Raw genomic sequence first — 461,373 nt, forward strand, 5'->3', positions numbered from 1 at the left:
TAAATAATATCTGTTTCATTTCTATTAATAAAAGGGCTCACCTGCAGCCCAAACTTTCTTATATATGCCATCGTTAATGTATGCGAATACGGAATTCTCATCGCCCCAACATCTAAGTATAATCCGGTATCTTCCATTCTGACTGTCTCAATTCGGCCTCCTACACGATTATTCGCTTCAAAAATCTTTACTTGATGCCCTGCGTCCTTCAGTAAAGATGCCGAAACTAATCCAGCCATACCGGCCCCAACTATAATAATTTGTTTCGGACGTGTTGTCTTTTGCAATCCCTTCTCTATTATCTTTACATCCGCCTGTGTATCAAACATTATATCTTTTTGCACAATCCCACCCCTTACTTCATAAAATGTGCATTAGTGGTTTAGTGCATTTTATTCATAAATCCCCTTAAACATAACACCATAGCAATTTGAAGATTCACTAAAAATACATATGGTGTAGCTCTCCCCCTTCTACGTGCTTCATACAATAAATATATATAGTAACTGTAGGGAAAGGGTGAATACACATGAAACGTACTTACGACTATCACGCAACAAAAAAACATTTAGAATTAAAGAAAGAGCAGCTTTGTAAAAAACTTACTAGCGCTAAACTTACTGAAGAAGAACGCAAGCAAATATATCTAGAAATTGATAACTACGAATATATTTTAAACTTAGTCGAAATGAATCATTATGAACGAGGGTTTTCTCGTTAAAAGCGGATAAAATATTATCCGCTTTTCCTTTTGAGCATTTCATTACGCATTTTTCGTAAGTAAATATATAATAGGATGTACATTAAGATTGAGAGGTATATTCTATGATCAAATTAAGTGTATTAGACCAATCACCTATTTCAGATGGTAGCACAGCAGTTGAAGCTTTTTCACATACAGTTACGCTTGCACAAGAAGTTGAAAAACTCGGATTTACACGTTTTTGGGTATCCGAGCACCATAATTCTGTAAGCTTAGCTGGTTCAAGTCCAGAAATACTTATTTCTCATATTGCAGCGAAAACGAATCGTATTAGAATTGGTTCTGGCGGTGTTATGTTGCCACATTATAGTTCATATAAAGTCGCCGAGAATTTCCGCGTTTTAGAAGCACTTTATCCAAACCGCATCGACCTTGGTATTGGTAGAGCACCTGGTGGTATGCCGATAGCAACTCGCGCTCTTCAAGAAGGGAAAATGGTCTCACTCGATCAATATCCAGAACAAATTAAAGCTGTCGCAATGTACTTACATGATAAAGTACCTGAAAACCATCACTATGCAAACTTAAAAGCTACTCCTATAATCCAAACATCAGCTGAAATGTGGATGCTCGGTTCTAGTGGAGAGAGTGCTAAAATTGCGGCGCACAATGGAGCTTCTTTTGCATTTGCACAATTTATTAATGGCTTCGGGGGTCCAGAAGTTATGAAGGCTTACCAGGAACAATTCCAGCCTTCATTTTTAGGGGATAAACCAAAATCAATCGTCGCTATTTTTGTTATTTGCGGAGAAACAAATGAAGAAGCGGAGAAGATTGCATCAAGCCTTGATTTATCGATTTTACTATTAGAACAAGGAAAACGGACTACTGGTACTCCGTCTATCGAAACTGCTCAAAATTATTCGTATAGTGCTTATGACCTATTCCGCATTAAAGAAAATCGCCAACGTATGATTGTCGGTGACCCATCATCTGTGAAAGAAAGAATATTAAACTTAAGCAAAGCATACAATACCGAAGAATTTATGATTGTCACAATCACCCATCAATTTGAAGACAAATTAAACTCTTATCGCTTATTGGCTAACGCTTTTAATTTATAATTTCAAAAGGGAGATACATCACATATGATGCATCTCCCTTTCTTACTACATATTGTTTTTGCTTCCTATATATTCAATAGCTTCTTTTAATAACTCATCAAAATTGTTAGGATAATCATGTTTTAAGTTAGGCACAACTTTATACTTATGTTCTATATCTTTATCCTTTAATAACTGTACAAATTGCTGCGTGACTTCATAACAATCTTCATCTTGATCGCCACATATTATATATCCCTTTATACCTTTATCCTGTAACATCCCCAGCAACTCATTCCATTCTTCAATCTCTGGAAGCCACGGTGCCATAAAAATAAAACCATCCACATTTATATCTTTTTGTAAAATAGTATATAAAGCTACTCTTGCTCCAGCAGAAAAGCCACCAATTACTACATTTTCTACTGTATGATTTTCTATAAACTTATCGTAATGCTCTTTTAATTCTTCTTTCCCTCTACCTATATCATCCCAAACAAACCCATCTGAAAACTGAATTTGCGAAGACTGTGGTAAAGCTAACGTATAATCTTGTGTCAAAACTGATTTCCAATATGGTTCTATTATTTGTATATTTTCTTGATCACCATGCATTGTAAGTAGTAGATTTCCCTTTTTCTTGCCGTAAATATATTTCACGTCTGCTCGTTCTGTTTTCTTTGCTAATTCTTCTCTTTCTTTACATAATTGAACCATTTTATGAAACTCTTCAAATTTATGTAGTGGTTTTAAATCGTCGTCGGAAATTAAATACTCATTTCCATACCAAAATCCATTGTCCATAATAGCTTCCTTCATTAAATGTAACGCTTCTTCTTCAAGTCCTGCTGCACTTGCAAGCGCATATTTAAAATTATATATTTGTGCCTCATTCCCCACTACACCTTTAGCATGTTCCATTATATAAGTGTACGCTTCAAAACTTCCTTTATTTGCATAACAATCTAACGTTTCATTTAACAACTTAATATACGTCATGTTATTTTTCATATTGTAGTTCCCCCGTAACCTTTTTACTTATTTCTCGAACTATTAAACCATTCTGTGGTCACGGTATATTCTATAACTTAACAATACCCGATTCTCAGAATGATATTTACTAACTAATGTATGTATACGCATAATACATCACTTCTTTCTATCTACTAGTTTTAGTATAAAGATAAATAGACTGAAAAATCAATATTTTAATAGCCAAAAAAAGACAACAATATATTTATTGTTGTTTTCATCACATCTACCCACTATTCTTTTTTTTCTTATCTGGTTTACTTGAAACTAAATAATGTTTTTCTGAAATATATAAGTTTCTTTTTAATATACGATTTAAGTAAGGTCCTAGTTTCATTCCGCATACGAGGCGATCTTCGCTATTTTCAACAATTGGGAACATTTCCTTTTCAGTTACATATTGATCTACTGCCTTTTGTACGACATCAATTTCTTTAACTAGTTTTAAATTTTCTTCTGTATGTTCAAATACTTCAAGCGTTTCCTTCGTAATAAGAAAAAGATTTGTTGGAAATGCAGGTAAATAGGGCTTTAACAAATCATAATTTACAGTGTAATCATCATTTACTAAGACTGTATAAACGATATTAGCATTCGTTTCTAGAAACTTAGCCATCGCTTGCTCTAATTCGTCTTTCGTAATTTCCCTCTCTTCTTTTCCAGTTCTGAAAAAGCGAAACATCGCATCGCCTCCTTTTTACTATATTATAGCATAAAAGAAAACTAAAAAATTATAAAAAACTCTATTGAAAGAATTTTTCAATAGAGTTTTTTAATCCATTTTTTATTTTAAGAATGCACTTAACATCCATACATGTTGTTCTAATGTCGTATGAATTGCTAATAACATATCAGCCGATGTTTCATCACCAGCTTCATCAGCTACTTCCATACCTTCTTTTAACTCTTGAATGAGTGCAGAAAAATCGTTTACTAAAGCTTGTACCATTTCTTCTGCAGACTCCTTGCTTGTTCCCTCGCTCACAGTTGAAGTTGCTAGATACTCTTTCATTGTCGCTAACGGTTTTCCTTCTAACGCTAAAATACGTTCTGCTAACTCATCAATATATGTTCCAGCCTCATTATAAAATTCTTCAAATTTCTCATGTAATGTAAAGAAGTGTGGTCCTGTCACATACCAATGATAATTATGCAATTTCACATATAACACATTCCAGTTTGCTACCTGCTTGTTTAATACTTCAACAACATTTGTTTTCGTACTCATACAATCCACTCCTCTTATCATTTTATAATTATTATCTTTTAATAATCCAATTACATTCTACCATACATTTCCTATTCTCTCGAATGAACAGCTTATATGTAACAAAGTTTTAACACCTTTAATATTTCCCTAATATCATATAATTCATGTATTCTTTCAACTACTTCATATGTCTAATCGTCCAAGCTTACACATATGCATAATAGTAAGTCAAGCTCATCATAGAAGAAAGAGGGATAACATGGACAATCAACAATGGCAAATAGCAAAGAAAGTCGCTGCTACTTATATCGGAACTGTCGTTGGAGCTGGATTTGCTACTGGGCGAGAAATTGTTGAATTTTTTACAGTTAACGGATTGTACGGGACAATTGGCATATGTATAAGTGGATTTTTTTTTATTTGGCTCGGCACTAAGATGATGTTACTCTCATCACAAATCGGGGCATTCTCAGCTCAAGAATTCAACAAATACTTATTTGGGGATGTATTTGGAAATGTCGTAAACACATTATTATTACTCGTATTATTTGGTGTAACGAGCGTTATGTTATCAGGGGCCGGAGCAGTATTTGAAGAACAACTCCGCCTTCCGAGACAACTTGGCATTTTCATCACAGTCATCGCCTGTCTCATTATTGGGAGCCGAGGATTACAAGGTGTTTTTGAAGTAAATACGCTCGTTGTACCTATTATGATGATCTTTATTATCGGACTCGCCATTACAACTTTTATTCATGATTCAACTCCTATTAGTAACACCGTTCCTACAGAAAGTTGGAATATGAAATGGATTACTAGCCCAATTACATATGTCGCATTAAATCTTTCTCTCGCCCAAAGTGTTCTCGTACCATTGGCCAGTGAAGTAAAAGATCGAAAAGCTATTTTATGGGGTGGTATTTTAGGAGGCGCGGGGCTTTGCTTTATTTTATTATGTAGCCACTTAGCAATATTATCAGTTGAACAATTTTATCAATACAACATCCCAATGGCTGAAGTTGTAAGAAGGTTTAATGCAACTTTCCACTTTTTCTTTGTTCTTATCATTTTTGGTGAAGTGTTCACAACATTAGTTGGGAATATATTCGGAATGACAAAACAAATGCAATCCATTACCGGATGGAAAAGCAACCATATTATTTACTTCATATTACTAATTAGTTATTGCTTTAGTTACATCGGTTATAGTGAGCTTCTTCATATTTTATATCCTATTATCGGTTGGGTGAGCATCATTCTACTACCGATTATTGCTTGTAAACAACTTCAAAAAACATGAAAAAGCATCCGTGTATACGGATGCTTCTTCATGTTCATTCACAGTCTTCACATACTTCCCAGTATGGCCCCATCTCCACTGCAAGGTATGGCTTTAATTGCAATCGAATCATTCGACTTGGCATGCGTTCTAAAATGAATTGAATGCCATCTTCCTCTTCGTCTAACTCAACTTTCGAAATAGCAATTCTTTGCATAGTAGTGATGGGGCTTCCATCTTTATATAAAGTGATTTTCACCTCATCATATTCATTAAAATACAATTCAACACTCATTTGTTTTTTTAACATTTCATCAACAATTTCATATTTATCATTTTGTTCCTGGATTATATATTTCCAGCCGTCTATTCCCGCTTCTAGTGGAGCAACTTGAAATAATGTCACCAAATCCTCGTATAGCATAAGATAACCCCTCTCTTACTAAAAAACGATGAGTATTTTATATACCCTTTATCTCTATCACTATCCATGTTTATTGTACCATATATCAAGAATCTTACCCCATTCATTTGCTTCATAAACACATATAAAACATATAGTATTCTTATTTCATTCTCTGCTCACTAGTATAGCTTTTTGCTGACAACTAATCTCCTACTGATTATTAGCCCACACCAATCAGGCTTTTACGGGCAGCCCGAAAATAGCGGGATAAATATTTTGGATTTTATATAAAAAAGAAGAGTGACTTGTATCACTCTTCCCTCAAAAAAGTTTTCCCGTCGCTACTAATGCTAAAACTATAATTAAGCTTGCAAATAATAGCGATACAATTAAACTAAAAATCGGTAATACTTTCTTTTCATTCTTCCTAGATAATAACCTTAAACTAAGAATGATGTTTAATGGTACAAATATAAAATAAAAGTATTTAACGATTTGTAATGAGCTATTTGAAAGTGTTTTAAATACAAACACTTCAATTAAAAAAACAACAAAGAATAAAATACTTAACCAAAATGAGACATAACTAAGCCATGAATGTCTTTTCGTTCCCCAATACACTCCCATAATGATCTCCTTTAAACGTAGTCTATATTATATTAATTATACACCCACTAAACAAATTCCTCTATTTTTCGACAAACATTAAATAAAGTGAACCTCTAATCATTTATCCCGCATTAACGGGCAGTAAGACTCCCACCTCAAAATTCGGAGAATGCGAGGTGGGAGATCAACTGCCCGTAAACGCCCGATTGGTTCAACTAATAATCAGTGGGGGATGAACAAAACCCCCACTGATTAAAGTTTCACTTTATATCCCCCTGTTTCCCTTTACCTATTAGCTCACACTAATCCGGCTATCAGCTAAAAAGGCTGTCTCTAATAGCACAAATGCTATTTTGAGACAGCCTTTTTACACTTTAAACCTTTCAATTAACACTTGTAACTCTTCAGCCATTTGAGATAATGTACCAGCTGCAGAACCAATTTCCTCCATGGAAGCCAGTTGCTCCTCAGCTGACGCAGCAACACTTTGTGTACTCGTCGAGTTATTTTGTGCTGTCATTGCAATTTGACCAACTGAAATAGATACTTCATTTGCACCTTTTGACATTCCATTAGCCGTTTCAACCATCGTTTTTATTTGATCAGCAATTTCATTTGTAGATTGTAAAATCTCAGCGAAATTTTGTTTCGTTTCATTTGCGATAACAAGTCCAGATTGAACTTCTTCATTTACATTATTCATAGATTTTACTGTCTTACTCATATCATCTTGTATTTCACAAATTAATTTACTAATTTCACTTGATGATACGCTAGATTGTTCTGCTAACTTTCGTACTTCATCAGCAACAATTGCAAAGCCTCTTCCATGCTCACCAGCTCTTGCAGCCTCAATTGCTGCATTTAAAGCTAGAAGATTTGTTTGATCTGCAATATTTTGAATTACTTCTAAAATATCACCAATTTGCTTTGATTTGTTATTCAACAACTGAATAACAGCATCTGATTGTGAAACAGATTCCGCAATAGACTGCATTTGATTTACTGTTTTTCCGACTAGTTTTCCGCCATCTTCTGCTTTTTCACGAGTATGAGCAGAAGCAGCATTAATAGATAATGAACTATTTGCTACATGCTGAATCCCTTCTGTTACATCAAACAGTAACATGGCACCATTTTCAACACTTGATGTTTGCGTCGTTGCCCCACTTGATATTTCATCCATTGCCATTGTAATTTGTTCAGTCGCTTCACTTGCTTGTCTGACGCTTGCTGTTAACTCTTCAGATGCAGCAGCAACATGCCCTGCTGAAGTATTAATCCTTCCAATTAATGTACGTAATGAATGGGTCATCTCATTAAACCCTTTAGCAAGTTGACCAATTTCATCATTTGAATGTATTTGAATCGTTTGAGTTAAGTCCCCTTCACTTATTTCTTTAGAAGTGACAACTAATCTCTTTAACGGTTTCGTAATAGAAAGTGTCACGAAATAAATAAGCGCTCCTCCTACAACTAATGAAATCAGCATAACAATTAACATATTATAAAAAACAGGTTGAGCAGCTTCAACTACTTCATTTGAGTACATCGTCCCACCGATTTTCCAACCTGTTTTTAAATTTGTAGCGAATACCATTTTCTTCTCACTACCACCATAAGAGTATGAAAAAGTCCCATGATTATCTTCATAAATTTTCTTAGCCCAAGCATCATCTGCTTTGTCACCCGATTTCTCTTGAGGGTGGGCAATTACTTTTTGCTTCCCATCTAAAATGAAAGCATAACCTTTTTTACCAATATTGATTAACTTTGTTGTTTTTAATAAATTATCTAAGCTTAAATCTACTGCAACAACACCATTTTTATCTTCTGTTTGTTTTGCAATTGTTACGACAATATGTCCATTTCCTTGTGCCTTATATGGTTCAGTGACAACAATTCCACCTTGCTTATTCACTGCATCTTTATACCAAGAACGTGTCGTTGGATCGTAATCTGCTGCCATTTGTATATTTGGTTCTTGCACAAATTTCTTATCATTTCCTGCAACATATACTTGTTCAACATCTTTATTTAAGTTGATATATTGAGATAACATTTTCCTTATTTCATCTTGATTATCCCCTTGATACATATCACCGCGAATCACTCGCGCAAAGTTATTCACATCATTGAATTTTGCTTCGATCATTTGATTAATTAAATTATCCAATATTTTTATATTATCATTAGCGCTATTCATAATTTGTGACTCAAAATTCTTTTTAGCTGTTTGATAAGACATGCCCCCAATAACAGAGACAGCCGCAATTAAAATAACAAAAAATGAAGTTAATAACTTCTTTGCTACTTTCATATCTCGAAACCAACTTAATAGTTTACTCATTATAAACCTCCTGCATTTCAATATTAAGTTTTAAAGATAATATAGAGTTAGTTATGAATATATCCCATTCCCTAGTTCTATTTTTACAATTTTGTTTGATGAACACTTTGTAAAGTTTAAACAAATAAATTCTTTTTGTCCATATATACGAATAATATTATTATAAAATTTACAAATATAAAAAACCAAAGGAATAAACCCTTTGGTTTTTTACATTTTTTTATGTTGTTTAGAAATCTTTTTCCATCTATCTCGTTCTGCTCTTGCCAAAGTAATGTTTTGTTTTCTCATAACATATGCCAGCTCTCTTTGCAGCTTTTTATAGCTTAGCAAGCGCTCTACCACTATAAGTCCATTATCTATGGCACTGCGTACTCCACATCCTGGTTCACCTTCATGTTTACAATCTCGAAAGCGGCATGTTTTTGCAAGATCTTCAATATCAGAAAATGTGGTTTGAATTGCCGCACTTCCTTCCCAAAGTTGAAGTTCCCTCATACCAGGAGTATCAATTACTAAACCGCCACTCGGTAGTTGGAACAACTCACGGTGAGTTGTTGTATGTCTCCCTTTACTATCTTCTTCACGTATATCTCCGGTCTTAGCTACATCTGTTCCTATTAATGCATTTAACAAAGTGGATTTCCCTACCCCTGAAGATCCAACTAAAGCAATTGTTTTACCTGGAGCTACAAATTGTTGCAATGATTCGATTCCAACGTACGCTAAGCTATCAACAACGAAGATTGGAACACCGATTGCTACTGCTTCAGTTTCTGTAATTTTCTGTTCCACATCTTCACATAAACTACTCTTCGTTAAAACAATAACAGGCATTGCACCACTTTCATAAGCCAATAGCAAATAACGTTCCATCCTTCTTACGTTGAAATCATGGTTAAGAGCATTTACTAAAAATAGATAATCCACATTCGTAGCTATAATTTGTTCCTCAGTTCGGTAGCCAGCCTCTTGTCTAGAAAAAGAGCTTCTCCTTGGAAAAACTCGATGAATAATCGCCTTTCTCTCTCCTTCTATTTTCTTTATATACACCCAATCACCAACTGCCGGATAATCGCCCTTCGTTAACGCTTCATGACGAAATTTTCCAGACAGTTCCGCTACATATTCACCATCATTACAAATAATCCGATATATATGCTTATGCTCAAGTAAAATACGCCCTACTTCATAGTTCTCCACAGCTTGTTCTTCAAAAAAAGAATCCCAGCCGAACGATTCTAAAATATTTTGATTCAAATTGATATCCTCCCTAGTATAAGCTAAGTGGAAGGATAGTGCGCTCACTTATATAGTATCGCCCTTTCCATCCACCTTTGTATTTGGTTTATTGTTCATATAAGTCAATTTCGCCATAATACATCACCCCGTTCTCATTTTAATTACTCTCATTATATGGAATATCTCTTTAAAAAGCTACCTTATTTAACGTAATTTTCAAATAACTTATTTTTTAGCATTCTAATTTGTCCACGATGACTAATTTCATCTTCTAGCACGTGAAACCAAAGGTAGTGCTGATTATACGCTACGCCATTAGGCCACTTTCTTTCTGACATTAGCCATTCATCATCCTGTTCACTCAAACACTTTAGTGTTTCTTCTCGTACTTTTTGCAACAGTTGTACATAATGCTGTATTTCATGACCACGAATCGTTCTCCCCGCTTCTCCTAAATACAGTGCATCTTCCCATACTTCTAATTCTTCTTTTGTGAAGTCACGATTTTGAAATGAAATAAGCTGATGTACTTTTTCTATAGCTGCTATATGCTTTAGTAAAGCACCAATTGAATTTCCACCACTTGGCATAATTAAATCTAATTGCTCAACTGATAGATTTTCTATTTCCTGTAATGTTACCGCCCTCGTATGCTCCAGCATACTTACTAATTCACCTATATTTTTTGTATAACCATCTACACTTCTTACTCGATAATCTATATTCATATCACGCACCCCTTTCTGCATTCATATTATTGTAAAAGTTGTTCATATAATAGACTGAAATATATCGGAATTTTCTGTTATAATTAAATTGAATAAGGAATATACCCAAACAAACTTTCTCAATATGCTTATATGAAATATTAAAAGGAATCAATATGAAAAAATCGAATCTTATTCACTAAAAGGAGTGGATTCGATGGAAATGTATCAATGGCTAACTGCTGTTCTAGTTGGTGGCGTTACTGGCTTCGTTTCCCATCTGATCAATAACCAAGGTAAGTTATTGCTTCCACGCCGTTTAAAAACGTTTTTCCACTTTGGGTTTTTAACCGATATATTTACCGGTAGCCTAGCTGCACTTCTTGGACTTGTTTTATTCGATGCCACCTTAATTAAAGAAATTATAAAGGTATCAATTGTAACTGCCATTTCAGGCCAAACATTCCTTCTGCATCAAGCTCTAGGTGGTGAACAGGCTAAAAACACGCAAATTGGGAAAGCTGATGAGAAAATTCAAGAAATTGACAAACTATTACGACGTTAATCTATACTTTCTTTAAAAATTATTGTTATAATAAAAAATAAATATTTTCTATTGCGTCGTTTGTCAGAAGAAAGGGTGTTTCGTATGACAAAAAAGAAAATAGAAGATTTCTTAACAAACTCCGAAAAAGAGGAACTGCTAGAAAACTATAAATGTTTACGAGAAGCCCGTACAAAAAGCGAAGCTAACTATTTTGGTGAAGCAGTAGACCATCTATTAAATAAAGTAAAAAAGCGAATTATTGAAGAAGCAGGAATACATGATGAAAACGCAGCAACAGTTCAATCTAAACGAAAAGCACTGTTTTAGTACATAACTAAAACAGTGCTTTTTCTTTATAACGCTTCTATGATGCAATTCCCTTCTCATTTTCTACAGAAAGTTTTTCACTTTTCCTAAACAAAAGTAAAGAGATTATATATAATAGTGCCGTAAAACATCCTATAAACAAAAAATTATGGGAAACAGTAAATAATCCACCAGCTACTACCGCTCCAATCATTTGTCCAATATACATAGAGGCATTCGCAAGTGCTGCACCTGTTCCCCTTGCTGTACTCGACAAGTTTTGTAAACGTCCCATCATTAATACAAATAATATACCTGTTACAAAAAATAAAACGAAAAAGAATAATTCAACAAAAATTATGTTATTTAAGTGTGGCAGTAATACATATAGAAGTGCTGTAAATACAATTCCACCATAGAAAGACATGCTAAAGCCGATTTTATTCAAGATTCTAGGCCCCAAAATATTACCTGTTAAATTCCCTAATCCTAGTACGAGCATAGCTGTACCTATTTCATTTACGTGCAAGCCAAATTGAACTGCAAGCCAAACCCCAAAGAAAGAGAATGCTGCGAAATTACCAGTCTGAAAAATAAAATATGCAAAATAAGAGAGTGAAACCTTTGAATCTCTAAGTAATTGCTTATAGCGCTGTAAGATTGATTGTTTATTATCCTCTGTTTGAACAGGCTTTATTTCTGGTATAAAAACACCAATAGAAATAACGAGTAATGCTGACAGGATGCCAATGACAAAGAATGGTGTTGTATAATGTATCGTTGCTAAATAGGCCCCAATTGGCAGTCCAAGAATTTGAGCAACTGATAACCCCGCTGTTGCAATCCCAATTGCTTTCACAATTTGCTTCTTCTCTATTAGGAGTGGAATAGATGCCCACACTTGCGGGGATACAAACGCTGCACTTACACCTGCTAAAAATCGAAAAATCAGCATCCATAAAAAACTAGGTGCAATTCCACACAAAAACGTACTAATTGCGAAAAAAATCATACCTAGTATCATTACTTTTTTTCTGTTTAATCCATCTGATATAGGACCAGCGATAAGTGCAAATCCAGCATATCCTAAAGCATATGAACTCACCATCCATCCTGACAACTCCGTTGAAACATGATACACCTGTTGTAAAGTTGGCAAAAGCGGTGAAATTAAAAATGTATCCGTACCAATCATAAACATTATCATAAAGAATACACCTAGTACTCTTTTCATTTATGCCATCTCCTTATAGAGGAAAAGAGGGCGCTCCCCCCTTTCCTATTAATCCTCTAATATAGATTCAATTTTTTTCATATCCTTCTCATTCAATGAAACGTCCACTGTTTTTACACTTTCTCTTATTTGTTCTGCACGCTTTCCACCAGGAATAACAGCATCGATTCCTGGTTTATTTAATAGCCATGCTAACGCTAAATGAGACACTGCTATATTATTTTCTTTAGCTAAACCTTTTAACTTTTCAACTCTCTTAAAGTTTTTCTTATATGTATTTTCCTCAAAAAGATTTACGCCATTGCGCCAATCTTTTTCATTCACTTTAAAATCTTCTGTATATTTACCGCCTAATATTCCAAAAGCAAGTGGCCCATATGGAATAAATGAAATACCCGCTTCAATACAATACGGTAAAAGTTCTTCCTCTGCAGTACGATCTAGCATATTGTAAGGCGATTGTACAACATCTATATCTCCATATTGATTCGCTTCTTTTAATTGTTCTACATTTACATTTGATATCCCAATTGAACGAATTTTCCCCTCTTCTTTTAAACGGATAAGCTCTCCAATTGAATCTATGTAACTTGTTTCAGAGTTTGTAAAATGTAAATAATATAAATCAATATACTCTGTCTGTAATCTTCTTAAACTATTCTCCACAGCGTTTCTTAAATAGCTTGGCTCATTATTAATATAAACCTCTCCATTTAATAACGGCTGTATTCCACCTTTGGTAGCGAGTACATATTCATGACGCTTTCCTTTTAAAACCTCTCCTACTAATTCTTCTGATCTACCAAAACCATATGAGTCCGCTGTATCAAAAAATGTAATTCCTTGTTGAATCGCTTCTTCAATCATTTGTTTTCCTTCTTCTTCATTCACATTTGCATATAAATTATGTCCCCCTACTGCATTTGTTCCTAAACCCAATTGTGAAATATTTAATCCTGCCTTTTGTAAATTCGTATACTTCATTTTTTCTCCCCCTATATTTCTATTGTTCGATTATATTCGAACAATAGAAATATAGCACTTTATATGTTATAGTGCAACTAGAACAACTTATACAAGTAGGTGAAATGATGCGAACACTATATCATCCTAATCGTGAGGAAATTCAATTTTCCTCTGTCCTATATGCACTTAGCGATCAAATCCGCTTACAAATTGTAAATATGTTACTAGAGAAAAACGAACAATCTTGTGGTGCATTAAACATTCCAATTGCAAAATCAACTTTATCTCACCATTTCAAAGTTTTACGTGAATCAGGTGTAATGTATACACGTCTTGAAGGTACACAGCGTTTTATTTCAATTCGAGAAGAAGACTTGAATGCTAGATTTCCGGGCTTATTAAATGTCGTATTAAACGCGACAGAACCATACTAAAAAACATCTCATATTCATATGAGATGTTTTTTAGTAATTCCTATTCTTTTAATAAAGTGAAACTTTAATCAGTGGGGGATTTTGTTCATCCCCCCACTGATTATTAGTTGAACCAATCGGGCTTTTACGGGTAGTTGATCTCCCAACTAACTTCTTTGCTTTACAGCCGCATTTTGAGGTAGGAGTCTTACTGCCCGTTAATGCGGGACAAATCTATTAATCCATTTCCTTCAGATGTACGCTCATATCCTAAAGGTACGGTTCTTTTAATAAGTTGCGCATATATTTCTGGCTCTGATAGCTTTCTACCATATTCTCTCTCGCACTGCTTAATAAGAAGTGCTAACGCCCCAGCGACATGTGGCGTCGCCATTGAAGTACCACTTAATACCGCATATTTCCCCTCTGGATACGTAGATAGTATTTCATCACCTGGCGCTACTAAATCAATTTCTTGATTTGAATTACTAAAGCATGAAATTTTCCGCTCTAAATTAACAGCACCTACTTCAATTACTTCAGAATAAGCACCTGGAAAATCTAATTCGTCAGTATCATCATTACAATCTCCATCATTTCCTGCAGCGCATACGACAAGTACGTCCTGCTTTACTGCATTTTGAATAGCTTCATGTAACTCCGGTACATCTTGTGGACCACCGAGGGACATTGAAATAATTCTCACTTTCTCTTTATTCGGCCCCCTCCAATTCACTGCATAATGAATTGCTTCAATAATTTGCTCATAACTTCCAGAACCGTCTCCTGCTAATACTTTTAATACTAACAATTTAGCAAGTGGTGCTACACCTAAAACACCTACTCCATTTTCAGTGGCTGCAATTGTACCCGCTACATGAGTACCATGCCCATTATTATCAAGATAAGTATTTTGATCCCCTTCATAATCTTTCGTGAAATTTCTTCCACCAATAATACGATCCTTTAAATCTATATGATTTATATCACAACCTGTATCTAAAACGGCAACAACAATGTCTTTCCCTTTTACACTCTTTTCCCATACTTCCGGAGCGTGAATCAGTTCTACGCCTGGTGGTATTTCGTTTACTTGTTCCACTACTTTATTTACGGTAAACGGAATTAATTTAATACCTTTTTGTTTATTTGCTGTACTACTGTTCATCGTAATCCCTCCTGAAAATGTATTATTTTCATTTCAGACCACTAATTTAGATTTAAGATTCGTTTTATTCGCTCCATTTTCCTTCCTTTCAAATATTTCTCAATAAATAAAATAAAAGGACCTATTAAATGGTCCTTTTATTTTTCAGTTTTTCAAAAGAATAATATAAATTAAAACTAAATCTCACTCTTGTTCAAAAACTGCTCAATTTCTTTTATTACATGTTTTGCTCCTTCTATACTAACAGTAATGTTTCCATTTGCTAATGAAATATTTTGTTCTGAAACATCACCTGTTATTTGACAAGCATTGTAAGGTTGATATTTTTGTAAGATGACTTTGTCTTCTTCTACGAAAATTTCAAGTGGTGATTTGATTTGTATTCCTAATACATCTCGTAATTCTTTAGGAATAACTATCCGTCCCAATTCATCTACTTTTCGAATAATTCCTGTTGCTTTCATGTTACTCCCCCCTTACTCTCTATTAATTTTTTCACCTCGCTATTTTCATTTTATCACTATATATTTGGTAATGGTTGCCTCTTTTTAGAAAATATAGTATGAAAGTTAAAAAAACACATTCAACGAATATTCAATCTTTCTTTCAATTGTTTTAAATAACGAAATCGTATACTTATGAAGTATAGAACTTGGATACCTATGAAAATACTTAATACAACCGTATTCTCTTTAAAAAGTGAGTACTCAAACATTTGTCCTAATGCCGTTAATGCTACTGCCCCATGTAATGTTGCAACCCCAATTGGAACGAAGAATAAAAGCGCTAAGCGGATTGTGACTACTTTCGATAATTCTCCTCTTGTTAACCCAACTTTTCGAATCATTTCAAATAAACGAGCATCATCTTCTAAATCAGAAAATAATCGGAAGTATAGAAAACTTCCCGCACAAACGAAAAATACAATGCCGATAAAGAAGCCTACAAATAAAATAGGTCCTGCAATTTGCAAACTTTGATTTTGATCATACTCTTCTGCACTAAACGTTGACTGTTCTTGAGAAGGTTTGATCTGATGCGTAAGCTCTTTACCAATCTCAATTTCATCTTTCGTTCCTTCGGTTTTATACATATAATCTTTTTCTTCTTTAAATCCATCTTGTAATAAATCATATTGATTGTTAGAAATTACATACACTTTACCCATAAGTATTTTACTTAGTGAAGAATTATTAACTTTTTTCACATTTAAGGGCTCATTAGCATTTGGGAAAGAAATTTCTTTTCTTTCTTTTATCGGTGGTCCTGGTATTTCTGCTGATAAAAATAAAGCTTCTTTACCTGATAAGGTATTGAACGGTTCTCCAGTTAACTTCGCATATTCCTTATAATCAGCTTCTTTTATAAAAATGGAGCTTTTTAACGACTGCTCCTCCGTTTTCTTCGATGCAATATTTATTTTTGAAGCTACTATATTATGTTTCTTTAATTCTTCGTCAATGATCTTCAGATGCTGTGATTCATTACTATTTCCTTGCTTAGAATGATAATGAAACGAAATTGGTCTGTTCATAATTTCTTTCGTCATTGAAGCAAATCCAACCAATGTACCTATTGCTGAAAATGCTACAGTTGAAATAATCGTTACAATAAAGAACATTCTCGCGTTATCTCTCATGCGGTATGCTAAATCTGATAAAGTAATAATATTTGTTCTTGTCCAGTAGAAACGTTTACTTTTTTTACATAATCGAATAATAAAGACGCTTAACTGCTTATACAGTAAATACGTACCAATAATGACTACCGTTGTGACAGGTATCATCATAATAAATACCATTGCACCATGTGACATAAGAGCTCCTACATATCCTGCGCCCAGTAGTACTACCGCTAATATAGAAGAAATAATAGATGCTTTCGGTTCTGGCTTCGCCTCTGCTGATCCTCTAAACAATTTCATAATTTTATTTTTACGAACCATTCCTGCACTAAATAATGAAATGATAATAAATAATATAAAAAACATAACACTCGTTACAGCAATCGCTGACTTCGGTATGTAATAGGATAAAGAAATATCTAATTTTAATAACAATGGAGCTACAAAAATTAATATACCTGAAAACAACATACCTGAAAGAATACCTATAATAATTGCCCCGATGCCAATCATGATATTTTCAAAAAAGATAAGTCGCTTTAATTGATATTTCGTCATTCCAAGCATCATTAATATCCCTAGCTCACGCTTTCTCGTTTTTAAAAACATTCCCATAGAATATAAAATAAAGAAAAATGTAAATAAGTAAATAATAGACTGTGCAAAAGACATACTTACAAATACATATTGTCCTAATGTCCCTGCACTTAATGCTGGATGAAATGCAAAAAATGAATAAACAAAAAAAGCCATAATTGCAAATGCACTACTTAAAAAATAAGCCGAGTATGTCCGTCTATTTCGCGTCACATTTCGAAATGCGAGTTCTCTAATATTCATACTACTTCTCCGCCCTTCTACTAGCTATACTTTCATATTAGTAAAGTTCGGAAATAACTTCCATCGATTCAAATGACAAAAACCTTACATTATTGAAAGGTTTAAAAAAATTGCTTATACAAAAAAGTTTACTTATAATTACTACATTCATATTCATACACGCATCCTATTGTATATTCGTTAGTTTTGCGAAATAATAAAGGATAGAAGTATGTACCAATATACATATAAACTTATTAACCGTTTTAATATGAATAGGAGGAAAACATAATGACATTACAAGAACAAATTATGAAAGCATTACACGTTCAGCCTGTAATTGATCCGAAAGTAGAAATTCGTAAACGAATTGATTTCTTAAAAGATTATTTAAGAAAAACAGGTGCAAAAGGATTTGTACTTGGAATTAGCGGCGGACAAGACTCTACATTAGCAGGACGTTTAGCACAGCTTGCAGTCGAAGAAGTTCGTAATGAAGGTGGTAACGCAACATTTATCTCCGTACGCCTTCCATACAAAGTACAAAAAGATGAAGATGATGCACAATTAGCATTACAATTTATTCAAGCTGATCAATCTGTTGCTTTTGATATCGCTTCAACTGTTGATGCCTTTTCAAATAAATATGAAAACTTATTAGGAGATTCATTAACAGATTTCAATAAAGGTAATGTAAAAGCACGTATTCGCATGGTTACACAATATGCTATCGGCGGTCAACAAGGATTACTTGTTATCGGAACGGATCACGCTGCAGAAGCTGTAACAGGATTCTTTACAAAATTCGGAGATGGTGGTGCAGACTTATTACCATTAACGGGATTAACGAAACGCCAAGGACGTGCTTTATTACAAGAGCTAGGTGCAGATGAGCGACTTTACTTAAAAATGCCAACAGCTGATTTATTAGATGAAAAACCAGGTCAAGCTGATGAAACAGAATTAGGCATTACTTACGATCAATTAGATGATTATTTAGAAGGTAAATCAGTTCCAGCTGACGTTGCAGAGAAAATTGAAAAACGTTACACAGTGAGTGAGCATAAAAGACAAGTACCAGCGTCAATGTTTGATGATTGGTGGAAATAGAACATAAAAAAGAAGCTAATCTCATTTAGCTTCTTTTTTATATGTTAACGATATACACCTACTCTTTTCTCTAATAAATCCTGTAAGCAATCTTCATGTTGCTTATTAAATAATGGCGGCATTTCGTCTAACGGGAAAAACTTCAAATCTAACGTTTCATTTCCGTCTATTTTTTTGCTCCCTCCAACGATTGAAAACTTAAAGAATATCACAATTGCCTGGGCTTGATCACCATTCGGATATGTTTGAAAATATTTCGTGTACACTCCAATAAGCTCGTTTATTTCTACATCATATCCTGTTTCTTCTTTAATTTCTCGAATCGCAGTTTCCGCAGCCGACTCTCCTATCTCCATTGCGCCACCTGGAAAGCCCCAAGCATTAAAGTCTCCTCTTTTTTGCAGTAATACTTCTCCCTCTTTATTAAATACACAACCACCCGCAAAGTTTAAGAAAACATAATCATGCCCTACTTTTTTACGTAATTCTTTAATATAATCGTCCATCCTCTTCCCCTTTTCATACTTCTTCTATCGTTATTTCTTATTTGTTCCTAGCAATTCAATAATTCGATCTAGCTTCTGATTCATATTGATAATATGTTGTTTTTTTGCAGAACTGTTTCTTAATAACCTTCTGATAAACAAAGTAAATGATATGAAAAACAAAACAATAAATTAGATTACTAGATAAGTATATATCAATGTAAATATATTACTTTCGAACAAGTTCATTCAGCTTTCATATCCTCTCCTTTTTGACTTTATCACATAATTCTAAATGTTTCAAAGTAATCAATAAATATAAAAAGAGCACCTTTTACAGATGCTCTTCTTCATTAATTAATACGTAAATGTAATTGTCGCTAATGAATAACCTGTCATTGCACTATATGGCGCAACTTGATAAGATACACGCTTTGCACCTTTTGGCCAAGTTATTTCATCTAGTACTTTCTTTATATCTTGCATTGTTCCATCCATTGACTGTTTATATCGCACTTCTACTTTTTCTGGCTTGGAAGCAAATTGTTGCTGTAATTTTTTCTTAAATTCATTGTAATTTTCCGCTCCATATTGTGCAGACAAGTACTTTAAATTTGTTTCTTTTAACATCTGTTCATATACAGCAGTTTTTGAACTACCGGCTTTTATTTTGTTTGTTAATTCGTTGAAGTAACTTGTAGTTGCCGCTGGGTATTTACTTCGATCCCATTCATGGTCTTTGCTTAATTGGTCATCGGACATATTAAAATATGAATATGTTACACGTCCAGCTTTATCCGGCACAGGATCATCAAACGTAGTATCAAGGTGGTACCACTTGTTATCAATGTTTACTAAATTCCATGCGTGAGCTTGTCCATTTCCTTTTCCAGTTACAATATGAGATTGGATGCCCGCTTCTTTTAGTAATTGATATGTTAATAATGTATATCCTTGGCAAACTGCGGAACGATTCGCTAACGCTTCATATGCTGTATATGCTTGATAAGACGTATCATAGGATACATGTTTCACAACATAATCATGAATAGCTTTCACTTTTTCATGTTCATCCATGCCTTGTTTAATGATAGAATTCACAATTGCTTTCGACTGAGACTTTACATATTGTGTTTGCTCTTTTGATTCACGATACTTCACTTGTAATGTGAACGTATAATTCCCTGGCATCCCTTTTATAGAATATTTAGTAGACGCTACATTATATTTTACATATTCATCAGCATCTACAATTTTACTATACTCTTTATATAATTGATCCATAACATCTCTAGCATTTCTATCTTTCGTTTTATATGCAATTGTAATATTTTCATCTCGATTATCAATGTGTTTTTTTAATTCTTTTCGAAAATTATCCAATAATTTAGCATCTGATTGTGTAGTCACTACAGTCGATGTAGTAGCTGCGTAAGATACAGACGACGCATGTAAGCCACCCATTACAATTGTTGAACAAAGTGCGACAGCTGTCACATACTTATTTGTCTTTCTCATCTCGTCACTCCTTACATTCTATAAATATATGAAAAAAAGCATCGTATATTTTCAGAGTATACAATACTTTTCAGAAAAGGTCATATGAGATTATGCATATTTATTAATAAACATTATGAAAAAAGTTGTTCTTTTAGAAAAAGAACAACCCCTTCTTTAGCAAGTTTGTAACACACAACATGTATTTTCAAAACGTCGATTCTTCAAATCTTCATTTCCAATACAGAAATAAAGCATTCCTAATTCTCCCCAAACCATATTACAATTTTTATAATCAGAATCAATTTGGAATAAAAGCGTCATATGCTGCGGATCTACTCCCATATATTGTCCGATCTCGTACAATACTTCTTCTTGTACGGAGAATGGTTCTCCAAACATTTGATGATTATCATAGTTGTCTGGGATTAGCTCTTCAAGTAATTGCAAGAAACGATCTGAATCCGCCTCATCTTCAATGAAAAGCTCCGGTAATTTATACGTAAGTTCAAATGAAATTGTACACTGAGTAAATTGCGCCTGATCTTCATCTGCTCTTCTTAATTGCACTGCGGGAATATCATAATAAAGTACACGCCCAGCTTCACTTGGATTCACAGCTTCTTCAAAATAATTTTCAATACTAAAGAAATATAACATCCCTGTCTTAGGAAGATTATGATCCATGCCAACGTTTTGTAAATCACTTAAATTAAATTGTGCGATAAAGCGTAATGGATTCCCTTTGTATGTTGGATATTCAAATGCATCCGGCAAATCAGGAACTCCGCCCATCTTCGAACTACCTATCGCAATTGTTTCCTGCTGATTTGGCACAACTTTTATACAAGGAAATATAGTATTTACAAGCTCCTGTTTCAAATGCGCTAGTTCATATTTATCAATTAATACTTCAATTTTCTGCTTCATAAATTCTCCTTACATTTACATACTTATTTGTATCATAGCACAAAGATTATACTCCATTCATTGTAAATTCAACAACCTCTCAAAAAAACGGGCTCATCCCTCGTACGCGAACAAGTTTAAAAGAGCATAGTATACATTGTTCCTACAAACATGATATCTCATAATTTCTTACAGTATACTTTCCCTCGTTCATTTTCACTTTTAATATAAGGAGGAATTCCACATGGGTTACGGTGGTTTCGGTTACGGCGGTAGTTGTGGCGGTTACGGCGGCGGTTACGGCGGTAGTTGCGGTGGATGTGGTTATGGAGGTTTCGCTTTATTAATCGTTTTATTTATCCTTCTAATCATCATCGGGGCTAGCTGTTGGGGCGGCTTTGTAGGCTGCTAGTAAACTTAAAAACTATTGTAAAAAAGCACGTACAATACGTGCTTTTTTGCCATTTCAGAATTTATCCCGCTATTTGCGGGCAGTAAGACTCCCACCTCAAAATTCGGCTGTAAAAAAAGAAGTTAGGTGGGAGTCGGGCTGCCCATAAAAGCTCGATTGGTGAGGGTTAATAATCAGCGTGGAATACCCCCCACTGATTAAAGTTTCACTTTATTATCCGAAAGGGAGTATGTTTATGAAGATTGATGGTGTTTTCGAAGGAGGCGGTGTACGCGGAATTGCACATGTAGGAGCAATTTGTGCGTTAGCCGAAAAAGGTTATGAGTGGGAACGTTTAGCAGGGACATCAGCTGGTGCTATTATCGCAGCACTTCTAGCAGCAGGATACTCCTGTTCCGAATTAAAAACGATTATAACTGACATTGATTATAACAAATTTACTAAGAAGACTTTTCTTGATAGAATTCCCTTTATCGGTAAAGGATTAAGTGCATGGTCTACTCTAGGTATTTATTCAAATGCATTTCTCGAAGAATGGCTCGAAGACCTGCTTAAAAAAAAAGGAATTCATCTATTTACAGACTTACCTGATTTGAATAAACTCAAAATTATCGCTTCAGATATAAGCAATGGTAAAATGGTTGTCTTCCCTGATGATTTACCAAGCTACGGATTTTCGAATTATCGCTTCTCTATCGCTAAAGCAGTACGAATGAGTGGAACCATTCCGTTCCTCTTCGAACCAGTGAAATGGCGAACACCAAAATGGAAACAGCCTTGTTATATGGTTGACGGAGGTATTTTAAGTAATTATCCAATTTGGATTTTCGATTCACCTTCCTCGCCTCGCTGGCCTACCTTTGGATTTCATTTCGTAAAAGATGAAATTCAAGCTGATCCCGCCCACTATGAAGATCCTATCTCCATGTTCAAAGGCTTATTTAAAACGATGATGCAAGCTCATGATTTACGTCATTTAGATAAAGAATCAAAGGCAAGAACTATTACAATTCCAACAGGAACCATTACAAGTACTAATTTTCATTTAACTAAAGAAGAGAAAGAATGGCTCTATAACTCTGGTTATAACGCCGCTAATAATTTTTTACAATCTTGGAATTTCAGGCAATATGTTGATAAATATAGAAACGGAAATCAGGATCGAAAAACAAATCGTTTTTTCCGTCAGCTCGACTCATAATATTATTTTTTTCATTAAAGAGAGATCGATACTCTAAATATAAATAAGCCTAATAATTTAGTATGTTATTAGGCTTATTTACTTTCTGCATACTTCCACACATCGTTTAAGGATAAGTTAACCCTTTTGCTTCTTCCGCGGTAATTACTACGTAACGATTTCCTGTTCTTAATCCTAACAATTCAGCTTTTTCAATCGCGTCCTGCTTCGTCTCTGCATAAGCTGCTAAATATTTATCTCCGTCAATAATTTGACAAATCACATATTGTTTCATCCTTTTCTCCTTTTACCTTTTTATCCCGCTATTTGCGGGCTAATAACCAGTGTGGATGATCAAAAATCATACTGATTAAAGTTTCACTTTATTAATTGCGCTACCTTTTTTATCCCAATTTCAATTTCTTCTAAAGTTGCATAAGAATACGAAAGTCGTAAAAATTGGTTCGCACTTCTATCATACAAAGTACCTGGGTTTAATAACACCTTTTCTTGCAAAGTTTTTTCAAATACACTACGATTCGAAAAAGGTAGATTCATATGTAACCAAATATAAAAGCTCCCTGCTGACTCATGCCAAGTTGCAATTTCACTGCAATACTTTTCTAACATACTTATCATAAAATCTCTACGTTTTTTTAATTCACTTCTGATTAACTGTAAATGTTCATCATACAAACCATCTGTAAACCACTCTGCTGCAATTTGCTGGGATATAGAACTTGAACCATAATCTGTTTGCATTTTTATATCTGCTAATCTTTGAATAACTGGTTCAGCCCCAACAATCCAGCCAATTCTTAAACCAGGACTTATAACTTTGGACATGCTCCCGATATGTAATACTATCCCGTTTTTATCATATGCCTTTAAAGGCTTTGGAACTGGTGCATCGAACCATAAATCTTGATAGACTGCATCCTCAATAATAGGTAATCCAATTTCATTACATATACCCATCACTTCTTTCCTCTTCTTAGCATTCATACTAAAGTTCGTCGGATTATGAAAAGACGGAATTGTATATAAAATCGATGCATTAAATTGCTTCTTATATTGTGTAATATATGAAGTGTTTATACCATTCTCATCTATTGGCATTCCTATCAAGCGCATTCCTGTTGATTGAAAAACATTAATAGAATATAAATATGATGGTTTTTCTAATAGAATTGATGCTCCTTTTGGAAGTAGCCCCATGGAAATAAGCTGCAGTGCTTGAATTGCCCCTGAAACAATTAAAATAGAGTCAGGGGATACATAAACATCATGCCCTTTTAAATATTCCGCAATTTTTTCTCTTAGATGGCGATTTCCTTTCGGTTCTTCATACCCAAGTGGAACATTTGTCTTTATAAACTTATTAATAATTCTCTTCATTTTTTCCTCAGGTAAAAGACTCGGTGAAAGCTCGCCAGTTCCTAATCGAATTACATTGGGATAAAATTCAGCTTGATTAATCTCTTGTATAGCAGGAAGATTCGGATAATGAAGTCCTGTTTCTACATAAGACTGCCAGTTAGGTGGCGGGGCATATGTTGAAGTATTCTCGCTATTATTTACAACAATTGTTCCCTTCCGGCCGTTCCCCTCAATATAGCCTTTTGCTACTAATTCATCGAACGCCATTACAATTGTACTTCGATTCACTTCAAATGTTTGTGCCAAAGCTCTTTGTGAAGGTAATTTCGTTCCAACTGTCCATTCCCCATTAACAATTCTTCCCTTTATGTATGTTTCTATTTGTTTATATAGTGGAATAGACGAAGACATATTAGGTTTCCATTCTAATCTTTCCATCCTATCACCCCACATTCATTTTGGTTGGTCGACTATCCAACCATATGGATGGATACAATTTCTCATTTCCTCTATACAATATACACTATCATAATTAATTACACTAAGTAGGAGGTAATATAATGAGTGAAGCAATTATTCACGGTATCATCCTTGCATTTGGTCTTATCATCCCATTAGGTGTCCAAAATGTTTTCGTCTTTAACCAAGGCGCAAGTCAACCAAATATTTGGCGCGCTGCTCCTGTAGTCTTGACTGCATCTATATGTGATACATTATTAATTTTAATTGCTGTACAGGGTGTATCCCTTGTACTCCTTACTTTTTCTTGGTTAACAACTACCTTGTATATGATTGGATTTTTCTTTCTTATGTATATGGGCTGGGTTATTTGGAAAAGCAATCCTTCAAATGATGTACACCAAGAAAAAAGCATGCCTTTAAAAAATCAAGTTATTTTCGCCGCATCGGTTTCATTACTAAATCCACACGCAATTTTAGATACAATTGGTGTAATCGGAACAAACTCTATACAGTACATAGGAAGTGAGAAATGGGCTTTCACTTTTGCAACAATTATAGTTTCTTGGATTTGGTTTATAAGCTTAGCTATGGCTGGAAAATTTCTAAAAAGACTAGACTCAACAGGAAAAACGATCATAGTATTAAATAAATTTTCAGGGCTAATCATCTGGGGCGTCGCACTTTATATGTTAAAACAAGTTATTTTTCCTAATTAAATAAAGTGAAACTATAATTGGTGGGGGCTCATCCCCCACCAAACGGGATAAAGAGAACCCCATGCTAATTACACATCATGCAATTCTCTTTCCAATTATGAAGTTGGTTCCGGTTTTTGTTTTTGCACCATGTTATCTTTTGCTGGTTTAATCCAAATAATTGCTATGACAGCACCAATAGCAGCGAAGATACTTGTTAAATAAAACACTTCATGGTCCGCCCCTTTCATAAAAAAAGAATAAAGGGGTGGTCCAGCTGCTACACCGATAAATCGCATTGAACTATAAAATGACGTAACTGTCCCCCTCTGCTCTTTTTCAATTCCTTGAGTAATAAGAGCATCTAAACATGGTAACGCAATACCAATTCCTATCCCCATAATAACGAGACAAAGAAGTAGCAAATAGATTCCTTTTAGGAATAAAGGTAAGACGGTAGATGCAGCAGCCAGTAAAAATCCAATATAAATACACTTTTTCATAATATCTTGTTTATCTCCAATTTTTTTACCAGCCATATATGAGCTAAGTGATAGCACCAGCAAAGGAATAGCGAGTACGAACCCTTTCCATATACCATGAATATCGTACTTCGACTCCAGTATAGTCGACAGATAAAAAAGGATCCCGAATAAAATAAGCATAATAATTGCACCTAGTATAAAAATGGCAACTAACCATCTTCCCTTTTCTCGAAACGTAGAGATAATAGACTGAATAAATTCTTTCAATGGTGGGACTTCTTCTTGTTTCTTCGCCTTTACTAGTACTAGTAATAAAACAATCGATATTACACATAAAACTGGAATCGCCCAAAATGGTAAGAACCATACAATAGCCGCAAGAGCAGATCCTAATATAGGACTCAATACTTTTCCAAATGTATTTGACGTCTCGATGATTCCTAAACCTGCACTAACCTGCTTTTCATCTTTGTACAAATCACCAACGCATGGTATAACAACTGGCATAGCTCCAGCAGCTCCTACCCCTTGAATTGCTCTTCCGATAAGAATCCAAACATAGGGATTATCAACTTTCCATGATACCCATCCCGTAATCGCTCCTCCAATAGCTGCAATTACTAAACTTGGAACCATTACCATCTTGCGTCCCCATCTATCTGATAAATAACCAGCAATTGGTATAAGTAAAATCGCAATGATAGAATAAATTGTAATAATCATGGATACTTGGAAAGATGAAATATGTAATTTCTTTTCAATGGTTGGCAGGATTGGAATAAGCATTGAATTACCTAATGTCATAACAAGTGGAACTGATGCAAGCGCAATTAAACAACAGTTTTCTTTTTTTAACATGTTGATTTCGGAACCTTTCATCATATATTTCTTACCATATAATAGCCCTGCTGGAACTTAATTTTACATTCCACCAGGGCTATTACATCTTTACTACTTTCCATTTACAACAAAAGAAATTGGTAAAAATATAGCTTTACTCCTATTCTTTGAATCCAGTTCACAATATATCCATACCAATTAATTGAAAATAAAAAAAGAAAGGAAGAATCCTTCCTTTCTCCTATAACCTTCTACATTTAGCGAGTATATCCACCACCAAGCTGTTGTTCTGCCATCGCTACAAGGCGTTTTGTAATTTCACCGCCTACAGAACCGTTTGCACGTGAAGAAGTATCAGCTCCAAGTTGTACACCAAACTCTTGTGCAATTTCATATTTCATTTGATCTAGAGCTGCTTGTGCTCCATTTGATGCTAATTGATTAGCGTTACGATTTCTAGCCATTACCGATCACCTCCTTATATATATTAAATTGTATCAAATCCGATATTAAATACCTGGTAATTTTTGGTTAATTATTTTTTTAAAAAAGAGTCTCCACAACGAGACTCTTACATCATTTCACATTATGAAGTTACTACTTCTAATTTTCTGTTTGTTAATACCTTCATTACTAAACTTTTCGTCTTTTTACAACATTAAATCCGTATTTTTTAATAGCCGTAAGTTTAATTTACATAATATAATTATTCAAACCTAAATTGATAATGTTTTATATAAACAATCCATATCTCGCCACACATATGCTATTTCTTCTATATTCAGTCTTGCTAAAAATTTTGTATCAATTTTTTCAGGATTATATTTTTCATAAAATTTTTTAGAAGGATTATTAGAGACAACCCAAACTAAAAGAGATTGCATATTATTTTTTTTACAATCTGATAGTAAAGCTTGAAATAAACGTTGTCCTATCTTCATCCCTTGATACTCTTGTAAAATGTATATTGCATATAATTCCCCATCACAATTATATGTCCCCGTTCTTTCAGTCCCACCATCGATAAATCCGATAATTTCCCCATTTAACGTCTCTGCCACAAACCTATATTGATGCCCGTCTTCTTTTTGAAAGATACTTTCCCATAGCTTTTCTCGTTGTTCATACGTTATATTGTCTAATATTTCATTAGAGAATATCCCTTTATACGTTGTTTTCCAGCTATCTACATGAACCTTTGCTATTGCCGAAATATCCTCTTTCGTTGCCCTTCTAATATGTATCTCCATCATTTACATCCCCCTTTGTAAATAATTATAGCAAAATGTTTTTTTCATTAAAAAAAAGAGTGAATTTTCATCACCCTTTTCAATCTTTTTTATCTACTTTCCACTTCAACAGATACAACATGATCGATTTCTTTTAGAGAACTATATAACTCAGTTGTATATAAATCTTCCGGAGCTAAAATAACCATTTCTAATTGCTGAGATGCTCCATTATCAATATCTTTAATTTTCACTCGCTTCACTTGCATATTTAAATTTTTAATTTGCTTAAAAATCCCGTCTAACTCTCGATGTTTGTTTACGGTAATTTTTATAGACAAGTCCTTTTGTCTCAATGAATACGGGCCTGCAATTTTCACAAGTTGAGGAAGTACATTAATTGCTAATATAATTAAAATCATGGCAACAGTAGCATGTACATAAAATCCTGCTCCAATCGCAATACCTAGTGCTGAAGCAGCCCATACCATAGAAGCTGTCGTTAATCCTGAAATAACGTCATTACTTCTTCGTAAAATTACCCCTGCTCCAAGAAAACCGATACCACTTACAATTTGGGCAGCTAATCGCATTGGATCCATATTCGTATGTCCTGGAACAGAATATACATTCACTGATTCAATTGAAACCATCGTAATTAAACAACTCGCTACAGAAATAACCATACTTGTTTTCACTCCAAGCGGTTTATTCTTTAGCTGTCTATCTATTCCGATGAATAATCCTAAAAAGAGTGCTAAACCTAATTTGAATAAAAATTCATATGACATATTTCATTCTCCTTACTTTACAATGTTTTCCTTCGAATAATACACTATAACTCTTTTATGATATCAATTCTAGTCTTTTCTATTCATCCAGCAACAAAAGCCGAAAAAACATTTTTATTACAATGTTTTTTCGGCTTTTTCTATAGTTTTTTATCGAGATTAAGATACTCCTTTATTTCTGTTCTTTAATCTTAATCTGTGCATCTTTGTAAAATGCTAATTTACTGTCATTATACTCTTTTGTATGTTTGTTAAATTGTTCTTTCGCCTTTTGAGCTTCCACATTTAACTCATTAACAGTTTTAACTTTTTCACCAATTTCTTTTAACTTCGTTTCTTTTACTTTTAATTTTTCATACAGCTCTTTTTCATTCGCTAGCGCCTTCGTGTAATCCTCATTCATTTTTTGGAATGCATCATAACGGTTTTTATACGACTCTTCTACTGCTTTAGCTTGTTTTTGTAATTTCTTATCTTCAAGCTTCTCTATATTGCTTTGAACTGATTTCGTCTCCTTCTGAGCTTTCTCTAACAGTTCTTTCTCGTTTTTCAATACTTTCTCACGCTCATTTACATTTGCAGTAGCTTCCTCTATCTTCTTCGTGACTGCTTCATTATGTTCTTTACCTTCTTGTAAAATTTGAGAATATAGTTCTTGCCCTTGCTTTTCTAATTGCTCTAACTTTTTCGTATCATCAGCTAACGATTTTTCTTGCGTCGCTGCTGTTTCAAAAGCCGTATATAAATTTTCTTCTGGTTTTTCACCGAAACAACCTGATAATAATCCTACTGATAATGCTCCAACTACTGCTACTTTTCCATACTTCAACTTCAATTCCTCCAATTATAAACGGTTATCGTGCCAGAAATTCACTGGGAAGTGATTCTCTTCATGATATGCTTCAAATTCATAACCCTTTTCTTTTAGACCCTTTAAAATTGCTGGCACAGCAGCAACTGATTGCGGGTGAATATCATGCATTAAAATGACTTCTTGCGGTTTTGTTGCACCAGCTAATACATTTTGAGCGATTTGCGCTGCCGCTGCATCAACTGGTACTTTATTATATTTCCAGTCTAAAGAGTCAATTGTCCAGTCCCATACTTTCAAACCGTCCTCTACTACTTTATTTCGGAGACCTTCATTTAAACCAGGCGTCGATCCGTACGGAGGACGTGTTAATTTAGGGGATTTCCCAATAATATTTGCAATTAAGCCTTGATCTTCTTTCATTTCATTAACATACTCGCCATTTTTATATAACTTCGCATAATTGTGTGTCATACTATGCATTCCAACATAATGTCCTTCTGCATTTTCACGTTTTACTAAATCAGGAAACTGTTTCACATTCGCGCCAATTAAAAAGAATGTCGCCTTCGCATCATGCTGTTTTAACATATTCAATAATTCAGCCGTATATTTTCCTGGCCCATCATCAAATGTAAGGTAAGCAACTTTTCTTTCCGTTCCATTAAAACGACTTGGTGCCGTTTTATTCATTTCAACTTTCGGTTGTTCACTTGCAAGCTGTATTACATTTTCTTGTTTCGCAACAGCTTTTGCTGGTGAAGTAATAGATTGAAACATGAAATACCCAATAGCTACTGCTGCAATCGCTATTAAAACGACTACTACTCGTTTAATGTTAAAAGCCTTTTCCATTCTATCGAATTCCTCTCCCTATTAATCTTATATATAAATCACCCAATGTAATTATACATCTATTTATTTTATTACACTATATAAACAAACAATATATGAATTATAGTGGGAGCTTTATCAAAATTGTTGTTCCTATCCCTTCTTTACTTATTATACTAAGAGTACCTCCATGAAGGTCTACCATTTTTTTTACTATAGCTAGACCAATGCCTGCACCTGCAACATGATTATTAATTTGATAAAATGACTGCTCTATAAAAGGTAGATGCTCTTCAGCAATTCCAATACCTTGATCTGTCACTTTAATCACTGCTTGTCCTTCACGTTTTGTCACTTCAATGTGGACTGTACTGTTTTCATATGAATATTTAATAGCATTATGAATAATATTCAAGAAAATTTGCTTTAGCCTATTTCGATCCCCCATCAATTCAATTCGTTCTAGAATATGGATGAATTGAATTTTCTTCTCTTCAGCGTTAGGAGTTAATTGCCAAATCGTCTCCTCTAGTATATCGTACAATTGCACTTTTTGTTTATATAAATTAAAATGATTTGATTGTAATCTTGAAAAATCTAGCAATTCTTCTACTAAATGAATCAATCGGTCTGTCTCACCTGAAATAATTCCCATACCTTGCTTTATTTCTTCTTCCGTTAAATGCTCTACAGTTTTTAACGTCTCACTCCAACCTTTAATTCCCGTTAAAGGCGTCCGTATTTCATGAGAAATAGAAGCAATAAATTCATTTTTCATCTGTTCTGCTTTTTCTATTTTATCAGACATATAGTTTAAACTATGTGCTAACTCACCTAATTCACCGGGATAGTCTTCTTTAATTCTATCTTTCAGTGTTCCTTCTGCGATTTGTGAAGAAGCTTGAATAATAGATTCAATTGGCTCAACAAATGAATTTGCCAAGCGTCTGCTAATTAAGAAGACAATTCCTGAAATAACAATACCTACAGAAATAGTAAACATCATGATTTCAATAATCTTTGCATTTACATGTGTTAAAACAGTCGTATATTTTAAAACACCGATAGTTTGCCCTTGGTGTACGAGTGGACTTAATACTTCTAATTGTTTTTCATTATCTTTCGTAGTAGTAACTCGGTGATACATTTCCCCCTCTAGTAAAGAATAAGGAATATTTACTTTACCTTCTACCTTTTGTCCGCTTGACGACTGTATAATCGTACCGTGCCGATCGATCAATTGTAATTCTGTTCCTTCCAATTGAAAACTTCCAATGATGTCACCACTATATTCGTTCAAACGAATAAAATATAATGAATTATACTCAGAGAAAAAACGTGTACTCGTCTTCGCATGAGATTCTATATACTGTACAATACCATTATAATAATATTGATAAATAGAGACTGAAAATGCTATTTCAAACAATACAAGCATAAGTGTTATGACCGTCATAAAATACAAAGTCACTTTCCGTCTCATTTTATAGTTTCCTTCCACACATATCCTTTACCCCACACTGTCAGGATAAACTGCGGTTCAGATGGATTGCATTCTATCTTTTGACGTAACCGCCTCATATTTACATCTACGACTTTCGTCTCACCTACGTAATTAACTCCCCAAATCATATTTAATATTTCATCCCGTGATACCGGCTTAGAAGCATGGTCCATTAAATATTGTAGTATCATATATTCTGTAGGGGTTAAATCCACTAATTGCCCATCTTTATATAAACTTTCTTCTGTAAGATTTAATGAAAACGGACCAGATGTAAGTATATTTGTTTTTTCTGCATGCACTTCTATTCTTCTTAATAAGGATTGTACACGTGCCGTTAACTCTACTGGACTAAACGGCTTTGCAATATAATCATCCGCCCCAATTCCTAACCCTTGTACCTTATCCTCATCTTGTACACGTGCGGTTAACATAATAATACCCATTTTTTTATTATTTTCCCGAATAGCTTTACATACTTGAAAACCGTCAATCCCTGGTAACATTACATCAAGTAGTGCAACTTGAACAGTATGTTGACGTAAAATCTCTAATGCTTCTTCCCCTGTATTAGCCTCTAATACATGAAATCCAGCACGTTTCATATTTAATACAATAAAGCTACGAATTGGTATTTCGTCTTCCAATACTAAAATTGTTGGCATAATTCCCACCTCCTACTCTTGTTGATAATCCGCTAGCGGTTTTATATATGCTTTCACTTTTTCAAACTTTGATTGCTTCGGTACTGCATATACGTGAGAAGCTGTTTTAACTGCTGCCTCGTATCCTTTTATTTTGAACCAGTCTCTCCGCTTAAAAATATGGACTTCAAGCCATACTTCATTTGTACTTGCATCCAAAAACTGTTGAACATTTGATTCCTTTTGCTGATCTGGGATAGTAATTTTCCCCATTAACTCTTCAGGAATTTTCACAAAATATCCTTTTTCTATATTGATATATCGTTCTTCTATAGGTTTAGTTCCATCTTCACTCCACTGTATGTAACGTTCAAAGAGCGGACTATCGCCATGTGATTTATCTTCCCAACCTTTTGGACGTACAGTACGAACAAATTCAATAATGCCGTCTTCATTTACGTCTTTACTTTCCACAACATAATCATTGAATAAATCTTCTTTCCCGTCTATAGGTAATTCCTCATAATGATCCTTATCAAATTTCGCTACATATGTTACACCTGAATGAGCCCCAACTCCCGCATCAATTACAACCGCCTTTGACATTTTGGAAATACATCCAATCTGTATTCTTTGAATACTATTTATAAATGGGTCAAATGAAACTTCAGATATAGTCTTAAACTGCTCAATGAACTCAACTGTCAACTTCTCATCTTTTTCATAAGTAACAAGGCTTATATCATTAAGACCATTTCTGTTTAGATCTTCTATAAATAGCTTCGTATAATGCCGATTATAAATCTCCTTCATATCTTCATTTTCTTCCGAGAAAACATACATAACATGATCTAAAGATTGGCGACTTACAGAGATTCCAATTAATAATTCTCTCTTCCCATTCCCTGTAAAATCACCCACTTCAACGATATCTACTTCTCCTCCATCAAATTTATGCGTGGACTTTATTTTCCATCCATTTCCGATTTCCTCATATACAGCTAAATATACGCTATGATCTTCATTCGGCAATTTATAAAATACGATGGCTTCTTTTTTATTATCTTGTTTAAAATCCATTGACCAAATCATTTGTTTATCTTTATTAGACATCGGAGTAAGCAATCGATAATTAACAGGCAAATCTTTATCTATTTGCTCTTTCAATTCATTTATCCATTTCTCATTTGCAGGAGCCACCATTAAATTTGTCGGAGCTTCAGACATTTTACATCCAGTCAATATAAAGATGATTCCCATAATGCCTATCCATTTCTGCATATGATATCTTTCCTTACTACAGATTTTAAGTATTTCTCTATACTTTTGCTTCTCCAATATTCTCATACATATGAGTATAATTTTTCTAAAATAAAAAATCGTTACAGAAAAGTTACAAATCCATTTCCAAAAAAAAGATTGGCGGAGGCCAATCTTTTTTTACTATTCATTTCGAACTGATTTTGGTGTTACACCTAAATGTTCATTTAATTTATTTGAAATATCTTTTACATTTTTTTCGTTTGGAATGTAATAATAAATACCACCAATACGTTTATCCGTTCCTTCTATTTGCATCTTTTCCATTTGCAGATCCGATCCTGCCATATTTTTCGTAATAGCAAGCATATCATCAAATGTTAAATTTGTTTTCATATTTTTATCAACTGCATCCAGTAAAGAGCCCATTTTGCTAATTGATTGAACAGACATTGCTTTTTTCGCAATTGCTTCAATTACAAGTTGTTGCCTTTGACCACGCATTGTATCACTGTCAATTTTACGCGTTCTTGCAAGTGCAAGTGCTTGCTCTCCATTTAAATGTTGGAAACCTTTTTCTAAATGAATCATACCTGCTTGGTCTTTACTATCTTGTTCTGTGAAAGTAACCGGTACATCAATATCAATACCACCAAGTGAATCTACAATTTGTACAAATGACTCGAAGTTAAACTTCACATAATAATCAACTGGAACATTTAAAAATCGTTCAACTGTATCTCGTGTACTTTCAACACCACCAAATACGTGTGCGTGTGTAATTTTATCTAATTTCTTTCTAGATGGAATGTAAACGCGTGAATCACGCGGAATACTTACTAATTTAACTGACTTATCATTTTTATTAATTGTCGCTAATAAAAGTGCATCTGTCCGAACCGCTTCGCCATATTGGCTTTTTCTCATTTCACTTCCGTCTACACCCATAATTAAAATTGAAATATTATCCTTTAAAGGTTCAACTTCTTTATCCCGTTTTGATGACTTATCAATTTTTGCATATGCATCACTTACAACAGCTTTTGCTTTGTTATATATAAACGATCCATATCCTACTCCTCCAAAAATAAGTAGGAAAAATGGAATTAAAATGAACCATTTTATAGACTTTCTTTTAGAACGTTTTTTACTGCTTCTCGTGTTTTGTTCTAATTCAGAGCTCATGTTCATTCTCCTCTCTTTCTCTTTTCCTAGTATAATGTATGTCTAGTAATCTTCATATTGAATTTCCTTTCAATCACCTTACATTTTTGTAAGGTTACATCATGAATCCAATATGTATTCCATTTCACATTATACTCTCGTGCTTATTTTTGGCAAGTCACCATTTACCAACTTCAAAAATTTAACACTTTGAAACATTCTAATTTACAGATTTATCATTTTGTTATTTGTGAATATAAGACTTAAACCCCAAAATTCATTAAGTATGCAGAAGCAAGTTTCCTTTAAAATCCCGATTGGTTCACCTAATAATGAGTAGGGAATGCCCCCACTCATTAAAGCTTCACTTTATTGACTCTCATTTGGTGTATACATTATTTGCTTCCCGTTATTATAAATTAAAGCTGAATTTGCTTTAATTTTTGTTTTTTCTATTTCCACATCGTCATTCGAGAAATTCACAATGATTTTAATATCTTTTCCATATGAAGCAGATTGTACTAGCTTATCTTCTGACAGATATGCAAAGTTCGTCATTTCTTCTTTTACTGCCTTTTCATGAACTTCATTCCAAACTTTCAGATGCTGTGTAATTTCTTTTTTATGCTTATTCCACTCTACTTCATCTAAATGGTACAACGGAGGAACATTATACAATAACTCATATAACATACGATTTCCAACTTCATCTTTCACCTTCAAACTTCCCCATTCCCAGTGGTGCGTTGTAATAACGGAATTATTGTATACTAATTTATATAATGGTACCGAATATACTGGATTTAAATATACTTGTTTATATTCTTCTTTCAACGGTACTTGTTTTACATATTTTTCAGGAACATTTTGATTTGGTGACCAATATCCACCTACATAATACGGGCTTGTTTTGTTTTTCCTCATATCTTCATCGTCCCATTTAATAACTGGCGTTTCAATTCCATGAGCAAATGCAATCGTACTACTTGCAAAATCATTTCCGCCCTCAGAGCCAACTACCATACCTTTTTCTTGCGCAATATAATCCATTCGTTTTAATCTTGCTTTTAAATCTTGTTCTTGTGTCGTTATATGTTTCGTTGAATAGTCATCATAAATTTCACCCGTTGCATCACAATCAATAAACCATGAATTATACTTAGGTCCATTTTGTAATATATCGTTCATTCGTTCTTTTACACTAGGAAGTGATAATGTCGGATTTAATTTTCGACCTCTCCCTAAAAACCCTTGTACCTTCTCTCCATTTTTCTTCGTTACAGTTGCTTCTTCATATAACGATGGATCATTAAAGGAAGCTGTGTTCCAATTTTTATCACCTTTTTCGTGAATGGAATGGTAAGAATCATACGGACCAACTAAATATCCCATTTTCTTAGCTTCTGTAACGAAATTAGGCTGCATAAATCCTTGTTCCCAGTTCGGCAGACCAATCCACGCTTTGCCTATCCCTGCTTCTTTCATTTCCTTTATAATATCTGTTCCATCTGCAGAACCCCATTTACTCACCTCTTCAACCGCATCACCGAGTCCTGACTTTAATAAATACTTATTTAAGCTATACAACTCCGTCTTCGCTAAGTGATCTACGCCTTTCTTTAATAGTGCACTAGCTTCCTGATCAACTTTCGGGAAAATATCCTCTTTATAAAATTCCTTCATTGATAATACTTCGTTTACATAACGCAAAATAACATTTTTTTGATACTTATCGATGAAATCTTGTTTACTTACTTGCTCAAATACATTCAGTTCTCCAGGTTCTGAACTATTCTTTTGAATGAGTTCTTTTATATGGCTAAACAGTGGGCTATTTATTTGCTCCCTTAGCTTTGGCCAATTTACGTTACTTTCTGATAAACCATTTTGATTCCAAAAATAAAAATGACCTGCACCGTAAAGTTTTTCTATCTCTTTATTTTTTCTAGCCTTTTCTTGTAATGTTTTAAATTCACCTTTTTCAACGATATTGTTCTTATATAGTTTGGCGATACTTACTGCATCATTATTTGTCACATATAACTGAAATCCATATGTTTTATTTTTATTTATACTCGGGAATTCATGTGTAAAATCAAATCCTATTTTCGGATCTGAATGAAATTTCAATTCATTATTAAACATATTGTTTGCAATATATACAATCGAATATTTCGAACCATTTAATGCGAAAAACTTCATGGAAAATGATTCAGCAAATGAATATGCATCATCCTTCAAAAACTTCTTCCAATTCTCATCATTACTTGGAATTTGCTTACCTTCCCATAACGGAAGTGTATAATTTTCAGCTTGTACTTTCGGCCATGTAAAACTTTCTGCACCAGTCGATTCCACTTCAATATTTAAGTGGTCTTTTTTCTTTTCTAAGTTTACTTTTACTTTTTGATCTGGATATTCCCATGATGTGCGATCCTTGTCTTTTTTTAAATTCGACACCTTCATTTTCGGTAACGGTTGTGATGCCTGTTCCTTTACACCATCATGTTCTACATTTAACGTGAAAGTCTCTGGATTTACATCATAAGTAAAATCTTTATACGTCGCTTTCTTTATTTTAGACTCTTGTAAAGCATCATTACCATTTACATCACACCCGACTAAAGTCGAAAATGACATTGTTGTAAGAAGACATATTGCTATCATTTTTTTCATCTTCTGCACCTCCACCACTGAATATACAGGGGTTTTGTTACAGGAATGTGGCAAAAAATAATAGAGCTAGCATAATGCTAGCTCTATTCAAAGTATAAAAGGTAAATTTATGAACAACTATAATCTGCTTAAAAAGATATGTACTACAGTGGTATTATAATCCTTTTTTCATTCTCACTAATTATTAGATCAAACAAATCAAAATTTTAACAAGCTTTCCTTAGCTGAAAAAGTAAGTGTATATAATGTATCCTAAAAGTAGCACTAAAATGATTAGCCCTGTACTTCTCCAACTCATACCACCTACCATGTCAACTGGATTACCTGTTTCAGCTCTATCTAGTCCATCCTTTAAAGAACCTGTAGGATTATTTTTCAATTCACTTTGTCTTATGCGCTCTCTTTTTTCTTCTGGTGACTTTTTATTTATATAATCACCTCCAAAATTAATGCACTCTTTACTTACATTATACAAAATTAGCATCCGTTTTATATGGTATTTCCACAATAATCCAATTCGAAATGTATTTACAACGTAAAGAAAGCTAGCGATGCTAGCTTTCTTTATAATCCAATATATTCTTCCTTATTTACAGTAACCCCTTTATGATCGATTTCAAGCTCACATACTTTCATTGCTGTAAATACTCTCGCTAATTGCTCAGCAATTTCTTGCCGCTTCTCATATGGAGTTAATATAAAAATGGATGGTCCCGCGCCACTAAGTGCTGTACCATATGCCCCAAACTCTTTTGCACATTTACGAATAGATGGTAATAACGGTATAAGTTCTAAACGATACGGCTCGTGAAAATGATCTCTCTCCATCATCTCACCTACAACTTCCCACTTCTTTTGACATAATGCAGCTACTAACACATTGCTAATTGCACTAGCTTTAACAGCCTCATGAAAAGGAAACATCTTTGGTAATACAGATCGACTTTCATCCGTATTTAGCTCTTCATTTGGAATAAGAGAAATTACGCCTAACTCCTTACTTTCAACCCTCACGACCGAAACATTCTTTCCGTCCAGTGCTCCAATTACAGTTCCACCTAAAATAGAAGCAGCAACATTATCTGGATGTCCTTCAAAATTTGTAGCAATTTGAACTTTTTGATTAGTTGTTAAATGTAAATTTCCAAGTTGATTCGCAAGCTCTATTCCTGCTACAATCGCTGACGCGCTGCTTCCTAGCCCTCTTGTCAACGGAATATTACTAGTAACTTCTATTATATGGGGTGATAAAGAAGGACATACTTTACATGCCGTACTAACAATTAAATTTTTATCGTCTGTTGGAATTGAATCGTCAAAAGAATGTACTACTTGCCACTTATCAGCTTCTCCTTTTACACTCACTTCTAAATATAATGACAATGCTATTCCTACTGAATCAAATCCAGGTCCAACATTCGCTGTGCTAGCAGGAACACGAACTCTTAATGGTATCACGACATAATCACCCCTTTAATATGATCTTTAATTTGTTCTATATCATTTGAAACACTTGCAATGTCTAATTTATTAGAAGAAATTGCGATATCAGGATCTTTCAAACCGTTTCCAGTTAAAACTGCAACAACCGTCTCTCCCTTTTTGATTTTTCCAGATTGAACATGTTTAATTACGCCCGCTAATGAAGCATTTGATCCTGGCTCTGCAAAAACTCCTTCAGTTTTTGCTAACAATCTATACGCATTTAAAATCTCCTCATCTAATACCATATCTATTTCACCATTAGACTGCTCAGCAGCCTCTACTGCATACGACCAACTTGCTGGGTTACCGATGCGAATCGCTGTTGCAATCGTTTCAGGTTCCTCAATTACATGTCCTTTTACAATTGCCGCTGCTCCTTCCGCTTCAAAACCGTGAATTCTTGGCTTCTTATAGCCTTTTTCTTTCTCATATTCACAGAACCCTTTCCAATATGCTGTAATATTCCCAGCATTCCCAACAGGAATAGCTAAAACATCTGGTGCGCTTTGCAACTGGTCACAAATTTCAAATGCCGCTGTTTTTTGTCCTTCAATTCGATAAGGATTCACTGAGTTTACTAATGTAATCGGCTCTTCTGCTGCAATATTTCTTACAGCCCGAAGTGCATCATCAAAGTTTCCTTCTATTGAAATGATCTCCGCCCCATAAGCGACTGCTTGCGCTAATTTTCCATGCGCAATTTTCCCTTCTGGTATTACGATAATACATTTCATCCCGAGGCGTGCCGCATATGCAGCAGCTGATGCTGATGTATTACCTGTTGACGCACAAATGATTGCCTCTGAACCTTCTTCTTTCGCCTTAGCAACGGCCATTACCATACCACGGTCTTTAAAAGAACCTGTTGGGTTTGCTCCTTCATATTTTCCGTATAACTGAATCCCTAATTGCTTTGATATATTTAATAATGGAATAAGGGGTGTATTCCCTTCCATTAAACTGACATCAGGTGTGTTTTCATTCACTGGTAAATAAGAAGCATACTGTTTTAATAGACCTTTATACATATTGTTTTTCCTCCTCAATAATGTAGTAACTGTTTATTTCACTTGCGACATCTTCTATCGCTCCTAAAACTCGTTCGAATTGATATTTTGAAGTTTGATGTGTCACAACAACGACCTCTGCAAGTTCACGATTCAAAGGTAATTGAATGACCTCTTTTAAACTCACAGAATAATTAACGAAACATTCTGTCACTTTTTGTAACATTCCAGGCTCATCTCTTAATGAAATGCGTAAAAAATATTTCGAAACTACTTCTTCATCTCCTTGTAATTCATATGGCTCTGGTTCTTTTAACGCACTTTTGTTTTTCGGAACTTGATTCATATTTTTAACGATTGAAATAATATCACTTACTACAGCAGAACCAGTTGGTAACTTCCCAGCTCCTGGCCCATAAAACATCACTTCCCCAACCGCTTGACCGTGAACATACACCGCATTGAATTCGTTATTTACATTCGATAATGGATGATGACTTGGCAATAAAGTCGGTTCTACGCTTAAATGAATGGATGATCCTTGTTTCTCCGCTTTACCAATTAATTTCATAGTAAATCCTAACTTTTCGGCCATTTCTAAATCTTCTTTTTCTACCTTTCGAATACCTCTAACTTGAACATCATCTAAAGAAACATTCATCGAAAAACCTAAGTTAGCAAGAATCGCTACCTTTCTCGCAGCATCTAGTCCATCTACATCTGCTGTTGGATCAGATTCTGCGAAACCCAATTTCTGCGCCTCCTGTAAAGCCTCTTCATACGACCATCCATTTTGACTCATCTTTGTTAACATATAATTTGTTGTTCCATTTACGATTCCCATTATTTTTTCAATTTGATCTGAAGCTAGCCCGTCTGCTAATCCTCTTAATATTGGAATTCCACCTGCTACACTTGCTTCATAAAACAAATCGCAATTATTTTCATTTGCTAATTGTAGAAGCTCAGCCCCATATACAGCCATTAAATCTTTATTTGCAGTTACAACATGTTTTTTACTTTGCAAAGCCTTCATAATATGCTGTTTCGCTTCTTCAATTCCGCCCATTACCTCTACTACAATATCAATATTTGAATCATTTAGAACTTCATCCACATTACTCGTTACTACGATTCCCTCAATACAAACATCACGTTCTTTTTCTAAATCACGCACAACGACTGCCTTTACCTTTACTTCACACCCTGTATCAAGAGCGATTTTTTGATAATGTTCTTTCAAAATATGGACAACACCACTTCCGACAGTACCTAACCCTAATACCCCAACATTAATAACATTATTCATCTTCTAATCTCCTCCTAGAATTTTATTTTTCACCTCTATCAATCACCTTGCTCTGCCATTTTCCCATGCAAGTGGTGGTTATTTCCGTACGTACTAATCGTTTCATGTTACAGCACCTCCCTTCAAAGTAATAAAAAAAACACACTCATCCCTAGTAAAGGGACGAATGTGTTTTCGTGGTTCCACCCTTGTTCCAACCCAGACTTATTTTCTTCCAGATTGCTCAAGTTCAGATAACGGCTGATACCGTCAATAATTACTAGATTACTCGTTCACTATTGAAGTTCAAAGGTGGTAAGATCATTTCCCGTGTTAGGAAGCTCGCAGCCTTTGGCTCCCCTCTCTGTAAACCGTAAAAATCATCTCATGTCCTTATCGTTACTTTTTCGTTCATGTTTATTTGTTAACTCATTATACTCGCATAAAAAACAAAATCAATATATTTTTTTATTATTTAAAATTTTCAATCTTAAAATCCATAAAAAAACACACTCATCCCTAGTAAAGGGACGAATGTGTTTTCGTGGTTCCACCCTTGTTCCAACCCAGACTTATTTTCTTCCAGATTGCTCAAGTTCAGATAACGGCTGATACCGTCAATAATTACTAGATTACTCGTTCACTATTGAAGTTCAAAGGTGGTAAGATCATTTCCCGTGTTAGGAAGCTCGCAGCCTTTGGCTCCCCTCTCTGCAAACCGTAAAAATCATCTCATGTCCTTATCGTTACTTTTTCGTTCATGTCTATTTGTTAACTTATTATAGTTATGAAAATTTTAAAACGCAAGCCTATTTTCACTCACTAATTTAAATATATTTTTTTATTATATTTCACAATAACATTTTACAAAGACTGCTCTTATTACGTATCTTACAACTTCCCAACTTATAAACCAGCAGTTCACATATGAAAGTCTCATTCTAAAACATGAAGATTCCCCTCTCACTAAAATTATATTGATAAAGGAATTTTCAATACAATCTTTTCGTATAACTTTCTTCTAAAGAACGTGCAACTTCCTCTTCTGAGGCATTCACTTTCGCATGCTCAAGTAACATTTTTGCTGCTGAAGGTAGCGCTTTTTTATTTAACCACGATTCTGGATTCCACATATTTGAACGGATAAAAGCTTTCGCACAATGAATATAGCATTCTTCTATTTCAACAACAATTCCAAGTAAAGGATTACGTCCATTCGCCTGCATTTCTTTTAATATTTCTTCATCATTTGTAACGTAAGCACGGCCGTTTATTCTTAAAGACTCTCCAAGACCAGGGATAAAAAAGATTAATCCTACGTGCGGATTCGAAATAATATTTAAAATAGAGTTTATACGACGATTACCCGGTCTTTCAGGAATGATAATTTTATTTTTATTTAGGATGTATACAAATCCAGGTGCATCTCCTCTCGGCGAAGCATCACACTCTCCGAATTTATTTGCAGTAGACAATACTAGAAAAGGAGATTTAGATAGAAAATCTACGCAATGATGATCAAGTGATGAAATAACTTTTTTCAAAGCGCGTTCACTAGGTTGCCCCAATATTTGTCGTAATTCTTCCTCTGTTGAAATAATCGATTTTATTTCCTTACCTTCTATCTCCACTTATAATCACTCCTTTTTCTTTATTTTCCCAAAATTCAATACAAATATTGTATAATAAAATTTGCAGAAAGGGGAATTAAAATGACAGAGTGGTTAACGATATTTGATCCTGAAAGAACTACACTTGGAAAGAAATTACGTGATGAAGTGCATCGTGACGGCGATTGGCACGAAACATTTCATTGCTGGTTTGTAGAAAAAGATGCTGAAGATATGTTTTTATATTTTCAATTACGCTCTAAAAATAAAAAAGAGGCACCGGGTATATGGGATATTACATCAGCTGGACACATTATGCATGATGAAGATGTACAAATTGGCGGCCTACGTGAAATTGAAGAAGAATTGGGGCTTTCCTTTCAAACTACTGATTTAGCATACAAAGGAATCTTTAAAATAGATTATGAAATTTCAAATCTTATTGATCGTGAGTTTTGTCATATGTATTTCCACAATGTAATAAAACCACTTCCATTTGCACCAGGTGAAGAAGTAGATAATGTGATGAAAGTACATGCCACTTCTTTTCTACAACTATTAAAAAAAGATGTCCCATCTATAACAGCTGTTTCTCTTTTAAACAGTAAACCGATCACAATAACATTTGAAGATATTTATCCTTATGAACTTGAATACTATGAATTTGTTGTAGAGCAAGGACAAGAATTGCTAAAAAATAATAGTTTGTAAACAAAATAGGACTCCCAGCTTATATTGCGCGGAGTCCTATTTTATTTTTCATTATTGTTCAAGTGTCTTTAATCTTTTCTCTACTCGCATAAATAAGTGAATAATCAACAATAGCATAACAATCATAATCGCTAAAGTTGTATGGGGATATCTAAACAGGATACTAATAATACTTCCTATCAACATCATAATGAATCCATTTTGTTTCATCACTTCTGCACTATATTGATTACCCGCATCCCATAATTCCTTATTTTTCATAGATCGTTTCGTCCGGTAACCGTATGCTGCGTTTATATCTGTCGGTGGATTCTTTTGAAGAATAAGTGCGGCGAGTATAAATATAACACCAATCAATATGCTCATTCCTATGTTTACTAGTGCATACATCAACTATATCCCCTCCTAACTTACACTTTCATTATACGTCACAAACCTTTATCTTCCAATTCCCAGTATATTTAACCCGCATTAACAAACAGTAAGACACCATGATTGACGTTTGACTGTTATTTTCTCTCTTTCGATGTCTGGAACATACTTGGCAATGTTACAAAGCGTGCTCCTTTTGTTTTTAACTGAGGAATGATTCGGTCTAGCGCATCCACAGATCCTTGCAAATGTCCACCTGGTGTAGAATGCTGAAGTATTACACTACCTGGAAATGAATTTCCTAACACATTATTTGTGATCGTATCAGCACTTACGCCTTTCCAATCAACCGTATCGACACTCCACTGTACAATCATAAAATTTTGCTCCGTTGCCCATTTCAATTGATTTTCAAGTATTTCACCATATGGTGGACGTATAAATTTAGGAGCATAACCAGCTAAACGATTTAATATTTCTTCCGTTTTTATAATTTGATTATGATACTCTGCCTCATTTACTTTCGCTAAATTCGGATGATTATACGTATGATTACCAATTACATGTCCTTCATTAGCGATACGCTTTACTACATTCGGATACTTTTCTGCATTTTCACCGAGTAGGAAAAAGGTTGCTTTCACATTATGTTTTTTTAACTTATCTAATATTTTTGGTGTAAATACTAAATCTGGTCCATCATCAAATGTAAGAGCTACTTCTGCTTTATTGTATGGTCCTGAAAATGCATACGCATATTTTTCGACCCACGAAAACGGTGTCCATGACCCCCGATCCGCTTCTTTCATTTGGATTTGATAATTTTGAGGAACATTTAATGCGTATGGCACTGCGCTTATATAGTCTCCATAATAAAATGAGTTATATGGCATATAAGCATACGAAACATCTCGTTCTAGTCCCCATTGAAATGGAACGAACATTTCTGGTGAATAAAAATAATACATGATAAAAACCTCCCTAAAATTTCATATGTCGCTTATATACACTTTGTTAGAGAATTTCTTATCAATATACAAAAATAAGACTGTCCATTATTAGGACAGTCCTATTACTCAATATAATTAATAAATTACTTTACTATCTCTCGGTAATTTTCTCACATGTTTTAAATAACTTGTCACCCTGTCATCATCACCTTGCGGGTATTGATATCCATAAGCGTTAGCAATATCATTTGCTACTTCCCTAAATAGATCTCCCATTACAAAAAATGACTCCCAAATGTTTTCATATTCTTCATTTGAAAATGTCTTTTTAAATTGCTCCCACATATCTTTTTCAAAATACTGTTCGAAATGCTTTCCAAACTTCCCTGTATTAACTGTAAAGCCTGTTTTCATCCCAATATGCCATTCTAGCATAACAATAAGCATATCTCGCACAGGGCCATCAAGCATTCCTTTCACGTAAGAAAGCTCTTCTCTCCATAGCCCCTTTGCCACATTTGTACCGCACCACCAAAACTCATTACAGCAATCTAAAAATTCTTTTTCTGAAGGCTTTTTTATAACATACTCTTTATCGCTTGCAGGTGGAAATTCTCCAATACAATCATCTTTATCAAGAATCAATTTACTTAAACTATCTTGTCCAACGAATATATTTATCAAATCAACTGGAACTAGCGTTAAATCAATCCGATTTCCATCCATGAACTGCATTAAATACGGAAACTTTCCATCTTCATCTGCTGGAACTAATGACATTTCTTCTGGCATTTGTACAATCATTATTTCTCCAAATCTATGAATCCAATCATGATTAGACGTAAAAGATTGTATATCTTTTACAACATAAATAATATCATAGTCTTGAAAACAGTCTTTTTTCACATTTGGATTTACACGTGATCCATTCATGATGACAGCTCGAATTCTTTCATCTTCTTTTGCTGTATTTATAATTAAGTCTAACATTTCTTTTTCAGTTCTCATCTATTATAACCTCCAATTTATAATTACAAAATATAGTTTTATGTATTTGGGAGGTCCACGAGCTAAATCTGCTATACACCGTACACGTTATAATTTTTGAAACATCTTTTTCATTAGTTTCCCTCCTATTTCCTCACATCTATTAGTCTAAAACGTTCGCATACAAGTAACATATCTTCAGAAAATTCATGATCAACTTCATCCAATTTACTTCTGAAATATCTTTCATGAATCTCCTTCCAATTTGTATAACTTCCGTCCCCTTCGGCAATCGCAAATTCTTCTGTAATTTCATTCATAGGTACTATCGTTACTTCTATCGTTTTTACGATTGCTACTGGATTTTCATCGTGATCCAAAATAACACCGTAGTCTTCTGTAGTTGGTATCGGTATATTCTCCACTTGATAGAAAAGATATGCAGAACAAGTCGCTGTTTTCGTTCCTTCAACCACTTGCTGAGCAAGGCGATTAGGGGTATCACCAAATTTCCATGCACTTACGTTTTGAGGTGCCTCTTCGTTTTTCCAAAACTCCTCCCAATATCGTTGTGCTGCTGCATTCATTAACTCCCACTCCCATCAAAGTCTACTATATGTATAACAGACGCTCAAACCCTATTACTCTTTGACAACTGCCATTACAAATCCGTCGTACCCTTTACATCCTACTGTTTGAAGCGCAGTAGCACTTACACGCGGCTCAGCGGCAATTAATTCATAGAAACGGCGTATGCCTTGTACACGAGGATCCTTATTAGAAGTATCAATAACTTCTCCTTCTCGTACTACGTTATCCCCAATAATGACAGTGCCAGGGCGTGATAGTTTTAATGCCCATTCAAAATAAGCGGGGTTATTTTGTTTATCAGCATCTATGAAAATAAAATCAAATGGTTCATACTTCTCATTTTCTATTTGTTGTAAAGAATCTAATGCTAATCCTACTCGTATTTCAATTCTATCATTCAAATTGGTACGCTCAATATTGCTACGTGCAATTTCAGCATGTTTTTCACTCGCTTCTAAAGTAACAATCCGCCCTCCTGATGGCAATGCCCTTGCAAGCCATATTGTACTATATCCACCTAAAGTGCCAATTTCTAAAATGTTACGAGCTCCTTGAATTTGTACTAGTAGTTGTAAAAACTTCCCTTGAGTTGGAGAAACATCATGTGCCGGCAAATTAGCTGCAGCGTTTGCTTGAAGAACTTCTTCTAATGTAGAATCTTTTGGTATTAATACATCACTCATATATTGATCAACAGCCGTCCATTTCTCAATCATACTCATGTAAATACCATCCCCTTCAATTTTTCAATACTTTCTACCATTCACATTTAATTATACCGAAAATTCTGTTTCATATACAAACAAAGAAGGGACACCCATTCCATTACAGAATAGATGTTCCTTCTTTGCTTATAAAGTGAAACTTTAATCAGTGGGGTTTTGTTCATCCCCCACCGATTATCCGCCCTCACCAATCGGACGTTTACGGATTAGTAGACCAAAGTCCAGCAGATTTAATAAATGTACGTTTATTTAATTTCAGCTGTGCTACGATAAATTCTGCAATATCTTCTGCTTGCATTACTTTATCAGGATTTCCATCAGTTAACCCTAAATCTACAGCCATATCAGTTGCTACTGTACTTGGTGTTAAAGCTGTTACACGAATGTTATGTTTACGAACTTCCATCGCTAACGATTCTGTTAAACCAAGAACACCAAATTTAGAAGCACTATACGCACTCGTTACAGGTGCACCTTTTTGCCCTGCTGTAGATGAAATATTAATAATATCACCAGATTGTTGTTCAATCATGCTTGGTAAAGCGGCACGAGTTGCATAGTATACACCCATTAAGTTTACTTGAATGATTTTTTCCCAATCAGCAACGTCTAGTTCTAAAAACTTACCAAACTTAGAAATACCAGCGTTATTAATTAAAATATCAATAGATCCTAAACCATTTTTTAACGTTTCAATTGCAGTAGTCACCTCTTCATATGAAGATACATCAGCAGTCGCAATAACAGCTTTTACGCCTTCTGCTTCTACTTCTTTCGCAACTGCTTTTAAGTTTTCTTCTGAACGAGCTAATAGACCTACATTTACGCCTTCTTTCGCTAATGCGATCGCTACAGCACGGCCAATCCCTCTACCTGCTCCTGTAATTAAAGCATTTTTACCTTGTAATAATTCTGCCAAGTATAACACTCCTTAATCTTCTCAGTTGTTTATTCTATTAAAAGTGTATCTATATTTATGTAAAAAGGCAATGATGCACTTTCATGTGCGTAGGTTACTTATAGGTAACTATCGTAATGGTAAATGCATATTTAAAGAAAAACTAAAGTAATAAATCGATAACTAATCTTCTCTTCATAAAAAATAATAAGATAATTATGAATACCTCTCTTTTCAACATAAAAAAGTCCTCTCTAAGTCTCATTCTTTTCTCCACATTACCAGGAGTTTTTGAATTACTACTTAAAGGGGATAATCTCAAACAACGTTGTTTTATAAACTACAAAATATTATAGGATTTAATCAACTTTTTTAGATTCTTTAGATTCACTTTTGGAATTTCCGGTAAACCGCGAAATAATATAAACAAATGGGGGGTTATTCAACACCGCTAAATTTTGAGGGAGTAAGTATACTGCCTAGCTAGGATTCGGTAACAATATAAATTATGTAGATAAATGATTTTCTACTAAATTTATTCACTACATTATAGTTGGTTTCGAGTTTCTCTTGAATTACTTTTGCCATCTTCACAGCATATTCTTCAAGTACATTCTTATCATGAGCATATGAAGATGACGCACAAGCTCATAGTGCTGTTCCTATTCTTCGTCACTAAATTCAAAGCTCTTCTCGAATGGAAGTGAACTGTTACCATCAACAGAATCTATTTTCCTAATTTCACCAAACTGTAATTCTTTTTACCTTTACGAATAATGATAAACCTTCCATCGAATGAGTTTCCAACTGTAACATCTGTATTTACATCTGTTACCTTTTCACCATTCATAGAAATAGCTCCATTATTAATGTCTTCCCTTGCTTGACGTCTAGAAGGTTCAATCCCTAGATCAACTAACCACTCAACAATATTTTTTGTTTCGTTTGAAGCGTGGAAAGTTGGCATATCTTTAAATCCTTGTTCAATTTCATCTGCAGTTAATGATTGAATATCCCCACTAAATAACGCTTCTGTAATTTTTAATGCTTGCGAAAGCGCATGCTCACCATGAACAAATTTCGTCATTTCTTCTGCTAATACTTTTTGTGCTTCACGTTTATGAGGTTCTGTTTGAACCTTGACCGCTAATTCATCAATTCTATCTTTCGTTAAGAAAGTGAAGAATTTTAGATATTTAATTACATCGCGATCATCTGTATTCACCCAGAACTGATAGAATTCAAATGGTGTTGTTTTTTCTGAATCTAACCAAATCGCCCCACCTGCTGTTTTACCAAACTTTGTGCCGTCTGCTTTTAGCATTAAGGGTATTGTTAATCCAAATGCTTTTACCTCTGCCCCTTCTAATTTACGTATTAAATCTAACCCACTTGTTATATTGCCCCATTGGTCACTACCACCAATTTGTAGTTGTACTCCTTCGTATTTGTATAAATGATGGAAGTCCATAGCTTGTAGAATTTGATATGAAAATTCTGTAAAAGAAATCCCGCTCCCTAATCGACTTGCTACAATGTCTTTTGCTAACATCGTATTCACACTAAAATTCTTACCGTAATCACGTAAAAATTCAATAATATTTACCTGATGTGTCCAGTCATAGTTATTTACCATCTTCACTTTACTATTACCACCAAAATCAAATAGCTTTTTCATTTGTGTCGTCAATGCCTCAACATTATGCTGTACTTGTTCTAACGTCTGTAATTGACGTTCTGTTTGACGTCCACTTGGATCACCAATTGTCCCAGTAGCTCCTCCAATTAAAATTACTGGATGATGCCCTTCTAATTGGAAACGTTTCATCATCATAAATGGGATTAAATGTCCAATATGCATACTATCGCCCGTTGGATCTACCCCACAGTACAGGGAAATTTTTTTCTCTTCTACTAACTCACGTAACCCTTCTGCATCTGTTTGTTGATTGATAGCATTACGCCATTCTAATTCGTCAATGATGTTCATGCTTTTCTAACCCCTTTCATTTTTAAGAATTCGCTTTTTAGTGTGTCTGAAAACAAAGGTCCCTATGTCTAAAAAATACATAAGGACCATTCTTAATCGTATTGCCGCCCAGATTGTACCATTAATATTACTCTCAGCAACTGTATCTATAACTACTGCGCTGCACTTCTTCAACGTTTATCGTATACTACACCTTAAACAGATTCATCATTACTTTTATTTTTCACATTGTAAATTATTTCAAGTTTTTCTTGAATTGCACTTTCAATCTTATTAGCGTATTCATCGAATACATCTTTATCATGAGCGTACGGAGATAATGCACAAGCTCGTAGTACTGTTACTTTTCTTTCCTTATCCCATTCTTCTTTACTAAATCCAAGACTTTTCACAAATGGAAGTGGGCTATTTCCATAATCAGGGATAGCAAAGTCTGTATGAGAAGTAAGAAATTCATTGTAGTATATATTTCCTTTTACATAAGAAGATTGACCAAAAAAATCATGATTTAATTTGTTCATTTTTGCTAAACTTGTGTTTCCTTCTTCATTAAATACATAGTCAACCATATTAAAATCAGGCTTTGTTAATGGATAAACATGAATAGTTTTATCTCCAACTTTAAATTGTTTATCCTGTAAAAAATGATAAAAATGGTAAGCTCCTTCAATACTTGCACCTAGTAATTTACCATAACCAGTCACGTTTAATGGTAATACTTTATGGGCTGTCCAAACTGAGGCTGCAGTTGCCCCTGCTTTAGAACCTTCAAGCATATATGCACCAAGTAATGCAGGAATATCAGCTCCCTTTTCAAACACATATGTTGCGAAGTAAGAAATTACATCACGCATTCTAATATCTTTTACAACAATCCCACCCGCAGAGTATGGTATATACCCCATTTTATGCGGATCAATTGTAACGGTTTCAGCCTGGTCTATTGCCTTGAAAGAATTGTAAATATCTTCTGTCAACCATTCATTTTCCGAATTGAAAATACCATATTTTACATATGTTTCATCGATTTTGTTATAGTCAATAAATTCATTGTTTTCATCTAAGAAAATCGCTCGAGCATACCCACCATAAGCAGCATCTATATGAATGTAAAAATAAATACCCTCTTGCGCTAATTTTTCACGCAACGCAACAATCTTATCAATACGATCTACTTGTCCTTCTTCTGTTGTACCAATAACAGCTACCACACCAAGAATAGGTATTTTTTCTGCAGCTAATTCTCGGATTTTTTCTTCAAGTTTATCAATGTCCATGCGATAGTTATGATCAACATCAATTGTTTCCACATTATCAAGGCCTATACCAATAATATCCGCTGATTTTAGCCAAGAATAGTGTTTAGTTTGTGGAATCAACCATTTGCCCAGCTCTTGTAGATGTTGACCATTACGCGCAGAATGTGCTTTAATTTCATCAATTTTTCCAGGTATTCTTTCTAAGATATCTAAAATTTCTTCTGTAGACATATTTAATAATTCCCATTCTGATTTATCTTCTACAAATTGAGGAGCTACTTCTTTAATAGCTAAAGGAAGGGATTTCATGTTTCTTGCATACCAAAGGCCTTCTAGATTAGCAATAGAACCATCCGCACAAATATGCCCCCAACTCTCACCTTTTTTATAACTCATAAGAGCAGCAAATTCATGCCCTACTTCTTCCTCCATTTGAGAAGTGCCTGGAGAAGATTCATACGCCACGTTATTCCCATTCCATAACATTGCAGCTGTATATGCAATAATAGCCGGCATTAATGTTTCTGAATTCATATGTCCCCAAAACCGCCCTGCCGAATGCCATGGTAATGAATTGGTACGAAGTTTTGAAGATAACACATCCATTACACTGCGGATATGGTCAGCAGTTTCTACGAATTTTTTCGAGCTTTTATCTTGCGGAGTAATAATTGGTAGGTCTTGTGGTTGGTAATTTTGACGCCAACCTACATGTTCATCTACCATTTTAATTAACAACTCTTTAAATAAATCGGCATTTTCACCTTTATCACCTAAGAATAATGCTTTTAAATTAATATCCGGTATTTTATAGTTCATTTTTCATTTCCTCCAAATTATCACAAATATTCCCTAAGTAACCTCGATACAAAATACGTTATTATTTTTTGGTTTTTTCTGCACAAAAAATTCACACATAAATTAATATCTGCCATCAAAAACGGGATATAAAATACTGTTAATCAAATAAGCCAGCTCATTTGATAACAAAACTTAAGGAATACGTACCAAATATTTATTTGTTCTTTAGCTTGATTTCCTTATATCCTCAGGTGAGCTATTATCTTTCTTCCACTCTGGTTTTTTAAATTTGTTGATGATAAGTGCTATACCAATCATTGCTAATGTAACGACCACTTGATAAATAACATATCCAGTATATTGACTTGGCTTTAAAATAGATGGCGGAATAATGCTTACAATAATCGTAAAAACAATACTTATCATTGAAAGAATAGAGACCGTCCATATTAATCCATTCCCTTTACTCCCTAATCTGAATGGTCTATTAACGTCTGGCATCTTATAACGCAAGCGAACAGCTGAAATAGCAATTAAAGAGTACACAATACAATACAAAATTGTTGTTGTAATTGTTATTATTAAGAATGCACTGTTTACATCTGGAACTACTATATATAAGATAGATACTAATGAAATTACAATTGCTTGAATCATCACAAAAGTGATTGGAATATCTTTCTCTGTTCTCTTTTGAAAAAACTTCGGCAAATTCCCTTCATCTGCCACTTTAATCATAGATTTACTTGGTCCAAGTACCCATGCACTTAGCTGAACTAAAACCCCAATTAAAATCATTAAAGAAATAATGTTAACAAAGATAGATGGAATCCCTAGATTTTTAGTGAAAATCATATATGGCTGTGTTATATTCGCAAGCTCCAATTTACCTTTTGGTACCGCATTTGAAACAGTTAACCCAGCAATGATATTAAAAATTGCTAATAAAATTACTGAAGTGATAACAGCAATTGGATAGTTACGTTTTGGATTGTCAATATTATTTGCATGTACAGACGAAATTTCTACTCCTGCAAAAATAAAGATAATTCCTGATAAATAAGTTAAACTTCCTAAGTCCTTAAAATTAGGAATAAGATCCCTTGGCTTAAAGCCGCCTAAATAACTATTCGATTGAATCCCGTTTTTTATCATATAAATGACACCTAGAACAACAAGAATGACAAACGGAATGTACACACCAATAACAGCGCCCCAGTTACCCGCAACTTTTACCATATCAAACTTAAGGTTTAATAAAGTCACACCCCAGTATGAAATTAAGATTATGGCAAAAATAAAGTAGTTGTTTGAAGATAGTTCTGGTTTATTAATAACGTAACCCGATAGAATACCAACAGTTGACGCAACCATTACCATCCCAAAAAACATTTGAACCCATAATAACCATGAGGTGACAAATCCCCATTTCTCACCTAATGCATTTTCGACCCAAACTTGAGGTCCACCTTCTTCAGGGAAAGCCGTAGAAAGCTCAGCTGACATTAACGCAATAGGTAGAGCGAATGCAAACGCAGCTATCAACATATAGAAGATTTGGGTCCAACCAGTAATTGAAAGAGTCGGCACACTTCGTACCGTTCCAAAAAAGGCCATTGTGATACCAATTAACCCAAAAAGTGTCAATTTTTTTATATTAGACATAAAAATCCCTTTCTTTTCCATATTTAAACTAATTCATAAAAAATATTAGATGTACCCTTTTTAAAATAGGCATATCAATTAATACTTATGTAAGAAAAGGATTTGGCAAATTTTAATAACTAGGTAAATTTCTTTAATAGGTGTCTTTTCATAAAGGCATATGCAGCCTGATGATCTCGTTTTTTACGAAGTTGAATATCCAATGTGTACCCTTCTTTGTTCCTCCACCATATTTCAAATGCGCCAATTACTCCTCATCAAGAAGAAACGAGAATTAAGCGAATATAAATAACTTAACAACCCATATTAGCAACAAAACATGAAGAAAAGGCATTCCAAATATGGAACGCCTTCTTTTATTTTATAAAATCATCAACTTAAACCTATTTTTCAAATGTACTCTTTAACAATCTGAAATATTCTAATTAACATAACCCATCATTATCAGTAGTCAATAATGAATAGAAATTTAGTTATGGGGGATTTTGATTCTTTAGGTTGATTGGCATGCGGAAACTTCCCTAACACTGTTTTTCTTTATAATAAGGAATACGTACAATAAATTCCGCACCATTTCCTTCCGTGCTCTTAACTTTAATTTCCCCTTGATGAAGATCTACTACTTTTTTTACAATCGCTAATCCTAAACCACTTCCTCCATACGCTCGATTTCGTGAAGAATCAGCTTTAAAAAACCGTTCAAATATATGTTGTTTTTGTTCTTCTGAAATACCAATTCCCGTATCATGAATACGTACTTCTACTAATTTCTCATGTTCTTTTAACTGAATTGTAATCGTGCCACCATTTGGCGTGAATTTAATGCTATTATGAATTAGGTTAATCCATACTTGACTCATACTTTCTTGGTCTGCAGTGAAAAGAACTTTCTCTAAATCGAGTTCCAACTCAATTCCTTTTTCATCCCAGAGCGGCTCACTATTTAACACAATCTGTTTCAACTGTTGATCTAATCGATAGGTAACTCTTTCTGGTAAATACTCTTCTGATTCTAAAAGTGTTAACTTTAATAAATTTTGACTCAATTTAGATAATCTCGTTGTTTCAGTTTCAATAATGGTAAGATAATGCTTCCTTTTTTCATCAGTAAGATTATCATCTTGTAGTGCCCGAGCAAATCCTTTTATAGATGTTAATGGTGACTGTATTTCGTGAGAAACATTCGATACAAACTCTTGTCTCATTTTCTCCATTGTATTTAGCTCATCTGTCATATCGTTAATACTTTTTACAAGCACTCCAATTTCTCCATCATACTTTTCTTCATTTCGTATTTTTACGGAGAAATCTCCTTTTGCAATTTTTTGTATCGGTTCAATGATCGTCCAAATCATCGCCTCTCGCTTCGGTCTCATTAATACTCCGATCAATACCCAAATAAGAACAATAAATACAAAGCCGACCATATCACTAATTAGAAAAGTAATAAAAGGCGATACGTTTATTTCAAGAGCTTTCATTACACTAGACGATACAAAAAAAGCTATTGACCAAATTATAGTAAGAAAAGTAAAGAGCGCTACTATCGCCCCCATTACTTTTAACATCTTCATCTTACTCATTCTTTCTCTTTGTCTCATTTACTTACCTCTAAGCGATACCCTAAGCCCCTTATCGTCCTTATATTAAACTTCGATAGCTCTTCTTGAAACTTTTCACGCAACCGATTAATATGAACGTCTAGCGTGCGTTCATTCCCTTCAAAATCATATCCCCATACGCCTTCTATTAATTGCTCTCGTGAACAAGTTCTTCCCGCTTTAGATCCTAATGTAAAGAGCAACTCAAATTCTTTTAGCGGCAGCGTCACCGTTTGTTCTCCAACTGTAACTTCAAATGTTTTACGATTTAAAAGTACCTTCCCCACTTGAATAGTTTGCGATACTGTAATTTGGTAACGTTTCAATAATGCCTTTACTCTTACAACTAATTCTAACGGATCAAATGGTTTTACAAGATAATCATCTGTTCCGAGGTGAAATCCTTTTACTTTTTGAGATGTTTCACCTTTAGCAGTTAACATAAGAATCGGCATATCATAGTATTTTCTTAATTCATAACATAAATCATACCCATCCATATTTGGCATCATTATATCAAGGATTACCATATCAACTTTTACTTCTTCTATTTTTTTTAGAGCATCCAGTCCATCAACTGCCTCATATGTTTGAAAACCTTCTCGTTCTATAAATACAGAAACGAGTTCTCTAATGTGCGGATCGTCATCTACAATTAATATTTTAGGTATCAAGGAATCATATCCTTTCTGCTTAACATACTTTTTACAACTCTCTAAAATCAACAATCAGTGAAGTTCGCCCTCACTGATTGTTTTCATTCTATAATGCACCTTCTTTAATTTTCAACTGCTGCGTTGCAAATTCACGGTACATGTCATGCGTTCGTAATAATTCGTCATGAGATCCACTACCTGTCAAATTTCCTTTTTCAATAAAGATAATTTTATCAGCATCTACTACGGTAGAAAGTCTATGTGCGATAACTAAAGTCGTTCTACCCTTCATTAAGTTATTTAACGCCTTCTGAACGACAGACTCTGATTTACTATCCAAACTTGAAGTTGCTTCATCTAACATAAGAATTTGCGGATTTCGAAGCAGTGCTCGAGCAATCGCAATTCGTTGTCTTTGTCCTCCAGAAAGCTTCACACCACGCTCTCCCACTTCTGTTGCATACCCTTTTGGTAAATCATGAATAAATGCATCAACATACGCCATCGCTGCTACTTTTTCGATTTCTTTATCAGTCACTTCACCTTCAACACCGTAACAAATATTATCACGAATCGTTCCATCAATTAACGGACTATCTTGTGAAACGTAACCAATTTGACGTCGCCATGACTGTAATGAATATGCTGTAATTGGTTCTTCCCCTAATTTAATAACACCTTTCGTTGGCTCATAAAAACGTTCTAACAATGAGAATAAAGTTGTTTTCCCGCTACCACTTGGCCCTACAATTGCCGTTACTTTTCCGGATTCAATCGTGAAATCGATATTTTTCAAGACTTTCTCTTCTTCGTTATACTCGAAATGAACATTTTCAATCACTATCGGCTGCTTTGCATTTGTAACTTTCACACCAGTTTCATGGTCTTCTACTTCATACTCTAAAATTGTATTAATTCTTTCAGTTGCACCAATCGCCTTTTGGAATTGCGTAAAGAACATAGATAACTGACTCATTGGCATTATAATTTGAACTAAATATAAAATAAACGCTACAAGTTCACCTGTTGTTAATGCACCACTAGAAACTCGCATTCCACCGTAGCCTACGATAATAACAAGTAATGCCATTAATACAAACGACATAACTGGTGAAATTAAAGCTTGCACCTTTCCTTCTTTCAAACCAAATTGCAATAGCTTTTCGATACCTTTATTACCAGTTTCATATTCTCTTTTTTCTGTATTTGAAGATTTCACTAAGCGAATTTCTGATAGTACTTGTGTTAATACACTAGTAAAAGAAGCCGTTTCATCTTGAAGTGCTTTTGAAATCTTATACATTTTTCGTCCAAGTGGAACTAAAATTAGTACCGATAACGGAATAACCGTTAAAAGTAAAATCGTCATTTTCCAGTCTAAAACAAATAATACAATTAATGATCCAATAATTGAGATACCGCCTGTTAATAAGTTTGACAAATGCTCAGAAATTAATGTTTTAACAACACCTGTATCATTTGTCATACGACTAATTGTATCTCCCGTTCTGTTTTGATCATAATAAGACACTGGTAAGATAAGTACCTTTTTCCATAATCGCTCCCTAAGTCCAGCCACAATTTTTTGCCCGATATAATTCAGTAAATAAATAGACAACCCTGCAGCAATTGTTTGCATAATAAAGAATGCAACTAATCCAATAATTTGTCCCGTACTAATTGATGAAATTGAAAAATTATCGACTAAACCTTTTGTTAACATTGGAATAAACAAACTCGCTCCAGTAGAAAGCAAACTCATTAATAAAGCGAAAATAAGAATGCCTTTCGGTGGATTTGTGTCTTGAATGAGACGTAAAAACTGCCTCCAATTCCCTTTTTTCTTTTCTGTATTCCTAACTTCCATTGTCTTTCATCTCCTCGTTATAAACAAAACTATTATTTCTAAAACTAGAATACGCTATAAATGTAAACTGAATGTAAACACACTTTTTCTATTTTTACAAAATATACATATAAACTCATCTTTACAACAAGTATAAATATCTGATATTATTACCAGGTACTTATTATTATTCTATGCGAATTATAGACTACGCATAGAAAATATATAACTAATTTTATCAATTAGCTAATTTAAAATACTATATAAATCTCCAGCATCGAAAGGAGTATCCTTTTTGCAAACAAATACACATTCCGAAAAGGAAACAATCATTTTTATTCATGGATTAGTTGGAAATCGTCGTGCCTTCAAAAAAGAGCATAAACGATTTTCTTCTTCCTACAACATTATAACTTATGACTTATTAGGTCACGGTGAAGATAAAGGAGAAGCTATTGAATTTTCATTGCAGCGGCTCGTAGATCAATTATTGAACTTGTATGAAAAAGAGGGTATTAAAGAGGCTCATATTTGCGCCCTAAGCTATGGCTGTTATATCTCTACGACATTTGCGCAAATGCACCCAGAAAAGGTATTAAGCATTTGTCATATTGGTGGACATTATAACAATCCTTCCCTTTTATATAACGTATTTCAAAAATTTTGGGAGAAGCGAGGAGATGAATATTCTACTTGGCTTTCTCAATATGCTAATACTATTTTTCCAAGTGGGATATTAAAAGCAAATCCGTTCGCTGTTATTTCACGAAATATTTATTATCGTTTCGGATTACAATTACACTCATCCATTATTGCTGAGTCATTACGACATCGCTTAGAATTCGACTTGAAATCTAAATTAAAAGCACTTCCCCATCCTATATTATGGGTAATGGGAGAACATGATCATCTCTATAAATCTTGTCTCTTTGATTTAAAGTCCATTCTTCCTAACGTTTTATATAAAGAGATCCCGTTGGCTGGACATGCAGCAAACTTATTTCGCCCCAACTACTTCCATGATTTATATGCTAAATTTTTGCATGGAAATTTGAAATAAATGCTACTCTATATTTCTAGTTTATATAACTATGAAAAAGGCTTCCCAAGTTTCCCTGGAAAGCCTTTTCTCTATACGAAAAGTAGTTTATAAACTACTTTTTCTTAGTATGCTTTTGTGTAACCTGTTAGGTGTTTAGACCAGTAAGAGTTATTAATTGAACTAATTCTTACACCAACACTTTCATTCTCTGCACTAATGAACTGACCGTTTCCTAAGTAAACACCCATGTGAGAAAGACCTGATTTATAAGTGTTAGAGAAGTATACTAAATCACCTGGTTGTGGATTGCTAGTTTTTGTTTTAGAGCTCCAGTATCCAGCAACTGTTTGACGATCGCCTGAATGACCAGTTTTATTTAATACGTAGTGAATGAATCCACTGCAGTCGAAACCAGCAGTAGTTTGACCACCAAATACATATGGTGAACCATTTAAAGATCTAGCGAATCCAGCGATTGAAGATGTATCTCCACCTGTTGGCGCTGTTGGTTTTTGTACTTGGTTTTGTCCTTGGTTCGTACCTTGGTTACCACCAGTAACTACATTGTTCACTCCGCCTTTTACAAACTTAACAAAGTCTGCACTTACGTAACCAGTGCGGCCGTTATGGTTAATTTTATACCAACCATTTTCAGCACCAGTAACGTTTAATACTGTACCATTTGTTACCCCACCAATTACAGGGTTATATGTAGCTGGACCTGTACGTACTTTTAAAGCACCTGTGTTAACAACATATGAACCACCAGTTTGAACTGTAGTAGTATTGTTGTTTGTAGTTGGTTGCTGTGTTTCGCTAGATACAGCTGAACCACCTTTTGTTACGAAGTCTTTACTTACGTATCCAGTTCCACCATTGAAGTTAATTTTAAACCAATCTTGAACTTCACCTACAACTTGAACTGTTTTACCTTTGTTTACAGAACCTAAAACAGTATGAGACGCGCTTGGGCCTGTACGTACGTTAAGTGAAGAAACGTTTACTGTATAAGTACCTGTTCCTTGTTGAACAGCAGTTCCTTTATTGCCACCAGTTGTTACGAAGTCCCCACTTACATAACCTGTTTGACCATTTACATTAACTTTGAACCAACCGTTTTCTTGTCCGATTACTTGTAGTACTTGACCTTCTTTTACTTTAGAAATAACGTTATGTCCTGTACCAGCACCTGAACGTACATTTAATACATCAGCTGTTACTGTGTATTTTAATTCAGAAGTTGTTTCTACATTTTTTGTTTCAGTTACAGTCGTTTGAGTTTGTGTTTGAGTTTGAGTTTGTCCATTAATTTCTTTTAGCGCATCATTTGAAACTTGTGCATGAGCAGAATCCATTCCAGGAACTGCTACGCCTGCTACAGACGCTGCTGCTAAACCTGCGATTACTTTTTTCATAAGTTGTCTTTACTTCCTTTCCCTACTATCCTCTTGAGAAAAACTATAAACTTAATACTTTACAATATTATCAAAGTAAAATATTCATCCAGTTCCATTTTTTAGCAAGAGTTTTATTTTTCACACGTCGTTCATTTTAAACGAATGAAGTGAATTCCGTGTGAACTTCATGTGAACTTTACCATTAAACAGTGTGTTTTTGCAACGATTTTTTCGAATTTCTTATGTATTACATCAAAATCCAATACCTTATTAGTTATTTTAATATAAAATTCACACTTTATATCAAACATAAAAATTTCATTAATCTAATGTAAATACACAATGGTTTTCTAGAAAGTTATTTTCATGAGGCATATTCTTATCATGACAAAAAATACTTCGTTTATCAATAGTATAATATTTTAAGAAAATTAATTTTCTATATTATCTATGATTTTAAACAAAGTGATAATTTGTAAGATTTCACACACAAAAATCCCGTCCCACTCGTGAGCATTCCAATTCCAAAAACACAATTGACTATTTGTTTTTTTTACTAACTATGGAATCATTAGGGATTAATTGATAAAATATGTATAGTCACATAAAAAGAGGAGTTACATTCGTGGAAAAAATTATAGACGATCACATAAATAATAATATCGAACTATACTATGCTCTTACGCGATTATTATCATTTACAACATTTAAAAAGGTAACAACTATTGAAACAAAGAAATACGAATTAAAAGAGCAGATGAAAATAATTCAGCATACAAGCTCATACCATGTATAAGAAGGTGAACAGATTATATCTCTGTTCACCTTCTATTTTTCATTTTATTTTATTTGTAAACTTTCACACGAGTTTCTAATGGCTGTGATTCCTTATCCCCTGCAGAGACCACTGGTTTACCAAATGGCATTTGCGCAATTAACTTCCAGCTTTCTGGTACATCCCATTCTTTTCTTACTTCATCATCAACTAACGGATTGTAATGTTGTAATGTAGCACCAAAACCTTCAATTTCTAATGCTGTCCAAATCGCAAATTGCAACATTCCTGAAGATTGTTGAGACCATGTAGGGAAATTGTCTTTGTATAACGCAAAGTTCTCTTGCAAACTTTCTACTACTTTACTATCTTCGAAATATAAAACTGTCCCATAGCCACTTTTAAATGCATTCATTTTCTCTTCAGTAGGGGCGAAATTATTTTCAGGTACAATTTTTCGTAACGTTTCTTTCGTAACATCCCATAATTTGTCGTGTTGTTCACCTAGTAATACAACAACTCTTGCACTTTGAGAATTAAAAGCCGAAGGTGTATGTTTCACAGCATGATAAATCACTTCTTGAATTCTTTCATCAGAAACTACTTGCTCTTTACTTATCGCATAAATAGATCTTCTGTCTTCAATTGCTGAGTAAAAATCTTTTGCCATCACAATTCCCTCCAAATTTTATTTGAGGCAGTATCATATGTACGAAGCATATAATGCGCCTTGAACTTATAAATAATAAGTTCTTAACTTAATATTATCAACAAACAAAAACAAACTCAAATGATATCCCTTAATTTTTCACTTCCTATACTCCAAAAAACAAAAAAACAGCTTATCGTCATCCAAATCAGGATTCAAATAAGCTGTCTGTATTTTTTATATAGCGACCTATATTATTCCTTCACTTAATTAACCAATTGAAACGCATAGGACATTAGCTTTTGAGTTTCTGTAAAACGTTTTGTTTTACCTTTTGTGCCCATCACAACTGTAATAATACGACTATCACCTTGTTTTGCAGTACCTGTAAAACAATATCCTGCGCTATCTGTAAATCCTGTTTTCAGTCCGTCCATTCCTTCTATATATAAACCTTTATTATTCTTGTTTAACATTTCATTTGTAGTTTTAACATTAATATTATTAAATGCTAACTGACTTTGACTTAAGTGCGTTACTTCTAATATCTCTGGATAATCTTTTATAAGATGATACGCTAATTTAGCTACGTCAGCTGCTGTCATTTTTGTTTCACTTCCATCTGGCTCCTGCAATCCGGAAGCATTCGCGAATTTTGCTTTATCTGACATTTCTAACTGCTTCGCTTTTTCATTCATTAGTTGGACGAAGTTTTTTTCTGTCTTAGCTATATGTTCTGCTAAAGCGACAGCCGAATTATTAGCCGACTCAATCATTAACGCATGGTATAAATCATTAACAGTTAATGTGTCATTAACTTGCACTGGAATTTTCGCACCCTCTGTTTGTGCCGCTTTCGCACTTATTTTCACTGGATCTTCCCAGCGAACTTTCCCATTATGTATACTCTCTAAAAGAAGATACGCCGTCATCATCTTAGACATACTAGCTGGCGCAAAAGCTTCATTTTCATTATATTGATAAATAATATCTCCATCACTCGCATCGATAATCATAGCTGCTTTTGCATCAATTTCCGGTGGTATGTACTTTTGTGGAACTACTTTGTCAGATAGTCCTGTTTTGGGTAGCTCTGCCACTTGTAAAGGCGGACCCTCTACATTTGTTCCACTCTTTTGAGCTCCTTGGAAAAAGAACCAACATATACCCAAAATAATTACTAGTAGGATTGTTACCTTTCCCCATTTTAACTGCTTCATTTCAAAACTCCTTTAGCAAACCTTTAATACATTCACATTTAACCATAACAACAATCACTTTATATCGTCAAGATTAAATAGCATAATTATTCATCTATAGCAATTATTATTTGAACGCCTTTTGCATATGTTACACTAAAAATAATCAAATTTAAGAATATTCAATAATAACACAAGACAAAAACACTATGAAATAGAAAGGATTGCTACAAATGATACTTCCAAAAACATTAAAATACGGTGATACAATTGGGATCTACTCCCCCTCTTCACCAATAACATATACTTCTCCAAAAAGGTTTGAGCGAGCGAAATTATACTTACAACAGAAAGGATTTCGCATACTAGAAGGCTCACTAACAGGTCAATATGATTTTTATCGTTCAGGGAGCATTCAAGAACGTTCAGAAGAACTAAATGAATTGATTAGAAATCCTAACGTTTCGTGTATCATGTCGACAATTGGAGGAATGAATTCCAATTCATTATTACCTTATATTGATTATGCCGCTTTTCAAAAGAATCCTAAAATAATGATTGGCTATTCAGACGCAACAGCGTTATTACTAGGAATTTATGCAAAAACAGGAATCCCTACATTTTATGGTCCAGCACTTGTTCCTTCTTTTGGTGAATTTGAGCCTTTCGTAGATTACACGTACAAATATTTTGCAGATACTTTAATAACTGATCAACCTCTTCCTTACAACATAAACCAGCCGTTATTTTGGTCAGATGAATTTATTAATTGGGAAGAAAAAACGAAGGAAAAAGAACTTCGACCGAACAATTGGATTTCAGTAATTGGCGGAAAAGCTACTGGACGGATTATTGGTGGGAACTTAAACACAATACAAGGTATTTGGGGTAGCCCGTACATGCCACATATTCAAGAAGGTGACATTCTATTTATTGAAGATAGCTCAAAAGATGCAGCTACTATTGAAAGAAGTTTTTCATTACTGAAGATTAACGGCGTATTTAATAAAGTTTCTGGTATCATTCTTGGAAAACATGAACAATTCGATGATTGTGGTACAAATCGAAAACCTTACGAAATACTACTAGAAGTACTACAAAACCAAGAGATTCCTATTCTAGCTGATTTCGATTGTTGTCATACTCATCCAATGATTACTATGCCAATAGGTATTCAAGTGGAGATGGATGCAACAAATAAAACGATACAAATTATAGAACAGTGGAAAATCTAAAGTACACTACCTCTATTCTCTTCAAAACGAAAGCTACGTATTGCCTTCTATTGTTTTACATTAGAAGACATGATACTATATATTTTGGAATGTGAAAGAATCAACAAAGACTATTTCAATATGCATTCTATATGAATAAGAAGCTATTGATTATATACTTCCACTTTAAATATATGTACTTATACGTAAAAGAGAGTGAATATATGAAACCTACTATTAAAAACTATGTATTTCTACATGTAGCCTTCTTGATATATTCTATCATTATGGTTTACATGAAATGGGCTGCGCAATTCCCTATTGCTTCAATCTCATTTTTCATTGCTTATTTCGGGCTCGTTGTACTTTTATTTGGATATGCAATTCTTTGGCAACAAGTAATTAAGCATTTTGAAATATCAAAAGCATATTCACACCGCGGAATTATTATACTATGGTCAATGCTTTGGTCAGTCTTCCTATTTGGAGATACGATACTGTGGAATCATTTACTTGGTGCAGCTATTATTATCGTCGGAATTGTGGTGGTGACAAAAGATGAATAGTTATATGTTATTATTGATTTTCGGGATAATTTTAGCCAATTACTCACAAATTTTATTAAAAAAGGCTACTTTACAACAATATGATTCTAGAATAAAAGAATATGTGAATCCTTATGTCATCATTGGCTACTCTTTATTTGTAATTAATGCCGGATTAAATGTGATTGCCTTAAAGGGGTTAGCATTAAAACAAGCATCTGCATTAGAATCTTTAAGTTACATCATCATATTAATTTTTGGCTGGTATTTCTTAGGGGAAAAAATAACAAAACGAAAAATCATCGGCAACATTATTATCGTCGTTGGTGTAATCGTTTATTGTATACAATAATAAAAAGATCCGTTTATTACAAACGGATCTTTTTATTATTGCCCTAAGTTTTGAATTTTATCTTTCAAATCACGAACTTGTTCTATCGTCTGCATGAGCTCAGAGTTTTTAAATTGCTCTACATCTATTTTCCCTTCCTCTACCTTTTTCATAGAGGCATCAATTAATGTATTTAACTTTTCATTATATCCGACAATTTGCTGGTGAAGATCCTTCGCTACATCTGGTGGTGTTAATTCATTAAAAGCTGGTATATCTTGTTTAATTTCACTAAGTTTCGTTTCCAATTCTTTTCGAGCTTCCCCATCATTAATAGCTTTTTCAGCTAATGCTGGTGCTTCATTTGCAAATGCACTTATTTTATTCACATAGTCTGTCGCCTTTTGAGCATAATCTATGGAGTTCTTCCCTTCCTCTACTAGCGAGCATCCCATTAAACCAATTGAAACTACAATTGAAAGTAAGATTGCTTTTGTAAACTTCATTTTTACCTCCTAAATACTTGTCATACTTTTATACATTTATAAACACATAGTTTTCTTCTTATACATTCTAGAGAAATCATTTTTCTCCTTTTCAACGTGTATTTCGTACGATATATAATTTTTTTACATTTCTACCTCGTGACTACCTTCATTTAAATATAAAAACAGACATACTTATTTTAAGTATATCTGTTTTCGGGGGCTCATCACTCATCTATCCTGCATCAACTGCGTGTAAAATCCCGATTGGTGCGGGAAACACCCTCCACCACTTTATCCTCTTACACGCCCTATTACCGTTACAATATCTATTTCTATATGTACACTAATAATATCTTCTATAATGTCGGTATATCCTTGTCCTAAAGGTGTTCCGTAATGTAATAAAATCTCCTTTTTTTCATACACTGACTTCGGTATTGTAAAAATAAATCTCCTCAAATTCCGTTCATCAGCAGGTTCCATAATTAAAATGATACCATCTTCTTCAAACATATAATCACGCCTTCCAACAATCCATTCACTATGGCTCAGTATTGCCTTGAAAGGCTAGGTTTTAAACACCCCTTCTCACAATATAAAGCTAAACTTTAATCATTACATACTCATCTCGCTACTACATCATATACAACGATGCCACGAATACGCGTAAAAAAACACAAACCTTGAACTATCAAGAATTTGTGTTTTTCTGCATTTCATTCTTATATACCTTTATCAAGCTCGTATAACCTACGATATTTCTCATTTTCTTTCAGTAACTGTTCATGACTACCTTGCATAGCGATTTGACCATCATCAAGGAAAATAACTTCATCAACATGTTCAATCCCTACTAAATGATGAGTGATCCATAGAACAGTCTTTTCTTCAGTTGCAGAAAACATCGTTTCTATTAAAGACAATTCCGTTTTAGGATCTAAACCGATAGTCGGCTCATCAAGTACAATGATTGGTGCTTCTTGCATAAGAGTTCTTGCAAAAGCTACCCTTTGCCTCTCCCCGCCAGAAAATCTCATACCCATTTCATGCATTTTTGTTTGTAATCCATCAGGAAGAGAAGCAATATGTGAAGCTAGTTGTGCTTTCTCTAGAGCCTTCCATATCTCTTCATCAGTAGCATCTGGTTTACCAATTCGCACATTATTTCCAATTGTCGTATCGAATAAATGTGGTTTTTGGTTTAATACAGAAATATATTTTGACAAAAGGTTCGTATGAGCTTGTTCACCATTCAATAGAACTTGGCCATTCACCGGACGTAGCGCACCAGTTAACAATTTTAATAAAGTAGATTTCCCTGTTCCACTTCTACCTAAAATAGCAATTTTCTTTCCTGCCTTTATGTGTAATGATACATCTTTTAATACAGGTTCATTACTATTCGGATAATTATACGATATATTATTCAGTTCAATATCTATATGTTTTTGTGCAACGTAATCTTTATCTCCAGGTAACTCATTTCCATCTTGCAGAACGCTATCACTTTCTACGCTATTAAGCCTATGAGCAGATTCTACATATGATGGAATTCGATCGATAGCATCCGATACAGGAATAAGCACATTTGTCACAGATAATGTCATTAATACGAAGGCTGCGATAACTGTAGGGGCAATCTGTTCACTTGCAGATTGATTTCCAGTCCACATAATCATTGAAATGACGACAATACCTACTATTAAATGAATGATACTGTCTCGAATATGGTACCAGCGTTTCACTCTTTTCTCTATCTTTAACAACTGAGCATTTTGCGCTACATACTCATTAATAAATTCATCTTTTCTACCACTTGCCTGCCAATCAGATAACCCAAATACAGCATCTGTCAGTTGCTGATACAAACGATTTCTTCCTCGTTTCAAAGTAACATGATGTCGTTTCATCAAGAGTAGCGATACGAACGGAATAAGAAAAACGATAACAGCTAACATACACCCTGCGATAAGTGCAAATACTACGTCAAATGCACCGATAACAAGAACGAAGATGCTATATACAACTAGTGCTAATATACTAGGGAATATCGTACGCAAATATAGGTTTTGTAAATGCTCTATATCCTCAGACAATACACCTAATACATCACCAGTTTGAAATCGCGAGCGAAAAAATAACGCCTGCGGTTCTACAATTTTATATAGTTTTGTCCTCATTTTTTCTAATATACGAAGGACGACATCATGCCCAACTAAACGCTCAACATAATGAAAGACAGCTTGCCCTATACTAAACGCACGCGTTGCAACGATTGGAACATATACAGCCATTACATTTTCTGGTCTGAGAGCAGATTTAGAAATTAAATAACCTGAAATGAAAAGTAACATCGCACCTGAACTAACTCCGAGAAGCCCGAGGAAAATAGTCAAAGTCATCCTACCTTTATTTTGCTTTATATAAGGTCTAATCCAGTTACTCATCTCTCTCCCCTCCCTTTCCCATGAAAATGTAATGACTCTTTATCTAAAAGCTCTTCATATGTTCCACTTTCTATTATCTTGCCTTTATTTAAAATAACAATATGATCCATCTGTTTCATCCAATGCAAACGATGTGTTGCAAGAAATACTAACTTACCTTTAAACAGACGTAACATCGCTTGTTTTATTTCACATTCAGTTTCAATATCAAGATGTGCCGTAGGCTCATCTAATAAAATGATTGGTTTATTACTCAAAAGTGCACGTGCCATCGCAACACGTTGTTCCTGTCCACCACTTAGCATACGCCCACCTTCTCCAATTCTTTCGTGCATCCCATTCGGAAGCGATGCAACAAGTGAACGAAGACCTACCTCATCTATAACTCTCTCAACTTCTTCATCAGTAATATTTGTTTCATAGAAACAAATATTATCTTTTAATGAAAGTGGAAAAATATAAGGTTGTTGCGGAATATAAGCAATGTTTTTTTGCCAACTATCACGAGTAGATGTATCAATTTCCACACCATTTATAATCATATTTCCATCGGACGGATGTAAGAATCCTGCTAACACATCTATTAACGTTGATTTCCCTGCTCCACTTTCGCCAATAATGCCAATCGCACCGTTCCCTTTCCAATTGAAATGAACCTCTTCTAATATGACCTTTTCAGATTCTTCATTATTAACTTTTATATTTTGTAATTTCATGCTGCTCAAAGAATTCCACGCTATATCTACATTTGATTCTTTCGATCCCCTAGCTTTTTGTTGTTTTACGATCTCTTCAATTTGCTCCATTGCAATTTGTCCATCTAATGTAGCATGATAGTTCGCTCCAACTTGCTTAATTGGTAAAAAATATTCGGGAGCTAAAATTAGAATAGTAAGAGCCGGCAATAAAAGAATCGTTCCGTCTATTAAACGAATACCTAAACCTACTGCTACAAAGGCAATTGATAAACTCGTAAAGAAATCTAGTGCAAAAGAAGAAAGAAAAGCAACTCGCAAAGTGCGAAGTGTTGCTTTTCTATATCTTTTACTTACTTTTTCAATTTTGCCTTCATGCTCCTGACTTTTCCCTAAATACTTTAATGTTTCTAATCCTTTTAGTGTATCTACAAAGTGATTTGAAAGAACACGATACGTATCATATTGGTTATCAGCCATTTTCTGCGCTGCTAATCCTAATAGAATCATAAATATAATAACGATCGGAATCGTTACAACTAAAATGATTCCAGACTCTATATCTAGTGTAAAAACATATAAAACAACAAGCGCCGGAACGATACAACTTCGAATCATTCGAGGGATCGTTAATTCAATATATGTTTTGAATTTCTCTATCCCTTCAATCGATAAGGTAACCAGATGACCGGTCCCGTTCGTTTGGACAAATCTCGGTCCTAATGTAAAATATGCTTCTATTAACTGTTTACGTAATGCCAATCCCGTTTTTTCAGCGAAACGCTCAACCAATATTTGTGATGTTCGCACTAATATTTGACGAGCTGCAAACGTGATTCCAAAATAAACAACTTCATTTAGTACAGCTTGCACTGTTTCTCCATTAAATAAAAAGGTAATCGCTCGTGCTAAAAAGACTGTCTGTGCAATAATACTACACGCCTCTAAAACACTAATAAAACTTAATGCTACATATAAAACTCGGCTACCAGGATACGATGGAAGTCCTCTTTTTCTTTTCATTAGTACTCCAAATCTTTTTCTGACTTAACAGGTTGTCTAAATACATAGAAACTCCATATTTGACTACCAATAACAAACGGTAAAATAGCAAGTGCAAAATAACTCATTAATTTTAATGCGTAAGGCCCTGATGCCGCATTATAAATTGTCAAATCATTCGCCGCTCCTAATGAACTAATCATGACACGCGGGAACATGCCGATAAACACACTCGCGCTTAATAAAATGATTGTTAAACTCGTCATAAAGAAAGCCCAACCATCTCTTCTTCTTTTATTTAATAACGCAGATACAAATAACGCTACGAAAGCTCCAATCGGAACCATTATCCATTCTGAACCATGTGCAACGAAAATATCTGTTTTCCATAACCCTACACCTGCAAAAACTAGAAGAATTATTAATGCAATAGGTGCGATTTTTGTTGCGGCAATACGTGCACGTTCTCGCAGTTTCCCTGTTGTGCGTATAGTAAGAAATTGCAAACCATGAACAATACATAGAAGAAGGAACATTACTCCTCCAAGTAACGCAAATGGATGAAGTAACTTCATGAATCCACCTACAACATTTTTACTTTCATCAATTGGTACACCTACCATAAAGTTTGCAATTGCAACTCCCCAAAGGATAGGCGGTAGCAGACTTCCAATAAACATGCCCCAATCCCAAAAACCTTTCCATTTATGATTCTCGATTTTCGCACGGAATTTAAAGGAAACACCTCTTATAATTAAAGCTAAAAGCATAAATACAAAAGGAATGTAAAACCCACTAAATAGAGTTGCATACCAGTGCGGGAATGCCGCGAACATAGCGCCACCAGCACAAACAAGCCACACTTCATTCGCGTGCCAAAATGGCCCAATTGTATTTAAGTAAATTCTTTTTTCTAAATCGTTCTTTCCTAAAAACCTTGAAACTATACCTACACCGAAATCGAAACCTTCAAGTACAAAGAAGCCTACAAATAAGATTGAGATAACTACAAACCACAATTCATTAAGAGATAACATAATCTTCCTCCTTATCAAATGGATCATGGCTTTGATAATCCTTTTTCGCTTTCTTATTCGCATGACCTTTAATGATACGAACGAATAAGTAAATAGTAATTCCTCCGATAATTAAATATAGTGATGTGAATGAAATAAGAGAGAATAATACTTCTCCAAATGTAACGTTTGGAGATACAGCATCTTTTGTTTTCATAACACCGAAGACAACCCAAGGTTGACGTCCCATTTCAGTCATAATCCACCCTACTGTATTACCGATAAACGGTAGTGCAATTGCATATACCATTATTTTTAAATACCAAGGTTTTTCAGTTAAGCGATCTTTTCTTGATAAAAACCATCCGTATGCTCCAAGAAGCAACATGAACGTTCCACTCATTACCATCGCTCTAAAACTCCAAAACATTGTGTGTACTGGTGGAATATAATCTCCAGGTCCATATTTTTCTTCATATTGCTTTTGAATTTGATTCATTCCTTCTACTTGACCACTAAATTTATCGTATGACAATAGACTTAGCATGTAAGGAATTTGAATTTCAAACGAATTTTCTTTCTTCTCTGTATCAATTTTCGCAAATACTGTAAATGGTGCTGGGTCCTCACTCGTATTCCATAATGCTTCAGCTGCAGCCATTTTCATCGGATGTGTCTTAATTAAATTTTGCGCTTGTGCATGACCGAAGAATAATACCAATGCTGTTGAAATCGTTCCAACAACGATAGAAACTCGGAAAGACTTCTTAAACACTTCAGTCTCTTGTTGTTTTGTAATTTTCCATGCACTGACACCAGCAATAAAGAATGCGCCTGTTGCAAGTGCCGCTGTAATTGTATGTGGGAATTGCACCCATAATTGTGGATTTTGAATAATTGCCAAGAAATCATTCATTTGTGCACGCCCATCTGCTGCCATTTCATATCCTACAGGAGCTTGCATAAATGCATTTGCAGTTAAAATCCAAAATGCTGATAACATTGTTCCAATTGAAAGGAGCCAAATACATAAAAGGTGAATTCGCTTAGGAAGTTTATCCTCACCGAATACCCATAAACCTAGGAATGTAGACTCAATGAAAAATGCTAATAAACCTTCAATTGCAAGTGATGGTCCGAAAACATCACCAACAAAACGTGAATACGTTGACCAGTTCATACCAAACTGAAATTCTTGTAAAATACCTGTTACAACTCCTACTGCGAAGTTAACAAGGAATATTTGTGTCCAAAACTTTGTCATCTTCTTATAAACTTCTTGTCCCTTTACCACATACAACGTTTGCATTAACGCGATGATAAAAGCTAAGCCAATAGATAGCGGAACGAAAAAGTAATGGAAAATCGTTGTAGATGCAAATTGTATTCGTGCCAATTCGAGCGTATCCATGCTAAACTCACTTCCTTCATAATTTTTATATCGTAATATCGATTGAATTGTATGAATTCACTTCATAATGAACAATCCAATCATTTGGAAATACAAAAGATAAATTCGTTTATGTACTTTTTGAAAATATAAATTGTCAGTTTTTTCGATAATTACAAAAGAACTTTTTTACACGATTTATCTTTTCACTATTTCTGTAGTGTTTTATTCGTTAATCGAATTGTATAATATACTCACATAATAAATTCAGCTGATTTTTGACGTATTATTGACATCATTTTGTCTGAAATATGTCATTTGTAATTTTTTTGAATTAGATTTTTCATATTATAAAAACGTATTTTTTAAACATAAAACAAACTCATTTATCAATAGAAATTACGTTTTTCTCTTCGTACACTTGACTTTCTCATGAAAAAATGTCCTCGAAACCACTCTCGAAAAACACTTGATTTTTGTCAAGAGAAAAATGCATTTCCAAAATTCAAACGAATAATATTGTTATTCACAAATAGAAAAAAACTTCCCTTTCCCTAGACAAAAAGTTCGTTTTTTTGTCATTTTTTCAAATTGTATTCAGTTTGAATTTATCCATCCCGCATTGAATATTAGCTCACGCCAATCGGGTGGCCACTAAATAACGGGATAAATATAAAAAAGTACCGAGAATAGATTATATTCTCGGTACTTTTATCATTATTTCGTTGTATATCTTCTAACAGCCGGCATAATTTCAGTAGCAATCAATTCAATGTTTTTCTCAATCTTATCAAATGGTACACCGCCAAAATCAATTTGTGCCATAAAACGTTGCTGTCCAAATAATTCATATTGGTAAAGCATTTTTTCAATTATTTGTTGCGGGCTACCTATCATTAACGCGTCACGGTAATCTACTGCATTTGTAAATTGTTGTTTTGGATACCCGCCACCACGTAGTGCAAGCATACCAGCATTAATATGAGGATAATATTCACTAAGGGCATCTTGTGAATTTTCTGCTGTATAAAATAAACTTGTAGTCGCAATTGGCAATGTTGCTGGATCAAAACCACTTTTTTCAGCAGCTTCACGATATGCATCAATTGAAACTTTAAAATTAACTGCTGGACCACCAAGTGTCGTAAGCATCATTGGTACACCCGCGTGTCCTGCCTTAATTGCACTAGCAGGTGGTCCCCCAACAGCACGCCAAATTGGCATATTGTTATTTTTAGCTCTCGGTATAATTACCGCATGCTCAAGTGGCGTTCTAAACTGCCCCTTCCATGTTACACTTTCTTCTTTATTTATTTTTAATAAAAGATCCATCTTCTCTTCAAATAATTCTTCATAATCATTTACATCGTAACCAAGTAAACTATATCCTCCAATACGAGATCCACGACCAGCAACGATTTCAGCACGACCATTAGAAATTAAATCAATTGTGGCAAAGTCTTCATATACACGCACCGGATCTGACGTACTTAATACTGTCGCAGAACTCGCAATCTTAATGTTTTTCGTAGCTTGTGCAATAGCCCCTAAAATAACTGTATGAGCCTGCGTTGTAAAATGTGCTTGATGACTTTCACCGATAGCAAACACATCAAGTCCTGCTTCATCCGCCAATTTACTTGTTTCAATTAATTCATGGATTCGCTTTTCCGCACTAACTTTCGAACCATTGTGCGGATTTAAAATATGATCCCCAATTGAATATAGTCCAAATTCAATTCCTTTACTTGTATCAATTCGATATTTTTCCATAGTTGCTCTCTCCCTTTTAATTAAGTGGTGCTAACTTCTCTTCTATTTCTTTTCTTCTCTCTTCTAAAAATGGTGGTAAATCAAGCCCTTTTCCTAATTCTTCAACTGCTGAATCTACAGTAAATCCTGGTCCATCCGTCGCAATCTCAAATAAAATTCCATTTGATTCACGGAAATATAAGCTTTTAAAATAAAAACGATCGATAATCCCTGTTGATTGAAACCCTTTATCTTTCACTGCTTCATTCCAATAACTCAGTTCTTCATCATTTTTCACACGAATAGCTAAATGATGAATACTTCCTTTGCCAGGTCTTTCGCTCTCTCCCTCTTGCTGTTTCACCAAAATTTCTCCAAAAGATTGGCCAGCGATAGATTGATAAATCCCCTCATCGTCTGAACGAGATACTTCTTTATAACCAAACAAATCTGTTAGTGTTTTTGATAATTTATTTAAACTGCGCACTGTCATTTCAACTGTTCCCATACCTAAAATACGATGATTTTTCTCTACAGAAGAATCATCCCATGCAGTCCAATATTCAGGCACTTCTTCACTTTTATTATTTAGTAGCACTAACCGTAAACCGTCCGGATCTTCAAAGTGCAGAGCATCACGACCCGCGTATGTTGTAATTTCTCCATGAGTCACTTGCAATGATTCAAAACGTTTCTTCCAAAATGTAAGACTCTCTGACGAAGGTACGAGTAAACCTATTTGTGTGATCGCATTTGTACCACGAACTGTTCTGCCTACATTCAGCATTTCAAAAAATGATAATTCAGTTCCTGCACTGCCTGTTAAATCACCATAAAACAAATGATACATAAAAGGATTATCTTGATTGACCGTCTTTTTCACCCGGCGTAGTCCTAATACATTTTGATAAAAGTCATTATTCGTTTGTGCATTTTTTGTCACCATTGAAATGTGGTGATGTCCTGGAATTGTATACATAATATTTCCTCCCCTAACTATCACTTGATTAGTCAATTGATAGTGTAAAAAAAATTACTCGTGTGGTAATTCTTTTTTTTCACTATGCTTATGAACTTTTGTCATTAACTCGTATAGTATTTTCTGTTCTTCTTCATTTAATACATCATCAAAAAATGACGATTGAAATGCAAGTTGCTCTGGTAGTGCTCTTTCTAATACCGCTTCACCCTTATCAGTAAGGCTAATCGTTTTCGTTTTCCATTCTTGTTTTCGTACAATATATCCTTCTTTTTCAAGGCGTGTTAACATTCGAGAAATACCACCTTGTGTAACTGTAACTTTCTCCGCTAACTCCATTTGTGTAAGTGGTTGATAAATCCGTATTTGCATAAGTACATCAAATTGAGCTGTCGTCAAATCAAAACGTTTCAAAAACTCATTTGACATCTGATTACTTTGGTTCGTAAATCGTATTAAACGTAACCAGATTAACGATCCTATCGTATTTTCACGCATGTTTTATCACTTCCTATCGTTCATCTCATTATCACTTTACTACTCAATTGATAAAAAAGCAAGTATAAAGATTTAAATATCAACAGCAATATATAATTATTTTTAACTTTTAATTTCATTCATTGCTATATTTAAAGCTGCCACAGCTTTTGGCCAACCAACGTAAAAAGCCATATGTGTTATTAACGCAATCATTTCATTTTCCGCAATCCCATGTTGTTTAGCTATCCGCAAATGAAATGGTAATTGTTCTGTATTACCAAGGCTAATCAGTGCCGACACTGTACATAAACTTCTTTCTCTTAATGTTAAAGTGGCATCCCGCCACACTTCTTCAAACAATATCTCTTCACTATAATGAACAAATGTAGGCGCCATTTCTCTCATTTTCTTTTGAATATAAAATTCAATTGGTTCATTCATCATTTTACTCCCCCTTCATTTTCACCAGTTGTGCCACTCCTTGACCAAATGACCAGTTTTCAGCAGCTGTCTCATTTAGTGTAATAAAAATATCAGCACCCTTTATGTTTGAACACTCAGAAATTTTAAAGGATATCGATTGGTACAACTCCCTTTTCTGCTTTATCGTTCTTCCTGGTCCACATGTAATAGAAACATGAATTATGTTTTCTGTTCTCTTTTCTTTTCGTTCTAGCAAATAATATGGATTATAAAAAAATTGGTTCGGTTGATAAGGTAAAAACATTTGAAAATAATCATTTTCAGGAATATTAAAATAGTCAATTAATGAAAGGTGAATACATTCACTTATCTTTTTCAACACTTCTTTATTTAATATATTTTCAGGATAATAAACGTTCACAAAAGGCATATATTCTCATTCCTTTTTTTATTTTGGCATTCAAGCAAATTTTATCGTGAAATGTGTAAAATCTCATAAATTGTAATGCCGTTCATTGCATTAATTTCAGGCTTCTCTTCATAAAAACTAAATTGACTATACCCCCATTTATCTGGATTATAAACTACTATACTTCCTAAACACTTTTCTGTGTTTTGTACATTTTGGTTCATTGTGTTTAATTGAATTCCAATCAATGATTTACTTTGAGAGATACTTCCTGCATATTCAACAACATATCTACTCTTCTTAAAATCATCACTTAGATTAACAACTAAAGGAACACCAATATTAATTTGTTGCCATCCAAATGAGTCTAAAATATTGTCGTAATAACCATCAAAGATAAATCTATTCATCCCTTCATGGTTATTCCATATATATAATGGAGCGTAACAATTAAATAAATTTTCATTTCCCCCTGCTTCAGTAATTAAATATGCTTTAAAATTTAGGTCTTGAAAATCGTCTGTTTTATACCCATTATTTTTTACCCTTTGTCTAATTATCCCCATATCATAATCTTTTGGCAAAATGACCTTATATTGCATCCCAATCATGTTTATCACTCACTTTCGATATTATATACATAATGATAAATCGATGTTGGATCGGTGTAAAATAGGTATAAATTATGCTTGGTATCATTTATAATGATACCAAATGAGGGGTTGAAATGAATGGAAATAAATGATCTTATCATATTTAAGACTGTAGCTAATGAAGGCTCTATTAGTAAAGCTGCTAAAGAGTTAGGTTATGTGCAACCAAATGTAACTGAGCGAATCAAAAAATTAGAACAAGAATTAGAAACACCTTTACTACATAGAGATAACAAGGGGGTTTCACTGCTACCTTCAGGTGACATTTTGTTAGATTATACGAATAAAATATTGAATTTATTAGAGGAAGCTAAAAATGAAATTAAAACGAACACTTCTTACCGAATAGCGACGTCACAATCTATTTTAGCTAGTTATTTGAGTGTACGTATTAAAGAAAATTTCAGAAATTATCAAGTATATATAGAAAGTAGTAGCCATCTCCAAAAACTGTTACACAAAGTTGATATGGTCATAACTTATGAGGATAATCTAGATTCAACCTTTAACAAAGTATTCAGTACAACAATTTCTATTGGCTTATTAAAAGCAAAAGAAAAGTGTAAAGTCGACTATTCAAAGGAACTATTTTTCGTTAGTAACGATACGAAGTGCCCCTTTAGAAATCGGACAATACAATTTCTAAAAGAAAACAATCTATCTCAGCGTCAACTTCAACAGTTAGATTCTTATTCACTTATTGAAGAATTTATTGCTGAAGGAAATGGTATAGCTTTTTTACCGATTAAAAATGATAAATTAGCACCAATTGAAGATGTGGCGATTGAAAAATTATCTATTAACTTCTTTACAGCTCAAGACTTAGAAAAAGAGATTCCAGGTGAACTTTTTAACAAATAAGGCCGTTATACTTGTTATATTTTTTCGGCAAATCGATATTCCTTGTCGAATCGCTGATATATTTCGAGTTGCGGTCGATATATTCGAAAAATCGCCGATATAATTTCATTTACTATCGTACAGCTCAACAAAATAAAAAGAGATGTTACCTAGTTAAAAAGTTCAACTACTAGGACATCCCTTTTCATCTTGGAGACTTGCCTCATTATCCATACATTTCATTAGACTTTACACGTTCTGCTCCACCCCGGTGCTTTTCTCCTTCTTATTTCTTTTTAAATTCTTCAACTTCTTAAACGTTCCAACTAATCCTTTCGGAAAAACTAGAAGCACGATAATATACAACAAGCCAAGAATAATCGTCCATCGTTCAAAAATCGGATACTCAGTCGCTAGTTCTGATAAATAATATTTCAGTGATTCAATAATCCCAGCTCCAGCAATGGCTCCGATTAACGTTCCAACTCCTCCGATCATTGTCATCAATAATGCATTTAGCGTCATATCAATTGAAAATACCGTCGTATTTACAAAACGCAATGTGATAACGAATAATCCTCCGCTAATCGCAGCTACTATCCCTGCCACTACACTCGCGATAATTTTATAATGAAGAACTTTATACCCAAGTGCTTCAACACGTTGTTCATTTTGTGAAATTGCCTTTAATACTTTTCCAATAGAAGATTTTGTGAACAATCGTAACAAAATAAATATAGCAATTAAACATATAAGTGTTACGTAATAATACGTAAAACGATCACGGAATATATCTGGTACACCAAATGTAAATCCATCTCCTCCATGAGTCAGTGAACGCCATTTTTCAGCAAGTACAAAAAACAATTGGGAAATAGCGAGCGTTAACATTGCATAAAAATGACTTTTCAAACGTAACGAAAGCAAACCGATTATATAGCTTACAATAGCTGAAATAATTACAGCGGCCGCTATTCCTATAAAAAAGTTCGTTATCGATACCCCTTGCCGATCAAATAATAGTGCTACCCCATATGCTCCTATACCAAAGAACATGCAATGACCAAATGAAACAATACCTGTATATCCAAGCAGAACATCAAAACTCATAGCGAAAATAGCAAAGATGAAGATTTGAGTGAACAAAATTAACAAGCTCCGTGAATCATTTACGAACGGAAATACACTTAAACAAATGAACATAAATAATCCAAAGTATACTTTGATTCGATCCGATGTGCTGTTCACCATTTCACCCCTTTTCACCAACGAGCCCCGTTGGCTTCACTATCAAGAAAAATAGTAACATTAACATATTGATTGCAAGCGATAAATCTGGCATAAAATACGCTGTAAAAGCTCCGGCTAAACCGACGATTAAAGAAGCTATCGCCGAACCTTGTACACTACCTAATCCTCCAATGATAACTACTATAAAAGCTAAAATTGCGTACTGCATGCCCATCTCAGCGAAAATAACGCCTGAATATGGTGCAAGTAGGAAACCACCTAACGCAGCCATCCCCGCTCCTAATAAAAAGACAAACGAGAATATCGCTTTTACGTTAATACCAAGGGCCTGAACCATCTCTTTATCCATTACACCAGCGCGAATCATTAGTCCTATCTTTGTTTTTTTCAGCAGTAATAGTAAAGTAATGTAAATTAGTATCCCAACTAAAATGACGAATAGGCGATATTTAATTAGTATAACGCCTCCAAATGTAAAACTTCCTTGTAACCATAACGGTAATTTTGCCCCAATGGGATTTGGTCCCCAAAATATTTTGATGCACTCGCTAAGAACGAGCATTCCTCCGAGCGTAACGAGAAGCTGCCGAACATGGTTTCCATACACTGGCCTGATAAGAAATCTTTCTAAAATGAAACCGAGAAACATCCCCATAGCGACTGCTCCAATTAGCGCTAATAAATAACTCCCTGTCATATTGAATAACCAAACGCCTGTAAATGCTCCCCATGCAAATAAACCGCCATGTGCAAAATTCAGTACGCTCATTAAACCGAAAATAAGTGATAGACCAGACGCTAATAAAAAAATAAGCATCCCTGTCGAAACGCCGTTTACAAATAAGTTAATTAGCACATCCACGTTCTATCCCCCCGTATCAATGTTAAGAAATACCTAAATATTTATGACATGTTTCCTTATCCTCTCGCAGTTCCTCCATGAAACCGTTATGCACAATGTGCCCATTATCCATAATGTAGAAGTAATCACCGATTTGACTAGCCATCATGAAATTTTGTTCAACAAGTAAAACAGTCGTTTTCTCCTTCATTTTCAAAATTGCTACCATTAATTTTTCTATCATAATTGGAGACAGCCCTTTACTCGGCTCATCAATAAGCAATAGCCCATCACTATTGATAAATGCTCTTGAAATCGCCAGCATTTGTTTTTGTCCCCCGCTTAAAAGTCCGCTTTTTTTATACCAAAATTGCTTTAAGTCTGGAAAAAGTTCAAGCATCCATTCTAGCTTCTCTTCCGCTTCTTCCCCGTTTTTCCCCTTAGCAAGTACGAATGTCTCTTCTACCGTTAAATCATGAAAAATCCCTTGATTTTCCGGCACATAGCCTATACCTTTTCTTGAAATTAAATGTGTAGATAGTCCATTTACTTTTGTACTATCATAATAAACTTCTCCATTTGCTATCCGGTGAAATCCCATAACTGAGCGCAATGTTGTTGTTTTTCCAGCTCCATTTCTTCCAAACAATACAGTAATCGTCCCTTTCTCAACCGAGAGGGATACTCCTTGTAAAATATGAAACTGATCTAAATACGTCTCAATATTATTCACTTGTAATAGTGCCACTGTATAATCCCCCTAAATAAGCACTTTGTACACGTTCATCTTTCATCATCTCTTCCGGTAATCCTTCAGCCAATAACTCACCATGAAATAAAACGATAAGATGATCTGATAAACCTAGCACCATATCCATTTTGTGTTCAATAAGTACAATTGTGCTCTCTGGATTCTTTTTAATATTTTCGATTACTTGTAATATAGCCGGAACTTCCTCAACTGAAATACCTGCCGTCGGCTCATCAAGTAGTAATACATCTGTCTTTAATGCTAACAACATAGCCAGCTCTAACTTTCTTTTTTCCCCGTGAGCTAAATCTTTTGCCAATACGTCCCCTTTCTCGTGAAGTAGTACTGTTTTTAAAAGACGTCTCGCCTCTCCAGTTTGCTGCTTTAACTTGGCTGAATTCGGAAAGAAACTGTAATAATCTTGAACGAATGATTGAACACTTAAACGCACATTTTCAAGCACTGTTAGCTCTGGAAAAATATTCGTCAGTTGAAAAGAACGACCAATTCCTAAGCGCGTTCGATCTGAAATTGATAGCTTTGTAATATCCTGCCCTTTAAAATAAACTTCACCTTTCGTCGGAGAAATTTGCCCACTTAATAAATTGAATAAAGTGGTCTTTCCAGCACCATTCGGCCCAATAATTGAAATGAGCTTTCCTTTTTGTACCGTTAAATTAACATCCTTAATAACATGATGCTCACCAAAAGATACACTAAGATTTTTCGTCTCTAACAAATGTGTCACAAGATTCCTCCCCTAAAAGCGATTATGTTTAAACTTTTAAAAGAAATGAGTATAAAGAGGGAATTCCCTCTTTATACAAATTGAATTGAAAATTCAGTTTATTTATTTTGAACTGATGGTTCTGTTTCTTTCATCGTTAATTCTCTCTCTAGCACTGGTACAGGATAATCAACACCCTCTTGCTTTTTCAACGTTATAGAATACAGAGTTTGTAATGCTTGATGATCTTTCTCTCTAAATTTCATCTTGCCTTTTGGTGTCTCAAATTCCATTCCTTCCATTTTCTTAATAAGTGTATCTACATCCGTATCGCCCTTCGTTTTCTTTAAAGCTTCGACGATAGAAATCGCCGCTGACATCCCTCCCGCTGTAAATAAATCTGGAACAGCACCATTAAAACGTTTTTTATGTTCTTCTACTAACCAATCATTCACCTTATTTTTAGGAAGTGTGTGATAATATACAGAAAATCCTTGCATTCCTACTAACGCATCCATCGTTTTTAATGCTGGTATATCAGGTGCACCAGTAGAAATTTTAGTGCCTTGTGCTTCCACATTCATATCTTTCAACTGTTTCCATGGAGAATTCGCACCTGCCCAAACGATAAATAAATAATCTGGTTTTGAGCTTATAATATTTTGAATATTTGCAGTGAAGTCAGTTGAATTTGTATCAGCATATTGCTCGTTTACAATATTCGCACCTAATTTCTTCGCACCAGCTTTAAATGCAGCAATTCCTTCACGACCGAAAGCATTATCTGGAGCAAACGTCGCAATCTTTACATCTTTTTTAGCAATTGAGGCAGCCCCTGCAATCGCATCTTGTGAAGAGCTTCTTCCTGTTCTAAAAATATATTTATTCCAGTTCTTCCCGGTAATACTATCCGCAACTGCCGGTTCTACAACCATAATCTTTTTATACTCTTCAGCTAGTGGTAAAACTGCTAATGTATGACTTGAACTAGATGATCCGACTAAAAAATCAACTTTCTCTTCTTCTAATAATTTTGTAGCCTTCTTAACCGCTACATCAGCTTTCGTCTCCGTATCTTCTACGACAAACTTAATCTTCTTCCCTTCCACTTTCCCTGTTCCACCAGTTGCATAGTCTAACCCTAATTCAAATCCATTTACCGTTTGTTTTCCATACGATTCTAGCGGACCTGTTAATGAAGCAAGAACCCCTACCTTAATCGTTTTTTCATCTTCTGTACTTGTTTTCTTCCCTGAACAAGCTGCTGTTACTAATAGCGCCCCTAAAACACAACCAGTAACCACCGTTCTTAGCCATTTACGTTTTTTCATCGACATTGTGATCCTCCCCATACTTTACTTTCTGTTAGAATCAAACACGCCAAATTCCCCTGTCCGTAATCATGACTTTAAAATTGATAATGGAAAACTCTTGTAGTAACCTCTACATTCGGCATAAATCTATGATCACCTTCCTATTAAATGGAAACGGACATACAATCAATATATATTCTGTTGTTCAAATGAAATTACTGTTTCATTACAGTAATCATCACGAAAAAAGCTACAAATAATTAACTTAATTCCTTAAGTCAACTATTTGCAGCTTACATAAAAACATTGATAGATCAACTACTTATTTATTTTCTACTTTCTCTAACCCTTCAACCAATTGTTTCTTATCTAGCCCTTCCCCTATTATCACCAAGTTTGTCGGGAAACCGAAATCCTGTTCTAATAAAGTTGGTACCCCAAATGAATATTGTAATAAGTGTGGGTACTTATCCCCATGGAATTTCACGAAACCTTTCACACGATAAATGCCATCAGGTAAATTTGAAAGCCATTCATATAATTTATCTTGATCGATTGATTTCGTAAATTGATATGTCATCGTTTGTATATGCAAATGCTGGTTTACATGTAATGTTTCATGCTCTTCATTACTTCCAAATTCAGCTTCTTCTATATCATTCAAAGATATATTGCAATACTTTGTTTCATACAATTTCGCATGATTATTGATTGCTTTTACGTCTTCAAATACTTTGTTCTTATCTTCTTCTGTTAATAAATCTGATTTATTAATGAGAATATGGCTTCCATATTTCAATTGCTCATGTAATAGCTGTTGTACATTTGCACTTAATACACTTCGATTTAACCATCTCACTGCATCTAATACGACTACTATAGATTTCACTTCAAGGAAAGGTGCTAGAATTGGTGATACACATGCATCTAACACCTCAATTGGATGTGCGACGCCTGTTGTTTCTATATAAATTACATCCGGTCTTTCTTGTTGATATAGTGAATGTAATTGTATTTCAAGCTCTTCTTTTAACGTACAACAAATACATCCTTTTAGAAGTTCTCTTAACACATTCTCTTTTCCAATAATATCTGTATCTACCGAGTATTCACCTATTTCATTCATTAAAACAGCAACTTTTCGATTTTTCTTCTTTTCTGCTAATAATAAATTTTGCAGCAACGTTGATTTCCCGCTACCTAAAAAACCACCTAATATATGAATTTCTACTTTACTCATATGACCGACCATCCATTTCTCTACTTCAAATTTCTTCAAAGCGTAATTATTACGATTTATATTTATCATTTTATTAAAAGAATAACTATTTGTAAACAAAACTGCTAGATTATCGTTTCATTTTCATTCACTTCATGAGCAACTCTAATTCCGGACTCGATTGCCCCTTGCATCCATCCATGTGTTAACGTCGTATGTTCTCCTGAAAAATGCACTCTTCCAGCTGTTGATGTAATATATGGAAACAGTTCAAGCTCTTGTCCTGGCTCAAAAGCTGTAAATGCTCCGCAAGAATACGGATTTTGACTCCAACTAAAAGAAGTACCTGTTACAAACTCACTATAAACCACGGTACCATATATTTGCGCTAAATTTTTTAATGCATAACGAATACGTTCTCTATTCGAGAGACTATCCCATGTTAACGCCTCATCTGCCCACGTATAACTTGCTAAAACGATAGCTGCCCCTGGTGTATGAATGCCATAACTCGGATAATATGTAAAGCGTATAGGTAAATCTGTAATTGATTTCCCACCACACTGCCCCGCTCTTTCCCAAAATCTACTTTTGAACTCTATCGCAATTTTAGTCGCTGCAATATAATTCAATTCACGAATTGCCCGCCTTTTAAAATAAGAGAATAAATGATACGGCTGGACTTCTACAAAGCGCAAAGCTGAAAATGGAATTGTGACAATGGCAATATCACCCGTTATTATAAATCGCTCTAACGTTTTTTCACGGTTTACTTGCATCATCACTTTATTATCTTCTTGTATTATTTTTTCTACTTTATATGACATGAAAATATTATCCTTTAGCTGTTGTAAAAATGAATTTGGTAATGCATCCATCCCGCCCGTTATCTCGTAATATTTTGTCGTTGAAGTAAAAAAAATCATTTCCCGTAATACTTCAATTAAAGACATTCCCATATATGCTTCCATATCAAGAAGTACACCGATCATATCTATTGCTCCATCAGAATAATACTCGGTTAAAAAAGAACCGAGTGAATATGTTTTATACTTTTTTTCAACAATAATCCAGTTTTTATTAGGATCTTTCTTAATATAATTAAGTATCGGTTCTAATACCTCTAATATTAATTCTTCTGCCGTTTTCCCTCTTTCTGTTTTTAAAACTGGATATCCGAGTACACTTGGATCATTTTCAAACACATTCAATCTCGTTCTAATATTATTCGTATAGATTATATCTGAAGAAGTTTTATTAATAAAAAGATTTAACTTTAGTTTAAATTTACGAATGTAAGCTAAAGTTAAATCATGAGTCTCCGGAATACGCATAGGGCCTGCGTTAAAATATAATCCTGTGCTAAATGGCTTACGAATTGTATACACCCTGCCGCCTATTCTGTTATTTGCTTCTATAATCGTTACCTCGTGCCCAGCTTCTTTTAATAAAGATGCTGCAACTAATCCAGATATCCCCGCACCAGCAATTGTAATCCTTTTGGGGTTATTTGTTTTGGCAAGCCCCTCATGGATAATTTGAAGCATTTTTTCCATCGATAATGGATTCCCCATGCCAAGTCCCCTTTTATGAAGGATTTTACTGAATTATATTCGTTTAGCAGGGTTCCTATGTTTCGGTCAAGTAATTGGACGGATATATTTTCAATTACTTGAATATCTTTTATAAAATGTAATAAAATAGATACGAAACTATAGAAGTAAGACGTATTATCTTACATAATAAAATTAACGAAATAGCGAGGAATTTTGAAATGAAAAAAGGGATTAACCGTGTTGTATTAGTAGGAACAGGAGCAGTAGGATGTAGCTATGCTTACTGTATGATTAACCAAGCTGTCGCTGAAGAATTTGTTTTAGTTGATGTAAATGAAGCAAAAGCAGAAGGAGAAGCAATGGACTTAAGCCATGCCGTACCTTTCGCACCAGCTCCAACAAAAGTTTGGAAAGGTAGTTATGAAGATTGTAAAGACGCAGATCTTGTTGTAATTACAGCTGGATTACCACAAAAGCCAGGTGAAACACGCTTAGATTTAGTCGAGAAAAACGCTAAAATCTTCAAACAAATTGTTCGTAGCATTATGGACAGCGGATTTGATGGCATATTCTTAATCGCAACTAACCCTGTAGATATTTTAACTTACGTAACTTGGAAAGAATCTGGTTTACCGAAAGAACGAGTAATCGGTTCTGGTACAACACTTGATTCTGCTCGTTTCCGCTATATGTTAGGTGAGTACTTCGATATTGGCCCTCATAACATTCACGCTTATATTATTGGAGAGCACGGTGATACAGAACTTCCAGTTTGGAGTCACGTATCAGTTGGTATTCAAAAACTAGAAACACTTCTTGAAAAAGACAACACATATAACCAAAAAGATTTAGATGAAATCTTTATAAACGTTCGTGACGCAGCTTACCACATTATTGAACGAAAAGGTGCTACATACTACGGCATTGGTATGTCACTGCTGCGTGTTACGAAAGCAATCTTGAACAATGAAAACAGCGTATTAACTGTATCAGCATATCTTGAAGGTCAATACGGCCAACAAGACGTTTATATCGGCGTACCTGCTGTCTTAAACCGCGGCGGTGTTCGTGAAATTTTAGAAGTTGAATTAAGTGAAGAAGAAGAATTAAAATTCGATCATTCTGTTCAAGTATTAAAAGAAACACTGGCTCCTGTACTTTAATCAAATATTTAGTAAAAAAAGCAATCCAACTTATATTGGATTGCTTTTTATTTCCCCTCAATATAAACGTTATTATTCTCCATGGCAGAAAGGAGTGATTTCATGGATGATTCTTGGCCGATTGGAACCCTCCTTACTAGCTGTAACATCCTTAATATTCTTAAAAACACTATTTCCAAAGAAAAAATAACCGATGTTTTCACCAAGAGAAAACATCGGTTACATTTTCTATCATTTATTATCTTTAATCGGTTCATCATTAGTTACGTCAAGTATATCTAATAAAAAGATAAAGATTGGAATCCCGATAATAAGCCCCCATATTCCGAGGAAATGCTCTGAAAAGATAAGAATCATAAATGTATAAAAAACAGGCAAATTCGTTTTTGCAGACATAAATTTTGGATTTAAAAAATAACTTTCAAGAGCATGGATTACTGTAATGAATACTAGTATGTATACAACATACATAACCCCACCGACGTTATAGGCAATTATACAAAGTGGAAACAAGGAAATAATAACACCAGCAACTGGAATCAAACCGAGTAGAAAAACCATGACAGCTAATACAAGAAGCTGCGGAAATCCTAAAATGACAAGTGCGATTACAGTGAGAACACCATTTACAACCGCAATTAAAAACTGTGCTTCAATCACCTTTCCAAACGATCTTGCAAATCTTTCGCCGAAATATGCAATCTCCTCATAAAAAATCTTTAATTTACTATCTTTAAATTTGGACGTGAATGAAATAATTCGCTCTTTTTCTAATAAGAAAAATAAGCTTAAAATAAGAGACAATAATATTTGCAAACTTACCTTTCCTATGTTTGCTATTGATTGATAAATGACATCCACACCTTGTTCAATATATTTTGATACTTCCATTTCATTAATTGCTGAAAGTACGTATCTAATCATCTCATTATCAGGTGGATGTTGAAAAAACAATTTAAATTGATAAATTAATTGTGAAATTTGTATCGTTAGTACCGGTAAATACTTATACAATGTTGTGACAATAAATGTCACTAATATTATATACAAACAAGCAATAACGACCTTCCTATTCACTTTCAATTTTTTTGAAATAAAGCGTTGAAACCGATCCATTAAAAATGTCAGTATAAACGTAATTAGGATTAAATTGATCATACTTTTTAATCCATATAATACAAGTGCTAATATTATTAAAACGAGAAACCGTTGAAACCCTCTACTTCGAAAGAAATTTTTCACTTCATTCATTAAGAATTAACCTCCCCCTTCAATGGATGGAATTGGATATATTACAACACACACTTATTCATTGTAATACTATTACATTTTATGAGCTTCTATAGACAATCTTTCTTACTAATTGGGAAGAATCCTTTTTTTCTTTTGGAAAATAATTTTTATATACGTAATATCCTCCGGCACATGCCAATAGGACAATCCCTCCTGCGATAGACAACGTTACCTTTACCCATTTTTTTATGTTGTTCCCCCCAATCTACAAGTTGCTCACTAGTAAATTTTCATATTGAAAAAAGAGAGTTATCTTCTTAACTCTCTCTAGACAAAATGCTAAATGATACAATTAATTATTCCAATCAAATCATTGCTTTTTTTCCATTCGCTTCGCTAACAATTCCTTCACTTGATTATAGGTTAACCCTGAATTTTTATTTAAACGTTTTACTTCCTCAACATCAGTACCTACCACTGTATATTTTTTATCATCATTCATTTTTCTACTTCCCTTCTCACTAGATTATTTCTTATATTCCTTCCCTAAATGCACATAAATTAACACCAATACAAAAAAGGAAGCTGTTTCTAATCACAGCTTCCTTCTCATTATATTGTATTTCTTAATAAAATTTCACTACATCTTCAGTAGGTAAGAATGTTCTTTCTCCTGGTTGTTCATTTGGTTCACCAAATGGCATTTGTCCTACTAAGCTCCACTCTGCTGGAATGTTCCAAGTTTCTTTCACTTCAGCATCTACGATTGGATTGTAATGTTGTAATGATGCTCCAATTCCTTCAGCAGATAATAGCATCCATACCGTATGTTGTAACATTGCATTTCCTTGATGAGACCAGAATGGGAACTGCTCTTTATATAATGGTGCATTTTCTTGCATTTTTTCTACTGTTGCTTGATCTTCAAAGAATAGTACTGTTCCTACACCTGCATGGAAGCCTTTTAGTCTTTCTACTGTTGCTTCAAAGTTTTCTGCTGGTACGCGGGCTCTTAGTGTTTCTTTTACGATATCCCAAAACTTTTCATGCTCTCCATCCATTAATACGACCATACGGCCACTTTGCATATTGAAAGAAGTTGGTGCGTGTAAAGCTGTTTTTAAAACTTCTTCAATTTTTTCTTTTGTTATTGTAGCGCTTTTTGTTACTTTACGAATTGAACGGCGGTTTACGATTGCTTCTTTTAAATTTGTTGTAGTTGCTGACATTTTAATTCCTCCAAATGTATGTTTTATAATTTATTTAAACAAATTAATTTGATTCCTCCATGACAAACGAATTAGCAATAGCCATCCGTATTACATTGCATGCCTTCAAATGAATTTGTTTTATCCTTCTCGATTTCTTTATCAATTACTCTTTGTAACGTTTCTTTACTAGCAAGCCCTTGAATGACTTCATCTCCAATCATTACAGTTGGGACAGCCATAATATTCGCTTCATCATATGCATGTTGAATTGCTTCTTGATGTTTTTCTTTATATTTACGGGTTACTAAAGCATCTTTAAATTCAGCTTCAGGAAGCCCTACTTCTACCGCTAATTTCGTTAAAACATCAATATCCTCAATGTTTTGTTCTTCTTGGAAAAATGCTGTGAATACACGGTGATGATACTCATTTCCAAGTCCACGTTCTTTCGCAAATTGACATCCTTCGAAAGCTAAATGTGTATATGGATGCGGTGAAACACGTGGTAATCGCATTTCAATTCCTAATTTCTTTGCAGTAGGAAGTATGAAAGCATCCCATGAACCTAATTTATCTGGCTCATTCCAAGGATCTATTTTAGAATATGGACTTGGACGCAATTCAAATGGCATCCATTCAATTTCTACATCTTTCTCTTTCGCTACTTCATCTAATGGACCTTTTGCTAAAAAGCAAAACGGGCATATAAAGTCTGAGTATACTTTCATTTTTACAGTCATATCTTTACACCTTACCTTTATAGTTGTAATCAATATAGTTACAATAATAACAAAAAAATATAGATATTATTTCAAGAATTCATTTTCTCTTGCAAGGATTCAAACAACTGTCCCATCGTAATATTTCTCAAAACTTCTTCCATCGCGGATTGTGCTTGAATTAAAATAACTTCTAACACAGCTTGAATATTTGCTCCAATTGGACAATCTGGATTTGGTTGCTCGTGCATATGAAATAGTTTGTCTTCTTCTACTACATTCACTGCGTGATATACATCTAACAATGTGATTTCATGTAAATCCTTTAATAATCCCGCACCACCTGGTCCACGATTTACGTAAACAAATCCAGCTTGTTTCAAGTAAGACATTATTTTGCGAATTACTACCGGATTTGTATTTACACTTTCGGCCATATAGTCCGACGTACAAACTGAAGATGGATTGTTTTTCAAAATAGATAAAATGTGAACAGCTATAGAAAAGCGGCTACTAATTTTCATCGTTATCACCACCTCGATGTAATCATTATAGTTACAACAAAAAGATAAGTCAATCCTTTTTATAGATTTTTTTAAGCAAATAAAAAAAGTGCCTCATTACGATATATGAGACACCTTATCTTATTCTGCAAATAACTCTTGAAATTCTTCAATAAATAACTGAACAGCAAGTGAAGCTTCCTTTAATGAAGGAACAGCTAAAGCAATTTCTCTCCACACTTGCGGCTCCAATTCTCGCGTTTGCACGTTCTTTGGTAAATTCGTTAAAGATAATTCAGCTAATATTGCAATTCCTAATCCTTCTTGAATCATATTTAAAGATGTTGTTACAGTCGAAACCGCATATTCAACTCGAAGTGGCACGTTTGCTTGTTTGAACATATCAATAATCGGCGGTTCATATCCACCTTTAAATAGTATAATCGGTTCGTTCTCTAAATCACTTATCGTAATAGAACTTTTCTTACAAAGGGGATGATCGTCCCTTAAAACTACAACCATCTTCCCTTTCGTTACTGGGACTATTTCCATATCTTTATTCGGTAAAATGACAATTCCAATATCGATAACTCGTGATAATAACCAATCTTCAACTTCTTTTAGCGCTCCCTCACAAAGAACTAATTGTAAATTGGGATACTTTTCACGAAAGATATTAATCATTTTCGGTAAGAAATACGCCGAGGCACTTGGAAAACTTCCTATACGAATCGTTCCAACTTCATGCCCTTTCTCCATCGCCACTTCTTGTTCAATCTTCTCAACACCATTCAAGATTTCTCTAATATGTACAAGAATTCTGTTTCCAACATCCGTAACGATTAACCCTTTTCGTTTATCACGTATAAGTATAGTAACTCCTAACTCTGACTCAATACTTGAAATCGCGTGACTTACAGCTGGTTGCGTCATATTTAACACCCCGGCGGCCTTCGTAAAACTCCCTAATTCAACCGTTTTAATTAAAACTTGAAGTTGTGTAATGGTCATAACTAATCACTTATACTCCTTATAAAAAAGATTCATTTTATTTATCATAGTCGATATCATATCATAGTGAAATGAATAACAACAAGGAGGTCTTACAGTGACACAGCTTTCTCGAACTAAGACGGCCATAATCCTTATTTTTCTCGTTTTTATGTGGGGAATTAATTGGCCGTTATCTAAATTTGCTCTGCATTACACACCACCCGTACTCTTTGCAGGGATTAGAACATTAATAGGAGGATTTATCCTACTTATTTTCGCATTACCGAAATACAAACAATTAAATTTAAAAGAAACTTGGCATTTATACTTTATTTCATCTTTACTCAATATCATTTTATTTTACGGACTACAAACTGTCGGACTCCAGTATATGCCCGCCGGACTCTTCTCCGCAATCGTATTTCTCCAACCTGTCTTACTCGGCATTTTCTCATGGATTTGGCTTGAAGAATCAATGTATGGTTTGAAAGTTTTCGGACTTATTCTCGGATTTATTGGTGTAGGGGTTATTAGCTCTAGTAGTTTAACTGGACATATTTCTATTATTGGTGTGCTACTTGCTTTAGGATGCGCTATCGGCTGGGCACTCGGCACAGTATTTATTAAGAAAACTGGACACCGCGTTAATGCCATTTGGATGGTAACACTTCAACTTATTATTGGTGGATTTTGCTTAATCGGATTCGGTTCAGAATTTGAAAGTTGGTCTAACATCGCTTGGAGTATACCTTTTGTAAGTGTACTACTCTTTATTTCATTCTTCGTTATTGCAATGGGGTGGCTTGCTTACTTCACACTTGTTGGAGCTGGTGAAGCGAGTAAAGTTGGAGCTTATACATTCCTTATCCCTCTTATCGCTATTATTGTAAGTTCAATTTTCTTACATGAGGCCATTACAATTAGCCTATTTATTGGACTATTATTTATTGTGGTGAGTATTTGTTTTGTAAATATAAAGCCGAAAACACTTACTGTAGGGCAGCAAGTTGAAGTGAAATAAATAGATATAAGAAAGAGCCTACTGCTTGTAGGCTCTTTCTTATATCTTACTTTTTACGACGTACTACAAAAATACACGTACCCACCGATGATGCAATCGCTAAAATAGATAAGACAATTGCTATTGTTTGCATATTACTTGTACCTTCATTCTTTTCCACACTAGACACTTCTCCATGTTCTCCCGTGAGTGATGTACCTTTTGTAATCGTCGTAAGTGAATGTGGCTTCTCAGCTTTCTCATCGCCTGTCCATTCAACAATTTCTCCATCTTTGTATTGTTGATATGCATCCCAAGCTATTTTTTGTTCTTTATCTGGATTTTTAGCAACAAAAGTAAATCGCTGGAACTGATCAGGTAAAATCCCCTCTCCTGTTGCTTCCCATATTACAGTTTTAACTTTTCCAGCTGCGTCTTTTTGTTCTTCTACTTTCCATCCTGGCACTGGCTCATACTGTTGAAACTCAACTCCAGACGGTATTTTTAGTGTGACTTTTGTTGTTGCCATATTTTTTTCAACCGGCACTTTTATTGTGTAAGTCTCCCAAGAGCTAACGTCAGAAGTTGCTGGTTTCACAGTCACATGAGCACTAACAGGTAACGAAAAAATCCCCATTGCAATTATAGTTGCTATCATTGTTGTTCCTAATTTTTTTATACGTTTCATTTTCTTATAACTCCTTTTTGACTATCTATAAGTAAGAAGTCCCTAGCGGCCACCTACAATAAATTTAAAATCTAAATCGAAGCTATCAAGAGATTTTGTTAATCCATGAACATGTATATTCCAGTTTCCTGTCATATTAATATACATCCCTTCCGCTTCATATTCTCCCGGTGAAACTGCCGAAACTTTAAATGAACCTTTGCCCATATTCATATCTAATGATTGAGTCGTCAATACGATTTGTTCCATATCGGTAACAGGCTGTCCATTCTCATCCTTTACATTAATATGGAATGTATTCTGTCCTACCTTATTAGGACTTACATGTAAAGTAAGTTCATATCCATTATCTACTTGTTTACTCTCTGTAAAAGGTCCAGTAGGGGGCATCGGCGGTGTTTGTACGTTTGTCATAAAGGCTACGATTATGAAAACGATAATCCCAACAATAAACTCTACTTTCACTGAAGCTCCTAACCTTTTCTGAGCTCTCATTCTCCCTTTCACATAATGAAAAATCCCCAATATTCCCATGCAAACGAATAAAAGTATCTTAGTTAATAAGGCTAATCCATACTTCGTATCAAATAGCGAATGGATCGTTGGAATAAAAAATGTACTATTAAAAAGACCTGTTATTAATATCACAATGACAGCACCTGTTGCCCATGGTGAAAAACGCTTAATCGCATCCCAATACATAGTCCACTTGGCATCCTCTTTACGCAAAAGAAGAATAATCGATGATAGACCACCAATCCATAATGAAGCTGCAAATAAATGTAGAAAATCCATAGCGATAGCAATTTCTTTAAACTTTAAACCATATGCGTGACTATTTAAGGCCTTCATTATAAGTAAACTAATGAACAATACAAGTGGAATGCTCCATACTTTACAAGACGAGAGCTTTTCACGTTTCATCGCAAAATATGTAACAATCATGAGCGTACTAATAAGAGCAATTTGAGTGATCCATACATAGCCAAAAACAGATAACTGTAATGTTTCTTTTAATAATAAAGGATCGAATGCTTCTAGCCATGAAACATCAGCGTTCATTTTCGCTTGCAATGGTAAATTGAATAGTAAACTAATGAATATACCAAATAATGATATCCATATTATTTTCTTACTCCTTGATTGAACTTCAATTCCCTTCCCTTTATAAATAATAAGATTAAAGAATAGAACTCCTAAAAATAGTGAGAAACTTGTATATAAAATTCCGCGTTCCACAATCATATCGATTTTGGGAACATAGCCCATCTCTTCTACTTTTATATCATCTGTTCCCGCTTCTGCTGACCCAATACGGAATGGAATAACTCCTTGAATTGGATGTCCATCAGCTGAAATAGCTTTCCACTGAACAGAGTAGAGACCATTTTTGAGATTCTCTTTTAACCCAGCTTCTAATAATTTTTTATTACTTTTATCTATATGAGCATCTTTTAAATCTACTCTTTTACCTGAGGAATCTCTTACAAACAATGTATTAAATCGTGAAACTTGTATATCCTCATCGAATTCAATTTTCACAACAGATGGTGCTTTCTTTAACGTTTCATTTTCCGTAGGGTTTGATTTCACAACATACGCATGAGCAGATGCGCTTTTTGGTATCAATATAATACACACGCACGCTATTAATACCCATGCCCCTATCCTTCTTATTACTTTCACACTCATTTCACTTCTTTCTTTTTCGTCACTACACTTTCATTACTTTTTACTTTCTAAATTTTATTTTTCGATAAAATATTAACCTGATTAAATATAAGGTTCTATACCGTATTACTCTCTATTTATTTCTCACCTCTATACTTTTAATATAATAGTATCTACCTTTATAGATACTACTTACATTTTTAAAGTCAATTATTATTATAGCATAAAATATATTTATATAAGTTTCCGAAGAAGAAAAGTTATCGTGAATCATTTGTGAAGAAAGTGTGAAATACATAAATAAAAAGGCGTTACGTTATTACGTAACACCTTTTCATTTATTTCTCTTCCGGATAATCACAATACTCAATAATCGTTCCCTCTGTATCCGCTGGGTTAAGGTAAATTAATCGTCTACCATGTTTATTAATTCGAAGTGTATGTTCTAACGTTCGAATACCTTGTTCTTTTAACTCTTCTAAAGCTACATCTAAATCATCGACACGATAGGCAACGTGATGAACACCTTTACCTTTTTGCTTTATAAATCGGGCAATTGGTGATGTTGTATTATTCGTCGGTGCAAGTAGTTCAATTCTATCTCCATCCACTTCCATAATAGCGACTTCGCTTTCCACACCTGGTGCTTCACTTACGTAACGATCTATTAATTTTCCTGATAGAACTTGTTCATAAAAACGGATCGTACTATCTATATCACGAACTGCAATTCCGATATGATCAATTGTTTTTTTCATTTTATTTCCCCTAATACTTTATTTTTGCTCATTATTAATAGTAACAAAAAAAGTTATAGAAACAAGTTCTATAACTTTTTTATTCAACCTATTTTCTTATCCGCTCTAGTTGCTGGTTGAACTTGATTTTTCACTTTTAAAATGCTAATGCCATATCCGATAAATCCACCGATAATCGCTGGGAAGATCCAGCCTAATCCTACTTCCTGCATCGGAAGGAATTTAGTGAACACTTGGCTTACTACTTCAATGTTAACTCCAGCTGCACTTAATCCATCGAATAAGCTGATGATAAATGTTACGATTAAACTCACTTGATAAACTTCAGCTCTTCCTTTAAATAGTGAATGGAAGAATGTTAAGAAAATCAATACAATTGCTAGTGGATAAATTGCTGTTAATACTGGAACAGAAACTGCGATTAATTGTGTTAATCCTACGTTTGCAACAATTGCACTAAATACACATAGCGTGATTGCTATTGCTTTGTAAGGAACATTTGGGAATAACTTATGGAAGAATGAAGAACATGCTGATACAAGTCCCACACTAGTTGTTAAACAAGCAACTGTAATCATTAACCCTAATAATACTCCGCCATATGATCCGAAATAGTAGTTAGAAACTTTCGCTAATACTTCTCCTCCGTTCTCTAAATGTCCAAGCTTCGCAACACTTGAAGCTCCCATATAAGAAAGAGCTGTATATATAATTGCTAAAATAGATGCTGCAATGATTGTCGCTTTTGCACAAACGACCATAATTTGTGTTTTCGTTTTCGCACCTTTTTCTTTAATTGCATTAATGATGATGATTCCGAATACGAATGATGCAAGCGTGTCCATTGTTAAGTATCCTTCTTGGAATCCTTTAAAGAATGCATGTGATGTATAAGCTTCCGCTGGTGCTTGCATATCTCCAATCGGATGAATAAAAGCAACGATTACTAAAATACCGATGAATGTTAACTTAATTGGCGTCAAGATTTTCCCAACAATATCGACAATTTTCGCAGGATTTAGCGAAAAAAAACAAGTGATGCTAAAGAATATGATTGTAAAAAGAATTAACGGTGTAGAACCTAACCCCTCTGGCATAAACGGCTTAAGACCAATTTCATAAGAAACATTCCCCGTTCTTGGTATTGCAAATAACGGACCAATCGCTAAGTATAAAACTGTTGTAAACACAATCCCGAATACTGGGTGAGCACGACTTGCTAATGACTGTAAATCGTCTTTACCCGAAAAACCAAATGCTAATACGCCTAATAATGGTAAACCCACTCCTGTTACTAAAAATCCAGCGTTAGCAATCCATACATTCTCACCCGCTGATTGACCAAGCATAGCTGGGAAAATTAAATTCCCTGCTCCAAAAAATAGTGCAAATAACATTAATCCGATAACTACTATGAACGAAAACGGTACTTTATTCGTCATAATAAAACCCCCATTCAAAATTCCTTATCTCATTTCCAATTTTAACTAATTGAATTTTCTGAATATTTAATTTAAGTATCAACTATTCTTGAACTCATTATAGTTTGATATATAATATTTTGCAATACTATTTTCAAACTTTTCTTTTATTTTATAAATATACATTTTTTAACATAGAAACTAGACTAAAAAACCAACATGGTCATCCATGTTGGTTTTTCTCTTTTGCTATCCTAAATTAAAATTTTGCAGCTACTTTTTTAACGTTTTCTAAACCTTCTTCAACAATTTGTTGTGAGCGATCTGGATATTGATTGTGTCCTTCAATTACAACTGTCTCTGGATTTGTAATTCCCCAGAATCCAAGCACAGTTGTTACATAATTAACGGCCATTTCCATAGGAGCCATTTGTTCTGAAGAGTAATCTGAACCACGAGCACCTAATACAACCACTTTCTTATCACCAGCTAAACCTTCTGGACCATTTGCTGTATATTTAAATGTTTTTCCAGCTTGAGAAAGGTATGAAATATACGTGATTAATGGTGCTGGCACTGTAAAGTTCCATAATGGGAACGCAAATACAACCTTATCAGCTTCTAAAAATTGATTTAAATATTGATCTACTGTAGCAACGGCCTTCTCTTCTTCAGCTGTTAACTCCATTCCTTGACTACGTTTGTATCCACCTGAAATAGCGATATTTCCGTAATAAGGAAGATCTAATGCAAATAAATCTAACTCCGTAATTTCTGTATTTGGATTCGCTTCTTTATAAGTATTTACAAATGTTTCATACATTTTTGAACTAATTGCTTGCTCCGCTGGACGATCGTTTGCTTTTACAAATAATACTTTTGACATTGTTTTATTCTCCTCTATTTTTGTATTTTCTTCTTTTTTACCAAATAGTGAACTTAATAATCCCATTCTCTTCACCTAAACTTTCTTATCATATTCATTATTCATCAGCATTAAAAATCTTATTCCAAGAAAAAGTTCCAATAGATACCTTAAGTTAAGCCACCTAAAACTTTTTGTTATTTAATTACCTTATGTAAGTGATTGTAATATAGTCACTTACTTTAGTCAAGTAACTTTTAATAAAAAATAAAATCTTGAATTAAAAATAATAGCTAAAATACAATTAAACAGCAAATACAACTTTATTACTTGTATAATAAACTTAGAGAGGGAAATTCATATTTAGAAAGGATTTATTCATGAGCACTATAGAAAAGATTCAAACTTTTATCATTCTTGCAGCTGTTATATTCGGAGTTATATTAGGACAATTTAATATGATACATATGTATTCAGACAAATTTATTGTCCCCTTCTTATTTTTCATGCTATATGGATTATTCCTCAGCATCCCATTGAAAGAAATAAAAAACGGGTTTCGTAATTTAAAGTTTGCTGGAACAAGCCTTACCATTAACTTTTTATGGACACCTTTCCTCGCTTGGGGATTAGGTGCATTTTTTCTTTCAGATCATCCAGCACTTTGGGTTGGATTTATTATGTTGATGGTTACTCCATGTACAGATTGGTACTTAATATTTACTGAAATAGCGAAAGGGAACGTAGCACTTTCCACAGCGATTTTGCCTGTAAATTTAATTTTACAAGTATTATTGCTACCCGTTTATTTATTTTTATTTGCCGGTGTAATGAAGACTGTAGCGGTTTCTGTTTTAGTAGAAAGTATCGTTATCGTAATTGTCTTACCATTTTTACTTGCACACGCTACAAAATTCATTATGAATAAAATGAAAAAAGCTGAAACACTCGAGAATAAACTCATTCCGTTTTTCAGCTCTGCTCAAATTGTATTTTTAAGTTTAGCGATTGTAGCGATGTTTGCATCACAAGGTAAATATTTACTACAAAATATGAATGTTGTTTTATTATTACTGATTCCTGTTTTATTGTTCTTCATCATTAATTTTTTACTAGGACAATTTATCGGGCGCATCCTGCATTTATCTTATAAAGATACAGTAAGTTTAAGCTTAACAACATTAGCAAGAAACTCGCCTGTTGCGCTCGCTATTGCTGTGACTGCTTTTCCAGACGAGCCTCTTATCGCACTTGCACTCGTTATTGGACCGTTGATTGAGCTGCCAGTTCTTGCTTGTGTCTCACAAGTGTTGTTACTTATTAAGAAAAAACAGCAATACGCATAATAAAAAACGTCCTACTTTGGGACGTTTTTTTATTGCCGAGAAATTATATCAACGCAAAATTGAATTATCGCCTCTTACTCATTAATAAAGATGAAATAACTGAAGCTAAAAACGTAATAATACCAATTATGATAAATAGAATGGAAGGTGAAATTGACTCTAAGAAATATCCTGTGATTGCAATTCCAACCGGAGTTGATACTAATAATAACAAATTTAAAAATCAAAAAATCCTCCTTGCATTTCATTTGGAATTAACTTTCTATACAATACTCCAAAATATACATTACTTACTCCAAATACTAGCACTGTTCTCTTTTATACTACTGATTTCACTATTCACTGTACTCTCCCTTCTACTCATATATTATTTTCTTTCATTTATATTATGCCTTCTAGTTTAAACACCCGCTTTTTAACTTTAGTAATGAAAATAAGCCGATATTATGCAACTCTGTATAAAAAGCTGCATAATATCGGCTCTAAAGATTTTATACGTTATAGAAGATTGACTTTTCGTTACATTAACAGATCCTTTCTAATTAAAAATTATAGGAAAAGTAAATGTAACGAAAGCTGCCCAAAGTCCGTAGATTGGCAAATACTTAGTAACGGCATCTTGGATAGTTGAAGGTCCGGATTTGTTTTGTAGAAAACGCATATAGGAGAGCATAATCCAAATTAGATTTGCCCAGATAAGTATGTTTACTCCTAAAACAGCAAGTCTATTAGGCGTAATCCCATAGGAAGAAAGCCTGAACACGATGGCTGACAAAGCCACACTGTCAATGATAAGCGCAAGAACAATTAAGGAAAAATTTATATAATCTGAAATGTTCTTTTTCTCGTCTGAGTCGCTCTCGATAATAGAAAATATAGTAACGGCCAATACACCAAGGAGTATTCCGTTGAAGACTATCAGGAAATTGCGGTCCAAAAATGGATTTTTTCCGACCCATATAACCGTTATAAGATAGATCAACAATGTGACCAAGACAAGAGGACTAAAAATTTTAGATATATATGGTGTAATATTTTTAGCAAGTTTAAGATTCATTGATACCAGGTATGCAGCCACAATAGCGAGAGCGGCAGCACCAAATAAAACAACATTACTAAAATAGAAGTCTCCTATATCCAAGTCAACAAAGCTAAATAACCGCATGGTGAATACTGCTAGTACCATTCCGCTAACTGCCATGCTGGCGTAGAGAATACAATATTCCAAATTAAATTTAATATAGGCTAATCTTGTACTGCCTTTTGAATATTCATTTCCTGTAAACGCAAGTCCTACCAATACCCATAAGAATATAGGAAGGTGTAAATAAGCAAGGATAATACTGTCTTTATAATTTAATGGCAGCATATTAAGATAAAACCCGGAAATTAGGAACAACGCTACAAGGGAATAAATAACACTTTTTTTCGGAGTATTATTGTAAACAAAATAGGCAGCAATAAAGGGAATTACACCAAAAGCCAGGTTAATCGGAGCAATTGCTTCCTGTTCGACAAAGTGGAAAATGATTCTGGTGCTTATCCCGGCCAGAATAGATAAAATGCCCATGAATAAGAAACCTTTTTGAATCAAGGAAGTTTTTCCTGTATTTTCCGTCTCCTTGAAATGCAATCTTTCATACCAAATACCCAGAACCTGAGAATCAGGATTTTGTTCCCATGCGTATGAGAATGACTTTTTAAAAGCTTTCGGGTCTTTTCTATACATTTTCTCCAACTCATGAGGGTTATCAATATTTTCAACAATCAAATTGTTAATGTCCATAGTTATACCTCCCCTAATAATTGTTATATTAAGTTTCTCCGACAATGTTTAACTGTCTTCGTCACTTTTGTATTCTAAAATATCTCTAGACTGACATTCTATTGCCTTACAAGTTGCCTCTAAAGCGATGAAAACGAGATATTTTATAAAAGCAAACTGTAGAAGCAATTTTGCTGCAAGATTCGCCATCTCTGGCCCCTAAAAGAGTAACATCTATTTTTAAAAACAACGTTGTTACTTTTTCCATAAAAAGCACTTCACTTATTTACTCTGATTTTGATTTTAATACACTTTTTATTGTTTTACAATAAATTTTTATCAATTTAGATAATATTTTTATTGTATATTTTTGTTTTAAGCAAAAATAAAAAGCATTCTTCATTCAAAGAAATGCTCTATAACTTTTTATAAACATCAGTGTACGCTACTTTCAGATGTTCTCTTAATTGCTTGCTTTTATTTTCTAATTTCTTATTTTCTCTTTATATAAAAGAGATGATAAAGTTAATATAAACGTCCTATTTAATATCATTTTTTCAAACAATTATTTTAAATACTTTTTAGTGCTAGCACACAAAAGTCTGTAATTATAAAATAAAAAAGCATGACATAAAATTGTCATGCTTTTTCTTTTCTATCAATATTTTTCAAACCTAACCTGTTATAGCACCTTTTACTCGGGCAGGAGCTTTTTTATTTAGTAAAGCACTTTTTTATTTGTTGAAACCACTTAATTCTCAAACACAAAGTTAATCTTATTATCTTTCCACTCTAACTTCGCATCAAAGGTCTTCTCGCCCTTTTTAAAACCTTTAATTAAATCGGTCTTCTCACCTTTTAAGAGCTTTGTCATGTTTTTTTGCGAAATTGTTTTACTTAATATCTTCTTCGAGATGGTAAAGTCACATTGTGTTGTATTGTAGTTTGAACAACCGTAAAATGTGGACTTGTCAATAACATCGCCATCACATTTTTTACAGTTCCCAACCTTTTTACCTGTTGTAAATTTCGATCCTTTTCGTTCTATCGATTCAACATGTAATCCAGTGAAGTCCCACTTCTCCGACATTTCTACCGCGTCTTCAATAATTTTAGCTGATAGCTTTTTCGTCTGTTCCATAAATGTAGCTGGTGAAGCTGTACCTTCTCCAATTTCCGCAAGGCGCTGCTCCCATTTCGCAGTCATTTCTGGTGAGGCTAGTATTTTGTCACCGATTGCTGTAATTAATACTTTTCCTTTATCCGTTGCGTACACTTGGTTTTTCTGCACATCTATATATTTACGATCCTTCAGCATCGTAATAATACCTGCGCGAGTTGCCTCTGTACCTAAACCTTCAGTTTTCTTCAATACTTTCTCAAGTTCTTCATTATCTAAGTACTTACCAGCTGTTTTCATTAACGTTATAAGTTGTCCTTCTGTATAACGTTTCGGTGGCTGTGTTTTTCCTTCTTTCACTTTCACCTTTACAACTTTCCCTTGTTCACCTTCAGCTACAATTGGAAGAATCGTTTCGTCATCTTTATCGTCTTGGAAAATAACTTTACGCCAACCTTCTTGAATTTGCTGTTTTCCTTTCGAAATGAACTCCGCACGTTCGTCTACAAGCGTTGTAATCGTTGTGTAGTCAAAGATTGCTACTTCATAATGCGCCGCAATAAGTCTTCTTACGATCATATCGTAAATTTTCTTTTCATCACCTGATAGTTTACTTGGATTTGTAACTTGCTCTGTCGGTATAATTGCGTAGTGATCGGTAACCTTCTTTTCATTCACATAACGCTTGTTGTTCATAATCGATTCAATTGGTGCCGGCAATAAACCTTTATATTCATCAAACTGACTTAACTTCTGTAAAATATCAGGGAACGTCGCTGCCTCTCCTTGTGTAACATAGTTAGAATCCGAACGCGGATAAGAGACTATCCCTTTTTGATATAGTGCTTGCGTTATATCTAGCGTCTTTTTCGGTGAAAATTTAAAGGCTTTATTCGCTGTCGCTTGCAGTGCTGATAAATTAAATAAAAACGGCGGCTGAAACTCTTTACGCTCCGTTTTCATTTCTTTTACTACAGCCGGTTTATTTTGACAAAACGCTGCAATTTTATTTGCCAAATCAGGATCATTTAAGCGGGACTCATTATCTTTCTCCCATTTCCCCTCATACTTCTTTCCTTCTATATTAAAGGTTGCGAACACTTCCCAAAATGGCTCTGACTTAAAGTTCTCTATTTCTTTTTCACGCTTTACGATCAATGCTAATGTTGGTGTTTGTACACGACCAGCGGAAAACACATCATTCATTCCCTTTTTCTTTAGCAAAATACTAAAGACACGCGATGCATTCATACCAACGACCCAGTCGGCGCAAGATCTTGTATATGCTTCGTAATACGTATTAATCGTATCTGATTCATCAAGTAAGTTTTTAAACCCTTGATAAATGGCTTGTTTCGTTAAAGATGAAATCCAAAGACGTTTCATCGGCTTTTGCACGTTGCAAAGATTAATAATATTTCTTACGATCAGTTCCCCTTCACGCCCAGCATCGCCCGCGTGAATAATTTCTGTTACCCCCGGATTATGTAACAGCTGTTTCACTACATTAAATTGCTTATACTTTGACTTTGTTACCTCAAACTGAAATCGCTCTGGAATCATTGGTAATGTATCGAGCGACCATTTTTTCCACTCAGCGTGATAATGTTCTGGATTACATAACTGCGTCAAATGACCAATTGCCCATGTACAGTACGCTCCATTTGGAAATAACTCATTCGCTTCTACTTCTAAATACCCATCTTTCCGGCGATATTTAAACTGTGAAACAAGAGCCAAACCTTGATCTGGTTTCTCGGCAATAATTAATTTCATTTTATAACTCCCTATCTGTATTCCAGTGTTACTTTCATTGTATATATGTTTAGAGACGACGATAAAACAACAATCTTATTTATCATTCGCGGTTTGCCTCACAAATGTGAGACCTATAATATTATACGCTTATTCTTTATGGCTTCACAATAGAAACTCATTATATAACAATTTCTTTCACATACTCACAAGCAAAAAAGACGCCAAAAAAAATCAAGCGTCCTTTCCTTTATTACTACTTGCTTATATTCATTAAATTGTGCAGATAATTTGCAGATATATATAAGCATAAGTACCCTCCATTTAAACATATGATGAAGTGAATGATAGGACAGGGAGGTATCATGATGTTTACTTATACGTTAACTGCCTTAACACTTTGTTGTATCTCGATTATTATTACATCATATATTTCTAAACGCAAGGGTACCCTAATGGAGTATATGGTATTTATTATGTCTTTTAGTATGAGTATCGGTTTAAGTATAGGCTTTTATTTAGGTATTTTTTTTAAAGGAGAATTACTATATTCTACTTTGCTTGCTATTTTGATTAGTGGTTTTATCGGTTTTTTAGTCGGTCTTCGTTTTCACCTGTATACTGCCTTAGAAGGAATGTTCTCTGGATTAATGGCAAGTATGATGGGAGCAATGATTACAGAAATGTTAAACACTCAACAAGCTCATAGTATACTTCTTATTAGCCTCTTACTTACCATAACTATTACCATGTCATGTATGATTCAATTGTTATCAGAGAACTTTTCTACTTATATCCACCGACGGTTTCTATTATTACTTTCCATTAGCGTAGTAATTGTTCTTACTGTATTCGTGACATTCCCAGATCATACTCCCCCATCTTCCTCAGGGCACGATCAACACACGCATTAACACTTACAATCAAAATTAATAAAGCAGCTATCCAATAAGATAACTGCTTTATATCATAATAAATTACATGAATTTTATATTATTCTGGCCTATTTGGAATATTAGGGTTTGGAACATAATCAGATTTGTAATCTTTATATTTTACTTCTGTTACCATTCCTGCTGAAGCATGGTGTAAATCATGACAATGGAACATCCATTCACCTGGATTGTCAGCTACAAAGGCTACTTCATATTCTTCTCCTGGTTTTAAGTTCAAAGTATCTTTAACAATTGGAGAACCTTCTATCGGTTTTCCATCTTTACTTAACACTTGGAAAAAATGACCGTGTAAATGCATCGGATGATCGTCTGCTTTAGAGCGATTTACTAATTTTACTTTTACTAAATCACCCTTTTTTACTGGAATTGGGTCAATATCTGGGAATACTTTTCCGTTAATTGTATATACCATTTCATTTCCATTCATTTGCGTATTCAAGTCCATATTATATGTGGCAGTATACTGCTGGTCTAACGTGAAACCCCCTAATTTTTTAGCACCATATTTCGTCATGTCTAATTTTGATAATTTTTCTTTTTCGTTTGCTTTGTCCTTCATCTCTTTGCTGTCATCATATTCAATAACAGCTTTCATTCCTTTTGCACCTTTATTTTCTGAATGGTCTTCAACATACCATTTCCCAGGATTGTTAGCAGTGAATTCAACATCATAACGTTCACCCGGTGCGATTGAAATTACTTTATCCTTTATAATTTTCGGATCATTAATTGGTTGGCCATCTGTCGCAATTACTTTTACATCATGACCGTGAACGTGTATATCATGTGATAGATAACCAGCATTAACGAGGCGAAGACGAACTTTATCTCCCTTATTCACTTTTAATGGCTCTACTAAATCACCGCTTTTACCATTGATTGTGAATAAGTCATACATACTCATATCATGACCTTCCACCTTCATATTTCCATGGTCCATTCCTGCCATATTACCAGAGTCTTTTTTATCACTGCTCATATCCATACCGGAATGATCCATGCCTTTCATATCATCATTCTTTTTCGTATTTTCATTATCCTTAGATTTATTACCTGTTTGCCCTTTTGTCATTTCTTTTAACTGCTTATTAATTTCTTCTTCATCTGTTACCCATTCATCTAACATTAATGTGTAATCTTTATCATACTTTTCATTTGTATCTTCTACAACGAGAGCACCATATAAGCCTCTATCTAATTGATTGACAGAATCTTGATGCGAATGATACCAATACGTTCCTGGTACATTCGCTTCAAATTCATAGGTGAAACTTTTTCCAGATTCAACCGCATCTTGTGTCACGCCTGGAATTCCATCCATGTTATTTGGAACAGGATATCCATGCCAATGAATAGATACTGGTGCAGATAATTCATTTTTTAATGTCACTTTAACCTTTTCACCTTTTTTCACCCTAATTTCTGGACCCGGGGATGAACCATTAAATGTCCAGACCGGAACAATAACACCGTTACTTAGCTTTTGTTTTTCTTCTTTCGCTACTAAAGTAACTTCCGGCCCCTTTACAACTTTCAATGGTTTTGTAGCAGTTTCAGTCTGTGCTGTTTTTTTATCATTCATATTTTTATGATCATTTGTTGTATTTGTGGTCGCAGAACACGCAGCAATTAAAGATATTACGGAGACTATAACTGCTATTAACACAAATCTTTTCATGGAAAACCCCTCCTTTTTCTTTTTCAAAATCATTATAGAAGATGATTTTGAAGAAAATATGGAGATGTAAAATGAACAAAATAAAAAGGCGCCCAAAATTGAGCGCCTCTTCTAATTATTATTTCGTAACAACTTCATCTTCTTTTACATTCACATTATTTTCTCTCATAAACTCTTCAATTTCTTCAACTTCTCTAATGATATCTTTTGACAAGTTTTCATACCCGTCCTTCGTGACAAGAATATCATCTTCAATACGAATTCCAATTGATTCTTCTTCAATATATAGACCTGGTTCAATCGTAATGACCATACCTTCTTCTAATACTCTATCTTTGTATGTTCCTACATCATGCGTATCTAAACCAAGGAAGTGGCTGACACCATGATAATAATATTTAGTTAATTCCTCGTCTTCTTGAATTAAACCAATTGCTTTACATTCTTCTGCTAGTACTTTTTTTGTATGTTCATTTAATGCAGCGAATTTTAAACCTGGCTTAATAAGTTCCGTTGTTTCTTTTAATGCTTTTAACACTATATTATATATTTGTTTTTGGCGACTAGAGAATGTGCCACTAGCTGGGAATGTGTAACTAATATCAGCATTATAGTAGTCTTTTTGAGCACCTAAATCGAGCAGTACTAAATCACCTTTTCCCACTTTTGCATCATTATCTTCATAATGCAGCACAGTAGCATTTTTACCACTCGCCAAAATTGTATTAAACGCATGATGTTTAATGCCAGATGATTTCAGCGTAAAATCAAAATGAGCTTCTAATTCATATTCCATCATATCTGCTTTTGCATGCTTCAGTACGTTATAAATACCCTCTTTAGTAACAGCAATAGCTTCTTTTATGATTTCAATTTCTTCTTCTGTTTTAAACACTCTTAATTCACAAATGTTCGGATACACATTTCCGATTGTAATGTGAGGATATTGTTCTCTTACATGTTTAGCAAACGCTAACGTTTTCGTCTCTGTACCTTTCCACTCACGAAGCTCCAAATCTAAATTCACATGTTTCACATTTTCGGTGAAAAGTGTATTTGACATTGTTTTTTCAAAGCTCTCTATATATACAACTTTCTTTATACCTGATAATTTCTCTGCTTCTTCTTTAGAAACTGTTTTTCCAACCCACTTCTCAAGCACTGGATCTGATTTTTCAATGAAAAGAGTCTCTTCTACACTATTCCCAAACTTTTTTAGCATGAAAATAACATTTGGCTCATCGATTCCCGTTAAGTAGTAAAAATTACGATTCGGCACAAATTTATAATGTGCATCAGCTGACATATGAGGTGCTTGTCCCGCAAATAAAATAGTAATAGATTCCTCCGGTAATGTTTTTACTAATCGTTCTCTATTTTGAGTAAAAAATGTTGACTTCATAATAATCCCCCTAACGTTCTATGTATGCTTTTAAAGCTAATTGTCCTCTGTTATTCATTTTATTATTGTTATAATTTTTCGTCAATTTTTAACCCATTTGTAGATGGTATTGACATAACAAACTATACGAGTTAAAATTACTATAAATTAGTAAGTAACTAATTTATTTTAAAATAAGAGGTGAACAAAATGAAAAACATTTTATCCCGTATTAACGAATTAGCAAAAAAAGAAAAAACTATAGGATTAAATAGTGCCGAAAAACAAGAGCAACAAACGTTAAGAAAAAGCTATACGAAAGAATTTCGCGGAAGTTTAGATTCCATTTTATTAAATACAAAAATTGTAGATCCTAGCGGCGAGAACGTTACTCCACTTGCTTTACAACATGCTCAAGATCGTTTGAAATTTAGTAAATGAGCTCCGCGCTAAAGAGTTTCAATAAAACATAAAAAGAGCTGGATTTCCCATATAGAAATTCCAGCTCTTTTTATATTTTCTACAATTGTCTTTGTAATTTAGTATACGAGCGATACATAGCAATTCTCCACGATACGATCATCGCAAATGCAAGTAAGAAAAACATCCCGCTTAATTGCGCTAAATCAATCGATTGACTTAAATATGATTTAAGTCCTACTCGTACAGCCAATAAACCAACTAAAATAAATATGAACGCTTTTGACGGTTTCATATATATATCTTCGCCTTTTATTTCGAACTTAGATGTTTTAATAAGAAATATAGAGAAAATAAGTCCTACGCTAATTGCCTCTACTATTTCTAACGATGTTAATCGAAACTCTGGTAAGAAGTACATCATTGCACCAGTACTCATAAAAATTGGCGGTAATATAATTTTCTTTTTCGTTACCGGTTTTTTCGCTGACTTAAATCGAAGAAACATCACTCCAACGGCCATACAAACTGCTACGATACTTGATAAAAGTGCTAAACTCATATTCTCCACTCCTATCTATTTAAAAGACTTTTTTAGCAAAATCATAAACCAAACAAGCCCGACACTAATAATGACATGAGCTAATCCAGCCATATGGCTTAAACCGTTAAAGTCCGTTCCGTTTACTTGTAGAAGACCTCTAAATACCATTGTCGCGATAGTAAAAATTAATCCTGCATTATAAACAACAAACCATGCGCGAAAGCTTTTTGTTTCTTGTACATGAAACACTTTAAATAAAGCTAAAGCAACCAAAAAGAATATGAATCCTAATACTAATACGTGTGTATGCACTAGCTGTAACATAGTGGATCCTTTAATTCCTTGTGCTTTTGTATACTCTCTTGCAAATACACCTGATAATAAGCCAATAATTAAGTACATGAATGCTGCATTATATAATTTCTTCATTATATTCCTCCTGCTGTAGAACGACAATTCATATCGTCACTTTCCATATTCGCTGCAATCATTTTACTCAAAGTTTATGAACGGAATATGAACAGAATATTACATTGTTCTTTTTATACAAAAAAAGACCTTCCACAACTGTTGATTGTGGAAGGCCCTTTTATCTTATTTTAAATCTTCAATTGAGAAAGCACCCGGCAACAACTGTTCGACCGTCACTTCTTTTTCATCGCCTTTTACATTCGTTAGTAAAACAGGCATTTTCGGATCACAAAATTCAGCAATAACTTGTCTACATGCACCACATGGTGAAATTGGTCCGTCAGTTTCACCTGTAATGACTAAGTAACTAAAATCGCGCTCGCCTTCTGATACTGCTTTAAAGATCGCCGTTCTTTCTGCACAGTTACATAATCCGTAAGAAGCATTTTCTATATTACAACCAGTATAGATTTTACCTTCTTTCGTAACTAACGCTGCACCAACAGGAAATTTTGAATACGGAATATATGCTTTTGATAACATCTTATTTGCTTCTTCAATATATTTTTTCTTATCCATATTATTTCCTCCTCAAAGTAAATGTAATTATGATTAATCAGTAATAACTGTATGAACTAATTTAGGAGCCACTGCTGTTTCAGAGATAGAAATGTTTTCATAAATTTTTGCTTTTACATCTTCTACATTTTCACGATTTGCATAGATTGTTACGAATGGCTCGCCTTCTTTTACTTCATCGCCAACTTTTTTACGTAACATTAAACCTACAGCTAAATCGATTTCATCTTCTTTCGTTGCACGGCCTGCACCAAGTAACATAGCTGCGATACCGATTTCATCTGCAACAATGTTTGAAATAACACCTGAAGTTTTAGCAGGTACATCAATTACATACTTCGCCTGTGGCATTTTTTCTGGATTATCTACAATCGAGCTGTCTCCACCTTGATTGCTTAAGAACTCTTTAAATTTCTCAGTTGCTTTTCCGTTTTTCATAACTTCCAGTAACATTTCACGAGCTTCTTCTAATGTATTGGCTTTTTTCGCAAGTACAACCATTTGACTACCTAATACAAGTACTAATTCTGTTAAATCTTCTGGGCCTTCGCCTTTTAAAGTATCAATTGCTTCCTTCACTTCTAGAGCGTTACCAATCGCAAAACCAAGAGGTTGTGACATATCTGAAATAACTGCCATCGTTTGACGTCCAACATTATTTCCGATACGTACCATTGCATGTGCTAATTCTTTTGCATCCTCTTCTGTTTTCATAAATGCTCCTGCACCTGTTTTTACATCAAGTACGATTGCATCGGCGCCAGCTGCAATTTTTTTACTCATAATTGAACTTGCGATTAGAGGAATTGAGTTTACCGTTCCTGTTACATCACGTAATGCATAAATCTTTTTATCTGCAGGTGTTAAGTTTCCAGTTTGACCAATAACAGCTACTTTGTCACGGTTTACAATATCAATGAATTGCTCTTTCGTAATTTCAACGTGGAATCCTTCTACTGCTTCTAATTTGTCAATTGTTCCGCCCGTATGTCCTAAACCACGGCCAGACATTTTTGCTACTGGTACATCTAAAGCAGCAACTAATGGTCCTAATACTAATGTTGTTGTATCACCAACACCGCCAGTTGAATGCTTATCTACTTTAACGCCTTCAATTGCTGATAAGTCGATAGTTTCTCCAGACTCAACCATTGCCATTGTTAAGTCTGCACGTTCACGATCCGTCATATCCTGGAAGAAGATTGCCATTGCAAGTGCACTCACTTGATAATCAGGAATACTTCCGTCTGTATAACCATTAATAAAGAAATTAATTTCTTCAGTCGTTAATTCTTTTCCATCACGTTTTTTCGCAATAATATCTACCATTCTCATTACAATCACCATTCCTTTTCATATTATATGAATCTATTAAAATAGTAAGCCAACAACCGTTGCTGATAAGAAACTTACTAATGTTGCACCGAAAAGTAATTTCAAGCCGAATCTTGCGACTACATTCCCTTGTTTTTCATTTAAGCTTTTCACTGCTCCCGCAATAATTCCAATTGAAGAGAAGTTTGCAAATGAAACTAAGAATACAGATATAATCGCTGTTGTTCTAGCTGAGAAATTAAAGTTTCCTTGTGCTAAATCTGTCATAGCTACAAATTCATTTGATACAAGTTTTGTCGCCATAATATTGCCGGCATTAACTGCTTCATGCCACGGAACGCCCATAATAAATGCAAATGGTGCAAATACATAACCAAGAATTTCTTGGAATGAGATACCGATTACACCTTTAAATAATGCATTAATAAAGGCAATCAGAGCAACGAAACCAACTAACATAGCTGCTACTGTAATCGCAACTTTAAATCCATCTATAATGTATTCCCCTAATACTTCAAAGAAGGTCTTTTTCTCTTCTTCTTGCACTTCTAACATATCCTCTTCTTCTGTAACTTCATACGGGTTAATGATAGAAGCTATGATGAAACCACCAAATAAGTTAAGCACTAAAGCGGTTACAACATATTGTGGTTTTAATAACACCATGTATGATCCAACGATAGACATAGAAACTGTAGACATCGCAGATGCACATAATGTATACATTCTTTTTTCTGGCAATAATCCTAGTTGTTTCTTAACTGAAATAAACACTTCAGATTGTCCTAAAATCGCAGAAGCAACCGCGTTATATGACTCAAGTTTCCCCATTCCATTTACTTTGCTTAATGCTAAACCGATAAATTTCACAATAATAGGTAGTATTTTAATATGTTGCAAAATACCTATTAACGCTGATATAAATACGATTGGCATTAATACCCCTAAAAAGAATGAAAACTCTTTTTGATTTACTAATCCACCAAATACGAAATTAACACCATCAGCGGCATACTTTAATAATTCTCCAAAACCATCAGCGATTCCACTAATTAATATATTCCCAATACTCGTATTTAATAATAAAAATCCCAAAATGAATTGTAATATAACCATCGTTATGATTGGGCGAAATTTGACTTTCTTTTTATCATTACTAGCAAGCCAAGCGATACCTAAAATCAATACGAGGCCTAAAACACCGATTAAGTATTTCATAAGCCGTCTCCTCCCATTCGTATCCGCTTACATGTTTTTTAATTGTTAAAGCAATAGATACACTTTACTTTAAACGTGTATCTATTGCTCTTTACTTCATTATTAATTAGTAGTTATCTGTAGCACCTTTTGCATCATTTAATACGATTGCAACACTAGCACTTGCTCCAACGCGAGAAGCTCCAGCAGCTACCATTTTATCTGCGTCTTCACGTGTACGAACGCCACCAGATGCTTTTACACCAACGTTTGGTCCAACTGTTTTACGCATTAATGCGATATCTTCTGCAGTTGCTCCGCCAGTTGAGAATCCAGTTGAAGTTTTTACGAAATCAGCACCAGCTTTCACTGATAATTCACAAGCACGAACTTTTTCTTCGTCTGTTAGAAGGCAAGTTTCAATAATAACTTTTACAAGAGCTTTTCCTTTCGCTGCTTGTACTACTTCATGAATATCTTTTTCAACGAACTCATTGTCGCCATCTTTTAAAGCACCTACGTTGATTACCATATCAACTTCAGTTGCACCTTTTGCAATTACATCTTTTGTTTCGAATACTTTTGTTTCAGTAGTGTTCGCACCTAATGGGAATCCGATAACAGTACAAACGTCTACATCGTGTCCAGCTAACTCGTCAGCCGCTAATTTTACCCACGTAGGATTAATACAAACAGAAGCGAAATTATATTTTTTTGCCTCTTCAATTACTTTCATAACATCTTCTTTAGTAGAATTCGGTTTTAAAACTGTATGGTCAATTAACTTTGCAATGTTCATTATCTTCACTCCTTATATCTTTTAACAACTTCATTCTAACTCTTAGTTGAACAAATGTAAATATACTTTAGAAATTTTGTTCATTCTTTTTTAGAAGGGGAATTTCTCGTAATAAATGAAACGCATTCTTACTGGGAAACACTTCATATGTATCACAAGTTGAAATCAAAACTTTTATGTTAACACTGGTAGTATGTATCTCAATATCCATAATTATTTTTTTAAAAGGAACTTTATTTTCCAAGAAGGAAATCCACTTTAGCTAAGAAATCATTTAATTAATATACAAATAAAATAAAAGGCTTTCTCAAAAGTATCCTTTTGAGAAAGCCCTTTATTTCTAACCTTTTTGATAATGTAACAATTCTTTCGCCGTATGCTGATCTATAATTAATACATTTGCATACCCACCACTTAACGCTCCATCAATTGCTTTTATTTTTCTATTACCACCTGCAACTAAAATAGAACGTTTCTTTAACTTTAATTCTTCTAACTCAATTCCAATTGTACGCTGATTAATTTCTTCGCTACTAATATTTCCGTCTCCATCAAAGAAACGTGAACAAATGTCACCGACCGCTTGTTTTTTCAGTAAGCTCGTTTCATCCTTATCTAAATATCCTAATCGGAATAATAACGCTTCATCACGCACTGTTCCGACAGTGAAAATTGCAATGTTTGCTTGTTTTCCCATTTCGATAATATGATGAATATGTCTATCTTGCTCTACTAATTCTTTTGTCACCGCATTATCAAATATAACTGGAAGTGGTAGATTTCTTGGCGTCGTTTGAAAAGCATCTGCAAATAAAGCAATTGTCTCATTCGCATATGTATTTACACTCGAGTGACTAATGCCACCTTTTAATTGAACAACCTCTACCCCTTTTACATGTTGCGGTACGATTTTTCTAGCGATTTCATACATCGTCATTCCCCAGCTAACACCAACGATATCACCGTTTTCAACTGTCTTTTCCATATACTCAGCAGCATATTTACTAATGTACTCCGTAATCGTTGCATATTCTGGTACAGGAGAAAATACAACATGAGCCTCTAACAAATTATACTTTTCTTTAAGTAAATTCCCGACGTTATCTAAATCAGCAAATGGATCGGCTATACTAATTTGAACAAATCCTTTTTCTTTTGCATACTTTAATAATCTAGAAATCGTCGGTCTTGAAATATTTAATTTATTAGCAATTTCTTGTTGACTATAATCTGATTGATAATATAATCTTGCAACTTCGACACTTAATTGTTGTTTATCTTTATCCATAGTAACTAATTACATATCCTTTCCTGTATTTCCCTTTCGTTACAAGCATTATACAGCTTTATACAAGAAATTTCGACTAATGAACAATAAAAAATAAAGGGATGTCCCCTAAGTCGAAGTTTTTGACTAGGTTACATCCCTTTTTAGAACCGTACCAAAGTAAATGAAATTATATCAAGGATTTTTCAAATATATCGACTTATCGACAAATAATGACAATGATAGCACCTGTATTATAAGCCGGCTAAAACTTTACTTCGTCACGCCTTCATGTAATTTTTCTGTATAATTCTTTACATCTGTCCAGCTATCTTTCGCCGTATTTAAATCTTCTTTTATAAAGGTAAATTCTTCAGGACTGATTCCCTTTACGTTTTGTAGTAAATTATTATATTTTGCACCTACCGTATACCATTGATTTGATATATTTTGCAATGCTGTAATTGCTGCGTCAATTGTTTCTGTCATATTTGTTGTTTTATTTTTCACATCTGTCAAAATTGCCACTTCTGCTTGTGCTCCAGAAATTCTATCCTTTAAATTGGCTATTTCTCGTTCTGCATTTGCAATATCTTTTTTCGCAATCCCAATCATCGGTCCGCCTGCAAGACAAGTTATTAGCGCTACGCAAAGTACCCCACCAGCAATGACCATATCGTTACTCTTTTTAATCGAATCATTATATGTATTTATTTGTTGCTCTAAAGCTGGAATACCAGCATTCGTACTCGCCAAAATCGCTGTTAATTGATTCGTATCCTCTTTAAAACTATTTGTATCTTTCGCCATTCTATCGCGAAATGCTTTTAAATCTCCTAATAAAATATCTACTTCATTTTGATTCTTTAATATGCTCGCATATAACTTTTCTAAATCCGCTTTTAATTTACCGCTATCCTTTTGATCAATCGCTAATAGCATGCTATTATAGTATGCTTGAAAAGTATTGTTGTAATCAATAATATTTTGATCCGTTTTCATAATTTTAGGTTTCATATTATTTAACCAATACGCCGCGTTAATTTTTGCATCTCTTTGATGCTGAACCATATTTCCTTTAAACTCACCATTAATCGAACTTATTTTACTCAAATCAGTCTCTTGCTGATTTTGAATTAATTTTGCATATGAATCCATTGCGAATATGCTCGATGTCGTTTGCGCCATTACATCTTGGAATCCTGCTGGTCCGAGAGAATAATTTTCCGCATTTTCTTGTAATGTTTTTACGTTTTGTTCTGCTGCAAAAGGATGTAAAGGAAACGCATTACTCGTTGCCACCCCAGCAATCATTAGCGTTAAAAGACATTTTTTATAAAATCTTTTCTGCATACTTTTCACCTATTCTCTTTATAAGGATATAAAAAGCTCCTGCTCACAACTGAACAGGAGCTTCAAATCATTCATCAATACTTAACGCTCTAACGATTCGTATTCGATTATGCTTTTTTCGTATCTACTACTTTAATATCTTCAGCATAAATCTTTTCTGCATAGTCTTTAATGTTTTTCCAGCTATCTTTCGCAATGTTTAAATCCTCTTTAATGAAAACAAGGTCGTTTGGACTAATTGAATCTACATTTTGAAGTAAAGAATTGTATTTTGATCCCATTGTATACCATTGGTTTGAAATATTTTGCAATGCTGTAATTGCAGTATCAATAGTGTTTGTTAAATATTCTGTTTGTGTTTTAATGTTTGTTAAACCTGCTACTTCTAATTGAGCAGTTGTAATTTGTCCTGTTATTTTTTGAATTTCAGCTTGTGCATTATCAAGTTCTTTTTTAGCTAGTACAATTCCAGCTGTTCCACCGCCTACAGCTGCTGTTCCGCCTGCAATTAATGCGATTCCTAGCGGAGTTCCTGCTCCCGTAGCAATAACAACCGCGCCACCGATAATTGCAATTGGTCCTAATGCTGTCGCAACAGATGAACCGATAATAATTGCATTATATTTGCTAATTGCCTCATTATACGTTGTGATTTGATTTTGTAAGAGCGGAATTCCAGCATCTTGACTAGCTAAAATGGATGTAATTTGATTTGCATCGCTTTTGAAGTTTTGAGTATCCCCAGTCATTTTATTTCGGAATTTCTTCAAATCTTCTACTAACTGATCTACTTGCGCTTTATTTTCATTAATACTACTTGATAATCTAGTTAGACCTTTCGTAAGTGTTGCTTTATCCTTCTCATCTACAGCCTTAACTAAAGTATCGTAATAATTTTGGAACTTCGTATTGTAATTAATAATATTTTGATTCGTTGAAATAAGCTGTGGCTTTAATACATCTAACCATTGTTTTGCATTTCCTCTAGCCGTATCTTGATGCTGAATCACTTTACCTTTTAAAGCAGCATCAACCGACGTTACATTTCCAAAGTTAACATTACCTTGTTTAATAATTGTTAAAGCGTACAGATCCATTACTAAAGCGTTTGAACCTGTTCTTTCCATTGCATCTTTAAGACCTTCTGGTCCTAATGAGTATTCTTCATAGTCATTATAAGCTTTTGCTACCGCATGAACTGGAGCTTGTTTTACTGTACTTTCAGCTGCATAAGTATGGGCCGGCATAATATTCCCTGCTGCAAATACTGCCATAAGTGCTGATAGAGCCATTACTTTATAAGGTTTTTTTGTCATTTTTCTTCTCTCCCTATATCGCTAATTATTTTTCTTTTTAATGTACTTCAACATTTGTAACGTAATCTTCAAATTGATTTGTTTGCTTATTCATTTCGTCGCTTATTTTTTTGAGTTGATTGAAATGTTTTTGAAGTAAACTACTGTCTGTATACGTGCCTGCTTCAATATTTGTTTGAATTTGGATCATATTATTGTTTAATACTTTCCAATCTGTTAATAACGTTTCTAAAGTTGAGATTTGGCGATCAATTAGTTCTGTAAAGCTACTTACTTGATCTTCAACGAATGTAATTTGAGTCGCCTCTGCTTCAGTTTGTGATAACTTTTGAATAAGTGGTAGTAACTCTTTTTGCTTTTGTTGAATACGAAGAGCTGCTTCCCTCGTTTGACTATCTGCAGCATTTACAATTTCATTACTTAAAGTACCGATAGAAACAAAATCAATTGTTTTCGTTTGTGCAGTTTGATTTGTGATTGTAAATACTTGTTTACCGATATTAATAGAACCTTTAATAATTTCTTGTGGTCTATTCAAAATATTAGTTAGTTCAGCTTGAATTTCCCCTTGAATTCTTTTAATGTCTTCTCTTAATTTCACAATATCTCCACTTGATCCCTGCAGTGTTTTTATTGCTTCATCAGCTTTAATTGATAAGTTGTTACTATCTTTGTCTAATACCGATTTAAATCGATTTAATTCTAATAGGTCTTGCTCCATACTCTCCTGGATCGTTTGTACTTGCACTTGTAATTTCCCATATGCGCTTGTAAAATCTGCTTTTGCTTGTTCATCTTCATTTACTTTTCCTGCTAGTTCATATAACTTACTATAGTAACTATTAAATCTAGTACTATATCTCATCATCTCTTGATTTAAGTCGATTAACTTCGGATTATATTCATCAATCCACTCTCTTACATTCGCCTTTGCAAACTTTTGATGATTCGTCAAACTACTCATAGCATTTACCTTAATGTCTGGTTGTTGCAAAATAACTAATCCATATGCTTGTATGAGCGGTGACTGTGATCCTAACATTCTAATTGAATTTGATAATGTATTTGGAGCAATTACATTTTGCACATTTAATACTTTCACTTCTGATTGCCCCTCCTTTGCGTAAGCGCTTACAGGAACGAAGCAACTCGTAGATACTGCTGTAACCAATAACCCTGTAATTAAAGTCTTTTTCACTTTAACTCCTCCTATGTATTAGCAACTATTAATATCGCATTGTATTATTTTCTTGCATATATTGAGATGGTTAAAAATAGAGAGTGTTCTCATCATGATTCATGTACTAACCACCTCTCTCAAATTTCCTTGCTACAGTACTTACTTATTGTTATAAAACATTTCATAACTTTTCATATGTGTTTAGTATGAATAAAGTTGTATAAAATTTCTATTTTATCGCAATTTCCACATTCATACAGTGAATATATTACATAAAAATATTATTCATTTTAAACTAATTAACGTGCTAAAATATGAAATTTCGTTTTGTTTCCATTTAAGTTTTGTACTGTAAGGTCATTTAAACACAGCCATTTATCTAACGTAAAGAAGTATTTTAATTCCCTTTATTTTCAAGATCCCATGTCCTTATTCCAAAATAAAATCCGATTCACTTTCTCGATTAGAATATCTATATACCACAGCAGAAAACACTATTTACTCATAACTGATAAAATTATATTAATATATCTTTTAAGCCTATATGCAATTATGCATAGCATATACACAAAAAAGGATAACTTCACTTTCGTGAAGCTATCCTTAAAAAATCTTCTTACTTTTTCAAATGATATGGAACTGTCGTAATAACAACATTTCTTTTATAGAGTAAATACGCACGAATTAATAGACTAGACTGATTATGAAGAATGTTGTGCCAACCTTTTTTCGGAATAAACTGTGGTATAACGACCGTAACTCTGTAATTTGATTCACTCGCTTTATATTGCACTGTATCAATAAACTTTGTTAACGGCTGAATAATACTTCTATAATGAGAATGTAATGTAACAAGCCTTACTTCAGGTTGCCACTTCTTCCATTTCTCTTCAAATTTCTTTTCCTCTTCTCTGTCAAAAGCAACATATACAGCGATAACTTGATCTGCAGAAAGAGCCTTAGCATAATTCAATGAATTTTCTACTACATGAGTCATACCAGCTACAGGGACAACAATTACATTCCCCTCAATCGGAATAAGCGGCTCACAAGTTTTTAAACTCAATTGATCGCCAACTGCATCGTAATGCTTCTTAATTCGATGAAACAAGAAGATAATGAAAGGTAAGAAAATAAGGATTGACCAAACTTGCGCGAATTTAGTTAAAAAGAACATACTCATTACGATAAAACTAATAATTGCGCCCGTTAAATTAATTGATAATCGTAAAATCCATCCTTCAGGCTTTTCACGAAGCCATTTTAGTACCATTCCAGTTTGAGAAAGTGTAAATGGAATAAATACCCCTACCGCATATAGCGGAATCAAGTGTTCTGTTTTCCCTTGGAAAGCTACAATTAAAATAATCGAAGCAATCCCAAGTATAATAATACCGTTTGAATATCCTAGACGGTCTCCTCTAATCGTAAACATTCTCGGTATGAACTTATCTTTCGCAAGATTAACCGCCAATAATGGAAAGGCAGAATATCCTGTATTAGCAGCAAGAATTAATATTAAAGCTGTTGTACCTTGTATGAAATAGTACATGAAATTACGTCCAAATGTTTGTTCAGCGATTTGTGAAACAACCGTTACTTGTTTACTTGGATTAATGCCATAATAGTAAGCTAAAAAGACAATTCCCGAAAATAAAACGGCAAGTAAAGCACCCATCGCAAGCAATGTTTTTGCCGCATTGTTAGGAGAAGGATCTTTAAAATTCGGGATTGCATTAGAGATTGCTTCAACACCTGTTAAAGCAGAACTTCCTGATGCAAACGCTCGTAACAGTAAAAATAAGCTAATTCCCGCAACTGGTGTTCCAATTGGCGAATGCAAAGTCGGTGAAACATGACCAGTTAAAATATTGTATATCCCTACACCAATTAATATAAATAGTGCTAGAACAAATAAGTAAACAGGATATGCTAAAATGGAAGCTGATTCCGTTACCCCTCTTAAATTCAAAATAGTAATTAATATAACAAATATAACCGCAATGATTACATTATGCGCATGTAAGCTAGGAAAAGCAGACGTAATCGCATCTGTACCCGCAGACACACTTACTGCAACAGTTAAAATATAATCGACTAATAAAGATCCTCCTGCTATTAAGCCTGGATTCATCCCTAAATTTTCTTTCGATACAACATATGCCCCCCCTCCATGAGGGTAAGCAAAAATAATTTGTCGATAAGATAAAATAAGAGCTGTCAATAACACTAATACTCCAACAGCTATTGGAATAGAATACCAATAAGCTACTGCTCCAAGACCTGCTAATGCAATTAAAATTTGCTCTGGACCGTAAGCAACCGATGACAATGCGTCAGAAGATAAAATCGCTAACGCCTTCGTTTTATTAAGCTTTTGTTCTCCTAACTCGGTTGATTTTAACGGTCTTCCAATTAAAAATTTTTTTATAGATGAAACCACTGCTGTCCACTCTCCAATAATTTTGTACGAACCATTCTGCTAGTCACAACCAATAAACTATTTCTTCAGAAAGCAAAAATGTCTACAAGCCATAACGAATAGACTTGTAGACATTAATTTTTTTGTCGCACAAGCTCCACCTTCCTTCTCAATATAGCGCTTACGAGGTTAGCTGTCGGATTCGGGCCTATGAGTAGCCCTACCTTTTTCAAGGATTCACCCCATTGAATTATGCACTAATCCATTAAAACGGGTCCCCCGCACCATGCGGTCTCAGCGATTTAGAAAATTGAAACTGTGGATTATAATACTCCTTTATTTTCAAAAAGTAAACAAAAATTTTAAAAACGAAAAAATTTAAAATGATTGCGCATAATCCACCGATAAACATGCATAATGAATACTAAAAAATCCACAAAGGAGACCCATATGTCTAAAGAAAAGAAGCCACTTTTTTCCGATTCATATTTAGATACAGTAGCAAATGAAATTAATCAGTTATATGGTAACCGTGAAAAAGAGAGAAACACGACAAAAAGAACCGAAAGAAACGAGTAGATTGTCAAAAATGAACATAAAAAAGGATAGCAACGTATTTATATTTTGCTATCCTTTCCCTTTTTTCATACTATTAAAATTGTACTTTTTTTTCGCTTAAGATCGTTTCTTCATATACCTTTAAATTTTGATATACAACTCCTAATAAAGGCACATTTATAGAAAATTGCTCCGCTAATTCCAGTAAGTATCCTTGCAAATGTTTCCCTTCAACGAGCGAACCTTTTTCCATATCACGCTGCATAGAGGACTTCATATCATAAGAAATTTTATCAATTGTTTTCATATGTTCCTCAACAATATTATCCTTAACTGGAGCTCCAAATGCCCTCATAATTTGCATAGATTCCTCAAATACATTTCGGATAAATTCACGTCCACCTTCACTTTCACGAATCGGCCCTATTGGCGAACGCATTAATGTTGTCACTCCTGACATTACGGTGATAAATAAATATTTGTGCCACATGTCCTGCAAAATATTTTCACTTAAAATAAAACTAGCTTTCGTACCCGCAAATACTTTCGAAATACGTTGCATCCTCTCTGAATCTTGAGGCTTAATTTCCCCAAATATAAGTCTGTTTGCAGCACTAGTTTGTACGACATCCCCTTCGTTATTTAATGTTGTTTCAATAAAGCATAAACCACCAATCACCTTTTCCTCACCAAACTCTTTTTGTAATAGTGATAAATGAGCCATACCATTCAATAATGGGATTATGACTGTATTCTCACCTACAAATGATTTCAAATCTACTATTGCCTCTTTTAGGTGATATGCTTTTGTTGAAAATAAAATTACATCAAATGGAGCTGTTATATCTTCTTTCGTAATTAATTTCGGTTGGAATGAAAAATCTCCGTTAACGCTTCGAATAACAAGACCTTTTTCCTCTAATTGTTGTTTCCGTCTACTACGAACGAGAAAAGTAACATCTTCTCCCTTCTCTACTAGTCGTCCACCAAAAAATCCCCCAACGCCTCCAGCTCCTAATACTAAAATGCGCATATTACATCCCCCTTTTCAAAACATGATAATACTATTTTTAGTATACATAATATTATACATGTCCCTAACGAATAAGCTGAATTTTCATTCTTAATCGAGTAAAAAACAATGGTTATTTTCAAGAAGATTTGGGCATGTTGTTTCTATAGCTTATATTGAAAGGAAACTATGTAAATGGAGGCAATACAAACAATCGAAGAAAAATATGTATCAACAGCTATTTTTCAATTTATTTTCCCATTTTCGTTCAAAAGTGGATATGAACAAAATATGTTCCCTTTCTTACAAAAAAATGATTTCCGACCCTTTCGACTCGATCATCTCGAAGATGAAAATACATATTACGGGGAGTTTCATGTTTCACATCAAAATATGGAAGCATACTATCTTTCATTTACAAATAAAATTCTCTTTCCTCGCTCTGAGCATCAAAAAGGATTACAGCGCTATTCTAAAGATCTCAATTTAAACGGACATTTAACAACAAATCTAATCTCTGTCCCGTTCACAGTGCACTCAATCGATGTAACACTATGCCCTTATGAACTTGGGTTCCTAACAATTCGAACTGAAGTTAACACCTCTCCAAACATGACATTATCAGACGCAATAGAATTCGCTACACGATTCCGTGTACTTGAAACGAGAAATGAAACGGACGAAAACATTTGCATAACATGCGATAGGAAAAAATATTCCCAAGTTGAAAAGTTCATTTTCGGTTATTTATTTAACGGCTTAACAGATTTTTTTGAAAAGAAAAGATTAAGAAGTTCTTACTTTCAAACTTTTCCTTTCTTTGAAGACCAAAGAATGTACGTGCAAACTTTGTTATCGCTAAAAGAAAATATGGAACTTAACGTTATTGATGTTTATCGTACTTCCAGTCTTTCTGGATTAACAAGTGATGGTAAACCATATGTAAGTGCGAACAATCTCCCTTATATTAATGATTACTTAAAACAGCACGCCTATCAAAGATGGGCTCCTAATCGTTATTTCATAATGGAAGAACATATTTTCACATGTATTACGAACGAAGATGATAATAAAATAGCTAAACTTGCTAGCCAAATGTATGGGGAGTTTTATTACGCTTTATTATTAAACTTATTTCATAAAATTGTATTATTAAAAATGGCAAACGCTTATGCTGAACTAAATATTGAACAAGATACAAATGAGATAGAGAAGTTAATTTATTCTATCAATTCGTTTACAGCTAATTATTTTTCTTTAGAATTAGTATCTCAGTCACAAAGTGAAGATATTTTCTTTCGTTTAAGAAAGCTTTTCAATATTGAAATACTGTTCACGAATGCGAAACAAAATCTTGATAGTTTGTTTAAATATCAAGAAAATGTTGCCTCTAAAAAAGATAGCCTTTTATTATTAATTTTAACCCTCTACTCTGTAGTGGGCCAAATGCTAGGGTTTACTATGATTGACCTTTTAAAAAACACTGATTCAAATCATATATCTTCACCCCTAGAATATTTTGCTCTTTTAATCGCGTTTAGCGGCATAGTCATTTCACTTATTTTAGGTGTGCAAGGTTTATACCAATGGGCTATACAACATAAGAATCGTAAAGCATGGGTAAAACAAACTGTATTGTCTGCTGTGAAAGAGAAAGAGGATAAGAATTAAAGACTCTTGGCTCCAAAAGATGATTTTTCAATTTTGTAATGCGTGCCGTACGTTAGTAAATGAAATTTTTATCGGCGATTTTTCGAATATATCAGCGATTTTTAAGATATATTGATTGGCCGATAAAAACTGACAATAGCTATATATAATAAAAAAGAGGCTATTCCAAAATGAACTTTGGAATAGCCTCTTTTTTATTACACTAATTCTGCTTACTTCCCTGCTTCGATTTGCTCTAATGCAGCAGCTACTTGCTCTTCTGTTAATTCGTGTTGTGCTACATAACGATTACGTGGGTGCACACGACATTCATGAGAACATGCACGTAAATGTTTTGCTTCATTTTCTTCAGAACATAAAATTTTCTTGTTACATTCTGGATTTGCACAGTTTACATAGCGCTCACACAGTTCACCCGTAAAGTGATCTTTACCTACAATAACGTGCTCTTTTCGGTTTACTGGTACAGAGATACGCTCATCAAATACGTAACATTGACCATCCCAAAGTTCACCTTGTACTTCTGGATCTTTTCCGTAAGTTACAATTCCGCCGTGAAGCTGACTTACATCTTCATAACCTTCTCGAACTAACCAACCAGAAAACTTCTCACAACGAATTCCGCCTGTACAGTACGTTAAAATCTTTTTACCTTCAAGTGTTTCTTTATTTTCTCTAATCCAATCTGGTAATTCACGGAATGATTCAATATCAGGTTTAATTGCACCTTTGAAGTGTCCTAAATCAAACTCATAATCATTTCGTGCATCAATGATAACTGTATCATCTTGTTTCATTGCCTCATAGAAATCTTTTGGCTCTAAATATTTCCCAGTTATTTCTTTCGGATTAATGTCATCTTCTAGACGAAGTGTAACTAACTCCGGTCGAGGACGCACGTGCATTTTCTTGAATGCATGCTCATCTTCTTCATCTACTTTAAACACGATTCCATCAAAGCGTGGGTCGTTCTTCATTGCTTCCATGTATTTCTCTGTTTGTTCAACAGTTCCCGAACAAGTTCCGTTAATTCCTTCTGTTGCTACAAGAATTCTTCCTTTCAATTCAAGTGAATTACAAAATTCTAAATGCTCAGCAGCGAATTCTTCTGGGTTTTCAATTGTTGTATACATGTAATACAGTAATACTCTATATGGTTTTGTAATTGCCAATGTATTTCTACCACCTATCTAAATTTTAAAATCATGTATAAGTTAACGTTCATATCAAAACATATATAATAAGAAAAAGTTTACAAAGTCAGCACATTTTCTTCAATTTATACTATTTTCTATAAGTTAACAAAAATAAAAACAAGATTACATCACAAAACACTATGGTTATGTTGTAATCCCAATATATTATATATCATACAATTTCATTTCCATCAATTAATATGCTGTAATATAGGCTTTATGTTCACATAAATTTCAAAAACAGCCCTTTAATTTATTATCTTCCCCTTTATTCAGCAACCATAAACTCCCAAAATATTTTTACATCGTCACACCATTCATTGCATGCAGTCATATAATTTGCATTAAGGAAACTTTTATGTTCAAATGAAATTGCCACATAATATATTTAAATGTATTGAAATAATGAGTAATAATAAATACAATAATTTCATCAAGTTAAGATTTCAAAGGGGAAAACTACTATGAATAAAGATATAACAAAAGATGAACAAGTCCCTTCTCAAAGTACAACAGTTCAATCAGCCCATTTAGTGTTAAGCGGACAAACAAAAGGCTTTAAAAGACTGTTACCATTCTTAGGGCCTGCTTTCATCGCATCGGTTGCTTATATTGATCCCGGGAACTTCGCTACAAATATCGCGGCTGGATCACAATATGGGTATTTATTACTTTGGGTAATACTCGCTTCTAATTTAATGGCTGTATTAATTCAAACATTATCAGCTAAATTAGGAATCGCTACTGGGAGAAACCTTCCTGAAGTAGCTCGCGAAAACTTCCCAAAACCGGTTTCCATTGGTTTATGGATTCAAGGAGAACTCGTTATTATGGCTACAGATTTAGCTGAATTTATCGGGGCAGCACTCGGCTTATACTTACTATTTGGAATTCCGATGTTACCAGCTGCCTTAATCACAGCGGTTGGGTCATTTATTATTCTTGAATTTCAACGCAGAGGGTTTCGTCCATTAGAGGCTATTATTACAGGGATGATTTTCATCGTTGTTATCGCTTTTGGTGTTCAAGTCTTTTATGCTAAACCTGAATTAAGCCCCCTTCTTTCAGGGCTATTTATTCCAAAATTCCAAGGTGTGGATAGCATCTTATTAGCGGCTGGAATTTTAGGCGCAACCGTAATGCCGCACGCAATATATTTACACTCGGCCTTAACGCAGCGCCGCGTAGTCGGAACAAATGATGAACAAAAGAAAAAAATTTTCCGCTTCGAATTCATCGACATTATTATTGCAATGGTTATCGCAGGAGCAATTAATGCAAGTATGCTAATTGTTGCTGCTGCACTATTCTTTAAAAACGGTCTACATGTTGAGGATTTAGATGTTGCATTTAATCAATTTAGTCATTTAGTCGGCCCTGTATCCGCTGCTTTATTTGGAATCGGACTCTTATCAGCCGGATTATCTAGCTCTTCGGTCGGTACAATGTCAGGTGATATTATTATGCAAGGATTCATTCGAATGCATATTCCGTTATATTTACGCCGATTTATAACAATGATTCCACCTCTCGCTATTATCGCTTTAGGTGTAAACCCAACTTACGCTCTCGTAATGAGCCAAGTTGTCTTATCGTTCGGTATTGCCTTTGCATTAGTACCACTTATTATGTTTACAAGTAATAAGAAGATTATGGGCGCACTCGTTAACCATCGCATTACAACATTCATTGCATGGATAATCGCTGCACTCGTTATTGTTTTAAATATTTTCTTACTGTATCAAACATTTGTAGGATAACGAAAGAAGAAGGCTGTCCCAAAGATTGTTTTAGAGACAGCCTTCTCTTATTAATTTTAAATTTTATTGTTAAATTAATATTTTTTTCGACTCATTATTGTATCTTCTATTTACATGCTACACTGTTCTTTCAACAAACTTTTTAAACTCTTTCTCTTCCTCAATAAACGGAAAATGATTACTATATTCAAATGTCGACAATATTGCATTTGGCATAAGTCCCGCCACTTCAATTGCACATTCATGTGGACACTGTGCATCATAAATTCCAGCGTAAATATGAGCCTCCATATTTACACTCTCTAATTGTGGACGTAAATCAAATGTAGGTAACTCCTTGTAAGAAAAGTAATCAAGACGTTTTGATACTGTTTTACCGCTATTTGGTCTAGTTATCATTTCGTCATATGCTGATTCATTGTACAAAGACATCATTGTCCACTCTTTACTTACCGCACGCCTCTCATCAATTGTAGAAGCTGTGTCCCTGAGCACTGCAAATATTTCTTTTAAACGAGCATTTTGATTGTTCTCTCTACAATAAATACTATTTTTGTGATTCATGTACTCAGCTGATGCACATAACCCACCAGCTATAATTTTCACAAGATTCTCTGGACACATTACCGCATACTGTAAAGCAAGCATCCCGCCTGTTGAATGACCTGCATACGTCCATTCTTTAATATTTAACGCTTCACGTATTGCCTCTAAATCACGTACAGAATCTACTAGTCCTAGATTAAATTCAGTTGTGTCGTGTGTAGAATTTCCACACCCCCTTAAATTTATAAGGTACACTGTGTAAAGATTCGTAAATGCAGAGGCAAATAAATTGCCATTGCTATTAAACTCACTGTATAAATGTGTTACACAAAGTGGGTTTCCTTCTCCCTTTTTAAAATACTCAAATCTCCCTCTATCAGTTTCAACGTAATGCTTCTCCCACATCAGCGCTTCCCCCTAATTCCATTTTATATATTCGCCTCTTTCCGGCATCACTGCACCTTTTTCAGTTCGAAAATAAAGTGGCAATCCTTCCGTAAAAAACATACTCGTCTTGGATGGATCCTGTCTTTGATGATGGATATGTAAATGTGGTTCACTTGAACTTCCCGAGTTACCAACTTGAGCAATGACTTCCCCTTCGCTTACATGTTGTCCTTCACGCACTTTAATGGAATCTCTCTTTAAATGTGCAATAAACAAATATGTCCCTGTTTCATCTAACTGTAAATAAATATGATTACCAGCCATTGATTCAAAATCATCTGTCCCTGGAACTAAATCTCTTTCATCATTTTGAGTTGATACGACTGTTCCTGAAGCTGGCGCTACTACTTCTGCCCCATATATTCCGTAATCCTCTAACTTAATACTCTTCACTTCAGCAGGCGGAATAAGAATATCATATGCCCATCGTTCATTTGGTTTTATCACATGATAATTCGTATCAAGCCGATCACCACCCCATCCTATTAGCGCTCGTTGATGCAATGGAAAACGGACTACTACTTTTGGAGTCATGGAATCTACTTCTGCCGGATAAGCAATCCTCCCCATTCCACCAAACCACCCCGCGGGCCAAGCCCCAATAAAAGAAAAAAGAATAATAAAAATCATCACTTTATCTATACATTTTCTAAAGGCCATTTCCCATACAACAATGATCAATGAGCCCAGTAAAATAACGATAGAAAACAAGCTGAAAATTTGTATGCTCCACCAAGCAAAAACTGATACAACACCATTAGCTAAATAAATTAAACTCCAACTTGTAATTAAAACAACAACTAAAATTATTAATATGAATTTCTTCCACATGCTGTATCCCTACTCTCATATCTTTATTCTCCATGATACGAAGTAAAATTTACGACATATGAAAGAAATACTTACGACTTTCTTACGTTTTATTATATTGTGATAAAGTAACAGTAAAAACTGTTTCTTCATCGTTACTACGCACCGCTATATCCCCTTTATGAAGATGTGCTATGCTCTTCGCAATCGCAAGTCCCATTCCTTTTCCACCCGTATGAGAGCTACGTGATTTTTCACCACGGTAAAACTTTTCAAAAACGTAAGAAAGATTCTCCTTTGGAATGCGTTGCCCAAAATTTTTAATTTCTATTTCAACATTCATTTCTCTTTTTGAAATTCGAATCAAAATTTTCTTTCCATCTTTCCCGTACATAATGCTATTACTAATTACATTTTCCAATAGTCTCACTATAAGTGCTACATCAACTTCCACATGTAGCTCCTCATCACTTTTAATATAAAAACTCATATTGGCATCATCTAATTGTGGTACAAAATCAATCATAATTTGTTCAATTAATGCTTTCATATTTATTACATCTTTATGTAATTCTTTTTCTCTATAATTTATTTGACAGTATTCTAGCAAATCATCTACCTGACTTTTTAATTCATAGCTTTTTCGCTTTAATACACTTACATATTGTTCACGTTCTTTTACATTTGAATGAAGCTTATTTCCTAATAGATCAGCATAACCTATTAGAGATGTTACAGGCGTTCGTAAGTCATGCGAAATATTACTAATCATTTCATTTTTCATTTCCTGTAATTTTTTTTCATTCTCAATAGACTCTTTTAAACTTTTGGCCATTCTATTAACATTCGTCGCTAATTCACCAATCTCATCGCTTTTCAAAATAGGTATATGTATTTCCAAATTACCATTGCTTATTTCCTTCACACATTGGTTAATCTCATTCAATCTTTTTATAGTTGTTTTTGTCAGTAATGCAAAATATATAGTGGTTAAAAGAAGAAAAACTATAAAATAAAGAAATGAATATCTTTCCTCTAGCGTAACAACATCACTATATATACTTCCAAATAAAATTTGAACTACTATGATACTTACCGTAGCTAACAAAATACTACATATGAATGCGAAAAAGAATTTAGCTCTAATTCCTTGTAATAATTTAATCTCCAATTTTATATCCGACTCCCCAAACATTTTGTATAAACTTCGGCTCTTTTGGATTTCCCTCAATTTTATTTCTTAACCTAGCAATATGAACCATTACCGTATTATTACTTTCATAAGCTTTTTCATTCCAAACACTTTCATATATTTCTTCAATTGTGAAAACACGATTTCTTGCAGTTGCCATTAAATACAATATATCATATTCAGTTTTCGTAAGATTAATTGCCTGTCCATATAGCATCACTGCTCTCGACACTTCATCTATTTCTAAACCTCTAATGTTTATTTTCTTTTCAATTACTTGAACAGTATTTTGATTAAAATATGTATATCTTCTTAATTGAGCTTTCACCCTTGCAATAAATTCAATTGTACTAAATGGCTTTACGATATAATCATCTGCTCCTGTACTTAATCCGATTACTTTATCTACATCTGATGATTTTGCACTTAAAAACATAATCGGAATACTATGCGTCTCCCTTATCCTTCTACACAATTCAATCCCATCCATTTGAGGCATCATAACATCAAGGATAGCAAGTTGAATATTATTATTATTCAATATCTCTAATGCCTCTTCTCCGTTGTCAGCACTAAAAACAGTAAAACCTTCTTTCTTTAAATTTACATTTATGAATCGAATAATATCTCGATCATCGTCTACGATTAAAATTGAGTTCTTCTCCATATATAAACCCCTTTTTGAAATATATTCCATAATTAATTTTAACATAAATTAAAATCGTCACTATACCTTGAATAATCTTTATTTTCAGATTAAATTATATAATAACAAATACATTCTATTTTCATATGAAAAGGAGCGAAGACATGTTTCCTCTATTAAAAACCGATCGACTCATTTTGCGAGAACTTACCGAAGAAGATGCGACAGGTATATTACATTGCTTTTCTAATACTGAAGTATTGCGGTATTATGGCCAAAAACCATTAGAGAATGTAGATCAGGTAAAACAAATCATTAATAATTTTAAGCTGAGTTACAATGCAAGAAACGGCATAAAATGGGGAATCGAATTAAAAAACAAGAAAGGACTCATTGGAACAGTTGGTTTTCACGATTGGTCTTCTGAACATAAACGGGCAAATATAAGTTATGCCTTTTTCCCTGAACACTGGGGAAATGGATATGCTACTGAGGCGGTGTCTGAAGTTATATCCTATGGTTTCCGTACTCTTCATTTAAAACGGATTGGGGCAATTGTATTTCTTGAAAATGAAGCTTCAAGTAAAGTACTAATAAAACTAGGATTCGAAAAAGAAGGAGTTCTAAAAAATTATATGTATCAAGATAATATTCCATATGACACTAACGTCTACGCTATAACAGAAACTGTTTAGCAAAAAATAAATACGATTTCAATTAAACCTATAACAAAAGGCTGAGTACTTTTTAATACGCACTCAGCCTTTTTCATTTATTTCTCATCTATACAAGCATTTTTATAAGTATAAACACCACCAAATTGATGCTTATCTATTCCTTTTACATAATCCTTTTGTACATAAGCTGAACCAATGTGATAAAGCGGTGCTATCGCAGCGTCTTCTAATACGATACGTTCAGCTTCTCGCAACGCTTCCCATCTTTTTGTCTGATCTAGTACAAAATCATTTTCAGCTTTTTTTATTAGCTCATCGTAATGAGGATTGGAGTAACTCATTTTATTATTTGGATTGCTTGTCGTAAATGGCTCTAAATAACTAATAGGGTCTTTATAATCTGGTCCCCAAATTACCATAGATATATCGTACTCACCTGTTTGTTCTAATTGCAACTTTTGTTTAAATGGCTGTTGTTTAATTTGTATCGTTAATCCTTGCAAGTTCTTTTCTAAATCACCTTTTATATATTCCGCCATACGTTTTGCGTTATCTTGTTCAAACGTTAAGAACTCCATTGTTACCTGTTCTACCCCAAGTTCTTTTTTCGCTTCTTCCCAAATACTTTTTGCTCTTGGTAAATCATATGGAGAAATATCTCCATTTTCTTTTCTGAAATCTTTACCTGTCTCTTCATTTTTGTGACCTTCTGGTACGAGTCCATTCGCAGACTTCGCCCCATTATTAATAAAATGAGCGACAAAATCTTCTTTATTTAACGCTAAGGAAATAGATTGACGAACTTTTTTATTTGCTAACGCTTTATTTTTTTCATTAAATCGAAGCATCGCAATTCCAGGATCGCTCGACATATGCAATTCTTTTCTCCCTTTATACTTGTCTACAAATTGTGAATTAATAGCTACGCGATCAATATTACTAGCTTCATATAAATTTACAGCTGTCATTGTATCTTTTACAATTTGAAAGTTTATTTCATCTAATTTCACTTTCTTTTTATCCCAGTATGTATTATTTTTCTTTAATTGAAATTCTTGTTCATGCTTCCATTTCTGTAACACGAATGGACCATTATATATGAGATTACTAGGCTCAAGTCCATAATTTTGCCCTTGTTCTTTCAAAAATGATTCATGCTGCGGTAAGTATATCGGTAGCGCTAGCAACTGTAAAAAATACGGAGTCGGCTGTTCTAGTTCAACTTCTAGCGTATAATCATCTACTACTTTTACCCCAAGTTCATTAGGAGGAATTGCTCCCTTATTTATCTCTTTCGCATTTTTTATATAAAACAGCATATACGCATATTGAGACGCTGTTTCATGGCTTACCGCTCGTCTCCACGCAAACATAAAATCATTTGCTGTTACTGGGTCTCCATTTGACCACTTTGCATCTTTACGCAAATCAAATGTATATTTTTTACCATCTTCACTTCTTTCAAACGATTTTGCTACAGCGGGAATAGGATTATCTTGATCATCTAGTACATATAACCCTTCAAATATGTTTTGCATAACGTGTGCTGATGTACCATCCATCGTTTTCGCAGTATCAAGAGAAGGAATTTCTTCTGATACTGTTAGATTTAACACTTGTTTTTGAGCCTCTGTATCACTTTTATTAGCTTTATTAGTACAAGCTGTTAAAAATAAAGATGTAACAAGTGCCATTACCATTAAACGGCTCTTTTTTCGCTTCATAAATTGCTCTCCTTAAAAATAAAATATTATAAAACGTTATATTTTGTTGCTTCTATAATAATAAATCATTATACATCATAAGTGATTAATTATTAACATTTTTTCAAGAGGCATATCAGCGATAATTTATGTCTATTTTGTATAGGTGTTAGCAAGTTCGTTTGCAAACTTGTTAGCACTTTTTTGTTTAGCTAATACACACTATCGAATATGTTCCAATTTGGGTCTTTTTGTGCGCCACTCTCTTCTAATATATATGCCCATAACTTTTTTGCGATTAAAGTTTTCATATTAATCTTTAGTCTTGTTTTCCATCACTAAGAGACTGGGATATCAAACTTTTACTTTTTTCCGTTTCCTTAATATTATTTTCAAGATTTTTAATTGTTTTTTCTTGTTCTGCTATAATTTTTTTGATCTCGTCAATTTAAATAAAGTGGGGCAAAGGTGGGGCTATTTTTATTTTTTTGAAAAAATCTCTTCATAAAAGAACGTATATTCGTATATAATAAGAACTAACGTTCTGTTATTTAGGGGGAATAACGGTGTATGACTATTCAATATTGCCAAATCGAATTGTTTTATGTGTAGATCTTCGTAGCTTTTATGCTTCAGTCAGTTGCATCAAGATGGGATTAGATCCACTTCATACTAAATTAGCTGTAGTTGGTGATGTTAACAGAAATGGCTCAATTGTATTGGCTGCAACGCCACCATTAAAAGCGTTAGGCGTTAAGAAAATGGCGAGGTTGTACGAAATACCTCATCGTAAAGACGTTCTTGTAGTAAATCCAATAATGAGCACTTACATAAAGTGTTCCAATTTCATCACAAAATTAGCTCTACAATACGTTCCTGTTGAGGATTTCCACCAATATTCCATCGATGAGTTCTTCATGGATATTACGGATAGCATTCATTTATTTGCTAACGACCCATATGAGTTTGCATTGAAATTCAAGCGTGAAATATATGCGAAGACACGAATTGAATGCACGATAGGAATTGGTCCTAATCCTTTAATGAGCAAAGTAGCTTTAGATGTGGAAGCAAAGAAAACGAAAGATTGCATAGCATACTGGAAGTATGAAGATGTACCCATAAAATTATGGCCAATACGACCACTCAATAAGTTTTGGGGGATTTCGGGTAAGACAGAAGCAAAGTTAAATCGAAAAGGAATACATTCCATCGGAGACTTAGCGCAATACCCACTTAAATACTTAAAACAAAGTTTTGGCATTATTGGTGAAGAACTACACTTACATAGCAACGGCATTGATTTTAGCCGTATATCAGAAAAATACGTTCCAGCAACTACTTCTATTGGTAAAAGCCAAATACTTATGCGTGATTACACTATAGAGGAATTTCCAATTATTTTGCTGGAGCATATCGAGGAAGTTTGTTATCGAATAAGAAGACAAAACAAACTAGCTCAAACTATTCATTTTTCCATTGGTTACAGCAAAAATTATTCCGGTGGTTTCAGAAAAACTCACACTATGAACCGACCAACAAATTTAACAATGGATATTTATAAGATTTGTACATATTTTTTACACGAATTCTATACTGGGGAACCCATTAGATCTATCAATGTTTCTTTAACTAACTTAATTAATGAAGGCGAAGAACAAATCTCACTATTCGATAACGTAGTACAACGAGAAAAAGAAATGAAACTAACTAAAGTAATGGACGAAATACGCACTAAATTTGGAAAGAACAGCATATTACGAGGAATTTCGTATACAAATAGTGCAACAGCAAGATACAGAAACACATTGTTAGGGGGACATAAAGCATGAACAACGCTAATATGCCAAAAGGAAGAGGAATGGTTAAATGGACTCCATTTGCTGCGATGCCGGAGCAATTCGCTGGTATCCGTGAGATTGTTAAAGAAAAGACGAAAGTAGAACGCCCGACATTAACCCAAGATGAACAAGAACTGATTGAGAACATGCTATTATGTTCGTTGCTTTCTGAAGAAGAAATAATGATTACATATTACGAAGGTGGTTTTTTACTTACTAACTATATGACAGTCGTTGATATTGATCCGTTGAATAAATCTATAATTTGTACGGATGCATTTTATAATAATATGACGTTGAAATTTATCGATATTATTGATGCTAAATAGAAAAAGAATCTTACAGTTTTCTCCTTAAATTCTGATATAATAATATAGTTGGTAATATCAATTAGGGGGAAAATTGTATGAAAAAAGCTTTCAAATTCGGTTGTTTTGGGTTTATTGCATTATTTGCAATCCTTATTATTGCACTAATTATCGATATATCTAATGACGATCCAAAAGAAAAAAGCAAACCGAAGGAAACTGTTGCAGTAACTGCTAAATGGGAAGAAAAAGTTAAAGAAATTGCACCGAGTGATAAATCTACAACTGAAAAATTTGATGAAATAAGCAAATATGCTCAGGGTTACAAACCATCTAAAGATGAAGTTAAACAATTCGGTGACGAAATTATTAAAGAATATAAAGATAAAAACTATATTAAAGATGTATCTAACCATGAATACATGCTAAAAAACCTTTTTAAGTCACAAGTTGTTGATAAGAATGCATCAGATAAAAATTTAAAAGATTTCGCATTTGATTTCTGGCAAAACTCTAAATATAATTACCGTGGCGTTGAAAATGCAACAAGTAGCGCTACTCAAGCAAATGAACGCCAAATGGATAAAGCTTTAAGTAAAATGAATAAATAGATTTTGAATAGAAGTAATAAAAAAAGCCAGCTCTGGATGATAAGAGTTGGCTTTTTTATCTATTACGACAAAATCCGACACAATCTTAGTTTTTATCTTGCTACTATTAATATTAATACAAAAACATTAAATAAAAGCGAGGAAATTATCATGAGTTCCAATAATTTTTTTCCAGCAATAACTTCTATTAATCTCTTTACTGAAAGAGGTTCATCCGACTTAATATTATATAAAGGTCAAGATAACATTCTTAATGTTTCATGCACAATTGATGGACTTACTCGCAGAACCCTTCCATATATACATGAAAGTCTTGATTACATAGCGGTATGGTTTACTTTATACCATCAATTTGGCGGAGGAGATACAACAATTGTTAGAAGATATCTCGTAGAGTACGATCCGAAACAAAAGTACATTGATGAAGATATTGATCGTATTACTCTTCAAATCCCTGTGGACGATGATTTTTCTGATTTAGATTTCATAAGCAATTATTATTACTTACAAGTAAGTTTCACTAGCAAACACCCTGATGAAATGGGAATATCACACTCCATTCAAGCTAATCAAATATTTAACACAAAAATTCCATTTGTAATTAAAGAGGTGCTATAATTATGGGAGATGCAAGAAAAGTTGTAGAATTACCACAGTATAGAAATAAAAAGCTTAATGACCAAAATAATAGCGGAGGTGGCGGCGGAATGGACAATTATGTTACTCATAAAGATCTTGATGATCTAAAAGAACAATTGGATAATAGCCTGAAACTTACCGAAAAAAACATACAATTAATGTTTCGTGACGAATTTCGTGAAGAACGTGAATATCACAGGAAGAACAAGAATGAATCAGTACGTTGGATTATAGGAACAGGGATTGCAGTAGTTAGTTTAATATTCACCTATCTAAAATTGTTTGCAAGTTAATACACAAAAAAGCCGACTCAATTAAGAGCCGGCCCTTTTTATTTCACTTTAAAATACTCGTAAAACCATTTTCCTTCTGGTCTATTATCCATCCACCAAGTAATTTTATCTAATTCTGTATTAGGTAATACTTCCGTTTGGATATAACATAGTCCTGTAAGTGGATTGGTGATAACAGTACCTTTTGTTCCTCGCTCATTCATCGCTTGAAGTGCTTCGTTTAAATAATTTGTACCGAACTCATAAGACTTAACATATTGGTAACCGTTGTTTGAAATATCATTTGTAATAGATTGTTCAGCTCCACTTGTAAACCAAGATAATGGTTTACTACCAATCAATTTATTCATATCACATCCGCCGATACCTTCAACATAACCACCAGTCTTATCATCAGCATATTGCCAAATATCGCATGGATAATCCGGTTTCTTCCCGCCATAACGAGGAATCCATACAAAGTCAGCTTTTACATTTGCCATACCGAACGGTGCATACATATGATGTCCAACATATAAACCAACTTTCTGAGCACCTAATCTGCGTAATTCATCAATAAAGGCTTGAGTACCAGCTCGCATATCGTTCATTGTTTTCACTTCAACATCTGCAACCCAAACTGTCGCACTCTTATCTCCACGGTTCCAGAAGTCACGAGCTTCTATACGTGCATCATTTTCAGAAACAAAACGACAAAATGCATAGTTTCCAAAAGGGATATTTCGAGCTTTCATGACAGCAACATAAGATTTGTATACTGGATCAACATAGTTAGAGCCATCTTGTACACGAGCAATAACGAAATCTAGATGTTTTGCTGCTGTATCCCAATCAGGACTACCATTCCACTTAGACATATCAACAATATAACCCATTATTTATCATCTCCTTTGTTTCGTTTATCAGCAAACCATTTTCCGGCTGTAGGATTAGATACAACACCTGCAGCAATCAAAATGTATAGAATCATATCTACATATTCTTGATATCTTCCTAAATTAAAATGAGGGACAGCATCCATTAGTGCCATCCCTAAAAGTGCGAACAATGCTACCCACAATCCATAATTCTTGAATTTCTCTTGCATCGTTATTTCCTCCGTTTCCTTGTATCAGAACGTTTTATTTTCGCTTCAATTTCACTTGCCACGCTTTCCAGTAACCAGGTCGGAATCCATTTATCCCAACCGACTCTTACACAGTTTGCTGTGAAACTGTTGAAGATGTGATATGTTAATCCGCCAGTTACCATGTAGAAGAAGAAATCTGGTAACTTGAATGCGATATCAAACATGTGAGCTAAACAAGGCAATAAAAAAAGCACCACGGTACGCGCGATGCCTTCTACTCCATATGCTGATGAATACGATCCATCTAATTTGGATGCTTTACTTCCAGTGATCCAATCTAACGCTACTACCATCATCAGAATAAAGATCCATATCAGATTGGTTTTCCCATACACCAGACTCAAGAATGTTCCTACTCCACCACTTACAAGTGAAGCAGCTTTAAATTGTGCTGTATTGAAAATGTCGATTATGTTAAGACTTCTGAAAATATCATTAACTCGCTCCAATTGTTCACCTCCTTTCAAAATAAAAAGAGGAGCTTTTTGGCTCCTCTTAGTAAGTACATAAATTTTATATGTAAAAAAATGTACTTTATCTCTTAATCTTCGTCCTCATCTTCATCTTCAAAATTACTAATATCATCATCTGATTTTGCAATATAACCTGGATATTTACTTTCTATTTCCGACGCACACTTTAAACAATAAAGACTACCTTCCTCTTGCTCAAAATAATATCTTTTTTCACCATCATGAAAATTTCTATATCCGCAATTATCACCATTACAATAGCTCATATTTACATCCCCTTTTTAAATGTAAACATATCTTACCATAATTTTATCAGGAATATGATAAAAGCCGTATTTTGTTCAAAATAAAAAAGCCCACTATTGCGCGCTTGTGATTAAATCTACTCTTTGATTTTTAATTAGATATAAGTCGATACCACTTTTTAAGTCTGGACGCTTTGAAATAACATAATCGTATGTGTAGGCTTCATCGATGACCCTTTGCGCTAAATAATTCGCCATTTTACATACCTCCAAGTAATAACTCGTCTAAAGCTTGCTGCGTTAATTCCATCTGTTTTTTTAGTTTTTCTAACTCTGATGGTTCTTCTGGTTTTGGCTCTTCAGGCTTCGGCTCAACAGTTTTAACCCAATGGCCATCTTTGAATACTGGATAGTATATACCATCAGGGCAAACCTCTAACGTACAATTCTCAGGAATATCAGGTTCATAACCTATAACTACATCTTCCTCGTATGGTACTTTAATAGTTTCATAATCTACACTTGCCATTACACAATCAGGACATTCATATTTACTAATTGGTTCTTCTTCGTTTTCATAAGTACCATCCTCAATATGTTGATGCAATTCACATAACTTCTCTTCTGTAACAATTTCTTTTATTTCTTCTCTGTAAAACGTTTGTTTCTCGAAAATTGGTTTCTCTTCTAAAGGAATCATTTCTGTAAAAATACCTTCGTCGTTATAGCAATATCCGTAATGTTTTCCCATTTAATTTTCCTCCTTATTATTATACTACGTAGGTAAATGCAATGTAGACGTTCTTTCCTTTTGAGGCATTTGATAAAGTAATTCTTCCATCTGTGTAAACTTCTAGAGTTGTTGCTACACCATCATTGGTAAGAATAGTTGTAGTTAGGTTTCCTGGTGGTCTCATGTCCACAGGTAGAGTTGTAACAATGTTAGCGACTGCGTTTGCGTTTAAACTAATCGCCGCTCGGATAGTTACGGTATCACCTCGTCTGTCAGCCACTGGTGGTCTACTAACATCAAAATTGGTTGCATCTGAAGTCAATGTTAAATTAGCCCTTCCGTCTTTATCTTTAATAGCTACTTTATTACCTTTGTAGGTGAATAAAGAATCGGATACAGTCAGGTTTGAAGCTGATGACCACGGATTTGCGCCCCATCCGAGATAAAACGATTCACCTGTAGGGTTTCTAAATCTGCCAATGCCACCTTTAAGTGTAGAGTCGCCTTTATCGTAATACATAAGACCGCCAGCAGTATTCTTTGTAGCATCCTGGGTGAAAGTTACTTGCCCACTAGAATCACTATCAAATTTTAACTCACCTCGCATATTGTCACCGTTCTTTTTGATAAGACCATTTTGGCTTCCACCTACATATACAGCATTTGCCCAATCACGTGAGCCACTTCCTGGAGCTGTCTCTGATACGACAACAACACCCTCTTGAGACTTAGCCAACCAAACAGTTTTTGTAGTTGTTCCATCTCCTTTGAATAATATTTGCTGAACAGATGATGCCCCATCAAGTCTAAGTTCATTCCCTAAAGTCAGTGAACCTGTAATAGTGTCACCTGACTTCTTTACAAGGTTTGTATTCTGTAAGACATCAAATGACTTTGTAGCTGGATTATACTCAAAAGCTGTTGAGTTGTTTACTGAATCATATAAACGTAACTTATCAGAATTATTAAGTCCTAAAGAAAGTAGTGTTGCTCCGTCTTTCTTAAAAGCAACGTCTATAGAAGGTAATGCTCCCACTCTGTCTAAGCTCAGGTTACCTGTCATAGTGTCACCTGTTTTTTTAACTGCTCCCTTTGCTAACTCTCCAGCTGCAATAATTGGAGCGAAATCTACATCTTTGAATTTTTCTCCTACTTCAATTGCTTTTTGAATTATTGTTAAATCGTTTTTTGAATCTGTAACACCACCAATAGATAGTGATCTCTTAACTTCAAAATAGAATGGTCTTGATTCTAACTCAGTACCACCTGCTTCTTTAATAATAACTTGACCAATCACGGTTCCTGCTGAAGCTAATGTTTGTGCATCTAAAACGATTTGGTACTTACCCTTCATTGCGTTAATCGGCTGACCATTCTTCTGTAAAATGACTGTTCTGTCAGGCTTTTCGAATGTAATCATAACTGATAATGCTCCACTCAAATCAACTTCCGCCCAACGATTTGTAACGTTCAAAAGTAACTTAGCTGAATTTCGATCCCCTTGAGAAAAATTAATTTCTTTTGTATTCACATTCTCCATTAAATCTACAGTAATTTCTGCCGTTTTAAATGTCATATTATCACCCTTTATTAAAGTGTATTTTTTGATTGTTTTACAGTTTGGAGTGGTTGCGCTTGTTCAACTTGTTGCTGTTCCACAGCTATTGCTTGTTGCTGCAATGATGTTAAACAATCTGAGCACACGTTTAATGTGCCTAACTTATGCAAATGAGCATTCTTTTTGCACATGTCACAAAATGTATCTGTTTTACGCAAATAAACCTGGTCATGATCTGAGAAAATCTCGACTACATCACCAGGTTTCACGCCGATATCGGCTAATTTATCCAATGGTATTTTTACCGTTCCGTCTTCGCTAATCGTTACTAATACGCCTAAATAATTATATTCCATAATTTCAACCCCTTATGTTAGTGTGAAGTAGGCCCATCCGTATGAACCGATGTGACCATAAAATCCCCAACCTTTTGATCCATTCATATATCTAATTGTTCCTGTTGAATCTACTGAATTATCATATACGTTAACGCCATTTGCGCTTAATCCACACTTAAAAACTGCTTTTGGCGCATCTACCCAAAATGAATTTGATTGATTTTTAACTGTGAACGTAACACCATTTTGGGATTCCACCCAATACGAACCACCATTTGCATATTGACTTATACCTAATTGAGAAGTAATTATTGTATTTTGACCAGCGACAATGTTCGTATTTAAGTCAGAACCCATCCACAATTTACCACCTGATATTACATCGATATTTTCAGTTGATTCTAAACGTGTTCTATAAGTATAAGCACTGAATTGACCGTCAGATCTTGCTGTAATACCTTGCTTTCCAGTTAGATAAATGTATCTGTCAGCCTGTTCCGTTAAATCTCCATATGTGTCAAAATTAATCTTAGCTGAATAATGTGGATCACCGTCTGTTTCTCTTCCGTTAACAATACCTATGCTACCTGTATAGATTGTCTTCGCGATATTAGGAAATTGAGCAATAGTGAAAGTTCCGTCACGGAAAGTAGACGTGTTTATATTGTCATGCATAAGTATTGTTGGTTGTAGTTGGTTATCTGCATTTCTATAATAGTAACCAATAAACATTCGCATTTTATCTGATTCCATTAATCTAATGAATTGTTTCTGCATGTGTACATAAGTGTCTCCACCGTCTGTACGTATTGTAGAACCGACAATCTCGCCACCTCGTACTAAGTTACCGTTTAGTACACCCGTTGTAATGAAATCAGCAACAATACGTCCATCCATCGTGATTGCGGTATTATATGGACCATTTATACCTGTGGACGAATAACCAAATCCGTTGATATTCCATTGCCACACTTTTTTAGCGGTTCTTTCATCGGCTGTATCCATAATCAAAATTCTTTCTGGATATACGCGAACATGGCCACCGAAACCGCTATTGATTAAATTCGTAGCATTCTCACGTGCTTGTTCTAAAATAGAGCTTTCCATGTTATTAACGTTGTTTTCTATGCTGTCAACTCTACCCGTTATATCAGCGAATGACTCTTTATAATTACCTAATGTCAATTCGATATATTCATCGTTAATAGGATCATATTTATAATGATTAACTTTAGCTTCAATTTCGAAACCATCTTCTTCATGTATAACTGTTACTGTATCTCCCATATATACACGTTGTAATACCGCTAAATCTTTATATTCTTCGGTTTGCGATAATTCTTGGAATTCTACCTTGTACGTCGCCTTAGGTAAATCTACAAATTGTTCGTCATACATTTTTCTAGCCCCGTCACGTAACATTTCATATGCTTGTGGTAACGGAACTGCATCTTCGTCATTCGCATAATCACCAATAGCAGCTTTAATGTGTTCAAATTCAACAACTCTAATTTTAGGCTTAATGTATTTGCTGGCGTTATAACTGTCCACATACTTTTCTGGTAATAATAGGCCATCAAATCCTTTTGGCATCATCCGAGTAATAACATTCGTCCAATCAACGTCTGATTCATATCCCAATAAATCTTTCTTATGCTGAATCACAACGCCACGATCTCTGCCACGTTCTCTTAGCATGTTGACGGTGAAATTATCCCTTTTTAATTCCCCGCCCCAAATACTAAGGAAAGAGTTGTCCTGACTGTTATCAAGTATTGCTTCGACTGGATTTTTTCTTACTAAACGAGAACTAGCAATTGTACTTATATCGCTAATGAAATTAAAATTAGTGTTATATTGCATACGTTCTTTCATTTGTTGTAATGCCGCTTGTCCACCCTTTTCTTGAATAAATGTATCTTCAATCAAGTTATCAACGAGATCATAAAATACGTGATAACAAAATACGTGTAACTCACCCATAGAAGGAGCAGGGCGTGCTACACGAAACAATTGATTTCCGTCAGGTGTTGGTGCTTTGATTAAACATTGACCACCTATTTCTAATCCATGCGGAGAGAATAACGGATATTTAAAACTTAAGACATATAAACCATTTAATTCTTCTTCGATAACTGCATCGTAAATATTATCGTCTAAAATACCTATACCATTGTGAGTAAAATCTGTTTCAGTTGGTTTATATAGTGTAATCATAAGTAACGCCACCTCGGATCAATTTGCAACTTCGTAACAGTTCCAGTCCATTTTATTGTGTTTGCACCTTCAGAGAATGTGGGAAAATTACCGATCATATTACTATTCATCGGTGTAGTGTTCGAATACGCTTCTTTTAATTCAGAATCAATTACTACTGAACTATTTACATTTCTAATTAAGAATGAAACATCATTTATCGTAACGGTAATTGATCCACTGCCATAAATCGTTATTTTAGGTAATGAATACTTAGTGCCGTAGTTTACAAGAGTGGTTATCGTAGTTATTTCCAAAGGTTGTAGAATAGCATATTCAAATGGATCAGCTACAAAAGTAACTTCGAATTGTCCATATTCTTCTATTTCATTAGCGATATTACCTATTTCCACACTTTTTATTTTTCTATAAACGTTATCATCTGTAAAAGAAAGGATTTTCGCGTTCAATAGCCACGCTTTTATACGTCGTAACAATGGTTTGATGTTATAATCCTCTAACAAGTTAAAGTCAATCTTGAAAGTAACGTCTTCATAACCATTTTTCTTTGTTAATGATCCGTTTTCTCTACCAGGAACTTCAATAAACTCTATTTTTTCTTTTGTTGTTGGTATGTCTGGGCGCTCTACCATACAAAGAAGATAGTCACGCCCTAATATTTCATTTATTCGAATATCAACCACGTCGCGCCCTCCCTTTACCGATATTTAACATTTGTCCTTTCTTTGCAAACCAATCATCAGCTTTTTCAAACATTCTGTCTAAATCCCTTTCATTTTTGACGGTTGTATGGAATGTAACTTCATTTTTAATTTCTTGTGGTTGTTGTTGCTGATTAGTGTTAACGCCTTTACTCAATGACAATGAATTGTTAACAATGTTAGGTAAATTAGAAAGGATACCATTGCCACCTATTGTTTTAGTAATCCTTTGCACCGTATCTCCTAGTGCGCCTCCAGAAGAAAATGAAGCTAATGGAACACCTTGATTTAAATTAGTAGCAAATGCCCTCGGCGCTGCAAACGATGCAGGAGCTGCAAACGATGTAGGAGCGGCGAATGATGCTGGGGCAAAACCTTGCTTTCCTGTATTATCGTTAACACTTATAGAATAAGAACTGCTAAATGGATTTAATTTGTTTAAAATATCACCAGCTTTATTCCACGCTCTTGAAACTGTATCGATAATACCGTTCATTACTTTAATAATTGAATTCCAAAGACCATAAAAGAAATCAATCACACTATTAATCGGTTTGTAAATGCTTTGAAGGATATCTGAAACATAATTCCAATTACTACGAACTACACTAGAAATATAATTAAATACTCCTGATACGCCAGAACTCATAGTATTCCACGCGCCAGTTACATTAGATACGATATTATTCCAAATACCTAACGTTATAGCGTAAACTACATTCCACGCGCCTTCAATTCTACTTTTTACTTCATTTACTGCATTACTAATATTCGAAGTTATCGTATTCCAAACTCTCGAAATGGTAGAAGTTATTTCATTCCATTTGTTGGAGGTTGTGTTTTTAGTAGAATCCCAACCACTTGTAACGATATCTATCGCTTTATTTATCTTGTTTCCAATATATCCAACAATTTCATTCCAAACATCAGAAATAAACGTCGAAACCGCGTTCCACGCTTGAGATGTTATATTTGATACATAATCCCAACCTTGCTGTATTTTAAGTTTGATAGGGTCCAAAAACGCATTTACAGTATCAGTGATCCATTGCCACGCTTCACGGATTATATTAGTAATCCAATTCCACGCTGTACTCGTTGCACTCGTGATTGTATTCCACAATTCTGTAATAGTGTTAACCAACATATCTCTATATTCTGTAAACGTAGAAGAAATAGCATTCCAAGATTCAACGATGTAAGGTTTTATCCATTCCCAAAATTGATTTACCGGTTCTTTTATTAATTCCCATCCTAAAATGAAAGCAGTTAATAATAACTGTAACGGGAATGTTATGATTTGGAATAAAATATCCCACGCTATTTGTGCAATCTCTTTTAAACCTTCCCAGAATGCAGAAAATCCTGATTTAACAGATTCCCACGCAGTAGAGCAAATGTTAACGAATGAATCCCAAGTTGTGGAGAACCATTCAATTATGCCTGTCCACAGTAAATTCGCTATCTCACCTACCTGATTCCAAAAATCAGACCATGCAGTTTTGAATTCTTCCCATTTAGTACTGAAGTATTCGACTACAGCATCCCAACTAGTCGATATCGTCTCCATCAAACTAGCCCAACCTTCTGATGCACCTTCAGAAATACTAGTCCATAATTCGGACATCCATGTTGCGAATTCACTCCATTTTTCTTTTAACCAGTCAGTTATCCCACCCCAGTTATTGAATATAGCAATTACAGCAACTACGATAGCGATAATTCCGGCAATCGCCGCAACTACAGCAGCTACAGGAGCGCCTACAAATGCAGCGATTGTTGTTACTAATGTTCCGATAGCTGTTCCAAAAGTAGTTAGCCAGCCGACGACGGTCATTACAACACCTATTATCGATCCTATAGCGGATATAATCGGACCGAGTATAAAGAGCAACGGACCTAACACGGCTACGACTGCCGTTATTACACCTATTACCTTTTGGGTTTCTGGCGATAAATTATTGAATGCATCTGCTAAACTTTTTACAGCATCAGCAATGATAGGCATTACTTGTTCAGCTAATTTTAGAAATATTTCTCCTAAAGGCTCTAAATCCTTCTGCATTTGACGGTAAAGTGATAACGCTTTTTTTCCGAATGCCTCTTCTTGTGTCATCACTAAATCTTTCATGTTGCCATCTGTACGCTCTAATTCATCATTTGCTTCTGTTAGGCTATAAACAACTTTATTGCCTAAATCTTCGAATTTAACACCGAATATAGAAACACCAAGTTGTGTAGCTAAAACTTGATTATCCATACCTTTTAACTCGTTGATTACAGCTTTGAACACATCAGCAGCAGGACGTTTACCAGCTTCGAATTCTTTCCACAATCCTTGTGTCCCTTTTGACATTTGTCCCATTGCATCAGATACACCTTTAGAACCATCTTGAACACGGATACCGAATTCTTTAACTAGATCATTTACATAATCTAAATTATCCTTTATACCCCTGCTTTCGCAGTATTTAATAGGGAGTAGACTATACCACCAACTCAATGAGTTGCCCCTTGGTAGTCGTTGAGGGCTTCCTTTCGGCTATCCCTGCTGATTGTCCAATCCTTTAGGTTGTCACGGCATTCGCTCGTACTAAAGGCTCTAAGGAGTTTCCAGCATATTCAGGGTTTTCGACATACCATCACTGATATGTGGCGCAATTATTATTTACGCTCCTGCATCTAATCCGTTCTTTAAGATCGATAACATTTCGCCAGAAGTGAATCCAGCTTGCCTGAATAATGGTGTATATTCGGCTAGATTATCTGTAAATTCCCCTGATACATCAAGACCAGCTTGCAAACCAGCTGTTATGATGTCTAAAGCTTGATCTCCTGTGACTCCATATTGCGTCATTAAAGCGGATGCACCACGAGTTGTTTCGTTTAAGTCTACGTCAAACGTTTCTGACAATGCCATAACGCCTTCTGTAACGCTTTGTAAATCTTCTAGAGGTACTTGCTTCATATTTTGCCAAACACGCATTACAGCGTCGTCTACTTGTCGCAAACTATCGCCCCAGCCATGTATAAATACTTCTTCAGCTACTTTACCCACATTCTCTGCACCTTTTACGGTTAAACCTAAAGAAGATTGGATTTGCTTTTGAGAAGTATCGAAATCATTAGCCCATTTACCACTTAAAGCCATAACGCCAGCTAAAGCAGGAGAAACTGTGGATGATAATTTTTCACCAATTTCTTTTGTTGAATTACCTACTTCTTTAAGTTTTTGAGAAGTCTTTTCGGCTACATTCGCTTGTTCCCTCAATGATGTATTAGCTTGTTCAACTTCATTTTTTAATCTCATTTCAGCCGTTCTAGCTTCATTTAACTTTGTTTCTAATTTGTTAACTTCAGCAGAATTCGTACCGTACACGCTTTTTGCTGCTTCTAGTTGTTGTTCTAGGTTTTTAACTGATCGCGCACTCAATTCTAATTGTTGCTGCAAATGTCTTTGTTTCATTTCTAACTTTTCAGATTCAGAAATACTGTTACCAAGTGCCACTCGCTCTTCTTCTAAAGCTGATTTCAATTTGTTGCTTTCTGTTACTAATAGAGATTCGGCACGTTGTAATTCACTTAACTTTTGCTTCGACTTCGCAGATTCACTATTCCGTTCCGCTTCAGCTTGCTTAGCTCGGTCTAATGCTTGTGTCGTCAATTGGATCTTGTTTGACATTTCCGCTTCAGCTATTTGAGCTTTTCTTAAAGCTTCTTCAGCCTTTCTTACTTCAGCGGAGTTTTCTCCCCACACTTGTTTCGCTCTTTGTAATTGTTGTGTATTTTCTTGTGTTTTTCTTTTAGCAAGTTCGTATTGTTTCTCAAGTGTAGATAAAGATCCTGCATGCTTATCGACTTCCGAACTGCTTAATTTCATTTGAGTTTGAGTTAATTTCAACTCTTGATTTAAAGCTCTATTCTCCCTATTAATATCAGATATATTTTTTTTATAATCGGAAGTATCAGCCTTAAATTTAATTATGGTTTCTTTTGAAGGAGTAGCCATTTATTTTCCACTCTCCTTTTCTTCCATGTAGGCTTTCCACCCCTCATAGGCGCTTTTATTTTCAGCGATTCTTTGAACGTCACTTAAAGGTAGATTCCAGAAATCCTCCCGATCAATTTCAAAAATAAAAACGTATAAACTGTATAAATCAGTAACCGTTTCTATTTCAAACTTAGGAAGAGTTAAGCCTTTTTTCCTTTTGTTTTATGTTCAAATCCGCTAGACATTTTGTTCTGGCGTTCTTTTTTCATGATCACTCCGAAAATTTGGAATGATTCCGACATGTCAACTTCGTATACTTCCATGAATGCCTCAAATTCCATATATTCAATTGGGTTCGCTTGTCTATATGCAGCATATACAGTTCTGAAAGTGTCTAATAAATCAACGTTTTGAATTCCACCAGCATTGAATAAAGTTCCTAAAAATGATTTATCAATAACACCTTCTTTTTCAAGTTTGAAAAGAGTTAAGGCTGTTAAATTTGCATTGATTGCAACTGTTTCACCGTTAGTTAAAATGATTTCTTTTTTCATGTGATTTCGCTCCCTATTATCAAAATTAAAAGGCACTCATAAAGAGCGCCTTTAATAGAATTTATATGGATATATTAAGCCCCAGTTTTTTGTAAGCTTGCAGGATCAAATTTAGTTAACCAAGCCTGTGCAACTGTTTCTGTTAAATTGATACCTTCATAATAGAATTTTCCATATCGATCTGGTAATGCAGTAATTTCTAATTCAAATTCTGCTAGTTCTTCCGCGCCGTTTTCTACACTCTTTACGAAACCTGTTGCAGCCGAGCAGTTAGGGAATGCAATTAAACGCTTATTTGATTCAAAAATATCATTCTCTTCAGCAACGAATGCAAAATCTTTACCGATGCTATCAATTCCGTATGCGTATACATCTGTGATTAATCCAGTATTTGAAATACCGAAAACGTCACGAATAACTTTCAGTTTCATATGGCCGCTAATTTTAACTGTTAATTGCGTTGGCTTTGATTTTTTCTTTTCCGTAACGCCACCGCATTTCTTTTCGATAGATTTAATTTCTGTCTCTGCATCTAATTTACCCACACAACCGAATGGATCTGTTATCGTTGCACCTTTAAAAAGTACACTTGCATTCTTAATCTCGACTGCATCAAACACATCAACTGTAACTGGCATTTAATTTCCTCCTAATGTTTTATTAATTTCTGCTATCAAGGCCTTATTAAGCTCTTCAACAGATTTGTTTGTTTCTCTATCCACACCTAACTCCATAAATCTTTCAGGATCATTCCCCTTGCTTTTACCAACACCCAAATCAGGAAATACTAGATATGCGTACTTAGCTTTAGGTTTTAAGGTTAAAGTTAGGTTTTCTTTTAAAGTTCCTTGAATCGATTTAGAAAGTTTTGCGTGTGGTTTCTTTCTATCTGAAATCGGTATTAAACCCAGGATAGATTTTTGCATAATAGGTGATATTTTCTTTTTTAACTCTTCATTAATGATCTTCTCTGCAACGTTCGGTAATCGCTCAATGTTCCTTTGATACGCTTCAAATTGCGCCGAATCAACGCTAAATTTAGCAGACAATTTTGATGTTCCTCGTCAATTCAAATGTGAGTACGTCCACAAAGAATTCAGTATCTTTCTTTTTCATTCTGTCTTTGAACGATTTATTGCAGGTATGACCAGTTTTAGCAAGGCTACTCATGAATTCTAATTGCAAGATGTCCAAGTCTTCTCTATTTTCCGAGAAGAAATAAACAGTAACTTCTTGGTTGTAATTTGTAGCGCCTGTTCTTTCGAATCCGCCAGTTTCAAACACAACATGATTAATTGTGGATAGATTAGCTTCATCTTCTTGCACAATGTCCTGGTAAACTTGAGATCCACTGAAGAACGACTCTAAGTGTTCAACCAATTTAATATTATATTTTTCAATTAATTCATCTAGTGTCATCAAGACCACCAACCTTTTGTAAATATAAATACATATTGTTTTTAGAACGATCAGCTTTAATGACGCTATAGGGAACATTTCGCAATTTTACAGTTAAGTTATCTACATCTTTATTCTTTAAAATAGGAGCAAACAACGTCTCAATCTTCATATCTAACTGTTTACCCATGCTATTAACAAGTTGAATATCAACTTCACGACACGAAAGTTCCGCAAATTTAAGCTCAATAATCTCGACATTTTCATATCCGATTACTTTTTTAGTAGCATTTCGAATGGTTTTCTTCTCCATGACACTTACAAACCCATCATTGTAAGTTTTTCTATGCCGTTCGATTGCCATTACACTCCCCTCTCTTTAAGAGCTACATGTAGAATCAGCCTTGATAATTCACGGTAAAAGTTAGGTTCGAATTGATCAAGAGCGTTGTTATACTCGTAGCGAATGCGGTTTATAACTAACTCTCGTGCGGATAAGTTGACTTTCAGATCAAGTTCAACGCCTACTAAATCATTAATACAGTAAACAGAACGATCTATCAGCTTTACGATGTTACTGTCTTCCTCGTCCCACGTAATTGCTAGTGCTCCTTTTACATCTTCTAACAAATCAAAAGGCGACTGTAACGTCGCCTTTAATTGATTATCACTCATAAAGGATCACTCCTTATTTAGTAGGTGCTGGAGTAGTCACCGCTGTACCTGGGTCTTTCATTGTTGAAATATCATAAACTAAGAATGAAAGATTCTCTTCAGCACGTCCGTTAGCGTACATTTTAGCGATATATAAATCTTCATCTTCGATAGCTCGTGTTTGATCGTAAACATCTAAACGTTGTGCTCCACCTAATCCTAAGAAGTAATCTTTCGCCATACCAGCAATTAACTTGCCTTTTGGAACTGCATTAGATTTAACGATTTTACCTGGGATTGGAAGGACGTTGTAAGCATAAGTTCCATCAGCATTAGGACGTGTAGTGTAACCGAAAATTTTAGCCCAGTAATCTACTGGATTAACAATTAGTAACACGTTTTCTGGATTGCGTTTGCCGTCTTTTGTAAGCAAAGCCATAATGTTTCCTAAAGTGAATGGAGAGAAGTTTTCTAGTGCTCCTGTTACCGCTTTATCAGCGTGAACGCCGTTAGTCACTGTTAGTAAGTCTTTTAACATACCGACTGGTTGATCTTTACCAGTACCATTAACGATTGCTAATTCTAGAGCGATTTTTAATGACTCTACTAATACAGTACGAACATAACGATCTAGCCAAACCGGGCCAAGATCCAACATTGCTTTACATACAGGCATGAAAGCGGATAGTTTGTATTGATTAACATCAATCGTTTCAAAACCTTCGTCTAAAAGTTCTTTATGAGCAGCGCATAATTTGCCCCAGAACGCTGTTTGAACGTCACCCTTTTTAAGAATCCATTCAGTTAAAGCGCCCACGTTAACAAAGTTGATTTCGTTTAACAACTCATGATTTTGTGTTAATTCTTCAAATACACGCTCGATTACAGTTGGTGGCACTAATGCTTCTGTTCCTGCAAATGAATTACCAGCGATTACTTGATTGTAGTATTTTGTTTCTTGACTAGTTAAAGCGCGTCCGCCGCGTGCAGCTAAGATTGCTTGATCGCTAGATTGTACAGACGCTTGTTGTAAAATTTCATTTTGAATACCTTCAGCAAATTGAATTAATGCATTATCTACTTGTTCCGGCGTACCAGACGCTAATACCTCGCTTAATTGTTGTCGATTTGCAATTTTTGATTCTAAGTCTTTACCCATTGTAAAGTTCCCCCTATGATTTAATAGTTTTTAGTAATGAAGCCATAAAATTAGATGCTTTTTCAGCATTTTGAACACGTTTATTTTTTTCGTTTTCAATAGCAACCGCTTCTTCTGTTTCCGGTTCCTCAACAATCTCTTCTTCTTCGATATCCACACTTATTTCAATAGAATCCACGATTTCGTCACAGAAACCATAGGATTTAGCTGTTTCAGCAGTCATGTAAGTTTCATTATCTAATAACGCTTCTAATTCGTGGAATTCACCGTTAAAACGATTTCGATACGTTTGGATTAACGCATCATCTACGTCACGTAACATTTTGGCTTGCTTCTCTAATGAGTCAGCATTACCGTACGCATAAGTTGAAGCTCTATGAACCATCATTGTTGTATTAGATGGCATGATAATTTTGTCCGCACCCATTGCGATTAAAGAAGCTGCTGACGCTGCAATTCCGTCAACAACTGCAGTAACTTGGGCCTTGTGGCTTCGCAAATAGTTACAAATCGCAATACCTTCAAAAGCATCACCACCACCTGAATGAATGTGTAATTCAATTTCGTCAGCGTCAATGTTATCGAACATTTCGCGAGTCTTTTTAGCGTTAATATCGCCCCACCACCCAGCACCAACTGTTCCATGCATATAAGCAACAACTTTTTTACTGTTCTCCTGATTCTCCATCATTAGGAACTTCGGTTGAATCTTTTCCATTTCCATCATTTTCACCCCCTTCCATAGTTCCGCTTATCCTTGCTCTCTCATAGTTCTTAGTGACATAACGTTCCTTAGCCCAATCTTCATCGATTAATTCTCCACCTAATCGCTCAATTACATCGTTAATACTAAGACCACCAACGGCGAATAGTTTGTCCACAGCGTTTGCGAACTTGGTTAGGTCAAACAATTTGAAGTTCTTCATGTCAAATTTGATATAAGTTTTGTTTAAAAATTGATCTCTAGTAAACATCTTTTTGTTGTACTCGTTAGCAATCATTTCGCCGATTGGTCTAACAGAGAAAAGTATGAAATTATCCAGGTCACCAGTAGGATTACCAGAAGTAGAGATTCCACCTTCGCTTATACCACTTAATAAAGATGGTGGAATATGGAAAGCGACAGCCACAAAATCTAGCATATCTTTTGCTAGATTCTTAATGTCTCGTGTATCCATTTTTTGTGGGTCTTTACTCTGATCTTCTAAATTAACTTGCTCCGGCAAAAACAAAACAGATGCAAATTTTTCGGGATTTGTATAATCTCTCATCTTTTCCTCGAAAAGTGCTTGTGTTGCTTTTCCGTTCTCATCAGTTAATCCATTCATGAAACGTCCTTTAATTAAAAATCTAAGTTTTCCGTTCCCCTTATAATCAGACATGGCTTTTGCTAGTAGTAATCCGTATGAGTTATACAAGCTATCAATAACCTGATTAATAGACTCCTGGGAAAGGCGGAAATACAAGACTTCGCTTTCTTTATAAGTTTTCGTTAACATTTCACCGTTAATTGACAATGAATGATACGTAAACTCTGTTAAACCATTCGTAGTTTCGCGATAAAATGAATCAGCTATCCACATTTCATCACCTACAGGGACAATCAACGCCTCGTTTTCATAAACAAGCTCGTGAACAAACTTTACCCAAAATTCGTGAGCGCTTTGGTTTTTGTTCGGTGATACATTCAATTGATAATAATTCAAACTCCTTTTTAGCTTTCCGTCCCTATACGATTCAAAGTCACAGGCGATCAACGAACGTGCAATTAAATCAATAGCAGCGTTAACATACAGTTTCTTGTAAGCTATTTCCGCTTTTAATTGCAACGTTTGGCAATCTGGATCTGGAATTTCACTACTACCACCACCAAAAAGCGTTTTAACTATTGTTCTAATTCCCAATTACCTCACCTCCCTTAGTTAAAATGACCATACTTGCATATCGTTAATATCAATTGCATAGTCTTCAATCTCTCCATCAAAATTTAAAGCATGAGTGAATGCAAAAAACCCGTCAGTTTTTCTTTTGACAGGGTCGATTTTTTTATATTCTTTTGAGCCGTTCCCTAATTCATCCACATAAATATTGCCACAATACCATCTCATAACAGGGTCATTGTGGAAAATTAAGTTTTGATTGATGAATAAGTGTTGAATTAATGGATCTAACATGGCATGGATATATTGGCCACGACGTACTACCTTTACTTTTTCATGAAAACCAGCTTGTTCTAATAAAGGCTGCAAGATTACGGAACGGAATTTATCAATAGCGATGTATTTAATATCGTATTCTTTCGCTTTATCTAAGAACCAATTGACAACTCGTTCTGGTTTTATCTCTTTATCATACACAATGGTGAATAGTCCTTTTTCCACTCCTATATCAATGATGTCCTGGTTTATATCCTGCATTTTCAACGCTTCGTGCCATATAAACGTGTGGTGAATCCAAATACGCTTACCATTCACCTTAAATAACAAACCTACACTACAGAAGTCGCGTAATTCAGCGAAATCTACACCACCAACGCATTGATATTGATGCAAATTGTCTGGTAATTCTTGATCCGTAGCAAGAATATCCTCATAAGTAGCGATTTTATGTTGAAATAACTGTTTAGGAATGTTCATCCTTTTTGTCATGAACTCAACATGCATCGGAATAGATGTTTGACAATCGGCCCATTCTTCTTTCATCGTTTCGAATAATTCCGTGTTATCTCGAATAGAAGGATTCGCTTTTTCCCAGTTTGCAATATCTTCAACTTCTTCTTCAGAATCTAATTTGCAGATGAAGGGGAAAATCTTGCTCTTTTCAACTTCGCCACTTAGAATCATGCGTGCCTTTTCTTTGTAGTCGTCTAAAACTCCACCGCGAACATATCCATCGGTAGTTAAATAGAATGTTCGACCGTCTTTTACTTTACCTAAAGCCGAACGGAATACTTTAATCGACTTATAATCTTCATATTCATGAATTTCATCAAACCAAACTGAACCAGGGCGACGACCGTCTTTTGTTCTAGCGTTAGAAGTATTGAAATTCATATGAGATTTATTTGTTTTATGTTGAATAAGTACCTTTGTAGCATTGAAAGATTTCTTTAAAACTTTATTTTTAGGGTTTTCTATTACATCTTTTACGTCATTAAAAGTAGTTTTTGCTTGTTCTTCTGACGTTGCGACCCATTCAATATGATAACGATCAATACCAAATTGTTTAGAAAGCATATAGAAGTTTAAATATCCAGCATAACCATTTTTTCCGCCACCACGACCCATTAAAATTAAGATTTGATTCCAAACCAGACGATTATTATCTTTATATCTAACGCCGAATACACAAGCATTTACGAAACGTTGCCAGGTAAATAATTTGAATGGGTAATACTTAGCTGGAACATTTACACTATCTTCAATAGCTTGAACATCCACATAAACATTTGGATCATCTAAAGTTTTTCGAACTAAGGTCATTAATTGCTTCTGTTCATTACAGGAACGAATAGCCCCGCTTTCCACAGCATGCATATACTCACTAATAAAAGGATGATATTTATAAGGAAGATTAGACTTCTGCGTCATCGTCATCATCCTCGCTTACCGCTTTAAGGCCTAACTCATTAAGAATCTTTAACATTTGTGTATTAGTTTTATTCAGCTCGTTAATGCTATCGTTTTTCTTCATAAATCCATTAGCACCTAAAACTGAAACACCGCGTTCTTTTACATCAGCTATCAATTTATTTTTTATATCCCAAAATGACATATAATCTTCTACTAAATCCATAAAATGAGCGTGTATGATACCGTTTGTGCCAAGTTGCTCATATAAATCATCTCTTATTTTATTTCTAAGCGTTTTTTCTCTGCTCTTTTGAAGCTTTGCAACCTTTTCTGAAACATTTTTTAGACCTTTTTCATTTATCATGTCTTCCCAATAACGGCTACGCCATGATTTAACAGTGCTAACAGATACACTATATTTATTCGCAATATCCTTGTATTTAACGCCTTCTAAGAAATCTTTGAACGCTAATTTATATTTACTTTGTTTTCCGCTCACAATATCATCACCCCGCTTTTTTATTAGATTTTTTCGAAGATTAATTTTAAAAACATTACTTAAAAGAACGAAAATAGTCGTGTATATTTTTACTTAGCAGGAAACAGTAGCAACTGCATACAGATCACAAATGCATATCAAAATTTTTCACCATCCAAATAAAGGGATGGTATTTTTTTGCGATTTTTTCTGTCTCACGCGCGAAAAGCAAAAAATAAAAAGACAAATCTCCCCCCCGCGTTGCTCGGTCCCCCAGCAAAATTGTTTCTATATTTTACCCGGGGGGTGTCTCAGGAAATTTGTTTCAAATTATTTTATAGCTAAACCGAAAAATAGCTCAGCATATTCTATAACAATGTGAGCTTCTGTTAACGTCATGTTTAGATAAAGTTCTAGCCAATGTTCACGTAGACTCTTCTTTACAGTTTCAAGTGTAGTCTTCTCGCATGCTCTTGGATTACATATGTGACGTATCTGTTTGTATGTTGTGTAGATATCACTTCTAAACTTCATATACATTTCATATTCAATAACGTTCATATCATTATTGTTAGTAGTAATTAAACAATCGATAACTTCTATGTTATATGTATTACCTTGTATCGTTAGTCTGTCCACACGCTCACCATCTTTCCTCATCGACTATCGTGCAATGTTTCTTTACTATGTTGTGATACTTATCATGTATATCATTGTGACAACGAATACATAGCGTTTCTAAGTTGGATAGAACATAAGCTAAATCTGGTCTATCATGTAACTCTTCTAAATGATGGACGTTTTTGCCTTGTGATTGTTTACCATTGCGTTTGCAACGCTGACACTCGCTATTATCTCGTTCGAGTGCTAATATTCTTATATGCTTCCTCCAATATGGATGCTTATAGAACTTAATGATTTTATCTTGCTCATATAGTTTATTAATCTCTTGTATTGTTAGAGGTTGCATGAACTATCCTCTCTCCTCTTAATCCTAATCTATCAATTACCCATGTCTTGCCTATCTTCTTTGCTACAATCTTTCCTTGAGCGCATAAGTTCTTAACATGACCAGGTGATACATTAAGAATAGATGCGGCTTCGTTTACACCAATTACATTGCATAAGTCGCTATCCATCTATCCTCACCCCTTATCTTTCCTTAACAACAAATAAGACGCTAACCATATTAAGGTTGCGCCTACGATAATTGATATTGGTTTAATCATTTACATCCGAAGCGAATTCTTTTGAAGTATCTTCCGCTTCACAATAAACTTTTAAATTAGTCCAATACTTTTCATCATAACGGTATTCTTTTAATCCATCTATTGAACGTCCTATACCTTTAAACAATTCAACCTCACGCTCATAACTTTCATTTCTAGCATCATCTTTAAACTTTTCGGATGCTAATTCTTTTGCTCTATCTTCATTTTCCGCAATGACGTATACATGAACTTGGCTATTACCTGTATATCCATTTGTCACATAATAAAGTTTCACTGTTACCATCCTCCTCCAAAATAAAAACATCCACTATGCGAACGCTTCGTGTTATTATGGTTAAGCTATATTAATTCAGATTGATATGTAGGTGAAACAAATGAAAAATAAGGAACCTAAACAAGAATACGATCTAAGCAAAATATACACATACAAAGAGTTCCCTGATAAAATTAGCGGTCGCTGTGATAATTGTGGCAATACCGCATTCAAAAGTTCCGTTAAAGATTTCATTTTCTTAAGAGAATGTCGTCAATGTGGTATGAAGAAAATCATATAGCCCTATCCAGGGCTTTTTTCTTTGTAAAATAAAAAGCATCCGTTATGGATGCTTAATTGTTTCCAAATGTTCAGTTACTCGTTCATTGCCTAGTTTCCAATACTCTTCATCCATTTCAAATCCAATGTAATTTCGGTTAGTATTAATACACGCAATAGCAGTTGTAAAACTACCCATACAATTATCTAATACTGTTTCGCCTTCCTTTGTATAAGTCTTAATCAGATATTCAAATAATGCTACAGGTTTTTGTGTCGGATGAAATGTTTTACTATCTCTCGGAAAATCTATAACAGACTTTGGATAGTTGGTATATTTCTTTACATGCACCTTATTTAAGGATTCATTGTTTCGCTTGCCGAATACTTTCATGTTGTTTATTCTTTCTTTTTTGATTGGCTTATTCAATAAGATTAAATCTTGCGGATAATATTTAGGTAACTTCTTATAAAATACGAGTACATTTTCATGGTTTTTTAGCGGCATTCTATTTGCATTCGGAAAACCTGTTACATGATTTCTTTTTTTCCAGATCCATTCATAACGGAACAATTTAATGTTTGAAGCAATCAATTTTGTTGTGAATGGCTGGCTTGCAGTTAAAAGAATAGCTCCATTATCTTTTATAATCCTTTCGTATTGCTGCCACAATAGATCAAATGGAATAATACTATCCCATTTACAAGCAGTTGTCCCATAAGGCAGATCGCACAAAATCATATCTACACTTTTGTCTGGGATCATCTTCATACCTTCTAAACAATCCATATTAAATACTTTATTTAACATCTGTTATCTCTCCCATTTCCATTGTTTTTAAATTTCATGAAAGCGTTAGAAATCATTCGAACAATAGAATACGGTATGTGAAGTTTTATCCTTCTTCCAGTCACCTAATGATACTGCGTGATCTGCTGTAACATTATTAAGTAACTGGAAGAAGAGCAAAAGCTCTCCTCATTAACGGTAACATCCAATCAGTACCATCTGCTGGTTTCGGATTTTATGTGCCGCCATAATGAAGCCGTTTAGAAATTTAGAAACAACATAGTGAGTTGTGTTTTCCGCCACTTCTCACAATACAAATATATCACGTTGATTCCAAAACAACCGGCACATTTCCTGCCAAAAAGCGGTCACTACTCTGCCACTTTTTTCGGACTAACAAACTGTAATATTAAAGCCGATTTAAGTAATTGGAATAATTTAAGTGCATCTACCTTAGAAAGAGTATTATAGTCATGAAAACCATGAGCTATTGAATTACGATTAAGGTTTGTTCCTAATTCATCCGGAGCTGTAATAAATGTATTGTGAAAAGTTCTAAGAACTGATGCAACAAAGACACTTTTAATTTTTTCTATCTCTAGCTCACGATATTCTTCCGGCTTAATCTTTTTATAAATTCCCCTTATTTTAGGATTAGACTTAATTGATATCATTTCTTTTGTTATGTCCCCCTTAATCCAAAAGGTAATAACATGCTCAAACGCTGCAAACAATGGCATAATGCATAGTTTATATAAACCTAGTTTGTAGGCTTCATAAGCCTCTTCAATTAAAGTTACATGAATTTCATACATAGGATTTCGAATCATTTCTGCCACATATGCTTCCAGATTTCCTTCCACATACTTTGATAAATTTTCCTCTTTTACATTACCGTTAACTAAGGATGTGGCAATCTCCATATCTAAACACCAATACTCTTTTTCATGTTCAAATAAAACCCTATCAATCTGTTTTAATTCTTCTGCTACAGCTTGATTCAATATATCCCAATTTATATTTTTGTATTTGTTTATTTGTTCGAATAATGGCTGGTATTGTTCTTGTATTCTTTTTTGCATTTCCAACATTGGTTTGAATTGTTCTTGTATGTTTTTCCCAAACTCCAGCATTGGTTTGAGTTGTTCTTGTACGCTCTCCCCAAGCTCCAGTATTGGTTTGAATTGTTCTTGTACGCTCTTCCCAAACTCCAGCATTGGTTTGAATTGTTTTTGTAAGTTTTTTCCTAACTCCTGCATTGATCTGTTTTCTTCTTGTATTCTTCTATATGAAGCTATATACTCCTGATCGACTTTTGGTATTTCATATCGATAAGGAACTATTTCACTTTTTTTACCTAACACATCTCTATTCTGCTTTTTCTTATTTTCCCTCTTTAGATATCTTCTTTTTTTTCCCATACTTAGCACCTCTTTCCTATAAATATTCTATCATCAAAATATTTAAGGAAAAACATTACTTTAATGACTTACCCATATCTTATATTTTGTGTAACTAAGCCAAACGCTACAGCCCTTGATATTCATAGCTTCATAATACTTCCCCTTTTGAGTTACACATCACAAAAAAAATGATTAACTTGAGTTAAAAAACAAAAAAGACGGCTTACCAGCCATCTTTTTCACCTAACATAATTACTTTAAATTTCTATGTAATACTAATATAAAAACTCAATATTTTCACATAAGTTTCATTTCTAAATCTCTTAATGCTTATATTATTTAGACACTAGTTAACTTATTCTTTAAAGACTCCAGATATATTTTAGGTGGTTCTGTTCCCGGTTCAGTAACAACAATATGTTTTCTTTCCTTTATATAGTCAATCAATTCTTTTATCTTTTCGTCATATGTTCTATTGACTATATAAAACTTGCAACCCGGCGTTAGACTATCTATAAATAAATTTATCTCTTTTCGATCACATTCCGAATAGGAATGTCCAACAATAACAAAATGATTAATAGGAAACCTTTGGTTATGCTGCTCATAAAAATCAAAACAATATTTAACCCAATCAATCTTTAATCTGTTGTAATTCTCTTGTGTTGGAGGAATAATATCTGGTTGAAGACGCGGTGAAATCCACTTATCTTGAGGAAGCGCTGTAACCACTGCTTCTCCATTGATGAAAGTTTGATTATTAGAGAACCTAGAATTCCAAGCTGATTCTTCATCCATTTGTATTACATTTTCCGCCAGGTCGAATTCTATTGATCCATGAGGCTTAATTATAGGCAAAGAATTAATAAGCCCTTCATTTAGAACCCCTATTCTTCTATAAGGATTTTGATATTCTACAAGTTTTAAATACTTTTCGAGTAAGGTATCGTAATTAAAAGATATGGCACAACTTAAATTTTTCTTATATTTTTTTAACCACTTCAACCATGGCCAATTTTCCCATATATTGTTTTCTAATTCTAATTGAAGCAAAGAATAACTTAGAGCTAGGAATCTTCTTAGCTGATAATCTCTTTCTTCAAATTCATCTGGGGAATCTTCAATCTCTAAAAACATTCTAATAGCTTCAAAATCATCCCCTAATCGCTTCGATAAAGGGATTAAATGATCTCTAATAAGAGGTAATTTATCTATGAAACTTTCATAAGAAATTCGTTCACTCCCAAAATTACTCAAAGGTTTAGACGAGTCCAGGTTTATTTTTTTATTTCTCCTTTCATTTCTAATAAAATCTATAGTAAATCCATTTCCTATCAATAAACATACATTATCCAAATTAATCCTCCCCATACCTTATCAATTTCACATTAAAAACACTTTATTCTTAAATAGCATATATTTAAGAAATTTCTTCTTCGCTATATAAATGTACTCTACATTAATGAGCCACTACAATTATAGATCAAAAAATTTCAAATGCAAAACAAAAAACGTTATATTATTATATCTTAAACTTCCTCATAGCTTTATCCATGACATCCTGATTCACACCTATATAACGTAATGTAACCCTTTCTGAAGAATGATTAAATATCTCCATAAGTAATGCGATGTTCTTTGTTTGCTTGTACATATGATATCCAAATGTCTTGCGTAATGTATGAGTCCCGATTTCATCTAGCCCAAACTCTTCAGCAGCCTTTCTAAGAATCTTATAAGCCATGCTCCTTCCGATAGGTCTATTTGTCCCTTGCCTACTGCGGATTAGATATTCGTGGTCTTCTCTTTCTTCTATATACCAGCGCAATTCCCTCTTCAATGTAGGTGTAATCTCAATTCGTTTTTGTTTACCCGTCTTCATTTCACGCATGGATATATGGCTTCCCTTTAAATCTCCAACCTTCAGTTTTAAAATGTCACTAATACGTAGACCAGTATTAATTCCCATCACAAACAAAATATAATTACGCTCGCTTTTTTCTTTTAAATATTCTTTGATTAGCTGTATGTTCTCTGGATCACGTATTGGTTGAACGAAATTCATTATTCATTACCTCCAGTTTCTTCTGTCTCGTAAACTTCTAACCCAAGTGCAAAAGCAAGTTTATAAAACGCTTTAGACTTCCAACGTCGATACGTACGCTCTGACATCCCTATTTCGTTATATACCATGTAATCACATACGTCCTCTTCTTCTAAATAACGTTTATAAATAATCTCTCTTTGAATGCTTCCTGCCCGTCCGTTCCCTAATCGATTTAGAAACTGATCAATACGTAATGACATTCTTTCAAGCCACTCTTCTCGTTTGCTTTGTTGAATATTTGCTATAGCAACATCTTCTAATGGTTTTCCAACTGCATGTGTTGGACCATGCTCACGTATTTCATAAGAAGGAGTGACTTTCATTTCTTTACGCATCATCCCAAATTGTCTATGTATACGTACGCTTTCCAACACACATTCTAATTCCTCTTGTGTTGCTGTTCTATCGATTTTTGGTAAGAAAGATAATTGTTTAGTCATGTAAGACCACTCCTTTTTATTTTTAAATTATTTTTGTCTTAATGCTCCACGTCTGCGTTCATAACGTGGTCCATGGATTCCCATTAAACCTTCAATATCACGAGTGCTTAACTTCTCTTTTCGTTTTTTCTTAGTTTTTTGTTTTGATTGCTTTTTCCACTCACGTAGCTGATCTCTTAGTGCCTTCATTTCCCCATCTCCCTTTTCAAAATAAAAAGGACACCTATTCCTAAAACAGCTTTAATTACTGCTTTAATGAATTGGTGTCCTCTAGTTTTCTAGCCGGACTGTATTCTGTTTTCATTTATTTGATAATACCAGCCTGCACAAAGATGTTTCTCCAAGCTTTATTAACTTGGTATTTATCAACGGCTATCGCACGACGAGCGATAGCTTTTCTTGTTTTCTTTTTCTTCGCATTTTCCATTCCTCTCATCCCTTTCATACAAACATCTCTCATTTCCATTTTGGAGCGTTTTACTCCTTTTGATACTATTACATTCAAAAATAATCTAAACGTGAATTGTACCTATTTTATAAAGTCCTTTTCCCCACAAAAGGATTATTTCGTTTAAACCAAGCTTAAATCTTTCTTAATTCATATTAAAAACTCACAATACATCTCAAAAATTTAATATAATGAATTCAACAGAATATTAGGAGTGTAAAAAATGCAAAATACAATACTACTTATTATTTTTACGTTTGTAGCAATTTGTTCAATTTTTTCCTTAGTAAAAGAGTTTAAAAAACAAAAGAAAAATACCATTTTGATTTTCACTGACATCTTACTTTTTATAGGAATGTTATTATTAATAAAGGACATTTTAATTTACATATAATAATTTTTTCTCCAACCCCATTGGATCCGAGCAGTTAGCTTTTGCTAGCTGCTCTTTTTACCATCTTCGTACGCAATAACACCTATACCATAACTACATATGAGCGTTAGCATGAGCACAGGGAATCCTGCTTTATATGCAAAAGCCTGTCCGAATAATGCTAGGATCACAATCAATGTACCTAACGCCCGCATATCCATTCCCCTTTTCTACAAAATGAAATTTTTATTATATTTATTAATTCATATATATATCTGATCAATGTATGAAGAATATCATTTCCTCTTTAAGCATCTTTATGAACAAAATTTATAACCTTTACTCCGCTTGGATCTATATTAAAAGTAATGGTTTCTATGCCATTCGGAGGGTTATGAGCCCCTATATAAGTTTTATATTGAACTGTAACGATAAAACTAAAGTTTTCTTTTGGAAACCGTTCAACTTTTAAAATTTTTGCGTCCGTTAAACTATATTGGTGATTTGGCCCAAGCTTATTTCTGATAACTTTGCTTGCATATGGTGCTAATAAAGTATTATAAGAATCATAAAAATCTTGATTATCAATATTAACTGCTTTGGTATCTAGCGGCTTTAAAAATAAAACTGCTATTAAAATTCCCAAAAACAAACTAATCACTTTACTTTTCAACATATAATCACCCTTAATTAATTTGGATATCCGTTAACCTCCCCAGCATAAGAGATGACTATTCTTCATCCTTATCTAACTTCTTTTTATTCAAATAGCGTTTTTATTGAAAACTCACTTTGATTCACTTTGTTTATGGTATAATCTGTATAATTCATTTTTTCAAGAAAGGATAAAGCAATGAGAGAATACTTTGGTTACATTTCAATGTTTTTAACTTCAATCGTGTTTTTTGCTTCATTATCTGGGCATACAAACAATTACTTAATTTATTTAATACCTATCTCAATTGTTTTAGCTATTCTTGCTCCGAAAGGAGATACAGCGAAAAAAATTACTTTTGCTATGTTAATTTTTTTAGGTATTTTAATTGCTTGCGCATTAATTATTGGTGCTATTATTGGCGCAGGGTTAGCTGAATCACAGCTACAACATTTGAAATAATTCTATTTCTCTCAAATAACGATTTTGTTTAGTTTTGCCCCATCCATTTTTTATACGTCTTTCCGCTAAACACATTTGTCTAGAAAACCCTATATTATTGAACAGGGTTATCGACTCTCAACTTGAAATTTTTTACTTTTTATGATGTAACCACCTATAATGGAAATATACTTTTTTCAAAGGAGGCATCTAATGTTTATATCAAATAGGATTGGTTTATTTAGCTGGATTGCAACTTGCCTATACTTTTTAATTGAACCTTTCTTTATTTTCACTTCTACAGCACCTTATAACTATTTGCATCATGCAATGAGTGATCTAGGTGTAACAACCTGTGGAGAATTCACCTACGAAATAGCCCCTTATGAAATATGCTCCCCTAATCATTTTTGGATGAATTTACTCTTTATCATTAATGGAATAACATTTTGTATTGGAGTACTTTATATTTCACAACATCTAGAAAAAACAAGAATTAATAAAATAGCAACATTTTTTATACTTATAATAGGAGTCTCCACTATAGTTTCAGGATTAATTCCTGCAGATGTAAACCTAATTGGACATTCTATTCTAGTTTGGATAGGTATGCTTACTGTATTTCCAGGACTATTTATTTTTGCTAAGAATCTTAAAAAAACTAGAAAATGGACATATTTCTGCTTACTAAGCTTAATAGTAATAACAATCCTTATCTCACTTGTTTTTCTTTTCCCCTTACCTGCAGGTCTACTACAAAGGCTTTTTTATTTGGTTCTTTTCGTTTGGGGAACTGTATCAACCTACAAATTAATAAAATAAAGATTTTGTTACACTTTTGTAACCACTATGGTCAAATATGTGTGTTACGCTTTATAAGACTTTGCAACTTCCCTTTGCAACCCTATATAATTTCTGCCCCTGTGTCCCTAGGGGCAGTTTTTAATATAGAATAAGGATTTTATTAAAAAATACTCGCTTTCAATTCCTCTATTTCCGTCATTTTGATTCTGTTTTCCCCTTATAACAAGATGAACTTCTATGTTAACCATATAAAAAATCAACCTAAATATGGTAAAATTTAAATAAGGTAGGTGAATATAATGAGTGGATTTGTAGTTTGCACACTTGTTGGTCTAATCATTGTAATAATGGGTTATCTGATTCATATTAAAAAACAATTATTTCTTATTGCCGGATACCAAGATGCTACTTTTATTGGTGATAAAAATAAACTAGCTAAATTATTCGGCATATTTGCTTACATAGTAGGAATTGCTACTTTTCTACTACCTTTCGGACTTGAACTTTTCGGCGGCATAAGTGGCAAAATCTATGCAACCTGTGTTGTTGCAGGTACAGTTTTTGTTTTGGTTAGAAAACAAATGATTAATAAACCTTTTTAAAAAGAGTCTTAATATGGCTCTTTTTTTATTAATACAACTAATTCAAATAACTATTTTGTTTAGTTTTCTTCCTGCTTTTCAACACAATCATTGCAAGTCCACACTAAGCAATTACTATCAATAAACGGATGTGGTTTTCCGCACTCTTTGCATTCACTCATCTCTCATTCCCCTTTTCTATTCAAATAACGCTTTTGTTATAAAACATTTGTTAATAATTCCGCTTTCAACTTCTCTTGTAATCTCACGAACGTTTCGTTTGAGAATCTTACAGCTGCACTTGGATACTTTTTCACAAGAAATGCATTTTCATCGTCTAATGATGTACCTTGATACCAATCAAAATGCGCAAATTCAAAAGGCATATATTCAAGATCAGTTCTAAATTGTGCAAGAGATTCTTTTTCTTTTTTACTTTTCGATTCATCAGTTTGTTCTAAAATTGCTTCTTCAATATCCTTAAACGTTTGTTCTTCATCAATTTCACTTTTACGGGCAATTTTGCAAAACATTTGATCCGGTCTCATTTCAATTAAAAACTTCCTTACATCTTCACCTTCAGTTAAACAGAACTGGTTAGCAAAGTTACCAAAATCCGTTATTGCTGTAACCGCTCCATTTGAATCAAAAAGAAATATTCCCCATCCCTCTCCGCTTACTGATGGTACTGTATAACGATATGTTTTAATCTCAGCCATTTCTCATTCTCCTTTTTTAATAAAATTCAAATTTTTTTTTAATCAAATACATCAATCACATGTAAAAGTTATGTAAAGATTGCTATGATTCAATCAATCCACCCTAGAAACGTTATATAATGAATTTGCAAGCCTCCGGTTTGCAAACGACTAACTTTCTGTACGACATAACTCTTTGCTAGGAGAAATCCTAGCCTTTTTTATTTCACATCAACACGTTTTTGACTAGCTTCCCTCCTAATCTAGTGCCAGAAATTCAGCTCTGGTACGGTTTGAATGAGTTATCCTAATCTTCTGAATACCTTTTCCATGTTCTTTTATCGTTACATTCCAAGCTTCATTTTCAGTCTTAGCATCAAAGCAATCCATCTTTTGCCGTTCCTCTTTATCGTAGAAATGTACTTCATAGCTTGGATTCAAAAACTTTTCACTGGTACTTATCGCGTTGTAGCTGAAACTACCTATAACATCATCAATTGTTAATTGCTTCATAATCGCATCTCCAGTTATTTAATTTTTTCTGTGCTTGTAGTTGATACACGATCAACTTTCCCACCTTGCCAAGTAATTACTTGTTCCCCAAATCCTGTTGCTGGAGGATTCAGCGGAGTAACCTCACCATTTTTGACTACATAAATTTTATTATCCTTAACATCGATTTCAATTTTCGTAGGCTTCATACGACTGAAATCCTCCTTTTTCTTGTTAGCTAACTTTTTGTTGTCGATTCCGTTGCAACTCTTGCTTCATTGACTCAAATTTTATTAACCACGCTTTCCAACGCTTATCATTTTCTTCTTGTTGTTGCTTTGCCACTTCACAATTACAGCCGTTCGTTTCAATCACACCCGGATAAGTTTCTTTACGAATAATTCCTGTATTACGGCATAATACACACATGTTTATTCCTCCTTATTAGAAACCTAAATTTGCAAGCCTTTGATCAGCTGTTGTGAATTTCAAAACCTTTGAATCACCCAATAAGCGACTAACTGTTTTAGCATCATATTTATTAAAAAGTTGTTTTCCAGTAAAGTTTGTTGTAGTAAATGTACTCATTCCTTGTCTAGCATTTGATACCGCATATAAAAGACGTTGTATGAAGTCTGAAGCTTGTCTGTTTGAATCTGTTGAACCACTTTCCGCACCAAGATCATCTAATACAACAAAATCAGCTTGTCCAATTAATTGAACGAAATATTGAAGTGTATATTTACTGCTCTTATCATCGAAAGAATCCATAATCATTCTTGTTATCGCTTCTAATTCAACATACAAGCAACTTTTCATAAGATGATAATTTTCTTCTTCTTGACTGATATCCCAGAAATATTGATTTAATTCATGAAGCATGCTGTATGCTAGGAAACTCTTTGCCGTCCCTTGATTTCCTGTAAATACAACTTTTCTGATTTCTCCGTTCTTTAAATCCTCCAAAGTTTCTTCTACAGCTTTCTTGTGACTGTTCGTTTCATCACACCCGATTCTATAATCAGATAATCTTGAAAGAGGTATTTTCTTATTTGTAATAACGCTAGCCTTTTCTAGCATGTTAAATTTCTGCAATCGATTAATTTTTTTATAGTGAGCATTAGCCTGTTCCTCTAGAACCTTGTTGTTTTGTTCAACTACACATCTAGGACAAACCACTTGCCCTTTGTATTCAATCATTTGAACTGGCTTAATAACTTTTTGTCCTCCTATTTCATAGGAATGATTCATACATTGATCAGAATGGTAATTCACCTTCGATTCCAGGGATTCTGCCAGTTTTTTCATTGGTATTGCCATTTCTATTCGCTCCTTTTTTACCTTTGTTTTTAAACTCTATTTCTGCTGCATTAGCATCAGCTAAAGTACGAATGTTTTTGTTAACCCACTGTTTTAAAATGCCCTCAGCGTAGTTCCATTTTTTCTGTTGTTTCAATGCACGTTCCATGGCTGCTTGTACAAGTTCTTCGCTTGTATCGTTTGCCCATTTGGTAATACTATCGGCTACGAATGGATTTAAAATCCCAAAATTATTTTCATAGAATGAGAAGATGTTACTACTACTTACATTCTTTGTAGTAATCTCTGTAGTAATCTCTGTATTTGTCTTTACTTCTAAGTTGGGAGAGTCATTACTTTTAAGTAAAGAGGGTGATGACTTTGGAGTAAAAGGACTGTTTACTTCAAAGTAACCAGGGTCTTCTATATTTTGATACATACTAGAGATTAGTTTGATTTCATTTGCTACCGGTTCTACAAACATCACATTATTTAAAACTTTCCCTTCAATGTGGATAGTTCGAAATTCAATCTTGATAAGAGACATTTCCGTTAACAAGTCACACGCTCTTTTTACCTGTAATTTTGAAAATCCAAATGTATTCGCTAATTGTTGATAACTCTTTTGTAATTTATCTGATTTGAATTTTTTCTTATACGTTACTTTTCCACTTTCTTCATCACGGATAACCGTAGGTCTGTACCAATAAACGATTTCACTTAAAACCATAATTGCTACAATATGAGGTTTACCGTTGCTAAAAGTGATGTAATTAAACCATTCATGATCTACCACGTTACCTTTAAAAGTTAATCCACCGATTTCAAATATAGTGTTTGTCATAAACTATTACCTCCTAATGCAAATCGCCAAATGTGCTTGTCCACTTTTGGTAATTCGTTGAATTTCATAATGCGGATAACCAACACTGAAATATTGTTCAATCATTTGTTTTAATTCTTCTTTTCTTTCTGCTAAGTCCCAGAACTTATTAGGTAATAGCACTTGATATTCAATTAAATCCATGTACTATTTCTCTACTTTCCGTGATATACTTAAAACATCTTATTTTTTACAAAGGACCCATTGCCGTGGGTCTTTTTATTTTGTTCTACGCCACTCCATGCCCATACTTTTATTGGTTCGTAAGTGATGTAAAATAACCATGCACTGAGCGCGATAAACATTCCGAATATAGCTAACGATGTTGTATCTTCCACTAAATCACCTCCTTTTTATCAGATGCGCATAATTCTAACCAATCCTTGATTCTTCTTTTTGCGCTTCAAGCCATGCTTCTAAATCTTTCTGAAGAAAGAGTAACTTACGCCCATCTCTAATTACTGGAAACTCTGGGTGGTTTGCCAATTCATACATTCGACAAACTGCTATGTTTAGATAAGCTGCCGCCTCCTTCACTCTCATTACTTTATTTGGTTGTGCTTGTTGTTGGAATGATGCTAATGCTGCTTGAATTTCCTCTCGAATAACTTCGCGAATTGATTCTTTAATGATTTGATCTAATCCCATTTCGCTTTCCCCTTCCTGACGGTTAAATTTAAGTTAACCTTTTGTTAAAAAAATAAGATAACTATGAGTTAACCAATTAATAAATCATCTACTTTTATTTCGTACAACTTAGCTAGCAAACCCAACTTAGAAATGCTAGGTTGTCGATCACCTGATTCCAGTAGAGAATACGCACCTTTATGTGTGTAACCTATGTACTTGGCTACAAAATTTTGACTATAACCACGTTGTTCCCTTAAGGATTTCACCTTCTCTATATTTAGTTTTATCATGTCATCACCTTTTGTTTAATTCGTTAATTTGAGTATACACAAAGGTTAACTTAAAGTAAACCCCTAACTTTTAAATTTTCTAAAGGGTTGTCTTAGAGTTAACTTATCTGTTACATTTTATATAGTAAGTTACTGTAATACTATTACAGTAATACACAATAGTGGAGTATCTGCATTTTTTGTAGAAGGGGAGAATTTTAAAATGAATCACGAATTGATTAGTCGAAGGGTAAAAGAAATTAGGACTGAAACATTAAAAATGAGCCAAAGAGAATTTTCTGAGGCATTAGGAGTAAGTAAACCTCTTATATCTATGTGGGAAAACATTAATAATGAAAAAGGACCATCTAAAGAGATGGCGATTAAAGTAGCTAGATTGGCTAATGTATCTGTTGCTTATGTACTTGGAGAATCTGATGAAAAGAATCCTATCACAAGTGCCCAAGACGAATTTGAAGAATTAATAGCTCAATTCAGAGAGAAAGACCCAGAAAAACAAAAAGAGATTATGAAATTATTTAAAGACTTAATGAAACTAACAGGCGATTGATAGCATTAGAAGCTACCGATCGCCTGTTTCATTTTCATTATAATTTCAAGTGATTTTTCATCACCCTCATGTGCAGCTTTCGTAACCTCCAAAAATTGCGCTTCGAATTCTGCTACTTCTGTTACTGATAAGTTTTCTATGTTCTCTTTAGTCATCCCCAACATCCTCCAGTATTTTCATTATAGTTTGTGAATCGTTCACAAAGTTTCGGACTTTGCCTTTTCTTATAAAATCCGAACTTCCCCTAAAAGCACGAAATGCGACCACCCTTTTCAGGATGATCGCATTCATATATCTAATATTAAATTTTACCAGCCGCCACCGCCTGGTTCATTTGAATACATAATTACATTCTCATAGCTTGTAGCTTCTTGTTTTGGTTCTTCAACTTTTTTATCAGCTGAGAAAGCAAACAACCCAGCAATTGCTAATATCGGTAAAAGCATTAAAATCTTTTTCAATAAAATCACCTCATTCCATGCTTAATTATACCATTTTTTCAAATATAGCCCAAGTACAATTGTGGGATTTTTGCATAAAAAAGACTTTTTTTCTCTAAAAACATCTTGTGGGATTTCTCTAATAAATATTTATCATTTCTAGCCAATCCCAAATAGCAAGTTTGGAATTCATTTAATGCTCCATTTTCTTTTTCTACCTCTAATAAATACATTTCTGCTTGTTCTTTATTTCCTTTTTTCAATTCCAAATATGCATATCCATCCTTGTCTAAATCAGGCGGTACATCGTGTAAATCTCGATAATGGTGAATTTTCAAGAAGATTAATGTGTTCTTTACTCTTTGTATTTTTCTTTTTATATCATCGTTATCTTTAAAAATCCCATCGTTTAATACAGTCAGTGCACATTCCAAGTATTTTTTAGACCTTCTGTAATCTTCGAAAATATACGATTCTCCTAAATTATAAAATGAATTAGCCTTTTGAATTTTGAAATTAGGATTTTTATCACAAATTTTAAATAGTTCTATAGAATTTTCGCGAGCTTTTTCAATTTCATTTTGCATTAAATATGTTACACACATTCCCTCTTTAATACGAACTAAATAACTGTTACGGATGTATTTATTTGAAATCTTTTGCGCTTTTTTCTCTACACGAACTATTCTTTTGAATAACAATTTATATTCTTTCATTTGGTAAAGTGTTTGACATAATAATATCTCAATTAAAATCTTCATTTCTTTAGAAGAAACATCATTCTTCTTTTTATCTAGTTCATCATAAAATGCATAAGGATCATACTTCGGTTTACTATTTTGTTTATCTCTGCAATGTTCGTAAATTATTTGATAAATCTCCGCCCATTCTCTATTAACATCTGTTGATGATTTTAACTCCTCATCAATCAGCTCTTTTAAGGAATCGAATTCTCGACGGAACGCTGCATACTCTAAAGCTTCCCTTTTGTTTTCTGGCTTAGCGTACGTCAGGTATTCAAAGATCATATTATTTTTAATTTCTGGGGCTTGCTGTTCATATAACCTCATAATGATTTTCACTAAATATATAAAACTAATTTCAATGCGACCATTAAGAATATCGGATAATGTACTCTTGGCAATTCCGATATACTTCGCTAACTCTTCTCTAGTAATTTTTGAAGCGAATAAATCATCTGTTATTTTTCTTATAAGTTCATTCATTACTTGGTTTCTATCTTCTTCAAATGTTATCTCACTCACTACATTTTGCCCCCTTGTTGGACAAAAAAAGACACGTTGCCCCTAGGCTTTTACATTTAAAGGAAAACGTGTCATTATATCTAGATTGTATGTTATAATTATGTATGAAGGCTTATGACAAGTGTTTTCCCTAGTCGGATTAGGGAGGACGGTGAAAGAGTGCGACCAACACTACTTGCACAGTCATGGGTCTTTTTTTACGTCCATTTATTTTATTATTTTCATAATATCACATTTTTTCCAAAATTCTGTCGTGTGATTATCAGAAAAATGTTGAGAAAGTTTTAAAATCGTTATATACCAACGTTCTCGATGGATATCGAAATACAATATGCAATTTTGCATTTTTCGTATTATGATCCTATATGCATATATTACCACTAAACACTAAAGAATAGAACGCAAGTTCTCATTTTAGGTTAACTTTATTTTTTAGCAATCATATAATATATTATGATTGTTTTACAATCAATTATAGTATGTTTAACTCTTAAAGACTATACTCAAATTATGAAAGCGCTAGAATTGTTTGGTCAAAATTTAAAAAAGCTTAGAAAGTCTAGGGATTTAACACAAGAACAACTCGGTGAACAACTAAACCTTAGTAGAAATCAGATAAACAATTACGAGAATGCAATGTTTGAACCGAGCATGGAAACACTTCTTCAAATCAGTAGTTTTTTTAATGTATCGTTAGACCTACTTTGTAATGGTTATAACAACACAAATGACGTAATATTGCGTAACACTTTCGAAGAAGTTCAACAAACGTATGCGGCGTTAGAAGAACCTAAACGAGAGCGTTTTTGCAAACAACTCGTGTTTTATTCTAAAGTCTTAGCGGAGACTGACGAGTTGTTATGATTTGATTGTAGAAGAAATCATTTCCATTTTCAAATTGTAAATTTTTCTTTTTTTACAATTTAAGAAAGAGAGCCGATGCTCTCTTTTTTTTCTGCAATAAACAAAGAGCCGTTAGGCTTCGCCTATGTACTATACACCTGTTCCTGGGTCTAATCTTACTTTCCAGCCACCAGGATCAGTTACTTTGTGCCCACCTGGATCCTTTGTGAATTCTCTCATAGTCTTCTTTCCTCCCTTATCTAAATTTATTAATATTTTACTATTATTTAACAATGAATGACAATCATATCCTATAACTGAATTTGTTCATATATGGTAGAATATATCCATCGCTGATATGTCCAACTATGTAATTTTCATAGCAGCAAAATTACAACTAGCCTAATACAACATGAACCAAAACAAAATGAAGGAGTGGTTTAAGTGAAAGGACATATTCGAAAAAGAGGAAGTAAATACTGTATTGTTGTTGATATCGGACCTGATCCAGAGACAGGGAAAAGAAGACAGAAGTGGTTTTCTGGGTATAAGACAAAAAAAGAAGCTGAAAAAGATGTGGCAAAAAAGATTACGGAATTGAATGAAGGTACTTTCTTAGAACCTTCGAAAATCACTTTAAAAGAATACCTTTATGAGTGGCTTGAGATAAAGAAAATGAGCATTCAGAAAAGTACTTATGATGTGTATAAATCTTTTATAAACACTCACATTGTTTCCTCTATTGGAATGGTTCCGTTATCTAAGTTAAATGTTATGCATATTCAAAAATGTTATAAAAATTCGCTGGACAATAATTCTGCTAAAAACACTACACTTCTAGCGCATCGTATTTTAAAAAGCGCTTTAAATTTGGCAGTGAAACAACGTATCATAAACCAAAATCCTGTTGCCCTTGCTGAAATACCTAAATCAGAAAAAACCTCTATCCAAACATGGACAGAGGACGAAGTAAAAACATTTTTGTTACATTCACAAGATTCACGATATCATACTGGCTTTGTTCTGGCAATAACTACAGGAATGAGGTTAGGTGAAGTTTTAGGTTTACGCTGGCAAGATGTTGATTTCGATAACCATACAGTTACAATTAATCAAACATTAGGTCATGATAATAAAATTAAAACAAGTACAAAAACAAATTCTTCGAAGCGTACAATCCCTATTCCTTTAGAAGTAATTGAAGAATTAAAAAAACGTAAACTTCAAGTAAATAAAGAGAAATTAAGAATAGGTTCAGCGTATCATGATTTAGATTTAATTACTTGTAGCAATTTAGGAAAAGTTACAACAAGATCTACTTTTGGAAGGCACTTTGATAAGATAATTCAAAATGCAGGGATTAAAAAAATTAAATTTCATGATATAAGACATACACATGCAACTTTATTATTAAAACAAGGAGTGCATCCAAAAGTTGTTAGTGAACGTTTAGGTCATACCGATATCTCTTTAACTTTAAGGGTGTATTCTCATGTCTTACCAAATATGCAAGAAGATGCTGTGAAAACATTCGCAAAGAGTATATTTTGATACCAATGTTTGCAAAATGTTTGCAAACACATATTTAAACGCTTAAAAACATTGATTTAAAGGGGTTTATATCACAAACGATTTAAAACGTTATATATTATAGCAGAAATACCAATAGAAAGATGCGACATTACATTGAATATTTATTCGTTCAACAAAAAAAAGCTACCCTATTCTATTTCCTAGAAAGGATAGCTTTCTCAACGTACATTTAAATACCTATCTTTGTAAACCTCGTTTATAACGACTCGCTTCAAATATTATACGCTCTTCATCTAATGTTTTACATTCACCGTTCCAAACGACACGCTTTCCGTTAATTATTACATCACTTATATCTTTTCCACTTGCTGCATATACAAGATGTGATAACACTTCATCTGCTGGTTGTAAATGTGGCTTATTAGATGGATCAATTGTAATAAAATCGGCACACTTTCCAGGCTCAAGTGATCCTGTTTGTTTCATCCCAATTACTTCAGCTGCTCCTTTCGTCGCAAGAGAAAGAGCTGTCTCAACTGGTAATGCCGTTGCATCTTGATGAATACCTTTTTGTAATAAAGTCGCAATACGCATTTCTTCAAACATGTCTAAATTATTGTTAGACGCAACACTATCTGTAGCAATTCCTACTTTAATCCCTGCTTCTAGCATCGCTTTTACATTCGCTATACCAGAGCCTAGTTTTAAATTACTATTCGGATTATGAGCTACCCGAACATCATGTTCTGCCAAGAAAGCACGCTCATTTTCATTTAAAACAACACCGTGTGCAATGACTGTTGGTCGCTTAAATAACCCGCAGCTTGCCGCATATTCTACTGGACGTTTCCCGTATTTTGCTTCAATATCATGTACTTCACGCTCCGTTTCAGAAAGGTGAATATGAACCATAGTTTGATTTTCTACTGCAATACGTGCACACTCTTCTAACATTTCTGTAGAGCATGTATATGGACTATGCGGTGCAACCATCGTAGTTAACATACCACTTTCCTTATAATAGCGCTTCACATATTTCTCAGCTTCTTCAATCGCTTTCTTTTCATCTTCTTTCGTTCCGAAGCTGAACAAAGTTCTTGAAACAGCAGCTCGCATTCCGCTTTTTGATACCGTTTCCATAATTGCATCTTGGTCTACTCCAATTGGGTTAAACATATCAGAGAATGTTGTCGTACCACTTTTCACCATTTCAAGTAACCCTAATTCCGTACTAGCAACGGCAAGTTCCGGAGTAAATTGACCCTCTAAAGGCCAAATTCTCGTCTCTAGCCACGGCTGTAATAACATATCATCTCCGATACCTCTTAAAAGACTCATAACAACATGTGTATGTGTATTTACAAGCCCTGGTAAAATCCACTTTCCTTTCATGTCTATTACTTCATCCACTTCATAATAAGAAGGGATTTCTCCACTATTCACTTCTATTATTCGATCATCTTCTACAATGATATATCCGTTTTCTAACACTTCATTTTGTTCATTTAACGTTACAATCGCAGCGCTTACATAAGCTGTTTTCAAAAGTATTTCCCCTTTCAACTCTATGTAGTTCCCTTTAATCAGTTACCACCATTATAGTAACTTATCAGCGATTAAGAGTCAAAAGATAATTTTAATTCTTTAGCTATCTTTTCCTTCAAAATGTCATATTGTATTTCATTCGTATCTGCAAATGCTTCTTCACGGCTCGACTTAATGTCCATATATTTTAATTTTTTATGAAATTGGCTCCACGTAAAATCATGTCTTTTCTCATCGACCATATTGTAAAAATGCCACACTTCTCCTATCTTCGTCTTTTTTATCTCTCCCCCGCATAATTCTTGAACAATAAGGGCCGTTACACCACATTGTCCCTTTGCTGGGTTTTCGCTCGTCCACTTAGAACTCGTTTCTATTGACCAGGATTTTCTTAATGCTTCATATATTTGTTTAATCTTTATGCTATCCATTTTCAGCATCCCCTGACATCGGTAGTTTTACACATCGTATTGTAAAAGAGGTAAAAGACGATTTTTATACACTGTTGATGGTGTCTCACCGATTAACTTTGCCCCCATTTTCAAATAAAACCCTTTCGCATTTGGGTCACTATCAATCGTAAAGCTGTTTAGCCTTAGTTCATTTGCTTTTTCTATAACAAAATTCCAAAGTATTTTTCCGTATCCTTTTCCTTTATAACAAGGGTGGATGTATAGGAAATCGAGAGCATTTTCATTACATAAAAATGAGAAAAATCCAATCTTTGTATTATCATTTTCTAAAACATATACAAAATTTTTTTTTATGTAATCCTCTGAAATCGTTAAATCTTCCTTACAAGCTAAAATAAATTCTTCACTATAATCCCAAGTAGCTTTTGAATGTAGTGCGAGTTTACTTAATTCATTTGCTTCACTTAATAAAGCTTCTCTTATCTTCATGATTCTTTTTCCTCACCTTCGATATGTAAACTACTAAAATGATTCGGAAAGTAATTCAAAAAACCTTTTATTTTCATAGATTAGAAATCAACTTGCTAATCTATGTATCTACACTATTAACATCGACTCTTGCTAATAAAATAGCCTCATATATAGAAAATATTTTTTTAAATTATTTAATTTACCTTCGCTCCATAACATCTCGCAACTGCAACCGCCTGCGTTATATCTAATTTCACGTTTTTTAAATCAAAAGCTTTAAAATCAATTCTATCAACTACAGCTCCTCTTAAATCTGCACCGCTAAGTTTTACTTTGCCTAATTGGGCGCCCGTTAAATCCGCTTCACGCAAATCTGCTTTTTCTAAATTACATTCATATAAGTCAGCTTCAATTAAACGAATACCCTTTAGAATTTGTTTACTTAAGTTCGCAAACCTTAAATTCGTATATGACCAATCGCCTGATATAATTGTTATTCCGTCTAAATTCGCCTCTTCGAAATCAGAACCAGTCATTTTACATTCTTCAAACTTAGATACAAATAAATTCGCACCAAAAAACCTACAATTAGCAAACGTAGTTCCTTGATGGATAGAAGCATTAAAAAGAGTACCGGTAAAATCACATTCTATAAAATTACAATTTTGAGTAAAAACTTCTGATGCATCTATCCCTCTAAAACAGCATTTTATGAAGGTGCAATTTTTCAATTCCTCTTCTTTTATCCAAACATCTTGAAAATCTATTTCTACATATTCTTTATTTACAAATTCACTCATAACCAATCCTCCAATTTCTCAAAAAACCTCACTTCAGCATGAAGTGAGGTTTCTTCTTATACAATATGCTCTTCTAACCATGAAATCAAATCTTGAAATACATCTTCTCTATTCACTTCATGGAACATTTCATGTCTACCATTTTCATATAAACGAAGTGTTACATCTTTCACACCGCATTTTTTATAGTTTTCATATACTTCTTTTACACCTTTCCCCATATCCCCAACAGGATCACGATCTCCAGAGAAAATATGTATTGGAAGATTTTTCGGAGTCTTCTCATATTCTTCTAATCTATTTACTTCAAGTACACCATGAAATAATTCTCGATAAAAGCTCGTCGTACAAATGAATCCACAGAATGGATCAGCAATATATTTATCAACTTGACTTATATCTGAAGATAACCAATCAAACTTCGTACGATTCGGCTTAAAGTGTGAGTTGAAATTTCCGAAAGATAAGAAGTTTAGCATCGGACTTTTCGTTTTTGCTCCGCGTAGTTTCATCTCAATTGTCGCTACTTTATGACCAATGACGCCTAAAAACCCTGGATTCCCCCCAGTTCCTGAAATGAGAAATCCATCATATAGTTCGCCTTTAAGTTGGACAGCTCGTCTTGATAAAAAAGAACCCATACTATGTCCAAGTAAAAACAGTGGACATTTTTGTTCTTTTTTTATCGTTTCCGATACAAAAATCACATCAGACACAGCCTGATTCCAGCCTATATCTGGCTCAAAATGACCATAGTCCTCTTCTCTTATCACTGTTTTCCCATGTCCTTTATGATCATGAGCATAAACACCGTATCCTGCTTCTAATAAAGCATCAATAAATTCTGTATACACACCTGCATGTTCTGTCATACCATGTGCAATTTGAACAATCCCCCGCAGATTGTCTTTTGGTAACCACTTGCGTAAATAAATTTCCGATTCATCCAATGCCGTAACGAAATTTTCCTGTATGTTCATTTCGACACCTCCCAAATCTATTATGTATATTTTCTTTTAATATGAATATGCATTCATTATTCTTATTATGTATTATATGCAATTGCTTTCATTATGACAAATGATCTATTTTTCCGATTACATTCTAAACTATTACCTTGACGAATTAATGATAAGATTATATAGTTACTTACATAAAGTAACTATTATATTTTTAGGAGGTTTCATTTATGATGCCATCATTATTCTTAGCACATGGTTCACCAATGCTTGCTATTCAAGATACAGACTATACACGATTTTTAAAAACACTTGGAGAAACATATAAACCGAAAGCAATTGTTATTTTCACCGCTCACTGGGAAAGTGAAGTATTGACGATTTCTTCTTCAGATGACGAATATGAAACAATTTATGATTTCGGTGGATTCCCTCCCGAGTTATATGAAATAAAATATCGAGCTAAAGGTTCTTCTCACATTGCAACTATGCTGGAAGCGAAATTTAAAGACAAAGGAATTCCAGTCCATAAAAATACGACGAGAGGTTTAGATCACGGCTCATGGACACTCTTGCATCGTATGTATCCAGAAGCAAATATTCCTGTCGTACAAATATCAGTAAATCCTTTCCTTCCTGCAAAAGAGCAATTTGAAATTGGAGAGGCACTAAAAGGACTTGGACAAGAAGATATTTTAGTAATTGGCAGCGGTGTTACCGTTCATAATTTACGAGCACTCAAATGGAATGAAACAACACCTGAAAAGTGGGCAATTGAATTTGATGATTGGATTATAAATCATATGCAGACTAATGATAAAGATACATTGTTTAATTGGGAAAAGAATGCTCCTCATGCACAATTAGCTGTGCCAAGAGCAGAACATTTCGTTCCTTTATTTATCGCAATGGGAAGCGGTGAAAATAAAGGAACCGTCATTCACCGTAGCTACGAGCTCGGTACGTTAAGTTATCTTTGTCTTCAATTTTAATGAAAAAGGATGAAGCGTATATTGCTTCATCCTTTTCCTTTTTTCATTCACCTTGTTAACTAACTTCCAAATGTTGCTTCTCCGATAATTCCGCGTTCTTACTATGAAAATATACCCAAATACACGCAATAAATAAAAGTGATGATGTAGAGAAGAAAACATATTGGAAGCCTGCATGAGCTGCAATTTGTCCACCAAGTACTGGCCCAATCATATTTCCTAAAAACTGAAACGACTGATTATATCCAAATATTCGTCCCGTTACATGGGTTGGTGTATGTTGTTTTAGTAGAGTTTGTACGGAAGGTAATAATCCTGCTTGTGCAATACCTAATAAAAAACGAAGTATTAATAGTTGCCAAGCTGAGGTTACAAATGCTTGCGGGATAAAAATAATTCCTGCAGCAAACAACGCTACAACTAAAGTTTTTTGAGGACCAATATGATCTGATAATCTTCCTAGCTTAGGAGCTGCCAAAATAACTGCTAATCCTGTTGCAGACATGACTGCACCTGCAATCATTTCAATATGATTTGTTCCTGGTCCTGCCAAATGCTTTACGTACAACGTAATAATAGGTTGAATTGACATATTTGCAAGCTGAATAATAAACGTTGCCACAAATAAACTTATTATTAAATGTTTTGCTGGGACCATCGTCCATACTTTTTTCGGTTGTGCCTTTTTTGCTTTAGCAGAGTGATTCTCTTCATGTAAGAAGAAAAAGACGATGAGAAAGGAAAGGAATAAGAAAGCTCCTGTTACTAGAAAGACATGGCGCATTCCGATTAACTCAGATAAATAACCTCCGAGTATTGGCCCAAGTAATGAGCCACTCACGCCTCCAGTTGAAATTGTAGAAATTGCCCAACCTGAATGTTCTTGCGGAGTTTCTGCTGCAATAAATGTCATCGCTGTAGAAAGGAAACCTGATACCGCTCCCATTAAAAACCGAAGTGCGACTAATTGATACACATCTGTCACAAACCCCATAAGCGTCATAATTATCGCCATACCAAGACTCGCACGAATAAGCATCAATTTCCGTCCATGTATATCACCAAGCTTTCCCCATATCGGTGATACGATCGCACCCATTAAAAATGTTACACCAAATGCAAGTCCCGACCACTGTGCAATACTAGAAGTGCCAGTCACTCCTAATTCCTCAATATAAAAAGATAAAAAAGGAATTACTAAACTCATACCGGCTGCAGTGGTAAAACAACCTAGCCAACAAATCATTAAATTTCGTTTCCAGCTGGCCATTTTCACACCTTCTTTCATTCGATACCCATTCTACACCGTTTCCTGGAAAAAGTTTAGTAATTTGCCTTATACATTATAAAACCCTATAGCTCGTGCTATTTTTGTATAGAAAACAAGTTTTTGTAACAGAATCAATCTTTTTTCTCAAAAATACTCCCTGCGTTCCTATACTATTTTCTCCATATAAAACCACCTTCCTTTGCATTGTAGCAAAGGAAGGTGGTTAATTATCTCCTACAGGTATTAAACGTGCATTGCAGCATCGCTCATAAAACTCAATCGGACCTGCTTGTCCTATAATTGCATACTCATATCCATTTTTCTTCATATTATATAAACAATGATGCAACAACTGTTTCCCTACTCCTTTCACACGATTATGTTTCGCCGTTCCCATCGGGCCAAATAATCCTTTCTGTCCGCTTACAACATCGTAACAAACGAAACCAATGATTGCTCCTTCCTGCTCAGCAATATAAATAGGTAACTCTTCTTTATATGCCCGAAATCCATAATCTATAGATTTTAACCAGCGCTCACCAAATTCACGATTAACAAAACGTGCCAACTTTTCAAAATCAGAAGAGCTAGCTCTTCTAATATTACAGCTTAAATTATTATAAATAGGATCAAATCTTTTTAAATTAACCGTTAAATCTCTTGGTTCAGATGTAATACACAACAGCTCTTTTTGCACGTTTTTACTTATAGCTTTATCAATAACTGTATCCACTTGAAAAAGTGCATATAAAACATGCCCCTCATTTATTAATACTTGCTGAAAACGTTCCATCCGTTTCTTCGCTACTTGTAAAACTTCTATCGTCTTATATGAAACTTTATACTCTCCAACGTCTATATATTCTTTTTCATTTACATAATATCGTTGTAATAATGATATTTCTGCTAAAAAATCCATACCCATCTTGTGAAATAAATACATATATAACTCACCACAAACTCCTGTACCTTCCTTACAAGCACCTATGAATAAATGAACAGGATGAATAATACCTTTATTACACCCAGCCTCTCCTGCTGCAATCTCCAATATTTTGTGTACACGCTTTGTGAATTGAGTTTCCTCCATATGTATCACTTCCTTTAACGATTTTATATCAAACCGTATCCATATATAATAGAAACAATTACTCCAACTACTAATATACCTGGAAGTAAATTTGCCACTTTAATTTTAATGAATCCAAGTAAGTTTAATCCAATTGCAAAAATCATAATCCCACCAGTTGCTGTCATTTCAACTATAAATTGATTCATTAACTTCTCTGGTACAAAACTATTAATTTGAGTTGCGAAGATTGCAATTGCTCCCTCATATAAGATAACTGGAATCGCTGAAAATACTACGCCAATTCCAAGAGTTGTCGTCAATATAATAGAAATGAACCCATCGATAATCGCCTTCGTAAATAAAACATCGTGGTTCCCACGAATACCACTATCCAATGCACCAAGTATCCCCATCGCGCCAATTGCAAAAATAAGAGTAGCTGTTACAAAACCTTCTGATATACTTCCTTTACCTTTCGATCCAACTTTATTCTCTAGCCAATCTCCTAAACATTTTAACCTTTCTTCTAATTGTAGCCATTCCCCCATTACCGCTCCAATAACTAAACTTAAAATCACAACGAGAAAATTTTCACTCTTCAATGCCATTTGGAGTCCCAGTACCATGACCGCTAAACCAATTGCGTGCATAATCGTTCCTTTCATACTTTCTGGAATATTACTAAATAATTTACCAAGTAAAGTACCAACTATAATACAAACCCCATTTACAACTGCTCCTAATATAACCATTTTACATTCTCCACCCTCTGAATTCTTTATTACTACATTCTGGATTACACATTGATTTAAAGGTTATCTATATGTTAACTTAATATTATGAATATTAACAAATGATTTCCACTATTAAAAACTCGCTTTTTCACATCTATGAATCTAGTTATAACTTACTTTTACTACATCCATTATGAGCATCATCGTGGAAGTTCACGATTACGGTACAAAGTGAGACTTTAGTCAGTGGGAGGTTTTTCATCTCCTACTACTTACTAATTAAATAAAGCGGGATAACACAAAAGGGACGGTAGCTATGAAAACTTTATTAAAACGACTTATTTTAATAGCCTTTTTCATTACACCAATTGTTTTATTAATCAATTACACTTACATTTCAAAAGCAAAAAATAAACCAGATATACAAAACGCATCAAGCAAGGCAAATTCAACGGCTGAAAAGAAAACCGAAGACCCTGAAATTACACTCACCTTCTCTGGTGATACGATGTTTGATTGGCAATTACGTCCCATAATTGAAAAGAATGGGGCTGATTATCCGTTTCAACACGTAAAAGAGGAAATAACGAAAGCTGATATCTCCTTTATTAATTTAGAGTCTGCATTTACAACAAAAGAAAAAAGAGTGCCTGGTCAACAATTTTGGATAAAAAGCGATCCATCTACACTACAAGCAATTAAAAATACTGGATACGATATTGTCAATATTGGCAATAACCATACGCTTGATTATGGACAAGATGGACTACTAGACACCATTTCTCACGTCGAAAAATTAAAACTACCTTACACTGGAGCCGGAAAAAATGCTGAAGATGCCTATACAGCTCGTGAACTAACTGTAAAAGGGAAAAAGTTTAAATTTCTTTCTTTCGTACGCTTTATGCCTAACTTTAATTGGGTAGCTGGTGACAATAAACCAGGCGTTACAAACGGATATGATCTAGATCTTGTCACAAAAACGATTCAAGAGCAAAAGAAAGATGCAGACTATGTAATCGTCTATATGCACTGGGGCGTTGAAAAATCAAATCGCCCGGTAGAGTATCAAAAACAATATGTTCCTAAAATGGTAGAGGCAGGTGCTGACGCTATCGTTGGAAGTCACCCTCATTGGCTACAAGGATTTGAATATCACAATAAGGTTCCTATAGCTTATTCATTAGGAAACTTTTTATTCCCGAGCTACGTAAACGGAAAGAGTGCCGAAACAGGCGTTTTGACCTTAACGTTTAAAGGGAAAGATGTTCAAATGTCGTTCAATCCTTACATAATAAGAAACAATCAAATTTCTCCTGTGAATGAAGAAGAGAAGAAAAAAGCGCTTCAATATTTACAAACTGTTTCTACTGATGTAGAAATTGATGAAAGTGGTAAGATAATTAATAAACGAAAATAGAAAGAGAGCTATTATTAGCTCTCTTTCTATTTCTATTAAATAAGCAAATCAAACAACACAGGATTTTTATTAAGCTCCATAAATTGAATGTTATTTTCTTGAAAACGAGTAATTAAAGCCTCATAGTCTTCTCTATGTTTCAACTCTACTCCCACTAATGCAGGCCCGTTCTCTTTATTATGTTTCTTAATATACTCAAAGCGGGTAATATCATCTTCCGGTCCTAATCCTTTATCAAGAAATTCTCGCAGTGCCCCTGAACGTTGTGGAAATTCAATAACGAAGTAATGCTTTAACCCTTCATAAATGAGCGAACGTTCTTTCATTTCTTGCATTCTATCAATATCATTATTCCCACCGCTCAACGTACACACAACCGTTTTATCTTTTATTTCATCTCTGTATAGATCAAGCGCCGCTATAGATAGCGCACCAGCTGGCTCCGCTACAATCGCATTTTTCTTGTACAATTCTAATATCGTCGTACAAACCTTTCCCTCTGGCACTAAAACAATGTCGTCAATTACATCTTTACAAGTTTCAAATGTTAACTTTCCTACCTTTTTAACAGCTGCACCATCAACAAAACTATCAATCTTTTCTAATGCGACATTTTCGTTTTGAAGAAAAGCCTCTTTCATAGATGCAGCTCCCATTGGTTCTACACCGATTACTTTTGTAGTTGGGCTCACACCTTTTACGTATGTACCGATTCCTGATGCTAATCCACCACCGCCAATTGCTGTAAATATATAATCAACTGGTTTCTCCATATCGTGCATAATTTCAACAGCGACTGTTCCTTGACCAGCAACGACATACGGATCATCAAACGGATGTACAAATGTCATCCTATTCTGCTCACAAAAGCGCTGAGCCTCTTGGAAAGAACTATCAAATGTATCACCAACTAATACAATTTCTGCGAAATCGCCGCCGAAAAATTCAACTTGTGATACTTTTTGTTTAGGCGTCGTTGTCGGCATGAATATTTTCGACGGAATCTTCAATAAATTACACGTATAAGCAACTCCTTGTGCATGATTACCAGCACTTGCACAAACAACGCCATTTTGTAATTGTTCTTTCGATAAACTTCGGATTAAATTGTACGCACCACGAATTTTGAAAGAACGGATAACTTGTAAATCTTCTCGCTTCACATATACGTCACATTCGTATTTCTCAGATAACACTGTATCACGTTGTAACGGCGTTTTAATAACGATATCTTTCATGCAATTATGAGCCATTAAGATATCTTCAATTTTCACTCTCTCCTTTACATTTTGCACCATTTTATATCATCCTTATCTCTTTTTTATATTGGCTCAATCAAAATTCGGGATTTTCAGAACTGCACCTGTATTCGCTGATGTTACCATTTGTGCATAGCGTCCAAGCCAGCCAGTTTTCACTTTTGGTTCTGGTCGCTTCCATTCTTTTTTACGCTTCTCTAATTCTTCATCACTAACTCTTACTTCTAACAATCGTTCCTCAACATCAATACAAACTATATCCCCTTGTTCCAGAAGTGCAATCGTTCCTCCCGCAGCTGCTTCTGGTGAAATATGCCCTACCGAAATACCACGTGAAGCACCAGAGAAACGACCATCAGTTAAAAGTGCAACATCTGCCCCCAATCCCATACCAGCAATTGCTGACGTTGGTGCTAACATTTCCGGCATACCAGGTCCGCCTCTTGGTCCTTCGTAACGAATAACAACTACATCTCCTTTCTTGACTTTCCCAAGCATAATGCCGGCAAGCGCCTCATCTTGTGAATTAAAAATAACGCAAGGTCCTTCAAATCGTTTTACTTCTGTTGCCCCACTTTTAATAACCGCTCCGTCTTTCGCAAGGTTTCCTTTTAATATACGTAATCCCCCTTCTTTACTATGAGGATTTTCGAGAGAATGGATAACTTCCTTATCTTTAATCTCTGCATGAGCAATATTTTCTCGCAACGTTTGCCCAGTAGCAGTTATACGATCAAGGTGGAGTACCCCTTCTTTTCGGCTCATCTCTTTCAAAATTGCACTAATCCCTCCCGCACGATCAATATCTTCCATATGCCAATTAGAAGCTGGACTTACTTTACATAAATGCGGTACACGTCTTGAAACTGCATCAATGCGGTTCATATCGTAATCTAAACCCGCTTCTTGTGCGAGAGCTAGCGTGTGTAATACTGTATTCGTTGATCCACCCATCGCCATATCAAGCGCAAACGCATCATCAATTGCTTCTTCTGTTACAATGTCGCGTGGTTTAATATCTCTTTCAATTAAAATTTTTAATTTTTCTGCTGCTTGTTTAATTAACTCTTCACGCCTTGGGTCAATTGCTAAAATACTACCGTTACCAGGCAATGCTAAGCCTAGTACTTCACATAAGCAATTCATAGAGTTCGCTGTAAACATACCGGAACAAGAGCCGCAAGATGGACAGCCATGATCTTCGATATCCTTTAATTCTTCTTCTGAAATTTTCCCAGATTGGTAGGCTCCTACCCCTTCAAACACAGAACTCAAATCGACAACTTCCCCTTTAGAAGTCTTCCCAGCTGCCATCGGTCCACCTGAAACAAATACAGTTGGAATGTTTACACGAAGTGCAGCCATCATCATTCCCGGCGTAATTTTGTCGCAGTTTGGAATACAAATCATCCCATCAAACCAATGCGCATTTACAACTGTTTCTACTGAATCTGCAATAATTTCACGGCTCGGAAGTGAATAACGCATACCGATATGCCCCATCGCAATACCATCATCTACTCCAATTGTATTGAATTCGAATGGAACCATGCCTGCTGCACGCACTGCTTCTTTTACGAGTTTCCCAAACTCATTTAAGTGCTTATGACCTGGAATAATTTCAATAAAAGAATTACAAATTGCTACGAATGGTTTATCAAAATCTTCATCTTTTAAACCAGTTGCTTTTAATAAACTACGATGCGGAGCTTTATCAAAACCTTTTTTAATCATGTCACTTCTCATTTTGTCCAATCCCTTCTTATACATTTCTTCTCTTACTTAATCTATTTTTTTAAATAAAAACTCTCGCCTCAGCAATCAACTACTACTTAATAGTAGCTTTGATTGCTGAGGCGAGAGTTTCGCGTTACCACTCAGCTTCCTTACACTTCTCACGAAATATAAGCTCTGTAGGTCCAATCAGACCCCCGTCCTTTTACCGGAGACGATGCCGCCGCCCTCTACTCAGTTTCCCTTTCGCAAGCGATGCTCCGAGGTGATCTTCAATGATTCGATTGTTACTACTCTCACAGCCTTGGAGCAGCTCTCTGAAACGATCATAATCATCTACTTTCCTCTTCTTTGCATATATAAAATATAAAGTCAGAAGATTCTTAATTAACTTTTATTTATTAAACGTATTATAGGACTTTGTTCTTTTCATTGTCAATATATTTTTTGAATTTTTTAATAAACTTAACCTTCATCCAACTAACATTTTGAATCACACCTAAACAAAATTTTATTTACTTTTGATATCAAATGCTTGTTTTCACGTTATTCTTTATTTATCCCCCCCTGATTCCCATTACGTATGAGAAATCAGGGGGATATAAATTTTTCGATACAATTCATCTACATCTTCTTTTCAACGGAAGTATCTTTCCGATCATACTTTACTCCATATTTATTACTCGGTCACAAATAGCATTTACATCCTCTCGATCATGTGTAACAAAAATACATGTCATTCCTTCTTTTTTTAATATATCCTTCAATTCTTGACGAATCTTTCCTCTTAAATCTGCATCTAGATTACTGAATGGCTCATCCATTAAAAGGATGGATGGATTAGGTGCTAGCGCACGCGCTAACGCCACACGCTGCTGCTGTCCACCGCTCAATTCATATGGATAACGCTTTTCAAATCCTTTTAAATCAATAAGCTCTAGCATATGTAGCAATCGATTCTTTTGCTCACTCTTTGAGAAATGATGTAAACCAAACTTAATATTTTTCTCCACCGTTAAATGTGGAAACAATGCATAGTCTTGAAAGACCATTCCCACTTCTCGTTTTTCTGGAACAAGAAAATGTTCATCATCTACAATCGTTTTATTCTTTATTTCAATGCTACCTGATGAAGGATACTCTAATCCTGCAATTAGGCGAAGTAATGTACTTTTCCCACTGCCACTTTTCCCGAGAATCCCAACAATTTCACCTTTTTCAATTGAAATAGACAGCCCATCAATAACATCTTGTTTTGCATTTTTATAACGGAAGCTAAGATTATTCATTTCAAAAAACATTACTACGCCTCCTTCTTCTCTAAACGATAAAAGATATATACTGATACCATACTAATCAAAACAATAATTAACGCTGGAATTGATGCTTCCTGTATTCGCTCATCACTTGCAAATTGATATGTTTTCGTTGCTAACGTATCAAAATTGAATGGGCGTAAAATTAACGTTAACGGAAGTTCTTTCATAATATCTACAAAAGTAAGAATAAAACCGCTAATAATAGTACCTTTCATAAGTGGTAAATCCACTTTGATAAAGGTTTTTGTCATCCCAAACCCTAGCATACGTGATGCTTCATAATACTTCGTCCCCATTTTTTCAAAACCAGCTTCAATAGAATTAAATCCGATTGCTAAGTATCGTATTACATAAGCAAAAATGACCATAACTATCGATAAACTTAAGACAAGTTTTCGATCTGTACCTACCCATTCATATAGTGTAGATAACCCTTTATCTACTGAAATAAATAATGTAAGTACACCAATAGCTAATACGGCACCAGGAATAGAGTAACCAATTGAAACAAACCTTGTTAATACGTTGGAAAATGAATTTTTTTGAACACGACACACATTTGCAATCATAATAGAAAGAACAATAATAATTGTTGTTGCTAGCAATGCTACAAACAATGTATTCTTTATTAATTCAATAAATTGTGTCTGTAACACACTTTCATACGTTAATAACGCCCATGAAATCATTTGTATGAACGGAATAGCAAATGAAAAGGAGAAAATCAATACACAATACGACAACGCTAATAAGCCTTTCCATCCTTTTAATCGAATTGGTGTTAACGCCTTTGTCTTACTCGTTGTAGCACTAAACTTTTTACGGTTTCGTAATAGTTTTTCAATGAATAAGAAAGTAATAACTCCGACCATTAAAATCGCTGCAAGCCTAACCGCCGAATCCACATCATACATTCCAAACCAAGTCTGAAAAATTGCTGTTGAAAAAGTTTGAATCCCAAAATAACTTGCTACTCCGTAATCATTTAGCACCTCTAATATTACTAAACTTACTCCTCCAACGATTGCGACTTGTGAAATAGGTAATACAACCTGATAGAATACTTGCCATTGGTTTTTCCCTAGTAAACGTGCATTTTCTATTAACGAAGCACTTTGATTTTCTAAATACGACTTTGTAATGATATATACATAAGGAAACAAAGTTATCGTAAAAATAAATACGGCACCTTGAATCGACATAATATTGAAATACGATGTATCTACCTTCCATTCTAACGTATTACGAAAGAAACGTTGCACAACTCCTGTATAACTTAGCATTCCACTATATGTATAGGCTGCAATATAAGGCGGAATCGCTAAAGGTAACACAAACATCCATCGAAATAGCTTTTTTAGTGGAAAATCATATGCCGCGACTAGCCAAGCTAGTGTCACACCGACAATAATCGTACATATCCCGGTGAAAAAAGCTAATTGCAAAGTATTCCATATGTAATCACGTAACATATAATCTTTAATGTGCTGCCAATTCTCGTTAACCTTCTGAAACAAACTGATCACAATGAAAAAATTGGGTAGCAAAACAATAGCTACTCCAACGAGGCTAATGGCTACCCAACTGTTCATATTTTGTTTCAGCATTCGTAAGAAATGCTGTTTTTTCATGTTTATTTCCAACCCACTTTATTAAAGATTTGTGTTGCTTTCGCGTTATTTTCACCTAGCACAGCAAAGTCTATTTTTTGCGTTTTAAATGTACCCCATGATTTTAATAGCTCTGGCATTTCTGCTTTTTTATTAACTGGGAATTCAAAGTTTGCTTTTGATAATTCTGTTTGTGCTTTTTCACTTGTGAAGTATTCGATTAATTTCACTGCATTTTCTTTATTTTTACTATGTTTTACTAAACCAGCGCCACTAATGTTAACGTGTGTACCTGTTGTATCTTGGTTAGGGAAGAATACACCTAACTTTTCCGCGACCTTTACTTCTTCTGGATCTTGAGAATTCGCTAATAATCCAACGTAATACGTATTCATAATTGCGACATCCGCTTTACCAGCAACAACTGCTTTCGCTTGATCACGATCGCCGCCCTGTGGATCCTGTGCAAAGTTTTCAACAATACCCTTTGCCCATTCCTCTGCCTTTTGCTCACCATTTAATGCAATAAATGAAGCTAATAATGATTGGTTATATAAACTTGTAGAAGATCTTGCTAACACTTTCCCTTTCCAGTTCGCTGTTGCAATATCCTCATATGTAGACAATTGTTCTGGCTTCACACGGTCCTTTGCATAAACAAGAACACGAGCTCGTGTCGCAAGACCAATCCATTCATTATCTTTATCACGTAAATTTTTTGGAACGTTTTTATCAATTTCTTTAGAACTTACTAGTTGTAATACGCCATTTTTCTTAGCTGTATTCAACACACCACCATCCACTGTAATAAATAAATCAGCTTCAGTGCTTTCCCCTTCTCGTTTTAAACGTTCAATTAATTCTTCTGCTTTTCCTTTTACAACATTAACTTTAACACCTGTGTCTGCTGTAAAGGATTCGAATAATTTATCATCCGATTCATAGTGACGTGCTGTATAAACGTTTACTACTTTACTCTCTTCTTTTTTCTTTGTTTTAGCCGCTACGTCTTCCTCTTTTTTTGACGCGCATCCTGCCAATGTCCCTAATGCCATCATGGCAGCTAAAGAAACTGATAACAACTTCTTCATGTTTGTAATCCTCCCTATTCTCCCCTAAAGATATTGATAATCTTTATCAATATAAATTATAGAAAACTATAATTCAATTACCAATCTATATTCGGAAGCATTTACATGCAGAATTTTAACATTTTTTCTACAATTGATGACAAAATATTTACTTCTTCTATATCCATATATATAATGTAGAAGAATTCACACAATTACTACATTATATGTATTAATTATTACGTGAATAAAAAACTTGATAAAATATTTCATCAAGTTTTTCACAGGACGCTTTTATCAATATTCTTTATGCATGCAACAATAAACGCGTAGGCTACTAACATTAAAGCTTTCAATTACCTAGGAGGAGTAGAAGCGTACCTATACTACTGATTTTCTTTTCCCTCTGATTGTTACTGAGAAACGGTCAATAAATTGATGTGGGCAGAGAATCTTTCGTATAAAAAACATATATTTTCAAATCTTTTTTATTGCGTAATAAAACCAACTATATAATACTATATAAAACATATATATTTAGGAGGATTACAGCAATGTCTGAAAAAACATACGAACTCGCTACCTTTGCAGGCGGTTGTTTTTGGTGTATGGTAAAACCATTTGATGAACTTCCTGGCATCCAAAAAGTCACTTCTGGATACGCAGGTGGTCACATTGAAAATCCAACATACGAACAAGTAAAATCAGGGATATCAGGACATTTAGAAGTCGTTCAAATTACATTCGATCCTTCTATTTTCCCGTATCAAAAATTACTTGATTTATATTGGCCACAAATTGATCCAACTGATGATGGTGGGCAATTTTTCGATCGCGGTCCCTCTTACCGCACAGCAATTTTTTATCATAATGAAACACAAAAAGAGCTTGCAGAAAAATCGAAGCAAACTCTAGCAGAAAGCGGTATATTTAAAGATCCTATCGTGACTGAAATTCGCTCAGCTGCACCTTTTTATGAAGCAGAGGAATACCACCAAAATTTTTATAAAAAGAATCCAAAGAAATATGCTACCGAGCAAAAAGAATCTGGGCGTGAAGAATTTATTAAAGAAAATTGGTCAAAAAAATAACACACTCTCTCCATGTTTTTTCATCTTTTTGAAAAAGCATGGAGTTTTATTATCTTTGGAAGAAATACAAAACGATGATAAGAACGATTACTGTTAATGTCCAAAGCTTTAATTCATTTATCACCCTTCTTTTCTTAGCTGACATTATCTGTCCTCACCTCACTTTTATTTTTCCACAGAAATACCTTTCTCCAATAAACATGAAAAAACCTCCAGTTCATTTCCTGAAGGCTCCATTGTAATGCATACTTATTTCTAGAATTACTTTTTCAATCTCTCAATAAAATCGTTCAACTTATCAAGTGATTTCATATTATGATTACAAGCTACACTATCTTTACAAATATAATTCCCCTTTTTAACGAAAGTTCCCGGTACATCACCCTTTATCTCAACTAAGAACATTCCTACTTCTTCATGCCCATGACATAATGAACAAATACTTTTTTTATTTATACTTTGGAATGTTCCTTGTAGACCAACAAACTTATTTTTATTGTTTTTCGCTATAATAAATTTCCTGCTCGAGCCTTTATCAATCCAGCCCAAATAAGATATTTCTTTCATATTGATTTCTTCCATATCAGGAAGTTTTAATTTTTTTGCCTTAGGGAATAATTTTTTTAACGTTTGTGCTGTAACTTCCTGAAACGGAATTACATACGGATTTATTTTCAGTAAAAATGATTCTGCATCTTCTCTATTTTCGACTGTTAATACCATATCAATTAACTCTTTTTGTTCGGTAGCCAAATTCTCAAAGACATTTAGTACTTTTTCAATAGCAAGAGATTTCAGTGCCGCAATAACCCCTCGATCATTTGCTGTCGCATGTCCATTTGCTAAAATATAAGCTTGTGATTTTATAAAATTATATTGATCACTTCTAATAAAAGCTTCCATCTTTATCACTCCATACAAATTGTTGATCTAGTATCATTGTATACAATAATCATGTTTTACGGTATGTAAAAGACGATTTACAAAAGAACTTTACATAACAAAACCGCCTCTAGGTTTCCCATTAGAGGCGGCTTCCTTATTTAGAATACACGATTTTCTTAATCGTTTCCCCGGACAGAAAATACTTTTCAGCAAGTTGATGAATAGCAATTCCACTTTTAAACGCTTCCTTAATTGCTTTATTTCGTTCATCTAATTGCTTTCTTCCTCCAGATTGTGTACCCCATTTATAATGTTCCGTTTCTTGTTTTGGAATGTAAATTGTTTCACCTTGTACATACTTTTGAATTTCAATAATTAAACTTTCTGGTAAAACAGTCACAGCTTTTACGTATTTCATTTCTGCTCGCCCCTTATTTTTTATGGTTCATTTCAATAAGGTGCAAAGCCAAATATAAAAAATGATACGAGCTCATTTGGGCGATTGTATATTACTTGTCTACCTCACGCAAAGTATCGCCATTTCCATACTTGGCTTTGCATGAGACGTTGCAGTGTCTGGCAATTGAATTATAATCGCCATATAAACACCTCCTAATATACCTTTTGCATTTTATTATATGACAAATCCTCTCACCTTGCACCTTCCATGCTTTCTTAAAGAAAAAGCGCTAGCCTTTCGTTAAAACGATAGACTAGCGCTTTAGATTAAATAATTCCTAATACATTTAGGAATACGATAATAATCGCAATTGGTGCAATATAGCGAAGTAAGAATAACCATAATACGAATAGTTTATAGCCTTTATTTTTACTTACGCCAAGCTCTTTCATTAATACATCTTTCTTCATTTTTAAAGGAACGAAGATGGAAACCAGTAATACGCCTAGTGGCATTAATACGTTACTAACCGCATAATCTGCTAAATCAAAGACAGTCTTTCCAAAAATCTTGAGATCACTTAAAATCCCGAATGATAATGCTGATGGTACACCAACAACGAAGATTAATAACCCAACTATTAAGGCCATTTTTTCGCGTTTCCCTTTACCTTTTGATGTTAATGACGCAACACTAATTTCTAACATCGAAATTGCTGATGTAATAGTAGCAAAGAAGAATAGTAATAAGAAAACGATGAAGAATAATTTTCCGAACGCCATTTTACTAAAAATAGCTGGCAATACGATAAATAATAGCCCCGGTCCTTGAGATGGTTCCATTCCAAATGCGAACACAACTGGGAAAATTGCAAGTCCTGCAAGTAATGTAATAACAAGCGTCAAAGCTACAATAGAAAATGCTGAACGCGGTAAACTTTCTTCTTTCGGTAAGTATGAGCTATACGTTACCATAACAGCTACACCGACAGATAGCGAGAAGAACGATTGCCCCATTGCATATAAAATAATTTCTGACGTTACGTTTGAGAAATCAGGTTGCAAGAAGAAGCGAACTCCTTCTCCAGCACCGTCTAATGTAAGTGCACGAACAATTAATACAAAGAATAAAACGAATAGTGCTGGCATGAAATATTTATTTACTTTTTCAACACCATTTTGTACACCTTTACTTACGATAAAAATAGTAATAAGGATGAATAATAGCTGTGATCCAACCGCTAAATACGGATTGGAAATGATTTCACCAAACGTAGCTTCGTATGCCCCATTTCCTTCCCATAGTCTACCTGTAATTGCATTCCATAAATATAATATAATCCAACCTCCTACAACACTGTAGAAAGAAAGTAATATGAAACATGTTACAATCCCCAACTTACCTAACCACGGCCATAGCGTTTTAGGCGCAATTTCTCTGTACGCATCAACGGCCTCTTTTTGTGTACTTCTTCCAATAACGAATTCGGCTAATAATAGCGGTAAACCAATTAATAATGTGAAACCAATGAAAATAAGGAAGAACGCGCCGCCTCCTCCGATGCCGGCCATATACGGGAATTTCCAAATCGCCCCAAGACCAATTGCTGAACCTGCTGCAGCTAATATGAAGCCTAATTTCGATGTCCATTGCTGTGAATTCATTTGTTTATCTCCTCTCTTTATCTTTTTTCTGTTTTACAATTCGGTATTTATATTGTTCTATCAATACTATTTTCTAATACCCTCCCTTCCTCCCTAATAAAAAAACGCCCCTACGTAAACACGTAGGGACGACAAAAATATCGCGGTACCACCCTAGTTATGAAGATACACCAAAAGTAAGACCTAAATAAAAACGCCCCTACGTAAATACGTAGGGACGATAAAATATCGCGGTACCACCCTAGTTATGAAGACACAACTAAGTAAGACCTAAATAAAAAACGTCCCTACGTAAATACGTAGGGACGATATATATCGCGGTACCACCCTAGTTGTGAAAAAAATCTTCACCACTTTATTTGATAACGGTATGCACTACCGTCTTTCATTTCCTCACAATGTAAGATTTATGAAAGATGCTCCAGGACGAACTTCATGAATAATCTATATACTGATTCACACCAACCATCAGCTCTCTGAAATAGGGAGATTTTCACTACTATACCCTTTCATTGCCCAAATATTATTTTCCGAATTGATTACTATCATTTTTATCATACATTAAAAATAGTGTCAACTCATATTTTGAATTTTTATGTATTACATTCTATTTAAAAATTCAAAATATGACTTTTGTATGAATAGTATTAGAACATTTATGGTTTATACTGTATTAACTTCTCTAGCGGGTTTATAGTAGTATACGATGAATGCAAGACAGCACGAGTAGGAGGAAAGGATTTTGTCTACTTCAAAAGTTTTAAAAGGCACTGCTTTATTAAGTGGTGCAACAATGATTTCACGAATTTTAGGTTTTATATACTTCTTCCCTTTTCAATTATTAGTTGGAACGCAAGGGGTCGCTTTATACGGATATGCATACTCTTGGTACGGTATTTTATTAAGTTTTTCAACAGCTGGTATTCCTATTGCCGTCTCCAAATTTGTTGCAAAACATAATGCGCTTGGTGATTATAGTACAAGTAAAAAATTATACAACTCTAGCGTAAAATTGATGCTGTTTATGGGCTTTTTAGGATTTTTAATTTTATTTATTGGAGCACCATACATATCACAATTTATTATTCGTTCAAAAACGCCAGATCCACAATTTATCGCCGACGTAACGCTTACGATGCGAGCATTAAGTTTCGCGCTTATTATCGTACCCGCTATGAGTGTTACACGTGGTTATTTCCAAGGCTTTCAACATATGAAACCAAGTGCTGTTTCTCAAGTCGTAGAACAAATCGCACGTGTCGTTTTCATTTTAGTTGGTAGTTTTATTGTCTCAAAACTATTAGGAGGTTCAGTAGCCTCTTCTGTTGCAGTTGCTACATTTGGCGCTGTTATCGGGGCACTTGCCAGCGTCTCAATTTTAATGCTGTACTGGAAAAAATATAATGGATTAAAACCTCCTGAAGGCGAGCTAAAGTCAAGAGCATCCGATATTCCGTTAAAAAATATTTATATGGAATTACTTCGATATGCAATTCCAATTGTATTTGTCGGTATTGCCATTCCACTTTATACGCTAGTAGATCAATATACAGTCGCTGATGTCCTTAGAGCGATGGGAGAGCCTTTAGAAACCGCGAATGCAGTCTTCGCTTATATAACGAACTATGCCCAAAAGTTAATTATGATTCCAGCTTCACTTGCAACTGGATTCTCATTAACGATAATTCCAGCTATTACGAAATCATATACAAGCGGGAAGCTAGATGAATTACAAGAACAAATTTCAAAGATATTCCAAGTATTGTTATTCTTCACTATCCCAGCCGCATTCGGTTTAGCTAGTATCGCTTACGATGCATTCCGCATGGTTTATGTAAATCCTGAAATTGCACTTGGGGGATCGCAATATTTAATTTCATTTGCACCTTCTGCTATATTAAGTGCGATTTTCACAGTTTCCGCAGCTATATTACAAGGAATTGATTATCAAAGAAAAACAATGATTGCATTCTCAGTCGGTATCCTCGTTAAGGTTTTAGTGAATACACCGCTCTTACATTTATTTGGCGGACACGGTGCTGTACTCGGCACAATTCTTGGATATCTCGTTTCAAATATTATTATGTTGTACTGCATCATTAAGTTTGCGAAATTCAAAATTGGTGAAACAACAAAAACAGTATTTCTTATTACGATATACTCCGCAGCAATGTCTGCTGTTGTAATTGCATTAAGAGCATTTATAAGTTGGATTATTCCTGGCCAATCTTATATAGAATCACTGATCATTGTGTTTATATGCGCAGCAGCAGGAGGACTTGTTTATCTTTTATTCGTATTAACGAGCGGACTTGCTTCTCATATTCTCGGTGATCGTATTCAACGTTTACCCGTACTAGGGAAATTAGTAAAATAAATAAACAAGAGATGTAACTCGTTGTTACATCTCTTGTTTTTTACTTCGCATATTGAATACGTTTTTGTTGTTCAGCAATATTTAATTTCGGATTATATTTTTCTACCAAATGTAATACTTCCCCTATTAACACTTCTAACTCCTTCACACTATACTCCGGATTCCCTATCAAAGTATTCGTCATCCGCTCATACAGATTTTCAGGTTTAATAGTCATTCGTTCCACATTATATGGCATCCATTTAAATGCAGGATGATGCACATACATTCTATTCAGACCAAATAAGACCCCAAATATATTTCTTTGTACTTCACAAATAATATCATAAAGCATAAGCCAATCTTTCCGCTTCAAAAGTGCCTTGCGATTATGCCAACGATTACTTAACCATAGATTTTCTGAAATCATTCGTTTCGCTAGTTCGTCTGGATATGCCGATACTCTACCTTTTAATTCATTCACTTTCACTTCTCCATACAAACTCACACCATCATGAACCGATGATACAATACATTGTTTCTCATAGTTTATATCATACTGCTCTACAACTTCTGAAATAACCTTTTCTACTGTCACTGTTAAAAAATTACTAATCTCTAGTTTAATTCCTTCTTTCGTCAAATATGTTTCCGACCATTCTTCTTCCTCGTAAGGATGATATGATAAAATCGTTCCACTAATATTGTTAATAGGCCCTTGACGATCCTCATCCTCTGGTGGTGATGACCATAATATATGCAATTCAATATCTGAATGTTCATCTTCTAATTTTCTCGCTACAGAGCCTGCTAAAATAATAGCTTCAACTTTCGGATTTTTCCTATAAATCTCCGACATTTCTATCGCTTTCTCTTTTAATCCCATTTCATCTCCCCCTAAAGCTGGATCATTCTCCTTTATTTACATTTATCTATTTCGATATTACACCTTATATTCCCTTTACCACTTTCACCTTTTCAAAATTAACTCAATCATATTTCTATCCAGTAACGCTGCACAATTTCATCAGAATTAGAAGAAACAACTTCATCCTCTAACACACCGCCAACCTTTTGAATTGTTTTAGCCGAACCAACATTCGCTTTATCACAAGTTATTAACACTTTCTTCAAACCTAATTTTTTCGCTTCAGCTAATGAAAGTTGAAGTTGTTTAGTAGCATATCCCTTTCGACGTTCATCGGGATGAATACTATACCCAATATGACCACTTTCCAACAATAACTCTGGATTTAACCGGTGTCGAATATTCACAAAACCTATTAATTTTCCATTCTCAACACTTAAAAACTGACTAGACGGCACTCGATTAGATGGTAAGTTTTCTCCTACTTCTTGTATACTCACTTTTTCAAACCATTCATCAAATGAATCAAAATTTTGTAAAGAACAACTACCGTGTGGTTGTTCTCCTGAATTAGAAAATGCCTGCCTATACTCCATAATTTGTTCGCTATATTCATATTTCGGTTTCAATAGTTTCATCGTCCTTCACCTCTCTTAATAACCTAAAACAAACACCTTAATAGTGGCTATTGCACCATTAAGGTGTTTCTATCGTTTTTATTCAAATAATCCCATACTCAAATAACGTTCACCTGTATCTGGTGCAATACATAAAACTTTTTTGCCAGTGCCTAAACGTTTCGCTATCATTATCGCAGCGTAAACAGAAGCTCCTGAAGATGGTCCTACTAATAAGCCTTCTTGTCTTGCTAAGTTTCTCATAGTAGTTAATGCCTCTTCATCTGCAATTTGAATAATTTCGTTATACACTTCTGTATTTAAGTTTTTTGGAATAAAACCAGGACTTGTTCCTACTAGTTTATGAGGGCCTGGAACACCACCAGATAAAACTGGTGATCCTTTCGGTTCTACTACTGCAATATATAAGTTGGGTAGTTTCCCTTTTAACGATTCACCTGTCCCCGTAATTGTTCCACCCGTTCCTGCCGTTGCTACAAATGCATCAAGCTCTCCATCCATTTGTTCATAAATTTCAAGTGCAGTCGTATAACGATGAATATTCGGATTTGCTGGGTTTTCAAATTGCTGTGGAATGAAACTATTCGGTATTTGTTTTTGTAACTCTACCGCCTTCGCAATTGCTCCTGGCATTCTTTGTTCAGCTGGTGTTAAAACTACTTCTGCTCCGTATGCTTTCAATAAATTAATACGCTCTTTTGACATATTATCTGGCATAATTAAAATAGCTTTATATCCTTTAGCAGCTGCATTCATCGCTAAACCAATTCCTGTATTTCCACTTGTCGGTTCAATAATTGTATCACCAGGTTTTATAAGTCCATTTTCCTCAGCAGCATGAAGTAAATTATAAGCAGCGCGGTCTTTCACACTCCGCGACGGATTAAACATTTCCAGTTTTACATACACATCCGCTGCTTCTTCTGGAATAAATTTAGATAATCGGACGACAGGTGTATCTCCTATTAATTCTGTAACGTTTTCACATAATTTCATAGCGCATCCCCTATTCTATCGTTTTCTTATCATTTGGCAGTAACCATGAAGTCAGTCCAATTAATGGTAAACAACTACATAATAGCATAATAAACTGAAGACTATACATATCAGCCAATTTCCCAAGAACTACAGCACCTAATGCTCCAAGACCAAACGCAAGGCCTACAATTAGTCCTGATACCATCCCTACTTTTCCAGGAACAAGCTCTTGCGCATAGACAACAATTACACTAAAACTACTTGAACTAATAAAACCGATACATAAAAATAACGGTACAACCCACACGAGCGAAACGTGAGGTAATAAAAGTGCAAGCGGCGCTGAACCGAGCATTGAAAATACAATTATCTTTTTCTTACCGAATCGATCTGCTAACGGACCACCAAAGAAAGTCCCTAATACCCCTGCAATCATAAAAGCAAAGACGAAATACTGTGCATTTTTTATAGATAAACCGTAATGCTCTATTAAATAAAATTGATAGAAATTCCCGATACCAGCACCGTACCAAGAACGTACGAATGTTAGAAAAACAAGAAGCAAAATAACAAATTTAATGTGCGTACTTACAATCGCATTTTCAGCCTCAAGCGCAGCTCGTTTCTTTCTTCTTACAGCGCCATTCATTAATTCATTTTTATACCAATTTGAAACGAAGATTAACAATACAATCCCTACCGCTGCGAAAGCAGTAAAACCAAGAGAACCAATTTGACCGAGCGGAACGAAAATGAGCGCTGTAAAAATAGGTGCTAGAGAGTTCCCTGTATTTCCTCCCACTTGATAAATCGCTTGTGCTAAACCTCGTTTTGCACCTGCTGCCATATAAGCAACTCGGGCACCTTCTGGATGAAAGACTGCGGAACCTAATCCAATAAATAAAACAGAAATAATAACAATAATAAAATTCGGTGCAAATGCGAGTCCAATCATCCCAAGCATACTCGAAAACATACCGAGCGGTAATAAAAATGGTGACGGCTTCTTATCCGAATACATACCAAAAACCGGCTGCATAATCGATGACGTCATATTTAACGCAAACGCAATCCATCCTACTTGCATATAGGATAAATTCATCGTTTTTTCCAAAATAGGAAACAACGCCGGCACAACCGCTTGCATCGAATCATTTAAAAAATGTCCGAAACTAATTGCAAATAGTATACGGTATATTGTCGGTGTTTCTACTGCATTTTTTTGTGAAACTGCCTGCATATATGAATCTCTCCTTCCTGTACAAAATATATATTTATTACAGTAAGTGTAATAAATTCTGAGTTTTGAAACATTTCTATTCTATACTGGTTTCATTTCTTTTTCCAGAAATACAACTTCTTATAAAATACATTTTTTCTATATGCTTTATCGGATTTATTTATAGAAATTTTCTATATTTTCTTTTATACTAAGGCAGAGATGAAGGGAAGGATGTCAACTATGAAGAAAAAAACAAAAGGAATCGTTGCAGTCTCAATCACATTATCTATGTTTTTGACAGCATGTGGTCAAAAACAAGAGGCAACAACTACTGGAAAAAAGAAAAAAGAATCGTCACAACAAATATTAAACATTGTAGAATCTGGGGAAATTTCTACACTCGATTCATCTATCGCAACCGATGGGTTTTCTTACGCTGCTTTAAACAACGTAATGGAAGGATTATATATGCCTGGACCTGATAACAAACCTGTTCCTGCGGCTGCTGAATCATACAAACTAAGTGAAGACGGAAAAACATACACATTTAAATTACACGATTCAAAATGGTCAAATGGTGATCCAGTCACCGCTCATGATTTTGAATACGCATGGAAGCGCGCCGTAAATCCGGAAACTGCTTCTGAATATGCACACATCATGTTCGATATTAAAAACGCTGAAAAAATAAATAAAAAAGAATTGCCAATCGATTCATTCGGTGTAAAAGCAATTAACGATAACACGTTAGAAGTACAGCTAGAGCACCCTGTTCCATACTTTTTAGGTTTAATGGGATTTGCAACATTTTATCCTCAAAACAAAAAAGTAGTAGAAGCTCAAGGGAAAAATTACGGACTTGAAGCTGCAAATGTAGTTTATAACGGGCCGTTCCAATTAAGTGAATGGAAACATGATACGAGTTACAAAATGACGAAGAATCCAAATTATTGGGATAATAAAAATGTGAAATTGAATGAAATTAATGTAAATATAGTGAAAGATACTTCAACAGCTGTTAATTTATTCGAAAGTAAACAAGTAGACCGTATCACGATTAATTCAGAGTTTGTCGACAAATACCAAAAGGATCCTAGCTTAAAGAAAATGGAACGCCCTTCCATGACATTTTTCCGTTTTAGTCAGAAGAATCCTTTACTAGCAAATAAAAATGCCCGAAAAGCTATCTCTCTTGCCTTTGATAAACAAGGAATCGCAACAACGATTTTAAATAACGGTTCAATACCTGCGAATGCCTTCGTTCCAAAAGGATTCGTAAAAGGTCCTGACAATAAAGATTTTCGTAGTACAAGTAATGTAAAAGTAGAAACAAATGTAAAAGAAGCAAAAAAACTATGGGAAACTGCGAAAAAAGAAACAAATTTACAAAATGCTTCTCTTTCAATCATAACAACGGATGAGTCTAACGATAAAAAAATTAGCGAGTTTTTAAAGGGTGAACTCGAGAAAAATTTACCGGGATTAAAAATTACGTTACAACCACTTCCAGTAAAAGCATTTTTAGATCGCGAAGGAAATGGTGACTTTGAAATTTCACTTTCTACATGGGGACCAGATTATCCTGATCCTACAACATTTTTAAATATGTTCGTCACAGATGGACCTTTTAATAAAATGAGCTATTCAAACAAACAGTACGACGAATTAATTGAAAAAACGAGCTCTACTTTAGTAACTGATTTACCAGCACGCTGGAAAGCGTTCCAAGATGCTGAGAAAATTTTAATTGAAGACGATGCAGCCATTGCCCCAATTTTCCAATCAGGACTTGTATATTTAGAACGACCAACCGTACAAGGTGTTGTTATTCGTCCATTTGCTGGAATCTACTCTTATAAATGGGCTTATATTAAAGAATAAGAAAAAGGCGATCCTAAAACATATTAGGATCGCCTTTTTCTATTAAATAGCAAAGCGCTTATACTTCTCATAATCACTCGTCTTACATTCTAGTGCAATTTTCGTACCTTCGTTTTCATAACTCGTAGATAAAACGTGCGCATGATTATTGAAATAAGAAACTACCTGTCCTTGATCATACGGAATTAACATTTCACACTTCGTATATTCTTTATAAATGTGTGAGCGAATCATTTCTACAAGCTCTTCAATTCCAACATGTTTCTTCGCTGATAAATAAACACGGTCTTCTTGTACTTTTGGAATTTCAACATCTACCATATCTGATTTGTTATATGCATAAATTGTCGGGATATTTTCCACGCCAATTTTCTTTAACGTTTCATTTGTAATATCAATTAATTGTTCATAATTTGGATTTGCGTAATCTACAACGTGAATAAGTAAATCTGCTTCGGCTACTTCTTCTAACGTTGAACGGAATGCTTTCACAAGATGATGCGGTAATTTACTAACAAATCCAACTGTATCCGTTAATAAAAAAGATTTATTATCTGGCAAATCAATATTTCGTACAGATGTTTCTAACGTCGCAAATAACATATCTTTTTCAAATACTTGTTTTTCTTCCGTGCCATTATATATTTCAAGCATTGCATTCATCGTCGTTGACTTTCCTGCGTTCGTATAGCCTACTAATGCTACAACTGGTATTTCATTTTTCTTACGTTGCTTTCGCTGTGTTTGACGCTGGGCAACAAGTGCTTCTAAATCTTTATTTAAAACTGAAATTTGCTCTTCGATTTTACGACGATCTAACTCTAATTTCTTCTCACCGACACCTTTATTTTTCGTGCCAACTCCGCCGCTCTGTCTCCCTAAAGATTCACGAAGACCGATTAAACGAGGCATCATATACTGAAGATGTGCTACTTCTACTTGCAACTGCGCTTCCTTCGTTTTCGCACGTTGCGCAAAAATATCTAAAATTAAGATGGTACGATCAATTACCTTACAATCTAAATCTTCCTCTAGATTTCGAATTTGTGATGGAGATAATTCATCATTAAAGATGACCATATTCGCGTCTATTTCTTTTACGTAGGCCGCTACTTCTTCAATCTTTCCTTTTCCAATATAATGAGATGGATTTACTCGTTGTAAATTTTGCGTCACTTGCCCAATTACCTCTACATCGCAAGCTTCTGCAAGGTTTTCTAACTCTTCCATCGAATATGCAAAATCACTTTCATTACCTAAATTTACACCAACTAAAACTGCTCTTTGTAATAATTCTTCCATATATTTATTCCTCCATTTCGATTACGCAAAATAAAAAACACAGGTCACTGCCTGTGTTTTCGTAAACGGATAAGGGTTCACCAAAGAAATAGAAGAAAGCAATGCTCTCGTCCTATTACATAGTCAAAAAGTCCCAAGATGGTATAAGCATCCAACAAGGGTTCACCTATATCACCCCATTCTATTTATAAAGGCAAAACAAAAAGAGGGCGTATTCGTCCCTCCCTCTTTTTCACATATAAGCTTAATAAAAGGGTTCCTTTAAAATAGGCAGACCAATCCCGTTCACTCTGTACACAGACAGAGCCTTTGAGCGCTATTCAATTATCGGCACAAAGTATTGAGACGTAATCTGATTAAGATCAAAGGAAGCCCCTCCGTTCATTTTAAGTTACATAAAGTGTAGCATAAGTATTTCGCTTTCACAAGATTAAACCACCTATAGAAACAGAAAGAAAATCTTTGTATTTTTACTTTAATCGTCATTTTTTGCGAGCTCTTCTCACAATAAAAATAACAAAAGCGATTATCAATAACACACCTATAGAAATGATAGCAACTTTCCACCAGCTTAAACCGTTAGCCATATCCCCTTTTAAATTCACCTTCTTCGATGGAACAGACTCTTTTACAATATGACTTAAAACATTTTTCTCCATCTCTGCCTCATCTAATCTCTTCGTTCCACTGCAACTATGTGTGTATAATTGTTTCTCTTCCCCCCTTTGAGAAGAAAACACTAAGTACTCTCCTCCCTCTAAAAAGTGAAATACACAATCACCACCATTTGTATATATAATAATTTGCGAAGAACTTGTTCCTTTCCAAATTTTCTTCACTTCAAATAATACTTCAGTTCCAACTCCCTCTTTCCTTTGAACCTCAACTACTTTCCCCTCAAACACCACATCGTTTTTTTGAAATGCATCCTCTGGAGATTTTTTAATACAGTCACAAGCATAAGATTTATCTGGAAAAATAATAAGAATAAAGCTACAAATAATGACAACAGGCAACATGTGCAACATTCTTTTCAAGGAGCTCAACTCCCTTCATTATCAATTTTAGAAGCTTCCCGTATATTATTTTTACGTCACTCGCCAAATTCCTCCATAGTAAATTAAACATTATCGTTTCCATACAATAAAAGTCTTTATTGACATTTTTATAACCTCATATTAGTATCAGGTTATAAAAATAGTTAGGAGATGTTCCTATGAATTCTAAATCTCGCATTACCGCAATTGGCACTTATGTTCCAAATCAAGTATTGTCTAATAACGATTTAGAAAAGATAGTCCATACGAATAATGAATGGATTGTGCAAAGAACAGGAATGAAGGAAAGAAGAATCGCTGGTGAAGAAGAATACTCCTCTCACTTAGCCATTAAAGCAATCGAAAACTTATGTACAACGTATAAGAAAAGCTTAGAAAATATTGACTGCATTATCGTCGCTACAACAACTGCTGACTATGTCTTTCCTAGCGTTGCTTGTCAAATACAACAACACTTCAATATCCCCCATACACTTGCTTTTGATTTAAACGCTACTTGTGCTGGCTTCACTTATGGGCTACATGTCGGTAACAGCTTAATTACTGCTGGTACCCACCAAAAAGTACTAGTCGTAGCGACTGAAACATTATCTAAAGTAACAGACTACACAGATAGAACGACCTGTATTTTGTTCGGTGATGGTGCTGGAGCTATTTTATTAGAAAAAGACGAAAACAAACCAAGTTTTATCGCTGCTCACATGGGAACAAACGGTGAAGGCGGTATTCATCTGTACAGAACAAATTTATCTACTACTATGAATAGCACGCCACTACAAACAAATGAAAAGATCATTCAAAATGGAAGAGAAGTATATAAATGGGCCGTACGAACTGTACCACACGGCATAAAAGAACTATTACATACTGCAAATTTGCAAATAGATGATATAGATTGGTTCATACCACATAGCGCTAACCTACGAATGATTGAATCCATTTGCGAAAAATCAAAAATATCTATTCAAAAAACATTAACGAGTGTGGAATATATGGGGAATACATCTTCCGTCTCCATTCCACTCGCTTTAGATTTAGCTAGAAAAGAAGGGAAATTAAATAATGGAGATACACTTTTACTGTACGGATTTGGCGGTGGGCTTACGCATTTAGGGCTTATTGTAGCGTGGGATTTAAGTTAAATGTATTAAAAGAGGTTCTAGAAATAACTAGAACCTCTTTTTAATTTCATGAAATTCATTCACCTTTCCGAGACCATATCACAACAGGAATAAGTAATAAGGCTACAGCCCCTCCAGCTAATGATAATGCCGCATAACTTGAATTAGCTACTATCATACCTGACATCGCTCCACCAGAAGCTCCTGCCAACGCAATAAAAACATCTATCTTCCCTTGTGTTTTTGCACGTGTAGAAGGCTCTGTTGAATCAACGATTTGAGCAGTACCACTTATTAATCCAAGGTTCCATCCTAATCCAAGTAGAGAAAGTGCTACAACTAATAGTATTAAAGAGTCGTTTGGTGCCATCGCAGCTAGTACACCGGCAGCTAGTAATATAACTCCACCAGCTATACTCATCGCTGTTCTGCCAACTTTATCAATTAGAATTCCTGTAACAAGAGATGGAAGGTACATTGCCCCTACATGGAATCCAATGACAAGCCCTACTTCACTTAGTCCATGACCATGGTGTCCCATATGTACTGGAGTCATAGTCATAATCGCAACCATAACTACTTGAGTAAGTATCATAACAATTGCTCCAACGGTAATGCCCCGTTTATTTTCTACCATTTCATTTGTTACCGCATGCCCTTTATATGTATGTTCTTGTTTATATTTTTCTATTATGTTAGCAATAATTAATGGATCTGGGCGAAGCATAACGAAAAGTACAAGACCCGCAAGCATGAAAGCTGCTGCTGATAAGATGAACGGTCCAGCAAGTTCAGGAATTCCAATCGAATGAGCAAAGTTGCCCATTACACCTACTAAATTTGGACCTGCAACCGCACCGAAAGTCGTCATAACCATCGTAATACTAACAGCAGTTGCTCGTTGTTTCTTATCCGCTAAATCCGTGCCAGCATAACGAGCTTGTAGATTTGTAGCTGTACCTGCACCATAAATGAGTAAAGAAGCAAGTAAGAGAATAATACTATTTGTTACAGCTGCCATTACAACTCCAATAGCTCCAAGTCCACCTACCATAAAACCTGTTGCAAGTCCTACTCGGCGTCCATATCGTTGCGAAAGCTTTCCTACTATGAAAGCCGCTACCGCAGATCCCAACGTAAACATAGCAGCCGGTAAACCTGCATATGCATCTGTTCCAAGCATTTGTTGCGCAAGAAGTGCACCCACTGTAATTCCAGCAGCTAATCCTGCACCACCAAACATTTGTGAAATGCTTACGATTATTAACGTTCGTTTATATAATTTTTGTTGCTCTTCTTCTGTATACATACGATTACTTATTAAAGCATCTGCTGTATCTATCATTTCCTCACCCTCCCTATGAAACTAATATCTCTTGTTAATGTACTATAAAACAACAAAATCCCAAAATTTAAAACACTTAAATTTATCCATATTTCGTCACTCCTACACTTGAAATAACGCTTTTTAAGTTTCCAATTTTTAATACTTCCATTTCTCTCCTATTAGTAAAGCCAAATAATGCTAAGTTTCTATCGTGAAGAAACTTAGCATTAAAATACAGTATGAGACTACATGATATATGATTTTATACAGATACTGCAGAAAAATCATTGTTTCCAAACGATAATTAAAGTGCGATTTATTATAAATACCATTCCAAGAATAATAGCTAAGGTTGTTTGATCAACAACATATAGAGCAACAGAGGTAACTCCAAACAATATGATTTCCAACATAAACCTATATGGTTCTGGCAATTTTAATGATGCTCTAGGTGCAATGAAAATCCCCCATATTATCGCAAAAAGTAGTGGTGAGCCAATACAAAAAATAAATTTTACATATACACTTCCCCAAAATTGAAAGCCCCAATAACATAGTGATGCAAGAGCACATAATTCTAGAAAAAATCGAATCGCTAAATTTATAGGTTTTATAAACATTTAAAGAACACTCCTTTGAAAAATATGTTTAAAATCCTATGAAAATAATATTATGCATCCTTTATTTGAACTTGATACGTGCCCATTCATTACATGTAAAAAACAATTATACAACTTATTAATACTATTCAATTTATCTTTCTAAAATTCGAAAACATGATTTTGACGGATAATGAATGAAAGCAAATACTTAATGACAGTGATACATATGCCGATAGGAACAAAGTAAAGAACCCCACAGTTTACGTTTCGCCCATTACCGAGGAGTTCCCAAAATAACTCTATACTATTTTTTTGACTGCTAACGTCCCATAATTAAAATACAATTCATATTTAGCCTATTTCCCTTACAATTCCCCTACTACCCTTTTCCCCTTTTCTCTTACTGAAAGCTTTTCCTTCCCAAAATAACAAACTTACTAAAGCACAAACTAAAATAATTGGCACACTCGCTTTATATAAATCAGTAAAACTCGTAGCCATCTGATTCTGAGCATAATGATTCACATCATTTGAAAATAAGACTATTTCTTTCTTTATATTCTCCTCTTGCTTTGCAACCTCTTTTGTTACTTGACTCGTAATTTCTTCTCTTTTTATATCTCTATATTCTACTGGAACTCCAATTAATACCTCATCCACTTTTTGGTGAATTAATTCGTCTTTTTTCTCTTTACTTAACCCCACCACTGTTTCATTTTGTTTCTTTTCTACATTTGTTTCTATACTTTGATTCTCTATTTTTTCTTTTGTTACTTGTAATATCTCGGCTTGCTGAGCACTATCTACATGTATATTACGCACTATTCCTTCTGCATGACGATATACATTCTCTTTATTTATTGATAAGTTGTGAGTTAAGTTAGAAACGAATATTGCTACCGCTAAGACAATACCTACTTGGCGTAACATCGATACGACACTTTGAGAAGCTGTTAATAACTCTCCTTCAAATGAAGATGCGCTTAAAACTGTAATTGGTCCCACTACTAAACCATATCCAACACCTAATATCATACATGGAATAATAATTTCGATATTTGTTGAATTTACTCCAATCATCTGTAGCCAATAATACGCTAGGCTCATAACGAGAAACCCTGACAAAATAATAGTTGCTTTTCCAAGTTTTTTCATTAATAGTGAAGCAAATGGTGAAACAAGAAATATCATCGCTGAAATAGGTGTCACTAGAAAAGCAGCTTCAATTTCCGTTCGGTGCTGTATTTTTGTCAAAAAAGTTGGAAGCAATACAGTAACGCCAATTAAAAATAAATTACTTACTACAACAACAATAGATGCACCTACAAACATCCTATCTTTAAATAGTTTTAAATTCACCATCGGATTATGAATCTTTCTTTCGACTAAAACAAATAGAACAAGAGAAATAATACTAATTATATAACAATACCAAGCAATATTACTTTGCCATCCCCACGCATTCCCTTTCACTAATACGAGAGTAAAAGAGAAAATTGCTGAACTACTTAATATAAGTCCAATCCAATCAATTTTTGAGATAATACGTTCTTCATTTTTTATTTGTAGCATAATGCAGCATAAAATAATTCCAATAATACAAATTGGAACATTGACGAAGAACACCCATCTCCATCCTAAATTTTGCGTAATAACCCCGCCTATTACTGGACCAATTGCAGCTGACAACCCCTGTGTTACTCCTAAAATGCCAAGTGCAACATGCCTCTTTGCTAAAGGCATAGCTGATACACCAATTACCATACTTGTCGGAAATAAAATTGCTGCTCCAACACTTTGTATAAAACGAGAAAAAATGAGGAAGTCACCTGTATTTGCAAAAGCACAAAGCACTGAGCCGCCACCAAATATTACTAGACCGAGAATATACATCTTTGCTTTCCCCAAAATATCAGCTATTCGCCCTAGTGGAATTGCAAGTACTGCAATCGTCATTGTATAAACATTTAATACCCAAGACATTTTTTCTAATGAAGTATTCACACTTGATTGTATAGCTGGTAAGGCTATATTCATAATCGTCGTATCAATCATACAAAGAAAAATACCTAAGCACATTAAAAAAACAATCTTAATACCTTTTGATTGCTCCATGTTCATTTACCCCTTTATTTATTGTGAACGTGTTTTTCATTCTTCTGTTTTATTGTTTTCTTTCGCTTCTAACTGCTCTAATTTTCTCTTCAATGTCTCTACTTGCGCACTATACGATGCGATACCTACATCGAGTGAAATTTCCTCGACAAAAGTAATACCTTCTCTCCACTTTTCATATTTCAAACGAAGATCCGCAATGTACGCTTCTTTCCTCTCAATTTCGTCTTTAATCCATTTTTTTATCGTTGCACCATCACTATAATTACCAAAATACATCCTCATTAAAAAATCTGAACGTAAAACATCTTTCTCTACATCCATTTGCATGTATTGATAAAATTCTTCACGCCCTTCATCTGTAATAAAGTACATTTTCTTATTCGGTTTCCCTTCTTGCATAACAACCTCTTTTTTTATTTTCCCCTCTTTTTCCAATTGTCTTAAAGTTGGATAAATCATTCCAAAGCTTCCATCAAAAAAATGAGTAAATACATCTTCAAACACAATTTTAATATCATAACCAGACAATTCTTTTTCCATCAATAAACCTAAAACAACATCTCTTCCCTTCAAAATAAGCCCCCCACATAGCATATAATCAATAATCATATTAACAATGTTAATATGATTATTGATTATATGCCTTATTCTGTAAATTGTAAAATGTTTCTAACTAAAAAAGCTGTCTTGTAATTTTGTTTTACCAAATTACAAGACAGCTTCCCTTCATATTTCCTATACAAACCTTTTTACTATTTAACCCCTGCATCTTGCATAGACTCATTTTTCTCTTTCTTACCTTCTTTTATTTCATAATAATAAGAAGGTAATTCTATATTATGTTCTAAGAAATAATCCTCAATTAATGAAATAAGTTCTTTCAATGTTTTCAAACGAGCGTATAATTTATCATTACTCGCAATAATATTCCATTTAGCATTCGGCTTATTTGTTTCTTCAAACATGTCTTCCATTGCTTCGACATACTCATCCCATTTTTCACGATTTCGCCAGTCTTCATCTGTAATTTTCCATCTTTTAAGAGGATTGTTCTCTCTTTCTTTAAATCGTTTCAACTGTTCGTCTTTACTAATGTGATAGAAAAACTTTCCTATTATGTAATGATCATCTGTTAATAGCTTCTCGAAATCATTAATTTCACCATATGCCCTCGTCCACTCTTCTTTTGTGGCGAACCCTTCAACACGTTCAACTAATACACGACCATACCATGAACGGTCGAATATAGTAATTTGCCCATATTGAGGAATTTTCCGCCAGAAACGTTGCAAATAATGATACCGTTTTTCATGAGGAGCAGGCGCCCCAATTGGATTTACTTGGAATCCACGCGGATCAAGATGTTCAGTTACTCGCTTAATCGCTCCGCCTTTACCTGCTGCATCCCAGCCTTCCATAACAAGCATAACAGCTATTTTCTCTTCTTTTAAAATTTGCTGTAGTGCCAATAAGCGCATTTGATATTTTTCGAGTTTCTTATTGTACTTAGATTTGGAGTCCACCATTTTCGTTAAATCTACTTTAGCAAGATGCTCTTTTTCCATAAAATAAATCCCCCTTATTATATGACAATGTTATTTTAACATATTTATTGGGAATTTTTTCATATTCTTATTACTTTTGACTAACGCTCGTACCTCTCCACCTGCATCTATCCTTTGGAAGTTAGACTCTTCTTTATATTAATAAATTAATCCCACTGATATGCTTTTTAGCATCCTTTAGCAAGCATTTATTATTAATCACAAAAACAAAACAAGGAAACTATGCCGAAAAACCTCTACCGCATACCATGGATTGAGTTCCAATAAAACACCAGAAATAAATATATACAAAAATAACAGTTGTAGAAAAATACCGCTTCCCATACTTGCTAGTTCCTTCAATATACCCTCCCCCTAAACTGCATAGTATATTACCTCAAAAAGAGAAGATAATAACAAATAAATCCATTAAAGAATGGGAGCTCTCAAAAAATGAAACGAAAAATAGTAACTCTCTTTACGCTTATATGTTTAGCACTCCCGATGCAAGCTAGTGCCTACACATTTCAGTCGCTACCAATTGCATCAAAGTCTAAACAATGGTATATCGAAATTGACAAATCTCATAACTCAAACAAGCAAGCGGTACAACCAAAACAAGGTGTATATGATACGTATAGTTTACTCGTAAAAAACATCGGTAATGATGTATCGAATGTATCTGTGGAAATACTTGATAACACTCCTACATCTAAAGCTACCTTTAAACCTACTACATCAAATTCGAACGTTTCAAAAAGTCATACGAGCTTTGACTACATGGTATTCCCATTAGACTTTAATAGCCATAATTTTAAAGTCGTTATTACTTGGGAAGAAACGACTTTCTCTTACAACGGTCATCCGGTAAATGAGAGTAAAAAAATGAAACAAACATTTGTATTTAATGAAGACTAAGTCCTAATTAGATTAGGGCTTAGTCTTTATTTACAAAGCCAGATTGAATCGCTTCAGTCAATTCTTTTGCAATATCCATTTTCGTAGCATCCACACAAATTTTTTAGCCGAAATATGTACGGAAGGCTCTTCATTAGACAAATGCTTAATTAAGATGAATCGATTATATGCCATATCTCCTTTTAGCCTACATAATCAATCGAACCGCCGAATACTTGGTACAGACAATGCCATTACAATTGTTATGATTACTAAAATGGCTAGCGTTATAATTGTTATCTTGCCACCTATTACAATAGCTAACCATCCTACAACCACATATCCTAATGGTAATAAAGCGAAAGAACCTAACATATCAAGGCTCGCTACTCTACCAAATGCTTCTTCTGGTACAAGCTCTTGCAAACTCGTTTCCCAAATAAGTCCAAATATCATCATACCGAACCCTTCAATTGCCATTAAAGCTATTAAGGCAGGTGCCCAAGTAATGAAAGGCATAATTAAAAGTGCCAATCCGCTTATTAAAACACCGCCATAAGCAAGTAGTCCTCTCTTATGCCACTGCTGCTTCCCACCAAAAATTAGTGCTGCAATTACAGCTCCAGCACCAGAAGAAGCCATACCCAAGCCATACACATAAGCTTCAAAATGATGATGAACATTAAACAACCATGGAATTAATACAACTATAATTCCTGCATAACAAATATTAACGAATGAAAAAACTAAAATTGTAATCCATAACCATGGATGACTTTTTAGAACGAGGAAACCTTCCATAAAATCCTTTTTATAATTCACTTTATTTTTTTCTAGTTTCTGTACTTTATTAAACTTTATTTCTTTTAAAAATAATAAACATAAAAATGATAGCAAGTACGTTACTGCATCCAATCCAAACCCTATTCCAGCAGATGTAACTGAAACGATTAATCCTCCAAGAGCTGGTCCGATTAGTCGTATACCTTGATTACTCATTTGCGTTAATGCGTTAGCTGCATTTCGAATTTCCGGTACAAATACTTTCGCTCTTACAGCTGAATACGCCGGTTGAAATATACCTTCCATAAGTCCATATAATGCAACGAGTACATATAATAGCGTAATCGTTAACAAATCCATAAATATAAGTGTTGCAAGTAATAGCATTAATATACAGCGGATTACATCTGTAAATAACATTAATTTCACCCGGTCAATCCGATCCACGACTAATCCAGCAAACGGTAACGCAAGAATATTAGGAAGCATGTACATTGCCATAGTCATTCCCATTACAACTGTTGAACCAGTTAATGAATAAACAACGACAGGAAGAATCACCATCGTTATTGAACTACCCAAGGTCGAGAGTAATTGTCCGATCCATAAAAACTTAAAGTGTGGTGATACTTTAGCTGGTAATAATAATTTTCCAACATAACCTAACTTTTTCTCTGTTTGTATTTCTCCTTGCATATCCCTCTCCTCTTTTCAAAAGACCTTAATCTCTAAAATTAAATACTGAAAATTCGTTCTTCATTGATTTTAATTATATATGAAACTATTGACTTCTTGGTAAAAATATCAAAAACATAACGGAGAACATCATAATGATTCCATCACCCTTACATAATATGGAATATTATGTGATGAATATAAATAAAAAAGGTGTTTTCATATATGAAAACACCTTTCCACTTTATAATTTTAAATTCTTCTTCAATGTCCAATATTTTTCCGGAGCATTTTCAAGTGAGAATTCTACCCAGCCATTTGGATCTTCACGATATACATTTACTTTTGTACCATTTTCTAATTTTCCAACTTCATTTTGTGTAACATTTGGTACACTCTTAATTGGGTTGTTAAACGGGAATGGAACTTGATAGTAAGATCCTACCGATTGAACAGTAGCTGTTGCATCTTTTGCATAATCTTTATATGGAATTGCTTCACTTAATACCTCTACGTTTAACGTATTAGGATTTTTCGGTAGGCGTTTTGCATTTTGATAATCTGCCTTATTAAAAGGTTTAATACGCTCCATAATATTAGCGATTTTGCCAGCCCATTCTTTATCAGTTGAGTACATAACGTTCATTGCAGGTAATGTGTAGCCATTAAAATACCTAGCACCTTGTTCTAAATAGTTCTTTCTTACATAATCAGCATTGTATGAAATACTTAATCCGTAAGACGGTAAATATTTTGCATGTGCGAATGGATCCCAATCATATGCTCTTAATCCAAATAAATTATGTTTACGATATGCAATTTCTGATTTCCCGTATCCAGACTCTAAGATTGCATGTGCTGCTAAATATAAAGCATTCACGCCATATTCATTTTGCGCTTTAATAAAATCTTGTCCAGTTCCAACAAGTGGACTGTCTGAATGATATTTTCCAATGAAATTATCAATCTCTTGTGCCTTTACGTTAGATGGTAATGTTACATCTAGATTAATATATGATGGTTGTTCAACCGGAATATCGTTTTTCACTTGCATTGCTTTATATAAAAGTTGTGCATAACTTTCACGCGTTAATACACCTGATGGATCAAATCCGCCAAAATTATTCCCTGCTGCTACACCATTAGATTGCAAAGCACTAATTGCATCTTTCGCCCAAGGAGTTGTATCTACATCATTAAATGTGTGTGGTGCTTTCACTTCTAATTTAAATGCTTTTTGCAAAATAACAGCCATTTCAGCACGAGTTAGAGAATCTTTCGGTCTAAACGTCCCTTTTCCATCACCTACAAAAATCCCCATATCCGTTAAAGTCAAAATTTCTTTTTGGAACATTGTTGTTCCTGCACTAATATCAGAGTATGGATTTTTATACTCGCTTTTCGCTTCTGGTTTTAATGCACGATACATTAATGCTGCCACTTGTTCACGAGTTACAACATCACCAAATCCAAACTTACCATTATCATACCCTGCAATAATATCTTTTGACGTTAAATTTGTAATTGCTTCATATGACCAATGCCCTTTCGGAACATCAGGAAATTCTTTTTCAGCTGCAAATGCAGCTGCTGGAGCCATCACTACTTGAAGTGCGACTGTCGCTGCTAACACATTAGTAATAACTTTTTTCATAATTTTTTAACACGTTATGTATATGCTTGTCCCGTGTTAACTTGCCTCCCTTTATAATAAAATTTTCCCTATTAAACTAACAAACTCTTAATTAGTCAACAGTAAAAGTATACGTGATAAAAATAAACTAATCTACCATTATTTTATTTATAATCAGCATAATACGATATATCTTTTTATTCCGATACAAAATTACATAAATTTATATAAAAAGCCCATCTCTATATAGACGTTGGGCTTAGCAATCGATGATTTTTATTTAGCTAAACGATACTTTGAAACATTGAAACCTTTCCACTCATAATACTCTAAAATACCAGCATAAATTGCCTCTGTAGCAATTTGTCTTCCTGATTATGAAGCCAACTTCTCATAATCTGCACTATTATCTAAAAATTCTAGTTCAGTTAATACTGCGGACATCTCATTTTTTCTTATTACATAAAGGTCTTCTTTCACACCACAATCTCTTGTATCTAGAGCTTAAACTAGTCGTTTTTGTATTTTTTCTGCTAACATACGACTATCTTTTTCACGTTCGATTATTATTGTATATTTTGGATTATAAAATTATATTTAAATTATAAAAAGCTTGAACATCTCTCCAAGCCTTTCTTATTTCTTCTCTATTTTCTTAATCTCATAATGAATCTCTAAAAACTCAATTCCGAATATCCACATTCTATGGTGAGCTTTTAGCATTAGATCCCCGTCATCTTTAATAATAAAAGTTTCTGCAAATGGTAAACGTAGTGTAAAGAAACGAGTATGTAAGTAAATCCCTTCATCTCCCTTACCACTATTTCTTAGCTTACTAGTAATAATTAAGCGGTTAGCATCATTGTACAATTTCAAAATACCAGTCATATTCGAATATGGTAAAGGCAATGCGATATTCATGTATGTCTCTTTCTCGTGTGTATGTGTTGAATAAAGAGCTACAAAAATAGACTCTCCTGCTTCATTTTTTCTTAGCCAGGCTCTTACGTTTTCTCTTCCATCACTTTCATCTTTTACACTAACGATAGAGCCTTGCATCTTTTCCCACTTACCACCCATCCCTAAATGAATTTGCGCTACACGCTTACTCATTTTTTCATAACAAAATGCAAATGGACGGAACCAACGTGCCCAGTTAATATTCGCTTGCAACTGATACTCTCTCGTATTCTCATAAAAATGAATAATACTTAAAGGAACCTTCATTCCATCAAATGTGTCACTATGAAAATCATTCATTTTATCAACTAGACCACTGTATTGCTTGCTATCTACTACGCTTTGATTATGTAAAAAACTCTCTCCAACTGTAGAATCCCCTCTTAATTGGCTCATTGGTTTCCCATAGTACTTATAATTCGGAGTACTCTTTTCAATCATCCAACCGAGAAAAGCCGGTAATGCAACTCCAACTCCATTTACAACACCGTGAATCCAAACCATTTGTGCAATTGTAATCGTCATTACTTGTTTGAAATTCCCGTATGAATATACAAGTGAAAACATAATTGTTACCATAAGCGTACTAGATGAAATAGTAAGGAGAACCTTTGCACTTATTGCATTGAATTTCGTTTTCCAAACGTAAATCCCATATCCATAAATGGCGCATAAATATATGAACACTGCAAAGAATTCAAATACCCTCGAATACGTAATTCCTATCGCAACTGTCATTGGCGAAATGACAATGATAAACATAATAACATCATACAGTTTACTTCTCTGTTCTCTTTTCCTTCCAAGTAAACCAGCTGATAACGGCAATAAAAATGCCGAGTAATGAAAGTGTGCAGCTGTGAGTAAAACAATATCAGAACTAAAGTGCATAATTGGAAGTTTCGCTACAGAAGCAAAGAACCAAGAACCCCCTAAAAACAAATAAATAAACGCACTATCTATAGCTGTTTCTTCAAAAGGCCTCCATCCTCTTTCTAGCAATTTAATAACACCAAATAATGCAATAATCCCTGTATACATAAACCAAAAGAACGCAAAGATGAAATGATTTGTTATGAAAGCTAGCATCGCACTAACTGCAGCAATCGGATATAAAAACGATACAAATTTATAAATTAATACATACGATCCATTTCTTGTTTTTTTATCAATAATACAAAATGACATCGGTATGAATAACAAAATAGATAATAGTATAATTGCTTCAACAGGATTTAAATTCGACCACTCGCCTATTAGAAATATACTATAACAAGCAAGTCCAAATATTATATTCTTCATTTCATTTATTTCCTTTCCACAAATGTTCCCTTATATGAAAATAGTGAACCAATTAACGAATTTCGTACTTGTACATGAATTCGAAAACATTGTAGTGCGTCATCATAGCTTTCAATAATTTTTGCCTCTCCGTATAAAAATTTTGGTAACGGAATTTTTCTTCCAAACATAAAAAACCCTTGCTTCTTTGAAGAAATATGCATTGCCCCCGCCTCATCAATATGAAAATTCAATGTAGAAACGAGTAAATGTGGTTCACCAAAATAATCTACAATTTCTTTTCCCTCCTCATCCAACTGCATAACGGCGTTAAAATATCTTTTCTTATTTCACCTATCGATTCCCCTTCTCCAGCTATTTCAAGGCCAAAACCAATCTTTGTTTTATATAAAAACTTCTGCGGTTCTCCTTCTTTTTTCTCTAAATACGAAATTTCAGTAAAACGAGCATCCCACTCTGTATGTATGTCTGGTTGCTGCGTATATTCCCATAATTTCTCCATTGTTGTTTTCATTTCTGTCGCAACATAAATAGGCTTTTTCCTTTTCATTCTTCCACCTCCTATGCACTATATTTTTAATGTACAGGCAATGAATTGATTTTGCTACATTTTTCACAAACTAGTTCAACAAAAAGAAAGAATTTTAAAAAAACATACAAAACACTTGATTCCCTGAAAAATTTAAATTATTATAAAACAAATGTTACCCACAACTTCATAAATCAAACACTCTCGCCTAAAACGTGAGATAGAGGTTGCAATGCTTATGAGTATTCTAAAGGAGACAAAGAGATGTCTATGAGTTTAGAAGAAAGGAAGTGTTGCCGAAATTGATAAATTTCTCTGCATTTATCGATTGGGGCTGTTTTCGAATAGAAACAGAACTGTCATATGTACAGACGTGTACATATGAAGAGCTATCTACAAAAAAGAGATATCAGTTTTATGATATTCCTTTTTTGGCGGTTTTTTTATTAGCTCCGTTTTCTGTTTCCCTTTTCCTGTAACAGCACCATCCTCACTTATTTGAGATGGTGTTTTTTGTTTTTCTTTCTGGTAACTACAGGGATATTGGGATTTGTATATATCCTAACCTATTCTTAAAAATGGACGAAAGAAGGAATTCGTAATGGAAACAATTGTTCAAAAATTTGGTGGTACTTCTGTCGGAAGTATTGAACGTATTCAACATGTAGCAAATTTAATAATTAAAGAATACGAACGAGGACATGGTATTGTCTCTGTCGTTTCAGCAATGGGCAAAAGTACAGATGAACTTGTAGCACTCGCAAATGCTATTACTGAAAATCCAAGTAAACGTGAAATGGATATGCTTCTATCTACAGGAGAACAAGTAACCATTTCTTTATTAACAATGGCACTACAAACAAAAGGTTATAACGCAATTTCATTAACAGGATGGCAAGCTGGTATTACGACAGAATCTGTACATAGTAGTGCACGGATTACTGACATTAACACTGAGCGTATTCAGTCCTATCTTACTGAAGGCACGATTGTTATAGTCGCTGGTTTCCAAGGAATCAGTGAAGAAAATGAAATTACAACTCTTGGCCGCGGTGGTTCCGATACAACTGCTGTCGCATTAGCCGCTTCACTAAAAGCAAAAAAATGTGATATTTATACGGACGTGACAGGCGTGTACACGACTGACCCACGCGTAGTACAAGATGCTTATAAATTAGATGAAATTTCTTATGACGAAATGTTAGAGCTCGCAAACCTCGGCGCTGGCGTATTACACCCGCGCGCTGTTGAATTTGCTAAAAATCATAATGTAGTTTTAGAAGTGCGCTCAAGTATGGAACAAGAAAACGGAACAATTGTAAGGGGAGAATGTAACATGGAACAACAATCAATCGTAAAAGGTATTGCATTTGAGGATAATATTACTCGTGTAACAATTAAAGGATTAGAACAAGGTTCACTTTCAACAGTTTTCTCTACATTAGCAGAGGCTCACATTAATGTAGATATTATTATTCAAAGTATTACAAATGAAGGAACTGTTCACCTCTCCTTCTCGATCCATTCTAATGATTTAAGAGAAACATTAGAAGTGTTAGAACAAAATCATGAAACACTTAACTATGAATCTGTAGAACATGAAAATCATTTAGCAAAAGTATCAATTGTAGGATCTGGTATGGTATCTAACCCAGGTGTTGCTGCGAATATGTTCACTACTTTAAAAGAAGCAGGTATTCATATTAAAATGGTAAGTACATCTGAAATTAAAGTATCGGTTGTCATTGACCGAATTCACTTAGTAGATGGTGTTGAAGCGCTTCATCAATCATTTATGGCGAAAATTGAGCCTTTAGTGCAAATGAGCTAATTTAACGAATTTACCGAAAGAATTCTCCCTCCTCAAACATGTGAAGGGCGAAAACCAAGCCATTCGGTTCCTGCGTAAAATATCAACCGTACCAAGAGAGCATCCAAGCGTTGGACATCTAGGGGTGGAACACCCCGAAGTAACGCTCAGGGAGACGAAAGGTTACTTTCGTCGTGGAACTGAGAAGCTCCCGCTTCAAGCTTTGCTAAGTGGCGAGTAGTTCACTATTTTCAAGTAAAGCTTACAAAAAATCATATTAATCTATTTCCTTCCTATCTAAATAAAAAGCTGCTTTGTATAGATTTCAACACTCTATACAAACAGCTTTTTAACATATTATCGATATCCGAAAATCATTATAAAACAATTAAATTATTCGTTATACCCTTTTCCTAGGAAATATAACAGACCCTTCTCACTTTTTATCATTTATACCACTTCGCTGTTCCCCTTGAAAAAACGATCTATATTCATTCCAAATAACTCTCTTCACATCAGAGTAAAAAACCATCATGAATAGCGCAACTCCTAATAAAACCCCTTGAATTCCTTCATAATCAATAAAAGCAACTATTAGTAAAAATCACTGTAAACCATTCGTTTACATAATAAAAAAAGGGAGAATAGCTCTATGTTTGAGCTACTCTCCCTCACAGTTATCCCGCATTAACGGGCAGTAAGACTCCCACCTCAACATTCGGCTGTAAAACAAAGAAGTTAGGTGGAAGATCAACTGCCCATAAAAGCCCGATTGGTTCAACTAATAATCAGCGGGGGATGCCCCCCCACTGATTAAAGTTTCACTTTATATTAAAACAGATGAATGTTTTCTTTTTTACAAGCTTCACGTAAATCGTCAGGCCATACAGAAGATTGAACTTCACCGATGTGTGCTTTACGTAAGAAGTACATGCACATTCTTGATTGGCCGATACCACCACCAATTGTTAATGGTAGTACGTCTTCTAAAATTCCTTTGTGGAAATCGTAATCTCGTTTGAAGTCTTCACCCGTTTTCGTTAACTGTTCGTCAAGTGATTTACTATCAACGCGAATTCCCATTGATGATAATTCGAATGAAGCTTGTAGTACTGGGTGCCAGAATAAAATGTCACCGTTTAACTTCCAATCGTCATAATCAGCTGCGCGTCCATCATGTCTTTCACCTGAACGAAGTGCATCACCAATTCCAATAATAAAGACTGCACCGTGTTCTTTCGCAATTGCATGTTCACGATCTTTCGGTGTTAATTCTGGATATTTATCTTCTAGTTCTTGAGAAGTAACGAAAACAATTTCTTCTGGTAAATACTTTCCAAGGAACGGATACTTTTCAAACAAGTGATCTTCTAAATCTTTGAATATTCCATAAATTGTTTGTACTGTTTTTTGTAAGTAATCTACAGTACGCCATTCTTTTTGAACGATTTTTTCCCAATCCCATTGGTCAACGTAAATAGAATGCGTTGCATCAAGTTCTTCATCACGACGAATTGCGTTCATGTTTGTATATAAACCTTCACCAGCTTCATATCCGTATTCATGTAATGCGAATCTTTTCCACTTCGCTAGTGAATGCACAATTTCTAATTCTTCTCCTGAATGTAACATATCAAATTCAATTGGACGTTCTACACCGTTTAGGTGATCGTTTAAACCTGACTTTTTCGTTACAAATAATGGTGCAGATACGCGGAATAGTTCAAGGCGTTTTGCTAATTGATCCTCGAAAAATGTTTTAACTTCCTTAATTGCGATTTGAGTCTCTCTTACTGTCATTAATGATTGATACATGGTGGTTTCCTCCTAAAATGTTTGGATGTTGTGGAAAAAAGCCAACAAAAAAAGCCCTTCTTTCCCAAAAAACTGGGACGAAAGGCTTTGGTTCCGCGGTACCACCCAAATTAGCAACAGAGGTTGCTCACTTATACAGTACGGAGATTAAAAATCTCGATACTGTTCTTCTTGTAACGGCGAAGTTCCCGGCTAAGTCTACTTTCCTATAAAGGATTTCGGTTAGCGACTCCAGGAGGTTCTTCATAATAGGCTTCGTATCAGGCTCACACCGTCCCTGACTCGCTTAAACTACATCCTACTACTACTCGTCCTTTCATAGTCGTTTGTTGTCACATCTCTGAAACATTTTATTAATGATTATTCTATACAAAAAACAGAGAAAGTCAACAAAAAGTTTTAAAATATTTTTCAATTCTTTATTTTACGGCTTGATTGATTGTTTCCAATATAGCCTCTTTACTTCTTTTGCCTTGACACCCCAAAAAACGTCTCACTAACTGAAACTAACATATACACAACAATTAATGTAATCGTTCGAAATATAGAATCCGCAGTATTTCTTATTATTTTCATTTTCTTTATAATTCCTTTCAGTTTACTCGCAATTTCATGATATACTATAGCATTCAAGCAGTTTGTTTTTACTTAAAACAAACATAGTCATTTATCGAGAGTATTTTTCTAAAACATTGGCTATTATCAAATAAGATTTTTTATATAACGGAGTGATCATATGAGTAAAACGAAAGCGAAACCAAAAAAAGGTGTAGGACAAGGTACAGGAAGTAAAGGATGGAACCGTTGGCAATCTAGTGCAAAGAAAAAGAAAGCTGCAAAACCATACAAAAGTAAAGGCACAAAGAAGTAATCTAAATAGCATTTGATTTCTTTACTTTGTACAAAACAAAATATAATTATTACAACAAAAAAGCTATGCTCTCATAAATTTGAAAGCATAGCTTTTTTCATTTTAAATCATAAGTATATCCCGAATTTCTTCCTCAGTTATAGAGGATAATTTCTCTTCTCCTGGCTCAATCACTTCAGCGATTAAATTTTTCTTACTCTCTTGAAGTTCATGCATCTTTTCCTCAATTGTTCCGTGGGCTACTAACTTAATAACTTGCACCGTATTTTTTTGTCCCATTCGATACGCTCTATCTGCTGCTTGTTGTTCAACAGCTGGATTCCACCATAAATCGTATAATATGACCGTATCTGCACCAGTTAAGTTAAGACCCGTACCACCAGCTTTTAAAGAAATGAGAAATAGATCTCCTTCTCCTTCGTTAAACCGATTGCATAGCTCTACACGTTCTTGCGCTGGTGTACTTCCGTCTAAATAAAAGTATGGAATAGCTTTACGGTTTAATTCTCGCCCGATTATCGAAAGCATCTTCGTAAATTGAGAAAAGATAAGAATTCTCTTCCCTGTACTTCTGCACTCCTCCAAAATTTCTAGAAGTTGTTCAAACTTAGCTGAACTTCCTTTGTAATCATCAACAAACAATGCAGGATGATTACAAATTTGTCTTAACCTCGTTAAACCAGCTAAAATTCTAATTTTATTTTTACGTAACGTATCTTTATCTAAATGTTTTAACGTTTCTTCTCTTAACTTCGCTAAATAAGCCGCATAAAGCTTCTTCTGATCCGGTAATAGTTCTGATGATTGTAAGTGCTCAATTTTTTCTGGTAGCTCCTGTAATACATCTTCCTTTAACCTTCTTAACACGAATGGTTTTACGCGCTTCGCTATATCTTCACGTCTTAAATCACCGAACTCTTTTCTCCCCGGTAATAATTCTGGGAAGACGACGTGGAAGATGGACCATAGCTCTTCTAATGAATTCTCTACAGGTGTTCCCGTTAATCCAAAACGGTACTCCGCTTGAATCGCTTTTACTGCCTTCGCAGTTTGCGTTGTATGATTTTTAAATGCTTGTGCTTCATCAAGAAATAGCGTATGAAATGGCTGCGCATATAACCTTATATCCCTTCTCAGTAAAGGATATGACGTAATCACTACATCAAATTTCGTTATGTCTTTTAAAAGTTTTCGGCGCTCTACTTGATTTCCATCGGCAATAACAGCTCTAATATGTGGCGCGAATTTTTTCAATTCACTTAGCCAGTTATAAACAAGGGAAGACGGCGAAACAACTAATATAGGCAGTTTCTTCTCTCGGATTTCAGGCAAAACAGAATCTATAAAAGCAATGCTTTGCAACGTTTTCCCTAGTCCCATATCGTCTGCTAAAATACCTCCAAAACGATAATAAGCAAGTGTTTTCATCCACTGGAATCCGTATGTTTGATACTCTCTCATTATCGCATCTAAACCATTTGGCACATTAAACTTTAGTTTTTTAGGGTTTTGAATGTTCTCTACCAATTCTTGAACGGATTCATCTAAACTTAAAACATTGCCTTCTTGCAGTGAATTCATCCATTTCACACTACGAATAAGAGGGACATCTACTTCTTCGCCCTTTAAAAATTCTTTTCGAATACTAGATTCTTTTATAAACTGATTAATGTCATTAAACTCTTTACTCTCAAGTGATAGTAGAGCGCCACTTGCTAAACGATAATATTTTCGTTTCTCCTCAAGAGCAACTAATACACCTTTAATTTCTGCCTCTGGAATACCTTTTATATCAAACCGGAATGATAACCAATCAATTCTCTCTTTTCTTCTAACTCTTATAAGAGGAGCTGTGTCCCCCTTATGAATTCGTAATTTGATTGCTGTCGTCGCATAAATATCAAGTAAACCTTTTAACGTGGGAACGACATGATATAAAAAGTTATACTCAGCTTCTTCATTATGCATAAAATAACCGCCTTCAGTCTTTGCAAAGGCACTATCATTCATCATTTCTAAAATCTCATTTTCCTTTTTCTCATCACGATTAAAAACAGACGGCTGTCCATCCTCTTCTAACGGGTTAATAACAACATTTCCGTAATGAAATTCCAAACCCGCTAACAAACGATTTTTCACTCGGTCTAAATATAATTTCGCTTTTAGTGCGGGCGTTTCAACACGATCTGATATTATCTCATCTATTCGCACAGTTCCAAGCTTCATTAAACCTGGAACAACTTTCGCTACAAAGTTCTCCATCTTATCCGCCGGAATATACAATTGATTACTACTAGAACGATTCATCATTTTTTGTAATTCGATAAGCCGCTTGCAATCCTCCATGTTCAACCGATACAGTTTCCCTTCAAATAGTGCATAACTATACGTATCCATTACTTCCACTTGTTGCAAGCCATCAATATAAAGTGTAAATCCACCATTACTCCCTTTATTAAACTCAAAATGTAAAGGAAGTAGTCCTTTTGAAATATGTAAACCATGAAAAGATTGTCCATCTTGATTAAGTCTCACAAACTCAACTTTAGAAAGTAAAGAAAGCATATCTGACCAAGACGCTGGCGGTATTAAAATCATGCTATCATCTTGTTTTGCATGTACTTCCAGTGTATCCTCATACATTTTTTCGTTATGATAAATTTTAATGAGCTGCTGAATAATCGCATCGGTTTCTTGCCTGAAGCTATGTACATCCGGTGTATATGTAAATTCATTCAAACAATTATAGGACTCTCTTTTCTCCACTTTGGAAAGAAATTCTCTAATATTATTTACAAAATGTTGCTTGGCCAGTTTCAATTGAATACCTAGCAGTGCCCCACCATTTTTCGTAACTACTGGTGTACATATAAATTCAACATGAAGTATTTCACGTGTATCAAAACGGTGTTGTTTACTTTTTGGTCTTAATGGTTTTTCTGCAAATAACTGAAACATACCGCTCGTTAATTGATCATTTCCGCTCATGTTTTCGCTACTAATGGGCAACTTTCCACCTGTTTGCTGATTATAGTTCATATATAACAATACAGCCGCAACATGTTGACAGTACGTTTGAAAAGAAGCTAATGAAGGACAACTACATTTCGCAACAACATCACCCTTTTTAGCTTTTTTTACTGTAACATGAAAGTCTTCGTTCCCTTTTACCATCGCTTCGCAAATTTCTTTGTTTTCATCATAATGATTTACTGTCACTTTATTTGATTTATAATAAGCTTCGCCTCTTTTATATGAGGTCTCTCCGCATAATTCTTTAATAATCGATTTATTTAATGTAAAACTCATTGTTTTGACACTTCCTTAATTTAAAACCAGTTTCTCTTAACTAACATTTTACATGCTATGCGCAAAAATATAAAATACGGATTTAACAAAAAAGATGCTTATTTATAAGCACCTTTTTTTCACTCTATCTCCATCAACCGTTTCGCCTCAAAATACAACACTTGAATAAATTTCTTCGTATTAATACGTATATGCCCAGAAGTCGCTACTTCATCTTTCGTCATTTCTGTCATCCGTTTTCTAATTACAGTGAAATCAAAAAATTTCGGCGCATAGCTTTCAAATTTCGGATTCGAAAAGTCTGTTAGTCCAAGAGAAGCTAAATGGTTTAACGATTGATAAATCGCTCTTCGTACCCTTTGTTCAGATGCTTTTCTCTCTTTATCTATATCTGCATCTGAAGTTATATTCTCTAACTTTCTTATCGTTATATGGTGAAAGATATCTTTTAGCGCAGGAAATCCAAATTCAAATGTTTGTGTCTTTTCCTGTCCATATAAATATTCCAGCATACTAAGTAAATCTTTACTTCCATTCTCTCCCGCAATACCGAGTTCTGATAATAAATAGCGTCCTGAATCTGCTATTCTTTTCCCTTCTTGCATTGGCTCATTTCGAACTTGCGGCTGTTCCCATTTGAAAACGTTATTCAATGATTTTTGAATATCATATATAGAACGCTCTAAACGAATACGTTCCATCACTTTCTGTACAACAGATACAACTTCAATTTTATTTAGTGGTTTTGTAATATAATATTCAACACCAAGTGTATACGCCTCACCTATAAGCTGCTTCGATTCAACTTGAGAAATCATAATGATTTTCCCTGAAAAAGAAGATGCAATATGGCGAACTGTTTCAATCCCATCTCGCATTGGCATTAATAAATCAATAAATAAAATATCTACTTTTTTAAAATTTAGTTGATCTGCTTCAATAAAAGCTCCGTCTTCCGATTCTCCAATCACTTCCCCAAGATCACCATCTTCAATAATTTGTGAAAGCATAGAGCGGAAAACTTCATCATCATCTACGATATAATAAAACAACATTATTCCCCTTCCCGCTTTAAACTGCACTCCGGTAAACAAACTACAAACTTACACCCTTCGCCAATTTCTCGATCTTCTAATCTTACTTCTCCTCCGAGTTCTGTTACCATTTCGTTTATGTAGGAAAGACCAATTCCTGTTGACGGCGTTCCCGTTTGATCATACTTTGAAGTAAATCCTGGCTTAAATACTAATTTCTTATACTTCTGTGCAATACCAGGACCATCGTCAATTACTTCAAAGAATATATGTTTATCTCGTTTATATAGCTTAATAATAATAACACCACTACCCTCAATTGCTTCAACTGCATTTGCAACTAAATTATTAAAAATTGATAGAACTGTATATACGTGATATGCAGCGTGCTCACCTTCTATATGTTTAGAAAAACGTATATCTTTTCCTAGCATTTCAGCATACTTCTCATTTATTCTTACAATCATTTCCGCTAATTCATGTCCTTCTACATACTCAGCCACATTTTTATCTAATAACAGTTTAGATAATCCTGCAAAAATTCTTTGATTATCCTTTTTGATTTCGTGCACTTCTCCTGCTATTTTTAATGCTGTTTTGCTATTCGAATCATCGTTCGCTTGTAAGTTTCGATATAATTGATATGCTTCTTGTGTAATTAACTCCGCATTTTGTAACGTTTTTTTCAAATGGACAGATTCCACATATAAATTAGAGAGGTACATTAACATATTTTCATTTTCTTTTCGAACTTGGGATTCTTTTAACTTCGTTTCATATAAATTCATCATATTTAAAAAACCAAGCGCAAAGAAACTACGAAAAATAGCAATAATAATTAGTTTATTCACTTCAGAAACTGTTATTATTGTGCCTAGCACTAGCATATGATAAAACGCAAGTTCTGACATACTTGCGATAATTTCAATTGAAATTCCAAGGCACCCAATAACAATTGGCTTCTGATGAAACTTATTCACCCTACAAAGCGAAAAAAGACTTCCATAAATAAAATAATAAAAGAACACAGGATAGCGCAAATAAAATGATTCTGTCATATGGAATGAACCTTGCAATACCCAGTCAAGACATACACGGAATAAGACTACAGATATACCGACAAGAATACCTGCAGCAGCTGCTGGTATTCTTCTTAAAAATAGTAATAAAAAGAAGAAAAGCGGTGTCCCGAAGCTAACACGAAACATATCATTAAAAGGATGAAAATTTAGCTCTCCAGCAATTGGGACAACCACCATTAATATAATTAAAAGATACATATCTTTCTTCCATATTTGATTCCAATTCAAAAGGGCCACTTCCTATGTATTTTTTCAAAAATGAACAAGGAAAGCCCGCTTATTATTATAAACGGGCTTTTTCTCTATATTCTAACCTTTTCTACCGCTCTTATTTGACGATACTCAGGCTCCCACATTGCTTCTTTTACTGCAATCTTGATATCGTTATCACTTAAGTTCTCTCTAGCAACACCTTCTGCAACTGCAACTTTCGCTACTTCAATTGCAACCATTTCAGAGATATTACGTAACTCTTCAACTTCTGGCAAGATAGGCGCACCTGGCTGACTTGTATCTACCATACTTGCAACTGCTTCAGCAGCTGCTGCGAACATTCCATCCGTCATTACGCTTGCACGAACAACAATTGTACCAAGACCTAATCCTGGGAAAATAAGTGCGTTATTTGACTGTCCAATTACATACGTTACACCGTTATATGTAACCGGTTCAAACGGACTTCCTGTTGCAACTAACGCTCTTCCTTCTGTCCACTCGATTAAATCTGCTGGTTTCGCTTCAGCAAGTGGCGTTGGATTCGACATCGGTAAAATGATTGGTCTTTCTACGTGAGAAGCCATTTCTTTAATAATTTCCTCTTTAAATGCGCCCGCAACAGTAGATGTACCAATTAAAATTGTCGGTTTTACATGTTTCACAACTTCAGCAAGTCCGATCACATCATTTTGCTTCCACTCACTTACTTCAGCTTCTTTTCTTGCATATGGAATTTGGAAATCAAGAAGATCTTCCATATTATCTGTAATTAACCCGTTACGGTCAATACACCAGAAACTTTCATGTGCTTCTTGCTCTGATAATCCTACGCGAACCATCGCATCTCTTACTTGATCTGCGATACCGATTCCAGCCGTACCAGCACCAAACACAACTACACGGTGTTCATTTAAAGGTACACTTGAAGCTTTCACTGCCGATAATACTGCAGCAAGTGAAACTGCACCTGTACCTTGAATATCATCATTAAACGTACATATGTCATGACGGTATTTATCTAAAATTTTTCGTGCATTACGAGAACTGAAGTCCTCCCAATGTAAAAGTGCTTTCGGGAACTTATTGCCTACAGCTTGCACAAATGTATCAATAAATTCATCGTAAGCTTCACCAGTTACACGTGGATGACGATTTCCAATATAGAACGGATTGTTTAACAGATCTTCACGGTTTGTACCTACATCTAAAATTACAGGTAATACGCGACTAGGATCGATTCCAACTGCAGCCGTATAAACAGCTAACTTTCCAATCGCAATGTTAATACCACCAACACCCCAGTCACCAATTCCTAATATGCCTTCTCCATCTGTTACAACGACTAAGTCAATATTTTCAGCTGTTGCACCGATATTTGAGAACGCTTCTTCAATACCTGAAGGATCGTTAACTGATAAATAAACCCCGCGCGGTTTACGATATTCATGACTATATCTTTGAATTGCTACACCAACAGTAGGTGTATATACAATTGGTAACATTTCACGTAAATGATCTGTTAGTATACGATAAAATAATACTTCATTTCGATCATGTAACGCAGTTAAGTATACATTCTTTAATAAATCATCCGGCTGAGAACAAAATTGTTCATATGCACGGCGTGCTTGTTCATCTAACGTTAAAACCGCTGGTGGCAGTAGTCCCTTTAGCCCTAACTCTTCTCTTTCTTCTTGCGTGAAAGCTACCCCTTTATTTAAAAGTGGTGTTGCTAATACTTCTACTCCTCTTAATGTCGTTTCTAATGAACCATTAGAAGCCACTGTAAACTTACTCATAACATCCCTACCTCTATTCATATATAACATTTCTATATTGTAAACAAAAAAGAGGGGATTGTCCCCCTCTTCTTTTAATTTTTCTTTAAAAGAGTTGCTCCTGCAATCCCTGGATGTGTCATTTCGAATGGGTCTAGAATTAACTCTAATTCTTCTTGTGACAATACACCATTTTTCACACATAGTTCTCGAACGGATTGCCCTGTCGCAATTGCTTCTTTCGCAACGCGAGCTGCTGCTTCATAACCGATATGAGGGTTTACGGCTGTAATAATTCCTACACTCTTCTCAACATACTCTTTTAAGCGATCTTCATTCGCTTCAATTCCTTTTAAGCAATTATCTGTAAAGGCACGGAAACCATTATTCATAATGCTAATAGATTGAAGTAAGTTGAAAACAAGTACTGGTTCCATAACATTTAATTCTAATTGTCCTGCTTCTGAAGCAAGGCAAATTGTATGGTCGTTACCAATTACTTGGAACGCAATTTGATTAATTACTTCTGGCATAACAGGGTTTACTTTACCTGGCATAATAGATGAACCTGGTTGACGAGCTGGTAGCATAATTTCTGCTAATCCAACACGTGGACCTGATGCCATTAGTCGAAGGTCGTTCGCAATTTTAGACATGTTCATCATACATACTTTTAATGCTGCAGACACTTCAGTGTATGCATCAGTATTTTGCGTTGCATCCACTAAGTCTTCAGCACCAACAAGCGGTAATTCACTAATCGTAGCTAAATGTTTTACAACTGCTTCAATATACTCTGGATCTGCATTTAAGCCTGTACCAACTGCAGTTGCTCCCATATTTACTTCATATAAATGTTGACGTGATTGCTGAATTCGTTTCATATCACGTTCAAGTACGCGAGAGTATGCTTTGAATTCTTGTCCAAGACGAATTGGCACTGCATCTTGTAAATGTGTACGACCCATTTTAATAACATGATCGAACTGTTCTGCTTTTAATTCAAATACATCATGCATATAACCCATCGTTTGTAATAAGCCTTCTAATGCATTTAATGTTGCAATATGAATAGCTGTTGGGAATGCATCGTTTGTTGATTGCGCCATATTTACATGACTGTTTGGACTAATATAATGATAGTCTCCCTTTTCCATTCCTAATAATTCAAGGGCACGATTGGCAATGACTTCATTTGCATTCATATTCATTGAAGTTCCTGCACCGCCTTGGATTGGATCAACGATGAAATGATCATGCCATTTCCCATCAAGAATTTCTTGTGATGCTTCTGCAATAGCACCACCCTTTTTCATTTCCAATCTTCCTATATCTGCATTAGCAAGTGCTGCTGCTTTTTTTACAATTGCGAACGCTTTAATTAAGCCTTCATGAATTTTGTATCCTGTAATTGGGAAGTTTTCTACTGCACGCATAGTCTGTACACCATAATACGCATACACTGGCACTTCTTTTTCACCTAGAAAATCTTTTTCAATTCGTACACTATTTTTAACTTCAGTTAATGTTGCCATGATTATTCACTCCTTAACGATTTCTTATGCTGCTTCTGTTTGTTTGACTGCTTCTACATATTTTTTTGCTTTCTCATTATCGAATTCGCCTTCCCACTTCGACATAACAATGGCAGCTAATGCATTTCCTAACACATTGACAGCTGAGCGAATCATATCTAAAATACGGTCAATTCCCGCAATTAATGCGATACCTTCTAACGGTAAGCCCATTGATCCTAACGTTGCTAATACAACAACGAACGATGCACCTGGAACTCCCGCCATACCTTTGGATGTTAACATGAGAACGAATAATAACGTTATTTGCTCCGTCAGTGACATGTGGACACCATACATTTGTGCAACAAACAATGCCGCTAACGCTTGATAAATAGCTGATCCAGTCAAGTTAAATGTATAACCTGTCGGAATTACGAAAGAGGCAACTGCCTTTGGACAACCGAACTCTTCCATTTTTCTCATTATATTAGGCAAAACAGCCTCTGAACTTGCTGTCGTAAATGAAAGAATAAGTTCTTCTTTTAAAATTTTCATTAATGTAAAAATGTTTACTCCAACCATTCGTGCATTAATACCTAATACAATCACAACGAATAGTATAACAGTTACGTATACAGCTAGCACTAGTTTTCCTAAAGGAAGTAGTGTGGCCACACCAAATTTTGCAACCGTAACAGCAATTAATGCGAATACACCAAATGGTGCGAATTTCATAACTTGATTTGTAACCCAAAACATTGCTTCGAGCACACCTTCAAAGAAGTTAAAGACAGGCTTTCCTTTTTCGCCAATTGCCGCAACACCTAAACCGAATAATACTGAGAAGAATATAATCGGTAATAAGTCACCTTGCGCAATAGATTCAAATATGTTTTTCGGTACAATATGAACAATCGTTTCAGCAAAACCTTTCTTCTCTGTAGCATCTGCTGTTTGTTTATAAGAAGAAATATCACTTTGCTGTAAATTATTCATATCAACGCCAGTACCTGGTTGGAATATATTCGCTGCAAGTAATCCCATTAAAATAGCAATCGTCGTAATGATTTCGAAATAAAGAATTGTCTTACCACCCAGTTTCCCAAGCTTCTTCATATCTCCTACACCAGCTACCGCAACAATTAATGCTGAAATAACAATTGGTACTACAATCATTTTAATTAAATGAATAAATATATCCCCAATTGGTGTAATATAAGAAATCGCCGTTTTATTGCCATAAAAGATTGCCCCTACTACAATCCCTAAAACAAGCGCGACAAAAATTTGTGTTGCCAATCCGAATTTTTTCATTTATGTTCATCCCCTTCATGCGAACGCTTTCAATTTGTATTTATAAAAGCTTACTCACACATGATATAAGCGAACCTACAAAATCATACAAAAACCTACAAGTTTGTCACAAAAAATTCAAATATTTTTCTTCTATTTTTCATTGACACCATTTTGTTAAAAAATGATAAAATATACTTGATAAGTAATCAGATTGTTTCGTATAATCAAAAAGATATATACTTACAACAAATCGAACTGAAAAGGAGTGGATGTTATGAAAAATTGTGTGCAGAAATTCATCCTATCTTCTTCTTTTCTTTTTCATTTTCTTAGTAAGGAACAAGGGCATTCGCCTTTGTTCCTTTTTTATTGTCATTTATATAGGGGGAATTGTTATGAAGCCATATAAACGTGTCTTAATTAAATTAAGCGGTGGTGCACTTGCTGATCAATCTGGAAATAGCTTTAACTCCAAACGGTTAGAACATATTGCAAACGAAATTTTATCCATTGTTGATTTAGGTATCGAAGTCTCTATCGTCATTGGCGGCGGTAACATTTTCAGAGGTCATCTAGCAGAAGAATGGGGAATTGATCGTGTAGAAGCTGATAATATCGGGACGTTAGGTACGATAATTAACAGCTTAATGCTTCGCGGCGTTTTAACAAGTAAAACTGATAGAGAAGTGCGCGTTATGACTTCCATCCCTTTTAATGCAGTAGCTGAACCTTATATTCGCCTACGCGCAGTACATCATTTAGATAACGGCTATATCGTCATTTTCGGTGGTGGTAACGGGCAACCGTTCGTTACGACAGATTATCCAAGTGTACAAAGAGCCATTGAAATGAATAGTGACGCCATTTTAGTCGCAAAACAAGGCGTAGACGGGGTCTTTACAAGTGACCCAAAACATAATAAATCCGCAAAAATGTATCGAAAACTGAACTATAATGATGTTGTTAGGCAGAACATACAAGTAATGGACCAAGCGGCTTTATTACTTGCTCGGGATTATAAATTGCCGGCACATGTCTTTAACTTTGATGAGCCTGGGGTTATGAAGAAAATATGTTTAGGCGAACATGTGGGGACGTTGATTAATGATGATGTTACAAAGCTTGTACATGAAAAATAACTATTTCCATCAAAAAAAGGGTGTCCTTTATAGACGCCCTTTCTTCCTTAATTATCATAAATAAAAATCAACTAATCCCGCCAATTTCTCCTTACAACGCTCCCAAAAAGATAACCTCTCAAAAAATTCTTTCGTCATCTTTTTCGAATCATGAAAATCTTGCGTTAACGCATCATTTGCTTGCGCTATAATAGGACCACCGTGAATATACAAGTTCATCTCATCATTTATATAGAAGCTACGTGCAGTAAAGTTTGTTGTACCGATAACGGTTAATTCATTATCAATAAGCATTAACTTCCCATGGAACATCCCTTTTTTATATCCATATACAGTAATTCCATGCTTAACAGCTTGACGTATGTATGGATATGCCGCCTCTTTAATAAGAGGAATATCTGGTTTATATGACCACAGGATTTTTACTGTAACACCACGTTTTTGTGCTCCAATTAAAGCATTCATTAACTCTTTATTTTTCGCTATAAAATACGGCGTTGCAATTACAATCGAATGCTTCGCTTGTTTTATTAACTCTATATATTTTTCAGCGACGTGGTGCCCATTGTAACTAGCCATAGTATGTAATGTGTTCCCCTTACTAGCCTTATTCGTACTTCTTTTTATATCTTCTTTCGTGTCTCGTTTCCAATCTAAAGCAAATTGCTCTTCTAAATCTTTCGCTCCTTCTCCTCTTATCCGTACATGATAGTCACGCCAATATCCAAATCGCTTATCTTTTCCTAAGTACTCATCCCCTATATTAAAACCACCCGTATAACCAATTTCTCCATCAATCGTCGTAATACGACGATGATTCCGATGATGAAGAGAATACAATCCAAATGGCAATTCAGGTTTCCTACTATATGTAAAGTGAACACCGTTCTCTTTCAATTCATTTTTTAACTTTCTGTCAAAAGATAAATCATTAATTAAGTCGACAGACAAATATACGGTTACTCCTTCTCTCGCCTTCTGCTTTAATAAATTTAAAAAAGTATAACTACTTTTATCATCCGACAAAATGTAAAAATAAGTGTAGATGGAGCTTTTTGCTTTTTTAATATCTTCAAATAGCTGCTCATATAATGATTTCCCTTCTACATATAATTGAAAGTCACTATAATGAGGCGCATACTCTATCGGCATATTTTTCCCGGCTTCCATTTTCCTTCCGAGCGTAACGTCAATATGCATCCAAATTAAAATAACAACGAAAATAGCAATAATAATAGAAGTAACTCGCAATATTTTTTTAATCATTTTGATTTCCTTCCGCTCAAATTACTTTCTACTCCGTAGTGTTTCATTTAAATATGTTTTCATACGAAATGTATTTCTTATTTTTATTGATGTTAAACATTTAAAGGAGAGAGAAATATGCGAAGAGGAAAAATTCCTATTGTTTTTATCCCAGGTCTTTTCGGTTCAATGAGTAATATTATTATTCCTGGTACTGGAAATTGGAGCTTTGGACTTTCTTCATTTGTTTATGAACCATTCATTATGATGTTAGAAAGTATGGGCTATGAACGAAATAAAAACCTTTTTATCTGTTTTTATGACTGGCGACAGCGTATAGCTTTCTCCACTCAAAAATATTTATTAAAAACGATTGCTTATGTTAAAGAACTTACAGGGTGCGATAAACTAAATTTAGTTTGTCATAGTATGGGTGGGCTTCTTGCACGTTCTTACGTTCAAAGTGAAGAATATGAAAATGATGTGGAGCAACTTATTATACTTTGTACGCCAAGCGCTGGATCTCCGCCTAATTATAGTTATTGGACTGGAGGTAGTCTCCCTGTCCATGCCTCTTCTAAAATAAATATCGTTCATTTTTATATGGAACAATACATTCACTACTTGAGCACCTTACACAAGATGAATAAAGTTGCAGCGATACACCGTTACTTTCCAGGATTACAAGATGCTATCCCTTGTAAAGATTACGGAAATTATTTATTTGTAAGATGTGGCTCTTCTATTACATTTCTTCCTTATAGCAAGATGCAAACGAAAAACCCTTTCCTCGATACATTAAATAAAAATAGATTTATTATACAGAAAAGAAATATTGAAACTACACTCATTGCAGGAGATGGGGAGGAAACAATTCAATATTTACAAGTCGTCCCTTCGCATTCGAAACTGGAATGGGAAGACGGAAGAGTCGTCGGTGATATCCTTACAAAACATGGTGACGGTAACACTGTTTTACATAGCGTTTTTCTTTTAGATGGCAATAAATACATTGTGCATGCATCACATAATGAAGTGCTCTATAAAAGCATTCCTATATTACAAAAGATACTCTGACTTATAAATAAAAAAGGTGCGGCATTACGCCACACCTTTTTTCATTAAATAAAGTTCCTTGCATCATTATTTCTTCCAAACTTATAAATCGCAATTAAGAAGAATGCTATCGCAAAAGCAAATAAAATTAATATATTTAAATACAACTCTGAAAACGGAATTCCTTGCTGCAATTTCGAAATCGTGTCCATTAGCCAGCGTTGCGGTAAAAAATCAGCTATTTTTTGTACCGTTTTCGGCATGATATCATATGGGAAATAGCATCCCGCTAATAAACATGTCGGTACAATAACGACATTTTGCATCGCATTTGAAGCAGTTGAATTTTTCGCAAAAGACACAATTACTAAAGACAAACCAATTGCGATTAAAGCAAATATCATGAGTACACCAATCATCACTGTGAAAGGCATATTTATATTTGTATGAAAAACATACTTCATAAATAATACGGCAATTACAATCTGCACTGTTAGTATAATCATATTCACCGCGACATTAGATAATATAAATTTCTTTCCATCTATCGGTGTCGATAATAATCTAAAATACGTTCTGTTCTCTTTTTCTTTCAAAATAATTCCAGATAAATTCGCTGCCGAAAATAGCATAAACATGATAAGATAGCCAATCGTTTGATTTGTCATATCCTTATTTTTCGAAGTATCTTCAAGTGTCTCAGCCTTTACTTTAAATGAGCTTTTTTGATATCCTGCATACATATTATTAAACGTGCTTTGATCCGCCCCTGCCACTTTACTAATCGCAGCGATATTATCAATATAGTTATATAAATATGATTTTATAAATACTGTTACTTGATCACCTTTAATCGATGAAACTTCAATATGACTCGGTTTCCCTGCTCGAACACTTTCGGAAAAACCAGACTGTACTGTAATAACACCATCAAGTTTTTTTGAAGTGAGTTTATCTTCCACTTCAGATTCCTTAATTTTACTAACATTTACATGATTGAGTCCTTCTAAAAATTTCACTGTATCATTTGCGATAGGCTGATTTTCTTTATTTATTACACCAATATTTAACGTTCCTTGCCCTACATTCCCATATATTGAAAAAGAAATGAGTGTTCCTATTATCGGCAAACTTACAATAAGTAATAATCCTTTTTTATTTTTTAAAAGCGCAGCTAATGTTTTTCGTATGAGCCATAAAATATCTTTCATATTATAGCCCCTCCCGTCTACGTAATGCAATAATCGCAATTAATAAAAAGAGTGCTGATATTCCAAGGTTTAAAGATATTACCGGCAGTGCCGCCCCTATATCATTTGCATAAATAATTTTCATAACAGCTGTATTTGCCCACGTTAATGGTGATAAATTCGTAACGAAATTTTCTTCTACTACGAAATATGCACCACCAAAAATAGAAGCTAATTGCACAACTACCATAATAATTGCTCTAGATGCCTCACCTGTTTTTGTAATATATCCGATCCCTAAACCGAAGCTAATTGCTAGAAAGACTTCTGTTAGTAAAATAAGAAATATGATTCCTAGATGGTCGCCCCAATTTGCTTGAAAAACAAATTTACTAAATAAAACGACGAGTAATAGACAAAGTCCATTTGCTACAAGACTTCCGAGCACTTTTCCAATGAAAATTTCAGCCTTACTTATAGGTGCTGCAATTAAACGATCTCCTGTTTTACGCACTCGTTCTCCTCGAATTAAAAAGCTCGCCCCCATTGCCGCATACAGTGCAATCATTGTCGTCATTACAACCGCATAGTAATCCATAGAACCTGGTTTTTTAGCAGCTTGTAAAGATGTTTCTTTAATATAATCATTGTGATTTCCATTTGAAATAACTGCGCTAACCTTACTTGGATCTACTTTTGCAACTTCGGCCGCTACATTGTACTTATCAACAAATGTCGTAAGCATTCCTTCAACAATACTTCCTTCAATACTACTTCTGTCGCTTCCGTAAAATTTCGCACCATCTTTATTCAATTCTACATATGCAGCATATTTATTTTGCTTCACTTCTTCTTTACCATCTATACCTTCGGAAGCTTTTTTAAAATGAATACCCGATTTATCGACTTCTTTCGTAAACGCTTCAAATGATTGAGAAAACGTGCTACTCGCTTCATCTTTGTAAAGCACTTGTATATCTTTAATCGAATGACTATCGCTATTAAATGCGTTACTTAACGCTGTTCCTAATACAAGCATAAGCACAATCGGAAATGCCAACATAAAAACTAAAGTTCTTACGTCTCTGAAATCTCTTTTAATGTGCATAACTGCAATATTGAAGATGTTCAATCGATGAACCTCCCTTTTCTATTCTTACAATCACTTTATTTATCTCGTAAGTTTCTTCCGGTCAATGTAAGGAATACTGTTTCTAAATTCGGAGCCTGCTCTTCTAATGAACGAATTTCAATATCATGATTAATAAAGTGTTGAATAATTTTATTTAAATTATTTAATCCTGCATCAGAATTTACTTTGATTACGTTCTCTTCAATTTGAACAGCTTTCACACCGTTTATCTCTTTTAATTTTTCAACGTCTAGATTTTCTACTGACTTCACTTCAATCCAAATGTCTTTCGTATCGGTAATAATCGCTTTTAACTGTTCTTTCGTGCCTTCTGCAATTACTTTACCGTGATCTACAATTGCTATTTTCGTACAAATCTCTTCTACTTCTTCCATGTAGTGACTTGTATAAATAATCGTACTTCCCATTTCATTTAATTTTCGGACAGACTGAAGAATGTAGTTTCTTGATTGCGGATCAATTCCAACTGTTGGCTCATCCATAATAATTAACTTCGGTCTATGTGCAATTGCACAAGCTATATTCAACCTTCTTTTCATCCCGCCAGAAAAGTTTTTCGGGTAGCTTTTCTGTTTATCACTAAGCCCCACAAATTGAAGTGCTTCCTCTACTCTCGCTTTTAGCTCTGCTCCCCTTAGTCCATACAATCCGGCAAAGAATTTCACATTTTCATAGGCAGTTAGCTCTTCGTATATTGCTATATCTTGCGGAACAATACCGATGTTCATTTTCGCAAATCGATTATTTTTCTTTATATTTTTTCCTAGTATGCTAATTTCACCTTCATTACTTCTTAACAACCCAGCAATCATATTTATCGTTGTACTTTTACCAGCACCATTCGATCCTAAAAATCCAAATATTTCTCCTTCTTTAATAGATAAAGACATATTATCTACCGCGATGAAGTCACCAAATTTTTTCGTTAAATTTTTAATTTCCAATGTGTTCATCATTTCACCCCTATTTCGGTTTCTCTGCTGTTATTATAAACAAAAAGAATGAACCTGCTCAGTGCAGAAGTTCATTCTTTTCACATGAGATTATTCACTTTTTTCATATGAGATGATTCATCCTCGTCCCATTCCCTTATATCGGCAACAACATTGTTACTGAAAAACCACTTGTCCCATCTACAATAATTTTCCCGTTTACAGACGCTGTTCTCTCCTCCATCCCCATAATACCGAGACCTTTTTTAACAAGAACTGCACCTTTCCCGTTATCCTTTACTTGAACTTTAATCACCTTGTTCAACACGTGAATTTCTATTGAGATGACTGTCGCATCAGCGTATTTCATCGCATTTGTTAACGCCTCCGTAACATTTTCACCGATAATTTTCCACTGGATCGGAGAAATCATATCTAAATTCCCTTTATATACGAATGGAATGTTTACATCATGCTTACCAGCAAATTCCTCTATGAATAATTTCATACGATGAATACCAATTTGCTCTGTTGGTGGCTTCATATTTTTTAATGTAATCCGTATGCTTTCAATACCGTCTTTCGAAATATGAATTGCATTTTGTAATAACTCAGCAGATTTTACTTTATCTATTTCCATTAATCTCTTCGCTGCTTCCATTTGAATAAGTGCCCCCGTCATCGAGTGACCAATTTTATCATGAATTTCTTGAGATAATCGATTTCTCTCCTCTAACTTAAATGTGTATTCTGATTGCCTTATGTAATCTTTATTTTCATTTAAACTTTTCGTAAGTCTTTGTATGTCTTTTCTCATTTTATCATTTTGCATTTCGAGTTTTAATAATCGCGCTATATAGTGGTGAGCTATCGTTAAGGAAAAAAAACAAAATGTACTAATAAGTCCATACGTCATTTGAATACCTTCACCTATAAAAATAATAGGAAGGGTCATAATGAAAAAGATTAACCATTTCTTTTCTATATAATAATTTGCAATTTCATATAAGTTCAAAGGTAAAAACAAGATAAAAAACGGATGAACCTTCCACGTAAACAGTATGATTACGCCAAATGACACGCAGATTAAAACCTTATTGTACGTATCTTTTTTTAATATAGAAATTATCACATTTATAGAAAGATATATAAGCAAAGTAAGTATAATCCACGGTAAGTTCGTAACATTTAAATGAATGTAGCTGAACACTATATATAAAAAGACAATAAGTTTACTTACAGTTAACCAAAATTCCATATCATTAATCTACTTTCCCTGTTAAGTAATAAATCGCAATTTGTGTGCGATGTTCAAGTCCAGTTTTCCCTAAAATAGATGTAATATAATTTGCAATCGTTCCTTCAGATATGAAAAGTTGCTTCGAAATTTCTTTATTAGAAAATCCTTTTGCAATTAATGCGATAATACTAAGCTCTCTTTCTGTGAAAAGGCTCTTATCTATTTTAGACTCTGTTTCTTTATTTTCTAGTAAATTACTCTTAATTTTATCAAGCACCACATCTTGCATAACAGTTTGGCCGTTATATACTCCTTTTATTGCATCACGAATACGCTCCGGATCGTTATTCTTTAATAAATAACCTTTCGCTCCGTTTTTCACTGCGTCCAAAATATATTCATCATCATCAAACGTCGTTAAAATAAGAGGTTTCGTTTTTGTCTCTTCACAAATTAACTTCGTCGCCTCTACCCCATTCATGTTTGGCATACGAACATCTAAAAGCACAATATCAACTTCATGCTTTTTACAATACGCTACAGCCTCTCTTCCATCATTTACAGTATCTACGACTTCGAACTCTTCGTATGTATTTAAAATAATCTTCATGCCTTCTCTTATAAATGAATTATCATCCGCTATTAATATTTTAATTTTCATGTTTGTTAGTATGGACCTCCCCCTACTAACATTCACATCCTTTCTCCTCGTATCATTTCCTACTTGCTCATTATATACTTCTGCTTACCATTTTTTCACACCTTTTTCATATAGCCCCTTCTCTAAAAATATATTATTCTTTTTTTACAACATGTGTAGGGTGACTTATCATTTCTGACGTCTATATAATAGAATGCGTCAAAAAGGAGGGAGAGACCGATTGAGGAAAGACAATTAATTGAAAAAGCACAACAAGGAAGTGAGCATGCTTTTCGTATCCTTGTACAAACGTATCGTCATTATATTTTCCAAGTTATTTTTGCTATTTTAAGACATGAAGAAGATACCAAAGATGTTACACAAGAAGTATTCGTAAAAATTCACGCCTCTCTCCCTAATTATCAATTTCGCGGATTAAAAACGTGGATGGCACGTATTGCTACCAATCACGCAATTGACTATAAGAGGAAAAAAGCTAGAGAAAACGAAGAACTCTCCTTATGTAAAGAAACTGAAGAAAATATAAAATCCTCTCATAATATTGAGGCTTTGTTATTGACGAAAGAGCAAAAATTACTGATTGCTCAAAAACTGAGAGAACTACCCGAAAATTACCGTGACGTTGTTCTCGCACATTATTTAGAAGAAAAAAGCTATCAAGAAATTGCTTTGCAGGAAGACATCGAAGTGAAAACAGTCGAAATGAAACTGTATAGGGCAAGAAAATGGATTAAAAAACATTGGAAGGAGGAAGAGTTTCTATGACGCATTATGCAAAAGAAGATTGGAGCAATTATACGCTAGATCTTATAGCAAGCAATGAACGTGAATCTATGGAAGAACACCTTTATGAATGTGATCATTGTTTAGCACTTTATATGGAAAGTATTGATGAACAGCATGAAAACCTTCCAATGATAAATGATGATTCATTTACAAACGAAGTTATGACGCAAATTAATTTTGAAACGTTACAGCCTAATGAAAATATGAAATCAAACCAGCTAAAGCGCACGATCATTCATTACATAATTGCGACTGCGGCTACAATCATTTTTATGGTAAGTGGTTTATTCCATTATATTTTCACAGCGACATCTAATTTCGAGAAATCTTCCAAAGAAAATGAGACTTCTATCTCACAACAAATTGTAAACAAAACAGTGCACACATCCAAAAAGGACGGAGGTTTAAAGCATGAATAAAAATCCCTTTTTAGCGCTTGTGTTAGGGCTAATTCCTGGGCTTGGACATTTATATTTAAAGAAGATTGGACGTTTCATTCTATATAGCGGAGGATCTTTATTTCTATTTATCTTTGCAGTATTTTGTACAATAGCATTAGGAGAGCGCAATATTGCTTTTCTTTCTCTATTTTTACTAGCAGTGTTATGGGTGATCAACTTAATGGATTTAGTTATCACTATTATAAATCAATCGAAAAAACAAGCAGCCGGACAATTTACAGAGTCCTCTAAAGAAAGCGAACGATTTTATATCATTCTCTTATCAATCATTCCTGGACTTGGACATTTCCAATTAGGACTTATGCAGCGTGGCCTTACATTTTTAGTTGCTTGTACAGGCTTAGGTAGCATGATTATATTTGTTACATTACTAACTAACCAAGAAAGTTTCCTTATTTTCCTTATTACGTTGCCTGTTTTATGGATTTATAATTTCTTCGATGTTGTTCAACAACTACAAAAGAAAGAACGTGGTGAACAGTTAGTTGATCGTACTATTTTTGAAGAATTTGAAGAGCATCGAGAACAAGGAAAGAAAAGTAAAACATTCGCTTCCATTTTAGCAATGTTTCCTGGAGCAGGACATATGTATTTAGGCTTACAACGCCGCGGTCTTCAGCTTATGGCAGCCTTTTTACTTTCTATATATTTACTCGATTTATTAAGACTTTCTGCCTTCTTATTTTTAGTGCCAATCATTTGGTTTTATAGCTTTTTTGATACATTACAACAAACAGCAAAATACGGAAAAGAAGGCATACATGACGAACCTATTATCGATTATTTTATAAATCATCAAAGATGGATTGGCATTGGTTTAATTGCATTAGGTGGTTATTATTTATTAGATCAAACTCTTCTTCCTATTTTAGACGATTATTTTGCAACTATATTTAATATTCATCTTAGCGAACTGTATTATCGCTATTTCCAAACATCTATCGTTGCGCTCCTTTTAATTGGTGGCGGCTTTAAATTGTTACTTGGAAATAAAGAAAGCAAAGGTGGGACAAAAGAATGAGGACATGGCGTGTTGGAACCATCTCGATGGGGATTTCCATTATTTTATTAGGTTGCTTTTTACTATTTTCAGTCGTAAAAGGAGTTCAAGCATTAGATACATTAACAGCATGGTGGCCTGTTTTACTTATCATACTTGGCGCTGAAATTTTACTATACCTTCTATTTTCTAAGAAGGAGCAATCCTTTGTTAAATATGATATTTTTAGTATTTTCTTTATCGGTGTTTTAGGAAGCGTAGGAATTGCTTTTTATTGTTTACTATCCACTGGATTACTAGACGAAATACGTCATTCTATTAATACAACGAGACAAACTGGTACTATTCCTACCGAGCAACTTAGTATGCCTGAATCTATTACAAAAATTGTAGTAGATGCGGGTAACCATCCTCTAACGATAGAAGGTAGCAACACGAATCAAGTTCATCTTCTTGGAACATATGAAATGACGACGAAAGCAGATGAAAAACTCAATTTAAAACAAGAGGATTTTCTTTCAGTTCAAACGGCTGGAGAAACGATGTACGTAACATTAAAATCATTACCAGTTCAGCATACGTTATTTAACTCAGCAACACAGGTGAAACCAACGCTTGTACTCCCGCAAAATAAAAATGTGGAAATTCGCGCTTCAAATAACGAACTATCTCTTTATCCAGGTCAATTACAAAATAATTGGTTTGTACAAGAAAGTTCCAATGTATCTGTTCATTTAGCAAAAGAAAGTGATGTATCTTTAACAGCCGTAACAAATCAAAAAGAAACTCACGGAAATACACCTTGGGAACAAGTAGAAAACTTAACGAAAAAAGAAGATAATTCTTCGGAAGAAAATCCAGAATTAAACGAACGAGAACATTGGTATAAAAACACGGTTAAAACAGGAAATGGGACATATAAAGTAAATATTGAGAAGGCTTATAATTTAAATATGAGCGTTATCGAAAAGTAAAAAACCTTCCACATTTGTGGAAGGTTTTTCTCATATAATCGCTTTTATTCCTTCTAAAACTAATCCAATCATAAAACCACAAACAGCCCCGTTCACACGGATCCACTGCAAATCTTTCCCCACATTATTTTCAATCATTTCGATTAATGTTTTATCATCTAGCTTATCAAGATTTTCTTGTACGAGCTTTCCAATTTTCGAATGATTTTTTTCAACAAGCGTGACAACTTGCTTTTGTAACCACTCTTCTATCTTTTGAACAGTCAGTGCGTCTTCTTGTAATTTATTCATTTGTGTTTTTAAAAATGGAACAAGGTATTTATCAGCAAATTCTTCATTTTTCACAAAGGTAACTGCTCTTTGTTGTACTTGCTCTAGCATCTCTTTTATTTTGTCAGTAGCATTCCAATTGGCAATCCATTTTTCTTTCCAATTCTCTAATTCCTGTAATAAAGCTTCGTTTTCTTTCACATTTATAAGCTCTTGACGAATCTTCATTACTATAAGTTGTCTTGTACTATTATCAGCATCTTGCAAGCTGTTAATATTGCTAATAATAAACTTTTGCAAAATGCCTCCAATTTTATCTTCATCTACAATATTCATAAACGATTTCAAAGTAAACTGTAAAAATCCATCTACTTTTATGTTTTCCATCGCCTTCATCCCTAAGCTTCCGAGCTGATAACGAGCTTCATCTTGAGCCGTCCAATCTTTCACTTTTACTAATATGTAATCAAGTGTTTTTTCATCATATTCTTGCACTACTAATTGATCAACAAGCATTTTTAATATGTTACTTGTGTCAATTGTATGCAAATATGTTTTTAATTCTTTTTCAATAATAACCGCTAATTTTTCCGTATCTATTTGAAGAATCGCTTTCTCAGCAATTGTTACAATCCCTTTTTTCACAGCATCAGACTGCAACTCTTTTTCAGCAATTTGCAGTACCATTTGTGCTAGCTGCATTTCTTTTACTTTACTTGTAATACTTTCTTTCGTCAGCCATTCATTTTCTAACGTAGAAACGAGCCCCTTTGTTACCCGCTTCCGATTTTTAGGTAATAATGCTGTATGTGGAATCGGAATTCCCAACGGATGACGGAATAAAGCTGTAACCGCAAACCAATCCGCAAGCCCGCCGACTAATCCCGCTTCAAATCCCCCTTGTATAATTTCCCCTGCTACCGTCCCTTGAAAAGGGATAGAAGCCGCAAAGCCTACCCCCATAACTCCAAGCGAAATACCCGCTATATATTTTGTCTGTAATGACATCGTATACACACATCCTCTTATTATATAAAATAAAGCTTTTCTTATTATATTTAATCAATATTAGCAATCCTTTATATCTATACTATAAAGAACTAGGGTGAAAATAACAAAGTTTTTATAATGATTCCTATAAGTATCAAAAAAATAAATGGGCTAAATTTAGAAATGTTTTATTATCTCTATTACTATTTAATTAAAATATTGGTTTTGAAGAAGAAATTATATTTGGAGGATACCTTTTGCCAAGGTTAGTTATCTTATTAGGAAGGTTTTAAGGAACATTTCTTACTTATACATTTTTTGGAATTACTCATTCATTTATGCCGAGTATTTAAAGTGATACTTCTAAAGAGCTAGGAGACTGGATAGGAGCTGCTCTTGTTGAACATTTGCTATACACTTTTATTTTTACACTCGTCATAATAATTTACTCCTCCCTATTTTTTAAACATTCCATATAAATAAAAGAAAAATGAGGCTGCAAATAGCCTCATTTTTCTTTTAACGTCAATTTCACACCTTTTTTATAATACTCACTCATTACATCTTCTGGTACCATACTCCCACCAGTTCCCCATACAATATGTGTACCTTTCTTTACCTTTTCCGTTAACTGATGTTTTTGTAAATACTCATTTTCAACTTTACATACATTTAACGGACCTATCATACCTGCTAACGCAGAAGGCTCTAAGTAAATGTTTTCAGTATCAGCCAGTTCTTTTAACAATCTATACAACTCTTCATCGCTTACTGTATAATTCCCGCTCAAAAACGGTTCCATCGTTTTACCGACAAATCCTGATGGTCTTCCTACCGCAAGTCCATCAGCTTCTGTTACATTATCAATGCCGATTTCTTGAACGGAAATTTTATCGTGAAGTCCCGTCATTAAACCTAGTAGCATACATGGAGAGTGCGTAGGCTCAGCAAAGAAACAATGAACATTGTCTTTATACAATAACTTTAAACCGAATGCTACTCCACCTGGGCCTCCACCGACTCCGCACGGAAGATAAACGAATAAAGGATGTTCTTCATCTACTACAATCTCTAACTCTTCTAATTGTTTTTTCAAACGAGACGCTGCCACTGCGTATCCTAAAAATAAGTCATGTGAATTTTCATCATCAACAAAATAACAACTAGGATCAGCATCTGCTTGTTGACGTCCTTCTTCTACCGCTTTACTATAATCAGCTTCATATTCAATAACGTTTACATTTTTGCTTCTTAATAAATCTTTTTTCCATTCTTTTGCGTCTGCTGACATATGAACTGTCACATTGAAACCTAATTTCGCACTCATAATGCCGATGCTAAGCCCTAAATTTCCTGTCGAACCTACCGCAATAGAATATTTCGCAAAAAACTCTCTAAATCTATCACTATCTAAAATTGAATAATTATCTTGCTCAGTTAACATTCCATGCTGCAAAGCTATTTGCTCAGCATGTTTCAACACTTCATAAATGCCACCTCTTGCCTTTATTGATCCTGATATTGGAAGATGACTATCACACTTTAATAATAATTCTCCTAAAATAGGTTGCCCGTAATTTTTCTCTAAAGATTGTTTCATAGAAGGTATTTTCACTAAAGGAGATTCTATAATTCCGCTCGTTTCTTTCGTTTCAGGAAAAACTTTTGCAATATATGGAGCAAATCTTTTTAACCTATCTTCTGCATCTTTTACATTTTCTTTATTAAGCGGTGAACCTTTTATTGCCGTTTCATACTTTTCCGTATTCGGGTTCACCCAAAATACTTCTTCCGTTGCAATAAGGTTATTTAATAGTGGGTATCGTTCTTTTAATGCCTCTATCTCCTTCATTCCTCTTCCTCCTCATATCCTTGTAGCTAGCCATACAATAAATTATAATTGAATTAATTTTAATATAGTTTAACACAAAATTCAGTTTTAGTTAATTTTAATTTAATTTATTTAAATATAATTTAATAATCATTAAGGAGAATTTATTATGGAAAATATAGATATTGGTAAAAAAATTGAAAAACAAAGAAAAGAAAAAGGGTTAACTAGTAAAGAACTAGCAAAGTTGGCTGAAATTACACCATCTATGCTTAGTCAAATTGAACGTGGTTCTGCTAATCCTTCCATTCAAACATTAAAGGTACTCGCAAAAGCTCTTGATGTTCCAACATTTAGTTTTTTACTTGAAGAAACAAATACAGACGATTTAATCGTTCGTTCTAATAAACGAAAAAAAATGATTATTGATAATTTATCATATGAATTGTTATCGCCTGATTTCACAGGAAATTTAGCAACAGCAATTATGACTGTTCCTCCAAATACTTCTTCATCAGAAAATCTTTTAGAACATAAAGGAGAAGAATTAGCATTCGTATTAGATGGGAAAATTACATTGTATTTAAACGACGAGGAATACATATTAGAAACTGGTGATAGTGTAAAAATACCGGCTTATCTAAAGCATAAATGGGTGAATCAATTCGAGAAAAATGCAATTGTTTTATTTTCTGTTACTCCGCCGATTTTTTAGTTCATATTATGAAAATGAAAACTGGGTAATCCTAAAAAACACGGATTACCCTTCTTTATTACATGATACAGTTAAATTATCGTTAAAAATTCAGCAATTGGGCCAAGTACGAGCACTGGTAAAAATGTTAATGCACCTACTATACATATTGTCCCTAACAAAATCCCGCCAAATAAACGAGTATCAGTTTGAAAGGTTCCTATCGTTTCAGGGATAATCTTCTTCTTTTTAAGCCCTACTGCAACAGCAAGCATTGTAATGATTCCAAAATACCTACCAATATACATTACAATACCAGTTGAAAGATTCCAAAACGGTGTATTATCTTTTAACCCTTCAAATCCAGATCCATTATTAACAGCTGACGACGTATATTCATATATTACTTGAGTTAAACCGTGAAAACCAGGATTGGAAATGGCATCCGTTCCATGATAAGTCGAAAAAGCAATTGCCGCCGCTCCAAGAATAAGTAATGGCTGAGATACAATCGTAATCGCGATTAACTTCATTTCTTTTCCTTCCAATTTCTTATTCAAAAATTCCGGTGTACGGCCGATCATCAATCCTGCTAAAAACACAGCAATCATCGCATACATGATTATATTCATAAACCCAACTCCAATACCACCAAACACTGCTCCTAAAAGCATATTTACAAGCGGGACCATCCCTCCAATTGGCGTTAACGTGTCATGAGTCGTATTGACCCCACCAGTACCAGAGGCACTTGTAACATTCGCGTAAAGAGCTGAAGAAATAACACCGAGACGCGTTTCTTTCCCTTCCATATTTCCTTGTGAACTTTCTAATCCTAATTGATTTAACAGCGGATTCCCCTTTAATTCAGTCGTAGCAAGAACCGAGAAACCAATTATAAAAAGAATAAGCATTGATATAAAAAGCATTCTTCCTTGCTTTCGATTACCGACCATTCTCCCATATACAAATGGAAACGCCATTGGCATTAGCATTTGTAATACCATCTGCAACACATTACTGACCATATTAGGATTTTCGAAAGGGTGTGCAGAAACCGTTCCAAAAAATCCGCCACCGTTGTCACCTAGTTCTTTAATAGATAATAAAGAAGCTACCGGCCCGCGTGGAAGCTCTTGTATTGTTCCTGCTACCGTTTTCACAGTTACTGTTGGATCAAGGGTTTGCGGTACTCCTAATAATACAAATAACAATGATGTTATAAACGCAATCGGCAGAAGTACACGTATAATAGATTGAACAAAATCAACAAAAAAGTTCCCAATTCTTTTCCCAGCCAATAGACGAATAAATGTAATACCTACCGCCATTGAAGTTGCTGGAGCCGCGAACATCATAAACGTTACGCCTATCATTTGAGAAAAATGCGATAAACTACTTTCACCACCATAATGTTGTAAATTTGCATTCGTCATAAACGTAATCGCTGTATGAAAAGCTAAAGTAGGTTCTAATCCTTCAAAATGATTAGGGTTTAACGGCAATATTCCTTGTAACCTAAAAATAGCATATACGACTACAATAAAAGAAAAATTCGTCATTAATAAGCAAAAGATATATCTTTTACCACTTTGACTATGACCTTTAACTCCAGTCACTTTAAATAATACTGTTTCTATCGGTCCAAATACTTTTTGAAATGAATGATGCTTTTGAAAAGCGTTATATAAATAATCTCCCATAGGTTTTGCGATTAACACGAATAGACCAATTGTAATTAGACTTGTAAACCAGCTCATTCTTTTCTCCCTCTCTTTAAGAATACATATTTTCATTTTTTGCTACTAAGAGAATAAAAAAAGAAAACACTAGGTTGCACCTAGTGTTTTATATACACAAGTCCCCCCCTCTCAAAACGCTGACGAGGTTAGCTGTCGGATTCGGACCTTGAGAGTAGCCCTACCTATAAAAAGGATTCACCCCTAGTGCCATATGTACAAATTTGGTTCCCCCGCTCCATAATGGATTAAGCGATACATATTCGGCTGCCAAATACAAATTGAGCTATTCTGTCTGTAAATATACTCCTCTGAATTGTACTTGTAAAGAGAGAAATATAATTCTCTTTTTACAACAAACTATTACAAAATAACTATTAAAAATAGCCATGCACGGATGCTCTCCGTACATGGCTATTTTTATTTTTTTGGCACTAACAAAATACCTAAACTAATAACACAAAAACTCATTATTTGCTGTATAGACAGACCCAATAGAATCGAGTTTTGTTCACTAATTAGCGAAAGGAGTATATGAGCTATTCCTTCACAGATTAGAAAGAAGCTTATATTCTTTCTATTTCCTAATCTTTCATTCTTTAACCATAACGAGCCTATTATACAAAGTGCGAGTACAATTTCATACACGAAAATAGGATGATATAAAAATTTAGATTCATATATTTTCACACCCCAAGGCACTGTAGTTTGTACACCTAATTTTTGATGAAATAGAAAATAAAAAATAATACTCATGCATAGTCCAAAAGGCAATGCATCAAGTAAAATACGAAGCGAAAATTGCTTCTTTTTACTTTTCCAAACAATGTATATACTTGCAATTATGCACCCCACTATAATGTGCTGAATACTTCCTACAGCTAATAACGCTTGCAATGGCGATCCTATTGCCCATACTGGATTTAAAATTGCCGGTGCAAATTTCCATACAAATACGATGATAAGAAAAGCATTTGTTACAACATCCATCATTTTTTCATATGATACATTTTGGTGCCTCATCTTTCGTTTCATCAGTATAAATCCAAATAGACTTCCTATTATAAGCGATACTGGTTGTAACCTCACTATCCACTCCATCACTATAAAATCCCCTCTTAATTCTCAATTAATTTCTTAAACTTCTCTTCTAATTGATCTGGAGGTAATACCCCTCGTGCTTGATCTACTATAATTCCATCTTTATTAACAAAAAATGTCGTTGGTAACGAGAATACTTTATAATCGATTCCAGCTACTCCATCCATATCTAATAGAACAGAAAATTTAAATCCGTGACGATCTGCAAATGCGCTCGCTTCTTGTACTGGATCCCCGATAGTTGCATTTACCGCAAAGATTTCAACATCCTTTTTATATTTATCATACAAACGAACTAAGTCAGGAGCCTCCATTTCACATGGGCCACACCATGATGCCCAAAAATTAATAATATATGGTTTTCCCTTTGCATCATTTAACGAATAAAGCTTCCCATCTAATCCTTTTAATGTTATGTTCGGCGCTTTAAATCCCACTTGTGGTAATACTTCTTTCTCTTGTAACTCCGCTTGTTTCGCTTTTCTTTCTTTTTCTTCTTTCTTAGTATTATAAAAGTTAACTCCTGCCCAAATTAATGCCCCGGCTAATATGATAGCAATTAGTTTCTTCACTTTTCTGCCTCCTCATTTTTAAAATCCTGTAATATATGATAAATAAGATGGATATAGTGGTAAAGAACATGGTGATATAAATGAAAGTACCCCTGCCCCTACTACTAGCCAAATTGTTAGATCCGCTGCATTCATTTTATTCCTCCGCATTGCACTACGATTTGTAGTGCTAACAAGTAAAAAAAGAGGCTATATGCACTCTCCGACAATAAGTACAATCGACATACAAAATAGCCCTAACGTAACATATACTGAATTTGTATGTAATGGTATATTGAGCTTAACAACTTTTTCATTCAACACTTGCTCGATCCGTAAATTAATTGCGGTTTTCGCAAATGAAGCTGTAATACATTTATTTTCCATCGTCTTTATTTTAATTAATTTTAATAACGCACTACCTAGCTCGAATGAAGATTTCATTTTTTGCATCGCATATTTATCAGCTGATAGCTCTTGATACACATGATAACGCTGTAGCATCCCTTTTAATATAGGAATATACATCATTCCTTCTGCTAACAGTGTAAAGAAAAATAATTTTAATGGATCTCGATTTTTTTGATGATACTCCTCATGTAAAACAATCGCATCAACTTCTTCCTCTGAAAACGACTGAAACATCCCTTCTGAAATTACAATTTTCGGTCGAAATAACCCAATTGTAAATGCTGTAATCTGTAACGTCGATAATACGTATACTCGCTTTCCTTTTCTTGTAATAGACACGAGATTTTTCTTCAATCTTTTACTATAAAAAAACTGCTTCCAAATTCTTTTACTTATAATGAATACAGTAAATAACAGTAATCCAGCCATCATAATGCGGAGTATTGATAGTTCCCTCATATGCTTTTGCAATTCAAATAAACAAAACTGTGAAAGAAAAAATGCTTTATTTTGAAAAAGAAATGGGTATGTGACGTAGTATACTAACATACTAAAAAAAAGAACACTAATACTCACTGCTAACAAAACGATTTTACGCATTTGCCACTTCATGTTATCGGTCCTCTTTTTTTAGCTGATTTAATTTCTCTTCTAACCTTTTTATTAAAGACGGATCAGCTTGCTCTAACTCATCTATCATATGGTTCACAACAAGATCTCCAAATTCACCCATTAATTCCTGTGTCATTTTCTTCGTTTGATTAGATAAAAATTCTTTTTTCGTTTGTGCAGCACGATATATACCACTTCTTTTCACAATATGTTTTTCTAAATGTGCTTTCTCTACTAATCTGTTCATAACTGTCATTACAGTATTAAAATTCACCGGGGATTCTTCACTTAATTTTTGCTGTACTTCTTTAATAGTAATACCTTGAGTAGACCAAACAATTTCCATAATTTTCGCTTCAAGCGGTCCGAAAAAGTGATTTAATCCTTGCTCATTTAACTTGTAGTTTTGAGTAAACATATTATAACTCCTTTCACACTACAGATTGTAGTACGAAATAAATAAAAGGTCAAACATGAATGATGTAAAACGATACTTTTAATTAGCTTTTTACCAATTTCCACTAATTATTAGCCTGTACCGTGTTAGGTTCATTGTAAACCTTAATCTTCTGCCAACATAGTTGTTATTGTAAACCTAACTTCTTACCAAATGTCTCAAAGAGATAATATTCTAATATTTGCACACTAAATTTTTCATTACGCCCTAGTGCAAATAATTCCCGATCCTTTGCTACGATAGTATCCAATGGAATAACGACGTTATCCACTATTTTTGTAATTTCAATTACATTACTTTCTACATTTACTTCTGTTTTAAATTCAATATTTTCTAATACTATATGTGAACGTCTTCCTGATGCCAAAAAAGTAAAATTAGGATTTTTAACAAAGCCAATTTCACTCTCTAAAGGATATAAATACTGAAAAATTATATCTCTGTGTCCATCCTTTATTATTTTTTCATCCTTCTCATCATCTAAATATTCTCTCAGTTTTGTTGTAAATTCAAATCGAAAATCCACTTTTTCACGCTCCCTCTTTTCATTTCATACCAAATAAATATATTGATATAACTTTACCATATTATAAAATAAGTTCCTATAAAAAGTAAAAGCCACTTTTGTAAATTCTCTGGTATTCCCCGCACCTTTTAACTATAAAAACTCATTCAATATTAATTAATACGTCGTTATATTCATTTAACCATATTACTTCCATACTTTGAAACGATAGTATCCAGTATTATATATCAATAAACTGCTTCTAATCCCTTGCTATCTACAGCTACCGACAGCCCTTACTATTTCAATATATTTTAAACTGTATTTTTTATTATTCATTCCACTTGTTAATTCATTAAATCACAGAAGGAATGTAACTCCCCGCTATCGAATTTTTACATAACAAATATTATTAGGTGGTGCTTTCCTATGAAATTAGCTGTCATTGGTGGCGGTGATTTACAAGATTCAAATCACTTGCATATTAATGAACGACTTATAAAATTAACAAATAAACAATACCCAAAAGTATTATTTATTCCAACAGCTAGTCATGATGATGAAAACTATATAAAATTATTTTTAGAAACGTTTGAAAAGCAATTACATTGTGAAGTTCAAATTTTACGTATTATAAACGAAACACCTACTAAATACGAAATAGATGAGATGATTCATTCTGCCGATTTAATTTATCTTGGCGGTGGGAATTACGTTCAAATGCTGGAACAATGGAAAGAACATAAACTAGATGAAAAGTTACTATTTGCTTTACAACATGGAACACTTATTGCAGGATGTAGTGCCGGTGCTATGTGCTGGTTCACATCTAGCATCCGTTCAGATTATGAAGGTTCTGGTTATATAGAAAGTAGTGGCTGGAGTATTGTTAACAAAAGATTTTGCCCCCATTACAATCAATTAAATAGAATGAATGCCTTCCATACGTTTTTACAAACTCACCAAGGTCATATAGAGGGCATTGCATTAGAAGATAATTGCGCTTTATATATTACAGAAGATTCATTTGAAATTATCGGTGAACCAGAGAAAGCTTGGGAGTTTTATATGAATAATGGAAAACTCATTAGACAACATTTTGACATAACTTTGAAAAGTTATTTATAGACATTTACTAACAAAAAATGAGGCGGTGCCAAATGATATTTTGGCACCGCCTCTTCTTTTTATAGCCTTGTTACTATTGTCAGTATTTGTTGGTAAAGCGATATACTTTGTCTAATTGCCGATATATTGCAAGTTATGATAGATATATTCGAAAAATTATTGATATAATTCCATTTACTATTGCACGAAATCAAAAGGGCATCACCTCATTTTCATCTTCTAACTTACTAATCGTGTAATTCGTTTCTTCTGCCATGAAAGCTTATAATATGCATACTGTAATATTAAGCTGACGATGAATGCAGCCGGATACCCAATCCATATCCCTTCTATGCCAAGGCTCGTATGGTAAGAAAGATAATACGCCACAGGTACTTCAACAAGCCAAATTGATACAACACCGATTACAGTTGGCCATAGTACTGTACCACTTGCTCGCATTGTCGCACTAATAATTTGTGCATGACCGAAAATTAAGTAACTCCATAATGTAATCATGATTAGGCTATGAGCAATTTCAATTGTATTTGGACTCGTTAAAAATAGTGCTAGAATATCTCTTGAGAACAAATAAATAAGAGATATTAATACACCGCCAATGATGTAATTCATAATAATTCCGGCCTTAACAACTTTCTGCAATCGACCAAATTGGTTCGCACCAATTGATTGCGCTGCAAAAATTGATACTGTAATACCGAGGCTAACCGCTGGCATTTGTACATAACTTGCAACTTGGTTCACAACGCCATACGCCGCTGTTGCATCTGAACCATATCGGTTTACAAATGCGATTACCGCGATTTCTGATAATGAAACTAATATCATATTAATACTCGCTGGAATACCGAGGCATAACAATAACTTTAATAACTCCCAGTCCATACGAAGATATTTTCTTACTGTCCTATCTAATTGTAGTGGATGATTTTTCTTCTTTAAATACATTAGCATGACAATAAAAGTAATTACTGTAGATATAACCGAAGCATAGGCTGCTCCGTAAACATCTAATTTCGGAAGTCCTAACCAACCAAAAATAAGGATCGGTAATAATAACATATTTAGTGCTGTACTAACTATTAAAAAGTAAAATGGTGTTTTGGAATCTCCCGTCCCTCGCATAAAAGTTGTATACGCAAAATATAAAAATAAAACTGGCATAGATATAAATAAAATACGCGCATAATGCACACTTATATCAATAATATTTTCTGGTGTTCCCATAATGCGCATAATATCCAGTGCAAACACACTTCCTACTATCGCCAATACGACTCCGATAATAAAAGTAAACGTAAGCGTCGTACCAACGATAGCTTTTAAACGTTCTTCATTTTTAGCACCAAACGCCTGACCGATTAAAATAGAACTACCAGAACCAATTCCAATTACAAATGAAACGAGTAGGAAAAATAACGGGAAGAATGCCGATATAGCTGCTAAATCATTTACACCAAGCCATCTTCCTACTACTACCATACCAAATAATTGTCCTACTGATTGTAATACATTACTTAATAGTAACGGAACTAAAAACATGGACATCGATTTCCATATCGGTTTATTTTCCTTTTCTGACTTCTGTGACTCTACACCTTCTTTATTGTTATCTGTAGGTGGTTTCAAATTTCATTTCTCCTTTTAATTCGAGATCACACGGCCATATCCGTGCTCCACATGGTTGAAATTGCACCAACCATTTCTCTTCAAATTTTTCAATTCTGTCTACTCATTAAAATACTAACCTCTAACACTTCAAATCCTACTCTTACTAATCACTTCATACACTCTCTTTAACTTTTATCTCTTTGTATAGTTGTTTTAATTATGTGCTTCTATTCATTTTCCTTCTCTATTTCTTATAATTTCACCCAATATTGGCTTCCATCAGCTGTTCTATCTATAAAACCATATTCAATTAAATATCTTCTTAAAGTCACAAAATCCGGATATACATTTTCTAAGACTGCATTTACTTCTTTTTCAGTATACTTTTTATTACTATCAAACTTTCTCACTAAATGACGCAATATAATTAATTTACGTTTTTGCTTTTTAGGAAATTTAGACAGTGGTCCATCTAATCCTTCTATAAAATGCGCTTTTAACACTTCATCATTTTCTTCTTCTGTAATATTGTAGCGATCGTCTACCATCGTAGCTGTTCTATGAATCGGAACAAATTTAGATTGAACTTTTGATTTTTCTTCTGATAATTCCATTAATGCTAAAAATACTTTTGCTTGCTTCATCTTCTCCCGTAATGTAAATCTATGATTACGGATTGTTGATGTGCTCCCACCATCCATCTCTTTTACAATTTCTTTATCATTAAGTCCCATATGGAAGAATTGAACCATTTTCTTTTGCAAATCGGTTAAACCTGTAAACTTCTTATCTAGATTTAATAAATAATCAAACATAGACGTATGCTCGTTTTGAATATGCAACTGTACAAACTTCTCTGCTTCATACAAAACTTGATTATCTTGATAAATAACCCCTTTTATAAATGTCTCTCCGCAAGCTAAGCAAATATATTCTTCTGCTTCCGTATCAAACACATACCCTTTCTTCAATTCCCCTACCGACGCATCCCAAAACTTCTCTGAAATATCACCCATACTAAACATTCCTCCAAAAGGTTTATTTAAAAACAAACAAATTATAATATCGTTTATTATCACTTCATCATCTTAACACAATGAAAATAAACATTTCAACATTCCGTTTACCTATTTTATAAACTTTTATAGAAATATCTATTCAAAGATACAAAAAGGACTTATCACACCGAAAAGCGAATGTATTTTACAAACTAATTATTATGGAATGTGAAACAAAACATGACTACTATTCAAGATCCTTCCAGCACTCAATTTTAACTACAAAAAAGGTATTTCCATATGCGGAAACACCTTTTTACCTCTTATATATTTTATAAACAACCTCTACTAAAACTTTACTCGCTTGTACAAATACATGTTTTCCATTTTCATCCTCAACAAATCTATTTGAACAACCACTAATGATTATCGTACAACTAATTATGACTATTACTTTAACTCTTTTTCTGCAAGTCATTTTATGCAACTCCACTGTTGAAAAACTTCATTTAAATTTATCCCATCAAAAAAGTTTACACGAATAATGAAACGTAAAAATATGCAATATTGCATATTTTTACGTTTCATTATTATATTGTGATTTAATTATTTTAATAACTGGTATACCGAGGTGATTTACTTGAAATTTAAAGCAAAAAAAAATCCATTTCATATCATTTTAATTTCATTGTTTATAGTTGTTTTTTTTATTTCTCTTTTCTTTCAAAATGAGAATTCAATTTTTTTCACACTCATGATGCTCTTAAATATCGTGAATCTCTCTTCTTTCTATTTTTCTCATTACAAAATAACGCAATCTTCTCTTGTTATTAAACATGGGTTCATTCTCCGCACTGAAATTCCGTTTGAAGATATACGTCACATTAAATACTCTGGTAAAAAACTTTATTCCGAAAAATGGACAAGACAACAATTAGAAATTTATTATAATCTATTCGATTCAGTAACATCTTTTGTACCGCAAGAAGAGGAACAATTCATTTCATACTTAAAAGAGAACTGCCCACATATGAAAGTAATCGATTGATCCCCCACTAATTCATACTATTTACATATTAATCGCTCAGGCTAACTAATTTCTAAGTTAGCCTATTTTTATTCCAAAAAGATATCTCTATCTTTCCATCACCAACAAACAATACGAACATACACTATTTCTAAAAAAGCGAACTCTTACTCTAAACGAATGAAAGGTGCTTATCATGTATGAGTTAAGTTATGAAGGATTAACAGGTGAAATTATTACACGATATGATTATGAATATGAAGAAGCTAGACAAGAATGGAATCGTGCTGTTCAAAAATTCCCTTTAGCTATTGTTTATTGCTATACAAAATGGGATGTTAGTAATGCAATTATTTGGGCAAGAGAAAATGAAATTGCTATTCGCATTCGGTCTGGCGGGCACCATTACGAAGGGTATTCTATCGGCAACAACGTCCTTGTAATCGATATAAGTAGAATGAACTGCATCCAGTTTAATCAAGATAAAAATACAATAAAAATTCAAGGAGGTGCTCAAAATAAGCAAGTCTATGACTTTATTTCTTCAAAAGGTTACCCATTTCCAGGAGGAACTTGTCCAACTGTTGGAGTAAGTGGATATACGTTAGGCGGCGGTTGGGGCTACTCTAGTAGATATTTCGGCCTTGGCTGCGACAATTTAATTGAGCTAGAATTGATTGACTATACAGGTAGCTTAATTACAGCTAATGAATCTTGCCATAAAGATTTATTTTGGGCTTGCCGCGGCGCGGGTGGCGGAAACTTTGGCATTGTCGTTTCGCTAACTTTTAAGCTCCCTCCAAAAGTTGATAAAGTTACTTTAGTTGAACTATATTGGCCAAATGCTTCAGTAAACATCCAAAAGGAATTTCTTCATGTATGGCAAAATTGGTTAGTAGATTTAAATAATAAGATGACTATTGGTGCAAGTATATATAATTCAGCTACAGAAGGACTAGCAATATATGGACGAGGTTTATTTTACGGGACACCAGAAGATGCTAATATCATTTTACAAGATTTACTTCATATAGACGGTGTAACAACAAATTTACAATATATTAGCTTTCTCGAGGCAATGGAAATCGTACAGTCTTCATATCCACCCTCTGAACAATTTAAATCTACAGCACGATTCGTGCAGAAACAATATAATGAGGAAGAAATAGAACAAATCATTAGTCTTATTCAAAAAAGAGCGACCGGCAGTGTTTTTGCAGCGATAAACCTCTATCCGCTAGGGGGGAAAGTAAAAGACATAAATAAAGATGAAACTGCTTTTTATTACCGAGATGCCTATTATATTATCGGGCTTCAATCTATATGGGAAGATCCAATCTTTAAAAAAGATAATGTACAATGGTTTGAAAAACGATTTGAACATATAGAATCCATAACAGAAGGCTCATTTGTCAACTTTCCGTACAGTCGTTTACAAGATTACATGACTGCTTACTACGGAACACATGCAAACAAATTAAGAAAAATAAATAAAAAATATGACCCACTAAACGTATTTACCTTTCCGCAAGCAATTAAAAACTGAAATACAATAAAAAATGCCAAGATTCTAAACTAAGAACCTTGGCCTCTTCCATTATTCTTTCGGAGCAATCATTTTTTTCGGATCTACAATTTCATCAAATTGCTCTTCTGTTAGTAATCCCGATTGCAGTGCTGCTTCTTTCAAAGTTAATCCATCTTTATGAGCATGCTTTGCAATTTTCGCTGCATTTTCATATCCGATATGTGGGTTTAGCGCTGTTACAAGCATCAATGAACGATTTACATTTTCATTAATTACTTCTTCATCTGCTTCAATACCAACTGCACATTTGTCATTGAATGAAACAATCGCATCAGCTAATAAATGAGCAGATTGCAAGAAGTTATAAGCAATAACTGGTTTAAATACATTTAACTCAAAGTTACCTTGGCTCGCAGCAAATCCGATTGTTGCGTCATTCCCCATAACTTGTGCGACAACCATTGTTAACGCTTCACTTTGCGTTGGATTTACTTTACCTGGCATAATAGAGCTTCCTGGCTCGTTTGCAGGAATAGTAATTTCCCCAAGACCACTACGTGGACCACTTGCAAGCCAGCGCACATCGTTAGCAATCTTCATTAAATCAGCCGCTAATGCTTTTAATGCTCCATGTGTAAATACAACTTCATCATGACTCGTTAGCGCATGAAACTTATTTGATGCAGACACAAATTGTTTACCTGTAAATTGACTAATTTCTGCTGCTACCATCTCGCCAAATTTAGGATGCGCATTAATTCCTGTTCCAACTGCCGTACCACCAATTGCTAATTCTTTCATATATGTATTGCTATCTGCAATCATACGCTCTGTTTTTTCAAGCATACGGTGCCAACCGCTAATTTCTTGCCCTAACGTTAACGGTGTTGCGTCTTGTAAATGCGTACGACCAATTTTAATAATATGTTCAAATGCAGTTACTTTTTCTGCTAACGTTTCTTTTAATTTCGTAATAGCTGGTAATACATGATTTTCTACCGCAATTACACACGCTACATGAAGCGCCGTTGGGAATGTATCATTTGAACTTTGAGACATATTCACATCATCATTCGGATGAATATGTACGTCAGATCCCTTTTCTTTCAAAATTTGATTTCCACGATTTGCAATTACTTCATTCACATTCATATTCGATTGTGTACCACTACCTGTTTGCCAGACTACAAGTGGAAAATGTTCATTCCATTTCCCTACGATAACTTCATCAGCAGCTTCCACAATTGCTTGCGCTTTCTCTTCTGATAACTTCCCTAATTTTTGATTACTAAGCGCTGCACTCTTCTTTAAAATCGCAAATGCTTTTACAATTTCAAGCGGCATATGCTCTGTTCCAATTGGAAAATTTTCCTTACTACGTTGCGTTTGTGCTGCCCATAATTTATCAGCTGGAACTTTCATTTCTCCTAATGTATCTCTTTCAATTCTGTACTCCATTTTTTCATCCCCTTGAAAATAAAATACTTACATTTCTTATTTTAACAGACTTTCGTTTGAATGATAAGAATTCTCATCCATACATAAAAAAAATACCTCCTGCGATGGCAGAAGGTATTTTTTTACGATACTTGCTTTCCTTTTTCAACGTCATCTACATACCAAATAAACTTGCCTGTATATCCGTAAATAACTGCTAAAATAAGTGATACGAAACTTAGCCACATAAACGGAACGTATGAGAACGTTGCGACACCTAAAATACCAGCCATAAAAATACCATTATCAGACCACGGAACCATACCAGAAGTTAACGTTCCACCTACTTCTGAATTACGCGCTAATACGCGGCGGTCTATTTTTAATTTGTCATAGCTATCTTCCATAATTTTTGGTGTTAAAATAAGTGATACGTACATCGCACAACCAAATATGTTAGCTAAAAACGCAACGATTAAAGTAGACAATGTTACATTACCTGCAGAATTCAATTTCTTCTCAAATTTCGATACGATTACTTTTAAAACACCTAGCTTTTCAAGTAATCCACCAAAACCTAAGCCGAAAATAATAACGGCTACTGAACCAAGCATACCATTAATTCCACCACGGTTTAATAACTTATCGACAAACTCAACACCAGATTGAATTGAGAATCCGTTATATGCTGTTCCAATTGCCTCTCCAAAGTGCATTCCTTGGAAAAGAGTTGCCCAAATTGCACCAATTAATGCTCCCATAGCAATTGTTGGCATAGATGGTTTCTTCATCGCCAATAGCACAATAACGATTACCGCTGGAACAAGCATCCATATTTTAATATCAAATTGCTTTAATAAAGCTTCTTTTAAAAACTCTACTCTATTTAAATCTACATTATCACCGCCATACATCCATCCAGCAACAGTAAACATAATACTGGTAATAATATACGCCGGAACGTCTAATACGAGCATAGCTCGAACGTGAGCAATAACATCTACTTTCGCCATAGAAGCTGCAAGAACTGTACTATCAGAAAGTGGTGATAATTTATCCCCGAAATAAGCTCCTGAAAGGACTGCACCAGCTACAAGCGGAAGTGGTAATCCAAGCCCTTCACCAATCGCCATCATAGCAATACCCGCTGTTCCAACCGTTCCCCATGATGTTCCTGTCGCGATAGACGTAATTGAACAAATAATTAAAGTTGCCAATAAGAATATGCTAGGGTGAATGAATTCTAATCCATAATAAATTAAAGTAGGTACAACCCCACCAGCAATCCACGTTCCAATTAAAGCCCCAACTGCAACTAAAATAAGAATTGCTTCTAATCCATTAGAAATCCCTTTCGTAATTGCATCTTGCAATTCTTGATAACGAAATCCTAATCTTAATCCAAGCGCAATAACTAAAAACCATGAAATAAATAGCGCTAATTGAATTGGGAGATCAAAAATCGTTTGGAAGGAAAAGACGACAGCAAGAAATAGGAATAAAAGAATAATAATTTCTAGCATCGATGGTAATCTTACACTTTTCATTTTTTTCTCTCCTTACAAGTCGATAACATGATGTATGCAGTCTCACGTGTATGTAGTATACAATTAGCGAAGACAAAACAAAATTTTCATATTATTTCGATTTATTTTTCCAGTATAATATATTCACAACCCTTTCTATTGTAAAAGTAGATGGCTCTTTTCGCAATGAAAAATATAAAAAATGTTGTATTTTTATTTATTTAGAAATAATTACCAAATAATAACTTTTTACTACTGCCTTCAACCCATATGTAGTACTATATTTCCCCATAACAAAAAGAGCACGCATCATTTAACAGATGCATGCCCCTCTTTTATTTATATCTATTTTGTATTTCTTCTTTATTTTTAAGTATCTCCGAAAATTTTTCACTACAGCCTTTTGGAAATAATCCTCCGTCTTTTACCCCCTGGCAAAAACTAAAAAAGGAAGCACCTAAATGTGTGCCTAACTCAACTAAAGTTTCTGGCTATTCAAATCGTACTAAATCATATGCGAGATCTAAATGTCCACTCCACGCAGATTGCGATCGAATAATATGACTAAAATTATCAAATTCAAACGATGGTTTATGAGTAATCCAGTTCATCTCATATCTCCTTATACACATATTTTTAACAAACCAAATTACTCTTATCTTTATTTTTTTGTCGTCGCGATTATGATTCTATTTCATGAAAATATAAAGAACTAATTCTTTCTTATTGAGGTAAAGCATCATATACATATGGATCTGTTGGCTTATTAATTTTCTCCACTTTGCTTACTTTTACAAGTGGAAAGAGTGTACTTTTATATGTCGTTTTATCTAATAAACCTGTTATTTTCACCCATGTTTCTTCTGGAATTTTTTCAACATTTTCTCCCGTAACAATCATCCCCCAGACTGATGCATCCGCAATGCAACAAGTTATGCCGTATCGAGCCACTACCGCTTTACTACCCGTCACATCTTTATCATTATATATAAACCCTGAGAATGTAATTTCTTTCCCTTTAAACCCATTAACATCTTGGCCAATTATATTCATTGTTTGAACATAATCCTTATCCTCTACTTGTATTTTGCGCTGCCCTAACATACTTTTTGCTAATTGCTCTTCCGATTGATAAGTCGTTGGTAAATTCGAGGTTTCACCTTGTTCAACTAATATTTCTCGCCAATCAGAATTTACCTGTCTTCCCTCTTTTTCGTTCTTTTCCATACTTATCGCCTGTGCACTTTGATTCATGCCCCTTTTTGCCGCTAAACTTCCGTCTATTGTTACACTTGAAAATAGAAAAGCGCTAATAATTGGAACAACCAATAAAACATATACAAAATAATTTTTCATTCTTAATTTTGATGTCGTATGATGCTTACAACACTTACATTCATCTTGTCCCTCTCTGCCACATCCCCAAACTTGTAAGGAACCAAGAAATAAAATTACAACAAAAGCTATATACGTAAATTTAATCATTTTTGGAGCGATAAAATTATAAATATTTCCTGTTACAAGTAGTTTAAATAAGAGCATTGCTAAACCAATTAAAATAATTCCACGAATATAGCGATGATATGCCTGCTGCTCCTCTTTCTCCATTCTTTCTCACCTCCTATAACATTGTGATTTGCAAGATGGTATACACCGATAAAATGACAATTCCAATCAAAAAGAATACAAATCTCTTTTGAAAATATGCAAATAGCATTAACGTATTTTTCATATCGAGCATAGGCCCGAACACAAGAAATGCGAGAAGCGCTTTTACTGAGAAAACATGTCCAAATGATGCCGCTATAAACGCATCGGCTGCTGAACAAATTGATAAAACATAGCCAAATCCCATCATAATAATTGGGGAAATCACTTCGTTATGTGCTACTGTATCAAGTACATTCCGATCAAAAAATGTTTGGAATACACTCGCTAAACAAGCTCCAATTAATAAATACTTACCAGTATCAAAAAACTCATCAACAGTGTGATTTACAACATCCCTCCAGCCCCTTTTTTGTCTTTTCTGAACTGGAATTTCTATATCTTTTAAAACATTTTTCCCGCGATAGAAATAATACACAATTAGACCTATTAATAGTGCAACAAGAATTGTTATACCAAAACGAGCATATACAATGACATCATTTTTTTGAAACGCATATAAGGTAGATAATAGAACAACCGGATTCATAATAGGCGCGCTCAGTAAAATGACAATTCCCACATGAAGAGGTAGTCCCTTTTGAATGAGTCTTCTTACAATCGGGATAATAACACATTCACACATTGGAAAAACGATCCCGACAAATACCGCTGGAATCATCGCAACAATAGGAGATCTCGGCATTACTTTTTGAATCATATCTTCTGTCACAAACACTTGAATGAGAGAAGAAACAATTACCCCTAATAAAATAAAGGGTACTGCTTCAAAAAAAATACTTAAAAACACCGAATTCACATTCAGCCATTCTTGTGGAATACTTTTGTGCAAATTTGCTAGACTTGTAAAATCCACAAAAAATAATAAAAAGAGAAAAACAGCAATAAGAGCTATTCCTATTAATTCTTTTGAAACTCTATTAAATACCAACATTCTCGCCTCCATTTTATTTATATTTAACCGTATGCTTGTCCAAATGCCCTATACTACTACAACACAAATTTTATAGTCTATTTCTATTCTTAAATCGTAATCATTATGATTTATTGTTGATTTTTTCTTTCACATCAATTATCATAAAACGTAATCATTACGATTTAAGAAAGAGGGATTATTTAATGAAAAAAATACCTATTACTGTATTAAGTGGGTTTTTAGGAGCCGGAAAAACTACTTTACTGCATCATATTTTGACTAATAAGAGCGACTTAAAAGTAGCTCTTATCGTTAATGATATGAGTGAAGTAAATATTGACGCTTCTCTTATCAAAAAGGGCGGTTTTTCACGTACGGAGGAAAAATTAGTAGAAATTCAAAATGGGTGTATTTGCTGTACACTACGAGAAGATTTAATAATAGAGGTGAATCGCCTTGTTGAAAACGGTGATATTGACTATATTGTGATTGAATCTTCTGGTATAAGTGAGCCTATTCCAGTTGCCCAAACGTTTACTTATACAGACGAAGTTCTTAACATTGATTTAACGAGAAATTGTCGTCTCGATACGATGGTTACAGTTGTAGATGCCAATAGATTTTGGGATGACTTTGCAGATGGAGAAAGTTTATTAGACCGTAAACAGGCAATCGATGAAAATGATACTCGAGAAGTTATTGATTTATTAGTAGATCAAATTGAGTTTGCAAATGTAATTGTTCTTAATAAAATTGATTTACTAGAAAAAGAAGATATGATAGAACTTCGTCATTTACTAAAGAAATTAAATCCCGGTGCAAAAATTATTGAGTCTTCATTTAGCCAAGTACCATTACAAGAAATTTTAAACACTAATTTATTTAATTATGAAGAAGCCAGTCAATCAGCGGGATGGATTCAAGAGTTAAATAGTGAACACCATACACCAGAAACGGAAGAATACGGTATCAATTCCTTTGTGTACCGTCGTAAACATCCTTTCCACCCTGAACGCCTTATGAATTGGCTAGAAAAATGGCCTTTAGATGTTGTAAGAGCGAAAGGATTTTTCTGGCTCGCATCTCGCAATAATATGATAGGACTTCTATCTCAAGCAGGTTCCTCTATTACAATACAAGGTGCTGGTGAATGGATTGCAGCATTACCTGAGGCTGAAAAAAATCAATTGATTACAGAAGAACCAGAAGTGTTGAAAAACTGGGATGACCGATACGGAGATCGAATAACTGAACTCGTATTTATCGGAATTGAAATGAATCGTTCTATTATTGAACAATCATTAGATCGTTGCCTATTAACAGAAAAAGAAATGAAGCAAGATTGGAATATATTTGTTGATCCTATTCCAGCTTTTACTTACACTTCATAACCAAAAATAAAAAGGCTTCCGTAGAATGAAGCCTTTTTTCACTTTGTAGTACTCTTATTTAACAGACTTACTTTAATAAGAAATACAATTGTGCCTAAAACAACTAATACAGCATATACGGCACCAACTACATCACCTATTTTTTCTAAGCCAAACGGTAATATTATTGTGGCAACTCCGACTATATAGGAAAACACTCCTGAAAGTTTCGCTAATTTATTTTTATCTCCAATAAACATTTCTTCTTGATAACCTGCCAACAGAAACAATCTCTTTTTCACGTGTATTTGATATCCTAAAAATATGATAAGTAATCCGACAACTAAACAAATCAAAAACCCTGCTAACATTTCAACACCACCCTCTCAACAAATTTTACCATACACAAAAAGGGATTATCGTTCTTAATAAACAATTTTATTTTTAATTAGAATTTTCATTTTATTAATAATCCGTTCTGTGATATATTGCATATTGTATACAATATATTTTTCGGAAAGGAGGGCTATAAACCTTATGGATCCAAATCGATTAAAAGGAATTATAATGGTCATAATCGGCGCTTGTTTATGGGGTTTATCCGGAACAGCTGCGCAACAACTTTTTCAATATGAAAACGTTTCTACTGAATGGTTAGTTACGATTCGTTTGCTTATATCCGGTGCTATTCTGCTCATTATGTCATCATTCGGAACGAGAAAAAAAGAGATATTCGGCATTTGGAAACAAAAGTCTGATGCAAATAAGATGATTTTGTTCGGTCTATTAGGCATGCTTGCTGTACAGTACACGTACTTCGCTTCTATTAAAGAAGGAAATGCTGCCGTTGCAACATTATTACAATATTTAGCCCCTATATTTATCACTGTATACTTACTTTTCAGATGGAACGTTCGTCCATCAAAAATTGATTTTATTTCAATTTCCCTCTCATTAGTAGGAACTTTTCTCTTACTAACAAACGGTTCTGTTCATAACTTAGCTGTTTCTACACCAGCTATCATTTGGGGCATTTTATCTGGACTATCCCTTGCATTTTATAGTTTGTATTCAAAAGAATTGTTAGAAAAGTGGTCTTCATCCGTTATCGTTGGATGGGGCATGGTCATTGGGGGAATTGGTGTAACGATTTTACACTTTATTTCCACAAATGAATTCATTTTATTATCAACGACAAAATACGTAAAATTAAATACCCTCCCCCTTATTATATTTGTAGTCATTTTCGGAACACTTATCGCGTTTTATTTATACTTAGACAGCATACGATACCTTACTCCGAAAGAAACAACATTATTTGGTTGCACAGAACCGCTCGCAGCTATTATTTCTTCTGTGCTTATTTTGCACGTACCATTTCAATCTTTTCAGTTAATAGGTGCTTTTTGTGTCATTGTAATGGTGCTCAGATTAAGCCAAAAACCGGATGAAGGAAAACCGAAATTAAAGCTGGTTAATGCGAAAAAGAAAAATATACAATGAAAGGATTGAATTTCCTATGCCTGTTCCTCAAAATTATAAAAAACCAGGAAGAGTTTCAGCAAAATCACTCGTTTTAAATCAACTACAAGATTGGATTATTGAAGGTGTTTTACAACCTGATGAAAAAATTAATGATGTGGAATTGGCTGAAGCTTTAGGAGTAAGCAGAACACCTGTAAGAGAAGCACTTCAAATATTAGAGCTTTCTGGATTAGTGGAAATGGTACCTGGGCAAAAAACGAAAATCGCTCCTATTAAGTTAGACGATGTATCTATCATTTATGAAACGATGGCTGGTCTTCACTCTATTATAGGAAAGCAAGCACTTCAACGAATTACAGAAACTGATATACAACAACTTTCATTTATAAATGCTGATTTTCAACAATCTATAAATGAAAAAAATTCGAAACGAGCTTTAGAACTAGATATTCAATTTCACAATACAATTACTTCTATTGCTAAAAATCCATATATTGAACCTTTTCTAGAAAATACGCAACTTCACGTTTTACGCCTTGAATATTTGTTTTTCCAAAACTTTGTTCCTGCAAGTCAATCTATTGAAGAACATCACTCTATAATTCAAGCACTACAAAAGCAGGACGAAAAACAAATGGAACAAATGATGTCTCAAAACTGGCTCCGTCCAATGAAAGAAATCCAAAAAATGATTTCTACGAAATAATAATAGAGCTGGTTACACAAAATTTATCAAGACCTAATTTAAAAAAAGATAGAAAAACTAAAGGGTTCTACATATTAGTCATATCTAATATGTAGAACCCTTTCTTCTTTTACTAAAGCCCCCGTTACTTGAAGAAATTTATTATAGAAATGAATTACTATAATCATGTTTAGATCATTTAAAGTGGCGTAAAAACGCAAGAGAATCAGAACAAAAAGAACGTAGCAGAAGAAGTTATCCATAATTATATTAATAACGATGGCTCTTTTAATATATTTTTCATATTATTAATTTATCCCTTGCATGTAGTATAATTTTTATTAATACAATAATCAAATTCACTTATAACGACGGAGGGAGAATGTACGTCTATTATGTTAAATAAAGCAATAGAAAAAATCATCGTTATTCTTTTTAAAGTATCTATATTATTACTGATAATAGGGTTACTTGAGAAATTTATCTCTATAATGGTAATAGAACAGTATATATCATTAAATATAATAAGCTTATATTGGTTCTGTATACCAATTATAATTACAATTGGTATCTTCTTTTTATATGCAGTAAAACGGAATAAATTTATTAGCAGGATCATGAAATATCCAATATTCACTTTCAAAATAGATAATTGGATTATTGCTATACTTCTAAGCGGCTTTGTTTATTTTCTTTTAACAAAATTTGATGTTTCAACAGGGAATTTTATTATACCTGCAACTAAAATTTTATGGCTAGTGATGCTGGTGATTTATTGTGTAATAAATTTAGTTAGATATATAGGGGACAAGAAAAAGAAAAAAGTAAATCAGGAAAAATCTATACTTTATCCTGATACCCCCATAAATGTGGCAGCAGAAGACAAACTAGAACGATCCCATTTTACTGACAGATTAACAGATATTATTAATACTAGAATGGAAAAAGAAAGTATTGTTATTGGTCTTTATGGAAAATGGGGAACTGGTAAAACATCGGTTTTAAATTTAATGAAACAACGTATAAAAAAAGAGAATGATGTAATTACCATTTCGTTTAATCCATGGTATTTTGAGAATGAAGAACAGCTTGTTTTACAATTTTTTAATACACTAATTATAGGAGTAGAAGAAAATTTCTCAGGGGAAAAGAGTAAATTAATATCTAATATTAAGACTTATTCGCATAAAATTACATCCCTAACTTTGAGAATGGGTGCAGTTACTTTTTCTTTTAAAGATTTCTTAAATAATAAATCAGAAAAAACGGATATCAATAAAATTAAAAAAGATATTGCAGAACAAATTGAGTTAGAAAAGAAAAAAATCATTGTACTTATAGATGATTTGGATCGATTAGATAATAAAGATATATATTCAGTATTTAAATTAGTAAAGTTAATAGCTGATTTTCCTAGCATCTCCTATGTGCTAGCATTCGACGAAGAGATAGTTACTGAAGCGTTATCAAACCAGTATGCTAATGGCAGCAGTGGATATCATTTGGGACAATCATTTCTAGAAAAGATTATTCAGGTTCCGTTACATTTGCCCCCAGCAAATACGCTGGACATTCGAAGTATTTTATTAGAAGGCATTCAAGAAACCTTGGATAAAAATGAGATACCTTTAACTTCTAATCAAAGTAGTAGATTGATAATAATTTGGGATAGGTATTTTGGAAAGTTTCCTTTGACAATTAGAGCCATTAAAAGATATCAAAACTCCATTTTATTTTCGGTACCTTTACTAAAAGATGAGGTAAATGTTGTAGATTTGTTAAGTATTGAGGGATTGAGAGTATTTTCCCCTGATATATATAAGTTTATTTACAAACATTCTTTAAATTTTTTACATACTGAAAACAATAGGGATTTCACTAAACAAAGAGAAACATTTAATCCCTTAATTGAAAAACTTTTTGAGAATTTTACAGCTACCGAAAAACAAGCGATTATTGATTTGATAGTAGAGTTATTTCCTGCTAGTCAGTATTTATTTCACTATAATATTTCCTTTTCTAATACTATGGAAAAACAATGGGCAGATGAACAAAGAATTTGTTCAAAGTATTACTTTGAAAAGTACTTTGTATACCATGTACAAAATGGACAAATTTCTGATATTAAATTTAACTCCTTATTAAACCGTTTAGAATTTGAAGATGTTAATGTATTATACTCTGAGATGAAGGAAATGACAGAGAAACAAGAAATTCTAAGTCTTATACAAAAAATAAAAATAAGTACAGATAGATTAAATGAAAAAAAAGCAGGAAAGCTTATTGAATGCTTAGGGAGGCTGGGGGAATTCCTTCCTAATAACAACAATATGTATAATACAAGAGAACAAACATCTATTCTTATTCATGATTTAATAAGAATACAACCGAAAGCTAGAAGGAAAAAGTATGCTATAAATGCAATAAAATCTTCAAATTCCGTAGTTTTTTGTTGGCAAATTTTTAGATGGTTACAACCTCTTAATGATGGAAATGAAGAAATGTTTGAGCATGAGGAATTAAAAATTATAGCTACAAAATTGATTGAAAAAATTAAAATAGAAATTAAAAAACAGAATTTTTTAGAATTATATAGTGTCAATGCATATCCATTGTTTTATGTATGGAATGAGTGGGGAAATAAAAAAGAACTCATTAATAAATTCAGAGACTGGATTGACCAAGAAAATGGCGCAGAAAACCTGTTAATGGTATTTTCAAACCAATATAAAGCATTAGACGAAATACTAATTGATTCGTTTACAAAAGAAAATTATGAACGTCTAAAAGCCATATTCCCTCCTCAAGCATTAGCGCGGACTTTAGAAGATAAATATGAGGAGAAAATTCAGTCTAACGAAGATTATAATTCGCGAGCATATAAAAATAAATATGAAAAGGTAGCTCTACAATTTCTTTGGATACATAATTAAGTAAACTGATTTGACACTTTTAACATAAAAGGAGCTATGTTAAAAGTGTCCTTTTTCTATGTGTTGTCCAAGATTGCTAAGAAAATGTTTTTCTTACCTAAATGATAAAAGTAGATATAAAATCAAGGTTTATTCCGTTTATAAACATATTGCAAAACTTTTATAAACGTTTATTAAATATCTATGACCTTTATAAATTCCTTAGCGTACAATTTTCTTAAAATGATATGGTGACCCCTACAAGTTCTTTATTAAATAATGTAAAAAAGTTAAAACAAACTATCTCATAATTTGAATTGGAGCTAACATTCTACATTATCATAATATCCGATCTTTATTTCAAACCAACATGTGGTGCTATCCCAGTATATAACAGAGATTAAAAGTCACAGGTGATAATTATGTGAATTTAACCTTTAAAGTACTTATCTAAATTAACAGTTCGAATCTTTTTAGTTGGATTATCTGGAATCATTGGATTAAAAGATAGATTTGGTTTTACTATATGTAATAGTTTTTCATATAATTCTATAAGAGAACCTCCGTAATCAACCATTTCTTTATAAATATTATCTAGACTATATCTCTTGTTTTCTTTCATATAATCTTTTGCAATAAATTTCTCTCCATTTTTATATTCAATATCTATGTATAAATCATCCCAATAATTCACTTTGACTTTGCCAAGAGTCTCATCAGGGAACTCATTATTGTAAAAATCTACATGTAATTTCAAACCTAACTCTTGCCTCCTAAGATTTAGGATGTCACCATTTATATTGACAGTATAATCAAAGGGACTATAGAATTCTTCTAATTTTAAACTATGGTTATGTTTCATTTGATTGGCTAATAATCTAATAGTAAAATCCTTAGATTTATTAAATATATATTTATTTTTAAAAGTTTTTAATTCATTTTTAAAGTTCAATAAATCTTTATTTGTTTGATTCTCTAGAAAGCGAATCACTTTTGAATAACTACAATTTTGCTCAGCTATTTCCACCCACCCTCTAGTATTTCTAATTATTTTATGTGAATTTTTAAATGAACGGTCACCAATTAATTTACCTCCCTCATTAAACGGTTCCCACATTCTATAAAAAAACCAAGGTATTTGAAGGAATAAATCAAAGCTATTATTAAAATCAATAATTGCATGTCTTATATGAATACGTCTAATAATATGTGATTCATTTAAACTGGAATTTCTATGTTCATCCTTATTAGAATATGTTGTAGCAATAGATGCATCTCCAATAGTTTCAATAAAATCATTTATCTTAGACACTGCTAATCTTGTATCATATCCTTGGATTTCCATATAATATTCCGGTTCTTCCATTTTTTCCAAAAACTTATTCAATCTCATGGGACTCAACAACCTTTCACCCTTTTATATTACATAAGTTAAAATAAAATCATGTGTAGCTTTTGAATAAAGTTTGATTAAAACACGCTTTTTCTATATTCAATTGAACCATCCTTTTATAAAAAAGTTTGATAATTTTTGTGATCCTTGCTCAATTAAAGCGCCCAATTGCGATATTATTAAATTGTTACCCTTTTTCCCTTTTCGGCCAAATAAAATTGCTTATGGCAATCAAAAGATCTATACCCAACACAAGTGTCCATGATTTTAGAAAGCCAGCCAACACTTCTGTTCGAGAAGAATCGTTAATTAAATAGATTAAGACAAATAAAATTCCGGCACCTATTAGAAAAGCAAGCACATGTTGTCCCCAGCTTTTAAAGTAGTGTTTCGCATAATCAATGCCAAATCTTTTAACTGGTTTCGCTCCTTGTTTCAGCACATAATATTGAAAGCGTATATCAGCCCACTCAATCATACTCCTACCGAATGCGATTGAGATTCCAATATAAACAGCAGCTATTGCATGCACTTGGGTAGCAGTCGCACCACGATACAAGTCGACACCCGTAACAACTAATAAAATTAAATCAATAACAGGTGTTAAAGCTAGGAAAAACAATCCTAATTTATTTTTCTTAAGGATATATCGTGTGAGCAGACCTAAAGTTATAACAACCCAAAACCCTATTTCACAAGCAACGATCAACCACGCAATTACATTCACCCCAACACCCCCCTGTACAACACACGCAATTACTCGCTTTTCCTTAACAGTTCCACAATATGGCCCGATTGTTGAATAAAGAAAGGCTCTACAAAATAGATCTTTTTATCCAACTTTTTTACAAATTATCAAGCTTTATTTTAAATCAACACCAACAAATAAAAGTAGTTTCGTTCCAAATCTGAAAGGAACTCAAATTGACGAGGGATTTTAATGCCCTTCAAACGTGTCACACGACCTAATGAAGAAACATCTTGAATCGTCACCCATGGCTTGTAAACAATCCCTAACCCCTGCCCTCGACCATCCTTAATCTTCTTATCAGAAGATGATGAACGTTTGCGCTTGGACATAGCTAGCTCCTCCTTCAACTATCAATCCCAGTCTATCTGTCTATACTCATCTCTAATTTCATAACATAAGTTTAAAATAGCTTTCTGGGCCCTTTCATCTTTAACAAACCCTTTATCTCCATATACAGCCAACAAATCAGAGATTTCTTCCAAATTAGGAATGATAGAATTACTTGAAAAATATTTATTTGCTCTTAAGTCTTTTATACTTTCAATTTGATCAATTAAATGTTTAGGATAGTATTCTCCAGAAAACAATTCACTAATTACAGGGTAAATCCTATCATGTACAATTTGCCCTTCTTTTTTTGTATTTAAAAAATCTTTATCAATTCTAATCGTATTAAAATATTGATCATACAAATCGTATTTGTTAAGAAGCTTTATTATCTTATTTTGATCAAATAATTTTATTTTAATATCTTTACCATACTGTTGATTAAATTCTACTTTCTTTTTATCTTTCCAATCTTTCCACCATTTTTCTTCTTTATTAGATAGATTAATAGACATACATAGAATCCATTTATCTAAATCACCATTTCTATCTTCTATTACTTTCTTAAATGATTCTCTAATCTGCGCTTTTTGACTATCTTCTAATTTACTTGTGAAAAATTTACATTGTACTACTATATACTCGTCTTCAGCATCAATTCCTAAATCAGTTCCTCCATCTCCCTGTTCGATTCGGATTCTATGTACGTTACCTAGATATTCCGAATCAAAAATATCGAAACATACATCTTCAAATTTACTTCTTGCCTCTTCACCATATTGCTCATAAAACCATTTAAAATTTCTTTTCAACCAAATCACCAACCTCTTTTTCTGAAAAAAAAACTCTTACAGACATCATACCTGAAGAGGTTATTTTCAAACAAACTTTATTATAAATTATCAATCTTTTTTAAAAATTATCGAACTTTATTACAAATGATTAGACTATATTTTAAACCTACAATTAAGTTGTTTATTATGTAAAATGATAATAAAGTTATTTAATTTTAAAAGCTCAAACAAGTGTTGATTTGAAATAAAGTTTAATCAAAAAAGCTCCACAAACCCATATTATATGGTAGATAAAAAGACTCCGTTTTGAAAAAAGATTAATCAAAATGGAGTCTTTTCTATTCAAATAAACATTTTTTTATCGTGCCTTTATTCAAAACATCGCGTCTTTTTTATAAACATCATAACTTTATTTAAAAGCAACAATAACTTATTTTATACGACTAATATGTTATGTTCTTTCTTTTTTAATTTAGGTCTTGAAAAGCTGATATCTTCCCTGTGTTTTATCTACTCTTGCACAGCTTTTAAGACATCAATTAACTCCACAAGATCAAGGAATACTTCCAAACCCTCATTCAATTCTTTACTATTTTCTCCAGCAGTAACTTGCATCACAAATGCTTCTTTTCTATCTTTTCTATTTAAAATGTTTTTAGGTTTAGCATAGTCAAAATCAGTTTTATAGAAGTACATTGGATCATCTATTCCAAAAAGATCACTAAGCTTAGTTACTTGCACATCTATGTTACCTTTGCCGCTCAACATATCATAAAAAGCATTCTCATCAATTCCAGCCATTTCCATTACCCATGAACCCTTTAATTCTCTAGATTCAATGAACACTCTAATATTTTCACCTACAACTTTATTAATTTCACTCATTCAATTCGTCCTCCGGTATACATTATTAATCCTCAAATCACTTATCTTATTGGAAGATTTTTCGTACTGATTCATGTCTCTTTATGTAATACAATTATTATAATTGTAGTTCACCATTTTTAGCATAGTAGACTAAATAAAACTACAGCAATATCCCCATTTTAAATATTCTAATGGGATTTTATCAATTTGTCCCAAAAAGACCTGTTCATATTAGAAAATTTTATATTCATCTATTACAGAATAATTGGTGCGCATAAGCTAATGCTATTTGCACTTCTCGGTTCTTAAATACATCTAAAAGGAGCTTTATTATGCATTCAAAAGATGATTCATCCAAAAATTTATACGAAAATAAATACCAATACTGTCCAACATGCGAGGGAGACCGAATACATATATGGCACGAACTACTACAAATTCGTCATTCTAATGAATTAGTGTTACGATCTATCCCCGGGGAGAAGATAACAGACTTACTGCATAGCATTCCAGCTCATATAGATGAGAAAAAAAATGATGAGGAAGATAAGTTGTTGCAAATTTGCGTTTGTGATGGTTGCAAAGAAAGCCTAGTGTTTGCAAAAAAAATTCTTGTGCATAAGACAGTTAAACCAGAATTTTCTATGCATCTGGACGAAAGTCTAAAACGTTTAGACTTCTCTAAAATGTAGGATTAAAATTAAGTTTGAATAAAATGTTGCCTTCATTCCTTATTTAATGGCAATTACAAAAACTCCATTTTGAAAAAAGTGTATACAGATAATAATGTCTTTTAATTTTGACGTAAAAAAACTAGAGCAATACTACTTACGAATTGTAGTATTGCTCTTTAAAGTTGTTTAAATTTTGATAAATACAATAGTAAATGCTTCAAAAAAGGATAATAAAGTTGTTTAATTCTAAGAGATTATTGAATAATCTCTTTCGAGTGCTTAAAAAGAAAAAGTCGTAGTTATACAAATCCTTACGGCTTTTTCTGTAATAAGTTTAACTGTGTGACATAGCGTTCTTAATGTAGTCAGAGAGCTGTTTATCAATCTTATCTATCCCTAATTGCTCCCCTACTTCAGGATTCTCTTTATAATAACGTTCAGCTGCTTTGGATATCTCAGGATCCCTAAAAGTCAATTTATTGAGGCACTCATTCCATTGTTTTGCCAATCGTGTTACGTCTGGATTTTCAGGTGATGTTCCTTTCTCATATTCCATTCGTATCTTTGCAGTTATTTCAGCCCATTCACTTACATATTGCTTTCTTTCCTCTAGTCCCATTTGTTTGAACATCTTTTCTTGTTGCTCTTGAGTAAAATATTTTTCTTTACTCATATTTATCACCTCAATTAAATTTATAAATTGTTCTACGCTCACTTCCTGTTGACTATTAAGCAGCTCGTATATTCTTTCCAATCGACTACATAATTGTTCTTGCATTCGAATATACTCTTTTACACTTTCTAGCTGTACTTTTATAACTTCGACCGGATTTAAATTTGGATTTTCTATCATTTCTTTAATCTCCCCCAGAGCAAAACCTAACTGCTTAAGTGACATAATTTGTTGTAGCTTGGCAATATCTGTTTCAGTGTAAATCCTATGTCCCTTATCAGAAGACTGTGAAGGAGAAAACAATCCAATTTTGTCATAATGATGGAGCATCCGTACCGTAAGTCCAGTTTGTTTAGCTAATTCCCCAATTTTCCAAGTTTTTTTATTCAGAATCAACCCCTCATTTCGTACGAAGTAATTTTGCCGGCAAAATTACTATACAACCTGACATCGTGTTAGGTTCAAGTCTCTTTTTAAAACTTTTTTTGATATTTATATTAATAACAGTTTTCATAAAAAAGATGCCTTCTTATTTAAGAATTACTCCCAAATCTGGAACAGTTGGCAAATGAAAAAAGTCGATACACTCATATTTGAGAATATGTACAGAGATAATAAAGTTGTTTAATTTACAATAAAGTCATTTAAAAAATAATATAGTTGTTTAAAAATCCTTCTTCTACTAACGAGGCAGGTTAGTGGAAGAAATAGCAAGTGGGTTTAACTAGGAGAAGTGTCGATGACATTAAAGAAGACACCGAGGTGTCTTCTGTTTTTTAAATTAAGGATATCGATAAATTAAGATTTATTTACTTAACATTATACTTATTTTCGGACCGAGGCATCTAATCGGTGAGTATATACAAACCAAGTAATGCTTGCTGTTAATAATGTTGACGAAATTAAAGCTGTAAGAACACTATATGTTTGCCAAATAAGTATCGTTGACCAATCGAAGGCAAAAAACATTATACACTGGGCAATCGTAGCGATTAGGAAAATAATTGTTACGATTGTTCTCTTTTTTGTCATTGGCTGCTGCTCATTCGTTTTCTTTTTTCTTAATCCTAAGAAAAATAACAGAACGGCTAATAGGCAAAGAATAATTGTGGTAGACGACAAAATGATATCCAACAGCTGTGTGCCGCTTATCTCATATGACTGAGTTAGATTGCCGTTTAATATATTTTTAACTTTTAGTACCAGGTTTATATTGGTATTTGCGCCGTTGCTCAGTAAGCAGATGGCTGTTCTTTCATTTGGCAGTATGGCTACTTCGGTACTAAAATTTGGATTACCCCCAGTGTGTTCTATAAACGTTTGTTCGGCGTTTACCGACCAACCTGCCGCATAATACATATCATTGACAGCCGAAACAGACATATCACCCCTATGTGATTTTTCGATGGCCCTGTGAAATATTTCGGGTATGTCCTGCACGATACCCATCTGTATGCCCATCCAACGCGCCATATCTTTTGTATTAGAAATGATATAGCCGGCAGGTTTATTCCCAGCATAATCCGGAGCGTTAAATGGAGTTGTTATAAAAAAGGAAGAACGGTAACCCTGTGCTAACTGTCCAGTGGCTTGAGCATCTTCTTTATAAACATACGTCTGGTGAAGACCTAAGGGTAGAAATACCTGTTCCTTCATAAAGTCTTCATAGCTTTGTCGTGATACAATCTCAATAACCAAACCCAATACGTCATAATTAACGGTTCCATAGTTATATTGTTCACCGGGAGAGAACGCCAATTCTGCATCTACCAGCGTTTCCACAGTCTTTTGCAACATATCAGGCGTATTACCTTGTGGAATATTTTGAATATGTCTAATATTTGTTAGGCCGCTGGTATGGTGAAGAAAGTTATTTAGTGTAAGGTTTTGCATATCAACAGGTTTACCTTGATACTTTAACGTAAACCAAGGTAAATATTTTTGGATAGGGTCAGTCATTGATAGCAGCCCTTGCTCTTCCAATAGCAAAATCCCCATACCAGTAAAAGCTTTACTCACCGAGGCCAACTCATAGAGTGTATTTTCACTTGCAGACTGGCCCTTTTCAAGATCTGCATACCCAGAAGAAAAGTAGAACACTTCACCATCAGCAAGTATTGAGATTGACATTCCAGGCACACCTGACGTACGACAGGCATCATCTAGCAATGCTTGTATTGCCACAGATTTCGAATCTGACAACGCATAACCTTGTGTTACGAATCCTGAGAATAATATAAATATCGTTAATACAAAAACAATAGTTTTTTTCATATACTCTCCTTTTTGAAGAATTATAAGGGGAAAAATAACTTATTTTTATAACTATAAACTAAACTCTAATTTATCTTTCTATTTACCTATATAATATCAAATGATTGTGAAGAGTTACACTTAAACTAACGGGGGCGTTAGTTCAATAAGAAGTAAACAACTTTATTATTCATTTTTTAAGCATTACATAAGCAGATGGATATAATTTGAAACAACTTTAAAGAGCCTTGCTGCATATAGAATGTAGTAAGGCTCTTATCTTTTTTAATCAAAATTCAATAACTTTATTATCACTATACAGAATATCGACTTTCATTTTTAAATTACTTTATTTATTTTTAAATAACTTTATTACTCAAGAACAAACGGATTAAAATTGCACGACATCAATGTCGCACTAAGCAACCAATTTATTAAAATAAATTGGTTGCTTGAAAGATTATTCGAAGAAGATCAGTAACAACTTTGAATCATTTTCTATCCGTTATTGTGAAACTAATGTTGTTTGTTTTATCTTTCCCTACGTATCTATCATAACCGAAATCATATGTGTTTGGTGACTCGTTCTCGTCTACCCCTTTTGCTATCAACTTATCAATCTCTTCTATTGTTAGTTTGGAGTCTGCAATACGAATCAAACATTCCATTAGTTTATGGTACTGCTCATATGCTGTCTTATCTTCGAATACTCTTTTGTTTGTTGCAACTGATACGGAGTTTGAAACCCAATCACTTTTACCTATCTTAGCGTACAGTTCAAAACCCTTCCAGTTTGCTTTATAAATCGAGTCTTTTTCTTTATCACGATACTCTATTTTTGAGTCTTTAATCTCAATCATACCGTTTGAGTATTCTTTTAACTTGTTTTCAAAGTCTAATTGATGTGTATACCCTTCTTCTATCTTATCAACATTATCATTAGTAGTTAAAGCCCATACTAGTATCAGTCCAAGTATTACTCCTATAGTAATTTTAATCTTCATTTACTTTTTACTATATTGTTTTTCTTCATTGAAAATAGAAAAGTATAGGAAATCCGTCTCACTCTTACCACCGTTTAAATTGTAGTATAAATCATTTCTTGAAGTAGTATGGTCTGAACCTGTCATAATTTGTTCATTAAAGTTTAATTCATTGTCTAAGATATGTTGGGCATCCTCTTCTGAAAGTTTAGGATTTGTTAATCGAATAATGTTTAAAACCATGTCGTGATACTGACCAATTGAAATCTCGTTCATTCCACCTACTCGTTTTGCAACAAATGCAATAGCGTCAGTTTTAACCTTCTTATCATCGTCTAAACCTAATGTCAATACGAAACCGTTATACTTTGCTTGGAATACATACCCACCAATTTCGGCAGGTTCTTCTTTTATGTCTGATAATACAATTTGACCGTTTGAGTATTCTTTTAACTTGTTTTGGAATTCGTCTATAGGGATTACACCCTTTTCACCCGTACTCCTAAAGAATAAGAACCATACCCCAAATAAGATAATCACACCAATAATCGGAATTCGAAATGCTTTCAGTTTATCTTGTACTTTTACCTTGTCCACATCTATTCACCCTTATCTTCTTTAATGTTTAAGGCTGTCTTGATTTCACTTTCTGCTTGTGAGATTTGATACTCGTTTTTATCTTTATTTTAATTTCATTCTTTCAATGCTTAATATTGATTTTTCTTGTAATGGAAAAATTACTTCTTGTTCTTTTCTGATAGCTGGTGAGTTTATTTCATATCTTTCATCCACGAATTTTTTCATAGTCTCAATAAATCCTGTAACACTGATTCCTGGATTGTCTTTTGTCGCTTCTGCTGTGATGATTGTATGCTTATACGAAGGATAGAACCAATATAAATCTTCTAAGTTTTCCGTTGTTGTCCATGAAAGGTAATGATTATTATATTTGACTTCTTTGTGGTCTAAATGAACTCTTCTTAATTTTCCAGTATACAGCAAATTTTTTGCCAGCTCATTCGCTTCTATTTCTTCACTATTTTCCCAATCACGAATATCTTGTAACACCTGTTTCCAACACACATCGGTTTTGACTAAATTACTTCTCCCGCTTCCTTCCTTCGGGTGATTTACCCACTTTTTAAATAATTCTTCTAGATTCATTTTTTACTCCTTATTTTTAATACATACCATTATACTCTCTTGAATGATTTGAAGACCTTTATATATAAAAAAATTAAAATCTTAAAAATCATTTGGGCTCATGAACAGTTGTTGATTTGAAATTAAGTTTAATCAAAAACATTCCACAAACCCGTATTATATGGAAAATAGGGGGGATTTTTTTTGAAAAAAGTTTGATTAAAATTAATTGAACCTAACCTTCCTCCAATAATGAACATTAAAAAGGGGAATTAACAATTCTTTTATCCCACATTCCAATGTGATATTTATAAAAATAAGAATTGGAAACTGAAATAATATCAATTTTGCTTCATATACATTCCTATATAAACAAAAGGAGTGTATATATGAAAATTGACCAAACAATTCAAAACCAATTTAATCAAATAGTTAATCAAATGTATAAATTTGAACCTTATTTCAATGATATTTTATCCAAAGATTTTTTTAGTTCTCGGAAATTATCTATAATTAACGAATTCCCTTCGCTAAATAATCATATTCAAAAATACCGAAAAGCTATTCTGGCGGCAAAAAAAATCGGCTATAATGAAAAAACACTATTATCTGTTCTTACTAATGAAAGTTTCACTCAGGAAATCGGTTTGAGTAATACGGAAAATAGCTTTTATACCATAAATTGGAACATAAATAAACTAAAACAACTTATCAAAAAGTATCATTTAAAATCTCAAACAGTTGAAATTGAATCAGTACTCAATAGACTCAGCAGTGGTTCTGTTCCCTACATAGATGAATCAATACCTTTAAAAGAAGATCCTATTATAGTTCTTGATTATCCATTAATCTCGGAAATCCCCAAAATAATTGTAGCTGATGGTAACTATCGTACAGTTCGTAAATTTATGCGTGGAGATAAAACAATTGAACTATATCTAATTCCTCCAAATATACATCTCCAAGGAATGATGGATAAAACAAGTGTTATATCATACAAAATTCATTACAATTGTTTTCAAATTATAAACTATATGTTAGGAGAAATTTCAGACTTTAAGGAACTAAAAAAGCTTCTTTTTCGTTTGTAGAATTTAAAATCTAATATTCATGTTGGTTTGTAATAAAGTTTGATCAAAAGCATGCTATAAAAATTGATTTTTCAACAGAAGAAACCCAAACATTTTGAAAAAAGTTTAATCAAAATGCTTGGGTTATTTGTTGCTAGTGAATAATTTTTTATAAAAAGTTTAATCATTTTTCTACCTGTGTTTACTCCACAATCGCGCCCTATAATGGAATAACAAAATAGAGAAGTAGTAACAATTTAACTTATTTTTCTTCGAGTAACGCGTCCGTTACTTGAAGAATATAACTTCAAAATGTAGCTTCTAGTACATGTAAGAAATAAAATGAATATAACGCTCTTATTTTTAAAAATGTGAAAGAAAAATTGTGTTAAAAGCCACCTATTTAATAGGTGGCTTTTTTATAAACTGTTCTTCGAGTATTTGAAAAATAGTATTTTGGTCTTTTACATCTGAAAAGTCAGTTATATTTGTCGGAGAATAGTACTCTGCATGTACACGTCCCGAACTATATGTGTCTTTTATATAATATCCAATTCTTGTAACAATGTGCGTATCTTTAATAATGTCTGCTTTAACCTCTAATAAAAGTGTGCGTTTGTATGTTCTAACAAAATCCTTGACTGCAAGCTCTACATTAGTCATTTGACGATTAAGTGTAGCAGTTCCACAAACTAAATTGCCTTTGCTTTGTGCTTTTTGATTAGACGCCATAGAAAAAGCAATTAAATGACACCAATGCCACTCTACATTGTAACCGTCTTCTATAGAAATTATATTCTTTTTTATTGCTTTATCAGCATGTTTTTTAGCAGTCTCTCCCATGACACTGCTAGCCCATGGTTCTCGGCTCCTCTGATGTATTTTATTATATTCCTCTAACTTTTCATACTTTAAATCATGTGCCATTTCCTTTCGGTCTTCTCCACATGATTTTTCATAATTGAATTTTAACCGTTGTCGTGGTGGCTTTCTACTATGATAATGAACAACACCCGAACGAACAAATTCATATTTTGAAGGATAAAAATCATAGGTACCAACTAGAATATACAAAGGTATATTAAAATTTGGATGGGCTCGACAGGCAACGGGCCAATTAAGTAATTTATCAGCTTTTTTACCATCGGAATCTATCATGTCGTAGGGGGTCCCACGATACTCATCAAATCCGACAAGATTTGTTGCTTTTTGTTGATCAACATCAAAAACTATATACTTGTTAGACATAGTACGGTTACCGTATTTATCCATATCAGCCAAATTATATACACTCCTTTAATTGTGAACGTTAATTGATCTTGACTCCAACCTTATTGATTACCTATTATTAGAATCCCATTATGTATGACATTTCCTTAATTCTATATCATCAATCAACTCTATTTGACAGCGGTAACAATGCAAAGGTTTTTCACTTAAAATACCAGACCAAGTCAAATTAAGACTTCAATGTGATGGTTGATTAAGATACTCGATTTCAACGGAAGGTCTTACCGTATCTAATTGGTCAAAATCATTAACTTTTACAAATGCCCAAACTTTATGTTCTTTCTCATAAACTATTGAAACTTCTCTAACATCCTCGTACTTAATACCTATACCTTTTTTTACCATCGTTTAATCTATTTGCAAATTCAATTGTAACCGTTTTACTACTCCTTCTTCCAATAATCTGCCTGTTACTTTAAGTAAATTACTTCACAATTTTATTTATAAAAAAATATCCAAGTATTATTCCATTAAATGGCCCAATAGTTGAATAAGGAGAACAGCGTTCTCCTATTGACTATAACATCTTATATACATCTGCGTAAGCTACTTTCAGTTGTTCTCTCAATTGCTTGTTTTCATTTTCCAATTTCTTATTTTTCCTTTTAAGTGATGCGATAAGTGCATCCTTGTTGCTCTCATTCATTTCTCGCTTTACTTATTTCGGTGTAGGGACCTGTGATTGTTGATTTCGTAATGTTTCAATTCTTGAACGGAGTTCCTTGTTGTTATAGAGCGTTGCTTTTGATACATCAGCTTCACTAGATACACTGTTAAAGTTTATTTTTTCATTTGCCTTTATAAGCCTTTTAATGGCTTCATCTACTTTTTTATGGGTATTTGCTTTACGTTTGGCATGAATCACTTTCAAATGTGCAGAACGGTCATATTCAGACATGTTTAACACCAAACTTTCTCTTCATCCGAGCTTGTCTACCAAAGATAACATTTCCTTCTTGGAGGGTATTTAAAATGTTCTGGTAACGTTGTAAATTCTTTTCGTTTTTCTGGGCAATATCTTCTCGCCCTCTTTGTTTTGCTATTTCAATGGCTTTTGTAGTTGTTTTAATGTGAAGTTCATATTTTTGCTTATCTAATTCTGAAAAACCAACCGCTAAATCCTTACATGGTGTTTGATTGTCACCACAAGTAAGACAGGGCGGCGCTTCCATATGAGGGCAATTTCCGTTCAGACGAGCGTGGCACGTTCCATAAGGATTGTCCATTGCATTTAGCTTGTGATCCTGCCATAAGGCATCTAATATGTCTGTTGAAATATCTTCTCCTGCTTTAATTTCTTGTACTTCACCATTTAAGTCAAAGCTAAAAGCACCTTGCTTTATTACAGATTCAAACGCTTTTCTTTTGGTATCATCTAATAGCTTTGCGTATCTTAGTGTCATTTCGGGGGATGCATGAGCTAGCAACTCTTGTACGGTTAAAATATCCGCACCACCGTTTAACATTTTTACTCCGTAAGTATGTCGGAATTGATGTGGTTTGAAATGAAACAAATTTCCACTTTCGTCAGTAATGTTTTTTTGCTTTGTCAATATATTTAATTGTTCTCTAACAAATACCTGACTAAATGGGTTTCCTTTCCGTTGCCCACGATAACGGATAAAAATATACCCTTCAGGATTATTGTCTTGGTTGCTATTTTCTTTAGATTTTGCTATTAGAACCGCAATAATTTTTGCTAATTCTTCGTCAATTGGGATTCGATGCCCTTTTACATAAGTTTTTTCAATATCGGTTTCAATTGAATATTGACCATTGAGTTGAACTAAACAATTTGTAGTTAAACCTAATACATCTGATATTCTATGTCCTGTTTTAAAGGCTATCCAAATGACAGGGACGACTTCTTTATGCAAATCATCAATATGAGTAAAAAGTTGTTCTAATACATAGTCGGGAATATAATCAATTTGGTCAATAGACTTTTTTCTTAGTTTTGGTTTATCTTCGGGAAAAATCAATAATCGCACATGATTTTCAGGAGCCATCTCATATTCATACCGTTGAGTATCTTCAAGAAACTTCTGCACGATTGACAATGATATTTTTACATAATTTTCAGGATGAGAGCTGGGGTGTTTCGAATTATTAGCGTATTCATGTAGATATTCAATGTATTTTTCAATATGGGTTCTTTTTAAGTTTTTTAAATTTTTCCATATAGGTTCTATACAAAATATAAAAGTGAAAAATGATGATAAATAGTTCATATAATTTCGTGCTGAGCCCCAAGAGAATTTGTTTTTACTAAGCAACCGTCGTTTAAAATATTTTTTAACTTCTTCCCGAATCTTTACGTCTATCTTTGAGAAATCAAGATAATAATTTGATTAACTTTTATTGTAATCAACACCATATTTATCATGTAAAATACGGATATCCCACTTATCTTTTTCCCATTCCTCTCGATTATCAGTAAGTCGGAGAAAAGAAGTATAAATCGTCCTTAAATAGATTGCTACGTTATTTTTGAATGTTTGACTTTTTCTTATTATGTATTTTTGCGTTCTGTGAGTTTTAACTCCTTGTTCATTCAACCAAAATAAATACTCTCGTTCTGCTTTTTCAATGTCTAATTCCAATAAAGATGATAGTTTTGGATATTTTTCGTTTAAGAAATCCGTCATTCTTCTTAATGGATTTTGCCCCTGAAAACCACGTTTGATCGTCCAAAAATCATTAAATAGATGTTGATAAAATACATATTTTACTTCTAAATTGATTGTAGGATGGGTAAAGCGAAAATGAATATTTTTACTTGAACCGTTATAGCTTGCTATAACTTCTTCGAACTGCTTAATTTCACCCAAAAAAGTAATATTCCATTTGTCGTTGACTAAGAAATAGGGATTGTTTATTTGTTCAATCGTAATAGAGCCATCTTCATTGATTGTTTTTTCGGGATAGATGGACAGTTCTCTTTGTAACCTTTCATGAAAGCCCATTTCTTCTATATGAACATTTTTAATTTTCTTCATTCAATATCCCCCGTTCAGTTATTTGTTTAGGTGAAATTCGGACTGGGCTTTCTTCCAATCTTCTCGAATTTCTTCATCCGAAGGATGAAGGTATAGATTCATCGTTGTTTGAATTTGAGAATGTCCTAATCGTTCTTGCACTTGTTTAATATTCTTTGTTTTCTGATAATATATTGTAGCGTGTGTATGGCGAAACAAGTGGGGATGAAGATTTATCCCTGTTTTCTTTTTCAAACGTTTAAAAAGTGATTCTACATCACTATATGTCATCGGTTTTCCTAAGTTCTCGCCACGCAATTTGACGAGTATAAAATTTGTATCCACATCCAGTTCATCCATAATTTCATACAAATAATCATCATATAAATCAATTAGGGACTGTGACACGAAAATCTCACGTTCACCTGTTTTTAACTTTGCCCCGTTTTCTAATTCTCCTCGATCAACTAAACGAATCATATGGCCTTTTGCATGATCAAATATAACGTCTTCTATAAAAAGTGAAAGAACTTCTCCAATGCGTAATCCTGTTTCAAATAACAGTTGAATTAAGAAAGTATCTCGTATATTAGTTGTGGCATTTAAAACTTGCTGCACTTGTTTCTTTGTCAGTATTTTTACTTTTTTGCGTGGTTCTTTTAATTTAAGTACGTTTCTGATGGATGGCTTGTCATTATTGACATGATGTAAGAAACTTTTGTAACGTGAGTGTCCCCCCGTAAACACTTGTTTCATTAACTTTTCCATCATGTCATTTTGTATTTCTTCATTTCGAAATAAGTAGTCATAGAAGTTTGCTATAACCGTAATTGTAAGATTAATAGTTTTTTCCGTCCGTTTGGCTTTTTCTTGTCGAAGAGGAGTGGTTTTTGAACTCTTATAAGGACTTCTTAACCAACCAACAAATTCAATTAAATCTTCTAACCGTATATACTTATAATCTTTATTTGTTTCATCTAAGTAGGTAAAGTAATGTTTTAAGGAATAGCAGTATGTTTTTTGAGTATTAGAACTTTTCCCTGTCTTATCTAAATACTTTAGATACTTCATGACAGAAATCACAGGGAATCCCTCTTGATCCAGTAATATGTATCTTTTGCTGTTATTCTCTAAGACAACCTCTTGCACTCTCATAGCACTTCACCCCTAAAAAATATTAACGCTCGGTCTAAAGACCTCACTACGCCTCCCGCTATGGGCTACGTCCTCCGTCTGAATTATACATATTCTTCCGAATATTGTATACATACTGAACTATATTTTCAGTATCTGTATAACTAATCTAATATGTATAAGAAAAGAGGATATATGCTCATATATTGAACATAATATCCTCTTCTTAGTTTAGTCTATTTAACAAAATCGTAACCAGCTCATCTTTTACTAATCTATTTAGCTATGCCTGAATATCTGCATAATCTTCCATATCTTCGTACTCTTTTTCCAATTCCTCTAAAGAAAGCTCGTATAATTGCCGATCACGAACTTTAAACACCCCTGCTCCAATTAACTCATCAATTAAGTGCCTCTTACGATTTTCAACAGCAAAACGGAGTTGACTACTCATCTTTTAAAAAACTCCTTTCTACGATCATTGAAAATGATAATCTTTATCAATTACCACTTCTGATTATAAAAGATGATTCTTTATAAGTAAAGTAATCTTATGAAATATTTACCTTACAAAGTATTTGTGGCCACATTATATATATGTATGCTGCGCAAAGAATGTTATGACTCTTTTTCATACCCTTTTTCTTTCATACTTTGCAAGTTATCTCACTATAGTTAAATTCACCCTCAATTTCTACTTGAATGGTGACATGTTCTACATGAAATTTCTTCTTTAATACATCCGTTGCTTTTTTCAATACACTTTGCGTTTCATTACCTTCAATAATAAGATGACAAGTTAACACTTGAAAATCTGATGTTACAGACCATATATGTAAATCATGAACTTCTTTTACAATAGTAATATTTAATAATGTATTTTTCACTTCTTCAACATCTATGTGCTGTGGTGAATCTTCCATTAATATATGAACTGTATCACGTGTTACACGCCATCCGCTTATAATGACTAATATAGACACAAGAATACTAGCAATCGCATCTGCGGCATTCCAACCAAAAAATTTAATAAGTAGCGAAGCAATAATTGCTCCGACTGAACCTAACAAATCACCTAGTACGTGTAAAAAAGCACTTCTTAAATTCAAATTCCCTTTCACATCTCCGCCTCTCATTAATATCCAAGCTGATAAAATATTAATAAGTAAACCAAGTACAGCAATAATGATCATACCATTACTAGCGATTTCCACTGGCTCTTTAAAACGGCGAATTGCTTCAATAAAAATGTAAATGGAAATAACGATAAGAACGACACCGTTACATAATGCCGCTAACATTTCGACTCGCTTATACCCGTATGTTTTCGCAGACGTTGCTGTTTTTTCTCCAAGCTTGAACGCAAGTAAACTTAAAGCAAGAGATATACTGCATCACTTAACATATGCCCCGCGTCAGATAATAGTGCTAGGCTATTTGTTACAAATCCGCCAATTACTTCAGCAATCATAAAGCTTGTCGTTAATACGAAGGCAATTAGTAATGCCTTTTTATTTTTTGAATGACCGTGATCATGTGAGTGTCCCATACTAATACTCCTGTGAACTACCCACCACTTAGTATCTCTTACGAGCTTACTTGAAGTGGGGGCTTCTCGGTTAATCGTTACTTTTGATAGCTAACGAATTCGTCTTAGGACAGCCGAGCTAACTCCCTTGTTCCAAAGGTTATTTTGTTACTATTTATGCCAACGCTAATGAATCGACTTCTTTCAACCATTCATACTCTGCTTTGTATTTCGCAGGAGTAGGAAATTTTTGTTTCTTTAGCTCTTCCTTGTTCTCTTTGTACTTTTCGTATACTTCTTTCCGTTCAGCCAGCATCTTGTTATACACAAAGCGTACACACCCGAAAGTTTTACGGATCAGATAGGCTTGTTCTTCTGTTGGATACAGACGAAATTTGAACGCCTTATTATGCTTTGCCATATCATTTCATCTCACTTTTCGCCTTGATTTCCCATAAACTGTTTTACTTTATCTAGGGCGAACCACCAAAGGTGATAACACAACATGAACACTGCGCTATTATTATCTAATTTCATTGTTATACCAAACTTTACCTCTTATAAGACTGATTATATCAGAGGCGAAATAAATAGAAAAAACAATTTTTTTAGCTACACCAAACCGAAATTCATCTCCCACCTACCGTTGGACTATTGTCCTTCACAACGCTTGAGGAAGGAGGCTTCTTTCGGATAATACGTTAAATACACTATCTGTATGTTAGTAGGCAACAAGCTCTCTCTCTTTATCCCGCATTAACGGGCAGTAAGACTCCCATCTCAAAATTCGGCTGGTGCAAAGAAGTTAGATGGGAGATCAACTGCCCGTAAACGCCCGATTGGTTCAACTAATAATCAGTGGGGGATGAACAAAACCCCCACTGATTAAAGTTTCACTTTATCCCGCTTCCTTCTGTATACACACTTCGCTACTTTTCAAACAATTCCTTTTTCTCAACTAAAAACAAGACTACTTCTTTTCTATTTTCATATTGTTTACTAATGAAAGAATTTTTAAGGGGGTTACGAAATTGAAACGACTATTTCTCTGTATGGAGCGTGAACTCGTTGTAGTAAAAGAACAATATGGTAACTACGCAACCACATATCACTTACAAAATATGCAACCTACTTGTATTGCAGTTGATCCATTTCAAAAAAACCGTGTATATTGCGGAACATTCGGCCGGGGTTTATGGCTAAGCGATGATGGCGGGGATTCGTGGAGACCAATTGGGGACTCTTATCGTTACTTTGATTTTCCGAATGAAGATGGTATTTTACATTCTTCTATCACTTCCATAACGATAAGCTCTAATGAACAAGTTAACGGATATGGCGTCGTTTATGTCGGCACAGAACCGAGCGCTTTATTCCGTTCTGACAATGGCGGTGAAACTTGGACTGAACTAAAAAATATGAAATCATTATTATCTTCTTATACGTGGGCTTTCCCGCCTAGACCTTTTACCCATCACGTACGCTGGATTACGATCGATCCAAACAATCCAAGCACAATCCACGTTTCAATCGAAGCTGGTGCTGTTATTCAAAGTAATGATAAAGGGCATACATGGACTGATAAAAAATTCGGTGCTCCTATTGATGCTCATCAATTACTTATGCATCCCGAAGCCCCAAATCGCCTATATGCATCATGCGGTGACGGATTTATGAGCGGTCCTGATCGCGCTTATCTAGAAAGTTACGACAACGGAAGTAGCTGGATATCATGTAGTGCAGGTCTTGAGCACCATTATTTATACAGCATGGCCATCGATCCAGCTGATTGTGGTACGATTCTCGTTTCTGCCGCACCGAGCGCTGATCTTGCCCATCACCGTATTCCTTATGAATCTTATATTTATCGTAAAACGAAAGATACTCCCTTCCAACAAATACAGCAAGGGCTACCATCTGCAATTGGCACAGTCATTTCGATGTTTGCTACAAACCAAGCAGAACCACATACGTTTTACACTTTAAATAATAATGGCGTGTTTCAATCCGTTAACAGCGGAGAAACTTGGGAACAATTAAACCTTCCATGGAAAGAGGAATATAAAACGCAGCATCCCCATGCGTTACTCGTTACTAGTTCTTAACAAAAAGAGACTGCCTAATTATTTATTTCAGGCAGTCTCACTTTTTATTTCTTTAAATCAATCACAATATCATCTAACACAATATCTTTACTCTTCGCTTCTTTTTTCGGCACTTCAATTTTCTTCTCTTTCCCATCAACATACTCCACTCCACCATGATTTTCAGGTGTATGCACTCGCAAGTTCACATGAGGTGTAACGATAAGTTTTGTTGCATTTTCGTTCAATTTTTGGAATGTAGCACTCCATCGAATATTGTAAGGATCGTTACCACTTCCCCCATTTCCTTCACCAGAATAATCATTACCTAAATCATCCTTAACCTTCAATTCAACATCTACACTATCCCACTCTTTTCTTGCACCCTTAGAAACCTCTTGATTGTAATAAAGAATAAATGAAACCGGCGACATTGCGACCTTTTCCATATTTACTTTTATACCTTCTTTTTCCGAACTCCCACCAATTGTTCTTTCTTTACTATCCACTGATTTTACCGTTAACGCGAAATTCCAATTTCCTTGTATTGATTTTTTCCTATCTGACATCTCTATTCTCTCTATATTCCATCTAAAGTTTACTTTGTCCTTTTTATTACTATCATGATGTGTCGTTGTTACCATACCCACATACTTTTTTTCAGTAACTTTAGTCATTTTTCCACTTCCTGTACTACCATGAGCGTCCATTATATCCAATCCACCTAATATGATAGGATCATTCCCTAAGTCTTGCTCACTTTCTAGTGAATACGTTATAGATACTGTTCTTCCATCAGAAATTACATCATTAATTGTAACCTTAACCCCATTACTCTCCTTTGTCATATTCAACTCAGTTGAAAACTCTTTATAATTTTCATATAGCCCTGTTCTTCCATTATCTAAAAATCGGAATATGTCACCTACTATTGGCAGTCCCCCAGCGTAAGTAGGAAATCCAATACCAAGCGTTGCGACTGATAAGCCTACTAAAACAGAGGCAGCAGCAACACTCTTTTTCCAAGTTTTCATCTTTTTCTTCGTACGTATAGATTGTTTTAAGTTACGTTTTACTTTTTCTTTTTCAATTTCAAAAGTCTCAATCTCTTCAAGTTCTTTTTCATCTATTTCAATATTATTTAATAGCTCATAAATGTCCTTCATATTACACTACCTCCAAAACTAAAATTCGTAGCATTTTGTTGTAGTTTCTTTTTCCCTCGATAAATACGGTTATCTACCGCTGATCGAGTTAACCCTAACTTTTCTCCTATTTCTTCTGTCTTTAAATCGAGGAGATATTTCATAATGAACACTTTTTGATCTATAGGCTCTAATTGATTAATGAGTTTTATTAATTCTTCTCTATCTTCCATAACGATTAATTCGTCTTCTGCCGATTTTTCTGTGCTTACATTAAATTCATCTGAAATAATTTCTACTTTTTTATTCGCTTTTCGGTAATAATCAATTGCTTTAAACTTAGCAATCGCCGCAATCCACTTTTTAAAATCATTTGGTTCTCCATGAAATTTATTTGCGTTATTCCAAACAGATAGGAAAATATCATTTATACATTCCTCTATCAGTCCATCATTTTGAATTGGCAGCAGTACTTTATGCGTGATTCCTTTTATTAATGGTAAATATGTATCAACAACAAATTCTAGCGCATCTTCTTTTTTCCGCTGTAATCTTTTAATAAAATTTTTCTCATTTGATTTCATGTAGCGATTCCCCTTATTTTTTGTAAAAGCTTTTACATCCTATATAACGTTCTGGAAAATTTTTTCTCTCATCTTTTTTATTTTTTGTATGTAATGGAATACTTTTCCTTAGCCATTGTCTCATATAAATGTAAGTTTGAAGGAAATTTTCTCAAGTCTACAAATTATTTAATGTAGTACAATATTTATGTAGTTACCTTTAAACTTGATGTACATTTTATTCAATTAATTTATTTCCATTTTACAATTTAAATGTAGGAGATGAGATGTATATGTGTGGAATTACAGGTTGGGTAGATTGGAAAGAGGATCTTTCAAATGAACATGTTATTTTAAAAAAGATGGCGAACAGTATTCAGCACCGTGGTCCTGATGCTGAAGGTTTTTGGCTTTCACGTCACGCGGCATTTGCACATCGTCGTTTAATTGTTATCGATTCCAAAGGAGGAACGCAGCCAAAAACATTTCGTGCTGGAGATTATACGTATGCTCTTACCTATAATGGTGAAATTTATAATTTCCGTGAGCTTAGAGAATTACTTCAAAAACAAGGTCATACATTTGAAACACACTCAGACACAGAAGTGTTACTACATGCTTATTTAGAATGGAAAGAAGATTGCGTACAACATTTAAATGGAATTTTCGCTTTTGCAATATGGGATGATCAGAAGCAACAATTGTTTTTAGCACGAGATCATTTAGGGGTAAAACCACTCTTTTATACAGAAAGAAATAACAGCATTATTTTCGGTTCTGAAATAAAAGCGCTATTAGCTCACCCATCTGTTCCTGCTGAACTTGATACAGACGGAATAAATGAAATATTTGGATTAGGCTTATTTCGAACTCCAGGATGTGGCGTCTTTAAACATATTCAAGAAGTTCGTGCTGGACATTTTATAACGTTCACACGTGATAAAAAAGTAGTTAAGAAGTATTGGAATTTAGAAAGTAAGATCCATACAGATTCTATTGAAGACACATCCTCACATATTTTATCTATCTTACAAGATACAGTAAAAAGACAATTAATTGCCGATGTTCCCCTCGTTTGTATGTTATCAGGCGGGTTAGATTCTAGTGGAATTACTGCATTGGCAGGTAAAGAATTGGCAGAGGAACACAAAGCACTTCACACGTATTCAATTGACTTTGTAAACAGTGCTAAAGATTTCGAACTTACATTTGCTCGTACTGGTCTAGATGCTCCTTGGGTAAAACGTGTATCTCAGCACGTAGGGACATCACATCATGATATTATTGTTAATGCAGAAGAACTAGCAAATCACTTATTTGTTCCCCTACATGCGAAAGATTTACCGAGTGCTGGTGAAATGGAAACTTCACTGTATTTACTATTTTGCGAAATGAAAAAAGACGCAACCGTTGCCTTATCTGGCGAATCGGCCGATGAAGTATTCGGGGGGTATCCTTGGTTTCATCAAGAAGAGTTATTATATGTAGATAAGTTTCCATGGTTAACAAACTGGAAAAACACATCTTCTCTATTATTAAATGACGTAACGAATCAATGTAATCCTGAGCATTACATTGATAAACGATTCCACGAAGCTATTTTGGAAGTACCTACTCTTGAAGGAGAAAGTAAAAAAGAAGCGAAACAACGTCAAATGTTTTATTTATTTTTAACAAGATTCCTTCCCTTCTTACTCGACCGTAAAGATCGTATGAGTATGGCTGTTGGCTTTGAAGTTCGTGTACCGTTTTGTGATTACAGACTTGTTGAATATTTATGGAACGTTCCTTTCAACATTAAAAGTATTGATAATATTGAAAAGGGTATTTTGCGTAGAGCATTGAAACCTGCTTTACCAGACGACGTGCGAAATAGAAGAAAGAGTGCTTATCCAACTTCACAAGACCCACACTATTTACAAACAATTCGCAATTTAACACTTGATATGTGCAGCAATAAAAACAATCCTGTTTTCTCACTTATTAACCATTCCACAATACTTGCAATTGCTAATCAAAGTAATAAAGAGATTAACAATTTTGAAGCAAGAAGTGCTATGGAGTATATGCTCCAAGTGAATGAATGGTTAAAAACATATCACATTCATATTGCTTAATAAAAAGGAGTTCAAGGATAAAAACCCTTGAACTCCTTTTCAGTTCTTAATTGGCACATTGTCTATCTTCAGTATCGATGGACCATCCGATAATAGTGGCACAATCTCTACCTTTCCACTCAAGTACATTTGTTAATACAGGCTCAATCTGTAAGCAAGTTCCGTCGTGTAATACTTCTACTAAAGATTGATCATCATCAAACTTTCGTTTATCACATTCTAAAATACCATCCGTCGCCATTACAATGTGGTTCTGGCCTCTTTCTAATCCCCTTACGCCTGATGTAAAGCAAGGTGTATTCGCTGCAAAAACATTTTTTCTTCCTATATATTCATAATTCTTACGCTTATTTAGCCTACCCTTTCCATTTTTCGTTTTCTCAGAATGGAATAAATACGCGAAGCAATCACCAACTGATAACCAATATAAAAACTCGCCTTTTCGCAAACAAATTAAGCATGCGAGCTCCTCATCATCTTGATCGCATTTCTCAATAAATAGCTCATCTGTAAATAAAGCTAATAAGTACATGTGTGTATGATGAAAAGCTAAATGTATCGGGTATGAAAATAACTCTTTTAGTTTTTCTTTTCTTTCTGAAATGGCCTCTATTATATAATGTATATTTTTCGTTTTATGGTGTGTATCAAATATCATAACAAATTCAAATTCTAATTTCGGATCCCACCAAGCTAGCACTGCATCTCCTCTTTCATATGCATCACTCTCTTGACTCCCCCCATATACGCCGACTGAAAGAGGACCACATTTTTCAACATGTATTTGATCTACATACATCTTTTCATGACTAATCCATTTAAATGTATTCACAGCTATCATCCTCTCTCTTGCTAAATGTATACCTTTACACATAGATTACCTTATATTTCAGTAAAAATAAACTTTTTCAACATTTATTATGAAAATAAGAGGATTTTAATTCTTAATAAACGAATATATCTTATTATACGACATAAAAAAATTGGAGGATTACGCATATGAAAGACATCAATCAACATTGGGAGACAATATACTACCACTTACGATATGAATATGAAGACAATCTTTCTCACCAAGCAATCCGCATTTTACAAATCATTTCTCGTGAGAAAGATATAACAATTGGAAAAGTTGCTTCTGAACTTGGTCTATCTCATAATACAGCGTCCGAACATGTAAAACGCCTTATTCAAAAGGGATTTATCATTAAAGAAAGAAATAAACAAGATGAAAGAGTTGTGAACCTTGCATTAACAAAAACAGGCATCGAAGTATTAGAAAAGCATACTTTACTAGATAAAAAAAAGATACAAATATTAGAGTCACAGCTATCAAAAGAAGAGCAACAATTAATTGATAAAGCTTTTTCGTTATTAGCTAAGGAGGCAAAATATGCATTTCCTCGTTAAGATTATCGTCTCCGCCCTCATTATTGGCGGTGTAACCGAATTTGCTAAATATTATAGTACACTTGGTGGCTTTATCGCAGCCCTTCCTCTTATTAGTTTACTTAGTTTATTTTGGATTTCTTTCGAAGGTGGGAGTAAACAGGAGTTAAGTCAATTCGCTATGGGCGTATTATATGGATTTCCTGCATCAGCATTACTATTATTTATTGTTTATATCGGTTTAAAGAACTCTTTTTCACTTAGTACATCTATACTCTTCGGCATAGGCGCCTGGTGTATCGCCTTTGCTTGTCAAAAATTATTTCAAGCTTAGGGGGAATTAACATTAATAGAATAGTAGAAATACTCGGGCGAAAAATAGAAGTATATATGAGAGGTAATAGTAAACAAACTGTCGTGATTCAAACAGGAATGGGCTGCTCATTTTATGATTGGCTTCCTATTATAGAAAAGCTTTCACAAAAATTTACAGTCATTTCATACCATCGCCCAGGTTATGGAGAAAGTGAGCTTGGAAATAATCCACGTACAACTATGCAAGTTGCAAAGGAACTACATATGTTGCTACATGAACTAGCTATTCACGAACCAATCATTTTAATCGGTCATTCCTACGGAGGTTTGTGCGCACAACATTTTGCAATGTTACATGAGGACCAAATAAAAGCACTTATTTTAGTTGATTCTACCTCCATGAACTTACACCGATTAGATGAGCTTCATTTACCGATTTCTGATCAAACTGATTCTGATGATATTTGGCTACAAAAATATCATACTTACTCCAAAATGGATGTAGATGCACTTTATACTGAACTAAAACCTACACTCATCAATCAATCAGAACATCATATCGAATTTTCTATATCGCCTTCATTATATAAAGCGACAGCTTCTGAACTGGCGGAGTGGAAAAATTGTGCTCGCTCAATAAAAGAACTATATAAAACATTAGAAATACCATTAACCGTTATCGGCAGAGATCCCCAGTATTCTATTACTCAAATGATTGAGGGCGATATGCCAAAAGAAGAAGCTACACAACTTGAAGAGATGTGGCAAGAACTTATACGTGAACAATTAAATCTCTCAATAAACAGCAAATATATTCTTGCCAAACATGCTGGTCACGGTATAGAAAATGATCGACCAGATATTATCATTGAAGCAATTCACCCATTGTAAATAAAAAAAGGAAGCAACTAAAGCTGCTTCCTTACTTATCTATTCATAATCTTCTTCATCATCAACTTCTTCATAATACGAATTCTCATTGCTTACATATATATGGCCGTTCGCAACATCAATACGCAGTACCCATGCCCATGGCACAGCTAAACGTTTATGTATCGCTCGCCAAAAGTTCATTGATTTTTTTTCGTACTCCTGGAACTCCTGAAGTAATTCTTTATAGGAGGAACCGTCTAACTGAATATTTGCTTCTAATAAACGAGAATGGGCATAGTACTGCAACTCTAGTTCAGCAGCAATTTCCATTTCTTCTTCCGTTGCCATACCAATAATTGTTCCATCTGCTGGTGCAATTTCATATACGTTGTGAACTTCAATAAGCCCGTCTTTCTCTTTTTCAAACATGTAAACAGCCTCCTTTAACATATTTTTTATGTTACAAAGTCATACTTCTACAATAACTTCTCTCATTCCTCTTTTTTTGATAAACTTTTACAAATTATTTATCTGATGACCTGTATGTTCTATTCTTCCGGCAGAAACTAAACTCTCATTATGAAAAGTTAACTTAAATACATCAGGCATAAGAAGTGTTTTCCAAAAATGAAAATCATATGTAGCATCAAAATAATTCATCAGTAACACCATAATATTCCCATGAGTACCTATTACAATATTCTTCCCCTTATACTTTTCCAATATATTTTGCATACATATTACAGCACGCTTTTGCGCTCCATCATTTGATTCTCCGCCTTCGTATACAAAAGTCCAATCTTCCCACACTTTCTCAATAGCATCATTAAAATCCTCTACTGGATCTTTACTTAATAACCTTTCCCGTAAATCTTCTTCCAGTTGTATTGATAGTTTGTTTACACTTGCAATTCCTTCAACGGTCTGAATCGCTCTTTTGTATGGACTAGAAATAACAACATCAATCTTCTCATCTTTTAACAAGCTTGTTATGTTCTTTGCATCTAGCCACCCCTTTTCAGATAAGGGACGTTCCCTTTCTTCCTTTGTATATGTAGAGTGAGCGTGCCTAACGAAATATATTGTAGTCATAACATCCAACCCTTTCCCATTAAAATCATTTACTTTCAAATCGCAACCTACTTATATGTAAAACCTTATTAACTTTATTACTCATTATTACAACTACTGGCGCTCCTGCCATTAACGCATCTATTCAATTAATTCGGTTAGATATCGGCTAATTCCTTTGAGTACATTTCTTATAAAACAAACAAAAAGATGCTTTATACAAAGCATCTTTTTGTTTACATAATTAAATTATATTATTATAATTTAATTTCTAAATTCTTCACTTGTTATACCATCTCAAATAAAGTAATCTATATTATTTTTTAACTTTCCATAGATTTCTTCATTTTTTCTTGAGTCAAAGAAAAGGTTTGGAGTTCCTGAGCTTTTCTTTAAATTTTTATTATCTGTAATATAGCCTGAATTACTTATTTTCCCCCCTCTATCCCGCTCCGAACATTTCTGATTTCACACTGTATCGTATGGAAAAATTTTATGGATGTGCCTATTAATAACATAACAAAAAAACATGCTGTCATTATGAGAGCATGTTTTGTGATATTCTTCACATTGTTTAGTTAAAAAATAAACCTTTTACTTACCATGATGTAACATTAAATCACTAAGTTCTTCTTCAATGTGATTTAATTTCGCAACGCCTTCTTTCCATTTATGAATATAACGTGAAACTCCAACGAAAAATAAAACAAAAATTGTAGAAAGAATAATACCATACACGATTGCTACAGTACTCATAGTTACACTTCCTTGTAATTAGTTATATTTTTATTATAAACCTTTTTCTTTTAAAATACTTCGATTTCAACTTTTTGTAACAAAATTGATTTTTCTAACAATACAAAAACAGATTTTAATACTAGAAGAAATCTCTTTCAGATCCCTATTAGTATCATTTTTTATCCTACAAAATCACGCATTTCATCAGACATATCTAGAAAATTAGCAAGCCGGATTACGCCTGCGTTATTGACTAATATATCAATCTTTTCGTACTTCTCATATGCATCTTTCGCTACTTCTTTTACAGCGTCAAAATTAGCCACATCAACTACGTAGCTCACAGCATCTAAACCTTTACTAACAATTTCTTTTACAGTGTCATGAACTGTCTCTGAAATATCAACAAGTAACACTTTCGCCCCTAGCTCTGCAAACACATGAGCTATTCCAGCCCCATTCCCCATCGCAGCTCCCGTAACAAAAGCAACCTTTCCATCTAATTTCCCCATTTCATAACCCCCTTATAATCGATAGAACATCTTTACATTTTTATCATACCAAATATTCCCTTACACATTTAAAACATCTCAATTTGTTAAAAAACGTTCAAAAAAGGTAAATTTTTCACAAAATATACAAAACTTCACCATATGTACTATTACCATATGGGTTATATTATTTAATAGAAAAAAGGGGATGATATACTATGACGACTTGGTTTATTGTACTGTTAGTTGTATTTGGGGCATTTAAAATTATCGTTTCTAGTCTTCCAAACTCCGTTATTGAATCCATCATTAGCCGATATGAAACACATCCGCAAATTGATGAAGAGAATGCTACTGTAACGATTAATGGAAATAGTTTAGAAGGCGATAAGAAATCTCAAATTATTAATGATTTTAACGAAGGTTTATTTTTAGATCGCTATTATGCACCACCACAAAATGAGGGCACTCCATTAATTATCAATGCAAAACGTGGCAAAAAAGATTTCATATTTTATATTTATGGTCATGAAGAGCATGTTGACGTTGTAAAACAACATAAAAAGAAAGTGGTTGCTTATAGTTTGCGCTCTAAAAACCTTCAAAATAGTGATATGTTCGTGTCAGCTGATTTAGCTTAATGCTCTTTTATTAATTTCATTTATATATACTAAAAAGGAATCCATAGACATATGGATTCCTTCTTTCATATCCATGAACTCCTTTACATTTTAAGTTGATTCTATACACCCCATAGTAAGTGAATATACATTTTAATAATCGCCTATATTTTCGGATTTACGGTCGATATATTCGAATAATCGCTCATATAATTTCGTGTACTATTGTACGAAATAAAAAGGGTATCACCTAATCAAAAATTTCGACTATGGGATACCCTCTTTTAAAATATAACTCTATTTATTTTTCTTCGCTTCAATTTTCACTTGTGCCTCTTCAGCCTTATCTAATGCTTCGGAAACCTTCTTCTCTTTTTCTTTTACATCATCTATACTATCAACAGCTTTAATTACTTTATCGATTCCTTCTTCATCTACCTTTTTTCGTTTCGCTACTCTCTCATTTACTTTCTCTTCAACGTCTTTCGCTTTTTGAAGCATATCTTCTGCATTTGATTTTACGGATTTTTCAAGTGTATCGTCCTTTTTCTTTTGCAATACTTCATTTGCATCGTCTTTCGCTTCTAAATACTTCCCATCTTTTAATGCTGTTGCACCGTGATCCATTATCTGAGCAACTTCTTTATATGACTTCGCTTCATTTCCTGATTTCTCTTTTTCCGCCTTTTCAAACCACATAATCGCATCACTATATTTTTCATTTTTTAATGATTGCATACCTGTTTCTATATAAGTGTCATAATTACTGCATCCAGTCATTACGACTAACAGAAAAAGCATAACAAAACTTAATTTTTTCATGATGTTTTCTCCTTTTCTTTGCCTGCTCACTTTACTGTAACATACATGAAAAAGAGTTTCAAAAACTAAAATACTAATTTGGTCATTTTTATAATGATAAGTCAAATTTTTATTTTACTTTCTTGTTTCTAAGCCGACACATCCACTTGTTTTTTCGCCACATGTTGCTTCACTCCAACTAATACAACTAACAATAATCCTCCGCCTAATGTCATCATAACAATGCTAGTCGGCAACATATCTAATAATAATCCATATACAATCATCCCAAGCGGTGCGATTGCGGTAGAAATTGTTTCAAGTAAACCAAATACACGCCCTAAATAGCTTGGATCTGTCGTCTTTTGAATATGTACTTGCATCGGTATATTTACGACCATCATTGAAATACCAGTTAGAAGCATAAAAGCGATATAATAAATAAAGCTTGCTATTTTTGGAATAGTGACTAACAATGGGAAAATCGTACATAAACTCAAACTTGCAAATAAAAACAGCCCAACGTAAACCGAGCGAAACAGATTATTCGTCTCCTTACGCACCGATAAAACAATCGCACCAATTAACATTCCGACTGCTAACATTCCCTCTACAGTACCAAGTTGCTTCGAAGATAAATGTAAGTTTTGAACGATAATGTATGGAAGTGCAACAAAAAGTGCACTCGCAAAAAAGTTTACCCATAGCGCTATCTTCATTAGTCCGTATATTTCATGTTGCTGTTTTACATACGAGAAACCTTCTTTTATACTCGTCAAGAAATGCTCCTTATTCTCAGCCACTTCTTTTTTATATAAATCAAATACGATAAATAATTGCACAATAACTGCTAAAAAGAAAGTAATGCTATTTAACAAAAAAAACGATTTGATTGAAAAGAAGCCAAATACAACTCCACCTATAATTGGTGCTAAAATACTTGATAAAGAAGCTGCTGTTTGATTTAAAGCACTCGCTTTTTGAATACGCTCTTCATCCACTAAATTAGGAATAGACGAAGTAAACGCGACAGAATAAAAACTTGCACAAATTGATAATAATGCTGCTGATATATAAATAAAAAGAAGTGATGGCCCAAACGTAGTGGCAAGAATAAACATCATAAGCATCGTTAAACTACTTAATAAGTCCGTACCAATAATAAGCCATCTTCTGTTCACACGATCAGCTACAGCACCTGCAATTGGTCCACATACCATTCTTGGAATCGATCCGCAAATAAGAGTAGTTGCAAACCCCATTCCTGAACCCGTTGTCTTTAATACGTATAACCCCATTGCAAACGTATAAATACCTGCACCTAATAAAGATGTCATTTTTCCAATCATCATTAAAATAATATTTCTCGTTGCAATCTTCATTTTCGAATCATTTTGACCTATACTTACATCCCCCATAATGACACTCTCCTCTTAAAAGTTAAATTGTGTTAAACTTATTATATAATCAACTTTCCAATTTTTACAACAAAAAGTTTAATTGTATTTAACTTTTCAATTATAAAGGAGCAATACTATGGCTACCCTCGGCGAAAAAATTAAAACGTTACGAAAAGAAAAAAAGCTTACTCAAACTGAGCTAGCAGGTTCAGAACTGACAAAAAGTATGCTAAGTCAAATTGAAAACGGAAAAGCTACACCTTCCATGAAAACATTACAATATATCGCTGAAAAACTTGGATGTGAAACAAGTTTTTTATTAGAAGATGATGATGTAGAAATTGTAGAACTCATTCAACAAATGGAACAACTAATAAAAGCAAATAAGTGTGACGAAGTATATGAGACTTTACTACCTATCGTTCAAAAAGAGCTACCTCTGACTTTAAATACTGCTCGTTTATATAAACAATTTGTAACAGCTGCAGCTATAATGAAAGATTACAACATTGAATATTACGTTGAAAAGGCTACTTCTATTTTTGAAAAATATACTTTATACCGTGACAGTACGGAAACAAAATTAAAATTATCTTATACGATATTCACACGTAAAAAGTATGCTGAATGTTTACAACTTATAGCTAGTATCCGAAATGACTATGAAGAGAAACATTTAGAAATGGATCTCATTATACATATCGAGTTATATTTATATGAAGCCATCATTTTACTAGCATGTGGCGATTATGCAAAATGTGAAAAAAACATATTAGAGGCACTTGCATTTTCAAAAAAACATCAAGTGTATTATAAAACAGATGAATTTTACCGTATTTTATCTTACCAAAAAATCATTACGGCTGATAAAGAACAATATTTACACTACATAAAAAAATCTGAGCAATTTGCCATTTTTACAGAAGATACTTTATCGGCTGCGATTATTGATATTTTAAAAGCTTACTACTACAACACAATTACTAATGAATATACACTTGCATTAGAACATCTAGAACAATTTCGAGAAAAACTAAAAGATGAGCCAATTTTTCAAGACGACGGGTTGTATTATCTTGAAAAAGGAAAAGCTTTGTACGGCTTAAAACAATATGAAGAAGCTTTAAAAACATTGCAACGCGCTATCATGCCAGATTATATGAATCATCCACTTGATCAAGCATGGCTTACAACAGCAGGTTCATATCGTGCCCTTTGTTACGTCAAACTTAATGATAAAAAAAGCGCTCTTGAAGAAGCAACAAAAGCAAATCAAATTATACAATCTTATCCGGATTCTATTTTCTCTGCATTTATTAAAGAAACATTACAAATAATACAAAAACTTTAAGAATGTCTCTAAATGGTATATTACCCCTCCTTTTTAGCAAAGATAATAATGATGGGAGGAATATAAATGAATATACAACGCGCAAAAGAGCTTTCTGAGTCCTCAGAACAATCCAATGTCAGTTTTCAAGGCATGCCTGTTATGATTCAACACGTTGACGAAAGCAACGAAACCGCCCGCATATATGAAGTAACAAATCCAGAACGCGAATTAACAGTTCCAGTTAATAGCTTAGAGGAAATATAAGCAATGCCACTTCAATTTTCTGAAGTGGCATTTTTTTATTTTGAATTACTTATTAGCCTTCGCAAGCAAAAGATACGACAATATTGAAGACAGCACATACGTGAACCACTTATGTTTCCTGGAACATTGCATATGAACGGAATTCCAATTGAAGCAACCATTATCGATTATAGTGCTGGTGGTTGCCAAGTCCAAACAAACACCCCACTCACAACAGACCAAATTATACAAGTTACAGTGTAAGACCGTAATATTCAAAAATAAGAAACGTAAGTGTGCTGGATTCAAAAAAAGGTCGTAAAATATATGCTGGATTAAAATTTACCGCATAAAAAGAAAAGAAGCCTCGTGCTTCTTTTCTTTTTATTACGTGCTAAAATACAAACTATGAACTGATTTTAAAGGGGGAAAATGTATGGAGAACACTCCACAAAAAACTAGTCCTTATTATGCAGTTATATTTACTTCTAAACTATCAAATGACACAACAGACTATAGTACCGTTGCCGAAAAGATGGAGGAACTTGCAAAACAGCAACCTGGATTTCTAGGCGTAGAAAGCTCACGTGATTCATCTGGACTAGGGATTACAATTTCTTATTGGGAATCACTTGAAGCGATTGAAAATTGGAAAAAGAACGTCCTACATATAGAGGCGAAAAAAAGAGGGCGTGAGCAATGGTATGAAAACTTTCATTTACGAATTTGTCTTGTAGAGAAAGAATATAAGTTTCCAGGAGAAGTTTTGTAACTATGAAGAAAAAATTAGCTATCATTGTTGTTCATGAAATATACGGTGTGAATGATCATATGCAGTATGTTATAGACCACTTTACATCATCTAATACAGATGTATTCTGTCCTAACCTTCTACAACTGCAAAATTCATTTCATTATAGTGATGAAGAAAAAGCGTATCAACATTTTATGAACTATATTGGATTTGATTATGGAAAAAAACAAATTAACGAGATTATTACTAGCCTTTCGAATGATTACACACATATAGGGCTTATCGGGTTTAGCGTTGGGGCAACAATCGCATGGCTCTGTAGTACGAATTCAAAAATAGATTTTATCATCGGATGTTACGGTTCACGTATACGCGACTATTTACAAACAAAACCTACTTGCGCTACTTTACTTATTTTCCCTGAAAAAGAAGTGAGTTTTTCAGTACCCTCCTTGATCAAAACATTACAGCAACAAGACAATCCATTATTAGAAATAAAACAACTACATGGTGATCATGGATTTTTAAATCCGTTTGCGGTAGCATATAACGAACAATCTACAAGGCAAGTATACAATATAATAGATTCATTTCTTATGAAAACTATCTCGTAAAGGAGTTTCATATGTCACTGACATTACTTTTGCTCATATTCATAATAATTCCCTTTATTTCAGTATTAGCTATCATTTTTATGACAGTAAAAAAAGGAACATTTTTAAACCGACCACACTTACAATCATTCATCGTATGTACTCTATTTTTTGCGAATTGGATATTATATTTAACAAATTTTTATTCATTACTACCTGAGAAAGTTAGTCGATTTATATTTCTACCTATTTGGTTTTTCCTTTGCGTCTTAGGCTTCATCGTTTTCGTACGCGAATGGAAAAATAATCGGGTTTTCTCCATATCTATCGGGTTTCTTTCTTTTATTAGTTTTTTATTTGGATTATTATTGTTAGTTCTTTCGGGAATGTAACTGTTGCAAAGAGGTTAAAAAACCTCTTTACAACAGTTTTTTACGTACCATAACTAAAGGAATTATTAAATATAAAGCATAAGCAATAACCATCCAAATAGTAAATGATATGATTTGCTGTGAGGATAACTGTGAGAATATATTAGAAGAGTTGTACAAAATGTAAGAATCTAAAATTAAACCAATTGCTGTACCACATATACCTAGCTTAATAACTGCATATTTCGAAGTGTCTAGTTTTTGATATACCCACATTACAAAGTATAACGCTATAGCTGTTCCTATCTGGAGTACCGTCATTTGTAGAAAAAATCTATTTGAAGTGTATTCTAATAAAACTGACGAACCGAAAATAATGAAGAATGCTACTGCAAAAAACCAAACCCCAATAGAAAATAAAATAGTGAGCCATAGTTTATTATTCACTACCATTCCCTCCCTTTTGCAATCTCATAAATGTTTCTAAAAGCAAAGACAAATCGTCATATATTCTTTCTGTAGAAAAAGATGGATTAAATAAAGCTTGCAATGCCAATCCGTCAATTAATGCATTACATAGAATGCTCCACGTTTCAGTTGAAATTTGAGATGTCATTGTATCTCCTACTTTTTCATCTAAAACTCTTTTTAATTCTTGATTTTCATAATGTAACAGTTCACCAATTTTATCTTTCATCGCATCATTTTGTAGCCCACTAGCTACTAATTGAAAAAACAAATGATGATACATTGAATCTTTCACACATCTACTTTTGGCAGATTGTAAAGCCTTTTCTAACTGTACATCCTTCCCTATTTGTTCCCACGATGCTTTACAAAACGATTCAGTCACTTCAAGTAATAATTGATCCTTCGTTTTAAAATGATAATATACAGTTCCTTGTGTAACTTGAGCATTCTCTGCGACTGCTTTTAACGTTAATTTTTCCATCCCGTGCTCTGCAATAATTTCGTTCGCTGCTTCTAGCAACTTCTGTTTGTTAACAACATTCGGTTTTGCCACTTAAATCACCACCTTTTAAGTTAGTTGACTGACTAACTTAAATTATACAGAAAAATTAGATAAAATAGAAGGAAGAAAAACCCAACATCAACTTTTCTTCCTTCTATTTTTCCCTTTAGATTTCACTGTCACTGATTCACAAGGTGTATAATAAATTTGCGGTGTTGCCTTATCAACAAACATCATAAACGTAATGAATCCAATAATAAAGAAAACAAATAACGTTAATAAAATAGCACCTATCGTTAAAAGTATCATAACACCACCCCTATATGCTTCATATTATTACACTGTTCGCTATTATATGAATGGAATCCTTGTTAGAAAAAAAAACGTAACAAAATAATCACAATGACTCCTGTTAATACTGTCCCTAATAAACTACGAGTATATATCGCTACGAAAAAAGTCGGAATTGCCGCAATGATATAATCCCACTGCACCGTCTCGTGCATAAATAATACTTGAGCTAAAAGTGCTGCTAATATCGCAATTGGTATATAATTCAACCATTTCAAACCCCAATCTGGAATTTGAAGTTTACTAAATACGAGAAGAGGTAAAATACGTGGTACGAGTGTGACAGCTCCTGCCGCAATTAAAAGTAATAATATATCTAATCTTATTTCCATTTTTCAATCACCACCCCTATAGTCGCGGCTAACAGCGTTGCAATAATAACTGCTATACTATCTGGCATAAACAAGTGTGAAACGTATGCAATAATAATAGCTACAATTGCAACAGTAAGATGAATTGCTAGTTTCGGTTTACTACTTATTAATTGAAGAACAAATAATCCGATAAACATTGCTGGTAATGCATAGTCCATCCCGTACGTATGAGGATCTGGTATCCATTCACCAAAGAGCCCGCCGATAATTGTAGCGATAATCCAATTTAAATATGCTGTTACGTTTAGTCCCAGCATCCACCTTTCACCTAAATAGCCTTTTTGCGCTGCGTGCTGTACTGCAACACCGAAAGTTTCATCTGTAATTTGCGAACCAATTATTAAGTTTTTAAATAGAGGAATTTTCGTGAAGTAAGGTGCAAGCGCAGCGCTCATTAATAAGTGGCGTAGATTAACAAAAAATACTGTAAAAATGATTGCCGAAGCCGGAGCACCCGCCGCGTACATACCTGCTAATATAAATTGGGCGGAACCTGCATAAATTAAAGTGGACATAAAAGCAATTTCTATAACAGAAAAACCAGCTGTCTTTGCAATCACACCAGCTGCTATACCGATGCTTAAATATCCAAATACAGTTGGTAAACAATCCTTTACGCCTTGTTGAAATGTATCGTCGCTCTGCAATGTCATATGTGCCTGAGCTTTACTCACCTTTTTCTCCCTCCATTTCTTCCATACTTCGTTTTCCTGTTACAACATGAACTAAATCTATATTTTCACGCCATAATGTATCTAACTTATCAGCCCCAAACTCTTTCGTAATTTCTTCCACCATAATATCGTGTCGAACATACTCCGTAGCAACAAGAACTAAAGCTGGATCATATGTTGTAACTGCCCATGAAGTGCTATCATTTGAAAAGTTAGCAATTAAAACTTCTTCTCCATCACGCGCGATAACAGTTAAATGACCACCCATTCTCTTTTCAACAACGTGAGGCGTCATATAATTATGATGAAATGTCGCTCCTATTTTTGTTTCTGGGGCACCAAATAAGATTGAAAATATATGTACTCCTTCCGCTTCCTTTTTATGAATAAACGGTTCAATCTCATGCACTTGATCTTCCCATACAGAAATCCATAACTCTTCCTTTGCTCTATTAATTATATTGCATATTTCTTTCAAGACACGATCATTTGAGCGAATATGCGAAATTACATCTATTTGTCGCTCTTGCTCTAAACAATTTAATTTTTGGTCTAAAAATTCAAAGGATCTTTCAAAATCTTTTCGCATTCTATTCATTAATTCAGTAGCTACTACAGGTACGTATTTCACTGGTTCAGAAGGAACTAAATGCACTGCACCTTTATCCATCAACTTACCGAGTACCTCATAAATCATTGAACGGGGTACTCCTGTTTGTTTACTAACTTCATAACCTGTTGCCGGATAATGTTTTAATAGGCCAATATATGCTTTACATTCATATTGAGAAAAACCTAGCTTTTGTAATTCTTTTATAATTTCATCCATTAGTAATCCCTCACAAACTATATAGCTCTAAACTTCACTCCCAAATAGTAGTTATTGCTATAGCTACTAATATAAAAAAGAAACCTCACACAGTCAACTGATGATTCTGAATTTTTAACCACAACTTATTTTTACTCATAAAAGAAAGACTCCCGCTATCGGGAGTCCCTTATCTCAATATTTCATTCGCTTCTTTTTCATAAATTTTATCAAACGAAGTCATAATACGCTGCGATGCTTGAATCATCTTTTGATTTGTCATAAGATCTGCCATTTCTTTCGTCATATCTACATTTGAATTTTCTAGCATATGATTTTTTACAATCCCTGTTCCGCTCGGTAAATCAGTAATATTCCCTTCTGCTAGTGTAAAGCTTTTATTTTCACGTTGTACGAGGCGAGCGTTCGTTTCTGCATCTACTGTTTTCGTTTGCAAGCGGGCAATATTATTTTGTGTTACTTCATCGTATAATGTACCGTCTGCTTGTACAGCCACCTTTGCTCCTTCTGGAATACGAATACGTTCATTATTCTCACCCATTACGAAAGCACCAGATGCTGTTTGTAAATAACGATCACTATTTAATGTAAAACTACCGTCTCTCGTTAAAAATGTTTCATCATTTTTAGATGTAACGAAAAATGATGATGTGCCAGCCGTACCGTCATCTAAGAAGAAATCTGTAGCACTATTTGTAATTTGTACATTTCCCTGTACTAAGTTCACATGACTCGCAGCTGGTACTACAGCGTAATCGACCGAACCGATATTTGTCGTAGCTCCATCTCCGCGGCGATATGTGTCTTGTACATCAAATACTTTAGAAGTCATATTTTCTGCTTTAAATCCTGTCGTTTGGGCATTTGCAACGTTATTCGAATGAACATTAATATGCTGCATGTAATTCATCATACCCATAGAACCTATATAAAGACCGTTCATACTCGTTTGAATAAGGCAAGCGCCTTATTCTTCACCTCTTTTCTTACGATGTTTGTAACATTTGTTTTGCTAAATGTTCAGCTGTAGCGATATGTATATGTTGCTTCACATCTTGTCCGTCTGTCATTAATACAATTGGAGCCGATGAAACTGCTGGAATTTTCAACAATTCACCACTACTCGCTGTTTCATCAAATTTCGTAAACACGATACCATCAATATGAATATCTTTAAAGTTCGTAATGATTTCAATCATGTCCTTACTTTTCATAGAAGCTGATAACGTTAAACAAATATAATCTGGCTCTACTTGCCCCATCGTCTCAATCATTTCTTCAACCGTTTCTGACGTACGATAATTTTTTCCGGCTGTATCTATTAAAATATAATCGACGCGCGCTTCTTCTTTAAAATAAGTAAGCGCCCGTGTCATTGCGGATTCATCTCGCACAGCAATTACTTCTGATCCAATTGTTTTTACATAATCTTGTAATTGCTGCACTGTCCCAATGCGAGAGTGGTCTGTCGTAATAAAACCAACCGTTTTTTTCTTCCCATGAAACTGCCATGCCATTTTTGCAAGTGTCGTCGTTTTTCCGACTCCTGTTGGACCAATTAATGCAATTGTTTGTACCTCTTTTTCAAATACGTTTTCCGTATTGAAATGAGATCTCATATCTTCCAATATGTATCCGATCACTTCTTCTTCCGTAATCATCGTTGCACTCTCAAACTTCACTTTTAACTTTTCAGCATATGCATGAATAAAATATTGTTCCACATCATTTTGCTCTAACATCCGAATTACTTTTTGAATAATAAACGGTACAGATTCCTGCTTTTCGTTTTTTATAGCTACCTCTTCTTTCTTTACAGGAATAGCTTGTTTCACAGCAGGTTGTTTTTTCGTTACTTTCGTCTCCTCCGTATGTTTCACAACGACGATTCCTTTTTCAAACAGTTGTAATAGTTTTTCTTTTTTTCTTGCCCATTCTTCACTATTTCCTGTTTGCATCGCCGCGTATGACATAGGAGTCGTTACGTTTTCTAAATTGTGTAGTACTGATTGAATTCCATTCGCCTTCACGATTTCTTCTGAAGGCTCACCTACAACATCCATTAATTGTTCATGAAATTGAGCTACGCCTTCGTTACTTTCTTCCTGTTTATCTTCAGGAAAAGCGACTAACATTTCATAATTCTTTTTCCAGAAAAACGGGATGTTTCGTTTTACACTTTCATCGACAACGTAGTAATAATCTGTACCATATTGGTCAAATAATTTTCGATACAATTCATTTTTCGAAGCTGCTTTTATTCGCATTAACGCTTCTTTTTTTTCTGTACTTTCCATTACTTCACCCCCTACTATTCAATATAAGCAATTTGATCTACAACAATTTCTGGTGCTAATTCGCTAATACATAATACTTTAGCTTCTATTTGATAACGCTCAAGAAGTCTCACAATCGCAAATCTGAAATCTTTTCTGCGCGTTAATAATACTGGCTCTCTTCCCATTAAACGAGCTTGTTTGAAGACGCGCTGTACTTGCTCTACTACACGTGTTTCTAAATCTAAATCCCAGTTTAATAAATAACCTTGATATGAATTATTAACAACATCTGCATCTAACTCGATTGAATCAGAGAATAGCGCTGCATAAATTTTCCCATCAGGATTTTTCGCACTCTCACAAATAACTTTTGAAATACATTCACGAACAAATGCCGTTACACCATCAACATGGTTTTGATAAATTTCTTTCCCGTCAATAATACCTTCAATAATTGTCGGTAAATCACGGATCGAAATGCCTTCTTTCAGCAGTTGTTTAACAACATTTTGAACGAGTGATAAATCGATTTCTTTCTTTTTAATCTCTTCTAATAAAACGCCATTATCAGTTTCAAGCGATTGAATTAAATCTTTCACATGTTGACGCTGAATTAACTCGTGAAGGTTACGTCTAACGACAACATCTAAATGCGTAATTAATATGCTAAGTGGCTCTAACACTTGATAGCCTTTCATTTGTGCATCTTGTACCATATGCTCCAAAATCCAATATCCATCTTCGCCGAAAATTGGATCTTTCGCTGGTTCTGCATCTAAATCAGCCATTACGTTCGGTGTTTTCAGTGCTAATAAATAACCTGATTTTAATACACCTTCAGCCGCCTTCGCACCTTTAATACGAATAATGTAACGTCCGCGCGGTCTAAAACTCGTATTATCTTTAAAGTTAATTCCAGGAACGTTAATTCCAAGGTCAGTAATAATCGACTTCCTCATAAGAACAACTTTATCACGAGCTGTTTCCCCATTAATTTTCTGCTTTACAAGTGCCGCTAGATCTAATCCGAGCTCTACGATAATTGGATATTTATCTGTAAAGACTCCGAATGAATCTTCCACTTGTTGCAGTTGCTCTTCATCGCCTTGAATCATTTCTAATTCTTTTTGAAGCTCGTCTTCTTTTTCTTTCTTTATTCGTTTTTTATTACGAACTCCTAAGAAAATAACCGTGCCTCCAACGAGTGCAAATGGTAGAAATGGTAGCGGAGTAAAAATACCCATCGCGATAAATAAACCACCGAGCGCATATACAACAACTTCATGCGCTAATAACTCTTTAAAGATTCCTTCAGTTACTGTATCAGATGAACCGTCAAATACACGCGTTACGATAATACCTGTTGAAATCGCAAGCATTAACGAACCAATTTGGTTTACAATTCCGTCACCGACAGTTAACTGTGTATAATGAAGAGCCGCATCTGCAAAGCTCATTCCTTGCTGCATCATACCTACAATTAAACCGAAAATAATGTTAACGAATAAAATGACAATCCCGAAAATAACGTCCCCTTTAATGAACTTTCCGGCACCATCCATCGCTCCGTAAAACTCTGTTTCCATATTTAATTTTTTTCGTTTTGCCTGTGCGTCTTTTTCTGTAATAATACGCTGGTTCAAGTCAGCATCGATAGACATTTGTTTCCCTGGTAAAGAATCAAGTGTAAAACGGGCTGCAACTTCAGCTGTACGAGACGCACCGTTTGCAACGATAAACTGGAAAATGATTAATACTGTAAAAATAACAATACCAATTAATAAGTTCCCACCAATTACAAACTGGCCAAACTCTTCAATAACATGACCAGCATTTCCGTCTGTTAAAATCGCACGCGTCGTCGAAACGTTAATCGATACGCGGAAAATTCCGATTAATAACAACATCGTCGGAAATGACTTTAATTCATCCCACTCGTTAATACTTGTCGCTCGCATATAAATAAGCACTGACATACTTAATAGAAAAACGATAATGATATCAAGTATAAATGGTGGAAGTGGAATTAAGAGCGCCACAACGAATGACGCTGCTAAAAAGATAGAAAAATAGGTTCTTGCAGAATCTATCTTAAACAAAGAGATCTCCTCCAAACGCGCTACTATACTTCAAGTTCATTCGTTTGAATTAAATAGCGCATAACTTCAATTACAGCTACGTATAAATCTTCTGGAATCGTCTCGTCTTCCTCGACTTGATAATATAAAGAACGAGCGAGCGGACGGTTTTCCACCATTGGTATTTCTTGTTCACGGGCAAGCGTTCGTATATATAATGCGAGCTCATCTTCCCCTTTTGCAACGACAATTGGCGCCGCATCAACGTGTTTATTGTAACGAAGTACAACCGAGATGTGCGTCGGGTTATTCACAATAAACGTTGCGCCATCCATCTTCTTCGCAATTGTCCTTTGCAAAATAGCATGCATAAAGTTTTTTCGTTTCCCCTTTACTTGCGGGTCCCCTTCATTATCTTTATGCTCTTGTTTCACTTCTTCTTTTTTCATCTTAATATCTTGTTCGTACTCCCATTTTTGATAAATGAAATCAATAATCGAAAGGACGATTAAAATAATTAAAATAGCTAAAAAGATAAATTTAATTTGCCTAATAATTTCAGTAAGTGACGCTGTCCAGTTAAATCCAATCATACTAACGATTTTCTCTAAATTCTTTTTAAAGAGAACATACGCAACGTAACCGATTAACCCCATATAAAATAATGATTTCAAAATATCTACTAAACTTTTACGACTAAACAATCTCGTAAAATAGTTTTTTGGATTAATACGTGACGCTTTCGGCTTAATTACTTTAGAAGAAAATAAGAAACCGACTTGAATCATATAATTGAATAAATGAAAGGCGTATACGAGTATTAATATAGGAGCTGATACTTTCAGAAGTAATATGCCCATTAAATAAAAATACTCGGTCGAATCTGTATTTTTTCCAATTTGATCAAACAGCACCGCTACGGAATTCGCAATCTCATAACCGAGCCAATCTCCAAAAAAATAAACGACAACTGCTAATACGAGAATGGAAAATAAATTATTTAAATCTTTACTCCGGGCGATATTCCCTTCTTCACGCGATTTTTTACGCTTCTGCGGGGTGGCCTTTTCTGTTTTATTATCCTTTGCCATGCGCGTCCCCCTACTTCGTTAAGAAAAAGTTAAATAGTTTCGTATACTCTTCCAATAATACGTCTGTCATATTTTTAAACACATAACCGAGCATCGGTACGCTCATCGCAATAAACAAAATACCACACGTAATTTTAATCACGTACGCATTCATAAAAACGTTTAACTGTGGTGCATTTTTTGCGATTAATATAAGGACAAAATTAATGATGAATAAGCTGCCCATAAGCGGCAAAGCAATTTCAACCGCTGATGTAATCGCAAATAATAACGTTGCGAGTAGACTATCTAAAAAACTAGCCGTCAACAATTTTGAAATCGCCTCTGTATATTGAAACGACTTTAAAATCGTGGCAACGAAATAGTTAATGCCGCCAAGTGAAATAAAAATAATGAGAAAAAATATATCAAAAATTGTTGATAGTAAAGTAGACTGTGATCCTGCATTGACATCAAACAAACTTGCCTGTGATAAACCGATATCAAAGTCTAAAATATGCCCTGCCATTTTCGGAATGTTCCACAGCATCTCGACAATTTTTGAAAGTGATAATCCAATTACAATTTGCGTTCCTGCATAAGCAGCTACATCCCAAACTGTCTTTATGTGGGAGACATCAACTTGATCGGCAACTGTAATGGAAAGACCGAGCCCAAATGTAACCTTTGCCATCGCCGGAATTGATCGCCCTGAAAAAAACGGTAAAAAATATAAAAATGAAGTAATGCGGCAAAACGCAAAAAACGTCGCCGCCCATAATTCCATATTCATTTCAGTTCACCTATCTTAGTACGAACGCAATAGCGATGGAATTTTATCAAATAAATCTAAAATTAGCGTCGTTAACTCTTGAAACATCCACGGACCTAAAATGATAATAACGAGTACAATACTCGCCATTTTCGGTAAAAACGTCAGCGTTTGCTCTTGAATTTGCATCATAGCCATAATGACAGCGATAATAATAACGACAATCATACTTACACCGGCAACCGGCATTAAAATCATAACCCCTTTATAAAAAAAGGTTTGAAAAATATCTATAATTGGTGATGTATTCATTTATATGACTCCTATCACATAGCATCAAACGCTTCAGGCGACCGTTTTAAACATAATATCGACGATTTTTGTATATCCACCTAAATATACGAAAACGAGTATTTTAAATGGCAAACTTAAAATCATCGGCGGTACCATCATCATCCCAAGGTACATTAAAAGTGTACTAATAATTAAATCAATAAAGACAAACGCTAAATAAATGAACATCCCCGTCAATAGCCCTTTTTGAATTTGCGTTAACGTAAAGGATGGTACGAGCGTAAATAGTGAAAGATCTTTCATATCTTTCGGCAACTCTTCTCCGCGCACTTTCAGCATCATCTTCAAATCATGCTTATATGTATGCTTCGACATATACTCTTTCATAATTGGAGCTGTCGTCTCCGCAGCTTGACTTACTGTTATTTTTTCTTTCGTCATCGGGTCCCACACATCACTTTTTAACTGTCCAAGCACTGGTTGCATCGTAAATAGTGATAAAAATAAAGCGAGTCCAACAAGCACTTGGTTTGGTGGTAAATTCATAACCCCAAGCCCTTGACGAGTAATCCCAAGAACGATCATAAAATAAGTAAAATGCGTAAATAAAAGAACGATAGAAGAAGATAATGATAGAAGGGTAACGAGTGCAAATAGTTGTACACTTGAATTGCTCGTAAACTCTTTTCCATTTTCGAAATTAATAAAACCGTTCGGGGCTGCATACGCTGGATTTACAAAAACAAATGAAAAAATAATAGAAAATACGAAAATAACGGCAAATAACGATAACTGTTTCTTTATTCTCATGATGGATCCTCTACTTTTTTCGTTTCACTCTTCACCGCGTCTTCTAGCGCTTGTTGAAACTGATTTCCTGTTCCTGTTAACTGCACAGATTGTACACCGTTATTACTTATAACAGTAAACACTTGCTTCCCGTCCACTTCAAACAAAAAGGCACTCGTTTGATGATTTAAAAAAACGCCGTCTTTCACTTGAATATGGCCGTTTTCACCTTGCTTAAAAAACTGCTGTTTGCGCGTCTTTTTCGTCATATAATACGCACCATAACCGAGCGCACCAAACAGTAAAACGACTTGAAATAAGGTCGTCATATACGACATATGACTCCTCCTCTACTCTTTATCCTGCATTTGATTTTGCGCCTTCATAAGCGCTGCATGTTTCTTGTCAGCTTCAATTTCAGAAATAATAATGCCGAACTTCTCGTCCATTACTATTGCCTCACCAATACCGACTTTCATATCACTTAAATATACATCTACTTTATGTCCTAAATTTTTCTCTACTTCAAGAACATCGCCGACTTTTAATTGCTTCACATCACCAAGCGTAATAGATGACTTACCAAGCTTTACTCCAAGTTCAATCGAAATATCTGAAACGGTATCAATATGCGCTTTACCCGCTTCATTTCGCTTCCCTGCAAATTCTTCTAATCCCATTAATGACACAGGAGATACTTCATGCTTCATATGGATCCTCCTACTCTATAAAACTTTTAAATAGGAGCGCCTTACGCGTTCCATCTTTCCCGATAAAACAATTAAATTTATGTTTTCCATCTACATATCCACGTAGTTGGTCCGTCACTTTCGTTTGAAGCGGAATAATATCGCCTTCTTCAATTTGCTCAATCTCACCAAATGTCATCTTTTGCTCACCAATCGCAACGTGAACAGGTTTGTACACTTGATTTACTTTCACTTCTACTTCAGACGTATATTTTTTACGCTTATCTGAAGAATGTTCGACAATATTTTCAGACGTTAACTTATCCATAATTTCTTCAACAGATAAGAACGGAATACCAATACGAATTGTCGTATTCCAAAACTCTGTTTTCATATTTACGTTCAGTAATGAAATAATATCGCTCGCTGTTGTAATCTTTAGCGCATTCGGATCTGTCTCCGTCGTTACAAACTTCGGTTCAATCGCAACAACGCTTTCAAATGATTGCTCTAAATTTTTACAAAGAAGAGTAAATATATTATCGAGAGTTAAAAACTCAAACGCCGTTAACGGTCTGCGCATCGTAAAGTTACGCTTACTATCTCCGCCAAGCCAGCATTCATGAATATATATAACGAACGCTAAATCAATCTCAATAACAATTTCTCCAAGCTCTGGTAAACCTAGATCTATCACGCAATATAAATAATAATCTTTCGGCATTTTCTCCACATACTCACTCGTAAATGGAACTTGCTCAACAGTCGAAGGCTCGAGTTCAATCGGAATACGCATACGCGCTGACAACGTTTGTGACGTCTGCTTGCCAAAAGTAGACGCAATCGCCTGCAAACTACGTAAATGCTCAACACCGAACTTCTCCGGTCTATTAAAATCATACTCTTGAAATTTATCTTGCTTCCCTGCTTCTTGTGCGAAAGCTGGCATTTCCTCGCCTTCATTTACCGCCTTCAGCAGGGCATCAATTTGCTCTTGGCTTAATTTTTCGCCACTCATGACAATCCCCTTCCCTACCTTTTCAATTCAACGATTTCAACGTACATTTTTCCATTCTTCGTCAAAATCTTTCCGGTTCCAATCTCTTCATTTTCAAGCATAAGACGCACCGTATTTTTCGTTGAATTTTCAAGACGATACAATGTACCTTTCGTAATATGAAGCAGATCTTCAATTTTCTTTTTCGTATTTCCGATTTCAAAATAAATTGTTAACGGAATATCATCTTGTAATTTCAAATCTAGCCAACTCCCATATCATGTTCACGAAAATTTCATGTTCTCTCTATATATGAAATTTCTTATTTTGAAACGTCGATATTTAATATTTTTTTAATATATCCTTGCGTTTCTTTAAATGGCGGTACGCCTCCGTACTTTCTCACATTACCAGGGCCCGCATTATAAGAAGCAAGCGCCAATACTAAGTCGCCGTTATTTTTCTTTAAATAACCGCTTAGCTCTTTCACGCCGCCTTCAATACTTTCAGCTGGTGAAAATGGATTTTTTATACCCATCTCTTTCACATTCGCTGGCATAAGCTGCATCAGCCCCATCGCCCCTGCATGTGACACCGTTTTCGGATTAAAATCAGACTCTACTTCAATCATTTTTTGAATTAACGTTTTCGGAATTCCATATGTATTACTTACACGATCAATAATATCCTCATACTTACCTTCATTGGAAGAACGTATTTTTTGAATATTATACTTCTTCGTTAATCCCCACGTATCAGCAGGCTCATTTTTCGTTTCTGGGAAACGTCGTTCAAACTCTTTTTGCGCGACTTGCACTTCATCCACTTTCTTCGTTTCAGCTTTCTCCGTCTCCTCAGGCTTACCCGCTTCCTCTACTTTATTAATAGATTCTTCCGGTTTATTAACAACCGTTTCTATTTTCGTAGACTGTACCGGCTGACTCATATCCTCTACTTTTGCCGGCTGCGTAACAACTTTCGTCTCCTTCGCAGGTTCACTCTGTAATTGATCTTGAAAACGGCTACTAACGAATGCCTGCGGACTACTTAACTTTTGCTGAATCTGTCCTTTTTTATATGCAAGAACTTCTTTTACTATATTTCCAACTACCATAATATCACCTTTTCGGTAAACAAAGATATTCTAATATTAGAGTTTTTTTTAAAAGTTTGCAATAATCCTTTTAATAATTATGTAATAAAAAAATGAATATATTGTTAAACTGTTATTTTTTTATATTTATTAATTCGAATTTTTAGTTGACACCCGTTATAGCAAGGCTTACAATAAATCTCGAAATTGATTTTTTCGCATATTACCGTTTTTCAATTTGCAGAAAAGTCAATATAAAAAAATGGGGGTTCTTAACATGAGAATTAATACAAACATTAACAGCATGCGTACGCAAGAGTACATGCGTCAAAACCAAGCAAAAATGAGTAACGCTATGGATCGTTTATCAAGCGGTAAACGTATCAACAACGCTTCTGATGATGCAGCAGGTCTTGCAATCGCAACTCGTATGCGTGCACGTGAAAGCGGATTAGGTGTTGCTGCTGATAACACGCAAAACGGTATTTCTTTAATCCGTACAGCTGATTCAGCATTAGGTTCTGTATCTAACATCTTACTTCGTATGCGTGACCTTGCAAACCAATCTGCAACTGGTACAAATACTGCTGAAAACCAAACAGCTTTACAAAAAGAATTTGGTGCATTAAAAGAACAAATCGATTATATTGCTAAAAATACTCAATTCAATGATACAAACTTACTAGATGCAGCTAAAACTGCTCCTAAAGAAATTAAGATTCAAACTCTTGATTCTGATGATGCTAGCAAACAAATTAGTATTACACTGAATGGTGCTACTCGTGAAGCTTTAGGAATTGATACTTTATCAATTGAAGGAACTACATCAGAAGCTCCTGCTGGAGTGAAAACTATCACTGATGCTATATCTAAATTTAAAGCTGATTACGGTAAAGCTGGTGCTTCACAAACAGAAAAAAATGATGCTTTCACTGCACTAAAAGCTGCTTGGAATACAGCTAAGAAAGATTACACAACTACTACAGGTCTTGATGATGCAATTACTAAGTTTGATCCAACAAAAGACGCTGCAACTGCTTTTGATGCCGGCCTAGCGGCAGCTGTAGCTAAGCCAAATACTGATGTATCAAATGCATTAGGAGCGGTTAAACAAATTGATGAGGCTTTAAAAACAATTGCTACTAATCGTGCTGATCTCGGAGCTACTCTTAACCGCCTTGACTTTAATGTAACAAATCTTAAGAGCCAATCAACAAGTATGGCGAACGCTGCTTCTCAAATCGAAGACGCTGACATGGCGAAAGAAATGTCTGAAATGACTAAGTTCAAAATCTTGAACGAAGCTGGTATCAGCATGCTTTCTCAAGCAAACCAAACTCCACAAATGGTTTCTAAATTATTACAATAATCCATTTGAGTTAGCTTTATGAACAAACCTCTCTGCTTGCGGAGAGGTTTGTTTTTTTATGAGTGATTTTTTAAAGTTTAAATTGTTAACTGAAGTTGCACTTAGTATGGTTTCACAAGCTAATCAAATTCCGCAAATGGTTTCGAAGTTATTACAGTCTTAAATATAACCTTTAAAACTATTAAAATAACTTCATAAAAAATAAAAAGTGGGATACATACGTGCTATGTATCCCACTTTTATATCAACTTATCCTTTATAAATAAGTTCCTCCGCTAAAGAAGTAAACATTTCCCCAACGAGTGAATCTTCGTCATACACACATGAACCATTATTTTCTTCACGTTTTGCAAACGGTATTTGAGCGATTACTTCTGTTTGCAGTTGTTCTGCTAGCATTTCACCGCCGCCTTTTCCGAAGAGATAGTTTCTTGAACCATCTTGTTCTTCGTAATATGCCATATTTTCAACGATACCTAAAATATCGTGTTTCGTATATTTTGCCATTACTCCTACTCTAGAAGCGACAAATGAAGCGACACTATGAGGCGTCGTAACGATAATTTCTTTCGCTTGCGGAATCATCGCAGCGACATCTATCGCAACGTCTCCTGTTCCAGGTGGTAAATCAAGAAGAAGATAGTCTAGTTCTCCCCAGTGGGTATTCGCAAGGAAGTTTTGAATCCATTTGTTTAACATCGGCCCTCTCCACATTACTGGGTTATTACCATCTGTAAAGAATCCCATCGACATAATTTTAACACCGTGACTAACGACTGGAATTGCGGTTTGATCGATCATTGTTGGCTTTTCATTCGTTTCCATCATAGCTGGAATACTGAATCCGTATATATCTGCATCTAAAATCCCAACCTTTTTGCCCATACTTGCTAACGCAGTAGCAAGATTAATCGTCACAGTTGATTTTCCGACGCCGCCTTTTCCGCTTGTTACAGTAATAAAACGTACTCCTGAATCAGGTCGCAGCATACTAGGCATACCTATTTCTGTTCTAGCCTCTTTTTTTAACGATGCTGTTAATGTTGCTCGTTCTTCTGGCGTCATTGAACCGAATGTTAAAGAAACTTTCGATGCACCAATATTTCGAAGAGAGTCTTCAATATCTTGTTGAATTTTCGCCTTTAACGGACAGCCTTGAATCGTTAAAACTACTTCTAGCCCAACCTCTGTACCATCTATCTTTATATTTCTGACCATGTTTAATTCCACAATACTTTTGTGTAACTCTGGATCTTCCACATGACTTAAAGCGTTCATAATTTGTTCGTGAGTAATCATCATACACATTCCTTCCATTATAGTCATTTCGCCTGATGGAAAAAGTCTCCGCTTTTCCCACCCGTTTTTTGCACTAAATACGTTTCTTTCATGACCATCGTTTTATCAACAGCTTTACACATATCGTAAAAAGTAAGGGCAGCGATTGATACGGCCGTTAATGCTTCCATTTCTACCCCTGTTTTCCCACTGCATGTTACTGTAGCTCGTATAATCAACTCATACCCATTACTTGTCTTTTCATACTGGAACGTAAAGTCCGTTCCTTGGATTAATATCGGGTGACACATCGGAATAATATCGGCTGTTTTTTTAGCACCGATTATGCCAGCAACTTGCGCTACTTGGAGCGGATCACCTTTTTTCAATCCGCCATTTTGAATGACTTGGAATAATTCATCTGATAAAGAAATTGTACTTTGCGCAACAGCTGTACGTGTTGAAATACCTTTTTGAGAAATATCCACCATTTTAGCTCTTCCTTCTTCGTTCCAGTGCGAAAACTCACTCATAATAATCCTCCTCGCTATATAAAAAATACGGTATTCAAGTAGAAAGAATTAACCTCCACTTACAGGTGGGATAAACGCTACTGTATCTCTGGCTTTTACGATATCTTCGTCCGTTACAAATTCTTCGTTAATCGCTACCATAACTTTATCTAACGTCTGTAATTGATACTTATCTTTCAACCATTTTTTTAATTGATGAACATTCATCTCTCGTTTTTCGATTATTTCTAACCTCTCTGAACCGACTTCTTCTCGTAAATTTGCGAACAGTAAAATTGTAATCATCTTCTCAGTCTTCTTTCTTTGGTTTTTCTTCTGGATATGGAGTATTTTCAAGTTGATCTCCAATCCACTTCGTTCCATCTTCCCAAAATTCTTTTTTCCAAATTGGGACGATTCTCTTTATACGTTCAATTGCGTATTCATTCGCTTCGTACGCCACTTTACGATGTGGTGACGATACTGCAATGACAACTGCGATATCCATTATTTCTAGTCGACCTACTCGGTGCGTGATTGCTATTCTTGCATCCGGCCACTGTTTCTTAACTTCCTCTCCAATTTCAGTAAGCTTTTTTACTGCCATCGGTTTATATGCTTCATACTCAAGATGTAACGTTCGTTTTCCTTTCGTTAATTCTCTTACCGTTCCAATAAAAGTTGTAATTGCCCCTGCTTCTCGTCTTGCTGCTTTATTCGTTACTTCTTCGACTACAATCGGAGTATCGACAATTTCAAATCGTGCTTGTCCCATCAAAACCTCTCCCTACTTTACGGAATGTCCACGGCCATTCACTACCTTCGTTATCTTCTAATAAGAGAATGTCTACAAACATCCCTTTCTTATATCCTCTCGTACCGCCTAGTAGTACGATAAAAATGTTTGATTCTGCTAAAGAAGAAACGGAACTAGATTTATCGAATCCTGATGGATAAGCAACTAGTTGTCCTTCGTTATACTGGAGCTTTGCTCGTACAAATCTTGTAAATGGATTCGGTTTTAGAAAATCTTCTCCGAGTATTGCTTTTTCTCGTTTTACATGTGGTTTTTCACTAAACATATACGCACGTATGCTAGGTTTTACGAATAATTCAAAACCTACGTAACAAGCAGAAGGATTACCTGATAATCCGAATAATAATTTTCCTTTTAATTGCGCTACAGTCGTAACGCTTCCCGGCCGCATTGCAACTTTATTAAAGAGAACTGATGCACCTAATTTTTCATATATAGCTGGCAAGTAGTCATAATCCCCTACTGATACACCACCAGTTGTAATTAACATATCAACTTCGCTTAACGCTCTTTTCACTGCTTCGTAGCACGTATGAAAATCGTCACTAAACTTCCCAAAGTATTTTACTCTTCCACCTGCTCTTCGAATTTGAGACGATATCATATACGTATTACTATTTCGGATTTTTCCTGCTTGTAACGGTTCATCAACATGAAGAAGTTCACTCCCTGTCGCTAATAGTCCGATGACAGGCTTTTTCGCTACTGGCACTTCGCTGTAACCAAATGTAGCAAGAAGAGCTGAAATACCTGGATTAATGTAACAACCTTTTTTGGCGAGAACTGTTCCTTTATGTGCATCTTCACCTTGAAAGGATATATTGTCCCCTTCTTTAAATGAGCGTTTCACTTCCATATAGCTTTTTCCGATATTCTCATATTGACGATGACGAGTCAGTTCTAGCATGACGACTGCATTACATCCTTTCGGAATTTGTGCCCCTGTCATAATTCGAACTGCTTGAAACGCTCCTACTTCTTTATGGAATACGGAACCTGCCCCAATTTCCCCAACTACTTCGAATACAATTGGATTCTCATGATTTGCCGATGTCGTATCTTCTGCCCTAATTGCATAGCCATCATATGGCGAGCGATCGAAGGAAGGGACATCGTGATCCGCTATTAAATCATCTGCTAATGTACGCCCGTATGCTAATTCCAGTGGTACTAATTCTTTTACACCACGATTAGCAAATTCCATTACTTTACGAACAGCCTCTTCAACTGTAATCGGCACTCTTCTTTCCATCATTACCAATCCCTTTCTATTAGCCTAATAACCGATAATATAGTTGTTTCGCTTTTTGAATTTCATTCGTTCCATGAATAAATACACGACCATCTTGAAAAATGACGATGCGGTAATCTTCTAGTTGGCAAGATAGCAAATACGGATTCCGCTCTACTTTCCCGTGTTTTTTTAGTACTTTTTCTAAATCGTCAAAGTTGTAATGACTATTATGCGCTGGTCTAATTTGAACTGTATTTCTTCCGCATAAAACAACTGTCTTCGTTTGATTTTCGTATGATAAATAAGGATAAGTTCTATTCGTTCCGCACGAAGGACAGTCTTCCGTTTTAATTTTCCCTAGTTTGATAGAATGATATTGATTACTCCATATATCAAACATTAAAAAAGTTTTTCTAACCGCTGCGTAGTCCTCTACTAAAATTTTGAATGCCTCTGCTACTTGATAGGCTGCGACAATTTGCACAGCTGGACTAATAATTCCAACTGTGTCACATGTCGCTCCTGTAACAGGAACACTTTTCAGCACACAATGTAAGCACGGTGTTTTCTTCGGAATAATCGTATAGCTCATGCCATACGATCCGACACAAGAACCGTAAATCCAAGGAATATTGTGTGTTTGTGATAGGTCATTGATCACAAATCGAATATCGAAATTATCTGTTGCGTCAATAATGACATCAACACCATCTAATAAAGCTTCCATATTATCTACTCTTGCATCCATTACAAGAGCTTGAATTTGGACGCCTGAATTAATTTGTTTTAACCGATTCTGTGCTGCGACTGCTTTTGGCAATTGTTCTATCACATCTTGTTCAGCGTAAAGTTGTTGCCGCTGTAAATTACTCCATTCTACGTAATCACGATCAATAATCGTTAACTTTCCGATACCTGCACGTACAAAGCTTTCGGCACTTGCACTTCCTAATGCACCTGCCCCCACTATTAACACATGCTTATTTCTAATCTTCTCTTGCCCTTCACTCCCAATAGGGTTGAACAACTGTTGACGTGAATATCGCTCTATCATGGGATAGCCTTCCTTTCATGTAAAAAAACCGCTCTATATTCAATCATTTTTTCAATACATCTTTCTCAACAGCACTTTGTTTCTGATAACAAGAAAAATAAGCGAACCCAACAAAGCCAGCTCCGCCAATTACATTTCCAATAAAGACTGGAACAAAGTTTTTCGCAAGGTCCATCCACGTAAGGTGTCCCGCAAAAATAACGGCTGAAATGACAAACATATTCGCTACCACTTGCTGAAATCCAATTACGACAAAGGCCATAATCGGAATCCAAATTCCAACAATCTTCCCGATCAAATCGTTCGTTCCATTAGCTAACCAAATCGCAAGGCAAACGAGCCAGTTACAACCAATTGCTAAAATTAACGTTCTCCCGAAAGATTCATGTAACTTATCTTGAGCTATCGCTATCGTTTTATTTAAATACGCCCCCTCAGTTAGCCCGCCAAGATGACCGAAACAATACGCTACGAAAAGTGCACCTACAAAGTTAGTTAAAGTGATCCAAGCCCAATTGTTTAACACATGTTTCAATGAGATTTTCCGTGCATAAAGTGCCATGGACATTGACATCATATTTCCCGTAATTAATTCTCCTCCCGCTAAAACAACGAGTATAAGTCCGATTGGAAAGACCGCTCCTCCTATAAAATTGACTAAACTTCCCCATTGCTCTGGTACATTACCGAGAACACGAATATTAAGTAAAAATCCTAACGAAATGAATGCTCCTCCTAAAAAACCAAGGATAAGCATAGCTGATAGCGGTTGCCTTACCTTTTGAACACCGGATTCAATCACAAGTGCAGCGATTTGTTCCGGTTTATGAAATGCCATAACCAATTCCTCCATTTTTCTCAATAAAGTGAAACTTTAATCAGTGGGGGTTTTGTTCATCCCCACTGATTATTAGTTGAACCAATCGGGCATTTACGGGCAGTTGACCTCCCACCTAGCTTCCTTGCATTCGCCAAATTTTGAGGTGGGAGTCTTACTGCCCGTTAATGCGGGACTAAAAAAGCAGCTTCAAAAAACCTTAACTCAGCAAGGATTTTTGAATGCTGCTTAATTTCTCTGCATGTCTATTACAGAAATATCAATCATCATTTTTACTATACTCATAGAAAATCTACAAGACTTGCAAACTTCCCATTATTAATCACAACAAAAAGAAGCATCGAAAAGCCTTCTTTCATAGCAATTTCTCAACCACCAATATGCGACATTTCAATTTTCGGCAATGTTTTGTTACTTGTATTACTTAGCCGTTCTTCTGAATAACGATCTGAACGTTTATTCCAAATGTCACGAATAACATTAGTAATCTCCTCGTCCGTATATCCAGAACGAAGTAATTCTTTAAGATCGTTTCCTTTAGAAGCAAACAAACAAGTATATAATTTCCCTTCCGCGGAAATACGAGCTCTTGTACATGATGAGCAGAACGAATCCGTTACAGATGAAATAATTCCTATTTCTTCATCACTACCGATATAACGATAACGTGTCGCAACTTCACCAGGATAGTTCGCCTCAATTTTTTCAAGCGGCATAACTTTATGAATCATCTCTAATATTTCTTGCTTAGAAACTACTTCGCCTAATTCCCAGCCGTTAAAATTACCGACGTCCATATATTCAATATAACGAAGAATATGCTTATTCTCTTTAAAGTACTCTGCCATCTGAACAATATCTTGTTCATTTCTTCCTTTTTGAATAACCATGTTCATTTTAATTTTCATTCCGACTTCTGCTGCAGCCTGTATTCCTGCAAGAACCGTTTTCACTTTACTTCTATTCCCATTTAAATAAGAGAAACGCTCTTCATCTAAAGAATCTAAACTAACTGTCACACGAGATAAACCGGCCTTATATAAATCAGGAGCGAATTTTTTAAGTAATGATCCATTTGTTGTTAAACCGATATCCTCTACTCCATCAATTTTGTTTAACCGCTGTATTAATTCAGGTAGGTCTTTTCGAAGTAAAGGTTCTCCCCCAGTAATACGTAACTTTCTTACACCTAAAGAAACGAAAATGCGTGTAATCCTTTCAATTTCATCAAAAGATAAAATTTTATCATTAGACAAAAAAGAATAATCACGACCAAATATTTCTTCTGGCATACAATATCGACAGCGAAAATTACAGCGATCGGTAACAGAAATACGTAAATCCCTTAAAGGACGATCCAATTTGTCTAATGTAACAGATTTCATATTTATTGCCTCGTTTCTACTTATTTTATATTTACGACTCGCTCTGGATGCGTATATACATTTAAAGATCTATTACGAATGAAGCCGATTGTAGTAATCCCTAACTGCTCCGCTAGCTGTAAGGCTAACTCAGTTGGAGCGGATTTTGACAATATAATTTCACAGCCAATTTTCGCAACTTTTAATAGAATTTCAGAAGAGATACGGCCGCTAAAAACAATAATTTTATTACCAATCGAAATGCTATTTTTTAAGCAATAACCGTAAATTTTATCTAAAGCGTTATGCCTCCCTATATCCATGCGACTTAAAACAATTCCATTCACATCACATAAAGCTGCATTATGAACGCCGCCTGTATGTTGAAACGTAGACGCCGATTGCTGCATATCGTTCATTAACCGAAAACAATCTTCGGCAGATACTTTTACGCGAATATCATTCATTTTTTTCGCAGTCAGCGCATCGTTTGCGAAGACAAATCCTTGCCTACTCATTCCACAGCACGAAGTAATATAACGTTTGTTTTGCATGTCACGATAATAAGGATTGATTCTTGTCGTTTTTACATGCACATATCCTTCTTTTTCTTGCACCCATATTTCATCAATATCTTCATACTTTCGGATAATACCTTCAGATGCTAAATAGCCGATTACCATATCTTCAATATACTCTGGAGTACTAACCATTGTAACAAATTCCTGTCCGTTCATTTTAACCGTAACAGGAAACTCTGTTACAATGCTGTCCTCTATATGTTTAAATTCCCCTTGCTCATAACGGAAAATTTCCCGTTCCACCTGTATTGATTTCACGATGAGTATCCTTCTCTCACGTTATATTTTTATCAAAGACAAACACCGAAACTGCAATATCTTCATCTACTTTCATATCCGAAAACAGATGAACTAACTTCGCCCCAACAAGTTCTTCTAAATGTTCATGAGTATTAGCAGCATAAACTTCTTGAATCATTTTCGTTCGAGCCATATGAACCATTTCCGCACCATCCATAGTTCCCGAAATAAATTTCTCAGTAGGTGTCAAATTCCCATACAGTGTGGCAATCGCCATGTTCTCAGTAAATACAGTATGAATTCGCTCCGGCCCTTTCCCGAACAACTCTTTTCGAAGCTTTCGTATCATATCATTAAATTCATGCGCCATTTTTGACATACTCTCATTCCTCCCCAGTTAATCCATACTATCTTCTCGGATAGCGTTCTATCATAATTATTGTAGCAAAATGACCATTTCGTCTAAACTATTTAATAACGAGACGAAATGGATCATCCTTTACAATTATCTCAAGCACGCAAACAACATATGAAATACTATTATTGTTTCGTATCTATTCATCTTTTAACCCTTTACCCATACCTTTTAAGAAATGAAGACCAAATCCGATAGCACGGTTAATATCCGGATCCTTCAGTACTTTCATAAGGTCTAGTATTCCTATTTTTTTATTGCTTTGCAGATGCTGATTACCTTCATCCATACCTATTAATACACTACCTACAAGCTTTTTCGTAAGTTCCGGATCAAGTTCTGTTAAAGCTCCTGCAGCGCCCATCATATTATTAATTAAATTTGTAACTGGTTCACGAGTGACTTGGCCTAGAACAATTTTTGCGATTGGTTCTTTCGCTTTCAGCATAGAATTTGCAGCTTCTAGCATCCCAATGTCATTCAGTTCACCTACTATATTAAACATTTGATTTAAAGCATCTTCATTATTAGCTAGCAGTTCTTTTAAATCTTCAAGTTTTTGTTGTTTTATTTCTTCCTCAGTTAGCTCCTGCTTCTGGATTGCTTGAATAGGTGCTGCCATATTCTTTTCTCCTCCCTAGTTATCCGTTAAATGTACGTAGCCTGGACGAGCCCACTTGCGATTTACCTCAATGCCGTTTTGAGGATGACGCTTTTTATTACGTGGGTTCGTTTTTGGCATCGGATTTTCCCCTTCTACTTGTAACACTTCCATACGCACTTTCGTTTGTTTATATGCGGGCGTATTTGTACGCAAATCAACCGCAGGACCTGTTAAGAAATTAATTGCCGAATCTTTATCCGTTGAGTTCATCGGTAAATAAAGTTCATTTGCTTTTACACGATCCGTTACAAGCGCACGTAATTTAAGTGCTCCAAATGGAGAAACAAGGCGTACTAATGAGCCAGTTTTCACTCCACGTTCCTGTGCAAGTTCTGGAGAAACTTCAACGAAAACACCTGGTACTTTCGATTGAATACCAGTTGATTTGTTTGTCATGTTCCCTTCATGGAAATGTTCAAGCATACGGCCGTTATTAATGTGAAGATCGTATTCAGCCGGGAATTCAGCAGGACGTACCCAATCTGCTATCGCAAAACGAGCCTTTTTGTCCGGGAAGTTAAATCCATCTTGGAAAAGAAGCGGCGTATTCGTTCCATCAAAACTCCCCCAGTGGAAACTGTTCCATCCTTCAAGCACTTTATAGTTTGCGTGTGCGAATAGTGGTGATAAGCTTGCCATTTCAGCAAAGATTTCACTTGGATGACTGTAGTCCCAGTTTGCACCTAGTTTATTGGCAATTGCCTGTACAATCCACCAGTCTGGTTTCGCATCACCTAGCGTTGGAAGTACTTGATATAATCTTTGTACACGACGCTCTGTATTTGTAAAAGTACCTTCTTTTTCAAGAGATGGTGCTGCTGGTAAAACTACATCTGCATATTGTGCCGTTTTAGAAAGGAATACATCTTGAACGACAAAGAATTCAAGGCTTGATAACACTTCATGTACGTGATTTGCATTAGAGTCTACAAGAGCCATATCCTCTCCAACAAGATACATAGCTTTCATTTTCCCTTCATCAATTGCGTGAAGCATTTCAATATTATTTAGACCTGGTTTATTATCAATTTTTACTCCGTAAGCTATTTCAAATTTCGCACGTTCTACATCGTCAGTAACGTGCTGATACCCTGGAAGCCACCCTGGAAGTGTTCCCATATCACAAGCACCTTGCACGTTATTATGGCCTCGAAGTGGATATGCACCAGCACCTGGACGACGATAGTTTCCTGTTGCAAGTAATAAATTTGAAATTGCAGCAGAAGTATCTGAACCACCCGTATTTTGCGTTACACCCATTCCCCAAAGAATACAAGTACCATCTGCATCACGAATCATTTCAGCCATTTTAACGAGCGTTTCTTTTGAAATACCTGTAATCTCTTCTGTATATTCAAGCGTATATTCTGCCAGACTTTCTTTGAAATCTTCATAGAAGTTTACATTTTCGTCGACGAACTGCTCATCATGCCAACCTTGATCAATCATATATTTCGTAACAGCCATTAACCATACTTGGTCTGTGCCCTGCTTTGGACTAATAAAAATATCTGAACGCTCTACCATTTCGGTTTTACGAAGATCTGCAACAATTAGCTTTTGACCGTGAAGTTTATGCGCACGTTTCACACGAGTTGCTAATACTGGGTGGCCTTCTGTTGGATTACAACCAACGATAATAACAAGACCTGATTGCGCGATATCTTTGATCGTCCCTGCATCTCCGCCCATACCAATTGTACGGAACAATCCATCTGTCGCTGGTGATTGACAATAACGTGAGCAGTTATCGACGTTATTCGTTTCAAACACTTGACGCGCTAATTTTTGAATAACATAATTATCTTCATTCGTAATTTTAGAAGAAGAAATAAAGCCGATAGAACCTTTACCGTGCTCTTCTTTAATAGAGCTTAATTTATTCGCCACTACATTAAGCGCTTCTTCCCAAGTTGATTCAACGAACACTCCATTTTTACGAATTAAAGGTTTCGTAAGTCGTTTTTCAGAATTAACGAAATCCCAACCGAATTTTCCTTTTACACAAGTGGAAATCGCATTAACAGGTGCCTCAGAAGTTGGTTGTACTTTAAGAATTTTACGGCCCTTCGTCCATACTTCAAATGAACAACCTACACCACAAAATGTACATACTGTTTTCGTCTTCTTCGTACGGGTGTCGCGCATCGCAGCTTCTACTTCTGACACAGCAAAAATACCGCTATATCCAGGTTCCACTTCTTTAATAAGGTCAACCATTGGCTCAAGAACATCTGGTTTTAGCCCTGTCATAAATCCAGCTTCACCAAGCATCGATTTCTCCATTAATGCATTACAAGGACAAATCGTTACACATTGACCGCAACTTACACATGAAGAATCATTAATATCTACTCCATCGTCCCAAATAACACGAGGACGCTCCGCTTCCCAATCTATAGATAACGTTTCATTTACTTGTAAGTTTTGACACACCTCTACGCATTGACCGCACGCGATACATTGATTTGGATCATAGCGATAAAATGGGTGAGACATATCAACTTCTTTTGCATCAACTTTTGGCTCGTAAGGATATTTTTGATGCTCTATTTCCATTAATTCTGCCGTATTATGTAATTTACAGTTCCCGTTATTGTTGTCACACACCGTACAATAAAGTAAATGATTTTCCAATAAGCGGTCCATCGCCTCATGTTGCGCTGCCTTCGCACTAATAGAGGACAACTCAATATTCATACCGTCCGTCACTACTGTAGAACACGATCGTACAAGCTTTCCATTCACTTCTACAATACAAGTATCACACGTTTGAATCGGATCCACTTCCGGTACGTAACAAATTTGTGGATGTTCAATTTCGTTCTCATTAATAATGCCTAGTAAAGTTGAACCAGGCTCAGCACTATATTCTTTGCCGTCAATTGTAATATGAACCATGCTGTCGTTCATGGTTACTCCCCCTTTTTGAGAATAAAAAAACTCCACCACGAAAATATACGCACCACATTTTTGGTACGTTATCATCATGGTGGAGTAGTTTATTAGCACATCTTGCTAAAATACCAATCCATTTATTCATAAATAAAATGATAGATTCATAACAGGTCATATCACGATTCCATCTTTAACACTGTAATTATAGCGTTAAATCGAAAAATACACAATATAATTATTGTTAAAAAGGACAAAGCACATAATGCTCTGACCTTTTTATTACCTTTCAGGATTATTCTGAGCTGACTTATTTCCCGGTGCAAACCAACCAATTAGTGCAATACCGACTAATACTCCGTAGAAGATTAAAGTCCAAGTTGTACTGTGTGGGAAATCATGATTTAAAATACCAATATCCTCATGAGCAAGTGTAATTACAGCAAGTTTGACGCCGACCCAGGCAACAATTGCATATGCTGTTGTTTCCAATGCTGGACGTTTCTCAAGTAATTGTACAAACCAAGTTGCCGCAAATTTAATTAAGATAAGTCCGGCAATCCCTCCGAGAAGTACAACGATGAACTGTCCTCCATCCATACCACCGAAATCTTCTAGCGGTGAATCCGGAAGACCGAGGGCAAGAGCAACCGCAGCTAATATCGAATCAATTGCAAAAGCGAGGTCAGCTAATGCAATCTTTCCTACTGTGAACCAGTAGCTTTTACCTGCCGCTTCCTTTTCATCTTCCTCATGAATATTTTGATTGTCTTTTCCGAATTGCGCCTGAATGACATGCTTCAATCCTAAATAAAGAAGATAGGCTGCTCCTATTGCCTGTATTTGCCAAACATTTGCAATAAATGAAATGGCAAAAAGGGCTGCAAAACGAAAAGCGAAGGCCATAATGATCCCGTAATTTATAGCTCGTTTTTTCTCTTCCTCGGGTAAATGCTTGGCTATAACTGCTAGTACAAGGGCATTGTCAGCCGATAACAATCCTTCTAATCCGATTAGAATTAATAATGCCCAAGCATACTCTAGCCATATTGAATCCATCCGCTTCTCTCCTTTCTAAAACTAAAATTAGATAAGTGCTTTGCTATCAATAGAATTTCCTATTAAGCCAAATTAAATGCTAAAACTTATGGCTAAAACATTTTGACAGTTACTTTTCTGTTCTTTATTTATTGTAATTTCAACAAAAAACAGGTCTAGATTGTGGGTTTCATCCGTATCAAAACCGTAAACTAATGATATGGACTGTTTTTCCAAGTCAAGTCGCTAACTGATTTATTGTTAACCATAAATTATTAATTTTAGTTTCACTAATAATGTTTTTACAAAATACATTTTTCTTTTTTTAGAGCGATTCCATACAAAACAAAAGGGAAATACATATACACTATGTATCTCCCTTTTATTTTGTACCCAATTTTTTTATTGTGTTACGGTCATAACTTGTCCACTGCGGTCAACCATAATTTTCATTTTGCCGTCTTGCGCGTTATATAACCCTAGCTTATGTAGATCTTGTTTGCACTCTTTTACGAAGTAAGGCAATGTGCGAATTTGATCGATGTCAGAGCTCGTAATGAAATGAATTAAATGATGCGTCATTTCTTTAATATCATGAACAAGTTCTTCTTTCTCTCGCTTTAATCTTTCATTTTCAGCCTGTAGCGACTGTAATTGTCCTTCAAGACCACGTGCATTTTTTTCATCTTTCGAACGACCTGCAGCCATGCTAGAAAGCTTATAAATCCCTTCCATGAACTGGTGTAATTCATGTTCTTTCTTTTCACTACATTGACTAATAGTTTCAAAGTTGTCAACGATACCTGATATAACTGTTACGAGGCTTTTTTCATCCTCTTCACTTCGAACGTCTTCTTTTACTTCTTGTTTGCTTTCTTGTTTCGTCTGGGCAATCGTCTCTTTTACAGATATATATTTTCGTTTTCGCCCTGGTTTTTGTTTTTCAATATTTTCAAACGGCATCTCTTGTTTTTTTAATTTATAATACGTATTTTGTAATTGGCTTTCCGTTTTCGGAAAAAGATTCAATTCATTTTTACTAACATATTTTGAAATATTTGCGATGTTTAAGCCATGACGTTGACAAAATTGATATACTTCATACAATAGTTCTAGTTCAGACTTCAACCAAGTAATCGCTGATTTTTCATATACTCGCATACCGCCATTTTTTTCTATATCTATTTGAAATAATACCATTCTATTATATAAATCGATTAACTCTTCATAGCCTACTCGGAATTGTTTCTCTATTTTTTGAAATTCCGCTTCTAATTTTAAATTTTTCGTTTTATTATTTGACATGTTTTGTAAAAGACTTAATACATTAATTGCTGTGTGGTGATACATAATCTGTGCCACTCCCCTCATCCTCTCACAATTCTCATCGGACTCCCATGCCTTTTAAGAAAATAGAAATTTTTGCATATCCATATTATAACATTTCGAAATTATCTGTCAAATAATTAACATACAAAAGGGTATAAAAAGTATCAAAAAAACGATTTTTAACAAATATTTAAAAATAAAAAATAGCTACGCAAAATATTATATCAGTAAAACTCCACTTAATTATATTATATGGTATTCAGAATATATTTTCACCGAAAAAGTTTGCGTCACCACAAAATCTTATAGCTAAAATAATTGGACATCAAGTAAGAAAACCCTCACCTTTATAGTAAAGATGAGGGCAAAATTAAAATTTTTTTATACGCAGCGCTAACTAATCCACCCTAAAGAATGAACATTATCACCACCGTGGCTACAGAAAAACAACACTATCTTAGAAACACTCCACCCTTCTGTCTTTACACACATGGCTGGATCCTCTCTTCCAACTAAAAGAAGCTTTTAAAGTACTAACTTATCAACTAGCCCAATTAGCTCTTGGATATCCGGTTTACTTACTTGAGCATTCGCTCCTACTGCTTCACCTTTATGGAATAATTCATTTGTAATTAATGAAGAGAAAATAATAACAGGTAAACGATTCATTACTTCACTATCCTTAACCACTTTCGTTAAATGATGTCCATCCATTTTCGGCATTTCAATATCTGTAATAAGCAGGTGAATATGTTCAAACATTTTTTCGCCTTGCTCTTTTGCTAGTTTTTCAATTTGTGCTAACGCTTCTGCACCATTGCTGAAGAAGTTCATTTTCGTATATCCAGCTGATGATAATGTTTCTTCTAGTATTTGACGAAGCATCGCTGAATCTTCTGCAATATAAATAACTTTTTCAGCTCGATCTGTTTTTTGCTCTAATCCTGAAAGTGATTTATTGTCGTAACCAGTACCGCTAATTTCACATACAATTTTTTCATAATCTAATAATAAAATGATTTTCCCATCTAGTTTTACAATACCAGATGTCGTTTCTTCTAGTCCCATAGATAATGAAGCTGGTTCATCAATTTGTTCCCACGAAATACGTTGAATACGATGCACTTCATCAACACGGAAAATAACTTTCATTTGGTTTAATTCTGAAATGATAAATTTCGTTTGATCAAGTGGCTTTGTTGATTTTAAATTAAGAGCTGTCGCTAGGTTAATAACAGGTAAAATTTCACCACGTACTTGAACAACACCTTCAACTGCATGATGAGATTCTGGCACAGTTGTAACAGGGAATGGATTAATGATTTCACGTACTTTCATTACATTGATGCTAAATAAATTTTCACCAACAGTATACGTTACAATTTCTAATTCGTTTGTTCCACTTTCTAATAAAATACTTTGTGCTTGTGACATAAAGGTGTCGCTCCCCTTTCATTAATTCCGTATATCTAATTATTAAGCTTTATTGAAACCAAAAAGTCAACTACCTATATGAAAAATATAGATAGTTGAGTGATCCTCACAGTTTTAAAGTAGTAATACTACCGGTAAAACTTAATCTTGTATAAACGAAGCAAGTGCCTCTAGTAACACTTCTTGTGCTCCTACAATTTCTGTCGGCATCGCTTCCCATTTTTTTGAAAACTCTGTTTCCACCCTAATTCTTAACGCTGGGTCCATTTCTCCTAGCACATATTCCTTCGTCGCTATATCTACGTCAAGAAGCGAAAGAGCATATAGTTCAGGATCATTTATTTTCTCAAATAATTTCTTCAATACACTAGGCGCCATATGCTTTAATTTTTCAATATGAATTTCCTTATCCGAAAATAGTAACTCATATTGAATATACGTAACATTTTCTTTAATTACTTTAAAATAGCAATTATTTTTTTTATCATTTACAAAATAACCGTTCGGATCTGCAATAATACTCTCTACTTGACGTATTAAATTAGGTAAACTACTCGCCGCCATTACAGTTCTTTGCTCAACCTCACTTGGCGAAATGAATGTAACGCGGTACTTATTCTGCGCCATCCTCCTCACCTCTCCTTTTATATAAATTTAGTCTAATTGTACAATATCTTAATTAATCTAAATCTATTTCAAATCAATGCTACTAGACTCGGATAAATCCTCTCTCCAAAAAGTGAAGAGGCACCATCTAAACACTTGGATTTTTGCCTCTTCAACTACCTTATAACCACTCCATATCTCTGGTCTCACAATGCGCGAGCCACTCATAGGCACTGACCGATTCCTCACTCAGCCGGGTCATCTCTCAAAACCTAAAAAGAAAGCTTTTAAAAGTTTTTAAAATCTTTTAAGCACCCTTCAATAACTCAATGTTATTGAACCAAAAAGCAAGCTGCTGATCTGTAATATCAGGCAACATAACAAAAAACTCACGGCACTTCATCTCATCCTTAAACAGTTGATACTTCCAAACACTATCACTGCCAACACTCACAAAATAAAACTCATGAATGCGGCCAATAATTGCCTGTTTCTCACCAAATGCATATGGAGGCACTTGTTTAATTTCAAATTGATCCGGTAAATATACATGCTCTTCTCGTTCTATTTTTAACACTTGCTCAGCAAGCTCACGTTTATTTTCGAAAAAAGGCAATTGTAAAATTCGCTCTTGTCTTGTCATACGAATAAAAAACCCTTTCTACTACGTTACAATTTTTCTTTACGATTTATTATCGAATTAAGTTTACAACTTCATTTAATACTTCATCTGACACTTTAATTACTTTCGCATTTCCTTGGAATCCGCGTTGGTATAACATTAAATCTACAAATTCTACAGATAAATCAACGTTCGCACCTTCTTGTGCACCACCACGTACTTTTCCTGCTCCATTTTGACCAGATGCACCTAACGCTAAAATACCAGTTGTATTCGTCGCTGTATAGTTACCATTTCCCGTTTTCATTAGGCCGCCTTCGTTCGGGAACATCGCAACAGCTAATTGGCCAGCAGACTTCATACTACCATCAGAATATTTTACCATTACATATCCACCGTCAGCAATGAAACAATCTTTAACAGTCGCCGCTGCTCTACCATCTACGTCTGTTACTGATAATGTTTTATCTGTCGGATGATTCGTTAAATGACTTAAGTCTAACTTTATAGAGCCACCATCAAATGGAATATTGGCCGCTTGCTCTTTCGGATTTGGATTTCCAACAGCATCAAATGTCATATTACCACCTGCACCTGGAACATCCTTAAACTCTGTTTCTTTTTTCGAATCATTACGCATCTGTACTTTATATGTATAATTATGTTCACTATCTTGTTTAAACTCTACACGCATTGTCCATGTATTCCCTGCATTATCGTATACAGGCAAATCTTGTGTAATTTGTTTTGCATCAGTTGGAATATTTCCTTTAATCGTCCCTTTTGATGTTCGAATACCGCCAATTGCTGTTCCCATCGGAATTTGCAATGGCCCTGGAATACCAGATAAATCAACTTCACCAGTCGCTTCATTTGCTGGGTATGCAAATACGTATTGGCCTTCTGTATTCGTAATATAGTAATTTGAAGATATCCCGAACGTACCTTTACGCGTAAATTCCATGTTGCCACCTTTTGAATCACCAACTACGAAGAAACCATTACCTTCCATTGCTGCTTGTGTTTTACCACCAGTTAGCGTAATTGTACCATCACTATAATCTGTAACCGTTCCGCTCATTTTCACACCGTTACCGATACTTTTTGGGTTCGTCCCTGCGTATGTCCCGTCGCCTTTTGCACCAATCGAATTGTTATATAGTAAATCATCAAACATTGCTTTTTGTTTCTTATAACCAACTGTTTGTGCGTTGGCAATATTATTTGAAGTTACACTTAATGCATTTTGTGTTGCATTCATCCCTGTAATACTTGTATATAACGCTTTAATCATAACGTATGTACACTCCTTATGAATTTGTAGTTTTTACTTCTTCAGTTACCTTTTGATCATCTTTCTTCTCGTCTTCTGGATTTGTGTCTCCAATCGGTTTATCAGACACTCTTTCAACGAAACGAAGGGATACAACTTTGTTATCAATAACGAGCTGCACATCGTTATTTTCTGCAAGACGAACTGTCTCTACTTGACCTACTACTTTCTTTCCGTCACCGTCAATACCTCTTACATACTTCCCTAAAAACTTCATTCCGCCATCAAGCGCTGTCGAATACATCGTCGTTCTTAAAGAATCAACTGCTTTTGTCATATTTTGGACTTGTTCCATAAGAGATAGCTGCGCTGTCTGATTCATCATTTGATTCATATCCATTGCATTGAACGGATCTTGATGCTGGAAACTCGATAAAAACAATTTCAGAAAATCATCTTTCCCCATTACACCAGGAGTTTTTTGTTCACTTGTTGATACTCCGTTTGTTTGTTGAACTGGCGATTGTACACCGTTAACAGGCGCGTTACTTTTTTGCGCTCCCGCCTGTAACGGAATATGGTTTGTACTCGTTGTATTTAATCCAACTGTTGGCACGCTTTATTCCTCCAATAATCCAGCAAATTCTTTTGATTCTTGTTTCTCCTGTTTCGTACTTGCTAATTTTTGCTTTTGTCTTTGCTCTTGTTCTCGTTGTTCTTTACGATTTTCATCTTTGTCTGAATAACTAATTTGAATATTAATTTCTTTTTCTTTTAACTTTAGCTTCAATTCGTCAAAAATCATTTCAACACGTTTTTTCGCATCGTGTTTTTCCATTTCTACATGGACATCAATTTGATCTCCATGCTTTTTCATAAATACAGTTAATGTACCAAGTTTTTCTGGATTTAGCTGGAATAAAACACGTTCTTGTTTCACAACAAATTTTTGTAGAGCTTCTACTTGTGCTTCCATTTTCTTGCCTAAGTCAGGTAATGTAACCTTCTCTGCTCCATTATTTTGTTTTCCTATTTGGTCGGTACCTGTCGTCTTATTTAATAACTCCGCTCCCGTCGAACTTGAATCATTTAATTTATCAATTTCTAGCAACTCTAACTTCACATCATCGCTCTCATCTTTCGGGAGTTCTACTCCCTTAGATTCCTCTTTTTTCTTTGCAATATTACAAGTTTCTGTTTCTACAACTTTTAATGCTTGCAACGTCTGCTCTGACATCGTCACCTTGTCTAACGCCATTTGCATTGTATCTTCTAAACATATAGCATTTTTAATATTCATGTTTGAAAGAAGTTCTTGTAATTGCTGTAATTCAGCCGCAGGTAATTCGTTCAGTTTAATATTTCCGTATTCTTTATATAACTCTTGTATTTTTTGTATGTATTGATATAACAATTCTGGTTGCACACGTAATTGCTCAATTGCAACCATTTGCTCAGATACAGCTAGTAATAGCTGTTCTGTCTCTTTTTTTTCTTCTTTCTTTACAGTCGGATCTTCTTTCGTCACCGTTTTTTTTGCTAGAAGATATTCTTTCTTCTCTTCTTCAGGTGCTTCTTCTTTTTTCAGTTTCTCCGTTTTCGGCTGCTTTTTATTTTCAATTCTCATTGTATTATCGAATGAAGAATTTTCATTTTTCGATTGTACTTCTAGCCCTTTTTCTTTTTGCGGAGGTAAACTTTGCTGCACCGGTAATACAAACTGTATCACTACATCCACCTCATCCGTTCATACACATTTTTAAATCAAGAAGCATTTTTTCTTCCAGCTTTTCTTTTACTTTCGCAAGCTTCTTACAATCTTCTTGATACATTTCATCAATGACACGTTCTTTTTCTTTTACTTGCTCTAAAAGGCTTTCATTTTTTTGAATAAAACCTTCTGTTTTTTTAATTTTTCGATTCCATTCTTCTATTCTTTCAGGTGAAAATGTATGTGAAGAAAGCATACCAGCCATAATACGTTGTCCCGTTTGTACAACCTTATTGCGTGATTTCACAACATATAAATCATATTCTTTTTTTTGTTCTATTTTTCTTTTTTCAGCTGTTAGTTCGTACACTTCTTTCAAGATATGTTCTTTCTCTTGATTAATCTGCAATTTAATCGTGTCGTACTGCTGTTTATCCACCTGTTTTCATAGCCCCTTCCTATTATAACGTTCCCTTTTTCTATTATATAGTTTTTTTACAAAAAAATCTGTGAAATATTAAAAAACAAAAAAATAAGACCTCAAAGCACGAGGTCTTATACAATATGGTGCATCGCTTGGACAATATCTTCAAAATGAAAGCTATCCGTTCGACCTTGTTTTAAAAACGTATTTATACCTTCTACTTTATTTTTGCATTCAAAAATATAAGTATTCTCTTCATTTTCTTGAATTGTACCTAATTTGAAATACAATTCATTTTCTTTATAAATAGATAAAATTTTTCTCATTTCATTTGCAAGTTGCCAATGATTCGGCGATACGATTTCTTCCATTATCCTACTCACCGAATCTAGTACGGAAATAGCAGGATAATGACTAAGCGTCGCAAGCTCACGCTTTAATACAATATGTCCATCTAAAATACCACGAGCTAAATCTGGTACAGGACCATTTAAATCGTCACCATCAACGAGTACTGTATAAATACCCGTTATTGATCCTTTTTGCGTTTTCCCCGATCGCTCTAATAACTTTTTCATATAACTTTCCATTAACAGCGTTTTACCGCCGATTGGTAATTCCTTTACCGCAATATCTACACTTCGACGTGCGTCAGCAAAGCGTGTAACAGAATCCATCATAAGTAATACGTTATTCCCTTGGTCACGGAAATATTCGGAAATAGACGTTGCCAGCTTCGCCGCACGAAGCTGCATAAGGTGACTTTCATCTGACGTCGCTACAACAACGACGCTTTTTTTCATACCTTCTTCACCTAATTCTTTTCGAATAAAGTCTTTTACTTCCCGGCCACGTTCACCTACTAAACTAATAACATTAATATCAGCTTTTGCGTTTTTCGCAATCATTCCAAGTAAAGTAGATTTACCAACACCTGATCCTGCGAAAATACCAATCTTTTGACCGATCCCAATCGTTAACATAGAATCAATCGATTTAATTCCCGTTTCAAATACATCTGTAATTTCTTCACGCTCAAATGCATGAATCGGTGGTGCATCTAATTTTATTTTTTGCAATGGAATGTTTTCAGCATCCTCATTTAACACTTCGCCATTTGCACTTAACACTTTACCGAGCAAGTGATTATCACGGGGTACAACGACATCTTCCGCAATTAATGTAACCGAATCGCCGTAACACACTTTTTCTGTCTGTTCAAATGGGAGCAACATATTATTTTCTTTTTCAATCGCAATGACTTCACATAAGACGCTATGTTCTCCAACGAGACAAACATCTCCAATCTTCGCTTTCGGCCCTTTCGCTACGAAAAACTGTTCTTGCACACTATGAACTTTGCCGACTTTCGTATAGAGTGGTGTTTCAATGAACGCATTCCATTTATGATTTTCATTCATCAACATGCGGTTCATACGTTTTGCTCCTCAAAAAGCTTTTCTTCTTCCCATTTATGAAGAAGTTTCTCAAATATAGGCGCAAATTTAAATTCGAAAAACTCTTTCTCTTCTTCCAGAACAAATTCGCCAAACTGTAAAGAGAAATCGTACTTCCATTCTACTAATTGCAGCAGCCAATACTCTTTCGTATTTTCTTTCTCCTCTTGTACCTTCTCAAACGTTTCTGGGTGAACCGTTATAATTAATTTTTCAAATGAAGTAGGCAGTGTTTGAACGATGCCTGTCAAAATCGGTAAAACGTCTAATAGGCGTGAATCTATCGCTTGATTCACTACTTTTTCCGCTAACTGAAAAGATTGATTCCATAATAACTCTGTCCATTCGTATGCTGTTTCTTGTTGTTCTTTTTGAAACTGTATACGCGCTGCTTCCATCTGCTCCATTTGTTCATGAATATGCATTTGAAACTGTTCTTTATCTTGTAACAACTGCTGCCGCTCTCGTTCTAGCATTTGCTGCTGCTGCCTTAGCTGATTCATTTCAATATGTAATGCATCTTGCTGTGCAAGAAGTTCTGCATGATCCACTTGTATCTCTTCTTCAATGTGAACTGATACTGGTTTCGGGAATTGTAATTCATACGTTTCTTCAGAAAAAGAAACAGAATTCTTCGGAATTCTGTTTTTAAATAAGGACATCATCTTCACCTCTTTGAACGATAATTCTTCCTTCTTTCTCTAGCTTTTTCACCGTACCTGTAATCGTTTGCTGTGCTTTTTCAGCATCCGTCATCTTAAGCGGTCCTAGGCCATCTAACTCTTCTAGAATCATCTCTCTACGGTTTGAAGACATACATGTAAATAGTTTCTCTTTAATTTCTTCTTTTGCAATTTTAAGTGCTTTCGCGATAACACCGTTATCTGTAATTTCCTCTAATACACGGCGAAGCGCAAGATCTTCAAGACCAAGTAAGTCTTCAAAGACAAACATATTTTCTTTAATTTTCTCAGATAACGCATAATCCACTTCATCCAGCTTTTGAAAGACTGTTTTTTCAACGCCTCGTGAAACGTTATTTAAGATGTTTACAATTGTTTTCAAGCCGTCTGTTTTATTAATGGCACTAAATGCCATATTATTTAATTTTGCTTTTAATAACTCACCAATTTGATTAATTAATTCACCATCTACTTGTTCCAGCTTTGCAATACCCATTACCGTTTCTACACGTTTATGATCTGGTAATCTCTCAATTAATTGAGAAGCAAGTTGCGGCTTAATATAAGAAGCAATAATCGCTATCGTTTGTGGCGATTCATCATTAAGCACTGTAAGAAGTGGCTCTAAATCTGTAAGTGAATTTAAGAACTCAAATGGATTATCTTTGTTGTACCAAAGGTCTTCCAATAATTTTTCCAGCTCGTCTTCTGGCATATTTTTAAATATACGACGAATGTATTCTTTATCTGGAGTCACTAAGTTCAATTCTTTTACATTTAGTTCATACAAAAACTCCCCTAATACATTTTCTAACGTTTCTGGTTTATATACACGAAACTTCGCGATTTCACGAAGTAATACTTCTTTTTCCTCAGCCGTCATATATTCAATGACTTTTGCTGCCACCTCTTCGTTTAATGTACGAATGAGGATGGCAGCTTTCTCTTTGGAGGAGATTTCATCTAACATTGTTTTTCCTCCCTTACTGTCCGTTTAACCATTTTTTAATTACTTTTGCAGTACCTTCTACATGCTCTTTCGTGGCTTCCTGCACTTGATCATCTAATGTAGGCTCTGATGGCTCTACTGGTTCTGGTTTTGGCTCTGGTACTATTTTTTCTTCAGGAATTTCAAAAATACTTTCATTACTAGCAGCAACTTCCTCTTCTGCTAAGTATTCATCATATTCCTCTTCTTCTTTCTTTTTCTTACGTCTTGCTAAGAAGAACCATAATAGGCCACCAAGCGCTAATAATCCACCTGTAATTCCACCGAATAACCACCAGTTAATGCCACTTTCTTCTGGTTCTTTCGCTTTCTCTACTTTCGGCTGATCAAACTGAACTGTTACAACGTTAACTTGACCGTTTGTAAAGTTTCCATTCGGATCAACTTGCAGTCCAGCTGCCGTACCAATTGCTTCTTTAAATGTTGTCATATCAATTTTCCGCTTTACTAACGTATCGTTATCTACCCATACAACAACATTTGTTTTTGTTAATTCCGGATGTTTCTTAATTGTTTCAACTGTTTTATCTATTTCATAGTTTTCAATTTTGTTACCGTTATTATTATCATAGACGATTTTGCCATTTTGATTATTGTTCGTACCGTAATTTGGTACTTCACCGTTCGCTGTAATACCAGCGCCTTGCTTCGTATCTGCTCCTTCTTGTGCAGTAGAGCGTTCTTCTTGCTCTTGTTTACTACGAAGTACACCTTTATCACCATATTTTTCTGACTGACGTGTAACTTCATCATAATTTACAGACACTTTTGTATTCACCTTATATTCATTCGGCTTAAACATCGTCATTAACGTCGCATCAATATCTTGCTTTAATTTACCTTCAATTTGTTGTTGCATCTCAACTTCTTTTTCATAAGAAGAGGAACTAGTAGAATGTGCTTCATCTGCTCCTTTCGAGATAATACCTTTTTTGCTATCAATAACACTTACTTCTTCTGCTTTCACCCCAGGAACTGCCGCACTAATCATTTGCTGTATACCCGCAACTTGATCAGCTGTTAATAGTTGTCCACGTTTCACGCCAACAGTAATTGCCGCTGTTCCTTTCGCTTTTTCTTCATCAAAGATTGTTTCTTTTTCAGGTAATGTAATTTGCACATTTGCCGTTTCAACTGTCGCAAAGTTTCGTACAATATCTTGCTCCAATTGCTTTTTCGTACCGACAATCTGCTTCATTTTCTTATCTTGCTCACTTGAACCGAGCGAGCTTTCTAATAAAATTTCCTCACCGCTTTTAGAATTAAACGGTAAGCCCATTCCATTCATTTCTTTTCGAACCCATGGAGCATCATTCTTTTGCACTCGAATCGAACCATCGGCTGCTAATTGGTAATCAACACCTAGCTTCGATAATTCTGCTGTAATCTCTTGCTTATCTGCATCATTTAAATTTTGATATACAACAACATATTTATCTGGCAAGGTGAAGTATAAAAGTGCTCCTGTTACAATTGCTAAAAGCGCAGCACCAATCACTAACTTATGCCACGTTTTCAACGATTGGAAAACATTTTTTATCTTTTCCATTTAAACACACCCGTCCATTTTCCTAAATTTGCATATTAATTAGTGACTTATAATTTTCAATAAGATTATCGCGTACGAGAGCAGCCGTTTTCATTTGTGATTCAGCTTTCTTCTGCTGAATTAAAACGTCATGCGTTTCTCCTACCCCTTTTGTCAGTAAATCATATACTGCTGTCTGAGCATTATTTTGCGTTTGATTCATATCTTCCAATAAATCAATAAACTTTTTGCCTTCAACTACAGATGTTTCTGAAGTTTTCGGTGTGCCAATCGGCTGAATTGCTCCAAATGGCTGTGTATTTAACATTGGTTGGATTTTCATATTTCCCCTCTTCCCTCTTATCCTCGGCCGATTTCTAAATCTTTATCGAGCATTTTTTTGTTCGCATTTAATACACTTGTATTTGCTTCATACATTTTTTGAGCAACCATTACATTCGTCATCTCAGCTGTCACATCAATGTTCGGATAACGTACATATCCTTCTTCATTTGCATGCGGATGCGTCGGATCATACACAAGATTTTCATTTCGATCTGTTTCAATACTTTTTATTTTCACTCCATTAGTAGGAGCTCCATCTAGCATACTTGCAAAACTATTGTTTGATTCTAATACTACACTTCGACGGTGATACGGCTCTGCACCCGGCGCTCCCGTCGTATTTGCATTTACAATATTGTTAGAAGTAACTTCCATCCATTTTCTCGCTGTAGTTAGCCCTGAGCCACTTGCATTAATTGCCTGAAACATTGTTGTCTCCCCTTCTACTCTTAACGTCCACGCGCCGCTTGGTTAATTGCGTATTGCGTATTAATCGCATTAATTGAGATACCGTATAATTGGTTTGTTTTCATTAAATCTAGCATTTCTGTCGTTACATCCACACTATTCCCATCTTTATTCGTTTGCATTGATTTCGTTTGAATCTTTGCATATGTATTTTTCGCATTTGCTGTCGGTAAGTGCATTTCATTCGTTTGATATAAATCTGGATTACTCTGTAAATCCGCGGCATTTTTTTTGTATAATGCACTGCTCTTGTTCATTTGTTCAGCAAATGTTACATCTTGTGCTTTATAGCCAGGTGTATTCGCATTTGCAATATTACTAGAAACAGTATTTCGCTTCGTTACTAAATAATTCATATAATGACTTACATCACTAACTAAATCTGGCATATTCCACACCCTTCCTTTTCTATCATGCTCGTTTAGGGCATGATCATCCACTAATGGAAGTTTCACTTCATTATTCATTTCTTTATATGTATTTATTAAAATATTATCTATTATGTACCCTTACATATTTTATTCCATTTTCCCATTGTTGTCTTTAGAAAAATACAAAAATATAAAAAAGAATATAAAAAACTGTATACCCGTAATAATCCATTTAACATTTCGATATATGAACAATAAAATAACATCCATTTTTTTATTATTTATACTATTACCATTTTTCCATTACAGTCATAAAGTGAAACCTCAATTAGCGGAACGCCTTTATTCAAACAACGGAATGGATCCCCCTTTTAATAAGAGGAATCCGTTCCATACTTTCCAATTAATATTTACCGTAAAACGAATTAGCTTTCATTCGTCCATCATTTGTCATAATCATTTCTTCCAAAATCTTTTGCTTATCTCGAATATGCTGCGCTGCTTTAATTATTAATGGACTCACTTCCGCTGCAACATCTGCACGCGTCTTTTCATCCAAAGTCATCATCCAACGATTTAACAATGCACTTTTCTCAGCAAATTCTTCATCTGACACTTGCAATTCACCGATTTCATTAAAACAGCCGACAAACGCTTGATAAATATCATTGTTCATTTTCAAGTGCTCCGCGGTAACCGTCTATTAAATCTTGTAACACTTGCACAATCGCATCCATATCATTCGCTTCACGTGTTACTTTCATCGTTTGAATTTGAATGCTAATCCAATCATATAAACCAAATAGACTATCATATAAATCTTTAGTAATCTCAGGGTTTAATTGAAGCTTTAACTCTTCAAAAATACGTTCTAATTTTTCAAGAAGTGCATCTCCTTCTTGTAGTTTAAAACTATTTAATAGTTCTTCTAAATTACGAAACTCAACGATACATCTTTCATAAATAAAAATTGTATTTTTAATTGGATTACTCGTCATAATATCATTTTGCATATAACGTTGCCATGCTTGCATACAATCACTTCCTCAACTTTCATTAATCATCACTTTTTTGTTTTGTCATTGCTTTAATTGTTTTTAATTGGCTGTCTAGCGCCGCTAATGTACTTTCTAACTTTTGATACTTCTTCACGATTTCATCTTGTTTTTGCAGATTTTGTGTCTCAATATCTTTAATCTTTTTATCTAAATCATTTACACGTGAATCGATGTTTTTCACACGCTCTCCGACTACACCTTTATCACCAAATAGTTTATCAAGCGGCTCCTCCATCATTTTCCCTAAACCTTTAGAACCAAAGAAAAATTGCTTCGCTGCATCCGGTTTTTCTTTTAACGCTTGCGTTAATTTTTCGTCATTAACTTCCATCGTACCGTCTTGCTTTAATTGAATACCAAATGAGAATAAATAATTGCCATCTTGTGAAAAGGTTGCGACGTTATTCATTGCTTGACGTACACTTTGCATAATGGCTTGACCTTGAAAAACCCCGCCTTTTCCAGCAAAAATATCTGCTATATTGACCGCTTTATTGTAGTCAGCTACCATCTTTTTAATAATATTTGATGCGTCTGTTACATTTGAATCACTTACTGTAAACTTCAGATCTATACCTTTTGCTTCTTGATCTGTCGTTTTTGTACCTGCATCTGGTTTTTCTTCTACTTTTGGTCCAGTTACTTTTAACAATTCAATTTTCACACCAGGTAGAGCTTCAATTGTATTGGTAGAACTTTTACCTGGGATACCGTTAATACTATATATAGCATTTTGCGCTTCATTAATTGTATGGACTGCTGTGCCATCCGCATTAGCTAAACCAATATCTTGAAACAGTGTAGAAGTGTTCCCCGAAAAATCAATTTTTCCATCTGTTCCTTCTTTTTTCGAGGACATAAAAATTTTATCTCCAAGTGTATAAGCCGATACGCCATAATCTCCATCATTAATTTTATTTATTAAATCTTTATATGTCATTTCAGTTGTTACTTTTAGTTCTTTACCGCCTAGTTGTAATGTTTCATTTCTAGGAAGCTTATCATCCATTTTAATTTCATTAGAAGCTATTTGATGACGCTGTGCGAGCTGGGTAATCGTCATATTAAAAGTTCCTGCAATCGCTCCACCATCAGCTTTTACATTAATGTAACCGTCTTGTGTTGTTGTAACTTTTTTCTCATTTCCTTTAAAAGCAGCTAAATCTTTAAACGTTTGTGTAAAGGAACTAAACTGTGACTTTAAGCTTATATATACTTGTTTATCTTCCGTGAGTTTTTGCTTTTCACTTGTATATGGTGTTTTTCTCATATCTAACGCTTGCATTTCTAATTCTACAAAGTTAGAAGTATCGATCATATTATTTCCGAGGTTCCAAATCTGTTGTCTACCGCCAATACCTGTTAACGTCCCTGCCATATTTCTCACTCCTTATTCTTTACATGTAATCTAAAATGCTCGTTTTACTCATCGTACTAACTGCTTTAAGCGTTGCTTCATAAGTTGCATTAATATACGCTAGGTCAGAAATTGCTACCGCTAAATCGACATCTTCAATTTCTTTACGGTTTTCTTGAAGCGCTAAATTTTGCTCGCTTAAAATTGTTTTAAACGTCTCCATTGTGTTCATAGTTGAACCAACTTCAGTTGTACGGTTAATGATGCTATCTAGGTTTTTCTTATTTTCTCCTAATAACGGTTGCAAAGCTTTTTGATCACCGTTATTCATTGCTTCACTCATCTGTTTTAACGTTTTTATAACTGGTGATAATAATGCTTCCCCGTTACGAAATGCCTTTAATTCATAACCATCATTTAGTTTCCAGTTCACATCATTTTTTCCACCTTGATACGTACCATCTTCTGTAAATGGAGCTTGTTCAGCACTATCCCCACCGAAAATATAACGGCCTTGTTCTTTCGTATTCGCTAAATATACAACTTGTTTTAAAATTTGATCAATCTCTGCACCGATTGCCTTCAATTCTTTTTCGCTATTCGTCCCATTTAACGCTTGCACTGTTAATTGATCCGCTCTTGTTAAAGATTTAAAAACACCTTGTAACGTATTTTCAGTTTGTGTTAATACATTTTTCGAATCCGCTAAATCTTTTTGCATTTGTTCAATATTTACTAACGAATGCTGAATCGCAAATGATTTGCTTGCCGCAAGTGGATCTTCACTCATAAGAAGGTTTTTCTTCCCAGAAGTTACTTGATTTCGGTGGTATTGCTGTTGCACATTCAAATCCATCATCTGATTCTTTGCCCAGTTTGCATTTTGAAATGTAGATACTCTCATCTCTATCTTCTCCTTTATCTATATTTGAATTGGCGTGAAGAAAAAGCCGCAACTATCTACGGCGATTCCTTTCCATAACTTGGCCGCCCCCTTTTCCAACATAAGGAAAGGGATTTTTCGTTTTTATTTAACATGTGAGGAATTTATTTACTAAACATGGCTTTCTTATTAGCTAACTTATCCTATAGCCACCTCATATCTCTGGTCTTACAGGCTTGGTCCACTTAAAGGCTCTGTCCGCTTCTACACCTCGACGGATCCTCTCTTCCATCATAAAGAAAGAGCTTTTTCTTTTCTATTACATGTTATCTAATAATTGAAAACAAACTATCAAACACTTCATTCATAGTCGTAATAGCTTTAGAGTTTGCGACAAAATATTTTTGGAAGGCCATTAAATTTACCATTTCCTCTTCCATATTTACGCCTTCTATACTCATCTTTTCTTGCTGAATACCTTCTAATAAATCGTTATGAATATTTTGATAAGCATTCACTGCACTTTTATCAGAAGCTACACCGACTATAAATTGGTCTAATGCTTGTTTATAAGAAAGACCTTCTTTGTAATCTCCATCTGTAATTCCTGCCAGTTTATTTGCTGTTTCAGCGGAAATTTTCATTTTCGAAACATCTTTTGCGAATTCAGGATTTAACTGAATATCTTTCGCATGATCTCCAACGAAGAAATCTTTCCCCATCACTGTATTCACTTGACCTTTTACAGAACTCATTAATTCTTCAAGATTTTTCTTATAACTAGCAATCTTCGCTTTCGTATCTATCGCTGATTGAATTGCTCCACCATTTAAAGGAATATCCGATCCATAAATCGCAACAGTCATCGGTTCTTTTTCTTTATTTAATTGAAGTGGATATGTATCTTGTCCATTTACTGTTAAAACACCATTCATTCTAACACTCGCAATATTAGGATTCATAGATTCATAAGATACTTCTATATTGGCATACTTAGACATCTCTGTAACGATGCGATCACGTTCGTCTAAAAGTTGATTAGGTACTTGTGTGCCTGCTTGTCCAATTTTTTTATTCGCTTCTGCTAAACTAGCAGCAAGACGATTAAATTCATTCACATGTGCTTCAATATCTTCTGTCGTCTGTACTTCTGCTGTATCTAAGTTTTTCGCAAGACGATTTATCTGACTTGTGAACTTCCCGGTTTCAGAAACTAATGTATCGTAGTAGTTTGGTTGTTCTGGATTTTTTGCAACTTCGCGAAAAGCATTAAAGAAGCCGTCCATTAAACTAGATAACGAATTCTTTCCTGTCGTTCCTACCATAGACTCTACTCGTGATAAAGTAGAATTCATATATGCGTAGTAAGAGAACTGTGACAACTGATCATTAAATTGCTTCGTTTTCACTTCATCAGTAATTCGGTCAACTCCTAATGTTTGTACACCATAACCGATTCTCTGTTCAGGCGTATGACCGTTACTTGCTCCAACAGATCCGTAATTCACCATTTGACGCACATAGCCAGGTGTATGAATGTTAGATAAGTTTTGTTTCGTCGTTTGTAAACCCATTTGAGCCGCTAACATACCAGATAGCGGCGTATTATAATCAGATAATCTCATAATTCTTCACTTCTCCTTTACAATAGTTCATTCATAAAGATTTGCGAATTATTGTTTTTCTCCAAATTGTATTCAGAAACGGAATCCACAATACTTTCTGTAGTTTTTAATAGTACGTTTAAGTAATATTGATTTTTCAAAAGAATCATTTTTACATTTTCTTCTAGTTCATTTAAGTTTTTTTGTAATTCTTCCATTTTTTTAATTTCTTCCTGAGAAAAATATAAAAATAGTGAACGCATACGCAATGGCTCGACTTTCTTTTCTTTACAAAACTGAACAACCATTTCCTCAAAAGAGCGAGATAATCCTTTTACACCTTCTATGTACTGCAATTGCTCTACTTGCAGTTTTTGGACTGCATTAACATTTTTATGTTTTAAATTTTCATATATTTGTTCTCCAAGCGTATGAATATTTTCATATGCTTTTTGTATAATAACGAGCTTTTCATATAATTGTATGTACATATAGCTTCCCTCCTTTTACAAGACTAAATTTACAATTAAACCATGAATTTCTCCAATTTGATTTAACATTTCTAAATGCCCTGTTTTCGTATTAATTAAATTCATAACATCTTCCAACTCAGTTAATCCCATTTCAGCTTGTTTTACAATCGTCATTTTCTGTGAATATCCGTAACGCGGATGACGAGACATAACATCTTTATACTGCAATACATTATCAACGTAAAAATTCAAAAATGATTTTACAGTATTTTTGTATTCCATAACATTATCGAGCGTTAACTCTAATTCGATTTTCTCTTTAATTTCTCCAATGTTATCAACAAGTGCTTCCATTTGTTCTAGCAATTTATCTTTTTTCGGATTTGCATGCAAATTATCCGAAAAAGCAAGTCCTGTCCTGACATTTGCTTCTTTCGGCATTTGAGTAGCAGACGGTATATGCGATAAAATTGGATTATGCGAGATAGAACGCAGCATATATATCACCTATTTATTTTTCTATTTCTTTCTAAACCTAATCGTAAAATCCAGTTATTTATAATTATACTCTGAACACTGACATTTTGCAGTTATTTTTTATAGAAGATATGTTACAATTTAGCATGAGGTGGCACAAATCTATGAATATTTTCCTTTGTGGTTCAAATCAATTAACAGCATTAGATCAGGAAGAAATAAAAAAATTTTTAATTGACTATGCTCACAAACATAAAATTTACATATTATGTTATAAATCTATTGAAAATGAAGTTCTTCGTTTTTTCATCGAAAACGAAAGACTTGCTCAAAATTTATGCCTTTACACGCTACAACCGTTACATGTATTAACAGACGAATTTCAAGAAGTCGTTGATTACTTAAAAAAACACGGAGCTGAATTTGTTGCTTTTGATCATCCTTCTGACTCCATTTTCCGATCAGATTATATGTTTTTTGTAAAGCAAATTGTCGAAGATACCGATTTAGTTCTCTGTTTTTATAACGGAGATAAACATACGTCTGTCATTCCCGTTGACGTTGCAAAAGAAGCAGGAATTGATGCTGTTATTTATGATTTACCAGGCTTACATGAAAAGCAGATGAAAAAAAACTTTGAACAAAAAATTCGTATGATGTAAAGGGGGAGGCACAATATCGTTATTGTGCCTATTGTAAATATGATAATTGAACAAGATTATGATCATTTTATCGCGAGTTTTAAACAACAATTTAATATGGATATCGCTTCCTATAAGCAGGATAGAATGCGCCGAAGAATCGATGCTTTCATTTCGAGAAAAGGTTTTGAAGATTACGCGAATTTTTTAAATAATTTACGTATCGACCAAAAATTATTTTTAAGTTTTATTGACTATATTACAATTAACGTATCAGAGTTTTTCCGAAATAAAGAACGCTGGCAAACGTTAGAGACGAAAGCACTACCAAAGCTACTTGAACAAAATAATGGTAAATTAAAAGTATGGAGTGCCGCTTGCGCTGCTGGTGAGGAGCCGTATACACTCTCGTTAATCTTATCGAAGCATCTAGCTCCATTTCGCTACGAAATCCAAGCAACAGATCTCGATTTTCATATTTTAGAAACTGCGAAACGCGGCCAATATACAGAACGCTCTTTAAAAGAATTACCTATTGATTTGAAGCAGCGTCATTTCACAAAAGAAGATGATACATATATATTGCACCAAAACATTAAACAACAAGTTACATTCAAACAACACGATTTATTAATGCAGTCATTCGATACAAACTACGACTTAATCATTTGTCGTAATGTAATGATTTACTTTACAGAAGAAGCAAGAATAAAGCTCTATGAAAAATTTAGTCGTTCTTTACGAAAAGGCGGCGTATTATTCGTTGGTAGCACAGAACAAATTTTAACGCCTGAACGCTACAATCTTCAGCGTTTTGATACATTCTTTTACGAAAAAATATAGAAAAAGCAGGGTAATTCTCAATTGAATTAACCCTACTTTTTTTAAGTGTCCATAATTCGGGGTACAGTTCACTAATTAAAATGACGACCTTTTCTTATATAATACGAATCAATATGATACCTATAACCCATATAAAGAGAAATAGAGCCGTAACAGACCATTTATGCTCTTGAATCGTATGTTTCAACGCATGCGATAATTGCGTCATATTCATTTCTGCCAGTGCTCTCCACACACTGACATCACGTTCTTTAGAAATACGATCCGTACCGCTAATTAAAATTGTTTCGTTAGACAATTTCGTCATGTAAGCTGTAATAACCGTTATCATTAAATTTGTATTGCCTTCTGAAGAATCATTTTCTACTCTAGAAATGAGCGCACTTACATCGAGTAACGGAATATGTACTTTCCTTCCAAACGAAAGCTGCACTTCAGCGAAATCATACGTTCCGTCTAATAATGGAATTTCTTTTATATGCGCTTGCTTAATAAGCTCATGTAAACTTCTAGCAATTTGTTCATATATTTTTTCCGATTGCTTTCCTTCCGCGGACAACATATGTAACTTTGAAAACAACTGCAACACCGTATCCATTTCCTTAGAAAGCATTTCTTTTACAATCTTTCCATCACCTAAACTTGCAAGTAAAATTCCTATTTCATTATTTTTCAGAATAATTTGGGACTGTCCAGTAAACACCAGGTTACTCCGCTTTCGTTCTTTCTGAATTTCATGTTCTGAAATAGCTGCAGGCTGTTTTAATGGTTGTAGCGTCTTATTTTCAATTGTAGTACGTTTAATTTCCATTTAAGCGCCTCCACTACTATCAAATTATTAGCTCCATTCTTTATTACTCTTTAAAACTAAAAACAGTACAAATAATCCTGACATAACAGCAAACACATTAGAAGCCTGTACTCCCTGCTCACTTTTTTCTTCCTTCTTTTCTTGTTGTTCTTCTATTTTTTCTTTCTTTTTAGAAACGCCTTGATTATCATTTTTGCTTTTTTTGTCTTTATGAACCTTCACATTATTTACTTCCTTGTTGTCTTTCAACGGCTCTTTTATAACGTGGTTGATTTCCTCTTTCTCTTTCAACGGCTCTTTTATAAAATAGTTTACTTTCTCGTCTTGCTTCGGGATTTGAACAACTGGAAATTTCTCTTCCGGGAGCGGAATCTCTACTTTTGAATCTTCCTGCTTCTCAGTTTCTTTCTTCTCTTCTACTTTATTTTGATTTTCTTGTTCTTCTATCTTTTCATCATCTTTCAACTTTTGTTCGATAATAGAAACGATATATTCACTCTCTACAACAAGTTTATTGCCTGCCTCATCTATTACTTCCACAATAAGTTGGTATGGCCCAACAGGTAATGCTTCTGTTATTTCAAATATTTTCTGCCAATCCATGTCGTGTTTATTATAGTCTAATAAAAAAGTAATATCGTTACCTTCTTCTTTTCCTTTTAATATAACTCGCACTTCTTTAACAACAGATTCTATATCTAGCGTTTGTACTCGTATATGAACGGACTCTCCCTTTTTCCGTTCAATTAAGTTCTCTTTCGCCTCATCAATAGTAACTTTCTCTAATTTCGGCAATTCTTTATCTATAGTGGGTGTTTCATTTTTTATGCGAATGAGTGGGACATTTAATTCATTCTCTATTACTTCTTTCTTCTCATCTTCTGTATAACTTTCAACGAGCTGCAGGTTCCAATCACCTTGTAAATCATATATTCCAACTTTATAATTGGCGATCCATCGCTTCGTTTCTTCTTCATACTCAAAAGATATAATTCTTTCTTGTCTGTACTGCTCATCAGTTTTTTGTAATTGCAAAATGCCTTTTACACTTTGAATATTTTTCCCATTCGGTTCTACAGCAATTCGTACTTCTTCGCCAACCTTTAGTTCCTTCTTATTAACTGTAATAACCCCTTGGCCTGTCTCTATCTTTCTTGCTTCTTTTTGTTCTTTCTCTTTCTCTATTGCTTTTTTTTCATCTTCAACCGGGGGCATTTCCGCTCGTTCCGGCTGTTCCCGATTTTCAATATTTTGCCCTTCTTGCTCATTCACTTCGCTTATATTTTGATCTTTTACACTTATTTCTTCCGCATGACCTTGCAATGGGAAGAAAGTACATATATGTAAAAATAGCCAACTAACTAGAAAAAACTTTACGTTTTTCATCTTCATCTATTTGTTCAAACTCCTATTTTGACGTCTTATAGCGATTTCGTCACTTTTACTCCGAAAAACCCATCTACATTTACAAGTTCTCCACACGCCACTAATACATCGTTCACATAAATTTGAATTGGTTCATCAATATCTTCATCAAGTATGACCGCTTCATTTTCTTGTAAACTTAAAATATCTTGAATTGTTCTCACTGTACTTCCGAATACAAATTTAACATTCATTTCTACATTTTGTAGAATAGATGTATCCATATATATCGGCTCAACTTGTTTGACCTCTTTATATTCAATTGGCTGTACGACTGGTGCAGGAATTTCTTCCTCTTCAACAACTTCCTCAACTATTTCTTCTTGCTCTTCCACCATCGGATAAAGAAGTCGTCTAACCATTTCTTTTGCTTCTGAAATTGGTAGTATTTGATACATCTTTGATTGAAGTAGATCACCAATTTCAAGATTGAATGTAATTTGAACGAGCTCGTCCACTTCCATCGTTTCTCCCAAATATTCCATTTCTTCTTTTAACGAAACAAATTTAACGTCTGGCGGTGTCATATCCATTTTTTCTTTAAACATTTCTGACATTGCTGTTGCAGCATGCCCCATCATTTGGTTCATAATTTCTTTAATGCCACTTAACTCTAATTCACTTAGCTCTTTCTCCGGATCAATTTCACCCGTTCCCATCATCATTAAATCTACCATTGTTAAAGCAACATCTTTCGTAAATACGAATACATTCTCATTCTTTAGTCCTTCAACAAAATCGACATTTAAAATAACAAACGGAACCGGTACTCCTTCATAATGACGAACATTAATCGCCTCTACATTTGGTGTACTAATAGTGACAGGCTGATTTAAAAGCGTCGATAGTACTGTTGAAGCCGAACCGATTGAAATATTCGCAATTTCACCAAGTACATCTTTCTCTTCTTGTGTTAACTGCTCTTTTTCCACATGCTCTTCTACAATCTCAATTTCCTGCACTTCTGCCTGCTCATCTATTTCTTCTTCCACACCACCAGATAATTGTAACAATTTATTTATCATTCGCTTCGCATGTTCAACTGAAACAATCTGTACAAGCTGAGAATTTACAAGATTATCTATTTTTAATTCAAACGATACTTTAACAACCATATTATTCCCATTAACACCAGAAATCTTCTCCATTTCTTCCGTCAGTTGCACAACTTTAATTGTTGGCGGAGACATGTCTACCGTATCTTGGAAGAATTCTGACATAGATGTTGCTGCGAATCCCATCATTTGATTCATTGCTTCTTGCACTGCACTTAGCTCTAATTCACCAAGCTCTTTTCCTTCTGCAACTTCCCCTGTCCCCATCATCATTAGATCAGCAATAGATAAAGCAACATCTTGCTTAAGAACAAGAAGATTTTCCATATCTAATCCTTTTGTGAAATGGATATTTAATACAACATGTGGAACTTCAACATCACTTGTATCATATAAATCTACCAATTCTACATGAGGAGCAGTAATACTTACTTGCCTATTTAAAATTGTTGATAATACAGTCGAAGCTGAACCGAATGATATATTTGCAATCTCACCAAGAATATCACATTCTTGAGACGTTAAATGCTCATTTTCTTTTTCTAACACAATTGTGCTAGTATCCCCTTTTGTGTGTTGCTCAGGCATTTTTCCTGCCTCCTCATTTTTGTTTTTCTATCAAATAATATAAAGTGAAACTTTAATCAGTGGCGATTTTGTCCCTCACCCACACTGATTATTAGCCCACACCAATCGGGCTTTTATGGGGAGTTAATCTCCCACCTATCTCTCTCGTATTCACTGAATTTTGATGTCGGAGTTTTACTGCCCGCTAATACGGGATAAACTCTCTATTACACTCGTTATATTTTACCAAACTTATTATTCGAATTGTGAACATGTATTTATTTCCACAATATGTGCAAACGACAGTTGTCATATGCTTATATTATTAGTTCTACCCAAAAAGCTCCCCAATTGTATACAAGTGGGGAGCTTCCTTCATTCCTATTATAAACCTTCTGGGTTTAAAATGAGGACCACTCGTCCATCACCGAGAATTGTCGCACCAGAGAAATAGTTAGAACTCTCTGCAAAGAAATCACCTAATGATTTTAAGACTATTTCTCTTTGACCGATAATTGTGTTTACGATCAGTCCATAGCTACGATGTGTATTACGAACAATTAACACAGGAACCATTTGACTATCATATGATGCGAACGCCTCATCTACTGTGTTTTCACCAAATACAGTACTTAAATGTTTCACTTCAATAATTTGATTACGATAGTTTAAAACGTCTTTCCCTTGTAACGATTGTATGTCTTCTTTCTTAATTCGAACGGCTTCAACAATATTACCAAGAGGCAAGGCATAACGCTTATCATTTGTTTGAATAAGCATCGATTGAATAATAGACAATGTTAAAGGAAGTTCAACTCTGAATGTACTTCCTTTTCCTTCTTCAGAATCAATAATTAAATGCCCACCTAAACTATGAATCGTATGTTTAACAACATCTAATCCAACCCCACGTCCAGAGAGATCTGATACAACTTCAGCTGTACTAAATCCCGGTTGGAAGATAAGATCAAACACTTCACGATCCGATAATTTATTTGCCTCTGCTTCTGTTACTACACCATTTTTAATCGCTTTTTCTAATACTTTCCCTTTATGAATACCGTTTCCATCATCAGTAATTTGAATTACGACATGATTTCCACTATGAAACGCCTCTAATTTAATAGTACCTGTCTCATTTTTACCGGCATCACGGCGTTTTTCAACAGTCTCAACACCATGATCAATTGCATTACGAATTAAATGAACGAGTGGATCACCAATTTCGTCAATAACAATTTTGTCAACTTCAGTATCTTCACCTTTAATTTGTAAATTGATTTTTTTACCTAAATCTTTCGCTAACATACGTACCATACGTGGAAAACGGTTGAAGACCGTTTCAATCGGTACCATACGCATGTTCAACAATACATTTTGGATATCTTTTGAAATATCCCCTAATCGATTTAAATGCTCGATTAACTCCTTATTTTGAATCGTTTCTGCTAATTCATCAATTCGTCCACGCTCAATTACACTTTCTTCAAACATATTCATTAATCTTTCGATTTTTTCTAACTGAACACGAATAGAACGATTTTCTACTTTAGCATTTTTCGTTTTTGTAGTACTTTTAGCTGACGTTGTGCTGGCCGGTTGCGTTGATGCCTCTAAAGATGACTCATGCTGCGTGGCTGCAATCGGTAGTATATTTTCTTCTACCTGTACGGCTTCTTGTGCTATATAGTTTCCTTGCTTCACTTCTACTTTCTCAATTTCAGAAACGTGAAGCACTACCTGTTTCAATTCTTCAACACTACGATCAGTATCCATATATACTGTAAACTCAAATCCAAAAGCATCCGCTTCGATTTCTTCAATGCTTGGAACTGTTTTTTGTATACTGCCTAAATTTTGTAATGCTTCAATACACATAATGGCACGTACTGCTTTTAAAATAGCTTGTTGTTCAACTGTTATATATACTTCATGCGAAACTGTATTGTCATTGTTTATACTACTTAGTTCTGTATGTTCCATAGAAGCTTCTACATTACCGTTCAATAATGCTTCTAATTTATGTTTTGTTGATACTACATCAATATTACCCATTCCGCCTTGTTGCACATCTGCAACCATCTTTTCTAAATTATCAATGCACTCAAAAATAACATCAATAATATTAGCATTCACCATCAGATTGCCATGACGGATTTCATCTAAAACATTTTCCATCTTATGAGTTAAATCCGCCATTTCTGTAAATTCCATACTCGCAGACATACCTTTAAATGTATGAGCTGAGCGGAATATTTCTCCTACAACATCCATGTCGGCAGGATTCTGTTCTAAATTTAGCACATTTTCATTTAGCGACTGTAAATGTTCTTCTGCTTCTTCAAAAAATATATTTAATAGATCTGTTTGCATTTTAATCCCCTACCTGTCTAACAAACATTTCATTTATGTATAACAATTTAGTGTTTTAAAACGAAAAAAAGGGGGCCACACGTCTATCCGCTATCATTGTTTTGATTCTTTGTGGCTCCCCTTCTATATTAGCTGTTTGCTACTTTTGTTAAAGCTTCGATAACACGATCCGCTTGGAATGGCTTTACAATAAAGTCTTTTGCCCCGCCTTTAATTGCATCTAATACCATACCTTGTTGTCCCATTGCGGAACAAATAACAACCTTTGCACTTGAATCCATTTTCATAATTTCTTTTAATGCTTCAAGTCCGTCCATTTCTGGCATAGTAATATCTAGTGTTACAATATCAGGTTGAAGTTCTTTATACTTTTGAATCGCTTCTACCCCATTCTCTGCTTCACCGATAACTTCAAATTCAGAATTACTTTTTAATAAGTTTTTAATCATTGTTCGCATAAACATCGCATCGTCTACAACTAAAATTTTATGTGCCATTCTTTTCGGTTCTCTCCTTCTATGTATAAATATATCTTAATATTTCACCTTATCATTCTCACTCATTATACAAAATAAAACGAGAAAATTTAATATTTTTTTAAAAGAATTTCTGTATTTTATTATTTTATTAATAAAATAGAAATATATTATTCTTTAATATATATTACAACGCGACGGTTTTTCTCCCAATTTTGCGGTGAATCATTTGATGCTACTGGTTTTGTGTCTGCATATCCTACCGCCGCTAATCGTTTGTCATCTACATTATACACTTCAATTAAGTGGTGAATCATATTAGCTGCTCGTGCTGAAGATAATTCCCAGTTGGAAGGGAATTTTTCATTATGAATCGGTCTACTATCTGTATGTCCTTCTACAACAATTGGATTTGGTACCGATTGAAAGAACCCTACTAATTGACTAATTACTTCTTTCGCTTCTGGTTTAACATTCGCATCACCTGTATCAAATATTAAATTGTCTACTATAACGATGCTCACGCCTGTATCTTCTCGATATACATTCACTTGACTAACACCATTATTATCTACATATGCCTTTAACTTTTTATATAATTCATCCATTCGCTTTTTTGAAACTGCTTTCTCATCATTTTTTTCATGTGAAATATCTGGTATTGTACCTTCCATTACTTTCGCATCTACTTGCTCTGCATCACTAAACTTTTCAAGCATCTTCGATAATTTTACTGTATCTTGTTTTGATGTGGCAACTAATAGTACAAAGAAAGTTAACAATAACATCGTTAAATCAGTAAAAGTCGTCATCCAACGAGGCGATCCTTTTTGCGGTCGTTTTATCATCATACCACTGCTACTAAAAATATAGACAAATGTATATTCACTCTTTTGTTAGTAACAGATTTTTCACCTCTCCTTTTTACATTTTCATACATATGTCTATGATTATCCGCTTTTTCGATTACTGTTTAATTCTCCTTGAAATATTAGGCAGCTCGTTTTTCTTTTGTCATATTCGTTTCATATACGTATGTATCAAGTTTTAACTTTAGCTTAGAAGGAATTTGTCCTCGGTAAAGCTCCGAAATTGCTTCTATTACAAACTTCTTCTCTGTATACAAATCTTCAATACCACGATACACTTTTTCGGATAATGGTATCGCAATCATGTTTGCAATAACAGATCCATACAATGTCGTCAACATAGCAACTGCCATCCCTGTACCGATTTGCGATGTATCTTGCAAGTTTTGAAGCATAATAATAAGACCAATTAACGTTCCTATCATCCCCCACGCTGGAGCGAAATCACCGATTTTATCTAATAATGTTGCTCCTTTTCTTAACTCATACACCTCTGTTTCAACATCCTTCATTAATACTTCTTTTAATTCTGCTTCATCATATCCACTTAACATTAAACGGATCCCCTTTTGAATAAAAGGATTGTCTACTTGCTCTCCATCAACTTCTAATGAGAGCAAACCATGTTTTTTAGACTTTTTCGAAAAATCAACGAACAAATCCGTTAACTGTTCTAAATCTTCCTCTCTTCTATGTAAAACAGTAAAAATACTTTTCGTATATTTTTTTATTTCTCCAAATCTATATGCCACTACAATTGTCGCTGTTGTTCCCCCTATAACAATTAAAATAGATGAAACATCTAAAAAATTTTTAAAAGCGTTTATTCCACCACCGCCAAGCATGATCGCCGCAATTACAATGACAAAACCTATTAAAATGCCAAATGGGCTAGAAATATCAAACTTTCTCTTTTTCCTTTGTGGCCTAACTAACACTTGATTTTCGTCTCCCATATTCCTGCCCTTCCTTTTCGTTTTTATAAAACATTTTTTTATTTTAATAATGCGTTTTCATATATAATAACCATTATACGACTATCATCTATTTATCGCAATATACTCATAAAATTGACACATTTCATTTCTATACTAGAATTATAATATAGCAATGTGAGGAGGATCCCTATGGAACATAATATTTTACAGGTCATTGCATTAGCAGAAAAACTAAAATACGAAATGCGACACAGCTGGCTCTCTAACGGACGTCAAGAAAGTGTTGCAGAACATACATGGCGTATGTCGCTAATGGCCATCTTAGTTGAGCCTTATTTAGATCAAAAAGTAAATATAGAAAAATTACTTAAAATGGTCATTATTCACGACCTTGTTGAAGCTGAAGCAGGTGACATCCCCGCCTTTGACACGATGAATAGCCGTGAATTACAATTACAAAAACAAAAAAATGAGCAAGAGGCCATTTTAAATATTAAACGTACATTAGAAGGTCCTCTTGGGGAAGAATTACACGATTTATGGATGGAATTCGAAGCGAAAGAAACGTATGAAGCAAAAGTTGCTAACGCGCTTGATAAACTTGAAGTGAAAATTCAGCATAACGAAGCTGACATTGATACGTGGCTACCAATTGAGCATAAGATGACTTTCCAAGTTGGTAAGCATACAGATTTTGACTCTTTCTTATCCAAATTACAAAAACTCATTGAACAAGAAGGAGAAAAAAAATTACTCGCTGCTGGCATTGACGTCGAAGCTTGCAAACAGTAACCGTTTAATTATGAAATAAGACACTCATTTTGAGTGTCTTATTTCATAATTGTTGATACTGCCTGTTTGTAAATAAGTTGTTGCTTCCCATCTACTAACATTAAAATTGTAAATTTATCTACCCCAACTACTTTTCCTACTATTCTTACCCCGCTCTTTAAAAATATAGTAACTGTACCTTTTTCTTCTTTTATTTGTTTATACAATTCTTCTTGTAAACGTTCCAATAACTGTTCTCTCCTTTGTAAGTAAATAATCCTAATATAAAAACTAAAGATTATTCACTTATACACTTTGTCTTTTATATTCATAAACTTATTAATTAATATATCTAAATCTCGACTAAATAACAAAACTTTATTATGTCCTAATCCATATGTTGCAACCAGTCGAATTAATTCTTGCTTATTATTTTCTATAGTATCTTGTAGATTTCTCATCTCCATCTCTTTACAAGCTCCCTTTTCCCATAATATTACTTGTAAAATTATAGTACATTTTTACACATAAAAAAATATAAAAATGTTTTTTTACAAATTTTATATTTGTGAAAAGAAAGTTTAACGTAATTGTAAGTTACATCACAATTTATTTAACAATCCATTCATTTATTATACACTTCCATGTCATCTTACCACTTATCCCACTATTTGCAATCAGTAATACTCCCTATTCAAAATACGATATGACGTATACTGAACATCAAACCTAAATGAACTCACAGGCTTTTGTCTAATTAGAAGTAAGACTTGCTCCTTTTCCATATAAAAACATACTGTATACAGTAATCCATTAATTATATAGATTAATTTACTAAAAAGGAGGAAAAAACATGAGCTTTGGTGGTAGTTGCGCTGGTTTCGGCGGGGGATTTGCTTTACTCATCGTACTATTCATCCTTCTAATCATTATCGGATGTAGCTGTTGGGGTGGCGGGGGATTCGGATATTAATATAAAATATCCTTTCCGTTAAGCTCAAAATGAATGAATGCGTTAGCTAAAAACTATACGAAAACAGCTCATATTTGAGCTGTTTTTTCATACTTCCGTATGAATTAATATCCTTCTTTTTAGCGATTTCAACAAACAAAACATCGTTTAATATGGAATAAGAAACATTTTTACTAAGGAGGATTATAATGATTAAAGGTCTTTATGAAGCACATTTACCTGTCCGTAATTTAGAAATTCCGATACCTTTTTATGAATCACTGGGGCTAAAATTATATAAAAGAGACAAGGATATCGCCTTCTTTTGGATTGTAGAAAATGAAAGTTGGCTTGGCCTTTGGGAAGGAAAAGAATACAAAGTTAATTATCATCCATCCTTACGACATATCGCTTTCCAAGTAAGCTTACACGATTTAGAAAACGCGATACACTGGCTAAATCAAAAAGGAATTTCAGCAAGGAAAGACTTCGGAATGGAACCAATTGAGCCTATCGTTTTTCCCGAACTAGCACACGCCTCTGTATATTTTAACGATCTTGATGGAAATAGTTTAGAATTTATTGCAAAATTACCTATTGGACTACCCAAAGCAGAAAAAATGTATTTAAGCGAATGGAAAAAGCATGTACAAACATCACCAATAGATAGGGATTAGTTTTTATGTCAGCGCAATCAGTTTCTTATTCCACACTGCTTAAAACAAATAAAAACTTCAAAAAACTATTTTATGGTCAAACGTTAAGCGTACTTGGAGATTGGTTTCATACTGTAGCTTTATTAACATTCGTCTATAGCATAACAGAATCTCCGTTTATGATAGCGCTCACTTTTATGAGTAAAGGATTACCTCAACTCCTTCTTAGCCCATTCATAGGCGGAATTGTAGACCGTTTTTCCAAAAAGAAGATTATGATTTCCACCGATATTCTACGAGGGATTATCGTCCTCACTTACTTATTTGCATTCTATAAAATTGAGATTATTTTCGTTTCTAATATATGTTTATCTGTACTCTCTTGTTTATTCGAGCCTGCTAAGCAATCAACTCTAAAGAATATCGTACATCGAAATCATTTAGTAACCGCTAACTCTCTTTCTAGTACAATCAATGGTTCTATGTCTATTATGGGGGCTTCTTTAGGTGGGATTATTGCACAATCTTTAAATATTGAGATCGCTTTTTTAATGAACAGCCTGTCATACTTTATTTCAGCCTTTATTATTTATAAAATGCATATCCCTTCTCGTAATACTTTTAACACAAAAAAAGCATTTATTACTGATATAAAGGATGGTTATACATACATATTACAAAGAAAAATTATTTTAACATTAATTCTTGTCGGAATTTCATGGGGCATTATTGGAGGCGCTTATCAGCTACTTCTAACAATCTATGCCGAAAGAATTTTCCACTCTAACATCGGAATTTTATATACAGTTCAAGGAGCGGGACTTATGATTGGTAGTCTTCTCGTTAACTTATATATATCTAAAAATGAAGAAAAAATGAAAAGAGCATTTGGTTGGGCCTATTTACTACAAGGATTTTTCTTTCTCGGATTCATTCTATCCGATCAACTTATTATCGGTATCATTACATTACTCTGTATGCGTATAGCAGGAGGAATCATCGTTCCACTTGATACGACATTGCTACAAACGTATACGTCAGAAAACATGATTGGTAAAGTTTTCTCATTCCACTACTCCATTTACGGATCTCTTATTCAGTTATCAATGTTTATAACAGGATGGCTTTTAGAAATATTTTCTCCGCAAATAATCGGTAGTTCGCTAGCTATATGCTGTATTTTCGTTAGTTTTATATGGCTATTCTTATTTTATCGCGGGGACCTTAGTGAAGAATCTACTATCACATAATAGCATGTATATGTACATGCTATTTTTATGTATGTCGAAATTCACAGGAAAAAGGCGATTTATTTCTCTTACGTTCTAATTTTTTAGAACGTACAATAAAATTAGATTATAAGAAAGGAGCTACCATAATGTTCGAGAATCGGCTTACCATTTCAGCTGAACAACAAAAGCTAATTTCCAATGCAACTCGTATTCAAATTCTTCACCTTTTAAAAGACGAAACACTCACTGCAAAGCAAGTAGCTACTAAACTAAATAAATCTACTGGTAGTGTTCACTATCACATTCAAATTTTATATGACGGAGGGTTACTTGAATTAGTAGATACAAAGGAGAAACGAGGAATTATCGAAAAATATTATAAAGCAAAATCTGCTCATTTTTATATTGAAGAAGCGGGCACGGAAGGAACAAATACAGGGAGTCACATTGTTTCTCATTTATTTTTAACTCCAGAGGAATTACAACAACTCACATGGGAGATTTCACAAGTGTTATTACGATGGGAAAACAAAACCGCTCGTCAATCAGCCTCAGAAGAGGAATACGCTATTTCCTGCCGTATAAAAAAACAATGAAAGAAAGGTCCATATACCCATGAAAAATAAACTATTATTATTGTCGGGAACAGGCATTTCTCGTTTAGGTGATTTTATGTACCTCATAGCTCTAAACTTAATGGTGTTAAATAGTACAAACTCTCCCGCTGCTGTAGCAGGATTATGGATCGTTGGTCCAATTGCCACGGTTGTTACAAAAATATGGTCTGGTAGTATAGTAGATCGATTAAATAAACGATCAATTATGCTTATCACAGATATTATTCGAGCAGTGCTCATCGGCTGTATTCCACTATTTGATTCTATTTGGGCAATTTATATTTTTATCTTTTTGACTCGTATTGCTACATCATTTTTCGATCCAGCTTCATTCACTTATAAAACCATGCTTATACCAGCTGAAGAACGCGCTCAATTTAATGCTTGGAATAGCCTGTGTACAAATGGGGCTTTTATTATCGGTCCGGCTCTTGCTGGAATACTTCTCACTACATACTCGGCAGCCTTTGTTATTTACTGCAACTCAATTTCATTTCTACTTTCTACCATTCTCATTTACTTCTTGCCAAACATCACATTACAAACAAAGCAAAACAAAGAGGTTACAAATACTTTCGTACAAACATTACGAAGCGATTGGAAACAAGTCTTTTCATTCGCACGGACTGAAACTTACATTATTCTCGTATTCGTTCTATTCCAAGCCACAATGCTTGTCTCAATGGCACTGGATTCACAAGAAGTTGTTTTTACAAGACAAGTACTGTTTTTATCAGATGTAAAATATAGCATGCTCGTTAGTATAACCGGGGCAGCTTACGTTTGCGGTTCATTTCTTGTCTCTCTCTTTGCAAAACGATTACCGATTCAATATTGTATCGGCTTAGGTATGATTTTCACAGCTGTAGGCTATGTGATTTTCGCCTTTTCAAATTCATTTACGGTCGCAGCAAGTGGTTTCATTTTACTTGGGATCGCTTCATCATTTGCTGGTACTGGATTTATAACATTTTATCAAAATAACATCCCAGTACATATGATAGGACGTATCGATAGTGTATTTGATTCAATAAAAAATTTCATCCAAATCTTTTTCATTTTAGCAATTGGAGCATCCGCACAGTTTCTTTCCGTTCAAATTACTGTAATATGTAGCTCGTTACTCATTCTTTTCCTTTCCTGTTTATTAGCAATCCGAGTAATGACTCCTTCACGAGAAAAATATTTTAAAACTATAGGATCATCACTAGAATATTAACTGCACAATAAAAAGCGGCTATTTGGCCGCTTTTTACATTGCTATAATTAAATCCTCTTCAGAATCGAAAATCATAAGCATCTTCCTCCCTCAGTTCCCCTTTAGCAACTGCTTTTACTTACTATTGGAAATTCCTTCTCATTTTCTATCATTTTTGTAAAAATTTATCAATTTTTATTTTCATTTTATATAATAACAAATAAAAAACCGAAGTTGAGAAAGCGGGTCCCACTTTCTTAGCTTCGGTTTTACAAGTGATGTTATAACTTAAACTAACGTCTCACCACATACTGTTTTTATATTTTTAAAGTATTGAAGATTTTCACTAACTTCACTTTCATTAAATAAATTGAGCTGTTTCACAATTTCAATAGCAAATTCAACATATGCAGATCCTACTGCTGTAATAATTTTCCCATCCACAGTTACATCTTCTTCTTGTTTATATTCCCATTTATGTAGATGTGCTAAATGTTCTACCTCTGGTGTTAATGATGTTGAGAATTTTTTCTCATTAAGCACTCCAGCTGCATGTAGTAGAGATGTCCCGGCACAAATCCCCGCTATGCATTTATTTTGCTTATGTAATTCGCTCACAATAGATAACAGTTGTTCATTTTCTAAATGGTGAAAAATATGCCCTCCTCCTGGTACAATAAACACTTCATAATCCACTACTTCAATATGACCTATAGAAACATGTGGTTGACACAAAAATCCACCTTCTCCTGTAACTGTTGTCCCGTCAACAGTTGCTGTTATTACTTCAAACCCTTTACTTATCAAACATAAATTTGCTATATTCACTTCAAATTCTGCAAATCCATCAAATAGAAAAATCAAAGCTTTCTTCATGTCATCTCCCCTCTATACCTATTCGAAAATTATTATATTTCTCCTCTAAAAAAGGACAAACCCACATCTCAGGTTTGTCCTTTTACTTATTTCTTATTAAATCCTTTCTTACTCAAAAACTCTTTCATATGCATTCTCTTCTCTTTGGCCATAAATGAACTCATTGATTCAGTCCATGTTACGTTTTTTTGATTTGACGATCTTTCTTTATAATACGCGCTCATCGTATCATCGTATTCGTTTAACAATTCATCATATTTCTTTTCATCGTATCCATTTTCATGAAGAATGGCTGCTACTGGTAACCGCGGTTTAACTCCATGATCTTCATCTGGTACGCCGACTGTCATTCCGAATACAGGATATACTTTATCCGGTAAATGAAGTAATTCACTCACTTCTCTCGGGTTATTACGAATTCCACCGATATAGCAAATGCCGTATCCTAATGATTCTGCTGTAAGTGCTAAGTTTTGTGCAAATAATGAGGCATCTACTGTTGCCACGATGAAGTCCTCTACTCCCTCATGTTTAATCTCTGTACCGTGTTTTTCGCATGCAATTTCGAGACGCTTTAAATCCGCACAACAAATAAAGAACGCCGCGCAATCTTTCACATGACGATTTCCAGATAGCTCTGCTAATTTAACTTTTAGTTCCTTATCTGTTACATAAATAACCGAATACGCCTGGACAAAATGTGAAGAAGCAGCATGCTGAGCAGCTTGCACCATTCTTTCCACTACATCTTTTGAAATTGGTTCTTCTTTATATTTACGAACTGAAACGTGTTGCTCCATTTTATGTATAATCTCATTCATGAAAATCACTCCTTTTTTCTCTTCATAATGAAAAATTAACACATCTTTTTTAATATTCACAACTTATAAGCACAAAAAGAGCAATTCTTTGTGAATTTCTCTTTTTTTAATACATATAAATACGGTAAATGAAATTACACCGACGTTTCGACAAGGACTCTCGAATTACCGAAAAATAACGGCAGGTTTAAATGATGTTAATGCCTGTTATGTAATTCTTGTTACGCCGCTTTCAAAACTTTAATTCCTTTAACGATATTCCAAATAAAGTAGTAAATTCCTACAAGAATAAACACTGCATACGTTATAACCATCCCAATTCCAACGCTCTCAGACTGATTGAAACTTAAACCGTATACTCCAGATAAAGCTAATCCTCCAAATAAAATTGCGTATGGGAAAACGTGTGACCAAAATGCTTTTTTTGCATGATGTTTTACTTCATCTTCCGCAACGAAGTAAACGATAATTGGCAGTAAAAATGGTGCAAAAAAGATACTAAAGTAGCATAGTGAAGATAATATATTATTCCCTTTCATACGATTCACCTCTAAAGTTTTTTGTTACCTTCATTATGTCAGGAAACCACTTTAGAAACTATCGCTTTACCTTTCATTAAGATGACATATTTGTAAGATTTACATTAAGGTAAATCCCACCTGAAATTTCAGATGGGATTCAAGTTGATTATATTCGATTTAATAACCAATATTGTGTGATCGCTAAATATTCTCTAACGTTCGATTGGATGATAATTGGTTTCGGTGTTTTTGCCGGGAGACCTTCTAATGTTAATCCTTGTTTTTCCGCAATCTTTTTCGCTCGAAACATATGAAAATCGTTCGTTACAATCATCCCTTTTTTCATATTTTTAGAGATAAGAGGTTTTGAGAATTTAATATTTTCATCCGTACTCGTCGAACGGTCTTCCATTATTATTCGGTCTTCTGCAATATTTTGTTTCATTAATCCTTGTTTCATCGCTAAAGCTTCTGAAATATCTTCGCCTTTTCCTCGCCCTCCAGATACGATAGCAATTGTTTTCTCATGTGATTTTAAATACTCAGCTGCTTTATCTATACGATATTGCAGTGAATAAGACGGTTTCGTCCCATTTACTTTCGAGCCTAGTACAATCATGTAATCCGCCTCATCTGGCGCTGTCATATGACCATGCTTATAAATGTTATATTGTAAAAATCCCACATAAACAGCGCAAATCATCAACATAACTAAACTATACTTAATAATTTTTTTCTTTAGCATTCGCATATACTCCTATTTTCTCTATTTGTTCATCATAATATCCACTAAGTCGTTTGTATACGGATAAATTCCAATTCAGTCTAAATTCCCCTCTAAAAGTAATATTTATCATATCTTTGGGAATAGTAAGTACAACTTCGCACGAAGGAGTGTACATATTGCTCGTCTTTTTATGTAATGTATCGTTCTTTTTTATTTTATTTTTAATATCACTTAAGTTATTAGGGAAATCCGCACTAGCACAACTAACTCCTCATGATTTTGGCGCAATTATCTTTTTATCTTATTTGGCCTTTCAAGCGATACCAGTCGACGGTGCTTTGCAAGCTTTTTCCGGCATGGTTGCCATTACATGCTTACATCTACTACTTACAAAGCTAAGCTTATTAAATAAATTAAATCGCTTCATTCTCGGGCATCCCATTATTCTAATAAAACATGGAGATATTATTTTTGAAAACTTAAAGAAGAGTAGATATCCAATTGCCGAATTACTATCCAACCTCCGTGTTGCAGGCTATCCGAGTGTTCATGAAATTGAATATGCAATTTTAGAAGCAAATGGATCTATAAGTATTTTGCCAAAAAGAGAACTCATACCATTGACTCCGAAAGATATGAATATAGATGTTAAGTATTCCGGATTACCAATTGCTCTTATCGTTGATTCACAAATTCAATACGATAACTTAAAGCTAATCCATAAAAATGTAAAGTGGTTACATGCAGAGTTACAGGCGAAAGGCGTTACAAATATTAAAAACGTTGCTTTCGCTTCTGTGCAGGAAACAGATGGATCTTTTGCTATTAGTTTAAAGGAATGAAAAAATCCCCTTAATTATTTTCAAGGGGACTTTTTTATTATATTGCTTCTTTCTTTCCCGCCAAGTTTAATGGAACAGGATGTTTCATACGATTCATCGTAAATACAATGATTGCTGTCAATATTTCTGCTACTGGCATAACGAGCCAAATTCCATTTACGCCAAATAATTTCGGCATAATCCATAACAATGGGATAATAAATAGTAAACCACGGCTCAAAATAATAAGAACTGATTTTGTCGTTTGTCGCACCGATTGGAAATATTCTCCATACACAATGTTATAGCCTAAAAATACATATTGGATAAAGAATAAACTTATACCTGTTAACGTTAACTCCAATAGTTCTGGGGATTGAACATCAAATAAACCAATTATATATTTCCCGAAGAATAAACCGACAACAATTGCTACGCCTCCGAGTACAACTGCAATTTTTACAGCCAACCGTAATCCTTCACGCAGTCTTTCTGGTAAATTTGCACCATAATGGAAACTAGCAATAGGTTGTAATGCGGCACCAACACCGAAGAATAATAGTAATGTCATTGCATGAATACTATTGACCATCGCATAAGAAGCGACACCTACTTCTCCTGCATATTGAACAAAAGCAATATTAAAACCAACCGTTACAATCGCTACTGTAATTTCAGTTGTAAAGCTCGGGAAACCAATCACCATAATTTGTTTAACCGTATCCCATTCAAAATGGAATTTCGTCCACTTTAAAACACTACTTTTTCTAAAGAAGTGAGTTAATAATACTAGGAAACCAATTGCTGCCGAAAGAATAGTCGCTGATGCAGCACCTGTTACGCCCCATCCAAAGATGAAAATAAAGATATAGTCAAAGATAATGTTCAATACAGCTGTTACGACAAGACCTGCCATTGCTAAATTAGGATTTCCATCGTTACGTATAAATGTACTTAAAATATTTTCTAAAACATATATCATTCCAAATGTTAATAACACGTGTAAATAGTCTAACGCATATGGTAAAATCACTTCATTTGCACCAAACAGATATGCTAAATCTTCTATTCTCCATAAGCAAATAGCCGCTAAAACACCTACGATAATAACTGCCACTGTCATAGATTGAGTAAAAATAGATCTTGCTCTTTCTAATTTATTTTCACCTAGTGCAATAGAATATAGCGTTGCTCCACCCATTCCAATCCATAATGAGATAGAGAAGAAAATTGAAAACGCTGGAACAGCCACGTTTACTCCTGCTAAACCGTTCGCTCCAACTCCTCTACTAATCATGACCGCATCAATCATGATATTCACTGACATTAATACCATCCCAAGAACTGCTGGTATTAAATACGAAATAAATAAACTTTTTATCGGTTTTTCTCTTAATTTTTCTGTTGCTTCCATACTAATATGCTCCTTTTTCTCAACGCTCTGTTCACAGTTTAAACCTTCAAGTAACTTGAAGGTCAATAGAGAATTGAAAAATATATAAGCTTATTGTTTATTTATTTTTTTAGCAACAGGTATTTGAATTTCCGTTACTTGCTCCTTCGGATTTTCTGTTACAGACCAATCAATTAACGCAAGCTCAAGCGCATCTCCGCACACTTCGTATCCTTCGTTATCGATGTGCTTTAATAATTCCGTATACGTTTCATCTGTTTCTTCATATGGTCCATGATGATAAGAACAAGCAAATATCCCTTCTTTTATTTCATCTGAAGTATGCACTTGAAAAGGCATGTAATCCAATAGAATAAACACACTGTTATATGCTTGAAACTCATTTTGAAGTAATGCTTTTTTTGAAACTGTTACACCGATATCTCCTGAAAATAAACTATTATCAATTTGCTTTATATTTTTTTGCAGCGAATGGATATAATACTCAAACATATCATCCGTTGTATTAGGCGCAACTGCAATTGCTGTGATTTTTCGTTTCGATATCTTTTTATAAATAATTTGATTCGCTTCTGATCTCGTCGCTTTCTTCATTAAATGGATTTTATGTTCCATTTTTGCCAAAGCATACTCGATTTCTCTTTGCTTTTTCAGCATCATTTCTTGTTGTTTTTCAAGTAAATTCAGCGCATAAGACGGGTTTCGTTCATCAATATATTTCTTTATTTCTTTTAATGGAATATTCAATTGGCGTAAAAATTTAATCGTATCTAATAGTGAAAACTGATCAATTGTGTAATAGCGATAATTGGTTTGAGGGTCAACAGTTGACGGATGAAAAATTCCTTTCTCATCATAATAACGTAATGTAGATTCCGCTATATTATGCATTTTCGCCATTTCTCCAATTGTAAAGCGTTGATTTAATAACATTTTTCTTTCTCCATTCATTATATGTAAGCTTTATTACTTCTTATTATATAGCTATATCCCCCGTTTCTAAAACGAATCCTCTCATGAAAACCTGCTATTTTTCCGTTGATTTTTTATAAAATATATTATATATTAATTACAGGTTCAGATTACGAGTTCAAAAGAACCTGTGAAAAGACCCTTTGTTTAATGTAATTTTACATATCATCATTAAGCAAATTCCGAGAAATCGTTTAATAAAAATACAAAGTGATAAGGAGAGGATCAGATGGAATTCGAATTTTTCTTTCAAATCGCACTTATTTTATTAAGTACAAAACTTGCTGGCGATCTTAGCGTAAGATTAGGTCAACCTTCTGTACTTGGTAAATTAATTGTCGGTATCGTTATCGGTCCAGCTGTATTAGGTTGGATTGAGAATTCAGAACTTCTAACACAATTAAGTAACGTCGGGGTTATTCTTTTAATGTTTATGGCTGGACTTGAAACAGACTTAAAAGAATTAAATGAAAACCGTAATTCTTCTTTAGCAGTTGCGGTTGGAGGTATCATTCTTCCATTCGTAGGTGGTTATGTTGCCGGTCTTGTTATGGGAATGGAACAAGGGAACGCTGTATTTTTAGGATTACTTCTATGTGCGACAAGTGTTAGTATTTCCGTTCAAACACTTCGCGATTTAGGTAAGATGAAAACACGTGAAAGTACAACAATGCTTGGAGCAGCTGTATTTGATGACATTCTTGTTGTTATTTTATTAGCATTTGCAATGAGCTTCTTAGGTACAGATGATGTTAATTTAACAATGATTATCTTGAAGAAAGTAGTATTCTTCGCTTCTATTATTTTAATCGGATGGAAAGGTGTTCCAGCGATTATGCGTTGGTTATCACCACTTCGCGTATCTGAGTCTATCGTAAGTGCAGCACTTATCATCTGTTTCTCATTCGCATATTTCGGCGAACTATTAGGAATTGCTGGTATTATCGGTGCTTTCGCAGCTGGTATCGCTATTTCTCAAACGAACTACAAACATGAAGTAGAAAAGAAAGTAGAACCAATCGCTTACGCTATGTTCGTACCAGTCTTCTTCGTTAGTATCGGTATGAATATTACATTTGACGGTATTGGTGATCAAATTTGGTTCATCTTAGCATTAACAGTAATCGCTGTATTAACGAAACTAATCGGTTGTGGATTCGGTGCACGAATGACTGGATTTGATGCAAAGTCTTCTGCAATTATCGGTGCTGGAATGGTTTCTCGTGGTGAAGTTGCTCTTATCATCGCAGGAACAGGACTTTCTTCTGGTCTATTAGCACAAGACTACTTTACAGCTATCGTTATTGTCGTTATTTTAACTACAATGATTACACCACCAATGTTAAAATACACTTTTGGTGCAAAAGATAAAGCAATTAAAGCAAGTAAATAAGTTTAATATAATAAAAGGAGATTCCTATCTTATAAAATAGGAATCTCCTTTTTCATTTCATCTTTAAACAATCGCATTCGTTTTTAACCATTTTTCAAAAATAGTTCGTGCTTCCTCATCATCGATATCATCACTAAATGAATATACTTTTATACCATAGTCATCTATATATTCACCTAGCTTCATTTTCTCCACCTTTTTATAAAAATCGTCTGCCTCATATTGTGGAATATAAGCATCCCAAATTGGTTCATTTATTCTTTTGTATGCGGTCACTTCTAAGTCATGCTCATCTTCATAATAGCCAATGTGATAATGTTGGTTAAAATCATACTTATCTATTAATACACCCCCTAATCAAAATAATAAACAAAAGCGAGCCTTATATTACAGCTCGCTTCTCTCGTCCTAGTTACTAAATACGTTCCATAGCTGTCTTCAACGTTCCAACAACAAAGGCAATTTCTTCACTTGAAATAATAAGCGGCGGCGCTAATGTTAAGACGTTATTATAACCTGCTGTTGTCATACCGTTTCGTCCGATAATGAGCCCTTTTTCTTTACAAGCATTTACAACACTGGCGATTTTATCATTATCAATTGGCTCTTTCGTTTCTTTATCATTTACTAGTTCGATTCCAACTAATAGACCTTTCCCTCTAATATTTCCAACAAGTGGATGTTCTCCGATTTCTTCTTTTAATTGATCTAATAAAAGTGAACCCATTTGTGCAGAGCGCTCAATTAAATTTTCATTTTCCATAATCTCTAAATTTTTAAGCGCTAATGCACAAGCAGCTGGATTTCCACCAAATGTATTTATATGTCTGAAGAATTCATATTCTCCCGTTCCTTTAAATGCTTCATAAATTTCTTTTTTCACAGCTGTTGCTGATAATGGTAAGTACGCGCTCGTAATACCTTTTGCCATTGTAACGATATCCGGCTTAACGTCATAATTCATAAATCCAAATGCCTTTCCTGTACGGCCGAAACCACAAATAACTTCATCACTAATAAGTAGTGCACCGTGTTTTTGACACGTTTCATGAATCGCTTTCATATAGTCTTGTGGTGGCATTAAAATACCTCCACCCGTAATAATCGGCTCCATTATAAATCCGGCTATCGTTTCGCTTAATTCCCACGTCATAACACGATCTACTTCTTTCACACACTCTACATCATAAATATTTTGCGATTCCATTTCTGGCATACGGTAACAATCCGGAGGCGTTACATGTAAAAACCCTGATGCAAATGGCTCATATTGGTATCTGCGCTGCGCTTGTCCAGTCGCCGCCATCGTTGCCATTGTATTTCCGTGATAACCACGATAACGTGACATAAATTTATAACGATGTGGTTCACCTTTTTGAGCATAATATTGCCTTGCTATTTTAAAAGCTGTTTCATTCGCTTCTGATCCACTATTAGAGAAGAACATAACATACTCTCCACCAAGCCACTCGTTTAACTTTTCAGCGAGCTTAATTGCTGGTTCATGTGATTGTGACATCGGAAAGTATGACAATGTTTGCAATTGCTTATAAGCTGCCTCTGCGAGCTCTTTTCGTCCATATCCGCTATTTACACACCAAAGACCACTCATACCATCTAAATATCTTTTTCCTTGTATATCTTCAACCCAGCACCCTTCTGCTTTTGCTCCTACCATTGTACTACTCGGGCTAAAGGGACGCATTCCGTGCCAAACATATTGCTCATCTTTTGCTAATAATTCATCTGTTTGTTTTGTTTTCATCCTTTCTTCCACCTTCCATAACAACTTATTTTTCACAAAGCTGCGCTGGTCCCATGATGAGTTAAATTTCTCCCTGCCTATTTTCATTCCACAAAACCAAGACAAATCCTACCAAAAATAAAGTAATATTTATAAGAAAATGACAAAAGAAAAAGGAGCTTTTCTTATAATTCGAAAAGCTCCTCTTTTTTAATGTGTAGATGCATCACTAATACCATGACCAGTATTAGATTTCACAAGAATTTCATCAAATTTCGCTGCATCTTCTTTCTTACTAGAGAAAATTGTTCCTAAATATGCTGCAAGGAATCCAAGCGGAATAGAAATAATTCCAGGTGTCGTATATGGGAATATCGCCTCTCCAACAAAAATAGCTTTCCCTGCTACCGGATTCCAAACGTTTGGACTTAGCACTACAAGAACAATTGCTGAGATAAGACCAACGACCATGCCACAAATAGCACCCGTTGTATTAAAGCGCTTCCAATATATCGTAAATAATATAACTGGTAAATTAGCACTCGCTGCAACTGCAAATGCAAGCGATACTAGAAATGCTACGTTCAATGTTTGAGCAAACAAAGCGAGTATAATAGATACTATCGCTACTCCAATAGACGCATAGCGGGCCATTGACACTTGCTCTTTTTCCGTTGATTTTCCTTTGCGAATAATCTCGTTATAAAAATCATGAGCAAATGCTGAAGCTGCTGTTAATACAAGACCTGCTACCACAGCTAAAATGGTTGCAAAAGCAATCGCCGATACGAACGCGAATAAGAAATCTCCGCCTAACGCTTTCGCTAACAAAGGTGCTGCCATATTACCGGCTGGATTTGCTTTAATAATTGCCTCATTTCCTACAAACGCCGCCGCACCAAATCCTAAGAAAATTGTCATAATATAAAATGCTCCAATTAACCACGTAGCATATACAACAGATTGACGCGCAGTTTTTGCATCACGTACTGTAAAAAAGCGGACAAGAATATGTGGTAATCCCGCTGTACCAAGAACCAGTCCTAAATTTAAAGAAAGTGTATCAAGACCATCTTTATACTTCACTCCCGGATTTAAAAACGAATCTTTTAATGGAGTAGCTGTTTTCATTTGAGCGAACATTTCTGTCACACTAAAATTAAATTTTGCAAAAACGATAACAGAAATAATAAATGTACCAGCCATTAGTAGTAAAGCCTTTACAATTTGCACCCAACTTGTAGCCGTCATACCACCAAAAATAACGTATACTGTCATAAGTGTACCAACGATTAATACGGCTGTCGTATATTCAATTCCTAATAATAATTTAATAAGTGCACCCGCACCAACTAATTGTGCAATCATATAAAAAATTGAAATCGTCATCGTATTTAATGCTGCAATCCCGCGAACCTTCTTTGCATCAAAACGCGCCGCAATCATATCAGCTAACGTATACTTCCCTAAATTTCTAAGAGGTTCTGCAACTAGGTACAATACAACTAAGTAAGCAACTAAGAAACCTATACTATAAAAGAACCCATCAAATCCTGTTAATGCTATCGCTCCGGCGATGCCAAGAAATGACGCAGCAGACATGTAATCACCGGCAATGGCCAGACCATTTTGCCAACCAGTTAATCCCCCTCCAGCCGTATAAAATTCACTCGCATTTTTCGTTTTTTTCGATGCGAAATAAGTTATAACGAGTGTACCAAGGACGATAATTAAAAATAGTGCAAAAGCAGTTGTATTCAAATTCAGCTCCTCCCTTCTTGCATATCTTGCAGAATTTTTTGCGAGATTTCATCAAAGGATTCTGCTTTTTTGCTATAAATCATACATAATGTCCATGTCATTATAAATTGCGCAACAGCAAATACCCACGCCCAAGTAATATCACCAAATGCCGGTGTATTGAGCACCTTTGAATACGATGTTAAAATAGGTAGTGCAATAAAAAAACTTAAAAAGAAAATACTCATTGGAACGATAAACTTCTTTTTCGTATTTAATAACAATTGAAATTCTTCTGACTGAACAACCTCTGTATAATTCACCTCATTTTGCAACTTACGTGCTGACGTATCATCTCGTTTCATTCTCCGATCCCCTCTCTTACTTGAAATACAATTCCCCCTTGCATACCTAAAGACTAAATTTTATAAATATTCAGAAACTTATATTTATTTTAGACAATCCTTACGTTCCTGCAAAGATTTTTCGATAGACATTTTTCGTCATTTCTCCCTAAATTTTTAATATACTTTTTCAAAATAAGGTGAAACCTAAATCAATCTTTTCCCTCATTAAGACGCAAAAAAGTAGTGCTATTGCACTACTTCTGTCTCTTTCTTCTTTTCTAAATTACGAGCCGTTTCACTAAGTTCAACATCTTTCCCATCTTTATACGTACCGAATAAAAAATCATACACTGGATTAGAAACACCAAACCAATACTTTTCATTTTTGTAATGATGTAATATATGCTGTTTTTTAAGCCATCTTCCAAACTTAGTAAAGGGACGAATCGGCTTATGTGCAATATAATGTTTCCATTCATAAACGAGAAGCATTATGATCATTCCAATTCCAAAGGAGAGTGTAACTGTAACACTCTTTGTAAATCCGTATAAAACGAATAAATAAATTGCAAAACCAGGTAAACTATACCAAACAGGTAAAAATAATAATTTCAAATCGTCTGGATACACGTGATGATCATAATGTAATCTGCGAAGCATTTTTAATAAAAAACGATTCTTTGGTGGCTTAATGTGAAATAAAAAACGGTGAGTTACATATTCGTTAAGCGTATAAAAAACGACTCCAGCAAGACACGATAAAATACCGATCCATGTGAAAAATTGCATTTTTAAAATAATGATAAAAATTAATAGGACACTATACATAATAACAATATCATGTTGTAAAAAGAACTCCTTTACCACTCTCTTCATCTTTCTTCCCCCTTCTCCAAAAAAACAGCCGCAACATATCGTTACGACTATTTCTATTTTATTCTTATTCTATTCACTTTACAAATTTGCCTGCTGCTCTATTGTCGAGAAAAAAGTGTTCGGACCAAATATATTTTGCTTCGGAATAATGTGTTCCACTGCAAATACTGTTACTTCTCCCCTTTGTACTTCTCCAATAATAAGCCCAAATACTTCATGATTTACCGCAAACGTTGGTTGTTTCGTTTGCAGCAACCTTGCTGCATTGTTAAATACCGCTTCATATAGTGGATTTCTATCAGTAATTTCTTTTCGAATTTTTGGTGCTAAAGTGATGATAATTTCTTTTCCGTCAATAGTGGTTCGATACATAAAAATCTCCCCTTCAATCTTATGTGAACAACTGTAAAGCTTTGTATGCAAAATGGATAGAATATCCCACTAAAATAATACCTGCTCCTGCTGTAATATAGCCAAGTGCTTTTTTCTTTAATAAAGTTCTTCCAAAATGAACAGAAAAAGCAATATTTAAATTCCATAAAATAATACCAACAATAATACAAAGACTGTATAAAAAAGCTTCTTGTTTCGTTACCTTCGTAAGCAATGAGCTAAGTGTACTTCCGTATATACCAAACCAAAAAACAAGATTTAACGGATTGGATATCGCGATTAAAAATCCCGCCATAAAAGATTGTTTAAGTCCACCTACCTCTTCTTGTTTATATTCCATATTCGCGTGAGAAATCCCTTGTTTTACACTTTGAAATCCTAAATAAAACAATAAGAAAAACCCAGTACAATACATAAAAGCTTGTACATATGTATACATAAACACAGAAGATAAACCGAAATAAATAAGAAGCATAAACAAAATATCTGCAGTCATTCCCCCAATTCCAACAATCCAAGCATGCCAAAATCCGCGTTCAATTCCTCGTTTTAACATCTCAATATTAATCGGACCTACCGGTGCAGCTAATGAAATACCTAATACTATTTGCTGTATAATCGCTCCAAACATCGCTCTATCCTTTCTGCTTCCTTTACTACTAAGTAATGATGCACATATGAAAAATAGACTAGCTTCATAAGAAATATCCACTATTAAAATACCCTTTTTTATCCAAAATATGCAAAAGAGCCATCCAGTTGATGGCCCCCATTTCTCTACCTTATCCCCCTATTTGCGGGCTAATAATCAGTGGGGGATGAACCCTCCCCGCTGATTAAAGTTTCACTTTATGATGAAAAGGACATTTACCTTTAATCAGCTCAATATCATCCCCAATAAAATACTGTTTCCATTCACGATGATCTATATCACCATAGTGGCTAATGTTAGGATGCTTCGGCAACTGATCCCATTTTTCAACTCGCTCACGGACCATTTGTCTTGAATATGCACCTTTAGGACGATCTCCTTCTAATCCATCGAAAATAGTGCGTGGCTGGAATCCAATAACAAGGGAATTTCCTAAGTGCCTAGTCTTTCGCTGTTTATAAGCCGGCGCATTCCCAAACGCAAATATCGGTTCACCCCCAAATGAAAATTCCCATAAATAATGGTCTGGATCTTTCGGAATTTGCTTCGGCCATGTTTGATTATCTTTTTCATGTAAATACTGTAGTACTTTCCAAAAATAATTACGATAATATTCGAGTGGCTGCTCTTCACGTTCAGGTTCTACAAAAAGAAAAAATCCTCTTCTTACAATTGGTCGCTCTTTCATTAACTCTAAGAAAGATAACATTGTATTCGGCAAATGACTCCAATCATTATGAGAGAGAAATGAATAACGAAGCTCATTCTTTTTTAAAGCTGTCAAACCGAAATAACATGGAAAAGTGGGTTCTAGCACGACATTCGAAAAATTATTAAATTCTTTCGCAACCCAATTCGGTATATCGTCTCTATTTTTCATTCCTTCATTATCTAATAAATAAGACTCAACCATTCTTTCACCTCATTATGTACAGCATTCATTTAAGAATATTACATAATCAGCTTGTCCTATACCTTTTTATAAATTTGAACGAAAAATTATTTAAAAATACAAAAATTTAAAACCGCTTACTTGACTAAATTCTACCAATTCGTGTATATTTAAATTAATCATTTAGCAGAATATTCGAGAATATAGCATTTTTAATTTATATTATCTTTTCAAATGAATTTCACTAAATGAAAAAAAGTAATCGTTTTTTAGGAGGAATTGTAACATGCAAGGAAAAGTAAAATGGTTTAACAATGAAAAAGGTTTTGGATTTATCGAAATGGAAGGCTCTGATGATGTATTCGTACATTTCTCTGCTATTCAAGGCGACGGCTACAAAGCTTTAGAGGAAGGTCAAGAAGTATCTTTCGACATTACTGAAGGAAACCGTGGACCTCAAGCTGCTAACGTAGTAAAACTTTAATCCAACATATGACAGGAGGTTACCTTACTTGGTAACCTCCTTTGTTATTCCTTTGTATATTTCCGTTTTACAGAGCAAAAACTATGTGAAATGCGCAAAATACAAAGGAGGCAATAACAATGGGTTCACATGTAAATGATTTTGAAGAAGTAAAATTCCGTGTAGAAACAGCACAAAAAATGGTCGGTTCTGCAACAATTTCAATGGATCCAGACACATTAGAACATGCCACTACTGCAGTAGAAGCGGCTCGTTCTCAGCTGGAAATTATGAAATCCGTTGCGACGGATTTAGATGAGCCATTCCTAATGAATGAAGAAAAAAAATTAAGTAAATGCGAGCATCAATTACACGAAGCGAAGCACTAAAAAACATCCAGAGAAAATTCTCTGGATGTTTTTTCATGACAATTGCTCCCCATACTTTTTCAATTTCTCTCCAACCGTACATTGCCGTATACAAAAAGAATGGGCATAGTATTTACTATGATTTTTTCGATTATGTTCCTGCAAGAAACACCCTTCGCAATACGTTTCTAATAAGTCATTTACCTCTGTAATGAGTTGCTTTTTATTCACGTGTGCACCTCTCTATTCGGTTATTTCTTTATGACTATCAATTGTCGTCCCTTCTAATGCTTGCGCTGCTAATTGATGTGCCTCTTTATTTTGTTTTCTAGATATCGGTTCACAAACAAACTTTAATTTCATTTGCTTCGCTTTTTGTTCAATTTGATCTAAGTAATGATTTAAATGTTCATCATAGCAAGGCCATTCACCAGCTAATTGCTGCAGTACAACTTGGGAATCTCCACGAAGTGTAACTGCTTCATATTTAATTCCTAGTTCCTCAAGTATATTTATCCCGTATAATAATGCTGCATACTCCGCTTCGTTATTATCATATATGCCTTCTATGTATGCATTGCGACGAATTCGATAATTTGTATTTCCTTTTTTATAGTATACACATATGCCAACCCCAGCTTCTTTCGTCTGCACATCATAGCCACCATCAAAATAAACTTGAATTTCTTGAATCTCTTCCTCCACTTGCTTACTCAATTTTTTCATTTCTTTTAATGACCATTCCGCGTCCATTTCATCGTAAAATAAAAGCTCTTTTACCCTTCCTGTTTTCTCAAAATCCTCCGCAAATTGAAGCACTTCTTCTATGTTCATATAGTCTGTTGTTAATTCAGTTTGTAAACCGCGCTTCGTTTTATACAACCAATGCATTTTATATTTCATACTAGATTCCCCTTATATAAGACTTCTTATATTTATTTTATTATATTTTATCAAGAGTCACTGTATTATATTCAATATAATCACATACAAAAAGAGCCATCCTATATAAGGAACGGCTCTTTCACCTATTACATAAATCTTTCAAATTGTACTCGCTTATTAATCCAGTACATTACAGGCATACCAATCGCCATTACAACAAATTCACCAACTGCACACGTTAGCCATGTTAATAAAAATGGCAGATCAAATGCAAGATGAAGTTCGATTGCTATCATAAACATTGTGACTGTAAAGATTACTGTATTAAAAATCATACGAGCCCAAACACCTTTAATAAAGCGCATAGAAATAATAGTTGCAAGTAATGCAAGAATTGATTGTCCTACTCCAAATACTAAATCGTAAGCGATCATTGGTGAGAAAAAGAGATTCGTTAAAAATACACCTAATACAATCCCGTAAATTGCTTTCTTATTGAATACAACGAGATGGTTAAACATCTCTGAAATACGAAACTGTACATTCGTAAAGCCAAATGGCTGAATAAGCATAGAAACAGCAATATATAATGCCGCTAAAATACCATTACCGACTAATGTTCTTATATTCATGACAAAATCTCCTTAGTTTTTTTACGTGGGATGGTTTCGAACCACGTTATTCGTTTTTAGGCAACAAGATTACATTTTACGCAATATGCACTCTTTCGTCAATAGATTCCTATCATTATCTACCCTTTTTCTTATAGAAGACGTATAATATAACGTATGAAAGATTTAGGAGGTTCCATTTCATGACAGTAACAATTCAAAATGAAAAAGTGATCGTTTCCATTTCTGACAAAGGTGCAGAATTACAAAGCGTTCGCTTAAAAGAAGACAACACAGAATATTTATGGCAAGGTGATTCTACTTATTGGGGACGTCGTGCACCAATTTTGTTCCCAATCGTCGGTCGATTAGTAGAAAATACATACTACGTAGACGGTAAACCTTATTCATTAACACAACACGGTTTTGCTCGTGATCTAATGTTCTCTGTACAAGAACAAAGTGAAACAAAAATTACTTATATCGTTACTAGTAATGAAGAGACATTAAAAAACTATCCATATGAATTTGAATTACTCGTTTCTTATGAAGTAGACGAACAAAATATACATGTTACATATGAAGTAAACAACCCCGCTTCAAAAGAGATGTTCTTTTCAATCGGAGCACACCCTGGATTCAACTGTCCTTTATTAGACGGCGAATCATTTGCAGATTATCATCTATCATTTAATGGATCTGAACGTTTAGAAACTAGTATATTAGAAGGCCCTTTTCTTTCAAATGAAAAGCAACTAATCGCTGAAAATACAAAAGAATTGCCACTTACATATGATTTATTCAAAAATGACGCACTTATTTTTGAAAATATGAATACGAATGAAATTTCAATTCGTTCTCATAAACATAATAAATTTGTAAAAGTAGCATTTGATGGTTTCCCATTTGTCGGCGTTTGGACACCAGGAGATAACACACCTTTCTTATGTATTGAACCTTGGTACGGAATTGCTGATGAAATAAAGCAAGCAAAAGATTTTAAAGAAAAAAAAGGAATTCAATCGTTACAAGCGAATGAAACATTTACATGCCGTTATAGCATTACAATTGGATAAGTACTCTATCCCCTACTTCTAAAAAGTTTTCACGTAGGGGATAACCTTATAAATGGAGGTTTCTCATTTTGATTGAAGTATATATCGATGGTGCATCAAAAGGAAATCCTGGACCTTCTGGAGCGGGAGTTTTTATTAAAGGCATACAGCCACCTGTACAATTATCATTACCACTTGGGACAATGTCCAACCATGAAGCTGAATACCACGCTTTACTTGCAGCATTAAAATATTGTGCAGAGCATAATTATAGCATTGTATCTTTTCGCACAGATTCCCAACTTGTTGAGCGAGCTGTTGAAAAAGAATACGCAAAAAATAAAATGTTTGCACCACTTCTAGAAGAAGCACTGCAATACATAAAAAATTTCGATCTCTTTTTTATAAAGTGGATTCCAAGTAGTCAAAATAAAGTCGCTGATGAGTTAGCTAGAAAAGCTATTTTACAAAATTAACGGGGGGATGATTGTGAAAAAAGAGTGGATTGCTCCTCTCGCTTTATTATTTGTCTCTTTCATTTGGGGAGCTACATTTGTTGTCGTTCAAAATGCTATGTCTTTTGTTGGGCCATTTACTTTTAATGGAATTCGCTTTTTATTCGCTGGAATTATTTTATTATTCATTCAAATTATTTTCTCACAAAAAACTTCAAAACAAGATATAAAACAGAGTAGTCTCGCTGGATTGATTGTTGGATTCTTTTTATGTGTTGGATATTTATTACAAACATTCGGTTTACTCTATACAACCTCTTCAAAAGCTGGTTTCTTAACAGGACTTAGTATCGTTATGGTTCCAATCCTGTCTTTTATCTTTTTAAAACAGCGGGCTACAATTTTCATCGTACTTGGTATTACTGTGGCAACAGCAGGTTTATACTTATTAACGTCTGGTGATTCTTTTCAATTAAACATTGGAGATATACTCGTTCTCGGTTGTGCTGTCGCTTTCGCTGCCCATATTCTTGTTAACGGTTTCTTTTCTAAGAAAATATCACCTTTATTACTAAGCACCTCTCAAGTATTAGCTGTCGGTATGTTTTCTTCTATTTGCGCTTTTTTGTTTGAAGATTGGGAAAAATTATTTTCAGTATCACTATGGACGAATCATTCCTTTTTATTTGCTCTATTTCTCACTTCCCTGTTTGCGACATCAATTGCTTTTTTCATTCAAACATCTGCACAAAAACACACTTCTCCAACGAGAGTAGCAATTATTTTCGCAATGGAGCCTGTTTTTGCAGCATTAACAGGCGTTCTAGTTGCAAACGAACAACTTTCTATTTCTGCCATTATCGGGTGTCTATGTATTTTCCTAGGTATGGTTTTTGTTGAACTACCTTCAAAGGCAAAAAAAGAAGCGCGGGCTGCGTGAAGTTACGCTTGTAACTTCCGCATAAAAGCCTTAGCGCTTTTTTTATCTGTAATTTCTTCTTCTTTCAATCGTTCTAATAACGCAACAAAATAACTACCATCAAACTGTAGTTGATGTTTGATCGTCGCTTCTATTGCCGCATTCACAATTCCATCAGATGCGCCAGTATATCCTTGTCCAAACATAATAAACCCTTGCGCTTCCTCTGATAACTTAAATCCTTTCGTATGTAAGAATGAAAGATAATCTTCTACTGTTTGCATGATATTCCCACCTACTCAAAAATTCTCCACCTCCTATCATACATGTTTTTACACTCTATGAGAATGAAATTTCTTTGACAACTTTGTAAACAGCTCGCCTACTCCTATAGCAAAAGAGGATTCTTCTACAATATTACGGAATATGTAAAGTGATAATTATTTTATATTAAAGGAGAGACATAATGAAACAAGCACTATTAATTATTGATGCTCAACAAGAATTAATTGATGGGAACGAACAAGAAAATGAAGTTTTCCGTAAAACCGAGCTATTAGCTACACTAAATACCGCTGTACAGCAAGCAATAGATTCAAATGCCCTTATTGTGTTCGTAAGAGATACTGATGTTGCTTCTGGTACAGGAGAAGGATTTGAAGTACATAATCAAATTAAAATGCCTCAATCTGCAATACTTATTAATAAACAAGCAACAAATGCATTCTACGGTACTTCTTTATATGAACTTTTAAAAGAAGAGAAGATAAATCATCTCGTTATAGGTGGATGTAAAACAGAACATTGCATCGACACTGCTGTTAGGACAGCAACTGTACAAGGATTTGATGTTACATTAATTAAAAATGGTCATTCAACAACTGATTCTAACGTATTGTCTGCACAGCAAATTATCGAGCACCATAATAAAACTTTACACGGTCATTATAACGTTGATCATTTTTCCGTTGTTAGAGATATTGAGGAAGACCTCTTTCAACCTACTCATGACCAATATCGTGATTAAATTAACTATAAAAAAGAATCCTTTCGTGAAAAGGATTCTTTTTTATCCAAAAATTTGCGCTGCAATACTATATAGCTCATTATTCCTTTTTAATAATTGATCACTATTTTTCATCATAATTGGTGGTTTATTAACCTTTTGAAAACCAGTAATCTCTAATTCTTTCATGAAATTTCCCTTTCCTTCTGGTACATCAATTCTTAATTTACCATTATGCTCTCTTGCTAAATAATGAACAATTCTCATTGCCATCGCATCATTTTTAGCAACGACTGGTCCTATTATTTTATTTTCTGGCGTATGTATACTCATACCATATCCTAATACATTTTGTTGTATATCCTTTATAATAATACATTGTTCACTTTGTATAATTCGACACTTTAAAAACTCTTCTCTATTTGTTCCAAATGCATCTTCATCTATTTGTATTATTTCTTCTAAATCACATTCTTCATAATTCACAATATACTCTTCATTTCCTACACATTTATAATTCTTATTGTACGAGTTACATATGTATTTAGAAACATAGCTCACAGTCCTGAATCCTAGTTTTTCATATAAAGGCTTCCCCTCATCCGTAGCAATAAGCACTATTGGAGTTTGAGTTGATACGATTTTAGCGCATAAATCCGTTATCGCCTTTCCAATCCCTCTTCCTTTATAATCTGGATGTACAATTACCATTCCGATAGACGCTAACGTCTCTCCGTATAATATAATTGCCGCGCTAGCAATAAGCTCTTCTTTCTCATTTACCACACCATATACTATACCTGTATTCAAAATTGTTTCAATCTCTTCTCTATTATAATCCCAGCCAATATAAGAAGATAATGCTACAATATCCTCTATTTTTTCTCTCCTAAGACGCTCCACTCTAATTTCCAATTCAATCATTCCCCTATTCCTACAATAAGTACTTCCATTTTAGATATGATTCCAGCAAGTTTACAATTTGTTAACGGTACTGTCTTCATTAATGAGAAACGCTTTATACACATCACTCCTCGACATATACAAAATTACTTTTGGACCTATATTTGGTAGTAGTAATCCAAAAAAATAAAAAGCTTGTAGTTTGATAATATCAAACTACAAGCTTTTTTTCATTCCATGGACTACACTCCCTCTTTTAAATCGAATTCATCACATCACCTAATACTTGTATAAAGTTTTGCAAACAATAGAATATCTCAAGTGATTTTACTCGTAATAAGCTGACCAGCTTCATTTATAGTAACTTTCCATTTCACTCCACCAGAAGTCTGCATAATCACACCTTTACTCGCTTCTAGTTCAATATCTCCAAACATTCTTCCACCAGTTGTCGCCAACCAAGCATTCCCATTTTCCATAGAAGACCTTGCAAAAATACGATTAATTCGAAAACGCTTATGGTCTTGAGCATAACCGCTTAATGTAATTCTTACTTTATACAGCTGACTCGCCCTCATATTCGATATAATTGTATCCCCAACATTTAACGGGACATCCGATGCAATAACCCAACTTCCATTTGCACTTAATACATATTCAATTTTAATTTTCTTAGGACTCTCTCCCCATCCAAAATACATCCCAAAACAAGTCAACATTTTTATCGGATTTTTTGTAAAGTCCAGTTCAATAACAACTGGATTACTATCCGGAACATCAATATAATTTACACTTTGTTCATCTATTAAATTAAAACAATTAGCGATACTTCCTCCGTACGGTAATTTCCCACTTACTTGCTTAACATTATACTTCTGCTGGGCATTTACTAAAATATCATCTTGATTCCCTATTAAATGTGGTTTATTTAATGTCAATGGTAACTGGATTCGAAGTGATTCCTCATAGGTAGACGTACAAACATTATATTGTCCCATATCTACAATAGTTGTTGAAAGTAAGTTTGAAAAAAGATAATTACGATGGGAATTAGAAGAAAATTCAATTACTATTGGTTCACTACTCATCCGGTACGTATCCCAAATCATACAACCAAATGTATTATACGCACCCGAGCAACGAATTACTTTTTTCGTTTGTTGCCTACATTGTACTTGAATATCCTGAAATGTATTTCCTGAACTTTCATTTGGTAAATCACTATTTCCATCGACTTCTATTCCATACTGACAACCATCAATAAAAATTGATTGAAATACATTTGCATTTATCCAGCAAGGGGTATTAATGTCATCTACATATTCTGTTTTCAAATATATTGCGGTTTGAAAGTTTTTAATTTGAATAAAATTAACTTGAAAGAAACTAATATAATCCCACGCTTTTTGACAATAAAAATGTATAGCTATTCCTTTATATGACGGCGTTGCATTTATTATATTTATATTTGATATAACAGATTGATTAGGTATTTCTATTTGTTGTGATCCAGAAACATAAATAACAGGGGATTGAAATACCGGATTTACAACTTGAATGGTACCTCCAGTTATAGAAGCATTATTTTGTAGTTCAAACGCAGTAAAATCCCCATCAATTTGCACTGTTACAGTAGGATCCAACTCTAACCTTACATTTGATTTAATAACGATCGGCTTTAAAACTTTATACGTATTTACTCCTGTAATTCTCACCGTCGAAATCCGATTCGATACACAATAATCAATAGCTTGTTGAATTGCTAATGAACTATCATTCCCTAAGTTCGGAACGGCTCCAAAACAATCAATATGAACACTACTTCCTGGTGCACAATTTTCTTGTGATGAAATATATTCTGACAAAACAAATTCACTCCTCATATTGCTCTTTTCATATCATATGCTGTTTTCTTCTTAAGAGTTTCTGTAATAAAAAAAACAAACAACCTCTACGGTCATTTGTTTAATTCATATATACCTTTTGTTTCTTCTACCATTTTAGTTAACGAGAAATATACTTCTGCTTTTTCTCGTGCGTTCACTCTAATATCATTCACCTTTTCTTCATTTCCCTGTAATTCCTTAAGTGCATCTGCAAATAAATAATCGCAATATTCAGGTATCAACACACCCGATTCTCCATCTATTACCGCTTCATTTATTCCTCCGACATCTATCGAAACAATTGGTGTTCCGGTAGCCATCGCTTCAATTACTACCATTGGAAACACTTCACGAAAAGATAATAAAAGTAACGCATCCATATTTCCGATAAACTCATGTGGCTCTGAAATATTCCCTAGCATCTTTACACTTTGTTGCAAACCATATTTTTCTATTTCTTCCATAATAGATTCTTTCTCTGGTCCATCACCAGCAATGTAAAACAAAAAATCTTTTCTCGTTCTCAACACATTTGCAATTTTAACAAATAGTTGATGGTTTTTTTCCTTTGATAATCTTGCTAATATACCTATCTTATAAACAGATTCTTTCTTTTTCTGTTGGAATAAAAATTTTTCAATATCCACACCGTTATAAATTGTTTTTATCTTTTCTTCAGCTACACGAATTGAAATTAAATTATTCTTTTCAAACTCACTTACTGTAATAATAGTATTCACATATTCATTCATGAAGTAACGAAAGACCCTTGGTATTTTCTTTTCTAATATGGTTACATTATGTTTCGTATACACGACTTTTATCTTTCTTTTAATAAACTTTTGAAGTATGAAAGCATACAATACCATTCGCAAACTATTCGCATGAATGATATCTATCCTTCGTTTATAAATTTCTTTTCGTAAGTAATATATATTTCTTAAATGATTCGATCGACTAAGTAAAATAAAATTTTCTTTTCTAGCAAGAGATTGATATAATTCCCCATCGCCTGCAGCTGTATAAATTGTAAAACTCTCGCATTGTAAATTATTTTCTAATTTACAAAAGTAACTCTCGGCTCCCCCAGTTATCAACTTATCTGTCATCAACAATATATTCATAATCTTGTCTTCTCCATTACATTAATTTTATTTTTTCTATAAGCATGATAAGCATACTTACTAAAATAAAAGAAAGTTTGCACTAAATTAAGAGGTTTTTGCGCTCTTAATAACTTCCAATAACGGAAAGCCGCTCTCATTTTATTTCTTGAAACGGAATTTGTAACAATTCGATATTTTGCTAACATTTGCTGTATCCCGTTCGCTTCATATCCTTTATATAACAATTCTAGCCATAACGCTGTATCTTCAGGCTGAACGCTAGGCATTTCAATATAAGGAACTTTCTCACGATCAATCATCACCGTTAGACACCCAATAATTGTATTTCCCATTAAATAATGATAATCAACAGATTTCGGTACGTTCACCTCTCTATTCAGATCATTACTATTTTCATCTATTAAACTATAAGAGGTATACGAAAACGCAACATTTGTTTCTTCCATAAATAACAACTGCGTCTGCAATTTATTCGGTAGCCAAATATCGTCACTATCTAAAAAGGCAATATATCTTCCTCTCGCTTCTTTAATCGCCATATTTCGAGCTTTAGCAGCACCCATATTTTCATTTAATGATAATAATCGAATTCGTGAATCCCCTTCTATCATCTCTTTAATCTTTACAGCTGAGTGGTCCGTGGAAGCATCATCAACGATAAGCATTTCCCAATTTTCATAAGATTGACTCTGCACAGATGTGATTGTCTCACCTATAAAACGTAGACTATTATAAGAAGGTGTTATTATAGAAACTCGAGGCGTCTCGTTATGTACTGATAGACACTTTACCATCTATCGTTCCCCTTCCTTCATATATTGAAATGTATTTCATAACAACTGCTAAAAATAGAAAGAAAGCTTCGTTAATAATAAGTGACAATGACATCATCTGAAATAAAAATGCAATCATAGTCAATAAAAGATATGGCTTTTCACGGAACAAGTTATACTTAGTCAACTTCACCATTAGAATACATAAAAAAGCACTGTATAAAAGGAAACCAATTGTACCCGATTCAGATAAAATTTCTAAAAATGTATTGTGCACATATAGTTTTTCATTGAACTGATACTCATAATAATTCGAAAAATTAAACGCACCGATACCGATATATGGATTAGATAAAAAATATTTGAAAGCAGCTTCCCATAGTGTGAATCTGCCACTCCCATTATCGTGCGAAAAATCAGAAATTCGATCATTCAATATATCATCTAGTTCTCCACCCATTAATACATTCGATAAACTAAAAACAACAACACTAAACAATACTAAACCCATTATTAGTTTTACTTTTTTAGCAAAACTGGACATGCATACATATACAAAAATGACGAGTACAATCGCTAAAATACCACCTCTTGAAAAGGTTAATAAACTCGTTGTAACACATAGAATCAATCCTATTAGATTGGTTATATTATTTAAATTAGTCATATAATACATAAAAAATATTGTATTATAAAAAATAAAAATATTGGGATCATCTAATAATCCGATTAATCTTGGATACCCTCTATCTACTAATAATCCAGCATAAACCTCTCTCTCTTCTCCGCCATGTAATCCAAAATGTTGTAATCCGACTATATAGAGTATGAGACTCACAATATTAAATATTAATCCTACATAGACAATGGCTGACTCGAGTACTACTATTTCGGTGTTACCCAATAAATTCCTCATAATAAAATAACACCCTAAAACAAGTAATACGCCAAAAATCATACGAATACTAGCGCTTAAATATATAGAAAGAATGCCACTTAAACAATAGATGAAATAAAACAGCAAAAATACAACTTCATGAAAATATAGCTTTCGAATATAAAAATCTTTAATTGTTAAACAAAAATAAATGACTAGAAAAATCATGTATATCTTCAAAGAAAATCCGATATATATGTTGTATTTACTTAACATAACAAACAAGATTAGAAGAAAAATCCATTTCATCGAAATTTGCATATTATTTTCCATAGGCTATATCCCCTGCTTCGTAATATAATCCTTTTCTCGTGTTTTTCTTATAAATGAAAGAATAAGTTTTTTTAACTCATAATCATATAGGAATATACCAACTACTACGATAAACGTATTAAGAACAAGTGCAATCAAATTATATGTCTGTAATACATATTGCACCCCAATAAAAGTTACACCAAAATAAATTGTATACGGTATTACAATTTGGAATACAATTTTTTTCCTCACTACACTTACCGCTATATATCCAATCAAAGCCACTATCTCAAATAAAACCATAGCATAAGCCGCTCCTCTAACTCCACCAATGCTACTGAAGCTATATAGCATAATTCCTCCAATCACTAAAGCAACACACTGTACAGCAGTTCTTTTCTTTTGACCTCCACTCGTTGTCAAACCATCTGCAATAGCAATATTTATACTTTGTAACACAATAAGAAAAGATAATATTTGAAGTGGCTCTACTGCATTACTCCATTCCTCATGAAAAAATATAGAAATAAAATAGGGTGCTAAATTATATAAACCTATCGTCATACATATTCCCACGACCGCCATTGATTTTATTTGAAGCATATTTAATTTCGTATGCTCCTCTATATTATTCTGGTTATAATGTTTAAAGAGCACCGGGAAAAATGCCCCTGCAATTACCCCTGGCACTTGATATAAAGCCGCTGGCATCCGATAAGCAACCGCGAATACACCTACCATACTTAACGGTAATGTATAATTGAGTAAGATGGGTGCTAATTGTGGCGTACTCATTATTAAAAAACCACTAACAATAAAAGGACCTAATTGCCAAAACAATCCTTTATGAATTGCTACTTTCATATTAATGTTCGTCTTTTTTCTCATAACGTATATGCTAAATAAACCACCAATCATATAACCAAAACCATATAAGCGAGCTGTTATATACACTGGTAATTCTCCGAAAATGCAAAAGCATGTAATTATAATAACAACTGATGCTGATACAACTTTAATTAGTGCTATATATTTCATACGTTCCATAAGCTGAAAATAGGCAATCCCTATATTTTGCCATGTGAGGCCTATTAACATCAGAAACATTACGTTTAACATCATATAAATTAAATCCTTATCATCGTACACATAATGAATAGTTATATAACCAATTACAGAAATAAAAATAAGAAGAAGCATCCTTATTTTTATGTATGAAGATACAATCTTCCCTAAATCTACTCCATCCTTTGCTCCTTCTCGAAGAAATGTATTACTAACCCCTAAATCTGTAAAAAACAACATTACAAACGTAAATGCTATCGCAACACTAAACATCCCATAATTTTGTGCATTAAAAAAGTTGGCTAAAGCAATTAAGCTAATGGCTTGAAGAAGATTAGCTAAAATCGTACTATAAAATAGATGTACAATATTATTTAGAATGGATCTACCCATACCAGTTCTCCTTTGCATGTAACCTACCTATATTTGTATACAATTATATTTACTATGTTTTTTTATCTTGCACCATTCCCATTCAATACAATAAAAACTGTCTTACATAAAATACGAATATCCATCCTAATCGTTTTCAATTCCACATATTCCATATCCAACTTCAACTTTTCTCTCGGATCAAGATTATATCCTCCATTTATTTGTGCCCATCCTGTTAGCCCTGGTTTCACTAATAAACGGTTCTTGAATTCTGGAATATTAGCTTCAAATTTTTTATAAAAATACTCTCTCTCTGGTCTAGGGCCAACAAAAGACATATCACCTTTTAAAATATTTATAAGTTGTGGTAATTCATCAATTCTCGTTTTTCTTATAAACAATCCAACCTTTGTAATTCTCGGATCGTTTTCATTTGCCCATTGTGGTCCGTTCTTTTCAGCATCACTAACCATCGACCTTAATTTAAATAATTTAAATCCCTTTCCATTAATCCCCAATCGTTCTTGAAAGTAGACTGGAGACCCCGATGTTTCTAAAGCAATCAAAATACAAAAGAACAACATAATTGGTATCATTAATAGTAACAATATGAGTGAAAATATTACATCAAACAAGCGTTTTACACTTCGATTCAAAATGCTATTCTTTTCTTGAGCCGGAATAGTATACAACTTAGCTTGATTTGTTTCACGAATCATGGATCGTTACCCCCAAATTCAAGAATATAAAACTATACCTAGCAATTCACATTCTTTCCGCTTTATGTCCGCGATTACTTTTTGTACTGCACTCAATGAATCTTTTCGTTTTTTGACTGCCAAAATTACTCCATCACATTTCTCCGCAATAAAATGCGTAACAGGAAGCTCAAATACTTCAGATGAATAAAAGAAAATGTAATCAAACTCTTCTTTCCACTTGTCTATTACATTATCAAATTCATCCATAGCAACTAAGGGCGTTCCAATATGTACAGTCTTTTTTGCAGGAATACAATATAAGTATTCAGAAAGATCACTAGAAAAAGATTCATAATTTAAGGTAGAAGAGCTTATTATATCGTTTACTGTTGTCATATGATTACTTTGTAACAATAGATGCAGCTTAGGATCAGAAAAATTCACATCGACAAGTAACACTTTTTTCTTCATTTCCGCAAAAACTAATCCCATATTTACTATTAGTAAAGCAACAGCGCCTCTATCCTTAGTCGAACTAACTGTGAATACTTGTTTTCCCGATTTTTTCAACTCATGATATACAGTATAAAATTGCTCTTTCATTACAACATCATGCGGATCGAACTTCAGCTGTTTCTTTCTCTTAAACATCGACATGTTCACCTCCATATATAGATGATTGCGTTTCAACTTCTGTAGATTTTCTCTTTCTTTTTGGCTCCATATTTATGTGACCAATAACAGAGACTGTTGTTATTTTCTCTAAATCTTGTTCCACATATATACGCTCATCAAAATAATCCCGAAGTACAGCTAAACCAATGCCAACAAAAAAACTAACAATTAAAGAGATAGGAATAATAAGTTGTAATTTCGGAAACAATTTCTCCGCTTTTTCCTGTAACTCTGGACTAATTAATATTTTTACGCCCTGTACATTCGTATACTGTTGAAAGCTTTTTTGAGATTGTTCTGCCAATGTCTTTACAATCTCTTTAACGACTTGAGGATCTGAATCTTTTACTGTTACAGTAACAATTTGCGAGTTGTCCGTATTCACCACCGAAATTTTTTGTGCTAATTCATAACTTGATTGTTCTAATTTTAAAGTGTTTTTTACTGTCGAAATAATTAGTGGACTTTTTAAAATATCAACAAACGATGTTACGAGTTGCTTATTTTCTTGTGTTTTATTCGCTGTATTTTCCTTATTAAACTCATCTAAATTCCCAACAAGGATTTGCGCTGAATATTGATACGAAGGCTTTAGCACATACATAGAAATAAGAACTAGAGAAACGGTTAAACAACACATCGTCAAAATGATCGTTACGAATCTTCTTTTCAATAACTGTTGAAAATCTTTTATACTCATTTCTTGCCCCAATTATTTCACCGCCTTTGTCTGAATAACGTCCTGCAAGTCATTTTCTACAGATAACTTTTTCTTATCTCTATCCGCTCGCTTTGTTACATACTTTCCGACCATAAATGCAAATTTTTCTACAAATACATACGAAATCGTTGCAAGTATAAACGACATAATAAGCGACATAATTAAAACAATAGGTAATGGTACTGTTTCATGGAGCATGTATATAAGGGAAAATAAAGATATAGTATGGTATAAATAAAGACTGTAAGAAATCTTCCCCAAATATAACAAGTATTTATTATGCAGCAAAGATGACAAAGTTGATACTGACAAGCTTAATATGACAAATAGACATGCACTTATCGCTACTGCGTAGTCTCGAAATACGAAATTATTGAGCACATTAATTTCTCCAATAATCCCTTCATACATATAAAGAAAAACCGCTAATAAAAACCATAAAATTTTCTTGTTTTTGGTACAATTACTAAAAAACATTATTAAATGTTTTTTATACTTCGCAACTTGCGCTCCAAATAAAAACAGTACTGTGTAATACAACGTTAATGCATAGCTTGTCAATGTTAAACCAGAGTGAAATAAAAATAATATTACGACAGAACATATACTAAAACTAAACAAGCATAATAATGAATACCAAATTGTTTTTCGTAAACATATCATTAAAACTAACGGAAAAATTATTGATATTCGCATTTCATGTACAAGTGACCAAATCACACTGTTATATGCATCTGTATTATATTTCCCGATCAATAAAACATGTTGTGCTATTAAGCTTAAAGAGCTTTCAATCGTCCATGAGCGATTAAACCATTCACTTAAATAAGAAATACCATATTCACTTATTGTAGTCTGGCATATAATAGCTATAATTATTGCTACAATATATGGAATATATATTCTGCATATACGTTTTAAAAGGTATGATCCATAGCTACTATAGTTTTTTCGAATGGATTCATACAAAACAAATCCACTCAAAACAAAAAAGATAATAACAGATTCGTTACCACTACTAAAAATAAGACGAGCAGGCGTTTCTTTTAATAGATATACAACAAATGGTTTATTATCTTCATAACTGTAATTTTGATATGCTGAGAAAATCATTAGATGATGTCCAATCATTACTAAAAATGAAGAAATTCCCCTTATAGAATCCAGTTCTTCATACCTCTTCATCGTTTTACATCAACTCCTAATGAAATGATGATAATAATCATTTCAAAGCGACATCTTTATTCATATTCCTCTCCCTTCTTTTCATTCCATTTTTTCATATTAAAATGATTTTATATTATAAATTTGAGTGTATTGTAACATTTTTTGTAATATTTTGAATAGAAAATCCCAATAATTGGTATATACCGATTTCAACCTCGAAAAATGGGAAATATTGATAGAAAAACACTATAAATATACCTTGCATATTTATTAAATCTATAAAGGAAATAGATTTTTTTGAATATAAAATAAAAAAAGATAGCCTTTATAGACTATCTTTTTTTATTTTATTTAATTATTGGAGCCACTATATGCTACATGGCGTTTCTCAATCCGTTCTTCAATCTCTCTCATATTTTCTTTATTAGTTAGTAGGGATTGTTTATTTTCTATTAATAATTGTTTAAAGGATTTTCTCACTTTTTTTCGCATTTTCATTTTCCTCCTTGGGGGATGGTTTATATAAAAGATAAGGAATTATCTGTGTGTTCTTATAATAATTGATTGTTGTGAAATCTATTTGAACTTCATATGAAAACCGAGTTTATTTTCTGACAACTTTGTGAACAAAAAAGAAAGGTAGATCAAAAATATATTTGATCTACCTTTCTTTACTCTTTAAAGCATATTAATTAATATTTCAGGTCTTCCCCAATTCATTTCGTTGCAAACGAATCGTAGCTTTTCTTCATCCATTGTGTGTAACCCTTCTTCTAACGAGCATGTAATTGGAACTTCACAATGAATTTGCGCTAATTGTAAAGAGATATTTAAGTTCTCCAAATCACTTTCAATTTTTGTGCGCTGCGCTTTTGTTAATGATGCTATATTTTCTAGTACAGCTGATACTGTTCCGTGTTCTTGAATAAGCTTATACGCTGTTTTTTCACCAATACCTTTTACACCCGGATAATTATCACTTGTATCTCCCATAAAAGCTTTCGCATGAACAATTTGCCAAGGTTCTACACCTTTCTCTTCCATGATTTTCTCTGGTGTGTAATACTCGTAATTTCCAATTCCTTTACGAAGAAGCATAACTGTAACATTCGTATCAACAAGTTGAAGTAAATCTGTATCACCTGTCAAAATATAAACTTCCGCTTCATTGCAATATTGTTTTGCAAGCGTACCGATACAATCATCCGCTTCGTAACCTTTCATACCGATGACAGGCATAGATAATTTCGCAGTCATTTCTTGCACTAAATCAAATTGCGGAATTAATTCCTCTGGCGGTGCTGCACGATTCGCTTTATAATTCGAGAACGATTCCGTTCTAAATGTCGTACTTCCCATATCCCAGCACGTTACAATGTGCGTTGGTTTGATTGCTTGTGTTGCTGTTAATAAATGCTTCATATAACCATGAATCCCATTCGTCGGGGTACCATCTTGTCGTTTCATAAATTGTCCATAGACACTTGTTGCGTAAAAAGCACGAAATAATAGTGCCATACCATCAACTAACAATACTTTTTTCATAATTCCTCTCCTACTAACAAAAAATAATAACCTCACGTTATCACGTAAGGTTATATAAATAGATTACCATTCTACGTTTTTGTTCAACTTTGTCTATTATACATTGTTTTTATATATTTAGCATCATTAACACATTAAGACGTTCTACCACAACAAGTATGAAGTATTCCTGAATACGTATTTTTACCTGTCGAAACAACGACAGCCTTTGCATTGCCACCAACAATATACGTGCCTTTGAAACAAACATTTTCAAGCTCCAGTGGATTATAGTCTTTCATCCGTTTTAATGGAATAAATCGTTTACGTTCAATATGATAGCAACTTTCAAATTTCTCAATACTCGCATCGTTTCCTGTCAGCACAGATTCATTTACTAATAAATCATTTGCATAAATAATACGTACATCTGCCGGTACTGTATCACCTTCGGAAAGAAAAATCATATCTCCAGGTACAAGCTCTTGTACTGGTAGCTTCATCATTTTCAATTCATTGTTTAGCCCTGTTACGTTACAGCCTGCTACTCTAGAAACAGTAACTGTTTCACATTGTAATTCATCATTCACATTTTGTTTTGAAAAACCTGGAATCATTCCACTTAGCTTCATCATCACTTCTGCAAGAAGCGCTCTTTTTGAAATTAATTCATTTCGACCGTATACTTGAATACGTTTCTGTGCTTCTTTCACAGATAGTCCGTCTCTTGTTGTTTTAAAATACGCAAATACAGATTTTACATCTCTTGTTGCAATTTCAATTAATAAATCTTTATTTTTTTGGAGCATTATTTGTTCTTTCATTGGTTTTTTACTTGGTTTATATGACGTGTTACCCACAGTTTTATTTGCATATAACATATTATCGTCTCCTCCTTTATAACATAGGAAGAAACGCTTTGTTTCTCAATTTATCCACTTTACCGTGAAAGTGTCTAGCGCTCAACTACTCGAATAAACGCTACATTGTGATAAATATAGAGGGAGGAACAAGTCGTTTCCTGCCTACATCATATAATTTTGATTTGAAGTATATGGGTAACGGAACCGAGTCAGAATTTGACATGTTCCTCACCTCCTCGTTTATTTTATAGTTATAATCTATACTATGAAATTACTCATAGCATGGTAACAAAAAAGACCCCACTCATAAGAGAGCAAAGGTCATTACATGCACAAATAAACGATTCCTAATATAATTAGAAATCTATGGACCTCTCCCTCGTCGAGTTTTAGCACTGTATAGCATAGGTACATTACCAGCTACGTTAAGAAAAACCTTAATTCGATCATTCCTGTTGACCCATTGGCGTCTCTCGACATTTTTGGGCAGTAGCATTTCTCTATACAGGAGCCTCACCTAACAGAGACTTATTTTAATTACATAGAAAATGTTACTCTTATTTAAAATAGATGTCAACACTTTGTATGGAAACTTTTCCTTATTACAACAACTAATTCTAATGTAGTACACTAATACATATCCTGCTCAACGTTCGACTACATAAATTAATTGAACACATATTGCAAAAATTAACGAACAAAAAATAAAAACCTTACGTATAAAACGTAAGGTTTTTTATATAGACCCACATATGCCGTTATCTATAGATGTCCATAAACCTGCTCTCACAGGTGGATGTTCTCACAAATGTTTGTAACTTCCTTCTTAAAAAGATGGCCTGCTATCTACATTTAAATATTGAACTTCCGTATTATACTTATTGGTTTAAGACATACACAAGCTACGTACACCGTAGGAATTTTATATAATGTTAGTTGAAATAAGACCCCCGCACGTGCCGTCCCTCGTAAATGTCCAAAAACCCGCTACTCGCAGGTGGATGCCCTCACAGTTACCGTATATCTTCCTCCACAAGGAAGGCTTGATAATGGTCGCTAAATATTGAGCTTCCGTATAACTAACATCGGTTTTAGACATAAATAAGTTACGTACACCGCAGGATGTATTATTTACTTGTCGTTATATTATCACATTGTTTCCAATGTGTAAAATATAATATTTTTCAAGCAATCTCTTGCTTGTGACCTTATTTTAATACAAATTATTTTTGCATGCAAGTGGTTAATCTTCTTCTTTTGCAATTTGATTTTCTGGATAAGAAATCCAATCACTCCAGCTACCTGCATACAATTTAACATTTTGAAAACCAGCTAATTTTAATGCAACTATGTTCGGACATGCTGTAACACCAGAGCCACAATATACAATTGTTTCCTTATCTTTCGAAAGATTTTTGAAACGTTCTTGTTGCTCAACCTCATTTTTAAATTGTCCTGATTCTAGAATTCCATCTTTCCAAAAATAGTTTACTGCTGTCGGAATATGCCCTGCCTTCGAATCAACGAGTTCTTCTACACCAGCATAACGTTTTGGCTCTCTAGAATCAATTAACGTAATATCTGCACCTGCATGAATATTCTCTCTGACCGTTTCCATCGTTACAAGCATATTATCTTGTATGTTTGCTTTGAATGTTTTTCGTGCAACAACAGGAATTTCCGTTGTTGTATGTAATCCATTCTCTTTCCAAGCAGGAAACCCGCCATCTAGTATATATACTTTCTCATGTCCTACATAGTTTAATAACCACCATAAACGAGAAGCCATTGCACCAGCTTGACTATCATACGCAATCACCGTTGTATGTTCATCAATTCCAGCTTGTGAAAGTTTGTCTGCAAGCTGCTCTACATTTGGTAATGGATGACGACCACCATGCTCAATTACAGGACTTGATAAATCTAAATTTAAATCAAAATATAGTGCATGTGGAATATGTTCTTCCTCATACTTCTCTTTACCCCAATTTGGATTCGCTAAATCAAAACGACAATCGACTATACGGACATGTTCATCTTCTAAATGCTCACGCAACCATTCGACTGTAACAATCATCCTTAACGCCCTTCTTTCTCTTGCGTGCGATCTACATACTCCATAACCATATCTGCTGTAACAAGTTTACGCTGCGGTGCAACGCCGCGTTTTGCAAGGTCATTAATTTGCTTTGTTACCATATTTATTGCATCAACTGAGAAATGTTTTCCATTTGATGCAAGTGCGATTGCAGCCTCTATTGCTGCTTCACGTTGCGCATCTAATTGCAAAAATGTTTTTACAATTTCATTTTGTTTACGAGAATGTGCTGTAATTGCTTTATGTACTTCCATCTTCTCTTTCCCCCTAAATAATTTATACTTATTTGTTTAATTCCATTGCAAGCCGAATCATATCACGACATACAATTCCATTTTCAATAATCTCTTCTTCATAATGCTTCGAAAAGTAATCAAAATCAATAGAAAAAATCCGAAATCCACATTTTTGATATAACGCAAGTTGTGAAACGCTAGAATTACCTGTACCAACTTCAAGCTTGTACATATTATATTCTTTAGCAGTTTCTATTGCATGCAACAATAACTTCTTACCAATACCTTTTCCTTGCATATGTTCTACAATCGCAATATTCATAATTTCCATTGTCTTTGGTCTTGTTTCCAAAAGCACATAGACACCGATAACTCTTTCCTCTTGTTTAGCTACATACATAAGTCCTCTTTGCACATATGCATCAATTTGACGTTCACTTGGATCAGCAAGGAGCAATAAAGATTTCGGTATAGCTTCTTTCGAAATACGCTCTATTACAACAGACATAAAAATTCTCCCTTCTCTATTGTTCTAATCCCTCCTTGTCTACCATAAGTAATAGAAAGGAGGGATTCACCATGGACAACAATGAGAAAAAATGCAACGTCATCTCCATTGATGGAAAGAAAAAGAAGAGCGACACATATTCCTATCCAAAATTAGTAGTAGAAAACAAAACATATGAATTTTCTTCATTCGTCTTATGCGGTGAAACACCAGACGGCAGACGATTAGTTCTTACCCATATGATTTCTACTGATGAATTTGCAGGGTTCGTAAAATCTCTAGATACTGTACTACAAAAGAAAATTGAACGAATCTTTTTTTCATAACGACTATATAATATAAATTTCTTTTTCAATTTCTACTAACTGCTTTTGTAGTTGCTCTTTACTTTGTTCATATAGTGTTACATCAATTGTTTCAGCTAAAGCGAATAATATACTTTCATAATAATTCTCAATATCTTGCTGCATCACTTTTTGGAATAAGTTCCATTTTGCATCCCACTCTTGCTTATAATGATGAACGAATAATCCTTCTTCATCAGCTACATAGTTTGATACGAAAGGTTCTAGCACTCCTTTAGCGTCTTCTTGCATAAAAGCTTTATCATTTTTTTCAAAAAAGCTTTTCTCATTTTTAAAATGCGCTAATGCCTTTTTGAAATCCTTAATTTCTATTGAAGGAAACGGCTCTTTATGTGTAATAACTTTATATTCATAATCCACTGTTCCACTCATAGAAATCGATTCATTTTCTACTTTGCAGTTCACAACAATTTCATCCTTTGCACGCTTCATCGCTTCATCTATCCATTTTTCAAGACGTAATGATGTCGCACGCATTTCTTGTAATAAATCATGTTGAATAAATGAAACTAATTCCATTACACACTGTTGCAACTGTGCTTTTACATTCCCATCTGTTCGAAGCGACGCCGGATTAATAAATTCAGTAAATACATCGTTATAGCGTAAAAATAGACGTTGTTGCACGTAATAAAGCAATTCTTTCACTTCATTTTGCATTGCTTGCTCTTCAGCAAGTACACTATATGATGAAATAATATGAAGTAGTTGATCACGCTCTGCTTCATATTTTTTTGTTTGCTTCTCCTTCTCATCATTTCCCTGCTTCGCGCCATTTATCATATTTACAAGAAGCTGATTTGCACCTTGCAATGCTCCGTATAAAGCATGCACAGACACAAGCATTAAATCCCTCATCATAAAGGACGTAAATGATTCTTCAAACTTAGCAATCCCAGAGTTTTGTAAAATACCATACTTTTCTTTTTCAATACTTTTCCCTTGTTTTTCTTCAAGCGCACATAAACTTGAAATTGCAAATAAACGTGGATTTCTAATACCGTATTGTAAAAGCTGATCCGCAATATAACCTTTTACCATTTCAAGTTCTTCTTCAGATTGTGCTAAATCGGCTGCATTAATTAGGAAGAACATTTTATCAAGTGCAAACGTATCCTTTACACGACCAAGCTGGATTAAAAACTCACGATCTGCACGAGAGAAAACATGATTATAGTATGTTACAAATAAAATAGCATCCGCATTTTTAATATACTGGAATGCAACATCCGTATGGCGGGCATTAATAGAATCAGCTCCTGGTGTATCTACAAGAGCTACTCCTTGCCTTGTTAAAGCACAATCGTAATAAAGCTCCATATACTCAACAAAACATGATTTTTCTTCATTAGCTACATAATCAGAGAACTCTTCTAACGTGACTTGTACTTGTTCCCCTAGATGAGTAGCAACTGCCTCATATCCTTTTTGTACCGCTCGTAAAAAGCTAAATGTTGTTTTTTGCTTCCCGCTTGGTGAAGGGTATTTCATAATTTTATCAATTTGTATTAACGCTTCTTCTAGCGTAGCAATTTCATAATGAAACATTTTATAAACAGCTTTCATATCTTCTAATAGCGCTTGCTCGGACTTAAACTGAACAATTACCGTTCCATGCGGCTTTTCTTTTGTAACCGGCAAAATTTGATTAATTGTTGCTGTCGTTGGATTTGGTGATACAGGAAGTACCTTTTCACCAAGTAATGCATTGGCAAATGATGATTTCCCTGCACTAAAAGCTCCAAATAACGCTACTGTAAATTGCTTCGTTTCCACGCGCTGTCTTTTACTAACTACTTCTTGCTGTAAATGTTTAAGTGTAGGCAATGGCTCTAATATTGTTTCAGCCTTCTTCACTTTTTCTAGTATGCGCTGGATATTTAATGTTGCCGTTCCTTTAATCTCTTCCTCACTAACCGTTACGTTATCATTTATGCTTTCTTGCTCTTGTAGAGTAAACTTCTCACTAACGATTTGTTTTTCACTTTGTAATATTTCGTCTATTCGCAATCCATCTGGTGTAGAAACACGTTCATACCAAACATCTTGTAAATAGCCCTCATATTTCTCATACGTCTTAATGTATTGTAATTTCGTTTCTTTCGCCGTTTGTAACATCGTGTATTTTTCAATTTCTTCTTCAATACGAGCAATCTCTATCTTCACTTTCTTCTGCAGTGCACCCGTACTTTTTTCAAAAATTTGCTGAGATTTCATAAAGTATCTTTTCTTCAACTCATTTGCAACATCAGCAGTATAAAGAAGTAAGTAATCGCCTGTAAATCCAGCCCCTTGTTTAATTGTTTCAGCCAACACTTCTGGTCCGAAAGCAATTTCTAAAGCATATATGTCTTTCCCGATTTCCTCTGTAAATAACCCTTCTTCTTTTAAGAAGGCTACAATAAATTCTTTCACATGAAAATCAAGTTGCGTTTCAACAGTCTTTTGAAGAGCAGAATAAAAAGCATCTACACGTCTCTGTTTTTCTTGCTCCGTCTTTCCTTTCGCAAATAACAAACCAATTTTAAACTTCGTTAATTTCGTTTCTAAATACTCATTCGCCAGCTCTCTCATTTCAAATGGCATTAAATACGCGTTATCTAATATAGCTTGTAAACCTTTTATAAATTCATTTCTCACATCAGATTCTTTACTAACCGCGCGATGTTTATTTTCAGTTAACTCTTCCTTTTTTTCAACTATCTCTGAAAGTGACAGTGGTGATGTTAACTCTTCTTCATATTTCATGAGATGTTTTTCATTTTCAGAAAGAATGAACGAGCAATGTTCTTGCAGTAAATGTTCTGTTTCTCGCTCCATTCCCTTTCTTACATACTGCTCTTTGTCTTTCATAATAGAAGAGATTAATGTCTCTAAACTTTGAATCTCATTGTATGGATGATTCATCATTCGCAATGATGTATAAAAAATACCATCTACTTCAATATCCCAGTTAGAAAAGGATTGTTTTACACTATCTCTATAATCTTCAAACGATAGTTCATTTTCTTTATGTTTATCTATTTGGTTTACAACGAGATAAACCGTTTTATTACGTTGTTTCAATTCTTTAACAAACTGTAAGTTCACTTCTGATTGGACATGATTATAATCCATCATGTAAAAAATAACGTCTGCAAGATGCAAAGTTGATTCTGTTGCTAATTGGTGGGCATCATCCGTAGAATCAATTCCTGGTGTATCAACTAACATAACCCCATCAGGAATTGGCGCATCATTTCGATAAATATGAACACCAATTACTTCATCACCATCTTTACAAATTTGTTTTAATTCTTCTGCTGAATATGCACCGTCATATTCATACTGTTCTCCAGACTTAATCGTTACAACAACGCGATCAGATCCTCTTTCAATTTTAACAACGTTAGCACTCGTTGGAATCGGGCTTGTCGGTAATAATTGCGCTTTATATAGGTGATTCATCATTGTCGATTTTCCCGCAGAAAAATGACCACAGAAAGCTATCATAAGCTGTTCTTGTTTATATTTTTGAATCACCTCAAACAATTTCAAACTATTTTCCGTATCGCCGTGTTTTTGCCACTCTTCATAAAAACAAACAAGTTTTTTCATACCGTTTGTCTGTACTATGTTTGTCATCCCCTTGTTCCCCTTTATCCAAGATGTATATACTTTATCCCACTATTTATGGGCAGTAAAAGCCCAAGTGATGCGGGCTATTAATCAGCAGGAGATGAACCTCCTCACTGATTAAAGTTTCACTTTATTATCATACTAAATTTTCAGCATATTCTCATCAAAAATAAAAAATCCCTTTCATTCTTTTTAGAAATGAAAGGGATTTTATGTCATATCGTTCATTTTGTTGTTCCTACTCCATTTAATACATACTTTGTAACACCAACATATATAGCAACCGTTCCTGCAACAAGTGCATATACCATATTAACACACCAACCTTTTTTGATAATGATTATCACTTTTGAATATATTTTATCATTAAAGAGAATCATTATCAACAATTTTCTAAAAAAGAAAGCTCCTTCGGGAAAAGGAGCTTTACTGCCTGTTTTAAAGAAGTTTAAAACTTGTTGTGCACTCTTATTATATCTCATAATACACATCTTAACAGTTTTAAAAATTGGAAATCTCCCCTAGCTCCGCCATCTTACATTTTGTATAATAAAAGGAAATTACTTATCAAGGAGGAAAATAATGACACAAAATCTTTCGCAAGGCGATAGGATACACTCCATCGATATTATTAGAGGCATAGCTGTACTTGGTATTTTTCTTGTTAACTGGCCAGTTATCGCTGGTGTTGACTCTCGAGACATTTCAGGCGTTTACGAGGGATTAGACAGCTATATTCGCTTATTTTATGACATGTTTATTCAAACGAAGTTTTATACTATTTTTTCATTTTTATTCGGATTAGGTTTCTATATCTTTATGAATCGTGCTGAGGCGAAAACAGATCGTCCGAAAACTTTATTTGTTCGCCGCCTACTCATTTTATTACTATTTGGTTTCTTGCATTACGTTCTTTTATGGGACGGAGACATCCTACATAGTTATGCCATCGCTGGATTTTTCTTATTCTTATTTTATAAGAGAGAGCCTCGTACTATTTTAATATGGGCTTTAGTTTTACTAAGTGTTTTTCAATTTTTCATGCTAATCGCTAGTATAGTGGTTGCCTTAGTACCAAAGGCAGAGTTAGGATTTTCCTTACCGATCATGCCACTTGAAGATTGGATGTCACAAATACAAAATCGTTTCCATGCATTTTATTCTGAAGGAATTGGACTAAATGTATTCATGCTCCCAGAAACAGTTGGGCTATTTTTACTTGGTTTATACGCTGGCAAAAAAGATATTTTCCGCCGTGTAAAAGAGTTAGATCCAAAACTTAAAAAGTGGCAAATCATTATGTTCATTTTGACATTACCAATGTGGTTCTTCATGGTCCGTTACTTCTTATCAAAACCATCTTATGAACCATTTTATATGCAAGCCTTTACAATGTTTAGCGGAAAAACATTATTTATCTTCTACATTTTCACACTGATGCGTTTATTACAAAAAGAAAGATGGCAAAAGATATTACGCCCGTTCCAATATGTCGGACGAATGGCATTAACAAACTATATTTCACATACAATTATTACGTTAATTGTATTCGGCTTAATTTTGAAAAATTATTATCCTGCTCCATTATGGGTTGGACCACTATTTTGCATCGGGTTCTACACATTACAAATCTTTGTTAGCCATTGGTGGCTTTCTCGTTACCAATACGGGCCACTTGAATATATATGGCGCTTGGGTACATACGGAAAGATGATGCCACTTAAAAAGAAAAGCAAGGTCTCATAATGAGACCTTGCTTTTTTATGCTTCTCTTACTGCACTTTGCATAGAGACTGGCTCTTCTTTTACTTTCACTTTACGCTGCGGTACCATATTAAACACGATATTTAACAGAACTGCTGATGCACTTCCAAGTACAATTCCGTTATCTGTTAAAATACGAATGCTTTCAGGCAGCTGCGAGAATAACGTTGGAACAACTGTAACACCAAGCCCGATTCCGACAGAACATGCAACAATTAATAAATTTTCTTGTTTTCCAAAATCAACACTACTTAACATTTTAATGCCATAAGCCATTACCATGCCGAACATTGCTAACATCGCACCGCCAAGTACTGATTTCGGAATAATTGTTGTAATCGCTGCGATTTTAGGAATAAATCCAAGAGCGATTAACATACCACCACAAGTATAAATAATAACGCGATTTCTTACTCCAGTTAATTGAACAAGACCTACGTTTTGAGAGTATGTTGTATACGGAAAAGCGTTGAAAATACCGCCTAATATCATTGCTAATCCTTCTGCACGATAACCTTTTGTTAATTCTTTTTCACCAATCTTTTTATTGCAAATATCAGATAATGCAAAATATACACCTGTTGCTTCCACAATCCCTACGCAAGCAACGAGAATCATCGTAATAATTGGTGTTAATTCAAATGTTGGTGTACCGAAGTAAAATGGCTGAATACCGTGGAACCAATCCGCTTCTCCAACCGCTTGCAAACTTACTTTCCCCATAAATGCTGCAACGATTGTACCGAACAAAAGACCCAGTAATATAGAGATTGAACGGATAAATCCGTCAAAGAAACGATACATAATGATGATAAATAATAAAACCCCAAATGCTAGTGCTAAATTTTCAAGACTTCCAAAATCTTTACTTCCTACTCCTCCAGCCATATCATTAATAGCTGCTGGAACAAGTGTAACCCCAATGACTGTAACGACAGATCCTGTTACAACAGGAGGAAAGAGTTTTACAAGCTTCCCAAATAATTTCGCAAAAATAACAACAAATAATCCCGCAGCAATAATTGCTCCATATATAGAGGACACACCGTATTGTTTACCAATTGCAATCATCGGTCCAACAGCTGTAAATGTACAACCAAGTACAACCGGAAGCCCGATACCGAAAAAGCGATTTGATAGTGCTTGTAAAATCGTTGCAACGCCACACATTAATAAGTCAATTGATACTAAATACGTTAATTCTTGTTGATTTAAACCAAGTCCCCCGCCGACAATAAGCGGAACAATAATTGCGCCAGCATACATGGCAAGCATGTGCTGAATACCAAGCGATGCGATTTTAAATGGGTGCTGCTTCATTGTTAGTTCACCTCCGCAGTTTCTTGCTGTACAAATGTAACTGTGCCGTTATCAAGTGATGCAATTTCTGCTAGTGATTCAACACGAACACCCTGTTCACGCAGTTTCTTTCCTCCATCTTGAAATGCTTTTTCAATAACAATTCCAATTCCCGCAATACTTGCCCCAGCTTGCTCTACTAAGCTCATCAAACCTAAAGCAGCCTGACCGTTTGCTAAAAAGTCATCAATGATTAACACGCGATCATTTTCATCGATATGATTTCGAGATAATGAAATTTCGTTCGTTTCTTGTTTTGTAAATGAGTATACTTTCGCAACATACATATTATCTTGTAACGTTAACGATTTACGCTTTCTTGCAAAAATCACTTTTACACCAAGCTCTAAAGCAGCCATAACTGCTGGTGCAATGCCAGAAGATTCAATCGTCACGATTTTTGTAATGTTATCTTCTTTAAAACGTTTAGCAAATTCTTTTCCGATTTCTTGCATAAGTACTGGATCAATTTGATGATTTAAAAATGCATCTACCTTTAATACATCACCAGATAAAACCTTTCCTTCGTTCAAAATCTTTTCTTGTAATACTTTCATGTTTGTTCCCCCTCTTATGCAATAAAAAAACTCCAAAAGCCGCCACCACTCGTTACAAGTGAGAGACGTGCTTTTGGAGTTTTGCAAAAAAGAATGCTAAACAAGCAAATATATTCGTCCTCACTCATAGTCAAAGTATTTACGGTACTTCGGTAGAAACTTGCAGGCCATATCCCCGCGATTATATGAGTGTAGCTAACTATTTATTTTATAGAAGGATTATAACGCACTTTTTATACTTTGAAAAGCATTTATCAAAAAAACACGTACGAATTTTATAAAAATACTATTTTTGTTCGAGTTTTGTAAACTCTTACATTTCTTATTACTGCGTCGTTAAGATGACTGGCCCATCTTTTGTAATTACAATTGTATGCTCATATTGAGCAGATAATTTCCCATCCATCGTTCGTGCAGTCCATCCGTTTAAATCTACTTTAGAATATCGCATACCTACATTTACAATCGGTTCAATTGTAATTACCATTCCTTCTTGTAATTCTGGTCCTTGTCCTGGCTTCCCAAAATGAAAAATTGCTGGTTCTTCATGAATCTCTTTACCAATCCCATGTCCCGTAAAATCTCTTGCAACAGAAAAACCTTCCGCATCTACATAACTTTCAATTGCATAGCCAATATCTCCTACATGATTACCGATTACCGCCTGATCAATTCCTTTATACAAAGCACCCTCAGCTACTAACAATAGCCTTTTTGCTTCATCAGAAATATCCCCTATTATATACGTCCATGCAGAATCTGAGAGAGCACCATTTAAGTTTACTACCATATCAATTGTTACAATATCTCCTTCCTGTAAAAGTACATCACTAGGAAATCCGTGACACATTTCATCGTTTACAGACGCACATATCGCGTACGGATACCCGTTGTAACCTTTCTGTTCAGATATTGCACCATGCTTTTTTAAATACATTTCTACAAACGTATCAATTTCTTTTGTAGTTATACCTGGTTTCATCATTTTGGCAATTTCTCTATGACATGAAGCAAGTAACTTCCCAGATTCATGCATCAAATCTATTTCATTTTTCGTTTTAATTGTAATCATGTTATCTCTCCTTGCTAAACTTGCTATTTGCTACTTAAGTTCAATCATACACACCCTCTTCCAAAATTTCAAAACTTCAAATTACACCAAGTATAAAAACAAACATCATTTATTTCTACTTTTAACACCAAAATAAAAAACAGAAGAGTTCCTTCTGTTTTTTAATCATTTTTACATAGATAGTTCATTTTCAAAAACTCAAAACAACCGCCATTTGTTTTCTGAATAAACGTCCCAACTGCTTCAAATCCTGCCCTTTTATATACTTTAATTGCTCTTTCATTAAATATCGCTACTGATAATGCTATATAATTACAGCCGTATTTTTCTTGACTAAAATCTAGTCCAGCGTTTACGAACTTTAAACCAAATCCATTGCCAGTTATATCAGGTCTCATTCCAAGTCCCATATCAACCGTTCGATTATTTATTTTACAAAAGCTAAAGAAACCAATTATAGTATCGTTTTCCTTCACCGAAAATGTATGATCTTCCCTCATCTCACCATTTAAAAACTCAGCTAAATCTTCTTGATCTGCCTCCATATTATAAAAAGAATACTCCCCTTCATAATGCCAGTTGTGTGCAATTTCTTCTGCTTCCTTTTGCGTCATTACTGTAAAAACATATCCCATCACTACGCTCCCCTTTCAAAAAAAAAAGCTGCAATTAAGCAGCTCTTTTTTTATAACTCATAAATTTCTTTATACTTCGCTTCTAAATAATCAGCTAAATAGTTTGCATTTAAACCTTCACCAGTCACATCTTCTAAAATTTCAAGCGGCTTCTTCGTTTTACCATATTGGTGAATATTCTCTGTTAACCATTCACGAATTGGTGTCACGTTTCCATCTTCTAATAATGCATCAAAGTTCGGAATATCTTTTAACATCCTCTGTTTAAATTGCGCTGCATACATATAACCAAGCGCATAAGATGGGAAATAGCCAAATGAGCCACCAGCCCAGTGAACGTCTTGTAATACACCTTGCGCATCGTTTTCCGGACAAATTCCTAAATACGTTTCCATCTTATCATTCCATGCTGCTGGTAACTCCTTTACTTGCAGTGTGCCATCAAATAATTCTTTCTCCAGCTCATAGCGAACCATAACGTGAAGCGGATATGTAAGCTCATCTGCTTCTATACGAATGAATGACGGCTTCGATTCGTTAATCGCATCATAAAACTCATCCACTGATATATCATCAAATTGACCATCGCTATATTGTTTTAATAAATCATAATTTTTCTTCCAGAATGATTTATTACGGCCGATAAAGTTTTCAAAGAATAACGATTGTGATTCGTGAATACCCATAGATGTTCCACTGCAAAGCGGTGTACCTTCTAATTCCTCTGCAATGTTTTGTTCATATACAGCATGACCACATTCATGAATCGTGCCGAAAACAGCCATACGGAAGTCTTTCTCATCATAGCGAGTCGTAATACGAACATCTCCTCTATTTAATGTAATTTCAAAAGGATGTACCGTTTCATCAAGACGACCCGCTTCAAAGTTATAATTCAACTGTTTCAATAACTCTAAAGTAAAGTTCTTTTGTTGTTCTTTTGAAAAATGTTCGGATAAAGAATTTGTTTTCAGTTCTTTTTTAGACTCAGAAATTTCTTTTACAAGCGGAACGATCCGTTCACGCAATTGACCAAATACATGATCTAATACTTCTACTGTGATTCCTGGCTCATACATGTCTAATAGTGTATTATATTTATACGTTTCGTAACCCCAATATGTAATAAACTTCTTTTTGAATTCAACAATTTTTTCTAAATACGGACGGAACATTTCGAAGTCAGATTTTTCGCGAGCTTCTTCCCATACACTTTCCGCTTTCGCTTCTAATTTCACATACTCTTCATATTCCGCTTGTGGAATTTTCTTATTTCTGTCATATTCTTTACGACACTCTTCAACCATTTTCTTTGTCGTTTCAGAAAGTTTATTTTCAGCAATTAATGATTCTAGTTCAGTTAAATAGTTCCCCATCTCATCTGAAGTTGACATTACAAACACTTCGGATGAAAGCATTCCAATTACTTCTGAACGCTGGTCTACACCTTGCTTTGGTGCACCTGTTCTTAAATCCCAAAACATTAAACTTAATGCTTCCCCATAATTCCCTATCTTCTTCACATATGCTAAAAATTGTTTTTCTACTTCATGTGTAGCAACTGTCATAGTATAAAAAACCTCCTTTTTCTACCTCAAAATTATTTCGACATTAAAACATAAATTCCTTTTCTAATAGAAAAAAAGCTTGGCAAGCGCCAAGCTTTTTCCTATAACAAATATTTTTTCACTTATAGTACTTTTCCTTCTACCGGAAGCACTTTCTTCACTGCTTCTATCACTTTTTCATCTTCACTTTCTGATAAGAATAATGATATAGCACCTTTATCTTCACTTGTACGAATTAAACGTCCAATTCCTTGACGAAGACGTAAAATCATATAAGGCACATCTACGTCCCAGAATGGATCATTTACATGTTTACGCTTCGCCTCAAACACAGGATCGTTTGGAGGGAATGGTAATGACCAAATAATAACATGTGATAATGATGAACCTGGAATGTCTAAACCTTCCCATAAATGAACGGCACAAAGTACAGTCTCTTCTTCATTTTGGAAACGAGAAACGAGCTGACTAATTTCTTGATCTCCTTCATATAGGAACGGAACTGACATTTGCTCTTTACTTACATATTCTTTAAACGCTGCAAGTTCTTGCGTTGTACGGAATAATACGAGTGTACGTCCATTTGTTTTTTGTATATTTTCAAGTGTATATTGACACTTTCTTTCCCATTCATTTACTTCCGCACACGGAAGTAAATTTACTGTCATTTGCTCTTCATAATCAAACGGCGAAGCAACTGAGAATGATAAGTAATCTTTTACCCCTAGACTATTTGCAGTAAATGCGAACGAATCGTTGTCCGATAATGTCGCAGAAGAGAAAATATACGGAATCTTCTTCGAGAATACTTTTTCTTGTAACACTTCTTCAACTGCACGCGGCATAATAACTAACGTAAAGGCACCATCACCTTCTTCACCCCACGTAATTACATTTTTCTCGTGCATGAAAAGACGAAGTGAGTGCTCTAACACATCTAAATGCTCATCAACGATATTTAAATCGTATGTGTTTACTGTATGCATTTCACTTTCAAATACTAATGCGTCACCAACCTCACCGATTTTTGCATAAAGTCTATTCGCTTCAGCAGTTACCTTTTCCGTTACAGTAATTTCTAAACGATCAGAACCTTCAATTTCCTTTTTATTCTCTTGTAGTACCTCAAAGAATCGTTCAGTTTGCCAAATTGTTTCTTCTACTAAATGTGCAAACTCTTCACGAATATCGTTTTGTAACAATCTCGTTAAAAGTTGTTCCATCATTGTTTGCTTTAAACGATATGTTAAAGCTTTTTGCGCTGCATACTCCACAAGATGTCCTTCATCGAATACAACACAGCTACTTTCAGGTAATAACGGAATTTGCCCTTCACGTTTACGAGCATCATACGTCCAAATATGATCCATATAGAAGTCTTGAGAACAAATAATTAGATCTGCAGCTTTACGATAGTGTTCACGAGAAAGTGTTTGACCACAACGATGACGAGAATCACAAGTGAAGCAATCTTGGAAGTAATCCCAGTTTACTTTTGACCATTCCTCGTCATTTAATAGTGGAAATTCTTTTCGATCACCATAGTGAGTAAAGTTTTGCATCGTACCATGATCGAATACGAACTGAGGTAATTCGTAATATACATCTTCAATTACTTCTGGAGCTCGTCCACTCATAACATCTTCAAGTTTACGTAAACATAAATAATTATCCATTGATTTCGCAAGTCTAACATCAACAGATAGTCCTAATGCTTCAGATAACTTAGCAATGTCTCCTTCTTCTTTCACAAGCTGCTCAATTAACGTTTCATCTGCGCAAGCGATAATAGCCGGTTTTCCAGTATAACGCGCGTAACAAATTGCATATAGAAGATATACAATTGTTTTCCCTGTTCCTACTCCCGCCTCTGCAAACATAACTTTCTTCTCTTGGAAAGCACGTTCTAACTGAAACGCCATAAAAATTTGCTCATCACGTTCTTCGAAGCCTTTTTCCGGAAGGATGTCGTAAAATACATCTCCAATCCACTCATTCAACTTATCATAAAAATTATCTTGTTTTCCTACTTCAAATGGTAACCTCTTCTCAGTAAACATCCTTAGCCTCCAACCAAAAAGTTTTTCTATAAAAAGATATAGCAACTGCTACTCATACGCGCGCAGTTGCTTTCCCCCTGTTGTGATACATAAAAATACACGAAAAAAATTTTCCTTTCGAAAAAGGAAAATTTTTTTCTATATTAATGACTTTAAATACCGTTTATCAATCGCTGTTTCATGTGACAGTGCCGATAAATACTCTTCCTGCGCTTTTTGTATTTCATCCGCAATTACGCCGTGACTATCCACTTCTTTTCCGAGCTCATCATACGTACGGTGAATAGCCTTTTGAATCATTGATAATTGGAAACCATCCATATCGCTTCCTCCTTTTACGCATTACATAATAGCCAGTATATGCGCGCCGGAGGAGTTTTATACTATGAGTTACGCGGTGGACGTTTTCCGAAGTATTGGTAGTAATCTGTACGGATAAAGCCGTTAAACAACTTACGCTTCTTCGATGCATCTTTTCCGTAACACTTCTCAAATGCTTCATAACTTGTTAATAAATACATTGACCACGTATCTAATGGGCGGAATACCTCTCCCATTTCTTTATATAATTTTTCAACAAGCGCTCTTTCACTTAAACGTTCTCCGTATGGAGGATTCGTTACAACATAGCCATAATCCTCTTTTGTCGTGAAATCTTTTACTTGCATTTGTTTAAATGATATAAGATCCCCTAATCCAACTTCTTCTGCGTTATCTTGGGCAACTCTTATCATACGGTGATCGATATCTGATCCAATAATTTGCAATGGTTGATCATAATTTGCTAAATCTTCAGCTTCTTGACGAGCTTCGCGCCAATTTTGTTTACCAACCCAGCCCCATTCATCCGATGCAAAGCCTCGGTTAAATCCTGGTGCGATATTTTGTCCAATTAATGCAGCTTCAATTGGAATTGTTCCAGATCCACAGAAAGGATCAACGAAAGGACGATCCGGCTTCCAGTTTGTTAACTTAATTAAAGACGCGGCTAATGTTTCTTTTAAAGGCGCTTCACCTTGCTCAAGACGGTACCCACGTTTATGAAGACCTACACCACTCGCATCAATTGTTAACGTTGCAATATCTTTCAACATTGCAATCTCAATACGGAATAACGGACCATCTTCTTCAAACCATGTTGTACGTCTATATGTTGTTTTTAATTTCTCAACGACAGCCTTTTTAACAATACGTTGGCAGTCTGATACACTAAATAATGTTGATTTCAAAGATTTTCCGATAACAGGGAATTCTCCGTTCTCTGGAATATAATCTCCCCAGTTTAACGCTTTTGTTTTTTCAAATAACTCATCGAATGTCGTTGCTTTAAATTCACCGACTTTAATTTTCACACGGTCCGCAGTACGTAACCATAAATTCGTACGACAAATCGCTTTTTCATCCGCTTCAAACGTTACCTTTCCGTTTTCCACTTCACATTCGTAACCAAGATCGCGAACTTCTCGGGCAACTAACGCTTCAATACCCATTGCCGCTGTTGCAATTAAAGTAACTTTTCCCATTTGCATTCACCTCTTATGTATAATCAAACAATAATTAATAACATGTTGTCCTATTAATTATTACATATTACGAAGAATCTTCTCATTTACCATTTTAACTCACTATTTATAACTTCATACAAATAAAAAGCCCTCCTCTAACAAAGGAGAGCTGAGTTATTTCATAGTTGGTTCATAACGTTCTGTAAGCCATGTTCTGTTCCTTTGTACTGCAAACGGCCCACGCCTCGTACTCCGGTGGTAATCATCTATCTACAGGTTACGAAAACCTGTCCTTTCCCATCGTTCATTTCCTTAGGAAAGATTCCCCTACCATTATTTGGGTTTCTCGCTCGTGGGGTTTACCTCGTTCCACTCCTATCATTTCTTCAAGGACTTCGTCACTGTGGCACTTTAAAGGTAGTCAAACCATATCCGAAAGGACTTAGGTTTTTTCCCTGCCGTTAAACTAGCCTCACAGCCAGAATACCCTAGCTTATGACTTGGCTAGGCACGAACACTACGACCATCTCAGGCCGTGCGAGCATGGACTTTCCTCTACAACGTTGGCGTTGCAGCGATTACCCAAACGTTATGACAAACATTAGTATAGTGGAAACAAAAAGATTTTGCAATGTTTTTTTCTATGTAAAATGCTTTAACCTTTTTGTTACCTTAAATTATTCGTATAACTTGCTTCCAAATACAGCTTTTTCTAAATTAGATAGACGTTTTAAAATATCCGTATTCGTATTGTTATATACTGGTTGTGCAACTGGTGCTTGTACCGGTTGTTGCGGAACTTGTGTTGCCGCTACTTTCTGTTCTTCTAATTCACGTTTCAAACGAGCATTTTGTTGTTTTAATTGATCAAATTCCTTATGAAAAGCTTCATAATCTTTAATAATCATATCAAGAAACTTATCTACTTCTTCTTGCTGATAACCTCTCATACCTGTTTTAAATTCTTTTTCTAAAATATCTTTCGCCGTTAATTTAATTTTATCCGAAATCATTTTCTTCACCTCAAATTTTTGCCAAAACTTTCATTAACTAAATTTTTTCAGAAACAACGCCTTTTGTCAATCATATATACGAGCACTATATTACATATTACTCTGCATTATTCCACTGTTCCTCTTCTATTATATCTTGTAAATCAGAAAAAAGAATGAAATAACTGTGATAATTTTCTATTTCTCCTTTTTTCTTTGCTACTTCTACAATATATTTCGGGCTCCCAGGCTTTTCTTCATCATATACCGCTAAAAGCGCATCGCTTTTTTCAATAAAAAATTGATTCTTTAATTTAAATTGCTCTGGGCTTTCGTACTTCCGTTTCGTAATACTATCAATGTGATCTGCTTGCGAAAGAATATGCTCGTAATATTCACGGTTATCTTCCTTCCAATTTTCTTCTTGCTCTAAAAAAGGGGTAAATACCGCTAATTTCAAATCCGGATACTCTACTTGAATCTCAAAAACAACTTCAGCAGCCCATAACTCGACTCCTAACTGGCCACTTATAATAACCCACTCCAAACCTTCTTCTACAAAGGCAGTTAATTTACGATGCAACGCCTTTTTTATACATTCTACTCCTGGATGATCATTTTTAAATATTCCAAGTTCAAATGGCTTATATCCTGTTACAGCAACAACTTTCATACCAACACTCCAATTACAAAAAAAGAACTAGCATTTTGCTAGTTCTAACATATCATTTACTTTTTAAACATTCCACCAACATTTGGTCCGATATTTGGTCCAAACGGAGATACATTCGGTCCTGGTCCAAATGGAGATATTTGATGCCCGTGGTGATGATGGCCATGACCACATGGTCCATATCCACCACCGAATCCACCGCCGAATCCACCGCCGAATCCACCACCGAATCCACCACCGAATCCACCAACAAATCCTGGATCACCAGGGTCCACAACATTTACGTTCGAGTTTGTTTGTGGGAAGAAGCCTTGATTTTTAATTTGTTGATGGTGTACATGTGTTGTATGCGTTGGGAAAATGTGTGGCACCACCGTTGTTGAAAAAGAATGTGTTACGCATTGTTTCGTCGGATGAATGACAGGAGCAGTTGTACAAATAGGTCCTGTTGGCTTATGCCCTCCAAAGCAAGGATGACAATGATGCATAGTTTTTCTCTCCTCTCTCATTAAAAAAATCTGACTACACTTTACAATATGAGAAAGGAGGTAAGGCCGCTTGTTATATATACCCATTTATTTCACAGAAATTTGTCTAGTGCTGCATTTCATTCATCATATACATTACGGACAACACCCTACTATCCTTTACCAAAGAACCCCCCGACTTGCTTAACAATCCCCGTCACTTGATTCATCGCATTCATCATTTGTCCAGCCGTATTCATCATTTTATTCACATCATAGTTACCATCTGATGTTTTAAATTGTGAAACAAAACTAGAAAACTGACTTGGTTGCTGTTGCTTTTGTTTATTCATTGTTGGGTATGGTTGTTTTGGTGGATAAAACATAGCCTGTTGATTTCCATATTGAGTTGGTGGCATGTAGTATTGTGAATTCATATACATTTGTTGCGGTTGATCCGTATACATTTGCTGTGGTTGATTCGTATACATTTGCTGTGGCTGATTCATATGCGTTTGTTGCGGTTGATTCGTATACATTTGCTGCGGCTGACTCATATGCGTTTGTTGCGGTTGATTCATAAACGACACTTCAAATGGCTGATAATAATTTTGATTTCCATAATAAGGTTCGAAAGGATACATATTATATCTTAAATATGTATCCTCATTATATTGGTACATATTTTGCTGCGTGTACGGGTTTGCTTGCTGATATACATTAGGTTGTTGAAACATGCATTCTCTCCTCCTTCACATAAGTTTCTACATATAGAATATGTACCTATAAAATAAAATGTGTGAAGGAGTATCTGTCTGTTTTTGTCGGAAGTTTAAATTTTTAAAAAAATTAGAAAGAAAGCCCTTCCATGCTATGATAATAAGGAAGAAGATTCTCATGGGGGAGGAATCAACATGGTATTAGGGGATTTAAAACAAGCGTTTTCTCAAAAAAAGGGGTATTGCACAGAAAATCCGAATGAACTGTTAGACTTTGCAAGACATTGTTATTTAGAAGGAAAAATATGTATATCAGATTACCGAACATTAATACGAGAATTAGAAATAAACGGTGCAACAAAACCTACAACAGTAACAGAGGCATAAAAAAACAAGAGGGTTTTTCCCTCTTGTTACTTACATTGCTCTACGATATTTTGCAAAGTATACGAAATAGCTTGATGAGTTTCAAAGAAACGTTTACCTTTTCCCTTATTTACAAAGCATTGTAGTACATTAGTTTGTAAATTATCGTACACTTGATCAATTTGTTGTACATGTATATACTTAGGTCTTTCTTTCTTGATCCACCTATAAGCTAAGTCTTTCCACAGCTCTAACTCTTCATCTACAGTATCAACAAACGGCTTCATATCCTTATAAAAATCATACTCATCAACTTCTCTTTTTTTCACATTCGCTTCATCATTATACTGCATTAACTTTTCCGAGGACTGGATTAATGCTTCATACTCCATTTTATTCCCACCTTACTATGCACTCACTACGACGTTTTGAAATGTCTTTACCCAACTCCCTTTTTCTTCGTGATGCACTAATTTATTTTCCATATGCTCGATATGCATTTCTGTTATTTCTATCTTATTGCATATTTTTTCACGCTTATCCTTCAACGCATGATTTATTCTAATCCCAATATTCATTTCCAGCAAATCGAGAGAACTTAACATTTGATCCATTTTTTTCATAACATCTTCCTTCTGAACCATCGCCATAAATAAAACGCCCCCTTCTTTGCCTTTCCTTTGTCATGTAATTTCGCCGATTTATCGATCACTCCTGCCCACATGACAAAACTAGTTGATATTCGTCAAAGAAATCATTTTGCATGCCATTTATAGAAATGGTAACAATACAAAAAGGAGGTGTATTACGATGGCAAAAAACAAAAACGAAAAAAAGAAAAATCAAAACAAACAACAAAACAAACCTGAGACTGGTAATCCAAAGCTTGATGGTCCAAATTTCCCTGCTACATAAAGTGACACTTTAATCTGAGTGACTCTTACAAACAGCTATTTTCCGACCTAAGCTCAACCTCTTTGCTTTCGCTAAGCTTTGAGGTTAAAGCCGTAATGCCCGCAAATAGCGGAATCAAAAGTAATTTGTTATAGAGCATATTACTTTTAATTAAGAAGTCCCGCCTTCCTAAATGAAGGCGGGACTTCTTTTTAATTATATCATGAACTCATCGATTCTTTTGACAAAACTATTTAATATAGAAAGAGTATGTATTTGCTCTCGCTTCTTTCTATACCATTCTGTTATATTAATTTCCCCTTTAGGTTTTTCAAATAAAAATAATGAATTCGTTTCTAGCCCTTCACTAAACCAATCTTTTTCAATTATTTTTTCATGAGTAACAATCGTATACACATCTCTTAGAGCCAGCGTACCTGACTTTCTAATCCCCTTTAGGTAGCATTCATAATCCATCCTCGATCCTGTATGCCTAGTTTGTAATGCAAATTTATAAAACAAATCCCTATACTTTGGATGATACAATAACCAAGCTAGTTTTTTCCCAAGTTCTATACGTTTTTGTAACGTTTCAAATTGATAAACTGAAAACCCATATATTCTCCCTTCCACCGTTGGAAAAACAACTGCACTAACGTGAAATATTTCTTGAAATTTAAACAAAGCGGTATCAAATACATGTTTTTGAAAATATGTATTCTCAATTACTGGTTTTTGAATTATATTTTGTTCATTTATAATAAGGGCCGTCATTAGCCTTATTACATCTCTTTTCTCCCAGAAACATATCCATTCTCTTTCCATAAAAATTGATGTGTTGAAAAATTGTAACAAATGGAAAAGAGGTACACATCTCCTTTTACTTTCCTCATATAGTAATAGTTGAGGGAAGGCATCTAAGAAAATAAGCCAATTAGCCTTTTCGTACGTGAGAAACAAATGTTTCTTTACTGTTGGAGATAGAACATTAGAATAGTACTTCCCTTCTAGATCTGTCATGTTCCAGCCTCCATTCCTTGAGACCATACTCGCTAAAAAAGACCATCGAATTTCTTTATTTCTCAAATAATATTCTTGGTAAGATTGTGTACGTGAAATATTATCTACATTAGCTATATCTGTTCTCTCCTTAATATTGTTAACTATAGCTTTTTCATCTTCTGTGCAAACATAATCATTGCGATTTTGTTTAATTTTTTCGTAATCGTGCCAGCTAAACATGAATAAGTACCATACCTTTCTTGAAAAAGGTCACATCTTTTTTCATTTTTTGATATAATCACCTTTGTAAGTAATTCTTAACAAGTTGGGAGTGGACACAATATGACCATTCGTTACCCAAATGGAAAAAGGTACGATCAAGCTTCACACCCTCATAAAACACCAGTTAAAAAACATACTTATAGTAATAGAGGTATGTCCCTTGAAGAGGAATTGAATGACACAAATCAATATTACTTAACCCATAATATTGCATGCGTACATAAAAAACCTACACCTCTTCAAATTGTAAAAGTAGATTACCCCGCTCGAAGTGCTGCTGTGGTAAAAGAAGCGTATTTCAAACAACCTTCTACAACAGATTACAACGGTGTATACAAAGGGAAATACATCGATTTTGAAGCGAAAGAAACAAAAAATAAAACCAGTTTTCCCCTTCAAAACTTCCACCTTCATCAAATTGAACATATGAAGCAAGTAATCGCTCATAACGGAATTGCATTTGTTATTATTAAATTTACACTTTTTGATGAACTTTATTTATTAGATTCAAAACATATTATTGCATTTTGGAATCGTCAAAATACAGGTGGACGTAAATCGATTACAAAACAAGAAATAGAAGCGCATGGATCTTTATTATCATGCGGTTATCACCCTCGGATTGATTATATCCGTGTACTAGACACGGTTTATTTTTCGTGATAGAGTCATCACTAAGGCTCTTTTTTCGACTTTTGGGGGAGAGAATGAAAGGTAGGAGAAAGTATAATGTCAGATAATTATCGTTCTCGTACAGAACGAAATCATGTAAAAAATCAAACGAAAGAAACAAATAAAGAAGAAAAGCCAAAGAAAAAAGGTTCCTTTTTCAAGAAATTTCTTATAGGTTGTCTACTTCTTGGTATCGTCGGTCTCGTAGCTGGCGTTTCGGCTTTCTTTGTTATGGTAAAGGACGCTCCAAAATTAGACAAATCAAAACTTGTCAATCCTTTATCAACAAAGTTTCTTGATAAAAACGGAAATTTCTTCTATGAATATGGTGCTGAAAAACGAACCCATGTTACATACGATCAAATTCCAAAAGTAGTGGAAAGTGCATTCCTTGCGACTGAGGATGCTCGCTTCTACGATCATAATGGAATTGATTTTATACGTACTGGAAAAGCAGTTATGGAAAATGTCACTGGTGGTTTCGGATCACAAGGTGGTAGTACGATTACACAGCAAGTAGTTAAAAACTATTTTCTAACGATGGACAAAACTGCAAAAAGAAAAGTGCAGGAATGGTACTTATCTTATAAGTTAGAGCAGCAGTATTCAAAACATGAAATTTTAGAAATGTACTTAAATAAGATTAACCTAGGTAATCGCTCTTATGGTATTTCAACAGCAGCTAAAAAATATTACGGCAAAGATTTAAAAAACATACAATTACATGAAGCTGCAATGCTCGCCGGTTTACCCCAAGGTCCTAACATTTATGATCCAACAAAAGAAGAAAACGTTGATCGAGCAACGAAACGTCGTAATGTCGTATTAACATTAATGAATCGGCATGGTTATATAACGAAACAAGAAATGAATGACGCAATGCAAATCCCTGTAACAGAGGGACTTCTTCCGTCTTCAGATGCAACTGAAATGCCATATCAAGCGTATTTAGATGCCGTTTTCAAAGAAGTAGAAAAAGAGATACCTGATGTGAATATTGGCTCTGATGGTTTAATAATTCAAACAAATATTGACCTTGAAGCTCAAGACTATGCAGATAAAATAATGGATGGAAATCTTATTAAATATCCAAATGATCAATTCCAAGGTTCATTTGTATTTATGGATACGAAAACTGGAGAAGTTCGTGCAGTCGGTGCCGGTCGTAAAGAAAACAAATCAACATTTAAAGGACACAACATGGCTATCGATTTAAAACGTCAGGTCGGTTCAACAATGAAACCTATTTTTGACTATGGTCCAGCTATTGAAAATCTACAATGGTCTACGTACCATCAATTAAATGACTCAGAGTACACATACTCTAATGGTACAAAAATTAAAAATGCTACAAACAGTTATAAAGGAGATGTGTCCCTACGTGACGCACTAAAAAAATCTTTAAATATTCCTGCTTTAAAAACAGCTCAAGCGGTCGGGCTTGATAAGTCAAAAGAATTCGCCAAAGGTCTAGGCATGACATTTAAAGATGATACTGTTTTTGAATCAACTGCAATCGGTAGTAATGAAAGCTCTCCGTTAGATGTCGCTGGAGCTTATGCAGCATTTGGAAATGACGGTATGTACAATAAGCCTCATTTCGTTAAAGAAGTTATTTTCCCAGATGGGAAAAAGAAAAGCTTTAAACCGAAAGAAAAACGAGCAATGCACGATTATACAGCTTACATGGTTACCGATGTACTTCGTGATGTTGTAAAACCTGGTAGTGGCGGTACTGGGCCAACGGCTTATGTTCCCGGTTTTGACGTTGCTGGTAAAACAGGAACACAAAACTTTGATAAATCTGTTATTGAAAAATATGACATCCCAGCAGATGCAAACAGAGATAGTTGGTTTGCAGGGTATACACCTCAATATACAATGGCTGTATGGACTGGGTACGAAAAAGATAGTAAAGAAAATTACATTGGAGATCGTTCTACTAGAATTGCTCAGCAAATGTTCCAAGTGATGATGAGCAAATTTGCTACAGATAAATCTCGTTTCGAGCGCCCTTCTTCTGTACAAGAATTAAATGAAGAATTATATGTAAAAGGTGCAAAAAAAGATGCAGTTAAACAAATTAAAGTAGATCCGCCTAGTGGCCTTAATGTCGCTTTCGATGGGTCTAGCACAGTTACACTAAACTGGTCTGGACCATCAGAGGTTGATGCGTATGCCGCAAGTTATAAAGCTACTGACGGTACTAGTGGTAGCTTATCAGTAAGTGGTACAACAGCTACCCTCGGAGGCATTAAACCAGGTGTTACTTACAGCTTCTCTGTAGTAGCGAAAAAAGGTACTGGAACAAGCCCTGCAGTCGGTGCATCCTTTACCGCTCCTGGAGGAACTCCAGACGCGAAAAAAGCTGAGGAAGAGGCTCAGAAAAAGGCTGAAGAAGACGCTAAGAAAAAAGCTGAAGAAGACGCCCAGAAAAAGGCCAATGAAGATAAGGTAAAACAAGAAGACGCTAAGAAAAAGGCTGAAGAAGAACAACGTAAACAACAACAGCAACAACAACAACAGCAACAGCAACAACAGCAAGAGCAACAACGCAAACAGCAAGAAGAAGCTCAGAAGAAAGCTGAAGAAGAGCAGCGTAAACAACAAGAGGCTCAGAAAAAAGCTGAGGAAGAAGCTAGAAAGAAAGCTGAAGAAGAGCATAAACAACAGGAACAACAGAATCACCAACAAGAACAACCGCATAGCGGAGGAGATACTACTCCGCACGCAGACGGAAATGTTGTTACAACAGAATCATAATAAAAGAAGTCCATTTCTCCTAACGAGAAATGGACTTCTTTTTTGTTATGATTTTCTTTACATGTAGCTTCTCTATTTCGATATACAACTGTGCTAATTGAATATAAGAATGATAATTACTTGGTTTCTTGATAATAAATGAATATCGCTCCATAAAATTAACAGGTTGTACTTCCAATTTATTCGTATTTACTTGCATTTCATTCAAACCATGAACAGGTTGCTCATTTAGCCAATATACAACCGATAGCAAGTGAGCTGCAAAAAGAATCATCGGTCCCTCAGCTTCTTGTTTTTTTCTGTTTCGAAATAGCGTAGCAATTTCGTCTTGTTTCGTTTTCCATGTATTTAACACCGCTGGAATACTTTTTTCAAGTTCATTCCATGGCTCATACTGTTTTTCTATATCAAATATAAAATAAATCTTTTGTATTATTTCTTCAAAAGATTGATCAGTATGATACGTAATCGATTTTACATCCTCTTCAAAAAACGGTAAATATCGGAACGTTTTCGGTACTTCTACAACTCTCTCCATCCCTTATTTCCCCTTCATCCGCTTTTTCCCTTCACGGCATACATCTAATAGCGGGCACTTTTCACATTGTGGACGTTGCGCTTTACAATGATAACGTCCAAAGAATATCATACGATGATGCGTCACTCCCCATTCATCCATTGGAATTTTCTTCATCAACGTTTTTTCCACCTCTAAAACTGAATCTTTCCATCTGCAAATCGCTAAGCGCTTACTCACTCTCTCTACATGCGTATCAACAGCAATTGCTGGAATCCCAAACGCAACCGAAACAACTACATTCGCTGTCTTCCTCCCTACACCTGGTAACTTCGTCAGCTCGTCACGGTCTTCTGGAACTTTTCCGTTATAATCATCAAGTAACATTTGACATAATTTTTGAATGTTTTTTGCCTTGTTTCTATACAATCCAATTGAACGTATATCTTGTTGTAATTCTTCTAAAGGCACACTTAAATAATCTTCTGGTGTTTTATATTTTTGAAATAAGTTTTTCGTCACTTTATTTACAAGTGCATCTGTGCATTGCGCAGATAATGCCACTGCGATTACAAGTTCAAATGGATTATCATGAATTAATTCACAATGCGCATCTGGATACATATCTGCCATTGTATCTAGACAATAACGAATTTGCGTTTTGTTCAACATATCTTTCCTCCTACATTACTGCTCCAACCAATTATAAAAAGGCACTTTCCCAGTAAATTTCGTCTCTTGTTTTGTCGTTTGTTGTGTACGTTGTTGATTCGCTCTAAATTTCTGGCCTTGATTTTGCGCTTGATCCACCGTTTTAATTCCATTCTTTTTCCACTCAAATAAGATACGATCAATATACCTGAAATTAAGTTTACCACTCATAACAGCTTCCCGAAGAGCCGCTTGAATTAAATTCGGATGATGTTGATCTTGATCTTCCCACATTCCCAATGTTTCACATTCAAATGGCGAAAGTGGTCTTCCAAATTCTTTTTCAAATACTGTATATAAATTTACTTGAATTTGTTTTTTTTCTTGTTGCTCTTCTTCTATAGATTCATTCATTAAAAAGTGCAATATTTTTTCCCATAGTGGTTGTAAAGAATAACTTTCACACATCATCGCTTCAGATCTTTGTCCACCTTCTAGTGCTAAAAAACCTTTTTGAATTAATGTCTGAATCACTTCCATACATTTCATTTCTGTTATCGTCATCCGTTCTGAAATCTCTGAAGGAGTCGGGAACGAATTACCTGATTCTAAAAATGTATGTACATGAAGTACCACCATAAATTCCGTTTCATTTAAACCTAGCTTTTTATAATGCATCATAAGCAATTTAGGAATCGCTATGCTTCCCTGTTCAAACCATTGTAACATCATTTTCTTTTTCATCACCAAACACCTCGCTCTCTAGTATAACACACCTTTAGCTATTTCTTTTTGCCACAATTCGTCAAAAAACCTCCCTATATGTAGGGAGGTTTTTTTGTGTTTAATACAAGGAACAGCCGATTAAGCCTGCACTTTACTTTTCATAAATGTATGAATTCGTTCCAATGCCTTCTCTACTTGCTCAAGAGATGTCGCATACGATAGTCGAACGTTATTTGGTGCACCAAATCCTGTCCCTGGAACAAGAGCCACTTTTTCCTCTTCTAATAATGCCTTTGCCCAGTCATCAACTGTCTCATATCCAGTTAACGCTACAGCTTCTTTTACATTTGGGAATAAGTAAAATGCACCTTGTGGTTTGATGCAAGTGAAACCAGGAATTTGAATTAATTTATCATAAATAATGTTCAATCTTTCTTCAAATGCTTGACGCATCGTTTCTACAGGTTCTTGTGAGCCTGCATATGCAGCAATTGCACCGTATTGAGCAATTGAAGTAGGGTTTGACGTACTATGACTCGCTAAGTTCGTCATCGCTTTAATAAGCTGCTTATTTCCTGCTGCATATCCAATACGCCACCCTGTCATAGAATGAGATTTAGATACACCATTAATAATAAGTGTTTGTTCTTTTAATGCATTAGAAAGCTGGGCAATTGAAGTATATTCTGCATCACCATAAATTAATTTTTCATAAATTTCATCAGAAACGATTAAGATATCATGTTCTAAACATACTTCTCCAAGCTGTTGTAATTCTTCTTTGCTGTAAATCATTCCTGTTGGATTGCTCGGTGAATTAATAATAACTGCTTTCGTTTTCTCTGTAATTGCCTCACGCAGCTGCTTTGCTGTAATTTTGTACTCATTGTCTTCTAGACCTTCTACATAAACTGGCTTACCACCAGCAAGCTTTACTTGCTCAGGATAACTTACCCAATAAGGAGTTGGGATGATAACTTCATCTCCTTCATCAAGTAACACTTGGAATAATGTATATAATGCATGCTTGGCACCATTACATACAATAATTTCAGATGGATCATACGCTATCCCTTGATCGCGAGTAAATTTCTTAACGATTTCTTGTTTTAACGATTGTAATCCACCTGTTGGTGTATATTTCGTATGTCCTTCTAACATCGCTCTATGTGCGGCTTCCATAATATGTTCTGGCGTATTAAAGTCAGGTTCTCCTGCCCCTAATGCAATTACATCATGACCTTCCGCTTTTAATGCTTGTGCCTTTGCTGTAATTTCTAAAGTTGAAGACGGTGTTAAAGCAGCTACTCGCTTTGCTAATTTCATTTGCTGTTCCCCCTACATCTATTTTTCAATGCTATATCGTCTTAAAAACTTGCCATCTTTAAATTCAAGATAGTAGTAACTATAACGATTTTCATCATCAATATATGTAACTTCCCATAATGGTATATTGTTTTCAACGCCTAATTTTGCTTTTAAGATTTCTTTTGGTTTGCTTTTTGATTCTTTACTTCCATCGTCGACCTGTTCAGCCGTTCTTTGTATAGCTTCTTTTTCAGAAATACCTTCGCTCTTTTTTCTTACTATAGTATCTCCTTTTTTCTCAGGCACCCAAACAATGATTTGTTCTCCTTTTTCATCTGTACCTTGTACGACGGTATATGAAGATTTCCCATTAAAATAATCAACAGATTTTACCTTTGTAAGTTTTGCCTTTTCTTTTGCAATTTCTACAACCTTTGATTCTTTTGGAATTTTATTTTCCATCGCTTTATTATAAACATATGCCCCATATATTCCACTAGCAACGATAACGATAATGATTGCAAAGATCCACTTTTTCATTGTATCACTACGTTCTGTAAATCGTAAATACAGCTGTTTCTTTGTCTTTTTCGTCTAATGCTAATCCGAACATGAGGTCTTGCTCTTTTAACGTACGATTCAAGCTATCAACAATTTTATACAAGTCAGACGAATATTTAATACGCGTCGTTGATAGTACTTCAATTTTCTTCTCCATGAAAAAACTCCTCCGTTACACAAAAATTTCTAATTATAGAAGAACGCAATGCGGTTACAATAAGAGTACATTCTTTACAACCCCTGCTTCATCACCCATCTATTATAGCAGGACATGTACAGCAAAAAAAGGTTTCAAATCGAAAAGCAATACATTTTGTATACAAGAAGTAAGAAAAATAAAATTCCTCCTACCCACATTTTTTACGCCTGAAGTTTAAATGTACTTCAGGCGTATTTTTCTTCCAATTTTTATTTATTTGGCCGTTCTTCTAATTGCTCTAACAATTCTTCTAACGGTCCTTCATAGAGCGGGACAGTCGGGATTGATTGTAAGAATCGTTTTCCATAGGAAGAGCTTGTCAAGCGACGATCTAACACAAATACCGTTCCCGTATCTGTATTTGTTCTAATAAGACGACCAAATCCTTGTTTGAAACGTAATATCGCTTGCGGGAGCGCTAACTTAGCGAATACGTCTTCTCCTTGATTTTTTAACCACTCACCTTTCGCTTCCATCATCGGCTGATGAGGAGGTGTGAATGGGAGACGGACAATAACAAGACAACTCAAGGCATCTCCTGGAATATCTATCCCTTCCCAAAAACTGCTTGTTCCTAACAAAATCGATTTGTCGAACTCCTGAAATTTACGGATTAAGCGACTTCGACTTCTATTATTCACACTTTGTGTTAGCAATAAATATTCTTCTAATGCATCATCGTTTTTCAAATGCGTATACGCTTCTTTTAACATTTCATACGAAGTGAATAAAACGAGCATTCTACCTTTTGTAGTCTTCGCTATTTTTGCAATATGTTCCGATACGGATTCAATATATTCCTCATTACTAACTTGCTTAATAAAAGGTACATCCGTTGAAACCATTAATTTCATTTGTTCTTCAAAATGAAACGGCGACGGAACCTTTAATGTATTTGGAGCAAAGTCATGTAAGCCTAGCTCCTCTTTTATATAGTCGAATGTATCGTTAACTGTTAGCGTTGCTGATGTGAAAATAACACTCTTTTTTTGCGTTAAAAATTCATCAGCAAATCTTTCACCAATATGAACAGGCTGCGCATATAAAACTGTTGAATGAATCGTCCCCTTCGTTTCGGTCTCCATCCATGTCACGTATGAATTTTTTTCTAATATGAGTAATTGTAATGCTTGTGCCATCTTTCTCAACAACTCAATTAGATGCATAAATTCACCTGTAACAACATGCATCTCCCACTCTAATTTACTTTGCAGTATATCAACTTGTTTCTCAAGTGTAGTCACTAATTTTCTTAACTCATATACAAAACGATTTGTTAATTCAGTAATACTATCCCATAACTTACCGTGCTCCACTTCCGTGTTATATCGATAAACGAGCGGCATATTACTCGCTCCTTGTTCTTGCTTTGTTTGTTTAAATATGAAAGCACGTAACATTTGGAATAGTTCATCAGCATCAAACTTCAGTTCCTTCAAACTATGACTCATCATGCGAAAAATCGAACGAGAGGCTTGCTCTGATTTTTTCATCATTTTATATACTTTGGACAGCACATCATCTGTTTCTAGCGTACCAAGACGAGATAAAACTAATTGAAAATACATACATGAGAACTGTTCACCTAATGTTCTACTAGCCGCTTCTTCAATATGATGAGCTTCATCAAAAATAATATGTTCACATGAAGCAAACAGTGGTTCTTCACTTGAAAAATCTTGAAATAATAACGCATGATTTGTAATAACAATATCTGCAAATAATGCTTTATTCTTCGCTCGCTGATAAAAACAACGACTAAACCAGTTACTTTGCATTCCGCCCGGGCTATATGCATCACTGCAAATACGATTCCACAGCAACTTTCCGCCCTCAGGAATATTTAATTCATCACGATCGCCAGTTTCAGTTTGCAGTAACCACACTAAAATTTTCGCCTTCGTAAGCGCCATATCATAATTTTTCTCTTCCTCTTGCAAAGCATATTCAAATTTGTGTAAACAAAGATAATGCTTTCTTCCTTTCAGAAGAGCCACCTCAAATGAAAATGGCATTATTTTTTGTAATAACGGAATTTCTTTTTCAAGTATTTGTTGTTGCAGTTGTACAGTTTGTGTACTTATAATGACAGGTTCTTCTTTTTTCCTTGCAAAATAAATACTTGGAAGTAAATATGCAAGAGTCTTCCCCGTACCTGTTCCTGCCTCAATAAGTGAAAACCTGGAGTCTCTTAAAGCTGTATATATTTCCTTCATCATAAGCTGTTGGCTTTCTCTTTTTTCAAACTTTGGCATGTTTAATTCAAGTTTATCCATTGTCTTATGTAAGAACGCATCAAATTTAGATGAGCATGTTTCACTTAGACTTAAGGAATAATTCCGCTTTCGAAGTGCAACATTTCGATACACTTCATACCCCTCTGTCTCTTCTTTACCATGCATCATTTTCTTTAAAATATTTTCAGAAAGCACATCAGCTATATCACTTTGGAAAACATCACTTAATTCATAAAGCGATTGTAATGTGACAAGTGGTAAATTTTCAATTTCATTTAAAAATTGTAAAAACAACTCCGCTGTCGCAAGAGCATCACTATCCGCACGATGCGGTTGATCGTGCTCTAATTCATGTTTCTTGGCTAAATCACGTAATTTATAACTATCGGCTGTTGGCAAAAGAATTTGCGCCAATTCAACTGTATCGATTTTAGGACAATGTACTTCTGTATATCCAGCCTGCCTTAATTCTTCATTTAAAAAATTCCAATCAAAGTGAACATTATGTGCAACGAAAGCCGCACCTTGTAATAGCTCAACAATCATCGGGGCTACATCTCGGAATAACGGGGCTTGTTTTACTAGATCTTCATCAATCCCTGTTAATTCTGTAATAAATAGGGGAATCTCTCTCTTCGGGTTAACAAAAGATGAGAAAATTTCTAATATCTCTCCATCTTCTACTACAACAGCTGCAATTTGGGTGATTTTATCCTTCCCATCTTTCCAGGAGTTCCCTGTCGTCTCTAAATCAACAACGACATAACGCTTACTCATATATGTAACACCTCAATTTCTTACCTTTCAAACAACAAAATTCATATATTGTTACTATACCACGTTTTATCTCATCTTAATGAAAAGATACAGAAAAAAGCTATCTCCTTAATAGAGATAGCTTTCCTACTTATAATATCGTGCCAGCTTTTTCAGCACCTAACATTTCAATAATTTGATTATGATCGTCTAGTACTGCAATTTTCGGTTCTTGTTTATGAACATTTTCTTCTGCCACTAAACCATAGCAAATAATAATAACTTTATCACCTGGTTGTACAAGCCTTGCAGCTGCACCGTTTAAACAAACAACGCCGCTACCGCGTTCTCCTTTAATAACATATGTCTCTAATCGAGCTCCATTGTTATTATTTACAATTTGTACTTTTTCATTTTCTATAATATTTACCGCATCCATTAAATCTTCATCAATTGTAATACTACCTACATAATTTAAATTTGCTTCCGTTACAGTTGCGCGATGTAACTTTGCTCTCATCATTGTGCGAAACATAGCTGCTCCCCCTATTTCCCCATTAATGTTATATTGTCAATTAATCGTACATTTTCAAACTTAACTGCAATTGCTAAAATGATTCGTCCTTCAATTTTATCTATTGCTGTCAATGAAGGATATGCATATAAATCAGCATAATCTACAGTGCCTTTCGTATACTTCTCAATATGCTCTTTCACAAGATTCATAATGATTTCTGGATTGTGTTCGCCTGCCTCAATTCGTTCCTTCGCTATACATAGACTGCGGTATAAATGAGGAGCCTCTTCACGTTCTTCTTGTGATAAATACACATTACGAGAACTTTTCGCTAATCCATTCTCTTCCCTTACAATATCAACTGGTACGATCGTAACTGGAATATTAAAATCAGTTACAAACCCTTCAATTACAGCAACTTGCTGTGCATCTTTCATACCGAAATAAGCACGAGCTGGCGTTGTAATATTAAATAGTTTCATTAGTACAGTAGCAACACCAGCAAAATGACCAGGTCTTTGTTTGCCGCATAATACGTCCGTACGCTTCACAACCTCTACTGTTGTTGTTTGTTCTGCTGGATACATCTCTTCTACACTCGGATAAAATAAATAATCAACACCATTTTCTTTCGCTACACTTTCGTCTCTATCAATATCACGAGGATATCGATCTAAATCTTCATTTGGTCCAAATTGCAATGGATTTACAAATACACTTAAAACTACAATTTCATTTTCTCCTCTTGCCTTACGTAATAAAGTAGCATGCCCTTCATGTAAATACCCCATCGTTGGAACAAAGCCAATACTTTTTCCACTTGCACGAAGTTCGCTCGTAATTTGCTGCATCTCTTGCACTGTAGTTATGATTTTCATTATTGTTTTCCCCCGTATAACGCTAAGCATTCTTCCTCTTTCATTGTGAACGAATGTTTTTCTTCAGGAAATTGCCCTGTCTTTACTTCAGCAACGTATTGCGAAATCCCTCGCACAATCTCCTCTTGAACAGACGTATATTGCTTCACAAATTTCGGAACACGTTTTACGCCATACGAGATAAGATCATGATAAACAAGTACTTGCCCATCTACTTTCCGTCCTGCTCCAATTCCGATTGTAGGAATTGTTAATTGCTCTGAAATAAGTTCTGCTAACTGCATTGGCACACACTCTAACACAAGCGCTATCGCACCAGCTTCCTCACATTTCTTTGCATCTTCTATTAATTTCTTTGCACTTTCAGCATCTTTTCCTTGTACTTTATACCCACCTAGAACTCCTACAGATTGAGGAGTTAAACCTAAATGTGCCACGACAGGGATTCCCGCATTCGTTAAGTAGTGAATAGTCGATATAACTTCTCCAGCACCTTCCACTTTTAATGCATGTGCCCCGCTCTCTTGAACGATGCGGCGTGCATTAATCATCGTATCTTGCAATGATACGTGATAAGACATAAATGGCATATCAGTTACAATAAACGTCTCTTTCGCTCCGCGGTGTACAGCTTTCGTATGATGGATCATATCCTCTACTGTTACTGGAACCGTTGAATCATATCCAAGTACAACCATCCCAAGAGAATCCCCAACTAAAATCATATCAACTCCAGCCTCTTCTGCTAATTTAGCAGATGGATAATCATACGCCGTTAGCATTGTAATCGGCTCACCTTGCTCTTTCATTTTCAAAAAATCTGTTTTTGTTTTCAAAAACTACTCCTCCTTTATGCAGGAGAGAGGAGATGGCCGAAATCATATAAAAAACCCCTCTGGCCATAAAAGGGCAGAAGGGTTGTGTGTTAGTCGGCATTATTCATCCCTCTGTCCCAGTCCGTTATTGGATCAAGGCAGAATCCAAATTATTATTTTTTCATACTGCTTTAAATAATGGTGCAGTTCGCTTTGATACTGCCCATATTCGAACTAATTATAGCAAACTAAGAAAAGGAATTGCTACACTTTTTCGAAAAAATACTTTTCTACTTCCATTACGATATGTGAAATTTATAAATGTCCGATAAGTAAAAGAAGTTCCAAATTGGAACTTCTTTTACTTAATTTCTATATCAGCAGAATGAATGTGATGCATTTGTCCTTGATGATCCTCAAGTAGCAATACACCATCGTCCGTAATCCCTTTTGCTATCCCAGTAATCGTTTCCTTCATCGTTCGAGCTGTAATTTCTTTTCCGATACTCACTGCATAACTTTCCCAAAGAATTTTAATAACAGAGAAGCCATTTCTTAAATACTCTTCATACAATTTCTCTAGTTGTAAGAAAATTTGTTGCATAAGTTCCGCACGAACAATCGGCTTACCCGATTCAATTGCTAACGAAGTTGCAATTTGCTGGATTTCCTCATCAAAATGTTCTTGTTTCTGATTTACATTAATACCAAATCCCATAATAACAGCATTAATTTTATCTGGATCAGCTTGCATCTCCGTTAATATACCGACAGCTTTTTTCCCTTGAATTAATATGTCATTCGGCCATTTAATACCTACATTTACACTGGTACATTTTTCAATTGCTTGCGCTACGCTAACAGCTGCTAATAAAGTAAGTTGCGGTGCATGGTGAACTGGAATAGATGGACGCAAAATAATACTCATCCAAATTCCTGTGCCTTTTGGAGAATACCATTTTCTACTTAAACGTCCTCTACCTGCTGTTTGTTCTTCTGCAACGACAATTGTTCCCTCTTCTGCTCCTTCATAAGCAAGTCGTGCTGCAATATGCTGAGTAGATTCAACTGATTCTTCAAAATACACCGTTCTACCGATACGCTCTGTCTGTAATCCCAATTGAATCTCATTAGCAGTTACTTTATCTGGTTTACTAGCAATCCGATAACCTAAACGACGTACAGCTTCCAGCTCATACCCTTCATTACGCAGATCCTCCATATGCTTCCATATAGCGGTTCTCGAACAACCAAGTTTATCACTAAGTGTTTGACCAGATACAAATTCACCATCTGCTTCAGAAAAAACTTGCAATAACTGCTTTCTTATAGTAGATTGCATCTTTGCAGCCACTCCCTTACATTCTCTTTCTCGTTAGCTAAGTTTCCTTCTACAATCGCTTCTTCAATTTTTTGAAGCATTTCGGCAACCCAAGGGCCTGGCTTTTTATCTGTCCAAATTAATAAATCATTTCCCGTCACATTCATTTCTTGGCGACTCTTTATAGGTAATGACTCAAATAATGTTTCCACTTGTTTAACAGACGAGCAATCATAACTTTCTATTATCGCTTCATATACTCTCTCCGCCATTACTGCGATGTGAATCCCAGTTTTATAAAGAAAGACCGCATTCCATTCCGCTTTATTTCTAAAACGGATTGCTAATAGAACTGCTACAATATCTTTAATTTTTTTATTTGAAAACTTCCATTGTCGTAAAAAGACAGAAGGATGTTCTTCCCCAATACAATATAAGAAAAATGCCCATGCCTCAACGTCTGTTTCGAAAGAATCCCATTTATACTGCGTAGCTTTTAATAGTTTTTCTTCTGACATTTGTAAATATGGGAGATGAGAAAATAGCTTCGTTTCTACTAACTCGTGAAGCCCCTTCGCACAATATGTACCAGTCAACAATTTTTCAAATTCTACTGTAATTCTTTCAATTGCAATATGTTCGAGCAAATGTCCGTACGTTTCAATTGCTTGTTTCGTCTTTGTTTCCAAAGCGAAGCCTAGCGTACTAACGAATCGAATACCACGCATCATTCGCAGTGCATCTTCTTGAAAACGGTCTGCAGCATTTCCAACTGTTGCAATTTCTTTCATACGAATCGCTTCTTGCCCAGCAAATAAATCAATCATTTCGCCTTCTTCTGTCATCGCAATTGCATTCATCGTGAAATCACGTCGTTTTAAATCCTCTTCTAATGAACGGACAAATTGAACACTACTAGGTCTCCGAAAATCTTCATATTCGCTCTCTGTTCGAAAAGTTGTTACCTCATACGGTTCACCATCTTCTACAACAATTACAGTTCCATGCTCAAGACCAACGGGAACATGTCTTGGAAAAATAGCCATTACTTCTTCTGGTAAAGCTGATGTTGCAATATCGATATCTCCAATCGGTCTATCGATAATAAGATCACGTACACTTCCACCAACGAAGTAAGCCTCATGTCCATGCTGTTTTAATGCCTCAATAATTGAACTAGCTTTTTTAAATCTTTCCATTCTTGTCATCCCTTAGTATGTCATAATAAATCGCCTCGTACTGTGAAACGATTTTTTCTGAACGAAACTGCTCATATACAGATTTCATTGCTCGCTCTCCCATATTACGATGAAGCTCTTCATTTTTTAGTAGTTGAATTGCTTGCTTAGCTATGCCGTCTGTATCTCCAACTTCACATATGTATCCTGTTTCACCATGTTGAATGACCTCTGGAATACCTCCAACCCGTGTTCCGATACAAGGCACGCCACACGCCATTGCTTCTAATAAAACAAGACCAAAGCTTTCCTTTTCTGATAAAAGTAACATTAAATCGCTCATCGCAAGAAGCTCTGCAACATTATCTTGCTTTCCTAGGAATAAGACACGATCTTCAATCTGTAAATTTTTCACTAGCTGTAAAATCGTACAGAATTCTGGTCCATCCCCAACAAGAAGCAACTTCGCATCCACTTCCTTAACAATTTTAGCGAATGAATGAACAACATCCTGTACTCGCTTAACTTTTCGGAAGTTTGAAATGTGAATTAGTACTTTTTCAGTTTCCTGTATACCATATTCCTTTTTTAACTGATACATATCACGCTTAAAATATACGCGTTCATCAATAAAATTGTATACTGTCTGAATCTCTTTATCTGGTTTTACAACCTCATGCGTTTCTTCGATTAGCGAATGCGATACCGCGGTAACAACATCAGATTGTTCAATACCAAATCGAATTAAATTATTTAACGAAGGGTCGGAACCTAACACAGTAATATCTGTTCCATGTAAGGTTGTAACAATTTTAATACGCTCCCCAATCATTTGTTTTGCTAAATATGCACAAATAGCATGAGGGATTGCATAATGCACATGTAAAATATCCAGATTTTCTCTTTGAGCAACCTCGGCCATTTTACTTGCTAATGCTAAATCGTAAGGTGGATATTGAAATACCGAATATTGATTTACTGTTACTTCATGAAAATAAATGTTTGGATACACTTTATTCAACCGAAATGGTACACCCGATGTAATAAAGTGTATTTCATGCCCACGTTCCGCCAATTGTTTTCCTAATTCCGTTCCAACAACCCCAGAACCACCTACAGAAGGATAACATGTAATACCTATTTTCAATTTCATTTACATCCCCCTATTAAATCAGCATGTAATAAAAGCGGCTTCTTACTCATAAACCCTTCGGCATACTTCACCCCAACTTCTTTCCCAAACATCTTCTCGCGAGCGATTACAGTTTCAACGTATCCGTCAGTTAATGGCGTCTTAACACCATCACTCCCTGTTGAAAACTGACTTTCATACGCTTCTAACGCTTCGACCTTTTTAGAAAGGTACTCACTTATATCTATACAAAAATTCGGTTTATGAAAACCATTAATCATATAATTATAAAAAGACTCTACACGATGCGGCGGAAGTTCAGGCATATATTTACGAATTCCTGCTGAAAAGATAGCTTCTTCCACAAGTTTCGCGCAATTCGCATGGTCTGGATGACGATCTTCATAATATGGTGCAAAAATTAGCGTTGGTTTATATGTACGAATAACCTTTACAATTTCACGTATATATTCTTCTTTCATATACAAACCACGGTCTGGCATCGCCAAATTAATTCTCGTGTTTACTCCCATAATACGAGCTGCAGCCTGCGCTTCTTCTTTTCTCAGTTCTACCGTTCCATTTGAAGAAAGGTCAGCTTCTGTTAAATCGCAAATGCCTACTTCATATCCTTGCTTCGTATATTTCGCAATAGTACCTGCCATGCCGATTTCAACATCATCGGCATGAGCACCAAACGCTAATATATGTAATCCACTCATAATTGTTCCCCTCATTTTCTTAACTTTCGGTAATCTAAATCTCCCCGCTCTAATGCATGCATTAGCATTTCAGCACTTGCCATATTCGTTGCTAGTGGAATGGCATATACATCGCATAAACGAAGTAACGCATTGACATCCGGTTCATGTGGCTGTGCTGTTAGTGGATCCCGGAAAAAAATCACCATATCCATATCATTTTTTGCAATCATTGCACCAATTTCTTGATCGCCACCAAGAGGACCAGATTGATATCTTGTTACAACTAAACCAGTTGCCTCCATAATACGAAGTCCTGTCGTTCCTGTTGCAAAAAGTTCATGTTGTTCGAAAATTGGTTTATATGCGTATGCAAACGAAACCATATCATTTTTCTTTTGGTCATGTGCGATTAAGGCAATTTTCATCCGTTGTCTCCCCTTTAGTCGATAATATTTTCTAAACCGTACACAAGATGATCAAGGTTCATTACTGTTTCAATTGATAGTTTTACCCCTGACATAAATGATGCACGATTGAATGAATCATGACGAACTGTTAACATTTGTCCATCTCCGCCAAATAACACTTCTTGATGCGCAATAAGTCCTGGTAAACGTACGCTATGAATATGAATACCATCCACATTTGCACCACGTGCACCTTCTAGTTGTTCGATTTCATTAGGATGACCTTGCTGCTTTGGCTCGCGGTTTTGACGAATTAATTCTACTGTTTTTACAGCAGTACCAGATGGCGCATCTAACTTTTGATCGTGATGCAACTCAATCACTTCCACATCTTGGAAGTACTTCGCTGCCATTTGAGAGAATTTCATCATAAGTACTGCACCAATCGCAAAGTTTGGAGCAATTATCGTTCCTACTTCTTTTTCTTTTGCAGTTTCCGTTAAATGTTTAAGCTCTTCTTCTGTAAATCCTGTCGTACCAATAACAGAACGTAGTCCACGCTCAACTGCAAGTGTAACGTGTTGTTTCCCAACTTCTGGCGTTGTTAAATCTAACAACACATCTGCTTCCACTTCATCTAAACAAGTATGTAAATCTGCGTAAATCGGTGCATCTAACGCAGGCATTCCAGGTAAATCAGAGATTTTCCCTCCGCCATGTTTATAGTCAATTGCTGCTACTAAATTGAAATGTTCTGTTCTTTCCATAAGAAGGACTGCTTCATGTCCCATACGTCCTCTTGGTCCGGCGATAATTACTTTAATTTCTTTCATGCTTCTTTCTCTCCCTCATCAATACGTGTCCAGCGATCTTTATCACGTGTATTAAATTTATCCATTACAATGTTATGCGCTGTTTCTAAATCAATATTTAAACTATTTGCCATACAAATCATAACAAATAATACATCTCCAAGCTCTTCTTCAATACTTCGTTCTTTCTCAGTCGTTTTCTTCGGTTTCTCACCATAATAATGATTAACCTCTCTTGCAAGCTCTCCCATCTCTTCAGTTAAACGGGCCACCATTGCAAGCGGACTAAAATAACCTTCTTTAAATTGACCAATATATGCATCTACTTCTTTCTGCATATCTTTCATCGTTTTTGCTTTCATACTATTCACCTCTAATCCTTCCTCTTTCATGTTAGCCAATTCATAGCGATTTGACAAATATTATTCTCTCATATTCCCTATTTGCGACCTTTTTTGGTTAGACTATAATAAAGTGAAACTTTCTTTTGCCTGATTTTTGCAAAAGATTAGTTAAACCAATCGGGCTCTTACGATGTTTATTATTTTCACTAACAGCTAGAAATAACTTATTATTTCGTTTGACCGTTTAAGCGGAGCAATGCAAATCAATACATAATTAGGGGGATTTCTATATGACAGCAAACTTGAAGATTCGAAACATCATTTTCATTTTAATCGGTTCCGCTATTTTTTCTTTCGGTATTGTGAATATCAATATTGAAAACCACCTTGCAGAGGGTGGATTTACCGGCATTACGCTATTATTATATTTTCTATTTTCGCTTGACCCTTCTTATACAAACTTAATTTTAAATATCCCTATATTTTTCATCGGTTGGAAGTTACTTGGACGAACGACATTTTTATACACATTAATAGGTACATTTAGCGTATCTTTATTCCTATGGATTTTCCAGCGCTACGAAGTACTCAACTTACATTTAAACTTGCAAAATGATATGACACTTGCTGCTTTATTCGCCGGGGCATTTATCGGTATCGGCCTTGGAATTATATTTAAATACGGCGGGACTACTGGCGGTGTTGATATTATCGCAAGGCTAGCTCACAAATATGTTGGCTGGAGTATGGGAAAAACGATGTTTATGTTTGATGCGGTCGTTATTGTCGTCTCTATTCTTACATATTTATCATACCGTGAAGGTATGTATACGTTAGTCGCTGTTTTTATCGGGGCTAAGGTCATTGATTTTATGCAAGAAGGAGCCTATGCAGCAAAAGGAGCAACTATTATTTCTGATAAGAACGATGAAATTGCTGCAAAAATTTTATCAGAAATGGAGCGCGGGGCAACCTTTTTAAAAGCTGTTGGATCCTATACAAAAGTTGAACGAAATGTACTATATTGTGTTGTAGCTAAAAATGAAATCGTGAAATTAAAAAATATCATTACTTCTGTAGACCCTCACGCGTTTGTTGCTGTAAGCGATGTACACGATGTCGTCGGCGAAGGATTTACATTAGATGAAAATAAAAACCCGTTACATAATTAAACATAACTAGAAAAGCCACATGGCTTTTCTAGTTTTTTATTGCTATATATTGCTTCAGCTTCTCTAAATCCTCATAAATTAACTCCAATAAACTACGATTATAAAAAATTGAAGCCGGATGAAAGGTAGGAAAAATTTTATATTCTTTTTCAGTCCATATAAACTCTGCATGATCTATATCTTTTAGTTTTTGAATCGGCTGCTTTAATAGTTGCCCATGAATATCCGTAATCTTTTTATTCTTTCCAGCTAAACGCTTTAACGCAATATTACCAAGTGTAACGATAACTGGCGGATCCATATGTGCCAATTCAAAATCTAACAACGGAGCGTGTGCAAGTATTTCGCCTTGATTCGGTGTTCTATTATACTTTTTCTGTATTAATTCGCCATTTCGCTCTCTTTTCTCGCGCCACTTAAACGGTCTACTTCGAACCGCACTCGTAATGTACACTTCTTCCCTTTTGATGTGAATACGTTCTAAAAACTCCATTAAATGTTTTCCGGCTTTTCCGCTAAACGGTATGCCATTATAAATTTCTGTTTCACCAGGTGCTTCTCCAACAATCATTAATTTCGGGTTTTCAGGGCCTTGTCCACTTAAAAAACCTTCTAATTGATACGAAACGCTACGCTCCTTCACTTGTTTTACTAAATGATCTGGATATATTATTTCTGTCACCTTCTTTCACCACTACACACTTATATTTATTATTACTAGTTCTAGACCTCTCATTATCTCTATTATTTCCATTTATAGCGTATTATAAGATTCAATCCACAAAACAAAAAAAGACTATCAAAATTGATAGTCTTTAATCGTCGCTACGCTGCATACCAGTATAAATTAATACGAGACGTAATAATTCAAATACTGCCACAGCAGCTGCCGCTACATATGTTAATGCTGCCGCATTTAATACTTTACGAGCTTGACCGTATTCATCTGTCGATACGATACCTAGTGCTTCAATTTGTTGCATTGCGCGTTTTGATGCATCAAACTCAACTGGTAATGTAACAAGTTGGAAAATCACACCTGCTGCCATTAAAATAATTCCTAGTAACAATAAACCAGACATTTGTGCAAATACACCGATTAGGACGAAAATCCAAGACATATTTGAACCAAAATTAGCAACTGGCACTAACGAATGGCGTACACGCATGAAGTTATAATCTTTCGCATCTTGAATTGCGTGTCCTACTTCGTGTGCTGCTACTGCTGTACCAGCAACTGAATGTCCATAATAGTTATCTGTTGATAATCGAACTGTCTTTGCAGTTGGATCGTAATGATCTGATAAATGACCTGGCGTTTCTTCTACAGCTACATTATACAATCCATTTTCATCTAAAATTTTCCGAGCCACTTCCGCTCCTGTCATACCTGATGTTGAATAAACTTGTGAATACTTGCTATAGGCACTACGTACTTTTGACTGTGCATACAACGGTATGATCAAAATGATCGCGAAGTAAATTAAATAAAACATCATAAACCTCCATTGAAGTTTTAATTATAGTACTTCTCATTCTATTTTTTTCTTCCATCATTGTCAATAAATAAACCTTACAATCCGGATCTTTATTTATACGCATTATCTATTTTTAGAATGCAAGTTACTTTTTCGCTTCTCTCTTTCCCCTTTATATTTTCTCCATCCAACATACGTTAAAGTAAATAAAATAAGTCCCCCAGTAATTGTCATAAACCAAATGAGAGAGGGAGCAATCTCATCTTTTTTTACTGTATGAAATATTTTTTGCAAATCACCTTTAATAATTCCTAGTTGCATTTGTCCACCTTTCGTTTTTAACATAACGTTACGAAATTCATCCAAATAAGATAAATGCGCGTTTACCCGCTGCGCTTCGTTTTCTGGCAGGGCAATCATTAAACTCGGATAAATAATATTAAATTCATTTAAAAATGTATTTAGCGTCTGTTGGAACTGTCCATCATCCTCTTTTTTCATCGCTTTTTCCACTTGAGAAAAAGCATCCATTATCTTTCTTTCTCTTTCCATCCAAAGTGGCTGATATTTCGATACATGTGCATCAACAGCGAGTTGTAGTGCTAACATATTATCAACTTTGATCTGCTTTCCTACAACATTTTCCTCCGAGAGAGATTGAATCGCCTTGTCATACGCTAAAGAGATCACTCTAAATTGATCTGGGTTTATTGGTTTGCTTTTTTCATTTCCCTTTAATACAAACTGTTCCGAAAAACGTTTTAATACTTGTATTGCTTTTTCATCTTCATTCCGCTTAACTAACTGCAAAGAATCATCTAACAATCCAGTTAGTTCACTCCACTCCTCAGCATATATACGTACTGGAAACATTAAAATTAGAAATGCTATCAGTCCAATTAATGTTCTCTTCATCCCGGTCCCCCCTATAACTACTAGTACAAAATATGTAGAGTTGGACAAGAATAGAACAAAACCGAAAAATATATTATCTCTATGGAAACAAAAAAAATTCTCTTTAAACAGAGAATTTTTTCTTTGAAATCCTTTTCTTTTTCACTAAATATTTATACACACCGTAGCAAAGTATGCTACCAGTTAAAATCAATAATAAAATAACACATGCAGCATGCATAAAGAATTCTTCTGGTAACATTAAAATAATCGGATCTGTTTCAATATCAAACATCCAATAATCATTGCTAAATAAAAGCTTATGAAATAATACGAAACTCTTTTCAAAATTAATGGCAATTGGTAACGTAAGAGCTATCGGAAAAATAATTGCAAGAATCGATCCGTGAAGTAAAAACTTTTCTTTTTTCTTTTTTAATAAATACGCTCCTCCTAATATAGCAATTACAATCGTTCCATACATTATATATTGAATCTTCACTAAAATGTTTTTAACATCTACAAAATGAATTCGTCCATTTGTAGACATATCTAATGTCGGCAATTGTAATGCCCCTTCATAAAACGGAGATAAATATGTAATAAGCACAGCATAGTTTCTCTTAATTTCATCCTTTGTCATATCCGCTAAATCTGGAATGTTTAAAAAATCAATTTCAAAATAATATAGCCACTTTCCATATACCACTGCCATTGTCGCGAGAGCGAAAATAGAAAATGCTATGCTATATGAAACAACTAAAGTGATCATCCGATCCAATATTTTTATACCAATCTTATTTCCCTTCATTTTCTCCCCCTAGATTTTAACATCATAAAGAAAACTGTTTTCGATGCTCACGTAAGCAATAATAATATGTAATACATAGTACAGCAATACTTAACCAAAACGTAAAATAGCCTATCTCCTCTACAAACAAATGCATAATTCCATATCTCGGCATTTGCCAAAATAAATAATCGATTGCATCATTATGTAACGTCCATATCCCAGCTACAACGAAATGCCATTTTTTTATCCGATAAAACGGAGCGTATAGTACTCCCTGCACAGCCATTGCAAAATGAGAAAGCATTAACATGTAGCCCATAATACCAATAGGACCTTTTACATAAATCATAATTCCATTTACAACAACAGCCCATATGCCATATTTTATTAAAGAAACAATCGCCAACGCCTCTATTAACCCCCAATTTTTCTTTTTCAAAAAGGCAATTAAAACAAATACAAAAAAGAGACTTGCCATCGGGCTATCTGGCACAAACGGCCAAAATATTAGAGACGTTTCTTTTAATTGATTTCCATACCATATAAACCCGTAAATTGTGCCTAATATGTTAACAATCAATAAAAATAATAACACTGAGCGCTGTCTTAACATTGCATACACGTAAACCAATCTGTATGTTCAACACCTTTCAAGCAAAGTAATTCATTCACTAAATCCTACTCTATTATAACAAACTTCCTCTAACTAAATAGAAAAGCTGACTACAAAATTTGCAGTCAGCTTTTCTATTATTTTTTATTATACTTTGCAACGAATTCCGAAAGCTTTTTCACCTCTTCATCCGTTCCTTTAAATACACCTTTAGGCATTGCGCCTTTACCATCTTTCGCAATTTTAGCGATTTCTTCTGGTTTTAAAGTTAAGTTTTGTAGAGCTGGTGCTGCTGCACCACCTTGTAAATTGTCACCATGACATGTTAAACAAGTATTTTTTTGCATTAATTTGTAGCCGTCATCATTTTTATCAACTTGTGTTGTTTTTACAATTGCACCTTGTTTTTTAGCAGCTTCCCAGTCGTGGTGTGCTACAGATTCCCAAGTTAAAAAGATAATCGATGCAATTGCTAAAAGCATAAATCCAGTTGCTACAGGACGCTTCAATGGGCGTCTTTCTGGACCTCGATCAAGAAATGGAGCTAACAGTAATGCTCCAAACGCAATCCCTGGCATAATAAATGCTCCAATTACAGTAAATGAACCTGAAGCATAAGAATACTTTAATAACTGATACAAGAATAAGAAATACCAATCTGGAAGTGGTATATATCCTGCATCTGTTGGATCCGCCATTCTCTCAAGCGGTGACGGATGTGCCACTGTTAAACATAAATAACCGATTAAAAAAACTGCACCAACCATCCATTCTTTTAACAAGAAATTCGGCCAAAATGCTTCTGTTTTTCCTGGGTATTCAGAATAGTCTTTTGGAATATTTGGTTTCCGAGCTACTGGTACCCGAGAATCTCCTACAAACTTCATCCCTTTGCCGCGATGCATAATCTCCCTCCTTTAGTTCTTTCCCCTTTAATTTAGCAATCTCTTATAGCGGACCGGAAATACCTTGTTTGCGAATCATGATGAAGTGGAAGGCCATTAAACCTAGAAGTGCTGCTGGTAAGAAGAAGACGTGAATAGCAAAGAAGCGAGTTAATGTTTGAGCGCCAACAATTTCGGAATGACCAGCGAGTAATGTTTTAATATAAGGACCAATGAGCGGCGTTTGCTCTGCAATTTGAATCCCTACTTTCGTAGCAAATAACGCTTTCATATCCCACGGTAATAAATATCCGGTAAAGCCAAGACCTAACATAACAAAGAAAATAAGAACACCAACAATCCAGTTTAACTCACGAGGCTTTTTATACGCACCTTGGAAGAAAACTCTGAGTGTATGTAAAAACATCATTACAATTACGAGACTAGCACCCCAGTGGTGCATACCACGAACAATTTGCCCGTAAGCAACTTCATTTTGTAAATAGTAAACCGATTCCCAAGCATTTTTAATATCCGGCACATAATACATCGTCAAAAACATTCCAGATAAAATTTGAATTACAGTAACGAAAAAGGTAAGTCCTCCAAAGCAATAGACGAATGCAGAAAAGTGATGTGCCGGGTTTACATGTTCAGGTACTTCATGATCAGCGATATCGCGCCATATTGGTGTAATATCTAATCGTTCATCTACCCAATCATAAATTTTATTTAGCATCTACTTTCCACCCCCTCTTGGCTTCGCTTTTCCTAAATACAGCGTTCCATCTTTCACTTTAGACTCGTACACATCAAGCGGAGCAAGGGGCGGTGTGCCTTTAATGTTAATCCCATCTTTTGTATAACGGCCCCCGTGACACGGGCAAAAGAATTGATTCGGATGTGCTTTGTCCGAATTCCAGTTAACTGTACATCCTAAATGTTTACATACTGGAGAGAACGCAACAATGTCTCCGCTTTCATCTTTATGAACCCAAGCTGATTTTGGCTCTTCAGACTTGTACCAACCATCAACCTGCTTCACCTTAAAGTCGAAACGCTTCGGCTCTGTTGTAATATCCTTTACTTGTGCAACAGCAACCATATCCGTTCCTGCTTCTTTTCTTAACACCGGATCAAGCGCAAATCGCGTCATCGGCATTAAAATACCCGCTGCCATAAAGCCTCCTACCCCTGTAAGTGTGTAATTTAAAAACTGTCTTCTTGACACACGATGTTCTTTCTCGCTCACGAAAATTTCCCCCCTCTATCAGAAATTGTCCCCTCGTGAAAAATAATATAAAAAATAAAAACTAGGACACTATCATGATATAATACCCTCATGCACAGGTCAATATCATACTACTCATAATAATAAGAACTTTCTGTTTATTATTGCTTTCCCCATTTTTCTTCTAACATTACCATTATATTTTTTATATGAGCGTGAATGACTTCTCTCTTCGCTTGATCACTAAATTGTTCTAACGCCAATGAGGGAAACCAAAACAAATCCCCTTGTAACTCTTGCATATCTTCTTTCCATGAAAAATCACTTGTCACATAGGCAATATGCTTAAAACCTTGCCTTTGCAAATGGTCTGTCCATTCTTGCAAACGGTCTTTTTCATTCTTTTGGCTTTCTACTAAATACGTAAATGCGGGTAGTAAAAGCACTCTTCCTTTATATTCCCTTTCCAACTCCATACTCAAAGCCTCAATAAACTCACCTTGTTCTACAACCATTTTCATTTCTTTTGCTGCCGAAATTGACACAAGTGGTATAATCCCTGTATCTACATACTCCCTTGCTTGCTCAAACTGTTCCACATCTTTTACAATCCATTTCACTTTTCTCCCCTCCTCCACTTAAAATAACAGAACTTTCACTTTATATATATTAAACCATACTAAAAGAGGTAAAAAAAGAAAAACTACCTAATAATAGGTAGTTTTTCTTAAAAGAATCTGAAATTTGTAAAAATTGTATAATCCAAATAAATTCTATAAAGTTTTTAACTCCGCTGTTAACTTGTGAAATGCTTCCTTATCTTGCTTATCCAGTGCTTCATCAATTTGTTTCAAAAGACGCTCTCTTCTAAATGAGAATACACTTTCTTCTAAAAATCGCTCTGCAAGTAAACGATCTTTTTCATTCACTTCAATATGCTTTGGCAAATATGGATTTTCTTCTAACACAGCTACATAATTTGCATTTTGGAACGACGATTTAAAATTAAGTTGAATATAAATATCCTCATCTCGATTCAAACGAATATCATGAAACGACTTTTCTGCATCTGTTGTCATTACATTTTGTTTAAAAAAGTGAAACGGTGTATCTTTCACACAATTTGCTGACATTACTAAGCCACGTGGACAAAATTTTGCATGTTCTACGAAGTGGACTTTATGCATTAATTGATCGTGACTCATTAAATAATTCAAAATCCATACACATTCACGCTGTTTCAGTTGGTAATTATTCAAAAACCATTTGACAAAATCCTTCTTCTCGTTTACAGAAACAGGGGTATTCATAGCGCTTAAGTCCCTCCTCTGTCTTTCTCTTTTCTTTTTAGATTCAAGAAGCGGCATTCAGTTTCCTTCCAACTTATGAAAAATCCTCTAAATTATATAACAATTCTTCAATATGAATTTGTGTCGGGTCTAGTTGTATTAACTGAGTAAATACTTCTTTCGCCTCTTTTCGCATTCCTTCTTCTAACAAGAAATAACCGTACTCTTCCAAGAAATCTGGATGATTCTTAAAAGAAGTATATGCACTTTCATAGTGTTTTAATGCATCAGAATACATTTCTAATTGTTTTTTTGCAAATGCAAGATCCCAAAGTAGCTGTGTATCTGGCTCTCCGCTATCAATAGTTCGCTCTACAACTGCAATTAGCTCTTCATATTTCTCTTGTTCTTTTAAAATATACGCATATTTTAATGTCGCACCTAAATGTCCCGGATCTAGCTCAAGCGCTTTTTGAAGCACTTCTTCTGCCTCCGCTATTTTCCCTAATTTCGCTGCAATATTTGCTAATTCTACATAGAAAGGAACAGAAAGCTCATCTACTTTAATTCCTTCGTGAAGTGTTTCATAGCTTTCTTGAAGCATACCTTCTTTTTCATAGCTTTTCGCTAAATACATGTATAACGATGCGTACTCAGGGTCTACTTCTTTTAATTCTTGCCAAGCACCAATTGCTCTTTGATATTCTTCCCCTTGATATAATGTGAAGGCATATCCAAATAATGAGTGAATATCTTTTTGTTCCTCTAACCCTGCTTCATAATATGAGATTGCCTCTTCCCAGTTCCCAATAGCACTTAAAGTTTCTGCTAGACGAAGTGCAATAACAACACCACCCATTACTTTATGTTCTGCTAGTAACGACTCATAATAAGTGATTGCCTTTTGCTCTTCTCCTTTACTACTATACAATTCTGCTAACCCAAACGTAATAACAGGCTCGTCTGGCATTATTTCTTTCGCTTTTAATAGCTTATGTTCTGCTACATCATCAAAACCTTGCATTTGGAATAAATCCGCAACAAGTAATAGCGATTGAACATATAGATCATCATTTTCTGGAATATCATGAAGCACTTCAATAGCTTCATCTTCTTTATCTAAATCAATATATAACTCTGCTAAAAATAACGTAAATTCACTTTCTTCTGGATATAACAAGCGTAAATCTTCAATAATTGCTAACGCCTCATCCATAAACCCAAGTGTATGATAGTAACGAGCGATATCATACTTCTCTTCATCATTAGCAACTTGTAGTTGTTCTTTTAATAATTGTAATCCTTTTTCTGCTTCACCATTTTCAATATACGAAACAGCTTGTTCAAACTTTTGCATAAACGTCTCCTTTAACTCTAAAAAATATTCTCTTCTGTTCATTTATCATAAGCAACTAGGTGTAAGAACGCAACCTTTAGAATGAGTATGCTTCTTCATGCATTTTCTCTTATAGCGCAGCTAATTGTTCAAAAAAGTTCGGATAAGATACAGCGACCGCATCACTATTTTCTATTTTAACTTCTCCATCTACAATACAGGACGCGATTGCAAGCATCATCCCTATACGATGATCGCCGTGACTATTAACAGTATTTCCTTTTAAATTTTGCTTACCATATATAATCATACCATCTGGCGTAGCTTCAATTTTCGCACCTAATTTCCCTAGTTCATCTACAACTGTATCGATACGATTTGTTTCTTTCACTTTTAACTCTTCAGCATCTTTAATAACAGTAATTCCTTCAGCCTGCGTCGCTAATAAAGCGATTACGGGAATTTCATCAATTAATCTCGGAATAAGAGATCCGCCAATTTCTATTCCTTTTAGCTTCGATGTTTCAATCGTAATATCCCCGCATGGTTCAAACTCTTCATTTCTAATATTATTGATAGAAATACGTGCACCCATCTTTGTTAAAACATCTAAAATCCCTGTTCTCGTTGGATTTAAACCGACATTTTTCAATACAAGCTTACTATTTTGGACAATTGCACCAGCTACTAAGAAAAATGCTGCGGAAGAAATATCTCCTGGAACTTTTATTTCTGTCCCTTTAAGTTGTTGTCCACCTTGTAATGATATGGTCCGTTCATTAACCTCTACTGTACAACCGAATGCACGTAACATTCTTTCCGTATGATCACGAGACTGCATAGGCTCTGTTACTGTAGTTACACCTTCTCCTTGCAAACCTGCAAGTAAAACTGCTGATTTCACTTGTGCACTTGCTACCGGTGCATGATAGTGTATACCTTTCACTCTTCCGCCACGAATAGATAAAGGGGTATACTGTCCATTTTCTCTACCATCAATTTGAGCATGCATCTTGCTAAGCGGGTCTGTAACACGTTTCATTGGACGTTTTCCAATTGATTCATCACCAATTATAGTACTATGGAACGGCGTATTAGATAAAACACCAAGCATAAGACGAATAGTCGTACCTGAATTCCCTACATCTAATACTTCTTTTGGCTCTTGTAAATTTTCTAACCCTTTACCATAAATCGTGACATCGTTACCACTCTGTTCAATCTTAACACCTAGTTTTTGAAAACATGCAATTGTACTTAAACAATCTTCTCCTAATAAAAAATTAGATACTCTTGTCGTTCCTTCCGCTATTGCCCCAAACATAACAGCACGGTGTGAAATAGATTTATCTCCTGGAACAACAATTTCTCCATTCAAACTATTTTTTCGTCCTACTAGTTTCAAACTGTATCCTCCTCACATTTTAAATAACTTATATGTATAGCAGTTCTTCTTATACGTCTACCTCTATTGTAACGTTTTCTTTCTGGAACGTGCAAACAACTCCCCTTATTACAGTTCAAATAAAAAAGACTCCTGTAATAGGAGCCTTCACTATTTATTAAGAATACGTTTCCTCTTTCTTCACTTGTTCTTTTACAAGTTCCGTAAGCAATTCAATAATTTCATCATTTTCTTCTTTAAGCCCAACAGTAATACGAATACCATCATGTATACCAAATGCTGCACCAGAACGAACGATATATCCTTTTTTCATTAATCGTTCAAAAGCTTCATTACCAGGTATACCGAGTTTCAAGAAAATAAAATTCGTTTGAGATGGATAATAGAATACGTTATATTCCTTACAAAATGCATAATATTGATTTAACCCTTCGGTATTTTTCTTTACGCACTCTTGTAAAAATTGTTGATCCTCTATTGCAGCTACCGCTACCGCTTGTGCGATAGTTGATGTGTTAAACGGTAGCCTCGCTACCTCTAACTGTCCTATAAGCTTTGCATCACCAATCGCATATCCGATACGAAAAGCAGCTAAACCATACGCTTTTGAGAATGTGCGCAGCACCATAAGATTTTCATACTTTTCAAGAAGAGGCAATGTTTGCGGATAATCTTCTGCCCCCGCATATTCATAATATGCTTCATCCATAATAACGAGCACTGACTTTGGAACTGATTCTAAAAATGAAAGTAATTTTTGTTTTTCTACATATGTACCTGTCGGATTATTCGGGTTACAAATCCATACAATCTTTGTTTTCTCATCTACTTGCTGTAACATTGCATCTAAATCGTGAATGCCATCTGCAAGTGGTACTTCACGAACTTCCGCTCCTTCAATAACAGCATGGTGATGATATTGTGAGAACGTAGGATTCGCCATTACAACATTCGTTCCATTATGTAGCAAAGCACGACTAATCATTTGAATGACTTCATCTAACCCACTACCAAATAAAAGTTGTTCCGCTTTTACACCTAAATGCTCTGCTACTTTTTCACGAAGCTCAAAAGCTGCCCCGTCTGGATAGAGGGCATATTGATTCGCTAACGAAGTTAACGCTTCTGTCACACGTGTAGAGCAGCCAAATGGATTTTCATTCGATGCTAACTTCACAATTTTTGACAATCCGTATTCTCTTTTTACTTCTTCAATATTTTTCCCAGGTACATATGCTCTCAAAGTTAACAATTGCTCTTTTACTCTCATTTCTCTTCCCCCAGTCATTTTATTCAATCAGATTACAATGTGGTTTATAGTTCCTTACTGTAATCTTTTATCATAACCGTCATCATTACGAGAATACCTTTAAATAAGCATTTCATACCTATGCAATAATCTTTTAGGCCATATCTTTTTGAAATGCCTCTAACGCAATATGAACAGTCTCATCTGAAATAGATACGACATTCACTACCCCGTATTCCTGCATAAGCACCATATGAATTGTTCCAGCATTTGCTTTTTTATCTTGTTTCATCAATTGAACGAGACGCTCTACATTTAAATCGCTTTGCATTTTTGGATAGCCGTATTTCAAGAACCATTTCTTCATTTCTTCATAAGTAAGATCAACTTTATACACTTGCTCACTTAAAAATAAAGCAAATAACATTCCAATCGCTACTCCGTCACCGTGAGTAATATTTCCATATCCCAACTCTTTTTCAAGAGCATGTCCTAACGTATGCCCAAAATTCAAATAAGCACGTACACCTTTTTCTGTTTCGTCTTGCTCCACAATATTCGCTTTCACAGGAATCGCTTTCGTTAATATGTGAATTAACTTTTCATCACGAAGGTCAGCTAGTGTCTGCACTTCTTCTTTTAACCAATGATACAACTCTACATCACCAATAAGAGCATGCTTTATCACTTCTGCATAACCTGAGCGCCACTCTTTTTCAGGAAGTGAATGTAAAAATGGCGTATGATATACAACCGCTTCTGGCTGATGAAACGCTCCTATCATATTTTTTCCTAGTGGATGATTAATTGCCACTTTCCCGCCTACTGCACTATCGTGAGCTAATAAAGTCGTCGGAACTTGTACAAAGCGAATGCCACGCATGAATGATGCAGCAACAAAGCCAGCTAAATCTCCTATCATTCCGCCTCCAAGTGCAATGATTAAAGAGTTTCGATCTAATTTGTTTTCAAGAGCAGACGTATGTGCTGCATAAAAGTTCTCAAAAGACTTCTCTTTTTCACCACTCGGAACAACGAACGAAAACACTTTTTGCTCTACTTGCAAGGCATCAACAACTGTCTCTAAATGCAATGATGCAACAGCTTCATCAGAAATAATCATTATATTAGATACAGCCGGTTTCATATTTTGAATAAGCGTTGTTATATGTGACAACGCCTCTTTTCCAACATGTACATCATATTCTTTTGACTTCGTTTGAATATGTATGTTCTCCATTAAAATCCCCTCGCATATTCATTATGTTTCTCAATATTTTCACGTATAAGATCCATACGATCTGATCCAAATTGTTCAATTAAGGCTGTCGCTAACTCCCAGGCCACAACCGCTTCCGCAACAACGCTAGCTGCTGGAACAGCACAACTATCTGAGCGCTCAATACTCGCTGTGAAAGATTCTTTCGTGTCAATATCGACACTTTGAAGAGGTTTATATAATGTCGGTATCGGTTTCATCACACCGCGCACAACAACCGGCATACCAGTTGTCATACCACCTTCTAATCCACCCGCATTGTTCGTTCTTCTTCTGTATCCTTGCACTTCATCCCAAAGAATTTCATCATGCACTTCACTTCCAGGTCTATGCGCTGCTTCAAAACCAATTCCAACTTCAACACCTTTAAAAGCATTAATACTCATAATTGCCGCTGCTAATTTCGCATCTAATTTTCTATCATAATGTACATAGCTACCTACCCCAATTGGCATTCCTTCTACAACTACTTCAACAATGCCACCGATAGAATCACCATTTGCCTTTGCATCATCAATTGCTTGCATCATCTTTTTACCTGCTTCTTCATCTAAACAACGTACAGGAGATGCCTCTGTAATACTTTGTAATTCCGCAATAGAGTTATATGTAATATTTTCTGCCTGCACACCACCAATTTCGACAACATGTCCTGCAACTTGTATTCCTAACTCCGCTAATATTTTTTTCGCTACTGCACCAGCTGCAACACGAACTGTCGTTTCACGTGCGGAGGAACGTTCCAATACATTTCTCATGTCTCTATGACCATATTTAATCGCACCATTTAAATCAGCATGTCCAGGTCTCGGCTTCGTAACTTGTCTTTTCATTTCTTTCTCTTCTTGTTCAGTTAACGGTTCTGCACCCATAACCTTTGTCCAATGGGTGAAATCACGATTTTCAACAACGAGCGTAATCGGAGAGCCCATCGACTTCCCATGCCTAACGCCGCTTACGATTTGCACTTGGTCTTTTTCAATTTGCATGCGTCTACCGCGTCCGTATCCTTTTTGCCTTCTAGATAATTCTTCATTTATATCATTCGCCACTAAAGATAACCCTGCTGGAACACCTTCTACAATTGTCGTAAGTTGTGGACCGTGGGATTCACCAGCTGTAATATATCGCATACGTTATTCCTCTTTTCGTATATGTATTTATCCCGCTACATAAAGTAGCAATTGTACCTTTCATCATTCTATAAGAAAACATTGAAATTATATAGAAAATCAACTACTTGCTTTATCCTACTTGTAATCATTCTATCATTTTCATAACGGTAAACCTTTTACTTTACATACCAATATATCATAACAGCTCTAGCTTCGTAACAAATCAAAATAAAAAAAGTGCAAGAAGAATACCCCTATTCTTCTTGCACTTTTTACTATTATCACAGTTATTAAAGCGTTTACAAATTATTTTAAAATAATTAGTAAATCCATTGATTCATTAATTTTGAGTAGTCTACTAATTCTTCTTCCTTAAAGAAAATAGCAATCTCGCGCTCTGCACTTTCTAAAGAATCAGAACCATGGATAATGTTTTTCGCAACAGTTACACCGAAATCTCCACGAATTGTTCCAGGAGCAGCTTCATGTGGTCTTGTTTTACCCATCATATTGCGAGCTGTATCTACTACACCTTCACCTTGCCATACCATTGCGAATACAGGTCCAGATGTAATAAAGTCTACTAATTCACCAAAGAAAGGTTTTTCTTTATGCTCACCGTAGTGTTGTCCAGCAATTTCCGGAGTGACTTGCATTAATTTTGCACCAACCAATTGAAAGCCCTTTTTCTCAAAACGAGCTACAATTTCCCCAATGAAGGCACGTTGTACACCGTCTGGTTTTACCATTAGAAATGTTTTTTCCATAAAAAATCTCTCCACTTCTGAATTATGTATGTAATTGTATATCCCCACACACATATTAACACCCTTATCACAATTGTGCAATAGTTTTGAAATAGAGAGATTATTTTATTTTTTAGAAAAAACACTAAAATTTTCGTTTTCCAATATACTTTGCAACATTTTGTAATGCATACTTTGCCTGCCCACGCGGGAGTGGTTTTATTATTTCTAATGCTTTATGTAAATAACGTTCACTAAACGAAAATGCTTTATCAATAGCTTCGCTCGCTTTAATATCATCAATAATTTCTTTCATCTCAATTGATGTTGTATTTTCGTGCACAGATGTAATTTTCGCACGAAGCACCGGATCTTCCATGGCATATAAAGCAGGTAATGTAATATTCCCTTGCAATAAATCGCCACCAGCAGGCTTTCCAAGCTTCTCTTCTGTCGATACGAAATCTAAAATATCATCAATAATTTGATAAGACATACCAACAAAATATCCATACCAAAATAGACGATTTACTGTATCACGATTGGCACCAGCAGCAATCGCTCCCAACTGACAACTTGCGGCAATTAACAATGCTGTTTTTCGTTTTATCCTTCTTAAATACGTTCTTAAATTTTGATCATAGTTATATTTATCTTTAATTTGTTCAATTTCGCCTTTACAAACTTCTAAAATTGTATGAGACAGCGCCTGATGTGCCTCTGGAATTTCTATGTTCGTTATACATTCAAGAGACTTCGCAAACAAGTAGTCTCCTGTATACATTGCAATACGATCTCCCCATTTCGCATTCACTGTTGCACTACCGCGTCGTAAAAACGCGGCATCAATAACATCATCGTGAACAAGAGAAGCCATATGAATAAGTTCTAATGCAACTGCCACATGCTTAATTGCATCTAGCTTATAATCACCAAATTTTCCAGCCAGTAAAACAAAAACAGGGCGAATTCGCTTCCCACCAGCTTCGATAAGCTGTAATGCAGCTTCTTCTACTAACGGTTGCTCGGATGCAACCGTCTTCTTCAATTCTTTTTCTATTACATTAATATCCGATCGTAAAAAAGAGTACATAAGTTGTAACTTCATATTGTTCACCTTAACCTAAAACGTCTTTTTTCTATTTTGATTCTGGTTTAAAACCTAAATGCATAGCTGCTACACCAAAAGTAAATGGTTTCACTTGCACATGTTCCAGCCCAGCTTTTTCAAACATATTCGCTAGCTCTTTCATTCCTGGGAAAGTACTAGCAGATTCCTGAAGCCATGAATATTCTTTATAACTTTTTGCAAACATCTTTCCAAATAACGGCATGATATATTTAAAGTATAAGATATACCCTTGACGAAAACCTATCATTGTTGGTTGAGATGTTTCTAAACAAATTACTTTTCCACCAGGCTTTACTACACGCGTCATTTCTTTCAATACTTGCATGTAATCCGGAACATTACGTAAACCAAAGCCAATCGTTACATAATCAAACGTATTATCTTCAAAGGGAAGCTCCATTGCATTTCCATGCATAAGTTC

General features: G+C 34.5%; 475 protein-coding genes, 3 other RNA genes, 19 pseudogenes, 6 riboswitches and 5 other annotated features (2 of these 508 cut by a window edge). Of the genes and pseudogenes, 99 read left to right on the top strand and 398 right to left on the bottom strand.

From position 1 onward, the window contains the following. Positions 1-344, bottom strand: the 5' portion of a protein-coding gene (locus ACTFQM_RS05375) for a flavin monoamine oxidase family protein (protein ID WP_440033670.1). It extends 1,123 nt beyond the left edge of the window; only the first 344 of its 1,467 coding nucleotides appear in the window; the start codon lies at positions 342-344; its stop codon lies off the left edge, out of view. 185 nt (positions 345-529) lie between these two features. Here ACTFQM_RS05375 and ACTFQM_RS05380 point away from each other — a divergent pair, with 185 nt between their 5' ends. Both ACTFQM_RS05380 and ACTFQM_RS05385 read left to right on the top strand, forming a co-directional pair. Next, entirely contained in the window at positions 530-721 is a 192-nt protein-coding gene (locus ACTFQM_RS05380; RefSeq protein WP_440033671.1) for a DUF3896 family protein, read from the top strand. Between the two features lie 104 nt (positions 722-825). Continuing rightward, entirely contained in the window at positions 826-1,827 is a 1,002-nt protein-coding gene (locus ACTFQM_RS05385; protein ID WP_440033672.1) for an LLM class flavin-dependent oxidoreductase, read from the top strand. Between the two features lie 45 nt (positions 1,828-1,872). Here the strand turns inward: ACTFQM_RS05385 and ACTFQM_RS05390 are convergent, their stop codons facing one another. The 3 genes from ACTFQM_RS05390 to ACTFQM_RS05400 all read right to left on the bottom strand — a co-directional run bounded on the left by ACTFQM_RS05390 (position 1,873) and on the right by ACTFQM_RS05400 (position 4,066). Continuing rightward, positions 1,873-2,817 (bottom strand): alpha/beta hydrolase, encoded by a 945-nt coding sequence (locus tag ACTFQM_RS05390; RefSeq protein ID WP_440033673.1) that lies wholly within the window; start codon positions 2,815-2,817, stop codon positions 1,873-1,875. Between the two features lie 247 nt (positions 2,818-3,064). Next, complete coding sequence (locus ACTFQM_RS05395; protein WP_002171503.1) at positions 3,065-3,520, bottom strand: DUF3939 domain-containing protein; 456 nt, start codon at positions 3,518-3,520, stop codon at positions 3,065-3,067. Positions 3,521-3,622: 102 nt separating this feature from the next. Continuing rightward, positions 3,623-4,066, bottom strand: a complete 444-nt coding sequence (locus ACTFQM_RS05400) for a Dps family protein (protein ID WP_002171502.1) — start codon at positions 4,064-4,066, stop codon at positions 3,623-3,625. A gap of 241 nt (positions 4,067-4,307) precedes the next feature. Here ACTFQM_RS05400 and ACTFQM_RS05405 point away from each other — a divergent pair, with 241 nt between their 5' ends. Beyond that, complete coding sequence (locus ACTFQM_RS05405; protein WP_440033674.1) at positions 4,308-5,348, top strand: YkvI family membrane protein; 1,041 nt, start codon at positions 4,308-4,310, stop codon at positions 5,346-5,348. A gap of 34 nt (positions 5,349-5,382) precedes the next feature. On the opposite strand, the gene ACTFQM_RS05410 is transcribed toward ACTFQM_RS05405, so the two are convergent. From ACTFQM_RS05410 to ACTFQM_RS05430, 5 genes are all read right to left on the bottom strand, one after another. After that, the gene (locus ACTFQM_RS05410; RefSeq protein WP_440033675.1) at positions 5,383-5,751 is read right to left on the bottom strand and encodes a DUF3979 family protein; all 369 of its coding nucleotides are present in this window, start codon (positions 5,749-5,751) and stop codon (positions 5,383-5,385) included. A 303-nt stretch (positions 5,752-6,054) separates the two neighbouring features. Further along, complete coding sequence (locus ACTFQM_RS05415) at positions 6,055-6,360, bottom strand: hypothetical protein (RefSeq protein ID WP_440033676.1); 306 nt, start codon at positions 6,358-6,360, stop codon at positions 6,055-6,057. 349 nt (positions 6,361-6,709) lie between these two features. Next, positions 6,710-8,692, bottom strand: a complete 1,983-nt coding sequence (locus ACTFQM_RS05420) for a HAMP domain-containing methyl-accepting chemotaxis protein (RefSeq protein ID WP_440033677.1) — start codon at positions 8,690-8,692, stop codon at positions 6,710-6,712. A gap of 210 nt (positions 8,693-8,902) precedes the next feature. Continuing rightward, positions 8,903-9,952, bottom strand: a complete 1,050-nt coding sequence (rsgA, locus tag ACTFQM_RS05425) for a ribosome small subunit-dependent GTPase A (RefSeq protein ID WP_440033678.1) — start codon at positions 9,950-9,952, stop codon at positions 8,903-8,905. A 182-nt stretch (positions 9,953-10,134) separates the two neighbouring features. Continuing rightward, positions 10,135-10,662: a DinB family protein gene (locus ACTFQM_RS05430; RefSeq protein ID WP_440033679.1), complete on the bottom strand. Its 528-nt coding sequence runs from the start codon at positions 10,660-10,662 to the stop codon at positions 10,135-10,137. A gap of 196 nt (positions 10,663-10,858) precedes the next feature. Between ACTFQM_RS05430 and ACTFQM_RS05435 the strand changes: the two genes are divergently transcribed. Further along, complete coding sequence (locus ACTFQM_RS05435) at positions 10,859-11,206, top strand: DUF4257 domain-containing protein (RefSeq protein WP_440034388.1); 348 nt, start codon at positions 10,859-10,861, stop codon at positions 11,204-11,206. Between the two features lie 84 nt (positions 11,207-11,290). Continuing rightward, positions 11,291-11,515, top strand: coding sequence for a hypothetical protein (locus ACTFQM_RS05440; protein WP_002171494.1), 225 nt, complete (start codon positions 11,291-11,293; stop codon positions 11,513-11,515). A gap of 37 nt (positions 11,516-11,552) precedes the next feature. Here the strand turns inward: ACTFQM_RS05440 and ACTFQM_RS05445 are convergent, their stop codons facing one another. Both ACTFQM_RS05445 and ACTFQM_RS05450 read right to left on the bottom strand, forming a co-directional pair. Beyond that, the gene (locus tag ACTFQM_RS05445) at positions 11,553-12,728 is read right to left on the bottom strand and encodes an MFS transporter (protein ID WP_440033680.1); all 1,176 of its coding nucleotides are present in this window, start codon (positions 12,726-12,728) and stop codon (positions 11,553-11,555) included. 48 nt (positions 12,729-12,776) lie between these two features. Continuing rightward, positions 12,777-13,712, bottom strand: a complete 936-nt coding sequence (locus ACTFQM_RS05450; RefSeq protein WP_440033681.1) for an aldo/keto reductase — start codon at positions 13,710-13,712, stop codon at positions 12,777-12,779. 107 nt (positions 13,713-13,819) lie between these two features. On the opposite strand from ACTFQM_RS05450, the gene ACTFQM_RS05455 reads away from it, so the two are divergent. Next, positions 13,820-14,128, top strand: coding sequence for an ArsR/SmtB family transcription factor (locus tag ACTFQM_RS05455; RefSeq protein ID WP_025149967.1), 309 nt, complete (start codon positions 13,820-13,822; stop codon positions 14,126-14,128). A 187-nt stretch (positions 14,129-14,315) separates the two neighbouring features. Here the strand turns inward: ACTFQM_RS05455 and ACTFQM_RS05460 are convergent, their stop codons facing one another. The 3 genes from ACTFQM_RS05460 to ACTFQM_RS05470 form a co-directional block, all read right to left on the bottom strand. Beyond that, positions 14,316-15,275 carry a serine protease gene (locus tag ACTFQM_RS05460; protein WP_440033682.1) on the bottom strand — a complete coding sequence of 320 codons (960 nt, stop codon included), beginning with the start codon at positions 15,273-15,275 and terminating at the stop codon, positions 14,316-14,318. A gap of 176 nt (positions 15,276-15,451) precedes the next feature. Then, positions 15,452-15,739, bottom strand: coding sequence for an AbrB/MazE/SpoVT family DNA-binding domain-containing protein (locus tag ACTFQM_RS05465; protein ID WP_002171490.1), 288 nt, complete (start codon positions 15,737-15,739; stop codon positions 15,452-15,454). Positions 15,740-15,858: 119 nt separating this feature from the next. Continuing rightward, complete coding sequence (locus ACTFQM_RS05470) at positions 15,859-17,739, bottom strand: FtsX-like permease family protein (RefSeq protein ID WP_440033683.1); 1,881 nt, start codon at positions 17,737-17,739, stop codon at positions 15,859-15,861. A 270-nt stretch (positions 17,740-18,009) separates the two neighbouring features. Between ACTFQM_RS05470 and nadE the strand changes: the two genes are divergently transcribed. After that, a complete protein-coding gene (gene nadE, locus ACTFQM_RS05475) occupies positions 18,010-18,828 on the top strand; it encodes an ammonia-dependent NAD(+) synthetase (RefSeq protein ID WP_440033684.1) in 819 nt (272 codons plus the stop codon). A gap of 44 nt (positions 18,829-18,872) precedes the next feature. On the opposite strand, the gene ACTFQM_RS05480 is transcribed toward nadE, so the two are convergent. From ACTFQM_RS05480 to ACTFQM_RS05495, 4 genes are all read right to left on the bottom strand, one after another. After that, a complete protein-coding gene (locus ACTFQM_RS05480) occupies positions 18,873-19,334 on the bottom strand; it encodes an NUDIX hydrolase (RefSeq protein ID WP_440033685.1) in 462 nt (153 codons plus the stop codon). A 30-nt stretch (positions 19,335-19,364) separates the two neighbouring features. Beyond that, entirely contained in the window at positions 19,365-19,502 is a 138-nt protein-coding gene (locus ACTFQM_RS05485) for a DUF4083 family protein (RefSeq protein ID WP_427309415.1), read from the bottom strand. Positions 19,503-19,670: 168 nt separating this feature from the next. Continuing rightward, a complete protein-coding gene (locus tag ACTFQM_RS05490) occupies positions 19,671-20,831 on the bottom strand; it encodes a transglutaminase domain-containing protein (protein ID WP_440033686.1) in 1,161 nt (386 codons plus the stop codon). A gap of 156 nt (positions 20,832-20,987) precedes the next feature. Continuing rightward, complete coding sequence (locus ACTFQM_RS05495) at positions 20,988-21,740, bottom strand: YwqG family protein (RefSeq protein ID WP_440033687.1); 753 nt, start codon at positions 21,738-21,740, stop codon at positions 20,988-20,990. A 223-nt stretch (positions 21,741-21,963) separates the two neighbouring features. Between ACTFQM_RS05495 and ACTFQM_RS05500 the strand changes: the two genes are divergently transcribed. After that, a complete protein-coding gene (locus ACTFQM_RS05500) occupies positions 21,964-22,131 on the top strand; it encodes a YjcZ family sporulation protein (protein ID WP_440033688.1) in 168 nt (55 codons plus the stop codon). Between the two features lie 235 nt (positions 22,132-22,366). Next, positions 22,367-23,332 (top strand): patatin-like phospholipase family protein, encoded by a 966-nt coding sequence (locus ACTFQM_RS05505; protein ID WP_002171482.1) that lies wholly within the window; start codon positions 22,367-22,369, stop codon positions 23,330-23,332. A gap of 106 nt (positions 23,333-23,438) precedes the next feature. Here the strand turns inward: ACTFQM_RS05505 and ACTFQM_RS05510 are convergent, their stop codons facing one another. Both ACTFQM_RS05510 and ACTFQM_RS05515 read right to left on the bottom strand, forming a co-directional pair. Continuing rightward, the gene (locus tag ACTFQM_RS05510; protein WP_002171481.1) at positions 23,439-23,606 is read right to left on the bottom strand and encodes a DUF3933 family protein; all 168 of its coding nucleotides are present in this window, start codon (positions 23,604-23,606) and stop codon (positions 23,439-23,441) included. An 83-nt stretch (positions 23,607-23,689) separates the two neighbouring features. Next, positions 23,690-25,129, bottom strand: coding sequence for a PLP-dependent aminotransferase family protein (locus ACTFQM_RS05515; protein WP_440033689.1), 1,440 nt, complete (start codon positions 25,127-25,129; stop codon positions 23,690-23,692). A gap of 122 nt (positions 25,130-25,251) precedes the next feature. Between ACTFQM_RS05515 and ACTFQM_RS05520 the strand changes: the two genes are divergently transcribed. Then, positions 25,252-25,869, top strand: a complete 618-nt coding sequence (locus ACTFQM_RS05520; protein ID WP_440033690.1) for a LysE/ArgO family amino acid transporter — start codon at positions 25,252-25,254, stop codon at positions 25,867-25,869. 95 nt (positions 25,870-25,964) lie between these two features. On the opposite strand, the gene ACTFQM_RS05525 is transcribed toward ACTFQM_RS05520, so the two are convergent. The 16 genes from ACTFQM_RS05525 to ACTFQM_RS05600 all read right to left on the bottom strand — a co-directional run bounded on the left by ACTFQM_RS05525 (position 25,965) and on the right by ACTFQM_RS05600 (position 43,497). After that, positions 25,965-27,215 carry an MFS transporter gene (locus tag ACTFQM_RS05525; protein WP_440033691.1) on the bottom strand — a complete coding sequence of 417 codons (1,251 nt, stop codon included), beginning with the start codon at positions 27,213-27,215 and terminating at the stop codon, positions 25,965-25,967. 215 nt (positions 27,216-27,430) lie between these two features. After that, positions 27,431-27,637, bottom strand: a complete 207-nt coding sequence (locus ACTFQM_RS05530) for an alpha/beta-type small acid-soluble spore protein (RefSeq protein WP_113734644.1) — start codon at positions 27,635-27,637, stop codon at positions 27,431-27,433. Positions 27,638-27,889: 252 nt separating this feature from the next. Continuing rightward, positions 27,890-28,426 carry an N-acetyltransferase family protein gene (locus tag ACTFQM_RS05535; protein WP_440033692.1) on the bottom strand — a complete coding sequence of 179 codons (537 nt, stop codon included), beginning with the start codon at positions 28,424-28,426 and terminating at the stop codon, positions 27,890-27,892. Between the two features lie 86 nt (positions 28,427-28,512). After that, positions 28,513-29,193, bottom strand: coding sequence for an MgtC/SapB family protein (locus tag ACTFQM_RS05540; protein WP_002171475.1), 681 nt, complete (start codon positions 29,191-29,193; stop codon positions 28,513-28,515). A gap of 172 nt (positions 29,194-29,365) precedes the next feature. Beyond that, positions 29,366-30,022: a YkyA family protein gene (locus ACTFQM_RS05545; RefSeq protein ID WP_002148654.1), complete on the bottom strand. Its 657-nt coding sequence runs from the start codon at positions 30,020-30,022 to the stop codon at positions 29,366-29,368. Between the two features lie 15 nt (positions 30,023-30,037). Continuing rightward, positions 30,038-30,859 carry a peptidoglycan-N-acetylglucosamine deacetylase gene (locus ACTFQM_RS05550; protein WP_002171473.1) on the bottom strand — a complete coding sequence of 274 codons (822 nt, stop codon included), beginning with the start codon at positions 30,857-30,859 and terminating at the stop codon, positions 30,038-30,040. Between the two features lie 100 nt (positions 30,860-30,959). After that, positions 30,960-32,321 (bottom strand): sensor histidine kinase, encoded by a 1,362-nt coding sequence (locus ACTFQM_RS05555; RefSeq protein ID WP_440033693.1) that lies wholly within the window; start codon positions 32,319-32,321, stop codon positions 30,960-30,962. After that, entirely contained in the window at positions 32,318-33,007 is a 690-nt protein-coding gene (locus ACTFQM_RS05560) for a response regulator transcription factor (protein WP_002171471.1), read from the bottom strand. The genes ACTFQM_RS05555 and ACTFQM_RS05560 overlap by 4 nt, the downstream gene beginning before the upstream one ends. Positions 33,008-33,019: 12 nt before the next feature. Then, the gene (locus ACTFQM_RS05565; protein ID WP_440033694.1) at positions 33,020-34,267 is read right to left on the bottom strand and encodes a hypothetical protein; all 1,248 of its coding nucleotides are present in this window, start codon (positions 34,265-34,267) and stop codon (positions 33,020-33,022) included. A 162-nt stretch (positions 34,268-34,429) separates the two neighbouring features. After that, complete coding sequence (locus ACTFQM_RS05570) at positions 34,430-35,431, bottom strand: LCP family protein (RefSeq protein WP_440033695.1); 1,002 nt, start codon at positions 35,429-35,431, stop codon at positions 34,430-34,432. 348 nt (positions 35,432-35,779) lie between these two features. Further along, positions 35,780-38,086 (bottom strand): glycoside hydrolase, encoded by a 2,307-nt coding sequence (locus ACTFQM_RS05575; protein WP_440033696.1) that lies wholly within the window; start codon positions 38,084-38,086, stop codon positions 35,780-35,782. 220 nt (positions 38,087-38,306) lie between these two features. Next, the gene (locus ACTFQM_RS05580; RefSeq protein ID WP_440033697.1) at positions 38,307-38,570 is read right to left on the bottom strand and encodes a DUF6366 family protein; all 264 of its coding nucleotides are present in this window, start codon (positions 38,568-38,570) and stop codon (positions 38,307-38,309) included. An 80-nt stretch (positions 38,571-38,650) separates the two neighbouring features. Further along, entirely contained in the window at positions 38,651-39,544 is an 894-nt protein-coding gene (thrB, locus tag ACTFQM_RS05585) for a homoserine kinase (RefSeq protein WP_440033698.1), read from the bottom strand. Then, entirely contained in the window at positions 39,541-40,599 is a 1,059-nt protein-coding gene (thrC, locus tag ACTFQM_RS05590) for a threonine synthase (protein WP_440033700.1), read from the bottom strand. The genes thrB and thrC overlap by 4 nt, the downstream gene beginning before the upstream one ends. Continuing rightward, positions 40,592-41,887 carry a homoserine dehydrogenase gene (locus ACTFQM_RS05595; RefSeq protein WP_002171464.1) on the bottom strand — a complete coding sequence of 432 codons (1,296 nt, stop codon included), beginning with the start codon at positions 41,885-41,887 and terminating at the stop codon, positions 40,592-40,594. Before ACTFQM_RS05595 ends, thrC begins: the two co-directional genes overlap by 8 nt. A gap of 155 nt (positions 41,888-42,042) precedes the next feature. After that, positions 42,043-42,275 (bottom strand) — a binding site (T-box leader). 114 nt (positions 42,276-42,389) lie between these two features. After that, positions 42,390-42,622: a binding site (T-box leader), on the bottom strand. Positions 42,623-42,858: 236 nt separating this feature from the next. Continuing rightward, positions 42,859-43,497: a pyridoxamine 5'-phosphate oxidase family protein gene (locus tag ACTFQM_RS05600; protein ID WP_440033701.1), complete on the bottom strand. Its 639-nt coding sequence runs from the start codon at positions 43,495-43,497 to the stop codon at positions 42,859-42,861. 81 nt (positions 43,498-43,578) lie between these two features. Here ACTFQM_RS05600 and ACTFQM_RS05605 point away from each other — a divergent pair, with 81 nt between their 5' ends. Beyond that, positions 43,579-44,187, top strand: a complete 609-nt coding sequence (locus ACTFQM_RS05605; protein ID WP_440033702.1) for an NUDIX hydrolase — start codon at positions 43,579-43,581, stop codon at positions 44,185-44,187. 51 nt (positions 44,188-44,238) lie between these two features. Here ACTFQM_RS05605 and ACTFQM_RS05610 read toward each other — a convergent pair whose 3' ends face one another. The 13 genes and pseudogenes from ACTFQM_RS05610 to ACTFQM_RS05670 all read right to left on the bottom strand — a co-directional run bounded on the left by ACTFQM_RS05610 (position 44,239) and on the right by ACTFQM_RS05670 (position 58,549). Continuing rightward, on the bottom strand, positions 44,239-44,577 hold the full coding sequence (locus ACTFQM_RS05610) for an SdpI family protein (RefSeq protein WP_440034389.1): 339 nt from the start codon (positions 44,575-44,577) through the stop codon (positions 44,239-44,241). Positions 44,578-44,696: 119 nt separating this feature from the next. Further along, the gene (locus ACTFQM_RS05615) at positions 44,697-45,527 is read right to left on the bottom strand and encodes a peptidoglycan-N-acetylglucosamine deacetylase (protein ID WP_440033703.1); all 831 of its coding nucleotides are present in this window, start codon (positions 45,525-45,527) and stop codon (positions 44,697-44,699) included. Between the two features lie 117 nt (positions 45,528-45,644). Next, positions 45,645-46,517 carry an aminoglycoside 6-adenylyltransferase gene (locus tag ACTFQM_RS05620; protein ID WP_440033704.1) on the bottom strand — a complete coding sequence of 291 codons (873 nt, stop codon included), beginning with the start codon at positions 46,515-46,517 and terminating at the stop codon, positions 45,645-45,647. Between the two features lie 125 nt (positions 46,518-46,642). After that, the gene (locus tag ACTFQM_RS05625; protein ID WP_440033705.1) at positions 46,643-47,083 is read right to left on the bottom strand and encodes an ASCH domain-containing protein; all 441 of its coding nucleotides are present in this window, start codon (positions 47,081-47,083) and stop codon (positions 46,643-46,645) included. Positions 47,084-47,137: 54 nt separating this feature from the next. Beyond that, positions 47,138-47,809 (bottom strand): O-methyltransferase, encoded by a 672-nt coding sequence (locus tag ACTFQM_RS05630; RefSeq protein WP_440033706.1) that lies wholly within the window; start codon positions 47,807-47,809, stop codon positions 47,138-47,140. A gap of 202 nt (positions 47,810-48,011) precedes the next feature. Beyond that, positions 48,012-48,731, bottom strand: coding sequence for a 3-ketoacyl-ACP reductase (locus tag ACTFQM_RS05635; protein ID WP_000818985.1), 720 nt, complete (start codon positions 48,729-48,731; stop codon positions 48,012-48,014). Positions 48,732-49,437: 706 nt separating this feature from the next. Then, positions 49,438-50,700, bottom strand: coding sequence for a tyrosine--tRNA ligase (tyrS, locus tag ACTFQM_RS05640; RefSeq protein ID WP_128281378.1), 1,263 nt, complete (start codon positions 50,698-50,700; stop codon positions 49,438-49,440). Between the two features lie 194 nt (positions 50,701-50,894). After that, on the bottom strand, positions 50,895-52,778 hold the full coding sequence (tdc, locus tag ACTFQM_RS05645) for a tyrosine decarboxylase (protein ID WP_440033707.1): 1,884 nt from the start codon (positions 52,776-52,778) through the stop codon (positions 50,895-50,897). A gap of 207 nt (positions 52,779-52,985) precedes the next feature. After that, positions 52,986-54,425 carry a tyrosine-tyramine antiporter gene (gene tyrP / locus ACTFQM_RS05650; protein WP_440033708.1) on the bottom strand — a complete coding sequence of 480 codons (1,440 nt, stop codon included), beginning with the start codon at positions 54,423-54,425 and terminating at the stop codon, positions 52,986-52,988. Positions 54,426-54,550: 125 nt separating this feature from the next. Continuing rightward, positions 54,551-54,640 (bottom strand): annotated as a pseudogene (locus ACTFQM_RS05655) (IS6 family transposase); the annotation flags it as partial. 306 nt (positions 54,641-54,946) lie between these two features. Beyond that, a complete protein-coding gene (hitS, locus tag ACTFQM_RS05660) occupies positions 54,947-56,026 on the bottom strand; it encodes an envelope stress sensor histidine kinase HitS (protein ID WP_440033709.1) in 1,080 nt (359 codons plus the stop codon). Then, positions 56,023-56,700 carry an envelope stress response regulator transcription factor HitR gene (gene hitR / locus ACTFQM_RS05665; RefSeq protein ID WP_440033710.1) on the bottom strand — a complete coding sequence of 226 codons (678 nt, stop codon included), beginning with the start codon at positions 56,698-56,700 and terminating at the stop codon, positions 56,023-56,025. The genes hitS and hitR overlap by 4 nt, the downstream gene beginning before the upstream one ends. Positions 56,701-56,788: 88 nt before the next feature. After that, on the bottom strand, positions 56,789-58,549 hold the full coding sequence (locus ACTFQM_RS05670; protein WP_440033711.1) for an ABC transporter ATP-binding protein: 1,761 nt from the start codon (positions 58,547-58,549) through the stop codon (positions 56,789-56,791). Between the two features lie 274 nt (positions 58,550-58,823). Here ACTFQM_RS05670 and ACTFQM_RS05675 point away from each other — a divergent pair, with 274 nt between their 5' ends. Beyond that, positions 58,824-59,588 carry an alpha/beta fold hydrolase gene (locus ACTFQM_RS05675; protein WP_327908919.1) on the top strand — a complete coding sequence of 255 codons (765 nt, stop codon included), beginning with the start codon at positions 58,824-58,826 and terminating at the stop codon, positions 59,586-59,588. 104 nt (positions 59,589-59,692) lie between these two features. Here ACTFQM_RS05675 and entFM read toward each other — a convergent pair whose 3' ends face one another. The 3 genes from entFM to ACTFQM_RS05690 all read right to left on the bottom strand — a co-directional run bounded on the left by entFM (position 59,693) and on the right by ACTFQM_RS05690 (position 63,611). Beyond that, positions 59,693-60,985 carry an enterotoxin EntFM gene (entFM, locus tag ACTFQM_RS05680; protein WP_440033712.1) on the bottom strand — a complete coding sequence of 431 codons (1,293 nt, stop codon included), beginning with the start codon at positions 60,983-60,985 and terminating at the stop codon, positions 59,693-59,695. A gap of 827 nt (positions 60,986-61,812) precedes the next feature. Then, entirely contained in the window at positions 61,813-62,412 is a 600-nt protein-coding gene (locus ACTFQM_RS05685; protein ID WP_002171451.1) for a nitroreductase family protein, read from the bottom strand. Between the two features lie 245 nt (positions 62,413-62,657). After that, a complete protein-coding gene (locus ACTFQM_RS05690) occupies positions 62,658-63,611 on the bottom strand; it encodes a D-alanyl-D-alanine carboxypeptidase family protein (RefSeq protein ID WP_440033713.1) in 954 nt (317 codons plus the stop codon). Positions 63,612-63,823: 212 nt separating this feature from the next. Between ACTFQM_RS05690 and ACTFQM_RS05695 the strand changes: the two genes are divergently transcribed. The 3 genes from ACTFQM_RS05695 to ACTFQM_RS05705 all read left to right on the top strand — a co-directional run bounded on the left by ACTFQM_RS05695 (position 63,824) and on the right by ACTFQM_RS05705 (position 65,701). Next, positions 63,824-64,825 (top strand): S66 family peptidase, encoded by a 1,002-nt coding sequence (locus ACTFQM_RS05695; RefSeq protein ID WP_440033714.1) that lies wholly within the window; start codon positions 63,824-63,826, stop codon positions 64,823-64,825. Positions 64,826-65,028: 203 nt separating this feature from the next. Continuing rightward, complete coding sequence (locus ACTFQM_RS05700) at positions 65,029-65,370, top strand: EamA family transporter (protein ID WP_025150004.1); 342 nt, start codon at positions 65,029-65,031, stop codon at positions 65,368-65,370. Next, complete coding sequence (locus tag ACTFQM_RS05705; RefSeq protein ID WP_025150005.1) at positions 65,363-65,701, top strand: EamA family transporter; 339 nt, start codon at positions 65,363-65,365, stop codon at positions 65,699-65,701. Before ACTFQM_RS05700 ends, ACTFQM_RS05705 begins: the two co-directional genes overlap by 8 nt. Before the next feature lie 35 nt (positions 65,702-65,736). On the opposite strand, the gene ACTFQM_RS05710 is transcribed toward ACTFQM_RS05705, so the two are convergent. The 12 genes from ACTFQM_RS05710 to ACTFQM_RS05765 form a co-directional block, all read right to left on the bottom strand. Beyond that, complete coding sequence (locus ACTFQM_RS05710; protein ID WP_048372763.1) at positions 65,737-66,186, bottom strand: DUF6376 family protein; 450 nt, start codon at positions 66,184-66,186, stop codon at positions 65,737-65,739. 273 nt (positions 66,187-66,459) lie between these two features. Continuing rightward, positions 66,460-66,681, bottom strand: a complete 222-nt coding sequence (locus ACTFQM_RS05715; RefSeq protein WP_328052974.1) for a hypothetical protein — start codon at positions 66,679-66,681, stop codon at positions 66,460-66,462. A gap of 209 nt (positions 66,682-66,890) precedes the next feature. Further along, positions 66,891-68,615: a thiol reductant ABC exporter subunit CydC gene (cydC, locus tag ACTFQM_RS05720; RefSeq protein ID WP_440033715.1), complete on the bottom strand. Its 1,725-nt coding sequence runs from the start codon at positions 68,613-68,615 to the stop codon at positions 66,891-66,893. Further along, positions 68,612-70,333: a thiol reductant ABC exporter subunit CydD gene (cydD, locus tag ACTFQM_RS05725; RefSeq protein ID WP_440033716.1), complete on the bottom strand. Its 1,722-nt coding sequence runs from the start codon at positions 70,331-70,333 to the stop codon at positions 68,612-68,614. The genes cydC and cydD overlap by 4 nt, the downstream gene beginning before the upstream one ends. Then, complete coding sequence (cydB, locus tag ACTFQM_RS05730; RefSeq protein ID WP_440033717.1) at positions 70,333-71,349, bottom strand: cytochrome d ubiquinol oxidase subunit II; 1,017 nt, start codon at positions 71,347-71,349, stop codon at positions 70,333-70,335. The genes cydD and cydB overlap by 1 nt, the downstream gene beginning before the upstream one ends. Then, on the bottom strand, positions 71,336-72,739 hold the full coding sequence (cydA, locus tag ACTFQM_RS05735; protein ID WP_002171439.1) for a cytochrome ubiquinol oxidase subunit I: 1,404 nt from the start codon (positions 72,737-72,739) through the stop codon (positions 71,336-71,338). The genes cydB and cydA overlap by 14 nt, the downstream gene beginning before the upstream one ends. Before the next feature lie 696 nt (positions 72,740-73,435). Then, complete coding sequence (locus ACTFQM_RS05740) at positions 73,436-74,491, bottom strand: LLM class flavin-dependent oxidoreductase (RefSeq protein ID WP_098305249.1); 1,056 nt, start codon at positions 74,489-74,491, stop codon at positions 73,436-73,438. Between the two features lie 16 nt (positions 74,492-74,507). After that, the gene (locus ACTFQM_RS05745; RefSeq protein ID WP_440033718.1) at positions 74,508-75,449 is read right to left on the bottom strand and encodes a ring-cleaving dioxygenase; all 942 of its coding nucleotides are present in this window, start codon (positions 75,447-75,449) and stop codon (positions 74,508-74,510) included. Positions 75,450-75,503: 54 nt separating this feature from the next. Further along, positions 75,504-75,947, bottom strand: coding sequence for a MarR family winged helix-turn-helix transcriptional regulator (locus ACTFQM_RS05750; protein ID WP_242271991.1), 444 nt, complete (start codon positions 75,945-75,947; stop codon positions 75,504-75,506). A 102-nt stretch (positions 75,948-76,049) separates the two neighbouring features. Further along, positions 76,050-76,373, bottom strand: a complete 324-nt coding sequence (locus ACTFQM_RS05755; protein ID WP_440033719.1) for a carboxymuconolactone decarboxylase family protein — start codon at positions 76,371-76,373, stop codon at positions 76,050-76,052. Position 76,374: 1 nt separating this feature from the next. Beyond that, positions 76,375-76,782, bottom strand: a complete 408-nt coding sequence (locus tag ACTFQM_RS05760; protein ID WP_048372781.1) for a tautomerase family protein — start codon at positions 76,780-76,782, stop codon at positions 76,375-76,377. A gap of 41 nt (positions 76,783-76,823) precedes the next feature. Beyond that, on the bottom strand, positions 76,824-77,372 hold the full coding sequence (locus ACTFQM_RS05765) for a DUF4865 family protein (protein WP_440033720.1): 549 nt from the start codon (positions 77,370-77,372) through the stop codon (positions 76,824-76,826). Positions 77,373-77,492: 120 nt separating this feature from the next. Between ACTFQM_RS05765 and ACTFQM_RS05770 the strand changes: the two genes are divergently transcribed. Beyond that, complete coding sequence (locus ACTFQM_RS05770) at positions 77,493-78,275, top strand: LysR family transcriptional regulator (protein ID WP_071720620.1); 783 nt, start codon at positions 77,493-77,495, stop codon at positions 78,273-78,275. Positions 78,276-78,503: 228 nt separating this feature from the next. On the opposite strand, the gene ACTFQM_RS05775 is transcribed toward ACTFQM_RS05770, so the two are convergent. The 7 genes from ACTFQM_RS05775 to ACTFQM_RS05805 all read right to left on the bottom strand — a co-directional run bounded on the left by ACTFQM_RS05775 (position 78,504) and on the right by ACTFQM_RS05805 (position 85,930). Then, complete coding sequence (locus tag ACTFQM_RS05775) at positions 78,504-79,457, bottom strand: branched-chain amino acid ABC transporter permease (RefSeq protein ID WP_440034390.1); 954 nt, start codon at positions 79,455-79,457, stop codon at positions 78,504-78,506. Positions 79,458-79,506: 49 nt separating this feature from the next. Further along, positions 79,507-80,367 (bottom strand): branched-chain amino acid ABC transporter permease, encoded by an 861-nt coding sequence (locus ACTFQM_RS05780; protein ID WP_440033721.1) that lies wholly within the window; start codon positions 80,365-80,367, stop codon positions 79,507-79,509. A 22-nt stretch (positions 80,368-80,389) separates the two neighbouring features. Beyond that, complete coding sequence (locus tag ACTFQM_RS05785) at positions 80,390-81,094, bottom strand: branched-chain amino acid ABC transporter ATP-binding protein (RefSeq protein WP_440033722.1); 705 nt, start codon at positions 81,092-81,094, stop codon at positions 80,390-80,392. After that, positions 81,072-81,845 carry an ABC transporter ATP-binding protein gene (locus ACTFQM_RS05790; protein WP_071720621.1) on the bottom strand — a complete coding sequence of 258 codons (774 nt, stop codon included), beginning with the start codon at positions 81,843-81,845 and terminating at the stop codon, positions 81,072-81,074. The genes ACTFQM_RS05785 and ACTFQM_RS05790 overlap by 23 nt, the downstream gene beginning before the upstream one ends. 98 nt (positions 81,846-81,943) lie before the next feature. Beyond that, positions 81,944-83,161 carry a substrate-binding domain-containing protein gene (locus ACTFQM_RS05795; protein ID WP_440033723.1) on the bottom strand — a complete coding sequence of 406 codons (1,218 nt, stop codon included), beginning with the start codon at positions 83,159-83,161 and terminating at the stop codon, positions 81,944-81,946. Between the two features lie 298 nt (positions 83,162-83,459). Continuing rightward, positions 83,460-84,377: a CobW family GTP-binding protein gene (locus ACTFQM_RS05800; protein WP_440033724.1), complete on the bottom strand. Its 918-nt coding sequence runs from the start codon at positions 84,375-84,377 to the stop codon at positions 83,460-83,462. A gap of 104 nt (positions 84,378-84,481) precedes the next feature. Further along, on the bottom strand, positions 84,482-85,930 hold the full coding sequence (locus tag ACTFQM_RS05805; protein ID WP_440033725.1) for a flavin monoamine oxidase family protein: 1,449 nt from the start codon (positions 85,928-85,930) through the stop codon (positions 84,482-84,484). A gap of 200 nt (positions 85,931-86,130) precedes the next feature. On the opposite strand from ACTFQM_RS05805, the gene ACTFQM_RS05810 reads away from it, so the two are divergent. Then, on the top strand, positions 86,131-87,075 hold the full coding sequence (locus ACTFQM_RS05810) for an L-lactate dehydrogenase (protein ID WP_002171426.1): 945 nt from the start codon (positions 86,131-86,133) through the stop codon (positions 87,073-87,075). Positions 87,076-87,306: 231 nt separating this feature from the next. Here the strand turns inward: ACTFQM_RS05810 and ACTFQM_RS05815 are convergent, their stop codons facing one another. The 6 genes from ACTFQM_RS05815 to ACTFQM_RS05840 all read right to left on the bottom strand — a co-directional run bounded on the left by ACTFQM_RS05815 (position 87,307) and on the right by ACTFQM_RS05840 (position 91,752). Then, positions 87,307-88,326, bottom strand: a complete 1,020-nt coding sequence (locus ACTFQM_RS05815; RefSeq protein ID WP_002171425.1) for an AI-2E family transporter — start codon at positions 88,324-88,326, stop codon at positions 87,307-87,309. 352 nt (positions 88,327-88,678) lie between these two features. Then, positions 88,679-88,810 carry a hypothetical protein gene (locus tag ACTFQM_RS05820; protein ID WP_048372788.1) on the bottom strand — a complete coding sequence of 44 codons (132 nt, stop codon included), beginning with the start codon at positions 88,808-88,810 and terminating at the stop codon, positions 88,679-88,681. Positions 88,811-88,934: 124 nt separating this feature from the next. Beyond that, a complete protein-coding gene (locus ACTFQM_RS05825; protein ID WP_071720632.1) occupies positions 88,935-89,537 on the bottom strand; it encodes a nitroreductase family protein in 603 nt (200 codons plus the stop codon). A 71-nt stretch (positions 89,538-89,608) separates the two neighbouring features. After that, a complete protein-coding gene (locus tag ACTFQM_RS05830; protein ID WP_025150030.1) occupies positions 89,609-90,259 on the bottom strand; it encodes a DsbA family oxidoreductase in 651 nt (216 codons plus the stop codon). A gap of 71 nt (positions 90,260-90,330) precedes the next feature. Then, the gene (locus ACTFQM_RS05835; RefSeq protein ID WP_002171421.1) at positions 90,331-90,762 is read right to left on the bottom strand and encodes an Rrf2 family transcriptional regulator; all 432 of its coding nucleotides are present in this window, start codon (positions 90,760-90,762) and stop codon (positions 90,331-90,333) included. A 120-nt stretch (positions 90,763-90,882) separates the two neighbouring features. Next, entirely contained in the window at positions 90,883-91,752 is an 870-nt protein-coding gene (locus tag ACTFQM_RS05840) for a LysR family transcriptional regulator (protein ID WP_002171420.1), read from the bottom strand. Between the two features lie 97 nt (positions 91,753-91,849). On the opposite strand from ACTFQM_RS05840, the gene ACTFQM_RS05845 reads away from it, so the two are divergent. Further along, positions 91,850-92,755: a DMT family transporter gene (locus ACTFQM_RS05845; protein WP_327908883.1), complete on the top strand. Its 906-nt coding sequence runs from the start codon at positions 91,850-91,852 to the stop codon at positions 92,753-92,755. A gap of 46 nt (positions 92,756-92,801) precedes the next feature. Here ACTFQM_RS05845 and ACTFQM_RS05850 read toward each other — a convergent pair whose 3' ends face one another. The 5 genes from ACTFQM_RS05850 to ACTFQM_RS05870 form a co-directional block, all read right to left on the bottom strand. After that, positions 92,802-93,422, bottom strand: a complete 621-nt coding sequence (locus ACTFQM_RS05850; protein ID WP_440033726.1) for a YcnI family copper-binding membrane protein — start codon at positions 93,420-93,422, stop codon at positions 92,802-92,804. 42 nt (positions 93,423-93,464) lie between these two features. Then, entirely contained in the window at positions 93,465-95,114 is a 1,650-nt protein-coding gene (locus ACTFQM_RS05855; protein WP_440033728.1) for a copper resistance CopC/CopD family protein, read from the bottom strand. Positions 95,115-95,431: 317 nt separating this feature from the next. Next, positions 95,432-95,851 (bottom strand): VOC family protein, encoded by a 420-nt coding sequence (locus ACTFQM_RS05860; RefSeq protein WP_440033729.1) that lies wholly within the window; start codon positions 95,849-95,851, stop codon positions 95,432-95,434. An 83-nt stretch (positions 95,852-95,934) separates the two neighbouring features. Further along, entirely contained in the window at positions 95,935-97,293 is a 1,359-nt protein-coding gene (brnQ, locus tag ACTFQM_RS05865) for a branched-chain amino acid transport system II carrier protein (protein ID WP_440033730.1), read from the bottom strand. A 238-nt stretch (positions 97,294-97,531) separates the two neighbouring features. Beyond that, positions 97,532-98,224 carry an FMN-dependent NADH-azoreductase gene (locus ACTFQM_RS05870; protein WP_440033731.1) on the bottom strand — a complete coding sequence of 231 codons (693 nt, stop codon included), beginning with the start codon at positions 98,222-98,224 and terminating at the stop codon, positions 97,532-97,534. Between the two features lie 293 nt (positions 98,225-98,517). Here ACTFQM_RS05870 and ACTFQM_RS05875 point away from each other — a divergent pair, with 293 nt between their 5' ends. Then, positions 98,518-99,483 (top strand): arsenic resistance protein, encoded by a 966-nt coding sequence (locus ACTFQM_RS05875; protein WP_440033732.1) that lies wholly within the window; start codon positions 98,518-98,520, stop codon positions 99,481-99,483. A 64-nt stretch (positions 99,484-99,547) separates the two neighbouring features. Here the strand turns inward: ACTFQM_RS05875 and ACTFQM_RS05880 are convergent. The 3 genes and pseudogenes from ACTFQM_RS05880 to topB all read right to left on the bottom strand — a co-directional run. Continuing rightward, positions 99,548-99,789 (bottom strand): annotated as a pseudogene (locus tag ACTFQM_RS05880) (MFS transporter); the annotation flags it as partial. Positions 99,790-100,021: 232 nt separating this feature from the next. Beyond that, entirely contained in the window at positions 100,022-101,269 is a 1,248-nt protein-coding gene (locus tag ACTFQM_RS05885) for a DUF4153 domain-containing protein (RefSeq protein ID WP_440033733.1), read from the bottom strand. Positions 101,270-101,999: 730 nt separating this feature from the next. Further along, positions 102,000-104,144, bottom strand: a complete 2,145-nt coding sequence (topB, locus tag ACTFQM_RS05890) for a DNA topoisomerase III (RefSeq protein WP_002171395.1) — start codon at positions 104,142-104,144, stop codon at positions 102,000-102,002. A gap of 347 nt (positions 104,145-104,491) precedes the next feature. On the opposite strand from topB, the gene ACTFQM_RS05895 reads away from it, so the two are divergent. Continuing rightward, the gene (locus tag ACTFQM_RS05895; RefSeq protein ID WP_440034391.1) at positions 104,492-105,037 is read left to right on the top strand and encodes a hypothetical protein; all 546 of its coding nucleotides are present in this window, start codon (positions 104,492-104,494) and stop codon (positions 105,035-105,037) included. A gap of 79 nt (positions 105,038-105,116) precedes the next feature. On the opposite strand, the gene ACTFQM_RS05900 is transcribed toward ACTFQM_RS05895, so the two are convergent. Both ACTFQM_RS05900 and ACTFQM_RS05905 read right to left on the bottom strand, forming a co-directional pair. Continuing rightward, complete coding sequence (locus ACTFQM_RS05900) at positions 105,117-106,757, bottom strand: multicopper oxidase family protein (protein ID WP_440033734.1); 1,641 nt, start codon at positions 106,755-106,757, stop codon at positions 105,117-105,119. 118 nt (positions 106,758-106,875) lie between these two features. Then, the gene (locus tag ACTFQM_RS05905; protein WP_440033735.1) at positions 106,876-108,159 is read right to left on the bottom strand and encodes an aminopeptidase P family protein; all 1,284 of its coding nucleotides are present in this window, start codon (positions 108,157-108,159) and stop codon (positions 106,876-106,878) included. 189 nt (positions 108,160-108,348) lie between these two features. Between ACTFQM_RS05905 and ACTFQM_RS05910 the strand changes: the two genes are divergently transcribed. Beyond that, positions 108,349-108,579, top strand: a complete 231-nt coding sequence (locus ACTFQM_RS05910) for a DUF896 domain-containing protein (RefSeq protein ID WP_440033736.1) — start codon at positions 108,349-108,351, stop codon at positions 108,577-108,579. A gap of 79 nt (positions 108,580-108,658) precedes the next feature. Here the strand turns inward: ACTFQM_RS05910 and ACTFQM_RS05915 are convergent, their stop codons facing one another. From ACTFQM_RS05915 to ACTFQM_RS05965, 11 genes are all read right to left on the bottom strand, one after another. After that, positions 108,659-109,120, bottom strand: coding sequence for a CcdC family protein (locus ACTFQM_RS05915; RefSeq protein ID WP_440033737.1), 462 nt, complete (start codon positions 109,118-109,120; stop codon positions 108,659-108,661). A 15-nt stretch (positions 109,121-109,135) separates the two neighbouring features. Further along, positions 109,136-109,531, bottom strand: a complete 396-nt coding sequence (locus ACTFQM_RS05920) for a DUF2871 domain-containing protein (protein ID WP_002171389.1) — start codon at positions 109,529-109,531, stop codon at positions 109,136-109,138. Between the two features lie 165 nt (positions 109,532-109,696). After that, on the bottom strand, positions 109,697-110,092 hold the full coding sequence (locus ACTFQM_RS05925; RefSeq protein WP_000358532.1) for a cytidine deaminase: 396 nt from the start codon (positions 110,090-110,092) through the stop codon (positions 109,697-109,699). Positions 110,093-110,125: 33 nt separating this feature from the next. Further along, a complete protein-coding gene (locus ACTFQM_RS05930) occupies positions 110,126-111,427 on the bottom strand; it encodes a pyrimidine-nucleoside phosphorylase (RefSeq protein WP_440033738.1) in 1,302 nt (433 codons plus the stop codon). 36 nt (positions 111,428-111,463) lie between these two features. Next, positions 111,464-112,645, bottom strand: coding sequence for a NupC/NupG family nucleoside CNT transporter (locus ACTFQM_RS05935; protein ID WP_002171387.1), 1,182 nt, complete (start codon positions 112,643-112,645; stop codon positions 111,464-111,466). A 106-nt stretch (positions 112,646-112,751) separates the two neighbouring features. Further along, a complete protein-coding gene (gene deoC, locus ACTFQM_RS05940) occupies positions 112,752-113,423 on the bottom strand; it encodes a deoxyribose-phosphate aldolase (protein ID WP_002171386.1) in 672 nt (223 codons plus the stop codon). Positions 113,424-113,763: 340 nt separating this feature from the next. After that, on the bottom strand, positions 113,764-114,711 hold the full coding sequence (locus tag ACTFQM_RS05945) for a sugar-binding transcriptional regulator (RefSeq protein WP_025151438.1): 948 nt from the start codon (positions 114,709-114,711) through the stop codon (positions 113,764-113,766). Positions 114,712-114,963: 252 nt separating this feature from the next. Continuing rightward, positions 114,964-116,043 carry a non-hemolytic enterotoxin subunit C gene (gene nheC, locus ACTFQM_RS05950; RefSeq protein WP_440033740.1) on the bottom strand — a complete coding sequence of 360 codons (1,080 nt, stop codon included), beginning with the start codon at positions 116,041-116,043 and terminating at the stop codon, positions 114,964-114,966. A gap of 107 nt (positions 116,044-116,150) precedes the next feature. Continuing rightward, positions 116,151-117,359, bottom strand: coding sequence for a non-hemolytic enterotoxin NHE subunit B (nheB, locus tag ACTFQM_RS05955; protein WP_440033741.1), 1,209 nt, complete (start codon positions 117,357-117,359; stop codon positions 116,151-116,153). Between the two features lie 37 nt (positions 117,360-117,396). Further along, complete coding sequence (nheA, locus tag ACTFQM_RS05960; protein ID WP_440033742.1) at positions 117,397-118,557, bottom strand: non-hemolytic enterotoxin NHE subunit A; 1,161 nt, start codon at positions 118,555-118,557, stop codon at positions 117,397-117,399. 598 nt (positions 118,558-119,155) lie between these two features. After that, on the bottom strand, positions 119,156-120,982 hold the full coding sequence (locus ACTFQM_RS05965; protein WP_440033743.1) for an APC family permease: 1,827 nt from the start codon (positions 120,980-120,982) through the stop codon (positions 119,156-119,158). 142 nt (positions 120,983-121,124) lie between these two features. Beyond that, positions 121,125-121,271: riboswitch (cyclic di-AMP (ydaO/yuaA leader) on the bottom strand. A gap of 140 nt (positions 121,272-121,411) precedes the next feature. Between ACTFQM_RS05965 and ACTFQM_RS05970 the strand changes: the two genes are divergently transcribed. After that, the gene (locus ACTFQM_RS05970; RefSeq protein ID WP_048375881.1) at positions 121,412-121,540 is read left to right on the top strand and encodes a hypothetical protein; all 129 of its coding nucleotides are present in this window, start codon (positions 121,412-121,414) and stop codon (positions 121,538-121,540) included. 73 nt (positions 121,541-121,613) lie between these two features. On the opposite strand, the gene panE is transcribed toward ACTFQM_RS05970, so the two are convergent. Next, positions 121,614-122,552, bottom strand: a complete 939-nt coding sequence (gene panE / locus ACTFQM_RS05975; RefSeq protein ID WP_440033744.1) for a 2-dehydropantoate 2-reductase — start codon at positions 122,550-122,552, stop codon at positions 121,614-121,616. Between the two features lie 174 nt (positions 122,553-122,726). On the opposite strand from panE, the gene ACTFQM_RS05980 reads away from it, so the two are divergent. After that, positions 122,727-124,202, top strand: a complete 1,476-nt coding sequence (locus ACTFQM_RS05980; RefSeq protein ID WP_440033745.1) for a hypothetical protein — start codon at positions 122,727-122,729, stop codon at positions 124,200-124,202. A gap of 212 nt (positions 124,203-124,414) precedes the next feature. Here ACTFQM_RS05980 and trhO read toward each other — a convergent pair whose 3' ends face one another. Next, entirely contained in the window at positions 124,415-125,374 is a 960-nt protein-coding gene (gene trhO, locus ACTFQM_RS05985) for an oxygen-dependent tRNA uridine(34) hydroxylase TrhO (RefSeq protein WP_327902633.1), read from the bottom strand. A gap of 488 nt (positions 125,375-125,862) precedes the next feature. Here trhO and ACTFQM_RS05990 point away from each other — a divergent pair, with 488 nt between their 5' ends. Further along, on the top strand, positions 125,863-127,158 hold the full coding sequence (locus tag ACTFQM_RS05990; RefSeq protein ID WP_327916118.1) for an Nramp family divalent metal transporter: 1,296 nt from the start codon (positions 125,863-125,865) through the stop codon (positions 127,156-127,158). Between the two features lie 117 nt (positions 127,159-127,275). Here the strand turns inward: ACTFQM_RS05990 and ACTFQM_RS05995 are convergent, their stop codons facing one another. From ACTFQM_RS05995 to ACTFQM_RS06010, 4 genes are all read right to left on the bottom strand, one after another. After that, a complete protein-coding gene (locus tag ACTFQM_RS05995; RefSeq protein WP_440033747.1) occupies positions 127,276-128,109 on the bottom strand; it encodes an alpha/beta fold hydrolase in 834 nt (277 codons plus the stop codon). Positions 128,110-128,121: 12 nt separating this feature from the next. Beyond that, positions 128,122-128,982, bottom strand: a complete 861-nt coding sequence (locus ACTFQM_RS06000; RefSeq protein WP_242271944.1) for a M23 family metallopeptidase — start codon at positions 128,980-128,982, stop codon at positions 128,122-128,124. An 82-nt stretch (positions 128,983-129,064) separates the two neighbouring features. Beyond that, positions 129,065-130,156 carry a sensor histidine kinase gene (locus ACTFQM_RS06005; RefSeq protein ID WP_440033748.1) on the bottom strand — a complete coding sequence of 364 codons (1,092 nt, stop codon included), beginning with the start codon at positions 130,154-130,156 and terminating at the stop codon, positions 129,065-129,067. Beyond that, positions 130,122-130,820, bottom strand: coding sequence for a response regulator transcription factor (locus ACTFQM_RS06010; protein WP_440033749.1), 699 nt, complete (start codon positions 130,818-130,820; stop codon positions 130,122-130,124). The genes ACTFQM_RS06005 and ACTFQM_RS06010 overlap by 35 nt, the downstream gene beginning before the upstream one ends. Before the next feature lie 143 nt (positions 130,821-130,963). On the opposite strand from ACTFQM_RS06010, the gene ACTFQM_RS06015 reads away from it, so the two are divergent. Then, the gene (locus ACTFQM_RS06015) at positions 130,964-131,494 is read left to right on the top strand and encodes a GNAT family N-acetyltransferase (RefSeq protein WP_400527594.1); all 531 of its coding nucleotides are present in this window, start codon (positions 130,964-130,966) and stop codon (positions 131,492-131,494) included. Positions 131,495-131,571: 77 nt separating this feature from the next. On the opposite strand, the gene ACTFQM_RS06020 is transcribed toward ACTFQM_RS06015, so the two are convergent. After that, positions 131,572-133,200, bottom strand: a complete 1,629-nt coding sequence (locus tag ACTFQM_RS06020) for a peptide ABC transporter substrate-binding protein (RefSeq protein ID WP_440033750.1) — start codon at positions 133,198-133,200, stop codon at positions 131,572-131,574. A gap of 545 nt (positions 133,201-133,745) precedes the next feature. On the opposite strand from ACTFQM_RS06020, the gene ACTFQM_RS06025 reads away from it, so the two are divergent. From ACTFQM_RS06025 to ACTFQM_RS06045, 5 genes are all read left to right on the top strand, one after another. After that, a complete protein-coding gene (locus ACTFQM_RS06025; protein ID WP_440033752.1) occupies positions 133,746-135,011 on the top strand; it encodes a Y-family DNA polymerase in 1,266 nt (421 codons plus the stop codon). Then, positions 135,008-135,349: a YolD-like family protein gene (locus ACTFQM_RS06030; protein ID WP_098169550.1), complete on the top strand. Its 342-nt coding sequence runs from the start codon at positions 135,008-135,010 to the stop codon at positions 135,347-135,349. Before ACTFQM_RS06025 ends, ACTFQM_RS06030 begins: the two co-directional genes overlap by 4 nt. A gap of 77 nt (positions 135,350-135,426) precedes the next feature. Beyond that, positions 135,427-135,939 (top strand): hypothetical protein, encoded by a 513-nt coding sequence (locus tag ACTFQM_RS06035; protein ID WP_440033753.1) that lies wholly within the window; start codon positions 135,427-135,429, stop codon positions 135,937-135,939. Between the two features lie 150 nt (positions 135,940-136,089). After that, complete coding sequence (locus ACTFQM_RS06040) at positions 136,090-136,557, top strand: hypothetical protein (RefSeq protein WP_440033754.1); 468 nt, start codon at positions 136,090-136,092, stop codon at positions 136,555-136,557. A gap of 2 nt (positions 136,558-136,559) precedes the next feature. Next, positions 136,560-136,871: a hypothetical protein gene (locus tag ACTFQM_RS06045; RefSeq protein WP_440033755.1), complete on the top strand. Its 312-nt coding sequence runs from the start codon at positions 136,560-136,562 to the stop codon at positions 136,869-136,871. A gap of 38 nt (positions 136,872-136,909) precedes the next feature. On the opposite strand, the gene ACTFQM_RS06050 is transcribed toward ACTFQM_RS06045, so the two are convergent. The 27 genes and pseudogenes from ACTFQM_RS06050 to ACTFQM_RS06180 form a co-directional block, all read right to left on the bottom strand. Further along, positions 136,910-137,746, bottom strand: a complete 837-nt coding sequence (locus tag ACTFQM_RS06050; protein ID WP_440033756.1) for a GH25 family lysozyme — start codon at positions 137,744-137,746, stop codon at positions 136,910-136,912. Next, the gene (locus tag ACTFQM_RS06055; protein WP_440033757.1) at positions 137,746-137,958 is read right to left on the bottom strand and encodes a hypothetical protein; all 213 of its coding nucleotides are present in this window, start codon (positions 137,956-137,958) and stop codon (positions 137,746-137,748) included. The genes ACTFQM_RS06050 and ACTFQM_RS06055 overlap by 1 nt, the downstream gene beginning before the upstream one ends. Before the next feature lie 2 nt (positions 137,959-137,960). Further along, positions 137,961-138,449, bottom strand: coding sequence for a phage holin family protein (locus tag ACTFQM_RS06060; RefSeq protein ID WP_440033758.1), 489 nt, complete (start codon positions 138,447-138,449; stop codon positions 137,961-137,963). A gap of 92 nt (positions 138,450-138,541) precedes the next feature. Further along, positions 138,542-138,739 (bottom strand): hypothetical protein, encoded by a 198-nt coding sequence (locus tag ACTFQM_RS06065; protein WP_440033759.1) that lies wholly within the window; start codon positions 138,737-138,739, stop codon positions 138,542-138,544. A 93-nt stretch (positions 138,740-138,832) separates the two neighbouring features. Further along, positions 138,833-138,976 (bottom strand): hypothetical protein, encoded by a 144-nt coding sequence (locus tag ACTFQM_RS06070; RefSeq protein WP_440033760.1) that lies wholly within the window; start codon positions 138,974-138,976, stop codon positions 138,833-138,835. 19 nt (positions 138,977-138,995) lie between these two features. Beyond that, positions 138,996-139,469: pseudogene (locus tag ACTFQM_RS06075) on the bottom strand (hypothetical protein); the annotation flags it as partial. Positions 139,470-139,488: 19 nt separating this feature from the next. Next, positions 139,489-141,027 carry a BppU family phage baseplate upper protein gene (locus tag ACTFQM_RS06080; protein WP_440033761.1) on the bottom strand — a complete coding sequence of 513 codons (1,539 nt, stop codon included), beginning with the start codon at positions 141,025-141,027 and terminating at the stop codon, positions 139,489-139,491. Positions 141,028-141,041: 14 nt separating this feature from the next. Then, positions 141,042-141,365, bottom strand: a complete 324-nt coding sequence (locus ACTFQM_RS06085) for an AbrB/MazE/SpoVT family DNA-binding domain-containing protein (protein WP_440033762.1) — start codon at positions 141,363-141,365, stop codon at positions 141,042-141,044. A gap of 12 nt (positions 141,366-141,377) precedes the next feature. Continuing rightward, a complete protein-coding gene (locus ACTFQM_RS06090; RefSeq protein ID WP_440033763.1) occupies positions 141,378-143,564 on the bottom strand; it encodes a phage tail spike protein in 2,187 nt (728 codons plus the stop codon). After that, positions 143,561-144,247 carry a phage tail protein gene (locus ACTFQM_RS06095; RefSeq protein WP_440033764.1) on the bottom strand — a complete coding sequence of 229 codons (687 nt, stop codon included), beginning with the start codon at positions 144,245-144,247 and terminating at the stop codon, positions 143,561-143,563. Before ACTFQM_RS06095 ends, ACTFQM_RS06090 begins: the two co-directional genes overlap by 4 nt. Then, positions 144,240-146,768 (bottom strand): hypothetical protein, encoded by a 2,529-nt coding sequence (locus tag ACTFQM_RS06100; protein ID WP_440033765.1) that lies wholly within the window; start codon positions 146,766-146,768, stop codon positions 144,240-144,242. The genes ACTFQM_RS06095 and ACTFQM_RS06100 overlap by 8 nt, the downstream gene beginning before the upstream one ends. A gap of 165 nt (positions 146,769-146,933) precedes the next feature. Beyond that, positions 146,934-148,274, bottom strand: coding sequence for a phage tail tape measure protein (locus tag ACTFQM_RS06105; protein ID WP_440033766.1), 1,341 nt, complete (start codon positions 148,272-148,274; stop codon positions 146,934-146,936). A gap of 182 nt (positions 148,275-148,456) precedes the next feature. Further along, positions 148,457-148,810 carry a hypothetical protein gene (locus tag ACTFQM_RS06110; protein ID WP_440033767.1) on the bottom strand — a complete coding sequence of 118 codons (354 nt, stop codon included), beginning with the start codon at positions 148,808-148,810 and terminating at the stop codon, positions 148,457-148,459. Positions 148,811-148,884: 74 nt separating this feature from the next. After that, positions 148,885-149,448: a phage tail protein gene (locus tag ACTFQM_RS06115; RefSeq protein WP_440033768.1), complete on the bottom strand. Its 564-nt coding sequence runs from the start codon at positions 149,446-149,448 to the stop codon at positions 148,885-148,887. Beyond that, positions 149,449-149,859 carry a hypothetical protein gene (locus ACTFQM_RS06120; RefSeq protein WP_440033769.1) on the bottom strand — a complete coding sequence of 137 codons (411 nt, stop codon included), beginning with the start codon at positions 149,857-149,859 and terminating at the stop codon, positions 149,449-149,451. Then, on the bottom strand, positions 149,849-150,229 hold the full coding sequence (locus ACTFQM_RS06125) for a hypothetical protein (protein ID WP_440033770.1): 381 nt from the start codon (positions 150,227-150,229) through the stop codon (positions 149,849-149,851). Before ACTFQM_RS06125 ends, ACTFQM_RS06120 begins: the two co-directional genes overlap by 11 nt. Continuing rightward, a complete protein-coding gene (locus ACTFQM_RS06130; protein ID WP_440033771.1) occupies positions 150,216-150,572 on the bottom strand; it encodes a phage head-tail adapter protein in 357 nt (118 codons plus the stop codon). The genes ACTFQM_RS06125 and ACTFQM_RS06130 overlap by 14 nt, the downstream gene beginning before the upstream one ends. Beyond that, a complete protein-coding gene (locus tag ACTFQM_RS06135; protein ID WP_440033772.1) occupies positions 150,572-150,883 on the bottom strand; it encodes a hypothetical protein in 312 nt (103 codons plus the stop codon). Before ACTFQM_RS06135 ends, ACTFQM_RS06130 begins: the two co-directional genes overlap by 1 nt. 13 nt (positions 150,884-150,896) lie before the next feature. Continuing rightward, positions 150,897-152,021, bottom strand: a complete 1,125-nt coding sequence (locus ACTFQM_RS06140; RefSeq protein WP_440033773.1) for a phage major capsid protein — start codon at positions 152,019-152,021, stop codon at positions 150,897-150,899. Positions 152,022-152,034: 13 nt separating this feature from the next. Next, complete coding sequence (locus ACTFQM_RS06145) at positions 152,035-152,745, bottom strand: head maturation protease, ClpP-related (protein WP_440034392.1); 711 nt, start codon at positions 152,743-152,745, stop codon at positions 152,035-152,037. Continuing rightward, positions 152,687-153,925, bottom strand: coding sequence for a phage portal protein (locus ACTFQM_RS06150; protein ID WP_440033774.1), 1,239 nt, complete (start codon positions 153,923-153,925; stop codon positions 152,687-152,689). The genes ACTFQM_RS06145 and ACTFQM_RS06150 overlap by 59 nt, the downstream gene beginning before the upstream one ends. An 18-nt stretch (positions 153,926-153,943) precedes the next feature. Next, positions 153,944-155,620 (bottom strand): terminase large subunit domain-containing protein, encoded by a 1,677-nt coding sequence (locus ACTFQM_RS06155; RefSeq protein ID WP_400527555.1) that lies wholly within the window; start codon positions 155,618-155,620, stop codon positions 153,944-153,946. Further along, on the bottom strand, positions 155,595-156,092 hold the full coding sequence (locus ACTFQM_RS06160; RefSeq protein WP_400527554.1) for a P27 family phage terminase small subunit: 498 nt from the start codon (positions 156,090-156,092) through the stop codon (positions 155,595-155,597). The genes ACTFQM_RS06155 and ACTFQM_RS06160 overlap by 26 nt, the downstream gene beginning before the upstream one ends. Before the next feature lie 309 nt (positions 156,093-156,401). Next, entirely contained in the window at positions 156,402-156,632 is a 231-nt protein-coding gene (locus ACTFQM_RS06165) for a hypothetical protein (protein ID WP_440034393.1), read from the bottom strand. An 82-nt stretch (positions 156,633-156,714) separates the two neighbouring features. Then, positions 156,715-157,041 carry an HNH endonuclease gene (locus ACTFQM_RS06170; RefSeq protein WP_440033775.1) on the bottom strand — a complete coding sequence of 109 codons (327 nt, stop codon included), beginning with the start codon at positions 157,039-157,041 and terminating at the stop codon, positions 156,715-156,717. After that, a complete protein-coding gene (locus ACTFQM_RS06175) occupies positions 157,013-157,210 on the bottom strand; it encodes a helix-turn-helix domain-containing protein (RefSeq protein WP_440033776.1) in 198 nt (65 codons plus the stop codon). The genes ACTFQM_RS06170 and ACTFQM_RS06175 overlap by 29 nt, the downstream gene beginning before the upstream one ends. An 82-nt stretch (positions 157,211-157,292) precedes the next feature. Continuing rightward, positions 157,293-157,577, bottom strand: a complete 285-nt coding sequence (locus tag ACTFQM_RS06180; protein ID WP_440033777.1) for a hypothetical protein — start codon at positions 157,575-157,577, stop codon at positions 157,293-157,295. A gap of 100 nt (positions 157,578-157,677) precedes the next feature. Between ACTFQM_RS06180 and ACTFQM_RS06185 the strand changes: the two genes are divergently transcribed. Beyond that, positions 157,678-157,857 (top strand): hypothetical protein, encoded by a 180-nt coding sequence (locus ACTFQM_RS06185; protein ID WP_440033778.1) that lies wholly within the window; start codon positions 157,678-157,680, stop codon positions 157,855-157,857. A 42-nt stretch (positions 157,858-157,899) separates the two neighbouring features. Here ACTFQM_RS06185 and ACTFQM_RS06190 read toward each other — a convergent pair whose 3' ends face one another. The 9 genes from ACTFQM_RS06190 to ACTFQM_RS06230 all read right to left on the bottom strand — a co-directional run bounded on the left by ACTFQM_RS06190 (position 157,900) and on the right by ACTFQM_RS06230 (position 164,072). Next, positions 157,900-158,646, bottom strand: coding sequence for a DNA-methyltransferase (locus tag ACTFQM_RS06190; RefSeq protein WP_440033779.1), 747 nt, complete (start codon positions 158,644-158,646; stop codon positions 157,900-157,902). A 350-nt stretch (positions 158,647-158,996) separates the two neighbouring features. Continuing rightward, positions 158,997-160,046 carry a hypothetical protein gene (locus ACTFQM_RS06195; protein ID WP_440033780.1) on the bottom strand — a complete coding sequence of 350 codons (1,050 nt, stop codon included), beginning with the start codon at positions 160,044-160,046 and terminating at the stop codon, positions 158,997-158,999. A 321-nt stretch (positions 160,047-160,367) separates the two neighbouring features. After that, the gene (locus tag ACTFQM_RS06200; protein WP_440033781.1) at positions 160,368-161,384 is read right to left on the bottom strand and encodes a hypothetical protein; all 1,017 of its coding nucleotides are present in this window, start codon (positions 161,382-161,384) and stop codon (positions 160,368-160,370) included. A gap of 166 nt (positions 161,385-161,550) precedes the next feature. Further along, positions 161,551-162,093, bottom strand: coding sequence for a site-specific integrase (locus ACTFQM_RS06205; RefSeq protein ID WP_440033782.1), 543 nt, complete (start codon positions 162,091-162,093; stop codon positions 161,551-161,553). Continuing rightward, complete coding sequence (locus tag ACTFQM_RS06210) at positions 162,093-162,575, bottom strand: ArpU family phage packaging/lysis transcriptional regulator (RefSeq protein WP_440033783.1); 483 nt, start codon at positions 162,573-162,575, stop codon at positions 162,093-162,095. The genes ACTFQM_RS06205 and ACTFQM_RS06210 overlap by 1 nt, the downstream gene beginning before the upstream one ends. Positions 162,576-162,602: 27 nt before the next feature. Next, the gene (locus ACTFQM_RS06215; RefSeq protein ID WP_440033784.1) at positions 162,603-162,764 is read right to left on the bottom strand and encodes a hypothetical protein; all 162 of its coding nucleotides are present in this window, start codon (positions 162,762-162,764) and stop codon (positions 162,603-162,605) included. Positions 162,765-162,879: 115 nt separating this feature from the next. Continuing rightward, complete coding sequence (locus tag ACTFQM_RS06220) at positions 162,880-163,002, bottom strand: DUF3983 domain-containing protein (protein WP_440034394.1); 123 nt, start codon at positions 163,000-163,002, stop codon at positions 162,880-162,882. Positions 163,003-163,461: 459 nt separating this feature from the next. After that, on the bottom strand, positions 163,462-163,611 hold the full coding sequence (locus ACTFQM_RS06225; RefSeq protein ID WP_440033785.1) for a hypothetical protein: 150 nt from the start codon (positions 163,609-163,611) through the stop codon (positions 163,462-163,464). A gap of 92 nt (positions 163,612-163,703) precedes the next feature. Next, entirely contained in the window at positions 163,704-164,072 is a 369-nt protein-coding gene (locus ACTFQM_RS06230; RefSeq protein WP_440033786.1) for a DUF3888 domain-containing protein, read from the bottom strand. A 177-nt stretch (positions 164,073-164,249) separates the two neighbouring features. On the opposite strand from ACTFQM_RS06230, the gene ACTFQM_RS06235 reads away from it, so the two are divergent. The 3 genes from ACTFQM_RS06235 to ACTFQM_RS06245 all read left to right on the top strand — a co-directional run bounded on the left by ACTFQM_RS06235 (position 164,250) and on the right by ACTFQM_RS06245 (position 165,898). Beyond that, positions 164,250-164,513: a hypothetical protein gene (locus ACTFQM_RS06235; RefSeq protein WP_440033787.1), complete on the top strand. Its 264-nt coding sequence runs from the start codon at positions 164,250-164,252 to the stop codon at positions 164,511-164,513. A gap of 192 nt (positions 164,514-164,705) precedes the next feature. Beyond that, complete coding sequence (locus ACTFQM_RS06240; RefSeq protein WP_427356302.1) at positions 164,706-165,314, top strand: DUF998 domain-containing protein; 609 nt, start codon at positions 164,706-164,708, stop codon at positions 165,312-165,314. A gap of 281 nt (positions 165,315-165,595) precedes the next feature. Further along, positions 165,596-165,898, top strand: coding sequence for a DUF3784 domain-containing protein (locus ACTFQM_RS06245; RefSeq protein WP_440033788.1), 303 nt, complete (start codon positions 165,596-165,598; stop codon positions 165,896-165,898). 197 nt (positions 165,899-166,095) lie between these two features. Here ACTFQM_RS06245 and ACTFQM_RS06250 read toward each other — a convergent pair whose 3' ends face one another. From ACTFQM_RS06250 to ACTFQM_RS06295, 10 genes are all read right to left on the bottom strand, one after another. After that, entirely contained in the window at positions 166,096-166,596 is a 501-nt protein-coding gene (locus ACTFQM_RS06250) for a hypothetical protein (protein ID WP_440033789.1), read from the bottom strand. A gap of 237 nt (positions 166,597-166,833) precedes the next feature. Next, positions 166,834-167,088 (bottom strand): hypothetical protein, encoded by a 255-nt coding sequence (locus ACTFQM_RS06255; RefSeq protein ID WP_440033790.1) that lies wholly within the window; start codon positions 167,086-167,088, stop codon positions 166,834-166,836. A 14-nt stretch (positions 167,089-167,102) separates the two neighbouring features. After that, positions 167,103-167,276 carry a DUF3954 domain-containing protein gene (locus ACTFQM_RS06260; protein WP_440033791.1) on the bottom strand — a complete coding sequence of 58 codons (174 nt, stop codon included), beginning with the start codon at positions 167,274-167,276 and terminating at the stop codon, positions 167,103-167,105. 25 nt (positions 167,277-167,301) lie between these two features. Continuing rightward, a complete protein-coding gene (locus ACTFQM_RS06265; RefSeq protein WP_440033792.1) occupies positions 167,302-167,496 on the bottom strand; it encodes a hypothetical protein in 195 nt (64 codons plus the stop codon). 15 nt (positions 167,497-167,511) lie between these two features. Beyond that, a complete protein-coding gene (locus ACTFQM_RS06270) occupies positions 167,512-168,387 on the bottom strand; it encodes an ATP-binding protein (RefSeq protein ID WP_440033793.1) in 876 nt (291 codons plus the stop codon). Then, on the bottom strand, positions 168,326-169,210 hold the full coding sequence (locus ACTFQM_RS06275) for a DnaD domain-containing protein (protein WP_440033794.1): 885 nt from the start codon (positions 169,208-169,210) through the stop codon (positions 168,326-168,328). Before ACTFQM_RS06275 ends, ACTFQM_RS06270 begins: the two co-directional genes overlap by 62 nt. A 6-nt stretch (positions 169,211-169,216) precedes the next feature. Beyond that, entirely contained in the window at positions 169,217-169,393 is a 177-nt protein-coding gene (locus ACTFQM_RS06280) for a hypothetical protein (protein ID WP_440033795.1), read from the bottom strand. Positions 169,394-169,422: 29 nt separating this feature from the next. After that, positions 169,423-169,587, bottom strand: coding sequence for a hypothetical protein (locus ACTFQM_RS06285; RefSeq protein WP_440033796.1), 165 nt, complete (start codon positions 169,585-169,587; stop codon positions 169,423-169,425). 34 nt (positions 169,588-169,621) lie between these two features. Beyond that, positions 169,622-169,897: a helix-turn-helix domain-containing protein gene (locus tag ACTFQM_RS06290; RefSeq protein WP_440033797.1), complete on the bottom strand. Its 276-nt coding sequence runs from the start codon at positions 169,895-169,897 to the stop codon at positions 169,622-169,624. Between the two features lie 68 nt (positions 169,898-169,965). Continuing rightward, positions 169,966-170,169: a helix-turn-helix domain-containing protein gene (locus ACTFQM_RS06295; protein ID WP_440033798.1), complete on the bottom strand. Its 204-nt coding sequence runs from the start codon at positions 170,167-170,169 to the stop codon at positions 169,966-169,968. 202 nt (positions 170,170-170,371) lie between these two features. Here ACTFQM_RS06295 and ACTFQM_RS06300 point away from each other — a divergent pair, with 202 nt between their 5' ends. Beyond that, positions 170,372-170,719: a helix-turn-helix domain-containing protein gene (locus ACTFQM_RS06300; RefSeq protein ID WP_440033799.1), complete on the top strand. Its 348-nt coding sequence runs from the start codon at positions 170,372-170,374 to the stop codon at positions 170,717-170,719. Positions 170,720-170,724: 5 nt separating this feature from the next. Here the strand turns inward: ACTFQM_RS06300 and ACTFQM_RS06305 are convergent, their stop codons facing one another. The 3 genes from ACTFQM_RS06305 to ACTFQM_RS06315 form a co-directional block, all read right to left on the bottom strand. Then, a complete protein-coding gene (locus tag ACTFQM_RS06305; RefSeq protein ID WP_440033800.1) occupies positions 170,725-170,874 on the bottom strand; it encodes a hypothetical protein in 150 nt (49 codons plus the stop codon). A 153-nt stretch (positions 170,875-171,027) separates the two neighbouring features. Continuing rightward, a complete protein-coding gene (locus ACTFQM_RS06310; RefSeq protein WP_440034418.1) occupies positions 171,028-171,180 on the bottom strand; it encodes a hypothetical protein in 153 nt (50 codons plus the stop codon). A 38-nt stretch (positions 171,181-171,218) separates the two neighbouring features. Continuing rightward, positions 171,219-172,424, bottom strand: coding sequence for an AimR family lysis-lysogeny pheromone receptor (locus tag ACTFQM_RS06315; RefSeq protein ID WP_440033801.1), 1,206 nt, complete (start codon positions 172,422-172,424; stop codon positions 171,219-171,221). A 510-nt stretch (positions 172,425-172,934) separates the two neighbouring features. Here ACTFQM_RS06315 and ACTFQM_RS06320 point away from each other — a divergent pair. Next, the gene (locus ACTFQM_RS06320; RefSeq protein WP_440033802.1) at positions 172,935-173,288 is read left to right on the top strand and encodes a helix-turn-helix domain-containing protein; all 354 of its coding nucleotides are present in this window, start codon (positions 172,935-172,937) and stop codon (positions 173,286-173,288) included. 423 nt (positions 173,289-173,711) lie between these two features. Continuing rightward, positions 173,712-174,818, top strand: a complete 1,107-nt coding sequence (locus ACTFQM_RS06325; protein ID WP_400527498.1) for a tyrosine-type recombinase/integrase — start codon at positions 173,712-173,714, stop codon at positions 174,816-174,818. Positions 174,819-175,037: 219 nt separating this feature from the next. On the opposite strand, the gene ACTFQM_RS06330 is transcribed toward ACTFQM_RS06325, so the two are convergent. The 5 genes from ACTFQM_RS06330 to ACTFQM_RS06350 all read right to left on the bottom strand — a co-directional run bounded on the left by ACTFQM_RS06330 (position 175,038) and on the right by ACTFQM_RS06350 (position 179,009). Then, complete coding sequence (locus ACTFQM_RS06330; protein ID WP_142322835.1) at positions 175,038-176,363, bottom strand: bifunctional S-methyl-5'-thioadenosine deaminase/S-adenosylhomocysteine deaminase; 1,326 nt, start codon at positions 176,361-176,363, stop codon at positions 175,038-175,040. A 53-nt stretch (positions 176,364-176,416) separates the two neighbouring features. Then, entirely contained in the window at positions 176,417-176,776 is a 360-nt protein-coding gene (locus ACTFQM_RS06335; RefSeq protein ID WP_002171372.1) for a YunG family protein, read from the bottom strand. A gap of 27 nt (positions 176,777-176,803) precedes the next feature. After that, on the bottom strand, positions 176,804-177,247 hold the full coding sequence (locus ACTFQM_RS06340; protein ID WP_025150630.1) for a GNAT family N-acetyltransferase: 444 nt from the start codon (positions 177,245-177,247) through the stop codon (positions 176,804-176,806). A 176-nt stretch (positions 177,248-177,423) separates the two neighbouring features. Further along, entirely contained in the window at positions 177,424-178,029 is a 606-nt protein-coding gene (locus ACTFQM_RS06345) for a pentapeptide repeat-containing protein (RefSeq protein ID WP_002171370.1), read from the bottom strand. 56 nt (positions 178,030-178,085) lie between these two features. Then, positions 178,086-179,009 (bottom strand): alpha/beta fold hydrolase, encoded by a 924-nt coding sequence (locus ACTFQM_RS06350; RefSeq protein ID WP_002171369.1) that lies wholly within the window; start codon positions 179,007-179,009, stop codon positions 178,086-178,088. A 209-nt stretch (positions 179,010-179,218) separates the two neighbouring features. Between ACTFQM_RS06350 and ACTFQM_RS06355 the strand changes: the two genes are divergently transcribed. Next, positions 179,219-179,980 carry a DODA-type extradiol aromatic ring-opening family dioxygenase gene (locus ACTFQM_RS06355; protein WP_440033803.1) on the top strand — a complete coding sequence of 254 codons (762 nt, stop codon included), beginning with the start codon at positions 179,219-179,221 and terminating at the stop codon, positions 179,978-179,980. A gap of 55 nt (positions 179,981-180,035) precedes the next feature. Here ACTFQM_RS06355 and ACTFQM_RS06360 read toward each other — a convergent pair whose 3' ends face one another. The 3 genes from ACTFQM_RS06360 to ACTFQM_RS06370 form a co-directional block, all read right to left on the bottom strand. After that, the gene (locus ACTFQM_RS06360; RefSeq protein WP_002171367.1) at positions 180,036-181,250 is read right to left on the bottom strand and encodes a multidrug efflux MFS transporter; all 1,215 of its coding nucleotides are present in this window, start codon (positions 181,248-181,250) and stop codon (positions 180,036-180,038) included. A 223-nt stretch (positions 181,251-181,473) separates the two neighbouring features. Continuing rightward, entirely contained in the window at positions 181,474-182,340 is an 867-nt protein-coding gene (locus tag ACTFQM_RS06365; protein WP_440033804.1) for a GNAT family N-acetyltransferase, read from the bottom strand. Positions 182,341-182,363: 23 nt separating this feature from the next. After that, complete coding sequence (locus ACTFQM_RS06370) at positions 182,364-183,074, bottom strand: DUF554 domain-containing protein (protein ID WP_002171365.1); 711 nt, start codon at positions 183,072-183,074, stop codon at positions 182,364-182,366. Between the two features lie 298 nt (positions 183,075-183,372). Here ACTFQM_RS06370 and ACTFQM_RS06375 point away from each other — a divergent pair, with 298 nt between their 5' ends. Beyond that, entirely contained in the window at positions 183,373-184,476 is a 1,104-nt protein-coding gene (locus ACTFQM_RS06375; RefSeq protein WP_440033806.1) for a CapA family protein, read from the top strand. 35 nt (positions 184,477-184,511) lie between these two features. Here ACTFQM_RS06375 and ilvA read toward each other — a convergent pair whose 3' ends face one another. The 5 genes from ilvA to ACTFQM_RS06400 form a co-directional block, all read right to left on the bottom strand. Continuing rightward, positions 184,512-185,774: a threonine ammonia-lyase IlvA gene (gene ilvA / locus ACTFQM_RS06380; RefSeq protein WP_002171363.1), complete on the bottom strand. Its 1,263-nt coding sequence runs from the start codon at positions 185,772-185,774 to the stop codon at positions 184,512-184,514. Between the two features lie 33 nt (positions 185,775-185,807). Beyond that, positions 185,808-187,481: a dihydroxy-acid dehydratase gene (ilvD, locus tag ACTFQM_RS06385; protein WP_440033807.1), complete on the bottom strand. Its 1,674-nt coding sequence runs from the start codon at positions 187,479-187,481 to the stop codon at positions 185,808-185,810. Between the two features lie 103 nt (positions 187,482-187,584). Beyond that, positions 187,585-187,830 (bottom strand) — a binding site (T-box leader). Between the two features lie 304 nt (positions 187,831-188,134). Beyond that, positions 188,135-188,770: an ABC transporter ATP-binding protein gene (locus tag ACTFQM_RS06390; protein ID WP_427308551.1), complete on the bottom strand. Its 636-nt coding sequence runs from the start codon at positions 188,768-188,770 to the stop codon at positions 188,135-188,137. A 2-nt stretch (positions 188,771-188,772) separates the two neighbouring features. Further along, positions 188,773-190,419, bottom strand: coding sequence for an ABC transporter permease (locus ACTFQM_RS06395; RefSeq protein ID WP_025148928.1), 1,647 nt, complete (start codon positions 190,417-190,419; stop codon positions 188,773-188,775). 2 nt (positions 190,420-190,421) lie between these two features. Further along, a complete protein-coding gene (locus ACTFQM_RS06400; RefSeq protein ID WP_440033809.1) occupies positions 190,422-191,489 on the bottom strand; it encodes a Fe(3+) ABC transporter substrate-binding protein in 1,068 nt (355 codons plus the stop codon). A 533-nt stretch (positions 191,490-192,022) separates the two neighbouring features. On the opposite strand from ACTFQM_RS06400, the gene msrA reads away from it, so the two are divergent. Further along, complete coding sequence (msrA, locus tag ACTFQM_RS06405; RefSeq protein ID WP_440033810.1) at positions 192,023-192,559, top strand: peptide-methionine (S)-S-oxide reductase MsrA; 537 nt, start codon at positions 192,023-192,025, stop codon at positions 192,557-192,559. Positions 192,560-192,820: 261 nt separating this feature from the next. Here the strand turns inward: msrA and ACTFQM_RS06410 are convergent, their stop codons facing one another. From ACTFQM_RS06410 to ACTFQM_RS06420, 3 genes are all read right to left on the bottom strand, one after another. Continuing rightward, on the bottom strand, positions 192,821-193,462 hold the full coding sequence (locus ACTFQM_RS06410; protein WP_025148931.1) for a FusB/FusC family EF-G-binding protein: 642 nt from the start codon (positions 193,460-193,462) through the stop codon (positions 192,821-192,823). Positions 193,463-193,598: 136 nt separating this feature from the next. Continuing rightward, complete coding sequence (locus ACTFQM_RS06415; protein WP_440033811.1) at positions 193,599-193,862, bottom strand: CD3324 family protein; 264 nt, start codon at positions 193,860-193,862, stop codon at positions 193,599-193,601. Positions 193,863-194,170: 308 nt separating this feature from the next. Beyond that, positions 194,171-195,508 carry a sodium-dependent transporter gene (locus ACTFQM_RS06420; protein ID WP_002171358.1) on the bottom strand — a complete coding sequence of 446 codons (1,338 nt, stop codon included), beginning with the start codon at positions 195,506-195,508 and terminating at the stop codon, positions 194,171-194,173. A gap of 298 nt (positions 195,509-195,806) precedes the next feature. Further along, positions 195,807-196,030: a binding site (T-box leader), on the bottom strand. A gap of 220 nt (positions 196,031-196,250) precedes the next feature. Between ACTFQM_RS06420 and ACTFQM_RS06425 the strand changes: the two genes are divergently transcribed. Beyond that, positions 196,251-197,885, top strand: coding sequence for a putative polysaccharide biosynthesis protein (locus tag ACTFQM_RS06425; protein ID WP_098790470.1), 1,635 nt, complete (start codon positions 196,251-196,253; stop codon positions 197,883-197,885). A gap of 40 nt (positions 197,886-197,925) precedes the next feature. On the opposite strand, the gene ACTFQM_RS06430 is transcribed toward ACTFQM_RS06425, so the two are convergent. From ACTFQM_RS06430 to ACTFQM_RS06445, 4 genes are all read right to left on the bottom strand, one after another. Beyond that, the gene (locus ACTFQM_RS06430; RefSeq protein WP_440033812.1) at positions 197,926-198,750 is read right to left on the bottom strand and encodes a DUF4037 domain-containing protein; all 825 of its coding nucleotides are present in this window, start codon (positions 198,748-198,750) and stop codon (positions 197,926-197,928) included. Between the two features lie 107 nt (positions 198,751-198,857). Beyond that, a complete protein-coding gene (locus ACTFQM_RS06435) occupies positions 198,858-199,370 on the bottom strand; it encodes a GNAT family N-acetyltransferase (RefSeq protein WP_327902650.1) in 513 nt (170 codons plus the stop codon). A 78-nt stretch (positions 199,371-199,448) separates the two neighbouring features. Next, the gene (gene cysK / locus ACTFQM_RS06440) at positions 199,449-200,366 is read right to left on the bottom strand and encodes a cysteine synthase A (RefSeq protein WP_440033813.1); all 918 of its coding nucleotides are present in this window, start codon (positions 200,364-200,366) and stop codon (positions 199,449-199,451) included. A gap of 10 nt (positions 200,367-200,376) precedes the next feature. Continuing rightward, positions 200,377-201,588 (bottom strand): MFS transporter, encoded by a 1,212-nt coding sequence (locus tag ACTFQM_RS06445; protein ID WP_002171353.1) that lies wholly within the window; start codon positions 201,586-201,588, stop codon positions 200,377-200,379. Positions 201,589-201,810: 222 nt separating this feature from the next. Between ACTFQM_RS06445 and ACTFQM_RS06450 the strand changes: the two genes are divergently transcribed. After that, a complete protein-coding gene (locus ACTFQM_RS06450; protein ID WP_440033814.1) occupies positions 201,811-203,451 on the top strand; it encodes a peptide ABC transporter substrate-binding protein in 1,641 nt (546 codons plus the stop codon). A gap of 42 nt (positions 203,452-203,493) precedes the next feature. Here ACTFQM_RS06450 and hflX read toward each other — a convergent pair whose 3' ends face one another. Further along, positions 203,494-204,753: a GTPase HflX gene (gene hflX / locus ACTFQM_RS06455; protein ID WP_048375899.1), complete on the bottom strand. Its 1,260-nt coding sequence runs from the start codon at positions 204,751-204,753 to the stop codon at positions 203,494-203,496. 482 nt (positions 204,754-205,235) lie between these two features. Beyond that, positions 205,236-205,790 (bottom strand): cobalamin biosynthesis protein CbiN, encoded by a 555-nt coding sequence (locus ACTFQM_RS06460; RefSeq protein ID WP_440033815.1) that lies wholly within the window; start codon positions 205,788-205,790, stop codon positions 205,236-205,238. Between the two features lie 179 nt (positions 205,791-205,969). Here ACTFQM_RS06460 and ACTFQM_RS06465 point away from each other — a divergent pair, with 179 nt between their 5' ends. Beyond that, a complete protein-coding gene (locus ACTFQM_RS06465; protein WP_440033816.1) occupies positions 205,970-206,953 on the top strand; it encodes a ketoacyl-ACP synthase III in 984 nt (327 codons plus the stop codon). Between the two features lie 55 nt (positions 206,954-207,008). Here ACTFQM_RS06465 and ACTFQM_RS06470 read toward each other — a convergent pair whose 3' ends face one another. The 6 genes and pseudogenes from ACTFQM_RS06470 to ACTFQM_RS06495 all read right to left on the bottom strand — a co-directional run. Next, complete coding sequence (locus ACTFQM_RS06470) at positions 207,009-208,277, bottom strand: MFS transporter (RefSeq protein ID WP_440033817.1); 1,269 nt, start codon at positions 208,275-208,277, stop codon at positions 207,009-207,011. A 266-nt stretch (positions 208,278-208,543) separates the two neighbouring features. Next, complete coding sequence (locus tag ACTFQM_RS06475) at positions 208,544-208,879, bottom strand: YrdB family protein (RefSeq protein WP_440033818.1); 336 nt, start codon at positions 208,877-208,879, stop codon at positions 208,544-208,546. Positions 208,880-209,212: 333 nt separating this feature from the next. Continuing rightward, positions 209,213-210,976 (bottom strand): MFS transporter, encoded by a 1,764-nt coding sequence (locus tag ACTFQM_RS06480; protein ID WP_440033819.1) that lies wholly within the window; start codon positions 210,974-210,976, stop codon positions 209,213-209,215. 36 nt (positions 210,977-211,012) lie between these two features. Next, positions 211,013-211,552, bottom strand: a complete 540-nt coding sequence (locus tag ACTFQM_RS06485; RefSeq protein ID WP_327902659.1) for a PadR family transcriptional regulator — start codon at positions 211,550-211,552, stop codon at positions 211,013-211,015. A gap of 179 nt (positions 211,553-211,731) precedes the next feature. Next, positions 211,732-212,544, bottom strand: coding sequence for a polyphosphate kinase 2 family protein (locus tag ACTFQM_RS06490; protein ID WP_440033820.1), 813 nt, complete (start codon positions 212,542-212,544; stop codon positions 211,732-211,734). A gap of 228 nt (positions 212,545-212,772) precedes the next feature. After that, positions 212,773-212,886: pseudogene (locus tag ACTFQM_RS06495) on the bottom strand (alpha/beta hydrolase); the annotation flags it as partial. Positions 212,887-212,976: 90 nt separating this feature from the next. Between ACTFQM_RS06495 and ACTFQM_RS06500 the strand changes: the two are divergent. Next, on the top strand, positions 212,977-213,441 hold the full coding sequence (locus ACTFQM_RS06500; RefSeq protein WP_048374355.1) for a hypothetical protein: 465 nt from the start codon (positions 212,977-212,979) through the stop codon (positions 213,439-213,441). A gap of 195 nt (positions 213,442-213,636) precedes the next feature. Here the strand turns inward: ACTFQM_RS06500 and ACTFQM_RS06505 are convergent, their stop codons facing one another. From ACTFQM_RS06505 to ACTFQM_RS06530, 6 genes and pseudogenes are all read right to left on the bottom strand, one after another. Then, complete coding sequence (locus ACTFQM_RS06505) at positions 213,637-214,899, bottom strand: MFS transporter (RefSeq protein WP_440033821.1); 1,263 nt, start codon at positions 214,897-214,899, stop codon at positions 213,637-213,639. A 223-nt stretch (positions 214,900-215,122) separates the two neighbouring features. Then, the gene (locus ACTFQM_RS06510) at positions 215,123-216,532 is read right to left on the bottom strand and encodes an S-layer homology domain-containing protein (protein WP_002171340.1); all 1,410 of its coding nucleotides are present in this window, start codon (positions 216,530-216,532) and stop codon (positions 215,123-215,125) included. A gap of 255 nt (positions 216,533-216,787) precedes the next feature. Further along, positions 216,788-217,066, bottom strand: a pseudogene (locus ACTFQM_RS06515) (N-acetylmuramoyl-L-alanine amidase family protein); the annotation flags it as partial. 81 nt (positions 217,067-217,147) lie between these two features. After that, positions 217,148-218,773, bottom strand: a complete 1,626-nt coding sequence (locus tag ACTFQM_RS06520) for a YndJ family protein (RefSeq protein ID WP_440033823.1) — start codon at positions 218,771-218,773, stop codon at positions 217,148-217,150. 5 nt (positions 218,774-218,778) lie between these two features. Next, a pseudogene (locus ACTFQM_RS06525) lies at positions 218,779-219,102 on the bottom strand (DUF4166 domain-containing protein); the annotation flags it as partial. Further along, positions 219,090-219,323, bottom strand: a pseudogene (locus tag ACTFQM_RS06530) (hypothetical protein); the annotation flags it as partial. The pseudogenes ACTFQM_RS06530 and ACTFQM_RS06525, both read right to left, overlap by 13 nt. A gap of 192 nt (positions 219,324-219,515) precedes the next feature. After that, positions 219,516-219,702: riboswitch (Lysine riboswitch) on the top strand. Between the two features lie 201 nt (positions 219,703-219,903). Between ACTFQM_RS06530 and ACTFQM_RS06535 the strand changes: the two are divergent. Then, positions 219,904-221,133: an aspartate kinase gene (locus ACTFQM_RS06535; RefSeq protein WP_440033824.1), complete on the top strand. Its 1,230-nt coding sequence runs from the start codon at positions 219,904-219,906 to the stop codon at positions 221,131-221,133. Between the two features lie 415 nt (positions 221,134-221,548). Here ACTFQM_RS06535 and ACTFQM_RS06540 read toward each other — a convergent pair. Next, positions 221,549-221,713, bottom strand: a pseudogene (locus ACTFQM_RS06540) (helix-turn-helix domain-containing protein); the annotation flags it as partial. A 230-nt stretch (positions 221,714-221,943) separates the two neighbouring features. Further along, positions 221,944-222,927, bottom strand: coding sequence for an aspartate--ammonia ligase (gene asnA, locus ACTFQM_RS06545; protein ID WP_002171334.1), 984 nt, complete (start codon positions 222,925-222,927; stop codon positions 221,944-221,946). Between the two features lie 70 nt (positions 222,928-222,997). Next, positions 222,998-223,256, bottom strand: a binding site (T-box leader). 407 nt (positions 223,257-223,663) lie between these two features. On the opposite strand from asnA, the gene ACTFQM_RS06550 reads away from it, so the two are divergent. Next, on the top strand, positions 223,664-223,798 hold the full coding sequence (locus ACTFQM_RS06550; protein WP_000047591.1) for a DUF3934 domain-containing protein: 135 nt from the start codon (positions 223,664-223,666) through the stop codon (positions 223,796-223,798). Between the two features lie 102 nt (positions 223,799-223,900). On the opposite strand, the gene ACTFQM_RS06555 is transcribed toward ACTFQM_RS06550, so the two are convergent. The 6 genes from ACTFQM_RS06555 to ACTFQM_RS06580 all read right to left on the bottom strand — a co-directional run bounded on the left by ACTFQM_RS06555 (position 223,901) and on the right by ACTFQM_RS06580 (position 234,048). Continuing rightward, positions 223,901-227,107 (bottom strand): SNF2 helicase associated domain-containing protein, encoded by a 3,207-nt coding sequence (locus ACTFQM_RS06555; protein ID WP_440033825.1) that lies wholly within the window; start codon positions 227,105-227,107, stop codon positions 223,901-223,903. 119 nt (positions 227,108-227,226) lie between these two features. Next, positions 227,227-228,159, bottom strand: a complete 933-nt coding sequence (locus ACTFQM_RS06560; protein WP_440034395.1) for a response regulator — start codon at positions 228,157-228,159, stop codon at positions 227,227-227,229. 2 nt (positions 228,160-228,161) lie between these two features. Continuing rightward, entirely contained in the window at positions 228,162-229,460 is a 1,299-nt protein-coding gene (locus ACTFQM_RS06565; protein WP_440033826.1) for an ATP-binding protein, read from the bottom strand. A 65-nt stretch (positions 229,461-229,525) separates the two neighbouring features. Continuing rightward, positions 229,526-231,238, bottom strand: a complete 1,713-nt coding sequence (malS, locus tag ACTFQM_RS06570; protein WP_440033827.1) for an oxaloacetate-decarboxylating malate dehydrogenase — start codon at positions 231,236-231,238, stop codon at positions 229,526-229,528. Between the two features lie 74 nt (positions 231,239-231,312). After that, positions 231,313-232,752: an aspartate ammonia-lyase gene (gene aspA / locus ACTFQM_RS06575; RefSeq protein ID WP_440033828.1), complete on the bottom strand. Its 1,440-nt coding sequence runs from the start codon at positions 232,750-232,752 to the stop codon at positions 231,313-231,315. A 24-nt stretch (positions 232,753-232,776) separates the two neighbouring features. Then, complete coding sequence (locus ACTFQM_RS06580) at positions 232,777-234,048, bottom strand: cation:dicarboxylate symporter family transporter (protein WP_440033829.1); 1,272 nt, start codon at positions 234,046-234,048, stop codon at positions 232,777-232,779. A 377-nt stretch (positions 234,049-234,425) separates the two neighbouring features. Here ACTFQM_RS06580 and pyrH point away from each other — a divergent pair, with 377 nt between their 5' ends. After that, positions 234,426-235,169: a UMP kinase gene (pyrH, locus tag ACTFQM_RS06585; protein WP_265620948.1), complete on the top strand. Its 744-nt coding sequence runs from the start codon at positions 234,426-234,428 to the stop codon at positions 235,167-235,169. A 54-nt stretch (positions 235,170-235,223) separates the two neighbouring features. On the opposite strand, the gene ACTFQM_RS06590 is transcribed toward pyrH, so the two are convergent. Beyond that, complete coding sequence (locus ACTFQM_RS06590) at positions 235,224-236,435, bottom strand: phospholipase D-like domain-containing protein (protein ID WP_440033830.1); 1,212 nt, start codon at positions 236,433-236,435, stop codon at positions 235,224-235,226. 117 nt (positions 236,436-236,552) lie between these two features. Between ACTFQM_RS06590 and ACTFQM_RS06595 the strand changes: the two genes are divergently transcribed. Continuing rightward, positions 236,553-237,491: an esterase/lipase family protein gene (locus ACTFQM_RS06595; RefSeq protein WP_440033831.1), complete on the top strand. Its 939-nt coding sequence runs from the start codon at positions 236,553-236,555 to the stop codon at positions 237,489-237,491. 44 nt (positions 237,492-237,535) lie between these two features. Here the strand turns inward: ACTFQM_RS06595 and ACTFQM_RS06600 are convergent, their stop codons facing one another. The 5 genes from ACTFQM_RS06600 to ACTFQM_RS06620 form a co-directional block, all read right to left on the bottom strand. Continuing rightward, positions 237,536-238,681, bottom strand: coding sequence for an ABC transporter permease (locus ACTFQM_RS06600; protein WP_440033832.1), 1,146 nt, complete (start codon positions 238,679-238,681; stop codon positions 237,536-237,538). A 1-nt stretch (position 238,682) separates the two neighbouring features. After that, positions 238,683-239,792, bottom strand: coding sequence for an ABC transporter permease (locus tag ACTFQM_RS06605; RefSeq protein WP_440033833.1), 1,110 nt, complete (start codon positions 239,790-239,792; stop codon positions 238,683-238,685). A 35-nt stretch (positions 239,793-239,827) separates the two neighbouring features. Next, positions 239,828-240,766: an ABC transporter ATP-binding protein gene (locus ACTFQM_RS06610; RefSeq protein WP_098305998.1), complete on the bottom strand. Its 939-nt coding sequence runs from the start codon at positions 240,764-240,766 to the stop codon at positions 239,828-239,830. A gap of 136 nt (positions 240,767-240,902) precedes the next feature. Then, entirely contained in the window at positions 240,903-242,003 is a 1,101-nt protein-coding gene (locus tag ACTFQM_RS06615; RefSeq protein WP_440033834.1) for a sensor histidine kinase, read from the bottom strand. A 4-nt stretch (positions 242,004-242,007) separates the two neighbouring features. Next, a complete protein-coding gene (locus tag ACTFQM_RS06620; RefSeq protein ID WP_440034396.1) occupies positions 242,008-242,646 on the bottom strand; it encodes a response regulator in 639 nt (212 codons plus the stop codon). 276 nt (positions 242,647-242,922) lie between these two features. Between ACTFQM_RS06620 and ACTFQM_RS06625 the strand changes: the two genes are divergently transcribed. Genes ACTFQM_RS06625 through exsE form a run of 4 tightly spaced genes read left to right on the top strand, consistent with a single transcriptional unit; the run spans position 242,923 to position 245,867 of the window. Continuing rightward, positions 242,923-243,411: an RNA polymerase sigma factor gene (locus tag ACTFQM_RS06625; protein WP_440034397.1), complete on the top strand. Its 489-nt coding sequence runs from the start codon at positions 242,923-242,925 to the stop codon at positions 243,409-243,411. Further along, positions 243,408-243,851: a hypothetical protein gene (locus tag ACTFQM_RS06630; RefSeq protein WP_440033835.1), complete on the top strand. Its 444-nt coding sequence runs from the start codon at positions 243,408-243,410 to the stop codon at positions 243,849-243,851. The genes ACTFQM_RS06625 and ACTFQM_RS06630 overlap by 4 nt, the downstream gene beginning before the upstream one ends. Next, positions 243,844-244,914, top strand: a complete 1,071-nt coding sequence (locus tag ACTFQM_RS06635; protein ID WP_440033836.1) for a hypothetical protein — start codon at positions 243,844-243,846, stop codon at positions 244,912-244,914. The genes ACTFQM_RS06630 and ACTFQM_RS06635 overlap by 8 nt, the downstream gene beginning before the upstream one ends. Next, positions 244,911-245,867 (top strand): exosporium protein ExsE, encoded by a 957-nt coding sequence (gene exsE, locus ACTFQM_RS06640; protein WP_440033837.1) that lies wholly within the window; start codon positions 244,911-244,913, stop codon positions 245,865-245,867. The genes ACTFQM_RS06635 and exsE overlap by 4 nt, the downstream gene beginning before the upstream one ends. A 30-nt stretch (positions 245,868-245,897) precedes the next feature. Here the strand turns inward: exsE and ACTFQM_RS06645 are convergent, their stop codons facing one another. Both ACTFQM_RS06645 and ACTFQM_RS06650 read right to left on the bottom strand, forming a co-directional pair. Then, positions 245,898-247,145, bottom strand: a complete 1,248-nt coding sequence (locus tag ACTFQM_RS06645) for a DUF445 domain-containing protein (protein ID WP_048373421.1) — start codon at positions 247,143-247,145, stop codon at positions 245,898-245,900. 490 nt (positions 247,146-247,635) lie between these two features. After that, positions 247,636-248,979, bottom strand: a complete 1,344-nt coding sequence (locus ACTFQM_RS06650; protein ID WP_440033838.1) for a D-serine ammonia-lyase — start codon at positions 248,977-248,979, stop codon at positions 247,636-247,638. Positions 248,980-249,127: 148 nt separating this feature from the next. On the opposite strand from ACTFQM_RS06650, the gene ACTFQM_RS06655 reads away from it, so the two are divergent. Then, entirely contained in the window at positions 249,128-249,673 is a 546-nt protein-coding gene (locus tag ACTFQM_RS06655; protein WP_002171312.1) for a helix-turn-helix domain-containing protein, read from the top strand. Between the two features lie 71 nt (positions 249,674-249,744). Here ACTFQM_RS06655 and kdpA read toward each other — a convergent pair whose 3' ends face one another. The 7 genes and pseudogenes from kdpA to ACTFQM_RS06690 form a co-directional block, all read right to left on the bottom strand. Beyond that, positions 249,745-251,412: a potassium-transporting ATPase subunit KdpA gene (gene kdpA, locus ACTFQM_RS06660; RefSeq protein ID WP_048373413.1), complete on the bottom strand. Its 1,668-nt coding sequence runs from the start codon at positions 251,410-251,412 to the stop codon at positions 249,745-249,747. A 101-nt stretch (positions 251,413-251,513) separates the two neighbouring features. Beyond that, positions 251,514-251,656: riboswitch (cyclic di-AMP (ydaO/yuaA leader) on the bottom strand. Between the two features lie 155 nt (positions 251,657-251,811). Then, positions 251,812-252,495, bottom strand: a complete 684-nt coding sequence (locus tag ACTFQM_RS06665) for a prolipoprotein diacylglyceryl transferase family protein (protein WP_025148972.1) — start codon at positions 252,493-252,495, stop codon at positions 251,812-251,814. Positions 252,496-252,509: 14 nt separating this feature from the next. Next, the gene (locus ACTFQM_RS06670) at positions 252,510-253,064 is read right to left on the bottom strand and encodes a TlpA family protein disulfide reductase (RefSeq protein ID WP_440033839.1); all 555 of its coding nucleotides are present in this window, start codon (positions 253,062-253,064) and stop codon (positions 252,510-252,512) included. A 24-nt stretch (positions 253,065-253,088) separates the two neighbouring features. Beyond that, positions 253,089-253,199 (bottom strand): annotated as a pseudogene (locus tag ACTFQM_RS06675) (cytochrome c biogenesis protein CcdA); the annotation flags it as partial. A 54-nt stretch (positions 253,200-253,253) separates the two neighbouring features. Then, entirely contained in the window at positions 253,254-254,066 is an 813-nt protein-coding gene (locus ACTFQM_RS06680; protein ID WP_440033840.1) for a M56 family metallopeptidase, read from the bottom strand. A 1-nt stretch (position 254,067) separates the two neighbouring features. Then, on the bottom strand, positions 254,068-254,484 hold the full coding sequence (locus ACTFQM_RS06685; RefSeq protein WP_048373406.1) for a BlaI/MecI/CopY family transcriptional regulator: 417 nt from the start codon (positions 254,482-254,484) through the stop codon (positions 254,068-254,070). A 166-nt stretch (positions 254,485-254,650) separates the two neighbouring features. After that, a complete protein-coding gene (locus ACTFQM_RS06690; protein ID WP_440033841.1) occupies positions 254,651-255,049 on the bottom strand; it encodes a DUF3942 family protein in 399 nt (132 codons plus the stop codon). Positions 255,050-255,457: 408 nt separating this feature from the next. On the opposite strand from ACTFQM_RS06690, the gene ACTFQM_RS06695 reads away from it, so the two are divergent. Next, on the top strand, positions 255,458-256,156 hold the full coding sequence (locus tag ACTFQM_RS06695; protein ID WP_440033842.1) for a peptidase E: 699 nt from the start codon (positions 255,458-255,460) through the stop codon (positions 256,154-256,156). Positions 256,157-256,375: 219 nt separating this feature from the next. Here ACTFQM_RS06695 and ACTFQM_RS06700 read toward each other — a convergent pair whose 3' ends face one another. Together ACTFQM_RS06700 and ACTFQM_RS06705 are read right to left on the bottom strand one after the other, a co-directional pair. Then, the gene (locus ACTFQM_RS06700; RefSeq protein WP_440033843.1) at positions 256,376-257,785 is read right to left on the bottom strand and encodes an MATE family efflux transporter; all 1,410 of its coding nucleotides are present in this window, start codon (positions 257,783-257,785) and stop codon (positions 256,376-256,378) included. Positions 257,786-258,018: 233 nt separating this feature from the next. Continuing rightward, a complete protein-coding gene (locus ACTFQM_RS06705; RefSeq protein WP_025148979.1) occupies positions 258,019-258,783 on the bottom strand; it encodes a DUF2087 domain-containing protein in 765 nt (254 codons plus the stop codon). Positions 258,784-259,396: 613 nt separating this feature from the next. Between ACTFQM_RS06705 and ACTFQM_RS06710 the strand changes: the two genes are divergently transcribed. Continuing rightward, positions 259,397-259,813 (top strand): PH domain-containing protein, encoded by a 417-nt coding sequence (locus tag ACTFQM_RS06710; protein ID WP_116500485.1) that lies wholly within the window; start codon positions 259,397-259,399, stop codon positions 259,811-259,813. A gap of 175 nt (positions 259,814-259,988) precedes the next feature. Then, positions 259,989-261,338 carry an FAD-binding protein gene (locus ACTFQM_RS06715; RefSeq protein WP_440033844.1) on the top strand — a complete coding sequence of 450 codons (1,350 nt, stop codon included), beginning with the start codon at positions 259,989-259,991 and terminating at the stop codon, positions 261,336-261,338. A 51-nt stretch (positions 261,339-261,389) separates the two neighbouring features. On the opposite strand, the gene fumC is transcribed toward ACTFQM_RS06715, so the two are convergent. The 5 genes and pseudogenes from fumC to ACTFQM_RS06740 form a co-directional block, all read right to left on the bottom strand. Further along, positions 261,390-262,778 carry a class II fumarate hydratase gene (gene fumC / locus ACTFQM_RS06720; RefSeq protein WP_098473079.1) on the bottom strand — a complete coding sequence of 463 codons (1,389 nt, stop codon included), beginning with the start codon at positions 262,776-262,778 and terminating at the stop codon, positions 261,390-261,392. A gap of 122 nt (positions 262,779-262,900) precedes the next feature. Next, positions 262,901-264,304 carry a Na+/H+ antiporter NhaC gene (nhaC, locus tag ACTFQM_RS06725; RefSeq protein ID WP_071720794.1) on the bottom strand — a complete coding sequence of 468 codons (1,404 nt, stop codon included), beginning with the start codon at positions 264,302-264,304 and terminating at the stop codon, positions 262,901-262,903. Between the two features lie 380 nt (positions 264,305-264,684). Next, a pseudogene (locus ACTFQM_RS06730) lies at positions 264,685-264,894 on the bottom strand (class I SAM-dependent methyltransferase); the annotation flags it as partial. A gap of 112 nt (positions 264,895-265,006) precedes the next feature. Further along, positions 265,007-265,891, bottom strand: a complete 885-nt coding sequence (locus ACTFQM_RS06735; RefSeq protein ID WP_440033845.1) for a TIGR03943 family putative permease subunit — start codon at positions 265,889-265,891, stop codon at positions 265,007-265,009. A gap of 13 nt (positions 265,892-265,904) precedes the next feature. Continuing rightward, entirely contained in the window at positions 265,905-266,897 is a 993-nt protein-coding gene (locus ACTFQM_RS06740) for a permease (RefSeq protein WP_400485895.1), read from the bottom strand. A 173-nt stretch (positions 266,898-267,070) separates the two neighbouring features. On the opposite strand from ACTFQM_RS06740, the gene ACTFQM_RS06745 reads away from it, so the two are divergent. After that, positions 267,071-268,258 (top strand): GTP-binding protein, encoded by a 1,188-nt coding sequence (locus ACTFQM_RS06745; protein ID WP_440033846.1) that lies wholly within the window; start codon positions 267,071-267,073, stop codon positions 268,256-268,258. Positions 268,259-268,296: 38 nt separating this feature from the next. Here the strand turns inward: ACTFQM_RS06745 and ACTFQM_RS06750 are convergent, their stop codons facing one another. Then, complete coding sequence (locus ACTFQM_RS06750) at positions 268,297-268,608, bottom strand: DUF3784 domain-containing protein (protein WP_071720797.1); 312 nt, start codon at positions 268,606-268,608, stop codon at positions 268,297-268,299. A 166-nt stretch (positions 268,609-268,774) separates the two neighbouring features. On the opposite strand from ACTFQM_RS06750, the gene ACTFQM_RS06755 reads away from it, so the two are divergent. The 3 genes from ACTFQM_RS06755 to ACTFQM_RS06765 all read left to right on the top strand — a co-directional run bounded on the left by ACTFQM_RS06755 (position 268,775) and on the right by ACTFQM_RS06765 (position 273,340). Next, entirely contained in the window at positions 268,775-269,740 is a 966-nt protein-coding gene (locus tag ACTFQM_RS06755; protein WP_440033847.1) for a DMT family transporter, read from the top strand. Between the two features lie 16 nt (positions 269,741-269,756). Further along, entirely contained in the window at positions 269,757-270,428 is a 672-nt protein-coding gene (locus tag ACTFQM_RS06760; RefSeq protein WP_071721031.1) for a GntR family transcriptional regulator, read from the top strand. Between the two features lie 374 nt (positions 270,429-270,802). Then, positions 270,803-273,340 (top strand): KAP family P-loop NTPase fold protein, encoded by a 2,538-nt coding sequence (locus ACTFQM_RS06765; protein ID WP_440033848.1) that lies wholly within the window; start codon positions 270,803-270,805, stop codon positions 273,338-273,340. Positions 273,341-273,749: 409 nt separating this feature from the next. On the opposite strand, the gene ACTFQM_RS06770 is transcribed toward ACTFQM_RS06765, so the two are convergent. From ACTFQM_RS06770 to ACTFQM_RS06790, 5 genes and pseudogenes are all read right to left on the bottom strand, one after another. Then, a complete protein-coding gene (locus ACTFQM_RS06770) occupies positions 273,750-274,694 on the bottom strand; it encodes a hypothetical protein (protein WP_440033849.1) in 945 nt (314 codons plus the stop codon). Positions 274,695-274,899: 205 nt separating this feature from the next. Then, positions 274,900-275,439 (bottom strand): hypothetical protein, encoded by a 540-nt coding sequence (locus ACTFQM_RS06775; RefSeq protein ID WP_440033850.1) that lies wholly within the window; start codon positions 275,437-275,439, stop codon positions 274,900-274,902. Between the two features lie 155 nt (positions 275,440-275,594). Further along, positions 275,595-275,792: pseudogene (locus ACTFQM_RS06780) on the bottom strand (heteromeric transposase endonuclease subunit TnsA); the annotation flags it as partial. 21 nt (positions 275,793-275,813) lie between these two features. Further along, positions 275,814-276,602: a restriction endonuclease gene (locus ACTFQM_RS06785; protein WP_440033851.1), complete on the bottom strand. Its 789-nt coding sequence runs from the start codon at positions 276,600-276,602 to the stop codon at positions 275,814-275,816. 492 nt (positions 276,603-277,094) lie between these two features. Continuing rightward, the gene (locus tag ACTFQM_RS06790; protein ID WP_440033852.1) at positions 277,095-277,469 is read right to left on the bottom strand and encodes a hypothetical protein; all 375 of its coding nucleotides are present in this window, start codon (positions 277,467-277,469) and stop codon (positions 277,095-277,097) included. A gap of 314 nt (positions 277,470-277,783) precedes the next feature. On the opposite strand from ACTFQM_RS06790, the gene ACTFQM_RS06795 reads away from it, so the two are divergent. After that, complete coding sequence (locus ACTFQM_RS06795; protein WP_440033853.1) at positions 277,784-278,143, top strand: hypothetical protein; 360 nt, start codon at positions 277,784-277,786, stop codon at positions 278,141-278,143. A gap of 316 nt (positions 278,144-278,459) precedes the next feature. On the opposite strand, the gene ACTFQM_RS06800 is transcribed toward ACTFQM_RS06795, so the two are convergent. From ACTFQM_RS06800 to ACTFQM_RS06820, 5 genes are all read right to left on the bottom strand, one after another. Further along, entirely contained in the window at positions 278,460-279,194 is a 735-nt protein-coding gene (locus tag ACTFQM_RS06800; protein ID WP_440033854.1) for a MerR family transcriptional regulator, read from the bottom strand. 429 nt (positions 279,195-279,623) lie between these two features. Next, positions 279,624-281,072, bottom strand: a complete 1,449-nt coding sequence (locus ACTFQM_RS06805; RefSeq protein WP_242145407.1) for a serine hydrolase domain-containing protein — start codon at positions 281,070-281,072, stop codon at positions 279,624-279,626. Between the two features lie 470 nt (positions 281,073-281,542). Next, positions 281,543-282,055, bottom strand: a complete 513-nt coding sequence (locus tag ACTFQM_RS06810; protein ID WP_440033855.1) for a hypothetical protein — start codon at positions 282,053-282,055, stop codon at positions 281,543-281,545. Beyond that, positions 282,056-282,631 (bottom strand): hypothetical protein, encoded by a 576-nt coding sequence (locus ACTFQM_RS06815; protein ID WP_440033856.1) that lies wholly within the window; start codon positions 282,629-282,631, stop codon positions 282,056-282,058. It lies immediately after the preceding gene. Between the two features lie 84 nt (positions 282,632-282,715). Continuing rightward, positions 282,716-283,198 (bottom strand): hypothetical protein, encoded by a 483-nt coding sequence (locus ACTFQM_RS06820; RefSeq protein WP_440033857.1) that lies wholly within the window; start codon positions 283,196-283,198, stop codon positions 282,716-282,718. A gap of 368 nt (positions 283,199-283,566) precedes the next feature. Here ACTFQM_RS06820 and ACTFQM_RS06825 point away from each other — a divergent pair, with 368 nt between their 5' ends. Next, positions 283,567-284,268, top strand: coding sequence for a hypothetical protein (locus ACTFQM_RS06825; RefSeq protein WP_440033858.1), 702 nt, complete (start codon positions 283,567-283,569; stop codon positions 284,266-284,268). A gap of 378 nt (positions 284,269-284,646) precedes the next feature. On the opposite strand, the gene ACTFQM_RS06830 is transcribed toward ACTFQM_RS06825, so the two are convergent. The 7 genes and pseudogenes from ACTFQM_RS06830 to ACTFQM_RS06860 form a co-directional block, all read right to left on the bottom strand. Further along, a complete protein-coding gene (locus tag ACTFQM_RS06830; protein ID WP_440033859.1) occupies positions 284,647-285,528 on the bottom strand; it encodes a hypothetical protein in 882 nt (293 codons plus the stop codon). A 526-nt stretch (positions 285,529-286,054) separates the two neighbouring features. Continuing rightward, positions 286,055-286,435 (bottom strand): annotated as a pseudogene (locus ACTFQM_RS06835) (DUF6262 family protein). Next, positions 286,428-288,536 (bottom strand): annotated as a pseudogene (locus tag ACTFQM_RS06840) (tyrosine-type recombinase/integrase). Before ACTFQM_RS06840 ends, ACTFQM_RS06835 begins: the two co-directional pseudogenes overlap by 8 nt. A gap of 18 nt (positions 288,537-288,554) precedes the next feature. Next, the gene (locus tag ACTFQM_RS06845; RefSeq protein WP_440033860.1) at positions 288,555-289,670 is read right to left on the bottom strand and encodes a tyrosine-type recombinase/integrase; all 1,116 of its coding nucleotides are present in this window, start codon (positions 289,668-289,670) and stop codon (positions 288,555-288,557) included. Positions 289,671-289,932: 262 nt separating this feature from the next. After that, the gene (gene fbpA / locus ACTFQM_RS06850; protein ID WP_048373384.1) at positions 289,933-290,103 is read right to left on the bottom strand and encodes a Fur-regulated basic protein FbpA; all 171 of its coding nucleotides are present in this window, start codon (positions 290,101-290,103) and stop codon (positions 289,933-289,935) included. 193 nt (positions 290,104-290,296) lie between these two features. Next, positions 290,297-291,198: pseudogene (locus ACTFQM_RS06855) on the bottom strand (cation diffusion facilitator family transporter). Between the two features lie 157 nt (positions 291,199-291,355). Then, a pseudogene (locus ACTFQM_RS06860) lies at positions 291,356-291,598 on the bottom strand (helix-turn-helix domain-containing protein); the annotation flags it as partial. Between the two features lie 610 nt (positions 291,599-292,208). Here ACTFQM_RS06860 and ACTFQM_RS06865 point away from each other — a divergent pair. Next, positions 292,209-293,282 carry a WD40/YVTN/BNR-like repeat-containing protein gene (locus tag ACTFQM_RS06865; protein WP_440033861.1) on the top strand — a complete coding sequence of 358 codons (1,074 nt, stop codon included), beginning with the start codon at positions 292,209-292,211 and terminating at the stop codon, positions 293,280-293,282. A 44-nt stretch (positions 293,283-293,326) separates the two neighbouring features. Here ACTFQM_RS06865 and ACTFQM_RS06870 read toward each other — a convergent pair whose 3' ends face one another. Both ACTFQM_RS06870 and ACTFQM_RS06875 read right to left on the bottom strand, forming a co-directional pair. After that, positions 293,327-294,427 (bottom strand): DUF4179 domain-containing protein, encoded by a 1,101-nt coding sequence (locus tag ACTFQM_RS06870; RefSeq protein ID WP_440033862.1) that lies wholly within the window; start codon positions 294,425-294,427, stop codon positions 293,327-293,329. Next, a complete protein-coding gene (locus ACTFQM_RS06875) occupies positions 294,424-294,990 on the bottom strand; it encodes a sigma-70 family RNA polymerase sigma factor (protein ID WP_440033863.1) in 567 nt (188 codons plus the stop codon). The genes ACTFQM_RS06870 and ACTFQM_RS06875 overlap by 4 nt, the downstream gene beginning before the upstream one ends. 272 nt (positions 294,991-295,262) lie before the next feature. On the opposite strand from ACTFQM_RS06875, the gene asnB reads away from it, so the two are divergent. After that, a complete protein-coding gene (asnB, locus tag ACTFQM_RS06880) occupies positions 295,263-297,086 on the top strand; it encodes an asparagine synthase (glutamine-hydrolyzing) (protein WP_440033864.1) in 1,824 nt (607 codons plus the stop codon). Positions 297,087-297,132: 46 nt separating this feature from the next. On the opposite strand, the gene ACTFQM_RS06885 is transcribed toward asnB, so the two are convergent. Further along, on the bottom strand, positions 297,133-297,960 hold the full coding sequence (locus ACTFQM_RS06885; protein ID WP_440033865.1) for a protein phosphatase 2C domain-containing protein: 828 nt from the start codon (positions 297,958-297,960) through the stop codon (positions 297,133-297,135). Positions 297,961-298,085: 125 nt separating this feature from the next. Between ACTFQM_RS06885 and ACTFQM_RS06890 the strand changes: the two genes are divergently transcribed. Genes ACTFQM_RS06890 through ACTFQM_RS06900 form a run of 3 tightly spaced genes read left to right on the top strand, consistent with a single transcriptional unit; the run spans position 298,086 to position 299,681 of the window. Next, positions 298,086-298,496, top strand: coding sequence for a MarR family winged helix-turn-helix transcriptional regulator (locus ACTFQM_RS06890; RefSeq protein ID WP_002171290.1), 411 nt, complete (start codon positions 298,086-298,088; stop codon positions 298,494-298,496). After that, positions 298,480-298,809 carry a DUF3147 family protein gene (locus ACTFQM_RS06895; RefSeq protein WP_025148993.1) on the top strand — a complete coding sequence of 110 codons (330 nt, stop codon included), beginning with the start codon at positions 298,480-298,482 and terminating at the stop codon, positions 298,807-298,809. The genes ACTFQM_RS06890 and ACTFQM_RS06895 overlap by 17 nt, the downstream gene beginning before the upstream one ends. Continuing rightward, positions 298,770-299,681 (top strand): alpha/beta fold hydrolase, encoded by a 912-nt coding sequence (locus ACTFQM_RS06900; RefSeq protein ID WP_440033866.1) that lies wholly within the window; start codon positions 298,770-298,772, stop codon positions 299,679-299,681. Before ACTFQM_RS06895 ends, ACTFQM_RS06900 begins: the two co-directional genes overlap by 40 nt. 39 nt (positions 299,682-299,720) lie before the next feature. Here ACTFQM_RS06900 and ACTFQM_RS06905 read toward each other — a convergent pair whose 3' ends face one another. From ACTFQM_RS06905 to ACTFQM_RS06925, 5 genes and pseudogenes are all read right to left on the bottom strand, one after another. Further along, positions 299,721-300,092 (bottom strand): hypothetical protein, encoded by a 372-nt coding sequence (locus ACTFQM_RS06905; RefSeq protein WP_440033867.1) that lies wholly within the window; start codon positions 300,090-300,092, stop codon positions 299,721-299,723. Positions 300,093-300,179: 87 nt separating this feature from the next. After that, positions 300,180-300,755: a histidine phosphatase family protein gene (locus ACTFQM_RS06910; protein WP_440033868.1), complete on the bottom strand. Its 576-nt coding sequence runs from the start codon at positions 300,753-300,755 to the stop codon at positions 300,180-300,182. Positions 300,756-301,079: 324 nt separating this feature from the next. Next, positions 301,080-301,206: pseudogene (locus tag ACTFQM_RS06915) on the bottom strand (cupin domain-containing protein); the annotation flags it as partial. A gap of 122 nt (positions 301,207-301,328) precedes the next feature. Further along, complete coding sequence (locus ACTFQM_RS06920) at positions 301,329-301,490, bottom strand: hypothetical protein (protein WP_002171285.1); 162 nt, start codon at positions 301,488-301,490, stop codon at positions 301,329-301,331. A gap of 170 nt (positions 301,491-301,660) precedes the next feature. Beyond that, positions 301,661-301,984: pseudogene (locus ACTFQM_RS06925) on the bottom strand (SDR family NAD(P)-dependent oxidoreductase); the annotation flags it as partial. A 197-nt stretch (positions 301,985-302,181) separates the two neighbouring features. On the opposite strand from ACTFQM_RS06925, the gene ACTFQM_RS06930 reads away from it, so the two are divergent. Next, positions 302,182-302,604, top strand: coding sequence for a YfmQ family protein (locus tag ACTFQM_RS06930; RefSeq protein WP_440033869.1), 423 nt, complete (start codon positions 302,182-302,184; stop codon positions 302,602-302,604). 276 nt (positions 302,605-302,880) lie between these two features. On the opposite strand, the gene ACTFQM_RS06935 is transcribed toward ACTFQM_RS06930, so the two are convergent. Then, on the bottom strand, positions 302,881-303,405 hold the full coding sequence (locus ACTFQM_RS06935; protein ID WP_440033870.1) for a hypothetical protein: 525 nt from the start codon (positions 303,403-303,405) through the stop codon (positions 302,881-302,883). 128 nt (positions 303,406-303,533) lie between these two features. Beyond that, positions 303,534-304,802 carry an MFS transporter gene (locus ACTFQM_RS06940; protein WP_440033871.1) on the bottom strand — a complete coding sequence of 423 codons (1,269 nt, stop codon included), beginning with the start codon at positions 304,800-304,802 and terminating at the stop codon, positions 303,534-303,536. Positions 304,803-304,920: 118 nt separating this feature from the next. Between ACTFQM_RS06940 and ACTFQM_RS06945 the strand changes: the two genes are divergently transcribed. The 6 genes and pseudogenes from ACTFQM_RS06945 (at position 304,921) to ACTFQM_RS06970 (ending at position 308,099) form a co-directional block, all read left to right on the top strand. Further along, positions 304,921-306,135 (top strand): helix-turn-helix domain-containing protein, encoded by a 1,215-nt coding sequence (locus ACTFQM_RS06945; RefSeq protein WP_440033872.1) that lies wholly within the window; start codon positions 304,921-304,923, stop codon positions 306,133-306,135. Positions 306,136-306,201: 66 nt separating this feature from the next. After that, positions 306,202-306,381 (top strand): H-type small acid-soluble spore protein, encoded by a 180-nt coding sequence (locus ACTFQM_RS06950; protein ID WP_400527402.1) that lies wholly within the window; start codon positions 306,202-306,204, stop codon positions 306,379-306,381. An 87-nt stretch (positions 306,382-306,468) separates the two neighbouring features. After that, positions 306,469-306,713 (top strand): annotated as a pseudogene (locus tag ACTFQM_RS06955) (PilZ domain-containing protein); the annotation flags it as partial. Positions 306,714-306,796: 83 nt separating this feature from the next. Further along, a complete protein-coding gene (locus tag ACTFQM_RS06960) occupies positions 306,797-307,132 on the top strand; it encodes an antibiotic biosynthesis monooxygenase family protein (RefSeq protein WP_440033873.1) in 336 nt (111 codons plus the stop codon). Between the two features lie 2 nt (positions 307,133-307,134). Then, on the top strand, positions 307,135-307,728 hold the full coding sequence (locus tag ACTFQM_RS06965; RefSeq protein WP_440033874.1) for a dienelactone hydrolase family protein: 594 nt from the start codon (positions 307,135-307,137) through the stop codon (positions 307,726-307,728). An 11-nt stretch (positions 307,729-307,739) separates the two neighbouring features. Beyond that, positions 307,740-308,099, top strand: coding sequence for a hypothetical protein (locus ACTFQM_RS06970; protein ID WP_440033875.1), 360 nt, complete (start codon positions 307,740-307,742; stop codon positions 308,097-308,099). Positions 308,100-308,126: 27 nt separating this feature from the next. On the opposite strand, the gene ACTFQM_RS06975 is transcribed toward ACTFQM_RS06970, so the two are convergent. The 18 genes from ACTFQM_RS06975 to ACTFQM_RS07060 all read right to left on the bottom strand — a co-directional run bounded on the left by ACTFQM_RS06975 (position 308,127) and on the right by ACTFQM_RS07060 (position 321,361). After that, on the bottom strand, positions 308,127-308,525 hold the full coding sequence (locus tag ACTFQM_RS06975) for a DUF5367 family protein (RefSeq protein WP_440033876.1): 399 nt from the start codon (positions 308,523-308,525) through the stop codon (positions 308,127-308,129). Then, positions 308,518-309,102: a TetR/AcrR family transcriptional regulator gene (locus ACTFQM_RS06980; protein WP_440033877.1), complete on the bottom strand. Its 585-nt coding sequence runs from the start codon at positions 309,100-309,102 to the stop codon at positions 308,518-308,520. Before ACTFQM_RS06980 ends, ACTFQM_RS06975 begins: the two co-directional genes overlap by 8 nt. Before the next feature lie 87 nt (positions 309,103-309,189). After that, positions 309,190-309,360, bottom strand: a complete 171-nt coding sequence (locus ACTFQM_RS06985) for a DUF3951 domain-containing protein (RefSeq protein ID WP_440033878.1) — start codon at positions 309,358-309,360, stop codon at positions 309,190-309,192. 62 nt (positions 309,361-309,422) lie between these two features. Then, complete coding sequence (locus tag ACTFQM_RS06990) at positions 309,423-309,734, bottom strand: AzlD domain-containing protein (protein WP_025150586.1); 312 nt, start codon at positions 309,732-309,734, stop codon at positions 309,423-309,425. Next, positions 309,725-310,429, bottom strand: coding sequence for an AzlC family ABC transporter permease (locus ACTFQM_RS06995; protein ID WP_218652234.1), 705 nt, complete (start codon positions 310,427-310,429; stop codon positions 309,725-309,727). The genes ACTFQM_RS06990 and ACTFQM_RS06995 overlap by 10 nt, the downstream gene beginning before the upstream one ends. Before the next feature lie 13 nt (positions 310,430-310,442). After that, the gene (locus ACTFQM_RS07000) at positions 310,443-311,279 is read right to left on the bottom strand and encodes a TrmB family transcriptional regulator (RefSeq protein WP_440033879.1); all 837 of its coding nucleotides are present in this window, start codon (positions 311,277-311,279) and stop codon (positions 310,443-310,445) included. 169 nt (positions 311,280-311,448) lie between these two features. Continuing rightward, the gene (locus tag ACTFQM_RS07005; RefSeq protein WP_440033880.1) at positions 311,449-312,222 is read right to left on the bottom strand and encodes a flagellar basal-body rod protein FlgG; all 774 of its coding nucleotides are present in this window, start codon (positions 312,220-312,222) and stop codon (positions 311,449-311,451) included. A 43-nt stretch (positions 312,223-312,265) separates the two neighbouring features. Next, entirely contained in the window at positions 312,266-313,576 is a 1,311-nt protein-coding gene (flhF, locus tag ACTFQM_RS07010) for a flagellar biosynthesis protein FlhF (RefSeq protein WP_098473058.1), read from the bottom strand. A 14-nt stretch (positions 313,577-313,590) separates the two neighbouring features. Continuing rightward, complete coding sequence (gene flhA, locus ACTFQM_RS07015) at positions 313,591-315,657, bottom strand: flagellar biosynthesis protein FlhA (protein ID WP_440033882.1); 2,067 nt, start codon at positions 315,655-315,657, stop codon at positions 313,591-313,593. A gap of 23 nt (positions 315,658-315,680) precedes the next feature. Next, positions 315,681-316,727 (bottom strand): flagellar type III secretion system protein FlhB, encoded by a 1,047-nt coding sequence (flhB, locus tag ACTFQM_RS07020; RefSeq protein WP_440033884.1) that lies wholly within the window; start codon positions 316,725-316,727, stop codon positions 315,681-315,683. A gap of 10 nt (positions 316,728-316,737) precedes the next feature. Continuing rightward, positions 316,738-317,499, bottom strand: a complete 762-nt coding sequence (locus tag ACTFQM_RS07025; protein WP_440033886.1) for a flagellar biosynthetic protein FliR — start codon at positions 317,497-317,499, stop codon at positions 316,738-316,740. A 15-nt stretch (positions 317,500-317,514) separates the two neighbouring features. Beyond that, positions 317,515-317,790 carry a flagellar biosynthetic protein FliQ gene (locus tag ACTFQM_RS07030; RefSeq protein ID WP_001098085.1) on the bottom strand — a complete coding sequence of 92 codons (276 nt, stop codon included), beginning with the start codon at positions 317,788-317,790 and terminating at the stop codon, positions 317,515-317,517. Between the two features lie 33 nt (positions 317,791-317,823). After that, positions 317,824-318,582 (bottom strand): flagellar type III secretion system pore protein FliP, encoded by a 759-nt coding sequence (locus ACTFQM_RS07035; protein ID WP_071720846.1) that lies wholly within the window; start codon positions 318,580-318,582, stop codon positions 317,824-317,826. Beyond that, entirely contained in the window at positions 318,579-318,899 is a 321-nt protein-coding gene (locus tag ACTFQM_RS07040; protein WP_000121171.1) for a hypothetical protein, read from the bottom strand. Before ACTFQM_RS07040 ends, ACTFQM_RS07035 begins: the two co-directional genes overlap by 4 nt. Positions 318,900-318,911: 12 nt before the next feature. Beyond that, positions 318,912-319,271 carry a flagellar motor switch protein FliN gene (gene fliN / locus ACTFQM_RS07045; RefSeq protein ID WP_002011996.1) on the bottom strand — a complete coding sequence of 120 codons (360 nt, stop codon included), beginning with the start codon at positions 319,269-319,271 and terminating at the stop codon, positions 318,912-318,914. Positions 319,272-319,281: 10 nt separating this feature from the next. Further along, positions 319,282-320,268, bottom strand: a complete 987-nt coding sequence (gene fliM / locus ACTFQM_RS07050) for a flagellar motor switch protein FliM (RefSeq protein ID WP_440033887.1) — start codon at positions 320,266-320,268, stop codon at positions 319,282-319,284. A 14-nt stretch (positions 320,269-320,282) separates the two neighbouring features. Then, complete coding sequence (locus ACTFQM_RS07055; protein ID WP_000775712.1) at positions 320,283-320,507, bottom strand: flagellar motor switch protein FliN; 225 nt, start codon at positions 320,505-320,507, stop codon at positions 320,283-320,285. A 62-nt stretch (positions 320,508-320,569) separates the two neighbouring features. After that, positions 320,570-321,361, bottom strand: coding sequence for a transglycosylase SLT domain-containing protein (locus tag ACTFQM_RS07060; protein ID WP_440033888.1), 792 nt, complete (start codon positions 321,359-321,361; stop codon positions 320,570-320,572). Positions 321,362-321,617: 256 nt separating this feature from the next. Between ACTFQM_RS07060 and ACTFQM_RS07065 the strand changes: the two genes are divergently transcribed. Both ACTFQM_RS07065 and ACTFQM_RS07070 read left to right on the top strand, forming a co-directional pair. Continuing rightward, entirely contained in the window at positions 321,618-322,709 is a 1,092-nt protein-coding gene (locus ACTFQM_RS07065; protein ID WP_440033890.1) for a flagellin N-terminal helical domain-containing protein, read from the top strand. Between the two features lie 58 nt (positions 322,710-322,767). Further along, positions 322,768-322,872: a flagellin gene (locus ACTFQM_RS07070; protein WP_372465134.1), complete on the top strand. Its 105-nt coding sequence runs from the start codon at positions 322,768-322,770 to the stop codon at positions 322,870-322,872. Positions 322,873-322,958: 86 nt separating this feature from the next. On the opposite strand, the gene ACTFQM_RS07075 is transcribed toward ACTFQM_RS07070, so the two are convergent. From ACTFQM_RS07075 to ACTFQM_RS07250, 36 genes are all read right to left on the bottom strand, one after another. Next, entirely contained in the window at positions 322,959-324,011 is a 1,053-nt protein-coding gene (locus tag ACTFQM_RS07075; RefSeq protein ID WP_440033893.1) for a P-loop NTPase, read from the bottom strand. Positions 324,012-324,031: 20 nt separating this feature from the next. Next, complete coding sequence (moaC, locus tag ACTFQM_RS07080) at positions 324,032-324,520, bottom strand: cyclic pyranopterin monophosphate synthase MoaC (RefSeq protein WP_440033895.1); 489 nt, start codon at positions 324,518-324,520, stop codon at positions 324,032-324,034. A 48-nt stretch (positions 324,521-324,568) separates the two neighbouring features. Further along, positions 324,569-324,805 (bottom strand): molybdopterin converting factor subunit 1, encoded by a 237-nt coding sequence (gene moaD / locus ACTFQM_RS07085; protein ID WP_440033897.1) that lies wholly within the window; start codon positions 324,803-324,805, stop codon positions 324,569-324,571. Between the two features lie 4 nt (positions 324,806-324,809). Then, on the bottom strand, positions 324,810-325,274 hold the full coding sequence (locus ACTFQM_RS07090) for a molybdenum cofactor biosynthesis protein MoaE (RefSeq protein WP_440033899.1): 465 nt from the start codon (positions 325,272-325,274) through the stop codon (positions 324,810-324,812). Continuing rightward, a complete protein-coding gene (locus ACTFQM_RS07095) occupies positions 325,255-326,568 on the bottom strand; it encodes a molybdopterin molybdotransferase MoeA (RefSeq protein ID WP_440034398.1) in 1,314 nt (437 codons plus the stop codon). The genes ACTFQM_RS07090 and ACTFQM_RS07095 overlap by 20 nt, the downstream gene beginning before the upstream one ends. A gap of 19 nt (positions 326,569-326,587) precedes the next feature. Beyond that, a complete protein-coding gene (locus tag ACTFQM_RS07100) occupies positions 326,588-327,604 on the bottom strand; it encodes a molybdopterin-synthase adenylyltransferase MoeB (RefSeq protein WP_440033901.1) in 1,017 nt (338 codons plus the stop codon). A 43-nt stretch (positions 327,605-327,647) separates the two neighbouring features. Further along, positions 327,648-328,442: a formate/nitrite transporter family protein gene (locus ACTFQM_RS07105; RefSeq protein WP_440033903.1), complete on the bottom strand. Its 795-nt coding sequence runs from the start codon at positions 328,440-328,442 to the stop codon at positions 327,648-327,650. Positions 328,443-328,810: 368 nt separating this feature from the next. Then, positions 328,811-329,827, bottom strand: coding sequence for a GTP 3',8-cyclase MoaA (gene moaA / locus ACTFQM_RS07110; protein ID WP_440033905.1), 1,017 nt, complete (start codon positions 329,825-329,827; stop codon positions 328,811-328,813). A 20-nt stretch (positions 329,828-329,847) separates the two neighbouring features. Beyond that, positions 329,848-330,645 (bottom strand): formate dehydrogenase accessory sulfurtransferase FdhD, encoded by a 798-nt coding sequence (gene fdhD / locus ACTFQM_RS07115; protein WP_440033907.1) that lies wholly within the window; start codon positions 330,643-330,645, stop codon positions 329,848-329,850. A 16-nt stretch (positions 330,646-330,661) separates the two neighbouring features. Further along, positions 330,662-331,006, bottom strand: coding sequence for a DUF2294 domain-containing protein (locus ACTFQM_RS07120; RefSeq protein ID WP_440033908.1), 345 nt, complete (start codon positions 331,004-331,006; stop codon positions 330,662-330,664). A 175-nt stretch (positions 331,007-331,181) separates the two neighbouring features. After that, positions 331,182-331,664 (bottom strand): DUF1641 domain-containing protein, encoded by a 483-nt coding sequence (locus ACTFQM_RS07125; protein ID WP_427287962.1) that lies wholly within the window; start codon positions 331,662-331,664, stop codon positions 331,182-331,184. A gap of 15 nt (positions 331,665-331,679) precedes the next feature. Beyond that, the gene (gene fdhF / locus ACTFQM_RS07130; protein ID WP_440033910.1) at positions 331,680-334,619 is read right to left on the bottom strand and encodes a formate dehydrogenase subunit alpha; all 2,940 of its coding nucleotides are present in this window, start codon (positions 334,617-334,619) and stop codon (positions 331,680-331,682) included. Beyond that, the gene (locus ACTFQM_RS07135) at positions 334,588-334,779 is read right to left on the bottom strand and encodes a hypothetical protein (protein WP_002158491.1); all 192 of its coding nucleotides are present in this window, start codon (positions 334,777-334,779) and stop codon (positions 334,588-334,590) included. Before ACTFQM_RS07135 ends, fdhF begins: the two co-directional genes overlap by 32 nt. Positions 334,780-334,883: 104 nt before the next feature. After that, positions 334,884-335,660 carry a TerC family protein gene (locus ACTFQM_RS07140; RefSeq protein WP_002171268.1) on the bottom strand — a complete coding sequence of 259 codons (777 nt, stop codon included), beginning with the start codon at positions 335,658-335,660 and terminating at the stop codon, positions 334,884-334,886. A 381-nt stretch (positions 335,661-336,041) separates the two neighbouring features. Continuing rightward, on the bottom strand, positions 336,042-336,989 hold the full coding sequence (locus ACTFQM_RS07145) for a DNA-binding domain-containing protein (RefSeq protein WP_440034399.1): 948 nt from the start codon (positions 336,987-336,989) through the stop codon (positions 336,042-336,044). A 504-nt stretch (positions 336,990-337,493) separates the two neighbouring features. Beyond that, positions 337,494-338,402, bottom strand: a complete 909-nt coding sequence (locus ACTFQM_RS07150) for a chemotaxis protein (protein WP_000075950.1) — start codon at positions 338,400-338,402, stop codon at positions 337,494-337,496. A 141-nt stretch (positions 338,403-338,543) separates the two neighbouring features. Continuing rightward, the gene (locus tag ACTFQM_RS07155; protein ID WP_440033912.1) at positions 338,544-339,029 is read right to left on the bottom strand and encodes a LysR family transcriptional regulator; all 486 of its coding nucleotides are present in this window, start codon (positions 339,027-339,029) and stop codon (positions 338,544-338,546) included. Positions 339,030-339,315: 286 nt separating this feature from the next. Continuing rightward, positions 339,316-339,651: a DUF3964 family protein gene (locus ACTFQM_RS07160; RefSeq protein ID WP_071720888.1), complete on the bottom strand. Its 336-nt coding sequence runs from the start codon at positions 339,649-339,651 to the stop codon at positions 339,316-339,318. Positions 339,652-339,700: 49 nt separating this feature from the next. Continuing rightward, a complete protein-coding gene (locus tag ACTFQM_RS07165) occupies positions 339,701-340,924 on the bottom strand; it encodes a flagellar hook protein FlgE (RefSeq protein ID WP_265621088.1) in 1,224 nt (407 codons plus the stop codon). A 16-nt stretch (positions 340,925-340,940) separates the two neighbouring features. Beyond that, complete coding sequence (locus ACTFQM_RS07170; protein ID WP_440033913.1) at positions 340,941-341,519, bottom strand: flagellar hook assembly protein FlgD; 579 nt, start codon at positions 341,517-341,519, stop codon at positions 340,941-340,943. Between the two features lie 3 nt (positions 341,520-341,522). Beyond that, positions 341,523-342,632 carry a flagellar hook-length control protein FliK gene (locus ACTFQM_RS07175; RefSeq protein WP_440033914.1) on the bottom strand — a complete coding sequence of 370 codons (1,110 nt, stop codon included), beginning with the start codon at positions 342,630-342,632 and terminating at the stop codon, positions 341,523-341,525. Positions 342,633-342,642: 10 nt separating this feature from the next. Continuing rightward, a complete protein-coding gene (locus ACTFQM_RS07180) occupies positions 342,643-343,053 on the bottom strand; it encodes a cytoplasmic protein (protein WP_071720896.1) in 411 nt (136 codons plus the stop codon). A 116-nt stretch (positions 343,054-343,169) separates the two neighbouring features. Further along, complete coding sequence (fliI, locus tag ACTFQM_RS07185) at positions 343,170-344,474, bottom strand: flagellar protein export ATPase FliI (RefSeq protein ID WP_440033915.1); 1,305 nt, start codon at positions 344,472-344,474, stop codon at positions 343,170-343,172. After that, entirely contained in the window at positions 344,471-345,157 is a 687-nt protein-coding gene (locus tag ACTFQM_RS07190; RefSeq protein ID WP_071720901.1) for a FliH/SctL family protein, read from the bottom strand. Before ACTFQM_RS07190 ends, fliI begins: the two co-directional genes overlap by 4 nt. Further along, positions 345,144-346,148, bottom strand: coding sequence for a flagellar motor switch protein FliG (gene fliG / locus ACTFQM_RS07195; RefSeq protein WP_002030936.1), 1,005 nt, complete (start codon positions 346,146-346,148; stop codon positions 345,144-345,146). The genes ACTFQM_RS07190 and fliG overlap by 14 nt, the downstream gene beginning before the upstream one ends. 13 nt (positions 346,149-346,161) lie before the next feature. After that, positions 346,162-347,736 carry a flagellar basal-body MS-ring/collar protein FliF gene (gene fliF / locus ACTFQM_RS07200; protein WP_440033916.1) on the bottom strand — a complete coding sequence of 525 codons (1,575 nt, stop codon included), beginning with the start codon at positions 347,734-347,736 and terminating at the stop codon, positions 346,162-346,164. 22 nt (positions 347,737-347,758) lie between these two features. Then, positions 347,759-348,058, bottom strand: coding sequence for a flagellar hook-basal body complex protein FliE (fliE, locus tag ACTFQM_RS07205; RefSeq protein WP_265621102.1), 300 nt, complete (start codon positions 348,056-348,058; stop codon positions 347,759-347,761). A 17-nt stretch (positions 348,059-348,075) separates the two neighbouring features. Beyond that, a complete protein-coding gene (gene flgC / locus ACTFQM_RS07210; protein WP_002030933.1) occupies positions 348,076-348,489 on the bottom strand; it encodes a flagellar basal body rod protein FlgC in 414 nt (137 codons plus the stop codon). A 20-nt stretch (positions 348,490-348,509) separates the two neighbouring features. Then, positions 348,510-348,995, bottom strand: coding sequence for a flagellar basal body rod protein FlgB (gene flgB, locus ACTFQM_RS07215; RefSeq protein ID WP_440033918.1), 486 nt, complete (start codon positions 348,993-348,995; stop codon positions 348,510-348,512). Positions 348,996-349,302: 307 nt separating this feature from the next. Then, on the bottom strand, positions 349,303-349,575 hold the full coding sequence (locus ACTFQM_RS07220) for a flagellar biosynthesis protein FlgG (protein ID WP_328044967.1): 273 nt from the start codon (positions 349,573-349,575) through the stop codon (positions 349,303-349,305). Next, positions 349,565-349,933: a flagellar export chaperone FliS gene (locus ACTFQM_RS07225; protein WP_002064624.1), complete on the bottom strand. Its 369-nt coding sequence runs from the start codon at positions 349,931-349,933 to the stop codon at positions 349,565-349,567. Before ACTFQM_RS07225 ends, ACTFQM_RS07220 begins: the two co-directional genes overlap by 11 nt. Positions 349,934-349,955: 22 nt before the next feature. Beyond that, positions 349,956-351,335, bottom strand: a complete 1,380-nt coding sequence (locus ACTFQM_RS07230) for a flagellar hook-associated protein 2 (protein ID WP_440033919.1) — start codon at positions 351,333-351,335, stop codon at positions 349,956-349,958. A gap of 19 nt (positions 351,336-351,354) precedes the next feature. Beyond that, positions 351,355-352,218 (bottom strand): flagellar hook-associated protein 3, encoded by an 864-nt coding sequence (locus ACTFQM_RS07235; protein ID WP_440033921.1) that lies wholly within the window; start codon positions 352,216-352,218, stop codon positions 351,355-351,357. Positions 352,219-352,523: 305 nt separating this feature from the next. After that, a complete protein-coding gene (gene flgK, locus ACTFQM_RS07240) occupies positions 352,524-353,822 on the bottom strand; it encodes a flagellar hook-associated protein FlgK (RefSeq protein WP_440033922.1) in 1,299 nt (432 codons plus the stop codon). Between the two features lie 17 nt (positions 353,823-353,839). Beyond that, positions 353,840-354,292, bottom strand: a complete 453-nt coding sequence (locus ACTFQM_RS07245) for a hypothetical protein (RefSeq protein ID WP_440033923.1) — start codon at positions 354,290-354,292, stop codon at positions 353,840-353,842. A 15-nt stretch (positions 354,293-354,307) separates the two neighbouring features. Next, entirely contained in the window at positions 354,308-354,772 is a 465-nt protein-coding gene (locus ACTFQM_RS07250; RefSeq protein ID WP_440033924.1) for a YaaR family protein, read from the bottom strand. A 143-nt stretch (positions 354,773-354,915) separates the two neighbouring features. Here ACTFQM_RS07250 and ACTFQM_RS07255 point away from each other — a divergent pair, with 143 nt between their 5' ends. Together ACTFQM_RS07255 and ACTFQM_RS07260 are read left to right on the top strand one after the other, a co-directional pair. Next, on the top strand, positions 354,916-355,413 hold the full coding sequence (locus ACTFQM_RS07255; protein WP_400527358.1) for a flagellar motor switch protein FliG: 498 nt from the start codon (positions 354,916-354,918) through the stop codon (positions 355,411-355,413). A gap of 39 nt (positions 355,414-355,452) precedes the next feature. Next, positions 355,453-356,235 carry a CheR family methyltransferase gene (locus ACTFQM_RS07260; protein ID WP_440034400.1) on the top strand — a complete coding sequence of 261 codons (783 nt, stop codon included), beginning with the start codon at positions 355,453-355,455 and terminating at the stop codon, positions 356,233-356,235. A 94-nt stretch (positions 356,236-356,329) separates the two neighbouring features. Here ACTFQM_RS07260 and ACTFQM_RS07265 read toward each other — a convergent pair whose 3' ends face one another. The 7 genes from ACTFQM_RS07265 to ACTFQM_RS07295 all read right to left on the bottom strand — a co-directional run bounded on the left by ACTFQM_RS07265 (position 356,330) and on the right by ACTFQM_RS07295 (position 364,767). After that, complete coding sequence (locus tag ACTFQM_RS07265) at positions 356,330-357,046, bottom strand: hypothetical protein (protein WP_440033925.1); 717 nt, start codon at positions 357,044-357,046, stop codon at positions 356,330-356,332. A 27-nt stretch (positions 357,047-357,073) separates the two neighbouring features. Then, positions 357,074-358,432: a transglycosylase gene (locus ACTFQM_RS07270; RefSeq protein ID WP_440034401.1), complete on the bottom strand. Its 1,359-nt coding sequence runs from the start codon at positions 358,430-358,432 to the stop codon at positions 357,074-357,076. A gap of 35 nt (positions 358,433-358,467) precedes the next feature. Further along, complete coding sequence (locus ACTFQM_RS07275; RefSeq protein ID WP_440033927.1) at positions 358,468-360,114, bottom strand: flagellar motor switch protein; 1,647 nt, start codon at positions 360,112-360,114, stop codon at positions 358,468-358,470. 363 nt (positions 360,115-360,477) lie between these two features. Then, complete coding sequence (locus tag ACTFQM_RS07280) at positions 360,478-362,466, bottom strand: chemotaxis protein CheW (protein ID WP_440033929.1); 1,989 nt, start codon at positions 362,464-362,466, stop codon at positions 360,478-360,480. A 128-nt stretch (positions 362,467-362,594) separates the two neighbouring features. Then, positions 362,595-362,963 carry a response regulator gene (locus ACTFQM_RS07285; RefSeq protein ID WP_178940359.1) on the bottom strand — a complete coding sequence of 123 codons (369 nt, stop codon included), beginning with the start codon at positions 362,961-362,963 and terminating at the stop codon, positions 362,595-362,597. A gap of 149 nt (positions 362,964-363,112) precedes the next feature. After that, entirely contained in the window at positions 363,113-363,790 is a 678-nt protein-coding gene (locus tag ACTFQM_RS07290; RefSeq protein WP_002012067.1) for an OmpA family protein, read from the bottom strand. Between the two features lie 143 nt (positions 363,791-363,933). Further along, positions 363,934-364,767, bottom strand: a complete 834-nt coding sequence (locus ACTFQM_RS07295; protein WP_440033931.1) for a flagellar motor protein MotP — start codon at positions 364,765-364,767, stop codon at positions 363,934-363,936. A gap of 171 nt (positions 364,768-364,938) precedes the next feature. Between ACTFQM_RS07295 and ACTFQM_RS07300 the strand changes: the two genes are divergently transcribed. Continuing rightward, the gene (locus ACTFQM_RS07300) at positions 364,939-365,541 is read left to right on the top strand and encodes an HD domain-containing protein (protein ID WP_048373336.1); all 603 of its coding nucleotides are present in this window, start codon (positions 364,939-364,941) and stop codon (positions 365,539-365,541) included. 38 nt (positions 365,542-365,579) lie between these two features. Here ACTFQM_RS07300 and hfq read toward each other — a convergent pair whose 3' ends face one another. Beyond that, positions 365,580-365,768 (bottom strand): RNA chaperone Hfq, encoded by a 189-nt coding sequence (gene hfq, locus ACTFQM_RS07305; RefSeq protein ID WP_002171262.1) that lies wholly within the window; start codon positions 365,766-365,768, stop codon positions 365,580-365,582. Between the two features lie 54 nt (positions 365,769-365,822). Further along, positions 365,823-366,039 (bottom strand): annotated as a pseudogene (locus tag ACTFQM_RS07310) (Spo0E family sporulation regulatory protein-aspartic acid phosphatase). A gap of 334 nt (positions 366,040-366,373) precedes the next feature. Here ACTFQM_RS07310 and ACTFQM_RS07315 point away from each other — a divergent pair. The 5 genes from ACTFQM_RS07315 to ACTFQM_RS07335 all read left to right on the top strand — a co-directional run bounded on the left by ACTFQM_RS07315 (position 366,374) and on the right by ACTFQM_RS07335 (position 370,196). Further along, the gene (locus tag ACTFQM_RS07315) at positions 366,374-366,493 is read left to right on the top strand and encodes a YjcZ family sporulation protein (RefSeq protein ID WP_000007804.1); all 120 of its coding nucleotides are present in this window, start codon (positions 366,374-366,376) and stop codon (positions 366,491-366,493) included. Between the two features lie 188 nt (positions 366,494-366,681). Beyond that, a complete protein-coding gene (locus tag ACTFQM_RS07320; RefSeq protein WP_440033932.1) occupies positions 366,682-367,149 on the top strand; it encodes a VOC family protein in 468 nt (155 codons plus the stop codon). Positions 367,150-367,154: 5 nt separating this feature from the next. Then, positions 367,155-368,378, top strand: a complete 1,224-nt coding sequence (locus ACTFQM_RS07325; RefSeq protein WP_440033933.1) for an MFS transporter — start codon at positions 367,155-367,157, stop codon at positions 368,376-368,378. A 128-nt stretch (positions 368,379-368,506) separates the two neighbouring features. Then, positions 368,507-368,956 carry an ArsR/SmtB family transcription factor gene (locus tag ACTFQM_RS07330; protein WP_440033934.1) on the top strand — a complete coding sequence of 150 codons (450 nt, stop codon included), beginning with the start codon at positions 368,507-368,509 and terminating at the stop codon, positions 368,954-368,956. 19 nt (positions 368,957-368,975) lie between these two features. Continuing rightward, a complete protein-coding gene (locus ACTFQM_RS07335; protein WP_440033935.1) occupies positions 368,976-370,196 on the top strand; it encodes an MFS transporter in 1,221 nt (406 codons plus the stop codon). 267 nt (positions 370,197-370,463) lie between these two features. On the opposite strand, the gene ACTFQM_RS07340 is transcribed toward ACTFQM_RS07335, so the two are convergent. The 4 genes from ACTFQM_RS07340 to ACTFQM_RS07355 all read right to left on the bottom strand — a co-directional run bounded on the left by ACTFQM_RS07340 (position 370,464) and on the right by ACTFQM_RS07355 (position 373,138). Continuing rightward, entirely contained in the window at positions 370,464-371,051 is a 588-nt protein-coding gene (locus ACTFQM_RS07340; protein ID WP_440033936.1) for a DJ-1/PfpI family protein, read from the bottom strand. An 86-nt stretch (positions 371,052-371,137) separates the two neighbouring features. Beyond that, positions 371,138-371,872 (bottom strand): oxygen-insensitive NADPH nitroreductase, encoded by a 735-nt coding sequence (nfsA, locus tag ACTFQM_RS07345; RefSeq protein WP_440033937.1) that lies wholly within the window; start codon positions 371,870-371,872, stop codon positions 371,138-371,140. Positions 371,873-372,093: 221 nt separating this feature from the next. After that, the gene (locus tag ACTFQM_RS07350) at positions 372,094-372,411 is read right to left on the bottom strand and encodes a DUF4870 domain-containing protein (RefSeq protein WP_078181280.1); all 318 of its coding nucleotides are present in this window, start codon (positions 372,409-372,411) and stop codon (positions 372,094-372,096) included. Positions 372,412-372,559: 148 nt separating this feature from the next. After that, positions 372,560-373,138 (bottom strand): YdcF family protein, encoded by a 579-nt coding sequence (locus tag ACTFQM_RS07355; RefSeq protein WP_440033938.1) that lies wholly within the window; start codon positions 373,136-373,138, stop codon positions 372,560-372,562. A gap of 158 nt (positions 373,139-373,296) precedes the next feature. On the opposite strand from ACTFQM_RS07355, the gene ACTFQM_RS07360 reads away from it, so the two are divergent. Continuing rightward, positions 373,297-373,962, top strand: coding sequence for a DUF421 domain-containing protein (locus ACTFQM_RS07360; protein WP_071720948.1), 666 nt, complete (start codon positions 373,297-373,299; stop codon positions 373,960-373,962). A gap of 37 nt (positions 373,963-373,999) precedes the next feature. Here ACTFQM_RS07360 and ACTFQM_RS07365 read toward each other — a convergent pair whose 3' ends face one another. Beyond that, on the bottom strand, positions 374,000-375,355 hold the full coding sequence (locus ACTFQM_RS07365; RefSeq protein ID WP_048373308.1) for an MATE family efflux transporter: 1,356 nt from the start codon (positions 375,353-375,355) through the stop codon (positions 374,000-374,002). A gap of 90 nt (positions 375,356-375,445) precedes the next feature. Then, positions 375,446-376,288: a MerR family transcriptional regulator gene (locus ACTFQM_RS07370; RefSeq protein ID WP_071720951.1), complete on the bottom strand. Its 843-nt coding sequence runs from the start codon at positions 376,286-376,288 to the stop codon at positions 375,446-375,448. Positions 376,289-376,556: 268 nt separating this feature from the next. Here ACTFQM_RS07370 and ACTFQM_RS07375 point away from each other — a divergent pair, with 268 nt between their 5' ends. Further along, complete coding sequence (locus ACTFQM_RS07375; protein WP_440033939.1) at positions 376,557-377,720, top strand: cation:proton antiporter; 1,164 nt, start codon at positions 376,557-376,559, stop codon at positions 377,718-377,720. 63 nt (positions 377,721-377,783) lie between these two features. Here the strand turns inward: ACTFQM_RS07375 and ACTFQM_RS07380 are convergent, their stop codons facing one another. The 8 genes from ACTFQM_RS07380 to ACTFQM_RS07415 form a co-directional block, all read right to left on the bottom strand. Then, complete coding sequence (locus ACTFQM_RS07380) at positions 377,784-378,062, bottom strand: DUF3986 family protein (protein ID WP_440034402.1); 279 nt, start codon at positions 378,060-378,062, stop codon at positions 377,784-377,786. A gap of 73 nt (positions 378,063-378,135) precedes the next feature. After that, a complete protein-coding gene (locus tag ACTFQM_RS07385; RefSeq protein WP_440033940.1) occupies positions 378,136-379,485 on the bottom strand; it encodes an aspartate aminotransferase family protein in 1,350 nt (449 codons plus the stop codon). 189 nt (positions 379,486-379,674) lie between these two features. Further along, positions 379,675-381,225, bottom strand: coding sequence for a solute symporter family protein (locus ACTFQM_RS07390; protein WP_440033941.1), 1,551 nt, complete (start codon positions 381,223-381,225; stop codon positions 379,675-379,677). A 2-nt stretch (positions 381,226-381,227) separates the two neighbouring features. Further along, a complete protein-coding gene (locus ACTFQM_RS07395; RefSeq protein WP_440033942.1) occupies positions 381,228-381,569 on the bottom strand; it encodes a DUF485 domain-containing protein in 342 nt (113 codons plus the stop codon). Positions 381,570-381,797: 228 nt separating this feature from the next. Beyond that, positions 381,798-382,427 (bottom strand): sterol desaturase family protein, encoded by a 630-nt coding sequence (locus tag ACTFQM_RS07400; RefSeq protein ID WP_002171231.1) that lies wholly within the window; start codon positions 382,425-382,427, stop codon positions 381,798-381,800. Between the two features lie 78 nt (positions 382,428-382,505). Beyond that, positions 382,506-382,799, bottom strand: a complete 294-nt coding sequence (locus tag ACTFQM_RS07405; RefSeq protein WP_002171230.1) for a hypothetical protein — start codon at positions 382,797-382,799, stop codon at positions 382,506-382,508. 19 nt (positions 382,800-382,818) lie between these two features. Next, a complete protein-coding gene (locus ACTFQM_RS07410; protein ID WP_025147163.1) occupies positions 382,819-383,451 on the bottom strand; it encodes a LysE family transporter in 633 nt (210 codons plus the stop codon). Positions 383,452-383,656: 205 nt separating this feature from the next. Further along, entirely contained in the window at positions 383,657-384,385 is a 729-nt protein-coding gene (locus ACTFQM_RS07415; protein WP_440033943.1) for a YqcI/YcgG family protein, read from the bottom strand. A 265-nt stretch (positions 384,386-384,650) separates the two neighbouring features. On the opposite strand from ACTFQM_RS07415, the gene cspB reads away from it, so the two are divergent. Continuing rightward, positions 384,651-384,848, top strand: coding sequence for a cold shock-like protein CspB (gene cspB / locus ACTFQM_RS07420; RefSeq protein ID WP_002171227.1), 198 nt, complete (start codon positions 384,651-384,653; stop codon positions 384,846-384,848). Positions 384,849-384,967: 119 nt separating this feature from the next. Further along, positions 384,968-385,216 carry a DUF2564 family protein gene (locus ACTFQM_RS07425; protein ID WP_002117839.1) on the top strand — a complete coding sequence of 83 codons (249 nt, stop codon included), beginning with the start codon at positions 384,968-384,970 and terminating at the stop codon, positions 385,214-385,216. Positions 385,217-385,249: 33 nt separating this feature from the next. Here ACTFQM_RS07425 and ACTFQM_RS07430 read toward each other — a convergent pair whose 3' ends face one another. From ACTFQM_RS07430 to ACTFQM_RS07440, 3 genes are all read right to left on the bottom strand, one after another. Next, positions 385,250-385,426, bottom strand: a complete 177-nt coding sequence (locus tag ACTFQM_RS07430) for a zinc-finger domain-containing protein (protein WP_033718852.1) — start codon at positions 385,424-385,426, stop codon at positions 385,250-385,252. Positions 385,427-385,438: 12 nt separating this feature from the next. After that, on the bottom strand, positions 385,439-386,098 hold the full coding sequence (locus tag ACTFQM_RS07435) for a ribonuclease H family protein (RefSeq protein ID WP_002171226.1): 660 nt from the start codon (positions 386,096-386,098) through the stop codon (positions 385,439-385,441). A 128-nt stretch (positions 386,099-386,226) separates the two neighbouring features. Next, a complete protein-coding gene (locus tag ACTFQM_RS07440; protein ID WP_002171225.1) occupies positions 386,227-386,712 on the bottom strand; it encodes a QueT transporter family protein in 486 nt (161 codons plus the stop codon). 6 nt (positions 386,713-386,718) lie between these two features. Next, positions 386,719-386,763: riboswitch (PreQ1 riboswitch) on the bottom strand. A gap of 131 nt (positions 386,764-386,894) precedes the next feature. On the opposite strand from ACTFQM_RS07440, the gene ACTFQM_RS07445 reads away from it, so the two are divergent. The 3 genes from ACTFQM_RS07445 (at position 386,895) to ACTFQM_RS07455 (ending at position 389,141) form a co-directional block, all read left to right on the top strand. Further along, the gene (locus ACTFQM_RS07445) at positions 386,895-387,767 is read left to right on the top strand and encodes an aldose 1-epimerase family protein (protein ID WP_440033944.1); all 873 of its coding nucleotides are present in this window, start codon (positions 386,895-386,897) and stop codon (positions 387,765-387,767) included. A gap of 68 nt (positions 387,768-387,835) precedes the next feature. Further along, positions 387,836-388,222, top strand: a complete 387-nt coding sequence (locus ACTFQM_RS07450; RefSeq protein WP_048373284.1) for a reverse transcriptase-like protein — start codon at positions 387,836-387,838, stop codon at positions 388,220-388,222. A 13-nt stretch (positions 388,223-388,235) separates the two neighbouring features. Then, entirely contained in the window at positions 388,236-389,141 is a 906-nt protein-coding gene (locus tag ACTFQM_RS07455) for a DMT family transporter (protein WP_440033945.1), read from the top strand. A 2-nt stretch (positions 389,142-389,143) separates the two neighbouring features. On the opposite strand, the gene ACTFQM_RS07460 is transcribed toward ACTFQM_RS07455, so the two are convergent. Further along, positions 389,144-389,404 carry a DUF6123 family protein gene (locus ACTFQM_RS07460; protein WP_001195212.1) on the bottom strand — a complete coding sequence of 87 codons (261 nt, stop codon included), beginning with the start codon at positions 389,402-389,404 and terminating at the stop codon, positions 389,144-389,146. A 182-nt stretch (positions 389,405-389,586) separates the two neighbouring features. On the opposite strand from ACTFQM_RS07460, the gene ACTFQM_RS07465 reads away from it, so the two are divergent. Next, positions 389,587-390,147, top strand: coding sequence for an isochorismatase family protein (locus tag ACTFQM_RS07465; RefSeq protein ID WP_440033946.1), 561 nt, complete (start codon positions 389,587-389,589; stop codon positions 390,145-390,147). 42 nt (positions 390,148-390,189) lie between these two features. Here the strand turns inward: ACTFQM_RS07465 and ACTFQM_RS07470 are convergent, their stop codons facing one another. From ACTFQM_RS07470 to ACTFQM_RS07555, 18 genes are all read right to left on the bottom strand, one after another. Further along, positions 390,190-391,050, bottom strand: a complete 861-nt coding sequence (locus ACTFQM_RS07470; protein ID WP_440033947.1) for a GNAT family N-acetyltransferase — start codon at positions 391,048-391,050, stop codon at positions 390,190-390,192. Between the two features lie 296 nt (positions 391,051-391,346). Further along, positions 391,347-392,894, bottom strand: coding sequence for a hypothetical protein (locus tag ACTFQM_RS07475; RefSeq protein WP_440033948.1), 1,548 nt, complete (start codon positions 392,892-392,894; stop codon positions 391,347-391,349). 92 nt (positions 392,895-392,986) lie between these two features. After that, the gene (locus ACTFQM_RS07480; protein WP_440033949.1) at positions 392,987-394,039 is read right to left on the bottom strand and encodes a glycosyltransferase family 4 protein; all 1,053 of its coding nucleotides are present in this window, start codon (positions 394,037-394,039) and stop codon (positions 392,987-392,989) included. Then, positions 394,036-394,836, bottom strand: coding sequence for a glycosyltransferase family 2 protein (locus ACTFQM_RS07485; protein ID WP_440033951.1), 801 nt, complete (start codon positions 394,834-394,836; stop codon positions 394,036-394,038). Before ACTFQM_RS07485 ends, ACTFQM_RS07480 begins: the two co-directional genes overlap by 4 nt. After that, positions 394,811-396,025 (bottom strand): O-antigen ligase family protein, encoded by a 1,215-nt coding sequence (locus ACTFQM_RS07490; RefSeq protein WP_440033952.1) that lies wholly within the window; start codon positions 396,023-396,025, stop codon positions 394,811-394,813. The genes ACTFQM_RS07485 and ACTFQM_RS07490 overlap by 26 nt, the downstream gene beginning before the upstream one ends. A gap of 3 nt (positions 396,026-396,028) precedes the next feature. Next, positions 396,029-397,465, bottom strand: a complete 1,437-nt coding sequence (locus tag ACTFQM_RS07495; protein ID WP_440033954.1) for an oligosaccharide flippase family protein — start codon at positions 397,463-397,465, stop codon at positions 396,029-396,031. A 62-nt stretch (positions 397,466-397,527) separates the two neighbouring features. Further along, a complete protein-coding gene (locus tag ACTFQM_RS07500) occupies positions 397,528-398,166 on the bottom strand; it encodes a sugar transferase (RefSeq protein ID WP_400527315.1) in 639 nt (212 codons plus the stop codon). Between the two features lie 18 nt (positions 398,167-398,184). After that, a complete protein-coding gene (locus ACTFQM_RS07505) occupies positions 398,185-398,805 on the bottom strand; it encodes a CpsD/CapB family tyrosine-protein kinase (protein ID WP_440033956.1) in 621 nt (206 codons plus the stop codon). Further along, on the bottom strand, positions 398,792-399,535 hold the full coding sequence (locus ACTFQM_RS07510) for a YveK family protein (protein WP_440033957.1): 744 nt from the start codon (positions 399,533-399,535) through the stop codon (positions 398,792-398,794). Before ACTFQM_RS07510 ends, ACTFQM_RS07505 begins: the two co-directional genes overlap by 14 nt. Next, positions 399,536-400,729: an acyltransferase family protein gene (locus ACTFQM_RS07515; protein ID WP_440033958.1), complete on the bottom strand. Its 1,194-nt coding sequence runs from the start codon at positions 400,727-400,729 to the stop codon at positions 399,536-399,538. It abuts the gene before it with no gap. A 333-nt stretch (positions 400,730-401,062) separates the two neighbouring features. Beyond that, positions 401,063-401,203 carry an FbpB family small basic protein gene (locus tag ACTFQM_RS07520; protein ID WP_071720988.1) on the bottom strand — a complete coding sequence of 47 codons (141 nt, stop codon included), beginning with the start codon at positions 401,201-401,203 and terminating at the stop codon, positions 401,063-401,065. A gap of 186 nt (positions 401,204-401,389) precedes the next feature. After that, positions 401,390-402,256 (bottom strand): 5'-3' exonuclease, encoded by an 867-nt coding sequence (locus ACTFQM_RS07525; RefSeq protein WP_002171218.1) that lies wholly within the window; start codon positions 402,254-402,256, stop codon positions 401,390-401,392. 134 nt (positions 402,257-402,390) lie between these two features. After that, positions 402,391-403,116 carry a P-type ATPase gene (locus tag ACTFQM_RS07530; RefSeq protein WP_440033959.1) on the bottom strand — a complete coding sequence of 242 codons (726 nt, stop codon included), beginning with the start codon at positions 403,114-403,116 and terminating at the stop codon, positions 402,391-402,393. A 348-nt stretch (positions 403,117-403,464) separates the two neighbouring features. Next, positions 403,465-403,630: riboswitch (M-box (ykoK) riboswitch) on the bottom strand. A gap of 207 nt (positions 403,631-403,837) precedes the next feature. Continuing rightward, positions 403,838-404,021, bottom strand: a non-coding RNA gene (ssrS, locus tag ACTFQM_RS07535) — 6S RNA. A gap of 21 nt (positions 404,022-404,042) precedes the next feature. Next, a non-coding RNA gene (gene ssrS, locus ACTFQM_RS07540) (6S RNA) lies at positions 404,043-404,225 on the bottom strand. 116 nt (positions 404,226-404,341) lie between these two features. Beyond that, the gene (locus ACTFQM_RS07545; protein ID WP_440033960.1) at positions 404,342-405,175 is read right to left on the bottom strand and encodes a sulfurtransferase; all 834 of its coding nucleotides are present in this window, start codon (positions 405,173-405,175) and stop codon (positions 404,342-404,344) included. A 2-nt stretch (positions 405,176-405,177) separates the two neighbouring features. Then, positions 405,178-405,450, bottom strand: coding sequence for a DUF2533 family protein (locus tag ACTFQM_RS07550; RefSeq protein WP_002171215.1), 273 nt, complete (start codon positions 405,448-405,450; stop codon positions 405,178-405,180). 28 nt (positions 405,451-405,478) lie between these two features. Continuing rightward, entirely contained in the window at positions 405,479-405,940 is a 462-nt protein-coding gene (locus tag ACTFQM_RS07555) for a GNAT family N-acetyltransferase (protein WP_002171214.1), read from the bottom strand. Positions 405,941-406,011: 71 nt separating this feature from the next. Between ACTFQM_RS07555 and ACTFQM_RS07560 the strand changes: the two genes are divergently transcribed. Then, entirely contained in the window at positions 406,012-406,266 is a 255-nt protein-coding gene (locus ACTFQM_RS07560; RefSeq protein ID WP_000369740.1) for a DUF3931 domain-containing protein, read from the top strand. Positions 406,267-406,269: 3 nt separating this feature from the next. On the opposite strand, the gene ACTFQM_RS07565 is transcribed toward ACTFQM_RS07560, so the two are convergent. Next, positions 406,270-409,929, bottom strand: coding sequence for a dynamin family protein (locus ACTFQM_RS07565; protein WP_440033961.1), 3,660 nt, complete (start codon positions 409,927-409,929; stop codon positions 406,270-406,272). Positions 409,930-410,147: 218 nt separating this feature from the next. Next, a complete protein-coding gene (locus ACTFQM_RS07570; protein WP_176547734.1) occupies positions 410,148-410,405 on the bottom strand; it encodes a hypothetical protein in 258 nt (85 codons plus the stop codon). A 100-nt stretch (positions 410,406-410,505) separates the two neighbouring features. Between ACTFQM_RS07570 and ACTFQM_RS07575 the strand changes: the two genes are divergently transcribed. Next, positions 410,506-411,669 (top strand): DUF418 domain-containing protein, encoded by a 1,164-nt coding sequence (locus ACTFQM_RS07575; protein WP_327917270.1) that lies wholly within the window; start codon positions 410,506-410,508, stop codon positions 411,667-411,669. A gap of 15 nt (positions 411,670-411,684) precedes the next feature. On the opposite strand, the gene pbuX is transcribed toward ACTFQM_RS07575, so the two are convergent. The 13 genes from pbuX to ACTFQM_RS07640 form a co-directional block, all read right to left on the bottom strand. Continuing rightward, the gene (gene pbuX, locus ACTFQM_RS07580) at positions 411,685-413,007 is read right to left on the bottom strand and encodes a xanthine permease PbuX (protein ID WP_265621182.1); all 1,323 of its coding nucleotides are present in this window, start codon (positions 413,005-413,007) and stop codon (positions 411,685-411,687) included. Between the two features lie 2 nt (positions 413,008-413,009). Then, on the bottom strand, positions 413,010-413,603 hold the full coding sequence (locus ACTFQM_RS07585; RefSeq protein ID WP_002171210.1) for a xanthine phosphoribosyltransferase: 594 nt from the start codon (positions 413,601-413,603) through the stop codon (positions 413,010-413,012). 107 nt (positions 413,604-413,710) lie between these two features. After that, a riboswitch (purine riboswitch) is annotated at positions 413,711-413,812 on the bottom strand. 116 nt (positions 413,813-413,928) lie between these two features. Then, complete coding sequence (locus ACTFQM_RS07590) at positions 413,929-414,675, bottom strand: type I methionyl aminopeptidase (protein ID WP_265621184.1); 747 nt, start codon at positions 414,673-414,675, stop codon at positions 413,929-413,931. Between the two features lie 161 nt (positions 414,676-414,836). Further along, positions 414,837-415,310: a GNAT family N-acetyltransferase gene (locus tag ACTFQM_RS07595; RefSeq protein WP_440033962.1), complete on the bottom strand. Its 474-nt coding sequence runs from the start codon at positions 415,308-415,310 to the stop codon at positions 414,837-414,839. Positions 415,311-415,360: 50 nt separating this feature from the next. Beyond that, on the bottom strand, positions 415,361-416,878 hold the full coding sequence (ypwA, locus tag ACTFQM_RS07600) for a carboxypeptidase (protein WP_048373232.1): 1,518 nt from the start codon (positions 416,876-416,878) through the stop codon (positions 415,361-415,363). A 122-nt stretch (positions 416,879-417,000) separates the two neighbouring features. Then, the gene (locus ACTFQM_RS07605; RefSeq protein WP_002171206.1) at positions 417,001-418,938 is read right to left on the bottom strand and encodes an ATP-dependent DNA helicase; all 1,938 of its coding nucleotides are present in this window, start codon (positions 418,936-418,938) and stop codon (positions 417,001-417,003) included. 138 nt (positions 418,939-419,076) lie between these two features. Then, the gene (locus tag ACTFQM_RS07610; protein ID WP_002171205.1) at positions 419,077-419,259 is read right to left on the bottom strand and encodes a DUF3921 domain-containing protein; all 183 of its coding nucleotides are present in this window, start codon (positions 419,257-419,259) and stop codon (positions 419,077-419,079) included. A 62-nt stretch (positions 419,260-419,321) separates the two neighbouring features. After that, the gene (locus tag ACTFQM_RS07615) at positions 419,322-420,461 is read right to left on the bottom strand and encodes a THUMP domain-containing class I SAM-dependent RNA methyltransferase (protein WP_002171204.1); all 1,140 of its coding nucleotides are present in this window, start codon (positions 420,459-420,461) and stop codon (positions 419,322-419,324) included. A 180-nt stretch (positions 420,462-420,641) separates the two neighbouring features. Beyond that, positions 420,642-421,033: RNase P RNA component class B (gene rnpB, locus ACTFQM_RS07620), an RNA gene on the bottom strand. An 87-nt stretch (positions 421,034-421,120) separates the two neighbouring features. Beyond that, positions 421,121-421,456, bottom strand: a complete 336-nt coding sequence (gene gpsB / locus ACTFQM_RS07625) for a cell division regulator GpsB (protein WP_070141555.1) — start codon at positions 421,454-421,456, stop codon at positions 421,121-421,123. 97 nt (positions 421,457-421,553) lie between these two features. Beyond that, on the bottom strand, positions 421,554-422,108 hold the full coding sequence (locus ACTFQM_RS07630; protein ID WP_098472987.1) for a DUF1273 domain-containing protein: 555 nt from the start codon (positions 422,106-422,108) through the stop codon (positions 421,554-421,556). 56 nt (positions 422,109-422,164) lie between these two features. After that, positions 422,165-422,596, bottom strand: coding sequence for a CotD family spore coat protein (locus tag ACTFQM_RS07635; RefSeq protein ID WP_440033963.1), 432 nt, complete (start codon positions 422,594-422,596; stop codon positions 422,165-422,167). Positions 422,597-422,748: 152 nt separating this feature from the next. Then, positions 422,749-423,312: a YppG family protein gene (locus ACTFQM_RS07640; protein ID WP_440033964.1), complete on the bottom strand. Its 564-nt coding sequence runs from the start codon at positions 423,310-423,312 to the stop codon at positions 422,749-422,751. A 177-nt stretch (positions 423,313-423,489) separates the two neighbouring features. Between ACTFQM_RS07640 and ACTFQM_RS07645 the strand changes: the two genes are divergently transcribed. Beyond that, on the top strand, positions 423,490-423,681 hold the full coding sequence (locus ACTFQM_RS07645) for a YppF family protein (protein ID WP_440033965.1): 192 nt from the start codon (positions 423,490-423,492) through the stop codon (positions 423,679-423,681). 26 nt (positions 423,682-423,707) lie between these two features. On the opposite strand, the gene ACTFQM_RS07650 is transcribed toward ACTFQM_RS07645, so the two are convergent. Beyond that, positions 423,708-424,052 (bottom strand): YppE family protein, encoded by a 345-nt coding sequence (locus ACTFQM_RS07650; protein ID WP_440033967.1) that lies wholly within the window; start codon positions 424,050-424,052, stop codon positions 423,708-423,710. A 15-nt stretch (positions 424,053-424,067) separates the two neighbouring features. Beyond that, complete coding sequence (locus ACTFQM_RS07655) at positions 424,068-424,310, bottom strand: hypothetical protein (protein WP_002171198.1); 243 nt, start codon at positions 424,308-424,310, stop codon at positions 424,068-424,070. Between the two features lie 85 nt (positions 424,311-424,395). On the opposite strand from ACTFQM_RS07655, the gene ACTFQM_RS07660 reads away from it, so the two are divergent. Continuing rightward, positions 424,396-424,575, top strand: a complete 180-nt coding sequence (locus tag ACTFQM_RS07660) for a phage portal protein (RefSeq protein WP_081806572.1) — start codon at positions 424,396-424,398, stop codon at positions 424,573-424,575. A gap of 195 nt (positions 424,576-424,770) precedes the next feature. On the opposite strand, the gene ACTFQM_RS07665 is transcribed toward ACTFQM_RS07660, so the two are convergent. Beyond that, on the bottom strand, positions 424,771-425,796 hold the full coding sequence (locus ACTFQM_RS07665) for a DUF2515 domain-containing protein (RefSeq protein WP_440033968.1): 1,026 nt from the start codon (positions 425,794-425,796) through the stop codon (positions 424,771-424,773). A 102-nt stretch (positions 425,797-425,898) separates the two neighbouring features. On the opposite strand from ACTFQM_RS07665, the gene recU reads away from it, so the two are divergent. Next, entirely contained in the window at positions 425,899-426,501 is a 603-nt protein-coding gene (gene recU, locus ACTFQM_RS07670) for a Holliday junction resolvase RecU (RefSeq protein WP_002171195.1), read from the top strand. Positions 426,502-426,567: 66 nt separating this feature from the next. Continuing rightward, positions 426,568-429,273 carry a PBP1A family penicillin-binding protein gene (locus ACTFQM_RS07675; protein WP_440033969.1) on the top strand — a complete coding sequence of 902 codons (2,706 nt, stop codon included), beginning with the start codon at positions 426,568-426,570 and terminating at the stop codon, positions 429,271-429,273. A 19-nt stretch (positions 429,274-429,292) separates the two neighbouring features. Here ACTFQM_RS07675 and ACTFQM_RS07680 read toward each other — a convergent pair whose 3' ends face one another. The 17 genes from ACTFQM_RS07680 to ACTFQM_RS07760 form a co-directional block, all read right to left on the bottom strand. Beyond that, on the bottom strand, positions 429,293-429,811 hold the full coding sequence (locus ACTFQM_RS07680; protein WP_440033970.1) for a YpoC family protein: 519 nt from the start codon (positions 429,809-429,811) through the stop codon (positions 429,293-429,295). Positions 429,812-429,814: 3 nt separating this feature from the next. After that, on the bottom strand, positions 429,815-430,462 hold the full coding sequence (nth, locus tag ACTFQM_RS07685) for an endonuclease III (RefSeq protein ID WP_025147206.1): 648 nt from the start codon (positions 430,460-430,462) through the stop codon (positions 429,815-429,817). 15 nt (positions 430,463-430,477) lie between these two features. Beyond that, positions 430,478-431,185 (bottom strand): DNA replication protein DnaD, encoded by a 708-nt coding sequence (gene dnaD, locus ACTFQM_RS07690; RefSeq protein WP_002171191.1) that lies wholly within the window; start codon positions 431,183-431,185, stop codon positions 430,478-430,480. Between the two features lie 120 nt (positions 431,186-431,305). Next, complete coding sequence (gene aspB, locus ACTFQM_RS07695) at positions 431,306-432,493, bottom strand: aspartate transaminase AspB (RefSeq protein WP_002171190.1); 1,188 nt, start codon at positions 432,491-432,493, stop codon at positions 431,306-431,308. An 18-nt stretch (positions 432,494-432,511) separates the two neighbouring features. Next, a complete protein-coding gene (locus ACTFQM_RS07700; RefSeq protein ID WP_002171189.1) occupies positions 432,512-433,015 on the bottom strand; it encodes a cell wall elongation regulator TseB-like domain-containing protein in 504 nt (167 codons plus the stop codon). Positions 433,016-433,022: 7 nt separating this feature from the next. Continuing rightward, positions 433,023-433,193 (bottom strand): YpmA family protein, encoded by a 171-nt coding sequence (locus ACTFQM_RS07705; protein WP_000412179.1) that lies wholly within the window; start codon positions 433,191-433,193, stop codon positions 433,023-433,025. A 251-nt stretch (positions 433,194-433,444) separates the two neighbouring features. Beyond that, on the bottom strand, positions 433,445-436,249 hold the full coding sequence (gene dinG / locus ACTFQM_RS07710; RefSeq protein ID WP_440033971.1) for an ATP-dependent DNA helicase DinG: 2,805 nt from the start codon (positions 436,247-436,249) through the stop codon (positions 433,445-433,447). Between the two features lie 130 nt (positions 436,250-436,379). Then, positions 436,380-436,763 (bottom strand): aspartate 1-decarboxylase, encoded by a 384-nt coding sequence (panD, locus tag ACTFQM_RS07715; protein ID WP_002171187.1) that lies wholly within the window; start codon positions 436,761-436,763, stop codon positions 436,380-436,382. 11 nt (positions 436,764-436,774) lie between these two features. Then, the gene (gene panC / locus ACTFQM_RS07720; RefSeq protein ID WP_440033972.1) at positions 436,775-437,623 is read right to left on the bottom strand and encodes a pantoate--beta-alanine ligase; all 849 of its coding nucleotides are present in this window, start codon (positions 437,621-437,623) and stop codon (positions 436,775-436,777) included. Further along, positions 437,623-438,459, bottom strand: coding sequence for a 3-methyl-2-oxobutanoate hydroxymethyltransferase (gene panB / locus ACTFQM_RS07725; protein ID WP_002171185.1), 837 nt, complete (start codon positions 438,457-438,459; stop codon positions 437,623-437,625). Before panB ends, panC begins: the two co-directional genes overlap by 1 nt. A gap of 340 nt (positions 438,460-438,799) precedes the next feature. Beyond that, complete coding sequence (locus ACTFQM_RS07730; RefSeq protein WP_440033973.1) at positions 438,800-439,780, bottom strand: biotin--[acetyl-CoA-carboxylase] ligase; 981 nt, start codon at positions 439,778-439,780, stop codon at positions 438,800-438,802. Further along, positions 439,765-440,958, bottom strand: a complete 1,194-nt coding sequence (locus ACTFQM_RS07735) for a CCA tRNA nucleotidyltransferase (RefSeq protein WP_440033974.1) — start codon at positions 440,956-440,958, stop codon at positions 439,765-439,767. Before ACTFQM_RS07735 ends, ACTFQM_RS07730 begins: the two co-directional genes overlap by 16 nt. Then, positions 440,945-442,090, bottom strand: a complete 1,146-nt coding sequence (gene bshA, locus ACTFQM_RS07740; RefSeq protein WP_098472977.1) for an N-acetyl-alpha-D-glucosaminyl L-malate synthase BshA — start codon at positions 442,088-442,090, stop codon at positions 440,945-440,947. Before bshA ends, ACTFQM_RS07735 begins: the two co-directional genes overlap by 14 nt. Continuing rightward, entirely contained in the window at positions 442,087-442,791 is a 705-nt protein-coding gene (bshB1, locus tag ACTFQM_RS07745; RefSeq protein WP_002171180.1) for a bacillithiol biosynthesis deacetylase BshB1, read from the bottom strand. The genes bshA and bshB1 overlap by 4 nt, the downstream gene beginning before the upstream one ends. Before the next feature lie 11 nt (positions 442,792-442,802). Next, entirely contained in the window at positions 442,803-443,198 is a 396-nt protein-coding gene (locus ACTFQM_RS07750) for a methylglyoxal synthase (RefSeq protein ID WP_002171179.1), read from the bottom strand. A gap of 14 nt (positions 443,199-443,212) precedes the next feature. Then, positions 443,213-444,013: a dihydrodipicolinate reductase gene (gene dapB, locus ACTFQM_RS07755; RefSeq protein ID WP_440033975.1), complete on the bottom strand. Its 801-nt coding sequence runs from the start codon at positions 444,011-444,013 to the stop codon at positions 443,213-443,215. Continuing rightward, a complete protein-coding gene (locus ACTFQM_RS07760; RefSeq protein WP_098304373.1) occupies positions 444,010-444,354 on the bottom strand; it encodes a nucleotide pyrophosphohydrolase in 345 nt (114 codons plus the stop codon). The genes dapB and ACTFQM_RS07760 overlap by 4 nt, the downstream gene beginning before the upstream one ends. A 272-nt stretch (positions 444,355-444,626) precedes the next feature. On the opposite strand from ACTFQM_RS07760, the gene ACTFQM_RS07765 reads away from it, so the two are divergent. Further along, complete coding sequence (locus tag ACTFQM_RS07765) at positions 444,627-445,508, top strand: YitT family protein (RefSeq protein WP_048370412.1); 882 nt, start codon at positions 444,627-444,629, stop codon at positions 445,506-445,508. Positions 445,509-445,536: 28 nt separating this feature from the next. Here the strand turns inward: ACTFQM_RS07765 and ACTFQM_RS07770 are convergent, their stop codons facing one another. The 18 genes from ACTFQM_RS07770 to menG all read right to left on the bottom strand — a co-directional run. Next, complete coding sequence (locus ACTFQM_RS07770; RefSeq protein ID WP_440033976.1) at positions 445,537-446,190, bottom strand: uracil-DNA glycosylase; 654 nt, start codon at positions 446,188-446,190, stop codon at positions 445,537-445,539. Between the two features lie 133 nt (positions 446,191-446,323). Further along, on the bottom strand, positions 446,324-447,004 hold the full coding sequence (locus ACTFQM_RS07775) for a zinc metallopeptidase (RefSeq protein WP_002171174.1): 681 nt from the start codon (positions 447,002-447,004) through the stop codon (positions 446,324-446,326). A 105-nt stretch (positions 447,005-447,109) separates the two neighbouring features. After that, a complete protein-coding gene (gene ypjB / locus ACTFQM_RS07780) occupies positions 447,110-447,901 on the bottom strand; it encodes a sporulation protein YpjB (protein WP_048370415.1) in 792 nt (263 codons plus the stop codon). A 103-nt stretch (positions 447,902-448,004) separates the two neighbouring features. After that, a complete protein-coding gene (lit, locus tag ACTFQM_RS07785) occupies positions 448,005-448,691 on the bottom strand; it encodes a lipoprotein intramolecular transacylase Lit (RefSeq protein ID WP_440033977.1) in 687 nt (228 codons plus the stop codon). A gap of 22 nt (positions 448,692-448,713) precedes the next feature. Further along, complete coding sequence (locus ACTFQM_RS07790; protein WP_025147223.1) at positions 448,714-449,304, bottom strand: DUF1405 domain-containing protein; 591 nt, start codon at positions 449,302-449,304, stop codon at positions 448,714-448,716. Between the two features lie 119 nt (positions 449,305-449,423). After that, positions 449,424-450,191 carry a menaquinol-cytochrome c reductase cytochrome b/c subunit gene (gene qcrC, locus ACTFQM_RS07795; protein WP_002171170.1) on the bottom strand — a complete coding sequence of 256 codons (768 nt, stop codon included), beginning with the start codon at positions 450,189-450,191 and terminating at the stop codon, positions 449,424-449,426. Between the two features lie 43 nt (positions 450,192-450,234). After that, positions 450,235-450,909 (bottom strand): menaquinol-cytochrome c reductase cytochrome b subunit, encoded by a 675-nt coding sequence (gene qcrB / locus ACTFQM_RS07800; protein ID WP_000932700.1) that lies wholly within the window; start codon positions 450,907-450,909, stop codon positions 450,235-450,237. Next, complete coding sequence (qcrA, locus tag ACTFQM_RS07805; protein WP_002171169.1) at positions 450,910-451,422, bottom strand: menaquinol-cytochrome c reductase iron-sulfur subunit; 513 nt, start codon at positions 451,420-451,422, stop codon at positions 450,910-450,912. A 140-nt stretch (positions 451,423-451,562) separates the two neighbouring features. Next, entirely contained in the window at positions 451,563-452,021 is a 459-nt protein-coding gene (locus ACTFQM_RS07810) for a YpiF family protein (protein WP_025147224.1), read from the bottom strand. Positions 452,022-452,174: 153 nt separating this feature from the next. Next, positions 452,175-452,711, bottom strand: a complete 537-nt coding sequence (locus ACTFQM_RS07815) for a ReoY family proteolytic degradation factor (protein WP_025147225.1) — start codon at positions 452,709-452,711, stop codon at positions 452,175-452,177. 73 nt (positions 452,712-452,784) lie between these two features. After that, positions 452,785-454,047 (bottom strand): tetratricopeptide repeat protein, encoded by a 1,263-nt coding sequence (locus ACTFQM_RS07820; RefSeq protein ID WP_002171166.1) that lies wholly within the window; start codon positions 454,045-454,047, stop codon positions 452,785-452,787. Between the two features lie 109 nt (positions 454,048-454,156). Then, positions 454,157-455,431: a 3-phosphoshikimate 1-carboxyvinyltransferase gene (aroA, locus tag ACTFQM_RS07825; RefSeq protein ID WP_440033978.1), complete on the bottom strand. Its 1,275-nt coding sequence runs from the start codon at positions 455,429-455,431 to the stop codon at positions 454,157-454,159. Positions 455,432-455,588: 157 nt separating this feature from the next. Next, on the bottom strand, positions 455,589-456,701 hold the full coding sequence (hisC, locus tag ACTFQM_RS07830; RefSeq protein ID WP_025147228.1) for a histidinol-phosphate transaminase: 1,113 nt from the start codon (positions 456,699-456,701) through the stop codon (positions 455,589-455,591). A 133-nt stretch (positions 456,702-456,834) separates the two neighbouring features. Continuing rightward, on the bottom strand, positions 456,835-457,920 hold the full coding sequence (gene aroB / locus ACTFQM_RS07835; protein ID WP_440033979.1) for a 3-dehydroquinate synthase: 1,086 nt from the start codon (positions 457,918-457,920) through the stop codon (positions 456,835-456,837). After that, complete coding sequence (gene aroC / locus ACTFQM_RS07840) at positions 457,920-459,092, bottom strand: chorismate synthase (RefSeq protein WP_440033980.1); 1,173 nt, start codon at positions 459,090-459,092, stop codon at positions 457,920-457,922. Before aroC ends, aroB begins: the two co-directional genes overlap by 1 nt. 302 nt (positions 459,093-459,394) lie before the next feature. After that, entirely contained in the window at positions 459,395-459,841 is a 447-nt protein-coding gene (gene ndk / locus ACTFQM_RS07845; protein WP_025147231.1) for a nucleoside-diphosphate kinase, read from the bottom strand. 124 nt (positions 459,842-459,965) lie between these two features. Further along, complete coding sequence (gene hepT / locus ACTFQM_RS07850) at positions 459,966-460,928, bottom strand: heptaprenyl diphosphate synthase component II (RefSeq protein ID WP_025147232.1); 963 nt, start codon at positions 460,926-460,928, stop codon at positions 459,966-459,968. A gap of 31 nt (positions 460,929-460,959) precedes the next feature. Then, a protein-coding gene (gene menG / locus ACTFQM_RS07855) for a 2-heptaprenyl-1,4-naphthoquinone methyltransferase (RefSeq protein WP_025147233.1) crosses the window boundary here: on the bottom strand, positions 460,960-461,373 show its 3' portion. It continues 300 nt past the right edge of the window; 414 of the gene's 714 nt are visible here — the last part of the coding sequence; its start codon lies beyond the right edge, outside the window; it ends in the stop codon at positions 460,960-460,962.

The organism is Bacillus cereus group sp. MYBK30-2 (genome assembly GCF_051915945.1).
In the GTDB taxonomy this organism is placed as follows: Bacteria; Bacillota; Bacilli; order Bacillales; family Bacillaceae_G; genus Bacillus_A; species Bacillus_A paramycoides.

What these genes read in the sequence shown, in the direction of transcription:
- nheB (WP_440033741.1), bottom strand. Translation starts at nt 117,359, where the DNA reads ATGACAAAAAAACCTTATAAAGTAATGGCTCTATCAGCACTTATGGCA.
- panD (WP_002171187.1), bottom strand. Translation starts at nt 436,763, where the DNA reads ATGTTTCGCACAATGATGAGAGCAAAGTTACATCGCGCAACTGTAACG.
- ACTFQM_RS05715 (WP_328052974.1), bottom strand. Translation starts at nt 66,681, where the DNA reads ATGTTTGAAGAAGATGGTATCATTTTAATTATGGAACCTGCTGATGAA.
- ACTFQM_RS05625 (WP_440033705.1), bottom strand. Translation starts at nt 47,083, where the DNA reads ATGAATGCAGCAGCACAACGATATTGGGAGGAGTTTTGGAAAAACGAA.
- ACTFQM_RS05770 (WP_071720620.1), top strand. Translation starts at nt 77,493, where the DNA reads ATGGAAATAAATGATCTTATCATATTTAAGACTGTAGCTAATGAAGGC.
- ACTFQM_RS06105 (WP_440033766.1), bottom strand. Translation starts at nt 148,274, where the DNA reads ATGGCTACTCCTTCAAAAGAAACCATAATTAAATTTAAGGCTGATACT.
- ACTFQM_RS06885 (WP_440033865.1), bottom strand. Translation starts at nt 297,960, where the DNA reads ATGTGTAAAGGTATACATTTAGCAAGAGAGAGGATGATAGCTGTGAAT.
- ACTFQM_RS07165 (WP_265621088.1), bottom strand. Translation starts at nt 340,924, where the DNA reads ATGATTAAAGCGTTATATACAAGTATTACAGGGATGAATGCAACACAA.
- dapB (WP_440033975.1), bottom strand. Translation starts at nt 444,013, where the DNA reads ATGAAAGAAATTAAAGTAATTATCGCCGGACCAAGAGGACGTATGGGA.
- ACTFQM_RS06895 (WP_025148993.1), top strand. Translation starts at nt 298,480, where the DNA reads ATGCATTTCCTCGTTAAGATTATCGTCTCCGCCCTCATTATTGGCGGT.
- ACTFQM_RS07815 (WP_025147225.1), bottom strand. Translation starts at nt 452,711, where the DNA reads ATGAATACCCCTGTTTCTGTAAACGAGAAGAAGGATTTTGTCAAATGG.
- ACTFQM_RS06505 (WP_440033821.1), bottom strand. Translation starts at nt 214,899, where the DNA reads ATGCAAGGAGAAATACAAACAGAGAAAAAGTTAGGTTATGTTGGAAAA.
- ACTFQM_RS05510 (WP_002171481.1), bottom strand. Translation starts at nt 23,606, where the DNA reads ATGAAACAATATGTGATTTGTCAAATTATTGACGGAGATAAATATTTA.
- ACTFQM_RS07025 (WP_440033886.1), bottom strand. Translation starts at nt 317,499, where the DNA reads ATGAATATGGAATTATGGGCGGCGACGTTTTTTGCGTTTTGCCGCATT.
- gpsB (WP_070141555.1), bottom strand. Translation starts at nt 421,456, where the DNA reads ATGATTTCGGATAAAATTAAATTAACGGCGAAAGATATTTTAGAAAAA.
- ACTFQM_RS06645 (WP_048373421.1), bottom strand. Translation starts at nt 247,145, where the DNA reads ATGTCATTACAGACAAAATATATAGCGGGTATTTCGCTTGGAGTTATG.
- ACTFQM_RS06765 (WP_440033848.1), top strand. Translation starts at nt 270,803, where the DNA reads ATGTTAAATAAAGCAATAGAAAAAATCATCGTTATTCTTTTTAAAGTA.
- ACTFQM_RS05905 (WP_440033735.1), bottom strand. Translation starts at nt 108,159, where the DNA reads ATGAAGTCAACATTTTTTACTCAAAATAGAGAACGATTAGTAAAAACA.
- ACTFQM_RS06445 (WP_002171353.1), bottom strand. Translation starts at nt 201,588, where the DNA reads ATGCAGGCAGTTTCACAAAAAAATGCAGTAGAAACACCGACAATATAC.
- ACTFQM_RS05810 (WP_002171426.1), top strand. Translation starts at nt 86,131, where the DNA reads ATGAAAAAAGGGATTAACCGTGTTGTATTAGTAGGAACAGGAGCAGTA.
- ACTFQM_RS06410 (WP_025148931.1), bottom strand. Translation starts at nt 193,462, where the DNA reads ATGGAAGCTTTTATTAGAAGTGATCAATATAATTTTATAAAATCACAA.
- ACTFQM_RS06945 (WP_440033872.1), top strand. Translation starts at nt 304,921, where the DNA reads ATGGCTACCCTCGGCGAAAAAATTAAAACGTTACGAAAAGAAAAAAAG.
- ACTFQM_RS06420 (WP_002171358.1), bottom strand. Translation starts at nt 195,508, where the DNA reads ATGAATTCACAGCAATGGACATCGAAATTAGGCTTCATATTAGCTGCA.
- ACTFQM_RS06825 (WP_440033858.1), top strand. Translation starts at nt 283,567, where the DNA reads ATGAAAATTGACCAAACAATTCAAAACCAATTTAATCAAATAGTTAAT.
- ACTFQM_RS06215 (WP_440033784.1), bottom strand. Translation starts at nt 162,764, where the DNA reads ATGAAGGCACTAAGAGATCAGCTACGTGAGTGGAAAAAGCAATCAAAA.
- ACTFQM_RS05840 (WP_002171420.1), bottom strand. Translation starts at nt 91,752, where the DNA reads ATGACCATTACACAACTTCAAGTTTTAATTAAAACGGTTGAATTAGGG.
- ACTFQM_RS06985 (WP_440033878.1), bottom strand. Translation starts at nt 309,360, where the DNA reads ATGATACTTTTAACGATAGGTGCTATTTTATTAACGTTATTTGTTTTC.
- ACTFQM_RS05605 (WP_440033702.1), top strand. Translation starts at nt 43,579, where the DNA reads ATGACAGAGTGGTTAACGATATTTGATCCTGAAAGAACTACACTTGGA.
- ACTFQM_RS06470 (WP_440033817.1), bottom strand. Translation starts at nt 208,277, where the DNA reads ATGATAGATACAGCAGATGCTTTAATAAGTAATCGTATGTATACAGAA.
- ACTFQM_RS05465 (WP_002171490.1), bottom strand. Translation starts at nt 15,739, where the DNA reads ATGAAAGCAACAGGAATTATTCGAAAAGTAGATGAATTGGGACGGATA.
- ACTFQM_RS07155 (WP_440033912.1), bottom strand. Translation starts at nt 339,029, where the DNA reads ATGGCGCAGAATAAGTACCGCGTTACATTCATTTCGCCAAGTGAGGTT.
- ACTFQM_RS05850 (WP_440033726.1), bottom strand. Translation starts at nt 93,422, where the DNA reads ATGAAACGTATAAAAAAATTAGGAACAACAATGATAGCAACTATAATT.
- ACTFQM_RS05410 (WP_440033675.1), bottom strand. Translation starts at nt 5,751, where the DNA reads ATGCTATACGAGGATTTGGTGACATTATTTCAAGTTGCTCCACTAGAA.
- nth (WP_025147206.1), bottom strand. Translation starts at nt 430,462, where the DNA reads ATGTTGAACAAAACGCAAATTCGTTATTGTCTAGATACAATGGCAGAT.
- cydA (WP_002171439.1), bottom strand. Translation starts at nt 72,739, where the DNA reads ATGGATACGCTCGAATTGGCACGAATACAATTTGCATCTACAACGATT.
- tdc (WP_440033707.1), bottom strand. Translation starts at nt 52,778, where the DNA reads ATGAACTATAAAATACCGGATATTAATTTAAAAGCATTATTCTTAGGT.
- ACTFQM_RS06480 (WP_440033819.1), bottom strand. Translation starts at nt 210,976, where the DNA reads ATGGAGCAATCAAAAGGTATTAAGATTGTTTTTTTAATGTGCTTAGGT.
- ACTFQM_RS06620 (WP_440034396.1), bottom strand. Translation starts at nt 242,646, where the DNA reads ATGAAAATTAAAATATTAATAGCGGATGATAATTCATTTATAAGAGAA.
- ACTFQM_RS05385 (WP_440033672.1), top strand. Translation starts at nt 826, where the DNA reads ATGATCAAATTAAGTGTATTAGACCAATCACCTATTTCAGATGGTAGC.
- ACTFQM_RS06335 (WP_002171372.1), bottom strand. Translation starts at nt 176,776, where the DNA reads ATGGATAGCATAAAGATTAAACAAATATATGAAGCATTAAGAAAATCC.
- ACTFQM_RS05615 (WP_440033703.1), bottom strand. Translation starts at nt 45,527, where the DNA reads ATGTATTATTTTTATTCACCAGAAATGTTCGTTCCATTTCAATGGGGA.
- ACTFQM_RS06960 (WP_440033873.1), top strand. Translation starts at nt 306,797, where the DNA reads ATGGAGAACACTCCACAAAAAACTAGTCCTTATTATGCAGTTATATTT.
- ACTFQM_RS07495 (WP_440033954.1), bottom strand. Translation starts at nt 397,465, where the DNA reads ATGGGTAGATCCATTCTAAATAATATTGTACATCTATTTTATAGTACG.
- ACTFQM_RS06600 (WP_440033832.1), bottom strand. Translation starts at nt 238,681, where the DNA reads ATGAAAGATATTTTATGGCTCATACGAAAAACATTAGCTGCGCTTTTA.
- ACTFQM_RS06490 (WP_440033820.1), bottom strand. Translation starts at nt 212,544, where the DNA reads ATGGAAAAAGAGCATCTTGCTAAAGTAGATTTAACGAAAATGGTGGAC.
- ACTFQM_RS06760 (WP_071721031.1), top strand. Translation starts at nt 269,757, where the DNA reads ATGCCTGTTCCTCAAAATTATAAAAAACCAGGAAGAGTTTCAGCAAAA.
- ACTFQM_RS06475 (WP_440033818.1), bottom strand. Translation starts at nt 208,879, where the DNA reads ATGTTTATAAAACCTATAAATTTAGCGATTCGATTTTTTCTAGAATTA.
- ACTFQM_RS07315 (WP_000007804.1), top strand. Translation starts at nt 366,374, where the DNA reads ATGAGCTTTGGTGGTAGTTGCGCTGGTTTCGGCGGGGGATTTGCTTTA.
- ACTFQM_RS07260 (WP_440034400.1), top strand. Translation starts at nt 355,453, where the DNA reads ATGATAATTGAACAAGATTATGATCATTTTATCGCGAGTTTTAAACAA.
- ACTFQM_RS06935 (WP_440033870.1), bottom strand. Translation starts at nt 303,405, where the DNA reads ATGAAAAAATTAAGTTTTGTTATGCTTTTTCTGTTAGTCGTAATGACT.
- ACTFQM_RS05440 (WP_002171494.1), top strand. Translation starts at nt 11,291, where the DNA reads ATGACAAAAAAGAAAATAGAAGATTTCTTAACAAACTCCGAAAAAGAG.
- ACTFQM_RS05445 (WP_440033680.1), bottom strand. Translation starts at nt 12,728, where the DNA reads ATGAAAAGAGTACTAGGTGTATTCTTTATGATAATGTTTATGATTGGT.
- ACTFQM_RS07365 (WP_048373308.1), bottom strand. Translation starts at nt 375,355, where the DNA reads ATGGAAGCAACAGAAAAATTAAGAGAAAAACCGATAAAAAGTTTATTT.
- ACTFQM_RS07405 (WP_002171230.1), bottom strand. Translation starts at nt 382,799, where the DNA reads ATGTATCGAACCACTATTGACGGAAAAGAAATTATCATCACTTTAGCA.
- ACTFQM_RS06020 (WP_440033750.1), bottom strand. Translation starts at nt 133,200, where the DNA reads ATGAAGCGAAAAAAGAGCCGTTTAATGGTAATGGCACTTGTTACATCT.
- ACTFQM_RS06165 (WP_440034393.1), bottom strand. Translation starts at nt 156,632, where the DNA reads ATGAACGTTATTGAATATGAAATGTATATGAAGTTTAGAAGTGATATC.
- ACTFQM_RS06630 (WP_440033835.1), top strand. Translation starts at nt 243,408, where the DNA reads ATGACGCATTATGCAAAAGAAGATTGGAGCAATTATACGCTAGATCTT.
- ACTFQM_RS05800 (WP_440033724.1), bottom strand. Translation starts at nt 84,377, where the DNA reads ATGAGTAAAGTAGAAATTCATATATTAGGTGGTTTTTTAGGTAGCGGG.
- ACTFQM_RS05575 (WP_440033696.1), bottom strand. Translation starts at nt 38,086, where the DNA reads ATGAAAAAAATGATAGCAATATGTCTTCTTACAACAATGTCATTTTCG.
- ACTFQM_RS07525 (WP_002171218.1), bottom strand. Translation starts at nt 402,256, where the DNA reads ATGAAAAAAGTATTGTTAGTTGATGGTATGGCACTATTATTTCGTGCT.
- ACTFQM_RS06270 (WP_440033793.1), bottom strand. Translation starts at nt 168,387, where the DNA reads ATGGCAATACCAATGAAAAAACTGGCAGAATCCCTGGAATCGAAGGTG.
- nfsA (WP_440033937.1), bottom strand. Translation starts at nt 371,872, where the DNA reads ATGAATGAGATTATACATAAAATGGAGCAACACGTTTCAGTTCGTAAA.
- ACTFQM_RS07135 (WP_002158491.1), bottom strand. Translation starts at nt 334,779, where the DNA reads ATGACCTGTTATGAATCTATCATTTTATTTATGAATAAATGGATTGGT.
- ACTFQM_RS05435 (WP_440034388.1), top strand. Translation starts at nt 10,859, where the DNA reads ATGGAAATGTATCAATGGCTAACTGCTGTTCTAGTTGGTGGCGTTACT.
- ACTFQM_RS06305 (WP_440033800.1), bottom strand. Translation starts at nt 170,874, where the DNA reads ATGACTAAAGAGAACATAGAAAACTTATCAGTAACAGAAGTAGCAGAA.
- ACTFQM_RS06550 (WP_000047591.1), top strand. Translation starts at nt 223,664, where the DNA reads ATGAGTAAAACGAAAGCGAAACCAAAAAAAGGTGTAGGACAAGGTACA.
- ACTFQM_RS07325 (WP_440033933.1), top strand. Translation starts at nt 367,155, where the DNA reads ATGTCAGCGCAATCAGTTTCTTATTCCACACTGCTTAAAACAAATAAA.
- ACTFQM_RS06290 (WP_440033797.1), bottom strand. Translation starts at nt 169,897, where the DNA reads ATGGGATTAGATCAAATCATTAAAGAATCAATTCGCGAAGTTATTCGA.
- asnB (WP_440033864.1), top strand. Translation starts at nt 295,263, where the DNA reads ATGTGTGGAATTACAGGTTGGGTAGATTGGAAAGAGGATCTTTCAAAT.
- ACTFQM_RS05450 (WP_440033681.1), bottom strand. Translation starts at nt 13,712, where the DNA reads ATGAAGTATACGAATTTACAAAAGGCAGGATTAAATATTTCACAATTG.
- ACTFQM_RS05920 (WP_002171389.1), bottom strand. Translation starts at nt 109,531, where the DNA reads ATGAAGAAATTATATAATGCAGCATTCATGTACTTAATTATTGGCTTA.
- ACTFQM_RS07090 (WP_440033899.1), bottom strand. Translation starts at nt 325,274, where the DNA reads ATGGGACAAGCACGATTTGAAATTGTCGATACTCCGATTGTAGTCGAA.
- ACTFQM_RS06590 (WP_440033830.1), bottom strand. Translation starts at nt 236,435, where the DNA reads ATGATTAAAAAAATATTGCGAGTTACTTCTATTATTATTGCTATTTTC.
- ACTFQM_RS06170 (WP_440033775.1), bottom strand. Translation starts at nt 157,041, where the DNA reads ATGCAACCTCTAACAATACAAGAGATTAATAAACTATATGAGCAAGAT.
- ACTFQM_RS05595 (WP_002171464.1), bottom strand. Translation starts at nt 41,887, where the DNA reads ATGAATAATGTTATTAATGTTGGGGTATTAGGGTTAGGTACTGTCGGA.
- ACTFQM_RS05885 (WP_440033733.1), bottom strand. Translation starts at nt 101,269, where the DNA reads ATGGACATTAACAATTTGATTGTTGAAAATATTGATAACCCTCATGAG.
- ACTFQM_RS07500 (WP_400527315.1), bottom strand. Translation starts at nt 398,166, where the DNA reads ATGATTCGTGAAACAAATCAAGCTAAGTTGTATACTATTCCGGCTCAA.
- ACTFQM_RS05535 (WP_440033692.1), bottom strand. Translation starts at nt 28,426, where the DNA reads ATGATGGAGATACATATTAGAAGGGCAACGAAAGAGGATATTTCGGCA.
- ACTFQM_RS05525 (WP_440033691.1), bottom strand. Translation starts at nt 27,215, where the DNA reads ATGATGAAAGGTTCCGAAATCAACATGTTAAAAAAAGAAAACTGTTGT.
- ACTFQM_RS06595 (WP_440033831.1), top strand. Translation starts at nt 236,553, where the DNA reads ATGCGAAGAGGAAAAATTCCTATTGTTTTTATCCCAGGTCTTTTCGGT.
- ACTFQM_RS06220 (WP_440034394.1), bottom strand. Translation starts at nt 163,002, where the DNA reads ATGGAAAATGCGAAGAAAAAGAAAACAAGAAAAGCTATCGCTCGTCGT.
- ACTFQM_RS07700 (WP_002171189.1), bottom strand. Translation starts at nt 433,015, where the DNA reads ATGAAAAAGTGGATCTTTGCAATCATTATCGTTATCGTTGCTAGTGGA.
- ACTFQM_RS07385 (WP_440033940.1), bottom strand. Translation starts at nt 379,485, where the DNA reads ATGAAAACAAAACAAACAGATGAATTATTAGCAAAAGATGAGCAATAT.
- ACTFQM_RS05875 (WP_440033732.1), top strand. Translation starts at nt 98,518, where the DNA reads ATGAGCACTATAGAAAAGATTCAAACTTTTATCATTCTTGCAGCTGTT.
- ACTFQM_RS07575 (WP_327917270.1), top strand. Translation starts at nt 410,506, where the DNA reads ATGACACAAAATCTTTCGCAAGGCGATAGGATACACTCCATCGATATT.
- ACTFQM_RS07465 (WP_440033946.1), top strand. Translation starts at nt 389,587, where the DNA reads ATGAAACAAGCACTATTAATTATTGATGCTCAACAAGAATTAATTGAT.
- ACTFQM_RS07440 (WP_002171225.1), bottom strand. Translation starts at nt 386,712, where the DNA reads ATGAATATAAGAACATTAGTCGGTAATGGTATTTTAGCGGCATTATAT.
- ACTFQM_RS06015 (WP_400527594.1), top strand. Translation starts at nt 130,964, where the DNA reads ATGTTTCCTCTATTAAAAACCGATCGACTCATTTTGCGAGAACTTACC.
- ACTFQM_RS07330 (WP_440033934.1), top strand. Translation starts at nt 368,507, where the DNA reads ATGTTCGAGAATCGGCTTACCATTTCAGCTGAACAACAAAAGCTAATT.
- ACTFQM_RS06695 (WP_440033842.1), top strand. Translation starts at nt 255,458, where the DNA reads ATGAAATTAGCTGTCATTGGTGGCGGTGATTTACAAGATTCAAATCAC.
- panC (WP_440033972.1), bottom strand. Translation starts at nt 437,623, where the DNA reads ATGAAAATCATAACTACAGTGCAAGAGATGCAGCAAATTACGAGCGAA.
- ACTFQM_RS05930 (WP_440033738.1), bottom strand. Translation starts at nt 111,427, where the DNA reads ATGAGAATGGTAGATATTATTGCGAAAAAACGTGATGGAAAAGAATTA.
- ACTFQM_RS07445 (WP_440033944.1), top strand. Translation starts at nt 386,895, where the DNA reads ATGACAGTAACAATTCAAAATGAAAAAGTGATCGTTTCCATTTCTGAC.
- ACTFQM_RS06740 (WP_400485895.1), bottom strand. Translation starts at nt 266,897, where the DNA reads ATGGAGGCGAGAATGTTGGTATTTAATAGAGTTTCAAAAGAATTAATA.
- ACTFQM_RS05710 (WP_048372763.1), bottom strand. Translation starts at nt 66,186, where the DNA reads ATGAAGTTTACAAAAGCAATCTTACTTTCAATTGTAGTTTCAATTGGT.
- ACTFQM_RS06950 (WP_400527402.1), top strand. Translation starts at nt 306,202, where the DNA reads ATGAATATACAACGCGCAAAAGAGCTTTCTGAGTCCTCAGAACAATCC.
- ACTFQM_RS05995 (WP_440033747.1), bottom strand. Translation starts at nt 128,109, where the DNA reads ATGTGGGAGAAGCATTACGTTGAAACTGATAGAGGGAGATTTGAGTAT.
- ACTFQM_RS07125 (WP_427287962.1), bottom strand. Translation starts at nt 331,664, where the DNA reads ATGGCAGCACCTATTCAAGCAATCCAGAAGCAGGAGCTAACTGAGGAA.
- ACTFQM_RS05830 (WP_025150030.1), bottom strand. Translation starts at nt 90,259, where the DNA reads ATGACTGTAAAAATGAAAGTATACTCAGACTTTATATGCCCGTTTTGC.
- ACTFQM_RS07225 (WP_002064624.1), bottom strand. Translation starts at nt 349,933, where the DNA reads ATGCAAGCATGGCAACGTTATATGCAAAATGATATTATGACGAGTAAT.
- ndk (WP_025147231.1), bottom strand. Translation starts at nt 459,841, where the DNA reads ATGGAAAAAACATTTCTAATGGTAAAACCAGACGGTGTACAACGTGCC.
- ACTFQM_RS06375 (WP_440033806.1), top strand. Translation starts at nt 183,373, where the DNA reads ATGAAAACTTTATTAAAACGACTTATTTTAATAGCCTTTTTCATTACA.
- ACTFQM_RS06360 (WP_002171367.1), bottom strand. Translation starts at nt 181,250, where the DNA reads ATGGCCAGCTGGAAACGAAATTTAATGATTTGTTGGCTAGGTTGTTTT.
- fliG (WP_002030936.1), bottom strand. Translation starts at nt 346,148, where the DNA reads ATGTTAGATGAAATCTCCTCCAAAGAGAAAGCTGCCATCCTCATTCGT.
- ACTFQM_RS05765 (WP_440033720.1), bottom strand. Translation starts at nt 77,372, where the DNA reads ATGATTGGGATGCAATATAAGGTCATTTTGCCAAAAGATTATGATATG.
- ACTFQM_RS05515 (WP_440033689.1), bottom strand. Translation starts at nt 25,129, where the DNA reads ATGGAAAGATTAGAATGGAAACCTAATATGTCTTCGTCTATTCCACTA.
- ACTFQM_RS05705 (WP_025150005.1), top strand. Translation starts at nt 65,363, where the DNA reads ATGAATAGTTATATGTTATTATTGATTTTCGGGATAATTTTAGCCAAT.
- ACTFQM_RS06320 (WP_440033802.1), top strand. Translation starts at nt 172,935, where the DNA reads ATGAAAGCGCTAGAATTGTTTGGTCAAAATTTAAAAAAGCTTAGAAAG.
- flhB (WP_440033884.1), bottom strand. Translation starts at nt 316,727, where the DNA reads ATGGCAAAGGATAATAAAACAGAAAAGGCCACCCCGCAGAAGCGTAAA.
- ACTFQM_RS06450 (WP_440033814.1), top strand. Translation starts at nt 201,811, where the DNA reads ATGAAGAAAAAAACAAAAGGAATCGTTGCAGTCTCAATCACATTATCT.
- ACTFQM_RS05695 (WP_440033714.1), top strand. Translation starts at nt 63,824, where the DNA reads ATGATACTTCCAAAAACATTAAAATACGGTGATACAATTGGGATCTAC.
- ACTFQM_RS07490 (WP_440033952.1), bottom strand. Translation starts at nt 396,025, where the DNA reads ATGGAAAATAATATGCAAATTTCGATGAAATGGATTTTTCTTCTAATC.
- ACTFQM_RS07550 (WP_002171215.1), bottom strand. Translation starts at nt 405,450, where the DNA reads ATGGAAGTACATAAAGCAATTACAGCACATTCTCGTAAACAAAATGAA.
- ACTFQM_RS07545 (WP_440033960.1), bottom strand. Translation starts at nt 405,175, where the DNA reads ATGATTGTTACAGTCGAATGGTTGCGTGAGCATTTAGAAGATGAACAT.
- ACTFQM_RS07515 (WP_440033958.1), bottom strand. Translation starts at nt 400,729, where the DNA reads ATGAAGAGGTATGAAGAACTGGATTCTATAAGGGGAATTTCTTCATTT.
- ACTFQM_RS06275 (WP_440033794.1), bottom strand. Translation starts at nt 169,210, where the DNA reads ATGACAAACACTATATTTGAAATCGGTGGATTAACTTTTAAAGGTAAC.
- cydC (WP_440033715.1), bottom strand. Translation starts at nt 68,615, where the DNA reads ATGAGTAACTGGATTAGACCTTATATAAAGCAAAATAAAGGTAGGATG.
- ACTFQM_RS07100 (WP_440033901.1), bottom strand. Translation starts at nt 327,604, where the DNA reads ATGATAGAGCGATATTCACGTCAACAGTTGTTCAACCCTATTGGGAGT.
- ACTFQM_RS05745 (WP_440033718.1), bottom strand. Translation starts at nt 75,449, where the DNA reads ATGTATACAATTCCAGGACATCACCACATTTCAATGGTGACAAAAAAT.
- ACTFQM_RS06920 (WP_002171285.1), bottom strand. Translation starts at nt 301,490, where the DNA reads ATGAGTACTGTAGCAATCGTGTATGGTATTATTCTTTCTACAATTTTT.
- ACTFQM_RS05775 (WP_440034390.1), bottom strand. Translation starts at nt 79,457, where the DNA reads ATGTTCATTTGTTTAAGTGTATTTCCGTTCGTAAATGATTCACGGAGC.
- ACTFQM_RS06130 (WP_440033771.1), bottom strand. Translation starts at nt 150,572, where the DNA reads ATGGCAATCGAACGGCATAGAAAAACTTACAATGATGGGTTTGTAAGT.
- ACTFQM_RS05760 (WP_048372781.1), bottom strand. Translation starts at nt 76,782, where the DNA reads ATGCCTTTTGTGAACGTTTATTATCCTGAAAATATATTAAATAAAGAA.
- ACTFQM_RS06870 (WP_440033862.1), bottom strand. Translation starts at nt 294,427, where the DNA reads ATGAAGGACATTTATGAGCTATTAAATAATATTGAAATAGATGAAAAA.
- ACTFQM_RS07060 (WP_440033888.1), bottom strand. Translation starts at nt 321,361, where the DNA reads ATGGTAGTTGGAAATATAGTAAAAGAAGTTCTTGCATATAAAAAAGGA.
- ACTFQM_RS06555 (WP_440033825.1), bottom strand. Translation starts at nt 227,107, where the DNA reads ATGAGTTTTACATTAAATAAATCGATTATTAAAGAATTATGCGGAGAG.
- ACTFQM_RS06370 (WP_002171365.1), bottom strand. Translation starts at nt 183,074, where the DNA reads ATGGTTATATTAGGAGCAGTTGTAAATGGGGTTTGTATTATAGTTGGT.
- ACTFQM_RS07820 (WP_002171166.1), bottom strand. Translation starts at nt 454,047, where the DNA reads ATGCAAAAGTTTGAACAAGCTGTTTCGTATATTGAAAATGGTGAAGCA.
- ACTFQM_RS06655 (WP_002171312.1), top strand. Translation starts at nt 249,128, where the DNA reads ATGGAAAATATAGATATTGGTAAAAAAATTGAAAAACAAAGAAAAGAA.
- ACTFQM_RS07150 (WP_000075950.1), bottom strand. Translation starts at nt 338,402, where the DNA reads ATGTCACAAGCACAAAGTATTTTATTAGAAAGTGGAACAAACGAATTA.
- ACTFQM_RS05945 (WP_025151438.1), bottom strand. Translation starts at nt 114,711, where the DNA reads ATGGATAAAGATAAACAACAATTAAGTGTCGAAGTTGCAAGATTATAT.
- nheC (WP_440033740.1), bottom strand. Translation starts at nt 116,043, where the DNA reads ATGCAGAAAAGATTTTATAAAAAATGTCTTTTAACGCTAATGATTGCT.
- fbpA (WP_048373384.1), bottom strand. Translation starts at nt 290,103, where the DNA reads ATGAGTAGTCAACTCCGTTTTGCTGTTGAAAATCGTAAGAGGCACTTA.
- ACTFQM_RS06520 (WP_440033823.1), bottom strand. Translation starts at nt 218,773, where the DNA reads ATGAAGAATATAATATTTGGACTTGCTTGTTATAGTATATTTCTAATA.
- ACTFQM_RS06705 (WP_025148979.1), bottom strand. Translation starts at nt 258,783, where the DNA reads ATGGGTGATATTTCAGAGAAGTTTTGGGATGCGTCGGTAGGGGAATTG.
- ACTFQM_RS06680 (WP_440033840.1), bottom strand. Translation starts at nt 254,066, where the DNA reads ATGAAGTGGCAAATGCGTAAAATCGTTTTGTTAGCAGTGAGTATTAGT.
- ACTFQM_RS06990 (WP_025150586.1), bottom strand. Translation starts at nt 309,734, where the DNA reads ATGGAAATAAGATTAGATATATTATTACTTTTAATTGCGGCAGGAGCT.
- ACTFQM_RS06195 (WP_440033780.1), bottom strand. Translation starts at nt 160,046, where the DNA reads ATGGGAAAAAAAAGAAGATATCTAAAGAGGGAAAATAAGAAAAAGCAG.
- ACTFQM_RS06755 (WP_440033847.1), top strand. Translation starts at nt 268,775, where the DNA reads ATGGATCCAAATCGATTAAAAGGAATTATAATGGTCATAATCGGCGCT.
- ACTFQM_RS06185 (WP_440033778.1), top strand. Translation starts at nt 157,678, where the DNA reads ATGAAAAATAAGGAACCTAAACAAGAATACGATCTAAGCAAAATATAC.
- ACTFQM_RS05740 (WP_098305249.1), bottom strand. Translation starts at nt 74,491, where the DNA reads ATGGAAAAATATCGAATTGATACAAGTAAAGGAATTGAATTTGGACTA.
- ACTFQM_RS07470 (WP_440033947.1), bottom strand. Translation starts at nt 391,050, where the DNA reads ATGATTGAATTGGAAATTAGAGTGGAGCGTCTTAGGAGAGAAAAAATA.
- ACTFQM_RS07030 (WP_001098085.1), bottom strand. Translation starts at nt 317,790, where the DNA reads ATGAATACATCACCAATTATAGATATTTTTCAAACCTTTTTTTATAAA.
- ACTFQM_RS07275 (WP_440033927.1), bottom strand. Translation starts at nt 360,114, where the DNA reads ATGCCTGAGCAACACACAAAAGGGGATACTAGCACAATTGTGTTAGAA.
- pbuX (WP_265621182.1), bottom strand. Translation starts at nt 413,007, where the DNA reads ATGAAGCAGCACCCATTTAAAATCGCATCGCTTGGTATTCAGCACATG.
- ACTFQM_RS07340 (WP_440033936.1), bottom strand. Translation starts at nt 371,051, where the DNA reads ATGAAGAAAGCTTTGATTTTTCTATTTGATGGATTTGCAGAATTTGAA.
- ACTFQM_RS06190 (WP_440033779.1), bottom strand. Translation starts at nt 158,646, where the DNA reads ATGTTAAATAAAGTATTTAATATGGATTGTTTAGAAGGTATGAAGATG.
- ACTFQM_RS05380 (WP_440033671.1), top strand. Translation starts at nt 530, where the DNA reads ATGAAACGTACTTACGACTATCACGCAACAAAAAAACATTTAGAATTA.
- ACTFQM_RS07220 (WP_328044967.1), bottom strand. Translation starts at nt 349,575, where the DNA reads ATGAACAATGATATTTATCAAGCGTTTGTCGGCTGTTTTAATGAAATC.
- ACTFQM_RS06115 (WP_440033768.1), bottom strand. Translation starts at nt 149,448, where the DNA reads ATGCCAGTTACAGTTGATGTGTTTGATGCAGTCGAGATTAAGAATGCA.
- ACTFQM_RS05620 (WP_440033704.1), bottom strand. Translation starts at nt 46,517, where the DNA reads ATGAGAACTGAAAAAGAAATGTTAGACTTAATTATAAATACAGCAAAA.
- flgK (WP_440033922.1), bottom strand. Translation starts at nt 353,822, where the DNA reads ATGAGATTATCTGATTATAATACGCCGCTATCTGGTATGTTAGCGGCT.
- tyrS (WP_128281378.1), bottom strand. Translation starts at nt 50,700, where the DNA reads ATGAACATCATTGACGAATTAGAATGGCGTAATGCTATCAATCAACAA.
- msrA (WP_440033810.1), top strand. Translation starts at nt 192,023, where the DNA reads ATGTCTGAAAAAACATACGAACTCGCTACCTTTGCAGGCGGTTGTTTT.
- moaC (WP_440033895.1), bottom strand. Translation starts at nt 324,520, where the DNA reads ATGAGTGAGTTTTCGCACTGGAACGAAGAAGGAAGAGCTAAAATGGTG.
- thrC (WP_440033700.1), bottom strand. Translation starts at nt 40,599, where the DNA reads ATGTATAAAGGTCTATTAAAACAGTATGCTTCTTATTTACCAGTGAAT.
- ACTFQM_RS05870 (WP_440033731.1), bottom strand. Translation starts at nt 98,224, where the DNA reads ATGGGATTATTAAGTTCACTATTTGGTAAAAAAGAAGAAAATACAAAA.
- ACTFQM_RS05560 (WP_002171471.1), bottom strand. Translation starts at nt 33,007, where the DNA reads ATGCCAACAATTTTAGTATTGGAAGACGAAATACCAATTCGTAGCTTT.
- ACTFQM_RS07350 (WP_078181280.1), bottom strand. Translation starts at nt 372,411, where the DNA reads ATGAAAGGGAATAATATATTATCTTCACTATGCTACTTTAGTATCTTT.
- ACTFQM_RS07435 (WP_002171226.1), bottom strand. Translation starts at nt 386,098, where the DNA reads ATGAAATATAAAATGCATTGGTTGTATAAAACGAAGCGCGGTTTACAA.
- ACTFQM_RS07615 (WP_002171204.1), bottom strand. Translation starts at nt 420,461, where the DNA reads ATGGGAAAAGTTACTTTAATTGCAACAGCGGCAATGGGTATTGAAGCG.
- ACTFQM_RS05815 (WP_002171425.1), bottom strand. Translation starts at nt 88,326, where the DNA reads ATGAATGAAGTGAAAAATTTCTTTCGAAGTAGAGGGTTTCAACGGTTT.
- hisC (WP_025147228.1), bottom strand. Translation starts at nt 456,701, where the DNA reads ATGAGAGTAAAAGAGCAATTGTTAACTTTGAGAGCATATGTACCTGGG.
- ACTFQM_RS07070 (WP_372465134.1), top strand. Translation starts at nt 322,768, where the DNA reads ATGAGTGATTTTTTAAAGTTTAAATTGTTAACTGAAGTTGCACTTAGT.
- ACTFQM_RS06365 (WP_440033804.1), bottom strand. Translation starts at nt 182,340, where the DNA reads ATGGAGGAAACTCAATTCACAAAGCGTGTACACAAAATATTGGAGATT.
- ACTFQM_RS06790 (WP_440033852.1), bottom strand. Translation starts at nt 277,469, where the DNA reads ATGAGTGAAATTAATAAAGTTGTAGGTGAAAATATTAGAGTGTTCATT.
- ACTFQM_RS05470 (WP_440033683.1), bottom strand. Translation starts at nt 17,739, where the DNA reads ATGAATATTAGAGAACTCGCATTTCGAAATGTGACGCGAAATAGACGG.
- dnaD (WP_002171191.1), bottom strand. Translation starts at nt 431,185, where the DNA reads ATGAAAAAGAAAATGATGTTACAATGGTTTGAACAGGGAAGCATAGCG.
- ACTFQM_RS07095 (WP_440034398.1), bottom strand. Translation starts at nt 326,568, where the DNA reads ATGGAAAGAAGAGTGCCGATTACAGTTGAAGAGGCTGTTCGTAAAGTA.
- fliF (WP_440033916.1), bottom strand. Translation starts at nt 347,736, where the DNA reads ATGGAAAAGATAAAAAATGTTTTCCAATCGTTGAAAACGTGGCATAAG.
- malS (WP_440033827.1), bottom strand. Translation starts at nt 231,238, where the DNA reads ATGAGTAAGTTTACAGTGGCTTCTAATGGTTCATTAGAAACGACATTA.
- ACTFQM_RS05700 (WP_025150004.1), top strand. Translation starts at nt 65,029, where the DNA reads ATGAAACCTACTATTAAAAACTATGTATTTCTACATGTAGCCTTCTTG.
- ACTFQM_RS05805 (WP_440033725.1), bottom strand. Translation starts at nt 85,930, where the DNA reads ATGGGGAATCCATTATCGATGGAAAAAATGCTTCAAATTATCCATGAG.
- ACTFQM_RS06610 (WP_098305998.1), bottom strand. Translation starts at nt 240,766, where the DNA reads ATGAACACATTGGAAATTAAAAATTTAACGAAAAAATTTGGTGACTTC.
- ACTFQM_RS05895 (WP_440034391.1), top strand. Translation starts at nt 104,492, where the DNA reads ATGTTTACTTATACGTTAACTGCCTTAACACTTTGTTGTATCTCGATT.
- ACTFQM_RS06355 (WP_440033803.1), top strand. Translation starts at nt 179,219, where the DNA reads ATGATGCCATCATTATTCTTAGCACATGGTTCACCAATGCTTGCTATT.
- flgB (WP_440033918.1), bottom strand. Translation starts at nt 348,995, where the DNA reads ATGAATAATGAAGTGAAACTTCCATTAGTGGATGATCATGCCCTAAAC.
- ACTFQM_RS07560 (WP_000369740.1), top strand. Translation starts at nt 406,012, where the DNA reads ATGGACAACAATGAGAAAAAATGCAACGTCATCTCCATTGATGGAAAG.
- ACTFQM_RS06070 (WP_440033760.1), bottom strand. Translation starts at nt 138,976, where the DNA reads ATGGCGAATTATTTAGCGCAAAGGGTCATCGATGAAGCCTACACATAC.
- ACTFQM_RS06905 (WP_440033867.1), bottom strand. Translation starts at nt 300,092, where the DNA reads ATGTTTGAAAAAGAGAAAGACGGGCTTATTGAAGTTCACAACGTATAT.
- ypwA (WP_048373232.1), bottom strand. Translation starts at nt 416,878, where the DNA reads ATGACAGTTGCTACACATGAAGTAGAAAAACAATTTTTAGCATATGTG.
- ACTFQM_RS07485 (WP_440033951.1), bottom strand. Translation starts at nt 394,836, where the DNA reads ATGGTAAAGTGTCTATCAGTACATAACGAGACGCCTCGAGTTTCTATA.
- ACTFQM_RS06135 (WP_440033772.1), bottom strand. Translation starts at nt 150,883, where the DNA reads ATGAGTGATAATCAATTAAAGGCGACGTTACAGTCGCCTTTTGATTTG.
- ACTFQM_RS05550 (WP_002171473.1), bottom strand. Translation starts at nt 30,859, where the DNA reads ATGGAAAAGGCTTTTAACATTAAACGAGTAGTAGTCGTTTTAATAGCG.
- ACTFQM_RS06345 (WP_002171370.1), bottom strand. Translation starts at nt 178,029, where the DNA reads ATGAGTGAATTTGTAAATAAAGAATATGTAGAAATAGATTTTCAAGAT.
- ACTFQM_RS06350 (WP_002171369.1), bottom strand. Translation starts at nt 179,009, where the DNA reads ATGAACATACAGGAAAATTTCGTTACGGCATTGGATGAATCGGAAATT.
- hepT (WP_025147232.1), bottom strand. Translation starts at nt 460,928, where the DNA reads ATGAAGTTACAACTTATGTACTCTTTTTTACGATCGGATATTAATGTA.
- nadE (WP_440033684.1), top strand. Translation starts at nt 18,010, where the DNA reads ATGACATTACAAGAACAAATTATGAAAGCATTACACGTTCAGCCTGTA.
- ACTFQM_RS07585 (WP_002171210.1), bottom strand. Translation starts at nt 413,603, where the DNA reads ATGAAAGTATTACAAGAAAAGATTTTGAACGAAGGAAAGGTTTTATCT.
- ACTFQM_RS05555 (WP_440033693.1), bottom strand. Translation starts at nt 32,321, where the DNA reads ATGAGACGGAAAGTGACTTTGTATTTTATGACGGTCATAACACTTATG.
- ACTFQM_RS05685 (WP_002171451.1), bottom strand. Translation starts at nt 62,412, where the DNA reads ATGGCAAAAGATTTTTACTCAGCAATTGAAGACAGAAGATCTATTTAT.
- ACTFQM_RS06050 (WP_440033756.1), bottom strand. Translation starts at nt 137,746, where the DNA reads ATGGGTTATATTGTTGATATGTCTAAGTGGAATGGTAGTCCTGATTGG.
- ilvA (WP_002171363.1), bottom strand. Translation starts at nt 185,774, where the DNA reads ATGGTGCAAAATGTAAAGGAGAGAGTGAAAATTGAAGATATCTTAATG.
- ACTFQM_RS07250 (WP_440033924.1), bottom strand. Translation starts at nt 354,772, where the DNA reads ATGCTGCGTTCTATCTCGCATAATCCAATTTTATCGCATATACCGTCT.
- ACTFQM_RS06125 (WP_440033770.1), bottom strand. Translation starts at nt 150,229, where the DNA reads ATGACACTAGATGAATTAATTGAAAAATATAATATTAAATTGGTTGAA.
- ACTFQM_RS05430 (WP_440033679.1), bottom strand. Translation starts at nt 10,662, where the DNA reads ATGAATATAGATTATCGAGTAAGAAGTGTAGATGGTTATACAAAAAAT.
- ACTFQM_RS07400 (WP_002171231.1), bottom strand. Translation starts at nt 382,427, where the DNA reads ATGAAGAGAGTGGTAAAGGAGTTCTTTTTACAACATGATATTGTTATT.
- ACTFQM_RS07760 (WP_098304373.1), bottom strand. Translation starts at nt 444,354, where the DNA reads ATGAAAGCAAAAACGATGAAAGATATGCAGAAAGAAGTAGATGCATAT.
- ACTFQM_RS07065 (WP_440033890.1), top strand. Translation starts at nt 321,618, where the DNA reads ATGAGAATTAATACAAACATTAACAGCATGCGTACGCAAGAGTACATG.
- aroC (WP_440033980.1), bottom strand. Translation starts at nt 459,092, where the DNA reads ATGCGATATATTACAGCTGGTGAATCCCACGGTCCACAACTTACGACA.
- ACTFQM_RS06210 (WP_440033783.1), bottom strand. Translation starts at nt 162,575, where the DNA reads ATGACTAAACAATTATCTTTCTTACCAAAAATCGATAGAACAGCAACA.
- ACTFQM_RS05610 (WP_440034389.1), bottom strand. Translation starts at nt 44,577, where the DNA reads ATGTATGCACTAGTAAACATAGGAATGAGCATATTGATTGGTGTTATA.
- ilvD (WP_440033807.1), bottom strand. Translation starts at nt 187,481, where the DNA reads ATGAGAAGTGACATGATTAAAAAAGGTTTTGATAAAGCTCCGCATCGT.
- ACTFQM_RS06080 (WP_440033761.1), bottom strand. Translation starts at nt 141,027, where the DNA reads ATGACATTTAAAACGGCAGAAATTACTGTAGATTTAATGGAGAATGTG.
- ACTFQM_RS05935 (WP_002171387.1), bottom strand. Translation starts at nt 112,645, where the DNA reads ATGAAATACTTAATCGGTGTTTTAGGCCTCGTATTGATTTTAGGTATC.
- ACTFQM_RS07590 (WP_265621184.1), bottom strand. Translation starts at nt 414,675, where the DNA reads ATGATTACAATTAAAACGAAAAATGAAATAGATTTGATGCATGAATCT.
- ACTFQM_RS06970 (WP_440033875.1), top strand. Translation starts at nt 307,740, where the DNA reads ATGTCACTGACATTACTTTTGCTCATATTCATAATAATTCCCTTTATT.
- ACTFQM_RS06685 (WP_048373406.1), bottom strand. Translation starts at nt 254,484, where the DNA reads ATGTTTACTCAAAACTACAAGTTAAATGAGCAAGGATTAAATCACTTT.
- pyrH (WP_265620948.1), top strand. Translation starts at nt 234,426, where the DNA reads ATGAAGCCATATAAACGTGTCTTAATTAAATTAAGCGGTGGTGCACTT.
- ACTFQM_RS07300 (WP_048373336.1), top strand. Translation starts at nt 364,939, where the DNA reads ATGGAACATAATATTTTACAGGTCATTGCATTAGCAGAAAAACTAAAA.
- ACTFQM_RS07040 (WP_000121171.1), bottom strand. Translation starts at nt 318,899, where the DNA reads ATGTCGTATATGACGACCTTATTTCAAGTCGTTTTACTGTTTGGTGCG.
- ACTFQM_RS06735 (WP_440033845.1), bottom strand. Translation starts at nt 265,891, where the DNA reads ATGGAGAAAGAGGAGCAGCAGGCATATCATCGCTATATTCGTGGAATT.
- ACTFQM_RS06435 (WP_327902650.1), bottom strand. Translation starts at nt 199,370, where the DNA reads ATGAAACTATTGAAACCGAAATATGAATATAGCGAACAAATTATGGAG.
- ACTFQM_RS07145 (WP_440034399.1), bottom strand. Translation starts at nt 336,989, where the DNA reads ATGTATCACCACACAGCAATTAATGTATTAAGTCTTTTACAAAACATG.
- flhF (WP_098473058.1), bottom strand. Translation starts at nt 313,576, where the DNA reads ATGGAAAGTACAGAAAAAAAAGAAGCGTTAATGCGAATAAAAGCAGCT.
- ACTFQM_RS07235 (WP_440033921.1), bottom strand. Translation starts at nt 352,218, where the DNA reads ATGAGAGTATCTACATTTCAAAATGCAAACTGGGCAAAGAATCAGATG.
- recU (WP_002171195.1), top strand. Translation starts at nt 425,899, where the DNA reads ATGACCATTCGTTACCCAAATGGAAAAAGGTACGATCAAGCTTCACAC.
- ACTFQM_RS07160 (WP_071720888.1), bottom strand. Translation starts at nt 339,651, where the DNA reads ATGACAAGACAAGAGCGAATTTTACAATTGCCTTTTTTCGAAAATAAA.
- ACTFQM_RS05540 (WP_002171475.1), bottom strand. Translation starts at nt 29,193, where the DNA reads ATGTCATATGAATTTTTATTCAAATTAGGTTTAGCACTCTTTTTAGGA.
- ACTFQM_RS05490 (WP_440033686.1), bottom strand. Translation starts at nt 20,831, where the DNA reads ATGAGAAAGACAAATAAGTATGTGACAGCTGTCGCACTTTGTTCAACA.
- ACTFQM_RS05495 (WP_440033687.1), bottom strand. Translation starts at nt 21,740, where the DNA reads ATGAAGCAGAAAATTGAAGTATTAATTGATAAATATGAACTAGCGCAT.
- ACTFQM_RS05970 (WP_048375881.1), top strand. Translation starts at nt 121,412, where the DNA reads ATGTCTAAAGAAAAGAAGCCACTTTTTTCCGATTCATATTTAGATACA.
- ACTFQM_RS07290 (WP_002012067.1), bottom strand. Translation starts at nt 363,790, where the DNA reads ATGATAAAACGACCGCAAAAAGGATCGCCTCGTTGGATGACGACTTTT.
- ACTFQM_RS07140 (WP_002171268.1), bottom strand. Translation starts at nt 335,660, where the DNA reads ATGGATTCAATATGGCTAGAGTATGCTTGGGCATTATTAATTCTAATC.
- dinG (WP_440033971.1), bottom strand. Translation starts at nt 436,249, where the DNA reads ATGAGTAAGCGTTATGTCGTTGTTGATTTAGAGACGACAGGGAACTCC.
- deoC (WP_002171386.1), bottom strand. Translation starts at nt 113,423, where the DNA reads ATGAACATTGCAAAGTTAATTGACCATACAGTTTTAAAACCGAATTCT.
- ACTFQM_RS06030 (WP_098169550.1), top strand. Translation starts at nt 135,008, where the DNA reads ATGAACAACGCTAATATGCCAAAAGGAAGAGGAATGGTTAAATGGACT.
- ACTFQM_RS05835 (WP_002171421.1), bottom strand. Translation starts at nt 90,762, where the DNA reads ATGAAAATTAGTAGCCGCTTTTCTATAGCTGTTCACATTTTATCTATT.
- ACTFQM_RS05795 (WP_440033723.1), bottom strand. Translation starts at nt 83,161, where the DNA reads ATGTCGATGAAAAAACGTAAATGGCTAAGAACGGTGGTTACTGGTTGT.
- ACTFQM_RS06280 (WP_440033795.1), bottom strand. Translation starts at nt 169,393, where the DNA reads ATGGATTTAATTGAATATCAAGTGCTATTACCTAATAAGTTCTGGGAC.
- ACTFQM_RS06175 (WP_440033776.1), bottom strand. Translation starts at nt 157,210, where the DNA reads ATGGATAGCGACTTATGCAATGTAATTGGTGTAAACGAAGCCGCATCT.
- aroB (WP_440033979.1), bottom strand. Translation starts at nt 457,920, where the DNA reads ATGGAGAACATACATATTCAAACGAAGTCAAAAGAATATGATGTACAT.
- ACTFQM_RS06395 (WP_025148928.1), bottom strand. Translation starts at nt 190,419, where the DNA reads ATGAAAAAACAGCATTTCTTACGAATGCTGAAACAAAATATGAACAGT.
- ACTFQM_RS07295 (WP_440033931.1), bottom strand. Translation starts at nt 364,767, where the DNA reads ATGGGAGACGAAAATCAAGTGTTAGTTAGGCCACAAAGGAAAAAGAGA.
- ACTFQM_RS06045 (WP_440033755.1), top strand. Translation starts at nt 136,560, where the DNA reads ATGGGAGATGCAAGAAAAGTTGTAGAATTACCACAGTATAGAAATAAA.
- ACTFQM_RS06250 (WP_440033789.1), bottom strand. Translation starts at nt 166,596, where the DNA reads ATGGCTGAGATTAAAACATATCGTTATACAGTACCATCAGTAAGCGGA.
- ACTFQM_RS05480 (WP_440033685.1), bottom strand. Translation starts at nt 19,334, where the DNA reads ATGGACGATTATATTAAAGAATTACGTAAAAAAGTAGGGCATGATTAT.
- ACTFQM_RS07555 (WP_002171214.1), bottom strand. Translation starts at nt 405,940, where the DNA reads ATGTCTGTTGTAATAGAGCGTATTTCGAAAGAAGCTATACCGAAATCT.
- ACTFQM_RS05580 (WP_440033697.1), bottom strand. Translation starts at nt 38,570, where the DNA reads ATGCTAATTTTGTATAATGTAAGTAAAGAGTGCATTAATTTTGGAGGT.
- ACTFQM_RS07120 (WP_440033908.1), bottom strand. Translation starts at nt 331,006, where the DNA reads ATGTCAAAAATGGCGCATGAATTTAATGATATGATACGAAAGCTTCGA.
- ACTFQM_RS06140 (WP_440033773.1), bottom strand. Translation starts at nt 152,021, where the DNA reads ATGGGTAAAGACTTAGAATCAAAAATTGCAAATCGACAACAATTAAGC.
- ACTFQM_RS05405 (WP_440033674.1), top strand. Translation starts at nt 4,308, where the DNA reads ATGGACAATCAACAATGGCAAATAGCAAAGAAAGTCGCTGCTACTTAT.
- ACTFQM_RS06155 (WP_400527555.1), bottom strand. Translation starts at nt 155,620, where the DNA reads ATGATGACGATGACGCAGAAGTCTAATCTTCCTTATAAATATCATCCT.
- asnA (WP_002171334.1), bottom strand. Translation starts at nt 222,927, where the DNA reads ATGTATCAATCATTAATGACAGTAAGAGAGACTCAAATCGCAATTAAG.
- ACTFQM_RS06805 (WP_242145407.1), bottom strand. Translation starts at nt 281,072, where the DNA reads ATGAAAAAAACTATTGTTTTTGTATTAACGATATTTATATTATTCTCA.
- tyrP (WP_440033708.1), bottom strand. Translation starts at nt 54,425, where the DNA reads ATGTCTAATATAAAAAAATTGACACTTTTTGGGTTAATTGGTATCACA.
- ACTFQM_RS06580 (WP_440033829.1), bottom strand. Translation starts at nt 234,048, where the DNA reads ATGAAAAAATTCGGATTGGCAACACAAATTTTTGTCGCGCTTGTTTTA.
- ACTFQM_RS07230 (WP_440033919.1), bottom strand. Translation starts at nt 351,335, where the DNA reads ATGGCAGGGACGTTAACAGGTATTGGCGGTAGACAACAGATTTGGAAC.
- ACTFQM_RS05900 (WP_440033734.1), bottom strand. Translation starts at nt 106,757, where the DNA reads ATGAAAAGATTTGTGTTAATAGCAGTTATAGTCTCCGTAATATCTTTA.
- fdhF (WP_440033910.1), bottom strand. Translation starts at nt 334,619, where the DNA reads ATGAACGACAGCATGGTTCATATTACAATTGACGGCAAAGAATATAGT.
- ACTFQM_RS05925 (WP_000358532.1), bottom strand. Translation starts at nt 110,092, where the DNA reads ATGGATAAGAAAAAATATATTGAAGAAGCAAATAAGATGTTATCAAAA.
- ACTFQM_RS05505 (WP_002171482.1), top strand. Translation starts at nt 22,367, where the DNA reads ATGAAGATTGATGGTGTTTTCGAAGGAGGCGGTGTACGCGGAATTGCA.
- bshB1 (WP_002171180.1), bottom strand. Translation starts at nt 442,791, where the DNA reads ATGAGTGGATTACATATATTAGCGTTTGGTGCTCATGCCGATGATGTT.
- ACTFQM_RS06300 (WP_440033799.1), top strand. Translation starts at nt 170,372, where the DNA reads ATGAATCACGAATTGATTAGTCGAAGGGTAAAAGAAATTAGGACTGAA.
- fliM (WP_440033887.1), bottom strand. Translation starts at nt 320,268, where the DNA reads ATGAGTGGCGAAAAATTAAGCCAAGAGCAAATTGATGCCCTGCTGAAG.
- ACTFQM_RS05915 (WP_440033737.1), bottom strand. Translation starts at nt 109,120, where the DNA reads ATGAGTTTAGCACTTTTATCAAGTATCGTAGCAGTTTGTATGGCCGTT.
- ACTFQM_RS05520 (WP_440033690.1), top strand. Translation starts at nt 25,252, where the DNA reads ATGAGTGAAGCAATTATTCACGGTATCATCCTTGCATTTGGTCTTATC.
- ACTFQM_RS07335 (WP_440033935.1), top strand. Translation starts at nt 368,976, where the DNA reads ATGAAAAATAAACTATTATTATTGTCGGGAACAGGCATTTCTCGTTTA.
- ACTFQM_RS06145 (WP_440034392.1), bottom strand. Translation starts at nt 152,745, where the DNA reads ATGGAAATGGAAAAGATTCAACCGAAGTTCCTAATGATGGAGAATCAG.
- cydD (WP_440033716.1), bottom strand. Translation starts at nt 70,333, where the DNA reads ATGAAAAGAAAAAGAGGACTTCCATCGTATCCTGGTAGCCGAGTTTTA.
- ACTFQM_RS05820 (WP_048372788.1), bottom strand. Translation starts at nt 88,810, where the DNA reads ATGAATGATGATAAAAAATATACAGTGGTAGGTACTGATGTTGAGGAA.
- ACTFQM_RS07570 (WP_176547734.1), bottom strand. Translation starts at nt 410,405, where the DNA reads ATGAGATATAATAAGAGTGCACAACAAGTTTTAAACTTCTTTAAAACA.
- ACTFQM_RS06750 (WP_071720797.1), bottom strand. Translation starts at nt 268,608, where the DNA reads ATGTTAGCAGGGTTTTTGATTTGTTTAGTTGTCGGATTACTTATCATA.
- ACTFQM_RS07610 (WP_002171205.1), bottom strand. Translation starts at nt 419,259, where the DNA reads ATGGATGGTTTCCAATTATCAATGATTCAAAAGGCTATTCACCGTACG.
- aspA (WP_440033828.1), bottom strand. Translation starts at nt 232,752, where the DNA reads ATGGCAACATTAACTGAAGTTAAAAATAGTGTACGAATTGAAAAAGAT.
- ACTFQM_RS06635 (WP_440033836.1), top strand. Translation starts at nt 243,844, where the DNA reads ATGAATAAAAATCCCTTTTTAGCGCTTGTGTTAGGGCTAATTCCTGGG.
- ACTFQM_RS06340 (WP_025150630.1), bottom strand. Translation starts at nt 177,247, where the DNA reads ATGAAGATAAGAGAAGCTTTATTAAGTGAAGCAAATGAATTAAGTAAA.
- ACTFQM_RS05420 (WP_440033677.1), bottom strand. Translation starts at nt 8,692, where the DNA reads ATGAGTAAACTATTAAGTTGGTTTCGAGATATGAAAGTAGCAAAGAAG.
- ACTFQM_RS05530 (WP_113734644.1), bottom strand. Translation starts at nt 27,637, where the DNA reads ATGGCTAGAAATCGTAACGCTAATCAATTAGCATCAAATGGAGCACAA.
- ACTFQM_RS06090 (WP_440033763.1), bottom strand. Translation starts at nt 143,564, where the DNA reads ATGATTACACTATATAAACCAACTGAAACAGATTTTACTCACAATGGT.
- ACTFQM_RS07415 (WP_440033943.1), bottom strand. Translation starts at nt 384,385, where the DNA reads ATGGTTGAGTCTTATTTATTAGATAATGAAGGAATGAAAAATAGAGAC.
- ACTFQM_RS06715 (WP_440033844.1), top strand. Translation starts at nt 259,989, where the DNA reads ATGTATGAGTTAAGTTATGAAGGATTAACAGGTGAAATTATTACACGA.
- ACTFQM_RS07680 (WP_440033970.1), bottom strand. Translation starts at nt 429,811, where the DNA reads ATGGAGAGAGTTGTAGAAGTACCGAAAACGTTCCGATATTTACCGTTT.
- ACTFQM_RS07650 (WP_440033967.1), bottom strand. Translation starts at nt 424,052, where the DNA reads ATGGAGTATGAAGCATTAATCCAGTCCTCGGAAAAGTTAATGCAGTAT.
- ACTFQM_RS06500 (WP_048374355.1), top strand. Translation starts at nt 212,977, where the DNA reads ATGAAACGAAAAATAGTAACTCTCTTTACGCTTATATGTTTAGCACTC.
- ACTFQM_RS06820 (WP_440033857.1), bottom strand. Translation starts at nt 283,198, where the DNA reads ATGAATCTAGAAGAATTATTTAAAAAGTGGGTAAATCACCCGAAGGAA.
- ACTFQM_RS07190 (WP_071720901.1), bottom strand. Translation starts at nt 345,157, where the DNA reads ATGTCCTTATTTAAAAACAGAATTCCGAAGAATTCTGTTTCTTTTTCT.
- panE (WP_440033744.1), bottom strand. Translation starts at nt 122,552, where the DNA reads ATGCGCATTTTAGTATTAGGAGCTGGAGGCGTTGGGGGATTTTTTGGT.
- ACTFQM_RS07675 (WP_440033969.1), top strand. Translation starts at nt 426,568, where the DNA reads ATGTCAGATAATTATCGTTCTCGTACAGAACGAAATCATGTAAAAAAT.
- ACTFQM_RS06205 (WP_440033782.1), bottom strand. Translation starts at nt 162,093, where the DNA reads ATGAATTTCGTTCAACCAATACGTGATCCAGAGAACATACAGCTAATC.
- ACTFQM_RS07270 (WP_440034401.1), bottom strand. Translation starts at nt 358,432, where the DNA reads ATGAAAAACGTAAAGTTTTTTCTAGTTAGTTGGCTATTTTTACATATA.
- ACTFQM_RS07355 (WP_440033938.1), bottom strand. Translation starts at nt 373,138, where the DNA reads ATGCTAAAGAAAAAAATTATTAAGTATAGTTTAGTTATGTTGATGATT.
- ACTFQM_RS06110 (WP_440033767.1), bottom strand. Translation starts at nt 148,810, where the DNA reads ATGAAAAAAGAAATCATTTTAACTAACGGTGAAACAGTTGCAATCAAT.
- ACTFQM_RS07320 (WP_440033932.1), top strand. Translation starts at nt 366,682, where the DNA reads ATGATTAAAGGTCTTTATGAAGCACATTTACCTGTCCGTAATTTAGAA.
- ACTFQM_RS06000 (WP_242271944.1), bottom strand. Translation starts at nt 128,982, where the DNA reads ATGTGGAAGAAATTCATATTAATAATTTTAGTTGTTGTTTTAATTACA.
- ACTFQM_RS05390 (WP_440033673.1), bottom strand. Translation starts at nt 2,817, where the DNA reads ATGAAAAATAACATGACGTATATTAAGTTGTTAAATGAAACGTTAGAT.
- ACTFQM_RS05455 (WP_025149967.1), top strand. Translation starts at nt 13,820, where the DNA reads ATGCGAACACTATATCATCCTAATCGTGAGGAAATTCAATTTTCCTCT.
- ACTFQM_RS06255 (WP_440033790.1), bottom strand. Translation starts at nt 167,088, where the DNA reads ATGAAGCAATTAACAATTGATGATGTTATAGGTAGTTTCAGCTACAAC.
- ACTFQM_RS06245 (WP_440033788.1), top strand. Translation starts at nt 165,596, where the DNA reads ATGAGTGGATTTGTAGTTTGCACACTTGTTGGTCTAATCATTGTAATA.
- ACTFQM_RS07255 (WP_400527358.1), top strand. Translation starts at nt 354,916, where the DNA reads ATGAATATTTTCCTTTGTGGTTCAAATCAATTAACAGCATTAGATCAG.
- ACTFQM_RS06005 (WP_440033748.1), bottom strand. Translation starts at nt 130,156, where the DNA reads ATGTTTGGGGAGTCGGATATAAAATTGGAGATTAAATTATTACAAGGA.
- ACTFQM_RS07035 (WP_071720846.1), bottom strand. Translation starts at nt 318,582, where the DNA reads ATGAGAATAAAGAAACAGTTATCGTTATTTGCCGTTATTTTCGTATTT.
- ACTFQM_RS06265 (WP_440033792.1), bottom strand. Translation starts at nt 167,496, where the DNA reads ATGTGTGTATTATGCCGTAATACAGGAATTATTCGTAAAGAAACTTAT.
- brnQ (WP_440033730.1), bottom strand. Translation starts at nt 97,293, where the DNA reads ATGACGAATAAAGTACCGTTTTCGTTCATAGTAGTTATCGGATTAATG.
- ACTFQM_RS06230 (WP_440033786.1), bottom strand. Translation starts at nt 164,072, where the DNA reads ATGTTGAAAAGTAAAGTGATTAGTTTGTTTTTGGGAATTTTAATAGCA.
- ACTFQM_RS06535 (WP_440033824.1), top strand. Translation starts at nt 219,904, where the DNA reads ATGGAAACAATTGTTCAAAAATTTGGTGGTACTTCTGTCGGAAGTATT.
- ACTFQM_RS06930 (WP_440033869.1), top strand. Translation starts at nt 302,182, where the DNA reads ATGACGACTTGGTTTATTGTACTGTTAGTTGTATTTGGGGCATTTAAA.
- ACTFQM_RS07375 (WP_440033939.1), top strand. Translation starts at nt 376,557, where the DNA reads ATGGAATTCGAATTTTTCTTTCAAATCGCACTTATTTTATTAAGTACA.
- fliI (WP_440033915.1), bottom strand. Translation starts at nt 344,474, where the DNA reads ATGAACCGCATGTTGATGAATGAAAATCATAAATGGAATGCGTTCATT.
- ACTFQM_RS05460 (WP_440033682.1), bottom strand. Translation starts at nt 15,275, where the DNA reads ATGAACAGTAGTACAGCAAATAAACAAAAAGGTATTAAATTAATTCCG.
- ACTFQM_RS07565 (WP_440033961.1), bottom strand. Translation starts at nt 409,929, where the DNA reads ATGACAAACATAGTACAGACAAACGGTATGAAAAAACTTGTTTGTTTT.
- ACTFQM_RS05670 (WP_440033711.1), bottom strand. Translation starts at nt 58,549, where the DNA reads ATGGAAGTTAGGAATACAGAAAAGAAAAAAGGGAATTGGAGGCAGTTT.
- ACTFQM_RS07395 (WP_440033942.1), bottom strand. Translation starts at nt 381,569, where the DNA reads ATGAAACGAGATGATACGTCAGCACGTAAGTTGCAAAATGAGGTGAAT.
- aspB (WP_002171190.1), bottom strand. Translation starts at nt 432,493, where the DNA reads ATGAAATTAGCAAAGCGAGTAGCTGCTTTAACACCGTCTTCAACTTTA.
- moaA (WP_440033905.1), bottom strand. Translation starts at nt 329,827, where the DNA reads ATGAAATCTGTTACATTAGACAAATTGGATCGTCCTTTAAGGGATTTA.
- ACTFQM_RS06650 (WP_440033838.1), bottom strand. Translation starts at nt 248,979, where the DNA reads ATGAAGGAGATAGAGGCATTAAAAGAACGATACCCACTATTAAATAAC.
- ACTFQM_RS07605 (WP_002171206.1), bottom strand. Translation starts at nt 418,938, where the DNA reads ATGTTTACTGAGAAGAGGTTACCATTTGAAGTAGGAAAACAAGATAAT.
- topB (WP_002171395.1), bottom strand. Translation starts at nt 104,144, where the DNA reads ATGAAATTAATTATTGCCGAGAAACCAGATCAAGGTTTGGCTCTTGTT.
- ACTFQM_RS06055 (WP_440033757.1), bottom strand. Translation starts at nt 137,958, where the DNA reads ATGCAAGAGAAATTCAAGAATTATGGATTGTGGGTAGCATTGTTCGCA.
- ACTFQM_RS07765 (WP_048370412.1), top strand. Translation starts at nt 444,627, where the DNA reads ATGACAGCAAACTTGAAGATTCGAAACATCATTTTCATTTTAATCGGT.
- ACTFQM_RS06260 (WP_440033791.1), bottom strand. Translation starts at nt 167,276, where the DNA reads ATGAAGCCTACGAAAATTGAAATCGATGTTAAGGATAATAAAATTTAT.
- ACTFQM_RS06890 (WP_002171290.1), top strand. Translation starts at nt 298,086, where the DNA reads ATGAAAGACATCAATCAACATTGGGAGACAATATACTACCACTTACGA.
- cydB (WP_440033717.1), bottom strand. Translation starts at nt 71,349, where the DNA reads ATGTTATCTCTTAATGAATTGTGGTTTGTAGTTATCTCAATCTTATTT.
- ypjB (WP_048370415.1), bottom strand. Translation starts at nt 447,901, where the DNA reads ATGAAGAGAACATTAATTGGACTGATAGCATTTCTAATTTTAATGTTT.
- ACTFQM_RS07750 (WP_002171179.1), bottom strand. Translation starts at nt 443,198, where the DNA reads ATGAAAATTGCCTTAATCGCACATGACCAAAAGAAAAATGATATGGTT.
- ACTFQM_RS05570 (WP_440033695.1), bottom strand. Translation starts at nt 35,431, where the DNA reads ATGAGCTCTGAATTAGAACAAAACACGAGAAGCAGTAAAAAACGTTCT.
- ACTFQM_RS07735 (WP_440033974.1), bottom strand. Translation starts at nt 440,958, where the DNA reads ATGGAAAGATTTAAAAAAGCTAGTTCAATTATTGAGGCATTAAAACAG.
- ACTFQM_RS07005 (WP_440033880.1), bottom strand. Translation starts at nt 312,222, where the DNA reads ATGAACGGTCTTTATATAGGTTCTATGGGTATGATGAATTACATGCAG.
- ACTFQM_RS07425 (WP_002117839.1), top strand. Translation starts at nt 384,968, where the DNA reads ATGGGTTCACATGTAAATGATTTTGAAGAAGTAAAATTCCGTGTAGAA.
- ACTFQM_RS05500 (WP_440033688.1), top strand. Translation starts at nt 21,964, where the DNA reads ATGGGTTACGGTGGTTTCGGTTACGGCGGTAGTTGTGGCGGTTACGGC.
- moaD (WP_440033897.1), bottom strand. Translation starts at nt 324,805, where the DNA reads ATGATTACAATTTTACTGTTCGCAAATTTACGAGAAGAAGTCGGTTCA.
- ACTFQM_RS05755 (WP_440033719.1), bottom strand. Translation starts at nt 76,373, where the DNA reads ATGATGAATGAACCAATTGAATTTTATATTCAAAAGAAAATGAGAGAA.
- ACTFQM_RS07595 (WP_440033962.1), bottom strand. Translation starts at nt 415,310, where the DNA reads ATGGGATATGTTTTTACAGTAATGACGCAAAAGGAAGCAGAAGAAATT.
- ACTFQM_RS06240 (WP_427356302.1), top strand. Translation starts at nt 164,706, where the DNA reads ATGTTTATATCAAATAGGATTGGTTTATTTAGCTGGATTGCAACTTGC.
- ACTFQM_RS06225 (WP_440033785.1), bottom strand. Translation starts at nt 163,611, where the DNA reads ATGCGGGCGTTAGGTACATTGATTGTGATCCTAGCATTATTCGGACAG.
- ACTFQM_RS07505 (WP_440033956.1), bottom strand. Translation starts at nt 398,805, where the DNA reads ATGTCGATGTTTAAGAGAAAGAAACAGCTGAAGTTCGATCCGCATGAT.
- ACTFQM_RS06085 (WP_440033762.1), bottom strand. Translation starts at nt 141,365, where the DNA reads ATGGAATATAATTATTTAGGCGTATTAGTAACGATTAGCGAAGACGGA.
- ACTFQM_RS06875 (WP_440033863.1), bottom strand. Translation starts at nt 294,990, where the DNA reads ATGAAATCAAATGAGAAAAATTTTATTAAAAGATTACAGCGGAAAAAA.
- ACTFQM_RS06910 (WP_440033868.1), bottom strand. Translation starts at nt 300,755, where the DNA reads ATGACTACAATATATTTCGTTAGGCACGCTCACTCTACATATACAAAG.
- ACTFQM_RS05990 (WP_327916118.1), top strand. Translation starts at nt 125,863, where the DNA reads ATGAATAAAGATATAACAAAAGATGAACAAGTCCCTTCTCAAAGTACA.
- ACTFQM_RS07635 (WP_440033963.1), bottom strand. Translation starts at nt 422,596, where the DNA reads ATGCATCATTGTCATCCTTGCTTTGGAGGGCATAAGCCAACAGGACCT.
- ACTFQM_RS06035 (WP_440033753.1), top strand. Translation starts at nt 135,427, where the DNA reads ATGAAAAAAGCTTTCAAATTCGGTTGTTTTGGGTTTATTGCATTATTT.
- ACTFQM_RS06295 (WP_440033798.1), bottom strand. Translation starts at nt 170,169, where the DNA reads ATGATAAAACTAAATATAGAGAAGGTGAAATCCTTAAGGGAACAACGT.
- nhaC (WP_071720794.1), bottom strand. Translation starts at nt 264,304, where the DNA reads ATGAAAAGTGTAAGATTACCATCGATGCTAGAAATTATTATTCTTTTA.
- ACTFQM_RS05630 (WP_440033706.1), bottom strand. Translation starts at nt 47,809, where the DNA reads ATGAGTATGATTGAGAAATGGACGGCTGTTGATCAATATATGAGTGAT.
- ACTFQM_RS05400 (WP_002171502.1), bottom strand. Translation starts at nt 4,066, where the DNA reads ATGAGTACGAAAACAAATGTTGTTGAAGTATTAAACAAGCAGGTAGCA.
- fumC (WP_098473079.1), bottom strand. Translation starts at nt 262,778, where the DNA reads ATGGAGTACAGAATTGAAAGAGATACATTAGGAGAAATGAAAGTTCCA.
- ACTFQM_RS07460 (WP_001195212.1), bottom strand. Translation starts at nt 389,404, where the DNA reads ATGCAAACAGTAGAAGATTATCTTTCATTCTTACATACGAAAGGATTT.
- kdpA (WP_048373413.1), bottom strand. Translation starts at nt 251,412, where the DNA reads ATGAGCTGGTTTACAAGTCTAATTACAATTGGTCTATTCGTGTTAATC.
- ACTFQM_RS05855 (WP_440033728.1), bottom strand. Translation starts at nt 95,114, where the DNA reads ATGAGTGTGAAAGTAATAAGAAGGATAGGGGCATGGGTATTAATAGCG.
- ACTFQM_RS07640 (WP_440033964.1), bottom strand. Translation starts at nt 423,312, where the DNA reads ATGTTTCAACAACCTAATGTATATCAGCAAGCAAACCCGTACACGCAG.
- ACTFQM_RS07775 (WP_002171174.1), bottom strand. Translation starts at nt 447,004, where the DNA reads ATGTTTTATTTAATTTACTTCGCGATCATTTTGATCATACCGTTGTAT.
- ACTFQM_RS07370 (WP_071720951.1), bottom strand. Translation starts at nt 376,288, where the DNA reads ATGTTATTAAATCAACGCTTTACAATTGGAGAAATGGCGAAAATGCAT.
- hitS (WP_440033709.1), bottom strand. Translation starts at nt 56,026, where the DNA reads ATGAGACAAAGAGAAAGAATGAGTAAGATGAAGATGTTAAAAGTAATG.
- ACTFQM_RS06745 (WP_440033846.1), top strand. Translation starts at nt 267,071, where the DNA reads ATGAAAAAAATACCTATTACTGTATTAAGTGGGTTTTTAGGAGCCGGA.
- cysK (WP_440033813.1), bottom strand. Translation starts at nt 200,366, where the DNA reads ATGAAATTATGTGAAAACGTTACAGAATTAATAGGAGATACACCTGTC.
- ACTFQM_RS06510 (WP_002171340.1), bottom strand. Translation starts at nt 216,532, where the DNA reads ATGAAAAAAGTTATTACTAATGTGTTAGCAGCGACAGTCGCACTTCAA.
- ACTFQM_RS07245 (WP_440033923.1), bottom strand. Translation starts at nt 354,292, where the DNA reads ATGTACATACAATTATATGAAAAGCTCGTTATTATACAAAAAGCATAT.
- ACTFQM_RS06940 (WP_440033871.1), bottom strand. Translation starts at nt 304,802, where the DNA reads ATGGGGGATGTAAGTATAGGTCAAAATGATTCGAAAATGAAGATTGCA.
- ACTFQM_RS06430 (WP_440033812.1), bottom strand. Translation starts at nt 198,750, where the DNA reads ATGGGATTAAAAGAGAAAGCGATAGAAATGTCGGAGATTTATAGGAAA.
- bshA (WP_098472977.1), bottom strand. Translation starts at nt 442,090, where the DNA reads ATGAAATTGAAAATAGGTATTACATGTTATCCTTCTGTAGGTGGTTCT.
- qcrB (WP_000932700.1), bottom strand. Translation starts at nt 450,909, where the DNA reads ATGCTAAATAAAATTTATGATTGGGTAGATGAACGATTAGATATTACA.
- cspB (WP_002171227.1), top strand. Translation starts at nt 384,651, where the DNA reads ATGCAAGGAAAAGTAAAATGGTTTAACAATGAAAAAGGTTTTGGATTT.
- ACTFQM_RS07730 (WP_440033973.1), bottom strand. Translation starts at nt 439,780, where the DNA reads ATGCAATCTACTATAAGAAAGCAGTTATTGCAAGTTTTTTCTGAAGCA.
- ACTFQM_RS07280 (WP_440033929.1), bottom strand. Translation starts at nt 362,466, where the DNA reads ATGCAAACAGATCTATTAAATATATTTTTTGAAGAAGCAGAAGAACAT.
- lit (WP_440033977.1), bottom strand. Translation starts at nt 448,691, where the DNA reads ATGAAGGGAAATAAGATTGGTATAAAAATATTGGATCGGATGATCACT.
- ACTFQM_RS05750 (WP_242271991.1), bottom strand. Translation starts at nt 75,947, where the DNA reads ATGCGTGAAAATACGATAGGATCGTTAATCTGGTTACGTTTAATACGA.
- ACTFQM_RS07520 (WP_071720988.1), bottom strand. Translation starts at nt 401,203, where the DNA reads ATGCGAAAAAAAGTGAGAAAATCCTTTAAACAATTATTAATAGAAAAT.
- ACTFQM_RS07630 (WP_098472987.1), bottom strand. Translation starts at nt 422,108, where the DNA reads ATGAAAGTTGTTGCTGTAACAGGATATAAGCCATTTGAACTTGGAATA.
- ACTFQM_RS06040 (WP_440033754.1), top strand. Translation starts at nt 136,090, where the DNA reads ATGAGTTCCAATAATTTTTTTCCAGCAATAACTTCTATTAATCTCTTT.
- flgC (WP_002030933.1), bottom strand. Translation starts at nt 348,489, where the DNA reads ATGTTTCAGGCAATTAATGCAAGTGGCTCAGGGCTAACTACAGCGAGA.
- ACTFQM_RS06065 (WP_440033759.1), bottom strand. Translation starts at nt 138,739, where the DNA reads ATGAGCTATTGTAATGGTGATAATTGCGGATATAGAAATTTTCATGAT.
- ACTFQM_RS06615 (WP_440033834.1), bottom strand. Translation starts at nt 242,003, where the DNA reads ATGGAATTTTGGTTAACTGTAAGTAAACTTATTGTCTTTTTATATATA.
- ACTFQM_RS06810 (WP_440033855.1), bottom strand. Translation starts at nt 282,055, where the DNA reads ATGAAGATTAAAATTACTATAGGAGTAATACTTGGACTGATACTAGTA.
- ACTFQM_RS07265 (WP_440033925.1), bottom strand. Translation starts at nt 357,046, where the DNA reads ATGGAAATTAAACGTACTACAATTGAAAATAAGACGCTACAACCATTA.
- ACTFQM_RS05860 (WP_440033729.1), bottom strand. Translation starts at nt 95,851, where the DNA reads ATGAAAAAAACAATTGATCATATCGGAATTGCAGTTCGTGATATAGAT.
- hflX (WP_048375899.1), bottom strand. Translation starts at nt 204,753, where the DNA reads ATGGAAGAATTATTACAAAGAGCAGTTTTAGTTGGTGTAAATTTAGGT.
- ACTFQM_RS07665 (WP_440033968.1), bottom strand. Translation starts at nt 425,796, where the DNA reads ATGTTTAGCTGGCACGATTACGAAAAAATTAAACAAAATCGCAATGAT.
- ACTFQM_RS07645 (WP_440033965.1), top strand. Translation starts at nt 423,490, where the DNA reads ATGGTATTAGGGGATTTAAAACAAGCGTTTTCTCAAAAAAAGGGGTAT.
- ACTFQM_RS07480 (WP_440033949.1), bottom strand. Translation starts at nt 394,039, where the DNA reads ATGAATATATTGTTGATGACAGATAAGTTGATAACTGGGGGAGCCGAG.
- ACTFQM_RS07075 (WP_440033893.1), bottom strand. Translation starts at nt 324,011, where the DNA reads ATGATGATTACTCACGAACAAATTATGAACGCTTTAAGTCATGTGGAA.
- exsE (WP_440033837.1), top strand. Translation starts at nt 244,911, where the DNA reads ATGAGGACATGGCGTGTTGGAACCATCTCGATGGGGATTTCCATTATT.
- ACTFQM_RS06965 (WP_440033874.1), top strand. Translation starts at nt 307,135, where the DNA reads ATGAAGAAAAAATTAGCTATCATTGTTGTTCATGAAATATACGGTGTG.
- ACTFQM_RS05980 (WP_440033745.1), top strand. Translation starts at nt 122,727, where the DNA reads ATGGAGGCAATACAAACAATCGAAGAAAAATATGTATCAACAGCTATT.
- ACTFQM_RS05565 (WP_440033694.1), bottom strand. Translation starts at nt 34,267, where the DNA reads ATGCAGAAATGGATAGGCATTATGGGAATCATCTTTATATTGACTGGA.
- ACTFQM_RS06390 (WP_427308551.1), bottom strand. Translation starts at nt 188,770, where the DNA reads ATGTTTTTTGAAATGAATAATCTTAGCTTCCGTTATAAAAATGCAAAA.
- ACTFQM_RS06795 (WP_440033853.1), top strand. Translation starts at nt 277,784, where the DNA reads ATGCATTCAAAAGATGATTCATCCAAAAATTTATACGAAAATAAATAC.
- ACTFQM_RS06995 (WP_218652234.1), bottom strand. Translation starts at nt 310,429, where the DNA reads ATGACATTGCAGAGCGACGATACATTTCAACAAGGCGTAAAGGATTGT.
- ACTFQM_RS07530 (WP_440033959.1), bottom strand. Translation starts at nt 403,116, where the DNA reads ATGTTATATGCAAATAAAACTGTGGGTAACACGTCATATAAACCAAGT.
- fliE (WP_265621102.1), bottom strand. Translation starts at nt 348,058, where the DNA reads ATGAAAATCCAACCAATGTTAAATACACAGCCATTTGGAGCAATTCAG.
- ACTFQM_RS06465 (WP_440033816.1), top strand. Translation starts at nt 205,970, where the DNA reads ATGAATTCTAAATCTCGCATTACCGCAATTGGCACTTATGTTCCAAAT.
- ACTFQM_RS06415 (WP_440033811.1), bottom strand. Translation starts at nt 193,862, where the DNA reads ATGAAATACGTAAAAGCTGTGACTGTTTTACCAGAAAGTTTAATTATT.
- entFM (WP_440033712.1), bottom strand. Translation starts at nt 60,985, where the DNA reads ATGAAAAAAGTAATCGCAGGTTTAGCAGCAGCGTCTGTAGCAGGCGTA.
- qcrC (WP_002171170.1), bottom strand. Translation starts at nt 450,191, where the DNA reads ATGCATCGCGGCAAAGGGATGAAGTTTGTAGGAGATTCTCGGGTACCA.
- ACTFQM_RS07000 (WP_440033879.1), bottom strand. Translation starts at nt 311,279, where the DNA reads ATGGATGAAATTATAAAAGAATTACAAAAGCTAGGTTTTTCTCAATAT.
- ACTFQM_RS06845 (WP_440033860.1), bottom strand. Translation starts at nt 289,670, where the DNA reads ATGAGAGTGCAAGAGGTTGTCTTAGAGAATAACAGCAAAAGATACATA.
- ACTFQM_RS07705 (WP_000412179.1), bottom strand. Translation starts at nt 433,193, where the DNA reads ATGGAGAAGAAAATTGAAGTACTATCAACGACGCGTATTAAATATTCG.
- ACTFQM_RS05825 (WP_071720632.1), bottom strand. Translation starts at nt 89,537, where the DNA reads ATGTCAGCAACTACAACAAATTTAAAAGAAGCAATCGTAAACCGCCGT.
- ACTFQM_RS05395 (WP_002171503.1), bottom strand. Translation starts at nt 3,520, where the DNA reads ATGTTTCGCTTTTTCAGAACTGGAAAAGAAGAGAGGGAAATTACGAAA.
- ACTFQM_RS06400 (WP_440033809.1), bottom strand. Translation starts at nt 191,489, where the DNA reads ATGAAGAAGTTGTTATCAGTTTCTTTAGCTGCCATGATGGCATTAGGG.
- ACTFQM_RS07655 (WP_002171198.1), bottom strand. Translation starts at nt 424,310, where the DNA reads ATGGCGATGGTTCAGAAGGAAGATGTTATGAAAAAAATGGATCAAATG.
- ACTFQM_RS05690 (WP_440033713.1), bottom strand. Translation starts at nt 63,611, where the DNA reads ATGAAGCAGTTAAAATGGGGAAAGGTAACAATCCTACTAGTAATTATT.
- fliN (WP_002011996.1), bottom strand. Translation starts at nt 319,271, where the DNA reads ATGAAGCATGAAGTATCTCCTGTGTCATTAATGGGATTAGAAGAATTT.
- ACTFQM_RS07285 (WP_178940359.1), bottom strand. Translation starts at nt 362,963, where the DNA reads ATGGCACATAAAATTTTAGTTGTAGACGATGCGATGTTTATGCGAACA.
- ACTFQM_RS07105 (WP_440033903.1), bottom strand. Translation starts at nt 328,442, where the DNA reads ATGGCATTTCATAAACCGGAACAAATCGCTGCACTTGTGATTGAATCC.
- ACTFQM_RS06235 (WP_440033787.1), top strand. Translation starts at nt 164,250, where the DNA reads ATGAGAGAATACTTTGGTTACATTTCAATGTTTTTAACTTCAATCGTG.
- ACTFQM_RS07410 (WP_025147163.1), bottom strand. Translation starts at nt 383,451, where the DNA reads ATGTTTGGAGCGATTATACAGCAAATAGTATTAGGTATTTCATTAGCT.
- ACTFQM_RS05415 (WP_440033676.1), bottom strand. Translation starts at nt 6,360, where the DNA reads ATGGGAGTGTATTGGGGAACGAAAAGACATTCATGGCTTAGTTATGTC.
- ACTFQM_RS06010 (WP_440033749.1), bottom strand. Translation starts at nt 130,820, where the DNA reads ATGGAGAAGAACTCAATTTTAATCGTAGACGATGATCGAGATATTATT.
- ACTFQM_RS05910 (WP_440033736.1), top strand. Translation starts at nt 108,349, where the DNA reads ATGAAAAACATTTTATCCCGTATTAACGAATTAGCAAAAAAAGAAAAA.